At 72.0% G+C, this 456,771-nt stretch carries 404 protein-coding genes, 1 tRNA gene, 6 pseudogenes and 1 riboswitch (2 of these 412 cut by a window edge); of the genes and pseudogenes, 215 read left to right on the top strand and 196 right to left on the bottom strand.

The features are described from left to right. Window positions 1-173: the start of a hypothetical protein gene (locus HDA32_RS17950; RefSeq protein ID WP_179644282.1), read on the bottom strand. Its footprint begins 343 nt before the window's first position; the window shows 173 of its 516 coding nt (coding positions 1-173); the start codon lies at window positions 171-173; its stop codon lies beyond the left edge, outside the window. Between the two features lie 90 nt (window positions 174-263). Here HDA32_RS17950 and uvrB point away from each other — a divergent pair, with 90 nt between their 5' ends. From uvrB to HDA32_RS31490, 20 genes and pseudogenes are all read left to right on the top strand, one after another. Next, on the top strand, window positions 264-2,372 hold the full coding sequence (gene uvrB / locus HDA32_RS17945) for an excinuclease ABC subunit UvrB (protein ID WP_179644281.1): 2,109 nt from the start codon (window positions 264-266) through the stop codon (window positions 2,370-2,372). Then, window positions 2,366-2,572 (top strand): annotated as a pseudogene (locus HDA32_RS17940) (VOC family protein); the annotation flags it as partial. The gene uvrB and the pseudogene HDA32_RS17940, both read left to right, overlap by 7 nt. 95 nt (window positions 2,573-2,667) lie before the next feature. Continuing rightward, a complete protein-coding gene (locus tag HDA32_RS17935; RefSeq protein ID WP_179644280.1) occupies window positions 2,668-3,102 on the top strand; it encodes a DUF3060 domain-containing protein in 435 nt (144 codons plus the stop codon). 308 nt (window positions 3,103-3,410) lie between these two features. Beyond that, window positions 3,411-4,406, top strand: a complete 996-nt coding sequence (locus tag HDA32_RS17930; RefSeq protein WP_179644279.1) for a GNAT family N-acetyltransferase — start codon at window positions 3,411-3,413, stop codon at window positions 4,404-4,406. A 145-nt stretch (window positions 4,407-4,551) separates the two neighbouring features. After that, window positions 4,552-6,393 (top strand): gamma-glutamyltransferase, encoded by a 1,842-nt coding sequence (ggt, locus tag HDA32_RS17925; protein WP_179644278.1) that lies wholly within the window; start codon window positions 4,552-4,554, stop codon window positions 6,391-6,393. Between the two features lie 44 nt (window positions 6,394-6,437). Further along, on the top strand, window positions 6,438-7,343 hold the full coding sequence (locus HDA32_RS17920) for a hydroxymethylglutaryl-CoA lyase (protein WP_179644277.1): 906 nt from the start codon (window positions 6,438-6,440) through the stop codon (window positions 7,341-7,343). A 504-nt stretch (window positions 7,344-7,847) separates the two neighbouring features. After that, on the top strand, window positions 7,848-9,503 hold the full coding sequence (gene pyrG, locus HDA32_RS17915; protein WP_179644276.1) for a CTP synthase: 1,656 nt from the start codon (window positions 7,848-7,850) through the stop codon (window positions 9,501-9,503). Further along, a complete protein-coding gene (locus tag HDA32_RS17910) occupies window positions 9,500-10,132 on the top strand; it encodes an NUDIX domain-containing protein (protein ID WP_179644275.1) in 633 nt (210 codons plus the stop codon). Before pyrG ends, HDA32_RS17910 begins: the two co-directional genes overlap by 4 nt. Window positions 10,133-10,287: 155 nt before the next feature. Then, on the top strand, window positions 10,288-11,292 hold the full coding sequence (locus HDA32_RS17905; protein WP_179646774.1) for a site-specific tyrosine recombinase XerD: 1,005 nt from the start codon (window positions 10,288-10,290) through the stop codon (window positions 11,290-11,292). A 205-nt stretch (window positions 11,293-11,497) separates the two neighbouring features. Continuing rightward, window positions 11,498-12,466 (top strand): ParA family protein, encoded by a 969-nt coding sequence (locus HDA32_RS17900; protein ID WP_179644274.1) that lies wholly within the window; start codon window positions 11,498-11,500, stop codon window positions 12,464-12,466. Further along, window positions 12,439-12,855, top strand: coding sequence for a hypothetical protein (locus HDA32_RS17895; protein WP_179644273.1), 417 nt, complete (start codon window positions 12,439-12,441; stop codon window positions 12,853-12,855). The genes HDA32_RS17900 and HDA32_RS17895 overlap by 28 nt, the downstream gene beginning before the upstream one ends. A gap of 91 nt (window positions 12,856-12,946) precedes the next feature. Beyond that, window positions 12,947-13,786: a segregation and condensation protein A gene (locus HDA32_RS17890; protein WP_179644272.1), complete on the top strand. Its 840-nt coding sequence runs from the start codon at window positions 12,947-12,949 to the stop codon at window positions 13,784-13,786. A gap of 40 nt (window positions 13,787-13,826) precedes the next feature. After that, complete coding sequence (gene scpB / locus HDA32_RS17885; protein WP_376766967.1) at window positions 13,827-14,423, top strand: SMC-Scp complex subunit ScpB; 597 nt, start codon at window positions 13,827-13,829, stop codon at window positions 14,421-14,423. A 691-nt stretch (window positions 14,424-15,114) separates the two neighbouring features. Further along, window positions 15,115-15,972, top strand: coding sequence for a pseudouridine synthase (locus HDA32_RS32105; protein WP_344731742.1), 858 nt, complete (start codon window positions 15,115-15,117; stop codon window positions 15,970-15,972). Between the two features lie 51 nt (window positions 15,973-16,023). Beyond that, a complete protein-coding gene (gene aroH / locus HDA32_RS17875; RefSeq protein ID WP_179644269.1) occupies window positions 16,024-16,386 on the top strand; it encodes a chorismate mutase in 363 nt (120 codons plus the stop codon). A 457-nt stretch (window positions 16,387-16,843) separates the two neighbouring features. Further along, complete coding sequence (locus HDA32_RS17870) at window positions 16,844-17,920, top strand: prephenate dehydrogenase (RefSeq protein ID WP_179644268.1); 1,077 nt, start codon at window positions 16,844-16,846, stop codon at window positions 17,918-17,920. 247 nt (window positions 17,921-18,167) lie between these two features. After that, window positions 18,168-18,908: a (d)CMP kinase gene (cmk, locus tag HDA32_RS17865; protein WP_179644267.1), complete on the top strand. Its 741-nt coding sequence runs from the start codon at window positions 18,168-18,170 to the stop codon at window positions 18,906-18,908. A gap of 120 nt (window positions 18,909-19,028) precedes the next feature. Continuing rightward, window positions 19,029-20,453, top strand: coding sequence for a ribosome biogenesis GTPase Der (gene der, locus HDA32_RS17860; RefSeq protein WP_179644266.1), 1,425 nt, complete (start codon window positions 19,029-19,031; stop codon window positions 20,451-20,453). Window positions 20,454-20,623: 170 nt separating this feature from the next. Further along, window positions 20,624-20,932, top strand: a complete 309-nt coding sequence (locus HDA32_RS17855) for a hypothetical protein (protein ID WP_179644265.1) — start codon at window positions 20,624-20,626, stop codon at window positions 20,930-20,932. A gap of 344 nt (window positions 20,933-21,276) precedes the next feature. Continuing rightward, the gene (locus HDA32_RS31490) at window positions 21,277-21,399 is read left to right on the top strand and encodes a hypothetical protein (RefSeq protein ID WP_281370399.1); all 123 of its coding nucleotides are present in this window, start codon (window positions 21,277-21,279) and stop codon (window positions 21,397-21,399) included. A 59-nt stretch (window positions 21,400-21,458) separates the two neighbouring features. Here HDA32_RS31490 and HDA32_RS17850 read toward each other — a convergent pair whose 3' ends face one another. Next, on the bottom strand, window positions 21,459-21,623 hold the full coding sequence (locus HDA32_RS17850) for a hypothetical protein (protein WP_179644264.1): 165 nt from the start codon (window positions 21,621-21,623) through the stop codon (window positions 21,459-21,461). A 378-nt stretch (window positions 21,624-22,001) separates the two neighbouring features. Here HDA32_RS17850 and HDA32_RS17845 point away from each other — a divergent pair. Further along, a tRNA-Pro gene (locus HDA32_RS17845) sits at window positions 22,002-22,075 on the top strand. 614 nt (window positions 22,076-22,689) lie between these two features. Here HDA32_RS17845 and HDA32_RS17840 read toward each other — a convergent pair. From HDA32_RS17840 to HDA32_RS17760, 17 genes are all read right to left on the bottom strand, one after another. After that, window positions 22,690-23,532 carry a hydroxypyruvate isomerase family protein gene (locus HDA32_RS17840; protein WP_179644263.1) on the bottom strand — a complete coding sequence of 281 codons (843 nt, stop codon included), beginning with the start codon at window positions 23,530-23,532 and terminating at the stop codon, window positions 22,690-22,692. Window positions 23,533-23,597: 65 nt separating this feature from the next. Further along, a complete protein-coding gene (locus HDA32_RS17835) occupies window positions 23,598-24,101 on the bottom strand; it encodes a tripartite tricarboxylate transporter TctB family protein (RefSeq protein WP_179644262.1) in 504 nt (167 codons plus the stop codon). Continuing rightward, on the bottom strand, window positions 24,098-25,177 hold the full coding sequence (locus HDA32_RS17830; protein WP_179644261.1) for a Bug family tripartite tricarboxylate transporter substrate binding protein: 1,080 nt from the start codon (window positions 25,175-25,177) through the stop codon (window positions 24,098-24,100). The genes HDA32_RS17835 and HDA32_RS17830 overlap by 4 nt, the downstream gene beginning before the upstream one ends. Window positions 25,178-25,235: 58 nt before the next feature. Next, window positions 25,236-26,006: an HpcH/HpaI aldolase family protein gene (locus tag HDA32_RS17825; protein ID WP_179644260.1), complete on the bottom strand. Its 771-nt coding sequence runs from the start codon at window positions 26,004-26,006 to the stop codon at window positions 25,236-25,238. Between the two features lie 34 nt (window positions 26,007-26,040). Next, on the bottom strand, window positions 26,041-27,009 hold the full coding sequence (locus HDA32_RS17820) for a hydroxyacid dehydrogenase (RefSeq protein ID WP_179644259.1): 969 nt from the start codon (window positions 27,007-27,009) through the stop codon (window positions 26,041-26,043). Next, complete coding sequence (locus tag HDA32_RS17815; RefSeq protein ID WP_179644258.1) at window positions 27,006-28,103, bottom strand: Ldh family oxidoreductase; 1,098 nt, start codon at window positions 28,101-28,103, stop codon at window positions 27,006-27,008. Before HDA32_RS17815 ends, HDA32_RS17820 begins: the two co-directional genes overlap by 4 nt. Before the next feature lie 45 nt (window positions 28,104-28,148). Continuing rightward, the gene (locus tag HDA32_RS17810; protein ID WP_179644257.1) at window positions 28,149-29,786 is read right to left on the bottom strand and encodes a tripartite tricarboxylate transporter permease; all 1,638 of its coding nucleotides are present in this window, start codon (window positions 29,784-29,786) and stop codon (window positions 28,149-28,151) included. A 279-nt stretch (window positions 29,787-30,065) separates the two neighbouring features. Further along, window positions 30,066-31,793: an L-arabinonate dehydratase gene (gene araD / locus HDA32_RS17805; protein WP_179644256.1), complete on the bottom strand. Its 1,728-nt coding sequence runs from the start codon at window positions 31,791-31,793 to the stop codon at window positions 30,066-30,068. Window positions 31,794-31,921: 128 nt separating this feature from the next. Continuing rightward, complete coding sequence (locus HDA32_RS17800) at window positions 31,922-33,580, bottom strand: thiamine pyrophosphate-dependent enzyme (RefSeq protein ID WP_312863231.1); 1,659 nt, start codon at window positions 33,578-33,580, stop codon at window positions 31,922-31,924. Continuing rightward, window positions 33,577-34,500 carry a 2-hydroxy-3-oxopropionate reductase gene (locus tag HDA32_RS17795; RefSeq protein ID WP_312863230.1) on the bottom strand — a complete coding sequence of 308 codons (924 nt, stop codon included), beginning with the start codon at window positions 34,498-34,500 and terminating at the stop codon, window positions 33,577-33,579. The genes HDA32_RS17800 and HDA32_RS17795 overlap by 4 nt, the downstream gene beginning before the upstream one ends. Before the next feature lie 19 nt (window positions 34,501-34,519). Next, window positions 34,520-35,254, bottom strand: a complete 735-nt coding sequence (locus HDA32_RS17790; RefSeq protein ID WP_179644255.1) for a ribonuclease activity regulator RraA — start codon at window positions 35,252-35,254, stop codon at window positions 34,520-34,522. Window positions 35,255-35,261: 7 nt separating this feature from the next. Further along, window positions 35,262-35,975 carry a GntR family transcriptional regulator gene (locus HDA32_RS17785; protein WP_179644254.1) on the bottom strand — a complete coding sequence of 238 codons (714 nt, stop codon included), beginning with the start codon at window positions 35,973-35,975 and terminating at the stop codon, window positions 35,262-35,264. A gap of 727 nt (window positions 35,976-36,702) precedes the next feature. Continuing rightward, window positions 36,703-37,317 carry an NAD(P)-dependent oxidoreductase gene (locus tag HDA32_RS17780; protein WP_281370507.1) on the bottom strand — a complete coding sequence of 205 codons (615 nt, stop codon included), beginning with the start codon at window positions 37,315-37,317 and terminating at the stop codon, window positions 36,703-36,705. Between the two features lie 18 nt (window positions 37,318-37,335). Continuing rightward, entirely contained in the window at window positions 37,336-37,965 is a 630-nt protein-coding gene (locus HDA32_RS17775) for a bifunctional 4-hydroxy-2-oxoglutarate aldolase/2-dehydro-3-deoxy-phosphogluconate aldolase (RefSeq protein ID WP_246334405.1), read from the bottom strand. A gap of 298 nt (window positions 37,966-38,263) precedes the next feature. Further along, window positions 38,264-39,703: an Nramp family divalent metal transporter gene (locus HDA32_RS17770; protein WP_179644252.1), complete on the bottom strand. Its 1,440-nt coding sequence runs from the start codon at window positions 39,701-39,703 to the stop codon at window positions 38,264-38,266. Between the two features lie 84 nt (window positions 39,704-39,787). Then, a complete protein-coding gene (locus HDA32_RS17765; protein WP_179644251.1) occupies window positions 39,788-40,756 on the bottom strand; it encodes a sugar kinase in 969 nt (322 codons plus the stop codon). A 261-nt stretch (window positions 40,757-41,017) separates the two neighbouring features. After that, on the bottom strand, window positions 41,018-41,815 hold the full coding sequence (locus HDA32_RS17760) for an IclR family transcriptional regulator (RefSeq protein WP_179644250.1): 798 nt from the start codon (window positions 41,813-41,815) through the stop codon (window positions 41,018-41,020). A gap of 228 nt (window positions 41,816-42,043) precedes the next feature. On the opposite strand from HDA32_RS17760, the gene HDA32_RS17755 reads away from it, so the two are divergent. Beyond that, window positions 42,044-43,117 (top strand): Ldh family oxidoreductase, encoded by a 1,074-nt coding sequence (locus HDA32_RS17755; RefSeq protein ID WP_179644249.1) that lies wholly within the window; start codon window positions 42,044-42,046, stop codon window positions 43,115-43,117. 718 nt (window positions 43,118-43,835) lie between these two features. Next, window positions 43,836-44,099, top strand: a complete 264-nt coding sequence (locus HDA32_RS17750) for a hypothetical protein (protein ID WP_179644248.1) — start codon at window positions 43,836-43,838, stop codon at window positions 44,097-44,099. On the opposite strand, the gene HDA32_RS17745 is transcribed toward HDA32_RS17750, so the two are convergent. Next, window positions 44,077-45,606 (bottom strand): amino acid adenylation domain-containing protein, encoded by a 1,530-nt coding sequence (locus HDA32_RS17745; protein ID WP_179644247.1) that lies wholly within the window; start codon window positions 45,604-45,606, stop codon window positions 44,077-44,079. The genes HDA32_RS17750 and HDA32_RS17745 overlap by 23 nt on opposite strands. 360 nt (window positions 45,607-45,966) lie before the next feature. Between HDA32_RS17745 and HDA32_RS17740 the strand changes: the two genes are divergently transcribed. The 3 genes from HDA32_RS17740 to HDA32_RS17730 all read left to right on the top strand — a co-directional run bounded on the left by HDA32_RS17740 (window position 45,967) and on the right by HDA32_RS17730 (window position 49,664). Next, window positions 45,967-47,121 (top strand): winged helix DNA-binding domain-containing protein, encoded by a 1,155-nt coding sequence (locus tag HDA32_RS17740; protein WP_179644246.1) that lies wholly within the window; start codon window positions 45,967-45,969, stop codon window positions 47,119-47,121. 510 nt (window positions 47,122-47,631) lie between these two features. Further along, the gene (locus HDA32_RS17735; RefSeq protein ID WP_179644245.1) at window positions 47,632-48,777 is read left to right on the top strand and encodes an alpha/beta hydrolase; all 1,146 of its coding nucleotides are present in this window, start codon (window positions 47,632-47,634) and stop codon (window positions 48,775-48,777) included. Window positions 48,778-48,893: 116 nt separating this feature from the next. Then, window positions 48,894-49,664, top strand: a complete 771-nt coding sequence (locus tag HDA32_RS17730) for an alpha/beta hydrolase (protein ID WP_218882512.1) — start codon at window positions 48,894-48,896, stop codon at window positions 49,662-49,664. A gap of 183 nt (window positions 49,665-49,847) precedes the next feature. On the opposite strand, the gene HDA32_RS17725 is transcribed toward HDA32_RS17730, so the two are convergent. Both HDA32_RS17725 and HDA32_RS30850 read right to left on the bottom strand, forming a co-directional pair. Then, window positions 49,848-51,377, bottom strand: coding sequence for a glycerol-3-phosphate dehydrogenase/oxidase (locus HDA32_RS17725; protein ID WP_312863229.1), 1,530 nt, complete (start codon window positions 51,375-51,377; stop codon window positions 49,848-49,850). Next, window positions 51,374-52,012, bottom strand: coding sequence for a TetR/AcrR family transcriptional regulator (locus tag HDA32_RS30850; protein ID WP_246334404.1), 639 nt, complete (start codon window positions 52,010-52,012; stop codon window positions 51,374-51,376). The genes HDA32_RS17725 and HDA32_RS30850 overlap by 4 nt, the downstream gene beginning before the upstream one ends. 40 nt (window positions 52,013-52,052) lie before the next feature. Here HDA32_RS30850 and HDA32_RS17720 point away from each other — a divergent pair, with 40 nt between their 5' ends. After that, entirely contained in the window at window positions 52,053-53,657 is a 1,605-nt protein-coding gene (locus HDA32_RS17720) for an FAD-binding oxidoreductase (RefSeq protein ID WP_312863228.1), read from the top strand. A gap of 3 nt (window positions 53,658-53,660) precedes the next feature. Next, a complete protein-coding gene (locus HDA32_RS17715) occupies window positions 53,661-54,530 on the top strand; it encodes a diacylglycerol/lipid kinase family protein (RefSeq protein WP_179644241.1) in 870 nt (289 codons plus the stop codon). A gap of 204 nt (window positions 54,531-54,734) precedes the next feature. On the opposite strand, the gene HDA32_RS17710 is transcribed toward HDA32_RS17715, so the two are convergent. Beyond that, the gene (locus HDA32_RS17710; protein ID WP_179644240.1) at window positions 54,735-55,370 is read right to left on the bottom strand and encodes a TetR/AcrR family transcriptional regulator; all 636 of its coding nucleotides are present in this window, start codon (window positions 55,368-55,370) and stop codon (window positions 54,735-54,737) included. A 95-nt stretch (window positions 55,371-55,465) separates the two neighbouring features. On the opposite strand from HDA32_RS17710, the gene HDA32_RS17705 reads away from it, so the two are divergent. Then, window positions 55,466-56,308 (top strand): SDR family oxidoreductase, encoded by an 843-nt coding sequence (locus HDA32_RS17705; RefSeq protein ID WP_312863227.1) that lies wholly within the window; start codon window positions 55,466-55,468, stop codon window positions 56,306-56,308. Continuing rightward, window positions 56,305-57,420 carry an MBL fold metallo-hydrolase gene (locus HDA32_RS17700; protein ID WP_179644239.1) on the top strand — a complete coding sequence of 372 codons (1,116 nt, stop codon included), beginning with the start codon at window positions 56,305-56,307 and terminating at the stop codon, window positions 57,418-57,420. The genes HDA32_RS17705 and HDA32_RS17700 overlap by 4 nt, the downstream gene beginning before the upstream one ends. Before the next feature lie 90 nt (window positions 57,421-57,510). Here the strand turns inward: HDA32_RS17700 and HDA32_RS17695 are convergent, their stop codons facing one another. The 3 genes from HDA32_RS17695 to HDA32_RS17685 form a co-directional block, all read right to left on the bottom strand. After that, on the bottom strand, window positions 57,511-57,681 hold the full coding sequence (locus HDA32_RS17695; RefSeq protein ID WP_179644238.1) for a hypothetical protein: 171 nt from the start codon (window positions 57,679-57,681) through the stop codon (window positions 57,511-57,513). A 416-nt stretch (window positions 57,682-58,097) separates the two neighbouring features. Further along, the gene (locus tag HDA32_RS17690; RefSeq protein WP_179646770.1) at window positions 58,098-58,820 is read right to left on the bottom strand and encodes a cation efflux transmembrane domain-containing protein; all 723 of its coding nucleotides are present in this window, start codon (window positions 58,818-58,820) and stop codon (window positions 58,098-58,100) included. Beyond that, window positions 58,820-59,155, bottom strand: coding sequence for an ArsR/SmtB family transcription factor (locus HDA32_RS17685; protein ID WP_179644237.1), 336 nt, complete (start codon window positions 59,153-59,155; stop codon window positions 58,820-58,822). Before HDA32_RS17685 ends, HDA32_RS17690 begins: the two co-directional genes overlap by 1 nt. Window positions 59,156-59,388: 233 nt before the next feature. Here HDA32_RS17685 and HDA32_RS31485 point away from each other — a divergent pair. From HDA32_RS31485 to HDA32_RS17675, 3 genes and pseudogenes are all read left to right on the top strand, one after another. Further along, window positions 59,389-59,490: pseudogene (locus HDA32_RS31485) on the top strand (MerR family DNA-binding transcriptional regulator); the annotation flags it as partial. A gap of 26 nt (window positions 59,491-59,516) precedes the next feature. Beyond that, window positions 59,517-60,161, top strand: a complete 645-nt coding sequence (locus HDA32_RS17680; protein WP_281370398.1) for an ArsR/SmtB family transcription factor — start codon at window positions 59,517-59,519, stop codon at window positions 60,159-60,161. A 51-nt stretch (window positions 60,162-60,212) separates the two neighbouring features. Further along, the gene (locus HDA32_RS17675) at window positions 60,213-60,731 is read left to right on the top strand and encodes an MFS transporter (protein ID WP_179644235.1); all 519 of its coding nucleotides are present in this window, start codon (window positions 60,213-60,215) and stop codon (window positions 60,729-60,731) included. Between the two features lie 186 nt (window positions 60,732-60,917). Here the strand turns inward: HDA32_RS17675 and HDA32_RS17670 are convergent, their stop codons facing one another. Further along, window positions 60,918-62,087 carry a glycosyltransferase family 4 protein gene (locus HDA32_RS17670; protein WP_179644234.1) on the bottom strand — a complete coding sequence of 390 codons (1,170 nt, stop codon included), beginning with the start codon at window positions 62,085-62,087 and terminating at the stop codon, window positions 60,918-60,920. A 117-nt stretch (window positions 62,088-62,204) separates the two neighbouring features. Here HDA32_RS17670 and HDA32_RS17665 point away from each other — a divergent pair, with 117 nt between their 5' ends. Together HDA32_RS17665 and HDA32_RS17660 are read left to right on the top strand one after the other, a co-directional pair. Then, complete coding sequence (locus HDA32_RS17665; protein WP_179644233.1) at window positions 62,205-62,342, top strand: DUF2784 family protein; 138 nt, start codon at window positions 62,205-62,207, stop codon at window positions 62,340-62,342. Between the two features lie 254 nt (window positions 62,343-62,596). Then, complete coding sequence (locus HDA32_RS17660) at window positions 62,597-63,829, top strand: cytochrome P450 family protein (protein WP_179644232.1); 1,233 nt, start codon at window positions 62,597-62,599, stop codon at window positions 63,827-63,829. A 437-nt stretch (window positions 63,830-64,266) separates the two neighbouring features. On the opposite strand, the gene HDA32_RS17655 is transcribed toward HDA32_RS17660, so the two are convergent. The 10 genes from HDA32_RS17655 to HDA32_RS17610 form a co-directional block, all read right to left on the bottom strand. Further along, entirely contained in the window at window positions 64,267-64,623 is a 357-nt protein-coding gene (locus tag HDA32_RS17655; RefSeq protein WP_179644231.1) for a hypothetical protein, read from the bottom strand. Between the two features lie 138 nt (window positions 64,624-64,761). Beyond that, window positions 64,762-66,201: an NADH-quinone oxidoreductase subunit N gene (locus tag HDA32_RS17650; protein WP_179646769.1), complete on the bottom strand. Its 1,440-nt coding sequence runs from the start codon at window positions 66,199-66,201 to the stop codon at window positions 64,762-64,764. Between the two features lie 5 nt (window positions 66,202-66,206). Next, complete coding sequence (locus HDA32_RS17645) at window positions 66,207-67,715, bottom strand: complex I subunit 4 family protein (RefSeq protein WP_312863226.1); 1,509 nt, start codon at window positions 67,713-67,715, stop codon at window positions 66,207-66,209. Further along, on the bottom strand, window positions 67,712-69,589 hold the full coding sequence (locus HDA32_RS30840; protein WP_179644230.1) for a proton-conducting transporter transmembrane domain-containing protein: 1,878 nt from the start codon (window positions 69,587-69,589) through the stop codon (window positions 67,712-67,714). Before HDA32_RS30840 ends, HDA32_RS17645 begins: the two co-directional genes overlap by 4 nt. A 6-nt stretch (window positions 69,590-69,595) precedes the next feature. Then, window positions 69,596-69,901 carry an NADH-quinone oxidoreductase subunit NuoK gene (gene nuoK / locus HDA32_RS17635; RefSeq protein ID WP_179644229.1) on the bottom strand — a complete coding sequence of 102 codons (306 nt, stop codon included), beginning with the start codon at window positions 69,899-69,901 and terminating at the stop codon, window positions 69,596-69,598. Beyond that, entirely contained in the window at window positions 69,898-70,461 is a 564-nt protein-coding gene (locus HDA32_RS17630) for an NADH-quinone oxidoreductase subunit J (RefSeq protein WP_179644228.1), read from the bottom strand. Before HDA32_RS17630 ends, nuoK begins: the two co-directional genes overlap by 4 nt. Before the next feature lie 12 nt (window positions 70,462-70,473). Continuing rightward, window positions 70,474-71,412 carry a complex I subunit 1 family protein gene (locus tag HDA32_RS17625; protein ID WP_179644227.1) on the bottom strand — a complete coding sequence of 313 codons (939 nt, stop codon included), beginning with the start codon at window positions 71,410-71,412 and terminating at the stop codon, window positions 70,474-70,476. Next, window positions 71,405-72,742 (bottom strand): hypothetical protein, encoded by a 1,338-nt coding sequence (locus HDA32_RS17620; protein WP_179644226.1) that lies wholly within the window; start codon window positions 72,740-72,742, stop codon window positions 71,405-71,407. Before HDA32_RS17620 ends, HDA32_RS17625 begins: the two co-directional genes overlap by 8 nt. Further along, on the bottom strand, window positions 72,733-73,083 hold the full coding sequence (locus tag HDA32_RS17615) for an NADH-quinone oxidoreductase subunit A (protein WP_179644225.1): 351 nt from the start codon (window positions 73,081-73,083) through the stop codon (window positions 72,733-72,735). The genes HDA32_RS17620 and HDA32_RS17615 overlap by 10 nt, the downstream gene beginning before the upstream one ends. Before the next feature lie 382 nt (window positions 73,084-73,465). Continuing rightward, window positions 73,466-74,923, bottom strand: a complete 1,458-nt coding sequence (locus HDA32_RS17610) for an endo-1,4-beta-xylanase (RefSeq protein ID WP_179644224.1) — start codon at window positions 74,921-74,923, stop codon at window positions 73,466-73,468. Window positions 74,924-75,411: 488 nt separating this feature from the next. On the opposite strand from HDA32_RS17610, the gene HDA32_RS17605 reads away from it, so the two are divergent. The 3 genes from HDA32_RS17605 (at window position 75,412) to HDA32_RS17595 (ending at window position 78,864) form a co-directional block, all read left to right on the top strand. Further along, entirely contained in the window at window positions 75,412-75,951 is a 540-nt protein-coding gene (locus HDA32_RS17605) for a MarR family winged helix-turn-helix transcriptional regulator (protein WP_179644223.1), read from the top strand. 161 nt (window positions 75,952-76,112) lie between these two features. Next, window positions 76,113-77,075, top strand: coding sequence for an MBL fold metallo-hydrolase (locus HDA32_RS17600; RefSeq protein ID WP_179644222.1), 963 nt, complete (start codon window positions 76,113-76,115; stop codon window positions 77,073-77,075). A 25-nt stretch (window positions 77,076-77,100) separates the two neighbouring features. Continuing rightward, window positions 77,101-78,864: an FAD-dependent monooxygenase gene (locus HDA32_RS17595; protein WP_179644221.1), complete on the top strand. Its 1,764-nt coding sequence runs from the start codon at window positions 77,101-77,103 to the stop codon at window positions 78,862-78,864. Window positions 78,865-79,072: 208 nt separating this feature from the next. On the opposite strand, the gene HDA32_RS17590 is transcribed toward HDA32_RS17595, so the two are convergent. Next, window positions 79,073-79,828: a FadR/GntR family transcriptional regulator gene (locus HDA32_RS17590; RefSeq protein ID WP_179644220.1), complete on the bottom strand. Its 756-nt coding sequence runs from the start codon at window positions 79,826-79,828 to the stop codon at window positions 79,073-79,075. A 199-nt stretch (window positions 79,829-80,027) separates the two neighbouring features. On the opposite strand from HDA32_RS17590, the gene HDA32_RS17585 reads away from it, so the two are divergent. Continuing rightward, window positions 80,028-80,978: a carbon-nitrogen hydrolase family protein gene (locus HDA32_RS17585; protein WP_179644219.1), complete on the top strand. Its 951-nt coding sequence runs from the start codon at window positions 80,028-80,030 to the stop codon at window positions 80,976-80,978. Then, window positions 80,975-82,318 carry an APC family permease gene (locus tag HDA32_RS17580; protein ID WP_179644218.1) on the top strand — a complete coding sequence of 448 codons (1,344 nt, stop codon included), beginning with the start codon at window positions 80,975-80,977 and terminating at the stop codon, window positions 82,316-82,318. The genes HDA32_RS17585 and HDA32_RS17580 overlap by 4 nt, the downstream gene beginning before the upstream one ends. A gap of 45 nt (window positions 82,319-82,363) precedes the next feature. Here the strand turns inward: HDA32_RS17580 and HDA32_RS17575 are convergent, their stop codons facing one another. Further along, window positions 82,364-83,104, bottom strand: coding sequence for an IclR family transcriptional regulator (locus HDA32_RS17575; RefSeq protein WP_179644217.1), 741 nt, complete (start codon window positions 83,102-83,104; stop codon window positions 82,364-82,366). 81 nt (window positions 83,105-83,185) lie between these two features. Between HDA32_RS17575 and HDA32_RS17570 the strand changes: the two genes are divergently transcribed. The 4 genes from HDA32_RS17570 (at window position 83,186) to HDA32_RS17555 (ending at window position 87,091) form a co-directional block, all read left to right on the top strand. Next, the gene (locus HDA32_RS17570) at window positions 83,186-84,307 is read left to right on the top strand and encodes a cupin domain-containing protein (RefSeq protein WP_179644216.1); all 1,122 of its coding nucleotides are present in this window, start codon (window positions 83,186-83,188) and stop codon (window positions 84,305-84,307) included. After that, the gene (locus HDA32_RS17565) at window positions 84,304-85,134 is read left to right on the top strand and encodes a fumarylacetoacetate hydrolase family protein (RefSeq protein ID WP_179644215.1); all 831 of its coding nucleotides are present in this window, start codon (window positions 84,304-84,306) and stop codon (window positions 85,132-85,134) included. The genes HDA32_RS17570 and HDA32_RS17565 overlap by 4 nt, the downstream gene beginning before the upstream one ends. Beyond that, window positions 85,131-85,718 (top strand): maleylpyruvate isomerase N-terminal domain-containing protein, encoded by a 588-nt coding sequence (locus HDA32_RS17560; RefSeq protein ID WP_218882510.1) that lies wholly within the window; start codon window positions 85,131-85,133, stop codon window positions 85,716-85,718. The genes HDA32_RS17565 and HDA32_RS17560 overlap by 4 nt, the downstream gene beginning before the upstream one ends. Window positions 85,719-85,903: 185 nt before the next feature. Then, complete coding sequence (locus HDA32_RS17555; protein ID WP_179644214.1) at window positions 85,904-87,091, top strand: FAD-dependent oxidoreductase; 1,188 nt, start codon at window positions 85,904-85,906, stop codon at window positions 87,089-87,091. A 43-nt stretch (window positions 87,092-87,134) separates the two neighbouring features. Here HDA32_RS17555 and HDA32_RS17550 read toward each other — a convergent pair whose 3' ends face one another. Both HDA32_RS17550 and HDA32_RS17545 read right to left on the bottom strand, forming a co-directional pair. Next, entirely contained in the window at window positions 87,135-87,584 is a 450-nt protein-coding gene (locus HDA32_RS17550; protein ID WP_179644213.1) for a universal stress protein, read from the bottom strand. Continuing rightward, complete coding sequence (locus HDA32_RS17545; RefSeq protein ID WP_179644212.1) at window positions 87,584-89,251, bottom strand: BCCT family transporter; 1,668 nt, start codon at window positions 89,249-89,251, stop codon at window positions 87,584-87,586. The genes HDA32_RS17550 and HDA32_RS17545 overlap by 1 nt, the downstream gene beginning before the upstream one ends. Before the next feature lie 425 nt (window positions 89,252-89,676). On the opposite strand from HDA32_RS17545, the gene HDA32_RS17540 reads away from it, so the two are divergent. Continuing rightward, a complete protein-coding gene (locus tag HDA32_RS17540; protein ID WP_179644211.1) occupies window positions 89,677-91,986 on the top strand; it encodes an ATP-binding cassette domain-containing protein in 2,310 nt (769 codons plus the stop codon). A gap of 50 nt (window positions 91,987-92,036) precedes the next feature. On the opposite strand, the gene HDA32_RS17535 is transcribed toward HDA32_RS17540, so the two are convergent. The 4 genes from HDA32_RS17535 to HDA32_RS17520 form a co-directional block, all read right to left on the bottom strand. Continuing rightward, window positions 92,037-93,260, bottom strand: a complete 1,224-nt coding sequence (locus HDA32_RS17535; protein WP_179644210.1) for an AGE family epimerase/isomerase — start codon at window positions 93,258-93,260, stop codon at window positions 92,037-92,039. Between the two features lie 182 nt (window positions 93,261-93,442). Then, window positions 93,443-94,468 (bottom strand): LacI family DNA-binding transcriptional regulator, encoded by a 1,026-nt coding sequence (locus HDA32_RS17530; RefSeq protein WP_179644209.1) that lies wholly within the window; start codon window positions 94,466-94,468, stop codon window positions 93,443-93,445. A 155-nt stretch (window positions 94,469-94,623) separates the two neighbouring features. Next, complete coding sequence (locus tag HDA32_RS17525) at window positions 94,624-95,502, bottom strand: LacI family DNA-binding transcriptional regulator (protein ID WP_179644208.1); 879 nt, start codon at window positions 95,500-95,502, stop codon at window positions 94,624-94,626. After that, entirely contained in the window at window positions 95,503-97,980 is a 2,478-nt protein-coding gene (locus HDA32_RS17520; protein WP_179644207.1) for a glycoside hydrolase family 2 protein, read from the bottom strand. A gap of 207 nt (window positions 97,981-98,187) precedes the next feature. Between HDA32_RS17520 and HDA32_RS17515 the strand changes: the two genes are divergently transcribed. After that, complete coding sequence (locus tag HDA32_RS17515) at window positions 98,188-100,335, top strand: alpha-galactosidase (RefSeq protein WP_179646766.1); 2,148 nt, start codon at window positions 98,188-98,190, stop codon at window positions 100,333-100,335. 91 nt (window positions 100,336-100,426) lie between these two features. On the opposite strand, the gene HDA32_RS17510 is transcribed toward HDA32_RS17515, so the two are convergent. Genes HDA32_RS17510 through HDA32_RS17495 form a run of 4 tightly spaced genes read right to left on the bottom strand, consistent with a single transcriptional unit; the run spans window position 100,427 to window position 103,951 of the window. After that, the gene (locus HDA32_RS17510) at window positions 100,427-101,326 is read right to left on the bottom strand and encodes an ABC transporter ATP-binding protein (RefSeq protein ID WP_179644206.1); all 900 of its coding nucleotides are present in this window, start codon (window positions 101,324-101,326) and stop codon (window positions 100,427-100,429) included. Further along, window positions 101,313-102,245, bottom strand: coding sequence for an ABC transporter ATP-binding protein (locus HDA32_RS17505; protein WP_179644205.1), 933 nt, complete (start codon window positions 102,243-102,245; stop codon window positions 101,313-101,315). The genes HDA32_RS17510 and HDA32_RS17505 overlap by 14 nt, the downstream gene beginning before the upstream one ends. Further along, complete coding sequence (locus HDA32_RS17500; RefSeq protein WP_179644204.1) at window positions 102,242-103,222, bottom strand: ABC transporter permease; 981 nt, start codon at window positions 103,220-103,222, stop codon at window positions 102,242-102,244. The genes HDA32_RS17505 and HDA32_RS17500 overlap by 4 nt, the downstream gene beginning before the upstream one ends. A 21-nt stretch (window positions 103,223-103,243) precedes the next feature. Then, window positions 103,244-103,951: an ABC transporter permease gene (locus tag HDA32_RS17495; RefSeq protein ID WP_312863225.1), complete on the bottom strand. Its 708-nt coding sequence runs from the start codon at window positions 103,949-103,951 to the stop codon at window positions 103,244-103,246. Window positions 103,952-104,016: 65 nt separating this feature from the next. On the opposite strand from HDA32_RS17495, the gene HDA32_RS30835 reads away from it, so the two are divergent. Beyond that, a complete protein-coding gene (locus HDA32_RS30835) occupies window positions 104,017-104,205 on the top strand; it encodes a hypothetical protein (RefSeq protein ID WP_246334401.1) in 189 nt (62 codons plus the stop codon). 88 nt (window positions 104,206-104,293) lie between these two features. Here the strand turns inward: HDA32_RS30835 and HDA32_RS17490 are convergent, their stop codons facing one another. Further along, window positions 104,294-105,985 (bottom strand): ABC transporter substrate-binding protein, encoded by a 1,692-nt coding sequence (locus HDA32_RS17490; RefSeq protein WP_179644203.1) that lies wholly within the window; start codon window positions 105,983-105,985, stop codon window positions 104,294-104,296. A gap of 455 nt (window positions 105,986-106,440) precedes the next feature. Between HDA32_RS17490 and HDA32_RS17485 the strand changes: the two genes are divergently transcribed. Next, window positions 106,441-107,667, top strand: coding sequence for an ROK family protein (locus HDA32_RS17485; RefSeq protein WP_312863224.1), 1,227 nt, complete (start codon window positions 106,441-106,443; stop codon window positions 107,665-107,667). A gap of 139 nt (window positions 107,668-107,806) precedes the next feature. Next, entirely contained in the window at window positions 107,807-108,724 is a 918-nt protein-coding gene (locus tag HDA32_RS17480) for an SDR family oxidoreductase (protein WP_179644201.1), read from the top strand. Window positions 108,725-108,759: 35 nt separating this feature from the next. Here HDA32_RS17480 and HDA32_RS17475 read toward each other — a convergent pair whose 3' ends face one another. After that, window positions 108,760-109,212, bottom strand: coding sequence for a DoxX family protein (locus HDA32_RS17475; RefSeq protein ID WP_179644200.1), 453 nt, complete (start codon window positions 109,210-109,212; stop codon window positions 108,760-108,762). A 187-nt stretch (window positions 109,213-109,399) separates the two neighbouring features. Between HDA32_RS17475 and HDA32_RS17470 the strand changes: the two genes are divergently transcribed. Beyond that, window positions 109,400-109,837 (top strand): STAS domain-containing protein, encoded by a 438-nt coding sequence (locus tag HDA32_RS17470; protein ID WP_218882509.1) that lies wholly within the window; start codon window positions 109,400-109,402, stop codon window positions 109,835-109,837. Here the strand turns inward: HDA32_RS17470 and HDA32_RS17465 are convergent. The 3 genes from HDA32_RS17465 to HDA32_RS17455 form a co-directional block, all read right to left on the bottom strand. Next, window positions 109,727-110,761, bottom strand: a complete 1,035-nt coding sequence (locus HDA32_RS17465; protein ID WP_179644199.1) for a sigma-70 family RNA polymerase sigma factor — start codon at window positions 110,759-110,761, stop codon at window positions 109,727-109,729. The genes HDA32_RS17470 and HDA32_RS17465 overlap by 111 nt on opposite strands. Before the next feature lie 141 nt (window positions 110,762-110,902). Next, window positions 110,903-112,204 carry a TrkH family potassium uptake protein gene (locus tag HDA32_RS17460; protein ID WP_376767020.1) on the bottom strand — a complete coding sequence of 434 codons (1,302 nt, stop codon included), beginning with the start codon at window positions 112,202-112,204 and terminating at the stop codon, window positions 110,903-110,905. A 344-nt stretch (window positions 112,205-112,548) separates the two neighbouring features. Next, window positions 112,549-113,787, bottom strand: a complete 1,239-nt coding sequence (locus HDA32_RS17455) for a phospholipase D-like domain-containing protein (RefSeq protein ID WP_179644198.1) — start codon at window positions 113,785-113,787, stop codon at window positions 112,549-112,551. Window positions 113,788-113,892: 105 nt separating this feature from the next. Between HDA32_RS17455 and HDA32_RS17450 the strand changes: the two genes are divergently transcribed. Both HDA32_RS17450 and HDA32_RS17445 read left to right on the top strand, forming a co-directional pair. Further along, window positions 113,893-114,357, top strand: coding sequence for a sigma-70 family RNA polymerase sigma factor (locus HDA32_RS17450; protein ID WP_246335054.1), 465 nt, complete (start codon window positions 113,893-113,895; stop codon window positions 114,355-114,357). Between the two features lie 177 nt (window positions 114,358-114,534). Then, complete coding sequence (locus HDA32_RS17445; RefSeq protein ID WP_179644196.1) at window positions 114,535-114,978, top strand: STAS domain-containing protein; 444 nt, start codon at window positions 114,535-114,537, stop codon at window positions 114,976-114,978. Window positions 114,979-115,088: 110 nt separating this feature from the next. Here HDA32_RS17445 and HDA32_RS17440 read toward each other — a convergent pair whose 3' ends face one another. Then, window positions 115,089-116,660, bottom strand: coding sequence for a carbamoyltransferase C-terminal domain-containing protein (locus HDA32_RS17440; protein ID WP_179644195.1), 1,572 nt, complete (start codon window positions 116,658-116,660; stop codon window positions 115,089-115,091). A gap of 79 nt (window positions 116,661-116,739) precedes the next feature. Beyond that, window positions 116,740-117,306, bottom strand: a complete 567-nt coding sequence (locus tag HDA32_RS17435; RefSeq protein WP_179644194.1) for a hemerythrin domain-containing protein — start codon at window positions 117,304-117,306, stop codon at window positions 116,740-116,742. 241 nt (window positions 117,307-117,547) lie between these two features. Between HDA32_RS17435 and HDA32_RS17430 the strand changes: the two genes are divergently transcribed. Further along, window positions 117,548-118,375: an aldo/keto reductase gene (locus HDA32_RS17430; protein WP_179644193.1), complete on the top strand. Its 828-nt coding sequence runs from the start codon at window positions 117,548-117,550 to the stop codon at window positions 118,373-118,375. A gap of 70 nt (window positions 118,376-118,445) precedes the next feature. Here HDA32_RS17430 and HDA32_RS17425 read toward each other — a convergent pair whose 3' ends face one another. Together HDA32_RS17425 and HDA32_RS17420 are read right to left on the bottom strand one after the other, a co-directional pair. Next, window positions 118,446-118,604 carry a hypothetical protein gene (locus HDA32_RS17425; RefSeq protein ID WP_179644192.1) on the bottom strand — a complete coding sequence of 53 codons (159 nt, stop codon included), beginning with the start codon at window positions 118,602-118,604 and terminating at the stop codon, window positions 118,446-118,448. A 49-nt stretch (window positions 118,605-118,653) separates the two neighbouring features. Then, entirely contained in the window at window positions 118,654-118,815 is a 162-nt protein-coding gene (locus HDA32_RS17420) for a hypothetical protein (protein ID WP_179644191.1), read from the bottom strand. A gap of 131 nt (window positions 118,816-118,946) precedes the next feature. Here HDA32_RS17420 and HDA32_RS17415 point away from each other — a divergent pair, with 131 nt between their 5' ends. After that, window positions 118,947-119,738 (top strand): alpha/beta hydrolase family protein, encoded by a 792-nt coding sequence (locus HDA32_RS17415; protein ID WP_179644190.1) that lies wholly within the window; start codon window positions 118,947-118,949, stop codon window positions 119,736-119,738. A gap of 27 nt (window positions 119,739-119,765) precedes the next feature. Here HDA32_RS17415 and HDA32_RS17410 read toward each other — a convergent pair whose 3' ends face one another. After that, window positions 119,766-120,644 carry a sulfotransferase gene (locus tag HDA32_RS17410; protein WP_179644189.1) on the bottom strand — a complete coding sequence of 293 codons (879 nt, stop codon included), beginning with the start codon at window positions 120,642-120,644 and terminating at the stop codon, window positions 119,766-119,768. A gap of 146 nt (window positions 120,645-120,790) precedes the next feature. Between HDA32_RS17410 and HDA32_RS17405 the strand changes: the two genes are divergently transcribed. Next, window positions 120,791-121,573, top strand: a complete 783-nt coding sequence (locus HDA32_RS17405) for an SIR2 family NAD-dependent protein deacylase (protein WP_179644188.1) — start codon at window positions 120,791-120,793, stop codon at window positions 121,571-121,573. An 88-nt stretch (window positions 121,574-121,661) separates the two neighbouring features. On the opposite strand, the gene HDA32_RS17400 is transcribed toward HDA32_RS17405, so the two are convergent. Both HDA32_RS17400 and HDA32_RS17395 read right to left on the bottom strand, forming a co-directional pair. Next, window positions 121,662-124,673: an NACHT N-terminal helical domain 7-containing protein gene (locus HDA32_RS17400; RefSeq protein ID WP_246334400.1), complete on the bottom strand. Its 3,012-nt coding sequence runs from the start codon at window positions 124,671-124,673 to the stop codon at window positions 121,662-121,664. 119 nt (window positions 124,674-124,792) lie between these two features. Then, entirely contained in the window at window positions 124,793-128,029 is a 3,237-nt protein-coding gene (locus HDA32_RS17395) for an NACHT domain-containing protein (protein ID WP_246334399.1), read from the bottom strand. Window positions 128,030-128,167: 138 nt separating this feature from the next. Here HDA32_RS17395 and HDA32_RS17390 point away from each other — a divergent pair, with 138 nt between their 5' ends. Next, window positions 128,168-128,566 (top strand): VOC family protein, encoded by a 399-nt coding sequence (locus tag HDA32_RS17390; RefSeq protein ID WP_179644185.1) that lies wholly within the window; start codon window positions 128,168-128,170, stop codon window positions 128,564-128,566. Here the strand turns inward: HDA32_RS17390 and HDA32_RS17385 are convergent. Continuing rightward, window positions 128,563-128,991 (bottom strand): ATP-binding protein, encoded by a 429-nt coding sequence (locus tag HDA32_RS17385; RefSeq protein WP_179644184.1) that lies wholly within the window; start codon window positions 128,989-128,991, stop codon window positions 128,563-128,565. The genes HDA32_RS17390 and HDA32_RS17385 overlap by 4 nt on opposite strands. 252 nt (window positions 128,992-129,243) lie before the next feature. Here HDA32_RS17385 and HDA32_RS17380 point away from each other — a divergent pair, with 252 nt between their 5' ends. Further along, a complete protein-coding gene (locus HDA32_RS17380; RefSeq protein ID WP_179644183.1) occupies window positions 129,244-130,047 on the top strand; it encodes a helix-turn-helix domain-containing protein in 804 nt (267 codons plus the stop codon). After that, entirely contained in the window at window positions 130,047-130,232 is a 186-nt protein-coding gene (locus HDA32_RS17375; protein ID WP_179644182.1) for a DUF397 domain-containing protein, read from the top strand. The genes HDA32_RS17380 and HDA32_RS17375 overlap by 1 nt, the downstream gene beginning before the upstream one ends. 45 nt (window positions 130,233-130,277) lie before the next feature. Here the strand turns inward: HDA32_RS17375 and HDA32_RS17370 are convergent, their stop codons facing one another. The 3 genes from HDA32_RS17370 to HDA32_RS17360 are packed head-to-tail and all read right to left on the bottom strand — an operon-like array spanning window position 130,278 to window position 133,097. Then, window positions 130,278-131,774 (bottom strand): tripartite tricarboxylate transporter permease, encoded by a 1,497-nt coding sequence (locus tag HDA32_RS17370; RefSeq protein ID WP_179644181.1) that lies wholly within the window; start codon window positions 131,772-131,774, stop codon window positions 130,278-130,280. After that, window positions 131,771-132,232, bottom strand: coding sequence for a tripartite tricarboxylate transporter TctB family protein (locus HDA32_RS17365; RefSeq protein ID WP_179644180.1), 462 nt, complete (start codon window positions 132,230-132,232; stop codon window positions 131,771-131,773). The genes HDA32_RS17370 and HDA32_RS17365 overlap by 4 nt, the downstream gene beginning before the upstream one ends. Next, window positions 132,225-133,097, bottom strand: coding sequence for a tripartite tricarboxylate transporter substrate binding protein (locus HDA32_RS17360; RefSeq protein ID WP_179644179.1), 873 nt, complete (start codon window positions 133,095-133,097; stop codon window positions 132,225-132,227). The genes HDA32_RS17365 and HDA32_RS17360 overlap by 8 nt, the downstream gene beginning before the upstream one ends. A 220-nt stretch (window positions 133,098-133,317) precedes the next feature. On the opposite strand from HDA32_RS17360, the gene HDA32_RS17355 reads away from it, so the two are divergent. Together HDA32_RS17355 and HDA32_RS17350 are read left to right on the top strand one after the other, a co-directional pair. Further along, on the top strand, window positions 133,318-134,142 hold the full coding sequence (locus HDA32_RS17355; protein WP_312863222.1) for an IclR family transcriptional regulator: 825 nt from the start codon (window positions 133,318-133,320) through the stop codon (window positions 134,140-134,142). 167 nt (window positions 134,143-134,309) lie between these two features. Beyond that, entirely contained in the window at window positions 134,310-134,945 is a 636-nt protein-coding gene (locus HDA32_RS17350) for an MFS transporter (RefSeq protein WP_179641199.1), read from the top strand. A gap of 139 nt (window positions 134,946-135,084) precedes the next feature. Here HDA32_RS17350 and HDA32_RS17345 read toward each other — a convergent pair whose 3' ends face one another. Both HDA32_RS17345 and HDA32_RS17340 read right to left on the bottom strand, forming a co-directional pair. Further along, on the bottom strand, window positions 135,085-135,762 hold the full coding sequence (locus HDA32_RS17345; RefSeq protein ID WP_179644177.1) for a uracil-DNA glycosylase: 678 nt from the start codon (window positions 135,760-135,762) through the stop codon (window positions 135,085-135,087). Between the two features lie 305 nt (window positions 135,763-136,067). After that, entirely contained in the window at window positions 136,068-137,720 is a 1,653-nt protein-coding gene (locus tag HDA32_RS17340) for a serine/threonine-protein kinase (protein ID WP_312863221.1), read from the bottom strand. A gap of 274 nt (window positions 137,721-137,994) precedes the next feature. Between HDA32_RS17340 and HDA32_RS17335 the strand changes: the two genes are divergently transcribed. Next, complete coding sequence (locus HDA32_RS17335; protein ID WP_179644176.1) at window positions 137,995-140,271, top strand: protein kinase domain-containing protein; 2,277 nt, start codon at window positions 137,995-137,997, stop codon at window positions 140,269-140,271. A gap of 37 nt (window positions 140,272-140,308) precedes the next feature. Here HDA32_RS17335 and HDA32_RS17330 read toward each other — a convergent pair whose 3' ends face one another. The 4 genes from HDA32_RS17330 to yczE all read right to left on the bottom strand — a co-directional run bounded on the left by HDA32_RS17330 (window position 140,309) and on the right by yczE (window position 145,733). Next, the gene (locus HDA32_RS17330; RefSeq protein ID WP_376766966.1) at window positions 140,309-141,079 is read right to left on the bottom strand and encodes an MgtC/SapB family protein; all 771 of its coding nucleotides are present in this window, start codon (window positions 141,077-141,079) and stop codon (window positions 140,309-140,311) included. Window positions 141,080-141,165: 86 nt separating this feature from the next. Beyond that, window positions 141,166-142,614: an MFS transporter gene (locus HDA32_RS17325; protein WP_179644175.1), complete on the bottom strand. Its 1,449-nt coding sequence runs from the start codon at window positions 142,612-142,614 to the stop codon at window positions 141,166-141,168. A gap of 125 nt (window positions 142,615-142,739) precedes the next feature. Continuing rightward, the gene (locus HDA32_RS17320; RefSeq protein WP_246335049.1) at window positions 142,740-144,551 is read right to left on the bottom strand and encodes a glycoside hydrolase family 15 protein; all 1,812 of its coding nucleotides are present in this window, start codon (window positions 144,549-144,551) and stop codon (window positions 142,740-142,742) included. A 483-nt stretch (window positions 144,552-145,034) separates the two neighbouring features. Continuing rightward, entirely contained in the window at window positions 145,035-145,733 is a 699-nt protein-coding gene (yczE, locus tag HDA32_RS17315) for a membrane protein YczE (RefSeq protein WP_246334398.1), read from the bottom strand. Window positions 145,734-145,793: 60 nt separating this feature from the next. On the opposite strand from yczE, the gene yczR reads away from it, so the two are divergent. Beyond that, the gene (gene yczR, locus HDA32_RS17310; RefSeq protein WP_179644174.1) at window positions 145,794-147,224 is read left to right on the top strand and encodes a MocR-like transcription factor YczR; all 1,431 of its coding nucleotides are present in this window, start codon (window positions 145,794-145,796) and stop codon (window positions 147,222-147,224) included. 73 nt (window positions 147,225-147,297) lie between these two features. Here yczR and HDA32_RS17305 read toward each other — a convergent pair whose 3' ends face one another. Beyond that, window positions 147,298-147,540 carry a hypothetical protein gene (locus HDA32_RS17305; RefSeq protein WP_179644173.1) on the bottom strand — a complete coding sequence of 81 codons (243 nt, stop codon included), beginning with the start codon at window positions 147,538-147,540 and terminating at the stop codon, window positions 147,298-147,300. Window positions 147,541-147,605: 65 nt separating this feature from the next. Between HDA32_RS17305 and HDA32_RS17300 the strand changes: the two genes are divergently transcribed. Beyond that, window positions 147,606-149,480 (top strand): AMP-dependent synthetase/ligase, encoded by a 1,875-nt coding sequence (locus HDA32_RS17300; protein WP_179644172.1) that lies wholly within the window; start codon window positions 147,606-147,608, stop codon window positions 149,478-149,480. A 263-nt stretch (window positions 149,481-149,743) separates the two neighbouring features. Here the strand turns inward: HDA32_RS17300 and HDA32_RS17295 are convergent, their stop codons facing one another. Beyond that, on the bottom strand, window positions 149,744-150,580 hold the full coding sequence (locus HDA32_RS17295) for an alpha/beta hydrolase (RefSeq protein ID WP_179644171.1): 837 nt from the start codon (window positions 150,578-150,580) through the stop codon (window positions 149,744-149,746). A gap of 207 nt (window positions 150,581-150,787) precedes the next feature. On the opposite strand from HDA32_RS17295, the gene moaA reads away from it, so the two are divergent. The 4 genes from moaA (at window position 150,788) to HDA32_RS17275 (ending at window position 154,792) form a co-directional block, all read left to right on the top strand. Then, window positions 150,788-151,777, top strand: a complete 990-nt coding sequence (gene moaA / locus HDA32_RS17290) for a GTP 3',8-cyclase MoaA (protein WP_312863220.1) — start codon at window positions 150,788-150,790, stop codon at window positions 151,775-151,777. 137 nt (window positions 151,778-151,914) lie between these two features. Then, window positions 151,915-153,102: an RtcB family protein gene (locus HDA32_RS17285; RefSeq protein WP_179644170.1), complete on the top strand. Its 1,188-nt coding sequence runs from the start codon at window positions 151,915-151,917 to the stop codon at window positions 153,100-153,102. A 271-nt stretch (window positions 153,103-153,373) separates the two neighbouring features. Beyond that, window positions 153,374-154,051 carry a hypothetical protein gene (locus tag HDA32_RS17280; protein ID WP_218882506.1) on the top strand — a complete coding sequence of 226 codons (678 nt, stop codon included), beginning with the start codon at window positions 153,374-153,376 and terminating at the stop codon, window positions 154,049-154,051. 78 nt (window positions 154,052-154,129) lie between these two features. Further along, a complete protein-coding gene (locus HDA32_RS17275) occupies window positions 154,130-154,792 on the top strand; it encodes a hypothetical protein (RefSeq protein ID WP_179644169.1) in 663 nt (220 codons plus the stop codon). Window positions 154,793-154,818: 26 nt separating this feature from the next. Here HDA32_RS17275 and HDA32_RS17270 read toward each other — a convergent pair whose 3' ends face one another. Then, window positions 154,819-155,331: a GNAT family N-acetyltransferase gene (locus tag HDA32_RS17270; protein ID WP_179644168.1), complete on the bottom strand. Its 513-nt coding sequence runs from the start codon at window positions 155,329-155,331 to the stop codon at window positions 154,819-154,821. Window positions 155,332-155,454: 123 nt separating this feature from the next. Between HDA32_RS17270 and HDA32_RS17265 the strand changes: the two genes are divergently transcribed. Continuing rightward, on the top strand, window positions 155,455-155,844 hold the full coding sequence (locus HDA32_RS17265) for an SAV_915 family protein (protein WP_179644167.1): 390 nt from the start codon (window positions 155,455-155,457) through the stop codon (window positions 155,842-155,844). Window positions 155,845-155,904: 60 nt separating this feature from the next. After that, window positions 155,905-156,498 (top strand): molybdenum cofactor guanylyltransferase, encoded by a 594-nt coding sequence (gene mobA, locus HDA32_RS17260; RefSeq protein WP_179644166.1) that lies wholly within the window; start codon window positions 155,905-155,907, stop codon window positions 156,496-156,498. Between the two features lie 68 nt (window positions 156,499-156,566). On the opposite strand, the gene HDA32_RS17255 is transcribed toward mobA, so the two are convergent. Continuing rightward, window positions 156,567-156,773: a hypothetical protein gene (locus HDA32_RS17255; protein WP_179644165.1), complete on the bottom strand. Its 207-nt coding sequence runs from the start codon at window positions 156,771-156,773 to the stop codon at window positions 156,567-156,569. 539 nt (window positions 156,774-157,312) lie between these two features. Here HDA32_RS17255 and HDA32_RS17250 point away from each other — a divergent pair. Further along, complete coding sequence (locus HDA32_RS17250; protein WP_179644164.1) at window positions 157,313-157,522, top strand: dodecin; 210 nt, start codon at window positions 157,313-157,315, stop codon at window positions 157,520-157,522. 208 nt (window positions 157,523-157,730) lie between these two features. Here the strand turns inward: HDA32_RS17250 and HDA32_RS17245 are convergent, their stop codons facing one another. From HDA32_RS17245 to HDA32_RS17235, 3 genes are all read right to left on the bottom strand, one after another. Continuing rightward, window positions 157,731-159,149, bottom strand: coding sequence for a metallopeptidase TldD-related protein (locus HDA32_RS17245; RefSeq protein ID WP_312863219.1), 1,419 nt, complete (start codon window positions 159,147-159,149; stop codon window positions 157,731-157,733). Between the two features lie 73 nt (window positions 159,150-159,222). Next, window positions 159,223-160,710, bottom strand: a complete 1,488-nt coding sequence (locus HDA32_RS17240) for a TldD/PmbA family protein (protein WP_179644163.1) — start codon at window positions 160,708-160,710, stop codon at window positions 159,223-159,225. Window positions 160,711-160,915: 205 nt separating this feature from the next. Continuing rightward, a complete protein-coding gene (locus HDA32_RS17235) occupies window positions 160,916-161,695 on the bottom strand; it encodes a VldE C-terminal domain-containing protein (protein WP_246334397.1) in 780 nt (259 codons plus the stop codon). Between the two features lie 288 nt (window positions 161,696-161,983). Between HDA32_RS17235 and HDA32_RS17230 the strand changes: the two genes are divergently transcribed. Continuing rightward, window positions 161,984-163,021, top strand: a complete 1,038-nt coding sequence (locus tag HDA32_RS17230; RefSeq protein WP_179644162.1) for a chitinase — start codon at window positions 161,984-161,986, stop codon at window positions 163,019-163,021. 77 nt (window positions 163,022-163,098) lie between these two features. Here the strand turns inward: HDA32_RS17230 and HDA32_RS17225 are convergent, their stop codons facing one another. Then, window positions 163,099-163,821, bottom strand: coding sequence for a cell wall anchor protein (locus tag HDA32_RS17225; RefSeq protein ID WP_179644161.1), 723 nt, complete (start codon window positions 163,819-163,821; stop codon window positions 163,099-163,101). Window positions 163,822-164,236: 415 nt separating this feature from the next. Between HDA32_RS17225 and HDA32_RS17220 the strand changes: the two genes are divergently transcribed. Further along, window positions 164,237-164,821 (top strand): flavin reductase family protein, encoded by a 585-nt coding sequence (locus tag HDA32_RS17220; RefSeq protein ID WP_179644160.1) that lies wholly within the window; start codon window positions 164,237-164,239, stop codon window positions 164,819-164,821. A 148-nt stretch (window positions 164,822-164,969) separates the two neighbouring features. Here HDA32_RS17220 and gdhA read toward each other — a convergent pair whose 3' ends face one another. Continuing rightward, entirely contained in the window at window positions 164,970-166,322 is a 1,353-nt protein-coding gene (gene gdhA / locus HDA32_RS17215; protein ID WP_179644159.1) for an NADP-specific glutamate dehydrogenase, read from the bottom strand. Between the two features lie 359 nt (window positions 166,323-166,681). Next, complete coding sequence (locus HDA32_RS17210; RefSeq protein WP_179644158.1) at window positions 166,682-168,232, bottom strand: LCP family protein; 1,551 nt, start codon at window positions 168,230-168,232, stop codon at window positions 166,682-166,684. A 358-nt stretch (window positions 168,233-168,590) separates the two neighbouring features. Here HDA32_RS17210 and HDA32_RS17205 point away from each other — a divergent pair, with 358 nt between their 5' ends. The 3 genes from HDA32_RS17205 (at window position 168,591) to HDA32_RS17195 (ending at window position 171,566) form a co-directional block, all read left to right on the top strand. Then, window positions 168,591-169,592, top strand: a complete 1,002-nt coding sequence (locus tag HDA32_RS17205) for an Lrp/AsnC family transcriptional regulator (protein ID WP_179644157.1) — start codon at window positions 168,591-168,593, stop codon at window positions 169,590-169,592. 10 nt (window positions 169,593-169,602) lie between these two features. Next, entirely contained in the window at window positions 169,603-170,508 is a 906-nt protein-coding gene (gene folP / locus HDA32_RS17200; RefSeq protein ID WP_376766965.1) for a dihydropteroate synthase, read from the top strand. Window positions 170,509-170,918: 410 nt separating this feature from the next. Beyond that, on the top strand, window positions 170,919-171,566 hold the full coding sequence (locus HDA32_RS17195) for an RraA family protein (RefSeq protein WP_179646755.1): 648 nt from the start codon (window positions 170,919-170,921) through the stop codon (window positions 171,564-171,566). A 7-nt stretch (window positions 171,567-171,573) separates the two neighbouring features. On the opposite strand, the pseudogene HDA32_RS17190 reads toward HDA32_RS17195, so the two are convergent. From HDA32_RS17190 to HDA32_RS17180, 3 genes and pseudogenes are all read right to left on the bottom strand, one after another. Then, window positions 171,574-172,095: pseudogene (locus HDA32_RS17190) on the bottom strand (AAA family ATPase); the annotation flags it as partial. A 38-nt stretch (window positions 172,096-172,133) separates the two neighbouring features. Further along, a complete protein-coding gene (locus tag HDA32_RS17185; RefSeq protein ID WP_218883131.1) occupies window positions 172,134-172,907 on the bottom strand; it encodes an ABC transporter permease in 774 nt (257 codons plus the stop codon). Between the two features lie 118 nt (window positions 172,908-173,025). Next, on the bottom strand, window positions 173,026-173,826 hold the full coding sequence (locus HDA32_RS17180; RefSeq protein WP_179644156.1) for an ABC transporter permease: 801 nt from the start codon (window positions 173,824-173,826) through the stop codon (window positions 173,026-173,028). Window positions 173,827-174,176: 350 nt separating this feature from the next. Here HDA32_RS17180 and HDA32_RS17175 point away from each other — a divergent pair, with 350 nt between their 5' ends. Next, a complete protein-coding gene (locus HDA32_RS17175) occupies window positions 174,177-174,854 on the top strand; it encodes a TetR/AcrR family transcriptional regulator (RefSeq protein ID WP_179644155.1) in 678 nt (225 codons plus the stop codon). An 846-nt stretch (window positions 174,855-175,700) separates the two neighbouring features. On the opposite strand, the gene HDA32_RS17170 is transcribed toward HDA32_RS17175, so the two are convergent. Next, complete coding sequence (locus tag HDA32_RS17170) at window positions 175,701-176,378, bottom strand: FadR/GntR family transcriptional regulator (RefSeq protein WP_179644154.1); 678 nt, start codon at window positions 176,376-176,378, stop codon at window positions 175,701-175,703. 400 nt (window positions 176,379-176,778) lie between these two features. Here HDA32_RS17170 and HDA32_RS17165 point away from each other — a divergent pair, with 400 nt between their 5' ends. Continuing rightward, the gene (locus HDA32_RS17165) at window positions 176,779-178,059 is read left to right on the top strand and encodes a CynX/NimT family MFS transporter (RefSeq protein WP_179646753.1); all 1,281 of its coding nucleotides are present in this window, start codon (window positions 176,779-176,781) and stop codon (window positions 178,057-178,059) included. A 16-nt stretch (window positions 178,060-178,075) separates the two neighbouring features. Here HDA32_RS17165 and HDA32_RS17160 read toward each other — a convergent pair whose 3' ends face one another. From HDA32_RS17160 to aceA, 3 genes are all read right to left on the bottom strand, one after another. After that, a complete protein-coding gene (locus HDA32_RS17160) occupies window positions 178,076-178,969 on the bottom strand; it encodes a CPBP family intramembrane glutamic endopeptidase (protein WP_179644153.1) in 894 nt (297 codons plus the stop codon). A gap of 89 nt (window positions 178,970-179,058) precedes the next feature. Continuing rightward, window positions 179,059-179,331, bottom strand: a complete 273-nt coding sequence (locus HDA32_RS17155; RefSeq protein WP_179644152.1) for a hypothetical protein — start codon at window positions 179,329-179,331, stop codon at window positions 179,059-179,061. Window positions 179,332-179,589: 258 nt separating this feature from the next. Beyond that, complete coding sequence (gene aceA / locus HDA32_RS17150; RefSeq protein ID WP_179644151.1) at window positions 179,590-180,888, bottom strand: isocitrate lyase; 1,299 nt, start codon at window positions 180,886-180,888, stop codon at window positions 179,590-179,592. A gap of 239 nt (window positions 180,889-181,127) precedes the next feature. On the opposite strand from aceA, the gene HDA32_RS17145 reads away from it, so the two are divergent. Together HDA32_RS17145 and HDA32_RS31850 are read left to right on the top strand one after the other, a co-directional pair. Further along, a complete protein-coding gene (locus tag HDA32_RS17145; RefSeq protein WP_179644150.1) occupies window positions 181,128-182,564 on the top strand; it encodes a helix-turn-helix transcriptional regulator in 1,437 nt (478 codons plus the stop codon). Window positions 182,565-182,620: 56 nt separating this feature from the next. Further along, window positions 182,621-183,481 (top strand): helix-turn-helix domain-containing protein, encoded by an 861-nt coding sequence (locus HDA32_RS31850; protein WP_179644149.1) that lies wholly within the window; start codon window positions 182,621-182,623, stop codon window positions 183,479-183,481. Here HDA32_RS31850 and HDA32_RS17135 read toward each other — a convergent pair. After that, a complete protein-coding gene (locus tag HDA32_RS17135; protein ID WP_179644148.1) occupies window positions 183,478-184,611 on the bottom strand; it encodes a Fic family protein in 1,134 nt (377 codons plus the stop codon). The two genes, HDA32_RS31850 and HDA32_RS17135, sit on opposite strands and share 4 nt — an antisense overlap. 140 nt (window positions 184,612-184,751) lie before the next feature. Between HDA32_RS17135 and HDA32_RS17130 the strand changes: the two genes are divergently transcribed. Then, window positions 184,752-185,159: a VOC family protein gene (locus HDA32_RS17130; protein ID WP_179644147.1), complete on the top strand. Its 408-nt coding sequence runs from the start codon at window positions 184,752-184,754 to the stop codon at window positions 185,157-185,159. Window positions 185,160-185,447: 288 nt separating this feature from the next. After that, a complete protein-coding gene (locus HDA32_RS17125; RefSeq protein ID WP_179644146.1) occupies window positions 185,448-186,698 on the top strand; it encodes an acyl-CoA dehydrogenase family protein in 1,251 nt (416 codons plus the stop codon). 160 nt (window positions 186,699-186,858) lie between these two features. Here the strand turns inward: HDA32_RS17125 and HDA32_RS17120 are convergent, their stop codons facing one another. Together HDA32_RS17120 and HDA32_RS17115 are read right to left on the bottom strand one after the other, a co-directional pair. Further along, window positions 186,859-187,419, bottom strand: coding sequence for a TetR/AcrR family transcriptional regulator (locus HDA32_RS17120; protein WP_179644145.1), 561 nt, complete (start codon window positions 187,417-187,419; stop codon window positions 186,859-186,861). After that, on the bottom strand, window positions 187,416-187,739 hold the full coding sequence (locus tag HDA32_RS17115; RefSeq protein WP_179644144.1) for a DMT family transporter: 324 nt from the start codon (window positions 187,737-187,739) through the stop codon (window positions 187,416-187,418). The genes HDA32_RS17120 and HDA32_RS17115 overlap by 4 nt, the downstream gene beginning before the upstream one ends. 315 nt (window positions 187,740-188,054) lie before the next feature. Here HDA32_RS17115 and HDA32_RS17110 point away from each other — a divergent pair, with 315 nt between their 5' ends. The 5 genes from HDA32_RS17110 to HDA32_RS31480 all read left to right on the top strand — a co-directional run bounded on the left by HDA32_RS17110 (window position 188,055) and on the right by HDA32_RS31480 (window position 192,491). After that, on the top strand, window positions 188,055-188,798 hold the full coding sequence (locus tag HDA32_RS17110) for a hypothetical protein (protein ID WP_179644143.1): 744 nt from the start codon (window positions 188,055-188,057) through the stop codon (window positions 188,796-188,798). Window positions 188,799-189,117: 319 nt separating this feature from the next. Continuing rightward, entirely contained in the window at window positions 189,118-190,257 is a 1,140-nt protein-coding gene (locus tag HDA32_RS17105) for an acyltransferase (RefSeq protein WP_246334396.1), read from the top strand. 31 nt (window positions 190,258-190,288) lie between these two features. Further along, window positions 190,289-190,942, top strand: coding sequence for a TetR/AcrR family transcriptional regulator (locus HDA32_RS17100; RefSeq protein WP_179646751.1), 654 nt, complete (start codon window positions 190,289-190,291; stop codon window positions 190,940-190,942). A gap of 157 nt (window positions 190,943-191,099) precedes the next feature. Further along, a complete protein-coding gene (locus HDA32_RS30275; protein WP_218882505.1) occupies window positions 191,100-192,158 on the top strand; it encodes a DUF2207 domain-containing protein in 1,059 nt (352 codons plus the stop codon). 198 nt (window positions 192,159-192,356) lie between these two features. Further along, the gene (locus HDA32_RS31480) at window positions 192,357-192,491 is read left to right on the top strand and encodes a hypothetical protein (RefSeq protein ID WP_281370395.1); all 135 of its coding nucleotides are present in this window, start codon (window positions 192,357-192,359) and stop codon (window positions 192,489-192,491) included. An 81-nt stretch (window positions 192,492-192,572) separates the two neighbouring features. Here HDA32_RS31480 and HDA32_RS17090 read toward each other — a convergent pair whose 3' ends face one another. Beyond that, window positions 192,573-194,933 carry a HelD family protein gene (locus tag HDA32_RS17090; RefSeq protein ID WP_179644142.1) on the bottom strand — a complete coding sequence of 787 codons (2,361 nt, stop codon included), beginning with the start codon at window positions 194,931-194,933 and terminating at the stop codon, window positions 192,573-192,575. Between the two features lie 421 nt (window positions 194,934-195,354). Between HDA32_RS17090 and HDA32_RS17085 the strand changes: the two genes are divergently transcribed. From HDA32_RS17085 to thyX, 4 genes are all read left to right on the top strand, one after another. After that, window positions 195,355-197,568 carry an anthranilate synthase component I gene (locus HDA32_RS17085; RefSeq protein WP_179644141.1) on the top strand — a complete coding sequence of 738 codons (2,214 nt, stop codon included), beginning with the start codon at window positions 195,355-195,357 and terminating at the stop codon, window positions 197,566-197,568. A gap of 119 nt (window positions 197,569-197,687) precedes the next feature. Next, window positions 197,688-198,494 (top strand): NAD-dependent epimerase/dehydratase family protein, encoded by an 807-nt coding sequence (locus tag HDA32_RS17080; RefSeq protein ID WP_179644140.1) that lies wholly within the window; start codon window positions 197,688-197,690, stop codon window positions 198,492-198,494. Window positions 198,495-198,718: 224 nt separating this feature from the next. After that, window positions 198,719-198,859 (top strand): GPGG-motif small membrane protein, encoded by a 141-nt coding sequence (locus tag HDA32_RS17075; protein ID WP_179644139.1) that lies wholly within the window; start codon window positions 198,719-198,721, stop codon window positions 198,857-198,859. 198 nt (window positions 198,860-199,057) lie between these two features. Further along, a complete protein-coding gene (gene thyX / locus HDA32_RS17070) occupies window positions 199,058-199,855 on the top strand; it encodes an FAD-dependent thymidylate synthase (RefSeq protein WP_179644138.1) in 798 nt (265 codons plus the stop codon). Between the two features lie 88 nt (window positions 199,856-199,943). Here thyX and HDA32_RS17065 read toward each other — a convergent pair whose 3' ends face one another. The 3 genes from HDA32_RS17065 to HDA32_RS17055 form a co-directional block, all read right to left on the bottom strand. Continuing rightward, the gene (locus tag HDA32_RS17065) at window positions 199,944-200,465 is read right to left on the bottom strand and encodes a DUF3995 domain-containing protein (RefSeq protein WP_179644137.1); all 522 of its coding nucleotides are present in this window, start codon (window positions 200,463-200,465) and stop codon (window positions 199,944-199,946) included. A gap of 269 nt (window positions 200,466-200,734) precedes the next feature. Further along, complete coding sequence (gene xynA, locus HDA32_RS17060; protein ID WP_179644136.1) at window positions 200,735-201,736, bottom strand: endo-1,4-beta-xylanase XynA; 1,002 nt, start codon at window positions 201,734-201,736, stop codon at window positions 200,735-200,737. A gap of 850 nt (window positions 201,737-202,586) precedes the next feature. Next, window positions 202,587-203,693, bottom strand: a complete 1,107-nt coding sequence (locus HDA32_RS17055) for a methyltransferase domain-containing protein (RefSeq protein ID WP_312863217.1) — start codon at window positions 203,691-203,693, stop codon at window positions 202,587-202,589. Between the two features lie 444 nt (window positions 203,694-204,137). On the opposite strand from HDA32_RS17055, the gene HDA32_RS17050 reads away from it, so the two are divergent. The 4 genes from HDA32_RS17050 to HDA32_RS17035 all read left to right on the top strand — a co-directional run bounded on the left by HDA32_RS17050 (window position 204,138) and on the right by HDA32_RS17035 (window position 210,558). Further along, window positions 204,138-204,605, top strand: coding sequence for a DUF4429 domain-containing protein (locus HDA32_RS17050; RefSeq protein WP_179644135.1), 468 nt, complete (start codon window positions 204,138-204,140; stop codon window positions 204,603-204,605). Window positions 204,606-204,661: 56 nt separating this feature from the next. After that, window positions 204,662-206,764 carry an AIPR family protein gene (locus HDA32_RS17045; RefSeq protein ID WP_179644134.1) on the top strand — a complete coding sequence of 701 codons (2,103 nt, stop codon included), beginning with the start codon at window positions 204,662-204,664 and terminating at the stop codon, window positions 206,762-206,764. A 103-nt stretch (window positions 206,765-206,867) separates the two neighbouring features. Next, window positions 206,868-209,342: a type I restriction-modification system subunit M gene (locus tag HDA32_RS17040; protein WP_179644133.1), complete on the top strand. Its 2,475-nt coding sequence runs from the start codon at window positions 206,868-206,870 to the stop codon at window positions 209,340-209,342. Continuing rightward, window positions 209,329-210,558, top strand: coding sequence for a restriction endonuclease subunit S (locus HDA32_RS17035; protein WP_179644132.1), 1,230 nt, complete (start codon window positions 209,329-209,331; stop codon window positions 210,556-210,558). The genes HDA32_RS17040 and HDA32_RS17035 overlap by 14 nt, the downstream gene beginning before the upstream one ends. 68 nt (window positions 210,559-210,626) lie before the next feature. Here the strand turns inward: HDA32_RS17035 and HDA32_RS17030 are convergent, their stop codons facing one another. From HDA32_RS17030 to HDA32_RS17020, 3 genes are read right to left on the bottom strand one after another with little or no spacing between them, the layout of a single operon-like run. Further along, window positions 210,627-210,914, bottom strand: a complete 288-nt coding sequence (locus HDA32_RS17030; protein ID WP_246334391.1) for a hypothetical protein — start codon at window positions 210,912-210,914, stop codon at window positions 210,627-210,629. Further along, the gene (locus HDA32_RS17025) at window positions 210,914-211,168 is read right to left on the bottom strand and encodes a hypothetical protein (RefSeq protein ID WP_312863216.1); all 255 of its coding nucleotides are present in this window, start codon (window positions 211,166-211,168) and stop codon (window positions 210,914-210,916) included. Before HDA32_RS17025 ends, HDA32_RS17030 begins: the two co-directional genes overlap by 1 nt. After that, a complete protein-coding gene (locus HDA32_RS17020; protein ID WP_179644131.1) occupies window positions 211,165-211,656 on the bottom strand; it encodes an ATP-binding protein in 492 nt (163 codons plus the stop codon). Before HDA32_RS17020 ends, HDA32_RS17025 begins: the two co-directional genes overlap by 4 nt. Before the next feature lie 237 nt (window positions 211,657-211,893). On the opposite strand from HDA32_RS17020, the gene HDA32_RS17015 reads away from it, so the two are divergent. Then, complete coding sequence (locus HDA32_RS17015; RefSeq protein ID WP_312863215.1) at window positions 211,894-212,700, top strand: helix-turn-helix domain-containing protein; 807 nt, start codon at window positions 211,894-211,896, stop codon at window positions 212,698-212,700. 3 nt (window positions 212,701-212,703) lie between these two features. Continuing rightward, window positions 212,704-212,892, top strand: coding sequence for a DUF397 domain-containing protein (locus HDA32_RS17010; protein ID WP_179644129.1), 189 nt, complete (start codon window positions 212,704-212,706; stop codon window positions 212,890-212,892). Window positions 212,893-212,968: 76 nt separating this feature from the next. Here HDA32_RS17010 and HDA32_RS17005 read toward each other — a convergent pair whose 3' ends face one another. Continuing rightward, window positions 212,969-213,439: an NUDIX domain-containing protein gene (locus HDA32_RS17005; protein WP_179644128.1), complete on the bottom strand. Its 471-nt coding sequence runs from the start codon at window positions 213,437-213,439 to the stop codon at window positions 212,969-212,971. 21 nt (window positions 213,440-213,460) lie between these two features. Continuing rightward, window positions 213,461-214,657 (bottom strand): helix-turn-helix domain-containing protein, encoded by a 1,197-nt coding sequence (locus tag HDA32_RS17000; RefSeq protein ID WP_218882504.1) that lies wholly within the window; start codon window positions 214,655-214,657, stop codon window positions 213,461-213,463. A 128-nt stretch (window positions 214,658-214,785) separates the two neighbouring features. On the opposite strand from HDA32_RS17000, the gene HDA32_RS16995 reads away from it, so the two are divergent. Both HDA32_RS16995 and HDA32_RS16990 read left to right on the top strand, forming a co-directional pair. Continuing rightward, the gene (locus HDA32_RS16995; RefSeq protein WP_246334389.1) at window positions 214,786-216,036 is read left to right on the top strand and encodes a methionine adenosyltransferase; all 1,251 of its coding nucleotides are present in this window, start codon (window positions 214,786-214,788) and stop codon (window positions 216,034-216,036) included. A 1-nt stretch (window position 216,037) separates the two neighbouring features. Then, window positions 216,038-216,964 carry an alkaline phosphatase family protein gene (locus HDA32_RS16990; protein ID WP_179644126.1) on the top strand — a complete coding sequence of 309 codons (927 nt, stop codon included), beginning with the start codon at window positions 216,038-216,040 and terminating at the stop codon, window positions 216,962-216,964. 1,255 nt (window positions 216,965-218,219) lie between these two features. On the opposite strand, the gene gltX is transcribed toward HDA32_RS16990, so the two are convergent. Then, window positions 218,220-219,635 carry a glutamate--tRNA ligase gene (gene gltX, locus HDA32_RS16985; RefSeq protein WP_179644125.1) on the bottom strand — a complete coding sequence of 472 codons (1,416 nt, stop codon included), beginning with the start codon at window positions 219,633-219,635 and terminating at the stop codon, window positions 218,220-218,222. Between the two features lie 325 nt (window positions 219,636-219,960). On the opposite strand from gltX, the gene HDA32_RS16980 reads away from it, so the two are divergent. Then, on the top strand, window positions 219,961-223,302 hold the full coding sequence (locus HDA32_RS16980) for a type I restriction endonuclease subunit R (RefSeq protein ID WP_218882503.1): 3,342 nt from the start codon (window positions 219,961-219,963) through the stop codon (window positions 223,300-223,302). Between the two features lie 15 nt (window positions 223,303-223,317). On the opposite strand, the gene HDA32_RS16975 is transcribed toward HDA32_RS16980, so the two are convergent. Both HDA32_RS16975 and HDA32_RS16970 read right to left on the bottom strand, forming a co-directional pair. Next, on the bottom strand, window positions 223,318-224,043 hold the full coding sequence (locus HDA32_RS16975) for a M48 family metallopeptidase (protein ID WP_179644123.1): 726 nt from the start codon (window positions 224,041-224,043) through the stop codon (window positions 223,318-223,320). A gap of 112 nt (window positions 224,044-224,155) precedes the next feature. Continuing rightward, entirely contained in the window at window positions 224,156-224,995 is an 840-nt protein-coding gene (locus HDA32_RS16970; RefSeq protein ID WP_179644122.1) for a hypothetical protein, read from the bottom strand. Window positions 224,996-225,158: 163 nt separating this feature from the next. Between HDA32_RS16970 and HDA32_RS16965 the strand changes: the two genes are divergently transcribed. From HDA32_RS16965 to HDA32_RS16950, 4 genes are all read left to right on the top strand, one after another. Next, on the top strand, window positions 225,159-226,895 hold the full coding sequence (locus tag HDA32_RS16965) for a carbon starvation CstA family protein (protein WP_179644121.1): 1,737 nt from the start codon (window positions 225,159-225,161) through the stop codon (window positions 226,893-226,895). Then, window positions 226,892-227,167: a cory-CC-star protein gene (locus HDA32_RS16960; protein WP_179644120.1), complete on the top strand. Its 276-nt coding sequence runs from the start codon at window positions 226,892-226,894 to the stop codon at window positions 227,165-227,167. The genes HDA32_RS16965 and HDA32_RS16960 overlap by 4 nt, the downstream gene beginning before the upstream one ends. Continuing rightward, complete coding sequence (locus tag HDA32_RS16955; protein WP_246334387.1) at window positions 227,164-228,081, top strand: ArsA family ATPase; 918 nt, start codon at window positions 227,164-227,166, stop codon at window positions 228,079-228,081. Before HDA32_RS16960 ends, HDA32_RS16955 begins: the two co-directional genes overlap by 4 nt. A gap of 534 nt (window positions 228,082-228,615) precedes the next feature. Next, window positions 228,616-228,783, top strand: coding sequence for a hypothetical protein (locus tag HDA32_RS16950; RefSeq protein WP_179644118.1), 168 nt, complete (start codon window positions 228,616-228,618; stop codon window positions 228,781-228,783). A gap of 48 nt (window positions 228,784-228,831) precedes the next feature. On the opposite strand, the gene HDA32_RS16945 is transcribed toward HDA32_RS16950, so the two are convergent. Then, window positions 228,832-230,127, bottom strand: coding sequence for a globin domain-containing protein (locus tag HDA32_RS16945; protein WP_179644117.1), 1,296 nt, complete (start codon window positions 230,125-230,127; stop codon window positions 228,832-228,834). 1,852 nt (window positions 230,128-231,979) lie between these two features. Here HDA32_RS16945 and clsA point away from each other — a divergent pair. From clsA to HDA32_RS16900, 9 genes are all read left to right on the top strand, one after another. Continuing rightward, on the top strand, window positions 231,980-232,675 hold the full coding sequence (gene clsA / locus HDA32_RS16940) for a cardiolipin synthase ClsA (protein WP_246335039.1): 696 nt from the start codon (window positions 231,980-231,982) through the stop codon (window positions 232,673-232,675). Between the two features lie 55 nt (window positions 232,676-232,730). Then, on the top strand, window positions 232,731-235,229 hold the full coding sequence (locus tag HDA32_RS16935; protein ID WP_179644115.1) for a mannose-1-phosphate guanyltransferase: 2,499 nt from the start codon (window positions 232,731-232,733) through the stop codon (window positions 235,227-235,229). A gap of 474 nt (window positions 235,230-235,703) precedes the next feature. Then, complete coding sequence (locus HDA32_RS16930) at window positions 235,704-236,249, top strand: FHA domain-containing protein (protein WP_179644114.1); 546 nt, start codon at window positions 235,704-235,706, stop codon at window positions 236,247-236,249. Between the two features lie 286 nt (window positions 236,250-236,535). Further along, window positions 236,536-237,006 carry a bifunctional nuclease family protein gene (locus HDA32_RS16925; protein WP_179644113.1) on the top strand — a complete coding sequence of 157 codons (471 nt, stop codon included), beginning with the start codon at window positions 236,536-236,538 and terminating at the stop codon, window positions 237,004-237,006. A gap of 250 nt (window positions 237,007-237,256) precedes the next feature. Continuing rightward, window positions 237,257-237,868, top strand: a complete 612-nt coding sequence (locus HDA32_RS16920; protein WP_179644112.1) for a MerR family transcriptional regulator — start codon at window positions 237,257-237,259, stop codon at window positions 237,866-237,868. A gap of 160 nt (window positions 237,869-238,028) precedes the next feature. Further along, window positions 238,029-238,116: riboswitch (glycine riboswitch) on the top strand. 110 nt (window positions 238,117-238,226) lie between these two features. Next, window positions 238,227-241,118, top strand: coding sequence for an aminomethyl-transferring glycine dehydrogenase (gene gcvP / locus HDA32_RS16915; protein ID WP_179644111.1), 2,892 nt, complete (start codon window positions 238,227-238,229; stop codon window positions 241,116-241,118). Between the two features lie 153 nt (window positions 241,119-241,271). Next, a complete protein-coding gene (locus tag HDA32_RS16910; protein WP_179644110.1) occupies window positions 241,272-241,871 on the top strand; it encodes a Uma2 family endonuclease in 600 nt (199 codons plus the stop codon). A 332-nt stretch (window positions 241,872-242,203) separates the two neighbouring features. Further along, the gene (locus HDA32_RS16905; RefSeq protein ID WP_179644109.1) at window positions 242,204-243,394 is read left to right on the top strand and encodes a tetratricopeptide repeat protein; all 1,191 of its coding nucleotides are present in this window, start codon (window positions 242,204-242,206) and stop codon (window positions 243,392-243,394) included. Window positions 243,395-244,021: 627 nt separating this feature from the next. Beyond that, window positions 244,022-244,633, top strand: coding sequence for an alpha/beta hydrolase family protein (locus HDA32_RS16900; RefSeq protein ID WP_179644108.1), 612 nt, complete (start codon window positions 244,022-244,024; stop codon window positions 244,631-244,633). A gap of 50 nt (window positions 244,634-244,683) precedes the next feature. Here the strand turns inward: HDA32_RS16900 and HDA32_RS16895 are convergent, their stop codons facing one another. From HDA32_RS16895 to HDA32_RS16885, 3 genes are all read right to left on the bottom strand, one after another. Beyond that, window positions 244,684-244,881 carry a DUF5999 family protein gene (locus tag HDA32_RS16895; RefSeq protein WP_179644107.1) on the bottom strand — a complete coding sequence of 66 codons (198 nt, stop codon included), beginning with the start codon at window positions 244,879-244,881 and terminating at the stop codon, window positions 244,684-244,686. A 236-nt stretch (window positions 244,882-245,117) separates the two neighbouring features. Further along, window positions 245,118-245,825 (bottom strand): endonuclease V, encoded by a 708-nt coding sequence (locus tag HDA32_RS16890; protein ID WP_179644106.1) that lies wholly within the window; start codon window positions 245,823-245,825, stop codon window positions 245,118-245,120. Window positions 245,826-245,898: 73 nt separating this feature from the next. Next, on the bottom strand, window positions 245,899-246,468 hold the full coding sequence (locus HDA32_RS16885) for a hypothetical protein (protein WP_179644105.1): 570 nt from the start codon (window positions 246,466-246,468) through the stop codon (window positions 245,899-245,901). Window positions 246,469-246,602: 134 nt separating this feature from the next. On the opposite strand from HDA32_RS16885, the gene HDA32_RS16880 reads away from it, so the two are divergent. Next, on the top strand, window positions 246,603-247,889 hold the full coding sequence (locus HDA32_RS16880; protein ID WP_312863214.1) for a sensor histidine kinase: 1,287 nt from the start codon (window positions 246,603-246,605) through the stop codon (window positions 247,887-247,889). After that, the gene (locus HDA32_RS16875) at window positions 247,886-248,542 is read left to right on the top strand and encodes a response regulator (protein ID WP_179644104.1); all 657 of its coding nucleotides are present in this window, start codon (window positions 247,886-247,888) and stop codon (window positions 248,540-248,542) included. The genes HDA32_RS16880 and HDA32_RS16875 overlap by 4 nt, the downstream gene beginning before the upstream one ends. 38 nt (window positions 248,543-248,580) lie before the next feature. On the opposite strand, the gene HDA32_RS16870 is transcribed toward HDA32_RS16875, so the two are convergent. Next, complete coding sequence (locus tag HDA32_RS16870) at window positions 248,581-249,255, bottom strand: TetR/AcrR family transcriptional regulator (RefSeq protein WP_179644103.1); 675 nt, start codon at window positions 249,253-249,255, stop codon at window positions 248,581-248,583. A gap of 145 nt (window positions 249,256-249,400) precedes the next feature. Between HDA32_RS16870 and HDA32_RS16865 the strand changes: the two genes are divergently transcribed. Together HDA32_RS16865 and HDA32_RS16860 are read left to right on the top strand one after the other, a co-directional pair. After that, entirely contained in the window at window positions 249,401-249,796 is a 396-nt protein-coding gene (locus tag HDA32_RS16865; RefSeq protein ID WP_179644102.1) for a hypothetical protein, read from the top strand. A gap of 127 nt (window positions 249,797-249,923) precedes the next feature. After that, window positions 249,924-250,286 carry a GntR family transcriptional regulator gene (locus tag HDA32_RS16860; protein WP_179644101.1) on the top strand — a complete coding sequence of 121 codons (363 nt, stop codon included), beginning with the start codon at window positions 249,924-249,926 and terminating at the stop codon, window positions 250,284-250,286. Window positions 250,287-250,314: 28 nt separating this feature from the next. Here HDA32_RS16860 and HDA32_RS16855 read toward each other — a convergent pair whose 3' ends face one another. From HDA32_RS16855 to HDA32_RS16840, 4 genes are all read right to left on the bottom strand, one after another. Next, complete coding sequence (locus HDA32_RS16855; RefSeq protein WP_179644100.1) at window positions 250,315-250,677, bottom strand: hypothetical protein; 363 nt, start codon at window positions 250,675-250,677, stop codon at window positions 250,315-250,317. Between the two features lie 51 nt (window positions 250,678-250,728). Further along, entirely contained in the window at window positions 250,729-251,145 is a 417-nt protein-coding gene (locus tag HDA32_RS16850; RefSeq protein WP_179644099.1) for a hypothetical protein, read from the bottom strand. Between the two features lie 154 nt (window positions 251,146-251,299). Beyond that, the gene (locus HDA32_RS16845; RefSeq protein WP_179644098.1) at window positions 251,300-252,616 is read right to left on the bottom strand and encodes an RNA polymerase sigma factor; all 1,317 of its coding nucleotides are present in this window, start codon (window positions 252,614-252,616) and stop codon (window positions 251,300-251,302) included. Between the two features lie 424 nt (window positions 252,617-253,040). Next, window positions 253,041-254,240 (bottom strand): AMP-binding protein, encoded by a 1,200-nt coding sequence (locus tag HDA32_RS16840; RefSeq protein ID WP_179644097.1) that lies wholly within the window; start codon window positions 254,238-254,240, stop codon window positions 253,041-253,043. 263 nt (window positions 254,241-254,503) lie between these two features. On the opposite strand from HDA32_RS16840, the gene menB reads away from it, so the two are divergent. The 7 genes from menB (at window position 254,504) to HDA32_RS16805 (ending at window position 260,747) form a co-directional block, all read left to right on the top strand. Then, window positions 254,504-255,343 (top strand): 1,4-dihydroxy-2-naphthoyl-CoA synthase, encoded by an 840-nt coding sequence (gene menB / locus HDA32_RS16835; RefSeq protein ID WP_179644096.1) that lies wholly within the window; start codon window positions 254,504-254,506, stop codon window positions 255,341-255,343. Between the two features lie 92 nt (window positions 255,344-255,435). Next, a complete protein-coding gene (locus HDA32_RS16830) occupies window positions 255,436-256,434 on the top strand; it encodes an o-succinylbenzoate synthase (RefSeq protein ID WP_312863212.1) in 999 nt (332 codons plus the stop codon). Window positions 256,435-256,668: 234 nt separating this feature from the next. Beyond that, complete coding sequence (menD, locus tag HDA32_RS16825) at window positions 256,669-258,333, top strand: 2-succinyl-5-enolpyruvyl-6-hydroxy-3-cyclohexene-1-carboxylic-acid synthase (protein WP_179644095.1); 1,665 nt, start codon at window positions 256,669-256,671, stop codon at window positions 258,331-258,333. A 309-nt stretch (window positions 258,334-258,642) separates the two neighbouring features. Then, entirely contained in the window at window positions 258,643-258,795 is a 153-nt protein-coding gene (locus HDA32_RS16820; protein WP_179644094.1) for a hypothetical protein, read from the top strand. Window positions 258,796-258,892: 97 nt separating this feature from the next. Next, entirely contained in the window at window positions 258,893-259,699 is an 807-nt protein-coding gene (locus tag HDA32_RS16815; RefSeq protein WP_246334385.1) for a cupin domain-containing protein, read from the top strand. A gap of 101 nt (window positions 259,700-259,800) precedes the next feature. Continuing rightward, window positions 259,801-260,136 carry a PadR family transcriptional regulator gene (locus tag HDA32_RS16810; RefSeq protein WP_179644093.1) on the top strand — a complete coding sequence of 112 codons (336 nt, stop codon included), beginning with the start codon at window positions 259,801-259,803 and terminating at the stop codon, window positions 260,134-260,136. Window positions 260,137-260,138: 2 nt separating this feature from the next. Next, window positions 260,139-260,747: a hypothetical protein gene (locus HDA32_RS16805; RefSeq protein WP_179644092.1), complete on the top strand. Its 609-nt coding sequence runs from the start codon at window positions 260,139-260,141 to the stop codon at window positions 260,745-260,747. A gap of 45 nt (window positions 260,748-260,792) precedes the next feature. On the opposite strand, the gene HDA32_RS16800 is transcribed toward HDA32_RS16805, so the two are convergent. Both HDA32_RS16800 and HDA32_RS16795 read right to left on the bottom strand, forming a co-directional pair. Continuing rightward, window positions 260,793-262,058: an isochorismate synthase gene (locus HDA32_RS16800; protein ID WP_179644091.1), complete on the bottom strand. Its 1,266-nt coding sequence runs from the start codon at window positions 262,056-262,058 to the stop codon at window positions 260,793-260,795. Between the two features lie 44 nt (window positions 262,059-262,102). Further along, on the bottom strand, window positions 262,103-263,155 hold the full coding sequence (locus tag HDA32_RS16795) for an Rv2578c family radical SAM protein (protein ID WP_179644090.1): 1,053 nt from the start codon (window positions 263,153-263,155) through the stop codon (window positions 262,103-262,105). Window positions 263,156-263,452: 297 nt separating this feature from the next. Here HDA32_RS16795 and HDA32_RS16790 point away from each other — a divergent pair, with 297 nt between their 5' ends. Further along, complete coding sequence (locus tag HDA32_RS16790; protein WP_179644089.1) at window positions 263,453-263,842, top strand: integrase core domain-containing protein; 390 nt, start codon at window positions 263,453-263,455, stop codon at window positions 263,840-263,842. A gap of 15 nt (window positions 263,843-263,857) precedes the next feature. Further along, window positions 263,858-264,244, top strand: a pseudogene (locus tag HDA32_RS16785) (VOC family protein). A gap of 281 nt (window positions 264,245-264,525) precedes the next feature. Here HDA32_RS16785 and HDA32_RS16780 read toward each other — a convergent pair. Both HDA32_RS16780 and HDA32_RS16775 read right to left on the bottom strand, forming a co-directional pair. Continuing rightward, the gene (locus HDA32_RS16780; protein ID WP_179644088.1) at window positions 264,526-265,179 is read right to left on the bottom strand and encodes an SRPBCC family protein; all 654 of its coding nucleotides are present in this window, start codon (window positions 265,177-265,179) and stop codon (window positions 264,526-264,528) included. Then, window positions 265,176-265,544 carry an ArsR/SmtB family transcription factor gene (locus HDA32_RS16775; RefSeq protein WP_179644087.1) on the bottom strand — a complete coding sequence of 123 codons (369 nt, stop codon included), beginning with the start codon at window positions 265,542-265,544 and terminating at the stop codon, window positions 265,176-265,178. Before HDA32_RS16775 ends, HDA32_RS16780 begins: the two co-directional genes overlap by 4 nt. Before the next feature lie 198 nt (window positions 265,545-265,742). Here HDA32_RS16775 and HDA32_RS16770 point away from each other — a divergent pair, with 198 nt between their 5' ends. Beyond that, the gene (locus HDA32_RS16770) at window positions 265,743-267,368 is read left to right on the top strand and encodes a glycoside hydrolase family 10-like protein (protein ID WP_179644086.1); all 1,626 of its coding nucleotides are present in this window, start codon (window positions 265,743-265,745) and stop codon (window positions 267,366-267,368) included. Between the two features lie 154 nt (window positions 267,369-267,522). Continuing rightward, window positions 267,523-267,837, top strand: a complete 315-nt coding sequence (locus HDA32_RS16765) for a DUF3040 domain-containing protein (protein WP_179644085.1) — start codon at window positions 267,523-267,525, stop codon at window positions 267,835-267,837. A 306-nt stretch (window positions 267,838-268,143) separates the two neighbouring features. Here the strand turns inward: HDA32_RS16765 and HDA32_RS16760 are convergent, their stop codons facing one another. The 4 genes from HDA32_RS16760 to HDA32_RS16745 all read right to left on the bottom strand — a co-directional run bounded on the left by HDA32_RS16760 (window position 268,144) and on the right by HDA32_RS16745 (window position 273,602). Continuing rightward, on the bottom strand, window positions 268,144-269,937 hold the full coding sequence (locus HDA32_RS16760; RefSeq protein WP_312863211.1) for a penicillin-binding transpeptidase domain-containing protein: 1,794 nt from the start codon (window positions 269,935-269,937) through the stop codon (window positions 268,144-268,146). A gap of 539 nt (window positions 269,938-270,476) precedes the next feature. Further along, a complete protein-coding gene (locus HDA32_RS16755; protein WP_179646743.1) occupies window positions 270,477-271,829 on the bottom strand; it encodes an FAD-dependent oxidoreductase in 1,353 nt (450 codons plus the stop codon). A 282-nt stretch (window positions 271,830-272,111) separates the two neighbouring features. Then, window positions 272,112-272,684 carry a hypothetical protein gene (locus HDA32_RS16750; protein ID WP_179644083.1) on the bottom strand — a complete coding sequence of 191 codons (573 nt, stop codon included), beginning with the start codon at window positions 272,682-272,684 and terminating at the stop codon, window positions 272,112-272,114. A gap of 237 nt (window positions 272,685-272,921) precedes the next feature. Continuing rightward, on the bottom strand, window positions 272,922-273,602 hold the full coding sequence (locus HDA32_RS16745; protein WP_179644082.1) for a lysophospholipid acyltransferase family protein: 681 nt from the start codon (window positions 273,600-273,602) through the stop codon (window positions 272,922-272,924). 224 nt (window positions 273,603-273,826) lie between these two features. On the opposite strand from HDA32_RS16745, the gene HDA32_RS16740 reads away from it, so the two are divergent. Beyond that, window positions 273,827-274,495 carry a cyclase family protein gene (locus HDA32_RS16740; RefSeq protein ID WP_179644081.1) on the top strand — a complete coding sequence of 223 codons (669 nt, stop codon included), beginning with the start codon at window positions 273,827-273,829 and terminating at the stop codon, window positions 274,493-274,495. 30 nt (window positions 274,496-274,525) lie between these two features. On the opposite strand, the gene HDA32_RS16735 is transcribed toward HDA32_RS16740, so the two are convergent. The 5 genes from HDA32_RS16735 to HDA32_RS16715 form a co-directional block, all read right to left on the bottom strand. Beyond that, window positions 274,526-276,559: an FUSC family protein gene (locus tag HDA32_RS16735; RefSeq protein WP_179646742.1), complete on the bottom strand. Its 2,034-nt coding sequence runs from the start codon at window positions 276,557-276,559 to the stop codon at window positions 274,526-274,528. Between the two features lie 330 nt (window positions 276,560-276,889). After that, window positions 276,890-278,065, bottom strand: coding sequence for a coiled-coil domain-containing protein (locus tag HDA32_RS16730; RefSeq protein ID WP_179644080.1), 1,176 nt, complete (start codon window positions 278,063-278,065; stop codon window positions 276,890-276,892). 100 nt (window positions 278,066-278,165) lie between these two features. Further along, window positions 278,166-278,837 carry a pyridoxamine 5'-phosphate oxidase family protein gene (locus HDA32_RS16725; RefSeq protein WP_218882500.1) on the bottom strand — a complete coding sequence of 224 codons (672 nt, stop codon included), beginning with the start codon at window positions 278,835-278,837 and terminating at the stop codon, window positions 278,166-278,168. Between the two features lie 228 nt (window positions 278,838-279,065). After that, a complete protein-coding gene (locus HDA32_RS16720) occupies window positions 279,066-280,055 on the bottom strand; it encodes an iron-siderophore ABC transporter substrate-binding protein (RefSeq protein ID WP_179644078.1) in 990 nt (329 codons plus the stop codon). Between the two features lie 206 nt (window positions 280,056-280,261). After that, entirely contained in the window at window positions 280,262-280,801 is a 540-nt protein-coding gene (locus HDA32_RS16715) for a GNAT family N-acetyltransferase (protein WP_376766964.1), read from the bottom strand. A gap of 158 nt (window positions 280,802-280,959) precedes the next feature. Between HDA32_RS16715 and HDA32_RS16710 the strand changes: the two genes are divergently transcribed. Next, window positions 280,960-281,871: a ketopantoate reductase family protein gene (locus tag HDA32_RS16710; protein WP_312863210.1), complete on the top strand. Its 912-nt coding sequence runs from the start codon at window positions 280,960-280,962 to the stop codon at window positions 281,869-281,871. 145 nt (window positions 281,872-282,016) lie between these two features. Further along, the gene (locus tag HDA32_RS16705; RefSeq protein WP_179644076.1) at window positions 282,017-282,958 is read left to right on the top strand and encodes a LysR family transcriptional regulator; all 942 of its coding nucleotides are present in this window, start codon (window positions 282,017-282,019) and stop codon (window positions 282,956-282,958) included. 213 nt (window positions 282,959-283,171) lie between these two features. On the opposite strand, the gene HDA32_RS16700 is transcribed toward HDA32_RS16705, so the two are convergent. Beyond that, the gene (locus tag HDA32_RS16700) at window positions 283,172-284,119 is read right to left on the bottom strand and encodes a LysR substrate-binding domain-containing protein (protein WP_179644075.1); all 948 of its coding nucleotides are present in this window, start codon (window positions 284,117-284,119) and stop codon (window positions 283,172-283,174) included. A gap of 146 nt (window positions 284,120-284,265) precedes the next feature. On the opposite strand from HDA32_RS16700, the gene HDA32_RS16695 reads away from it, so the two are divergent. Further along, window positions 284,266-285,192: an EamA family transporter gene (locus HDA32_RS16695; protein ID WP_179646740.1), complete on the top strand. Its 927-nt coding sequence runs from the start codon at window positions 284,266-284,268 to the stop codon at window positions 285,190-285,192. Between the two features lie 63 nt (window positions 285,193-285,255). Here the strand turns inward: HDA32_RS16695 and HDA32_RS16690 are convergent, their stop codons facing one another. Continuing rightward, window positions 285,256-285,483, bottom strand: a complete 228-nt coding sequence (locus HDA32_RS16690; protein WP_179644074.1) for a helix-turn-helix domain-containing protein — start codon at window positions 285,481-285,483, stop codon at window positions 285,256-285,258. 103 nt (window positions 285,484-285,586) lie between these two features. Between HDA32_RS16690 and HDA32_RS16685 the strand changes: the two genes are divergently transcribed. Next, the gene (locus HDA32_RS16685) at window positions 285,587-287,389 is read left to right on the top strand and encodes a hypothetical protein (RefSeq protein ID WP_179644073.1); all 1,803 of its coding nucleotides are present in this window, start codon (window positions 285,587-285,589) and stop codon (window positions 287,387-287,389) included. Here the strand turns inward: HDA32_RS16685 and HDA32_RS30825 are convergent. The 4 genes from HDA32_RS30825 to HDA32_RS16665 all read right to left on the bottom strand — a co-directional run bounded on the left by HDA32_RS30825 (window position 287,361) and on the right by HDA32_RS16665 (window position 290,381). Then, window positions 287,361-288,035: an alpha-ketoglutarate-dependent dioxygenase AlkB family protein gene (locus HDA32_RS30825; RefSeq protein ID WP_179644072.1), complete on the bottom strand. Its 675-nt coding sequence runs from the start codon at window positions 288,033-288,035 to the stop codon at window positions 287,361-287,363. The two genes, HDA32_RS16685 and HDA32_RS30825, sit on opposite strands and share 29 nt — an antisense overlap. 317 nt (window positions 288,036-288,352) lie before the next feature. Next, window positions 288,353-288,778, bottom strand: coding sequence for an OsmC family peroxiredoxin (locus HDA32_RS16675; protein ID WP_179644071.1), 426 nt, complete (start codon window positions 288,776-288,778; stop codon window positions 288,353-288,355). Window positions 288,779-289,135: 357 nt separating this feature from the next. Then, entirely contained in the window at window positions 289,136-289,795 is a 660-nt protein-coding gene (locus HDA32_RS16670) for a dienelactone hydrolase family protein (protein ID WP_179644070.1), read from the bottom strand. A gap of 61 nt (window positions 289,796-289,856) precedes the next feature. Continuing rightward, window positions 289,857-290,381, bottom strand: a complete 525-nt coding sequence (locus tag HDA32_RS16665) for a DUF1360 domain-containing protein (protein WP_179644069.1) — start codon at window positions 290,379-290,381, stop codon at window positions 289,857-289,859. Between the two features lie 363 nt (window positions 290,382-290,744). Between HDA32_RS16665 and HDA32_RS16660 the strand changes: the two genes are divergently transcribed. After that, the gene (locus tag HDA32_RS16660; protein ID WP_179644068.1) at window positions 290,745-291,569 is read left to right on the top strand and encodes a nucleotidyltransferase family protein; all 825 of its coding nucleotides are present in this window, start codon (window positions 290,745-290,747) and stop codon (window positions 291,567-291,569) included. Further along, window positions 291,566-292,300 carry a metallophosphoesterase family protein gene (locus HDA32_RS16655; protein WP_179644067.1) on the top strand — a complete coding sequence of 245 codons (735 nt, stop codon included), beginning with the start codon at window positions 291,566-291,568 and terminating at the stop codon, window positions 292,298-292,300. Before HDA32_RS16660 ends, HDA32_RS16655 begins: the two co-directional genes overlap by 4 nt. A 43-nt stretch (window positions 292,301-292,343) precedes the next feature. On the opposite strand, the gene HDA32_RS16650 is transcribed toward HDA32_RS16655, so the two are convergent. Beyond that, a complete protein-coding gene (locus HDA32_RS16650; protein WP_179644066.1) occupies window positions 292,344-292,718 on the bottom strand; it encodes a DUF3140 domain-containing protein in 375 nt (124 codons plus the stop codon). Between the two features lie 192 nt (window positions 292,719-292,910). On the opposite strand from HDA32_RS16650, the gene HDA32_RS16645 reads away from it, so the two are divergent. Further along, the gene (locus HDA32_RS16645) at window positions 292,911-293,420 is read left to right on the top strand and encodes a hypothetical protein (RefSeq protein WP_179644065.1); all 510 of its coding nucleotides are present in this window, start codon (window positions 292,911-292,913) and stop codon (window positions 293,418-293,420) included. Window positions 293,421-293,474: 54 nt separating this feature from the next. Here the strand turns inward: HDA32_RS16645 and HDA32_RS16640 are convergent, their stop codons facing one another. After that, window positions 293,475-294,164 (bottom strand): GAF and ANTAR domain-containing protein, encoded by a 690-nt coding sequence (locus HDA32_RS16640; protein ID WP_179644064.1) that lies wholly within the window; start codon window positions 294,162-294,164, stop codon window positions 293,475-293,477. A 180-nt stretch (window positions 294,165-294,344) separates the two neighbouring features. On the opposite strand from HDA32_RS16640, the gene HDA32_RS16635 reads away from it, so the two are divergent. The 4 genes from HDA32_RS16635 (at window position 294,345) to HDA32_RS16620 (ending at window position 297,195) form a co-directional block, all read left to right on the top strand. Further along, window positions 294,345-295,352 (top strand): SDR family oxidoreductase, encoded by a 1,008-nt coding sequence (locus tag HDA32_RS16635; RefSeq protein WP_179644063.1) that lies wholly within the window; start codon window positions 294,345-294,347, stop codon window positions 295,350-295,352. A 244-nt stretch (window positions 295,353-295,596) separates the two neighbouring features. Then, window positions 295,597-296,004 (top strand): four-helix bundle copper-binding protein, encoded by a 408-nt coding sequence (locus HDA32_RS16630; protein ID WP_179644062.1) that lies wholly within the window; start codon window positions 295,597-295,599, stop codon window positions 296,002-296,004. A 52-nt stretch (window positions 296,005-296,056) separates the two neighbouring features. Further along, window positions 296,057-296,470 (top strand): ChaB family protein, encoded by a 414-nt coding sequence (locus tag HDA32_RS16625; protein ID WP_179644061.1) that lies wholly within the window; start codon window positions 296,057-296,059, stop codon window positions 296,468-296,470. Between the two features lie 326 nt (window positions 296,471-296,796). After that, the gene (locus tag HDA32_RS16620) at window positions 296,797-297,195 is read left to right on the top strand and encodes a DUF2267 domain-containing protein (RefSeq protein ID WP_179644060.1); all 399 of its coding nucleotides are present in this window, start codon (window positions 296,797-296,799) and stop codon (window positions 297,193-297,195) included. A 225-nt stretch (window positions 297,196-297,420) separates the two neighbouring features. Here HDA32_RS16620 and HDA32_RS16615 read toward each other — a convergent pair whose 3' ends face one another. From HDA32_RS16615 to HDA32_RS16600, 4 genes are all read right to left on the bottom strand, one after another. Next, window positions 297,421-298,518 (bottom strand): glycosyltransferase family 9 protein, encoded by a 1,098-nt coding sequence (locus HDA32_RS16615; protein WP_179644059.1) that lies wholly within the window; start codon window positions 298,516-298,518, stop codon window positions 297,421-297,423. A 137-nt stretch (window positions 298,519-298,655) separates the two neighbouring features. Next, window positions 298,656-298,901 (bottom strand): DUF6458 family protein, encoded by a 246-nt coding sequence (locus tag HDA32_RS16610; RefSeq protein ID WP_179644058.1) that lies wholly within the window; start codon window positions 298,899-298,901, stop codon window positions 298,656-298,658. A gap of 48 nt (window positions 298,902-298,949) precedes the next feature. Further along, a complete protein-coding gene (locus HDA32_RS16605; protein WP_179644057.1) occupies window positions 298,950-299,159 on the bottom strand; it encodes a DUF2795 domain-containing protein in 210 nt (69 codons plus the stop codon). Between the two features lie 73 nt (window positions 299,160-299,232). Next, window positions 299,233-299,646, bottom strand: coding sequence for a CBS domain-containing protein (locus HDA32_RS16600; protein ID WP_179644056.1), 414 nt, complete (start codon window positions 299,644-299,646; stop codon window positions 299,233-299,235). A 231-nt stretch (window positions 299,647-299,877) separates the two neighbouring features. Here HDA32_RS16600 and HDA32_RS16595 point away from each other — a divergent pair, with 231 nt between their 5' ends. The 3 genes from HDA32_RS16595 (at window position 299,878) to ctaD (ending at window position 303,145) form a co-directional block, all read left to right on the top strand. Next, a complete protein-coding gene (locus HDA32_RS16595) occupies window positions 299,878-301,014 on the top strand; it encodes an FUSC family protein (protein ID WP_179644055.1) in 1,137 nt (378 codons plus the stop codon). Window positions 301,015-301,079: 65 nt separating this feature from the next. Further along, window positions 301,080-301,478 (top strand): DUF3040 domain-containing protein, encoded by a 399-nt coding sequence (locus HDA32_RS16590; RefSeq protein WP_179644054.1) that lies wholly within the window; start codon window positions 301,080-301,082, stop codon window positions 301,476-301,478. Next, window positions 301,475-303,145 (top strand): aa3-type cytochrome oxidase subunit I, encoded by a 1,671-nt coding sequence (gene ctaD, locus HDA32_RS16585; RefSeq protein WP_179644053.1) that lies wholly within the window; start codon window positions 301,475-301,477, stop codon window positions 303,143-303,145. The genes HDA32_RS16590 and ctaD overlap by 4 nt, the downstream gene beginning before the upstream one ends. A 48-nt stretch (window positions 303,146-303,193) precedes the next feature. Here ctaD and HDA32_RS16580 read toward each other — a convergent pair whose 3' ends face one another. The 6 genes from HDA32_RS16580 to HDA32_RS16555 all read right to left on the bottom strand — a co-directional run bounded on the left by HDA32_RS16580 (window position 303,194) and on the right by HDA32_RS16555 (window position 309,984). Next, complete coding sequence (locus HDA32_RS16580) at window positions 303,194-304,096, bottom strand: polysaccharide pyruvyl transferase family protein (RefSeq protein WP_179644052.1); 903 nt, start codon at window positions 304,094-304,096, stop codon at window positions 303,194-303,196. Window positions 304,097-304,193: 97 nt separating this feature from the next. Beyond that, window positions 304,194-305,282, bottom strand: coding sequence for an ABC transporter substrate-binding protein (locus tag HDA32_RS16575; RefSeq protein WP_179644051.1), 1,089 nt, complete (start codon window positions 305,280-305,282; stop codon window positions 304,194-304,196). Window positions 305,283-305,410: 128 nt separating this feature from the next. Beyond that, complete coding sequence (locus tag HDA32_RS16570; RefSeq protein WP_246334383.1) at window positions 305,411-306,274, bottom strand: siderophore-interacting protein; 864 nt, start codon at window positions 306,272-306,274, stop codon at window positions 305,411-305,413. A 220-nt stretch (window positions 306,275-306,494) separates the two neighbouring features. Next, window positions 306,495-307,649, bottom strand: a complete 1,155-nt coding sequence (locus HDA32_RS16565) for an acyl-CoA dehydrogenase family protein (protein ID WP_179644050.1) — start codon at window positions 307,647-307,649, stop codon at window positions 306,495-306,497. A gap of 143 nt (window positions 307,650-307,792) precedes the next feature. Beyond that, on the bottom strand, window positions 307,793-309,067 hold the full coding sequence (locus HDA32_RS16560) for an MmgE/PrpD family protein (protein WP_246334381.1): 1,275 nt from the start codon (window positions 309,065-309,067) through the stop codon (window positions 307,793-307,795). After that, the gene (locus HDA32_RS16555) at window positions 309,064-309,984 is read right to left on the bottom strand and encodes an HTD2 family dehydratase (protein ID WP_179644049.1); all 921 of its coding nucleotides are present in this window, start codon (window positions 309,982-309,984) and stop codon (window positions 309,064-309,066) included. The genes HDA32_RS16560 and HDA32_RS16555 overlap by 4 nt, the downstream gene beginning before the upstream one ends. A 404-nt stretch (window positions 309,985-310,388) precedes the next feature. Here HDA32_RS16555 and HDA32_RS16550 point away from each other — a divergent pair, with 404 nt between their 5' ends. Next, entirely contained in the window at window positions 310,389-311,138 is a 750-nt protein-coding gene (locus HDA32_RS16550; protein WP_179644048.1) for a GntR family transcriptional regulator, read from the top strand. Between the two features lie 178 nt (window positions 311,139-311,316). On the opposite strand, the gene HDA32_RS16545 is transcribed toward HDA32_RS16550, so the two are convergent. Genes HDA32_RS16545 through HDA32_RS16530 form a run of 4 tightly spaced genes read right to left on the bottom strand, consistent with a single transcriptional unit; the run spans window position 311,317 to window position 316,703 of the window. Continuing rightward, window positions 311,317-312,186, bottom strand: coding sequence for an HpcH/HpaI aldolase/citrate lyase family protein (locus HDA32_RS16545; RefSeq protein WP_179644047.1), 870 nt, complete (start codon window positions 312,184-312,186; stop codon window positions 311,317-311,319). A 60-nt stretch (window positions 312,187-312,246) separates the two neighbouring features. Beyond that, the gene (locus tag HDA32_RS16540) at window positions 312,247-313,827 is read right to left on the bottom strand and encodes an SLC13 family permease (protein ID WP_179644046.1); all 1,581 of its coding nucleotides are present in this window, start codon (window positions 313,825-313,827) and stop codon (window positions 312,247-312,249) included. 30 nt (window positions 313,828-313,857) lie between these two features. After that, window positions 313,858-315,513 carry a FumA C-terminus/TtdB family hydratase beta subunit gene (locus HDA32_RS16535; protein WP_179644045.1) on the bottom strand — a complete coding sequence of 552 codons (1,656 nt, stop codon included), beginning with the start codon at window positions 315,511-315,513 and terminating at the stop codon, window positions 313,858-313,860. Beyond that, window positions 315,510-316,703: a CaiB/BaiF CoA transferase family protein gene (locus HDA32_RS16530; protein ID WP_179644044.1), complete on the bottom strand. Its 1,194-nt coding sequence runs from the start codon at window positions 316,701-316,703 to the stop codon at window positions 315,510-315,512. The genes HDA32_RS16535 and HDA32_RS16530 overlap by 4 nt, the downstream gene beginning before the upstream one ends. A 126-nt stretch (window positions 316,704-316,829) precedes the next feature. Here HDA32_RS16530 and HDA32_RS16525 point away from each other — a divergent pair, with 126 nt between their 5' ends. After that, window positions 316,830-317,495 carry a GntR family transcriptional regulator gene (locus HDA32_RS16525; protein WP_179644043.1) on the top strand — a complete coding sequence of 222 codons (666 nt, stop codon included), beginning with the start codon at window positions 316,830-316,832 and terminating at the stop codon, window positions 317,493-317,495. Between the two features lie 90 nt (window positions 317,496-317,585). On the opposite strand, the gene HDA32_RS16520 is transcribed toward HDA32_RS16525, so the two are convergent. Beyond that, entirely contained in the window at window positions 317,586-318,821 is a 1,236-nt protein-coding gene (locus HDA32_RS16520; protein ID WP_179644042.1) for an ROK family transcriptional regulator, read from the bottom strand. A 113-nt stretch (window positions 318,822-318,934) separates the two neighbouring features. Between HDA32_RS16520 and HDA32_RS16515 the strand changes: the two genes are divergently transcribed. From HDA32_RS16515 to HDA32_RS16475, 9 genes are all read left to right on the top strand, one after another. Continuing rightward, window positions 318,935-320,077 (top strand): Gfo/Idh/MocA family protein, encoded by a 1,143-nt coding sequence (locus HDA32_RS16515; RefSeq protein WP_376767019.1) that lies wholly within the window; start codon window positions 318,935-318,937, stop codon window positions 320,075-320,077. A 32-nt stretch (window positions 320,078-320,109) separates the two neighbouring features. Further along, a complete protein-coding gene (locus HDA32_RS16510) occupies window positions 320,110-321,588 on the top strand; it encodes a sugar ABC transporter ATP-binding protein (protein WP_179646737.1) in 1,479 nt (492 codons plus the stop codon). After that, on the top strand, window positions 321,585-322,667 hold the full coding sequence (locus HDA32_RS16505; RefSeq protein WP_179644040.1) for an ABC transporter permease: 1,083 nt from the start codon (window positions 321,585-321,587) through the stop codon (window positions 322,665-322,667). The genes HDA32_RS16510 and HDA32_RS16505 overlap by 4 nt, the downstream gene beginning before the upstream one ends. Then, entirely contained in the window at window positions 322,664-323,734 is a 1,071-nt protein-coding gene (locus HDA32_RS16500) for an ABC transporter permease (protein WP_179644039.1), read from the top strand. Before HDA32_RS16505 ends, HDA32_RS16500 begins: the two co-directional genes overlap by 4 nt. A gap of 13 nt (window positions 323,735-323,747) precedes the next feature. After that, window positions 323,748-324,950, top strand: coding sequence for a substrate-binding domain-containing protein (locus HDA32_RS16495; protein ID WP_179644038.1), 1,203 nt, complete (start codon window positions 323,748-323,750; stop codon window positions 324,948-324,950). Continuing rightward, on the top strand, window positions 324,950-325,816 hold the full coding sequence (locus HDA32_RS16490) for a sugar phosphate isomerase/epimerase family protein (RefSeq protein ID WP_179644037.1): 867 nt from the start codon (window positions 324,950-324,952) through the stop codon (window positions 325,814-325,816). Before HDA32_RS16495 ends, HDA32_RS16490 begins: the two co-directional genes overlap by 1 nt. Window positions 325,817-325,953: 137 nt before the next feature. Beyond that, on the top strand, window positions 325,954-330,741 hold the full coding sequence (locus tag HDA32_RS16485) for a ThuA domain-containing protein (RefSeq protein ID WP_179644036.1): 4,788 nt from the start codon (window positions 325,954-325,956) through the stop codon (window positions 330,739-330,741). Window positions 330,742-330,835: 94 nt separating this feature from the next. Next, the gene (locus HDA32_RS16480) at window positions 330,836-331,555 is read left to right on the top strand and encodes a hypothetical protein (protein ID WP_246334379.1); all 720 of its coding nucleotides are present in this window, start codon (window positions 330,836-330,838) and stop codon (window positions 331,553-331,555) included. A gap of 186 nt (window positions 331,556-331,741) precedes the next feature. Next, window positions 331,742-332,746, top strand: a complete 1,005-nt coding sequence (locus HDA32_RS16475; RefSeq protein ID WP_179644035.1) for a sugar phosphate isomerase/epimerase family protein — start codon at window positions 331,742-331,744, stop codon at window positions 332,744-332,746. A gap of 76 nt (window positions 332,747-332,822) precedes the next feature. Here HDA32_RS16475 and HDA32_RS16470 read toward each other — a convergent pair whose 3' ends face one another. Both HDA32_RS16470 and HDA32_RS16465 read right to left on the bottom strand, forming a co-directional pair. Further along, window positions 332,823-333,104, bottom strand: coding sequence for a DUF2277 domain-containing protein (locus HDA32_RS16470; protein ID WP_179644034.1), 282 nt, complete (start codon window positions 333,102-333,104; stop codon window positions 332,823-332,825). 141 nt (window positions 333,105-333,245) lie between these two features. Then, window positions 333,246-334,031: an SDR family NAD(P)-dependent oxidoreductase gene (locus tag HDA32_RS16465; RefSeq protein ID WP_179644033.1), complete on the bottom strand. Its 786-nt coding sequence runs from the start codon at window positions 334,029-334,031 to the stop codon at window positions 333,246-333,248. Between the two features lie 75 nt (window positions 334,032-334,106). On the opposite strand from HDA32_RS16465, the gene HDA32_RS16460 reads away from it, so the two are divergent. Continuing rightward, window positions 334,107-334,967, top strand: coding sequence for an SDR family oxidoreductase (locus tag HDA32_RS16460; protein WP_179644032.1), 861 nt, complete (start codon window positions 334,107-334,109; stop codon window positions 334,965-334,967). A 25-nt stretch (window positions 334,968-334,992) separates the two neighbouring features. Here the strand turns inward: HDA32_RS16460 and HDA32_RS16455 are convergent, their stop codons facing one another. Beyond that, window positions 334,993-335,622 (bottom strand): TetR/AcrR family transcriptional regulator, encoded by a 630-nt coding sequence (locus tag HDA32_RS16455; RefSeq protein WP_179644031.1) that lies wholly within the window; start codon window positions 335,620-335,622, stop codon window positions 334,993-334,995. Window positions 335,623-335,735: 113 nt separating this feature from the next. Between HDA32_RS16455 and HDA32_RS16450 the strand changes: the two genes are divergently transcribed. Continuing rightward, window positions 335,736-337,874 (top strand): acyl-CoA dehydrogenase family protein, encoded by a 2,139-nt coding sequence (locus tag HDA32_RS16450; protein WP_179644030.1) that lies wholly within the window; start codon window positions 335,736-335,738, stop codon window positions 337,872-337,874. A 387-nt stretch (window positions 337,875-338,261) separates the two neighbouring features. Here HDA32_RS16450 and HDA32_RS16445 read toward each other — a convergent pair whose 3' ends face one another. Together HDA32_RS16445 and HDA32_RS16440 are read right to left on the bottom strand one after the other, a co-directional pair. Continuing rightward, entirely contained in the window at window positions 338,262-338,750 is a 489-nt protein-coding gene (locus HDA32_RS16445; protein WP_179644029.1) for a nuclear transport factor 2 family protein, read from the bottom strand. A gap of 5 nt (window positions 338,751-338,755) precedes the next feature. Further along, window positions 338,756-340,015: an NAD(P)/FAD-dependent oxidoreductase gene (locus HDA32_RS16440; protein ID WP_179644028.1), complete on the bottom strand. Its 1,260-nt coding sequence runs from the start codon at window positions 340,013-340,015 to the stop codon at window positions 338,756-338,758. Between the two features lie 116 nt (window positions 340,016-340,131). On the opposite strand from HDA32_RS16440, the gene HDA32_RS16435 reads away from it, so the two are divergent. From HDA32_RS16435 to HDA32_RS16365, 15 genes are all read left to right on the top strand, one after another. Next, complete coding sequence (locus tag HDA32_RS16435) at window positions 340,132-341,577, top strand: aldehyde dehydrogenase (RefSeq protein ID WP_179644027.1); 1,446 nt, start codon at window positions 340,132-340,134, stop codon at window positions 341,575-341,577. A 143-nt stretch (window positions 341,578-341,720) separates the two neighbouring features. Beyond that, entirely contained in the window at window positions 341,721-342,584 is an 864-nt protein-coding gene (locus HDA32_RS16430) for an SDR family oxidoreductase (RefSeq protein WP_179644026.1), read from the top strand. Then, window positions 342,578-344,722, top strand: a complete 2,145-nt coding sequence (locus tag HDA32_RS16425) for an acetate--CoA ligase family protein (protein ID WP_179644025.1) — start codon at window positions 342,578-342,580, stop codon at window positions 344,720-344,722. The genes HDA32_RS16430 and HDA32_RS16425 overlap by 7 nt, the downstream gene beginning before the upstream one ends. Further along, window positions 344,716-345,504 (top strand): SDR family NAD(P)-dependent oxidoreductase, encoded by a 789-nt coding sequence (locus HDA32_RS16420; protein WP_179644024.1) that lies wholly within the window; start codon window positions 344,716-344,718, stop codon window positions 345,502-345,504. The genes HDA32_RS16425 and HDA32_RS16420 overlap by 7 nt, the downstream gene beginning before the upstream one ends. A 355-nt stretch (window positions 345,505-345,859) precedes the next feature. After that, window positions 345,860-347,149: a TRAP transporter substrate-binding protein DctP gene (gene dctP / locus HDA32_RS16415; protein ID WP_179644023.1), complete on the top strand. Its 1,290-nt coding sequence runs from the start codon at window positions 345,860-345,862 to the stop codon at window positions 347,147-347,149. A gap of 77 nt (window positions 347,150-347,226) precedes the next feature. Next, complete coding sequence (locus HDA32_RS16410) at window positions 347,227-347,796, top strand: TRAP transporter small permease (RefSeq protein ID WP_179644022.1); 570 nt, start codon at window positions 347,227-347,229, stop codon at window positions 347,794-347,796. Beyond that, complete coding sequence (locus HDA32_RS16405; RefSeq protein WP_179644021.1) at window positions 347,793-349,319, top strand: TRAP transporter large permease; 1,527 nt, start codon at window positions 347,793-347,795, stop codon at window positions 349,317-349,319. Before HDA32_RS16410 ends, HDA32_RS16405 begins: the two co-directional genes overlap by 4 nt. A gap of 11 nt (window positions 349,320-349,330) precedes the next feature. Beyond that, the gene (locus tag HDA32_RS16400; RefSeq protein WP_179644020.1) at window positions 349,331-350,530 is read left to right on the top strand and encodes a cytochrome P450; all 1,200 of its coding nucleotides are present in this window, start codon (window positions 349,331-349,333) and stop codon (window positions 350,528-350,530) included. A 3-nt stretch (window positions 350,531-350,533) separates the two neighbouring features. Beyond that, window positions 350,534-350,746 (top strand): ferredoxin, encoded by a 213-nt coding sequence (locus HDA32_RS16395; RefSeq protein ID WP_179644019.1) that lies wholly within the window; start codon window positions 350,534-350,536, stop codon window positions 350,744-350,746. Next, entirely contained in the window at window positions 350,743-351,972 is a 1,230-nt protein-coding gene (locus HDA32_RS16390) for a CoA transferase (protein ID WP_179644018.1), read from the top strand. The genes HDA32_RS16395 and HDA32_RS16390 overlap by 4 nt, the downstream gene beginning before the upstream one ends. Further along, entirely contained in the window at window positions 351,969-353,189 is a 1,221-nt protein-coding gene (locus tag HDA32_RS16385) for a CaiB/BaiF CoA transferase family protein (RefSeq protein WP_179644017.1), read from the top strand. The genes HDA32_RS16390 and HDA32_RS16385 overlap by 4 nt, the downstream gene beginning before the upstream one ends. Beyond that, complete coding sequence (locus HDA32_RS16380) at window positions 353,186-353,773, top strand: FAS1-like dehydratase domain-containing protein (RefSeq protein WP_179644016.1); 588 nt, start codon at window positions 353,186-353,188, stop codon at window positions 353,771-353,773. The genes HDA32_RS16385 and HDA32_RS16380 overlap by 4 nt, the downstream gene beginning before the upstream one ends. Then, the gene (locus tag HDA32_RS16375) at window positions 353,770-354,237 is read left to right on the top strand and encodes a hotdog family protein (protein ID WP_246334378.1); all 468 of its coding nucleotides are present in this window, start codon (window positions 353,770-353,772) and stop codon (window positions 354,235-354,237) included. Before HDA32_RS16380 ends, HDA32_RS16375 begins: the two co-directional genes overlap by 4 nt. After that, entirely contained in the window at window positions 354,234-355,406 is a 1,173-nt protein-coding gene (locus HDA32_RS16370; RefSeq protein ID WP_312863209.1) for a thiolase family protein, read from the top strand. The genes HDA32_RS16375 and HDA32_RS16370 overlap by 4 nt, the downstream gene beginning before the upstream one ends. Continuing rightward, window positions 355,403-355,828: a Zn-ribbon domain-containing OB-fold protein gene (locus tag HDA32_RS16365; protein ID WP_246334376.1), complete on the top strand. Its 426-nt coding sequence runs from the start codon at window positions 355,403-355,405 to the stop codon at window positions 355,826-355,828. The genes HDA32_RS16370 and HDA32_RS16365 overlap by 4 nt, the downstream gene beginning before the upstream one ends. A gap of 204 nt (window positions 355,829-356,032) precedes the next feature. On the opposite strand, the gene HDA32_RS16360 is transcribed toward HDA32_RS16365, so the two are convergent. After that, complete coding sequence (locus HDA32_RS16360; protein WP_179644015.1) at window positions 356,033-357,112, bottom strand: Zn-dependent alcohol dehydrogenase; 1,080 nt, start codon at window positions 357,110-357,112, stop codon at window positions 356,033-356,035. Window positions 357,113-357,251: 139 nt separating this feature from the next. Between HDA32_RS16360 and HDA32_RS31845 the strand changes: the two genes are divergently transcribed. Continuing rightward, a complete protein-coding gene (locus tag HDA32_RS31845) occupies window positions 357,252-359,246 on the top strand; it encodes an oxidoreductase (protein WP_312863208.1) in 1,995 nt (664 codons plus the stop codon). Window positions 359,247-359,403: 157 nt separating this feature from the next. Further along, entirely contained in the window at window positions 359,404-361,380 is a 1,977-nt protein-coding gene (locus HDA32_RS16350) for an oxidoreductase (protein ID WP_179644014.1), read from the top strand. On the opposite strand, the gene HDA32_RS16345 is transcribed toward HDA32_RS16350, so the two are convergent. From HDA32_RS16345 to HDA32_RS32225, 4 genes are all read right to left on the bottom strand, one after another. Further along, a complete protein-coding gene (locus HDA32_RS16345; protein WP_179644013.1) occupies window positions 361,377-363,005 on the bottom strand; it encodes a flavin-containing monooxygenase in 1,629 nt (542 codons plus the stop codon). The genes HDA32_RS16350 and HDA32_RS16345 overlap by 4 nt on opposite strands. A gap of 115 nt (window positions 363,006-363,120) precedes the next feature. After that, a complete protein-coding gene (locus HDA32_RS16340) occupies window positions 363,121-363,873 on the bottom strand; it encodes an ABC transporter permease (RefSeq protein ID WP_179644012.1) in 753 nt (250 codons plus the stop codon). 35 nt (window positions 363,874-363,908) lie between these two features. After that, window positions 363,909-364,877, bottom strand: coding sequence for an ABC transporter ATP-binding protein (locus tag HDA32_RS16335; RefSeq protein ID WP_179644011.1), 969 nt, complete (start codon window positions 364,875-364,877; stop codon window positions 363,909-363,911). 511 nt (window positions 364,878-365,388) lie between these two features. Beyond that, window positions 365,389-366,807, bottom strand: a complete 1,419-nt coding sequence (locus HDA32_RS32225; RefSeq protein WP_246335026.1) for a radical SAM protein — start codon at window positions 366,805-366,807, stop codon at window positions 365,389-365,391. A gap of 1,224 nt (window positions 366,808-368,031) precedes the next feature. Between HDA32_RS32225 and HDA32_RS16320 the strand changes: the two genes are divergently transcribed. Then, on the top strand, window positions 368,032-369,009 hold the full coding sequence (locus HDA32_RS16320) for a hypothetical protein (RefSeq protein ID WP_246334374.1): 978 nt from the start codon (window positions 368,032-368,034) through the stop codon (window positions 369,007-369,009). A gap of 9 nt (window positions 369,010-369,018) precedes the next feature. Continuing rightward, window positions 369,019-369,573, top strand: coding sequence for a GNAT family N-acetyltransferase (locus tag HDA32_RS16315; RefSeq protein WP_179644009.1), 555 nt, complete (start codon window positions 369,019-369,021; stop codon window positions 369,571-369,573). Window positions 369,574-369,675: 102 nt separating this feature from the next. Here HDA32_RS16315 and HDA32_RS30815 read toward each other — a convergent pair whose 3' ends face one another. Continuing rightward, window positions 369,676-370,191, bottom strand: coding sequence for a sensor domain-containing protein (locus tag HDA32_RS30815; RefSeq protein ID WP_312863207.1), 516 nt, complete (start codon window positions 370,189-370,191; stop codon window positions 369,676-369,678). Between HDA32_RS30815 and HDA32_RS30810 the strand changes: the two genes are divergently transcribed. Together HDA32_RS30810 and HDA32_RS16305 are read left to right on the top strand one after the other, a co-directional pair. After that, window positions 370,129-370,452 carry an SAM-dependent methyltransferase gene (locus HDA32_RS30810; RefSeq protein WP_312863206.1) on the top strand — a complete coding sequence of 108 codons (324 nt, stop codon included), beginning with the start codon at window positions 370,129-370,131 and terminating at the stop codon, window positions 370,450-370,452. The genes HDA32_RS30815 and HDA32_RS30810 overlap by 63 nt on opposite strands. A 109-nt stretch (window positions 370,453-370,561) precedes the next feature. Next, window positions 370,562-370,738, top strand: a complete 177-nt coding sequence (locus tag HDA32_RS16305; RefSeq protein ID WP_179644007.1) for a hypothetical protein — start codon at window positions 370,562-370,564, stop codon at window positions 370,736-370,738. A gap of 144 nt (window positions 370,739-370,882) precedes the next feature. Here HDA32_RS16305 and HDA32_RS16300 read toward each other — a convergent pair whose 3' ends face one another. Continuing rightward, on the bottom strand, window positions 370,883-372,154 hold the full coding sequence (locus HDA32_RS16300) for a C39 family peptidase (RefSeq protein WP_179644006.1): 1,272 nt from the start codon (window positions 372,152-372,154) through the stop codon (window positions 370,883-370,885). A gap of 292 nt (window positions 372,155-372,446) precedes the next feature. On the opposite strand from HDA32_RS16300, the gene HDA32_RS16295 reads away from it, so the two are divergent. Both HDA32_RS16295 and HDA32_RS16290 read left to right on the top strand, forming a co-directional pair. After that, window positions 372,447-372,830 carry an MFS transporter gene (locus tag HDA32_RS16295; protein WP_179644005.1) on the top strand — a complete coding sequence of 128 codons (384 nt, stop codon included), beginning with the start codon at window positions 372,447-372,449 and terminating at the stop codon, window positions 372,828-372,830. Between the two features lie 73 nt (window positions 372,831-372,903). Further along, window positions 372,904-373,533 (top strand): TetR/AcrR family transcriptional regulator, encoded by a 630-nt coding sequence (locus tag HDA32_RS16290; protein WP_179644004.1) that lies wholly within the window; start codon window positions 372,904-372,906, stop codon window positions 373,531-373,533. A gap of 33 nt (window positions 373,534-373,566) precedes the next feature. On the opposite strand, the gene dgoD is transcribed toward HDA32_RS16290, so the two are convergent. Next, window positions 373,567-374,712 carry a galactonate dehydratase gene (gene dgoD / locus HDA32_RS16285; protein ID WP_179644003.1) on the bottom strand — a complete coding sequence of 382 codons (1,146 nt, stop codon included), beginning with the start codon at window positions 374,710-374,712 and terminating at the stop codon, window positions 373,567-373,569. 22 nt (window positions 374,713-374,734) lie between these two features. Further along, window positions 374,735-375,511 carry a FadR/GntR family transcriptional regulator gene (locus tag HDA32_RS16280; protein ID WP_179644002.1) on the bottom strand — a complete coding sequence of 259 codons (777 nt, stop codon included), beginning with the start codon at window positions 375,509-375,511 and terminating at the stop codon, window positions 374,735-374,737. Between the two features lie 303 nt (window positions 375,512-375,814). On the opposite strand from HDA32_RS16280, the gene HDA32_RS16275 reads away from it, so the two are divergent. The 3 genes from HDA32_RS16275 to HDA32_RS16265 all read left to right on the top strand — a co-directional run bounded on the left by HDA32_RS16275 (window position 375,815) and on the right by HDA32_RS16265 (window position 378,591). Next, window positions 375,815-376,672 (top strand): SMP-30/gluconolactonase/LRE family protein, encoded by an 858-nt coding sequence (locus tag HDA32_RS16275; protein WP_179644001.1) that lies wholly within the window; start codon window positions 375,815-375,817, stop codon window positions 376,670-376,672. Window positions 376,673-376,872: 200 nt separating this feature from the next. After that, window positions 376,873-377,877 carry a sugar kinase gene (locus HDA32_RS16270; protein ID WP_179644000.1) on the top strand — a complete coding sequence of 335 codons (1,005 nt, stop codon included), beginning with the start codon at window positions 376,873-376,875 and terminating at the stop codon, window positions 377,875-377,877. A gap of 114 nt (window positions 377,878-377,991) precedes the next feature. Then, window positions 377,992-378,591 carry a bifunctional 4-hydroxy-2-oxoglutarate aldolase/2-dehydro-3-deoxy-phosphogluconate aldolase gene (locus HDA32_RS16265; protein WP_179643999.1) on the top strand — a complete coding sequence of 200 codons (600 nt, stop codon included), beginning with the start codon at window positions 377,992-377,994 and terminating at the stop codon, window positions 378,589-378,591. A 150-nt stretch (window positions 378,592-378,741) separates the two neighbouring features. Here HDA32_RS16265 and HDA32_RS16260 read toward each other — a convergent pair whose 3' ends face one another. After that, window positions 378,742-379,494 carry a ZIP family metal transporter gene (locus HDA32_RS16260; protein WP_179643998.1) on the bottom strand — a complete coding sequence of 251 codons (753 nt, stop codon included), beginning with the start codon at window positions 379,492-379,494 and terminating at the stop codon, window positions 378,742-378,744. A gap of 316 nt (window positions 379,495-379,810) precedes the next feature. Between HDA32_RS16260 and HDA32_RS16255 the strand changes: the two genes are divergently transcribed. Further along, complete coding sequence (locus HDA32_RS16255) at window positions 379,811-381,313, top strand: amidohydrolase (protein WP_179643997.1); 1,503 nt, start codon at window positions 379,811-379,813, stop codon at window positions 381,311-381,313. A 96-nt stretch (window positions 381,314-381,409) separates the two neighbouring features. Next, entirely contained in the window at window positions 381,410-382,762 is a 1,353-nt protein-coding gene (locus HDA32_RS16250) for a M14 family zinc carboxypeptidase (protein WP_179643996.1), read from the top strand. Between the two features lie 306 nt (window positions 382,763-383,068). Here HDA32_RS16250 and HDA32_RS16245 read toward each other — a convergent pair whose 3' ends face one another. Both HDA32_RS16245 and HDA32_RS16240 read right to left on the bottom strand, forming a co-directional pair. Next, window positions 383,069-383,620: a hypothetical protein gene (locus tag HDA32_RS16245; RefSeq protein ID WP_179643995.1), complete on the bottom strand. Its 552-nt coding sequence runs from the start codon at window positions 383,618-383,620 to the stop codon at window positions 383,069-383,071. Beyond that, entirely contained in the window at window positions 383,608-384,000 is a 393-nt protein-coding gene (locus HDA32_RS16240; protein ID WP_218882496.1) for a hypothetical protein, read from the bottom strand. Before HDA32_RS16240 ends, HDA32_RS16245 begins: the two co-directional genes overlap by 13 nt. 439 nt (window positions 384,001-384,439) lie before the next feature. Here HDA32_RS16240 and HDA32_RS16235 point away from each other — a divergent pair, with 439 nt between their 5' ends. Next, complete coding sequence (locus HDA32_RS16235) at window positions 384,440-384,952, top strand: hypothetical protein (protein ID WP_179643994.1); 513 nt, start codon at window positions 384,440-384,442, stop codon at window positions 384,950-384,952. A 79-nt stretch (window positions 384,953-385,031) separates the two neighbouring features. Here the strand turns inward: HDA32_RS16235 and HDA32_RS16230 are convergent, their stop codons facing one another. The 9 genes from HDA32_RS16230 to HDA32_RS16195 form a co-directional block, all read right to left on the bottom strand. Further along, window positions 385,032-385,337 (bottom strand): hypothetical protein, encoded by a 306-nt coding sequence (locus HDA32_RS16230; protein ID WP_179643993.1) that lies wholly within the window; start codon window positions 385,335-385,337, stop codon window positions 385,032-385,034. 96 nt (window positions 385,338-385,433) lie between these two features. Continuing rightward, the gene (locus HDA32_RS16225; protein ID WP_179643992.1) at window positions 385,434-386,834 is read right to left on the bottom strand and encodes an FAD-dependent oxidoreductase; all 1,401 of its coding nucleotides are present in this window, start codon (window positions 386,832-386,834) and stop codon (window positions 385,434-385,436) included. 412 nt (window positions 386,835-387,246) lie between these two features. Then, a complete protein-coding gene (locus HDA32_RS16220) occupies window positions 387,247-388,125 on the bottom strand; it encodes a polysaccharide deacetylase family protein (protein WP_179643991.1) in 879 nt (292 codons plus the stop codon). After that, window positions 388,122-388,775, bottom strand: coding sequence for an asparaginase domain-containing protein (locus HDA32_RS31465; protein WP_312863205.1), 654 nt, complete (start codon window positions 388,773-388,775; stop codon window positions 388,122-388,124). The genes HDA32_RS16220 and HDA32_RS31465 overlap by 4 nt, the downstream gene beginning before the upstream one ends. After that, window positions 388,697-389,164: an asparaginase domain-containing protein gene (locus HDA32_RS30260; protein WP_218882495.1), complete on the bottom strand. Its 468-nt coding sequence runs from the start codon at window positions 389,162-389,164 to the stop codon at window positions 388,697-388,699. Before HDA32_RS30260 ends, HDA32_RS31465 begins: the two co-directional genes overlap by 79 nt. Before the next feature lie 12 nt (window positions 389,165-389,176). After that, a complete protein-coding gene (locus HDA32_RS16210; RefSeq protein ID WP_179643990.1) occupies window positions 389,177-390,760 on the bottom strand; it encodes a glycoside hydrolase family 10-like protein in 1,584 nt (527 codons plus the stop codon). Between the two features lie 390 nt (window positions 390,761-391,150). Further along, window positions 391,151-391,495, bottom strand: coding sequence for an AtuA-related protein (locus HDA32_RS16205; RefSeq protein WP_179643989.1), 345 nt, complete (start codon window positions 391,493-391,495; stop codon window positions 391,151-391,153). Further along, window positions 391,492-392,844 carry an acyclic terpene utilization AtuA family protein gene (locus HDA32_RS16200; RefSeq protein ID WP_179643988.1) on the bottom strand — a complete coding sequence of 451 codons (1,353 nt, stop codon included), beginning with the start codon at window positions 392,842-392,844 and terminating at the stop codon, window positions 391,492-391,494. Before HDA32_RS16200 ends, HDA32_RS16205 begins: the two co-directional genes overlap by 4 nt. Before the next feature lie 43 nt (window positions 392,845-392,887). Further along, window positions 392,888-394,249: a CitMHS family transporter gene (locus HDA32_RS16195; RefSeq protein WP_179643987.1), complete on the bottom strand. Its 1,362-nt coding sequence runs from the start codon at window positions 394,247-394,249 to the stop codon at window positions 392,888-392,890. Between the two features lie 132 nt (window positions 394,250-394,381). On the opposite strand from HDA32_RS16195, the gene HDA32_RS16190 reads away from it, so the two are divergent. From HDA32_RS16190 to HDA32_RS16170, 5 genes and pseudogenes are all read left to right on the top strand, one after another. After that, complete coding sequence (locus HDA32_RS16190; protein ID WP_179643986.1) at window positions 394,382-395,305, top strand: LysR family transcriptional regulator; 924 nt, start codon at window positions 394,382-394,384, stop codon at window positions 395,303-395,305. 529 nt (window positions 395,306-395,834) lie between these two features. Then, window positions 395,835-397,304, top strand: a complete 1,470-nt coding sequence (locus tag HDA32_RS16185; protein ID WP_312863204.1) for an MFS transporter — start codon at window positions 395,835-395,837, stop codon at window positions 397,302-397,304. A gap of 167 nt (window positions 397,305-397,471) precedes the next feature. Next, window positions 397,472-398,845, top strand: coding sequence for an outer membrane protein assembly factor BamB family protein (locus tag HDA32_RS16180; RefSeq protein ID WP_179643984.1), 1,374 nt, complete (start codon window positions 397,472-397,474; stop codon window positions 398,843-398,845). A 62-nt stretch (window positions 398,846-398,907) separates the two neighbouring features. Beyond that, window positions 398,908-399,156 (top strand): annotated as a pseudogene (locus HDA32_RS32220) (IS982 family transposase); the annotation flags it as partial. A gap of 428 nt (window positions 399,157-399,584) precedes the next feature. Further along, window positions 399,585-400,031, top strand: coding sequence for a VOC family protein (locus HDA32_RS16170; protein WP_179643982.1), 447 nt, complete (start codon window positions 399,585-399,587; stop codon window positions 400,029-400,031). 41 nt (window positions 400,032-400,072) lie between these two features. Here HDA32_RS16170 and HDA32_RS16165 read toward each other — a convergent pair whose 3' ends face one another. The 3 genes from HDA32_RS16165 to HDA32_RS16155 all read right to left on the bottom strand — a co-directional run bounded on the left by HDA32_RS16165 (window position 400,073) and on the right by HDA32_RS16155 (window position 405,750). Next, entirely contained in the window at window positions 400,073-401,185 is a 1,113-nt protein-coding gene (locus tag HDA32_RS16165) for an enolase C-terminal domain-like protein (RefSeq protein ID WP_179643981.1), read from the bottom strand. Continuing rightward, a complete protein-coding gene (locus HDA32_RS16160; RefSeq protein WP_179643980.1) occupies window positions 401,182-404,274 on the bottom strand; it encodes an FAD-binding and (Fe-S)-binding domain-containing protein in 3,093 nt (1,030 codons plus the stop codon). Before HDA32_RS16160 ends, HDA32_RS16165 begins: the two co-directional genes overlap by 4 nt. Before the next feature lie 216 nt (window positions 404,275-404,490). Next, on the bottom strand, window positions 404,491-405,750 hold the full coding sequence (locus tag HDA32_RS16155) for a cation:proton antiporter (RefSeq protein ID WP_179643979.1): 1,260 nt from the start codon (window positions 405,748-405,750) through the stop codon (window positions 404,491-404,493). A gap of 302 nt (window positions 405,751-406,052) precedes the next feature. Between HDA32_RS16155 and HDA32_RS16150 the strand changes: the two genes are divergently transcribed. Continuing rightward, window positions 406,053-407,846 carry a thiamine pyrophosphate-requiring protein gene (locus tag HDA32_RS16150; RefSeq protein ID WP_179643978.1) on the top strand — a complete coding sequence of 598 codons (1,794 nt, stop codon included), beginning with the start codon at window positions 406,053-406,055 and terminating at the stop codon, window positions 407,844-407,846. A 365-nt stretch (window positions 407,847-408,211) separates the two neighbouring features. Here HDA32_RS16150 and HDA32_RS16145 read toward each other — a convergent pair whose 3' ends face one another. Continuing rightward, window positions 408,212-409,645: a xylulokinase gene (locus HDA32_RS16145; protein ID WP_179643977.1), complete on the bottom strand. Its 1,434-nt coding sequence runs from the start codon at window positions 409,643-409,645 to the stop codon at window positions 408,212-408,214. A gap of 943 nt (window positions 409,646-410,588) precedes the next feature. On the opposite strand from HDA32_RS16145, the gene HDA32_RS16140 reads away from it, so the two are divergent. The 7 genes from HDA32_RS16140 to HDA32_RS16115 all read left to right on the top strand — a co-directional run bounded on the left by HDA32_RS16140 (window position 410,589) and on the right by HDA32_RS16115 (window position 419,150). Further along, window positions 410,589-411,563 (top strand): sensor histidine kinase, encoded by a 975-nt coding sequence (locus HDA32_RS16140; protein WP_179643976.1) that lies wholly within the window; start codon window positions 410,589-410,591, stop codon window positions 411,561-411,563. A 239-nt stretch (window positions 411,564-411,802) separates the two neighbouring features. Then, complete coding sequence (locus HDA32_RS16135) at window positions 411,803-412,228, top strand: roadblock/LC7 domain-containing protein (protein ID WP_179643975.1); 426 nt, start codon at window positions 411,803-411,805, stop codon at window positions 412,226-412,228. Between the two features lie 132 nt (window positions 412,229-412,360). After that, window positions 412,361-412,639: a DUF742 domain-containing protein gene (locus tag HDA32_RS16130; RefSeq protein WP_246334372.1), complete on the top strand. Its 279-nt coding sequence runs from the start codon at window positions 412,361-412,363 to the stop codon at window positions 412,637-412,639. Then, window positions 412,614-413,210 carry a GTP-binding protein gene (locus tag HDA32_RS16125; RefSeq protein ID WP_179643973.1) on the top strand — a complete coding sequence of 199 codons (597 nt, stop codon included), beginning with the start codon at window positions 412,614-412,616 and terminating at the stop codon, window positions 413,208-413,210. Before HDA32_RS16130 ends, HDA32_RS16125 begins: the two co-directional genes overlap by 26 nt. 69 nt (window positions 413,211-413,279) lie before the next feature. After that, window positions 413,280-414,536 carry a styrene monooxygenase/indole monooxygenase family protein gene (locus HDA32_RS16120; protein WP_179643972.1) on the top strand — a complete coding sequence of 419 codons (1,257 nt, stop codon included), beginning with the start codon at window positions 413,280-413,282 and terminating at the stop codon, window positions 414,534-414,536. Window positions 414,537-415,044: 508 nt separating this feature from the next. Further along, complete coding sequence (locus HDA32_RS30255; RefSeq protein ID WP_218882494.1) at window positions 415,045-417,186, top strand: type I polyketide synthase; 2,142 nt, start codon at window positions 415,045-415,047, stop codon at window positions 417,184-417,186. Further along, a complete protein-coding gene (locus tag HDA32_RS16115) occupies window positions 417,120-419,150 on the top strand; it encodes an SDR family NAD(P)-dependent oxidoreductase (protein WP_312863203.1) in 2,031 nt (676 codons plus the stop codon). The genes HDA32_RS30255 and HDA32_RS16115 overlap by 67 nt, the downstream gene beginning before the upstream one ends. A 29-nt stretch (window positions 419,151-419,179) precedes the next feature. Here HDA32_RS16115 and HDA32_RS16110 read toward each other — a convergent pair whose 3' ends face one another. The 3 genes from HDA32_RS16110 to HDA32_RS16100 form a co-directional block, all read right to left on the bottom strand. Beyond that, complete coding sequence (locus tag HDA32_RS16110; RefSeq protein WP_179643970.1) at window positions 419,180-420,910, bottom strand: class I adenylate-forming enzyme family protein; 1,731 nt, start codon at window positions 420,908-420,910, stop codon at window positions 419,180-419,182. Window positions 420,911-421,078: 168 nt separating this feature from the next. Further along, window positions 421,079-422,176: a Zn-dependent alcohol dehydrogenase gene (locus tag HDA32_RS16105; RefSeq protein ID WP_179643969.1), complete on the bottom strand. Its 1,098-nt coding sequence runs from the start codon at window positions 422,174-422,176 to the stop codon at window positions 421,079-421,081. A 202-nt stretch (window positions 422,177-422,378) separates the two neighbouring features. Continuing rightward, a complete protein-coding gene (locus HDA32_RS16100) occupies window positions 422,379-423,560 on the bottom strand; it encodes an esterase-like activity of phytase family protein (RefSeq protein WP_218882492.1) in 1,182 nt (393 codons plus the stop codon). A 653-nt stretch (window positions 423,561-424,213) separates the two neighbouring features. Here HDA32_RS16100 and HDA32_RS16095 point away from each other — a divergent pair. Then, window positions 424,214-424,660, top strand: a complete 447-nt coding sequence (locus tag HDA32_RS16095) for a DoxX family protein (protein WP_179643968.1) — start codon at window positions 424,214-424,216, stop codon at window positions 424,658-424,660. 36 nt (window positions 424,661-424,696) lie between these two features. Here HDA32_RS16095 and HDA32_RS16090 read toward each other — a convergent pair whose 3' ends face one another. From HDA32_RS16090 to HDA32_RS16075, 4 genes are read right to left on the bottom strand one after another with little or no spacing between them, the layout of a single operon-like run. Next, complete coding sequence (locus HDA32_RS16090) at window positions 424,697-425,704, bottom strand: ABC transporter permease (RefSeq protein ID WP_179643967.1); 1,008 nt, start codon at window positions 425,702-425,704, stop codon at window positions 424,697-424,699. Next, window positions 425,701-427,239: a sugar ABC transporter ATP-binding protein gene (locus HDA32_RS16085; RefSeq protein WP_218882491.1), complete on the bottom strand. Its 1,539-nt coding sequence runs from the start codon at window positions 427,237-427,239 to the stop codon at window positions 425,701-425,703. The genes HDA32_RS16090 and HDA32_RS16085 overlap by 4 nt, the downstream gene beginning before the upstream one ends. Beyond that, window positions 427,236-428,204, bottom strand: a complete 969-nt coding sequence (locus HDA32_RS16080) for an ABC transporter substrate-binding protein (RefSeq protein ID WP_179643966.1) — start codon at window positions 428,202-428,204, stop codon at window positions 427,236-427,238. Before HDA32_RS16080 ends, HDA32_RS16085 begins: the two co-directional genes overlap by 4 nt. Window positions 428,205-428,255: 51 nt before the next feature. Continuing rightward, a complete protein-coding gene (locus HDA32_RS16075) occupies window positions 428,256-429,302 on the bottom strand; it encodes a class I mannose-6-phosphate isomerase (protein WP_179643965.1) in 1,047 nt (348 codons plus the stop codon). A 284-nt stretch (window positions 429,303-429,586) separates the two neighbouring features. On the opposite strand from HDA32_RS16075, the gene HDA32_RS16070 reads away from it, so the two are divergent. Together HDA32_RS16070 and HDA32_RS16065 are read left to right on the top strand one after the other, a co-directional pair. Beyond that, window positions 429,587-430,618, top strand: coding sequence for a LacI family DNA-binding transcriptional regulator (locus tag HDA32_RS16070; protein WP_218882490.1), 1,032 nt, complete (start codon window positions 429,587-429,589; stop codon window positions 430,616-430,618). A gap of 164 nt (window positions 430,619-430,782) precedes the next feature. Further along, window positions 430,783-431,634 (top strand): urea carboxylase-associated family protein, encoded by an 852-nt coding sequence (locus tag HDA32_RS16065; protein ID WP_179643964.1) that lies wholly within the window; start codon window positions 430,783-430,785, stop codon window positions 431,632-431,634. Between the two features lie 13 nt (window positions 431,635-431,647). Here HDA32_RS16065 and HDA32_RS16060 read toward each other — a convergent pair whose 3' ends face one another. From HDA32_RS16060 to HDA32_RS16045, 3 genes are all read right to left on the bottom strand, one after another. After that, window positions 431,648-432,469 (bottom strand): class I SAM-dependent methyltransferase, encoded by an 822-nt coding sequence (locus HDA32_RS16060; protein ID WP_179643963.1) that lies wholly within the window; start codon window positions 432,467-432,469, stop codon window positions 431,648-431,650. Next, a complete protein-coding gene (locus tag HDA32_RS16055) occupies window positions 432,466-434,292 on the bottom strand; it encodes a radical SAM protein (protein WP_312863202.1) in 1,827 nt (608 codons plus the stop codon). The genes HDA32_RS16060 and HDA32_RS16055 overlap by 4 nt, the downstream gene beginning before the upstream one ends. Window positions 434,293-434,494: 202 nt before the next feature. Continuing rightward, window positions 434,495-435,103, bottom strand: coding sequence for a vitamin K epoxide reductase family protein (locus tag HDA32_RS16045; protein ID WP_179643962.1), 609 nt, complete (start codon window positions 435,101-435,103; stop codon window positions 434,495-434,497). 242 nt (window positions 435,104-435,345) lie between these two features. On the opposite strand from HDA32_RS16045, the gene HDA32_RS16040 reads away from it, so the two are divergent. Together HDA32_RS16040 and HDA32_RS16035 are read left to right on the top strand one after the other, a co-directional pair. Continuing rightward, complete coding sequence (locus HDA32_RS16040) at window positions 435,346-436,059, top strand: Crp/Fnr family transcriptional regulator (protein WP_179643961.1); 714 nt, start codon at window positions 435,346-435,348, stop codon at window positions 436,057-436,059. 72 nt (window positions 436,060-436,131) lie between these two features. Beyond that, window positions 436,132-436,908, top strand: coding sequence for a class I SAM-dependent methyltransferase (locus tag HDA32_RS16035; protein ID WP_179643960.1), 777 nt, complete (start codon window positions 436,132-436,134; stop codon window positions 436,906-436,908). A 64-nt stretch (window positions 436,909-436,972) separates the two neighbouring features. On the opposite strand, the gene HDA32_RS16030 is transcribed toward HDA32_RS16035, so the two are convergent. Beyond that, complete coding sequence (locus HDA32_RS16030) at window positions 436,973-437,407, bottom strand: hypothetical protein (protein WP_179643959.1); 435 nt, start codon at window positions 437,405-437,407, stop codon at window positions 436,973-436,975. Between the two features lie 348 nt (window positions 437,408-437,755). Here HDA32_RS16030 and HDA32_RS16025 point away from each other — a divergent pair, with 348 nt between their 5' ends. Together HDA32_RS16025 and HDA32_RS16020 are read left to right on the top strand one after the other, a co-directional pair. Beyond that, window positions 437,756-438,100: a DUF427 domain-containing protein gene (locus HDA32_RS16025; protein WP_179643958.1), complete on the top strand. Its 345-nt coding sequence runs from the start codon at window positions 437,756-437,758 to the stop codon at window positions 438,098-438,100. Further along, complete coding sequence (locus HDA32_RS16020; RefSeq protein ID WP_218882489.1) at window positions 438,097-438,492, top strand: hypothetical protein; 396 nt, start codon at window positions 438,097-438,099, stop codon at window positions 438,490-438,492. Before HDA32_RS16025 ends, HDA32_RS16020 begins: the two co-directional genes overlap by 4 nt. Before the next feature lie 44 nt (window positions 438,493-438,536). Here HDA32_RS16020 and HDA32_RS16015 read toward each other — a convergent pair whose 3' ends face one another. Further along, on the bottom strand, window positions 438,537-438,755 hold the full coding sequence (locus HDA32_RS16015; protein WP_179643957.1) for a hypothetical protein: 219 nt from the start codon (window positions 438,753-438,755) through the stop codon (window positions 438,537-438,539). A gap of 11 nt (window positions 438,756-438,766) precedes the next feature. Continuing rightward, on the bottom strand, window positions 438,767-440,980 hold the full coding sequence (locus HDA32_RS16010) for an MMPL family transporter (protein ID WP_179643956.1): 2,214 nt from the start codon (window positions 440,978-440,980) through the stop codon (window positions 438,767-438,769). 113 nt (window positions 440,981-441,093) lie between these two features. On the opposite strand from HDA32_RS16010, the gene HDA32_RS16005 reads away from it, so the two are divergent. Further along, the gene (locus HDA32_RS16005) at window positions 441,094-441,732 is read left to right on the top strand and encodes a TetR/AcrR family transcriptional regulator (RefSeq protein WP_179643955.1); all 639 of its coding nucleotides are present in this window, start codon (window positions 441,094-441,096) and stop codon (window positions 441,730-441,732) included. 249 nt (window positions 441,733-441,981) lie between these two features. Here HDA32_RS16005 and HDA32_RS32095 read toward each other — a convergent pair whose 3' ends face one another. The 3 genes from HDA32_RS32095 to HDA32_RS15990 all read right to left on the bottom strand — a co-directional run bounded on the left by HDA32_RS32095 (window position 441,982) and on the right by HDA32_RS15990 (window position 444,687). Further along, entirely contained in the window at window positions 441,982-442,104 is a 123-nt protein-coding gene (locus tag HDA32_RS32095) for an FAD-dependent oxidoreductase (protein ID WP_376766963.1), read from the bottom strand. Beyond that, entirely contained in the window at window positions 442,101-442,703 is a 603-nt protein-coding gene (locus tag HDA32_RS15995; protein WP_179643954.1) for a TetR/AcrR family transcriptional regulator, read from the bottom strand. Before HDA32_RS15995 ends, HDA32_RS32095 begins: the two co-directional genes overlap by 4 nt. 406 nt (window positions 442,704-443,109) lie before the next feature. Then, window positions 443,110-444,687 carry a DUF2207 domain-containing protein gene (locus HDA32_RS15990; RefSeq protein WP_179643953.1) on the bottom strand — a complete coding sequence of 526 codons (1,578 nt, stop codon included), beginning with the start codon at window positions 444,685-444,687 and terminating at the stop codon, window positions 443,110-443,112. Window positions 444,688-444,918: 231 nt separating this feature from the next. Here HDA32_RS15990 and HDA32_RS15985 point away from each other — a divergent pair, with 231 nt between their 5' ends. The 10 genes from HDA32_RS15985 (at window position 444,919) to HDA32_RS15940 (ending at window position 455,953) form a co-directional block, all read left to right on the top strand. Next, on the top strand, window positions 444,919-446,388 hold the full coding sequence (locus tag HDA32_RS15985; RefSeq protein WP_179643952.1) for an amidase: 1,470 nt from the start codon (window positions 444,919-444,921) through the stop codon (window positions 446,386-446,388). 176 nt (window positions 446,389-446,564) lie between these two features. After that, window positions 446,565-448,244: a peptide ABC transporter substrate-binding protein gene (locus tag HDA32_RS15980; RefSeq protein WP_179643951.1), complete on the top strand. Its 1,680-nt coding sequence runs from the start codon at window positions 446,565-446,567 to the stop codon at window positions 448,242-448,244. Next, window positions 448,241-449,209: an ABC transporter permease gene (locus tag HDA32_RS15975; protein ID WP_179643950.1), complete on the top strand. Its 969-nt coding sequence runs from the start codon at window positions 448,241-448,243 to the stop codon at window positions 449,207-449,209. Before HDA32_RS15980 ends, HDA32_RS15975 begins: the two co-directional genes overlap by 4 nt. Continuing rightward, on the top strand, window positions 449,202-450,119 hold the full coding sequence (locus HDA32_RS15970; protein ID WP_179643949.1) for an ABC transporter permease: 918 nt from the start codon (window positions 449,202-449,204) through the stop codon (window positions 450,117-450,119). Before HDA32_RS15975 ends, HDA32_RS15970 begins: the two co-directional genes overlap by 8 nt. Then, window positions 450,116-451,150: an ABC transporter ATP-binding protein gene (locus tag HDA32_RS30785; protein WP_179643948.1), complete on the top strand. Its 1,035-nt coding sequence runs from the start codon at window positions 450,116-450,118 to the stop codon at window positions 451,148-451,150. Before HDA32_RS15970 ends, HDA32_RS30785 begins: the two co-directional genes overlap by 4 nt. After that, window positions 451,147-452,160, top strand: coding sequence for an ABC transporter ATP-binding protein (locus tag HDA32_RS15960; protein ID WP_179641198.1), 1,014 nt, complete (start codon window positions 451,147-451,149; stop codon window positions 452,158-452,160). The genes HDA32_RS30785 and HDA32_RS15960 overlap by 4 nt, the downstream gene beginning before the upstream one ends. Window positions 452,161-452,212: 52 nt before the next feature. Continuing rightward, window positions 452,213-453,325, top strand: coding sequence for a C45 family autoproteolytic acyltransferase/hydrolase (locus tag HDA32_RS15955; RefSeq protein WP_179643947.1), 1,113 nt, complete (start codon window positions 452,213-452,215; stop codon window positions 453,323-453,325). Then, a complete protein-coding gene (locus HDA32_RS15950; RefSeq protein WP_218882487.1) occupies window positions 453,315-454,289 on the top strand; it encodes an alpha/beta hydrolase family protein in 975 nt (324 codons plus the stop codon). The genes HDA32_RS15955 and HDA32_RS15950 overlap by 11 nt, the downstream gene beginning before the upstream one ends. Beyond that, entirely contained in the window at window positions 454,276-455,190 is a 915-nt protein-coding gene (locus tag HDA32_RS15945; protein WP_179643946.1) for a MurR/RpiR family transcriptional regulator, read from the top strand. Before HDA32_RS15950 ends, HDA32_RS15945 begins: the two co-directional genes overlap by 14 nt. Window positions 455,191-455,272: 82 nt before the next feature. After that, complete coding sequence (locus tag HDA32_RS15940) at window positions 455,273-455,953, top strand: FMN-binding negative transcriptional regulator (RefSeq protein WP_179643945.1); 681 nt, start codon at window positions 455,273-455,275, stop codon at window positions 455,951-455,953. A 158-nt stretch (window positions 455,954-456,111) separates the two neighbouring features. Here HDA32_RS15940 and HDA32_RS30780 read toward each other — a convergent pair. Continuing rightward, window positions 456,112-456,285, bottom strand: a pseudogene (locus HDA32_RS30780) (DDE-type integrase/transposase/recombinase); the annotation flags it as partial. 75 nt (window positions 456,286-456,360) lie between these two features. Then, on the bottom strand, window positions 456,361-456,771 hold the 3' end of the coding sequence (locus HDA32_RS15935) for an acyl-CoA dehydrogenase family protein (protein WP_179643944.1). It continues 744 nt past the right edge of the window; only the last 411 of its 1,155 coding nucleotides appear in the window; the start codon falls outside the window, past its right edge; it ends in the stop codon at window positions 456,361-456,363.

Below are 456,771 nucleotides of genomic sequence, written 5' to 3'. Positions count from 1 at the left end.
GCCAGGACGAGTTCGAGGATGGTCTCCTCGATGAGGTGGATGGTCAGCGGCTCGGCGTACAGGGCCGACCAGGCCATGGCGACGCCGCCGGCGGCCAGTGCGGCGCCGGCGCCCCAGAGGGCCGGCGCGGAGCGGGCGAGTCTCCACATGTCGCTGTTGTCGCGTTTGAGCACCGGCACATTTTAGGGACTCCCGGCGGGGCCCGGGTGTCACAGGGGCCGCCTAGAGTGGAAACGCCAGGTATCCGCTAGGCAGGGGGACTCATGCGGCCGGTGACCGACATCCAGCGCAAGGTGACGCCGTTCGAGGTGGTCTCGGAGATGACCCCGGCCGGCGACCAGCCGACGGCCATCGCGGAGCTGGCCCGCCGCGTCGACGCCGGCGACGAGGACGCCGTTCTGCTGGGCGCCACCGGCACCGGCAAGACCGCGACGGTGGCGTGGCTGGTGGAGCAGGTGCAGCGGCCCACCCTGGTCATGCAGCCGAACAAGACGCTGGCCGCGCAGTTCGCCAACGAGCTGCGGGAGATGCTGCCCGGCAACGCGGTCGAGTACTTCGTCTCCTACTACGACTACTACCAGCCCGAGGCCTACGTGCCGCAGACCGACACCTTCATCGAGAAGGACTCCTCGATCAACGACGAGGTGGAGCGGCTGCGCCATTCGGCGACCAACTCGCTGCTCACCCGGCGCGACACGATCGTGGTCGCCTCGGTCTCCTGCATCTACGGCCTGGGCACCCCGCAGGAGTACGTCGACCGGATGGCCGCCGTCAGGGTCGGCATGGAGGTCGAGCGCGACGAGCTGCTGCGCAAGCTCGTCGAGATGCAGTACACCCGCAACGACACGGCCTTCACCCGGGGCACCTTCCGGGTCCGCGGCGACACCGTCGAGATCATCCCGGTCTACGAGGAGCTCGCGGTGCGCATCGAGATGTTCGGCGACGAGATCGAACGGCTCATGACGCTGCACCCGCTCACCGGTGAGGTGCTCGACGAGAGCGACGAGTACTACATCTTCCCGGCCTCGCACTACGTGGCCGGCCCCGAGCGGATGGAGCGTGCCATCCGCGACATCGAGGCCGAGCTCGGCGGGCGCCTGGCCGAACTGGAGCAGCAGAACAAGCTGCTGGAGGCGCAGCGGCTGCGGATGCGCACCACCTACGACCTGGAGATGATGCGCCAGGTCGGCAGCTGCTCCGGCATCGAGAACTACTCACGGCACTTCGACGGCCGCGAGCCCGGCAGCGCCCCCAACACGCTGCTGGACTACTTCCCCGACGACTTCCTGCTGGTCGTCGACGAGTCGCACGTGACGGTGCCGCAGATCGGCGGCATGTACGAGGGCGACGCCTCACGCAAGCGCACGCTGGTCGACCACGGGTTCCGGCTGCCCTCGGCGCTGGACAACCGGCCGCTGAAGTGGGAGGAGTTCCTGGGGCGGATCGGCCAGACGGTCTACCTCTCGGCCACCCCGGGCCCCTACGAGCTGGGCCGCACCGGCGGCGACGTCGTCGAGCAGGTCATCCGGCCCACCGGCCTGGTCGACCCGGAGGTGCTGGTCAAGCCCACCCAGGGCCAGATCGACGACCTCGTCCACGAGATCAGGGTGCGCGCCGAGCGCGCCGAGCGCGTGCTGGTCACCACGCTGACCAAGAAGATGGCCGAGGACCTCACCGACTACCTGACCGAGCTCGGCATCCAGGTGCGCTATCTGCACAGCGAGGTCGACACGCTGCGCCGGGTGGAGCTGCTGCGCGAGCTGCGGGTGGGGGAGTTCGACGTCCTCGTCGGCATCAACCTGCTGCGGGAGGGCCTCGACCTGCCCGAGGTGTCGCTGGTGGCCATCCTGGACGCCGACAAGGAGGGCTTCCTGCGTTCGGAGACCTCGCTGATCCAGACGATCGGCCGCGCCGCGCGCAACGTCGCCGGCCAGGTGCACATGTACGCCGACCAGGTCACCGACTCCATGCGCAAGGCCATCGACGAGACCAACCGGCGCCGCGCCAAGCAGTTGGCCTACAACACCGAGCACGGCGTCGACCCGCAGCCGCTGCGCAAGAAGATCGCCGACATCCTCGACTCGCTGGCCCGCGAGGACGCCGACACCCAGACGCTGATCGGCGGGAGCGCGCGCCAGCAGAGCCGAGGCCGGGCGCCGGTGCCGGGGCTGTCCTCCGCGGCCACAGGTGAGCGCTCCGCCGACATCGCGAACATGCCGCGCGCCGAGCTCGCCGACCTGATCGAGCAGCTCACCGGGCAGATGCACCAGGCAGCGACCGACCTGCAGTTCGAGCTGGCCGCCCGGCTGCGCGACGAGGTCAAGGAGCTCAAGCGCGAACTGCGCGGCATGGACGCGGCCGGGGTCTCCTGAGCGGCCCGGCCCCGGTTCCGGTGCACCTCGACGTCCACGTGGCGGCCGGCGCGGCGCCGCAGGAGCGCCGGGCGGTCGTCGCGGCGAGCGTGCAGCGGGCGGTCGCCATGGGCGCCACCCGGGTCCGTGAGGTCGACGAGCCCACCGGGGACTGCGTCGTCGTGCTCGATCCCGAGGGCGACGAGTTCTGCCTGCGGTGACGGCGGTGCGGCCGGGAACCACGGCCGGTCCCCGCCCGTCTGAAGTGACGAGACACCGGACCGCCCGGCCGGTGCAGACCCGAAGGGAACGTCGAATGCGCGGCCGGATTGCAGCGGTGACCGGTGGAGTGGCCCTCCTGGCCCTGTTCGGTGCCGGATGCGGCGTGTCGGTCTCCGAGGACGGTGACGTCTCGGTCTCCAACGGCGGCGAGGAGGTCTCGGGTTCGGAGAACGGCGTCGTGGTGTCCGACGGCCGGACTCTGACGGTCGCCGCGGACGGTGAGACCGCGACCGAGGACTGCGCGGGCCTCGACGTCAACGTGCTGGCCAGCGACACCACGTTGACCTTCAACGGCGAGTGCGGCGAGGTGAGCATCGCCGGCAGCAACACCGAGGTGCACGTCGGTTCGGCCGCGTCGATCAGCGTCACCGGTGCGGACAACGTCGTCTACTACGCCTCGGGCGAGCCCTCGATCAGCAACCTGGGTGTGAACAACACCACCGAGCAGGGCGGCAGCGCCACCCCCTAGCGCCGAGTCCGAATACGGCCACCGCTGTGAACAGCGGAAATGGAATAAGGCGGGCCCCTGTGCGCCATCGGGGCGCGGTCGTCGGTTACCGTGGAACGATTCGGCGCCGGTTCTGGTGAAATTGCATGGCGACAATTTCAAAACAAAATCGGAAACTTTGGTCGTTATCTCTACGTTCCGGCGCCGTAGGCGCTACGGTCTATTTTCGTAGCCATGACGCGACAGTATGTCACCGTTAGAACTCCAGCGGCGGCGCGCTGGGGCCCGCGTCCAGTGTGAAGAGCGCACGTGCGGCCAGGGAGGGATAAATGAGCGGTTATGTCGCCCGGGTGCGGCATGACGATCCGCCCGGCGATAGCGCCGAATTCGACCTGCTGGTGGGATCGGTCGCGAGGCGGTGGGCGGAGATCGATCCATTGCTGCCCGAGCCCTCGCATCCACGGCTCAGCACCTATCCGCTGCTGACGGTCAGCGACGAGTCCGCGCGCCCCGTCGCCACCGGGACCATGCGTTATGCCTGGTACCAGCCCGGCGAGGTCGGGCGTACCTGGGGTGTTCCCGACCAGCACTGGCTCACCCCGATCGTCGGCGGCCCCGACCCTGAGGGCGCTCTGGACTCGCTGCTCACCAGTTGGCGGGACCAGATGGACGACCTGCCCAGCGGCACCGGGTCGGAGTCGGCCGCGCTGCTGACCTGGCCGGCCCGCGACGTCTGCGGCGTGCGGCCGCTGCAGCGCCACGGCCTGCAGCCGTTCACGGTGCTGGCGGCCCGGCAGCGCCGCAGGGGGGTGCCGCCCTCGCTGCCGCCCCGCGACGTCACGATCCGGCTGGCCGACATGCAGGACCTCGCGGCGGTCGTCGGCCTGGTGATGGAGGAGCACCGCTACGAGGAGCACTTCGGCGGGGTGTTCATCCAGCCCGAGACCGCCGAGCAGACCCGCAGGGTGGTCGCCCGGGCCCTGAGTCGCCCGCCGTCGTGGATCTGGATGGCCGAGCGGCGCGGCCGTCCGGTCGGCCTGGTCTGGGTGTCCCCGCCCGAACGCGCCCGCTGGGTGGCGCCCCTGGTCAACGCCGGTCCCGCCGCCTACATCGGCTACGGCGTGGTCACGGAGCAGGAGCGCGGCGCCGGTATCGGCACCGCGCTGGTCAGCCAGGCCCACCACGCGATGGACAGCTACGGCATCGCGGTGACGCTGCTCAACTACGCGATGATGAACCCGGTGTCCGGGCCGTTCTGGAACCGGATGGGCTACCGACCGCTCTGGACGACCTGGGAGGCCCGCCCGGTGCTCGCGCTGCGCTGACCCCCCCCGCTGTCCGGACCGCCGGGCGGCGGGGCCGCGCCGATTCCGGTCTCCCTCTGGTGATCACCCGCCCCGACGGGTTACCGTCGGCGCATGCTCAACGCCGTTGCGTGGCGGCGGTGTGTCCGTGCGGAGGGAAGGTCGGATGAAGCGCACAACGTGCCGGGTCGGCGCCGCGGCGGGACTGCTCGCCCTGATCGCGGCGGCCGCAGTGCCGGCCCGGGCCGGGGAGGCACCGGAAGGGCCCGACCGCGACTCCGTCGCCGTCGGCCGCGGGGGAGCGGTCGCCACCGTGGACCCCGACGCCACTGAGGCCGGGATGCGGGTCCTGCGCTCCGGCGGCAACGCCGTGGACGCCGCCGTCGCCGCCGCGGCCGCGCTGGGGGTCACCGAGCCCTACTCCTCGGGTTTCGGGGGCGGCGGCTACTTCGTCTACTACAGCGCCGCCGAGGGACGCGTGCACACCCTCGACGGCCGCGAGACCGCACCGGCCGCCATGCGGGAGGACTCCTTCCTGGAGGACGGCGAGCCCATCCCGTTCGAGGAGGCCGTCACCTCGGGGCTGTCGGTCGGGGCCCCGGGCACGCCCGCCACCTGGGAGCGCGCCGTCGAGCAGTGGGGCAGCAGGCCGCTGCAGTACGTCATGCGCCCGGCCATCCGGCTGGCCGAGCGCGGCTTCACGGTGGACGCGACGTTCAACGAGCAGACCGCCGCCAACGCCGAGCGCTTCGCCGACTTCCCGGCCACCGCCGAGCTGTTCCTGCCGGGCGGCGCGCCGCCGGAGGTCGGCACGGTGCTGCGCAACCCCGACCTCGCCGACACCTACCGCGACTTCGCCCGGCACGGCGCGAGCGTGCTGGAAGGCGAGATCGGGGCCGACGTCGTCGAGACCGCGACCGCGCCGCCGGTCGCCCCCGGCGCCGACCGGCAGGTGCGGCCCGGCCTGCTGAGCGCCGGCGACCTCGCGGACTACGAGGTCGTCGAGCGCGACCCGACGCACGTGGACTACCGGGGCCTGGACGTCTACGGCATGGCGCCCTCCTCCTCCGGCGGCTCCACCGTCGGGGAGGCGCTCAACATCATCGACACCCGCGACCCCGCCGAGCTCGCGCCCGAGGAGATCCAGCACCTGACGCTGGAGGCGAGCAAACTCGCCTACGCTGACCGCAACGCCTACATCGGCGACCCCGCCCACGTCGACGTGCCCCTGGAGACCCTGCTCTCCGAGGACTACGCCCGGCAGCGGGCCTGCCTGGTCGAGCCCGACTCGGTCCTGGCCGCGCCCGTGGCCCCCGGCGACCCCGGGGCCGGGAACGGGGACGGGGACGCCTGCGCGCCCTCCTCCGCACCGGCCGGGCCGGAGCCCGAGGGGCCCTCGACCACCCACCTCGTCACCGCCGACCGGTGGGGCAACGTCGTCTCCTACACGTTGACGATCGAGCAGACCGGGGGCAGCGGCATCACCGTGCCCGGCCGCGGCTTCCTGCTCAACAACGAGCTCACCGACTTCGACTTCCGGGTCTCCGAGACCGGCGCAGGGGCCGCCAACCTCCCGGCCCCGGGCAAGCGGCCGCGCTCCAGCATGGCGCCGACCATCGTGCTGCGCGACGGCGAGCCGTGGCTGGCGCTGGGCAGCCCGGGCGGCGCGACGATCATCACCACCGTGCTGCACGTCCTCGTCGACCGCGTCGACCGCGGTATGACGCTGCCCGAGGCGGTGGCGGCGCCCCGGCTCTCCCAGCGCAACGCCGAGCAGACCCAGGCCGAACCGGGGTTCTTCGATACACCGGAGGAGAAGGCGCTGAGCGAACTGGGGCACGTCTTCGCCGAGACGCCGGAGATCGGCGCGGTGTCGGCGCTGGAGTTCCTCGACCGCGGCCGGATCCAGGCGGTGGCCGAACCGCGGCGGCGCGGCGGCGGGCACGCCGCCGTGCTCAGGGAGCGCGGGTGGGAGCCGCCCGGCCCCGGGTCCGGCGCGGCTCGTTAGGCTCGTGAGCGTCGCCGTTGACGAGTTCGAAGGGTGGTCCGGGCATGGATACCGCGCAGGTGGAGATCGTCGAGGTCGGGCCGCGCGACGGCCTGCAGAACGAGACCGCGGTCCTGTCGGTCGCCGAGAAGGTCGAGCTGATCGACCGAGCCGTGGCCGCGGGGGTCCGGCGCATCGAGGCGGTCAGCTTCGTCAACCCCAGGCGGGTGCCGCAGATGGCCGGGGCCGAGGAGGTCATGGCCTCGGTGCGCCGCGACGCCGGAGTGTCCTACATCGGGCTGGTGCTCAACCGCCGGGGACTGGACCGGGCGCTGGCCGCCGAGGTCGACGAGGTCAACGTGGCGATCCCGGCCACCGACGTGTTCTGCCGCCGCAACCAGGGCTGCACCGCCGAGGAGATGCTGGCGGCCTACGACGACATCGCCAAGGCGGCCCACGCGGCGGGAATGCCGGTCAGCGCGACGATCTCCACCGCGTTCGGCTGCCCGTTCGAGGGCGAGACCCCGCCGCAGCGGGTGGCCGACATCGCCCGGCGCGCCGCCGACTCCGGCGCGGTCGAGATCGCGATCGCCGACACCATCGGCGTCGGCGTCCCCGGGCAGGTCGCCGACCTGGTGGAGCGGGTGCGCGCCGTCGCGGGCGGGGCCGGGCTGCGCTGCCACTTCCACAACACCCGCAACACCGGCTACGCCAACGCCCTCACCGCCCACGAGCACGGCGTCACGGTGCTGGACTCCAGCATCGGGGGCTTCGGCGGCTGCCCGTTCGCCCCGGCGGCCACCGGCAACATCGCGACCGAGGACCTGCTCTACATGCTGCACCGCAGCGGCGTACGGACCGGCGTCGACATGCGCGGCATCGCCGCCGCCGGGACGTGGCTGGGGTCGCGGCTGGACAAGGAGCCCCCGGCGCTGCTGGGCCGGGCCGGGGGCTTCCCCGCGCCCGAGTGACCCGCCGGGGCGTCTCAGATCGTTGACGGGGAGGCGGGATTGTTCTCAGTCCCCGCCGCGGCTCTGCGGGCCTGGTGGGGATGCTGTCGGCGCGCGGCGTCCGGCGACGCGAAAGGCCGCGGGATCGCCGCTGCTCAAGGCCCCGGCCGTCTGCGGCGGGCGACCGGCACGAACCCGTGCGGCCGCCCTTTCGTACCGCCGGCGACGGCGCCGGCGGTGAGCAGCTCGCGCTGGGCGTGTTCGTGCCGCTCGGCCGACCAGCCGTTCCACGTGCGCGCCTGCCGGAGGCACTCGTTCCCGTGCTCGGCCGGCCAGTCGCGCAGCCGGGCCGGCCCGGCCGTGTCGCCGGAGCCGGATACCGGTGCAGATGGACGACGCTGTTATCCTGGTGGCCCGTGGAGTCCGAGGTCGTCGGCGGGACCAACCGCCGCCACCGCTCGGGCGCCGCACGGTCGCCCGTCGTTTTCGGGCGATCCGTAGCCATTCGACCACGGGAGCATCACTTTGGCATCCGCCGCGAGTACCAAACACCTTTTCGTCACCGGCGGCGTCGCCTCCAGTCTCGGCAAGGGTCTCACCGCTTCCAGCCTCGGGCGGCTGTTGAAGTCGCGCGGCCTGCGGGTCACCATGCAGAAGCTCGACCCCTACCTCAACGTCGACCCCGGAACGATGAACCCCTTCCAGCACGGCGAGGTGTTCGTCACCGACGACGGGGCCGAGACCGACCTCGACATCGGCCACTACGAGCGGTTCCTCGACACCGAGCTGTCCGCCTCGGCCAACGTCACCACCGGCCAGATCTACTCCAGCGTGATCGCCAAGGAGCGCCAGGGCGCCTACCTGGGTGACACCGTGCAGGTCATCCCGCACATCACCAACGAGATCAAGTCCCGCATCTACGCGATGGACGCCGCCGACGTCGACCTCGTCATCACCGAGATCGGCGGCACGGTCGGCGACATCGAGTCGCAGCCGTTCCTGGAGGCCGTGCGCCAGATCCGGCACGAGATCGGCCGGGACAACTGCTTCTTCCTGCACGTGTCGCTGCTGCCCTACCTCGGCCCCTCCGGTGAGCTCAAGACCAAGCCCACCCAGCACTCGGTCGCGGCGCTGCGCAGCATCGGCATCCAGCCCGACGCGATCGTGTGCCGCTCGGACCGGCCGATCACGCAGAGCCTGAAGAACAAGATCAGTCTCATGTGCGACGTGGACGAGGGCGGCGTGGTCTCCACGCCCGACGCCCCCTCGATCTACGACATCCCCAAGGTGCTGCACCGCGAGGGCCTGGACGCCTACGTCGTGCGACGCCTGGGCCTGGCCTTCCGCGACGTCGACTGGACCGAGTGGGACGACGTGCTGCGCCGCGTCCACCAGCCCGACCACGAGGTCACCGTCGCGCTGGTGGGCAAGTACATCGACCTGCCCGACGCCTACCTCTCGGTCACCGAGGCGCTGCGCGCCGGCGGGTTCGCCAACAACACCCGGGTCAACATCCGCTGGGTGGCCAGCGACAACTGCGCCAGCGAGGAGGGCGCCGCCAGCGAGCTCGACGGCGTCGACGGCGTGCTGATCCCCGGCGGGTTCGGCGTGCGCGGCATCGAGGGCAAGCTCGGCGCGGTCCGCTTCGCCCGCGAGAACAGGATCCCGCTGCTGGGCATCTGCCTGGGCCTGCAGTGCATGGTCATCGAGTACGCCCGCGACATCGTGGGCCTGGACGGCGCCAACAGCTCCGAGTTCGACGACAAGGCCAAGCACCCGGTCATCGCGACCATGGCCGACCAGACCGACGTCATCGCCGGCGAGCGCGACATGGGCGGCACGATGCGGCTGGGCCTGTACCCGGCCAGGCTCGCCGAGGGCTCCGTCGTGCGCGAGGTCTACGGCGACGAGGAGATCTCCGAGCGGCACCGGCACCGCTACGAGGTGAACAACACCTACCGCGTCCGCCTGGAGGAGGCCGGCATGGTCTTCTCGGGGCTGTCGCCCGACGGCCACCTGGTCGAGTACGCCGAGCTGCCCCGCGAGGCGCACCCGTTCTTCGTGGGCACCCAGGCCCACCCGGAGCTGCGCTCGCGCCCGACCCGCCCGCACCCGCTGTTCTCCGGCCTGATCACCGCGGCCCTGGAGCACGGCGCCGGCAGCGTCGGCGAGCGCCGATGACCGGTGAGCAGCGGGCGATGACCCGGGTGGCCGACTACCCGGAGTCCTGGCCGGTCGAGAAGAGCGTTGACCGCTACAGCGGCGCCAAGGCCGGCATGCGCACCGACTGGGTGCGCATGCCCGACGGCGACGGCGGCGACGAGGTCGTCCAGCGCGACAGGCTGGTCCACCCCGGCGCCGTCGTCGCCCTCGCGCTGGACGCCGAGGAGCGGGTGCTGCTGCTGCGCCAGTACCGCCACGCGGTCGGCCACCAGCTGTGGGAGCTGCCGGCCGGCATGCGCGACGTCGAGGGCGAACCGCCGGTGCGCACCGCCCAGCGGGAGCTGCTGGAGGAGGCCGGGTACCGCGCCGCCCTCTGGCACGAGCTCGCCGACTTCTTCCCCTCGGCCGGCTTCTCCACCGAGCGGATCCAGGTGTATCTGGCCCGGGACCTCACCGAGGTCCCGGCGGAGGAGATCGACTTCGAGCGGGTGCACGAGGAGGCCGACATGCCGGCCGAATGGGTGCCCCTGGATGAGGCCGCCGCGGCCGTGCTGTGCGGGCGGCTGCACAACGGCGCCACCGTCGTCGGCATCCTGGCCGCTCAGGCCGCGGCCCGCGACGGCTTCCGCACCCTGCGCCCGGCCTGACCTCCCCCGCCGCCGGCCGCCGGCCGCCGACGCCCACCGGGCCCGGGGACGCGCTCCCCGGGCCGCGGGTGCGCGCATTGCCCGGGAATCGCCGTGTCCCGGGCGCCGAGTCGTCCCACTCTGTGGCATGATCTCCCCCGGATACCGGGGAGTTGATCGCGACGACGGCCGAGCAGCAGGATCTCCGCGGCGTGCAGCCGGCGCCCGCGCTGGTCTCCGCTGTGCGCGGTTACCTCGACCACCTCACCGTCGAGCGCGGGCTGGCCGCCAACACCCTGTCCTCCTACCGCCGCGACCTTCGCCGCTACCTGGCGTTCCTGGCCGGCCGCGGCCGCACCGAACTGGCCCAGGTCGACGCGGCCGATGTCACCGCGTTCCTGCGCGGCCTGCGCGAGGGCGACGCCGAGCATCCGCCGCTGGGCGTCAACTCCGCCGGCCGCGCGGTCGTCGCGGTGCGCGGCCTGCACCGCTTTGCGCTGCGCGAGGGGCTCACGGCGACCGATCCCGCGCACGAGGTCCGTCCGCCCTCCCCGCGGCGCAGGCTGCCCAAGGCGATCTCCCTGCACCAGGTGGAGGCGCTGCTCGCCGCCGTGGAGTCGGCCGACGGCCCGCGTGCGCTACGCGACCGGGCCCTGCTGGAGCTGCTGTACGGCACCGGGGCCCGGATATCGGAGGCGGTCGGCCTGGACGTCGACGACATCGACCGGCTGCGCGCCGAGAGCGGAGGAGAGGAGAGCGGGGAGGTCGGCGTCGTGCGCTTCAGGGGCAAGGGCGGCAAGGAGCGGCTGGTGCCGATCGGCAGGTTCGCCCGCCGGGCCGTCGACGCCTACCTCGTCCGCGCCCGCCCCGCATTGGCCGCCTCCGGCCGCGGCACCTCCGCGCTGTTCCTCAACGCGCGCGGCGGCAGGCTGACCCGCCAGGGCGCCTGGGCGGTGCTGCGGGCGGCGGCCGAGCGGGCGGGACTGAGCGACGTCTCACCGCACACGCTCCGGCACTCCTTCGCCACCCACCTGCTCGACGGCGGCGCCGACGTGCGGGTCGTGCAGGAGCTCCTCGGGCACGCCTCGGTCACCACGACGCAGGTCTACACCCTGGTCACGGTCGACCGGCTGCGCGAGGTCTACGCGGCCAGTCACCCCCGCGCGATCGCCACCACCTAGGATCACGAAGGGACAGACGGGGCAAATCCCCTGATGCCGGGGGTCCCCGGCCCCTTAGAGTGTCGCGTTGATTCGTTGATGCCGAAGTTCTAGAGTCGCCGCACGACGGTTAAGCGCTGTCGACATATTGAGTTTTTCCGACGGCCAGTCAACCGGTGCGTCTGAACCGGCCGGTCATGGCTGGTCCGTAGGGAGGTCAAGGGTTGTGAGCTGGTCGGGAAACGACGAGGCGGACGCGGTCGAGACCGCTGCCGCCGACGAGGACATGGTGGCCGATCCGGCGAGCAGCCCATGGGGGGAAACACGCAGTACGGGGGCGGCACTGACCAGCATCAACAGACCGAAACCGGAATTTCCGGAACCGGTGTCACTGGACGGACACGGCCCGGCGCGGGTCGTGGCACTGTGCAACCAGAAGGGCGGGGTCGGCAAGACCACTACGACGATCAATCTCGGGGCGGCGATCGCCGAGTACGGCCGCAGGGTGCTGCTGGTCGACTTCGATCCGCAGGGGGCGCTCTCGGTCGGCCTGGGCCGGCTCGACCCGCGCGAACTCGACCTCACGGTCTACAACCTGCTGATGCAGCGCGACGTCACCGTCGATGACGTGCTGCTCAAGACGGGCATCGAGGGCCTGGACCTGATCCCGAGCAACATCGACCTGTCGGCGGCCGAGGTGCAGCTGGTGGGGGAGGTGGCCCGCGAGCAGATGCTGGGCCGCGCGCTGGCGCCGGTGATGCACGACTACGACGTCGTGCTCATCGACTGCCAGCCCTCGCTCGGCCTGCTCACGGTCAACGCGCTCACCGCGGCGCACGGCGTCATCGTGCCCCTGGAGTGCGAGTTCTTCGCGCTGCGCGGCGTGGCGCTGCTCATGGACACCATCCAGAAGGTCCAGGAGCGCCTCAACGAGGACCTGGTCATCGACGGCTTCCTCGGCACCATGTACGACCCGCGCACGCTGCACGCGCGCGAGGTGCTGGCCACCATCATCGACGGCTTCGGCGACAAGGTCTACAGCACGGTCATCAACCGGACCATCCGCTTCCCCGACGCCACCGTCGCGGGCGAGCCCATAACCCGGTTCGACTCCTCGTCGGCCGGTGCCAACGCCTATCGGGAACTGGCCAAGGAGGTGCTGGCTAGGTGGCCTCTCAGCGGTCACGGCGCGTGACCCTGCCGGGTGCGGCGGAGCTGTTCTTCCGCTCCACGACCGCATCCCCGAGTACTCCGCCCGAGCCCGCGCCACCCGCCACGCCGCCCAGACCGGCGACCGCGCCCGAGGCCGACGTCCCGCAGGAACGGGGACACCGGCCGCGGCAGCAGCGGCAGCGGCGCGCGCCGCTGCCCAGCGGACGGCAGCGCCACGACGAGAAGATCACGGTCTACATATCGGCCGCCGAACTTCTCGCGCTGGAGCAGACCCGGTTGACGCTGCGCGCCAACCACGGTCTGACCAGCGACCGGGGACGGATCGTGCGCGAGGCGGTCGCGGTGCTGCTCGCCGACTTCGAGGAGCACGGCGACTCCAGCATGCTGGTGCAGCGGCTCAGTGACAATTGACGGGGAAAGCGAAGGTGAGGACCTGGTGGGCGCCGCATCGGTGCCACTCTTGAGGACATGACCGCATTCGATCTCTGCACGCACAACAGGCATGACCGCTGAGGACGCGACCGGCGGGAGTGGCTTCCAGGTCCACCTGGACAACTTCGAGGGCCCCTTCGACCTGCTGCTGGGGCTGATCTCCAAGCACAAGCTGGACATCACCGAGGTGGCGCTGTCGAAGGTCACCGACGAGTTCATCGCCTACATCAAGGCGCACGGGGACTCATGGGACCTCGACCAGGCGAGCCACTTCCTGCTGGTCGCGGCCACGCTGCTCGACCTCAAGGCGGCGCGGCTGCTGCCGCGCGGCGACGTCGAGGACGAGGCGGACCTCGCCCTGCTGGAGGCCCGCGACCTGCTGTTCGCGCGGCTGCTGCAGTACCGCGCCTACAAGGAGGTCTCGGCGGTCCTGGCCGAGCGGCTGCTCACCCAGGGCCGCCGGTTCCCGCGCGCCGTCACGCTGGAGCCGCGCTTCGCCGAGGCGCGGCCCGACGTGTTCATCCGGCTGGGGCCGCAGGAGTTCGCCGCCCTCGCCGTGCGCGTGCTCACGCCCAAGGAGCCGCCGAGCGTCCCCGTCACCCACATCCACCAGAGCAGGACGTCGGTGCGCGAGCAGGGGGCGCTGGTGGTGGAGGCGCTGCGCGCGCGGGGGAGCATGACCTTCGCCGAGCTGACCACCGACTGCACCGGTACCTTCGAGGTCGTCGCGCGCTTCCTGGCGCTGCTGGAGCTGTACCGGGCCGCCAACGTCGGCTTCGACCAGCCCGAGCCGCTGGGGGAGCTGCTGATCACCTGGACCGGCGGCGCGGAGGGTGAGGTCTCGGTCTCCGACGACTACGGGCGGGACGGACCGGTCGGCGGGGGCGGGGACGACGACGGCGAGGACTGAGCACGACCGAGCACGGCGGACGACGAAGACGGGAGGCGACGTGAGCGTGGACGGTGCGGCGGCCGAGGGCTCCGGCGGTGTGTCGGCGGAGCTGCGGCGCGATCTGGAGGCGGTGCTGATGGTGGTCGACCAGCCGGTCCAGGAGTACGACCTCGCGCGCGCGTTCCGGCTGCCGGTGGAGACGATCACCGCGACGCTGGCGGGGCTGTCGCGGGAGTACACCGAGCAGGGCCGCGGTTTCGACCTCCGGCAGGTCGCCGAGGGGTGGCGCTTCTACACCCGGCCCGAGTGCGCGGGCATCGTCGAGCACTTCCTGCGCGAAGGCCAGGAGGTGCGGCTCACCCAGGCCGCGCTGGAGACCGTCGCGGTCGTGGCCTACCGCCAGCCGGTGTCGCGGGGCCGGGTCTCGGCCGTCCGCGGTGTGAACTGTGACGGTGTTATGCGTACCCTCGTATTGAGGGGACTGATCGAAGAGGCCGGCCACGATCCCGAATCGGGCGCGCTGCTCTACCGGACCACCGGGTACTTCCTGGAGCGCCTCGGTCTGCGCAGCCTCGACGAGCTCCCCGACATCGCACCATTCTTGCCCGACGACATCGAAGGTCTCGACGACACCGGTGAATACACCACCACGTAAGAACAACGGTCCCCGCGGCGAGCGGGGCTCCTACGGCCGGCGCGGTGAGCGCGGCCAGTCCACCCCGCGCGGTGAGCGCGGCGATTCCACCACCTCCGGCGGCGCGCGGCGGCGCGGCGACCACGACGGCCGTCCGCAGCGGCGCGACGGCCAGGAGCGGCGCGGCCCCGCGCGCCAGGGCGACCGCGACGCCCGGCACCAGGGTCGCGATCGCGACGATCGCGGTTCCTATGGTCGGTCGCGTGATGAGCGTTCCGGTGGCCGTTACGGCGATCGGGATTCCCGTGGTTTCCGCGGTCGTGACGACCGCGGTTCCCAGGGGCGGGATCGTGATGAGCGCGGTGGTCGTGACCGCCGTGATGATCGCGGTTCCTATGGTCGGTCGCGTGATGAGCGTTCCGGTGGCCGTTACGGCGATCGGGATTCCCGTGGTTTCCGCGGCCGTGACGACCGCGGTTCCCAGGGGCGGGATCGTGATGAGCGCGGTGGTCGTGACCGCCGTGATGATCGCGGTTCCTATGGTCGGTCGCGTGATGAGCGTTCCGGTGGCCGTTACGGCGATCGGGATTCCCGTGGTTTCCGCGGCCGCGACGACCGCGGTTCCCAGGGGCGCGGCGGGGACGGGGCGCGCGGCGGCGGCCCCCGCTCCTCCGGACGCGGCCCCTCGGCCGGGGAGAAGCGCGGTGGCCGGTTGCCGCGCGGTGGCCGGGCCGAGCGCGAGCTGTCCAGCGCCGCCCAGGCCCGCCTGCGCGCCCTGCGCGATGAGTACGATCCCGGCGACGACGACCGCTCCGACGAGCAGCGCGACACCTACGTCGATGTCCCCGGCGGCATCCGGCTGCAGAAGGCGCTCGCCCAGGCCGGCGTGGCCAGTCGGCGCGCCAGCGAGGAGCTGATCGCGACCGGGCGGGTCTCCGTCGACGGCCAGGTCGTGCGGCGCTTCGGCGCCCGGGTCGATCCGGAGAAGTCGGAGATCCGCGTGGACGACATGCGGGTGGCCACGGCGCCCGACCTGCTCTACTACGCGCTGAACAAGCCGCGCGGCGTGGTCAGCACCATGTCGGACCCCGAGGGGCGACCCACCCTCGCCGACTACGCCGGCCAGACCGAGGAGCGGCTGTTCCACGTGGGGCGGCTCGACACCGAGACCGAGGGCCTGATCCTGCTCACCAACGACGGCGAGCTCGCCAACCGGCTCACCCACCCCCGCTACAAGGTGATCAAGACCTACATCGCGAAGGTCCCCGGCCCGGTGCCGCGCGAGGTCGTCCGGCGGCTGCGCTCCGGCGTGGAGCTGGAGGACGGCCTCGTCGAGGTCGACTCCTTCCGCGTCATCGACGACGTCGAACCCAAGGCGCTGGTGGAGATCCGGCTGCACGAGGGGCGCAAGCACATCGTGCGGCGGCTCCTGGACGCGGTGGACCACCCCGTTTCGGACCTGGCGCGCACCCAGGTGGGGCCGATCGGTCTGAACACCCTCAAACCGGGAACGATGCGGGCGCTGACGGCGCAGGAGATCAGCGAGCTCTACACTGCCGCAGGGATGTAGGCCCCGGCCGGGCACGGTCGGGAGACGACGAGTGACAGCGGAGGACGACAAGTGGCGGTACGAGCGGTCCGCGGTGCGGTTCAGGTGGACTCCGATGAGCGCGAGCTCGTCCTGGCGGCGACCGCGGAGCTGGTGTCGGAGGTCATGCGGCGCAACGAGCTGACCACTGACGACGTGATCAGCGTCCTGTTCACCGCCACCCCCGATCTCACCTCGGAGTTCCCGGCGCTGGCCGCGCGCAAGCTCGGGTTCACCGACGTCCCGCTGATGTGCGCCACCGAGATCGCGGTCCCGCGCGCGCTGCCGCGCGTGGTCCGGCTGATGGCGCACGTGGAGACGGACCGGCCGCGCTCGGAGCTGCACCACGTCTACCTGGGCGGCGCCCAGGCCCTGCGCCTGGACATCGCCCAGTAGAGCAGGCAGGCAGGCCCGCCCGGTCGGAGGCGGCCGCGCCGATGGTGCGCGGTCGCCCCTGGCCCACAGGGCCTTCGCCCTCGGCCTCAGGGAGCTTGTCAGCCCGGCCACGGGGGCTCGCGGATAAACGGACGGCCCGCCGTGTGGCCGTAGGCCCGTGTGCGGATCGCCCGGCTCCGCGCGAAGCACACTGGGTGCCCTGTGGTCCAGGCCGAAACCGTGGTTTCGGCCTGTGCCCGGGACGTGGGCCTGCTTCGCGCACGGGTGCGCGGTTCACTCGTCGGGCCTTCGGCCGCGCGCGAGAGAACCGCACCCGCACCGACCTCCTCCTTGAGTGGGCCTACCAACCCCCTCGGGAGCAGGCCTCAGAACCCCCGGGGCCGTCGCGACGGGACCCGCCGCCTCGTGCTCTACCCTGGGGGACCACGGGAGCAGCGGGAACGGGGGACGAGCGAGCATGATCGAGCGTGCGGTGGTGGTGGGTGCCGGGCTCATCGGCACCTCCATCGCTCTGGCGTTGCGCCGGCACGGCACCGAGGTGGGACTCGCCGACCGCGACCCCGCCGCGCTGCGGCTGGCCTGTGATCTCGGCGCCGGCACGGCCCTGGACCCGGGGCGGGCGCGCCGCCCCGCCGACGTCGCGGTCATCGCCGCGCCCCCGGCCGCCATCCCCGCCGTGCTGCGCGACGCCCAGGACCGCGGCCTGGCGCACGTCTACACCGATGTCGCCAGCGTGAAGGCCGACGTGGTCGAGGAGGCGGGCGCACTCGGCTGCGACCTCGCGACCTACGTCCCCGGCCACCCCATGGGAGGCAGCGAGAAGCAGGGGCCCAGCGCCGCGCGCGCCGACCTGTTCCTCGGCCGCTCCTGGGCGCTGTGCCCGACGGGCAAGGCCGACCGCGTCGCGGTCGCGGTCGTGACCGAACTGGCCCGTCTGTGCGGGGCCAATCCGCTGACCATCGACGCGCGGGCGCACGACCGCGCCGTGGCGCTGGTCTCGCACGCCCCGCACGTGGCGTCGTCGGCGGTGGCCGCCCGGCTGCTCGACGGCGACGACACCGCGCTCGCGCTGACGGGGCAGGGAGTGCGCGACGTCACCCGCATCGCCGGGGGAGACCCCGGCATGTGGCTGGAGATCCTGCGGCACAACGCGGTCCCGGTCGCCGAGGTCCTGGACGCGGTCGCCGCCGACCTGGCCGCCGCTGCGGCGGCGCTGCGGGACGAGGGGGGCGCCGCCGGACGGGTGGTCGACCTGCTCTCCCGCGGCCGGCGCGGCCACGACAGCATCCCGGGCAAGCACGGTGCCGAGCGCACGCCGGCTTATGCGGTGCTGCCGGTGGTCATCCCCGACGAGCCCAACGCCCTCGGCCGGCTGTTCGCCGCCGCGGGCGAGGCCGGCATCAACATCGAGGACATCCGGATCGACCATTCGCCCGGCCTGCCGGTGGGCGTCGCCCAGCTCTCGGTCGTCCCCGAGGCCGCCGACGAGCTCGCCCGGGCCCTGGCCGAGCAGGGATGGTCGGTGCACCCCTAGATCGGTGGTGGGAGAGGGGCGGCGTTGTCTCCAGGCCCTGCTGTGGTCCTGCCGGCCTGGTGAGGCTGTCGTCGGCGCGCAGCGTCCGGCGACGCGGGAGGTCTCGGGTCGTCGCTTTCGCGGGCGTCGGCCCGTTGGGGGACGGGTGCCCGGAGCCCCGGCGGCGCGCAGGCCGGTGGTCCGGGCCCTTCGGCGCCGCACAGCGGGGTACGACCACCGTCGGCGACCGGTAGTCTGGGGCGTTGAGATGGGATGGAATCACCCCCGGGGAAAGGTAGTCGCAGTGAACGCGCATGGTCACGGCGAGGGCATCGTCATCGCCATCGACGGTCCCTCGGGGTCGGGCAAATCCAGCACGGCCAAGGGCGTGGCGCGGGCGCGCGAACTGCGGTACCTCGACACCGGGGCGATGTATCGGGCCATGACCTGGTGGATGATCCAGCACCAGGTCGATGTCGCCGACGCGGCCGCCGTCGCGGCCAGGTCGGCGGAACCGGTCATCACCATGGGCACCGACCCCGAAGCCCCCACCGTCCGGGTGGACGGCACGGACGTGGCCCGCGCCATCCGGACCGACGAGGTCACCGGCCGGGTGAGCACCGTCAGCGCCGTCCCCGAGGTGCGGGAGCGGCTCGTAGCGCTGCAGCGCGACATCATCGCCGAGGCGCGCCGCGACGCGGCCGGCATCGTGGTGGAGGGACGCGACATCACCACCGTCGTCGCGCCCGAAGCCCCCGTGAGGCTGTACCTCACGGCGAGCGCGCAGGCCCGCGCCGTCCGCCGGAGCAAGGAGAACAGAACGAGCGACGTCGCGGCGACCGAGGCGGCCCTCGCCCTGCGCGACCGGCTCGACTCCAGCCGTGCGCTCTCGCCGCTGACGCAGGCCGAGGACTCCCTGGAGCTGGACTCCAGCGGGCTCTCCCTGGACGAGGTCGTCGCCCTCGTCGTCAAGCTGGCCGACGAGGCCGCAGAGCGCACCGCGCGCTGACACCTCAGCGCGCTCCGCGTGCCCGAGCGGCACGCGGTTCCACCGTGCCGGAAGGCACGTTCAACCAGTCCCCGCGGCACGCATCCTGGGCGCGTGGGGACATCGCACCGGGAGCTTCACATGACTGACAGCATCGATTTCCCGACAACGGACGCGCCCCGTGCGGACGAGGCCGAAGAGGCCGCGGTGAAACCCGTGGTGGCCGTTGTCGGACGACCCAACGTGGGCAAGTCCTCCCTGGTCAACAGGATCATCGGCCGCCGCGAGGCGGTCGTGGAGGACGTGCCGGGGGTGACCCGCGACCGGGTGGCCTACGACGCCTCCTGGCAGGGCAGGGAGTTCACGCTCGTCGACACCGGCGGCTGGGAGACCAGCGTGAGCGGTCTGGCGGCCATGGTGGCCGGGCAGGCCGAGTACGCGGCGCAGACCGCCGACGCGATCCTGTTCGTCGTCGACGCCACCGTCGGCATCACCGACACCGACGAGGCCGTCACGCGCGTGCTGCGCTCGACCGACCGGCCCGTGGTGCTGGCGGCGAACAAGGTCGACGGCGCCGGCGCCGAAGCCGACGCGCTCGAACTGTGGAATCTGGGCGTGGGCGAGCCCCACCCCGTCAGCGCGCTGCACGGCCGGGGCTCGGGCGACCTGCTGGACGCGCTGCTGGACGCGCTGCCCGAGAAGCCGCCCGAGGAGTCGCTGGAGGAGGAGGCCGGACCGCGCCGGGTCGCGCTGATCGGGCGGCCCAACGTCGGCAAGTCCAGTCTGCTCAACCGCATGGCCGGTGAGGACCGGGTCGTCGTCGACGCGGTGGCCGGGACGACGCGCGACGCCGTCGACGAGCTCATCGAGCTGGGCGGGCAGACCTGGAAGTTCATCGACACCGCCGGCATCCGCCGCCGGTTCCGCGCGCTGCAGGGCGCCGACTACTACGCCACCATGCGCACCGGGGCCGCGCTGGAGCGGGCCGAGGTGGCGGTCGTGCTGCTCGACGTCAGCGAGTCGCTGGCCGAGCAGGACCTGCGCATCATCGAGCAGGTCGTGGAGTCGGGGCGGGCGCTGGTGCTGGCCTTCAACAAGTGGGACCTGCTGGACGAGGAGCGCCGGTACTACCTGGAGAAGGAGATCGACCGCCAGCTCTTCCGGGTCCGCTGGGCGCCGCGCGTGAACATCTCCGCCAGGACCGGTCGGCACGTCGAGAAGCTCGTCCCGGCCATCGAGATCGGGCTGGCCTCCTGGGACACCCGCATCTCCACGGGGCGGCTGAACAGTTGGCTCAAGGAGCTGGTGGCCGCGACCCCGCCGCCGGTGCGCGGCGGCAAGCAGCCCAAGATCCTGTTCGCCACGCAGGCCGACGCGCGCCCGCCGCACTTCATCCTGTTCACGACGGGCTTCCTGGAGGACAACTACCGTCGCTTCATCGAGCGCCGACTGCGCGAGGACTTCGGCTTCGAGGGCAGCCCGATCAAGCTCAGCATGCGGATCCGGGAGAAGAAGGGCCGCGGCAGGGCGTCCAAGGGCAGCGTGCGCCCGGACTGGAACCGCTGACCCCGCCGGGCGCCCATATGAGCCGCGCCGTCCCGCGCCGCGCCGCGGGACGGCGCGGCCCAGCTGATCTTGTTCGTGGGTTCTGAAGGCGTTTGTCGATCAGCCCTGAGAGCACCCTGGAACACCGCATCGGTGTATCGATGAATTTTGGCGGCGCAGCGAGTCTTGCGGTGGGACCATCGAAGTGGTGGTCGCCACGAGGGGACGCCGCGCTGCGCGCCGAGCTCGACGCCTCGCGGCCGGTGCGCGAGCTGCTGCGCGAGGTCGCCGACGAGCCGGTGCCGACCGTGCGCTCTACGAGCGCCTGGCCCAAGACGAGCCCGGCCTGTAGGCGCGGCGCCGCCTCCCCCAGCGAGCAGACGCTGATCGCCCAGGCGATCAGTCGGGGACGAGGTCCCAGTACCCCGCCGCGACCGGGCCGCAGGTTCCATGGAGCCGGCCACGTGCGCGACCGTCGCCGACGGGTCAGTGCAGGATGAGGGTGTGGCCGGATCGACGTCTCCGACTCGAGAGTTCTGTATCGCCTCGCGTATCGGAACCGGCGGTTTCTGATCCCCGGTAACGCCGCTTACCAGCGGCCGGATCCTGCCGCGTCCTCCTGAGCGGGGGCGCCACGCTGCATAGTGGGCGCCCCAGGCCGCATCGGAAGAGCCGTTCAAGGCTGGGCTCCGGCCGGCTCTTCGCGTGTCGGGATGCTGCTGTCCACCGGTGGCACCGGCAACGTGCTGCGCGGCCTCTCCGAGAGCGGCCTGGTCGAGCGCGGAATCGCCCCGGACGATCGGCGCGGCTCACCGCGGAGGGCCGCGAGCTGGCCGAGACGGCGGTGCTCCTGTCGGCCCGCGCGACCGCCGACCTGCTGCGCGAGGTCCTGATCACCCTCGGCGGCGTCAGCGCGCCACCGCCCGTGGTGACCCGCGGCCAGGGTCGGCAGATCACCACGGGATGACTCAGCCCGACGGTGGTGCCGCGTCGACGGCTCCGTGCCGCCGGAACCCAGGGACAGGCTCACCGAGGTGTAGCCGTGCCTGTCGGCCGCGATGGCGGCTGCGCCGCGGATGAGGGCCACAGCACGCCGTCGATCGGGTGCGCGCCCAGTCGGCGCACGTCGTCGGCCTGGCGCTGCGTGTGCCCGTAGCCGCTGTGGAAGACGACCGCGACGTTGGTCTTCATCGGGTCTCCATGACCATGGAACTTGAAAGAAAACTTTCATGGTGCTTCCCGGTCCGTGTCGCGGAGGCAAGCCGCGTGCGCGGAAGGATGCGAGGTGCGGGAGGAAGGCCGGGACGCCCGAGGCCGACGCGATCGCCGAGTGGCCACGCGGCGCTGCGTGGCCTGGTCACAGGATCGCCGTTACCTTGCGCGAAGAGGCTCCGGCCTGGCCGGGGGTTGGCCGTCGTCGGCGCCCGTGTCGGGAAAGCCCTCGGCGACCGAGGGCGGCCGGAGGAGGACGGGCGGAACCGGACCGAAGCCGCGAAAAGCCGTCTCGAACGGCTCCGAGAATGCGATAGAGTTGTCCACGTCGCGAGGGCGAACCGCCCTACGAGGCACCGGGACGTAGCGCAGTTTGGCAGCGCACTTGACTGGGGGTCAAGGGGTCGTGGGTTCAAATCCCGCCGTCCCGACAGAGAAATAGCAAGTCAGAGCAGGGGCATCCGGGACGGGTGTCCCTGCTCTGCGTTTGAGGTGGAGACGGGAAAGCGTGTTCTGTCTCCACCTTCTTCGCGTCCTGCTCGCCGTTTCTGAGCTTAGCGGGCCGGAGAGGACCGGCTTCCCTTCCCGGTCGGCCGAGGGGTGCGCCCGGCCGGGGAGCGGTGTTCTCACGGGTCATGTCCTGCCCGTAGGGGGACGCTCACGGCTCGACTCCTGTCGCCGGATGTTTTCAGGCGGGGGCTTCTTCATCCTGGAAGTAGCCGACTCCTTGACGCCGGTCCGAGTCCGCGTATTGGTCTACTCGTGAGCGCCGCGCCATAGAGACGGGGGAGACCTCGTGCTGGGATGTTCCGCCGGTGGCCGCTCTGGCCGAGGAGGCGCTGATGGGGTCTTGTCCTCCTTGTGCGTTCGCCATTGCTGTCCTTCCTGTGACCGGTCCTCCCGGTCTCGGAGTGCTACGTCGGCTCCGCTTCGCCCGGCTCATTCGGCCGGTCGAAGAAGCAAACGCGGCCGGACAGTCCGGACGTGCGCGATGAGAGCGGCACGCGGGCCATGGACCCGGCACGTGGCTTCGCTCCAGGCGGTGTCACACGGTCAGGAACTCGCTGATGCGTCGTCCGGCGAGGTCGCCCCTACCTTCGGGGTGGAGCCAGTCGAACCTGTGCGGGGCGGCATCGCCGGCCTTGTACTCCAGGCCGACGGTGCCCTGGTAGCCGACGTCGTGCAGGGCGTCGAGGACCCGCGCGAAGGCGATCTCACCCGTCCCCGGGGCCCCTCGCCCGGGCGAGTCGGCGATCTGGACATGGGTGAGGTGGTCGGAGTGCCGTCGCAGGTTGTCGATGAGGTTCCCCTCCATCCGCTGCATGTGGTAAACGTCGTAGAGCAGTCCCAGCCGGTCGCCGCCCGCTTCCCGTACCCTCTCGATGACCTCCACCGCGTGTGCGGTGCGCACCAGCGGGTAGTGCGGACTCTCGAAGGAGTTCAGCGGTTCCAGTACGACCGTTGCCACGCCTCTTGCGGCCTCGGCCGCGAACTGGAGGTTCTCCAGGGCGCATGCGTCCTGGAGCCGTGGGCTCACGCCTTTCTGCCGGTTTCCGTAAAGAGCGTTGAGGACTTGGCAGCCCGTGCGTCCGGCCATGTCCACCGCCGCGGGGACGTTCGCTCGGAACCGGCCGCTGCGGTCCGGTTGCGAGACGAAGCCGCGGTATCCGTCGGCCAGGGGGCCGGCGTCGAAGTTCAGGCCGGTGAGCCTGACTCCCGCGTCGGCGATGGCGGCGAGGAACACCTCGACCTCCTTATCGCCCGGCTCGGGGATGTCGAACGGCCACCAGCACTCCACCGCGTCGAAGCCCGCCTTCTTCGCCGCCTCGGGGCGTTCCAGCAGTGGAAGTTCGGTGAACAGCATGGACAGGTTGACGGCGAACCTCATGAATCCTCCACTGTGGTTCCCCTGGGCGCGGGCGCTACCGGTCCGGGCTTCGCTCCTTGATCCGGTCAGGGCAGGGGCATGGTGAACGCGTACGGGATGACCACCGCGGTCAGCAGCACGCCGACCGCGGTCGCCAGAGCGATGGTGAGCCAGCCGCCCGAGCGGACGTACCAGAACATGGCGAGCAGGAATCCCCCGGTCACCACGGCGAACTGCACGACTCCGATCAGCAGGGCGTAGCCGGTGATGAGCGCGAAGAGGACGACGACCCGGCGGGACTCCTCGCTGCACCACATCTCCGCGATGCGGGGAGCAATCCCTTTCAGCGCTCCGCGCATCAGGGCGCGTGCGACGACGACCGCACTCAGCACGGCTACGAGGACGCACACCAGGAAGGGAGTGAACCCCGGGCTGGTGAGCAGCCCGAGCTCGCCGCGGCGGGGCATGTCGAGCGACTCCCCGGCCGCCCAGGCGCACACCACGATGAGGGCGGTGCCGAGGGCGAGGTCGCCCGCGGCCCGGGACGGAGCGCACTCATCGGTCCCGTCCGCGGGCGTCCGGGCACTCATCGCAGCCCTTCGGGCCATTCGGCCGCATTGGCGGCGCGGCCGTGCGGCGGCCATTCGAACTCCGAGATCGTCGGGATGTCGAACTCGGCCGGATCGTGCTCGGTCATGCCCAGGCCGTGCAGCGCCCAGGAGCGGCTCGCCTCCACCCGCGCCATGACCTCGTCGGACTCATGGCCGACCGTGTAGTCGACGATGCCACCCAAGTCGCCTTCGTACAGCTCGCGGAACCCATCCTGCTCGGTGGCGTACCGGACGGATTCCGCCAGGCGCTCGACGATCTCCGGAGGGGTGTCCCGGGACACGTAGACCCCGAACCACGGATTGATCGCGGTCTGGTCGGCGAGGGCCGGGTAGGTGTCGACGATCGGCGGGATCTCCACACCGGCGACCTCGACCGGTTCCTCGTACAGGTTGGCCAGCGGACGCACGTCGCCGGATTCGACAAGGTTCAGGATGTCGCCGAGGGTGACGGAGACGAAGTCGATCTCGCCGGAGACGAGGAAGCGTCCCGCCTCGCTGCCTCCGTTGTATGGGACGTGCTCGGCCTCCGTGCCGGTCTCCTGCTTGAGCAGTTCGCCGAGGATATGCCCGTTGCTGCCGGGGCCCGGCGTGCCGTAGCGCATCGACGGGTCGTCCTCCATGCCCTCAACGAGGTCCTCGATGGACCCGTACTCGCTGTCGGCCCGGACGAAGATCGTGGTGGGCGACGGCCCTGCGAGCAGGGCGTAGAAGTCCTCCCACGAGGCGTCGGACTGCTCCATCACCCGCCACATCCCGGCGGTACTGGCCCCGCCGAAGATCGAGTAGCCGTCGGCGGGCTGGTGGGAGACCTGGGAGGCGCCCACGCCTCCCGTGGCGCCCTCGACGTTCACGATCTGCACGGAGACGCCCAGGTCCTCCTCCATCCCCGTGGCCAGCCCGCGCGTGGTCAGATCAGAGCTGCCGCCTGCGGACCAGCCCACGGTCAGCTCGATCGGACGTGCGGGGAAGGCGTCGGCGGCACTTCCTCCGTTCGCGCAGGACGCCAACGGCAGCAGGGCGATCACGACGCCCGTGGCCGCGGCAGTGTGTCGCATCGGTCGTGTCCTCAGCGGGTTACTTGCATCGTTCGGCATTTGCACTCCCAGCCGATCCTCATGTGCGAATGGACTCGCGCATGATGCGAACGTTGTCGGTCGCCTGGTCGACGAGCATGTTGATGTCGCTGCTCACCGAGCACATGTTGATTCCGTCGTCCATCAGCTCGATCGCCATCCGGGGATCGAACACGTGGATGGCCGCCACACGTCCGTGCTTGTGGGCCGCGGCGATCACCCTGCGGAAGGCCTCGCGCAGGTCCGGATGGCCGACCTCTCCGGGCAGGCCCATGTCCACGGACAGGTCGAACGGTCCGATGAAGAAACCGCCGAGCCCTTCGACCTCGGCGAGCCGCTCGACGTTCTCGAGCCCGCGCCGGGTCTCGATCTGCACCAGGACCAGGGTCTCCTTGTCGGCGCCCTCCATGTACTCCATCGCCGGGTACTTCGCGTAGGCGCTGTGCGGTCGGCGCAGCGCCACGCCGCGGCGCCCCCGGTGCGGGTACATCGCGTGCGAGACGACCTCCTCGACTTCGGCCACTTCTTCGACCTGGGGGACGACGAGCACGGAAGCGCCCGCATCGAGGGGTTTGAGGACGGTCTCCCGCCGGATCTCGGGGATGCGCACGGCCGGCGTCACGTTCCAGCCCCGTCCGGCGGTGATGAGACCGGCCATGTCGGAGTAGTCGAGCGTGCCGTGCTCCATGTCGATGAGGAAGAAGTCGAGGCCCGCGGTCGCCAGCATCACCGCCGTATTGGGGTTGCTGATCTCGGAGATCATGGTCCCGAGTACCTTCTCGCCCCGCTTGAGCCGTTGGTGGAACGACATGTGCATCTCCTCGTTTCGGTTGTCGGCGGCCGGGTCAGGCCGTGTGGACCGGTTGGGCCGCGCCTTCGGGCAGACCGCCTTCGAGCACGGTGATGATGCCTTCGGCCGCATGCACGGACATGCGCCGCAGCGAGTCGCCGGTGTGCGCCGCGCAGTGGGGTGTCAGGACCGCGTTCCGCGTGTCGAGCAGTGGGCTTCCGTGCGGCGGCTCGTCGGCGAAGACGTCGATGCCCGCCCCGCCGAGGCGCCCGCTCACAAGGCGTTCCGCCAATGCCGCTTCGTCGATCACGCCGCCCCTGGCCGCGTTGACGACGATCGCACCGGGAGCGAGCATGTCGAGTTCTCCGCCTCCGATGAGTCCACGGGTCTGCGCGGTCAGCGGAACGTGCACGGTGAGGGCGTCCGCGCGATCGAGCAGGCTCCGCAGCTCCGGCTGCGCCAGGACGTCCGGAGGCAATCGTGCGTCCGGGGGCAGGAACGGATCGTGGGCGCGGACCCGCATCCCGACGGCCCCCGCGATCGCGGCGACCCGGCGGCCGATTCGACCGAGCCCTAAGACACCGAGCGTCCTCCCGGCGAGTTCGATCCCCACGAGTTGATCGCGGAGGTGGAAATCGTCCCCGCGCACCGCGGCGTCGCATTCGCGGAACCGCCGCGCCGCCGCGATGAGCAGACCGATCGTGTGCTCGGCGACCGAGACCGCGTTCGCCTCAGGGGTGATGAGGACCTGGATCCCGCGGCGTCCGGCGGCGGCGACGTCAATGGCGTCGGTGCCCACGCCGTGCCGGGCGATGACCTTGAGCCGGGGCGCCCCGTTGATCATCGCGGCGCTCACGGTCCCGGTGCGGACGAGCACGCCTTCCACGTGGTCCTTGACCCGGTCGAAGGTGGTCGCCTCGGGGCCGAAACCGAGAGCGAGAGGGCCGTGCCCGCGCAGCAGCTCCAGAGCGTCGGGGTGCACGGGGTCGTCGACGTAGACGAGGGCGGTCGTGTCGGCGCTCACCGGCCGGCCCCCGCCTTCCGCGCGGCGGCGGCCGGTTCGAGCGGTGGCGGAAGCGGCACCCCGGACGCCTCCGCCAGCGGTTCGAGCGCCGCGAAGATGTCCGCGGGATAGGCGATGCCGCGCTCATCGCGCTCACGTGCCGTCTCCGCCTCGCGCTCTCCCGGCAGCAGGATCCGTTCGGCGCCGCTGGCGAGCGGAGTGTCGCGCACCGACGCCGCCAGGGCCTCGACCCGGGCGTCGAAGCCGACCCGGTCGCTGAACGCGCCGATGTCGAGCGCGATGCAGGTATGACTGGCGTCCACGGGGGCGTTCTGGTCGAGCCGCTTCACCTCCGCCCCCGGTGCGCCACCGCCGAGGACTCCGGTCAGCAGGTCGACCATCAGGGCCAGGCCGTATCCCTTGTGGTCGCCCACCGGCCGGAGCAGCCCGCCGTTGAACAGCACGTCGGCGGGGTCGGAGGTGGGCAGGCCGTCGGCGTCGAAGCCCCACTGCTCGGGAATGGCCTGGCCCCGATCCGCGGCGAGCTTGATGCTCCAGGCCGCCACCGCACTCATGGCGATGTCCAGGACGATGGGGAATTCGCCGAAAGGCACGGCGATCGCCACGGGGTTGTTGCCGACCCGCCGCTCCCTGCCGCCGGTCGGGGCCATGAGCGGCGCCGCGTTGGTCATCGCGATGCCGATCGCCCCGCTGCGCGCCGCCATCGCCGCATAGCTCCCGGCGGCTCCGAAATGCCCGCTGTGCCGCACCACGGCGGTTCCGACCCCGGCCTCTTTGCCGGCGTCCAACGCCGATGCCATGGCGAAGTCCGCGGCCGCGTGCCCGAATCCGTTTCCGCCGTCGATGACGAGCGCGGCCCCGCGGCGGGAGGCCACCCGGGGCCGGGCGCGCGGATCGAGGGTGTCGCGCCTGATCCGCTCGACGTAGGCGGGGAGCCTCACCAGGCCGTGGGTCTCGGTTCCTCTGCGATCGGCCCACATCATGTGCCGGGCGACGGTTCGGGCGGTGTCCTCGGGCATGCCGGCGCGGGTGAGAACGGCGACGGTGAACTCGGTCATCGCGTGCACGGATCTGGGGGACACTCGCTCGAGCACGGTCTGGACCTCCTTTTCGGTCGGACGGGACGGGGCGGACGGCGGTCAGGAGCGCGGGCCCGCTTCTGGAGGATCGTCGTTGCGGGCGGCGCCGGAGCGCGCGGATTCCTCGGCGGCCTCGGTGCCCCCGGCGTCGTCGTCCCCAGGGCCGGTCCCGAGGGGACCGGCGGCGTCGTGCGCGGCCGAGCGCCGGCGCCGGCGCCGCCACAGGCTCTGCGCGAGCATCACGATCAGAAAGGCGATGAGCAGGAGGCCGATGGGCCTGCTGAGCATGGCGCCGAAGTCGCCTTCGTAGGTGAGGATCGCCCTGCGCAGGGACTGATCGGCGAGCGGACCGATGAGGACCCCGAGCACGAGGGGCGCCAGCGGGAAACCGCGGCTGCGCAGCACGTAGCCGATGAGCCCGAAGACCAGCACCACCTGAATGTCGAAGACGGTGAATCCGACCCCCCAGGCGCCGATGAAACCGAGGGTGACCGCCACGGGAAGAATGATGCCCCGCGGGATGGACAGCAGCCGGATGAAGTAGGTGGAGGCCAGGTAGGCCAGGACGCGCATGATGACAGCGGAGATCAGGAAGAGCGCGATCGTCGTCGCGATGAATCCCGGCTCCTCCACGATGAGGTTGGGGCCCGGGCGCACTCCGTACATGAAGAGCGCGGCGAGCAGGATCGCGGTGGGACCGCTGCCGGGGATGCCCAGCGTCAGCGTGGGGATGAGCGCGCCTCCGGAGGTCGATTGGTTCGACGTCTCGGCGGCGATGAGGCCTTCGTGCGAGCCCTTCCCGAAATCCTGGGGCCGCTTGGACCTCCTCCGCGCGATGTCGTAGGCGATCCACGGGGACGCGGACTCACCGGCGCCCGGAACGATCCCCATGAAGACGCCGATCAGCGCGGACCTGATGATGTTGACGATGCTCGCCGGCCTGCGCAGAATGTCCCAGCGGGTGATCGCGCGGCCGGGTTTGCCAACGAGCCGGTAGGGCTGCTTCGAACGTAGAACGAACAGGATCTCGGCGACCCCGAAAACCCCGATCAGCACCGGAACGAAATCGATGCCGCGCATCATTTCCGGAGTGAATCCGAACCGCGGAGTCCCGAAAATCGGGTCGGTTCCCACCATGCTGATGGCGATACCGATGAATGCCGCGATCCATCCCTTGAGAGGGCTTCCTCCGGCCAGCCCACCGGCGAGCAGGACTCCCACGATGGCGACGAGGAACAGTTCCCAATCACCCAGCATCAGCGCGAGCACCGCGACGAACGGCAGCAGTAGAAAGCCGACTATCTCACCGATCCACTCGCCGAAGAAGCTGACCCAGGTGGCCGTTCCCACGGCTTCACGCGCCTTGCCGCGCTTCGCCAGCGGGAAACCGTCCAGCGTGGTGACCGCCGCCGCCGGTGTTCCCGGGATGTTCAGCATGATCGCGGTGATGCTGCCGGAGTAGATCGCCCCGGTGTAGACCCCGATGAGCAGTCCGAGCCCGGCCTCGACCGGGAGCTTCAGCATGAAGCCGAGCAACAGCGACATCGCCATCACCGCGGTGAGTCCCGGCATCAGGCCGACGGCGATGCCGATCAGCCCGCCGGCGACCAGGGCGATGATCACCACGGGATCGGTCAGGATGTCCATGATCGCGTTTGGAAGCAGGGCCCATTCCTGGACGACCAGTCCCCAGTCCACGGCTTCACCTCTCGATCAGGCCGACGGTGGTGCAACCGGCGTCAAAGGCGGACGCCGACTATGGGCCACATCACGAAGATTTGTGATCCATATCTCTCCATATCTCATATACCATGCACCGTACATTGAAATTGATCTCTGTCAATGGTCTCCGCATAGAAAATCCTGGAAGCCGGAATCGCCATTCTTGTGGAAAGGCACAGATCGGATGGGCCGATGCCGATCGCCGGCATCAGCCTTTTTCCGTCCGGTCGACTAAATCAGTGGGAAATCATCTGCTCAGTGAATCTCCGGTTCGTCGGTGACCCCGGGACGAGCGAGGAAATCGAAGTCGCAGCCTTTGTTGGCTTGGCTGACGTGTTCGCGGAAAAGAGCTCCGTACCCTCGTTCCGGACGCGGTGGGGCCGGTGTCCACCGCCGCCGGCGGCGCTCCAGTTCCGCCCCGTCCACCAGCAGGTCCAGCCGCCGCCCCGGCACGTCCAGACGTATCGGGTCGCCGTCGCGGACCAGCGCCAGTGGGCCGCCGATGGACGACTCCGGCGCCACGTGCAGGACGCAGGTGCCGTAGCTGGTCCCGCTCATCCGGGCATCGGAGATCCGCACCATGTCGCGCACCCCGCGCCGGAGCAGCCGCTTGGGGATGGGCAGCATGCCCCATTCGGGCATGCCCGGGCCGCCCTGCGGGCCGGCGCTCCGCAGGACGAGCACCGAGTCCTCGTTGACAGCGGTGTCCGGACTGTCGATGCGGGCGACCAGGTCGTTGTAGTCGGCGAAGACCACGGCGGGCCCGGTGTGCCGGAGCAGCTTCGGGTCGGCCGCGCTGTGCTTGATGACGCAGCCGTCGGGGGCGAGGTTGCCGCGCAGCACCGCGATTCCGCCTTCTGCGGCCAGGGGAGCCTCCCGGGGTCTGATGACGTCGTCGTCGTGCACACCGGCGCCGGACAGCGCGTCGCCCAGCGTGCCGCCCGCCACCGTGGGACGCGAAAGGTCGAGCAGGTCGGGCAGTCGGCTCAGCAGCCCCGTGAGTCCGCCCGCGTAGGCGAAGTCCTCCATGAGGTGGCGACCCGAGGGCCGGACATCGGCCAGGATCGGGACCCGGCGGCTGAGGGCGTCGAAATCGTCGAGCGACAGCTCGATCCCGAAGCGGCCCGCCATTGCGATCAGGTGGATGACGGCGTTCGTCGATCCGCCCAAGGCGAGTACCGCGACGACGGCGTTGCGGAAGGACGAGGCCGTCACGATCGTGGACGGCCGCGCGTCCCGCTTGACCAGTTCCACCACCGTGCGCCCGCTCTCCGCGGCCATCCGGGAATGGGCGGAGTCCACCGCGGGGATGGACGCGGAGCCGGGCAGCGCGAGGCCGAGGGTTTCGGCCACCGACGTCATGGTCGACGCGGTGCCCATCGTCATGCAGTGTCCGGCGGAACGGGCGATGCCGCCCTCGATCTCGCGCCACTCGCAGTCGCCGATCACCCCGGCCTGGCGGTCGGCCCAGTAACGCCACTGGTCCGTCCCGCTGCCGAGTACGCTGCCGCGCCAGCGTCCGCGCAGCATCGGACCGGCCGGTACGAAGACCGACGGCAGATCGACGCTGGCGGCGCCCATGATCAGTGCGGGCGTCGTCTTGTCGCAGCCGCCCATCAGCACCGCGCCGTCGACCGGGTAGGAGCGCAGCAGCTCCTCGGCCTCCATGGCGAGCAGGTTCCGGTAGAGCATCGTCGTGGGTTTCTGGAACGGCTCCGAGAGCGAGAGCGCGGGCATCTCCACGGGGAAGCCACCCGCCTGCAGGACACCCCGCTTGACCTCTTCGGCCCGGGTCCGGAAGTGCCCGTGGCACGGGTTGATGTCGCTCCAGGTGTTCAGGATCGCGATGACCGGCCGGTCCTTGAAGTCGGCCTCGCTGTAACCGAGCTGTTTGGCGCGGGATCGGTGGCTGAAGCTGCGCAGGTCGTCAGGGCCGAACCAGCGGTGGCTGCGCAGCCGTCGGGGATCGAACTCCGGTGACATCTGTGCCTCCGTCAGACGTCGGGGGTGTGCGTGGCATGGCGAGCGGACGCTCCTTCCCGGGACCGCGCGGGTGGGCTGCGCGCTGCGGGTGCGTCCGGAGCAGGGGTGGAGACGGCGGGAAGGACAGGTCAGCTCGCGCGGAGTTCAACGGAGAGCCGTTTGCCCGGCGCGATCAGGTCGGGATCGGTGAGGATGTCGAGGACGGTGACGGTCGGGGGGCCGGTCGTGATCTCGGTGAGTGCGGATTCGAGCTGCTCCTCGGTGCGGATGGTCACTCCGGTCGCACCGAGGCCGCGGGCGACCGCGGCGATGTCGACGGGGCCGATGTCCACAGCGGCCAGTTGCCCGTAGGCGCGGGCCTGGTGCATCGCGATCGTTCCGTACAACCCGTTGCGGAACACCGCGACCGTGAGGGAGAGCCCCAGGCGCACAGCGGTCTCGACCTCCGGGCCGGTCATCAGGAATCCGCCGTCGCCGACCGTGGCCAGCACGTGGCGGTGCGGTTCGGCGAGCGCCGCGGCCACTCCGGCGGGCACCGCGTAGCCCATGGCTCCGTTGATCGGCCCCAGTTGCGTGTGGGGGCGGGTGAAGTTCCAGTGGCGCTGCACGAAGGCGGCGAAGTTCCCGGCGTCGTTGGTGACGACCGTATCGGCGGGCAGCGACCGCTGGATCGCCGTGACGATCCGCGCCGGGTCCAGTCCGGCGGAGGGGTCGACCGCCTCGGGTGCCCGGGTGCCGTCGAGGTGGCGCTGGTGTGCCGCCTCCCAATCACGAGCCGGGGGACGCCCGGGAGCGCGGTCGGCCAGCGCGGCGAGCGCCCCCGTGACGTCGGCGGTCAGGCGTTGCACGGGCGGTGTCCCCGTGCCCAGGGGCTGGGGCGCGATGTCGATCTGCACCACATCGGTGCCCGGGGCCGGGAGGGTGTAGCCCTGACTGGTGATCTCGTCCAGCCGGCTCCCGGCCAGGACGACCAGGTCGGCCGCGCGCAGCGCGTCGAGGGTCGGCCCGCCGCCCAGGCCCAGGTGCCCGAGGTAGAGCGGGTGGTCGTTGGGGAAGAGGTCCTGGCGGCGGAAGCCCGTGTAGACGCCGCAGCCGAATCCTTCGGCGACGGCGCGCAGCGCCTTGGAATCGCCGCGTGCCCCGCTCCCCGCGATCAGCACCGGGGCCCTGGCCGCCAGCAGCCGCTCGGCCAGCACGCTGAGGTCGGCCTGGGCCACCGCGGGCCGCCCCGCGGACCCGGAGGCCTGATGGATCGGGGGAGTGGGAAGGTCGGTCCGCTCGGTCAGCAGGTCAGAGGGGAGCGCGATCACGACGGGGCCGGGACGTCCGGAGACGGCGATCTCGTAGGCTCGGCCGATCAGGTCGCAGATCCGGTCGGCCCGGTGCGCCGTGACCGCCCACTTGGCGACGGGGGTGAAGAAGGCGGTCAGGTCGACCTCCTGGAACGCCCCTTTGTGCAGGTGATCGGAATCGACCTGGCCGAGGAGGACGATCAGCGGGGTGGAGTCCTGGTAGGCGGTGTGCACGCCGATGGCGAGGTTGGCGGCGCCGACTCCGCGGGTGGCCATGGCGACCGCGGGGCGGCCGGTGAGCTTGGCGTCCGCCTCGGCCATGAACGCCGCACCCGATTCGTGCCGGGTCGAGACCAGGGTCAGGCGCGGGTCGGCTTCGACCGCGGTGAGCAGGGGCATGAAGCTCTCCCCCGGAACGGTGTAGAAGCGCCGCACTCCGGCCTCCGCCAGCAGGTCGACGGCTGCCGCGCCGATCTCGCGGCCCGACGCGGTCACGGCGTCCTCCGCCCGCCGCCCGCACCGGCCAGGCGTTCCACGACCAGGGCCAGCGCGGCATGGTCGGCATCGCCGTCACCGGACGCGATCAGCGCGTTGAAGAACTGCCGCACCAGCGCGGTCGTCGGGAGCGGAACCCCGGCTTCGGACGCCGCCTCCAGCGCGATGCCGAGGTCCTTGTCGTGCAGTCGGGTCTTGAAGCCGGGCTCGAAGGCGCCGTCGAGCATGCGCCGGCCGTGCACCTCGAGGATCTTGCTGCCCGCCAGCCCGCCGAGCAGGGCCTCGCGCACCCGGTCGGGAGCGACGCCGCTGTGCCGCGCCAGGGCCAGCGCCTCGGCCACCGCCTGAATGGTCCCGGCGACGATGACCTGATTGCACGCCTTGGCGACCTGCCCCGAGCCGTTCCCTCCGATCAGGGTCACCCTCGTTCCCAGCGCCGCGAAGATCGGCCTCGCGCGTTCGAACACGGACTCCTCCCCGCCGACCATGATGCTCAGTGCGGCGTCGACCGCTCCCTGCTGCCCGCCGCTGACCGGAGCGTCGAGCATCCGCACCCCCTGCTCGGCCAGGGTGTCGGCCAGCTCGCGGGTCACACCCGCCGAGATCGTGCTCATGTCGATGAGCAGCCCGCCCTCGCGCAGGGTCGAGGCGATGCCGTCCTCACTCAGAACCACCGTCCGGACATCCGGCGCGTCGGGCAGCATCACGATGACGACGTCGGCTTCGGCGGCGGCCGCGGCCGGACTGCCCGCGGGCTTGGCGCCCGCGGTGGCGAGTCGGTCGACCGCTTCCCTGCTGCGGTTGTGCACGGTCACGTCGAAACCCGCCGACACCAGGTTCCGAGCCATCGGCTCCCCCATGAGCCCGAGGCCGACGAACCCGATCTTCGTTTCTCCCGGGCGGTACTCCACTGCGGTCACGCCGCACTCCTTCCGCTCGCTACTTCGCCGTGGGGCCGAGATTCGCCAGGTGTTCCGCGTACTCGGTGCGAGTGCGCGAATCGGGAGGATAGGTGCCGCGCAGAGGACGCCCCTCCTCGATCTTGGCGAGGATGAACGCCTCTTGGCGCTCCTGCTCCGCTGCGGGACCGGCGATCTCCTCGGCCAGGTGCCGGGGGACGCAGACCACCCCTTCGGCGTCGGCGCACATCACGTCACCGGGGTAGACGGGGACTCCGGCGCATCCGATGGGCGTCTGCAGATCGACCGCATGATGCTGGACCAGGTTGGTGGCCGCCGACACCCCGGCGGTGAACGCGGGAAGAGGACGGCGGGCGATGTCGGGGGAGTCGCGCAGTGAGCCGTCGGTGATGAGACCCGCCACGCCGCGCATCATCAGCCGGGTCACCAGGATCTCCCCCGCCGAGGCCGCCCGACCCTGTCCGCGGCAGTCCATGACCAGGACCTGCCCCTCCGGCACGGACTCGACGGCCAGCCGCTGCGGATGATCGTAGTCCTGGAAGACCTCGACCCGGTCGACGTCCTCGCGGGCCGGGATGTAGCGCAGGGTGAACGCCTCGGCGACGAATCGGCTCGCATCGGGATTGAGCGGGCGGAGACCGTACAGGAAAGTGTTGCGCAGCCCCCGCCGGAACAGCTGAGTGGCGATGGTGGCCGTACTGGCTTGGCGTAGCAGGTCGAAAGTGCTCGTCGGAAGCTTTGCAGGGCCGTCCATCGTCAGGTCATCCCTTCAGGTCGAAATTCTCCATCATCTGGTCGGCGAACCGGTTCATGTGCTCCCTGGCCTCGTGCTCGGCCTCCCGGGGATCGCGGCGCGCGACGGCGGACATGATGCGGTGGTGCTCCTCGTGCTCGCCCTCCCAGGTCTTCTTCTGGGCCCAGCCCGCGATCGCGATGAGCGCGACGAGGTCCTGCAGTCCGTCGAGATAGCGGCACAGCAGCGGGTTGCCGCACGAGAGGTAGAGCCGCCGGTGGAACCTCCGGTTGAGTAGCTGCAGTTCTGTCCGGTCGCCCTGCCTGCCCCGCTCGGCGGCCTCCTCGAGCAGCCGTCCGGCCTCTTCGATATCGGCGTCGGTCATGTTCCGGGCCGACATCGCGATGGCCGCCGGTTCGAGCAGGTCCCGGGTCTCGTAGACGGAACGGACGAGCTCGGGGGTGACGGTCTGCACCGTCATCCCCCGATACTGGCTCTGGTCGATCAATCCCGACCCCACCAGGCCGATCAGCGCCTCGCGCACGGGAGTCTTGGACACTCCGAACAGCTCCGAGAGTTCGCGTTCCACGAGCGGCTGGCCGGGCACGAGCTTCCCGGAGAGGATCGCTTTGCGGATGGCGTCCGCGACCACCTGGGAGCGTGATCCCTGGAAGGCCGGCGCCGGCAGGAGCCTCTGGAGCCCGGTGCCGCCCCCGCCCGATCCGTCAAAGCCTATTGTCATGGCACTCGTCCCTCTCACTGGCGTCGGCGACGCCAGTATGGCGTGGCGGAAACCGCCTCAAGACGGACATGTCGGCGCCGTCTTGCGGTGCATCCCCACACCCTCGGAACGGTGACCTGAATCATATACGGCATGTAGTGCATGGTATATGAGACACCGCAATGAAAAAAGAGGCGGTCACGGCCAATGAGCAGAATGCCGAGCGCCGGATGTGCAGGTGCCTACCCGCCGTCTGAAGAGCCCATCGGGAGCGGACGTCGAAGAACTCCGCCACCACGTCCCAGAACCCGCGCAGGGCCGACACCGGCCATCACCGCGGCACCCAGCAATCCGGCAGGCCGAGATCGTGCTCGGTGCGGAGCCACTTCGCGGAACGCGGCCATCCGGTCGGCCACCGCGGTCGCCCACATGCGAACGGGCCCGGCGAGCCTTGCTCGCCGGGCCCGTTCACGTGTGCCGGGTGCGATGCGGCGGTCGCCTCTCGGCGCGTGGCGCAACGCGGCTCCGAGACCGTCCGGCCCTCCCGCGCCGGGCGCGGGTGCCGGTCCGCGGTATTCCGCGAAGGCGATGGGTGAGGCCCGGGGGACACTTGCTACCGCATCGACCCGCACCCCGCACAACCACATGGCGCGGGCGGATATTCCGCGGTGCCGCTCCGCCGGGTGCGGAGCCTGGACACGGCTTCCGCGCATCGACCGGTTTCCATGTGCTTCGGTGTCGCTGTGCGTCACACCCCTTCGGCCTGCGGGTTGACGACCGTCGCTCCGGGGCGGCCGATCAGGTGGGAGGCGCATCGATGGGCGAGCGAGGTGCGCAGCCGCCCGGCCGCTTCCGTGGAGTACCAGGCGACGTGGGGGGTGTGCAGGATCCGCGGGTGGTCGATGACGGGGGCGCCGTGCCGCGGTGGCTCGGTTTCGAGCACGTCAAGGGCTGCTGCGGAGGGCCGCCTCTTGTCCAGCGCGTCGAGTAGCGCGGCTGTGTCCACGAGCCCTCCACGGGCGACGTTGACGAGCAGCGAACCGGGCGGCATGAGGGCGAGCCGGTCTCGGCCGATGATGTGGCGGGTGTCCGGGGTGAGCGGGCAGTGCAGCGAGAGCACGTCGGAACGGGCGATCAGGTCATCGAGATCGGTGTGGGTGGTTCCTGCGGGCAGCAGGTCGACGGCATAGGGATCGTGGGCGAGGGTGCGGCCGAAGAGCCCACCGATCTGGCGCAGGAGTTCTCGGCCGATGCGTCCGAGACCGACGAGTCCCAGGGTGCACTCGGACAGGGGGCGGATCGGTTCCAGCGCGGTCCACTCGTTCCAGCGGCCACTCGACACAAGGGCGGCCGCTTCCGGCAGGGGCGGTAGCCGCGTCGCTCACCGGGTTCGGACCAGATCGGCCAGGAGGTCGAGTTGGTCGGGATCGGCGAGTGCGGAGCCGACGGCGACGACCTTGCAGCCGGCGTCGAGGAAGGCCCCGGCGTTCTGCGCGTCCACGCCCCCGGTGGCCACGAAGCGCGCACCGGGGAAGGGGGCCAGCTGGGCCGTGATCCATGCGGGCGTCAGGCAGGCCGCGGGGAAGGCCTTGAGCCATGGGTTGCCCGACTTCAGGGCTCGCGTGATCTCCGAGGAAGTGGCCACGCCCGGCAGGTGGGGCAGTCCGGCGGCGACCGACGCCTGTGCGACGTCCTCGTCGAGCCCTGGAGCCACGGTGAATGCGGCGCCGGCCTCGGAGACGTCGCGCACCTGGTCGACGGACGCGACCGTGCCGGCGCCGACGGGCCGTCCGCGTTCGCGGCCGGCGGCGACGGCGGCGCGCAGCGAGGGAAGGGCGTCGGGGGTCTGGACGGGTACCTCGACGACGTCGATTCCGACGTCCCAGGCTCGCTCGCAGAGCCGCACCGTGCGATCGGTGTCCATGCCGCGAAGGATGGCCATCACGGAGGTCCGCGCGAACATCTGATCGAAGAAGGCGGACGGTCCGGTGGTCTGCCGGATGTGTGCCATGCGGGTCTCCTCGTTTTCCGGGTGGTCGAGACGGCCGGTGCCGTACGTGGCGGCCGAGGCGCTCAACGGGGTGTGCGGGGGCGTGCTGACGGGTCCCGATGCCCCGGGGCAGGGAGCGATCGGGTCGCCCTCCCGTGCTGCGGGCCGGGTCCGGCTGCCGGTGGTCTTCCCGGCTCTTCGGCCGCGTTCCGCCGTTCGGTGGGACGCGCTCCCATCGGGAGGACCCCGGACCGGGCGGGCTGCGGGCTCCGCGGAGTCCGTCCGGTGCGGGGCGCCTGCGGGTCCGGTTCCGGTCGGCTCAGCCGATGAGGTTGCCGATCTGCTGCTGGAAGGTGAGCGCGGCGAGGACGCCGAAGAGAAGGAGCGACCAGATCAGAGCGCCCAGCCGCACGCCCGTGATGCGGATCGGCTTCGGCAGCATCCTGCGGTTGGTCGCGATGAGCAGGCCGGAGTAGATGAACATCATCGTCCCGCCGGTGCAGGCCGAGATGATGGCCAGCGTGAGCGGCTGCGTCAGGCCCGCGAGGATGACGATGAGACCGATGACGACGAGCCCCCACACGAGGCCCGCGTAGACCCTGCTCTCCGAAGCCTTCGGGAAGTAGCTGGTTTTGAGCACGTCGGCCGCCAGCCTACTGGTGTAGTCGACGATGCCCAATGCGGCGGTGAACATCGACACGGCGCCGACCACCCAGAAGAAGTAGCCGAACCAGGCGCCGACCATGTCCATGAGCCGCTCGCCCTCGATCCGCAGGAACGAGATGTCGTTGCTGAGCCCCGGTTCGCCGAAGACGGTCGCGTACGCCAGGAGCGACATGAACGTGATCGACAGGAACGAGATCACCACGAAGGTCAGGAGCTGTTCCTTGTTGGCGAAGCGCCACCAGCCCCGCCAGTGGGCCAGGTTCTGCTCGGTCGGTCGGAAGATGAACCCCGCCTGCCCTCGGGCCTCGGTTTCCCTGGTCAGCGGCGAGACGATCTTGGGGATGTAGCGCCCCATGCCAAAACCCTTGTCCCGGATCCAGTTGCTCTGGACGAGGTTCTGCCCGCCACCGGCTCCGGCGAAGGCGAGGGCCCCCAGCAGGACGGCGAAGCCGAGTTCGGCGGGGAACCCCGGCTCGGTGACGATCGTGGGTGCGTCTCTCCAGGCGGAGGCGCCCAGCGCGAAGACCGCGGCGACCGCGATGAGGAGCAGGAGCGCGGCGACCTTGAGCATCTGGGCGCGTTCGAGTGCGTTGTAGACGATGGGCGCCAGCGTCAGGATGAGGCCCACCAGGACGAGGATCACGGCGGATATGACGGCCACGTCCCCGCCGAAGAGGTAGGTCACCAGCGTCGCCGAGCTCGTCGCCCAGGCGGGCCAGATGTTGGCGAAGTAGGCGAGGATCGCGAACACCAGGCCCCAGTGCTTCCACAGCCGGCTGAAGCCGGTGATCGCGGTCTCTCCGGTGGCGAGCGTGTAGCGCTCGATCTCCATGTTCAGGAAGTACTGGGTGAGCAGCCCGAGCAGCGCCGCCCAGACGAAGGTCAAGCCGGCCTGCGAGGCGATGTAGGGGAAGAGGATGAACTCTCCGCTGGCCATCCCGACGCCCGCGGCGACGATTCCCGGCCCGATGTAGCGCCACTGCTTCGACGGCGGTGCGGGCAGGTCGCGTACCTGCGGCCGGGGGATGTGCTTCGCGGGAAACGCCAGGGAGGGGTCGAGGACGCCCGCGTCCTTGCCGGGACTTCTGGTCATGGGATTTCCTTTCCTGCTCTGGCTCGTGCTCCGCGCCTTTTTCCGGACGTGTCCATGTCCGGCGCGCTCGCCGACCGCAGCGCTTCAGCGTTGGACGTCCTGGTCGGCGGCCAGCAGGGACAGCTCCTGCCGCCGGGGCAGCGCCTCCCAGTCGCCCGGAACGGTCACGGCGAAGGCGCCGGTGACGGCGGCGGTCGACAGGCGCTCGTGAACGCCGCCGCCGGTGAGTTTCGAGGCCAGGTAGCCGGCGACGAAGGCGTCTCCCGCGCCGACGCTGTCGACGGTGTGGACCGGCACGGCCGGGACCTCGATCGTCTCCCCGCAGATCCGGGCGGTCGCTCCGTGCCGGCCCCGTTTGATGACGACCTCGCCGGGGCCCAGAGCGCTGAGCTCACGGGCGAGGTCCTGCGGCTGCACGCTGCCGGGGTCGTCGACGCCCAGGGCGATGCGGGCCTCGTCGTCACCGGCGAAGAGCATGTCGGCGTCGGCGGCGAGTTCCCGGAACACGGGAGCCGCCGTGGCCGCGTCCCACAGTTTCGAACGGAAGTTGAAGTCGAGGCACACCGGGACGCCGGCCGAGCGGGCTCGGCGCACGGCCTGCCGGACGGCGGCCGCCGGTTTTTCGCCGAGGGCCGGCGTGATGCCCGAGATGTGCAGCGTCTCCGCCTGCTCGATCACGCCGTCGGGCAGGTCATCCGGTGACAGGTGGGATCCGGCGCTGCCGTGCCGGTAGTAGGAGACGCCGGCGACCGTCCCGGTCCGCCGCTCTCGCAGCATCAGGGCCGTGGGGGCGTCGTCCCGGCGCACCAGGCACCGCACGCCTTCGGCGAGGAGGTTCCGCTCGATCAGGTCTCCGACCGGGTCGCGGCCGAGCCGGCCGATCCAGCATGCGGGGACGCCCAGGCGCGCGAGGCCGATGGCCACGTTGGATTCCGCGCCTCCCATGCTCAGGCGCATGCTGCGGGCGAGGAAGAGCGGACCGACGTCATCGGGGACAAGGAGGCCGAGCGTCTCCCCGAGCGTGACCACTCCTCCGCTGGACGGCGTGTTCATCGCGACGCCCCCTCCGCGGCGCCCGCGGCCACTCCGGTCGCGTTCCGGACGGCCACGGCGCCGGAGCGGGAACCGCCGCCGAGGTGCGGTACCGCGGCTGCGATGGTCCTCCCGAGCGGGCACCGCGCGTAGACGCGGCGGGGGCGGGATCGGGAAGAGGCGGTGTCAATGGGCACGGGGGTTTCCTTTCCTCGGTGGCGCTGTGCCTTTCGACCTGCTGAGGTGTTGACGGTGACGGCGGGTGGCCGGTGACCCGGGCGGTCAGGCACCGAGCCTGGCCGACACCTCCTGGGCCGCGGCGATGACCTGTTCACCGATTTCGTGGAAGCGATCGGGCGTCAGGCTGTAGTCGGGACCTGCGACGCTGATGGCTGCGACGGGACGTTCCTGCGCGTCGACGACGGCCGCGGCGACGCCGCGGATGTGGGGCTCGTTGTAGACGTCGTCGACGGCGTATCCGCGTTCGCGCGCCAGTCTGAGGACCGAGCGCAGGGCTTCGGGCGTGGACGGTGTGTTGGGGGTGTGGACGGCGAGCCCCGCCTCCAGGACCGACTCGACCACCCCCTCATCTGCCCGGGAGAGGTAGGCGAGTCCGCCGGCGGTGCTGTACATCGGCTGCCGGCTGCCGATCCGCGAGGCCATCTGGACGGGGCGCGGAGCCTCGTACTTGTCGACGTAGACCATCCAGATGCCATCGGGCACGAAGAGGTGCACGGTTTCGGCGGTCTCCGCGACGAGCCGGCGCAGCATGTCGGCCGCCGTGAAACGCAGGTCGAGACCTGCGAGGTAGGCGCTGCCCAGGCGCGCGGCGCCGGGACCGAGCCGGTAGCGCCCGGTGTCGGCGTCGACGTGGAGGTACCCGCGGTCCAGCAGGGGCGCGGCGAGTCGGATCACCGTGCTCTTGGCCAGGCCGGATCGGGCGGCGAGTTCGGTGAGGGAGCATCCCCCCGCACCGTGGTCCTCGGCTACGACCTCGATGAGGTCGAGGGCACGTCGCAGCGAGCTCGACGAGTTGCGTGGGGAGGCGCCGCGCGGTCCCGCCGCGGGTCTGTTGACCATGATCCGATTCACCTCTCGGCCGTTCCGGGCTGGAAAACCTGCCTTGCACATGGCGCGACGTGCAGAGAAACCCTTGTATTTTGCAATGCAGAATATCGTTTTGCATTTCGGCTATGATGCATCATGCACGACGGGACGCCCGCTCGACAAGTACTCGCCATCGGTGACGCGCAGGGCGGGCGAGTCGAGAAGGCAGAACCACGACCAGCACCAAGGAGTTCCGCACCGATGAACCAGCAGTCCGAGCTCTCGACCGTCGCCGCTTCCGCGCTCCTTCGGGCGAGCAGCGAGATCTTTTGCGCCATTGGCGTCCCCGAGGCCGACAGTCGACTCATCGCGGTCTCGCTCGTCGAGGCCGATCGTCGGGGAACCCACTCCCACGGCGTCATGCGACTGCCGCTCTACATACGAGCCGTGCAGACCGGCGGGATCGTGCCGGACGCCCCCATGCGCTGGACGCGTGGGCACGGCGCGACAGCCGTGCTCGACGCGGCCGACGGCTTCGGGCAAGTGGCGATGGCGCACGCCGTCGACAAGGCCCGCGACCTCGTCCGCGAGCACGCGACGGCGCTCGTCGCCGTCCGGGGCAGCTCGCACTACGGCGCCGGAGCGTACTGGGCGTCGCAGCTGGCCCGCGAGGGCCTCATGGCGCTCCTCGCCTCGACCACCGGCGCATCGGTGACCCCCTTCGGCGGAGCAGAGAAGCTGCTCGGAACGAACCCCCTGACCATCGCCTTCCCGACCGGCGGCGACGACCCCGTGGTCCTCGACATGGCCACCAGCGCCGGCGCCTACGGGCGCATCGTGGAGGCCGGGAAAGAGGGGCACGAGATCCCGGAGGGGTGGGCCGTGGACGCCGACGGCGTGCCGACCACGGACCCGACCGCCGCATTGGCCGGAGCTCTCCTGCCCTTCGGTGGACACAAGGGCTCCGGGCTGGCCACCCTGCTCGAACTGCTCGCGGGACCGCTCGCCGGCGGCAGGATGGCCGCCGAGACCACCGACATGTGGGCGGACCCATCGGTCCCGATGGGCACCGGCCACCTTCTCTGGGTGGTCGACCCCGCCGGAGTGCACGGCAACGCCGCGGCCGTCTCCCGCGCCGCGGCCTTCCAGCAGCGCCTCCGAGATGTGACGCCGGCACGAGCGGTCCGGGAAGTGCTCAGCCCGGGCGACGTCGAGCACCGCAACGCCGCCCGCAACGCCGACCGCGTCCCGCTGCCCGCCTCGGTCCTCAACGACCTCGCCGCGATGGCCGAGCAGATGGGAACCCACGACCCGAGGTCTGCGGACGAGAGCTGACCGCAGGAGGCAGGAGGCCCAGGCGGGGGCGTACCGCCGGATGCGCCTGCGCGGAAGGGAGCGGTCTCAGCGAGGGCATGGTCGGTGGGGATCCGGACGGGAGCGTGGTCATTGTGGAGCTCACCGGAATGCCCTGTGCCGTGCGTCCCTCAGTCCAGTCGAGCGGATCTTCGCCCTTCCGCCGCTGCTGTGGCCGCACATCGAAGGCCCGCTGCAGTTGGAGGTGGCCGCGGCGATCGCCACCGCTTTCACCGGGCCGAATGAACAGGTCGTCTCTTGATGAGGGAGTGTTCTGGGAACGGTGTGTCCGTCATCGGCCGAGCGTCGCCCACTGTGGTGTGCTCCACATGTGCTCGGCGGTTCCGGACCGTCCCGACAATCGGTGGTATTCGACGGCAGTCGAATCGGTCGGGGGCGGACCAAACGGCGCGAAACGGCACGCACCGGCAGTGGACGGCATGCGGGGGAGCGGTCCCATAATCCCTGGGGCCTGCGTCTCCGCAAGGGCTCCGGCGAGTGTGGGACACGGCCGTTCGGAAGGCCGCGACGCCGGAGGGGAGTGGACTCCGTGGTGACGGCCACGCCCACTTTTCGGGAGACGGTGACGCCGCTCAGGTCAACACCATGAATCTACGTTGTAAAGGCGCAGGTTTTGATGTAGTCGGTTCTTTCTTCCGCGTGACCAAGTGCCGGGTCAGGCCCTGAGGCGACGTAGTCGGTGCCTGAGGTGTTGCTGCTCGGCGAGATTGACGGTGGTGGCGATGGCTCGTCGGTAGGCGTCGGCCGCGTCGTTGGGTCGGTTGGCCTGCTCCAGGAGGTGGGCGCGTACGGCGTCGAGACGGGGAAGGCCGAGGTGGTCGGCTTCCAGTGCATCGATCCTGGCGAGGGCGACGTCGTTTCCTCAACCATGGCCTGGGCGACGATGCGGTTCAGGGTGATGGTGGGGTTCTGGTGGCCGGTCACGAGTTCGAGGAGCCGGTAGAGCACGAGGATCTCGTCCCAGTCCGTTGACGCGGTGCTGGGGGCTCCGGCGTGCAGTGCTGCGATGCAGGCCTGGAGTAGGTAGGGGCCGGGTCTGGCACCCGGGGTGGCCTGTTCCACGAGGCTGGTTCCCCGTCCGCCGCGGTTTCGCCCCCGACCCAGTAGGCGGCCAGAGCGGTCTCCCCGGCAGGGGCGTCGACCGCCAGTACGACCGCCTCGCGCACGTCGGGATGCTGGGCCAGCACCGCCTCCACCTCGCCGGGTTCGACGCGGTGACCGCGGATTTTCACCTGAGAGTCCGAGCGGCCGATGAATTCGAGTTCGCCGTCACCACGCAACCGGACGATGTCACCGGTGCGGTACAGCCGTGCTCCCGGCCGACCGCTGTACGGGTCGGGGAGGAACTTCTCGGCGGTCAACCCAGGGCGGCGGTGATAGCCGAGACTGACCGTGTCGCCACCGATGTACAGTTCGCCGCGCCCGCCCGGCGGCACCGCGCCGAGCCGGCCGTCCAAGACGTAGAGCAGCGACGAGGGCGTCCGGCGTCCCAACGTGATGTCGTCGGCGTCCCGGACCTCGCCGAACGTCACGTAGACGGTGGTCTCGGTCGGTCCGTAGCCGTTGTAGAGCCGCTCGGTCCGACCGAGCAGCTCACCGGCGAGCGAGCCGGTCAACCGCTCGCCCCCACCGATGGCCCGCACTCTGCGTCGCCCGTCGTCCCCGAGACCTCCGCTCACCAGAGTCCGCCACAATGACGGGGTGGCGAGGACCGTGGTGACACCGTGCGCGTCGATCAGATCCAGGAGTCCGGCGGTGTCCCGGGCGTCAGGTGCCAGAACCACGGTCGCCCCTCGTGCGAGCGGGACGAACACGTCGGTGATGGACATGTCGAAAGCGAAGGAGGCAACCGCGAGGACCACGTCATGCGCGTCGAGTCCCGGCCTGTGGTCGCCGATGGCGTCGGCGAGCGCAGCGAGTGCGCCGTGCTGGGCGAGCACCCCCTTGGGCTTCCCGGTCGATCCGGAGGTGTAGATGACATAGGCGACGTCGTTGCTTTCAGCGCGGCGGCACGTTCCCCCGCCCTCGGATGCGTCCGTCAGCGCGTTCAGCGTAAGGGAGCGCGGATGGTCGGCTATGTGATCGGGGACGGCTCCGTCGAACAGGATGAGGGCCGCGTCGGCGTCATCGACGATAAGGGAGAGACGCTGTTCGGGGTGGTTCGGGTCGAGCGGCAGGTAGACGCGCCCGGCGAGCATGCACCCCAGAGCGGCGGCGACCGTGCGTGGTGTGCGAGGACCGCACACGCCTATCCAGTCGGCCGCGCCGCTGACTTCGGCGATGGCCCGGGCGAACTGGTGCGATTCACCGACGAGCCGCCGGAAACTCCACGTCTCCCCTCCCCCGACGACCGCCGTTCGTTCCGGTGAGTGCTCCGCGGCGGCCATGATGGCGTCGGTCAAAAGCGGCCGCCGCGGTGCGTCGGTGCCGTCCTCGGTCGCTGCGGTCATGATGAACTCCGTCCTCAGTGGCGAGATCCGCGCGGCGGCTCGTCCGGGGCCGAAAGAGCGGCCGCGGCAGACTGCGTGTAGCCGCGCGGCGGCCGCCGACCATGCCACGAGTCTCGGCCCCGCGCGTGTGAGGAGCAACAATTCTGTTCGGTCTCTGTGTTGCAGGGCGACCGGATGGAGGCGGTGAGTTTCTATCCTTTTCCCTGCTCATTCGGCTTTTCGTTGCATAGTCGCGGCAGACGGGCGGTACCGAATTGTCCTCAATGCTGTGCTGTGCGACCTTGCAAATCCCTGTTGTTCTGGGGCGGGGAGGTGGATATAGACTAAAAGAAAAACCTGTGAATCGAAGTGGAATCACGGATGCTTAATTCCGACCGCGAGAACATAGTTGCTTACCGCCTTTCCGGGCATCACTTGAGTGAGCAGGTGGGAAGCGAGGACTGGCTGAAAGCCGCCGAATGCGCACCGCAGAACACCCCGCCGGGCGGAGCGTTGCTGGGGCTGCGCGTACGCGTCGCCGAGTTGCGGTTCAGCGACGTTCGGGCCGCGCGGGACGAGACCCGCGAACTGGTCGAGGTCTGGAGCCTGCGGCAGTCCCCCTGCATGATGCGGGTCGACGAGATGCCTGTTTTCACCACGGGTGTCTGTCCTGATGACGAGGAATCATGGCGGGCGGTGATGCAGGGCTTCCTGCCCATCATGGATGGAATGGGACGCTCCGCGACGGAGATCGTCGACTTGGTCGACGAGGCCCTGATGGACGCTCTGGACGGAGGCGTCAAGCTGAGCAAGCGGGGCATGGGCGAGGAGCTGGGCAAGCGCCTGCCCAAGGAGTTCGCCGGCTGGTGTGAGCCCACCACCTTCAGTAACTTCACCGCGATCCTGGTGCGGGCGCTGTCGCTGCGCGGCGGGTTCGTCATTACGCCTCGCTCGGGCAATGAGGCGCATTTCATGCGCACCGACCATTGGCTCGGTGCGGAGCCGCCGTCCATGGACAGGAGTGAGGCGCGCGCCTCCGTGGTCGAGCGGTACCTGCGTATGTACGGCCCCTCCACGCCGGACGATTTCGCGGCATGGGCAGGCATATCGGAGGCGGCGGCCGGACGCATTTGGAGCGAGGTCGAGAGCGACCTGGTCGAGGTGGACGCCGGCAAGCGGCCGGCGTACGTGCTCAAGCCACACGTGAAGACACTCGAATCGCCGCCCCGCCCCGCGCCCTACCGCCTGGTCCCCGCTTACGACCCCTACCTCCAGCAGCGGGAGCGCGCCATCGTGGCTCCCGATGGCGCGCTGCGCAAGCAGATCTGGAAACACACCGGTAACCCCGGCGTGGTGCTGCGCGATGGTGAGGTCGTGGCGCTGTGGCGGCACCGGAAGAAAGGCCGGAAGCTCGCGGTCAACGTCGCCCCGGTGTCCCGGCTCACCGCCGAGGACCGCGCGGCCATCGAGGAGGAGGCCGCCCCACTGGCGGAGTTCAGGGAGCTCACCGAGACCACGGTGTCCTTCGACTTCTGACCCCGACTCCATCGGGTGCCGGCCGGTCGGCGATCCAGAAAGAGACCGCACAGATTACTGGGACGTCCCCCGCCGACCATCCATGATGAACCGCAATGGCGGTGGTGCGGTGATGTGAGGGGGCCGAGGATGGATTGCCGGATACGCACAGCCTCAGGGGCGGTGCGTGGTCGCCTTGTATGCGCCGTCGGAGCCGCCGCGGCGGTCGTCCTCCTGGCCTCCCTGGGAACGCCCGCGGCGGCTGAGACCACTGCTGAGACCGCTGCTGAGACCGCTGCGGCCCTCCCCACTCTCGACTGGGAGGAATGCGGAGACGGGGTCGAGTGTTCGGTCGCCCGGCTCCCGCTGGACCACTCCAAGCCGGAGGAGGAGACGATCGGTGTCGCCCTGGCCCGTGTTCCCGCTGCTCGGCAGGGCGCAAAGATCGGCACGCTGTTCGTCGACCCGGGCGTTCAGGCCGGGGGAGGGGCCGCCTTCGTGCGGGCACTGGGCCCGGCTGGATTGGAACCCTTGAGTGAGCGTTTCGACATCGTCGGGATCGACGCCCGGGGGACCGGCGGCGGTGGCCCGCTCACGACGTGCATGACTTACGAGGAGATCCGCTCGATCGAGCCGCCGTTGGCCGCCTATCCGACGACCGCGCAACGTTCCGATCGGATGGAAGAGGCGCAGAAGCTGACGGCAGCCTGCGACGAGCGCAGTGAGGAGCTGCTTCCCCACCTCGGCTCCCAGGACTCCGCACTCGACCTCGAACTGCTGCGGGCGGCGGTCGGCGACGAGAAGCTCAACTATCTCGGCCTCTCGTACGGCTCCCTGGTCGGCCAGTACTACGCTGCGACGTTCCCCGAACGGGTCCGCGCGATGGTGCTGGATTCCCCCGTCCCGGCGCACCGCGATGCGCGCGTCCCACTACGTTCCGATCGGGAGCAGATGGCGGCGACCGAGAAGGCGCTGGACGAATTCTTCGACTGGTGCGTGGCAACCCCCGAAATGTGCGGTTTCGGTGACGGTGATCCTGAAGGCGCCTTCGACGGGCTGGTGGAGCGCCTTGAACGCAACCGTGAGGCTGCTCCTGGCGACCACACGCTGTTCACTGGAGGCGATCTGCTGGTGCAGACGGCGGGCACCCTCATAGCGCCGGCGTCCTGGGAGCAGTTCGCCGCGAGGCTCCAGCGCCTGGAGGAGGTGGAGCGGCCGACCAAGCAGTTGCCGAGCGGATGGGATCACACGACGGCGGCGGTCCTGGGCAACCGTTGCCTCGACCGTGCCGTCCCCTCGCTCCCGCGTGTACACGACGCCCATTTCAGGGCGGCTGCTGCTGTGTCACCGCATTTCGGCAGGGTTTACGGGTACGGCCAGCTCAAATGCGCCGTCTGGCCCGCCGAGCCCGCGCATCCCCACACCGACGGCTACAGGTACCGGGGAGGACAGCCGATGCTCGTCATCGGCCGGACCACGGACCCGCTCGTCCCGTTCTCCTGGACGCGTGAGGTCGCCGTCACCAATCGCGCGTCGCTGCTCACGGTGGAGGGCCCTGGACACATCGCGTTCCGGAGCGGTTCGGAATGCGTGGACAGTGCGGTAGCCGACTACGTCATCCACTTGAGGGAGCCCGAGCGCGGTGCCACCTGCTCCACTCCCCCTCCGAGCGCGTGAACGGAGAACGTCCGGCGGGGCCCGCCACCGAGTCGGCCGTCTTCCGCGGCTGGAACCAATCCGAACTCGACCGCGAATGCTCTCCTAGTTCGTGTGTCGAGGACATCGGAGACTACATGGCCGCCTACCGTGAACACAGCGGTGCCGCCCGCCGCCGCATGGTGTGGCGCCGCTTCCGGTACGCTTCCTCCCCGCGTTCCACGGTCGACTTCTTCCCGGCCGGCGCCGGTTCGCCGCTGCTCGTCTACGTCCACGGGGGATACTGGCAGGAGCTGAGTGCGCCCGACTCCTGCTTCCCCGCTCCAGGATTGGTCGGCCAGGGGGTGTCCTTCGCGGCTCTAGGGTACGAACTGGCCCCTGGACGGACACTGTCTGGAATCGTCGACATGGTCGGCGAAGGACTGCGCTGGCTGTGGAGCAACGCCGGCGCCCTGGAAGTGGACCCGCAGCGCATCATCGCGGCGGGAAGCTCAGCCGGAGCGCACCTTGTGGCCATGAACCTCCTGCGCGGAAGGGCGGACGCGATCATCGCGACGGCCGTTCTCCTCAGCGGCGTCTACGATCTCGAGCCCGTCAGGTTGAGCTACGTCAATGAGGCGCTTGGGCTTACCAGGGCGGCGGCCGTACGTAACAGTCCACTGTTGCGACTTGCCGATCCGCTGCCTCCCCTGGTCCTGGCGATCGGGGAGAACGAGACGAGTGAGTTCACCCGGCAGCATCGCGAGTTCTCCCGTGCGACCAGACCGCTGTGCACGCGTCACATGGAGTTCACTGTTCCCGGCCGTAACCACTTCGATCTCGTCTTCGACCTGTCCGATCCGGATTCAGCACTGGGAGGAGCCGTCGCGGCGGCCGCCGCGAACAGGAGGCGGACGCCCGCGCCTTGACCCTCGAAGATCCGGGCGGCGGGGTCCCTCAAACCGCGTTGCTGGAGTTTCATGGTGGCCGTGGCCGCCTGTGCCGGCTCGCGGGGGCAGTCCGGCGTCGGTCGGCGCCGTCTCGAAACCGCCGGTCCATTCGTCGCCGGCCGGTGCGACGGTTCAGGACGGGTCCGGTGGCTGATCCGCCGGTCACGCTTCCATTCCCTTCGCCAGCATCGCGGCGGCGGTGTGTTCGGCGGTGGCCCGTGCGACGGGGTCGAGGCCGATCCGGGTGCGGCGGTCCAGTAGGTCACCCGTGTCCAGCGCGCCCTCGTGCCGGACCGCGAACAGCAGTTCCGCGGGGGTCAGTTCGGTGGCTTCCGAGATCGGGCGGTGCAGTTCGGACCCGCCGACGGCGAGCACCTGTGGGGCCTCGGTGCCGTAACGGCGCAGCAGCCGCGTCGGCGCCTGCACCGTGTCGAGTCCGGCGAGGCTCGCCGCGCCGACCAGCGGTAGCCGCCTGGTCCGGCATGGTCCGGCGGTTATTCCGGTGTTGTGCAGTGCGGTGTCGAGTGCGTCCTGGGCCATTCGCCGGTAGGTGGTGAGCTTGCCGCCGACGATGGTCAGCAGTCCGTCCGGTGCGGTGATCACCTGATGTCTGCGGGAGATGTCGGCCGTGGTGCCGGTCCCGCTGTCGAACAGCGGGCGCAGTCCGGAGAAGGTCCCCAGGACGTCCTCACGGCGGATGCGGGTGGCCAGGGCGAGGTTGATGGTGTCGAGCAGGAAGGTGATTTCGGACTCGGCGGGCCGGGGCTCGTCCGGAATCGGCCCTGGCGCGTCCTCGTCGGTGAGTCCGATGTAGACACGGCCGTCCGGCGCGGGAAGCGCGAAGACGTAGCGGCCTACCTGCCCGGGCAGCGGAACCATCAGTCCTGCCGACAGTCCGCCCAGAACCTGCTGGGACAGCACGAGATGCGTGCCGCGGGAGGGCCGCAGGCCGAGGCCGGGGGCGATCTCGCCGGCCCACACTCCGGCCGCGTTGATCACGATCCGGGCACCGAGGTCGAGGGTGCGCCCCGTCAGTGTGTCGGTGAGCACCGCCCCGCCGCCGGTGACCTCCGACGCGGTGACCCTGGTGAGGATCTTGGCGCCGTGGCCCGCGGCGGTGCGGGCCAGCGCGACGACCAGCCGGGCGTCGTCGTCGAGCTGCCCGTCCCAACCCAGCACCCCGCCACGCAGGCCCGTGACCCGGACCGTCGGCGCGTACCGGGCGACTTCTGCCGGAGTGACCCGCCGCGACCGTGGCAAGGTGCTCGCCGATGTTCCGGAAGCGGCGCGCAGCGCGTCACCCGCCAGCATGCCCGCCCTGGTGACCAGCGCGTTCGCGGTGCTGACCCGGGAATGCAGCGGGACGATCTGCGGGAAGGCGCGCACCAGGTGCGGCGCGGTGCGGCTGATCAGGATGTCCCGCTCGACCGCGCTCTCGTGGGCGATCCCGATCTGCCCCGAGGCCAGGTAGCGCAGCCCGCCGTGGACCAGCTTGGAACTCCACCTGCTGGTGCCGAACGCGAGGTCGTGCTTCTCGGCGAGTACCACCGACAGTCCGCGGGCGGCGGCGTCGAGCGCGACGCCGGTGCCGGTGACACCACCGCCGATCACCAGCACGTCGACCGGGGCCGAGGCGCTGCCGAGCTGGTCGAGTTCGTGGATGCGCCGGGCGGCGTTCAGCGACGTGTTCACGGTGCCAGATACCTCTCGAGAAGCACGGAGAGTTCGCTGTCCAGTGCGGGGAATGCGTGATCCGCGACGAATACGGGGCCGCTGAGGGTGAACGACCACGCGGTGAGGAGCACCGCCCGCGCGAGCATGCCGGGTTCGCCGGAGCGGATGGAGCCATCGGCCTGACCGAGCCGGATGGCGTCCTCGATCAGTTCGAGCTGCGCGTCCGAGGTCGCCCCCGTGCGGTGGAACAGGTACGGGATCAGGAATTCCGGGTCGACGTCGACGACCTTGCGGAGCAGCGGATGGATCCGCAGCTCCCCGACGAGGCGGGTTACCGCGGACACGAGCGACTCCCGGCCGGTGGCCGCCGGGGCCGACACCTGCGCGGCGAATGTCGTGAACTCGCGGGTGACCAGTGCGGCCACGACGGCGCGGACGTTCGGCCAGCGTCGGTAGAGGGTGGCGCGGGAAATGTCGGCGCGGCGGGCGATATCGGCCATGCTCATGCGTCGCATGCCGACGGCCAGCAGGAGGTCGCGGGCGGCGTCGAGGATGCGTTGCTCGGGGATCGCGTTGGCGGCCCGGGGTGTTTCCGCCGCTTGAGGTTCCTCGTGCAGCTCGGATTCCGACACGTTGCGTCGCTGCGACATCATGTGTCATAGTGTATCAGAGTTAACGGATGGAGGAGTCGACGTGACCGAGTACGATCTCCCTGTCGTCGAGCGCCACCCCTACCTGTGGGGCAATGTCGACACGCCCGGCCACCTGCCCGATGCCGCGGGCGATGCGATGAGCGCGCTCGGTGCTGTGCCACCCGGTCCCGCTGTCGATCCCGCGAACGCCCGGCTCCCGCAGACCTCGCTGCCCGCTGAGGTCACCGCGGCACTCACCGCGGCCCTCGGCGCCGAGCACGTCGACTCCGGGCGCAGCGCCCGCGTTCGGCGCACCCGTGGCTTCTCCACCCCGGATCTGCTCAAGCTCCGCAGCGGCGACGCCACCGATGCGCCCGACGCCGTGCTGTTCCCGGGCTCGCATGACGATGTCGTACGGGTGCTGGAGATCTGCACCGAGCACCGGGTCGCCGTCGTGCCGTTCTCCGGCGGCACCTCGGTCGTCGGCGGCCTCGCGCCCGTCAGGGCCGGGTTCGCCGGGGTCGTCGCACTCGATCTGCGCCGCCTCGACCGGCTCGTGGGCGTCGACGAGATCTCGCGCACCGCCGTGCTGGAGACCGGTCTGCGCGGTGTCGCCGCGGAACGGCTCCTCGCCGAGCGGGGTTACACGCTCGGCCACTTCCCGCAGTCCTACGAGATGGCCACCGTCGGCGGGTACGCGGCCGCCCGCTCCGCCGGGCAGTCCTCCGCCGGATACGGCCGCTTCGACGAGATGGTCGTCGGCCTCACCGTCGCCACCCCACGCGGCACACTCACCCTCGGCACCGCGCCCAAGTCGGCCGCAGGGCCGGACCTGCGCCAGCTCGTACTCGGCTCGGAGGGCGCGTTCGGGGTGATCACCTCCGTCACGGTCCGGGTCCGTCCCAGACCGGCGGCCAGGGTCTTCGAAGGCTGGAAGTTCGGCTCCTTCGCCGAAGGCGCCGCTGCTCTACGTGCGCTGGTGCAGGACGGAGTGCGGCCGACCGTGCTGCGACTGTCGGACGAGGCGGAGACCGCCGTCAACCTCGCCGACCCCGACGCCGCGGCCGGCGGATCCGGTTCCGGCGGGTGCCTGGTCATCGCCGGCTACGAGGGCGATGCCGAGGAGGTCGAGGCCACTCGGGCAGCCGCTGCCGAGCGGCTGCTGGCACACGGTGGTCAGAACCAGGGCGCCGAGCCGGGCGAGAAGTGGCGCGAGGGCCGCTTCCGCGGGCCGTACCTGCGCGATCCCCTTTTCGACGCGGGTGCGCTCGTTGAAACCTTGGAGACCGCGACGTTCTGGTCGAACATCGAGTCACTCAAGACCGCGGTCAGTGAGGCCGTCCAGGGCGCGCTGAACGCGCAGGACTGCGCCAACCTGGTCATGTGCCACATCAGCCACGTCTATGAGACCGGCGCCTCGCTGTACTTCACCGTCGTCACCAGGCAACTCGACGATCCGGTCGCGCAGTGGGCCAAGGCCAAAGAAGCCGCCAACGCGGCGATCCGCGCACATGGTGCCACGATCTCGCACCACCACGGCGTCGGCACCGACCACCGTGAAACCCTCGCGCTCGAACTCGGGCCGATCGGCATCGACATGATCAAGGCCGTCAAGTCCAGTGTGGATCCGGCCGGTGTCCTCAACCCCGGCATCCTGATCGGGTAGAGCATGCCCACCTATACGGCTCTGATCAATCCCGTGTCCGGCGGCGGCCGGGCGCTCAGGACCTGGCGGCCGATCGCGGAACTGCTCGCCTCGCAAGGGATCCGGATCGCCGAGCAGACGACACGCAGCCAGCAGCACGCGACCGAGGCCGCGGCCGAGAGCGCGCGGCGGGGCGAGACGGTCATCGCCGTCGGCGGCGATGGGCTTGCCCGCGACGTCGCCGCCGGTGTGCACGGCACGGGCGCGAGTATGGCGATCGTGCCCGCCGGGCGAGGCAACGACTTCGCGCGCAAACTCGAGCTGCCCGGCGACGTCGAGAGCCTCGCCGCGATGCTCGCCCGGAGGGGCACCCGCAGCATCGACGTCATCGAGGCAGCCGGTCGGATCGTGCTCGGCAACGTCTACGTCGGACTCGACTCCGTGGCCACCGAGGCGATCAACAACAACCGGTGGCTGCCCGGGCTCGTGGTCTACCGGCTCGCACCCATCGGGGTGATCCTGAAATGGAGAGCACCGGAGTTCACGCTCACCGCCGATACATGGACGGCGAAAGCCCGGCAGCACCAAGTCGTCGCCGCCAACTCAGGCCGGTACGGCTACGGACTCAACATCGTGCCCCCCGCCCGCCTGGACAGCGGCGTACTCGACGTCCTCACTGTCTCCGACGCGCCCCGGTACAAGGTCGTGCAATTTATCGGGAAGGCCAGGACCGGCGCGCACGTCGAATCCGATAAGGTCGAGGTCCGCAGCACTAAGCAGATCACCATCGATGCCGACCGCCCCGTCCCTGTGCACGCCGACGGCGACTACCTGTGCGAACTCCCCGTCACCGTCTCCATCAGACCCGCAGCACTCGACATCATCGTTCCCTAGTCCACTGCGGGAATGCCGGGGGCAGCGACCGGAGGCGCCGCGGACACGGTCGGACCGCCCTTCGGAGGCATGCCCCCGGACCCGGCCCGACAGCCCGTCCGACTCGGCCCGGTGACAGCCTCCTCAGCATGGCGCACCCCACCGCGAGTGCTTCCTGCCGCCATGCCGCCTTTTCACATCGGTATCGCGATGATGCCCTCCGGCCTACCCGGTAGGCGGGGCGAGCTGGTCTCTGGCTCCGGCGAACAGCGTCGTGCAGGCCTGCACGAGCTCGGCCGGCTGCTGGGTTCTTCCGCTGAGCAGCCAGTCGATCAGCAGGTGGTTGACCCCGCCGACGAGCGCGACCGCGGTCAGCCGCCGCAACGAGGCGGGCCCCCTCTCGCCCAGCCACACGTCGGTCACCAGTTCCGAGAACTCGGTCAGCACGGTGTGGCGCCGGCTCTCCAGTTCTGGTGAGACTCCGACGACCTCGATGAGCACGATCTGGGCACGCCGCTCATCAGCGGTGAGGAAGTCGACGAAGGCGGCCAGCGCGCGGGCGGCAACGGCCTCGGACCGCTCCGCCTTGGCGATCGCCTCCAGTGTCGCCGCGCGCATGCCACCCACGAGTTCGTCGTACACGGCGGCCAGTGCGGCCTCGCGGTCGCGGAAGGATTCGTAGAAGTATCGCTCGGTCAGCCCCGCCCTGGCGCAGACCTGTTTCACCGATGTCGCGCGGTATCCGTTGGTGCCGAACAGGTCCTTGGCGGCATCAAGCAGGGCGGCGCGCCGCTGCCGCGCACGCTCAGCCGGGCCGAGGCCCGCGTAGCGGCGCCCGTTGCCTACGTTCGCCTGTCCCATCTTGGCCCTTTCCTTGCAGAGCGGACTCCTATATCCTATCTATCTGACATGACGTCATGTCAGATGGGTTTCGGGTCGAGGCGACGAGGTGAGCCGTGCAGAAAGCGCCAACCGGGATGGTCGTCGCGGTAACCGGCGGTGCTCAGGGCATCGGGCGCGAGATCGCCCGGCAACTGGCGAGAGCGGGCGCCCACGTCGCCATCGGAGACCGTGACCTCGATGCGGCGAAAGCCACCGCGCAGCAGCTGCCCGGCGATGTCGCCGCGTTCCACCTCGACGTCACCGACACCGCATCGTTCACCGCGTTCATCCGGGCGGTCGATGAGCGATGGGGCATGATCGACGTGCTGGTCAACAATGCGGGCGTGATGTGGGTCGGCCCGTTCGAGGCCGAGCCGGACACTGCCGCGCAGCGCCAGGTGGACGTCAACCTGCTCGGGGTCATCCGCGGCGTGAAACTCGCGGCACCGGCCATGCGTGAACGCGGTCGCGGCCAGATCATCACCATTGCCTCCGGCGCGTCGAAACTCGCGCCCGCGGGTGAAGCCACCTATGCGGCCACAAAACACGCCGTGTACGGCTATCTCAACGCCGTCCGCACCGAACTCCACGGCAGCGGAGTCCAGCTTTCACTGATCCTGCCCGGGGTCGTCGACACCGAGCTTGCCGCCGGCACCGTCACGGGTCCGGTACGCAGGCTCGTCCCCGCAGACGTGGCACACGCCGTGCTGGCGGTCATCAAGCGGCCGCGTTTCGAGATCAGCCTGCCTGCCCGCATGGGTCTCGTCGCTCGCCTCGCAGCACTACTGCCCGACCGCGCCCGCTTCCGTCTGCTGCGCGCCGTCGTGCCGAACCAGGTCGCGGCGGTCACCGACAAGGCCGTCCGGCAGGCCTACGAAAACCGTGCCGTCACCGAGATCGATAGGAGCTCGCAATGACCTCGTCCCCTGCTTCGGAGGCAAGCTCGCAGACTGTCCGGCCAATTCCCGAGTTCGACGGCGTCCACGACATCTGGCCGCGCGGCAAACGGCTGGAGGCGGTGCGGTCGGCGACCGAGGCATACCGCAGACGCTTCATCGCGCAAGGCACGATCAAGGCGGTCAAGAGCTTCGACATCGCTGCCGCGCCCTACCCCGCCCGGTACGCCTTCCAGGGGTACAACCTGTCGGTCAACCCCATGATTTCAATCATCAACCGGATGTTCGTGCTCCAGTTCGAGGGATTCGACGGTGAGCTCAAGACGCTGGTGTGGGAACCGACGGTGGCCGCCGGTTCCGCTGAGGCGCCGTTCTACTCGAAGCTCCAGCGGCTCGCGGGCCGGTTCCTCAGCGACAAGGTGTTCGTCAAGTACTACAACGACCCGGACACGGTGCTGCCCAGGCTGGGGCTGCGCAACGACGATGTCGATTACGTGAGCTTCGACCACCTGCACGTACAGGACGTGCGGATGATCATGGGAAGTGATCAGGTCATCCCCGGCGAGAAGGCTCCGCGCGAGCCGCTGTTCCCCCGCGGGAGGCTTCTCGTGCACCGCAAGGAACTCGGCACCTTCGAGTCGCCGCACCCGATGCAATGGGCCTGGTATGTCGAGGGCGGTATGGACGGAGTGCCCGCCGAACGACTCGAGGTCTTCGACGGCGACGTCGAACTGGGCGTCGGCGTGAGTCTGCTGTGGACGCCCGGGCATACCGACGGCAACCACTCCCTGGTGGTGAACACACCCGACGGCGTGTGGGTGTCCTCGGAGAACGGCATGGCCGCCGACAGCTGGCAACCCGAACGGTCCAGGATTCCCGGTGTGAAGCAGCAGGCGCGCTTCTTCAACCGGGAAGTGGTGCTCAACGCCAACACGCTCGAGGACTCGCTGGACCAGTACGACTCGATGGTCAAGGAGAAGACGATGGCCTCGCGCTCAGCCAGGGACGGCCGTTGGCTGCAGATCATTCCCTCGTCGGAATGCGCGGCGTGGAAGCGGCAGTGGCCGGTGGTGCCGACCTTCACCCACGGCGGTCTCGACTACGGCACGATCACCACTCCGCTACGCCACTGACGGTCACCCTGCCAAGCCGCTCGCAACGGCGGCGGCACTGCCCGGCCGTCACCGCGACGGGGTCTGCTTGAGCACATCCTCGCTCAGCGCCTACACGCACGCGACGAGATCTGCGCCTGCCATCGGCGCTGACGCGGGAATCGTCGTCACCCGTGCCTTCATCGCCGACATCGGCCCCGGCGAGGGATAGGGGGAACTGAACTCGGCGATCTTCGCCGCCAGTGCGGTATTCCTGACCTCGCTACCGCTGTGGATCTTCAATCTTCCTGGTTCTGCGCTCGCTGGATCCATTCTGGCTCTCATGGCCGCGATCCTCACTCGGAGGATATCTCGTAAGTATGGTGGAAACCTGGGGGCACAACTGGTTGGTGCGTCGCTCGGCATCCTCTCCGGAGTTCTGTTGCCGATCCCCTTAAACCTGACTCGGTAGCGCGGGAGAAGCAGTACAGGTACGAGAGCTCGCCGACGAGGCGTCGGTTCAGGCGACCGCACTCATCGTCAATCTGGAGGGCACCTCGGCTGGGACTCCCTGAACCGCGCCTGTTCTGTGGCCCGTGACACCCGGGGGCGCGGGCCACCGTGCGGGGCGTGCTCGGTGCAGTCGGGTGGCGGCCACCAGGCCGCACAGTCCCGCGCCCACCACCACGACGTCGCGCACCCGGATCGGATCGGCGGCCTCAGCCGCCCTCGCAGCAGGAGCAGCCGGGCCCGCATCCGCACCCGTCGCCCTCGTCCGTAGGCTCGGCGGCCATGGCGATACCGGCCGGGGCGCAGCAGGCGTCCCCGCGCCAGGCCTCGCGGCCTTCCTTGACGGCCATCGCGGCGATGAGCAGGGCCACGATCGGATCGGCCCACGCCCACCCCAGCAGAGCATTGGCCAGCAGGCCCACCAGCAGGGCGGCGGAAAGGTAGCTGCACAGCAGGGTCTGCTTGGAGTCGGCCACGGCCGAGGACGACCCGAGTTCGCGGCCGGCGCGGCGCTGCGCCAATGACAGGAACGGCATGACGACCACCGACACCGCGGCCAGCACGATCCCGGGCACCGAGGTCTCGGCCTCGCCCGCGCCGATCAGGGACCGCACCGCCTCGAAGGCGACGTAGGCGGCCAGGACGAAGAAGGACACGGCGATGACGCGCAGCGCCCGGCGTTCGCGCGCCCGGCGCGCCGCGGCCTCGCGGGCGGAGAACTGCCAGGCCACCGCCGCCGCCGAGGACACCTCGATGACCGAGTCCAGCCCGAAGCCGATCAGTGCGGCCGAGGAGGCGATCGTGCCCGCGGTGATCGCCACCACGGCCTCGATGATGTTGTAGGTGATGGTGGCGGCCACGAACAGGCGGACGCGCCGCGTCAGCACCGCCCGCCGCCCCTCGCTCGGGCGCGAGGTGATCCGGAAGGCCATCAGCAGCAGCCCTTCTCCTCGGTCTCCGCACACGACTTGTCGGTCTCCACCGCCAGAACGGCGGAGCGCAGGTCGTCCAGGGCGTGGCCCAATCGCGCGTCGGCCAGCTCGTAGCGCACTCGCCGGCCCACCGGCACGGCCACCACCAGGCCGCAGTCGCGCAGGCACGCCAGGTGGTTGGACAACCGGGTCCGGCTGATACCCAGCGCCTCGGCCAGATCGGCCGGGTGGGCGGGCGCCCCGCGCAGCGTCAGCAGGATGCGGCAGCGGATCGGGTCGGCCAGCGCCCGCCCGAACCGGGCGAGCGCGTCGATATCGGTGGCGATCGTCAGCATGCCACCAATAATACAAGGATTCATGGATTCAGGAAGACGTGGATCCATGGGAATCGAGTCGGCGGACACGCCCCTGACCGCTTCGCCTCACCACCGCCCGCCCACACCTGCGCCAAGAACCCGGGGTCCGGCAACCTCGGAGCGCCCCGCAACACGGCATCGATAGCACCTCGCTTCAATGACTCGGCTTGACCTTCGAGCCGACTCGAAGGCCTCCCGTCGGGATCGTGACCATGTTGCGCGTCTCCGAACTGGCCGAACGCTCCGGCGTGGCGGCCTCGACCCTGCGCTACTACGAGGGGCGGGGACTGCTGCCCGCCGAGCGCTCACCGTCGGGCTACCGGAGGCGGGGCGCACCGAGTTGTGGGGGGAGTTCGCCCGGGTCGGCAAGGCGCTGGGCAGCGGGACCCGGCTGCAGATGCTCGACCTGCTCGCCCAGGGCGAGCGCTCGGTGGATTCGCTGGCCGAAACGATGGGCCTGGGCGTCTCCACCGCCTCGGCGCACCTGCAGACCCTCAAACGCGCCCGGTTGATGCGCACCCGCCGCGAGAAGAACCACGTCTTCTACGCCTTGGCCGGTGACGACGTCGCCGCTCTGCTGTCGCTGGTGCAAAAGGTCGCCGGCACCCACCTGGCCGAGGTCGAGCGGGCCTGGCGCCACTTCGCCGGCCCCGGGCAGGGCGAGGTGGAGCAGGTCGACCGCGCCGAACTAATGGCCCGCGCCGAAGAGGGCGGCGCGCTGGTGCTGGACGTGCGACCGGAAGCGGAGTTCGCCGCGGGCCACATTCCCGGCGCGCTGTCGATCCCGGTGGAAGAGCTGGCCCGGCGCCTTGAGGAGCTGCCCGCCGACATCGACATCGTGGCCTACTGCCGCGGCGATTACTGCGTGATGGCCGTCGACGCGGTCCGCGTCCTGCGCGCCAGCGGCCGCCGCGCCTACCGGCTGAACGAAGGACTGCTGGAGTGGCGCGCCTCCGGACATCCCGTCCACACCGCGCACGCATAACCCCCGGCGCATCCGCGCGACTCCTGCTATCCCACGAAAGCGAACCCGGCCATGGCCCCCGCTTCTTCGGACACCCTCGGCACGGACACCTCCCTCGCCGTGCTGCAGCGCCGCCCCTTGACCACCGTGGCCGTCTCCCAGATCCTGGACGGCGCCGGCCTGGCGGCCGGAGTGACCGTCGGCGCGCTGCTGGCCCAGGACATGCTCGGCACCAGTAGCCTGTCCGGGCTGCCCGCCGCCCTGTTCACACTTGGATCGGCCGCCGCCGCGTTCCTGGTGGGGCGGATCTCCCAACGCCTGGGGCGGCGCACCGGACTCGTCCTCGGCTACGCCGCCGGGGCTGCGGGCGGCGCCGGGGTGGTCGCCGCCGCCGTAGGACCGCAGACCCGGGCGCGCACCCAGGGCGCGGTGGACGTGTGCGTGGCCCTGGCCGGGGTGAGCGGCGGAATCCTCAGCGGCATGGTGGTCGCCGCCAGGGGCTTCGCCGCGCTGTCCATCGGCGGCGGCCTCCTTGCGCTGGCGATTCTCCCCTTCGTCGCCTGGAGCGCCCGCCGCCGTGCTGCAGCGTGAAGCGACAGGCACCCTGACCGCGACACCATCGCACTGGCACCACCCAGGGCGACGAGGACGACCTGGCATGGACGATGAGCGGTGTGCGGCGGTTGTCGTCCACCGCATATCCGATGGCCTCTCTCGTGCAGCCGTCGATCACGGCCGCAGGGTAAGGCCATTGGGCGCGGTGGCGTTCTGGCTGTTTCACCGTCTGCGTTGGGCCTTGGCCGTGAGGCGGTCGGCGATGAAGTCCTCCCACCGGTCCAGGATCTCGGTGATGCCGTAACGGCGTGCGGAGGCCAGCGCGGCGGCGCCCATCGCGCGGCGCTCGTCGCCGTCGGCCATGAGGCGGCGCATGCCTTCAGCCAGAGCGCCCACGTCCTGGGGCGGCACCAGGAGGCCGTCGCGCTCGTGCGTGATGATCTCGCGGGGGCCGTGCGGACAGTCGAAGCTCACGACCGGCACGCCCACCGAGAACGCCTCGATGATGGTCATCCCGAACCCTTCGGCGCGGGAGCTCACCACGACCATGGACGCCTTGGCCAGCTCCCCGGTGAGATCCTTGGTGCGTCCCATGATGGTGACCTGGTTGCTCAGACCCATCGCGGCGATCCTGGTCTTGAGGTCGTTCTCCACGCCCCCGCCCCCGTAGATGCGCAGGCGCCACTGCGGGTGGGCCTTCGCGGCCGCGGCGAACGCCTCCAGCAGTTTGGGGTACTGCTTGATGGGCGAGAGGCGGCCGGCCGCGGCGATGATGGGGTTGTCCAGGTCGGACCGCGGATGGTCGCCCGGCGGGAGGGCGTTGGGCATGGTGGTGATCCACCCCGGTTCGGTCGGCAGGAGCCGCTCGTAGGCCGCGCGGTCGGCGGCGGTGAGCACGGTCATACCGTCCAGTCGCGGATACAGGCGCGCGATGGCGTCGGCGATGTCGTGCTTGTGGTTGCCCAGGTGCACGTGCTCCTGACCGATGCTCAGCAGCCGTTCGGGAGCGTAACGGGCGAGCAGCAGGTTCAACCCGGGGCGGGTGGCGACCACCACGTCGGCGTCGCCGCGGCGCAGACAACCGCGCAGCGCATGCTCGGTCCGCAGGTTGAACACGTCCAACTTCTCGGGCTTGGGGACAACGGGGCTGCGGCGGCTCTCCCTGTAGCGGTCGAGCAGGCCTGCCTTGGGCCGCTCGGCCCATGCCCGGGTCGGGGCGAGCGCGTGCATCCGCACGCCGGGCGGTAGCGCGAAGAACGGGGTGCGGCGGTGCTGCACGAGGCTGATGATCTCCACATCATGGCGGGTGGCCAACCCGCCCGCCAGGTTGAACACGGTGCGGATGGTGCCGCCCATGCCGTAGCCGTTGCCAATGAGAAAGACGATCTTCACCGGATGCACCCTTGCCCTGTGCCGGCCTCAGCGGAACTGCTGTGTCCTTGGGCACGGCCTGCTGCCCGGCGATGGCTCCGATGAAACGGTCGTGGCTGCGGTACCGTCGCGCATCACATGCCGCACGGGTTCATCGACTACTACATCACCGGAGTGCTTTACCCCGAGAAGTACCTGTTCGCGTCCCGCGTCGTCGCCGCGTGCATCGTGGCGGTGTCCTGGGCGGGCATCGCCATTCGGGTCAAGCGCCGCTGACACCTCGGTGGGAACCGAACCGGTGGCGCCACCAGGCCTTATCCGTGCTGTTCTTAAGCTGACTCCGGTCCTGGAGGAAGGCGCCCGGCGGCCGCCCTACACTGGTTCCGGGTCCGTGGCCCTCCGAGACCGCCTTCAGGGGCGCGTCTGTGGATCGGCGCGGGGCCGGGACGGTGGATACGGGATTGGGCGAGTCGCGGAGTCCGTTGCCGCTCGGTGCGGAATCGACGGGCCGTGGATTGGTGGTGGGCACCATGGCGGGCGCGGACGGACCGGTCGAGTTGGGCGAGGAGTTCACGCGTGATCCCTACGCCGTGTATGCGCGGCTGCGCGAGCGGGGCCCGGTCGTGCGGGCGCTCCTGCCCGGTGGCGCGCCAGCCTGGTTGATCACCCGCTACGAGCACGCGCGTGCGGCACTGACCGATGGACGGCTGGCGAAGGACCCGAGAGCGGCCCGGCGCGCGGTGCAGGACCGGCACGCGGAGACGGAACCTCCCCTGCGCGGTGAGGTGGCGCAGATGCTGAACGCGCACATGCTCAACAGCGATCCGCCCGATCACACCCGGCTGCGCAAGCTCGTCTCCCGCGCGTTCACGGCACGGCGCGTGGAAGGACTGCGGACCCGGGTGCGCGAGATCGCCGACCGACTCATCGGTGACTTCCCCGCCACCGGCCGCACCGATGTCATCGACGCCTTGGCCTTCCCACTGCCGGTGATGGTCATCTGCGAGCTGCTGGGGGTTCCGGTCGAGGACCGGGACGACTTTCGGACGTGGTCCAACGCGCTGGTGTCCACGAGCACCCCCGAGCAATCGGCCGGGGCCGCCGAGGAGATGAACGCCTACCTGCGCCGTCTGCTGTCGGCCAAACGCGCCGAAGCGGGCGCCGATCTGCTGAGCGCCTTGATCGAGGTCCAGGACGAGGAGGGCCGCCTCAGCGAGTCCGAACTGGTCTCCATGGCGTTCCTGCTCCTGGTGGCCGGCCACGAGACCACCGTCAACCTCATCGGAAACGGCCTGCTCGCGCTGCTGGCCCGTCCCGAGCAGATGGCGAAGCTGCGCGCCGACCCGGGGCTGATCCCCGCTGCCGTTGAGGAGTTCCTGCGCTTCGACGGACCGGTCAACACCGCCACCGCGCGGTTCACCACCGAGCCCGTCACCATCGCCGGCGTCACGATCCCCGCCCATCAGCTCGTACTCGTCGCTCTGGGCTCCGCCGACCACGACCCCGCCCGCTACGACGGAGCCGATCACCTCGACATCACCCGCGACGCCGGCGGCCACCTCGCCTTCGGCCACGGCATCCACTACTGCCTCGGAGCGCCACTGGCCAGGCTCGAAGGGCAGGTCGCCTTCGAGTCCCTGCTCTCCCGGTTGGAAAACATCGCCCTCGACGTCGCGGTCACCGACCTCACCTGGCGCCCCGGCCACCTCATACGCGGCCTGAACGCCCTGCCCGTCCGTTACACGGCCCGCTCCGCCGCCTGACGCCGCACTCGGAGCCTGCTCCCCGTCCCGACCACTCGCCGCCCTGGGATCTGTAGACAACGACCCGCGCGACGGCCGGGTGGAGGTCCTGCGCGGCCTGCGGGTGGCCCGGCGCTGCCGGAGCTGAAGGGGGTGGGCCCCGACGTGGCGGCCCGTCTGTCTCCCCCTGGGGAGGGGCCGGTTTCACTCGCGCGCGGGAAGTGGCGACGGCATCGCAGGGCAAGACTCGTCACCGTGGTCGGAACGGAACCGGCGACAGCCGGAGGCGCTCACGGTCACCCACTCAGTTGCCGATGCATGTCCACGGCGGCGCGACGGTGGCTGACGTCGAAGCGCCCCGGCACCTGTAATGAGGAAGTCCACCTCTTGTGCGGCCTTAGCGTATTCGCGGGGCCATTTCCTTGCCTATGCACTTAGGGGAGCCAGCACACCATCGCTCACCTGGGATGTTGCGGTTTTCCCTGTGGTCGGCAGGGTAAAGACAATCCGTGTATTCGCAATTCGCTCCCGAATTCGGTGGCGAGCTTCTCCCCGGTGTCGACATCACCACGGCGGACGCCCAGATCGCCCAGCGCCGCGGCCACGGCGTCGGCGCGGGCGTCGAATTCCGCGAAGGTCAACCGGATCAGCCGGTTCTGGCTCTGGCGCCAGGTCAGCAGTGCGGTGCCGTCCGGATCCTCGGCGGCGGCCTCGCGGAGATCGTCGGAGTAGGTGGTGTCGCGCCACCAGCCTTGCTCGCGGTACCGGCGCATGGTCTCGGGTGAGGGGACGGCGGACTCCCAGAAGCTGCGCACACGGACCCCGCTTGCTGTAGTAGGACGGTCTCTCAGGGTGAGGGTAGATGGTCGGAGGGCCGGCCGTGCGGCGTACCGCGGGCTTCCGGCTGCCGCGCCGGCCGGGTACGTCCTTCCCCGTATCGAGAAGGGCCGGGGTCAGGGGAGGAGGGCGCCGGACTGCAGGAGGCCGAGGACGGGGGAGGAGGCCACGCCCAGGCCCAGTGACGCCGCGGCCGCCGTGACGGCGATGCCGGCGCTCCAGCGGGCGACGTCCCCCGACGGCTCCGCGGCGCCGTCCGCTCCTTCGCGGGCGGGGGCGGCCCGGAAGACGGGCAGGATCCAGCGCAGGTAGTAGAAGAGGCTGGCCACGGTGTTGACCGCGGCGACCACGACCAGCCAGCCGAGCCCGGCGTCCAGCGCCGCGGTGAACACCGTCAGCTTTCCGATGAACACCGCGGTCGGCGGCGTGCCGACCAGGCCCAGCAGGCAGACGATCAGGCTGAGCGCCATCCGGGGGCGGCGGCGCAGCAGCCCGATGTAGTCGGCGATCGCGCGCGCCCGCGGCAGCGCGCACACCACGGCGAAGGCGCCGAGGTTGGTCACGGTGTAGGCGGCCAGGTAGAACAGCAGGCTCGGCAGCGCCGACTCGGCGGCGCGGGCCGCGGCCACCGCCATGAGCAGGTAGCCGATCTGGCTGATGGTGGAGTAGGCGAGCAGGCGGCGGACGTCGTCCTGGAAGAACGCGGCCAGGTTGCCCAGCGTCATGCTGGCCGCGGCCAGCACGGCGGCGAACAGCGGCCAGTCCACGGCCGCACCGGCCAGCGCCTGGCCACCGAACCGGTAGACGGCCACGAGCGCGCCGATCTTGGGCACCGTGGTGATGAAGGCCGCCACGGGGGAGGGCGCGCCCTGGGTGGCGTCGGGGATCCAGAAGTGCGCGGGCACCGCGCCGGACTTGAACAGCAGCCCTGCGAGCAGGGCGACCGTCCCCACCGCCACGGCGCTCGAAGGCGCGGCGGGCAGCGTTTCGGCGAGCGTCGCGTAGTCGGTCGCCCCGCCCGCGCCGAACACGACCGTGACACCGGACAGCAGCAGCACGCCGGACAGCGCGCCCATGAGGTAGTACTTCAGCGCGGCCTCGGTGCCGCGGGCGTCCTTGCCGAAGCCGACCAGGGCGTAGATCGGGATGCTGGCCAGCAGGTAGCCGGCCGTCAGCACCAGCAGGTCGCTCGCCCCGGCCATGACGACGGTGCCGAGCGCGCCGAGCAGCAGCAGGACGTGGAACTCGCTCTCGCGCCGGTGCCCCGCCACGTGGTCGGCGGCGATCAGCGCCGTGACCAGGGTTCCGGCCGCGACCACCAGCCGGGCCAGGTGCGTGCCGAGGTCGAGCGCGTAGCCGCCGGTCGCGGTGACCTCTGCGGGCCGGGCCATGGCCGCGGCCGCGGCGGCCACCGCGGCCGCCGTGGCCGCGACCGCGATCCAGCGCGTGACCCACTGGCGCCGGCGCGGCGTCCAACTGCCCGTGAGCAGGGCGGCGACCGCGCCGACCGCGAGCGCGATCTCGGGTAGCAGCGCGCCGGGCTCCACGCCGCTCATGCCGTTCACGGCGCCACCAGCGTGACCACGGTGCGGGCGGCGGGCTCGATGACGTCCAGCAGGAACCTCGGCAGGACGCCGATGACGACGGCGAGCACGACCAGCGGGGCGATCGAGAACGCCTCGGGAGCCGACAGGTCCGCGAACCGGTCGGAGGCCGGCCCGGTGCGCCGGCCCAGGAGGACGCGTTGCAGCGCGCGCAGGTACAGCGCGGCGGTGATGAGGATGCCGAGGAAGGCCAGCGCTGTGGGGACCGGCGCCGAGGCCAGGCTTCCGGTGAAGATCTGGAACTCGGCGATGAAGCCGGCGAGCCCGGGGAGCCCGAGCGAGCCGAACGCCGCGGTGGCGGTGAGCAGCGCGAACTTCGGCATGGTGCCTGCCAGGCCGCCGTAGGAGGCCATGTCGTAGGTGCCGCCGCGCGCGTACAGCACCCCGGCGATGAGGAACAGCGAACCGGTGAGCAGCCCGTGGGCGACCATCTGGGTGACCGCGCCGGTCACGGCCAGCGTCCCGGCCTGGACATCGGCGCCCGCGGCCATCCCGGCGGCGCCGAGGCCCAGGATGATGTAGCCCATGTGGTTGACCGAGGTGTAGGCGACCATCCGCTTGAAGTCGGTCTGGGCCAGCGCCACCAGCGCGCCGTAGAGTACCGAGACCACCCCGACGACCACGAACACCATGGCGTGGCTGCGCCAGGCCTCGGGCAGGATCGGCATGGCGATGCGGACGAACCCGTAGGTGCCCATCTTCAGCAGCACCCCGGCCAGGATCGCCGAGCCGACCGCCGGCGCGTCGGTGTGGGCCGGCGGCAGCCAGGTGTGGAAGGGCACCGTGGGGGTCTTGACGGCCAGCCCCACGCTGATCGCCAGCAGCACCAGCGCGCCCGCGAGCGCGCGCCCGTCCAGCGGGGTCTGCCGCGCCAGCTCCACCATGTCGAAGGTGCGCGGGTCGGCGGCGAGGTAGAGGCCGATGAAGCCCAGCAGCAGCGCGAGCGAACCGACGAAGGTGTAGAGGAAGAACTGCAGCGCCGAGCGGACGGCGTCGCCGTGCCCCCAGCCGGCGATGACGAAGTACATGCCGACGATGGACAGGTCGAAGAAGACGAAGAACAGGATCAGGTCCAGGGCGGTGAACAGGCCCAGCGACACCGTCTGCAGGAACAGGAACAGCACGACGTAGGCCCGGACCCTGCGCCGTTCCCGCAGCGAGTGGATCGCGCCCGCGAGGAACAGCAGCGCCGTCATCGCCACCAGCGGCAGCGACAGCCCGTCCACCCCGACGTGGTAGCCCGATCCGACGCTGGGGATCCAGCGCAGGTGCGTCTCATAGGCGATCCCGCCGGTCACGCCGGTGCCGTTCTCGTAGCCGATCCACATCGCGACCACGAGGGCGAAGTCGACCGCGGCCACCGCGACCCACGTCCAGGCGGCGGCGCGGTCGGGCAGGCGGGGCAGCGCCAGCAGCAGCGCCGCCGCGGCCAGGGGCAGGAACACCACGACGGAGAGCACGGTCACCTCATCAGGATGAAGACGGCGGCGAGAACGGCCAGGGCGACGACGGCCTGGGCGTAGTACTGGTGCAGCAGCCCGGTCTGCGGGCGCCGGGCCCACCCGCCCAGGGCGCGCGCGCCGGCGGCCACCGCCCGCACCGCGCCCTCCACACCGGCCTCGGTGCGCGCATCGGTCAACAGGGCCAGCCGCACGCCGCCCGCCGCGCCCGAGCGGACCGCACCGGCGACGACCCGGTCGTCGAACGCGGCGAGGCCGCGCGCCAGCGCCATGGTGGGAGCGGCGACGCCGCCGAGCGCGACCCGCTCCAGCCACAGCCAGCCGCCCACCCACCGGGCCGCGGAGCCGGACGCGCTCGGGCGCTCGGCGGCGGGGCGCCGAAGCGCCCACCCGACGGCCGCGACCACCGCGACGCTCACCGCGGCCGACAGCGCCGTCTCCCAGGCGGCCGGGCCGTGCTCGGCTGAGGCGCCGAGCACCCGGCGCCACCACGAGGCCACCGGCGGCAGCGCGAGCGCAGCGAGCCCCACCGCCCCGGCGGCGAGGACCGGCAGGGGCAGCCGGTGCAGCGGCGACAGCCCGGCGGGGCCCGGCCCGGCCCCTTCGGCGGCCGGTCCCGCAGCGGGGCGTGCCCAGACCGTGAACAGCGCCTTCGCCGCGTAGGCGGCGCTGACGGCCGCGGCCGCCAGTCCCACGGCGTAGAGCACGGGCGACCGGGCCAGGGCGGCGGCCAGAATCTCGTCCTTGGCCACCCAGATCGACAGCGGCGGCAGTCCGCCCAGGGTCAGCGCGCCGACCGAGAACGCCGCGCCGACCAGCGGGTACCGGCGGGCCGCTCCCCGCAGATCCGCGAGGTGCTCGGTGCCCAGCGCCGCCAGCCACGCCCCGGCGGCGAGGAACAGCAGGCTCTTGACGGTGGCGTGCGCGGTGAACTGCAGCGTTCCGCCCGCGATCGCGCCGGCTCCCGCGGCGAGCACGATGAAGCCGATCTGGGAGCAGGTCGAGGCGGCCAGCAGTTGCTTGAGGTCGGACTGGGCGAGGGCGACCACGCCCAGCACGAGCGCGGTGAGTACTCCGATCCAGGCCACGGCCGGGCCCGCCCAGGCGACCGCCTCCAGCGAGGGCCGCACCCGCAGCAGCAGGTAGCCGCCTGCCGCGACCATCGTGGCCGAGTGCAGCATCGCCGAGACCGGGCTCGGCCCCGCCATGGCATGCGACAGCCAGAAGCTGAACGGGAGCTGCGCGGACTTGCCCAGTGCCGCGACGACCAGACCGGCGACGGCGATGCCGCGCCACGCGCCGCTGAGGTCGGGCAGCGCGGCGATGTCCAGGGCCGCGGCGCCGCCCGCGAGGGCCGCGCCGGCCGCGAGGTAGAGGCCGAGATCGGCGGCGCGCGTGGTCACGAACGCCAGCGTCGCCGACCGCACCCGCGCCCGATCGCTCCACCAGTAGGCGATGAGGGCATAGGACGTCGCCCCCATCACCTCCCAGCCGGCGAGCAGCGCGAGCAGGTCGGTGGCGGTGACCGTGACCAGCATCGCCGCGGCGAAGACCAGCAGCAGCCCGTGGAAGCGCGCCCGCGCCTGGCCGGCGCCGATGTCGCCGGCCGCGAACAGCGCCACGGCGAGCAGGATCCCAGGAACCACCACGACCATGACCGCCGAGAGCCCGTCGACCGCGAGGCCCGCGGGCACCCCGGGCAGCATCGGAGTCGAGACGCTCGGGCGCATGACCGCTGCGGCGGCACCGAGCCCCACAGCGGCGGCGGCCGCGCCCACGGCCAGCGGCGCGGCGATCCGGTCGGCCCGGCGGCCCGCCGCCAGCAGGGCGAGGCCGGTGGCCGCGGGCAGCCCCACCAGGAGCCAGAGCAGCAGCGCCATGGGCCCTCAGTCCTTCAGGTCCGCGGCCGAGTCGACCATGTCGACGTCGCGGGCCCGGAAGATCGCGGTCGTCACGGCGAAGCCCATGGCCATCTCCACCGCCATGGCGGCCACCGCGACCAGGACCAGGACCTGGCCGTCGGGGCGGTCGGCCGAGGTGTAGAACCAGAAGGCGGCCGCGGCGACGATCACCGCGTTGATCATCAGCTCCAGCCCCATCATGATCATCACGATCGACTGCTGGCTCAGCGCCCCGTACAGGCCGACGGCCAGCAGCGCCGCGGCCAGCAGCAGGAACAGCTCAAGACTCATCGGCCCACACCGCCCCGGATCGGGTCGTCGGGCTCGCGGCGGCGCAGGTCGTCGCCGTAGCGGTCGTAGCGGCCGCGGTCGGTGGCCAGGACGGTCGCGGCCACCATCGTCGCGAACAGCACCATGCCGATGACCATCATGACGAGCATCTTCGAGCCCATGATCGCCTCGGCCAGATCTCTCGTCGGGTCGCCGGGCGCCGGCGGGCCCGGCGTCGGCCACGGGAGGAGCAGGATGCCCGCCGCCAGGGCGACGAAGACGCCGATCGAGATCGCCAGGGCGCCCCGGTTGTTGTGCACCATGGTCATCGGCATCAGCCCGGCCGGGTTCATCATGTACATGACCATGAAGACGACCATGATCATCATTTCCATGACCATCATGAGGACGACCAGGATCCCCAGGTAGGACAGCTCCAGCAGCAGGAGGGTGACCGCCGCGAACACGAAGGAGGCGAGCAGCGCGAGCGTCGCCCTCGCCATGGAGTCGACCCGGAACACCGCGACGCCGGCGGCCACCGACGCCACCGCGCAGATCGCGAACACGACCGTCTGCACCATCTCCGGCCTCCTCTACCAACCGACCAGTACGAAAATCGCGACCACGAGCGCCTGCAGCAGCGTCAACGGCACCAGGACCACCCACCCGACCTCGGTGAAGCGGTCCATGCGCACGGTCGGCAGCCGGTGGCCCAGCCACACCAGCAGCGCCAGCACCGCGGCCGTCTTGACCACCGACCACGCCCATTCGGGCAGCAGCGGGCCCGCGCCGCCGCCGAGGAACAGCGGGACGGCCATGGCCGCGGCCGCGGCGAGCATCAGATATCGGCCGACGCAGAACACCAGGCGATCCACGCCCGAAAGCTCCGCCGCGGCCCCGCCGGACAGGTCGCGCCCCACGGCCTGGTCGAACGGCCCCCAGTAGGCCATGGCCAGCGACGACACCAGGTACACGCCGAAGGCCACGGGCATCAGCACGGCGAACCACAGCCCGCCCTGCGCGGCGGCGATGTCGCTCACCCGCAGCGATCCGGCCCCCAGCGCGGCGGTGATCAGCGCGAACATGTGCGGGAGTTCGTAGGCCAGCCCCTGGGCGAGGAACCGGTAGGCGCCCACCAGCCCCCACACCGAGTTGGCGCCCCATCCGACCGTCCACACCGCGGCCCAGATCAGGACCTCCATGGCGTTGAACCAGACGACGCCGACCGACAGGTCGCCGGCCGCGCGGCCCGCGACCGGAACCACCAGGACGGCCAGCACCGCGGCGACCGGCACGACGGCGCCGCCGACGCGCCACAGCAGGGGGTCGGCGCCGGGAACGGTCCGGCGCTGCTGCACCAGGAGCCGCGCCGACTCGCGGGCCGGCGCGGCCAGTGCGCCCAGAGCGGGTGTGCCCGCGGCCCGAGCGGTCAGGACCGCCGACCACGCGGCCGCCCAGTAGCCCAGGAGCAGCAGCGCGACGGGGAGCAGCACGACCCCCCACAGCGGCATGGACTGCGCGGACTCACCCATGACCGGCCTCCGCCCGGTGCGCGTCGAGGGCCTCCAGGTCGGGGTCCAGCGACGCCACGATGAGGCGCACCGCAGCCAGTTCCCGTCCGACCAGCAGCGACGGCAGCAGGTCCAGGACGGCGCGCGCCTGAGCCCCCCGCCCCTCGCCCGGATCGCTCGGAGCGGGGAAGCGCGGATCCGCCGCGCGGGACGCAGAGGCCGCGTCGACCGCGTCGAGCCACCGGTTCCACCGGGCCGTCGCATCGCCCCGCACCGCAGCCGGTCCCGCCTGCGCGATCGGGCCGAGTCCGTCGGTGGACCAGCGCAGCGTCCGAGATCGGCGCACCGTCCGCGCCCAGCGCGCGCACGCCCCGCGCCAGGTGTCCTGCGGACGCGCATCCAGCAGGTCGTCACGCAGCCGGCGGGCCGTGGTGGAGGCGTCCGGCCAGCCGGCGACCGCCAGCAGCCGCTGCAGGCTGTCCAGGGCGGCGGCCGCATCGGTGCGGAGCCGGTCCGGCCGGTCCTCCTCGTCCGGCACCGGCTCGCTCCAGAACCGCGGCGCGTCCGCGGGGACGGCGCCGACGACGGCGGCTTCGGCGTCCTGGACCACGTCGCCCTGGACGGTCAGTGACACGCGCAGCCCGGCCGGCCAGTCCGGCAGGGCCGGGCCGAGGGCGAGATGAAGCCGGTCGAGTGCGAGGCCGTCGCGGTCCGCACCGCGGTCGGCCATGGGCAGGCCGCCGGGCATCTCCATGCCGCCGCCGTGCCCGCCGTGTCCGCCGTGCCCGGTGTGCTCCTCGTGCTGACCGCCGTGTCCGGTGTCTCCGCCGTTCCGGTCGTGGTCGGCACGGGGGTCGCTCTGCTCGGCGTCGTTTTCGTGGCCGGAGTGCCCGTCGGCATCGGGCGCCTCATCGGGGGAATCGGGTGCCCCATCGGGGGAGTCGCCGTGGCCGCCGTGCTCACCGTGGTCACCGGAGCCCGCCGATGCCGCCGGTTCGCGCGTGTGCGCGGGGCGGAGCCTGGCCGCCGCGTCGCGGCGCTGGGCGGCGGCGTCGAGGAGCGCGCCGCGCGCCTGGTCGAGTGCCCGGGCGACGTCCTCCCGCGCGACCGCCCGGACCCGGGCGCGCGGCCCCGGCATCTGGTCCCACAGGCGGTCGACGGCCTCGGTCAGCTCCGGGTCGCGCGGCCCGCACACCAGGAGCACGTCGGCCTCGGCCGGGCTGAGCGCCTGCCTCCACGCGCGCCTGCGCAGCTCGCGTTCCGCGGCCAGCCGGGTCCGGGTGCCGCCGACGGCGGTGACGACGAACGGGCGGGGCCTCGCCCGGCGGAGCAGCCATCCCGTCAGGTCCACCGAAACGCCCCCTCGCGCCAGGCGTAGACCACCGCGGCGACCAGTACGGCGAGGAACAGGAACATCTCGACGACGGCCTTCGCCCCCATTTCGCCGACGACGAGCACCCACGGGTACATGAAGACCATCTCCATGTCGAAGGCGAGGAACAGCATGGTCACCGCGTACCACCGCACGTGGTAGCGCGACACCGCGTGCTCGGTGACCGGCGTTCCCGACAGGAACGCCTCGCACGTGACCGGCGCGTAGGACAGGCGGACGGCGGCCGAGGCGCCGTACGCGCCGGCGACCGCGAGCACGGCGACCGCGAGCAGGACGAGCGCCGGTCCGAACGCCTCCACCGCCGTCTCCTCGGTTGCCGTTGCGGGATTCCCGGTAACGCCTGTGTCTCGGTACGCGCCGCCCGGCCGGGTCCGGCGGCATGATGAGCGGCTTTCCGAGCAGAGGCGCCGTAAACCGGAATCGGCGAGAACTCGACGACAACAACGGCAACGGAGTCGGCATCGCAGGCTCCGGCGACCGGGCCGACCGCGCTCCGCGGAACCGGCCCGCACGTCAGAGCCGGGAGCGCAGCCCCGTCGCCGTTGCGCGGCACTGAGCCCCGGCCGCGAACGGCCGGGGCTCGACTGCGACGTCGAAGGCCGACGCCGGACCGGTCGGACCGGGAATGCCGATCGGCCGGTCCGGCGGCGGTGAGCAGGGGGAAGGGTCAGGGAACGGCGATCACGAGACGGCGCAGGACTGCCCGTTGAGGGTGAACGCGGTCGGCGCGGTGTTGCCGCCGTTGTGGGAGGCGTTGAAGCCGACGCTGACCGAGCCGCCCGACTGGACCGCCGCGTTCCAGCTCGCGTTGGAGACGGTCACCGTGGAACCGGACTGCGACCATTCGCCCGACCAGCCGCTGGTCACCTGCTGGCCGGAGGGGAAGGTCCACTGCAGCTCCCAGCCGTCGAGCGCCGAGGAGCCGTTGTGCGTGAAGGAGACCTGGCCGGTGAACCCGCTGTTCCACTCGTTCTGGACCGAGTAGTCGACCTCGCAGGGACCGCCGGGTCCGTCGTCGCCGTCGTCGCCGCCGCCACCGTCATCACCGTCGCCGCCCAGCGCCTCCTGGACGGCGTAGTAGGCCGGTTTGGGCTGGTAGGAGTCGTTGAACAGGAGTGGCGCGCCATATCCGTCGAACACGTCCGGCACCCAGGAGTACTGGTCGACGATCCCCCAGACGGTGACGCCGATGCAGCGGTCGACCGCCATGCAGGCGTCCATGACCGTGCGGTAGCCCTGCGCCTGCTGCTCCAGTTCGCTCTGGCTCGCCGGCATCTGGATGCGGATGTCGAGCTCGGTGATCGCCACGTCCAGGCCCAGGTCGGCGAAGCGCTGGATGTTGCGCTGCATGTCACTGGGGATCTGGCCGTTGATGAGGTGGGCCTGCATGCCGATGCCGTCGAGCGGGACGCCCTGGTTCAGCAGGGAGCGGGCCAGGTCGTAGTAGGCGTCGCTCTTGGCGTTGATGCCATCGATGTTGTAGTCGTTCAGGTAGAGCTCGGCGTTGGGGTCGGCCTCCGCGGCCATGCGCAGGGCGTCGGCGACGTAGCTCTCGCCGAGGGTGTCGTAGAAGACCGACTGCCGCCAGGAGCCGTCCTCGTTGAACATCTCGTTGACCACGTCCCAGTAGGCGACCTGGCCGGCGTAGCGCCCGGCCACCGCGTCGATGTGGTCCTCCATGACGCCGCGCAGCTCGCCGGCGCCGAAGCCTCCGTTGGAGACCCATGACGGGAGCTGGCTGTGCCAGACCAGCGTGTGCCCGCGCACCGCCTGGTCGTTGGCCCGGGCGAACGCCATGAAGTCGTCGGCGCCGCTCCAGTCGAACTGGCCGCGCGAGGGCTGGACGGCGTCCCACTTCATGGAGTTCTCGGCCGTCGCGGCGTTGAACTCGGCGGCCGCGAGGTCGGCGAACCGGCTGTCGTTGGCCAGGTGGTCGACGCCGAGCGCCGCTCCGATCTCGAAGCCCCGCGCATCGGCCAGGTCGCGGAGCTCGCCGTCGGCCTGAGCGGGGGAGGGGATCGCGATGCCCGCGGCCGTGCACACCGCCGTCAGGGCCGCTCCGATCCACCACCGGAACCGGGCCGGACGCCCGTCAGGACGGCGCCCGGTACTGCGCCCCCTGCGTCTTTCCTCTCTCATTGCCTGCACCTCCGGATGCGATGTGTGCCTGCCTGATCGTGAAAGTGGGAGCGCTCCCGCTCATGAGCGTGATGAACGTAACACCGAACGTGTCGGCGCGGGAAGCGGAAATCACGGGCCGATCGGAGGCTTTCGCGGGCCGGGTCCCGCACCAGGTGTTTCATTCGACTCGGAATGGAAATTCGAAACTATCGGAGCGGAAAAGCCCGAATAAGCATGTCCAAAAACTAATGTAAATCCGGACCGTTATCCGTGAACTCGCGTAGTGGCGCTGTCCGGATTGTCTCTCCGTCCATGCGTACGCATATGAATTCCGAAACTTTCGGATGCGCGCTCGAAAGGGAATCCGAGGAGCGGGGCGAGCGCGGTTCGCCGGCCGGACCCGGACGGCGCCCTGCCCGGACCGCCCCCTGCGCCGTGCCGCCCGATGCCGGAGCCGCCGTCCCCGGGCCGCGTGACCTGGCTGGTCCTGGCTAGTCTTGCTGCGCGTGACCCATGATTCCGCGGTACCCGATGAACTGACGTTCTGGTCGTTCGTCGATTACGCAGTCGACAAGGCCGTCCGCGAGATGCCCTCGGTCGACGCCGAGGCGATGCGCCTCGTCCTGACGCTGCACCGGGCGACGAGCATGCTCGTCTACGACCTGGAGTCGTCGGTCCACCGCCCCAGCGGCTGGACCTGGCCCGGATTCCGGGTCCTGTTCGTGCTGTGGCTCGCCGGGCCGATGGAGGCCAAGGTCGCGGCCGAACTGTCCGGCATGAGCCGGGCCGCGGTCTCGGCGCTCCTCAACACGCTGGAGAAGGACGGGCTGGTCTCCCGGCGCCGGGCCGAGCACGATCGCCGCGCGGTCAACGTCAGCCTCACCCCCGACGGGCGCGACGCCATCGCGCGCGGCTTCGGCGCCCACAACGCGCGGGAGAGCGCCTGGGCGTCCGCGCTCTCGGCCGCGGAGCGCAGGACCCTGGTCGATCTGCTCGGCAAGCTCATGGAGGGGTCGGCGGCCGCGGAGGCCAAGCGCCGGACGTGACGCGTCAGGGCGGGGCGGGGCCGGACGGCGTGTGACCCACGGCACGCCCCGGAGTGGCCCGGCCCTCTTGGCCGGGTGGTCCGGGACACGTTATCGTCCAACTGATCAAAGGTTTTACTAACTCGCCGGGTCCGTCCCGGTACCTGATGGAGGTGCACGTCATGACGGCGAAGCCGTTCGCATCATCGGCCGACCTCGGCGAGAAGGAACAGACGCTGGAGGTCCTGGCCGACGGGGTCTACGCGCTGACGGCGGAGGGCGACCCCAACATCGGGGCCGTCGAGGGCGAGGACTTCCTCGTGTGCTTCGAGGCGCTGGCCACCCCGGCGGCCGCCCGAGAATGGCTGGCCAGGCTGCGCGAGCACACCGACAAGCCGATCCGCTACCTGGTGCTCTCGCACTACCACGCCGTTCGAGTGCTGGGGGCCAGCGCCTTCGACGCCGAGATCGTCATCGCCCACGAGAAGACCCGCGAACTGGTCGCCGAGCGCGGCCTGCAGGACTGGGAGAGCGAGTTCGGCCGCATGCCGCGCCTGGCCAAGGACGCCGCGTCGGTGCCCGGCCTGACCTGGCCGACCCAGACCTTCGCCGACCGCACGACGATCGACCTCGGGGGCGACCGCGGCGAGCTCGTGCTGCAGTACCTGGGCCGGGGCCACACCGAGGGCGACATCGTCGCCTGGCTGCCCCGGCAGAAGATCCTGTTCGCCGGAGACCTGGTGGAGGCCGAGGCCGCCCTCTACACCGGCGACGCCTTCCACCGCGACTGGGCCGGGGCCACCCTCGACGGCGTCGCGGCCCTGGGCGCGGAGGTCCTGGTCGGCGGCCGGGGCGCGGTGAGCCGGGGCAAGGAGGAGGTCGACGCCGCCATCGAGCAGACCCGCCACTTCCTCCAGGTCATGATCCGCGAGGTGGGCGCCGTGCGGCAGCGCGGCGGCACGCTGAAGGAGGCGTTCGAGGCCACCCGCGCCGCGCTGGTCGACCGCTACGGCCACTGGCCGATCTTCGAGCACTGCCTGCCCTTCGACGTCTCCCGCCTCTGGGACGAGCTCTCGGGCGTCGAGCGTCCGATCATCTGGACCGCCGAGCGCGACCGCGAGGTCTGGGACCGGCTGCAGGCCTGAGCGAGCAGGGCGAAAGGGAGGCGGCATGCCCAACGCACACCCCCCGCGGACGCGCGAGCCGGTCCTGGTCCTGGGGGCCGGCCCGGTCGGGCAGACCGCGGCCCTGCTGCTGGCGCGCTGGGGCGTGCCGGTGGTCGTGCTCGACGGGCGGCCGGCGCGCGACGCCGTCGGCTCCAAGGCGATCTGCCAGCAGCGCGACGTGCTGGACATCTGGGCGTCGCTGGGGGCCGAGGCCGTCGCCGACGAGGGGCTGACCTGGGACACCGCCCGGACCTTCTACCGCGACCGCGAGCTGTTCGCGGTCCGGCTGCACGACCGCGGCGCCTCGCCGCTGCCGCCGTTCGTGAACATCTCCCAGACCCGCACCGAGCAGATCCTGGACGCGTGCATCGGCGCCGCCGACGGGATCGACGTCCGCTGGGACCACGAGATCACCGGGATCGAGCAGGACGCCACCGGGGTCGCGGTGCACTGCCGCACCCCCGGCGGTCCGGTGCGGCTGCGCGGGTCCTACGCGGTGTCCTGCCTCGGCGCCCGCGGCAGGGTCGTGCGCGAGGCGCTGGGGATCGGCTTCGACGGACGCAGCTTCGCCGATCGGTTCCTCATCTGCGACATCCGGGCCGACCTGCCCGGCTGGGAGCGGGAGCGCCGGTTCTACTTCGACCCCGAGTGGAACCCGGGGCGCCAGGTCCTGATCCACCCCTGCCCGGACTCGGTCTACCGGATCGACTGGCAGGTGCCGCCGGACTTCGACCTGGCGCGGGAGGAGTCCGCCGGGGGACTGGACCGGCGCGTCCGCCAGATCATCGGGGAGCGCCCCTACGAGGTCGTGTGGCGCTCGGTGTACCGCTTCCACACCCGCGTGGCCGACCGGATGCGGGTCGGCCGGGTGCTGCTGGCCGGCGACTGCGCGCACCTCGTCGCCCCCTTCGGGGCCCGCGGCCTCAACTCCGGCGTGCACGACGCCGAGAACGCGGCGTGGAAGCTGGCCTTCGTCGCCAACGGGTGGGCGGGCGAGGAGCTGCTGGAGAGCTACTCGACCGAGCGGCTGGCCGCCGCACGGGAGAACGCCGAGGTCACCGGCGCCACCATGCGCTTCCTCGTCCCGCAGGACGACGGCGAATGGGAGCACCGCAGGACCGTCCTGGAGCGCGCGGCCACCGACGCCGCGGCCAAGGAGCAGGTCGACTCCGGACGGCTCTCCGAGCCGTTCTGGTACGCCGACTCACCGCTCACCACCCGCTGCCCGCACCGCCCGTTCCAAGGCCGTCCCCCGCGCGGCGAGGCACCGGTGCCCTGCCCCGGCGTGCTGGTCCCCGACGTCCCGATCAGCGTCGCCGGTCGGCCGGACGTCACCCGGCTGCGCCCGCTGGCGCGCGAGGGGATCACCCTGCTCGCGACCGGTCCCGGCGGCGTCGACGGAGTCCGCGCCGCGGCGGCCGAGGCGACCGCGGCACCGGTCACCGCGCTGTCCCTGACCGGAATCGACCGCACCGGAGCCCTCGCCGCCGCGCTGGACGCGCGACCGGGGGAGGTCTGGCTGCTGCGCCCCGACGCCCACATCGCCGCCGTCCTCTCCGACGACGACCCGGCGGCGATCGCCGCGGCCGTGCGCGGCGCCCTGGGCCGCGGCGGCCGGGGCACGGCCGCGCGGATCCCCGACCAGGGGAGTGCCGGTCTTGACCTTGTGGGACCTGAAAACGTTGCAATAACCCCGACAAGGTCGACGTGGGTTCCAACCTCGGCCTCGGGGCGGAGTGGGCGCGCGGGTGGGTCCCTTTCACCTTGACCCCAGGGGGTTGGTAAGGCCCGCCGCAGGAGGGACGGCGTGCGGGTGGGCCCCCTCCGCCTCGACTCCGGGGGGTTGTGAAGGCCAGCCCCAGGAGGGAGGGCGTGCGAGAGGATCGCCCGGTCACCGCGGACCCCTCCTTCGGCTGAGGCTTCAAAACCCCCAGTGGCCAAGGTCAAAACCCAAGGTCAAGACCGGCGCGAAGAGCTCAGTGGCCGGGGGGCTCCGGATCCAAGCCGACGAACATCGTGCGGTGCAGGGTGTCGGCGTGGCGGTGCGCGACCCGGACCGCGCGGTCGGCGTCGGCGGCCTCGATGGCGCCGAGCAGCTCCCGGTGCTCGGCGTTGGAGGCGCGCAGCACGTCCATCCGGTAGGGCAGGAAGTAGCGGTGCAGCCGGGTGAGCACCGCTCCCAGCTCCTCGCGGGCGTGCGGCACCCCCGACGCCGCGGCGACCTCGCGGTGGAAGTCCGCGTCGAGCTCGTGGAAGTCGGCCCAGGTCCGGGCCTCGTCCATGGCGTCGACGAGCTCGCGCAGGCGGGCCGTCCGCACGGGGCCGCCCGCGCGGGCGGCCAGGTGGGCGGCGCCGCACTCCAGGAGCAGCCGCTGGTCGATGAGCCGGTGCACGGTCTCGGCGTCGGCGGTGTAGGCCGAGATCTCGCGCACCGCGCCCTTCTCCGGGCGGGGCGCGACGAAGGTGCCGCCGCTGCGGCCGCGCCGGCGCTCCAGCACCCCGTCCTCGCACAGCGACACCAGGGCGCGCCGGACCGTGATCAGGGAGACGTCGAGCGCTGAGGCCACGGAGTCGTTGCCGGGCAGGCGCTCCCCGGGTTCGAGGAGTCCGAGGTCGACGGCCAGGGCGATGCGGGCCCGGACCGTGTCCTGCGCGCTCAGGCGGCGGATTCCGGTCAGCGGTGCCGCCTGCAGCGGCGCGTCTTCCCGTTGCGCGGGGGCGGCGGTGTCCATGGAGGAGACGCTACCGGCACCGCGACATTGTTTATTTGCTCATTATGCGCTAATTTTTTGGCCGTTCCCCGCAGCACCCTTGTGAGCTGCGCTGACAGTGCCAACAGTGCCGTGCGGCCGCGCCTCGGCGCCGATCGGTGCGCGGTGCCGCCGCCCGCCGACCGGACGCCGGCGCACGCCGCCGATCCTCGGGAGGAAGATGTCCGCCTGGCTCCCCGTCACCGTGGTCCAGGACCCGCCGATCCCGGCGGCCGGCGATCCGGACCTGTTCGCCGCGCAGGCGCGCGACGCCATGCGGCGCTTCCCGCGTACCCGGCTGCTCGTCTACCCCGAACTGCACCTCTACGCCGACCCCGACCCCGACCCCGACCCCGGCTCCGGTGCCGCGGCGGCGGGGCGCCCCGCCGCTCCCGAGCGGCTGGCCGGACTCGCCGAGCCCCTCGACGGGCCGCTGGCCACCGCGCTCGCGGCGACGGCGGCCGAACTCGGCGTCTGGCTGCTGCCCGGAACGCTCTGCGAACCCGACGGCCGCGGCGGCGTGTACAACACCTCGGTGCTGTTCTCCCCGGAGGGCCGGATCGCCGGGGCCTACCGCAAGTGCTTCCCGTGGCGCCCCTACGAGACGTTCACCCCGGGTTCCGGCTTCACCGTGGTCGACGTGCCCGAATGGGGCCGGATCGGCCTGTCGATCTGCTACGACACGTGGTTCCCCGAGGTCGCCCGGCAGCTCGCCGCCATGGGTGCCGACCTCATCGTCACCCCCGCCCAGACCACGACCGCCGACCGCGAGCAGGAGCTCGTGATGACGCGCGCGGCGGCGATCGCCAACCAGGTGTTCGTCGTCAACGCCAACGCCGCCGGTCCGATCGGGGCCGGCCGCAGCCTCGTGGCCGACCCCGAAGGGCGCGTCCGGACACAGGCGCAGGACGGCCCGGCCGTCCTCACCGACGTCCTCGACGCCGACGAGGTGGCGCGGGTCCGCGAGCACGGCACGGCGGGCCTCAACCGCATCTGGCACCAGTTCACCGACGAGGACGCGCCGCTGGACCTGCCCTTCTACCGGGGCCGCATCGACCCCGCCGACTGGAGCGCCGTCGCCCGGCGCCCCCTCGGCTCCCGCCCCCGTCCCGACAGGGAGCCCCACGCATGACCGACGTCCGCCCCACGCAGACCGGGCTCGACCGCAGCCTCGGCCTCGGCCAGGTCGCCCTGATCGGCCTCGCCTACATGACCCCGCTGATCGTCCTGGGCACCTTCGGGGTCCTGGCGCACACCACCGGCGGCGCCGTGCCGACCGCCTACCTGGTGACGCTGGTGGCGATGCTGTTCACCGCCTACAGCTACGGCCGCATGGCCTCCGCCCACCCGGTCGCCGGGTCCGCCTACACCTACGTCGGGCGCTCCATGGACCTGCGCCTGGGCTTCCTGACCGGATGGGCGATCCTGCTCGACTACGTGTTCCTCCCGCTGGTCATCTGGCTCATCGGGGCGTCGTACCTGTCCGCGCGGTTCCCCGAGGTGCCCATGGCGGTGTGGATCGTGGCGTTCATCGCCGTCACGACCGCGCTGAACGTCCTCGGCATCAAGGTGGCGGCGCGCGCCAACCTCGTGCTGATGGCCTTCCAGCTCCTGGTGCTGGGCGTCTTCGTCGCGCTGTCCCTGGCCGACGCCCTTCGCGGGCCGGTGGACCCGATGGGGCCGTTCACCGGTGACGGCACCACGCAGGCCATGGTGGCGGCCGGCGCCGCGCTCGCCGCCTACTCCTTCGTCGGCTTCGACGCGGTCACCACGCTGACCGAGGAGGCGCGCGACCCCCGCAGGACCATCCCCAGGGCCGTCCTGATCACCGCGCTCGCCTGCGGCCTGCTGTTCGTCGTCGCCTCGTACGCGACCCAGCTCGCGCACCCGGGCGGCGCCTTCGACGACGTCGACTCCGCCGCCTTCGAGATCGCGGCCGACATCGGCGGGCGGCTGTTCTCCTCGGTGTTCCTGGCGGGGCTGATCGTCGCCCAGTTCGCGTCCGGACTCGCGGCGCAGGCGACCGCCTCCCGGCTGCTGTTCGCGATGGGCCGGGACGGGACGCTGCCGCGCCGGCTGTTCGGCGCGGTGCAGGCGCGGCTGCGCACGCCGGTGTTCAACCTGGTCCTGGTGGGGGTGATCGGTCTCGGCGCGATCGCCCTCGACCTGACCACGTCGACGTCGTTCATCAACTTCGGCGCGTTCTCGGCGTTCACCATGGTGAACCTGAGCGTCATCGCCCACTGGCTGCGGCACCGCCCCGGCGGCGGCGCGGGCGGGGTCCTCGCATGGGTGGTGGTCCCGCTGGTGGGAGCGGTCATCGACGTCTACCTGCTGGTCAACCTGGACGGGCACGCGCTCCTGCTGGGCTGCTGCTGGCTGGCCGCGGGCGTCGTCCTGCTCGCGATCCTCACCAGGGGCTTCCGCGGTCCGGTTCCGCGGATGAGCATGGACGAGGAGGCGGCGCCGTAGGGCCCGCCTCGGCCGCCCGCAGGGACGGACCCCGCCGCGGGCCGGTCAGCCCGCGGCGAGGTCGGCCTCGATGGCGGCCACCGTCGCCGACACCGCCCCGATCCAGGTCGCGAGCGCGTCGCGGTCGAACCTGGCGCTGGGCAGCGCCAGGGAGACGGCGGCGGCCGGTGTCCCCGAAGGGCCGTCCACGCGCATCCCCAGGGCGGTCAGCCCGGTCTCGGTCGACTGGTCGTTGATGGCGAAGCCCCGCTTGCGGACCAGGCCGAGCTCGCGCCGCAGCCGGGGCAGGTCGACCTGGTCGCAGCCGCGGTACAGGGCGGTCAGCTCCTCGGCGGGGAGGGCGGCCAGGATCGCCTTCCCCCCCGAGGTCAGGTGCGTCGGCAGGGACCGCCCGGCCCGGTCGCCCACCCGCAGCACCTGCTCGCACTCGGCGGTCGCGATGAAGCGGACCTCGGGGCCGGCCATGACCATCAGGTTGGCGGACTCCTGCACCCGCTCGACCAGCCGCCGCAGGTGGGGCAGGGCGATTCGGCGCAGCAGGGCGATCGGCGCCTCGGAGACCGGCGTGGGCCTGAGCACGCGGCCCGCCCGGTAGCGCCGGTCCGGCTGCTGCTCGGCGAAGTCCCGGTACACCAGCATCGCGAGCAGGCGGTGGGCCGTGGACGCCGACACGTCCAGGCGGTCGGCGGCGTCGGTCACCCGCAGCGGCCCCTCCTGCTGCAGGAGCGACGCGAGGTGCAGCGCGTGGTCGACCGACTCGATCGCGTACGGCGGTTTGTTCTTCATAACAGAAAAACCTATCCCAGTGGACGGGAGAAGGGGCAGAGTCGTCCTTCGAGATCCGGTTCGATCCGAAGGAGTGCAGGCATGGCCGTGCCCGACAGCCCCGTGCGCGTCACCGCGACGGACGCCCCCGACCAGCCGACGCGGACGGCCGCGCTCGAGGACCTGTACCGGGGGTTCGAGAAGGAGCTGCTGGTGCCGCTGTGGACCGAGATCGGCGACCTGATGCCGGCGCACCCCAAATCGGACGCGCTGCCGCACATCTGGCGCTGGAACAACCTGCTGCCGATGGCCGAGCAGGCCGGCGAGCTGGTCCCGGTCGGCCGCGGCGGCGAGCGCCGGGCCATCGCGCTGGCCAACCCGGGGCTGGGCGGCCGGCCGTTCGCGACGCCGACGCTGTGGGCGGCGATCCAGTACCTGAACCCCCGCGAGGACGCCCCGGTCCACCGGCACACCCAGAACGCCTTCAGGTTCGTGGTCGAGGGCGAAGGGGTGTGGACCGTCGTCAACGGCGACCCGGTGGCGATGCGCCGCGGCGACTTCCTCCCGCAGGCGGGGTGGAACTGGCACGGCCACCACAACGGCAGTGACCGGCCGATGGCCTGGATCGACGGGCTCGACATCCCGTTCCAGCACTACGGCGACTCGACCTTCTTCGAGTTCGGTCCGGAGGAGGTGGAGACCAGGGCCGCCCCCGAGCGTTCCCGCTCCGAGCGGCTCTGGGCGCACCCGGGGCTGCGCCCGCTCACCCGGCTGCGGCCGACGCCGGCGACCCCGCTGCTCGCCTACCGCTGGGAGTACACCGACCGCGCGCTCTCCGAGCAGCTCGCCCTGGAGGCCGAGGGATACTCCGCCACCGTCGAACCCGGGCACGCGGCCGTGCGCTACACCAATCCCACGACCGGCGGCGACGTCATGCCGACGATCCGCACCGAGTTCCACCGGCTGGCCCCCGACACCGAGACGGCGACCCGCCGCGAGGTCGGCTCCTCGGTCTTCCAGGTGTTCGACGGCGCAGGCCGGGTGACCGTCGGCGAGGCCGCCTGGAACGTCGAGCGCGGCGACCTGTTCGCCGTGCCGTCCTGGCTGCCGCTGACCGTCGCCACCGAGCACGGCCTGGACCTGTTCCGGTTCAGCGACACCCCCGTTTTCGAGCGGCTCCATCAGGACCGCGTCCAGATCGACCCGAAGGGAACCGACCAGTGAAGCTCGCCACCATCCGCACCTCCGGGGGGACCCGCGCCGTCCGCGTCGACGACGACGGCCTCACCGACCTCGGATTCGCCGACGTCGGCGCGCTCCTGGCGGCGGAGGACTGGAGGTCGCTGGCGGCCTCGGCGACCGGCCCGGCGCATCCGGTGGACCAGGCCGGCCACGCGCCCGTCGTGCCCCGCCCCGGCAAGGTGCTGTGCGTCGGGCTCAACTACCGCAACCACATCCTTGAGATGGGCCGCGACCTGCCCGAGCACCCGACCCTGTTCGCCAAGTTCGCCGAGGCGCTGATCGGCGCGAACGACGACATCGACCTCGCCCCCGAGTCCGATGCCGTCGACTGGGAGGCCGAGCTGGCCGTCGTGGTCGGGGGCACGGTGCGGCGCGCCGACGAGCGGCAGGCCGCCGACGCGATCGCCGGCTTCACCGTCATGAACGACGTGACCATGCGCGACTGGCAGTTCCGGACCAAGGAGTGGCTGCAGGGCAAGACGTTCGAGGCCACCACGCCGCTCGGCCCGGTCGTGGTCACCCCCGACGAGCTGCCCGGCGGCGTCCGGCCGGCCCTGGAGCTGAGCGCCTCGGTGAATGGCGAGGAGGTGCAGAAGGCCGGCACCTCCGACCTGGTCTTCGACCCGGTCGCCCTGGTGCGCTACGCCTCCACGGTCATGACGCTGCGCCCGGGGGACGTGATCGCCACCGGCACCCCCGGCGGCGTCGGGCACGCCCGCAGACCGGCCCGCTACCTGACCGACGGCGCCACCCTGGTCACCGAGATCGAGGGCATCGGCCGCCTTGAGAACGTGGCGCGCAGGTCATGAGCGTCCGGGACTGGATGGACCGGGGCACCGGGCTGTTCCTGGCGGCCGTGGACGGGATGGGCGACGACGCGCTCGACGGGCCGACGCCGCTGCCCGGCTGGACCCGGCGCCACCTGGTGGCCCACGTGCACTACAACGCCGAGGCGCTGCGCCGGCTCGTCCACTGGGCGGCCACCGGGCAGGAGCGCCGGATGTACGAGAGCGCCGACCAGCGCGCCGCGGAGATCGAGTCCGGGGCCCGGCTGCACCCCTCCGAGCTGCGCGCCCTGGTGCACGGGTCGGCCCGGGCCCTGGCCGCCGACCTGGACGCCCTGCCGGAGCGGGCGTGGTCGCACCGGGTCGTCACCGCGCAGGGGCGGACCGTCCCGGCCGCGGAGATCCCGTGGATGCGGACCCGCGAGGTGACGGTGCACGCCGTGGACCTCGACGCCGGCGTCGGATTCGGCGACCTGCCCGAGGAGGTCAACGCCGCGCTCGCGGCCGAAGCGGCCGGGAAGCACGCGGCCGGGGGAGCGGCCGCCGTGCTCGCCGCGTGGCTGACGGGCAGGAGCACCGAGGCGCCGGATCTCGGCCCGTGGCTCTGATCGATGTTCGATGATCGGGTGTGCACAGGGAGTCGGCTGCCGCAGTGCGCGCAAGCCGCCGGCGGCACAGCGGATCCGCGCCTTGGAAGTTCCGCCTCGCCCCGCGGACTCGGCGGTCGGAGCTCGATGAGGGGCGGGTGCGCAAGGGCCGAGTGCGCACGGCAACGCAACGGAAGGCGAAGGACATGAGCGAAGTCGACAGGGGCGGTGACGTCATCGTCGTCGGTGGCGGCATCGGCGGGCTGGCGAACGCCTACGCCCTCGCCGGCGCGGGCCGGAAGGTGACGGTGCTCGAACGGGCGCCGGAGTTCGCCGAGGTCGGCGCGGGCCTGCAGATGGCGCCGAACGCCACCCGCGTCCTCCGCGAGTGGGGCATGCTCGACGCCGTGCTCGACAAGGGCGTCCGGCCCCGGCGACTGGTGTTCAAGGACGCCGTCGACGGCGGGGAGCTGACCCACCTCGACCTGGGCGAGGAGTTCGAGGCCCGCTACGGCGCGCCCTACGTCGTCATCCACCGCAGCGACCTGCTCGACATCCTGGCCGAGGGCTGCCGCGGCGCGGGGGTCGAACTGCTGGCGGACACGCGCGTCGACGACGTCGAGACCGGGCCGGAGGCGGCCGTCGCTCTCGTCGGCGGCCGCAGGATCGGCGCCGACGTGGTCCTCGCCGCCGACGGCCTGCACTCGTCCCTGCGGGCGAAACTGAGCGGTGACGCGCCCGTCTGCTCCGGCTACGTCGCCTACCGCGGCGCGCTCCCCGTCGCCGAGCTCGGCGACGAGCTGGACGGGCAGGCCCTGGAGCAGGTCGTCGTCTACCTCGGACCGGGGCACCATCTGGTGCAGTACCCGTTGCGCGGCGGCGAGATGTTCAACACCGTCGCCGTCTTCGAGTCGCCGGCCTACCATCGGGGCGAGCAGGACTGGGGCGGCCCCGAAGAGCTGGACGAGGTCTTCTCCGGCGCCTGCGCGCAGGTGCGCCGCGGGCTGCGGTCGCTGTGGCGCACCCGCAGGTGGCCGATGTACGACCGCGAACCGATCCCCACCTGGATCGACGGCCGCCTCGCGCTCACGGGGGACGCGGCCCACCCGATGCTGCAGTACCTCGCGCAGGGCGCCTGCCAGGCGATCGAGGACGCGCACTGCCTGTCGGCGCAGGTCGACAAGACCGCGGCCGCGGACGGCCCGAGATGGCCCGCGGCGCTCGCGGCCTACCAGGAGGCGCGGACCGAACGCACGGCCCGCGTGCAGAGGACGGCGCGGGTGTGGGGCGACATCTGGCACGTCGACGGGCTCGCCCGGCTGCTGCGCAACGAGCTGTTCTCCGACCGCGACCCGGCCGACTTCAAGCACGTCGACTGGCTCTACGGCGTGTGAGCGCCGGGGCGCGGTCCCGAGGTGCGGGCCGCGGCGCGGGAGACTAGGCGTCGCGGCCCCGGGAGATCAGGACGGAGCACTGCGCGTTGCGCACCACCTGCTCGCTCACCACGGTCGGGCGCAGGTCGCGGAACGCGCCGGTGCGCCGCGCCCCGAGGCAGAGCAGGTCGTAGTCGCCGGAGCGCTCCACGAGCGCGCGGGCGGGGTTGGAGGCCCCGGTGACGATCCTGCGGACCTCGATGCCGCCGAAGTCGACGTCGAGGCCGTCCAGCCACGCCTCCAGGGCCTCGGTCGCCCGCTGCTCGGCGACCTTGGGGTCGACCTGATCGCGGCCCTTCTGCGGGTAGCTGGGGAAGGCCGCGAGCGGCTCCGACGCCCGGTACACGTAGATGACGTCGATGGCCGCCTCCCCGTGCGCGCGGGCCTCCTCGAGCGCGGTCCGAACGGCCCTCGCGGCGCCGTTGGCGGCGTCGATGGCAACGGCGATGCGCATCATCTGCTCCCCTCGTCCGACGCGGTGCCGGTGTCGACGCCGCGGCGGTTCCCGCCGGACTCCTCCTCGGTGGATTCGTCCTCGTTCCGTTCGCCGCCTGACCCCACCAGCGGTTCCCTGGCGATCCGGCGCATTCCCCTCCCTCTGCTCTCACCGCGTAACGCCTTCCAGAGCCCGACCATCACCAGGAGCAGGACCACGGTGAACGGCAGCCCGGTGGTCAGCGCCCCGGCCTGCAGCGCCGTCAGCCCGCCCGCGAGGAGCAGGACCGCGGCGATCGCCCCTTCCAGCAGCGCCCAGAACACCCGGTTGGACGTGTGCGGTTGCGGATCGCCGCCCGTGCTGATGATGCCGATCACGTAGGAACCGGAGTCGGAGCTCGTCACGAAGAAGACCACGATGAGCAGCCCCGCGACGATCGAGGTCAGGGTCGAGAACGGGAACTGCTCCAGCAGCGCGAACATCGCGAAGGAGTAGGAGGAGTCGGCGAAGGTCGGAGTGAGGAGGTCGGCCGTGTCCCTCAGTTCGATGTGGAGGGCGGTGTTGCCCAGGACGGTGAACCACAGGAACGACAGGAGCGCGGGAACGAGCAGCACGCCCGCCACGAACTCCCGGATCGTGCGTCCGCGCGAGATCCGCGCGATGAACATCCCCACGAACGGCGACCACGAGATCCACCACGCCCAGTAGAAGAGCGTCCAGCTGCTCAGCCACGCGTCGACTTCGGGGTCGTAGGTGTAGGTGCCGGTCCAGAACATCGTGGGCACCGCCTGGCCGATGTAGGCCCCGATGTTCTCCAGGTAGGCCGACATCAGCAGCACGGTGGGGCCCACGACGGCGATGAACAGGAGCAGCAGTGCGGCCAGCACGAGGTTGGTCTGGCTGAGGATCCGGATGCCCTTGTCGAGCCCCGTCATGACGGAGATCGTGGCCATGAGGGTGATCACGACGACCAGCACCACCTGGATCACCGTGCTCTGGGAGACGCCGAAGACGTAGCTGAGGGCGGCGTTGACCTGCAGGACGCCCAGGCCCAGCGAAGTGGCCACGCCGAACAGCGTGCCGAGGACCGCGAGGATGTCGACGGTGTGGCCGACGGGCCCGTGGATCCGTTCGCCGATGACGGGGTACAGCGCCGAGCGGACGGTCAGCGGCAGGCCGTGCCGGAAGCCGAAGTAGGCGAGCGCCAGGCCCAGGACGGCGTAGACGGCCCACGGGCCCAGCCCCCAGTGGTGGAAGACGAGCACCATCGCGTCCTGCGCGGACTGCGCCGTCTCGGATTCGGTGCGCGGCGCCTCGGCGTAGTGCACCAGCGGCTCCGCGACGCCGTAGAACACCAGCCCGATCCCCATGCCGGCACTGAACAGCATGGCGAACCAGGACAGGTAGCCGTAGTCGGGGCGGCTGTCGGGCGGACCGAGCCGCACCTTGGCGTGGGGGCCGACGACGAGGTAGAGGCAGAAGACGATGAAGGCCGCGACCGCGCCGATCATCAGCCAGCCGAAGTTGTCGGTGATGCCGGCGAGCAGGACGTCTTCGAGCACATAGCTCGCGGTGTCGGTGAACACGACGCCGAACACGATGAAGGCGATGAGCAGGCCCGCCGAGGTGAAGAAGACCACCGGCTGCACATCGAGGCGCAGCTTCCGGGCGAGCGCGTGCAGCATCGACGTCCCCTTTCGCGGTGTCCTCACCGGTGCCCGGCGCGGCGCGGGCGACCGCGCCGGTGGGGCCGCCCGCACGCGCACCGTTCCTCATCCCGGCTCCCGGCCGGTGCCCACCTCCGGCTGCCCGCATCCCGGCGCACCAAACCCCCGCGGCGCGGCCGCGGGAGAGCCCCGCCCGGCCGCAGGGCGGCGCCGCCCGATGCCGTCCCCGCGGCGGCGACCGGTCCCGCCCCGGCCGCGCCCGCTCGGTGCGCGCCGGGCACAGCGTTTACGGGCGATTTGAGACTTTCCGGGTACTGGACGGTGCAGTACCGGCGATTTCTTCGAGAAACCCTTCATCAGCACTTCAATGGAACAATTGAAGCGAACGGATATCCACCGGATCAGGGTGGATCCCCCGGCCCACCACCTCCCGAAGGGGTTCGATGGAGCACCTGTCAGTCCGGCCGGAGGCCGCCGGGCAGCGGACCGCCGCGGACGGCCACGACGTGATCGAGGTCCGCGGCGCCAGGGAGAACAACCTGGCCGACGTCTCGCTCGACATCCCCAAGCGCCGGCTCACCGTCTTCACCGGGGTCTCCGGCTCCGGGAAGTCCTCCCTCGTCTTCGGCACCATCGCCGCGGAGTCCCAGCGCCTGATCAACGAGACCTACACGGCCTTCATCCAGTCGTTCATGCCGAGCCTGGGCCGGCCCGACGTCGACGCCCTGCGCAACCTGAGCGCGGCGATCGTCGTCGACCAGGAGCGGATGGGCGCCAACTCCCGCTCCACGGTCGGCACGGCGACCGACGCCCAGACGATGCTGCGGATCGTCTTCAGCCGGCTCGGCACCCCCCGTGTCGGCGGCGCGACGGCCTTCAGCTTCAACAGCGCCGAGGGCATGTGCCCGGAGTGCGAGGGGCTGGGCCGGGTGTCGCGGATCGACGTCGCCCAACTCGTCGACGTCGACCGCTCGCTCAACGAGGGGGCGATCACCGTCCCCGGCTTCACCGTGGGCGGGTGGTACTGGCAGACCCTGGCCCATTCCGGGTTCGTCGACCCCGACGTCAAGCTGAAGGAGTACAGCCCCGCCCAGTGGGAGGACTTCCTGCACAAACCCGCCACCAAGGTCAAGGTGGGCGCCAACACCATCACCTACGAAGGGCTCATGGTGAAGGTGCAGCGGATCCACCTGGCCAAGGACCGGGAGTCGATGCAGCCGCACATCCGGACGTTCGTGGACCGGGCCGTGGCCTTCACCGAATGCCGCGCGTGCGGCGGCAGCAGGCTCAACCCCGCCGCGCTGTCCTCGACGATCGACGGCCGCACCATCGCCGAGTGCGCGCGGATGCAGATCAGCGACCTGGCCGAGTTCGTCCGCAAGATCGAGGACCCGTCGGTGGGGCCGCTGATCGGCACCCTGCGCGACACCCTGGACTCACTGGTCGAGATCGGCCTGGGCTATCTGAGCCTGGACCGGGAGTCGGCCACCCTGTCCGGCGGCGAGGCCCAGCGGGTGAAGATGGTGCGCCACCTCGGCTCCAGCCTGTCCGACGTCACCTACGTCTTCGACGAGCCCACGGTCGGGCTGCACCCGCACGACATCCAGCGGATGAACGACCTGCTGCTCCGGCTGCGCGACAAGGGCAACACGGTCCTCGTCGTCGAGCACAAGCCCGAGGTGATCGAGGTCGCCGACCACGTGGTCGACCTGGGGCCGGGGGCCGGCCCGTCCGGCGGGCGGGTGTGCTTCACCGGCGACGTGGCCGGGCTCCGCGGCTCCGGCACCCTGACAGGGCGCCACCTGGGCCACCGGGCCCGCCTGCGCCCACAGGTCCGGCGGCCCAGCGGGCACCTGTCGATCACGGGCGCGACCCTGCACAACCTCAAGGACGTGAGCGTCGACATCCCGCTCGGCGTGCTGACCGTGGTCACCGGCGTCGCCGGATCGGGCAAGAGTTCGCTGATCCACGGCTCGCTCCCCGGCAGGGACGGCGTGGTGGTGGTCGACCAGTCGGCGATCCGCGGGTCCCGCCGCAGCAACCCGGCCACCTACACCGGGCTGCTCGACCCGGTCCGGACCGCGTTCGCCAGGGCCAACGGGGTCAAGGCGTCCCTGTTCAGCGCGAACTCCGAGGGAGCCTGCCCGAACTGCAAGGGCATCGGCCTGGTCTACACCGACCTCGCCATGATGGCCGGGGTGGCCTCCGTCTGCGAGCAGTGCGAGGGGAGGCGCTTCACCCCCGAGGTGCTCACCCACGAGCTGCGCGGCAAGAACATCAGCGAGGTCCTGGCGATGTCGGTGGCCGAGGCCCACGATTTCTTCACCTCCGGCCAGGCCCGGGCCGTCCTCGACCGGCTCGTCGACGTGGGCCTGGGCTACCTCGGTCTGGGCCAGCCGCTCACCACCCTGTCGGGGGGCGAGCGGCAGCGGCTCAAGCTGGCCATCCGCATGGCGGAGAAGGCCACGACCTACGTGCTGGACGAGCCCACCACCGGCCTGCACCTCGCCGATGTGGACCAGCTCCTGGCGCTGCTGGACCGGCTCGTCGACGACGGCGACACGGTCGTCGTCATCGAGCACCACCAGGCCGTGATGGCCCACGCCGACTGGATCGTCGACCTCGGCCCGGGCGCCGGCCACGACGGCGGCCGGGTGGTGTTCACCGGCACGCCGGCCGACCTCGTCGCCCACGGGGACTCGCTCACCGCCCGGCACCTACGCACCTACGTCAGCGGGGACGGCGCCTGCTGAGGTCTGCGGAAGTCGCGTTGGACCGTCGGTGACCGCTCATACCGCGCCGGTCACGCCGCCCCGTCCGGCTGCGCCGTGCGGACGGCGAATCCGGGGATCGCCAGGTCGCAGGCGAACGCCAGCGCGGTGTAGGCGTGGTAGACGTCCGGGCGCCCGCGCCACACGGTGCGTGCGGGCCGGTTCCGGGCGTCGAGCTCGTGCCGCCAGTTGTCCGCGCCATCGATGAAGCAGGCGCGCAGGTGGGTCCACCAGTCCCGGGCGAGCCCGGCGTAGGAGTCGTGTCCGGTGCGCCGGAACAGCGCTTCGGCCGCTGCGATCGCCTCGGTCGCCACCCAGTGCATGTGCGCGCCCACGACCGGGCGGTCCTGCCAGTCGAGCGTGTAGCAGAAGCCGTCGGCGCCGTCGCGCGCCCACGCGCCGCGCACCGCGGTGGCGAAGAGCGCCTCGGCTTCGGGCAGCAGCCATGCCGGCGGGGCGGGCAGCGCGGCTTCGAGGTGCAGCAGCAGCCGCGCCCACTCCAGGGAGTGCCCGGGCGTCCAGCCGTAGGGGCGGAAGGGGTCGTCGGGCCGGTCCCGGTTGTAGTCGGGCTCGGCGGTCCAGTCGGCGGTGTAGTGCTCGGCGAGCCGGTGCCCGTTGGGCGCGGCCTGCTCGCGGACGAAGAAGTCGGCGATGCGCAGCGCGCGTTCGGCCCAGACGGGATCGCCGGTGGCGGCGGTGGTCGCCAGGAACGCCTCGACCATGTGCATGTTGCTGTTGGCGCCGCCGTAGGGCTCGGCCCGCGTCCAGCCGCGGTCGAAGCCCTCGACGGCGCGCCCGGCGGCCTCGTCCCAGAACCGCTCGGTGACCGCCGCGCAGGCCCTCCCGAGCAGGCGGTCGGCCCCGGTCACACCGCTGCCGCAGGAGGTGGCCGCGGCCAGCAGGACGAAGGCGTGCTGATAGCCGGCCTTGCCGGTGTCGGCCGGAGCGCCCTCGAAGTCCACCCGGGAGAACCAGCCTCCGTGCTCGCCGTCGTGCAGGGAGTCCAGCAGGGCGCGCACCCCGTGCTCGGCCAGCTCGCCGGCCGCGCCGCCCCGCTCGCGCGCGTGCAGGGCGCTCACGTGCGTGGTACGGGCGGTGATCCAGGTGTGGACGCCCTCCTCCTCGCGCGGCCGCCCGCTGTCGTCCAGCCAGGCGAACCCGTGCGGGTGCCGGGCGCGCTCGGCCCAGGCGACGAGTCCGTCGCGCTGCGCGCTCGCCCACGCCGGCGGCGCGGGGTCATGGGCGGACCGGACCATGAGATCTCCATTCGTCAGGGGCGCGTGCGGCGGTGCGGGGCCGTCGCACGCCGATGACGGTCATGCCCACATCACGGTCGCGTCCGGGACAGAACACCACTGAACCGGTTAAGTGTCAAGGGTCCGTGCCGGGCCCGGTCCGGGGGTGCAGACCCGGTCTCGGAACCCCCTTGGGCCCGAGGTCAGGATCGGCGGGCCGGCGGCGGTCCCGTGCTGGCGCGCGGGACCATCACGGCGGGCGGCGTCGCCGCATCATGCGGGACGGCACCGGCCAGAGCGTCCCGCAGGACCCGCACGGCCTGCTCCCCGTGCGCCTCGACGTCCCGGCTCACGGCGGTGAGCGGCGGCCGCATCATGCGGCACAGCGGGGAGTCGTCCCAGGCGACGATGGAGAGGTCACCGGGGACGGCGAAACCCATCTCCCGCGCGACCCCGAGGGCCGACACCGCCATCAGGTCGTTGTCGAACATGAGCGCCGTCGGGGGCCGGCGCCTGGAGAGCAGCCGGCGGGTGGAGCGGGCCCCGGCCTCGTCGGAGTAGTCGGAATGGACGATGCCGCAGTCGTCCAGCCCGAACTCGGCCGCCGACTCCTCGAAGGCCCGCGACCGCGTGCGCGTGTGCAGGAGGTGGGCGGGGCCCGCGACCCTGGCGATGCGCCGGTGCCCCAAGGCCGCCAGGTACTCCAGCACCTCGCGGACCACCGAGGCGTCGTCGGACCAGACGCACGGCTGGGCCGCGCCGGGCAGCGGGCCGCCGATGAGGACCGCCGGCAGGCCGAGCCCGTGCAGCGCGGCGGGCCGCGGATCGTCCGTTCGCAGGTCGACCACCAGCACCCCGTCGACGCGCCGCCGCGCGTGCCAGGACGCGTAGGTGCTCATCTCCTGCCGCTGCTCCTGCGTCACCTGCAGCAGCAGCGACGTCGAGGTCTCGGCCAGTGCGGTCTGGATGCCCGAGATCAGCGCCATGAAGAAGGGCTCCAGGCCCAGCGTTCGGGCCGGCCGGTCGATGACCAGCCCGATCGCGTCGGTCCGCCCGTCGGAGAGCGTGCGTGCCGCCGTGCTCGGCGCCCAGCCCAGATCTTCGGCGATGGACAGGATGCGCCGCCGCGTCGCCTCCGATACGCCGGGTCTGCCGTTGAGCGCGTAGGAGACCGACCCCTTGGAGACCCCTGCCGCCTTGGCGATGTCGACGATGGTGGGACGACGCACGGCGCTTTCCTCTGTGATTCGGCGGTGAACCGGTTGGGCGACCTTACTCCACGCCGGTGCCGGCCTCTGCGCCCGCCCCCGGGAGGGCGGGAGGCGCCGGTCCGCCGGATCGGGAGGGGCGGGCGGTTCGCCGCCCGAACGCGGCGCGGGAGCGTTCAGGCCGTCGTGCGCACGCCGCAGCGGGCCGTGCTCTCCCTGGGCACGAGCCGGGCGGCCGGGGACCACCTCTCGGTCACCGGCACGCCGTCGATCCGCTCCAGGACGGACTCGGCGACCGAGACGCCGTACTGGTACACGTCGACGCTCATGGTGGTGAGGGGCGGCGACGCCAGCCGGCACAGCGTCGAGTCGTCCCAGGCCACCATGCTCAGCCGCTCCGGCACGGCGACTCCGAGCTCCTTGGCGGCCTCCAGGCCGGCGACCGCCATCACGTCGTTGTCGTACAGGACCGCGGTCGGCGGGTCCTCCCTGCGCAGCAGCTCGGCGGTCAGCCTCGTCCCCGCCTCGCGGGAGTAGTCGCCCTCGACGATCAGCGGCGGCTCCACGCCCGCCGCGCGGCACCCGTCGAGCAGCGCCGCGGTCCGCGCGTGCGTGTGCAGCAGCGCGGCGGGCCCGCTCACCCGCGCGATGCGCCGGTGCCCCAGACCCAGCAGGTGCGCGAGCGCGTCGCGCACGGGGGCGGCGTCGTCGGTGCGCACGGCGGGCGTGGCGGGACTGCCCTCCCACGTCCCGACGAGCACGGCCGGCAGGCCCAACTCGTGCAGGACCGCCGGGCGCCGGTCGTCGACGGTGAGGTTGACCACCGCGACCGCGTCCACCAGCCGCCGCTCGGCCCACCGCCGGTAGGTGGCGACCTCCGCCTCCTGCGTCGCGACGATGTGCAGGAGGACGGACATGTCGCGTTCCGCGAGGCGCTCCTCGATCCCGCCGATGAACTCCATGAAGAACGGTTCGACGCCGAGCAGCCGGGCCGGCCGGGCGAGCACCAGTCCGACCGCTCCCGAGCCGGTGAGGTCGCGTTCCGACGCTCCCATTCAGGACCGCGCCGTCTGAGGGGACAGGGCGTTGGCGCAGCGCAGCACCAGCGGGCCCGTCAGCTCGGCCGGGTCCAGGCGCGCGCCGGTCCGCACCGTGAACGAGCGGGTCTCTCCGGCCTGCATCGACACGAGCATGTCGTCCACCTCCGCATCGGGGGCGACCCGGTCGGCCAGGACCGCGACGTCGCGCGCGAAGGAGCGGGCGCGCACGTCGACCCGGTAGCCGCCCGGCACGGCCACGGCCTCGGCCGTCAGCGGGTGCGGGTCGTAGTCCAGGGCGAGGTCCTCCAGGAAGAGGTGGGCGACACGGGCGTCGTCGGATGTCGCCACGAGTACCTCCTTGCTCGGATCTGCGGGCGTGAGCAGCGAATCGGCCAGCGCGAACCGGGCCGCGGACCGGGGGGCCACGGTGAGTTCGATCTTAGCGGTGTCGAGCACGGCGCCCCCGAACGTCCGGCGCTCGATCCGCACGGGACCGGTCCAGGGCCTGTCGTCGTCGTTCACCGCGACGAGCGCGAGGCGGCCGTCCCCGGGCTGGAGGGTGAGCAGGCGGGGCGCGTAGGCGTGCCGCAGCCCGTACCACAGCGGCTTGCGCCGCTCGTCGCCGTCGACCGCGGCCCAGGAGGTGACCGGCCAGCAGTCGTTGAGCTGCCAGACGATCGCCCCGGCCGTGCGCGGCCACCAGGAGCGGAAGTGCTCGATTCCGAAGGCGACCGCGCGGGCCTGGTTGAGCTGCGTCGCCCAGTGCCAGTCCTCGAAGGTCTCGGGCGCGGGCAGGTGCGGGGCGAGCCCGCGGTCGAGCTTGCCGCTGCCGTCCTCGGCCTTCTGGTGCAGCAGGAATCCGGGCGAGGTGGGCGTCATCGGGTCGTCGTGCACCCAGGTCGTCAGGGTCGCCCAGGTCGGGGGGCCCTGGAAGCCGAACTCCGAGCAGAAGCGCGGGACGTGGTCGCGGTAGGCCGTGTAGTCCACCTCGTTCCACACCCGCCACTCGTGCCGGCTGCCGTGGTCCTGGTCGTTGGGGTGCATCCGGTCCAGCGGAAACCCGGGGCTGTAGGGGCTGCCCTCGGCGTAGAAGCGGGTCGGGTCGAGTTCGGCCACGATCCGCGGCAGCAGCTCGGTGTAGTACCCGAGCCCCCAGGTGCGCCCGGCGAGCCGCTCCCGCCAGCCCCAGTCCATGAAGCCCCACAGGTTCTCGTTGCCGCCGTTCCACAGCGCGAGGGAGGCGTGTGAGGCCAGCCGCGCGACGTTCTCCCTGGCCTCGGCCTCGATCTCGCTGCGCAGCGGCTCCTCCTCGGGGTAGGAGGCGCACGCCAGGGGGAAGTCCTGCCACACGAGCACGCCGCGCTCGTCGCAGACGTCGTAGAAGTCCTCGGTCTCATAGATCCCGCCGCCCCACACCCGCAGCATGTTCATGTGGGCTCCGACGGCCTGGTCCACGCGCCGGGCCAGGCGCCTGCGGGTGATGCGGGTGAGGAAGTGGTCGTCGGGGATCCAGTTGGCGCCCTTGACGAAGATCGGGGTCCCGTTGACCACGACGGTGAAGGGGGTGCCGATCTCGTCGGGTTCGGTGTCCACGGTGATCGTGCGGAACCCGATGCGCCGGGACGCCGAGTCCAGCACCGCGCCGGAGGCGTCCGCGCGGACGAGCGCGACGTCGAGGTCGTACAGCGGCTGGTCCCCGTAGCCCGCGGGCCACCACAGGCGCACGTCGGGGACGTCGAGGACGACCACGGCCCCGGTCGCGCCGGCCGCGACGGCGGCGCGCGCCTCCCGCCCGCCCACCGAGGCGCGCAGCGCCAGCCCGGCGTCGGCGTCGGCGCGCTCGATCTCGACGTGCACCTCCACCCGTCCGGCGCCGCCCTCCTCGGCCGTCACGAGCGGGCGCGCCTGGGCGATGCGGGCGGTGCGCCAGCGCTCCAGGCGCACCGGCTTCCAGATCCCGGCCGTCTGCAGGTCCGGCCCCCAGTCCCAGCCGAAGCCGCACGCCATCTTGCGGACCATGTTGAACGGGTGCGGGTAGGCGTGCGCGCGTTCGCCCAGGGCGCGCTCGACCTCTTCGGCGTGCTCCAGCGCCGAGCGGAAGGAGACGGTGAGTTCGTTGGGACCGTTCCTGAGCACCTCCCGCACGTCGAAGCGGTATCCGCGGTGCATGTTGGCCGTGCTGCCGAGCACCCGGCCGTTCAGTTCGACGGTGGCCACCGTGTCCAGGCCGTCGAAGGCGAGGTCGACGCGTTCCCCCGGCTCCGGGGCCTCGGCGTCGAAGGTGAGCGTGTAGCGCCAGTCGGTGCGATGCGCCCAGACGAGCTCCTCCTCGGCGCGGTCGAGGTAGGGGTCGGGGATCAGGCCGGCCGCCAGCAGGTCGAGGTGCGCACTGCCCGGCACCCGGGCCGGCACGCTGCGGCCCGCCACGTGTTCGGGGACCGGTCCGGCGGTTGTCGACAGGAGCCAGCCGTCGTGCAGGGTCTGACGCATCATCTTCGGTCACTCCAGGTTCGGTCCGCGCCGTGCGGCGGCGGATCAACGGGAAGGGGGCGAGGGGGCGGCCGGTGGAGTTCTGTTGCGCGAACCAGGTATCGTTCTGGATTCTTACGTCATCAAATAAAGTAAGTCAATTCGCCGGTCGCGCCAACGACAAGGACGTGGATCACTGTGGCACCACACCTCGCTGCTCTGGACTTCGGGATGGCGCACCTGCGCGCGGCCGGGGTGAGCCTCGTACTGGACCTCTCCGGCGGCTTCCTGCCCCGGGTGCTGCACTGGGGCGCCGACCTCGGCGCGCTGAGCCGGCCCGCGCTGGAGGACCTCCGGCTCGCCCGGCGGCCGCAGCCCATCGGCTTCTCGGTGGACGGTCCCGTCCCGGTGGCCGTGCTGCCCGAGCAGTCGGCCGGCTGGCTCGGCACGCCCGGCCTCGTCGGCAACCGCGGCGGCGCGGACTTCTCCACGGCCTTCCGGGTCCGCGAGGCGACCCTGGTGGCCGACGACGACCGGCCCGACACGGGCGGCCGGGTCGTCGTGCGGGCCGACGACGACACCGCCCGGCTCGGCCTGGAGCTGACGGTCGAGCTCTGCCCGGCCGGACTGGTGCGCCAGCGCGCGACGGTGGTCAACCGCGGCGCCTCCCGCTTCGCCCTCGACGCGCTCGACCTCACGCTGCCCGTGCCGACCGCCGCCGTCGAGCTGCTCGACTTCACCGGCCACCACCTGCGCGAGCGCAGCCCGCAGCGCACCCCCTTCACCCAGGGCCTGCGCGTGCGGGAGAACCGCACCGGCCGCACCGGCTACGACGCCGCCTACCTGCTCGTCGCCGGAACCGCCGGCTTCGCCAACCGCGCCGGCGAGGCGTGGGGCGTGCACACCGGCTGGTCGGGCAACCACCGCACCTTCGCCGAACGGACCTTCCACGCGGTGTCGCTGCTGGGGTCGGGCGAGCTGCTGCTGTCCGGGGAGGTGCTGCTGGAGCCGGACGCCTCCTACACCTCGCCCTGGCAGTACGGCTCCTACGGCGACGGCCTGGACGACCTGTCGGCCCGCTTCCACCGCCACCTGCGCGCCCGTCCGCGCCATCCCTCCACGCCCCGGCCGGTTGTCGTCAACACCTGGGAGGCCGTCTACTTCGACCACGACCTCGCCCGGCTGCGCGAGCTGGCCGACGCCGCGGCCGCGGTGGGCGCGGAGCGGTTCGTGCTCGACGACGGCTGGTTCGGCTCCCGCCGCGACGACCGCAGGGGACTGGGCGACTGGTACGTCTCCGACGAGGTCTGGCCCGACGGGCTGGGACCGCTGACCGACCACGTGACGGGCCTGGGGATGCAGTTCGGCATCTGGGTGGAGCCCGAGATGGTCAACGAGGACTCCGACCTGGCCCGGGCCCACCCCGACTGGATCATGGCCGCGGAGGGGCGGCTGCCCGGGCGGGCGCGCTCCCAGCAGGTGCTCGACCTCGCCCGCCCCGAGGTCTTCGCCCACATCCTGGAGCGCCTCGACGAACTCCTCTCCACCTACCCGATCTCCTACCTCAAGTGGGACCACAACCGCGACCTCGTCGAGGCCGGCCACCGGACGACCGGTCGGGCCGGCGTCCACGACCAGACCCTGGCGGCCTACCGGCTGCTCGACGAGCTGCGCCGGCGCCACCCCGGCGTGGAGATCGAGTCCTGCTCCTCGGGCGGCGGACGGGTCGACCTGGCGATCCTGGAGCGGACCGACCGCGTGTGGGTCTCGGACTGCATCGACGCCCTGGAGCGCCAGCAGATCCAGCGCTGGACCAACGCTCTGATCCCGCTGGAGCTCATGGGCACCCACGTCGGCTCCGGCGTCGCCCACACCACCGACCGCAGGCACGTCATCGACTTCCGGGCCGGCACCGCGCTCTTCGGCCACTTCGGCATCGAGTGGGACATCACCCGCGCCGACCCCGACGACGCGGCCCGGCTGGGGGAGTGGGTCGCCCTCTACAAGGAGCTGCGCCCCCTGCTGCACTCGGGCACCGCGGTGCACGCCGACCATCCGGACCCGGCCTACCGGGTACACGGCGTCGTCGCCCGGGACGCCTCCGAGGCGGTCTACGCCATCGTCGCCACCGCGACCTCGGAGCTGTACCCTCCGGGCCCCGTCAGCCTGCCGGGCCTGGACCCCGACGCCACCTACCGCGTCCGCCCGCAGGCCCCCGGCGACGTCCCCGACGGCAACGCGAGCCGGTGGGGGGTGGACCTGCCGTGGTGGACCCCGCAGGGGGTGCACCTGTCCGGGCGGGTGCTCGCCGACGTCGGCCTGCAGGCCCCGGTGCTCTTCCCCGAGCGGCTCGTGCTGCTGCGGGCGACGCGGGTGTAGCCGGCGCCGCCCCCGGGAGGGTGTGGACGCGCGGGCGCGGATCCGGACGGGGTCCGGGCCCGCACACGGCGCAGGCTCTGCCCGTGGGTCGTCAGGCGGCGGATTCCACGGTGCCGTCGGGGCGCAGCCACGCCTTGGCGCCGTGGTCGTAGGTGCGGTCGCCGTAGTCGCGGCCGGAGTCGGTGCCGGCCTCCCTCAGGCTCGGACGGCCGCGGGCCTCCGGGTCGGGCGCCGCCGACGCCAGGAGCCGCGTGTAGGGGTGCTGCGGGGTGAGGATGACGTCGTCGGCCGGCCCGCGTTCGACCACGCGGCCGCGGTGCATCACGAGGATGTCGTCGGAGAAGTGCCGCGCGGTCGCGAGGTCGTGCGTGATGTAGAGGACCGCGAGGTCGTCCTCGCGCTGCAGGCGGGCGAGCAGGTTGAGCACCCCGAGCCGGATCGAGACGTCGAGCATGGAGACCGGCTCGTCGGCGACGACCACCTTGGCGCCCGGCGCCAGCGCGCGGGCGATGGCGACGCGCTGGCGCTGGCCGCCGGAGAGCTCGTGCGGGCGGCGCCCGGCGACGTCGGCCGCCGGCCGCAGGTTGACGCGTTCGAGCAGGTGCTCGACCTGCAACCGGGTGTCCGTGCGCCCCATCGCGCGCTGGTGCAGCAGCAGCGGGCGGACGAGGTGGTGCTCGATCGTGTGGAACGGGTTGAGCGAGGCGAACGGGTCCTGGAACACCATCTGCACGTGGTCGCGGTAGGACCGCCTGCCGACCGGCTCGCCCTCGTCGGTGACGGCGGTGATCCGTCCGGACGTGGGCCGCTCCAGCCGCGCGATCATCCTGGCGACCGTGGACTTCCCCGATCCGGACTCCCCGACCAGGGCGACCGTGCGCCCCGGGGTGAGGGTGAAGCCCACCCGGTCCACCGCCCGCAGGGTCGAGCGGCGCAGGCCGGAGCGCAGGGGGAAGTCCTTGACGAGGTCGCGGACCTCAAGCGTGGTCATCGTGGCCTCCCGCGGCCGGGTCGGTGGGGTCGGTCCGCGAGCCGGAGTCGCGGACGAACGCGCCCCGCTCACCGGTCAGGCTCGGGAAGGAGCCCAGCAGTCGGCGGGTGTAGGCGTGGGCGGGCCGCTCGTAGACGACGTCGGCCGGCGCGTACTCCACGACCTCGCCCTGCAGCATGATGGCGATCCGGTCGCTCAGCTCCAGCAGCAGCGGCAGGTCGTGCGTGATGAAGACGACCGCGTAGCCCAGCTCGTCGCGCAACCGCAGGACCTCCTGCAGGATGCCGCGCTGGACCACGACGTCCAGGGCGGTCGTGGGCTCGTCCATGATGACGACCTGCGGCTCCAGCAGCAGCGCCATGGCGATCATGACGCGCTGGCGCATGCCTCCGGAGAACTCGTGCGGGAAGGAGTTCATCCGCGCGGGGTCGACGCCGACCAGGTCGAGGACGTCGGCGCAGCGCCGCCGCCGCTCGCGCCGCCCCATGCCGGGCTCGTGCGTGGTCAGCACGTCCTCCAGTTGGGCGCGGATCGAGATCACCGGGTTGAGGGCGTTCATCGCGCCCTGGAAGACCATGGACAGCTTCGCCCAGCGGAACCGGCGCAGCTCCTCCCGCTGCAGGGCGAGCAGGTCGATGTCGGTGCCGCCGCGGTCGTGGAAGGTGACCGATCCCGAGGTCACCTCCGCCGGCGGCCGGTGCAGCCGGTTGACGGCGTAGGCCAGGGTGGTCTTGCCGCAGCCGGACTCGCCGGCCAGGCCCAGGATCTCGCCCCGGCGCAGGGTCAGCGAGACGTCCTTGACGGCGTGCACCGGGGTCTCGACCTGGTACACCACGTTCAGGTGGTCGACGGTCAGGACGGCGTCGCCCTCGGTCGGGCCGGTACCGCGGCGCGGTCCGGTCATGGTGCCGGTCGTCATGCGGCGGCGCTCCTCTGCCGGCTGCGCGCGGCCCGCCTCTTGGGGACGCCGCGCAGCTTCGGGTTGATGATCTCGTCGATGCTGAAGTTGATCAGGGACAGTCCGCAGCCGAACAGCGCGATCATCAGGCCGGGCGGCACGAACCACCACCACGCCGACTGCTGGAGCGCGAAGCCGTTCTGCGCGTAGAACAGCATCGTGCCGAGCGTGGCGGAGTTGGAGGCGCCCAGCCCCAGGAAGGACAGGCCGGCTTCGGTGAGGATCGCCGCGATGACGGCGTACACGAACTGCGAGGCCAGAACGGGCAGCAGGTTGGGCAGGATCTCCACGCACACGATCCGCCAGGGCTTCTCCCCGGCCACGCGCGCCGCCGCGACGTAGTCCCGGTTGCGCAGCGACAGCGTCTGCGCGCGCAGCACGCGGGCCGACGCCGCCCAGCCGGTGACGGCCAGCACGACCGCGATGGTCCACCAGCCCCGCTGGTCGGCCGGGACGATCGCGGAGATCACGATCACCAGCGGCAGGTCGGGGATGACCAGCATGACGTTGGACGCGAGCGAGAACGCCTCGTCCACCGCGCCGCCGATGTATCCGCCGATGATCCCGAAGAACGCGGACAGCAGGGTGGCCAGGGCCCCGACGAGCAGGCCGATCTGCAGCGATCCGCGGGTGGCGTGGGCCAGTTGGGCGAAGACGTCCTGGCCGGTCTGGGTGGTGCCGAGGAGGAAGCCGTCGCCGGGGGGCGTGAGGCCCCTGTTGTCGACCGCGTTCGGGTCGCCGACGAAGAACGGGGCGACGATCCCGAACAGGGCGATCGCGACGACGAGGCCCAGGCCGGTGCCGAGCAGCGGGGTCCAGCGCGGCAGCAGTGAGCGGAGGCCGCTGCGGGACCGGGCCGCCGGAGCCGCGGCGGCCCCTGCGGCCGGATCCCGGGCGGGGTCTTCGGAGGTCTCGGTGAGCGGGCTGAGGCCGGTCATGGTGTCGGCTCCTTTCCGTGGTCAGTCGCCCGCTCGGGTGCGGGGGTCGATGACGCCGTACAGCAGGTCGACGATCAGGTTCGCGCCCAGCACGGCCACCGTGATCACCAGGAAGATCCCCTGCATGAGGGCGAAGTCGTTGTACTGCACCGCCTGCAGCATCCGGGTGCCGATGCCGGGGTAGGAGAACACCTGCTCGGTCACGATGGAGCCGGAGACGACGAACCCCAGCGAGACCGCGAACCCGGCGAAGGACGGCAGCACCGCGTTGCGGGCCGCGTAGCGGGTCATGATGCGGACGCTGCGCAGCCCCTTGGCCTCGGCCGTGGTGACGTAGTCGTCGGAGGAGGTCGAGACCATCATGTTGCGCATGCCCAGCAGCCACACGCCGACCGAGGAGATCACGATCGTCAGCGCGGGGAGGGTCCCGTGGTAGACGGCGGACTGGATGAACTCCCGGTTCCAGCCGGGCATGAGGGCGACGTCGTAGCCGCCGAGCAGCGGGAACCAGTTCAGCGTGGAGGCGAGCAGCGCGGCCAGGAGCAGCGCCAGCCAGAAGTAGGGCACCGCCGCGAGCACGGTCGTGCCCGGCACCAGCGAGTCGAGCCAGGTGCCGCGCTTCCAGCCGACCAGAGCCCCCAGGCCCACCCCGAGGACGAACGAGATGACGGTGGAGATGCCCACCAGCATGATCGTCCACGGCAGGGCCTGCGCGATGACCTCCGACACCGGCGTGGGGAAGACGCTGACCGAGACCCCCAGGTCCCCCCCGGGCCAGGTTGCCCAGGTAGGAGATGTACTGGCTCCACAGCGGCTCGTCGCCGTCGGTGCCCAGCATCAGCTCGAAGGCCCGCCGGGTGGCCGGGTCGACGCTGCCGCCGCGCTGCGCCAGCCGCGCCATCAGCACGTCCACCGGGTTGCCCGGCAGCATGCGGGGGATGAAGAAGTTCAGGGTCAGCGCCACCCACAGGGCGACGACGTAGAACCCGATCTTGCGGACGTAGTACCTCATCGGTCGCTGCCAATCGCGTCGGTCGCCTCATGTGCCTGCTCGCCTCCTCGCCGCGTGCGCTATTCGCCGCCGTCGGGGGTCAGGTTCAAAAAGATCTGCGACTGGTCGGGGCGGCCCCAGACCGCCGGGTAGGCGTAGGTGTCCTCCTCGGTGGGCCAGCCGGAGAACTTCTCCACGTTGAACTCGCTGGTGGTGCCGCCGGTGAGGACCGGGATGTAGGGCATGTCCTCGGCGATCGCGGCCTGGATGGTGTCGAAGTGCTCCTGCCGGGCTTCGGCGTCGCCCCGGTCGATGCCGCGCAGGGCCTCGATCGCCTCGTCCACCTCGGGGTCGGAGTAGCGGGCGTAGTTGGGATTGGCCGTCTCGCCCACCGGAGCGGTGGTGTCGGAGGAGAAGAAGTAGGAGTACACGTAGAACGGGTCGGGCGCCGGGCCCTGGTTGAGCGAGTCCATCAGCAGCTCGAACTGGCCCTGGGCGCGGGAGTCGCCCCACTCGTTGTAGGAGACCTGCTGCGGGGTCAGCTCGATGCCGATCTCGGAGAGCTGCTGGGACATCGTGTTGAGCGCGGTGATGTAGTCGCTCCAGCCGGTGGGGACCGTGACCGTGAGGGAGAGCCGCTCGCCGTCCTTGGCGTAGACGCCGTCATCGCCCACGGTCCAGCCGGCGTCCTCCAGCAGGCGGGCGGCCTCGTCGGTGTCGGGCTCCATCGGCGCGATCTGGGCCTCCAGCTCGGAGGAGACGACCTCCATGTCGCGCTCGGGCAGCGCGAATCCGGGTGAGATCTCGCTCGCGGTCTCCTCGAAGGCCAGCGTGTTGAGCTGGGTGCGGTCCATCGCGTGGTAGATCGCCCGGCGCACCTCGGGATCGGTCTGCGGGCCCTCGCAACCCATGTCGGTGCTGGAGCAGGTGAACAGCGCCATCTGGTTCATCGGCACCGTGATGGCGGAGTAGCCGGGGTAGTTCTCCTCGACGTTCTGGATGTCGGGCACCGGGCCGGTCATCCAGTCGATCCGGCCGGCGCCCAGCGCGTCGACGCCGGACTGGTTGCCCGACAGCGCGAGGTAGCGGAGGTTGCGCACCGCGGGCTCGCCGCCGTAGTAGTCGGGGTTGGCGGCCAGGGTGAACGCCTGGGGCTGGAAGTCCTCCAGCATGTAGGGGCCGGTGCCGACCGGTTCGTTGATCCGGTCGGTGGTGGGGTCCTCGACGCCGGACCAGATGTGCTCGGGCACGATCCAGGTCTTGCCGAGGAGCTGCGGGGCGTCCATGTAGGCGGGCTCGTCGAAGGTCACCCGCACGTGGGTGTCGTCGACCGCTTCGGCCTCACCCTCGTAGCCGCCCTGGTTGATGGCCGGGTTCGCGGCGACCATGTCGAAGGTGAACGCCACGTCCTCGGCGGTGAACGGCTCGCCGTCGGTGAACGTGACGTCGTCGCGCACGGTGACCGTCAGTTCGGTGCCGTCCTCGTTCCAGGAGAACTCCTCGCCGAGCCGGGGGACCGGCTCCTCGTCGCGGACGAGGTTGTAGAAGAACAGCGGCTCGAAGATCGTGCCGGGGCCCTCGTTGGCGGTCGGCGAGTAGGGGTTGAAGTTGCGCTGGTAGTCGCCTGACTGCCCGGTGTAGGCGACCAGGGTCCCGGCCTCGGAGCCGCCTCCGTTCCCGCCGCCCGATCCGCTGCATCCGGCGGCCATGGCGACGGCGGCCGTCCCCACTGCGATCGCGCGCCCGCGTCGACGCATCCTCTGCAGGAACATGCTCGTTCCCTTCCGTGGTCGGTCTCGGCATTTCCGATGCGCCGCTCCGGCCGTGCCCCCGGGGGCTGGACCAAGTCGCTCGGTTTCAGGCATTGTTAAGCAGCCAAATAAAGAAAGTCAAGGCCGCATGTGACCTTGCTCTCCGCCGAGCGGGACTGGTAGGCGAGGAGGGGCTCGGGCCGCCCGGGGCGCCGATCGGGGAGGGGGCGGGCCGTGCGGATCCGGGCCGGGGGCGGGGCCGGCGGAGCGCATCGACACGAGAAGGGGACCGGGCGGGGCCTGGGCCGACCGGGCGCGTCCGGACCCCTATCCTTAAATAAGGCGAACTAATAAAGTCGCGCAGCGTGCGGTCCGAGGAAGCGCATCGGCATCGCCGGCGCCATGCAAGGACGCGAGCGGAGGTTCCAGTGGGCGGGCCGGCACGGGCCATACCTCATGCGAGCAGCAGGTCGGCGGTGCTCGACGTGATCAGGGCTGCGGGAACGATCAGCCGGGTCGGGCTCATCGACGCGACCGGATTCACCGGCGCGACGATCTCCACCGTCGTCCGCAAGCTCATCGACGACGGACTCGTGCTCGAGACCGGGCGCGCGGAGTCCACCGGCGGCAAGCCCCGCGTGCTGCTTCAGCTCAACCCGTCGTCCCGGTACGCGGTCGGCATCCACCTGGACCACTCCGGCATCGCCTACGTGCTCACCGACCTCGGCGGCTCCGTCGTGGCCCGGATGACCCGCGCGGGCGCCGGAGCGGAGGACCCCCCGGTCATCGTCGACCGGATGGCCCGCGAGGTGCACGCGCTCATCGACGGGGTCGGCGTCGAGCGGGACCGGGTGCTCGGCGCGGGGCTGGTGTCCCCCGGGCCGCTGACCCCGACCAGCGGCATGCGCCTGGCTCCGCCGCCGATGCGGCACTGGGAGGACTTCCCGCTCGACCAGGCGCTGGAGCGGGCCATCGGGCTGCCGGTCGTCCTGGGCAACGACGCCACCGCCGCGGCCCTCGGCGAGTACTGGTCCGGCGTCATCAACGGCTCCTCGACCTTCGCGGCCGTCTACATGTGCACCGGCATCGGCGCCGGCATGCTGGTCAACGGGATCCCCTACCACGGCGCCAGCGGCAACGCCGGCGAGATCGGGCACATCTGCCTCGACGTGGAGGGCCCCGAGTGCTGGTGCGGTGCGCGCGGGTGCACCGAGGTCCTCGCCGGGCCGGCCGCGGTCGTCGCCGCGGCCCGCGCCGACGCCGGGCTCGCCCGCGCGGTCGGCCTGGCCGGCGGCCGCACGCGCTCGCGGCCGTCCGTGGCGGCGGAGTTCGCGGCGGTCGCGCGTGCCGCCCGCCGCGGTGAACCGGCGGCGCGCGCCATCATGGAGCGGTCGGCGCGCTACCTCGCGGTCGCCGTGCGCACGCTGGCCAACGTCATGGACCTCGACCTGCTCGTGCTCACCGGTCCGAGCCTGGCGGTCGCGGGCTCGACCTACCTGCCGGTGATCCAGGACGAGCTCGACCGCGCGTTCTTCTCGCGGGCCACGCACTCGGTCGACGTCCGGCTCTCCAAGTCGGCGGCCACCGCGCCCGCCATCGGCGCGGCGAGCATGGTGCTGCAGACCGAACTCGTCCCACTGCAGCCGGGAATGCGCCTGCCGGACAACCTCGCCGAGTCCGAGCGGATTCACACCCGCGCCTGAGCGGCTTCGAGCCGGAGCCCAGGCCGCGCATTTCGCGGAACCCCGGCGCGGACGCGGGCGGGATACCTGACGCGGGGTGGCAGTCTCCCGGCCTGGAAAGGCGGGGAGGACATCGGTGGAACGAGGAGGAGCGCGCGGGATGAGCAAAGCGCTGGACGGCAGGGTCGCGCTGGTCGCGGGCGGTACCCGGGGTGGGGGACGGGCCATCGCGGTGGAGCTGGGCCGGGCCGGGGCGACGGTCTACGTCACCGGCCGGACCACGCGCGGGCACCGCTCGGAGATGGGGCGGCCCGAGACCATCGAGGAGACCGCCGAGCTGGTGGCCGAGGCCGGCGGCACCGCGATCGCGGTCCGGGTCGACCATCTGGTGCCCGACGAGGTGCGGGCGCTGATCGAGCGGATCGACGCCGAACAGGGGCGGCTCGACGTGCTGGTCAACGACGTCTGGGGCGGCGACGTGTACCTCGAGTTCGGCCGCCGGCTGTGGGAGCACCCCCTGGACGAGGGGCTGCGCATGCTGCGGTTGGGCATCGACACCCACGCCATCACCAGCCACTTCGCGCTGCCGCTGGTGATCCGCGACCCCGGCGGACTGGTGGTCGAGATGACCGACGGCACAGCCGAGTTCAACGCGGCCTACCGCGCCGACGCAGGGTTCTTCTACGACCTGGTCAAGGTGTCGGTGCAGCGCATGGCGCTGGCCCAGGCCGAGGAGCTGAAGCCGTTCGGCGGGACCGCGGTGGCGGTGACGCCGGGCTGGCTGCGCTCGGAGGCGATGCTCGACCTCTTCGGGGTCACCGAGGACAACTGGCGCGACGCCACGGCGGCCCAGCCGCACTTCTGCATCTCCGAATCACCGGCCTACGTCGGCCGGGCGGTCGCCGCGCTGGCCGCCGACCCCCGGGTGGCGCGCTGGTCCGGCCAAACGCTGTCCAGCGGCCACCTCGCCGGGGTCTACGACTTCACCGACACCGACGGCACCCGGCCCGACTTCTGGCGCTACGCCCCCGAGGTCCAGTACGCGGGCCGCCCCGCCGACGACACCGGGTACCGCTGACCGCCGCGGGCGGTCGCCTCCCCGCCCGCGTGCCCTCACGCGCTGCGGGCGCGGTGTCCCGGCGCCCGGAGAACCGCCGAGACCCGCTCGGCGAGCTGCGCGGTGCGCCCGCGGCGGCCCCAGGCGATGACGGCCATGACCACCATGATGATGATCGGCGTGGCGGCGTTCTGGCCGTCGAACATGACGACCTGGGTGATGAACGCGCCGATCATCAGGCCGATGAAGGCCAGCGCGGAAAGCCCGGAGAGGATCGGGATCAGCAGCGCGACGGCACCGGCCAGTTCCAGGACGCCGATCAGGTACATGAACCAGGCGCCGGTCCCCATCGCCTCGAAGCCCTCCACGGCCGAGGGGTGGGCGATGAGCTTGGGGAGCGCGCTGGCCAGAGCGAAGAAGAGCGCGGTCGGAATCTGCAGCGCCCAGAGCGCGATGTTCGCCCGGCGTCCCGGTGCCGCCGTCCCGCCGGTGCTCGATGCATCGGTCATCGTGGTCTCCTTGCGGTGGATTCGAATGGGTCTTCGAATGGTGGACCCCGCGGCCGCGCGGAACTCATCGGCCCGGCGGCGCCTTTACCTGTTCTTTGCCGGAAGTGCCGGGTGCGGTCCCGCACGCGATGAGTTTCGCCGCGCCGACCGGTCCTTCTTGGTGAACACCAGGAACAGGAGGTCGACGTTGGCTGCTCCCGAGGATTCGCCGACCGCGCGGGCCGGCGCCCCCGGCCGGCCTCCGGGGCCGACCGAGATCGTCGTGGTCCTCGGCGGCCCGATCACCCGCGCCGACGCCCCGCGCCTGTGCGAACGCCTGAGGGCGCTGCTGCGCGGGACCGGGGCCGACGAGGTCGTCTGCGATGTGAGCGGGGTCGCCGATCCGGGCGTCGCCGCGGTCGAGGCCCTGGTCCGGATGCAGCTCACCGCCCGCCGGCTCGGGCACCGCATCAGGCTCCGCCGGGCGTGCGGCGAACTGCGGGAGCTGCTGGCCCTGACGGGCCTGAGCCGCGTCCTACCGCTGGAGGAGCGGACCCGCGGCTTCGAGCCGGTCGGGCAGGCCGAACATCGGGAACAGGCGCTCGGTGTCGAGGAAGGAGTTGAGCCCGACGATCTGCCCCGCTGACACCTCGATGACCTGGAGCGCCCACGGCTCGAAGCCGCCGCCCGCGCCACCGGGCCGGTACTGCCCGAACGCCGGTGAACCGTTCGCGACGACCGGGAGCAGCCGCGACCCGCGGCAGCCGCTGCCGTGCCCGAGCAGCCACGCGCGAATGTCGGCGTGGCCGCGCAGCCACAGCTCGTAGGGCGGCATCGACAGCGTCGCCTCCTCGTGCAGCAGCGAGGTGAGCGAGTCGAGGTCGTAGTGTTCGAAGGCCCTGACGTAGCGGGCCAGCAGCGCGCTCTGGGCCTCGTCCAGCGGCCGGACCGGGTCGGTGGCGGCGACGTTGCCCGCGGCGAGCGCGGCCCGCGCCCGCTGCAGCGCGCTGTTGACCGAGGCGACCGTGGTGTCGAGCAGGTCGGCGACCTCGCTCGCCTTCCAGGCCAGCACCTCCCGCAGGATCAGCACCGCCCGCTGCCGGGGCGCCAGGTGCTGCAGCGCGGCGACGAACGCCAGGCGGACCGTCTCCCGCGCGGCGGCCCGCTCGGCAGGGTCGCCGTTCTCGGGAACGACGCTGCGGTCGGGGACCGGCTCGATCCACGTGGTCTCCGGCATCGGGGCCCCCACGTCGGTGGTCGCCGCCACCGGCGAGGCCAGGTCCATGGGGCGCGCCCTGCGCTCCCGCCCTTTCAGGATGTCGAGGCACACGTTGGTCGCGATGCGGTACAGCCACGACCGCAGCGATGCCCGGCCCTCGAAGCGGTCGATGCCCCGCCACGCCCGCACCATCGTCTCCTGCACGGCGTCCTCGGCCTCGAACGCCGACCCCAGCATCCGGTAGCAGTACCCGGTCAGCTCCACCCGGTGCCGCTCCAACCGGGACTCCACGTCCCCGGACGCGCCCGGCCGCGCGCCCTCGGCCGCGTCCGTCGCGGTGAGATCACCCATGATTCTCCCATCAAGCGCCGACGACCACCGTGTCGAACTCCGGACCGGGAATCCGATGGGCGAGCACGCGCCCGGTTCGCCGTTTTCGTTCACGGTACAGCCGGGGTGAGACAGCCACCCGGGTGAACCTCTCAGCCCTGGTCAGCCGACTGTCGGGCGCTCCTCGGGGTACTCGATGCGCCGCGCCCGGCGGCGCAGCGCCAGCGCGGTGGCGAGGGTGATGGGCCCGATCCGGCCGATGAACATCAGCAGGCACAGGATCAGCTGCCCGGCCACGGGGATGTCCGCGGTGATGCCGGTGGACAGCCCCACCGTGGCGAAGGCCGAGATCACCTCGAACAGGATCTGGTCGAGGGTGAAAGGGGTGATGGTCATCAGGACGAGGGTGGACACGAACACCAGTCCCACGGCCAGCAGGGCGACCACGAGCGCCTGCTGCTCCACCCCGGCGGACAGGCGGCGGTCCCCGACGTGCACCGTCGGCTCCCCCCTGACGTTGGCGTAGATCACGAACGCCAGCAGCGCGAACGTGGTGACCTTGATGCCGCCGGCCGTGCCCGCGCTGCCCCCGCCGACGAACATCAGCATGTCGGTGACGAACAGCGTCTGGGTCTGGAACCCGCCGACGTCGAGGCTGTTGAAACCGGCGGTGCGCGGCATCGCGCTGTGGAAGAAGCCCGACAGCAGCCTGTCGCCGGTGTCCATGGGGCCCAGGGTCCGGGGATTGGTCCACTCCAGCGCGGTGACCAGGACGGTCCCCACGACGAGTAGCACAGCGGTGACCGACAGGGTGATCCGGGCGTGCAGCGACCAGCGCCGGCGGGGGCCGGGTTCGCGCCGCCGCCGGATCTCGATCCAGACGGGGAAGCCCAACCCGCCCGCGATCACCGCCAGGGCGATGGGCAGGATGATCCAGGGGTCGGTGGCGAAACCCATCAGGCTGTCGGAGTACAGCGCGAACCCGGCGTTGTTGAACGCCGAGACCGCGTGGAACACCCCGTGGTAGAGCGCCCTGCCGGGAGCGTAGCCGTAACCGACGAGGAAGCGCGCGGTGAGCGCCGCCGCGGTGACCGTCTCGAACAGCAGGCTGAACCAGATGATCCCGAAGATCACCCTGCGGACCTCGCTCAGCGTGACGGCCTTGGACTCCACTCCCACAGAGAGCTGGAGTTTGAGCCTGATGCGATGCCTGACGGCGATGATCAGCACCGAGGCCAGGGTCATGACCCCCACCCCGCCGATCTGGATCAGCCCGAGGATCACCCACTGTCCGGCCGTCGACCAGTGCGCGGCGGTGTCCACGACGATCAGCCCGGTCACGCACACGGCCGACACCGCGGTGAACAGCGCGGTGACGACCCCGGTCTCCTCACCGCCCGCCGAGGCGTCGGGCAGCATCAGCGTGAGCGTGCCCAACGTGACCACGGCCGTGAACGCGGCCACGGTCACCTGCGGCGGTTTCCACCACCGGCCCACCTCCCGCAGCCGGGGCACCCCGATCCGGTGCGGCCCTCCCCGGTACCGGGGTCGCCGTGTCCGACCGCCGGCGGTTCTGCGCCAAGCCACCATGCCCCCGTCCGTCGCGGTGCCGGTTCCTTCGGAACCGGTCACCGGTGAGAAGATGCGCCCGATCAGGCCGCAACCAGGACAAACTAGAGCAGCCGCCCTGCTCCTACAACGAGTCGGGCGTTAAGAAACCGTCATGATCGGGGCCGCGCCCCCGCCCGATTGAAGACATGTGGTCGGACAGCGGCGCCGGGCGGCGTGCGGACGAGGCGAAGGGCTCGTCAGAGCAGGGGGCGCAAGGGGGCGAGGATCAGTTCGCTCAGTTTGGCGACGAACGGGCGGGCGTGCCACTCCTCCTCGGTCAGCAGCCGCGCGTTGCCGCTGTCGTTGGCGAACACCTCCTCCAGGTGGGCCGCGACCTCGTCGTCGAAGATCTCCACGTTGATCTCGTAGTTGCCGGTGAGGCTCACCCGGTCGACGTTGGCGGTGCCGATCGTGCTCCAGTGGCCGTCGATGGTGGCGGTCTTGGCGTGCATCATGGCGTCCTGGAACAGGCACAGCTTCACGCCGCCGCGCAGCAGCGCCGAGTAGAAGCCGCGGGACAGCCAGTCCGCCACGACGTGGTTGGAGGTCTCGGGGAGCAGGATGCGCACGTCCACCCCGCGCCGGGCCGCGGCGATCAGCGAGCCGAGGATCTCGCGGTCGGGGATGAAGTAGGCCTGGGTGATGTAGATGTGCTCACTGGCCCGGTCGATCGCCTCCAAATACATCGCGCGGATGGGGTAGATGAGCTGTTCGGGGACGTTGCGGTGCGCGCGGATGCTGGAGTCCCAGTGCGGGGCGCCGAGGTCGTCGAACTCCGGCTGGTGGCTCCCGCGGTTCCTGTTCCAGAAGTCGAGGAAGGCGTTCTCCAGCTCCCACACCGACGGCCCCTCCAGGCGCATGTGGGTGTCGCGCCATTCGGTGGCGTACAGGGAGCCCACGTTGTAGCCGCCGACGAAGCCGACCTCGCCGTCCACCGCGAGGATCTTGCGGTGGTCGCGGCCGGACTTGCGGACGTTGAGCAGCAGGACCCCCGGCCGGAACGCCGGGTAGCGGATGGCGTGGACCGACGGAGGGAAGCGCAGGAACGACCGCGGCACGACGAGGTTGGCGAAGCCGTCGTAGATCACGAAGACCTCGACGCCCCGCTCCGCGGCCTCGATCAGGGCGCGCTTGAACTCCTGGCCCACCGCGTCGCCCTTGAGGATGAAGGACTCGAACACGATCCGGTGCCGCGCGCCCCGGATCGCGGCGAGCATGTCGGCGAAGAGGTCCTCGCCGTAGGTGTAGATCGTCACGGTCGTCTCGCCCACCGCGACCGCCTTCGGCTCCGTCCTGGGGAAGCGCCCCCGGCGGGGGCGGCCCCGCTTGCGCCAGATGTCGATGCCGATGAGCCCGATGATCACCGCGATCTGGGTCGCGAACAGGCCGAGCAGCGCGCGCTTGACCATGGTCGTGATGACGGCTCGTCGCTTCATCCGGTCGTCTCCAATCCAGCAGGTCCCCGAGCTCGAACTCCGTGGACTCGACCCGCCCCGGCCGGTACCGGGTGGCCATTGACCGTACCGCTTCGCGGCCCCTCGATGGCGGAGCGCCGTCCTCCCCGCCGCGGGGCGGCCGGGGGTCCGGGCGGTGTTTGCGTTCTCTCGGACCGGGCATGCGTTGGACAGGTCCTAAAGCGCGGCCTGCAGAGCCTGGACGGCCGTGTCCGCCGAGCATGCCGCGCGCACGGCACGGCCGGCCGGACAGCGATCGAGGAAGCACCGCTTTTCCCGCGCGGGGAGTCGTCGACTCGGGAAAAGGAGGAGCCCTGCCATGCCCGTCTCGAACGCGCACATCGTTGGGAATACGTCGTGGACCGCGAAGCACTGAAGATCGCGTTGGCCGAACTGCCCGCCGGGGAGCGGCGCGTCGTCGTACTGCGCTTCTTCGGGGGCAAGAGCCCGGCCGAGATCGCCGAGCTGCTCGGGACGTCCCAGGCGCACGTCCGCGGCCTGCTCTCCCGAACGCTCGAACGGCTGCACGACAGCCTCATGGCCACGGCCTGAACCGCGCTCATCACGAACGGGACCCGTGTGGTGTTTGAGGTCCCGTGATCGCGGGCAGCCGTCCCACCAGGTCCAGAAGCGTGGCCTGAGGTGGGGGAGTCCGGCGGGGAGCATGCGGTTCCGCATCGCCGAGGCGATCCCGCCATAGGATCATTGATTCGCTTTTGGCGGGTGAAAATGAAGCAGCAGACGCAGATCATCGCCAAAGTCGCCCACATCGGGCGTGGTGTCATCGTCACCTTTCCGCAGAGCATCGAGGAGCGGCACGGCCGCTGCCTGCGCGAGCAGTTGCTGTGGCTGTTGAACGAGCGCATCGACGAGCTGGCCGTCGACTTCAGCCGCACGATCTTCTGCGATCCCTCGGTGGTCGACGTGGTGGAGCGCGTGTACGCGCGCAGCCGGGCCATGGGGATCCGGCTCTCCTTCGTCGCCGCCGCCGACTCCCCGGCCGCGCGGGTGCTGCATGAATCCGGACTGACCCGGGTGCTGCACACCTACGCGACCCGTGAGCAGGCCGAGCACGAACTCGCCGGCGCCTCCCGCGCCCGCAGCGCCGAGGAGCGCACGCCGGGCAACGTGCCCGCACCGCGGGACCACTGGACGGTGCCCCTGGCCTCCTGACCGGGCCGCGGCCGCCGCCGGATCGAAGGGCCGGCGGCGGCCCCGCACGGCCGCGCGGCACCGGGGCGCCGCCGCCGTCTCCGGGGCGCCGGGGTCCTGCGGTGGCGGCGTCACCGGGGATCCGGGCCGCTGCGGCGCCGGAACCAGACGCCGTCCACGACCATGTCGTCGATCCCGTGGGACTCGCAGAACCCGGTCAGGTCGGACATGCGGTTGATGAACCCCTTGGCCTTGAAGTTCAGCGACGTGTTGCACAGGACCCCGACGCCCCGCTGCGCGGCGAAGGCCGACAGCAGCTCGTGCAGCGGCCCGTTGTCCGCCCGGGCCACGGTCTGCACCCGCGCCGACCCGTCCGCGTGCGTGACCGCCCCCATGTCCGTGCGGCGCAGCATGCGGAAGTAGAGCATGTGGGGATCGGGGAAGTCCTCGCGGAAGACCTCGCCGACGTCCTCGATCCGGCAGCACGGCGCGATGGGGCGGTAGTCCTCGCGCTTCTTGATCGCGTTGAGCCGGTCCCTGGTGGCCGCGTGGAAGGGCTCGGCGAGGATCGACCGCCCGCCCAGCGCCCTGGGCCCGATCTCCCACCGGCCCTGCACCCAGGCGGCGACGTGGCCGTCGGAGATCGCCCGGGCCAGCCCGCGGTGGTCCAGGGGACGCCTGACCCACGTCCTCGGGTCGGGTTCGCTGTCCCAGACGAACTCCAGCCCGCTGTGGACGTCCCAGTCGATGTGGGGGTCGCCCGTGCTCGCGCACAGAGCGTCGATCGCCGTTCCCAGCGCCGACCCCGAGTCGTTGGTGCACGGCGGCACGAAGACCGAGGAGAAGTGCTCCGACCTCCGCCACAGCGCGTTCCAGTCGCAGTTGAGCCCGCAGCCGCCCGAGATGCGCAGGGGGAGCCCCTGCGGCAGGTGCTCCTCGGCCGCGTCGGCGAAGACCTCGAACATCCTGCGGCTCAGCAGCGCGGCGGCCGTTGTGGCGGCGTCGGAGGTCACACCGGCGTTGTAGAACGGTGCGCCGCGGAACTCCTCCTTGGGCGCGGGGTAGATGGTGTCGACCTTGAGGATGTGCTCCACCGCCTGCGCGGTCTCGGGGTCGGCGCCGTCGGCGTCGCCGTAGGCCGCCAGCGCCATGAGCTTGCCGCTGACGTCGAGGTCGGGCACGGCCCCGCAGTCGGGGAAGGCCGGATCGGCGACGGCGAACAGGAAGGCGTAGCGCGCCCCGGGCTGGGTCAGCACCGGGACCTCGCGCGTGACGCGGAAGGCCTCGTCCAGGAGGTAGAAGCCTCCGGTGACGCCCTCCCAGACGAGCACGGCCTGCTGCGGGTGGTCCTCCCTCGGCGCCATCCCGACGGCCGCCATGATGTGGGAGCGCACATGGGAGGAGGAGAAGTGGGTGACCTCCGCGCCGAAGAACGCGCCCGGCCGCAGCAGGGGCGCCTGCACCCCGTGGTACCCGGCCCCGATGGACCGCTGCCCCGATCCTCCCGTCGCCCGCCACCCGCCCAGGGCGACGACGTCGGGGACGCGGCCGACCCGCTCCGCCGCCTCCAGGAAGGTCGTGGGCGTCAGATCGCAGTGGCGCGGAAACGAGTCCTTCTCCGACTCCAGCGACAGGAGCAGCCTCCCGTCCTCGATCACGGCCAGCGAACCGTCGTGGCCGGGCTTGAGGCCCATCACCAACATCCCTGCGACTCTCCTCGTCGTCGTGGCCGCGTCCTGCGGGCGCGGCCGAACCATCGGCTCCGTCGGATGGAAAGCGCCGTCAGGTGTGGCGTCCGGTGAGGGCGTCGCGCATGCGGTCGATCATGCCGGCGCCGGGGTCGAGGATGCGGTTGGCCGGCGGGGTGTCGGGGGCGCTGGGGTGCGGGCGGGTGGGGGCGTTCTTCTTGGCCTGGAGCACCTTCTGGCCCAGCTCGGCCAGCTCCTGCTGGGAGCAGGCCTCGCGCAGTCGGGGCAGCAGGTCGTTCTCCTCGTCGGAGACGTGGTGGCGGATGTCGCGGATCAGGGTGGCCAGCAGCTCTTCGAAGCGGGCGTCGCCGGGGTCCAGGCCTTCGAGGTCCTTCATCACGCGCTCGGCCTCGGCGTGCTCCTGGACCTCGTGGTCGGCGATGCGGTCGCCGTCGGCCAGGGCCTTGCGGGCGGCGGGGTACATGTACTGCTCTTCGGCCACGGAGTGGCGCACCAGTTCGGTGATGACGTGGTCGGTGAGCTCCTTGCGGCGCTCGGGCGCCAGGTCGCCCTGCTCCAGTTCGGTGAAGACGCGTTCGACGTCGCGGTGGTCGGAGACGATCACGCCGATCAGGTCGGGGCTCTGCTCGGTCTGGGACACGGGTCCTCCTTCGGATGCGGCCGGTGCGCCACAGGGGCGCCTGCGTTGACGGACTCAACTGCCCAACAACCACCGGAACGAACATCGAAATCCGCGCCGATCCCGGCACGGATTCCCCGATCCAGGGCGATCCCGGCCCGCTCGGGACCCGCTCGGCCGGCGGCGCGGAATGCCGTGCGGGGCAGCGGGGTTGTACGGAAGCGGTAATGATCTTGACCGACTCAACGACGTGGAGTTCTTCATGACTACGGTTCCCGAGGTCACCCTCAACAACGGCGTGCGGATTCCGCAGCTGGGGTTCGGGGTGTGGCAGGTGGACGACGCCGACGTGGTCGAGCCGGTGCGGACCGCGATCGAAACGGGATACCGCAGCATCGACACCGCGGCGGTCTACGGCAACGAGCGGGGCGTCGGTGAGGCCGTCCGCCAGTCCGGGGTGGCCCGCGACGAGCTGTTCGTGACGTCCAAGCTGTGGAACGACGACCATGGCTACGACAGCACGCTTCGCGCCTTCGACGCGACCATGGAGCGGCTCGGGCTGGACCACCTGGACCTGTACCTCATCCACTGGCCGCTGCCCGCGCACGACACCTACGTCGACACCTGGAAGGCGTTCGAGCGGCTCTACGCCGAAGGCCGCGTCCGCGCCATCGGCGTGTCCAACTTCCAGCCCGCGCACCTGAAGCGGGTCATGGCCGAGGGCGGCATCGCCCCGACGGTCAACCAGATCGAGCTGCACCCCAGCCTGGTCCAGGCCGAGCTGCGCGCCTTCCACGCCGAGCACGGCATCGCCACCGAGGCGTGGAGCCCGCTGGGCCAGGGCAACCTGCTCGGCGACCCGGCCATCGGCGCGATCGCCGAGGCCTACGGCAAGACGCCGGCCCAGGTGATCCTGCGCTGGCACCTGCAGTTGGGCAACGTCGTCATCCCGAAGTCGGTCACGCCCGAGCGCATCCGGTCCAACTTCGACGTCTTCGACTTCGAGCTGGCGAGCGGCGACGTGGACGCCATCACCGCCCTCAACGCCGACAAGCGCTTCGGCCCCGACCCCGACCAGCTCGGGGGCTAGGGATCCACGAACGCGAAAGGCCCGCCGACCGCATCGGTCGGCGGGCCTTCGATGTCGCTGCCGCGCGCTCCTAGGCGAGCTCCCTGCGCCTGAGCGCACGGGTCAGCGTGGCATCCGTGCCCGTGCGGACGAGCCGGACGACGTAGACGACGCCGCCGGCGAAGATGCTCACGGGGATCGACATGATCGCGACGAGCATGATCAGCTCTGGAATTCCGAGTGCTCCCATGCCCTCAGGATAAGGACGGCTCGGAGCCCGGCGGCACCGGAGCCCGCTTTCAGGGTCCGGCCGGCGGCCGGGGGCCCTGGTCGGGCGGTGGCGGCGACCCGCGCCGGCGCGTGCCCGTGGTGATGGTCACGGCGATGATGACCGCGGGTACGCCGACCACGACCAGCCCGATGACCACGAGGATGAGGATCTCCCGAAAACCGATGCCCACGGCGATCAGCGTAGCGATTCCCGCGCGGCGGCGGGTCCGGTGCGACCGCGGGTCCGGCCTCTCGGCCGAAGACAGCGGGACCTCCCGGGAGAAGGCGGGTAGCGGCGCGGCCGTCCGGGCACAACCGCGACATGGCACTTTCACCGCGGACCATCAGTTACGGGCGCCATCCCAGCGAGGTGGTGCACCTGTGGCAGCCCACGGTCTTCGGGACCGATCCGCTGCCGGTGGCGGTGCTGCTGCACGGGGGGTGGTGGCGCGACCGCCACGACGCACGCCTGATGGACCCGCTCGCCGCCGACCTCGCCTCGACCGGGTGGCTGGTGTGCAACGCGGAGTACCGGCGCACCGGCGACGACGGGGGCGGCTGGCCGCGCAGCCGCGACGACGTCCTGCGCGCCATCAGGTCGATGCGGACGCTCCTGGACTCCGGAGAGGTCCCGGTCGACTTCGGCGCCGTGGTCGCCATCGGGCACTCGGCCGGCGGCCACCTCGCCCTGCTGGCTGCGCTCGAACTGCCGCTCGCCGCCGTGGTCGCCCTCGCGCCGGTCACCGACCTGCGGCGCTGCGCCGAAGCGGGCCTCGGCGAGGACGCGGTGCCCGACTTCCTCGGCGCGCGGCCGTCCCGGCGGCTCTACCACGACAGCTCGCCGCTGCACCGGCTGCCCATCGGCCGCCCCCAACTGGTCGTGCACGGCGACGCCGACCACCGCGTCCCGGTCGAGCACAGCCGCGACTACGTCGGCGCCGCGCGCGCCGCCGGGGACCCGGTCGACTACCACGAGGTCGCCGGGGCCGACCACTTCGCCGTGATCGACCCCTCCCATCGGGCCTGGCGCGGCGTCCGCGACTGGCTCGCCGCGGGGCACCACCCGGACCGCACGTTCGTGGCGGGGCGCAGCGGGATCGAGGAGGAGCACTGAACCTCCGACGGCCGCGCAAGGGCCAGCTCAGGCGTAGCCCAGCCGGGACAGCTCGGTCTGCGCCGCGGCGTGCACGTCGGCGCACTGCTCGGAGCCGAGGCGCGAGCGCCACGAGCCGGCGCCGTCGGAGTCGGGCCGCACGAGCTCCACGGCCGAGATCCGCGCGCCGGTGAAGGACGACAGCCGCTCGGCGGCCTCGACCTCCCCGCCGGACAGTTCCTCGTAGCGCAGCGTCATCAGCCGCTCGGCGCCCAGCACGCCGCGCAGCCGCGCCGAAAGCCGGACGGCGCTGCGCCAGCGCAGCGCGCACTTGGCGGCGACGGACAGGCGCGGGTAGTCGTCGCGCTCCTGCTCCGACTCGATTCCGAAGAACGGATTGGGGAACTCGTGCTCCAGGTTGGCCATCCCCGGCCGGAACCAGATCAGCGAGTGCTCGTCGTCGAGCATGTCGGCGACCACGTCGCGGCCGTCCCGGATGATCTGCACGAACGCCGCGTCGCCGAAGGCCGTCGTCAGCGCCGCCGCGCTGTAGAGCAGGTCGGGGCTGGCGTCGCCGAACCGGGTCGTCTCACCGGCGTGCCGGCACGGTTCGGCCGCGTCGCGCGCCGCCACGGGACCGCCGGGGCAGCGCGCGCAGGTGTGCGGGGTCAACTGCCACGCCTCGGCGAAGGCGTCGCGCAGCAGCGCCGCGGTGCCCGACTCGCGGCCTTCGGCGATGGAGGGCCGCCGCGCGAAGGCGTACACCGCCGGCAGCACGCTCGGCCGCCCGGCCGTCACGAGGAATCCGGGGGCGCGGCCCAGCGCCCGGGCGACCAGGTCCACACCCGAGTGCGGAGCGCCCAGGACGAAAACGGGGCGTCGGACCTTCGTCCCGTTGACCACGAGGATGTACGGCGGCTGTTTCATGAGTAGGTCGATTTTGGCACTGTTCGTCGGGATTCGCAGCGCCGGGACGGCGCCGCTCGGAGCGGGAGGGCAACGGGAGGCGGGGGCCGCCGGTGCCTGAGACAATGAGCGGGCACCTCGTGCCAGGAGAGATTAAGGGTAAACGGATGGCTCCCACCGCAAGGCTCGCCGATGTCGCCGACTGGTTGGCCGACACCGACCGCGTGACGGTCCTCACCGGCGCGGGAATCTCCACCGGGTCGGGGATCCCCGACTTCCGCGGCCCGCAGGGCGTGTGGACGAAGGACCCGGGGGCCGCGGCGCTGTTCGACATCGACACCTACCTCTCCGACGTCAACGTGCGGCGCCAGGTCTGGCAGATGCGGCGCGCCGGCCCGGCGCTGACCGCCGAGCCCAACGAGGCCCACCGCGCGCTCACCGGACTCGACCGCGCCGGGCGGCTGCGCGCGATCATCACCCAGAACATCGACGGCCTGCACCAGAGGGCCGGCACCGACCCCGCGCACGTCATCGAGGTGCACGGCACCGTCCACTGGGTGGTGTGCCTGTCGTGCGGGCTGCGCACGCCGACGCCGGAGGTGCTGGAGCGCCTGGAGGAGGAGTCCGACCCGCGCTGCCAGCAGTGCGGCGGGATCCAGAAGAGCGACACGATCTCCTTCGGGCAGCGCCTCGACGCCGACGTCCTGCAGGCCGCCATCGACGCGGCCCAGGACTGCGCGGCGTTCCTGGCCATCGGCACCTCGCTGTCGGTGAATCCGGTGGCCGGGCTGTGCGACCTGGCCCTGGACCGCGGTGCCACGCTGATCGTCGTCAACGCCGAGCCCACCCCCTACGACGACGAGGCCGACGCGGTGCTGCGCGACCCGATCGGCGAGGTCGTCCCGGCCCTGGCCGAACGCGTCCTCGGCGGCGTCTCCGGCCCTTCCTGACCGCCCTTTCAACGTCGATCTTGACCTTTTCGGCCCTGAAAACGCCTCGATAACCCCCACAAGGTCAAGATCGCCGCGAAGGGGCAGGTCACCAGCGGCCGGCGAGGACGTCGCGGATCGCCTCCACGTGCTCGTTGTGCTCCTCGGCCAGCCGCCGCACCGACGCCCGCGCGCTCCTGGCCACGCCGAGCGGGCGCACGTGCCGGGTCACCAGCGGGACCAGCCGGGCGCCCAGGCGGTGGATGTGCCCGCGCAGTTGGCGCAGCACGAAGACCTGGAAGCGCAGCCGGTCGTCGGATCCCAGGTCCTCCGCCAGCGAGAACGCCCGCTCATAGGCGGCGACCAGGGCCTGGTCGTCGGCGTCGGCCGCGCCGAAGGCCAGCGTGAGCAGGACGTTGGCGTCAGAGGGCGCGCCGCCGCGGCGGGCGGTGACGTCGCCGCCGAACACCCGCACCAGCGGCTCGACCGCGTGCAGCAGCCGCTGCGCCCCGCGGTCGGCGAGCAGCGCGCTCTCCCGCGCGGTGAAGCCGAGGTCGGTCTGGGTCCCGGGCGGTCCCGGCCGCGCCCCGCCGGGGTCGGCCGGCCCGCACGGATGCACCACCAGGCCGTCCCCGGTGCGGTGCACCTCCAGGGCGTGCACCAGGCTCGCCCACTGCTCCGGCGGCAGTTGCGACTTCCACAGGTGGGCGAGGGAGCGCCAGAGGGATTCGGCGCCGGGGCCGAACAGCTCGCCCAGCGGCACCGCGCCGCCGTGCACGGCCACCAGCGCCAGCATCAGGTTAGCGCTGTAGGCGGCGTCGCGGGCGGCGTGCGGCAGCGGGACCGGGGAGTAACCGGCGTAGTGGTGCTCCGACCTGGCCCGGCCGGTGCCGCGCAGCAGCTCCGCCAGCACCAGCCGGAGTTCGTCGCGCACTCCCGGGGCCAGCAGCCGGAGCCGCTCGGTCAGGAAGCGCGGGATCTCACCGGAGGCCGACAGCGGCGTGAACGACAGCAGGGCGTGCAGGAAGGCGTCGTCGGGCGGGGAGGGCCGGATGGCGCGCAGGTCCCTGCCCCGCGCCTCGGCCAGCCCCGCCAGCTCCTCGGCGATCAGCCGGGCGACGAGGTACTCGCCCAGCGCCGGGTGGGAGAACGCCAGGCGGGCGGGGCGGTCCTGCGTCCCGGCCTCCGTGGCCCCTCTGGTCTCCCCGCCTCCTCCGGCCTCCCCTGCGGGAACGACGCAGCCCAGCCGCGTGGCCTCGGGCGGCGGGGCGTAGTGCGCGGGCCAGGGGACGAGCAGGGCGCGGTCGGCGGCCACGACGTCGCGCTCCACCCGCCAGCCGCCCCGGTTGAACATGGAGAACGCCATGACCGAAGCGGTCAGCAGGCCCTGCTCGATCCGGCCGGTGCGCACGGCGGGGTCGGCGTCGGCCCCATCCGGCCTGCCGGTCACGGCGGGGTCGGCGCGGTCGGCGGCGTCGGCCAGCATGCGCAGCCAGCGCTCGTACAACGCGGTCTCGCGCAGCGGCGCCGACAGCCGGCGCAGCGCGTTGCCCGCGCCGTCGTAGAGCGCCAGCAGCAACAGCAGCAGGGGCCGCCGGGCCAGCGCCATGTGCGGGCCGAGGGCCGCGGCGTCCAGCGGCCGCACCCCACTGTGGCTGAAGTGGCTCGCGTTGACCCGGTTCCAGGTCTCCACCCACGCGGCGACCTGATCGTCGGTGAAGTCCTCCAGGTGCAGCGCCACGCTGCCCTTGGGGAAGCGCACCCGGGCGGCGGTGGCGTCGCGGCAGGTGACCACGGCGGCGACGGGACTGCCCTGAGCGGCCCGCTCGCGCTGGAACTCCACGAGCCCGGCCAGCAGCTCCGAACGCGACACGGCGGCGCGGGTCGTCAGCTCCTCCAGGCCGTCCAGGACGAGCAGCGGCACGGCGTCGCGCCCCGCCGTCGCCTCCCCTTCCGCGCAGGTGAGCGCGCGGGTGAGCCGGTCGCCGATCTCGGCGGCGCCCTCATCCTCGGCCAGTTCGCGCGCAGCCACGTGCACCGCGGCGAAGTCGGTCTCGGGCAGCCGGGCGGCGAGCACCCGGGCCAGCGCGGACTTCCCGGATCCCGAGGGGCCGAACACCACCAGCGGCAGGGTCAGCGCGCGCGGGGAGGTCAGGTGGCCGAGGAGGAACTCGGGGAGGTCGTCGCGGACCTCGGTCGCACCGCACCACCAGTCGGGATCGTGCGGCAGGACCGTTGGCCCCATTTCGGCCGTCCGGAAACGGGGGTTGATGTAGGCGATGCCGAGCGGCGGCAGGTGCGTCGCCGTCGCCGTCCGCCCGAGCGGGGCGATCGGCGTCACCAGGTGCTCGCGGTGCGCGCGGGCGAGCGCGGCCTGGGCGGTGTCGGGGACCGTGCCGGTGCTGATGGCCTGCAGCTGGTGCCGCAGCCGGGTCAGGCCGCTGGCCGCCTCGGGCAGCACCGCGTGCCGGGGCCGGTCGGCGTGCAGGTTCGCCCACGCGCCGAACTCGGGAAAGCTCGCGGCGAGCTTGTCGCGCAGCTCCTCGTAGCGGCGCAGGCAGCGCTCGGCCAGCGCCGAGCCGAGCCGGTCGGCGATCGCGCTGCGGTGCGCCTCGCCGAGCTCGCCCCACACGGGCATGCCCCGCAGCACCGCGGGAAGCTGCTTGCAGCGCCGCACGTAGAAGCGCCGCACCCGCGTGCGCGCGTCGGCGGCCGGACGCTGCGGTCGGGGCAGCGGGGGAGCGGAGTCGACCAGCAGCGCCACGAACTCGCCCAGGTGCTTGGGGGAGGAGGCGTCGGTGGTGGCCGCGTCCAGGTTCGCCGAGCGCCCGTCGAGCTCGAACGGCAGCTCGGTGTCGTCGAGCGACTCGAAGAGCGCCGTCACCACGATCATGGTGTGCGCCGTCGCGACGCGCCGGGTGCGCGCCAGCCGGTTCAGCCGGTGCGCCTCCCGGTCGAGCCGGTTCAGCGCCCGGTGCGCGAACCGGACGAGGTCGGTGCGCGCCTGGAGGAGGTCGATCATCCCGGCGCCGCCGGAGAGGCGGCCGATGAGCTCGATCACCCGCTCCTCGTCGGCGCCGAGGAAGCGGATCGCGTCGCAGTAGCGGACAGGCTCGCGCATGGCACCACCGAGAAGGTCACCGGGGACACGGGAACGAACGCCGGGGACCATCCTGGTGCCTGGGGGCCGGTTTCGTCAGGGTTTGGTGATGGTTCTTCTGGTGCGGGAGGGGGTGCCGGTCATCCCGCACTGCCGCCCATGTTGTCCGTCTGGCGGTATTCGCGCACGTCAAGGCGGTAGCGGTGATGGCGGTCCTCTGATCCGGTCGGCTCCAGATCGTCGTTTTGGACCACGATTTCGCCGATCCGGTCGAGTGTTTCGGGTGCCTCGATATGGGGGCGCAGCGCAGCCAGAACAGGACCGACGATCCGGGAGGACAGCCGGGGACCGGCGATGACCGACGTCACCGCGCCGAGGTAGCGGCCGACCAGGGAACGAAGCGCTTCGGCCTGCGCGGGGTGCGCGGAGAGGTAGCCGAACTCCTCGGCGGCCTGGCGCAGCACGGTGAGTTCGAGCCGGCCGAGCTTGCGGCTGTTCGAGAGGAGCCGCGCGTAGCGCCGGATCCGGCCGTCGGGGTCCTCCCCGGGCGGGGCGAGCCGCAGCTCCAGGATGTCGTGCACCTCGGTCCAGGCCGTGTCCGTCTCGGGGTCCAGCAGCCACGTGCTCACGTCGGCGCCGACGTTGGCCAGGTAGGGGCCGAGCATGAGCACCGACCTGCTCACCGAGCCGTGCGCGCGCACGGCCATGGACCGCAGCACCCGGGACGTGACCCCCTCATAGGGCACGGTGATGCCGTAGGGGTCGGTGATCGAGAGGTCGGCGGCGGCGTCGGCGTGCAGTTCGAAGCCCACGCACTCGCCGATGTTGACCGGGTCCCCGCTCTCCTTGCAGAGCACGGTGCGCGGGTTCTCGTCCGACCAGTAGCCGAGGTGGCGGACGCGGACGGCGTCCAGGGTGCCGTGCCAGTCGTCGCCGGGCATCGACCGCCACAGCCCGGCCAGCCCGCGCCACTCCTGCCAGGGCACGGCCGCATCGGGGTAGAGCTCGGCGAGGTCGACGTCCTCCTGGGCCACCAGCGCCAGCAGGACGGCCAGGTTGGCGGTGTAGGTGCCCAGGCGCTGCGGGATCGTCGCGCGGCAGGGCTCGTAGTCGATCGCCGAGCGGTTCGGGTTGGGGTGCAGCGCGTCGCGGAACAGCTCGACCAGCAGCGTGCGGTAATCGGCACGGTCCTCGGGGCGGCCGGTGAGGTCGCGGGCGAGCAGGTCCTCGGTGAACTCCACGACGGCGGCCCGCCCGGCCAGCGCGGCGAAGCAGGTCAGGGCGTGCAGCCGCCCGTCGTCCGGCGCGCCCGAGTGGCGGCGGCGCCGCTGCGCGTGCAGGCGGTCGGCCACCAGGTCGTCCAGCGTCGCCACGACCGTGCGCGCCACCAGGTACTCGCCGAAGGTGGCGTGCAGGAACTCGTAGACGCTGCGCCGCTGGGAGTCCTGGCGGGCCTGCGACTCGTGCACGAAGAAGAACCGGCCCAGCACCTGGTCGGCGTCGCTGACCGCGCCGTGCATACCGGCGTCGGCCGGGCGCACCGCCGAGTCGGGGAAGAGCGCGGCGAGGTCGCGGCCGAGCTCGTCGGCCTCGACGCTCTGGCGGTGCCGGGCGAACATCGCCATGGCGACGACCTCCAGCCGGCGCAGCTCGTCCTCGACGGCCTGGTCCATGCCGGTGTCGGTGAGGTGCGGCTTGTGCTTGCGCACCTCGCGGCGGGCGAAGGCGGTGAGCAGCTCCTCGTAGAGGTCGGCGCGGCCGAGGTCGGCGTCGGCCTGCTGCAGCGCGTTGCCGTCGGCGTCGTAGATCAGCAGCATGAGCAGCAGCAGCGGCTGCTCGGCGAGCTCGCGGTGGCGCAGGACGGTTTCGAGCGGGAGCGGCTTCAGGCCCTGTGCGGCCAGGATCGAGGCGTTGGCGGTACTCCAGACGTCGAGCATCCGGGCGATCTGCGCCTCGTCGAACGGCTCCAGCCGGATGACGGTGGTGCTGATCGGGAAGCGGGCGCGCTCGGCGACGACGGTGCGGCTGGTCACGATGACGGCCACCGGGTGGCCGAGCACCGCCTGGTCCTGCTGGAACTGCTGCACCTGCTCCAGGTAGTCCGACCGGTTGACGCCGGTGGCCTGCAGCAACTCGTCGAAGCCGTCGAGGATGACCACGGGCAGCGCGCCGTCGGCCGACTCCACCAGGTCCCGCCACGCCACGTCGGTGTGCAGCGTCGCCGAGATCCCCTCCTCGATCTGCCTGCGGATCGACGCGTCGGCCTGCACCGAGCGCAACTCGATCCGGACCGGCAGGAAGTCCCCGGAGGGCAGCCGGGCGGCCAGCATCTCGGTGAGCTTGGACTTCCCCGCGCCGGGATGCCCGAGCACGACGAGAGGGGACTCGGTGGCCCGCGACTGCGTGAGGAAGGAGACGAGCGGCCCCTGCAGGTCGTCGTGCAGCGGCCATATCTCCCACCAGCTGTCGGTGGCCGGCTGGTCCTCGCTCATGGTCGTGGCGATCCGACCGCGCGGGTTCAGGTACGCCTCCTCCAGCGTGGGCAGCGCGAACCCCTCGGGCGCGTCGGCGCTGGACAGGACGGGCCGGTCCAGCGTGCGCCGGTACAGCGCGGCGAGTTCGGCCCGGCGCCGCTCCAGCTTCGCGCCGGGGGACACGTGGACGAGGAGTTCGTTCAGGCCGCGCAGTCCCGTGGCGAGCTGATCGACGCCCTCACGGGTGGCCCGGTGTTCGGCGAGGTTCACCCACACCCCGAACTCCGGAACGTCCGCGGCCAGTTGCCGGTAGGACTCCTCGTAGCGGCGGCGTGCCACCGTCGCGACGTTTCCCAGCATCTCGGAGAGGTGGGTCCGCCGGGTCTCGTCGAGCCGGCGCAGCGTCCCCGGTGCGTTGTGCGTCCGGGACAGGGAACCCAGGGAGCGGACGAACCTCGGAAGGAACTTGTAGGGGCCGCCCCAATGGTCGCCGTGGTCGGGGACCAGGGGCACACTCGGCGATGCGACCACTCCGTACTGGCTGTCGACGAGGGAGACGAGCCACGAGCGGGTCTCCTCGTCGTCGAGCCCGAGTTCCGCCCAGTCCACCGGCGACCCGGGGTCCTCGATGACCTCGTCCAGCGCCTCGATGAACGACGTCACCAGCAGGATCCGGTGCGCGGCCTCGATCCGCTGGGTCCGGTCCCAGCGGCTGACCCCGGTGATCCGCTCCCTGATGCCGCCGAGCAGCTCGCGGCCCTTGGCCACGAGTTCGCTGCGCAGCCCGAACAGGTCGGGGACGCCGAGCGCGCCGAGCCCTCCGTCCACGAGCTTCTCCGCGAAGTCCAGGACCGCGGAGTCGTCCTTGCCGAGGATCTTGAGGGCATCGGCATAGTTGGGCATCTTCGCCATGGGGGGTGAAAGCCTCTCACGCGCGTGGACCGGGCGGGCGCCATCATTGTGGACGTACTGTGACGGTTACCCCAACCCCGGGCGGGGCAGAGGTGATCCGCCGAGTCGGTTCCTCCCTGGAGGCCAAGGATGCCCTCGCCGATCCGCACCATCACCATCGACTGCGCCGACCCTTATGCGCTGGCCGAATTCTGGTCCGAGGTCATCGACGCGCCGATCGACTCCGAGAGCAGGCCGGGTGCGGACGAGGCTTACATCCCCGCTCCCAAGGGACAGCCCGGAATGCTGTTTCTGCGGGTTCCGGAAAGCAAGACGGTGAAGAACAGGGTGCACTTCGACCTCGGCCCGAACGGGGCGGGGCGCGACGAGGAGATGGACCGGCTGCTCGGGATCGGCGCCACGTTCCTGGCCGACTTCCGCACTCCGGACGGCAGGGGGTTCGTGGTGCTCGCCGACCCCGAGGGCAACGAGTTCTGCATCGAGCGCGGCGACGAGGAACTCGCCGCGGCGGGGGACGTCCGCGACTAGCGGCGGCCGCGTTCGCGGGTGGAGGCCCAGAGCACCTCGAAGAACAGGCCGGTGCCCGACTCGGGCGGCAGCGTTCCCCAGGCGTTGGAGAAGGCCTCGACCAGTACCAGGCCGCGCCCGGTGGTGGACTCGGGGCCGGGGGTGCGCGGGGTCGGAACGGTGTCGCCGCCGGCGTCGTGGACCTCTACGCGCACCGCGCCGTGCCGGTAGAAGGCATGGGCCTCGAACGTGCCGCCCTCGCCGCTGCGGGTGTGCAGGACAGCGTTGGTGGCCAGTTCGCTCAGCAGCAGGGCCGAGGTGGCGACCAGTTCATCGGGCACGCCCACGTAGCTCAGCGCCTTGTCCAGCCAGTCCCGGGCGGCCTTGACGCTGTCGGGCTCTCCGGCGAACTCCCGGTGCCAACTGTGGCCGAATGCGGTCGTCATCACCACGCACCCGCCTTCGCCAGGTAGTAGGGGCGTACTCGGGCGGCGCGCCTTGGAGGTGTGGATAGCATCGTCTCGTTCCACCTGCCTTGTTCAGGTCGGGACCACGCCCCGGGAGTGTCAGCAGCACTCGCCGGGGTCCTTCGTTTTCACGATGGCAGCCGTTTCTCCGACCTGCCATGGAAGCTACAGTTGTCAACTCTTTCCGAGAACCCGTAGACACGTGTAGCAGCGTGGTATAGGAAATCGACCATGAGCGACAGGGTGAATGAGGTCTGGCGGCCATGGGGTGCCGAATTGCGCCGGGCGCGCAACCTGGCTGGGCTTTCGCAGAACCAATTGGGCCGCAAGATGCTCGTCTCGACTCCCACCGTGAGCGCTTTTGAGAGAGGGACAAGGACCCCGAAACGGGACCATGCGGAAGCGGCTGATTCCGCTCTTTCTACAGGTGGAACCCTCGCCCAACTCTGGACGAGGCTGAACGACACACGCGACATTCCGGACTCGTGGCGTGACTTCGCGCTGCTCGAACGGCAGGCGATGGAGGTGCGCGAGTATCAGATGATGGTGGTGCCGGGCCTGCTCCAGACGGCGAAGTACGCCCGCACGCTCATTCGCGCCGAACGCTCCTGGGACACCGATGAGCGGGTGGATCAACTCGTCAAGTCGAGAACCGCGCGCCTGGCCGAACTGCCGCGTACACCGCTGCACTTCATCGTGGACGAGGGCGCGGTGCGCCGCGTGCTGGACTCACGTGAGATCATGCGGGAGCAGTTGGAGCGCCTGCTGACCCTGACGGAGGACTGGCGGATACGGATCGCCGTGGTGCCATCGGACACCACCAGCCACCCGGGATTGTCCGGCTCGTTTCGGATCATGAATCTGCACGACGGCCGGATCGTCGGCCATGCCCAGCATTGGGGCGGCCAAGCGGTGATCAGCAATCTCAAGCAGGTGAACCAGCTCGCCACGACCTTTGGGAACATCCAGGCGGAAGCCCTCCCTCTCCGGGCGTCGGCGGCTCTGCTCGCAGAGATACGAAAGGGACTCTCGTGATGAACGAATCTTGGCGCAAGTCCAGTTACAGCGGGGGAAACGACCCCAACTGCGTCGAGTGCCGTTCCCTGGACGGCTATCGTGTGGACATGCGTGACACCCGGAACCGCCGTCTCGGGCATCTCGCATTTCCGGTGGGGGAGTGGGCGGCCCTGCTCGCCGATGTGCGGGCCGACCGCCTCTGACAGCAGGGCCACCGGAACCGCCCGGTTCCGGTGGCCCTACTGCGGTCAGGCGTGCGAGCGGAAGTCGACCGTGGTCGCCTTTCCCCGCTTGGCGGTGACCCTGGTGAGCACGATCGCGGCGACGATCAGGGCAGCGAACGTGATCGGCAGGGGTTGGGCCAGCCATGTCAGGCTTCCCTCGGAAAGGACCATGGTCAGCCGGAGGTTGGACTCCGCCATTGGGCCGAGGATCAGGCCGATCACCAGGGGAGCCAGCGGGTAGCCGCCCCGCATGAGGACGAATCCCAGAGCGCCGGCCCCCAGGGCGATGCCGACGTCGACAATGTTCGTCCGCAGCGCGAACGCCCCGGCCATCGACAGCAGGATCACCAGGGGCCAGAGCAGCGCCGTCGGAACGGAGGCCAGCCGGCTCCACAGCCGGATCGCGACCAGGCCGATGGGCAGGAGAGCCAGGTTCACCAGGATCAACCCGATGAAGGCGCCATAGACCAAGTCGGGTGCGGACTGGAAGAGCTCCGGGCCGGGGCGGAGGCCGTGGACGGTGAGCGCACCGATCAGGATGGCGGTGACGCTGTCGCCCGGAACCCCCAGGACCATGGTCGGGGCCATGGCGCCCGCTGTCGAGGCGTTGTTGGCCGACTCGGCGGCGGCGACGCCGGCGGGGTTGCCCTTGCCGAATCCCGTTGAGCGCGACCAGCGCTTCGTCTCGTTGTAGGCCACATAGGAGGCGATGTCTCCGCCCGTACCGGGCAGCAGGCCGATGAAGAAGCCCCCGAGCGAGGAGCCGGAGACGGCGGGACCCAGGCGCCGCAGCCACCGCTGCCCGAGGGTGAAGCGGCCGATAGCCGGGGTGTCCCCGCTGATGCGGTCGCGGTTGCCGGCGATCTGGATCAGCGCCTCAGCGATCCCGAACAGGCCGATCAGCACCGCGATGAACGGGATCCCCGAGGCGAGCGCGGTGACCTCCATCGTGAACCGGGGAACGCCCTGGATCGGGTCCAGGCCCACCAGGCCGATGGCGACGCCGAGCGCGCCGCTGATCAGTCCCTTTGACACAGCGCCCTGGCTGAGCGAGGCGATGAGGGACAGCGCCAGGACCGCCACCATGAACATCTCGGCGGGGCCGAAGGCGAGCGCGACCTCTGCGAGCTGCGGCGCGAGCGTGGCCAGTAGCACCGTGCCGACCAGGCCGCCCACGACCGAGGTGACCAGGGAGATGGTCAGCGCCTGACCGCCCCGCCCTTGCCTGGTCAGTGGATAGCCGTCCAGTACCGTAGCCGCCGCTGATGGCGTTCCCGGCGCGTTCAGCAGGATCGCCGGGATCGAGCCGGAATACAGCGCGGCCCCGTAGATACCGAGTAGCAGCATCAGGCCGGGCAGCGGATCCATCGTGAAGGTGAGGGGCAGCAGCAGTGCCACGGCCATCGTCGCCGACAGCCCCGGCAGCGCGCCGACCACCAGTCCGACCATGACCCCGCACAGAATCATCAGCATCGACTGCAATGTCATGACCGCGTCGAGACCGGTCAGCCAGTCACTCATCCCAGCAATCCCTCCAGCAGGCCATTGGGCAGCCGCACCGCGAAGACGAAGGCGAACAGCGCGTAGCTCGCCAGCGAGAAGACAACGGCGAAGAGCGCGAGCCGCACCGGTCGGCGCTCTCCGGCGATCAGCGCCCCGGCGGCCAGCAGCACCGCGGCCGCCGGGACGAACCCGATGACCGGCATCAGCACCACCACGGCGATCCCCGTGGCCAGCATGGCGATCACCGGCAGCGGCCTACTCGCCGGACTCGGTTCGGGGTCGGACCGCCACGCCTGGAGGAGCCGAACCGTGCCGAGGACCACCAGCGCGCTCGCGATCAGCAGGGGGAAACCTCCGGGCCCGATGTCGCCGTCCTGACGGCCCGCGGGCAGCGTCCAGGCCACCCCGGCCGTCACCAGCCCCAAGGCGAGCACCGCGCCCGCGATCGCCAGGTCGAAACGCCGCGGACTACTCACCGGTCACCTGCGGGATGATCTGACCGAAGCTTCGGTACTGCTCGTCCATGTAGGTCGCGAACTCCTCCGCACCGCGGTATTCGCGACCGAATCCGGCGGTATCCATGAACTCGACGAACTCGGGGGACTCGACGGCCTCGGTGAAGCACCGCTCCAGTCGGTCCACGGTCTCCTTGGGGGTGTCCTTGGGCACGGCGAGGCCGCGCCAGGTCCCCGAGACCCAGTCGATGCCCTCCTCGGTGAGGGTCGGGGTGTTCGGCAGGATGTCCAACCGCTCCTCACTCATGACTGCAAGGGGGCGCAATTCGCCCGCCTTGACCTGTTCGCGAACCTCTGCTCCCGAGGCGCTCGTCGCGCTCACCACACCGCCGCGAAGCGCGGTGATCGCCTCGGCGGCGCCGTTGAAGGGGGCCCGCGTCAACTCGATATCGGCCTTCTGAGCCATCCCGGCCGCCGAGATCTCCCAGATCGATCCGGCTCCGGAGGTGCCCACCGAGACCATCTCGCCGGACTCGGCGGTCTCGACCACATCGGCGATCGACTCGAACGAGCTGTCGCTGTCCACGGTGAAGGCGGCCGGATCGAAGTTGTACTGCAGCAGCGCGGTCATGTCATCGGGAGACACATCGGTCATGCCCAGGTGGTCCAGCATGGCCAGCTCGGCGGTGACCACGCCGACGGTGGCGCCGGTCGGCGGGGCGTTCGCAATCGCCTGGAAACCGATGGCGCCGGTCGCTCCTTCCTGGTTGGTGACGACGGTGTCGAGCTGACAGGTCTCCTCTGCGATGTCGGCGAGTCGGCGGGCGGTCTGGTCGGTACCGCCGCCGGCCGCGAAGGGAACGACGAACTCGATGGGTCCCTCCAACCGCCCGGTGCTGTCAGCGGCCCCATTCACCCCGCAGGCGGCCAGAAGCAACGCCAATGGGGGGAGTAGGGCAACCCGGCTCATGCGCATGGCTGCCTCCGATGTCCACTGAAGTCGGGTAAGATTAAAATGGCGTTTCAAAAACTGTCAATGCGCTGGAGCCCCGGCCAGTGGCGGGAACGCCTTGCACCAGTCCGGTGGAGCCCGCGGTCATCCACCCGTGCGGGCCGGCGCGAGGGGTAGGCACATCGATGTCTGTGAGGGCGGAGTGATCCCGGAGAGCGAGAGCGGACCCAAGGCGCTGGTCAAAGGTCTTCACGTGCTGAACACACTGGCCGAGCACCCCGCCGGCCTCACACTGGCTACGCTGACCGAGAACCTGGGCATGCCCAAACCCACCGTCCATCGGCTGGTGAGCGCCCTGTCCGATGCCGAGCTCACGCGTTTGGACGCTGAGAGCGGCCGGTACCGCATCGCTCGCGGTGCGCTGACACTGGCCAGCGCGTTTCTGGAAGGGATCGATGTCCGCGAGGCGTGCCTGCCCGCCTTGCGGGACCTCTCGGAGTCCTGTGGAGAGACCTGCCATCTCGGTATCCGCGAGGATCTGCGCATCATCTACATCGAGAAGCGCGAAGCGAAGTGGCCGGTCCGGATGTACTCCCGGATCGGCAATTCCAATCCGCTCCACTGCACCGGAATCGGCAAAGCGGTCCTTGCGTGGTCCGCCGATTCCCTGGTCGCGGAGGTTGTGCGGGCAGGGTTGCATCCGCGGACTCCGGCCACGATCATCGACCCCGCCGCGCTGCGGGCGGAGCTCGCCGCGATCCGCGAACGGGGTTGGGCGGTCGACGACGTCGAGAACGAGGTGAGCATCCGATGTGTCGCCGCCCCCGTGTTCGATTGGGAGGGCAATCCGGTCGCGGCGTTCAGCGTCGCCGGCCCCGAGTTCCGCATGACCGACGACGCACTCGCGCGGTTCGGCCCCCTGGTGCGCCACGCCGGCCTGGCGGCCTCACAGAAGCTCGGCTGGCGCCCGCAGCGGTAGCAGCGGCACTCGCGCCCGCGGCGGGCCGGCTGGGCGGCCGGTACGGCTACGGGCGCGTCTGGGCGTTCGCCCTGGCCGCCTTCGCCGCCGCGTCCGCGCTGTGCGCCCTCGCCCCCGGGGTGCAGACGCTCATCGGTGCGCGGTTCCTGTAAGGACTGGCCGCCGGTGTGCTGGTCCCGGCCGGGCAGGCCGTGATCGGGGCGATCGCCGGCCCCGGTCAGCTCGGCAGGATCATGGGCGCTCTCGGCGTGGTCGTCAGCCTCGGGCCCGCCGTGGGGCCGGCGGTGGGCGGCCTCCTGCTGCTGCCCCTGTACCTCCAGCTCGCGGCGGACCGCGACGGCGCGCAGACCGGGCTGCTGCTCCTGACCATGGGGCTGGGCAGCGCCGGGGCCCTCTACGTCGGCGGGGCGCTGACCGACCGCCACGGCGCCGGGCCGGTCGTCCTCGTCGGGGCAGGGCTGCTGGTCGCCACCACCGTCCCCTTCCTCTTCCTCTCCGGCACGCCGGCCACTCCGGTCCTGGTGGCACTCCTCGTCGCGCGGGGCGTGGGGACGGCCTGGGCGCAGACGCCCGCCATGACCGCGGCCTACGCCTCGGTCACCGCCGAGAGGATCGGCGACGCCACGACCCTGGTCAACATCGTCCAGCGCGTCGGCGGCGCCATCGGGGCCGCGGGGCTGGCCGCCGTGCTCGCCCAGACCGGCGGCACCGGCCCCGGCGCCTACACCTGGGCCTTCGCCGCCCTGACCGCCGTCTCCGCGCTCATCCCGGTCTCCGCCACCGGCATGCTCCGCCGATCGTGACCTGGGACGCGGGAACCGGCCCCGGCCGCGTCGCCCTACCCGCCCCCGATGGAGTCCGCGCGGCGGTTGCAACGGTCTCTTGGAACCACCGCGCGGTCCAGGCCCCACAAGGCCGAGATCGGCGGGGAGAAGGGACGCGTCAGGGCAGCTTCCAGTCGATGGGATCGGCGCCCTGCTCCCGCAGCAGGTCGTTGGTCCGGCTGAACGGCCGGGAGCCGAAGAAGCCGTTGTGCGCCGACATCGGGCTCGGGTGGGTCGACTCCACGCACGGCACGCCCGGCATCAGCGGGCGCAGGGTGCGGGCGTCGCGGCCCCACAGGATCGCCACCATCGGCTTGTCGCGCTCGGCCAGCGCCCGGATCGCCTGGTCGGTGATCTCCTCCCAGCCCTTGCCCCGGTGCGAGCCCGGCTTGCGCGGCATGACGGTCAAGCACCTGTTGAGCAGCAGCACGCCGCGCTCGGTCCACGGGGTGAGGTCGCCGTTGGAGGGCATGGGCAGGCCGAGGTCGTCGGTGTACTCCTTGTAGATGTTGCGCAGGCTGCCCGGCAGCTTGACGTCGGGGGCCACCGAGAAGCTCAACCCCACCGCGTGCCCCGGCGTGGGATAGGGGTCCTGCCCCACCAGCAGCACCCGCACGTCCTTGAAGGGCTGCTGGAACGCGCGCAGCACGTTCTCCCCGGCCGGCAGGTAGGTGCGGCCCGCGGCGACCTCGCCGCGCAGGAACTCGCCCATCTCGCCGATCTTGTCGGCCACCGGCTCCAGGGCCTTGGCCCAGCCGGTCTCCACGATTTCGTTCAACGGTCGTCCTGATGACATGGCTCAGAACACTATCGGCGGACGGTGACCGCTATGGTCCGTTCACGGCGTGCCGGAGTGTGGAGTTCAGGGAAGCCCCTTGTCGTCAATCCTGCGACGCTTCTGTGCCAGGTGATGCGGACACACAGGGGGTCGGCTGCCGCGATCGCGTAGTGATGGCGGCACGAGCGGGCCCGCATCTGCTTTCGAGCCCGGCCGTTTCCGCCAGGGGTGCGGGAGAGCGTGGAAGGCGGGGTCTGTGCGTGCCGCCGGCGCTGCGCGCACTGCGACAGCCGGCCCCCTGGACGACTCCTACCTCTACTCGGTCAGCGGGCGCGGTCCTGCCATTCGGACAGGCGGGCGCGGATCTTGGCGCTCTGGGCGTGGGCGGCGCCGTGGATCCGGACGTGGTCGGCCAGCAGCTCGTGGTACTGCCGGGCGGCTCCCGCGGGGTCGCCCGCGTAACCGGTGTAGGCCGCGCGGTAGTGCCGGGCGGTCAGGGCGGTGGAGTCGTCGGGGCCCAGCACCCGCTCCAGGTCGGGCACCAGCTCCTCCAGCATCGCCACCGCGCGCCGGTGGTCGCCGGACTCGCCGATGTCGAAGGCCAGGTGCAGCCGGGTGAGCAGCACCCGGCCGGCATCGGGGCCGTGCGCCGCCACCAGGTCGGGCAGCAGCTCCCGGTGGACCCGCGCGGCCTCGGCGTGCCGCCCGGCCCGCCCGGCGTTGGTGGCGAGGTAGTAGCGGGCGGTCAGCGTCTCAGGGTGCTGCCGCCCGTAGACCCGTTCCAGGTCGGGCACCAGCTCGCCGAAGAGCTCCGCCGCGTGCGCCGGGTAGCCGCCCTTCCCGGACAGGTAGGCGTGCCGGCGCCGCGCCTTCAGGGTCTCGGGGTGCTCGGGGCCGTAGACCTCGGCCAGTTCGTGCAGCAGTGAACGCAGCTCCTGGGCCGCCGTCGCGAGGTAGCCCTCCTCGGCGCGGGCCTCGATGTCGTCGAGGCGCCGGATCAGCTCCCGCCGCCGACCGGGGGCGAGCGATGCGGGCACCGGTTCGGTCAGCCGGCGCGTCGGGGCCGGCCGGGCGGGCACGGTCGTCGCGTCGGGCGGTGACGCCCCGCCCGACGCGGCCCCGGCCGCCGACAGCAGCCGGTCGCGCACCGTCCCGGCGCTCCCGGGCCGCTGCTCGGGCGACTTGGCCAGCAGCTCCAGGACGAGGGCGCGCAGTCCGGCCGGGATCCCGTCGCGCAGCTCCTCCGGCGGCCGGGGCCGCTCCATCAGGTGCATGCGCAGCACAGCGAGCGGTTCGGACGCCTGGAACGGCGGCCGCCCGGTCAGCATCTGGTACAGGATCGTGCCCAGGGAGTACAGGTCGCCGGCGACGTCGGCCGGTCGGCATTGGACCTGCTCGGGCGACATGTACAGCGGGGTGCCGATGAGGTCGCCGGTCCGGGTCAGCCGCCTGCTCTGCACCACGGCCTCGTGGAAGCCGGCGATCCCGAAGTCCAGCACCTTCACCGTGCCCTCGGTGCCCGGGGCGCCGGCTGCGGATCCGTCCCCGGCCAGCATGAGGTTGCCCGGTTTGACGTCGCGGTGCACGATCCCCGCCGCGTGCGCGGCGGCCAGCCCGGCGCAGATCTGGGCGCCCCAGTCGGCGATGAGCCCGATGGGCAGCGCGCCGCGCTCGCGCAGCACCGCGTTCAGCGTCCGCCCGGCCACCAGTTCCATGACCGCGTAGACGGAGTCGTCGTGGTTGCCGTAGTCGTGCAGGATGACGATGTTGGGATGGCCGGCCAGCCGGGCGGTGACGCGGGCCTCGCGGTGGAAGCGGGCGACCGTGTCGTCGGTGTCGACGAGGTCGGGGCGGACCAGTTTGACCGCGATCGGCCGGTCGAGCCGCTCGTCGGTTCCTTTCCAGACCTCGCCCATGCCGCCGGTGCCCAATTTCTCCACCAGCCGGTAGCGGCCGTCCAATACGCGTTCTGCCACGTCGCCCCTTCACCGAGAATTCCCGCGGCAGCGTATCGGTTCACGAGGGCGGTTCTTCGCGCCGCATTACCACGGACACCGCCCGGTCCGCGGGTCGCGGTCCCGCGGGGCCTCGCGCGGCCGCAGCGGAGTTCCGGTTCGCGGTTCGGGACGTCTATCGTATTTCCCTGCGCCTTTGCGCCGCCCCGTTCATCGGCCCCGCGGGTTTCGCCGTCGACGCCGGCGCCGCTTTCGCCATTGCCCGAACGACCCCCGACGCGGATTGGGTTTCTCCGTGAGTTCTGCGCTGTATGTAGGTCCCGATTCCCAGCCGGACAAATACCGCCTGGTCAGATCGGTGGGTCGGGGCGGCGAAGCCACGCTCTACCTCGCCGAGGTGACGCTGGCCGGCCAGACCGAGCCGGTGGTCGTGAAGGTGCTCAACTCCGATGTGGCGGCCGACTCCGAGCAGTTCGACGAGCTCAGCGGCAGGTGGAACGAGCAGGCCGAACTGCTCAGGTTCATCAACCGGCTCGGCGTCGTCGGCGTGCGCGAGCACTTCGAGGGCGTTCCGGAGCACCGCGCGGGGGAGTCGGGTGAGTACACCGACCGCGCCCTGTACCTGGTCATGAACTACGTCGAGGGCCTGGACCTGCGCGACTGGCGGGCCGAGCACGCGGTCGAGGGCCCCAAGGGCCAGCGCGAGGTGCTGCGCCACCTGGAGCAGATCGCGGAGGTGCTGGACTGGCTGCACTCGGGCCGGGCGACCCCGTCCAGGCGCGCGGTCGTGCACGGCGACCTCTCCCCGGGCAACATCATGGTCAGCGAGGACGGCCAGGCCACCCTCGTGGACTTCGGGCTGAGCAAGATCGCCGCGCGGCACATGACCGCCAAGCCGTGGTTCACGCCCGGGTACGCGGCCCCGGAGATCTTCAACGGCGAGTACTCCGCGGCCACCGACCGCTACGCCTTCGGCGCGATCGTCTACTTCGCGCTGTCGGGCGCCGAGCCGCCGCCGGCCCCCGAGCAGTTGCGGGAGAGGTTCGCGGAATTGCCGGTTCTGGCCACGGCGGGTCCGCAGCAGCGCGAGCGGATCACGGCGATGTTCTCCGCAGAGCCCTCCGAGCGGCCCGCGGCGCTGGACTGGATCAAGACGCTGCGCTCGGTCAGCACGTCGATTCCGTGGAGCGGCCCGGTGTCCAATCCGCAGGGCGGCGCGGCCGCCGGTGCGGCGGGCGCCGCAGCGGGCGGTGCCGCGGGTGGTGCGGCGGCCGCCGCGGTGTCGGCGCCGTGGACGGGACCGGCCGAGCCCACCGGAGGACCGCAGGGCGGACAGCCGCCCGGACCGCCGGATTCGCCCGGCCGACCAGCGGACCCGCCCGGCGGCGCGGGAGCCGAGCGGCCCGCCGCGGCCGCCCCTCAGGGGCCGCCGGTCAGCGGACCGCCGCCGCAGAGCGGGCCCTCTCCGCAGGGCGCGCCCGCCGGGGGAGGGGCTCCCGCGGACGGGCCGGGCCCGCGCCCACCCGCCGGTGGACCGCGGCAGGCTCCGGGGCCGGGCCCTGCCGACTCCGGTCCGCAGCGGTCCGCCGCGCCCGCCGGTCAGGGGGGTCCGCCCCAGGGACCGCCGGTCAGCGGACCGCCGCCGCAGAGCGGGCCCTCTCCGCAGGGCGCGCCCGCCGGTGGCCTCCAGCCCGGAGGTCCCGGGCCGCAGCGTCCGGTCGGCGGCATGCGCGGCACCCCGCCCCCGCCGCCGCCCCCGCAGAGCGGCCCGTCCGCGCAGACCCCGCCGCCGTCGTTCGGGGCGCCGGGCGGCCCCGGCCCCCAGAGCGGCCCCCAGCAGGCCTGGACCGCGCCGATGGCCGCGGTGAGCGGCCCGCAGCAGCCCCCGAAGAAGAGGTCGAGGAAGCCGAAGCTGATCGGCCTGGCGATCCTGGTCGTGCTGTGCCTGGCCGCGGGCGCGGGCGGCACCTACTGGGTGCTGGGACGGGGCACTCAGGTCGTGCCCGGCCCGCAGGCGGCCGCGGGCGCGTCCAGCCCGAGCGACGAGCCCGGCTCCTCGCCCATGACCGCCCAAGAGCCCGATCCCGGTCCGTCGGGCACGGCCGGCGCGTCGCCCTCGACGGGCTCCTCCGCCGGCGCGGACGCCGAGGCCTCCACGGGCGGCGGCGAGGAGTACCTCGCCACCCACGACCCCGTCGACTCCGACGACGGCTTCGAGAACGCCAACGCCACGATCAACACCGAGTCCTACTCGCGGGCGCTGACCGGGAGCACGAGCTGCGGCAATTATCCCGACTGGTCGGAGTACAACCTGAACCGCTCCTGGTCGACCTTCACCTCGACGGTCGGGATCAGCGACGACTCCCCGTCGGACAGCACGGTCGTGTTCACGGTGATCGCCGACGGCGAGAAGGTCGCCACGCAGACCGCCAAGCTCGGCGAGGAGCTGCAGATCGAGGCCGACGTCGAGGGCGCGCTGCGACTGCGTCTGGAGATCGAGCCGGGGGCCGACTGCGACTACGGTGCCGGCGATGCGACGGCGGTCTGGGCCGACCCCGTGCTGCGGGAGTGACCCCGGGGACGCGCGGACGTCCGGCGCCCGCGCGTCCTCACTCCTCCTCGTCGTCGGCCTCGCCCACGTGTACCCGCAGCACCCCGTCGGTCTCCGACAGCGCCACGGCCAGGTCGTTGACGTCCCCGCGGCCGCGCACCCGCAGCACCAGGTCGATGGCCGGCCGGTCGACCCGGTCGTCGACGCGGTCGTCGGCGCGGCGCTCGGTCCTGACCTCGTGGACGGCGAAGCCCTGGCGGGTGGCCAGCGCCAGGACCGAACGCAGCACGCCCCGGCCGTCCTCGTAACTCATCCGCAGCAGCGAGGAGACCGGGGCGCTGCGCGAGAGCCACCTGATCAGCGGGGGATAGCCGTAGGTCACGACGAAGTGCGCCGCGGTGACGAACGCGCCCACCACCCACAGGCCGGCCCCGCACGCGGTGCCCACCGCGGCCGACAGCCACACCGCCGCCGCGGTGGTCAGCCCCTTCACCGAGTCGCGGCGGACGAAGATCAGCCCGGCGCCGATGAAGCCGATGCCGGACACGATCTGGGCGGCCACCCGGGACGGGTCGAGCAGGACGGTCTCGCCGTTGACCACGTCGCCGAACCCGTACTTGCTCACCACCATGAACAGTGCAGCCCCCAGTCCGACCAGGGTGTGGGTGCGCAGGCCCGCGCTCTTCTGCCGCAGCTCCCGCTCCAGGCCGATCAGCGAGCACAGCAGCAGCGCGCTCAGCAGCGCCACCACCTGGGGCCAGCCCTGCCCGGAGAGGTCCAGCAGGTTCGTCCGCACCTCCGGCGGCGCCAGTGCCTCCACCGCTCTCACGCTCCTCCACGGTTCGAGGTCCGCGCGGGCCCGGCCCGCCCCGTCCGTTTCCGCTTCCGCGCGGCTCCGCCCGGCCGCCGCCGGACTCACATCGACGTGACGGTCTTCTTCTTGCTCAGCGGATCGGCGATGTCCTCCAGCGAGCGCCGGGCCGCCTCGACGCCGATGCGCAGTTCGACCAGCCCGGCGGCGACCATCAGTCCGGCGCCCAGGTAGTAGCCGAACGCCACCTGTCCGATCTCGCCGCTGCCCACCAGCACGCCGAACAGCCCGGGGCCGAGGATGCCGCCCAGCGCCGTGCCCACCGAGTAGAACAGCGCGATGGCCTGCGGCCGGGTCTCCATCGGGAAGATCTCGCTCACGGTCAGGTAGGCGGAGCTGGCGCCGGCGGAGGCGACGAAGAAGACCGCGCACCAGCAGGCGGTCAGCGTGACGGCGCTGAGCGCCTCGTTCTGGAACAGCACGCCCGTGCCGACCAGCAGCAGCCCCGAGCCGATGTAGGTCCCCGAGATCATGGGCTTGCGGCCCAGGATGTCGAAGAGGGGGCCGAGCAGGACCGGTCCGAGGAAGTTGCCCAGCGCCAGCGGCACGATGAACAGCGGCGCGATCGCCGAGGAGACGTCGAAGAAGGTCGTGAGCACCAGCGCCTGGGTGAAGAAGATCGAGTTGTACAGGAACGCCTGGCCGGCGAAGAGCGACAGGCCCAGAACGGTGCGCCGCGGGTAGATCCGCACCATGGTGGCGGCGAGCTCGCGGAACGTGGTGGAGCTGCGCTGCTCCAGGGTCAGGGTGCGCTCGGGGTCGGGCTCGGGCAGCCGGTCGCGGTGGGTCTCGGCCTCGACCTCGTCCTCGATGCCGTGCACCACCCGCTCGGCCTCGTCGTCGCGGCCGTGGATCACCAGCCAGCGCGGGCTCTCGGGCACGATGCGCCGCACCACCAGGATGATCAGGCCCAGCACGCCGCCGATCGCGAACAGCATCCGCCAGCCGATGTCCTCCGGCAGCACCTCGGGGTTGAGCATGGGGTAGGCCATCGCGGCGCCGGCCGCGGCGCCCAGCCAGTAGGACCCGTTGACGATGAGCGCGATCCGGCCGCGCAGCCGGGCCGGGATCATCTCGTCGATCGCGGAGTTGATCGCCGCGTACTCGCCGCCGATGCCGAACCCGGTGAAGAACCGGCAGGCGTAGAACCACAGGGCGTTGCCGGAGAACGCGGTCAGGACCGTGGCCGCCAGGTACACACCCAGGGTGACCAGGAAGATCTTGCGCCGACCGTACTGCTCGGTGAGGTGGCCGAAGAACAGCGCCCCGAGGCAGGCGCCGACCACGTAGACCGACGCGGCCAGGCCCACCTGGGCCTCGGTGATGCCGAGTCCGCTGCTCTCCTCGGTGATACGCGATCCGATCGCGCCGACGATCGTGACCTCGAGGCCGTCCAGGATCCACACGCTGCCCAGTCCGAGGAGGATGAGCCAGTGCCAGCGGGCCCAGGGGAGGCGGTCGAGCCGGGCGGGGATGTCGGTCGTGACGCTCATGCCCGATCCCCTGACCTACAGGCGTCGGGCGTAACGGCGGCGGGGCACTCTCTTCCCCACGGGTCAGACGAGTCTTACCGCGGACATCGCCGGCACCGCCGCCGGCGCGCCCGCCCGGCCGCCGGTCAGTCGGTCTCGGCGCGCCGGTGCCCGTTCTGGTGGGAGAGGTTCAGCGCGGTCGTGACCAGGGGGACGTGGCTGAACGCCTGGGGGAAGTTGCCCACCTGGCGGCCGATCCGGGGGTCGTACTCCTCGGCGAGCAGCCCGACGTCGTTGCGCAGCGCCAGCAGCCGGTCGAACAGCTCGCGGGCCTCCTTCTCCCTGCCGATCGACAGCAGCGCGTTGGCCATCCAGAAGCTGCACGCCAGGAACGCGCCCTCGTCGCCGGGGAGCTTGTCGGCCACCTCGTCGCGGTCGGTCCGGTAGCGCAGCACGAACCCGTCCACCATCAGGTCCTCGCGGATCGCCTCGATGGTGCCGATGACCCGCGGGTCATCGTAGGGCAGGAACCCCACCTCGGGGATGAGCAGCAGCGACGCGTCGAGTTCGGTGGCGCCGTAGTACTGCGTGAAGGTGTTGCGCCGGGAGTCGTAGCCGTACTCGCAGACCTCGGCGTGGATGGTGTCGCGCAGCGCACGCCAGCGCTCCACCGGGCCCTCCTTGCCGAACTCCTCGATCATGCGGACCGCGCGGTCGGCGGCGACCCAGGCCATGACCTTGGAGTGCACGAAGTGCTCGCGCGGGCCGCGGACCTCCCACAGGCCCTCGTCGGGCTCGTCCCAGCACCACTCCAGGTAGTTGACCAGGGAGCGCTGCAGCCCCCAGACGTGCTCCTCGCCCTGCAGGCCCGAGCGCCGCGCCAGGTGCAGGACGTCCATGACCTCGCCGTAGACGTCCAACTGGTACTGGCCGACGGCGGCGTTGCCGATGCGCACCGGGCGGGAGTCCTCGTAGCCGGGGAGCCAGTCGGCCTCCCACTCGGCCAGCCGCCGCTCGCCGCGCACGCCGTACATGATCTGGATGTGCTGCGGCTCGCCGGCCACCGCGCGCACCAGCCACTCGCGCCAGGCCCGCGCCTCGTCGGTGTAGCCGCTGCGCATCAGCGCCTCGAGCGTGATGGTGGCGTCGCGCAGCCAGCAGTAGCGGTAGTCCCAGTTGCGGATGCCGCCGATGTCCTCGGGCAGGGAGGTGGTCGGCGCGGCGACGATGCCGCCCGTGGGGCGGTAGGTGAGGGCCTTGAGCGTGATCAGGGAGCGCACCACGGCGTCGCGGTACTCGCCCTCGTAGGTGCACTGCTCCACCCACTCCCGCCAGAACCGCTCGGTGCGGGAGAGGGCCTTCTCGGCGTCGAGGTGGTCGGACTCCTCGGCGTGGGAGGGGTGCCAGGTCATCACGAACGGCACGCGCTGGCCCTCGCTCACGGTGAACGTGGCGTCGTGCATGAAGTTGTGGCCCTCCAGGGGCACCGGCGAGCTGACCCACACCGAGTCGGGCCCCGCGACGGCCACGAGCTCGGTGCCGTTGCGGTGCATCCAGGGCACCACGTTGCCGTAGTCGAAGCGCAGCCGCAGCGCGGTGTTCATCCGCACGGTGCCGCGCACGCCCTCGACGATGCGGACGATGTGCGGGACGCCGCCGCGCGGGGGCATGAAGTCGATGACCCGGACGGTGCCCTCGTGGGTCTCCCACTCGGTCTCCAGGATCAGCGTCTCGGGCCGGTAGCGCCGACGGGTGGCGCGCGGCTCGCCGCTGGCCGGCCGGATCCACCAGTTGCCGTTCTGCTCGTCGCCCAGGACGGCCGTGAAGCAGGCGGGGGAGTCGAAGTGGGGCAGGCACAGCCAGTCGATGGAGCCGTCCCGCCCGACCAGAGCAGCGGTCTGCATGTCGCCGATCAGCGCGTAGTCCTCAATCCTGCCAGACACGCGGCTCACCCCCAATAACCGAGTCATGAATTCAAGATCACGTAGTCGCGGACGTACCGTATCCAACTCTCGGCAGCGCGCAGGACACCCTGGATCTCCATGGGGGGCCCATTTCCAGTACCGGCGAGGTTAGTCGTGCCGATCATCGCCGTCGCGGCCGGCCGCGCGCATCGAGATCCCCTTCGCACGGCGTTCCGCCCACGGTACCGGCCGCTCCGAGCGGTCAGGAGCGATGCGGTCGAATTGTGAAGCAACGGACATCGCGCCGTGTGGCCACTTGTTTCGGCCCTGATCAGGACGGTCCGTAACGCGCTTCGCGGAACCGGTCCCCCGCCGGGCGGGCGGGGGGACCGGTTCCGCGATGGGGGCGGGGCCCGGCGATGTCCGACGACCGGGTCCGCACAGGGGGGGCGGCTGTCGCAGGCGCGCAAGCCGCCGGCGGCACAGAGGGACCGAGCCCTAAAAGCCCCGCCCGCGAATCCATCGGTCGGACATCAGTCAGGCGCTCCTCTCGCCGTCCCTCTCCTCCTCGATCGCGAGCATCGGCAGGAAGACCTGCGCCAGCGGGCCGATGGCCAGTGCGAAGAGCAGGGTGCCCACGCCGACGGTGCCGCCGAGCAGGAAGCCGACGATCACGACGGCGACCTCGATGCCGGTGCGCGCCGACCGGACCGAGATCCCGCGCTCGGCCAGGCCGGTCATCAGCCCGTCGCGCGGGCCGGGGCCCAGCCGCGCGCCGATGTAGCAGCCCGTCGCCACGCCGGTGACCACGATGCCCAGGACCAGCAGCGCCCAGCGCGCGAGCAGGTCCTCCGGCGTCGGCAGCCACCACAGTGAGATGTCGACCGAGACCCCCACCACCACGACGTTGCTCAGCGTGCCGATGCCGGGGCGCTGGCGCAGCGGAATCCACAGCAGCATCAGCAGCGCGCCGACGATCACGCTCCACGTGCCGATCGACAGGCCCGTCTGCCGGGACAGCCCCTGGTGCAGCACGTCCCACGGGGCCGCCCCGAGAGCGGAGGCGACCTGCAGCGCAGCGCCCAGTCCGAAGAGGTGCAGGCCCAGGTAGAGCCGCCAGAGGCGGCGGAAGCGGGGGCGCGGCAGGGCCGGCGTGATGAAGACGCGGCGGGCCTGCCGGGTGAGAGAGGACAATTGGCGCGAAATCGCTGTTGAGAGGGTGTCAAACTGGGCCATGTAGGTGATATTGGTACTTCCAGGTCCGATTTGATAGGGCCAATACCGGAAAGTGGCACCATGGCGGTCGGAGAAAGACGGATCAACGGGCACCTATTGGCCAGGCTGATCGGCGCCAAGGCGCGGGAACGGCCCTACTACCTCGCCGTGGGGCGGGCGATCAGCGGGCTGGTCCTCGACGGCCGCATCCCCACCCACACCCGCCTGCCCGCCGAGCGCGACCTGGCCGCCGCGCTGCGGCTCAGCCGCAACACCGTCACCGCCGCCTACACCTGGCTGCGCGAGAACGGCTACCTGGACAGCCGCCAGGGCGCAGGGAGCTGGACCGCGCTGCCCGACACCGGGGCCGGCGCCGGGGCGCCGTTCGTGCCCGTCACCGAGCACATCGACCTGGGCGTGGCGGCCCTGCCGGCCATCGAGGGCGTCGAGGCGGCCGCCCGGCTGGCGGTCGACCAGCTCGCCGCGCACGTCGGCGGGCAGGGCTACGCCCTGTTCGGGCTCCCGGAGCTGCGCCACGCGATCGCCCGCCGCTACGTCGAGCGCGGCCTGCCCACCACGCCCGAGCAGATCTTCGTCACCAACGGCGCCCAGCACGCGGTCGCGCTGCTGATGGAGCTGCTGATCGAACCCGGTGACGGCGTCCTGGTGGAGTCGCCCACCTACCCGCACCCGCTGGCCACGGCCCGCCATCTGGGGGCGCGCCTGCGGACCGTCGGGGTGCCGCGCGGCGGCTGGGAGATGGACAACGTCGTCGACGCGTTCCGGCAGTGGCGTCCGAACCTGGCCTACCTCGTCCCCGACTTCCACAACCCCACCGGCGCGCTGATGGACGACCGCGAGCGCGCCACCGTCGTCGCCGAGGCCGCGAAGGCCGGCACCTCGATCATCGTCGACGAGACCGTGGCCGAGCTCGCGATCGACTCCGGCGACCAGCCGGCGCCCATGGCGGCCCACGACCGGGACGGCCGCGTGTTCAGCGTCGGCTCAGCGACCAAGCTGCTGTGGGGCGGCCTGCGCGTCGGCTGGATCCGGGCCACCCCGCCCATGGTCTCGCGGCTCATGGCACTGCGGCAGCGGTTCGACCTGTCCACCCCGATCCTGGAGCAGCTCGTCGTCACCCACCTGCTCGCAGACCTCATGCGCATCCGCACCGAGCGCAGCAGGCAGCTGCGCCGCAACCGCGACGCGCTGGCCGCCGCGCTGCGCGACCGGCTGCCCGAGTGGCGCTTCGACACGCCCAGCGGCGGCCTGGTGCTGTGGGCGCAGATGCCCCGGCCCGTGGCCACCGCGCTCGGCGAGGCCGCGAGCCGGCACGGTGTGCACCTCGCGCCCGGCCCCGTCTTCGGCGCCGAGGGCACGCTGGAGCACTACGTGCGCCTGGTCCACACCCAGCCGCCGGAGGCGCTGGCCGACGCTGTGCGCCGGCTCGCCGACGCCTACGCCGACACCGTCGCCAAACCCGCCCCGGCCCCGCGCGAGCTCTACGTCTGACCGCGCTCGGCCGGCGCCACCGCTCCGCTGCGCACCGATCTCGGCGCTGCGGGCGATGAGACCGCCCGCGCCTTCAGGCCGCGCCTTCCGGGCGCCGGGCGCCGCAGCTCGGCGACGGATCGCTGCCGGGGCCGGCCACCTCGCCGCTCAGCATCGGCGTCCACGTGACCATCGTGCTTCCGCTGCTGTGGCCGCTGGCCCGGATGGCGCTGCGGCGTCGCGGCGGGCGCGGGACCGGGGACGGAGCGGCGGAGAAATTATCGCCGATCATCTGAGGAACGGACGAATCATCGACCTTCACCTTGAAACCGCTCACCCGAACATGGTGCGATTTCCGAATCCGTGGTGATTCATGCCACACCTGACGAGTGGAGCGCGGTTATGGGGCATTCCGAGGTACTGAGAGCGCGCACGGAGGTGGAAGCGGAGATCCGCGGCCGGACGCTGGTGGACTGGTTCCGCGACGCGGCGCGCCAGGACGCCGACGCGCCGGCGCTCTCGGACCGGATCAGCGACACCTCCGGCGACCACTGGAAGACGCTGACCTGGGGGGAGTACCGCCAGACCGCCCTGGAGCTGGCGGCGGCCTACATCGAGGCCGGGGTGCGCCACGGCGACGTCGTGGCGCTGATGCTGCCCAACCGCTCCGAGCACCTGCTCGCCGACCTCGGCGCGGTGCACGCCGCGGCGGTGCCGCTGACCGTCTACGCCACGTTCGCCCCCGAGCAGATCGCCTACGTCGCCGCGGACTGCCGGGCCAAGGTCGCGGTGATCGACGGGGCCGACCAGCTCGCCCGCTGGCAGCCGGTCCTCGACCAGTTGCCCGAGCTGCACACCGTCGTGGTGCGCGACGCCGCGGTGCTGCCCCCGCCGCCTCAGGGCGGCGGCCCGCGGTTCGTCTCCTGGGACGACTTCTGCGAGTCCGGGCGCCGCCGCCACGCCGCCGACCCCTCCGAGGTCGAGGAGCGGATGGCCGGGCTGCGGCCCGGGGACGCCGCCACCATGCTCTACACCTCCGGCACCACCGGCAGCCCCAAGGGCGTCGCCGAAACCCACCACCAGGTGCTCTACCAGGTCACCGTCGCCATGCGGGCCACACGCCTGCCGCACCGCGGGATCACGCTGTCCTACCTGCCGCTGGCCCACATCGCCGAACGGGTCCTCAGCGTCTACATGCCGATCAGGGTCTCCGCCCACATCCACTTCTGCCCCGACCCCGTGCAGGTCGGCGCCTACCTGGGCCTGGTGCGGCCCAACGGGCTGTTCGGCGTCCCCAGGGTCTGGGAGAAGCTGCAGGCCGGCCTGACCGCCGCGCTGGGCGCGGCCCCGCAGGAGCAGCGCGACGCGATCGAGGCCGCGGCCGAGGTCTCCAGGGCCCACATCGCCGCCGGGCAGTACGGGCGGCAGCGCGACCCCGAGCTGGCCGAGCGCTTCGCCCGGGTCGACGAGCAGGTGCTCAAGCCCATCCGCGCCCTGATCGGACTGGACCGCGCGGAGTTCTTCGCCAGCGCCGCGGCACCCATGCCCGAAGAGGTGCTGCGCTTCTTCTCCGGGCTGGGGATCACCGTCCGCGACATCTACGGCATGACCGAGAACTGCGGCGCGGTGACGGTCAACCGAGAGGACGGCTACAAGTTCGGCAGCGTGGGCCTGCCCCTGGACGGCATCGAGGTCCGCATCGCCGAGGACGGCGAGATCATGGTGCGCGGCCCGATCAACGTCACCGGCTACCTCAACCGGCCCGAGGAGAGCGCGGCGCTGATCGACGAGGACCAGTGGCTGCACACCGGCGACATCGGCCGGATGGACGACGACGGGTTCCTCTACGTGGTGGACCGCAAGAAGGAGCTGATCATCACCGCAGGCGGGGAGAACATCGCCCCGGCCGGCATCGAGAGCCTGCTCAAGGAGCACCCGCTGATCGGCCAGGCGCTGGCCTACGGCGACCGCCGCCCCTACCCGGTGGCGCTGCTGACGCTGGACGCCGAGGTGGCGCCCGGCTGGGCGGGCTCGGCCGGGCTCGGCGTCTCCGACCTGGCCGAGCTCGCCCAGCACCCGGCCGTGCTGGCCGAGGTGGAGAGGGCCGTGACCGAGGCCAACCGCCGACTGGCCCGGGTGCAGCAGGTCAAGCGGTGGCGGCTGCTGCCGGTGGAGTGGACGGCCGAGAGCGAGGAGCTCACCCCCACGCTCAAGCTCAAGCGCAGGGTGATCCAGACCAAGTACGCCGACGCCATCGACGAGCTGTACGGGAGCTGAAGGCCCTTATCGGCGGAGGGCCCGAAAGCTCAGCCGAAGACCACAAGTCGCGGTGACTGGACGATCCTCTCGTGTGGCCGAAGGCCCCTCGTAGGGATCGCACCGGCGCCGCGCAACCCACGCCGCCACCATGGGCTCCGGACCGTAACCGCGGTGTCGGTGTGCACCCGAGGTGCGGGTCTACTTCGCGTGCGGGTGGGCGATTTTTCGTCTACGGGCCCGGCGGCCACGCGAGAGAATCGCCCACCCGCACGCCACCTTTTTCACCCGCGCCCGGCGCAGCGGCGGGCGAACCGGGTGACCTCCTCCAGCACCTCGTCCCGGTTGACCTCGTTGAAGACCTCGTGGCGCGCCCCGGGGAAGATCCGGGCGGTGAAGTCGGGACCGGCCAGCGACTCGATGCCGACCTTGGTGCCCGAGACCGGCACCAGCCGGTCGTCGGAGCCGTGCACCCACAGCAGCGGCAGCCCGTCCACCGTCCCGTCGGCGGCGGCGCGCTCCATCTCGCGCACGATCGCCAGGACCGTGGGGCGCTTGAACGGGCCGTGCCAGACCAGCTCGTCGGCGGTGTAGGCGGCCCCCACCGAGGGGTCGCGCGAGAGCGTCGCCGGATCGATCGGGGCGTCGGGGATCTCCTCCAGGCCGGCCAGCTCCTCGATCGCGCTCCAGCGCCCCAGCACCGGCCCGGACAGCACCAGCCCCGCCAGGTCGCCCCGGTACCGCTGGGCGTAGCGGGCCGCGATCAGGCCGCCCATGGAGTGGCCGATGACGACCAGGGGGATGGACCGGTAGGCGCTGCGCGCCTGGGTGACCACGCGGTGCACGTCCTCGACGACGTCGGCGAAGTCCTCGATGAGCACCCGCTCGCCCGAAGAGCGCCCGTGCCCCCGGTGGTCCGGCCCGTAGACCGCGGCGCCCTCGGCGCACAGCAGCCGGGCGACGCCGTCGTAGCGGCCGATGTGCTCGCCGTAGCCGTGCACCAGCACCGCCAGCCAGGTGGGATCGGCCGAACCGTCCACCCACGCCCTGGCGTGCAGCCGCCCCGACCCCTGGGGTCCGCCCGGCAGCTCCCATTCCCGCGTGCTCACGTCACCGGTCATGTGCGTCCTCTCCCGCAGTTCTTCGCCGGTCCCGACCTTACGGGCTCCTTCCGCGCGGTTCGAGGCCGGGCGGCGCGCCCTCCCGTCGCGCGAAATCCGGCCGCGGTCTTGGGAAACCGTCGCCGGCTTCTTCTAGGCTGGGGGGCACGCGGCGGAGGGCGCGCCGCTTTTCGCACCCGCCGCACCAGAGAGCTGGAGGTGAAGCCCGTGCTGGCCGATTCCTACGGGAGAGTGGCCACGGACCTGAGGGTCTCCCTCACCGATCGCTGCAACCTGCGCTGTACCTACTGCATGCCGGCCGAAGGACTGGACTGGCTGCCAAAGCCCGAACTGCTCACCGACGACGAACTCCTGCGCCTGATCCGCATCGGCGTCACCCTGCTGGGGATCGAGGAGATCCGGTTCACCGGCGGCGAGCCGCTGCTGCGCAAGGGCCTGCCCGGCATCGTCGCGGCCACCACCGCTTTGCGCCCGCGTCCCCAGACCGCGCTGACCACCAACGGCATCGGCCTGGCCCGGATGGCGCCGGCGCTGGCCGAGGCCGGGCTGGACCGGGTCAACGTCTCCCTCGACACGCTGCGTCCCGACGTCTTCGAGAAGCTGGCCCGCCGCCGCCGGCTGGACGACGTCCTGGAGGGCATGGCCGGCGCCGCGGCGGCCGGGCTCACCCCGGTCAAGGTCAACGCGGTGCTGATGCGCGGCGTCAACGACGTCGAGGCGCCCGAGCTCCTCCGCTACTGCCTCGACCACGGCTACGAGCTGCGTTTCATCGAGCAGATGCCGCTGGACGCCCAGCACGGCTGGCGGCGCGAGAACATGATCACCGCCGACGAGATCCTGGACCGGCTCGGCGCGGCCTTCACCCTGGAGCCCGCCGACGCCGCCGAGCGCGGCAGCGCGCCCGCCGAGATCTTCCACGTCGACGGCGGCCCCGCCAAGGTCGGCGTCATCGGCTCGGTGACCCGGCCGTTCTGCGGCGCCTGCGACCGGGTCCGGCTCACCGCCGACGGCCAGATCCGCAACTGCCTGTTCGCCCGAGAGGAGTCCGACCTGCGCGCGCTCCTGCGCTCCGACGCCTCCGATGCCGAGATCGCCGACCGCTGGCGCGCCGCCGTGGCCGCCAAACTGCCCGGCCACGGCATCAACGACCCCAGCTTCCTGCAGCCGGCGCGCCCCATGTCCGCGATCGGAGGCTGACCGCGTTCCCGTGCGCGCCCCGGGTGCGCGCACGGGAAAACCGGTTGCCCCGCCGGGCCGGTTCTGGCGTCATTGTGGGGGCGCGGACGGCGAAGGCGTTCCGCGCGGGCCCGGCGTCTGAGAAGGGGAGGTGGCCCATGCCCTACACCGAGAGTTCCGGAGTGCGCGTCCCGATCCGGATGTGGGCCGACCCGCAGACGGTCGAGCCGGCCGCGATGGACCAGCTCCGCAACGTCACCATGCTGCCGTGGGTGCACGGCCTGGCCGTGATGCCCGACGTGCACTACGGCAAGGGCGCCACCGTCGGCTCGGTGATCGCCATGCGCGGCGCCGTGTCGCCCTCGGCCGTGGGCGTCGACATCGGCTGCGGCATGACCGCGGTTCGGACCTCCCTGACGGCCGAGGACCTGCCCGACGACCTGGGCGCGCTGCGCTCGGCGCTGGAGAAGGCCGTCCCCGTCGGGTTCCAGATGCACCGGGACCCCGTCGACCCCCGGCGGGTGCACGGGCTCAAGACGGCCGACTGGGACCGGTTCTGGGCGGAGTTCGGTTCCCTCGCCCCGGCCGTGCAGGACCGCCGCGACCGCGCGGCCAAGCAGGTGGGCACCCTCGGGGGCGGCAACCACTTCCTGGAGGTCTGCCTCGACGACGGGGGCGCCGTCTGGGCGGTGCTGCACTCGGGGTCGCGCAACATCGGCAAGGAGCTCGCCGAGTACCACATCGAGCAGGCCCGCGGGCTGCCGCACAACCGGGACCTGCCCGACCGGGACCTCGCGGTGTTCGTGTCGGGGACGCCCCAGATGGCGGCCTACCGCCGCGACCTGTTCTGGGCCCAGGACTACGCCCGGCGCAACCGCGACGTGATGATGGGCCTGACCTGCGACGTGCTGCGCAGGGAGTTCCCGCGCGTGACGTTCGACCAGTGGATCTCCTGCCACCACAACTACGTGGCCGAGGAGAGCTACGACGGCGTCGACGTGCTGGTCACCCGCAAGGGCGCCATCCGGGCCGGCCGCGGCGACCTCGGCATCATCCCGGGGTCCATGGCCACCGGCACCTACATCGTGCGCGGACTGGGCAACCCCGATTCGTTCAACTCCGCCTCGCACGGGGCCGGACGGCGGATGAGCCGCAACAAGGCGAAGAAGACCTTCACCGAGGCCGACCTGATCGAGCAGACCAAGGGCGTGGAGTGCCGCAAGGACAGGGGCGTGCTCGATGAGATCCCGGCCGCCTACAAGGACCTCTCCGAGGTGATCGACGCCCAGACCGACCTGGTCGAGGTCGTGGCCCACCTGCGCCAGGTGATCTGCGTCAAGGGCTGACCGGTCCGGCCGGCGGGCCCCCGGAGCATCCGGCTCCGGGGGCCCGCCGTGTGCGGCCGAGGGGGTTGCGGACGGGCGCTCACCCGCATCGTGTCCCCGTACGGGAATGCCGAATCGAGACGCCTTATCGCGCTTCTTGCCCGGCGGAGCTGGCATTTTACCGCAATGCGCGGCATCGCGAGTTTCGCGCATTTTCTCCGGGGCAGCCAACATCATGAAGCCTCGAACGTCGGGCCCCGGCGGTCCGGCCCTGAACCCGCAGGAGGCACGAATGGACACGGGCCTGATCATCGGCATCGTGGTGGCCGCCATTGTCCTGGTACTCATCGTCGCCGCCGTGGCCGTGATTGTGCCCGGGCGGCGCAGGCGGCGCCTGAGGGAGAAATTCGGCCCGGAATACGATCGGGCGGTCGAGCGCCACCACGATCCCAAGGCCGCCGAGCGCGAACTGGCGGGCCGGGAGAAGCGCCACTCCAGATTGAAGCTCCGCCCCCTGTCCCCCGAGGCCCGGGACGGCTACGCCCAGGGCTGGGTCCGGATCCAGGAGCGGTTCGTCGACGCCCCCGTCGAAGCGGTCGCCGAAGCCGACAGCCTGGTGACACGGCTGATGGCCGACCGGGGCTACCCCACGGAGGGGTTCGAGCAGCAGGCCGCCGACCTCTCGGTGGAGCACGCGCGCACGATCGACCACTACCGCGCCGCGCGCGACATCAGCGAGCGCAGCGAGCGCGGCGAGTCCACGACCGAGGAGCTGCGCACCGCGATGGTCCACTACCGCACGCTCTTCTCCGACCTGCTGGACCGCGACCTCAGCGGCAACGGCGGCGGGCAGGGCAGGCACGCCGCCGACCCGAACACGCCCGAGGGCAGCGACGGATACGCCGAGACCGGGCCGCCGTCCGACGCGGCACCGGGCGACCCGGGCCGGGACGAGCCGCACCCGCGCTGACGGGTCCGCCGGCCGGCGCGGACCGCGCGCAGCGGCGGACCACGCGGACCACACGGTCCGGAAAGGAGACGCATTCCCGTGAACCGAGACGGTGAGACCCCTCCGGGCGCCGTTCCCGAACCCGGTGGGACGAGGAGCCACGCGGACGACTCCGAGGCCTTGGCGAGCAAGCGCGAAGCGCGCTGGAACTTCCGCCGCTCCGAACGCAGACGGGCCGACCAGGCCCGCAGCGAGGCGAAGGCCTCCGAGCCCGGCCCCGACGCGGCGGCGCAGCGCCCGGAGCGGCGCGAGGCGCCGACCTCCGTGTCCGAGGCCGCCCGCACGCCGGCCCCGCGGTCGGCGTCGGAGACCGGGGAGCCGCCGGTGCGGCCGCCGGCCGCGCAAGAGGAGGCCGAGCCCGCCGCCGACGCGCCCGGGAGCGCATCGGCCGCCGGTGCGCCGCAGCAGCACAACGGTGACGACATCGGGGCCAGGCTCTTCTCGCCCGACGAGGTCGACACCTTCCGCCATCAGTGGCGCGATCTGCAGGGCGACTTCGTCGACGACCCGCGCAAGGCCGTGCACGACGCCGACGTCCTCGTCGGGCGCATCCTCGACACGTTGACCGCCAACTTCGCCGAGCACAAACGCAGGCTGGAGGGCCAGTGGGGGCGCGAGGGGGAGGCCCAGACCGAAGACCTGAGGCTGGCCCTGCGCAGTTACCGCACCTTCCTCAACCAGCTCCTGAGCACCAAGGGGTGACGCCTTCCCGAGGAGGCCCGGTCCGGTTACCGGACCGGGCCCCCGCTCGGCCGCAACGGGGCGAGGAGCAGTCCGTAGGCCATCAGGGTGAGCCCCGGGTGCACCGTCCAGTCGCGCTCGGGCAGCCTCCCGAACCCCTCGGACTCGTACAGCCGCTGGGCGGCGACCATGGCGGGCTGGGTCGACAGCACGAGGTGGCGCATCCCGGCCGCCGCCGCGCGGTCGCGCACGGCGTGCAGCAGGAGTCGGCCGACACCGCGCCCCTGGGACTCCGGGGCGACGGCGAGGGCGCGGACCTCGCCTTCGGCGCAGGACCGCGTGACCTCGCTGTCGTCCCGGTGAGGCCGGAGGGTGACGGTGCCGAGGACGTCGTCGCCGTCGGCCGCCACCAGGACCTCGCCGCGGTCCCCTCGCCCCAGTCCGCGCAGCGTCTCGACATATGGGGAGTCGGGTTCCAGCAGCTCCTGTGCCAGATAGGTCCGGACCCGCAGATCTCCCACCCGCGCCATCTCCTCGGCGCGCGCATTCCGTACCAGCATGCCGCCATCAAACCGCATCACCGCGACCGCGGGCCGACCGGGTGGCGCCCGCACCCCCGCCCAAGCCGCCCTCGCCCCCACAGCAGGAAAGGACACGTCCACACCATGGAGGACGCCCATACCATGCGGACCGACGCAGCCCCCACCTCCCGTCCCCCGTCCCGCAGCCGCACCCATCGCCACTCCCAGTCCCGTTCCCGCTCCCGCGGTGCGGGCGCGCGCCCGGCGCTCTACGTTCCGGTCCACGCCAGCGGCGGCGTCGAGGCGCTGCGCCTGGCGCGGCTGGACAGCGGCGAGCGGGTGGCCCTGGCCTTCACCGAACTCACCCGCCTGCGCGCCGCGATGGGACCGGATCAGCCGTGGACGCGGCTGGCCGAACCCGCGCTGCGGTCGATGCTCAGGCCGCTGGGGGTGTCGGGCATCCGCATCGACGCCTGGGCGGTGGCCGACCGCTCGCCGCGGCGGCGCCCACCGCACCGCGGCCCCCGCAGAACAACGGCGCCGACCCGTTAGGCGCGTCCCTGGGCGCATATCGTCGAGCTCGGTGAGCCGGCCCCGATGACGAGGAGACCCATGCCCGTGCTGGAAGCCTTCGACGCGGTCATCCTGGCCGGAGGAGCGGGTCGGCGGCTGGGCGGGGCTGACAAGCCCGCACTCGAGGTCGCAGGCGCCACACTGCTGGAACGGGTGGCCGCCGCCGCGTCGGGCGCCGACTCGACCGTGGTCGTCGGGCCGCGGCGCCCCAGCCCGGCCGCCCGCTACGTGAGCGAGGACCCGCCGCGTTCCGGCCCGGTCCCGGCCCTGCGGGCCGGCCTGGCCGAGGTGGACGCGCCCTGGTTCGCGCTGCTGGCGGGGGACCTGCCGTTCCTGGAGCCCGCGCACGTCACCCTTCTGCGCTCCTCGGCGATGGGCCACTGCGGGGCGCTCCTGGTCGACGCCGAGGGGCGTCCCCAGTGGCTCATCGGGGTGTGGCACACCGCCACCGTGCGTGCCGCGCTGACCGACTACGCCGGCCACTCCGTGCGCGGCCTGCTCGGCCCGCTGGATCCCAACCGGATCGTCCCGGGGGAGGCCGGCGACATGACCGCGTTCGACTGCGACACCCCCGAGGCGCTGGCCGAGGCCCGCGCCGCCCTGGAGGCTCTGCACGAGCGGCGCGACGGCTGAGTCCGCGCACCGGACCGCGCGGTCCGGTGCGCGGCCGCCGGGGCCGGCCCCGGCGGCGGTCCGGGCGCTCAGCCCGCGAAGTCGGTGAAGGCCACCGTCTCGCGCAGGAAGCCGCGGGCGTCGAGAAAGGCCGCGAGGTACTCGCGGTGCTCATCGCAGGCGAGCCAGGTCTTGCGGCGGTCGGGCGCGTGGATCTTGGGGTTGTTCCACACCAGCACCCATTGGGCGGGCGCCCGGCAGCCCCTCCGTGAGCAGTGCGCGTCCTCGGACGTCATTTCGCCGGTCGCAAGGTCATTCCGCATTGTTTACCCCCGAGGTCGGGAAACCGTGGTCTTCGGCAAGGAATGGTCAAGGCCGATTCCCGCGCAATAAAAAGCGACGCCGGGTGGCTACGGGGGCAAACCACCCGACGTCGCGGGCGGTGTTTCGACGGGGGCTCGAAACACCGGCCGTGCGCTTCGACGGGGGACCGAAGCGCTGATTCCCAATCTACACCGCCGATCCCCCTTGTACGTCAAGACTCTGTTACGACGTGATCTCGGGAGAGTCCCGCGCTTTTCCGGGCCAATGGTCCCGAACCGCCATCATTCGCCGCGTTCGCCGCGGGGGTTCCCGGAATCGCCGGTCGGGAAACGGCCACCTTCGGACGGGGAACGGCCAAGCGGGGGTCAAGCGGCGGCCAAGCGGCCGCCAAGCGCCGCGGAGGGCTCCGGGCCGTTCCTGGCCGCGCGGGGATTGGTCCGCCGCCGCGCGGGAAGCGTGCCACCAGGCGCCGGGTACACGGCCGCAGCGAAGGGCGTAGAGGAGCAGCAGCATGACCAACCACACCTACCGCGTCACCGAGATCGTCGGCACCTCGCCGGAGGGCGTCGAGCAGGCGATCCGCAACGGGGTCAGCCGGGCCTCGTCGACCCTGCGCGAACTCGACTGGTTCGAGGTCACCGAGGTGCGCGGCCACATCGAGAACGGCGAGATCGGGCATTTCCAGGTGGGGCTGAAGGTGGGGTTCCGGCTGGAGGAGTAGGGCGCGCGTCCGGGGCCCCGGCGACCCGAGGCCCCGCGGGGTGGGCGCCGCCGACGGCGGCGCCCACCCCGCGTCCGGTCTCATCGGGTTGTGGCCGCTGCGCTCCCGGGGCGAGGGGGACGTTCAGGGCCGGACCCGCTGTGCCGCCGGCGGCTTGCGCACACCGCGACAGCCGACCCCCTGTGCGGACCCGGTCGCCGAACATCCGTCAGGACGCCTTGCTCACCGTGGACATGTTGAAGTCCGGGATCCGCATGGTCGGCATGGCCGTGCGGGAGAAGTCCTCGTTGAACTCGCGGGACAGGGCCGGGACGGCGGCCCCCACCTCGGTGACCCGGCCCAGCAGGCTCACCGGGGACTCGTTGAACCGGAAGTTGTTCACCGCGCCCGTGACCTCGCCGTCCTCCACCAGGTACACCCCGTCGCGGGTCAGGCCGGTCAGCAGCATCGTCTGCGGGTCCACCGAGCGGATGTACCACAGGCAGGTCAGCAGCAGGCCGCGTTCGGTCCCCGCCACCATCTCCTCCTGCGTCGCGGTCCGGCCGGGCTGCTCCAGGACGAGGTTGTCGGTGTGGGCGGTCAGCGGGAGCCCGGTCAGCTCCGCCGATCGGCGGGTCTGGCACAGCGCGGACAGCGTGCCGCCGTCGATCCAGGCCGAGCGCCCCAGCGGCAGCCCGTTGTCGAACGCCGTGATCCGGCGCCCCGGCGCACCGGTGAGCACGAACGGGGCGCACTCCAGGCCGGGCTCGGCCGGATCGCTGCGCAGCGTCAGCGGCAGCGGTGACAGCCGCTCGCCGACCCGGGTACCGCCGTCCGGTGCGGAGAGCGCCGTGCGCCCCTCGTGGGCGTCCCTGGCTCCGGCCTCCCGGTAGAGGGCGATCATCAGGTCGGCGGCCGCCTCGGGCGGCAGCAGCGTCTCGTAGCGGCCCGCCGGCAGCTCCACCCGCCGCCGCGCCCACTGCATCCGGCGGGCCAGTTCGGCCTCCAGCGCCTCGGCGTCGACGTCGGTGAAGTCCCGGGTGGCCCGGCCCACCCAGGCCGAGTGGCCGGTTCCGGCCGACTTCGCGTTGAGCTCCACCGTCCCCGTCGGCTGGTCGTGCCGCAGCCGCACTCCGGTGGAGGAGCCGAAGAAGGTGGAGGTCATCGTGTGCTCGGCATAGCCGTAGAGCCGGGTCGCGGACTCGGCGCACCGGCCGAACGCCCGCCCCAGCCCCGGCGCGAACCGCTCGAACACCCCGATCCCGGTGTCGGCCGACGGCGCGTCCCAGTCGGCCGCCGGAGGGTGCGCCGCCTCCGGGCCGAGCAGCGGCCGGGCCTCCTCGGCCGGCGCGGCGGCGCGGCCGGCCGCCTCCGCCGCGCGCACGAGGTCCTCCAGCTCGTCGTCGCGCAGGCCGGTGCGGCTGACGACGCCCGCAGACATGCCCGCGCCGGCGGCCGGACCGGCGCCGCCGGTCAGGGCGATCACCGTGACGCCGCGGTTCCGGCTGACCCCGTTGGTGGTCAGCGTGTTCCCGGCCCACCTGAGATTGGCCGTGCCGGTCTCGGTCACCAGCACCATGCAGGCGTCGGCGCGCGACAGTTCCAGCACGCGCTCGACCGTGGCCTGGGGGGACAGGGGCTCGTTCACAGTGCACCTCGTGTTCGCGCCGTGCTCCGGGATTCGGTACGGAAGAAAAGGTCGTTTCGGTCCTGTGCTCTGGTCACGTACCGGCCTCCTGGACGGTGTTGAGGACGCGCACGCCCTCGAACACCGCGCTGGGGCAGCCGTGGCTGACGGCGGCCACCTGACCGGGCTGGCCCTTGCCGCATATGAACGTGCCGCCCAGCACGTGGGTCTGCGGGCCGCCCAGGACCGCCATCGAGTTCCAGAAGTCGGTCGTGGTGGCCTGGTAGGCGACGTCGCGCACCTGCCCGGCGATCCGGCCGCCCTCGATCCGGTAGAACCGCTGCCCGGTGAACTGGAAGTTGTACCGCTGCATGTCGATCGACCAGCTGCGGTCGCCCACGATGTAGATGCCGCGCTCCACCCCGCCGATCAGCTCCTCGGTCGAAGGGCCCCCGGGGGCGGGCGCAAGGGAGACGTTGGCCATGCGCTGGATGGGCATGGTCGCCGGCGAGTCGGCGAACGCGCAGCCGTTGGAGCGGCCGTGGCCCTGCAGCGCCGAGATGCGCCGGTCGCGCTGGTAGCCGGTCAGCACGCCGTCGCGGACCAGGTCGAAGGAGGACGCGGCCACGCCTTCGTCGTCGTAGCCGATGCTGGCCAGGCCGTGCTCGACGGTGCGGTCGCCGGTGACGTTCATGATCGGTGAGCCGTAACGCAGCGACCCGAGCCCGTCCACGGTGGCGAAGGAGGTGCCGGCGTAGGCGGCCTCGTAGCCGAGGGCCCGGTCGAGCTCGGTCGCGTGGCCGATGGACTCATGGATGGTCAGCCAGAGGTTGGAGGGGTCGATCACCAGGTCGTAGCGGCCGGGATCGACGCTGGGCGCGGCCAGCTTCTGCGCCAGCAGCTCCGGCAGCTCATCCAGTTCGGCCGCCACCGTCGGCAGGTACTCGTAGCCCCGGCCGGCCGGCGGCGAGATCGTCTCCATGGAATCCAGCCGGCCGTCGCGGGTGGAGACCACCTCCACTTCCGGCGCCAGGCGGACGCGCTGCTGGGTGGTGACCGTCCCGGCGGTGTCGGCGTAGAACTTCTGCTCCTTGGCCTGGAGCAGCCTGGCGTCGACGTGGGAGACGCGGGCGTCGGCCAGGAGGCGCCGGCTCCAGTCGGCCAGCAGGTCGGTCTTGTCCCGGGTCGCAACCTCGAAGGGGTCGATCTCGTAGGAGGAGACCCAGGTGACGTCGGTGTGGGCGGGCTCGGGCGCCAGCTCGATCCGCTCGGTGTTGATCGCCGAGGCGACCTTGGCGACCTCCACGGCCCGCGCGGCGGTCGCGGCGGCCGAGTCGGGGGTGAGCAGGGTGCTCGAAGCGAAGCCCCAGGTGCCGTTGTGGATCACCCGCACGGCGAATCCGAGGGTGTCGGAGTCGGCGGCCGTCTCCACCGCGCCGTCGGCCAGGATCAGCCCCTGGCCGCGGATGCGTTCGAGTCGGAAGTCGGCGTGGTCGGCGCCGAGGTCGCGGGCGCGCTGCAACGCCGCGTCGGCGAGCGGGCGCAGAGGCAGGGCGAGGAATTCGTGGTCGATGTCACGCACGCCTGAAAACGTAGCGCCCGCCGCGCTCCCGATGCCACAAGGGAGGGGACGTGGTCACCGGTTCCGCGCCGATCGTGAGCTTCGGCCTTGGCCCAAGGGGGTTTCGAGGCCCGCCCCAGGCCGGAGCAGGCGCGCCACCTTGGGCGCGCACCGGCACCGTGGTTTCGGCCTGGAGCCCAAGACGGCGCCGCGGCACCCTCCCGGATCAGGTGCCGGACTGCACGTCGACGTGGACGTGGTCCAGGTGGCGCAGGATCTCGTTGCCGGGGTCGGGGGAGTCGTAGTCGCGCCAGCCGGCGATGGAGAAGCGGACGCTCCAGATCCGGTCGTCGAAGATGACCACGGCGATGTCCAGCTCCTCGGCGTGGGCCACCAGCCAGTGGGCGAGCAGCCAGCCCGCGCGGCGGTTGTCCTCGTCGACCGGACGGTAGAAGACGTCGACGGCCCGGCCGTCGTAGTGCGCGGAGTCGGCGCCGTGGCCGCTGTCGACGCCGCCCGGCTGGAACCCGCCGAGGCTCTGCTCGCCGAACACCTCGGCCATCGCCTCGCGCAGCCGCTCGGCGCGCGGGGTCAGGCCCGATTCGGTCATCTCCTGTGCGGCCAGGCCGTCGGCGGCCTCGGCCGTGCACGTCAGGCTCGGACCGGCGTCGCCGGGCGGTCCCTCGCGCAGCCGCTCCAGCGCGGCGGCGTCGACCGAGCCGGTGTCGGGCGGCTGCTCGCCGCGCGCCTCCAGGGCCACGGCGGTGGTGGCCAGTTGCGCCTCCTCGACCGTCAGCCCCACGGTGCCGTCGGCCGTCTGCACCGAGCACGGCGGTCCCCAGGGCAGCGCGGTGGAGTCCAGTCCGGACCGGTCCGCCAGCCATGGCACGCCCACCAGCGCGGCGCCCACGACGACGGCGGCCAGCACCGCCGCGGCGGCGACGCCCTTGACGAAGCCTCCGACCCGACCCCGACCCCGACCCCGACTCCGTGACCGCGCGTGCATACCGCGACTTTAGCGACAGCGCCGCACCGCTCGCGCCGCCCCTGCACCCGTCCGGCTTCGGCGGTCATTTCATGACATGGGGTGACGAGTCGATCGTTACACCTCATCGTGGCGAATCGGTGACTCTGTGTTGACTCAGGGGATTCGGGCGGTCTAGCGTCGCGTCCGCGATATCGCGAAACAAACCTTCCTATTTCGGTCGGTGCGCACCGACCCGTTCGGTCCCACCGCTTCCACTCGATTTCCGTTCTGCTTCTCCCTCCCGAAACAGACCGTGGAGACCCGCTCATGAGAACCAGACTGCTCAGCGCACTGGCGGCCGTGGCCGTCCTGCCGGTCGGCCTGTGGGCCGCCGGCACGATGGACGCGCCGGCCGCCGAGATCACCCCCGCGGCCGGCGTGTCCGCGGAGGTCGCCGAGACCGTCGTCGCCAACGACTCCACCGCCGATCCCGAGGCGATGGGCGCGGCACCCTACCTCTACTACGGCTGGGGCGATCCCCCCGATGCCGTCCGGCTCATGCAGGAGACCGGCGTGCGCTGGTTCACCCTCGCCTTCATCCTGTCCGACGGCGGGTGCGCGCCGGCCTGGGACGGGACCCGCCCGCTGGACGGGGCCGACGCCGACCGCATCGCCGAGATCAGGGCCGCCGGCGGCGACGTCATCCCCTCCGTCGGCGGCTGGAGCGGCGCCAAACTCGGTGAGAACTGCGCCGACGCCCAGTCCCTCGCCGCCGCCTACCAGCAGGTCGTCGACGCCTACGACCTGAAGGCGATCGACATCGACATCGAGGCGAGCGAGATCGAGAACGAGCAGACCCAGGACCGCGTGCTCGCCGCGGTCAAGATCATCAAGGCCGACAACCCCGGCCTCGACGTGATCATGACCCTGGGCACCACCACCGAAGGACCCAACCACTGGGGCGAGCGGCTGATCTCGCGCGCGGCCGAGACCGGCGCCGGCGTCGACACCTGGACGATCATGCCCTTCAATTTCGGCGGCGGCGACATGGCCGCGGCGACCCGCAGCGCCTCGGAGGGCCTCAACGCCCACATCGCCTCGGCCTACGGGATCTCCGGAGCCCAGGCCTACGCCATGCAGGGCATCAGCTCCATGAACGGCACCACCGACACCGGTGAGACCGTCACACCGGCCGCCTACAGCGAAATGCGCGACTTCGCGCGAGACTCCGGCATGGACCGGTTCACGTTCTGGGCGGTCAACCGCGACCGGCCCTGCCCCGGCGGCGGCGCGAGTGCCTCCTGCGGCGGCATCGACCAGCAGGAATGGGAGTTCACCCGCATCACCGCCGGCTTCCCCGGCTGATCGCGCGCGAAGCCGCGGATTCGGCGAGCCGCGACTCCTCGCGGCGCGGGGCCCGGTCGAGCACCGGGCCCCGCGCCTCACGCCGTGAGCAGGACGAACACGCCGCCCCCGATCAGGGCGACCGCCCAGACGCGGTCCATGGTGACCCAGCGCGCCCGCAGCGCGTGCACGCCGAGGAAGTCGTGCACGACCAGCGCCACGACCCCGGCGGCGACGAACATCGCGACCGTGTGCACGGCCGTGGCCGCCAGGCCCAGGAGAGTCGCGTCGAAGAGGTCCCAGCGGAGCGCATCCGCGTGCCCGGGGCCCGATCCCGCGCCGTCTCCGGCCGAGGGCGGCGGCGCCCCGTGGGCGTGGCCGCCGTGACCGGCCCGCCCCGCGCCGGCGCCGGGGCCCTCGGCCAGTTGCCCCGCGAGCACCGGGAGCAGCATCAGGCCGGCCCCGTGCAGCGAGGACATCAGGAACGACCAGGCGGACAACTGCCACAGCGACAGCCGCACGCCGTCCCGGTGGGAGTGCCGGCGGGCCACGAGCAGGCACAGGCCCGCCGCCACCACGACGGCCCCGCCGGCGACCGAGAACCACCGCGAGGCCGCCGCCGAACCGGTCGCGGTGATGAGCACCGCGACCACCGCGATGGAGGCCGCGTGCCCGCCGGCGATGGCCGGCAGCGACCGCAGCACCGCGGCGCGGCTGCGCTCCTGCAGCCCGCGAGAGACGGCCACCAGCCAGCCCATCCCGGGATTGACCCCGTGGAAGATCCCCAACCCGATCAGAACCCACATCTGGCCCGCGGTCATGGAGCTCCGTTCGGCGTTCGCGGACGCGTCACCGGGATCGTCACACGCTGTTACAGGCCGATCAACCCTCTGGCGCGACCCGGCCGGATTCGGTCGCGGCCGCGCGGTCCCCACCCGTCTTCGCCCGTCCCCGCGGCCCCTCCCGCCCCTCCCGCCCCGGCCGGACCGCGCCGGTGTGAACTGGATCGTGGCGCGGTGCGGCACGCTGTTCCTACGATGCGGATCGGATGCGAATCGCACTCGGTCGCAGTGGCCCTCGCAACGGCCGCGCGGAGCCCGGCCGCGACCCGGCCCGGGTCCCCGCAACGGCGCCGGGACGGCGGCGGGAATACCCCGCTCCCGGCAACGGCTGTTGTGAGGGTTGGCAGCGGCACAGGCACGGCAAAGCGGAGGCGCGCAAGTGTGGTCATCGCCGATGACGGGATCGCCGGCAGGCAGGACCGGCGGAGCCGACGAGGCCCCCGGGCGGGAGCCCGCGGCGGACTCCGCCGCGCGGACCGCCTCCCGGCTGCCCCGTGACGGCGCCGTCCCGGCCGACCTGTTCCGCAGGGCCCTCGGTTCGCACGCCGCCGGCGTGGTGGTCGTCACCGCCCACCCGGCCGCCGGCCCGGTGGGCATGACGGCGACGTCCTTCACCAGCGTCAGCCTCGACCCGCCCCTGGTCTCCTTCTACGTCAACGCCGGATCCGGGTCGTGGCCGGGCATCCGCGACGCCGGCGCCTTCGCCGTCAACATCCTGGACGAGCGCCAGCACGACACCGCAGCCCGCTTCGCGGCCAAGGGGACCGACCGGTTCGCCCCGCCGACGCGCTGGAGCCACGGCCCCGAGGGCCTCCCGCTGCTTCACGGCGCCGTCGGCCACGTGCTGTGCCTGCGCCACGACCTGCTCGCCGTGGGCGACCACTGGCTCGTGGTCGGACGGGTGGCCGACGCCTCCGTCAGCGAGGACGGCCGGCCGCTGCTCTACCACCGCAGCCGCTACGGCCGCTTCGACGCCTGACCGATGTCCGGCGATCGGGTTCGCGCAAAGGGGCGGCCGCCGCAGTGCACGCAGCGCCGGCGGCACGGCGGATCCGGGCCCTGAAAGTCCCGCCTCGCCCTGCGGGCGCAGCGGTCACGACCCGATGAGGCGGGCGCGCCCCTTTCCCTCAGATGACGCCCTGGGCCAGCATCGCCTGGGCCACCAGGTCGAAGCCGGCGATGTTGGCGCCCACCACGTAGTTGCCCGGCCGGTCGTAGCGCTCCGCCATCTCGTAGCAGGAGTCGTGGATGTGGCGCATGATCTCGCTCAGCCGCTCCTCGGTGTAGCCGAAGGACCACGAGTCGCGCGACGCGTTCTGCTGCATCTCCAGCGCGCTGGTGGCCACGCCGCCGGCGTTGGCGGCCTTGCCGGGGCCGAACGCCACGCCCGCCTCCTGGAGGATGCGCACGCCCTCGGGGGTCGTGGGCATGTTCGCGCCCTCGGAGACGGCCTTGACCCCGTTGCGGATCAGCGTCTTGGCGTCGGCCCCGGTCAGCTCGTTCTGGGTCGCCGAGGGCAGCGCGACGTCGCACGGGACGTCCCAGACGCTGCCGCCGCCGATGTAGTGCGCGCCGCCGCCCCTGCGCTCGGCGTAGTCGGAGATCCTGGCGCGCTCGACCTCCTTGATCTGCTTGAGCAGGTCGAGGTCGATGCCGGCCTCGTCCACGACGTAGCCGCCGGAGTCCGAGCAGGCGATGACGGTCGCGCCGAGCTGCCGGGCCTTCTCGATCGAGTAGATCGCGACGTTGCCGGAGCCGGAGACGACGACGCGCTGACCGTCCAGGTCCTCGCCGCGGGTGCGCAGCATCTCGGCGGTGAACAGCACGCTGCCGTAGCCGGTGGCCTCGGTGCGCACCTGGGCGCCGCCCCAGTTCAGGCCCTTGCCGGTCAGGACGCCGGACTCGTAGCGGTTGGTGATGCGCTTGTACTGGCCGAACAGGTAGCCGATCTCCCGGCCGCCCACGCCGATGTCCCCGGCCGGGACGTCGGTGTACTCGCCCAGGTGCCGGTAGAGCTCGGTCATGAAGGACTGGCAGAAGCGCATGACCTCGCCGTCGGAGCACCCCTTGGGGTCGAAGTCGCTGCCGCCCTTGCCGCCGCCGATCGGCATGCCGGTGAGCGCGTTCTTGAAGATCTGCTCGAACCCGAGGAACTTGACGATGCCGAGGTTGACCGAGGGGTGGAACCGCAGACCGCCCTTGTAGGGGCCGAGCGCGCTGTTGAACTCCACCCGGAAACCGCGGTTGACGTGCACCTCGCCGGAGTCGTCTGTCCACGGGACACGGAAGATGATCTGGCGTTCGGGCTCGCAGATCCGCTCGATGAGCTTGGCGTCCACGAGCTCGGGCCGCTTGGCCAGCACGGGACCCAGGCTCTCCAGCACCTCGCGCACCGCCTGGTGGAACTCCTGCTCGCCGGGGTTGCGCCGCAGGATCTCGGCGTAGAGCGGTTCGACCTTCTCGTCCAGGACTGGTGACATGCGTGTGCCTCCGCATTCGGTGGGGCGCCCTTTCGGAGCCACACTGCCCGCGGGCACGCCGAAAGAACGCCGGATGGCTGTTTCGGGGAATGCACGGCGACGCTGCCGGTTCACTGCGGTCCCTTGGCGATCATAGAAGACGGCCGAAGGGTGCGCGGCAGGGCACTCCGGTCAATCGCCGCTCCGGTCGCCATTGACGCGATTCGCGGACGGTTCCGGGGCAAGAGGGCGAAAACGGCGGAAACCCGGCTAACCTCCCTCGAAGCCGCTCTCGACCCGGCGGTTCCGCGCCCGTCCCGCGACGTCGTCGGTCTCGTCTGCGACCGGCTCGGAGGCGCCCCGGCCGTCGGCCGGAGCTCCTACGGGCAGAGCCGGTCGAGTGAGGTCGCCTCGTCGCCGACCTGACGGCCCGGCGTGGTCGGCGAGGGGTCGGGCAGGCCGGTGTACTCCTGCCACTCGGTGTCGCCGGCGGAGGGCGAAGGGGAGCCCGGGGCGCTCGCCGACGGGCTCGGCCCGGCCAGGTCGGCCATGTCCTCGTCCTCGGGGTTCCCGCCGCTGCCGTCCTTGCCGGTGCTCTCGCCACTCGAGGACCGGCTCTCCTCCTGCTCCCGAATGGCGGCGTCGACCAGTCCGCGGATCTTCTCCCAGTCCGGATAGGCGGTGTCGACCTGCGGCGGCGACAACTGGAGGGTCTTCATGCCGCCCTCGGCGGCCAGGTCGGCCAGGTCGACGAAGTGCGGCACCTTCGGCTGCGGGATGTCGGTGCGCAGGGTGCGCTTGGTCGCGCCGGCCAGGTCCTGGAAACCGGTGAGGACCAGGGTGGGGTCCACCTGCTCGGCCATGTACTTGACCAGGCAGCCCTGCCGGCCCATCCGGGTGTAGTCGTCGCTGTTGACGCGGCTGCGGCCGTACCACAGCGCCTCGTTGCCGTCGAGGTGCTGCCGGCCGGTCTCCAGGACATCGTCCTCCTGGCCGTAGGGGATGGGGTCCTCGATGTAGACGTCGATGCCGCCGATGGCGTCGACGAGGTCCTCGAACCCCTGCATGTCGACCAGCGCGTAGTAGTCGATGTCGATGCCGATGGCGTGGCCGATGGTCTGCTTGAGGGTGTCGGCCGCCGGGTCCTGCACGGTCGGGTCGATCGCGAGCTCCTCGGGGTCCTCGGCGACCGTCTGGTAGACCTCGTTGAGCAGATCGCTGAAGCCCTGGGGCTCGGGGTAGAGCTCGGCCAGCGCGCTGTCCTCGGGGAAGGGCGCGTTCTCCAGGTTGCGCGGCAGCCCGATCAGCACCACGTCGCCGTGTTCGACGTCGATGCTGGCCACCATCATGGAGTCGGTGCGCATGCCGTAGCGGTTGTCCCCGGAGTCTCCGCCGATCAGCAGTACGTCCACCCGGTCGCGGCCGGCCCAGGGATCGGTGTCGTCGTGCGGCTCGGCGGGGTCGGCGGCGCCGCTGAACACCGAGGAGAACATGTCGTGGGCGGTGTAGGAGGTGCGCATCACCGCCGCCGCGGGGGCGGCGACGACCAGGCACAGCACGGTGACCACCGCGCCGGCGGCGAACCTGCGCAGCACGCCCGCGTTCGGGGGCCGGGTGATCACGTAGGAGTGGATGATCACCGTCATCCACAGCACCGCGACGGCGAAGGCGAGGGCCGCGGCGGTCAGCAGCCAGCGGCCCTGGACGGCGATCCGCGCGCCCCGGATGACGTCGCCGTTGAGCAGGACCGCGCCGACGACCGCAGCGGCGATGAGGGCGACGTAGCAGAAGAGGATCAGTCCTCCGGCCCAGCGGCGTCCGGTACGCAGGTGGGCGATGCCCGGAACAAGGGTGGATCCGGCCGTCCACAACAGGGCCCGCCCCGTTCCGTTCGGGCGCTCGCGCCGCTGCTCGTCCCGCTGCTCGGGCATGGGGGGATCCCTTCTGCTGTCGGTCCCAAAGTGGCGCCCGGCATCGGGGATGCTGGTCGTGTGCGATGGGCCGTCATCTTTTTCCTACCGCACAGGCGCGCTGTTAATGCGCATACAGTGTGGCGCTTTGTCGGAGTTGTTCGCACACCGGCCTCCGACGGCGACCCGACCGCCGGACGTCCGTTATGTCCGATGGAGGTGCTCGATGCCCGGTTCTCCGGGCATAGCGGACCAAAGTCAGGCTTGTTTCTTTCGTGATCAGTAGTTAAGCGTCGCTACAACTGCCATGATCTGGCCGCAGGAGGGGGCGGCGCCCGGGGGGAGCTGGGCGCCGTCATGCGAATGAAAGGCACTCATCGTGCTCGATGCGGTCGATGCCGCGCTCGTCAGGGCGCTGCAGGGGGATGGAAGAGCTACGTACCAGGCGCTGGCCGACGGAGTCGGGCTGTCGCGCACGGCGGTTCGCGCCCGGGTCAGGCACCTGATCGCGGCCGGGGCGATCCGAATCGTCGGTGTGCTGCACGCGGGCGTCATGGGGATGGAGGTATTCGGACACATTTCATTTCGTGTTTCCGGTCCGGTTCGCCCGGTCATGGCCGAACTCGCCCACCGGGAGGCGGTCACGTTCGCCGCGCTGACCGCCGGACGCTTCCCCGCGGTGGCGCACGTGCGGGTCTGCGACGACGCGGCGCTGGCCGCGGAACTCACCGAGCTGCGCGGGCTCCCCGGTGTGACCGGGGCCGAGGTGTTCCGCGGCGACACGATCGTCAAGGACGCCTACTCGAGCGTGCGCGCGCTGCGCGAGGTCGGCATCGACCCGCTCGACTGGCGGCTCATCCGCCGGCTGCAGGTCGACGGGCGCGCGTCCTACGCCGAGCTCGCGCGCTGCGTGGGCCTGTCCCAGGCCGCGGCGCGCTCGCGGGTGGTCCGGCTGATCGACGCGGGCGTCGTCCACGTCACCGCCCTGATCGAGCCGTCGGCGGTGGGCGCCAACGAGCACCTCGGGTTCGGGCTGCGTTGCCGGGGCGACGCCGAGGCGATCGCCGGGCGACTGGGTAACCTGTCCGGGGTGTCCTTCGTGACCACCGGTTTCGGGCGCTACGACATCGTCGGCAGCGCCTCGGCCGCCGACCGGCCGACGCTGGTGGAGGCGCTGGAGGCCATCCGCTCCTGCCCCGAGGTGACCTACGCGGAGACGTGGGAGCACCTGTCGGTGGCCAAGGAGCGGCACCGGGCCGACGGCGGCTCCCGCACCGCCGAGGGGAGGCCGCGGGAGCAGGCGCCCCTCTCCCGGAGGCGGGCGGCCGCGGGCGGGAGGGCCGGGGGAGAGGTCGCAGAGGAGCGGGAATCCGCGCAGTGAGGGAGGACGCATGGGCGCCGCGGCGAGGGAGCGGTCGATCGGAGGGCCGGAGCCGATGACGCCCTCGGGCGTGCTGCGCCTGCGCGGCCGCACCTTCGGCCCCGGCTCCCACGCCGTGATGGCGGTGATCAATCGGACCCCCGACTCCTTCTACGACCGGGGCGCAACCTTCGCCTTCGACGCCGCCGTGCGGGCCGCCGACACCGCTGTGGCGCGGGGCGCCGACATCATCGACGTCGGCGGCGTCAAGGCCGGCTACGGCGAGGACGTCCCGGTCGAGGAGGAGATCCGGCGCACCGTTCCGTTCGTGACGGAGCTGCGCCGGCGCCATCCCGGCGTCGTCATCTCGGTCGACACCTGGCGGGCCGCCGTGGGGCGCGCGTGTGCCGCGGCAGGCGCGGACCTGGTCAACGACACCTGGGCCGGGGCCGATCCCGACCTCGCCAGGGTGGCCGCCGAGTTCGACGTCGGCCTGGTGTGCAGCCACAGCGGAGGCCTCGCCCCGCGCACCGACCCGCACCGCGTCGCCTACGCCGACGTGGTGGCCGACGTCAGGGACACGGTGGTGGCCCTGGCCGAGCGGGCGGTCTCCTTCGGAGTCGGCCCGGACCGGATCCTGATCGACCCCACGCACGACTTCGGCAAGAACACCTATCATTCGCTGCTGCTCACCCGGCGCCTGCACGAACTGGTCGGCACCGGATGGCCGGTGCTGGTCGCGGTCTCCAACAAGGACTTCATCGGCGAGACCCTCGACGCCGCGGTCACCGACCGCCTGGCCGGGACGCTGGCCGTGCTCGCGGTGTCGGCGTGGCAGGGGGCGCGGGTGTTCCGGGTGCACGACACCGCAGCGGCCCGCCGAGCGCTGGACGCGGTGGCGGCCATGGAGCGCCAGGGCCGCGGCGCCGACCGTTGAGGACGGCCCGGCGCCGCGCCCGGACCGCCCGCGGCGCCGGGCCGGGCCGCGGGGAACGGAGGGGCGGGGCGTGCCCGCTGGGGCGGGACCACCGGGGTGTGGCTCCGCTGCGTGGCCGGCCGGTCCTGCGGAGTCACGCTTCGGTGGTGGGCCGCTCCCTGTAACCGCCGGTAGCATTTTTTTCGGTTTTCCCTTCGGCATGTCTTGCGTCACCCTTAAGTTACCCATGAGTATGAGGGGAGTCGGGCCGCGAGGGGGACCTGTCCTCCTCGGCTCGCGAACGGCGCGGTGCCGCCGCGGACCCCTGTCCCCCGGCGGTCTTTCCGTCCCGCGCCGCGCGAGCGCCGCGGTCCGCTCAGGCGCGGTTGCAATGGGAGGCTGACGTGGCGCTTGCGGATACCTTGACGGCGATGGGCACGGCGGCGCTCACGCGATGCGGAGCGCGCCCGCTCGGTGCGCACCTGTTCCCGGTCTGGCCGGGCGCGGCCTTCGCCGCCACGGCGCTGCCCGTGCGGTGCGCTCCGGGCGACAACCTCGCGCTGCACGTGGCAGTGGCGCAGGCGGCCCCCGGCAGCGCGCTGGTGGTCGACGTCGCCGGCGAGCCGGAGTACGGCTACGTCGACGAGATCCTCGCCGTCGCAGCGCGGATGCGCGACGTGGCCGGCATCGTCATCGACGGCTGCGTGCGCGACGTGGGCGCGATCGCCCGCTGCGGGCTCCCCCTCGTCAGCGCCGGGGTCTCGGTGCGCGAACCCAGCCACGACGCCGGGGGAGCGGTCGGCCAGGAGGTGCTCATGGGCACCGACTCCCTGCCCACCCCGGTGCGCCGCGGCGACTGGGTGGTCGCCGACGACGACGGCGTGGTCTGCCTGCCCCGCGGCCGGGTCGCCGCGATCGTCGCCGACGCGGTGGACTCGGTCTCCCGCGACCAGGAGGTGCTGGACGCCCTGTGCTCGGGCCGCAGCACCCTGGACGTGCTCAACCTCGACCCCTCCCGGGTCACCGGCTGGCACGGCCGAGCCGTCCCGGCCGAGAGCTCCGCGGAGCGGGCGGGGTAGGCGGGGTCTACGGCGCGGTCCCGGCGGCGCCGGCCTCCTCCAGGCCCTCCTCCCCGCGGTACAGCCGGGCCACCACGTCCTCGATGTCGGGCTCGCGCAGGGTGAGGTCGGCGATCTCGCGGACCTGCGCCACCTCGGCGATCACGGCCGCGGGGTTGGCGCTCAACTCCAGCCACTGGCGCGGCCCCTCGATCCGGGTCACGCGGGCGCCGGGCACCTCGATCGGAGCGGCCGGGCCGGCGCCGCGGTCGGTGTCGAGGTCCACGATGAGCGTGCGCGGCGAGGGCGCGGTGTCGCGCAGCGCCGCGAGGTCGCCGTCGAAGGCGAGCCGCCCGCGGTCGATGACCATCACCCGTCGGCACAGCCGCTCCACGTCGCCGAGGTCGTGCGTGGTGAGCAGGATCGTCGTGGCGCGCTCGGCGTTGAGCCGCAGCAGGAACTCCCGGATCGCGGCCTTGCTGACCACGTCCAGCCCGATCGTCGGCTCGTCCAGCACCAGCAGCTCCGGGCCGTGCGCGGCGGTGAAGTCGCGGCCCAGGCCGCGCGCCTCGATGATGGCGGCCATGGTCAGCTCCCGGTGGATCGGTAGTGGCGCAGCCCGGTGCGCCAGACGAGGGCGGCCAGCAGGCACAGCACGACGGCGACGCCGGGGGAGGCGAAGCGCAGCCACTCGGCCATGCCGAGCGGGTCGGGCCAGTCGAGCAGGTACAGCGCGGGCTGCCAACTGACGAAGGCCAGCGGGACCAGGAAGGTCACCGCGCGCACCACGTCGCGGCCGTAGACGGCCAGGGGGTACTCGGTCAGCGCCTGCCCGCCGTAGGTCACCGAGTTGGCGACCTCGCGGGCCTCGGCGACGAAGAACTGCACGCACGCGCCGATGATCCACAGCGCGGCGCAGACGGCGACCCCGGAGCAGATCAGCACCGGCAGCAGCAGCGCGCGCTCCGGCGTCCACTCGATGTCCAGCTCCACCAGCGCCCAGGCCAGCGTGGCCGCGCTCGGCGCGACCTTGCCCAGGCGCCGCGGCGAGAACCCGTCGGTGGCGAGCTGGACCAGCGGCGAGACCGGGCGCACCAGCATCGTGTCGAAGGCGCCGCTGCGCACGTGCTCGCCCAGCCGCTCCACCGACCCCATGAGCAGGTCGGCCAGGCAGAACGCCACGCCCGACAGCCCGTAGATCAGCAGCGCCTCGTGCAGCCCGAACCCGGCGAGGCGCCCTGCGTGGCCGAACACGAAGAACAGCGCGGCCAGTTCCAGCCCGGAGGCCGCGGCCTGGGCCAGGGTCAGCAGCGCCAGCGACAGCGGGTACTGCGCCACGGCGCGACACCAGGCCCAGGCCAGCCGGGGGTAGGCCGAGAGGGAGGCCGGCCGGCGCTCCCGCCCGCGGCCCCCGGCGCCCGCGCCGCCGGTTCGCTCCTCACCGGTCGGCGCGATGCCCGCCGCTCCGCGCCCCGTTGCCTCAGCCACCCTGGACCACCACCCGCCGCGTGGCGCGCGCGGTCAGCAGCGCACCCAGGCCGAGCAGGGCCGCCGTCCACGCGGCCTGGTGGGCCAGGCCGCCCAGAGCGCCGCCGCCGGGCAGGGTGTCCTTGCCGAGGAAGATCTCAACGGGCACCTGAACCAGGGCCGCCCACGGCAGCAGCCGCAGCACCGAGGCCAGCCCGTCGGGGAAGAGCACCAGCGGCAGGAGCATGCCGGAGCAGGCGGGGCCCAGCAGCCAGGCCACCGCGTTCACGCCGCGGGTGTCCATCAGCCAGAACCCCAGCAGCGCGTACAGGTAGCGCAGCGCGAAGCCGATGAGCACCGCCAGCGCGAACGCGGCCGCCGCCGCGGCCCAGCGCACCGGGTCGCGCGGCAGTACCAGGCTGAAGACGGCCAGCCCGGCGATGAAGGTGGGGACGCCGCGAAAGACCAGGTTGAACGCTGCCCGCCCGAGGTCGTGGGCGAGCCACCACAGCATCAGGTGCACCGGGCGCAGCAGGTCGACGGCGACCTCGCCGCTGCGGACGCGCTCGCCCAGGTCCAGCGGCGGCCCGAACACCGCGACCGGCCCGATGAGCGCCTGGGCCAGAAAGACCTGGGTGACGGCGTCGGCGGCGCCGTAGCCGTTGATCCGGGGCTGGGCGGCGAAGACCGCCAGCAGCACCATCGCGTTGATCAGGCCGAACACGACATTGACGAACACGCCGGCCGCGGTCGCGGCGCGATAGGTGGAGTAACGGCGCAGCCCGCAGGCGAACACCGCGAGATGGACCCGCACGTGCCTGACTCCTGGATCGAATGAGACGGGAAGGAGGGCACGTCCCTGCGGGCGGGCAGGTCCAGGGCGCCGCGAAGCAAAGACCCTAGCACGGGACGCGGCGGCCGGTGACGTCGATCACGGTCTCCCCGGCTCCCGCGCCCCGCTCCCGCCGATCCGGGACCGCTGAGGAGGGCCCGGCGACCAGGGCGACCGGCCGAGTGAATGGCCGGACGGGCGGCCGGGGAGTGGCCGGAGCAGGCCGCGTGCGCGGGAATTCCGGCCACCGGCGGACGCGGCCCCCGGTGGGGCGGCAGACTTTGTGCGCAGGGAAGATCACCGACGCCGCACCGTTGTGCTCAGGAGGACGCATGGGCCAGACCGCGGACCGTCCCGCACCGCCGGAGCCGCCGGAACGGGAGCGCGATCGGGGCGCGCAGCGGCGGCACGGGCTGTCGGCGCGCGGCGCCGCGACCCGCAGACGGCTGATGGCGGCCGCGCGCGCGGAGATCCTGGCCGGTGACGGCGTCCTGGAGGTGGCCAACGTGGCCGACCGCACGGAGGTCTCGGTCGGACTGCTCTACCGCTACTTCGGCAGCAAGGACGGCCTGGTCAGCGCCGTCGTCAACGAGTTCTACGACAGCTACGACGAGACCGTGTTCACCACCCGCATCGACGCCGGGGTCGGCTGGCTGGTCACCGAGCACCTCCGGCTCCGCCGCGAGATCGACTTCCTGTGCGACGACGCGCTGGGCAGGGTCATCATCGGGCGCCGACTGCGCGAGCCGGCCGCGGCCCAGGCCGACGCCGAACGCCTGGCGCGCCAGGTCGACATCGCCGCCCGCGGCATCGCGAGGGGGCAGCGCGGGGGAGAGCTGGACACCGCGATCCGGCCGCGCTTCGCCGCGGCCGCGATCCTCGGGGCCTTCCGGGAACTCATGGCCCAGGCGCTGAGCGGCCCCGCCGAACCGCCGCGCGAGGAACTGCTCGACGTCATGTGGCGCACCGGGACCAGCCTGCTGCTGCCCGCCGAGGACGCGCTCCCGTAGCGGTCCGCCGAAGACGAGGTCCCGGCCGCGGCGGGCGCCGTGCCCGAGGTCCTTCGGCCGTCGGGGGGCTTTGACCTCGGTCGGAGGAGGAGTCCGCGGTGACCGGGCGATCCTCTCGCGCACCGGAAAACCCCAGCCGATCCTGACCTTGAGGTTCAACCTCGACCACCGAGGGCTTGAAGCTCAGCCCAAGGAGGGATCCGCGGTGACCGGGCGATCCTCTCGCGTGGCCGAAGGCCCCTACAGGGATCGCCCCGGCGCCGCGCCGCCCACGCCGCCACCGTGGGCGCCAGGGCGCGACCGTGGTTTCGGTGCGCGGTGAGGGCGCGGGCCGCCGTGCCCGCTCGCCTCGGCCACCGAGGGCGTGAGACACCGGCCACAGGGTTTGAACCCCGGCCCGAGGACACAACCGCACACCGCCGCCGTGGGCGCCGGGCCGAAACCGCGGTGCCGTCCCGCGTTCACGGCGTCGGCGTGCGCCTCGCGCGCGTGAGGCGATTTCCGTCTAGGGACCTTCGGCCACGCGAGAGAATCGCCCACCCGCACGCCCTCCCTCCTGGGGCGGGCCTTCACGACCCCCTGGGGTCAAGGCTTCTTCCATCTCTCTTGGGGCGGGCCTTTAAGACCTCCTGGGGTCGAGGTCTCTTCCACTTCTCTTGGGGCGGGCCTCACCCTGGGACAGGAGCCATCCCTGAACCGGGACCGCGAAACCTCGACGGTCGAGTGCCGGAGAGCCGCTGAGTCGGCCTCTGCGGCTTGCGCAGGAGCGGACCGGATAGCGGGAGCGGCCGCGCCGCCGCCGCCGTCTCCTCGGGTCGCTGAGGGCGGTGCCGCGTCGGCCCCGGTTCAGTCCTGGGTCAGCGTCAGCAGTTCGTCGAGGTAGCAGGCGGCCTCGCGCATCGCGCGCTCGGGGTCGCCGGCCCGGATGGCCTCGGCCAGTCCGCGGTGGTCGATGCCCTCGTCCTGGGCGGGCTCCTCGTGGGCGGTGTGCGCGATGCTGTCGTAGACCACCTGCGCGATGTCGTCGTAGAGCTCGATGAGCAGCGAATTGTGCGTGGCGTTGACGACCGCGCGGTGGAAGGTGAAGTCGGACTCGACGAAGGCCGCCATGTCACGCTCGCGCCAGGCGGCGTCGCGCAGCCCCATCGCGGTGTCGATGTCGGCCATGTCGGTGTCGGTGTGGCGCAGGGCGGCCAGGCGCGCGGCCTCCATCTCCAGTGCGCGCCGGACCTCGAGGTTCTCGCGCAGCCGGGACCGCTCCAGCCTGCGGCGCAGTGCTCCGCCGAGCTCGCTGGAGGCGCGCACGAACGTGCCGGCCCCCTGGCGGATCTCCAGCAGTCCGGCGTGGGCGAGCGCGCGGACCGCCTCGCGGACGGTGTTGCGCCCGACCTCCAGTTGCTCGGAGAGCTCGGACTCGGTGGGGATGCGGTCGCCGACCGACCACTCGCCAGAATCGATCTGGGTTCTCAACTGGCTGATGACCTGGTCGACGAGTCCCGTTCGACGCGTCGAAGCGAGGGGCACGGGCTTACCTCCTGCGGATGCTGGCCGTTCCGGTGAGCCATAGGGTACGGAGTCGGTTTGTGAAGTCGGTTAAAGCGGGAGCTTAGACCAGTCTTGCCCAAGGCATGGTCCTCTCATGGCCAAGACATGGTTCTCCGGCGCCGATACGGCGGTCCGCCGCGGGAGCGCCCCGGCGCCGCGGCCCGCGCCGACCCCCGGTTCTGCGTTATCCTCGGAATCTACATCGGGTCATCCTATGAATGTCTGCGCAGCAGACTCCTCATGGATGCGCGTGCAGCGGGTTCTTCGGTGATGGCCCGTACAGCGGGTTTCTCAACGGATGCCTGTACAGCGAGTTTTCAACGGATGCCTGTACAGCGATTTTTTCAACGGATGTGTGGTGGAAGTGACGGCCGTGCCCATGGCGGGTGGGGAGAGGACTGGGAGGTCCGGGGACGTGCGTGGACCCTCTCGGGGCGGGCGTCCCCGCCGTGTGACGTGGCTGCTGGTGGCCGGTGTCGGGCTCGCGGCCGTCAACCTGCGCACCGCGATCACCAGCGTCGGTCCGGTGCTCGACGAGATCACCGGGGACCTCGGCATGTCCGGCGCGATGGCGGGGCTGCTGACCACGCTGCCCGTGCTCTGCTTCGCCGCGTTCGGAGCCCTCACCCCGGCCCTCATCCGCCGGTTCGGCGAGCACCACGTCCTGCTGGCCGCGCTGCTCGCGCTCACCGCCGGCCTGGGCAGCCGCGTCCTGGTCCAGGACCAGTGGCTCTTCCTCGCCCTGAGCGCGCTGGCGCTGTCCGGAGGAGCCATGGGCAACGTGCTGCTGCCGACCCTGGTCAAGCAGCACTTCCCGCACCGCGTCGGCGCGATGACCACCCTCTACACCACCGGACTGGCGCTGGGGACCACCATGGCGGCGGCCGGCACCGTTCCCATCACCCAGGCCACGGGCGGGAACTGGCACGTCGCCCTCGGCTGCTACGCGGTCTTCGGGCTGATCGCCGCCGTCCCGTGGATCGCGGTGCTGCGGCACGAGCCGCCCCGTGCCGCCGCGGGGCAGTCCCTGGGCATCGGCCGGGTGCTGCGCACCGCCATGGGCTGGCAGAGCGTCGTCTTCTTCGGCACCCAGTCCACGATCGCCTACATCATGTTCGGCTGGTTCGCGCAGCTGCTGCGCGACAGCGGGATGGACGCCACGACCGCGGGCGTCGCGCTGTCCTACCTGACCGCACTGTCCATCCCGACCTCGCTCGTGCTGCCGGGGCTCATGGCCAGGGTGCGCGACCACCGCGGCTTCATCGTGTTCTTCTTCGTCTGCTACGTCGCCGGATTCGGCGGCCTGTGGGTCGCTCCGCTGCAGGGCGTGTGGCTGTGGGCGACCCTGATCGGCATCGGGATGGGGACCTTCCCGCTGGCCCTCACCTTCTTCGCGGTGCGCACCCGCACCGCGTCGGCGACCGCGGCGATGTCGGCGGTCAGCCAGAGTCTCGGCTACCTGATGGCCGGAACCGGCCCTTTCCTGTTCGGCCTGCTGCACGAGCTCACCGGCGACTGGCGCGCACCGCTGGCCATGCTCCTCGCCACGGCGCTGCTCAACCTGGGCGTCGGCATGCTCCTGGGCCGCCCGCGCCACCTGGAGGACGCGCCGGCCATGCGGGAGGCCGCCCCGGCGGCCGGCTCCACGGGGGCCGGGTGAGTCCGGTCCCGCCCGCTCATCCGCCCGGCAGCCAGCTCACCTCACCGATCAGGTAGACCGCCCCGGCGAACGCCACGATGTCGATGACGGAGTGCGCGATCACCAGCGGCATCACCCGGCCGTATCGGCGGTAGAACCAGCAGAACACCAGACCCATCACGAGGTTGCCGAAGAACATCCCCACCCCCTGGTACAGGTGGTAGAAGGCGCGCAGCACCGAGCTCGCCACGGCGGCCCGCACCGGCGACCAGCCGAGCTGGTCCAGGCGCAGCATCAGGTAGCCCACCACGATGACCTCCTCCAGCACGCCGTTCTTGACGGCCTGCAGGATCAGGACGGGCAACTGCCACCAGTGCTCCTCCAGGGTGCTGGGCCGCACCGTCACGGTCATGCCCAGCTGCCAGGAGACCACGTAGACCGCGAGCCCGCCGCACCCGATGAGGGCGGCCAGGCCGGGGCCCGTGAGGAGGTCGTGGCCGGGGCGGCGCAGGTCGAACCCGATGGTGCGGGCCGACTGGTGGCTGCGGCGCAGCAGATACAGCACCAGCGCCACGGGCGCGAAGGCGAAGACCAGCGAGTACACCTGGCGGGACAGGTCCAGCCAGGGCCACTCCGCGGCGGCCTGCGGGTCCACCAGGCTCGCGCTCTGCTGGGCCAGCCCTCCCGGCGCGGTGACCGCTCCGAGGAACGAGATCGCCGCGGAGACGGCGGCGGCGCCCAGCGACAGCGCGAGCACGCACAGGATCTCCGCCTTGATGAGGCCGGGCGTCAGCGGCGCGGCGGAGGCGGAGCCCGGGTCCCGCCGCTGCGGCGCGGGTCGCGCGGACGGCGTCTCGGACGAGGGGGCCTGGAGGGCGGCCTCGGGGCCGGGCTGCGATTCGGCCTGCGATTCGGGCTTGGGATCGGCCATGGAAGCGATCATCGCACCGCTGCGCGGACGCGTGCGGCGCGGGTGGGCCCCGCGCCGCACCCGTCCGCGCCGGCGGGGGAGGCCGCGGATCAGTCGTCGTCCTCCTCGCCCTCCTCGTCGTCCTGGTCCCCGCCGTCCTGCTCTCCCTGCTGGTCGTCCTGGTCCCCGCCGTCCTGCTCTCCCTGCTCCTCTCCGTCCATTCCGCCGTAACCGCCGCCGCCGTCCTCCTGCTCGACCTCGTCCTGGTCGCCGTCGTCCTCGGTGTCGTTGCAGGCGGCCAGGGGGCCGAAGGCGAGCGCGGCGATCAGGCCGGCGGCGGCCAGGCGGCGCGGCAGCGCGGGAAGGTCGTCGATGATGCGCATGGGTCGCTCCCTCGTCGAGTCGCTCGGGCGGTGGCGGCCGTGCGGCGGCGCCACCGGCTTTTCCCGGTCGCCTCCCGACTACCCGCGGCCGCTCCCGGTTATCCCGGTCGTCTGCGCCGCCGCGGTCCGCCCACGACGAACCGCCGGCCTCGCGGGTGACACGAATCCGCGAGGCCGGCGGCGGGAGGACGGCGGCCCGCCGCGCCCCAGCCACGAAAGCAGGGCGGGCCGCCATCAGGAACGAAGAGGTCCAGGACGTCAGTGAGCCGCTGAGAACTGGTCCTCTTCGGTGGAGCCGGTGAGGGCCGTGGTGGAGGCGTCCGGCGTGATCGCGGTGCTGACCTGGTCGAAGTAGCCGGTGCCGACCTCGCGCTGGTGCCGGGTGGCGGTGTAGCCGGCGGCCTCGTTGGCGAACTCCGCCTCCTGCAGTTCGACGTAGGCGCTCATGCCGCTCTCCGCGTAGCCCTTGGCCAGGTCGAACATGGAGTGGTTCAGCGAGTGGAAGCCGGCCAGGGTGATGAACTGGAACTTGTAGCCCATGTGGCCGAGCTCGCGCTGGAACTTGGCGATGGTGGAGTCGTCCAGGTGCCGCTTCCAGTTGAACGACGGCGAGCAGTTGTAGGCGAGCATCTGGTCGGGGTACTCGGCCTTGATCCGCTCGGCGAACTGGCGCGCGACCTCCAGGTCCGGCGTCGAGGTCTCCATCCACAGCAGGTCGGAGTAGGGCGCGTAGGCCAGGCCGCGGGCGACGCAGGACTCCAGGCCGTTGCGGACCCGGTAGAAGCCCTCGCCGGTGCGCTCACCGGTGATGAACGGCTGGTCGCGCTCGTCGACGTCGCTGGTGATGAGCGTGGCGGCCTGCGCGTCGGTGCGCGCGACGACCAGGCTCGGGACGCCGGCGACGTCGGCGGCCAGGCGCGCGGCGCTCAGCGTCTTGATGTGCTGGCCGGTCGGGATGAGGACCTTGCCGCCCAGGTGGCCGCACTTCTTCTCGGAGGCGAGCTGGTCCTCCCAGTGCACGCCCGCCGCTCCGGCCGCGATCATGCCCTTCATCAGCTCGAAGGCGTTGAGGACGCCGCCGAAGCCGGCCTCGGCGTCGGCGACGATCGGCGCGAGCCAGTGCGGCGCGTCCTCGTCGCCCTCGGACCAGGTGATCTGGTCGGCGCGCAGCAGGGCGTTGTTGATGCGGCGCACGACCTGCGGGACCGAGTTGGCCGGGTAGAGGCTCTGGTCGGGGTAGGTCTGGCCGGCCATGTTGGCATCGGCGGCGACCTGCCAGCCGGAGAGGTAGATGGCCTTCAGGCCCGCGCGGACCTGCTGGACGGCCTGGTTGCCGGTGAGGGCGCCCAGCGAGTTGACGTAGTCCTCGGTGTGCAGCAGGTCCCACAGGCGCTCGGCGCCGCGGCGGGCCAGCGTGTGCTCCTCGGTGACCGATCCGCGCAGCCGGACCACGTCCTCGGCGGAGTACGTGCGCTCGATGTCGGCCCAGCGCTTGTCGGTCTCCCACTCTCGTTGGAGCGCGGCGCTGGCTTCCTGCTGACGACCGGTGATGCTCATGGTCTCTTCCCGCCTTCGAGTTCGTCCCCTGGAAAGTTCGCCGGCTGGAGATCCCCCGTACGGGACCGCCGTAGCCCCGGTCAGCCGGTGCTGAGGCGATCCCGGCGGTTTGTTCCCCGCCGGTAACTATGATTCTTCGCAAAGATCCAGGGTTTTTCGAGCCGATTCCTGATGAAGATCTTCGATTCTTTCTCTAAGATGAACGCATGGCGTACTTTGGGACCGAAGAAATACCGACTTTGCCCAGTGACCTGGATCTCGTCACGTTTGGTCAGCGGCTCCGCCACCTCCGTCGTGCGCGCGGGATGACACTGTCCGATCTGGGCGAACGCGTCGGCCGTGCCCCGTCCCAGCTATCGCTGCTGGAGAACGGCAAGCGCGAGCCGAAGCTGTCCCTGCTCACCTCGCTGGCCAAGGCGCTCGGCGTCTCGGTGGAGGAGCTGCTCTCCCGCCAGCCGCCCAGCCGCCGCGCCCAGTTGGAGATCGCGGTGGAGGAGGCCCAGCGCGACCCCGTGTACCACACGCTGAACCTGCCGCACCTCAAGGTCGGCAAGCGCGTCCCCAACGACGTGCTGGAGCACATCGTCGGCCTCTACGACGAGCTCAAGCGGCGCAGCGCCAAGCCCACCGCCACCCCTGAGGAGGCCCGCCGGGCCAACGCCGACCTGCGTCGGCAGATGCGCGAGCGCGGCAACTACTTCGAGACCATCGAGAAGGCCGCCCAGGAGACCCTGGACGCCGTCGGCTACCGCGGGGGAGCGCTCTCCCAGGGGCTGATCCTGTCGATGGTCACCCACCACGGGTTCACGCTGCGCTACGTCCAGGACCTGCCGCGCTCGGTCCGCTCGGTGACCGACACCCGCAACCGGCGGCTCTACCTCAAACGCGAGTCGCTGGGCATGCACACCCCCCGCACGATCCTGCTGCAGACCCTCGGCCACTTCGTGCTCGGCCACGCCCAGCCGCTCGACTTCGCCGACTTCCTGCGCCAGCGCGTCGAGGCCAACTACTTCGCCGCGGCCGTGCTCATCCCCGAGTCCAGCGCGGCGCCCTACCTGCAGGAGGCCAAGCAGGCCCGCGACCTGTCGGTGGAGGACCTGCGCGACGTCTACGCCGTCTCCTACGAGATGGCCGCGCACCGCTTCACCAACCTGGCCAGCCGCCACCTCGACCTGGTCTGCCACTTCATCCGCAACGACGAGACCGGGATCATCTACAAGGCCTACGAGAACGACGGGCTGATCTTCCCCACCGACGACACCGGGGCGATCGAGGGCCAGCGGATGTGCCGCTACTGGTCCGGGCGCCAGGTGTTCGCCTCGCCCGACCGCTACTCGATCTACTACCAGTACACGGACAAGCCCAACGGCACCCACTGGTGCGTGGCCCACGTCGACCCCAGCCGGGAGCGCAACTTCGCGATCACGCTCGGGGTGCCCTACAAGGAGTCGCGCTGGTTCCGCGGGCGCGAGACCACCCACCGCACCAAGTCCGAGTGCCCCACCGGCGAATGCTGCGTTCGCCCGCCCGCCGAACTCGCCGCGCGCTGGGAGGGCAACGTGTGGCCGTCGGCTCGCGCCCACTCCCACGTGCTCGCGGCGCTGCCGCCCGGCACGTTCCCCGGTGTGGACGAGACCGACGTCTACGCCTTCCTGGAGCGGCACGGGGCGGAGTAGTCCCCTTCCTTCGTACGGGTGTTCACATCGGCGGCCGGCGCGGCCATACTGGTCGGGTGAGCGGCACCGCGGGAACCGGGCACGCCGGTCCGGACGCCGACCGGGCCCGGCGGGAGATGGTCGAGCGGCGCCCGCACCCGGCGCTGGCCGGCCTGGTGCGGGGCTACTGCGGCTACCGCTACGACCTCGGCGAACCCGTCTGGACCCGCGAGGGGCCCCACGGCGGGGTCACCGTCATCCTCGGATTCGGGCCGCCGATCGGGGTGGGCTGGGTGGCGCGCCCCGAGCGGCCGGTGGACACCGTCACCTCCTTCGTCGCCGGCGTGCACGACGAGGCGGCGTTCACCGTCGACGCCGGGCGCCAGTACGGCATGCAGATCGACCTGAGTCCGCTCGGCGCCTTCACGCTGCTGGCCGTTCCCTCCAGGGAGCTCGCCGGCCGGGTCGTGCCGCTGGAGGACGTGCTCGGCGCCCGCGCGGCCGCCCTGGTCGCCCGGCTCGGCGAGGCGCCCGGCTGGCCGGAGCGCTTCGCCGAGCTCGACGCCGAACTGCTCCGGTGGCTGGAGCGCGCGCCCTCCCCGCACCCCGTGGTCGTCCAGGCGTGGTCGCTGCTGCGGCGCACCGACGGCCGGGCCACGGTCACCGAGCTGTGCGCCGCGACCGGCCACTCGCGCCGCCACCTGACCTCGCTGTTCCGCCGGGAGGTGGGCCTGCCGCCCAAGACGATGGCGCGGGTGCTGCGCTTCCACCGCGCCCAGGGCCTCCTGCTCGCCCCCGACCCGCCGCCCCTCGCGGCCATCGCGGCCGAGTGCGGCTACTACGACCAGGCCCACCTCAACCGCGACTTCACCGCGCTCGCCGGCTGCACCCCCACCCGACTGCGCGCCGAGCGCCGGGACTCCCCCGCGTCGCCCTAACCGCGCCGGTAGGGATCGCGCAACGGCTCCCGCCTGCGCTCGAAATCGGCCCGGATCTCCATCATCAGCGGCCCCGGAGCGTAGAAGCGCCCCTTGGTCTCGCCGTAGGGCGCCAGCCACCCCCGCTTCGCCAGTTCCCTGAGGTCGCGGGTCGCCTGACCGGGGCTGAGGACCTCGTCGGACTGGTAGGTCGCCCGGCGCAGCCGGCGGCTGACGAAGACCTGGTAAAGCGCGCTGACGCACCGGGAGTGCAGTCCTTCGGCCTCGATCCGCTCGTCGAGTCGGCACCACACATCGGCGGCCTCGCGCAGCCGCTGCCGGACGGCCTGGGCCTGCATGTGGTGGGCGCGCAGGCAGAAGCGCACCCAGGAGTGGGTGTCGCGGTGCGGTGACCACTCGCGGCCGCCGACATCACCGAGGACGCGGTAGTAGTCCACCGTGTTCTCGGATACGCCGAGCCACTCCTCGATCGAGGAGAACTGGGGGGACAGGACGCCGTCGCGGGCGAGCACGAGCGTCTGGAGGGCCCGGGACCCCCGAGCGTTGCCGTCGCGCCACGGGTGGATCTTGACGAGGTTCAGGTGCGCCATGGCCGCCCGGACGTACACGTGCGCATCCAGGTCCCCCTCGTTGAGCCAGGTGACGAGTTCGTCCATGAGCGCGGGCACTCGTTCGGCGTCCGGTCCCTCGTAGACGGTCTCACCGGTGGCGCCGTTGCGGATGAAGACGCAGCCGGGGCGCGGCGTGCCCGGGGCCTTGCCCGTGTGGTGACCGATCATCATGAAGTTGAGCGCGTGCAGCAGGGTCGCTTCGTACCGGAAGTGCCGGGTGCATCCCAGGACCTGGATGTAGCTCAGAGCCTGCCGGTAGCCGACCAGCTCGCGGGAGACCTGGGCCGAGGCCTCCAAAGGGACTTCGCCGGCCACGACGGACTCCACGTCCTCCAGGGTCGCGTGGTACCCCTCGATCGAATTCGAGCCCTGCACGGCGCGTGCTTCCAGGTTGCGCCGGAGTTGCCCGTCCCATCGATGCGGCTCGGCGAGCTGGTGACGCAGGTCCCGCCGGATCTCTCCGCTCTCGGCGAGTACCTGCTGATCTGCGCTGTCAAGGGCAGGAGTGGCGTAGAGCATGGCCCGCTTCCGTACTGGAATTATTATCTCGCCATATGCCTGAATGATTGAATCATTTCGGGTCCCGTTTTTCCAAGCCGGAGGGCGGCGCGCGGCGTAGCTTCAGACTCGATCGGTTGTGCGATTCGAGGGAGTCCATCATGGAAAACTCCGCAAATCCGGGTGTCTTCCCGGTGCTCTACTACCGCGACGCGCGGGCGGCCATCGGCTTTTTGACCGAGGCGTTCGGGTTCACGGTCGACTTCTGCCACCCGGAGGAGGGGGAGCGCGTCGACCACGCCGAGCTGAGCCTGGGCGGCGGCGCGATCATGCTGGGGTCGGCCAAGGCGGCGGCCGAGTGGCCGATGGCGATCGACCCCGCGCCGCAGATGCTGTTCGCGGTCGTCGACGACCCCGACGCCCACCACGACCGGGCCAGGGCCGCGGGGGCCGAGATCGTCATGCCGCCCACGGACCAGGAGTACGGCTCTCGGGAGTACGCGGCGCGCGACCCCGAGGGCAACGTGTGGGGGTTCGGGACCTACTGGCGCGACGCCGCCGGCGGCTGAGTCCGGCGCGGCGGGGACTGCGGGGCCGGGGCGGATGCGCCCCGGCCCTCGTTGTGCGGGCGGACGGCTCAGTGTTACCGTTGGTAACACTCCTGGTGGCGCCCGAGCCACCGGACCCGCGTGGCCGGCGCCGCCCACCCGCCCGGCCGCCGCCCGCGCCAAGTGAACACCTCCGAGCCGGCCGGGCCCGTCCGCGCACGGGCCCGGTCCTCCTCGGACCCGCCCCGATCCCCGCCCGCGGCCGCACAGCGCTCAGGGCGCCACCACACCGAAGGACGCGTGCCACACATGACCGACAGCGCAGGACAGCCCGCCCCCGAGGCCCCGACTCCGTTCAACCTCGAACCCGACGAGGACATCCGGGAGATCCGCGACTGGGTGCACGAGTTCGCCCGCGACGTCATCCGCCCGGCCGCGGCCGAGTGGGACGAGCGCGAGGAGACCCCGTGGCCGGTCCTGCAGGAGGCCGCCAAGATCGGGCTGTACTCCCTCGACTTCTACGCCAACCAGTGGCTGGAGCCCAGCGGTATCGGGATCCCGGTGGCCTACGAGGAGCTGTACTGGGGCGACCCCGGCATCGGCCTGGCGCTGACCGGTACGACGCTGGCCGCGGTCGCGGTGGCCGCCAACGGCACCCAGGACCAGCTCTTCGAGTGGGCGCCGCAGATGTTCGGCAGCGCCGACGACGTCAAGCTCGGCGCCTTCTGCTCCTCAGAGCCGGGGGCCGGCAGCGACGTCGGCGCGATCCGCACCCGCGCCGTCTACGACCAGGCCGCCGACGAGTGGGTGCTCAACGGCACCAAGACCTGGGCCACCAACGGGGGCATCGCCGACGTGCACGTGGTCGTCGCCTCGGTCGACCCCGAGCTGGGCTCGCGCGGCCAGGCCAGCTTCGTCGTCCCGCCGGGCACCCCCGGGCTGTCGCAGGGCCAGAAGTTCAGCAAGCACGGCATCCGCGCCTCCCACACCGCCGAGGTCGTGCTCGACGACGTCCGGGTGCCGGGCGGGTGCCTGCTCGGCGGCAAGGACAGGCTCGACGAGCGGCTCGCCCGGGTCCGCGAGGGCGGGCGCTCGGGGGGCCAGGCGGCCATGAAGACGTTCGAGGCGTCGCGGCCCGCCGTGGGCGCGATGGCCGTCGGCTGTGCGCGGGCGGCCTTCGAGTACGCCCGCGACTACGCCAGGGACCGGGAGCAGTTCGGCCGGCCCATCGGCGACAACCAGGCGGTCGCGTTCACCCTGGCCGACATGGCCACCCGCATCGACGCCGCCCGGCTGATGGTATGGCGCGCGGCGTGGATGGGCCGCAACAACAAGGAGTTCGGCCAGGCCGAGGGGTCGATGAGCAAGCTCTTCGCCAGCGAGACGGCCACCTGGGTCACCCAGGAGGCCATCCGGGTGCTCGGCGGCAACGGCTACACCCGGGAGTACCCGGTGGAGCGCTGGCACCGCGACGCCGCCATCTTCACCATCTTCGAGGGCGCCAGCGAGATCCAGCGCCTCATCATCGGCCGCAGCGTCACCGGCCTGCCTGTGCGCTGAGGTCCGCCGCCCCTCCGCCGATCCGGGCCGTGGAGTAGGGCGGGCCGCCGGCGTCGAAACCGCCGATCCGGCGCCTGCTCTACTCCGCAACGGACCCGCTTTTCCCGGCAAGGCGGGAGAGCTCCGGGAGAGTTCGGTGCCGAGGCTCGGCCGCGGACCGTCAGTCCAGTCCCAGCGCGCTGCGCAGCACCGCGCGCACCTCGGCGGCGGTGACCTTCTCGTCGTCAAGGAGGACCCGCGCGCAGACGCCGTCGGCGGCGGCCACCATGGCCTGGATCCTGACCTGGTCGTGGGTGTGGCGCCGGGCCACTCCGGCGACGGTTTCGCGCCAGTGCCGGGCGACGGGACGCAGAGCGGGGCGGCGGGCCGCGAGCAGGGTGAGCTCGCGTTCGGCCAGGGCGCGCCCGCGCCCGCTGCCCCCGGCATCGGCGGTCAGCGCGGCGAGCCCGTCGATGGCGTCGCATCCGCTGTCGACCAGGGCCTCGAGCTGATCGGCGTAGTCGCGGACCGCTTCGGTGAGAGCGGCTACGAGCAGGTCGTCCAAGGTCGCGAAGTGGTAGTTGGTGGCACTGGGGGAGACCGCGGCCTCGCGCGCCACGGTGCGATGCGTGACCCCCGCGACGCCATCGCGTTCGACGACGCGCAGGGCGGCCGCGATGATCTCCGCGCGCTTGCGCTCACCGCGCGCACGGCGTCCGTCGGTGTCGTGCCATTGGCTCAATGTGCGGCTCCCAGTTCCAGGGCCAGGACGCCGCTGATGACCAGGGCCAGCCCGACCGCCTGCACCCAGGTTAGGCCGTCACCAAGGAAGACCGCCCCGATCAGCGCCACCAGGCTGACGCCCATGGCGGCCCAGATTCCGTAGGCCACCCCGATGCTCATGCCGTTCTTCAGCACCAGGGACAGCAGGTAGTAGGCGCCGACGACGCCGGTGACGGCGATGGCTGAAGGGACGAGCCTGGTGAACCCTTCGGAGAAGCGAGTGGCGGTGGTGCCGATGACCTCGGAGAGGATCGCGCCGAGGAGCAGTAGCAGGGTCATGGGTTCCTCCAAGAGGGAGTGGGGCCATTCGGCGACATTTATCTGTACGATCGTGCAGGTAAATATCTGCACGATCGTACAGATAAATGTGGTTCGGGGCGACCCCGCACGCCGTCCTGGACGTCGGCCCCGCTCCTCGACCACCGGGGCCTCCTGGGAGCCGTCGGCGGAGAGGCCTCGTCCTCCGGTCCCGCCACTCCCGAGGCGCCGCGGCGTCGTTCTCCGGCACGGCGGGCGTCCTGGCGCCACCCGCCGTGCCGGGAAGAACCGGGGCGGGGACAGCGGGGAGCGGGGGCACTGCCTACTCTGGCTTCCATGATCGACACGACGGACGACGAGGTCCGCGCCGAACTGACCGCCGCCTCCCGCTTCAACGGCCCGCCGGGCTCGGCCAACGGCGGCTACGTCAGCGGCCTGCTCGCCCGGCGGCTCGGCGGAGCGGCCGCGGAGGTGACGCTGCGCAGACCGCCGCCGCTGGACACCCCGATGGCCGTGCGCCGCGGCGACGCCGACGGCCTGCTGCTGCTCGACGGCGACGCGCTGATCGCCGAGGCCGTCCCCGCGCCGGAACCGGCGGAGCGGGTCGGCCCGGTGCCGTTCGACGTCGCCGAGGAGGCCCGGCAGCGCTTCCGCGGACTGACGGGCCACCCGTTCCCGACCTGCTTCACGTGCGGGACCGATCGGGAGCCGGGTGACGGGCTGCGGCTGCACGCCGGTCCGATCGTCGCCGGCGAATCGGAGTGCGACACGGTCGCCTGCGTCTGGACGCCGCACCCCTCACTCGCCTCCGAGGGCGCGGCGACGGTCCCCGACGAAATGGTCTGGGCGGCGCTGGACTGCCCCGGGGGCTGGTCCAGCGACGTCAGCGGCCGGCCCATGGTGCTGGGACGGATGACGGCCGCGGTCGGCGAGCCGCCGACGATCGGCAGGCCGCACGTCGTCGTGGGGCGGCTGCTGGCGGTCGAGGGGCGCAAGGCGTTCACCGCCAGCGCGCTCTACGGCGCCGACGGCACCGTGATGGCCGCGGCCAACGCGGTCTGGATCATGATCGGCCGCTGATCCGCGGCCGGTCCGGTGCCGTCGGCGCCGCCGCTGCTCTCCTCGCACCCGTGCGCCCCTCGGACGCGGGCCCGCCGGATCCGGCGGGCCCGCGCGCCGTTCGGGCCCTCCCGAGGCTCTTGCCGCAGTTATTTTCCGGATTCCAACCGTGCGCCGTCGCCCCCGGTTCCGCGTCGACCGGGGTAAAACACCAGCTCAAACCGCAATCTGAGGAAGCTGGGAATGATTGCTCGGTTCCTGGGGAAAAATTGAGCGTACGGTAACGAGATGGTATCAATTGAGAGCGTTCGGCCGCCGTCGATTGGACCGAGGGACCCGCATGGCTGTGACCACCCCCGCCTCTTCTTCGTCCGCCCCCCAGGCTCCCGCGAAGGACAAGCGACGCGGCGCGTCGCCCGCCGCCCCGGCCAAGACCGCATGGCTGGACATGACCCGCGTCGCCGCGATGCTCGCGGTGATCCTCGTGCACGCCTTCGCGCCCGTGGTCACGACCAAGTACACCGACTTCGGCACGGTCACCTGGTGGACGGCCAACGCCGCCGACTCCACGATCCGCTGGTGCGTCCCGGTCTTCATCATGATCAGCGGCGCGCTCCTGCTCAAACCCCGCCCTGAAGGGCTGCGGGTCTTCTACCGGCGGCGGTTCTCCCGGATCGGCGTCCCGCTGGCCGTGTGGACGATCGCCTACCTCACCTGGGACCGGCTGTACTGGAGCGGCATCAGCTTCGCCGACGCGGTCCGCGAGGTGCTGTCGGGCAATCCGGCGCTGCACCTGTACTTCCTGTTCGTGCTGGCCGGCCTGTACGTGCTCACGCCGTTCCTGCGGATCATCACCCTGCACGCCACCACCCGGACGCTGTGGTGGTTCGCGATCATGATGTCGTCCCTCGGCGTGGTCGACCAGGCGGTCTCCGCCTTCGACGGCATCGGCGAGCCCAACGCCGTCACCCGCTTCCTGCCCTTCGTCGGCTACTACGTCATGGGCTACCTGCTGCGCGACACCGCCCTGACCCGCCGCCAGATCTGGGGCACCGCCGGGGTGTTCGTCGCCTCGATCCTGGCCACGGCCCTGGGCGCGGGCGCCATCGCACGCGCCACCGGCGGATGGGGCGGCGAGGCCGACTACGTCTACGACTACCTCTCGCCCACCGTGATGGTGATGTCGATCGCGGCGTTCCTGCTGTTCCGCGCGGTCGGCACCCACCTGCCGGTGTTCACGGCCGAGGACCGCGACACCGAGCCCGCCCGCCGGAGGCTCAAGACGCTCTCCGACCTCAGTTTCGGCGTGTTCCTCGTCCACGTGATCGTGCTCTACCAGTTGCGCGACCTCACCGGCGTCCCCGACCACGCCCTCGGCATGGTCGCAACGGCCCTGGGTCACACGGTCGCCGTGCTGCTCATCAGCATCGCCGTGACCGCGGTGTTCAAGCGGATCCCGGGGCTACGCGCTACCGTGTGACGCTGTGGTCCCCGATCCCGCACACCGGCCTCTGCGCCGACCGCGACCCGCCGACGGCACGGCGTCCGCCGAGCCGCCCGTCCCCGCGCGCACGCGGGGGCGGGCCGTTCGCGGCCGTGACCCGCAGCGCCGCCGCACCATCCTGGACGCGGCCGACCGGGTGATCCAGCGCGACGGACCCGACGCCTCGATGTCGGCCATCGCCGTCGAAGCCGGGATCAGCAAGCCGATCCTGTACCGCCACTTCGGCGACAAGAGCGGCCTGTACCGGGCGCTGGCCGAACGTCACGTCGACCCGCTGATGGAGCGGGTCCGCGTCGAGTTCCACGGGCGGACGAACCTGCGGGTGCGCGCCCGCGCCACCGTCGGCGCCTACCTCGGGATGATCCGCAAGAACCTGAACCTGTACCGGTTCCTGATGCACCGCGCCACCGCCGAGGACCCGAGGACCCGCGGCGACCTCGGCATGATGGTGCGCCGCCTCGGCGAGGAACTGGCCGAGATGCTGGTGGCCGAAGGGCAGGTCCCCGATCCCGTCCGCGCCCAGATCGTGGCGCACGCGGTGGTCGGCATGGTCCAGGCGGCGGGGGAGTGGTGGCTGGACCATCCCGAGGTGCCCGACGACGTCGTGATCGGCGACCTGACCGGGGCCGTCGTCGGGGCGATCGCGGGCCGGGCCGGCTGACGGGGCGCGCCGACCGGTCCGGGCGGCGGGGCCTGCGCGGGTCCGGCCCGAGGTCGGCTGCGGCCCGGTTCACCGCTCGCGCCGAATGGCCTGATCCGGCCAGGGCGCGGAGCGACCGGAGCGCGCCGCGCACCGTCCAAGGTCCATGGTGGCGACGGTGGCGGTGAACGAGGGAAGAAGGAAGACGGGGACGAGGACGGGGCGGGCGCCGCGCCCCTGGGCCGTGGCGGGCCTGCTGCTCGCGGCACCGCTGTCGGCCCTGCCGTCGGCTGCGCCGGCCGCAGCCGAGGGCGAGCGCGCGGTCACCTCCTACGACGTCGACGTGGCCGTGGGCGAGGACGGCGTGGTCAGCGTGCGTGAGACGCTCACCTACCGGTTCGGGCAGGGGCCGGCCGACGGAATGTTCCGGAGCATCCCCGCGGGCGGCCGCATCGGCGACGGGGGCGAGCGGGACTTCGGCCTCACCGGCGTCGAGGTCGAGAGCGCCGACGGCGTCGAGGCGGTCGACATCGAGGACAACGGTGCCGAGACCGTGGTGCGCATCGGACAGGAGCAGCAGGACCCCCGGCTGACGGGGGAGAAGACGTTCGTCATCGGCTACGACTACGAGACCCTGCTCGTCGAGGGCGCCGAGGGCCGGCCGCGGCTGTTCCTGGACGTGGTCGGCCCCGAATGGGAGATTCCCATCGAGTCCGCGCACGCTGAGGTCGAGGTCCCCGGCGGGATCGACCTCGTCGACTGCTACGCGGGCGAGCCGTCCTCGCGGCAGGAGTGCACGAGCGCGGAGAGCGCGGGATCCGCGGCGGCCTTCTCGAACGGGCCCGTCGAACCGGGCGAGGCGTTCAGCGTCGACGTGACCCTCTCCGAGGGCAGCGCCGCGGTGCCGACGCCGCGGGACCGGGACGCCTCCGGGGGCGGGGCCGAGGACGGCGAGGACCGCGGCGTGGGCTTCGGCTTCCTGCTGAGCACGGTGTTCCCCCTGTCCTCCATGTTCTGCTTCCCGATGGTCGTGGTGATCATCGTCTTCATGATCATCAAGGCGGGTTCGGGCGGCAGGGGCGGCGGCCGCTCCGGCTGGTCCGGTGGCGGCGGCGGAGGCTTCGGCGGCGGTGGCTTCAGCGGTGGCGCCGGCGGTGGCGGTGGAAGCGGTGGCGCCGGCGGTGGCGGTGGAAGCGGCGGCGCCGGTGGCGGCGGTGGCGGTGGTGGCGGCGGCTGATCCCCGCCGCGCCGACCGGCGTGCCGGACGGACTCCGGCGGCACCGGGGCCGCAGCGGTGACGGCGATTCCCGGCCGCGTCGGCGCTCCGGTGAGAGCGCCGACGCGGCCGGAGGATTTCTTCCGGCTCCCCGGTTTCCCGCAACTCATGATGGATACTCACTGTGATGTATCCGTAACCTTGAGTAGGGAGCTTGTCATGGTCCGTCACTTCTTCACCGCGCTGTTCGTCGGGCTGGTCACGGCCATCACCCTGACCCTCGGCACCGGCACCGCCTACGCCAACGACCTCCTCGGCGGTGTCCTCGGCGGCATTCCCATCATCGGGGGCTGACGCACCCCGAAACGGCGATGTCCCGGTCCCCGAGGCATCCTCGGGGACCGGGAGCGCACGGCTCCCCGGTGTCCGGCGGATTCACCGAGGTTCACGAGGCCGCACCCGACCCGCGCCGTCCACGGCGACTCGACGAGGCGCCGCCAGCCGGCCCAGCACATCCGGGAGGCCGTCCTCGTACACGACCGTCAGCCGCCTCGTCGCCCTGGTGACCGCGACATAGAGGTCGTGGCCGCCCTTGGGCGACTGGGCGATGATCCCCGCGGGGTCGACCACGATCACCGCGTCGAACTCCAGCCCCTTGGCCTGGGTCACCGTCAGCACCACAGCGGGGGAGTCCAGGGCCTGCGGGGTCGTGGCCGCCGCCGCGGGCAGTAGCGCGGCGATCCCGCTGTGGCGGGCGTCGGGCGTCAGCACCGCCAGGCGGCCGTCGCCGATCGCCGACAGCTCCGACTCCACCAGGGGCGCCAAGCCCTCCGGCAGCTCCGCATCCGTCATCCGCACGGCGGTCGGCGGCGCCTCGCCGCCGCGCACCGACTCCGGCGGCTCCTGCTCCGGGGCCACCGCCCTCAGGACGTCGGCGGCCACCTCCATGATCTCGGCCGGCGTCCGGTAGTTCACCAGCAGCCGCTCCTCTCGCCAGCGGCCCTCCACGTAGGTGTCCAGCATCTCGCCCCATGACCGGGCCCCGGCGGGGCTGCCGGTCTGGGCCACGTCGCCCACCACCGTCAAGGAGCGGGTGGGCACCCTGCGCATCACCATGCGCCAGGCCATGGCCGACAGCTCCTGCGCCTCGTCCACGATGACGTGGCCGTAGGCCCACTGCCGGTCGGCCTCGGCCCGGTCGGCGGTCGTCAGCTCCGGCCCCGGGGCGTGGTGGCGTTCGGCGAGCGCGGGCGCCTCCATCATCTGGTCCTCGAACAGGCCGGTGAACTCCAGCACGCCCTGGGCGTAGCGCTCCTCCGCCCGCCGCCGGCGCTCGGCGGCGCGCTGCTCGGCCCCGGCCCTGCCGTCGTCCTCGCCGAGCAGTTCGGCGGCCTCGTCGAGGAGGGGGACGTCGGCGGTGGTCCACGGGTGCCCGGCCGGACGCGGCAGCGCCTTCCACTCCTCCTCGGTGAATCCGGCCCGCGCCGCGGCCCCGGCCACGGCTCCGGCGTCGGCGAAGAGCTCCGACAGCAGCCGCTGCGGCGCGAGGTCGGGCCACAGGCCGTCCACCGCGGCCTTGACGGACTCCTCCGCCCACAGGCTCGCCCGCATGTACTCCAGGTCCTCGGCGTCGGCCGGCCGGTCCATCTGCCGGGCCTGGTCGCGGGCGAGCTCCAGGAGCAGTTCGTTGACGAACAGCTTGCGCGCGACGTTGTGCGGCAGCAGGCCCAGCCCGCGCGCGCGGTCCCGCAGGTGCGCGCAGGTGGCATGGTCCACCCGCAGCACCATGTCGTCGGCCTCGACCTCCAGGTCGCCCGCCGGCGCGCGCTGCCGGTCCCGCACGGCCGCGGCGACCAGATCGGCCATGCGCAGGTCGCCCTTGACCACCGCGGCCGCGGGCGTCTCCGGCGCGGTGGCCCGCACGCCCGGGTAGAGCCCGCCGACGGTGGACAGCACCACGTCGGTCTCGCCCAATGAGGGCAGCACCTGTCCGATGTAGCGCAGGAATGTCGCGTTGGGTCCGACCACCAGCACGCCCCGGCGCTCCAGCGTCCTGCGGTGCGTGTACAGCAGGTAGGCGGCCCGGTGCAGCGCGGCGACCGTCTTGCCCGTGCCGGGGCCGCCCTGCACCACCAGGACGCCCTGCAGGCCGGAGCGGATGACCCGGTCCTGCTCGGTCTGGATGGTGGCGACGACGTCGCTCATCCTGCCGGTCCGGCCGCGCCGCAGCGTCGCCAGCAGCGCGGCCTCGCCCACCAGCGTGCGCCGGTCGGTGTCGCTGAGCCCGTCGAGGTCGAACACCTCGTCGTCGATGCCGACGACCGTGCGGCCCCGGGTGTGCAGGTGGCGGCGGCGCAGCAGCGTGCCGGGGGAGCCGGGGGTCGCGGCGTAGAAGAGTCGCGCGGCGGGCGCGCGCCAGTCGATCAGCACCGGTTCGTGGTCCTCGTCGCGCAGGCCGACGCGCCCGATGTAGAAGGTGTCGCCGGGAGAGCCGTCGGCGCCGCGGTGGTCGATCCGGCCGAAGCACAGCCCACGCTCGACCCCGGACAGCCGGGTGAACCGGTGGGCCTGCTCGCCGGCCGCCACCTCGCGCTCGATCCGCGCCTGCAGCGTTCCGCCGCCACCGCGTCCGTACGCCTCGTCCATCGCCGCCCGGGCCCGGTCGCGCAGGGTGTCCAGCCGGGCGTAGAGCCCGGAGACGTGGTCCTGTTCCTCGCGCAGCGCGGCTGTGCGGGCGTCTGCGGGGTCGTGGGCGCGGGTACTGCCGCCGGTGCTTCCGGATTGACGACACTCCATGTATCTGCTAAACTCCTAAATAGGGAATAATGTGGCATGTTTTCTCGAGTGATGTAGCGTACCAGCCTGGCGCGGCACCGTCGCATTCCACCCGCCGAAGGCCGTCTCCTCGGCCGACCTCACCGCCACCGCTGTCGGCGGTTCCTTTCAGTTCTTTCAGCTTCGTTCAGTTTCGTTCGGTTCGTTCCGGTTCCGCGCCGATCCGCGTCGCGGTCATTCGCACAGCGGCGCGTAGGCGCTACACTCGCAACCATGCGAACCGCTCAGACACCCCACCAGTGGTGGCGCCGCTTTCCGGCGGCGCGCTAAGGTTCGCATTCCCCAAGACCCTGACCAGCGACCGCCCGTTCCGGCGGTCGCTTCTTCGATTTCCGCCACGGTTCGGGCGCGGCGCACGACACAGCCCGAAAAGGACCGGCCCGTGGACGACAGCTCCCACTCCTACCGAACCGCCGGCGGCGTCACCGTCCGCCGCAGCACCGCGCCCTGCGACCCCGACGTCCTCACCGAACTGGTCCAGGCGGTGGAGCACCGCCGCGGCGGCGTCCTGTCCTCCGGCATGGAGTACCCCGGCCGCTACAGCCGTTGGCACCTGGGCTACCTCGACCCGTGCCTGGAGGTGGCCGCCCGGGGCCGCACCGTCGTCGCCACCGCGCTGAACGACCGCGGCCGCGTGCTGCTCCCGGTCGTCGTCCGCGCGCTGACGGAGCATGGCGTCGTCGTCCCCGGAAGCCCCGGTCTCCCCGGCGACTCCGTGTGGGTCACCGTCCCCGAGCCCGCCGAGGGGGAGTTCTTCACCGAGGAGCAGCGCAGCCGCAGGCCCAGCGTGTTCTCGGTGCTGCGCGCCGTCGTCGCGCTGTTCTTCGCCGAGGACGACCCGCACCTCGGCCTCTACGGCGCGTTCGGCTACGACCTCGCCTTCCAGTTCGAGCCGATCGAGCAGGTCCTCGACCGCGCCCCCGACGACCGCGATCTCGTCCTGCACCTGCCAGACGAGATCATCGTGCGCGACCGCAAGCGAGAGACGTGCGTGCGCCACTCCTACGACTTCACGGTCCCGGCCGACCTCGCCGGCACCCCGCGGGAGGCCCGCACCGACGACCTGCCCCGCGTCACCGACCCCACCCCCGCCGTCGTCGCGGCGCAGGTCCCGCCCCAGCCCGAACCCGGCGCCTACGCCGAGATCGTCGCCAGGGCCAAGGAGAGGTTCGTCCGCGGCGACCTGTTCGAGGTCGTGCCCGGACACCGCACCTACGGCGCGTGCACCTCCCCGGCCCGCTTCTACGAGCACCTGCGTGAGCGCAACCCCGCGCCCTATGAGTTCTTCTTCAACCTGGGCGAGGGGGAGTACCTGGTCGGGGCCTCGCCGGAGATGTTCGTGCGCGTCACCGGCGCGCCCGGCCGCGGCCAGCGGGTGGAGACCTGCCCGATCTCCGGCACGATCCGGCGCGGCGAGGACGCCCTGGGCGACGCCGACAACATCCGCGAGCTGCTCTCCTCCGCCAAGGAGGAGTCGGAGCTGACGATGTGCACCGACGTCGACCGCAACGACAAGTCCCGGGTGTGCGAGCCCGGCAGCGTCCGGGTCATCGGCCGCCGCCAGATCGAGATGTACAGCAGGCTGATCCACACCGTCGACCACATCGAGGGAACCCTGCGCCCCGAGTTCGACGCCCTCGACGCCTTCCTCACGCACATGTGGGCGGTCACCGTCACCGGTGCGCCCAAGACCTGGGCGATGCGCTTCATCGAGGCCAACGAGACCACGCCGCGCCGCTGGTACGGCGGCGCCGTGGGCGTCATCGGCTTCGACGGGTCGATGAACACCGGCCTGACCCTGCGCACCGCCCAGATCCGCGACGGCGTCGCAACCGTCCGGGTCGGCGCCACGCTGCTCTACGACTCCGACCCCGAGGCCGAGGAGCGCGAGACCTTCCTCAAGGCCCGCGCGCTGCTGGAGACCCTCGCCCTGGACGAGGCCCCCGCGCAGGGCGCGGAGCAGGCGGAGCGGCCGCAGCCGGAGGCCGAGCCCCCGGGGGCCGGGATGAAGGTGCTGCTCGTCGACTACGAGGACTCCTTCGTCAACACCCTCGCCGACTACGTGCGGCGGCACGGCGCGCAGGTGACCACGCTGCGGCACGGGTTCGACCCGGCGCTGCTGGACGAGCTCGCCCCCGACCTGGTGGTGCTCTCGCCCGGCCCGGGGCTGCCCTCGGACTTCGACACCGACGCGCTGCTGGACGCGCTGGACGCGCGCCGGCTGCCCGCGCTGGGGGTGTGCCTGGGGCTGCAGGCCATGGTGGAGCACGCGGGCGGTGAACTGCGCACCCTGGCCGAGCCGGTGCACGGCAAGCCGGGCCGGGTCCGGGTCGACGGCGGTGAGCTGCTGGCCGGGATCGGTGCGGACGGCGCGTTCACCGCGGCCCGCTACCACTCCACCTACACCACGCCGGACCGGGTGAAGAACTTCCGGGTGACCGCCGTGACCGAGGCCGGGGACGGGGCCGAGCCCGTCGTCATGGCGATCGAGGACGCCGCGGCCAGGCGCTGGGCGGTGCAGTTCCACCCCGAGTCGATCCTCACCGCCGCGGTGGGGGAGCGGATCGTGGAGCGGGCGCTGCGGCTGGCGCGCTGAGAGAGCCGAGGAGGGACGGGCGGCCGGATCCGGCCGCCCGAACCCGGACCCCGATCGGATTGGTGTGTCGCCCCGCGCCATGCGTGAACGGGGGGCCGCGCGATCGTAGGCTCGGGCGCATGGATGTGAACCTTGGCAGGATCGTGATCACCGGAGTGGCCGGGCGCATGGGAGCCACCGTGCGCGAAGGGCTGCGCGAGAACGTCGGCGAGCTGGTGCTGTTCGACCGCGAACCCGTGACCGCGGACAGCGACAACGAGACCGTCCACGAAGGCGACATCAACGACCTCGACGCGCTGCAGAAGGCGTTCCAGGGGGCCGACGCCGTCGTGCACCTGGCCGGCCGCCCCGACGAGGCGCCGTTCGACGAACTCCTCGACGCCAACGTCAAGGGGACGTTCACCGTGCTGGAGGCCGCCCGCCGGACCGGGGTGCGCCGGGTCGTGCTGGCCGGCAGCAACCGGGTGACCGGGGGATACCCGATCCACCACCACGTCTTCCCCGACGAGCCGCCCCGCCCCGACGGCCTGTACGGGGTCAGCAAGGTCGCGGTCGAGGCGCTCGGCCAGATGTACGCCGACAAGTTCGGGCTGGAGGTCGTGGCGCTGCGGATCGGATCGTTCGAGACCGAGCCGACCGAGACCCGGCACCTGGCGACCTGGCTCAGCCCCCGCGACTGCGTCGGCTTCGTGCGCGCAGCGCTCACCACGGACAACGTCACCTTCGCCGCCGTCTACGCCGTCTCAGCGAACGCGCGCAGGTTCTGGGACCTGACGGCGGGCGAGAACGAGCTGGGCTACCGCCCGGTCGACGACGCCGCGGGCTTCGCCCCGGGCTTCCCCGACGACGACCCGTTCTGGCACGGCGGCCCGCAGGGCGGCGCGTTCGCCTCGCCCGAGTCCACCCTGCCGCACCTGCCGGAGTGAACCGGGGGCGATACGGGCGCGAACCGGGTGAGGAACTCTCCGGACGGCATGTTCGACCTTTTGCATCCGGGGTAGCGGAAGGGGTTGGGTAAAGGCCGGGACGAATTAGGGTAATGATTTCGCCGCGATCTTCATTAACCTTTTTTTACCTTCGCGACCAGCGGAGTCGTCGCTTATCCGGCACTCGGGCGTTTTTGCCGGATGAGCAGGGGCATGCGAAGGACATGAGTATTTTACTGCTGATCCTGGGAATCGTCCTCATCGTCGCCGGTGTTTTCGCGCTGCTGCGCCGCCAGATCCTCTGGGGCGTGGTCCTCATCGTCGTCGGGCTGATCATCAGCCCCGGCGGCTTCCTGATCGGTTAGTGGCCGGACTCACGCAGTGGGATTCGCCCGCTCCGAGACCGCCGGGACCACAACCCCTCACATCCATGTCGATGCTAGGTTCGGACACGCGGCCGGGGCCGCGTGTCCGAACCGATGCGCGCCGACCGGCCACGATGTCGGACCGAGGAGGCCCGGGAGCGGTTCTCCCGGCTCCGGTGTGGGGGAGAAGAGGACACGGTGAAGAGCGTCGAGCCTGAAGTCCACCTGATCGCGCGTCCGCAGCTGGACTACGACGAGATCGCCAGCTATCTCGCCGACGTCGGCGGGCAGAGCTGGCTGGAGCGGCTGGACCGCGGCGAGCTCGACTCCGAGCTCAACGACCCGCAGAACCTCGCGGAGTTCGCCGGCCGGCTGTGCTACCGCTCCTGGGAACCGGGGCTCAACCCCAACGTGACCCGGGTGCGCACCGACCAGGACGCCTACCTCTCCAACATCCTCGCCAGCCTGCACGGCTCGGTCCTGGAGCACGTCAGCTTCAGCTTCGTCCTGCACAACGTCAGCAGAGTACTGACTCACGAACTCATCCGGCACCGCCCCGGCGTGGCGGTCTCGCAGGAGTCGCTGCGCTTCGTGCGCCTGACCGACCTGCCGTTCTGGTTCCCCGAGTGGGCCAGGGACGACCCCGAGCTGATGAAGCGCGCCACCGAGATGCTGGACCGGATGGAGGAGTTCCAGGGCTGGATGGCCGAGCACTTCGGCCTGGACGAAGAGGGCGTGAAGTTCGCGGAGAAGAAGCACCGCACCTCCTTCATGCGCCGCTTCGCCCCCGAGGGCGTGGCCACCGGCCTGGTCTGGACGGCCAACGTCCGCACTCTGCGCCACACCCTGGAGGCCCGCACCGCGCCCGGCGCGGAGGAGGAGATCCGCCTGCTGTTCGGCAGGATCGGCGAGACCCTCCTGGAGGAGGCGCCCGCACTGTTCGGCGACTACGAGGTCACCGACGGCGCCTGGGTGCCCAAGTACCGCAAGGTGTGAGACGCGTGCCGCCGGGCCCGCGGCGACGCGCCGCGGGCCCGGCCGTTGGCCGTCATCGGGCGCCGCCGCGCAACGGCACTGCGACATATCAGTGGGGCATGACCCCGAGCGCGGTGAGCAGCGCCGGAACGGCGACGAGGACCACGCCCAGCAGCACCGGCGCTCCCAGGACGCCGAGGAGGACGGGCGCTGTGGGGGTGGCGGAGCGCCTGGAGTGGGATACGGCGAGGACGCCGTATCCGACGGCACCGGCGAGGAAGAAGAGCACGTAGCCCACTGCGGCCGCGTCGATCCGATCGGCCGATCCCAGGAGGCCCGTGACCATGCCGACCGCCTGGACGACGCTGCCCAGCGTGTAGAGGCCCAGCAGGGCGAAGGCCCCCCACACCAGCACGGCCAGCAGGTTCGCGGGGACGGGGATCGGGCGCCTGGTGACGGACAGCAGCGCCACCCCGGCTCCCGCGACCTTGAGGACGACGACGAGCCAGGTCATCACCGAGAGCGCCGGACCGTATTCGGCCAGGGGGCCGTCCGAGAAGCGTCCTGATGCCTCGTATACGAGGTTGACGGCTGCGAATCCGATACACCACAGGGCGATCGCCCACGCCACCGCCGTGACGCCTACGGAAGCCGGGGCGGGGCGTTCACAGCGCCCGCGGGAGGAAAGGGTGCTGTTGTTCATGAGGCGATCCTGTCCGCCGTCCGGGCGGCGGGGACTCCCCCGGAGGAAGGGCTCTCCTCCCTCTCCGGAGGGGGAGGGAGTGAGTGTGCCGACGGCCTCGGGGATCACCCAGGCCCGCGAGCGGCCGGGCCGGCAGCGGTGCGGCGCGGCGGCCATGGCCGCCGCGCCGCAGGTGTGGTGCTTCGGGGGTTCGGAGGTCAGCTCGCGCTGCAGGAGACCGTCGGCCAGGTCCAGTTGCCGTTGTGCCGGATCGTCGCGCCCCAGTTGTCGCCGTTGCCGTTGGGCGTGGCGGTCAGTACCTGGGAGCTGGGGTAGCTGGCGCTGATGTTCCAGGTGGCGATGATCTCGGCGGGTTCCGGGACGTTCATCGTCACGGTCCAGTCGTCGGAGCCGGACACCGAGACGTTGAGGTTGTACCGGTCGTCCCACCTCTCACCCTCGGACAGGGTCGCGGTGCAGCCGCCGCCACCGCCTCCACCGCCGCCTCCACCGCCACCACCGGAGGAGGAGCCCACCGTTATATTGGAATTCCCACTGCTCTGGTATCCCTCTGTTGCGAGGATCATGTAATCATGGCTGCCCAGATTCATTCCATAACGGGCCCATGCGTCAAAGTGGTTGCCAGAGGTTATCGTTCCGCCCGTTCTCTTCGACTGCCGGACGCTCCAGTACTGATCAAAAGTCGCAGTGCCTTCGATGGAGGGGGCGTTGTATCGCGTCGTCTTGTAGATGTCGTACGTACCACCATCGCTGGTGACCGTGCCCTTGTACGTTCCCGTGGGCCTATAAGTGCCCCAGTTGTCGACGACGTAATATTCCACGAGTGGGTCTCTCGTCCACCCATAGAGAGTCAGATAAGAATTGCCGGACGGATTGAAGCTTCCCGAGTAGTTCACGGCCCTGCGTCCGCCGGTGCTCCAGCCCTTACCGGCAACGAAATTCCCGGTGTTGCTCCATGAGGTGCTGTAATTGCCGCCAGATCCCAGTTCCATGGAGACCGACCCGGGAGTGTCGGTCCAGAATGAATAGAAGTAGCCGTTATCGGTGCCGGTCTGGTTGGAGGTTATGTCCGCGTTGGCGATGCCGGGCAGCGTCGTTGTGGCCGTGACCAGCGCTACTACGGCGGCGCAGGCACGGCCGATGAGCAGCCTGGTGCGGCCGCGTCTGCGGCTCTCCGGGTGGGCGGGGGCGTCGTTCATGTGCGTGCTTCCTCCTCGTGAAGGCCGGTGGGGGCCGGGCAGCGTGATACGACCCGGCGGGGCTGTCGGTGGCCAGGGTGACGGCCGTCGCGCGTCGGCGTCGTACAGCGCGGCGGGGGCCGGTTGTCGTGCGGTCGACGACCGGAGGATCAGGTTGCGGTGGGTGACCCGGATTGACAGTGGGTGAGGCCTGTCGATGCCGATAGTGTTGGTCCGGCTCCGTCGGGTTGTCAACAGTTTCCGGAAAATTGCGAAAACTCTGTCTTGGGCAGAGATTTCTCGGAAAGGCATTGCGCCTGGTCACTGGCATACCTGGCCGACCGAGTACGGGATTGGTCGATGGAAGCCCGAGTCCGAAGATCAAGGTTCGGGCCGACGTTATCGAAAATTTTCGGATAACTTCCGGATCATGCTGCGCGAGGTGCGACGGGGAAGAGCATGATCGTGGCCGGCCCGTCGTGGCGGATGCCGGCGGGCTCTCCACGTTTCTTGACGCGGTGGGAGTCGCGGCGGGCAGCGCGGCGATGACCGCGCGGGCGGAGCCGATGAACAGCGGCGACATCCCGCCGCTCTCGGCGGCGATCGACAGCCGCGAGGAGTGGCCGAGCCACGGACTCTCCACCGACCCCGCCGATCGGACCACCGCAGAAGAAGCCGTCTCAGAGCCATATGCGCTGTTCGGCGTGGCCGTCCACGCCGGGCACCGTGCCCGATATGGGCGGCTACGGCTGCTTTCCGCTGCCTCCGCACAGCGTGCAGGGCACCATCACCATCCGTCCGTCATCGGACTGCTGGACCCGCCCGGTGCCCCTGCATCCGTTGCAGTTGACCTCTTTGCGATGGTCGCCCATCAGCTCACTCCGATCAGGTTGTCCGACCGATCCAGCCATACGTGCTGTCCCCGTGCGTCGACGAGGAGCCCGAAGCGCTCGCGGCCGGGCTCTCCCAGTCCCACCCAGGTCAGGTAGGTGTCCTCCAGCTCTGTCCACAAGGAGCGCGGCCCGTACTCGGTGACCTCGGCGCCGGAGCCGCTGCCGTCGCGTACGGCCAGCGCATAGGAGCCGCTGCCCGGGTCCCACACGCTCACCCGGTCGTCGCCGACCCCCAGGCCGGTGACGTCCACCCCGGGCAGCAGCCCTACTGCGGCGACCTCCAGGCCGCGGTCGGCGCTGGTCATTCTCAGCGGGTCGACGCGGGCCCGCGACTCTCGCGGATGCCCGCTCACGTCGGGCAGGGCGGGGCGCTGGGAGCGCAGCATCATGAACGACGTGTCGCCTCGGAACCGGCCCACCGCACGGCCGTCCCCGGTCACGGTCAAGGTGACCTTGTGGCCCCACACCTGTGTCGGCGCCCACGGCAGCGCGATCACGCCGCCGGGGCGGGTCTGCCGCACCCACGCGAAGGGGATGTCGGCTACCGCACAGGTGACGTGCACCCGGTCGTAGGGGGCACCCTCCGCCCAGCCGTCCGCGCCGTCGCCGACGACGACGCGGGCCTCGTATCCGGAACGCTTGAGGTTCATGGCCGCCTGCCGGGCGACCTGGTCGTCGACCTCGATCGTGGTGACGGCGCCGGGACCGAGGCGGGCCGCGAGGAGGGCGGCCGTCCATCCGGTGCCGGTGCCGACCTCCAGGACGCGGTCGCCCGGGTAGGGGTCGAGCAGGTTCAGGAACTCGACGACGAGTGAGGGGGCGGTGCTCGAACTCGTGGGCAGCCCCGGAGGAGCCTCCGGGCCCAGCATCGTGGCGCCGTCGTCCACCTGGGTCAGCATCGTGGTGTCGCTGTAGACCGCCGCCCGCCACTTCTCCGGGTCGGCGGTCCGGTCGACCCAGTGGCTCGGGCCGCCGCTCATGGGACCTGCGCGGGTCACATCGGGAATGAAATGCTCGCGCTTCGCGGCGCGGACCTCGGACGCCCAGTGGTCGGCCAGGACGGCCAGGTCATCGGCATCAGGCACGGTGCAACGGTAACCCGGTGATCGCCGTGCGTCAGGGAAGCGGCCGACTCCGGCCGCGGCAACGCCGCCCGAAGTAGCCCCATGGCCCTTGCCGGTCTCTCGGCCCGCACCGGCCTCGACGTCCTCGACCACCTGGAGCGCGAGACCGCCGCCCCGCCTCCCCGGACGTGGGCGCGCAGGGATCAGGCCCCGCGCGCACGCGGGGCGGAGCCACTACGGCCTGGACCGGTCGGTGCGGCCGATCAGCGGCGGGCAGAACACCCGGCATTTCAGCGGGAGTCCGTCACCGGAGGTGAGGAAGCAGGTTCGCGGTTCTCCGCTTTCTGATCTCCCGGCGGAGGTACGGGCCGCCTTTACCTTGGTAGGATCGTCTCCCGTTGAGCGCTTGGGGATTTGGGGATCATGCGTGCCCCTGCTCCACACTTCCCCCGTGATTGGAGATGCGTGATATACGCCAAGGGCTACCTGGGCAATGCCGTGAGCTTCGACGGCGAGTGGGTGACCCTCCGCAGGAAGGGCCCCAGCGCGCTGTTCAGCGGTGGCAGAGAGAGCCGGATGCACGTCAGCACGATCTCCCACATCCGGTTCAAGGGCTCGGATCTCCAGAAGAACGGATTCATCGAATTCGTGGTCACCGAAAGGAAAGACCGCAAGGCGCGGCGTGATCAGCGCAAGAAACGGGTGGTCGAGCACACGCAGTCGGTCTACTTCCTGAAGAGACACCAGCCCGACTTCGAGGAGCTTCACGCGGCGGTCAATCAGGCGATCGCCAGGGCCGGCGTCCCCCAGGCGGCCGCACCGAGCGTTCCTGAGCAGATCCGGCAACTGCACACGCTGCTCCAGCAGGGCGCGCTCACCCAGGAGCAGTACGACCAGGCCGTCGCCAAGCTGACGACCGGCCCAGCCCGGTAGGGCTGAGAACGCGGAAATATCGGCGCGGATGAAACCGCGTCGATAGGCTTTCGGGCATGGCAGCCCCCATCGCCGTGCGACACGTCCAGAACGCCCTGCAGCGCCACTTCGCCGATGTCGTCGACTTCAGTGATCTCCCCGGTCGCTCCCTCGAAGATGAGGATCCTCCGCCTGAGTGCCTGACCCGCGCGCTCGCCGCACTCGCGGTGAAACACCTCTCCGGCTGCGACCTCGCCGAAGCCGGCGCGTCGGTCATCGACGGAGCCGGTGACGGGGGAATCGACGCCGTCCACGTCGACAGCACCAGGTCGAGGATGTGGCTGGTGCAGTCGAAATGGCGGTCGAAAGGCAACGGCACCCTCGATCTCGGTGCGACGCTGAAGTTCTGCGAGGGAGTCGGCAAGATCCTTTCGACCGAGGTCGATGGCTTCAACGAGCGTTTCCAGAAACTCTGGCCCGATGTTCTGGAGGCGATCGAGAACCCCGCCGTCAAGATCACCCTGGTTGTCGCGGTGCTGGGCAACGAGCCGGTGAACGAGGAACTCCGCGCTCGTCTGGACTACCTGGTGGAGCTGCACGGCAGCGAGATCGTCGACGTCCGGTACCTGCACCTCAACGACTTCCAGAAGATCGTCAAAGCAGGCGTCGAACACGTCAAGATCGACCTGGACGTCATGGTGGACCGTTGCAGCGAGCACAACGGGCCCTTCAGAGCGTTCTTCGGCACGGTGCCGGCCGGCCAGATCAGGAGATGGTACGACGAGCACGGCGACCGGCTGTTCGATCAGAACATCCGCAGGTCGCTCGGTGTCACTCGGGTCAATCAGGAGCTCATCACCACATTGCAGGAATCCCCTAAGCATTTCTGGTACTTCAACAACGGCATCACCGTCCTCGCGGAGTCCGTGCATCGAAGTGTGAAGTACAGCGGTGTCGCGGGAGGGAGTGCCGAGCTCACGATCAGGGGCGCGAGCATCGTCAACGGCGCGCAGACGGTGGCCGCCGTGCACCGGGCCGTCCGGGATCGGCCCGAGGTCGGTGACCAAGGCCAGATCAGCGTGCGGTTCATCTCGCTGGAAGGATGCCCCGAGGACTTCGGAAAGAGCGTCACCACCGCCACCAACACCCAGAACCAGGTGGAGCAGCGCGACTTCGTCGCCCTCGATCCGGTTCAGGCCGGACTGCGCGATGAGATCGCCATGTCTCTGGGCAAGACCTACGCACTGAAGCGGGGCGAGCAGATCATCCCCTCCCAGGAGGCCGGCTGCACCGTGGTGGAGGCCGCTCTCGCACTGCTGTGCGCCCACTCGCGCCCCGACTGGGTCGCCCGGGTGAAGGAGAACGAGAACACGTTGTGGGGGCCCGGTGAGGATCCCCTGTACAAGAAGCTGTTCGGGGCGTCTCCCTCCGCGGCGAAGGTGTGGAACAGCGTCCTGCTGCTCCGGGTGGTCCAGGAAAGACTGGTGGCTGCGGCGGAGAGGAGGGAGGGGCGCGGCGCGGCGATCGCGGAGCAGGGGAAGCTGCTGATCGCGCACCTGGTCTTCCAGCACACCGACACCAGCGAGATCGGCGACCTGGACGCCGACTGGGAGACCGAGCTGGAGAACGCGGCGGACCTGGTGGAGCTCGTGCTCGATCTGACGATCCACTACGTGGACGCCGAATTCGGGTCGGCCAGTTACCCTCTCACCACGTTCAAGAGCGCCGAGCGCTGTGCCAGGCTCACCGAGCTGGTGCTGCACCACCTCCAGGTGGGCGAGAGCTCCCCGACGGTGCCCGCTCCCTACCTCCGACCGAAGAAGTCGCGGCGGCCTCGGACGGTCACCACCCTGGTCAACGCCGGAACCATTCCCGACGGCACGCTCCTGGAGTTCCGTCCGCAGACCGGTCCCCAGCGCAAGGGCATGCGCGCCTGGCTGGCCGAGGATCAGGATCGCCGCTGGGCCACCTGGAACAACGACAGTTCCCAACCGCTGCTGTGGAGCGCGGACGGACAGCGCTACTCGCCGAGCAATCTCGCCCTGCACATGCTGCGGCAGGCGATGGGGGACCGCGCGGGTAAGGCGGTGCAGGGGCCGAAGCACTGGTTCGTTCCCGGCGAGGGGTCGCTGGTCGAGCTCGCCGAGCGGGCGCTCAGGGAGAACGCCGACGGGGCGTGACGCGGTGCGGTTTCCGGTGTCCGGATGAAACCGTCGGACCCGTCCCTCTAGGCTGAGTCGCGCGCCTTGAGGCATCGGCGCGCACACGTCAAGAGGGGACCCGGTGGCGACGAAGACCAAGCTCACCCTGCCGCAGTTGGAGCGGCACCTGTTCGCGGCGGCGGACATCCTGCGCGGGCGCATGGACGCCTCGGACTACAAGGAGTACATCTTCGGGATGCTGTTCCTGAAGCGTGCCTCCGACGAGTTCGAGACGCACCAGGCCGCGGTCGTCGCCGAGCTCGTCGAGGCCGGGCAGAGCGAGGAGGAGGCCGAGGCCGCCTCCGAGGACGACATCTACTACGACGGTGTGTTCTTCGTCCCGGAAGAAGCCCGCTGGGAGCGGTTGCGCGACCGGGTGCACGCCAACGTCGGCAGCGAGCTGAACAAGGCGTTGGAAGCGCTGGAGGGCGCCAACCCTGAGCTGGAGGGCGTGGTCCAGCACATCGACTTCAACGCCACCATCGGCAAAACCCGGCTGTCGGACCGGTCGCTGCGCGACCTGATCAAGCACTTCAACCGCTACAGCCTGCGCGACGACGACTTCGAGTTCCCCGACCTGCTCGGCGCGGCTTACGAGTACCTGATCGGCCGGTTCGCCGACTCCGCGGGCAAGCGCGGCGGCGAGTTCTACACCCCGCGCTCGGTGGTGCGGATGATGACACAGCTGATCGACCCGCAGGAGAAGAGGAGCCTTTACGACCCCTGCGCCGGCTCCGGCGGGATGCTCATCATGGTCAAGCAGCACATGGAGGAGCGCGGCCGCTACTGGCGCGACCTCAGGCTCGCCGGCCAGGAGCTCAACGGCGGCTCGTGGTCGATCTCCAAGATGAACCTACTGCTGCACGGCATCCCCGACGCCGATCTGCACAACGATGACACGCTGCTCTACCCGCGGCACGAGAAGCACGGCAGGCTGGAGCGCTTCGACTACGTGCTGTCCAATCCGCCGTTCTCGCAGGTGTTCAACGGCGCGGACGCGCAGTTCACCACCGAGCGCTACCGGTGGGGGCAGGTCAAGGACGGTTCCAAGAAGGCCGACCTGATGTTCCTGCAGCACATGGTGGCGGTGCTCAAGGACGGCGGCGTGGGCGCCACCGTCATGCCGCACGGGGTGCTGTTCCGCGGCGGCGAGGAGCGCCAGATCCGCACCGAGCTGCTGCGCGACGACTGCGTCGAGGCCGTCATCGGCCTGGCGCCCAACCTGTTCTACGGCACCGGCATCCCCGCCTGCGTCATCGTGTTCCGCGCCCCGCGCAGCAAGCCGGCCGAGCGCAGGAACAAGGTGCTGTTCGTCAACGCCGACCGCGAGTACCGGACGGGCAAGGCGCAGAACCACCTGCTGCCCGAGCACACCGAGAAGATCCTCTACGCTTACGCCAACTTCGCCGAGATCGACGGCTACTCGCGGGTGGTGGACCGCGAGGAGCTGCGGGGCAACGACTTCAACTTCAACATCCGCCGCTACGTCGACAATGCCCCGCCGCCCGAGCCGCACGACGTCTACGCCCACCTGCACGGCGGCGTGCCCGAGGCCGAGATCGAGGCGAAGAGGGAGGCGTTCGCCCGCATCGGGTTTACCGCTGACCGGACCCTCATCAGGCGCGAGCCCGGTGCTGACGGCGAGCACGGCCCCTACCGTGACTTCGCCGAAGGGCTGACCCGCGCCGACCTCGCCGCCCAGGTCGCCGACGACCCGGGCGTCCACGCCAAGCGCGACGAGCTGTTCAAGGCCATGGCCAAATGGTGGGCCGACAACGCCCGGCTGATCGTGGCGCTGCCCGAGACGGGGAGGCTGATGGCGGCGCGCAGGGAGCTGATCGAAAGCTTCGTCGACGCGCTGGAGCCGGTGGGCTCACTCGACCGGTTCGAGACCACGGGCGTGATCGTGCGCTGGTGGGACGCCATCCAGTACGACCTGCGCACCCTGGCTGCCAATGGCTTCGGCGGGGTGATCGACGGCTGGATGACCACCATCGCCGACGGTCTGGACGCCGGAACCCTGCACGACCCGGCCGAGCACCCGCTGGTGCCCGCCCTGATCCCCGAGCACCTGGACAGGCTCGCCGAGGCTGAGCAGAAAGTCGCCGAACTGGACGCCAGGACGAAGGCGGCCACGCCGGAGGCCGGTGAGGGGGATGATGACGGCGACGGCGGCGGCAGGGCCGAGGAGCAGGAGGAGGACGCGGACCCCCCGGACCGGCTGAGTGAAGCCGAGCTCAAGAAGCTGAAGAAGGAGCTCACCTCCGCCAAGAGGCAGGTGAGGGCTTTGCGGGGAGACCTGGTGGGCGCGCTGGAGATGGCGCGCCTGGCCTTGGACGCCGATGCCGAGCGCCGTGAGGTGATGGGGTTCGCCGAGAACGCCCTGATGGCCGAGCTGGACGCCTACAGCGCCAAGCAGCGCCGGGAAGTGGTGGCCGCCCTGGAGAACTGGTGGGTCAAGTACGCCGTTTCGCTCACCCGTATCGAAGACGAGCGGAAGAGCGCTGAGCGGAAGCTTTCCGGATTCCTGAAGGAGCTCGGCTATGTCGGCCAGTGATGCCGGTTTCTCTGGCAGTGCGTCGATCGAATTGCGTCATGCAGGGCGATGGCTCTCAGGAGGAACGCCAGACACCGGAGAAGACCGGTACTGGGGCGGAAACATCCCGTGGATCAGCGCGGCAAGCCTGAAGAGCTTCGAGATAAACGACTCCGAGCGACGTGTAACCGAACTCGGGGTCCGCTCGGGGAGCCGACTGGTCCCTGAGGGGACGGTGATGTTCGTCGTCCGGGGCATGTCGCTGAAGAACGAGTTCCGGGTCGGTATAACAGGGCGTCCGGTCGCCTTCGGTCAGGACTGCAAGGCGATCATCCCCGGAGAGGGGATCGACGGCCGCTACCTCGCATACTTCCTGCTGTCGCGCAGTGACTTCTTCCTGCGATCCGCAGACGAGTCCGGCCACGGAACGAAGAGGCTGGAGACGCGAGCGGTGGCTGATGTCAAGCTGCCCCTCCTTCCGTTACCGGAACAGCGGAAGATCGTCGAGGTGCTGGATGCGGTGGATGAGTCCATCGATGCTGCTGAGAGAACTGCCGTTAAGATGGATATCCTGAGAGTGGGGGCGGTATCGAGCCTGATCGACTCTCCCTGCTTCTTGGAAGATCTCGGTTCATATATTATTTCAGGCCCGCAGAATGGACTCTACAAGCATCAGTCTGCGTATGGGGGTTCAGGGATTCCAATTCTCCGTATTGACGGTTTCGGTGGTGGAGTCATTTCAGAACCAGGGTCGCTGCGGCGTCTTTCTGTGACGCCCGAAGAGGGGGCTCTCTATGGGTTGAAGGAGAGCGACCTTGTGATTAATCGCGTGAATGCGATTGATTATGTCGGGAAGTCGGCTATTGTCCGCGGATTGCGCGAGCTGACTGTGTTTGAATCGAATATCATGCGTGTCAAGGTGCAAGAGGAAAAGCTTCTTCCCGCATTCGCGGCCCATATGCTTAGTGGGAGTAAGTGCCTACGCTATTTCCGTAGCCAAGCGAGAAGCGCTATCGCTCAAGCAAGTATCAATCAGCGAGATGTGCGCTCCTGTCCGATTGCGGTTCCTTCGCTCGACGAACAGCACCGCATCGTCTCCGTCATCGAAACCCACGATGCCCGCATCGCCGCCGAGCGTGCCCAACTCGGCAAGCTTCGCAAGCTCAAGGCCGGGTTGATGGATGACCTGCTAACTGGGCGAGTGCGGGTGGATCAGTTGGAGAACCTTCCCGTCTGATGCTCCACAGGAACGCCCGCATGGGTGTGGCCCGGGAGCGCAGCTCCCGGGCCACACCCATGCGACGGTCAGGCTCCGCGTGGGCGCGGGCGGGGCGGGAGGTGCAGGGGAGGTCGGCGCGGGGCCGGGACGGTGTTTGGACGCGGAAGAGGGCGGAACCGGCTGATCGCCTCGGCGAGTTCGGTTTCGCTGTCGCCGCACAGCAGGACCATGGAACCGGTGTGGGCGGCCCAGTACTGGCCGGTGGCCTCGCCGTGCCAGATGGTCCAGCCGTGCTGCCGGTAGGTGCGGCGCAGTCGGTGCAGGACCCGGGGAATCGTCGGCTGTTCGGGTTCGGCCGCCATGGTGGTGGTCATCACGACCGCTCGCCTCCTCGGTTCGGCAGCCGGGGAGTGGTGGGCTGGACGGCGAGCCTGGCGCGCAGTGCCTCGGCCTCGGGGGCGATGATCAGCTCGGCCGCGCCGCTGACGGCCGGGGCCGTGCGGGTGGCGGTGAAGCGGGGCCGTCCGTGCTCGTCGTGGAGTTCGCAGATGAGGTAGTCGGGGAAGTCGGCCCGCAGCCGCCGCACGTCGTCGCTGGGTGAGAGGTGGTAGCCCGGCACGGCGTTCACCGGAAGCTTTCGGCCGTCGGCGCGGGCTCGGTGCGGATGGCTTGCGCGTTCCAGCGCAGCTCGAAGAACATGCCCGGCCCGCGCCCGGACTCGAAGCGACCCCACCGGTGGGCGAGGGTGTCGACCAGCAGCAGGCCGCGCCCGTTCTCGGCATCGGGGTCCGGCGTGGCGGCCTCGACGGGGAAGGGGGTGCGGCCCGCGTCGCGGACCTCCACGCGCAGTCGTCCGTGGAAGAAGAACGCCCGGACGTAGAACGCCCCGCCCTCGCCGCCGCTGGCGGTGTGGACCAGGGCGTTGGTGGCGAGCTCGGAGAGCAGCAGCACGGCGGTGTCGGCCGTCTCCTCGGGGACACCGGCGATGTCCATCCGGACGCTGAGCCAGTCCCGCGCGGCCTTGATGCTGTGCGGCCGGCCGGAGAACCGGAAGGAGCACCGCCGCAAGGAGACGTGGCGCGGGGGCTCGGGCATGCGAACGATACCGTTGGACATGAGTCCTCCCTGTCTGTGGCAGGTCGAGGGCTAAGGCCCTGGTCAGTGTTGGCGCACTGGCCAGGGCCGCTTTTGTGCCCGCTATAGGGCGCTCGGAGAAGTGACGGAGCGAACACGATCCCCGCGAGTAGGTCCATAGTCCATCACGCAGAGTCCATGTGCAAGGTCCATTTCAAAAAAGCGCAATGGACTGTGAAGAGGTATCTCGGTAGGGTCCTGGACATGAGGAGTCCTACGGTGGGGCGCTGGCAGCTCGCCCACGAACTGGCCAGGTTGCGAGGCGACAAGCCCCGAGACCATGTCGCCAAGAGCGTCGATGTGGCGCCAAGCAGCATCACGCGATGGGAGGATCCGAGCGGAGCCATCCCTCGTCGCCGAGACCTCCAAGCGCTGCTGGACTTCTATGGTGCGACCGAAGAAGAAGCCCAGAGGTTCATGGCCCTGCGTGAGCAGGCGCGCGAATCAGGATGGTGGCAGCGCTACGGGATCAAAGGCGGCTACGGCACCTACATCGGGCTGGAGAGCGATGCCTGCAAGATCCAGCGCTATGACGCCGTCCACATCCCAGGCCTTTTCCAGACGGAGGCGTACCAGAGGGCACTGATGGTCGGCAGTATGCCCGGCGCGGACAAGAAAGAGATCGAGAGTCGTATCCAAGTCCGCATGGAGCGGCAACGGGTCTGGGCGGAGAACCGCCCACAGACATGGGTGATCATCGACGAGGCCGCGATCCATCGTGCTGTGGGTGGTCCTGAAGTGATGCGGGCGCAACTGGAGCACGTTGTCTCCCTCATGGACGAGCCGCACGTCACGATCCAGTTGCTGCCGTATGAGGTAGGCGCACATGCCGCGATGGAGACCGGTCCCTTCACCGTGCTCGATGTCGGCGCTCTCAGCGTCGTCCACGTTGAACAGCACAAAAGCGTACTGTTTCGGGATGACCCACGCGAGGTGGAAGAACACGTGCAAGTGCTCGATAAGCTACGCAAGGAAGCCCACGGAGACGCGAAAACCGTGGAAGGTCTGCGTAGCGTACAGAGGTGAGAGTTGAGCGAAGAGTGGTACAAGAGCAGCTATTCCAAGGCAAGCGGCGAATGCGTTGAGGCTGCTCAGCTCGTTTCCGGAGTGTGCGGGATCCGTGACTCCAAAGCTCCGGCGCAGGCGCCGCTCCTCTTCTCAGTCTCCGAGTGGCACGCCTTCATCTCCTCCGTCAAGGCCGGCCACCTGGCCGGGTAGCCCTCCGCCCCGCGGTCAGTCCGGGGCACAAGGGCACCCTCATGGCCGTTCTCGTCGCGGCTGCTTCTGACAACGGCTATTCGGCCGGTTCGCCGTTCTCCAGGTACGCGGTTGTGCCCTTGGCTCGAGCTTGGGCAGCGTGGGTGATCCTGCGGGCCAGGCGGGGGATGGTCTGTTCGTGGACGGCGGTGACGTCATGGAATTCGTAACCGGTCAGTTCGGCCGGATCGAGGACGATGGCGTCCAGATGCTTCTGCTCCAGCCGTCCGCCATCGAAGACGAACAGCTGCTTGTCCCCTTCGGAAGGGGTGGGCGCCCAGTCGACGGCGAGCAGGCGCCTGATGGGCGGTTCGATCCCCAGCTCCTCCAGGACCTCCCGGGCCGCCGCCTGGCGGGGGGTCTCTCCACGCTCGATGTAGCCGCCGGGGATGTCGCGATAGTCCTTGTAGGAGGGAACCACCATCATCACATGGTCCTGCTCGTCGAAGAACAGCACACCGGCGGCCACACGGGGACGGGAGAAGGACTCCACAGGGTCAGCGCTCATACGACGACCCTAGTAGCACCGTCAGATGATCCTCATCCTCAGGGCGAGCGCCGCCAGAGTAGGGTTCCGTTTTCCCGACTTGGTTTCCAACATCGCTGTGACGATCTGACGGCTCATCACGTGCCGTCGGATCTGCTCGGAAGACAACTTCTCCGCTCCGAGGATCTGGCCGAGCGCCGAATCGATCCGGTTGCGTTTAACGTAAGCCGAGGCCAACTCCAAGGCATGGCGCACCTGTCGTTCGGTGGGGAGAACCGATGTGTCGATCCTTCGGCCAAGATCGATCGCGGTGTCGACATCGCCGAGTGCGTTGGCCACCGCTGCACGGTGAACAGCGACGTTCGTCTGGCCGAAAGCCGTCCACAGATCGTTGCGGTCTCTTCCCAACCGAAGAGCCGCCTTCTCGGACTCTTCCAGATAGTCACGGGCTGAGCCTCGGTCGCCTTCCCTTGCTGCGGCGATGGCGCCCGGCAGCAGCAGCGTTCCGTATACGGAGATCATCCGGGGAGATGACCAATCCATTTCTTTCCGCAGGTAACCGGCGGCCTGGCCGGCCATCTCCGTGGACGTCGGCCCCTGCCCGTAGGAGTGCAACGAGTGCACGCCTGACCTGAGCAGTGAGCCTATGACGGCCATGTCCCCGGATCTCTGCGCGGCTTGAAGCCCGCGCTCGGCGGCGATCCATGCCAGGTCGACTTCTCCAAGCTTCGTGAGGACCATCGCCGCCGCCTGCGCGGTCAAAGCCAGGAACCTTTCCGCAACAAGCAGCTTCTGCCCTTCATACTCGCGAGCCGCGATATGAGTACGTGAGAGAAGATCCGGCAGCGAACGGAGCATCCGCTTGTAGCTGGAGCGCTGGTAGGCATCCATCACAGACTCGACATCATGCCGGATTTGGAGAAGATCTGGTGGTTCACCTCCCTGTCGGACCACCGGGGCCAGCGGGACAAGGCTGCGGTAGTCGGTCAGAGCCGAACGGAGCCGGCTCACCCCCACGTCCTGCTCCGGCGGCGGGCCGCCGGATTTCGCCTCGCCGATCAGATCGAGGACCGAAACGCCGAGGGCGTCGGCAAGGGACCGGATGACCGACAGGCGGTCCAAAGCGGCACGGTCGTTCTCGACCTTTCCGAGCCAGTCTGCGGTCCGACCCACCAAACCTGCCAGTACCTCCTGGGACAGGCCGCGCCGGATTCGATACCAGGCAACGCGCCGTCCCACACTCGAATCTGGAGGAACCATGCCGACCTCAGCCTCCCACAGCCGACCCCGGATTATCTTTCCGGGTTCTCCCGGTCCGCTCACCTTAACTTCGTGGCATATCCCGCCGCAGACCAAGGAGGCGACGAATGTATATGGCCATCAGCGGTGGATTGGGGTCCGTAGATACCAAAAAGGGATTTGATGTGGTGGAGCGTAAGGGAATCGGACATCCGGATTCTCTTGCCGACCTCATCGCGGAAGAGTTCTCCCGACGCTACTCGCTCCTTGGCCTGAAGCGGTTCGGGGCTGTTCCCAACCACTGGGTCGACAAGGTCGCCCTGGTCGGGGCTGAATCCGTCGTCGGTTTCGGTCGCTATTCGATCGAGAAATCGGTCAGCGCTTACCTGTTCGGTAAGGTGACACGCTCCGTCGGTGACGAGCGGATACCGATCGATGATCTGTTCCGTGAGGTTGCCGAAGATGTGCTTCGCACCGCGACCCGTAGTCCACACATCCTTGACCACCTGCGGATACGTGTGGAGAACACTGCGGGAATCGGTGCCGACCATCCGTTCTCCTTCTACCGTCCGGACAGTGCTGCGGACTGTTCGGAGAAGGAGCATGGCAGGCAAGCGAACGACACCGCATTCTGCAGTGCCTACGCTCCGGTTGATCCGCTGGACGCTCTGGCCATCGATCTGGAGAACCACATCACCGATCTCGCTTTCACTGAGGTGTTCCCGATGGTGGGAACGGATGTGAAGGTCATGATCGTCCGCGCGGGAATGGTCCTCGACCTGACGGTCTGTATCCCCGTCCACCCCGATCTGACCGACTCGCACCGAACCTACAAGGATGTGATGATCAGGGCTCGAGAGCATCTCGAAGTCTTCGTCGAGAACCACCCCGTCATCCAGCGACACCCGTGGCAGACGCGAGTCTCCCTCAACACCAAGGACCACGGTCAGGGCGCCTACCTAGCGCCGTTCGGCACATCCCTTGGCAAGGGCGACTGCGGACTCGTCGGACGGGGCAACAAGGCCAACGGTGTCATCTCCGCCAACCGCGGAGCCGGAGTCGAGGCACTCGCAGGAAAGAACCCCGTCCATCACACCGGCAAGCTCTACACGCTTGCCGCCATCCGGATCGCCAACCAGATCTTCGCCGACCTCGGCCTCCCCAACGAGACGGTCCTGGTCTCCCGCAACGGAGACCCCCTCTCAAAGCCCTCCTTCGTCGGCGTGCGCCTCGCCCGTCAAGCTGGCGACCAGGATCGGAGAGGCATCACCGACATCGTCGGGTCCTGTCTGGCCGAACTCGGACGCCTCTCCAAACGGCTTCTCATGACGGATCCGATCGAACGGTTCCGGAATCCGGCCCTAATTCTGGAGGGATGACATGGCCGGTATCGACCTCGCCGACCGTGATGTCGTCCTGGTAACCCTGGACTCCTGCCGATACGACGTCGCCAAAAGGGCTCGACTTCCCACCCTGTCCGCACTCGGTCCCCTGATCCGGGCTGAGGCGCCGGGAACCTACACGCTCCCATCCCACGCCGCCATCTTCAACGGATTCCTTCCCCGGCCGGTCTTCGGATCTCTCACCATCGCGGGCCGACCGGTGGGGGCGATCTGGAGGTCCGCCGCGGCCCGCCCGTCTGGTGGCCCGGTCGGAGTGGTGTTCACCGGCTCCACTCTGATGGAGGACTACGCGGCTCGGGGACACCGCGTCATCGGGGCCGGCGGTGTCACCTTCTTCGACCCCTCCGGTACCGGGAACAGCCTGCCGAGGCTGTTCCCGGAATTCCACTACTTCGGTCGGCCTTCCTCGGCACCGGCCGACAGCACGACACGAATCGTCGACCGCGCCGGCTCGCTGGCGCTCGCCCATGTGGAGGCTCTGGCCGAAAAGTGCTTGAGCGCCGACCGGTTCTTCCTCTTCGTCAACTGTCCCAGCACACACATCCCCTACACGACGCCGAACAGTCCGCTCACCGACCACAACGCGGACCTACTCGACCGCCTGTACCAATTGCACGACGGCAAACGTGCTCGGTCCGCTCAGGTGTCCCCGCTGTCTCGAAAGGACGTTCACGTCCTTCTGGGGATGCAGCGCCGAGCTCTGGAGTGGGCCGATGGGCAACTCGGCCGCCTCTTCACCCGGTTGGCGGAGCGTCGACCGCTCGTCGTGGTCTGCGCCGACCACGGCGATGAGTTCGGTGAAGGCGGTAGGTACGGGCACGGCCATCCCCATCCGGTCGTCTCCACGGTCCCGCTCTGGTGCGGACTGCTGTCCCCTGACCTCTGTCGAGGAGTCTTGGCATGACCGTCAGAATCTGGTTGGACCATCCTGCGATCATCGCCCTGCGCCTGACCGGGATCCGAACCCGGTTGGGGATCTCCCCCAACAACGCCTCGTTTCGCGTCGGGGTGCTCCGCACGCACCTGCTCGCCGCATTGTTCGCCCACGCTGCCGCTGACCATCTGGGCGTTCACGCTCTCATCCGTGTGAGGTGGGACGATACTGACCCGGCTCGGAGCAGGAACGAGTACCGTGCCGGACTCCTCGAAGAGATCCGGGGAGTGGCACGGATTCCGGTCGTCGATGATGGTCCGGCCTTTCGGCAGAGTCAGCGTGGCCACCAATACCGGCAGGCTCTGCAGAGCCTTTCGGAGCAAGGGGTCGTGGCCCACCGTGGCGGTGTTCCCTGCCTCGATGTTGCGGCGGTCGACCGCCTCATCGCGAGCCACGGACAGGACCCCGAATCCCTCACCTACTCCATCATGGTGAATACCACGGCCGCTCTCACTCCCACTCAGAAGTGGGTTCCTCTGGTCCGCAGCGATGGGCGAGCGCTTTGGCACCTCGCCAGTGTCGTTGATGACATCGAGCAGCGGAACACCCTGGTGGTCCGTGGAACGGACAAGGCGAACGCCACCGCCGTCCATGTACGCCTGCACTGGGCCCTGACCGGCGGAGGGCCTCCCCCCGCCCACGTGTTCGTCCCCCGACTGCTGGAGGAGGACCTCGACGCCTTCCGGATCACCGCTCTACTCGATCGAAAGATCCGACCGTCCGCCCTGCGCTGGTTCCTCACCGAGCAGTATCTGAGACCGGACCAGGTGCCTCCCGAGACGTTCACGGACCTGGTCTTACGGTTCCGTCCGGTTCTGCCGACGAACAAGGACAGCCGGTTTGACCTACGGCGACTCTCAGCGCTGGATCGCAAGATCTCCGCGGTCGTGACCTCCGAGACCGCCGTGAGGGAGTTGCGTGACAGCGGGGCACCGGCACCGCAACGCGTCGTTGACTGGGTCGCCGCCTGTTACCAGCGGCCACTCGCAGCGCAGATCCGGCTCTGCCAAGCACTCACCCGGACCGAGATCGAGCATGGATCTCCACCCGACCACGTGGAAGAGGCGCTGCGCTGGCTTGACGGCTGGAAAAGCGGCGCTGTCGGCGTTCCACCGCTACCTGGGGTCCGTTGGGTGCTCACCGGGCGGATGGACGGTCCGGACGCAGGCGGGCTGCTGGCGATCCTGCCCAGGACGCTCATCCTGAACAGGATCGCCGCAGCGCGTCAGGCGGTCAGCTTGGCCAGAGCGGCGCGCAGGCGCTCCAGCGTGCGCTCCCGTCCCAGCAGCTCCAACGACTCGAACAGCGGGAGCCCGACCGTGCGACCGGTGACCGCGACCCGAACCGGCGCCTGAGCCTTGCCCAGCTTGAGCCCCTGAGCGGCACCGGCCTCCTCCAAGGCACCCTTCAGGGGCTCGGCCTCCCAGGCCGGCACCGGATCGGAGAAGCGCTCCAGGGCTGCGGTGAGCATCGGCTCGGCAACCTCCGGCTTCATCGCCTTGCTCCAGCTCTTGTCGTCGAAGACCGGCTCATCGAGGAACAGGAAGTCGACGTTGGGCACGATCTCGCTGAGCACCGCGATGCGGCTCTGGGCCAGCGGGGCGATCGCGGCGAACACGGCCTCGTCGTAGTCGGCCGCAGACCAGGGCACACTCTCGGCCCGCAGGTAGGGAGTGCACCGCTTCATGAACTCCTCGGTGCTGAGCGCGCGGATGTACTCGCCATTGAAGGCCCGCAGCTTCTTCTCGTCGAAGAACGCCGGAGAGGAGTTGACGTCGGCCAGGTCGAAGAGCGGCACCATCTCCTCGAACGGCATGATCTCCCGGTCGTTTCCCGGGGACCAGCCCAGCAGCATCAGGTAGTTCACCATGGTCTCGGGCAGGAACCCCTCGGCCTGGTAGGACTCCATGGCGACCTTGTCGCGGCGCTTGGACAGCTTCTGCCGCTTCTCGTTCACCAGCACCGGAGCATGCGCCCACACCGGCGGGGTGTGCCCCAGCGCCTCCCACAGCAGCTGCTGCTTGGGGGTATTGGACAGGTGCTCCTCACCCCGGATGGCGTGGGTGATGCCCATCTCCACGTCGTCGACCACGTTGGCCAGCACGAACAGCGGGGAGCCGTCGGCGCGGGCGACCACGAAGTCCTCGAGCGCGTCGTGGGGGAACTCCACCCGCCCGCGGATCCGGTCCTCCACCACGGTCGGGCCGCCCTCGGGCACCCGGAACCGCAGTGCCCGGCTCGGGCCTGCCTCCAGACTGCGGTCGCGGCAGAACCCGTCGTAGCCCAGATTCGGGTTCTCCCTGCGCTGCTGCACCTGCTCGCGGGCGCAGTCGCAGTAGTAGGCGAGCCCCTCCTTCACCAGGCGCTGCGCGGCCTCGGTGTGCTTGTCCAGGTAATCCGTCTGCGAGTACGGACCCTCGTACTCGCCCGAATCCACACCGAGCCAGGCCATCGCCTGCAGGATGCCCTCGGTCCACTCGGGTCGGGAACGGACCGCGTCGGTGTCCTCGATCCGCAGCACCATGGTGCCGCCGGATTGTCGCGCGACCACCCAGTTCAGCAGCAGCGACCGGGCGTTTCCCACGTGGAACATGCCGGTCGGCGACGGAGCGAACCTGGTGCGAATCGAGGTATCAGACACGAGGGAAACCCTAGCGCCAACACCGACCTGAAGCCCTGCGGATCGTGGCGCGGGCGCGGCACGCGTTCGCGTCCAGGCCCGAGGTGTGAGAAGGCGCCGCGCCGAAGTTCGGCATCGTCCGTTTCCGGCCGCCTCGCAACGGCTTCCGATATGTGAACCAGCTCATTCTGGACACCGCCGGATGGCAGACTGGGATGTCCCGATCACGCCCCTGCAGTGAATGCCGGATCCAACGGCATCGGCGACGATGAGGTGTCCTTTGGCCGTCCCCGAGAGCGCTCCCCGCTCCTCTTCCGCTGCTCCTTCCGGTCCGGAATGGGAGCTGGTGGAGAAACCGCTGATCGACCAGCTCGTGGCCATGGGGTGGATCTTCCTTCCTGGAACGCGGACGAGTCCGGCCGACACCGGCCGCACCTCCTTCCGCGAGACGGTCCTGGAGGACCGGCTGAAGGCGGCCCTGCGCAGGATCAACCTCGACGACGCGGGGCGGGAGTGGCTCGACGAGAGCCGGCTGAACCAGGCCGTCGGCGCCCTCACCCGGCCGCAGGCGCGCACGCTGATCGAGACCAACGAGGAGCTGATCGCGAAGATCCTCGTCGGTGCGGAGGTCGAGGGCGTCGAAGGGTGGAACCACGGCCGCACCCGGACGGTGCGCTTCATCGACTTCGAGCAGCCGGACAACAACGACTTCCTCGCCGTCAACCAGTTCGCCGTCGACGGCCCCGGCGCGGTGGGCGCCGACCGGATCGTGCCCGACCTCGTGCTGTTCGTGAACGGCATCCCGCTCGTGGTCGTCGAGGCCAAGAGTCCGCACGTCGCCGACCCCGTCGCCGCGGCCATCGACCAGCTGCGCCGCTACGCCAACCAGCGCGGCGAGGTCCGGGCCGCCGAGGGCAACGAGCGGCTCTTCCACACCAACCAGTTCGTCGTCGCCGCCTCGGGACGCAGCGCACGCGTCGCGGGCTTCACCGCCGAGTCCGAACACTACGCCGAGTGGAAGACCACTGAACCGTATCCGGATGCGCGGATCGCCGCGGAGGCCGGCGTCTCCGGCACCGAGGAGCTGAACGGGCGGCACCGCCTGGTCGCCGGAATGCTGCGCCCCGCGGTCCTGCTCGACATCGTCGCCCATTTCACGCTGTTCATGGAGAGCGGGCCGCGGAAGATCAAGGTGGTTGCCCGCTACCAGCAGTACCGGGCCGTGCGCCGCTCGATCGACCGGATGCTGGGTGAGCCCACCCGCGCCCAGGACGGCGAGTTCGACCGGCGCGGCGGGATCGTCTGGCACACCCAGGGCTCGGGCAAGAGCCTCACGATGGTCTTCCTGGTGCGCGCGATGCGTTCGCGGCCCCGGCTGACCGGATTCAAGATCGTCGTCATCACCGACCGGACCCAGCTGCAGGAGCAGCTCTCGGCGACCATGGCGCTCACCGGCGAGAGCAGCGAGGTTATCACCAGGATCGCCGAAGTCGAGGAGCGGCTGTCCGTACCCGGCAAGGGCCTGTACTTCGCGATGATCCAGAAATACCAGGGCGACGCCGAGAACAACGGTGCAGACGCCGACAGCGCTGACGAGGAAGAAGCGGACACCGCAGGCGGGGCGGCGGAATCCTCCGGAGAAGACGCCGGACCTCGCGCTGCGACCGTGCGCCGCCCGCGCCGCGCGGAGATCGTGCCCACCATGGACCTCATCGACGACTCCGAGGACATCCTCATCCTCGTCGACGAGGCGCACCGCTCCCAGGGCTCCAAGCTGCACGCCAACCTCATGGCCGCGCTGCCCAACGCCGTACGCATCGGCTTCAGCGGGACCCCTATCATCATGGGTGACAAGGAGCGCTTCACCAGCAAGATCTTCGGGGCGTTCATCGACTCCTACACCATCAAGGAGTCCGAGGCCGACGGCGCGACCGTCCCGATCCTCTACGAGGGCCGCACCACCAAGGCCCACGTGCGCGACGGCAACGACCTCGACGAGGTCTTCGAGGACCTGTTCGACGCCACGCCCGCCCAACTCGACGAGATCAAGCGGAAGTACGCCACCAAGAACAACGTCCTCGAAGCCGAGCACATGATCGAGGCCAAGGCCGACAGCATGCTGCGGCACTACGTGGACGTGGTCCTGCCCAACGGGTTCAAGGCCCAGGTCGTCGCCGTCTCCAGGGCCGCCGCCGTGCGCTACCAGAAGGCGCTGGTCCGGGCCCGCGACGCCCTGGTCGCCGAGCTCGACGCGCTTCCCGCCGAACTGCGCACCCCCGAGGCGGCCGAGCGCGCCGACGAGCACGGCCCCGCCACCGCGCGGCTCGTCCGGGCCTATCTCCACCGGGACCTCATTAGCCGGCTCGGTTCCGCCGCGGTCATCTCCGGGGCGCACAACGACAACAAGGACTGGACGGTCTGGACCGACAAGACCCGTCAAGCCGCCCACATCGAGGAGTTCAAGAAGCTGCTGCCGCTCGCGGCCGATGCCGACCCGGCGGAAACGAGCCCGTTGGCGTTCCTCGTCGTCAAGTCCATGCTGCTGACCGGATTCGACGCCCCCAACGAGCAGGTCCTCTACCTGGACCGCCACATCAAGGAGGCCGAACTTCTCCAGGCCGTCGCCCGTGTCAACCGCACGGCCAAGGCCAAACGCGCCGGCTACGTCATCGACTACTTCGGGGTGGCCGAGCACCTCAAGGTCGCGCTGGCCGCCTACGCCGCCGAGGACGTGGAGGGCGCGCTCAGCAGCGTCAAGGACGAGATTCCGCTGCTGCGCGAGCGCCACGAGCGCATGCGTCGGGTGTTCACCATTCGGGGCCTGGACCGCTTCGCCTCCGAGGCCGACCGCGAGGAGTGCGTGCAGGTCCTGGAGGACGACCGGATCCGGATGGAGTTCCTCAACGCGTTCAGGGAGTTCACCCGCAGTCTGGAGACCGTGCTTCCTCGTCCGGAGGCGCGGGAGTTCGTCGGCGACGCCAAGGCCTTCGGCGCGATCGCTGAAGTGGCACGCAGACGCTATCGGGAGGACGACGGCTTCGACGCCTCGCTGTACGGCGGCAAGGTCCGCAGGCTCATCGACGACTACGTCCGCGTGCACGACATCCGCACCCGAATCCCGCCGACGGCGATCACGGCGGCGGAGTTCGACACCAAGGTCGCAGACCTGCCCTCCGACCGCGCCAAGGCCTCGGAGATGCAGCACGCGCTGCGGTACCACATCAACGAGAACATCGGGACCGACCCCGAGCACTACGCCAGGTTCTCCGAACGCCTGGACCGGATCCTGGACAGCCTCGGCGAGAACTGGCCCGCCGTTCTGCAGGCGCTGCAGGAACTCAAGACCGACATCCTGGCGGGGCGGCAGGGCGACGACAGCGGCCTGGACCCCGACACCGAGGCCCCGTTCTACGACCTGCTGGTCGCGGAGCTCGACGAGGACGGCGACTCCCCGCTCGCCGAGGAGCTGAAGCGGCTCCTGGGCGAGATCACCGTGGAGGTGAGCCGCACGATGCACGCGGAGATCGGACTGGCCGGATACAGCCCGCACCGGGCGCGCCAACTGCGCAAGCAGGTAACGCGCGCACTCGCCGGATACCGGCTGAACGGAATCACGGTGATCGATCTGCCACGCGCCAAGAGCCTGGCGCCCCGCCTGGTCGACCTCGCCGAGAAGAGGTTCGGCTGAAAGCGGCGGGCCGGCTCAGCCGAGCCACAACCGGGCGCCGAGAACGGCGAGCCGGTCCCTGCGCCGTTCGTAGTCGGGCATGACCTCGCGCACCCGTGTCCAGAAGGCGGGGGAGTGGTCGCCGACGGCCATGTGCGCGAGCTCGTGCACGAGGACGTAGTCGATGATGGTCGCGGGCAGTTGCATGAGCGCCCAGTGCAGGTTCAGCCGGGCGCTCCTGCCCAGGGATCCCCAGCGGTGGCCCAGACCGCGGATGTGCAACTCCGCGGGGTGCAGCGCCATCTGCTCCCGCCACGGGCGCAACCGCTTCGGCAGCCACAGGCGCGCGCGTTCGGTGTACCAGGCGATCAGCGCGGAGGCCGGGTCCGAACCTCCGGCGACCGACGGGTGCATCCTGATCCGCCCACCGGTGAACCGGACACCCGGTACCTCGTCGGTGATCTTGAGTCGGTACCGGCGCCCCAGGTAGTCGAACCCCTCACCGGAGACGAACGAACGGGCGGGCTGCCTGGACGCCAGCATGTCCTTCTTGGCGAGCTTGTCCAGCACCCAGGGGCGCTTGCGCCGGACCCAGCTCTCCAGCCGTTCCCACTCCACGTCCTCGGGGACGTGCAGCAGGAGCGATCCGTCACGGTCCACGGTGATCCCGGCGGTCGTTCGCCTGGCGGACGCGCGGACATTGAACATCAGGTCGTGCAGCCGGACCTGTTCGGGGAGTTGAGAGGTGCGGACGGCGGACATGCAGACCAGGTTAGAACGGGTCTCCCGGCGAGGTTCCCCCGACCCGCGCAGGAGCGTTTCCTTCGCCGATTCCGTTTCCGCGATCACACTTGAGGCCGGCGCGACCGCGGGATCAGCGGGGGTGGGACGTGCCCATCTGGGCCTCGGCTCTGGCCAGGCCGGTGCGGCAGGCGCGCTGGACCTCGCGGTGGTTGCGCAGCCGGGCCAGGACGCCGAAGGGCTCAAGGGCCGGGCCGGGCCCGCCCGCGGCCCCGGTCACCGTCAGCGCCTCCTCCCGCAGCTCCCCGGAGCGGTGCCAGCGCTCCCAGCGCTCGAAGTCGGGGCTGTGCCGGTGCCCGAACGCGTAGGCCTGCTCGCCGCGGCCGGACAACGACCCGCCGTCGCGCGCCCACAGCTCCACCCGCGCCCCCGCCTCCTGCGGCCAGGTCTGGGCGGTGACCACGTGCACGTGCGGGCCCCGCGCGGACCGGCGCACCAGGACCGCGTCATCGGGACGCGTGCGCGCGGGCAGCGCCGCCTCCTCCTCGGCCCCGGTGAGGGTCACCAGGATCCGCGGGACCCACCACCAGTTCTCCCGCTGCGCCATGAGGCCGTCGGCGCGCAGCCGGGTGGGCGGGTGCTTGACGATCTCCTGGTCCAGCATGTGCTCGACGAAGCGCGCGCCGTCGAGGTCGTAGCGGATGTCGACCGGTCCGGTCGCCACCAGCCCCGGCCGTTGCGCCGCGCCCGCCTCCGCCGCGCCCGCCTCCGCGGGGGCGGTCACCGCGAAGGCGGCCCGCCCATCGGTCATCGTCTGCACCGCGTCGAGCAGCGACATCGGCAGCGCCGCGCACGGCCGATCCCGCCAGACCAGGGGCACGACGGGAATCCCGACCGGGCCGTCGGGCGCGAGCCAGCACAGTTCGGCGATCGTCGATCGCCGCCAAACCGTGACCATTTCGTGCAAGGTCATCCCTTTAGAGTGGCGGAGGACACAGATCGGTTTCTGGTGACTTTAACCGATCACTACGCCGCGTGTGATCGCGGGCCAGGGGTTCGGTAGGGTGCGAGCCCGGCCGGGACACGCGGTGCGACCGGCGGGAAACGCAAGGAACACGGGAACTGAGGGAAGCGACATGCCGGCAGTCGTGGTGATGGTGGTCGTCCTGGCGATATTCGCGCTGGGATACCGGTTCTACTCGCCCTATCTGGCCAAGCGCGTCTTCGCGCTGGACCCGGCCTACGTCACCCCGGCCCACGCCTACAAGGACGGCATCGACTTCGTCCCCACCAACAAGCACATCGTCTTCAGCCACCACTTCATCTCGGTCGCCGGCGCGGCGCCCATCGTCGGCCCCGCCGTGGCGGTGTTCTGGGGCTGGGGGCCCGCGCTGCTGTGGGTGGTGCTGGGGACCGTCTTCGCCGCGGGCGTGCACGACTTCGGCGCGATCGTGGTGTCGGTGCGGCACAAGGCCAAGAGCATCGGGACGCTGGCCGGCGAGGTCATCAGCGCCCGGTCGCGCGCGCTGTTCCTGCTGATCATCTTCTTCCTGCTCACCCTGGTCAACGCGGTCTTCGCGGTGGTCATCTCCAACCTGTTCGTGGCCAACCCCGGCGCGGTCCTGCCGATCCTGGTCACCATCCCCCTGGCGATCGGCGTCGGCCAGTACGTCTACCGCAGGCGCACCGCCGCCCTGGTGCCCTCGATCATCTCGCTGGTGATCGTCTACGCCTTCATCCCGCTGGGCCTGCAGTTCCCGATCACCGTCGACCCGATCGCCTCGGCCATCGGCGTCACCCCGCACACCGTGTGGATCGTGCTGATCTTCGCCTACGCCTTCATCGCCTCGCGGCTGCCGGTGTGGATGCTGCTGCAGCCGCGCGACTACATCAACCAGCAGCAGATGCTGCTGGCGCTGGCGGTGATCCTGCTCGGCGTGATCGTGGGCCTCAACACCATCGTCGCCCCGATCGTCAACGACGTCCCCGCCGACTCCCCGCCGTGGTTCCCGCTGCTGTTCATCACGATCGCCTGCGGCGCCATCTCCGGCTTCCACAGTCTGGTCTCCTCCGGCACCACCTCCAAGCAGCTGGACAAGGAGACCGACGCCCGCTACGTCGGCTACCTGGGCGCCGTGGGCGAGGGCAGCCTGGCGCTGTGCTCGATCCTGGCCTGCACCGCCGGCGTCGTCGCCACGGCCGGCGACTGGCAGGGGCTCTACTCCGACTTCGCCACCGCCTCCGGGGGCGCCACCGGCAACTTCGTCAACGGCGTCGCCGGATTCGCCGCCAACCTCGGCGTGCCCACGAGCATCGGCGCGGTCTTCGCCGCGGTCGTGGTGATCAGCTTCGCCGCGACCACCATGGACACCGGGGTCCGGCTGCAGCGCTACATCGTGCAGGAGATCGCCGAGATCGTCCGGTTCAAGCCGCTGGCCCGCAACCTCACCGCGGCCACGGTCGCCGCCGTCATCGTGCCGCTGGCGCTGGCGATGATCCCCGGTGACTTCGCCTTCGGCACGCTCTGGCAGCTGTTCGGCACCACCAACCAGCTCACCGCCGGCCTGGCGCTCGCCGTCATCGCGGTCTGGGTCACCAAGCACAGCCGCAACCCGGTCGCCGTCCTCATCCCGCTGGTGTTCCTGCTGGTCATGACCACCTGGGCGCTGATCATCAACCTGATCGACTTCGTCACCGCCGACGAGCCGCTGCAGGTGTTCCTGCTCGCGCCGCTGGACCTGGTCATCTTCGTGCTGGCGATGTGGCTGATCGTCGAGGCCGCGCTCGCCCTGCGCAAGGCCTGGGCCCAGCGGGGCGCCGCGGCCGCGGGCGGGCCCGCCGCCGAGGAGCGGGCGGAGGCGGAGGAGCAGTGACCTCCCGCTGGGAGCGGGTGCGCGCCGCCTGGCGCCGCGTGGAGGAGTTCCACGAGGCCTGGTTCGAGACCCGCTGGCGGCACGCGCTGCGCCGCGAGGCGCGCACCCAGCAGGACACGCTGCGCGCGCTGCTGCTGCTGGAGACGCTGGGGGTGGACGACCCTGTCGCCTATGAGACCCTGGACCTGATCCCCTACATGGTCGCCGACCTGCACGAATGGCACCTGCGTATGGGGCGGCGGGAGTTCGGGGAGCCTGGAGTGTGCTGTTGAGCGCTGCGGTCGGTACCGCGCCCATCGTGTTCTTCGGCGGCAAGGGCGGCGTCGGCAAGACCACCGTGGCCGCGGCCGAGGCGCTCGCGTTCGCCGACGCCGGGCTGCGGACCCTGGTGATCTCCACCGACCCCGCCCACTCCCTCGGCGACGCCTTCGAGACCGGGCTGGGCGACCGCCCCCGCGAGATCTCGGCCGACCTGTGGGCGGCCGAGCCCGACGCCGACGCCGCCGTGCGCCGCCGGGTCGAGCAGGTCACCGACGACGCCTACGCGGCGCTGCCCCGCGAGATCATGCCGGCGGTGCGCCGGCACCTGGCGCACGCCGCCGCGAGCCCCGGCATGACCGAGTCGGCACTGGCCGACCAGCTCATCGACGCGATGGAACGGGTGCCGGGGGAGTGGGACCGGCTCGTGGTCGACAGCGCGCCGACGGGGCATCTGCTGCGGATGCTGAACCTGCCGGCGCTGCTCACCCCGTGGGTGCGCGGCCTGGCCCGGCAACGGGAGCGTGTCGCCGACGCCGACCGGTTCGCCACCGGGATCGTCGGCGGCGCCGACGAGGGCGACGACCCTCTGCTCGAACGGCTGCACGCCCGGCGCCGCAGGCTGGAGGGCGCGGCCCGGCGGCTGCGCGAGGACGCGGTGGTCCGGCTGGTGCTGATCCCGCGCCGCATGGTGCTGGCCGAGACCGAGCGGGCCGCCGACCAGCTGGCGCAGGGCGGGTTCCGGCTCGGTCCGGCCGTGATCAACCAGGTCCCGGCCGAACCCGACGTCGAGGTCCTGGCGGCCGCCCACCGCAGGTTCGCCGCCACCGGGGCGGTGGAGCTGCCGCTGTCCGGCGCCGAACCCACCGGGTTCGCGCCGCTGCGCGCCCTGGCCGCGGCCCTGGCCGAACCCGCCGGCCCGCGCTGACGGACGGCCTTCCGGGCGTCCCCTCGGGGCCTCAGGAGCCCGCGCGGCGGCGCTTCCACGGACTCGGCGGCGGGCGCACCGCCCCGCGCGGCCGCCGTCACCGTCAGCGCGCTGCCGTTCCGACCGAGCAGCACGGCGGCGGTGTCCGGGCGCGCCTCCAGCATCGCCAGGGCGGCCTGCTTCTCCGCGGCGTCGATGTCGCCGGCGGCGTCCCCGTCGTGCGGCGCCACACCGGAGACGATGCCGATCCGCGCGTTGTCCAGGCCCGCGCAGGCCGCCTCGATCGCTTCGACGTCCAGGCCGGGGGAAGACCTCGCGCACCGCGGGGTCGACGAACACGCCGCCGTCGGCGCCGTCCTCCAGCGCCGCGCTGAGGTCGCCGTCGACCAGATCGGGGACCGAGGTCAGGAACGACCCGTTCCAGTGGATGATGTAGGCGGCGTCCAGGCCCTCCATGGTGGTCCCGTCGCCGACGACCGTCCACGGCATCGCGGTGTCCTCGTCCGCTTCGGCGAGGCCGGTCGAGGTGCGGCTGTGCACGATGTAGACGCCGGGTTCGCCGACCGCGGCGGCGAAGCGCAGCGCCGCTTCGCCGTCCGAGCCCTGGCCGTCCACCTCTCCGTGACCAGGGCCGCGCGGATCGGCACCGATGCCCGCGCGCACCGGACGGTGCACCGCCGGAGCCGGGGCCGGGGATGGTGATCGGTCTCCGGCCGCTGCGCTCCGGCCGCCGGTTTTCGGCAGGTCGGTCTACAGGGCCGAGTGGTCCAGGTTCTCCCGCGGGCCGCTCGGCGCCCCCTCGCTCCCGGAGGTCCGGCCGGTCCCGTCGCGCCGCTCCCCGCTCTCTCCCTCCTCGGCGTCCGCGTGCTCCCCGGCGCCCGTGCCGGTCTCCGGCAGGTCGTGGTAGATCCGGGAGCGCCGCACGCCGGCCGCGCGCAACCGGGGAAGCACGGCGCGCACCATTGCGGGGGGACCGCAGACGTAGGCGTCGTGCTCGTCCAGCGGTCCGAGGCCGGCGATCGCCTCGTGCGGACGGCCGATCACGGCGTCGCCGACCGGCTTCTCCGCGGAGGCGCGCCGGCGCGGCCGCTCGGCAGCGGGCGGGCCGGGGTCCGAACCCAGCACCGGGATCACCCGCAGCCACGGGTAGGTCGCCTGGATCTCCAGCAGGTCGGCGATCTCGGTCAGCTCCCGACGCTCGCCCGCGGCGTAGAGCAGCAGCACCGAGCGGCGGTGCGGCAGGCCGACCACCTGCTCGATGATCGCCTTGATCGGGGCGATCCCGCTGCCGCCGGCGACGCAGACCAGGGCGCGGTCGGAGGCGGCGTCGAGCACCATCGAGCCGCGCGGGGGCCCGAGGAGCACGTGGTCGCCCAGGCGGGTGTGGGTGACCAGGGCGTTGCTCACCCACCCGCCGGGAACCGCGCGCACGACCAGCCGCAGCAGGTTGTCGCCGCGGGGGGCGTTGGCGATGGAGTAGGGGCGCCACACCCGGGGCCAGCGCGCGGCCTGCAGCGAGAGGTACTGGCCGGGCAGGTAGGAGTAGGGCTGGTTGGGGCGCAGCGTCAGCCGCGCCATGTCGTGGCGCGGCCGCACCAGGTCGATGACTTCGGCGTGCCACCACGGCGGCGCCCACGCCGAGTGCTCCTCGGCGGCCTCGATCATCATCTGCGCGGCGAGCCCGTAGGCCTCGGACCAGGCCTGTGCGGCCTCGGCCGTCCAGGCGGGGCCGGCGAAGCGGCGCACGGTGGCCATCAACGCCGCTCCCACGGCGTCGTAATGGCCGGCCTCGACGCCGAACTTGCGGTGGTCGCGGCCGAGATGGCCGAGGTAGGTGTCGAGCGTGTCGGGGCTGTCCAGACTGCGCACGATCTCGGTCAGCGCCGAGAACAGCCGGTCGCGCTGCACGTCCATCGCGGGCGGGAACATTGTCCGCAGGCGCGGGTTCTCCGCGAAAAGCCGGCCGTAGAAATACGATGCGGCCTTTTCTCTCTGGTCCTCGATATGGGTGAACGTGTCTCTGACGAGACGTGGGTTCAACGGCATGAAGTGGCCCGTCCCCTCCGGATCGCGCGGGTGGCGCGGCCGTACCACCCCTCTCCCCCTGGGTGGCGCCGCAGGATGGCTGCGGCCGCCGCGTTTTGCGCGCTCGTGGCACTTGTCGTCGTTCGCTGAAGTGTGGCACCCATTTCCACCGCTAACAACCGATTCCCGATAATCGCATACGGTTCTGGGAAATGGCTTTGAGTGAAAGCTCTCGGTAATTCTCGGAACTTCCTGCGCGAAGCCGGTGAAGTGTGATATTGGACGCCCGAGGGCGGCGAGGGGGCCGGGGTGGGCTTCGGGGTGGGGTGTCCACGTGGGTTGTCCACAGGTTGGTGGGTGGGGGTTGGTTCTGGGTCTTGACAGGGTGAGGGTGGGTTTTACGCGGTTCTGCTGAGTTGGGTGGTCTGCCCCCGGATGGGGCGGGGCTTCGCCCGGTGAATGGTGATGGCACGGCGAAGCTTCGGCTTGGTTGCCGGATGGCCAGCAGGGTTGGAGCCGAGGTGCAGACGGGCAGCGAGGGCCGGGAGTGGGCTCGGGGTGCTTGTCGGGCGGCGGGATGGTCTGCGGTCGGGGTTCAGACCGGCGGCGACGGCGGGAGGCGGCCGAGCTTGCTTGTTCGGTGGCGGGGTGGTTTGGGGTCGGGGTGCAGACCGGCGGCGACGGCCGGGAGTGAGTTGGGTCTGCTGGTCGGGCAGTGGGATGGGCTGGGGCTGAGGCTCAGACGGGCGGCGAGGACGGGAATGGACCGGGCCTGCTGGTCGGGTGGCGGGGTGGTTTGGGGTCGGGGTGCAGGCGGGCGGCGAGGGCCGGGTGGGGGTTCGGGGTGGTGTGTCGGGTGTTGGGTCTGTCGGGGGTGGCGGCTCTTCCCGCTTGTCTCGGCGGTCCGGCAGGGGCGGGGGCGTGCGAGGGCGGCGCTCAGTAGCGCCTTGTGCGGGGTGATGCGCGCGTAGACGCACCCCGTGGGGTGGATATGCACGCTTTTGTCTGTTTCCCGGGGAGGGAGGCAAGGCCGCGATCCGCTTCGCGTAAGGAGACTTCCGGGATGCGGGACAAAATCACCGGACCGGTCGAGTGCGCGCGGCGCAATGCCGGTTTTGCCGCTTTTGGGTGGTCGGATCGGGCAACGACACCGCTCTGGTGACGCTTGGCGGCGCTCACGGCAGCAGTCTCGTTGCGCGCGGGCCGGTCCCGGCGGGCCCGCCCGCCACGCCCGGGTCTCTGACCAGGCGCGCAGCCCCGGCGGCACCCCTCCGCCTCCCCCGATTGGTCTAGACCAAACTCCTGGAGCGGCACCCGTGACCCCCCGCCCGAACCGGCCCCAGACCCGCCGGCCACCCGACACACCACCCCGAACCCCGCTCCGGCCCTCGCCGCCCGCCTGAAACCCCGACCCCAAACCACCCCGCCACTTCGGCAACCAGGCCCAGCCGACTCCCGGCCCTCGCTGCCAGTCTGAATCTCAGCCCCAAACCACCCAGTCGCTCAACAAGCAGCCCGAACCGACTACTGCCCTCGCCGCCCGCCTGCACCCCGACCCCAAACCACCCCGTCACCGAACAAGCAGGCCCACTCCCACTCCCTCTCCGATTCAGGCCCACCCCGCTCCCTCCCCGATTCCCGATGCATCCTTCCCTGGCAGGCAGGGCAGGGGGAGGATGGGATGGTTCGCGTATCTTGGACTTTTGTCTGTTATGTGAAGATCCGGCCTGGAGATGACACGCACCCGCCGCAGCGCGTTCCCGGGTGGCAGTGGGTAGGCTCGGCATCGGGAGAGGGAGGTGGGGTGGCGATCCATACGAATGCTGCGGACCCGGTGGAAGACCGCGTCTGGACGGTCCCGAACCTGCTCAGCATGGTGCGCCTGCTCGGGGTTCCCCTCTTCCTGTGGTTGGTGCTCGGGCCCAGGGCCGACTGGTGGGCGCTGGGCGTGCTGGCGTTCGCCGGCGTGTCGGACTGGCTGGACGGCAAGATCGCGCGGGCCTGGAACCAGACCAGCAGGCTGGGCATGTTCCTGGACCCCATGGCCGACCGGCTCTACATCTTCGCCGCCCTGCTGGGACTGGTCGTGCGCGACATCGTCCCGTGGTGGCTCATGGCGATCCTCGTGCTGCGCGACGTCCTCATCGTGGCCTCCCTGCCGATCCTGCGGCATTACGGCTACGGCCCCCTCCCGGTCAATTTCGCGGGCAAGGCGGCCACGCTGTGCCTGCTCTACTCCTTCCCGCTGCTGTTCATCGCCGGATATGAGGGCATTGTCGGCGATGTGGCGCAAATTGTGGGTTGGGCGTTCGCGATCTGGGGAACGGCTATTTACTGGTGGGCCGGATTGCTATATGCGGTTCAGGGTCTGCGACTGATCGGGCAGACCCGGCGGGCCGACCGCGCGACCGACCCGGGTATACAGCCCGCGGCGCGAGCGGCGGCCACGGCGAACGATCCACAGGTGATCGAAGGCGGTCAGGCGGCGCAGAAGCCGATCGACCGTCGAGCCGGCGACTCCGGGCCACCGTCCAGCGACAGCAGGAAGGGAGCGACGTCCCCACCATGAGAGCACGCCCAAGGGCGTTCCGCCGAACCGTGACAGGGGTCTGGGGGTGGCCCCGATGAAGGCGGTCGTGATGGCCGGGGGAGAGGGCACCCGGCTTCGCCCGATGACGGCCAACCAGCCCAAGCCACTTCTGCCGGTCGTGAACCGACCCATCATGGAACACGTGCTGCGTCTGCTCAAGCGGCACGGCTTCGACGACACGGTTGTGACCGTGCAGTTCCTCGCCACGCTGATCCGCAACTACTTCGGCGACGGCGAAGAGCTCGGCATGAACCTGCACTACGTGGCCGAGGAAGTCCCCCTCGGCACGGCGGGCAGCGTCAAGAACGCCGAGGAGCACCTCCGCGGCGAGCCGTTCATCGTCATCTCCGGAGACGCGCTCACCGACATCGACCTCACCGACATGGTGCGCTTCCACCGCGAGAACGGCGCGAAGGTGACGATCGGGCTCAAGCGGGTCGCCAACCCGCTGGAGTTCGGCATCATCATCGTCGACGAGCAGGGGCGCATCCAGCGGTTCCTGGAGAAGCCCACCTGGGGGCAGGTCTTCTCCGACACCGTCAACACCGGCATCTACATCATGGAGCCCGATGTCCTCGACCACGTCGCCGAGGGCGAGGTCGTCGACTGGTCGAAGGACGTCTTCCCCAAGCTGCTGGAGGAGGGCGCCCCGCTCTACGGCTACATCGCCGACGGCTACTGGGAGGACGTGGGCACCCACGAGAGCTACCTGCGCTCCCAGGCCGACGTGCTCTCCGGCAAGGTCGACGTGGAGATCGACGGCTTCGAGATGTCCCCGGGCATCTGGGTCGCCGAGGGCGCCGAGGTCGACGCCGACGCCGTCCTCAAGGGCCCGCTCTACATCGGCGACTACGCCAAGGTCGAGGCCGGGGCGGAGCTGCGCGAGTTCACCGTGCTCGGCAGCAACGTCGTCGTCCGCTCCGAGGCGTTCCTGCACCGGGCGGTGATCCACGACAACGTCTACGTCGGGGCCAGCACCAACCTGCGCGGCTGCGTCATCGGCAAGAACACCGACGTCATGGCGAGCACCCGGATCGAAGAGGGCACCGTCGTCGGCGAGGAATGCGTCATCGAGTCCGAGGCCTACCTGGCCAACGACATCAAGGTCTATCCCTTCAAGACGATCGAGGCCGGAGCGGTCGTCAACACCAACGTCATCTGGGAGTCGCGCGGGCAGCGCTCGCTGTTCGGTCCCCGCGGCGTCTCGGGCCTGATCAACGTGGAGATCACGCCCGAGCTCGCGGTGCGGCTGGCCAGCGCCTACGCCACCACGCTGAAGAAGGGCACGGTGGTCACCACCTCCAGGGACGTCTCCAGGGCGGCCCGCACCCTCAAGCGTGCCGTGATCAGCGCGTTGACCGCGGGCGCCATCAACGTCCAGGACCTGGAGGCCGTGCCGCTGCCGGTGGCGCGCTTCCACACCGGGCAGAGCGGGCTGGGCGGCGGCATCTCGCTGCGGACCACACCGGGCGACCCGCAGTCGGTCGACATCATCTTCCTCGACGAGAGCGGCGCCGACCTCTCGCCGGCCGCGCAGCGCAAGCTGGAGCGCGTGTTCTCCCGCCAGGAGTACCGCAGGGCCTTCCCCGGTGAGATCGCCGAGCTGTCCTTCCCCTCCCGAGGCGTGGAGAACTACGCGCACGAGCTGCTGCGCCGCATCGACACCTCCGGGGTGGCCGAGGCGGGGCTGAAGGTCGTCGTGGACTGCGCGGGCGGCACCGGATCGCTGATCCTGCCGGCGCTGCTGGGCCGGATCGGGGCCGACGTGCTCACCGTCAACAACCGGCTCGACGAGGCCTCGCCCACCGACACCCTGGCCAAGCAGATGCGCGACCTGCAGCGGCTGGGCGAGCTGGTGGCCTCCTCCAGGGCCGACTTCGGGGTGCGCTTCGACCCCGTGGCCGAACGGCTGGCCATCGTCGACGAGAACGGCGAGCTGGTCGACAACGAGCGGGCGCTGCTGGTGGTGCTGGACCTCGTGGCCGCCGAACGCCACGGCGGCCGGGTGGCGCTCCCGGTCACCACGACCAGGGTGGCCGAGCAGGTGGCCCGGTTCCACGGCGCCGAGGTGCAGTGGACGCCCACGGCCACCGACGAGCTCACCAAGGCCGCGATGGCCGACGACATCGTGTTCGCCGCCGACGGCAGGGGCGGGTTCGTCCTGCCGGAGTTCTCCCGCACCAGCGACGGCATCGCCGCGTTCGTTCGGCTGCTGGGGCTGGTGGCGCGCACCAAGCTGTCGCTCAGCCAGATCGACAAGCGGATCCCCGAGGCGCACCTGCTGCGCCGTTCGGTCCCCACCCCGTGGGCCGTCAAGGGCAGCGTCATGCGCGAGGTGGTGGAGGCCGCGGAGGGCCGCGAGATCGACACCACCGACGGCGTCCGGGTCCTTCAGCCCGGCGGCTCCTGGGCGCTGATCCTGCCCGACACCGCCGAGGCGGTCACCCACCTGTGGGCCGAAGGACCGGACAAGGACACCGCCCAACGGCTGCTGGAGGAGTGGGCCGCGGTGGTCGAGCGGGCCGAGGGCTGAGCGGGCCCCGCCTCCGGCCGCGCCCGGTCCGCGGGGTGCCTGCGCGGCGCCCCGCGGACGGCCGGCCAGCGGGGTCGGCGCGCCCGCGCCGCCACCCTCTCCCCGGTCCTGTCCGGCGGGGCGCGCCGGCGTCCGATGTCGGTCGGTGTCGGCTGATGTCGGCCGAAATCGGAGGGGAACGCGGGTGCGGGCGGGCACGGTCGGGGCACGGATATGGTTTAGAGTCGAGTGTTCCCGTCAGAACCACGACGTCCCCGCTCCTTTCGGCGGGACCACCGGTGAACGGAGGTGGCGGATGGCGCGAAGTGGGCCGATCATGGGAGATGAGAACTTGGGAGAACCCGCGTGGTGAGGCGGCGGGGCGGCGCGTGCCGCACTCCTCCCCGGCGGTGACCGGCGCATCCGGTCGCCCCGACCCGAAGAGCACCAGTCCGATCAAGCACCGCCCCGTGCGGTAGGAGGCCGAGCCGACCGATGTCGAGCGTTTACTGCACGCAGTGCGGTCACGCCGTTGCGGATGATGCCCGTTTCTGCTCCAACTGTGGTTCGCCCATCCGCAGGGCCGGACAGGAGGCCCCGCAGCCCCGCGAGCACCGCGACTCCGTCGGCGAGACCACGTCCACGATCTCCATCTCCGGCATCCAGGCCCTGGAGGCCGAGGCCGAGGCCGGCGAGGACGTCGGCACCGACCCCGGCGCCGTCGAGGCCCTGCCGCCGGGCACCGCGCTGCTGGTGGTCAAGCGGGGCCCCAACGCAGGGAGCCGCTTCCTGCTGGACAGCGACGTCACCACGGCCGGCCGGCACCCCAACAGCGACATCTTCCTGGACGACGTCACGGTGTCGCGCCGGCACGTGGAGTTCTTCCGTCGCGGGGAGTCCTTCGGCGTGCGCGACGTCGGCAGCCTCAACGGCACCTACGTCAACCGCGAGCGCATCGACGAGGCCGAGATCGGCGGCGGCGACGAGGTGCAGATCGGCAAGTTCCGCCTGGTGCTGCTGACCGGCCCGCGGCGCGGCTGAGCGGGCGCGGGGGCCGTGCGGCCGGCCCGCGCCCGGCAGAGGTTTGCACCACCTCCAAGCCGGACAGCCTTGTAACGAAGACCGCCACCGAGGCGCGACGCGGGGCGGGCCGTCCCGGTCCGCGTCGCGGGGGCACCGGCCGACACGGGTGTCCGGCGACCGCCGGACCGAGGCCCGGACCTCCTTTCCGACACGGTCGGGCATCGGCGGTGTACCGTGAAAGACGGAGCAGAGCACACCTTGGCGAGTGCCCCTCCGGCACGACAAGTCGTGGGACGGAGCCGCAGTGAAGCACATGGAGGTTGTCGGCGTCCGGGTCGAGATGCCCTCGAATCAACCGATCGTCCTGCTCAGGGAGTCGGATGGGGAGCGCTACCTGCCCATCTGGATCGGCGCGGTCGAAGCCACCGCCATCGCCCTGGCCCAGCAGGGCGTGATGCCCGCCCGACCACTCACCCATGACCTCTTCCGTGACGTGCTCGACGCCCTGGACGCGACCCTCAGCACCGTGAACATCACCGCTCTGCGCGACGGCATCTTCTACGCCGAGCTGGTGTTCTCCAACGGGGTCGAGGTCAGCGCCAGGCCGTCGGACTCCATCGCGCTCGCGCTGCGTACGGGTGCGCCCATCTACGCGCGCGACGACGTCATCGAGGAGGCCGGGGTGCCGATTCCCGACGAGCAGGAGGACGAGGTCGAGAAGTTCAGGGAGTTCCTGGACAACATCACGCCCGAGGACTTCGGACGCACCACCTGAAGATACGGGCATGGAACGGCGTCGGGGGCGCGACCCGGTGCCCGGGACCGCGGTCCCGGGCACCGGGTCGCGCCCCCGTTCATGTTTGCGCGGGCGTTCCCAGGGCAGTCGGAGGGGTTCTGCGACGCGCCGATGAGTGTCGTTGACGCTGTACATCCCACCGGCTTACCTTCTTGTCTGAAGGAACCCGCGGCGTAACTTTTATCTCCCCTTGTCGAACCGTCGCGGGTCGAGGAGCCGGAGGTTCGGCGTGGCGGTTATGAGCGGCAAGCAGCAAGCCTCCGACCACAGGCGTTCAGCGATACGGCGAGCCGGCGAGCAGGGCCTGCTGTGTGAAGAGGACGTGGTGGCGCTGCCAAAGGACGTCGGATACCGCGGTCCCGCAGCGTGCGCGGCCGCCGGAATCACCTACCGCCAGCTCGACTACTGGGCGAGGACCCGGCTGGTCGAGCCCAGCGTCGAGCCCGCGCGCGACTCGGGCGCTTCGGCCGCTCAGCGCCTGTACAGCTTCCGCGACATCCTGATCCTCAAGGTCGTCAAGCGGCTCCTCGACACCGGGATCTCCCTGCAGCAGATCCGCGCGTCGGTCCAGCACCTGCAGCGGCGCGGCGCCTCCGACCTCGCCCAGGTCACCCTCATGAGCGACGGCGTCAGCGTCTACGAGTGCACCTCGCCCGACGAGGTCGCCGACCTGCTGCAGAGCGGCCAGGGCGTGTTCGGCATCGCGCTGGGCCGGGTCTGGCGCGAACTGGAGGGATCGCTGAGCGAAGTGCCCGGCGAGCACCTCGACGCGCCGCTGCCCGACGACCCGCATCCCGCCGACGAGCTGGCGCGCCGCCGCAGGCAGCGCCGCACGGGCTGAACCGCCCTCTCGCCACCGCACCCCCCGCATCCAGTACGGTCGAAGAGTGACCTGTGCCCTCTGCGCGTCACAGTGGGTCACCGCGGAAGCGGGGCCCGCCGATCGCGGGGGCGCGCCGGTTACGGGATAATGCAGTGAGAACGCAATGAGAACCAGCCGTTGATACCACACGGGAGAGACCCTTCGCGGGGCGCCGACGGGGCAAGACTCCCCAGTAACCTCTCAGGCAAAAGGACCGTGTGGAGAGGCACTCTGGAGCACGGCGGGCGGTGACGCCCGTGGCGCGACCGCACGTTAGGTGACAGAGGGGGAGACCAAGGAGCAAGCCGCTCGCCGGCCCAGCGACCAGGAGGTCTCCATGCCCGACCAGCGCACCCACGAACCCTCTCCGGCCGTCGCGCCGGCGCGCGGTTTCGCCGACCGGCACATCGGCCCCGACCCGGCCGAACGCGCCGAGATGCTCAAGGCGGTGGGCTACGCCTCCACGGCCGAGCTCATGGCCGCGGCCGTGCCGGAGAGCATCCTGAACGGGCCGGGCGGCGCGGCCCCGCTGCGGCTGCCCGAGGCGGCCGACGAGGTCGGTGCACTGGCCGAACTGCGCGCGCTGGCCGACCGCAACCAGGTGCTGACCTCGATGATCGGGCTGGGCTACTACGACACCCTCACCCCGCCGGTCATCCTGCGCAACATCCTGGAGAACCCGGCCTGGTACACCGCCTACACCCCCTACCAGCCCGAGATCTCCCAGGGCCGCCTCGAGGCGCTGCTGAACTTCCAGACGGTGGTCGCCGACCTCACCGGGCTGCCGGTGAGCGGGGCCTCGCTGCTGGACGAGTCCACCGCGGCCGGCGAGGCGATGACGCTGGCCCGCCGCGCGACCAAGAGCGCGGGCTCCACCTTCATCGTCGACTCCGACGTCTTCCCCCAGACCCTGGCCGTGCTGCGCACCCGCGCCGAACCGCTGGGCATCGACGTCGTCGTGGCCGACCTCAGCGAAGGGCTGCCCGAGGGCGACGCGTTCGGCGTCCTCGTGCAGTACCCGGCGGCCGGCGGCGCGGTGCGCGACCCGAGCGCGATCATCGAGGCCGCGCACGAGCGCGGCGCGACGGCCGTGGTCGCCGCCGACATCCTGGCGCTGACCGTGCTGCGCAGCCCCGGCGAGCTCGGCGCCGACATCGCCGTCGGCTCCACCCAGCGCTTCGGCGTGCCGATGGGCTTCGGCGGCCCGCACGCCGGCTACATGTCGGTGCGCCAGGGCCTGCAGCGCCAGTTGCCGGGCCGGCTCGTCGGCGTTTCGGTGGACAACGCGGGCAGGCCCGCCTACCGGCTCGCCCTGCAGACCCGCGAGCAGCACATCCGGCGGGAGAAGGCCACCAGCAACATCTGCACCGCCCAGGTGCTGCTCGCGGTGATGGCCGGCATGTACGCGGTGTACCACGGACCGCGCGGCCTGCGCGCGATCGCCGAGCGGGTGCACGGCCACACCGTCCGGATCGCCGAGGGCCTGCGCGGTCTGGGCTTCGACGTGGCGCACCCCGCCTTCTTCGACACCCTGCGGGTGCGCGTGCCCGGCGGGGCCTCGGCCAAGGTCGCGGCCGCCCGCGAGCTCGGGATCAACCTGCTGCGGGTCGACGAGGACACGGTCGGCGTCTCCTGCGACGAGGCCACGACCGCCGACCAGGTCCGCAGGGTGCTGCTGGCCTTCGGCGGCTCCGGGAGCGGGGCCGCGGCGCAGGCCCCGGACGCGGCGCTGCCCGAGGCGCTGCGCCGCGACGTCGACTACCTGGCCCACCCGGTCTTCAACACCCACCGCAGCGAGACGGCCCTGCTGCGCTACATGCGCCGGCTCTCCGACAAGGACCTGGCGCTGGACCGCACGATGATCCCGCTGGGCTCGTGCACGATGAAGCTCAACGCCACGGCGGAGATGGAGTCCATCACCTGGCCGGAGTTCGCCCGGCTGCACCCGCTGGCGCCGCTGGAGCAGGCGGCCGGCACCGTCGCGCTGGTGCGGGACCTGGAGAGGTGGTTGGCCGAGGTCACCGGCTACGACGCCGTGTCGCTGCAGCCCAACGCCGGATCCCAGGGCGAGCTCGCCGGCCTGCTGGCCATCCGCGGCTACCACCGCGACCGCGGCGAGGAGGGCCGCGAGGTCTGCCTGATCCCCAGCTCCGCGCACGGCACCAACGCCGCCAGCGCCGTCATGGCCGGGATGCGGGTCGCCGTCGTGGCCTGCGACGACGGCGGCAACATCGATCTGGACGACCTGCACGCCAAGATCGACAAGCACCGCGACGCCCTCGCCGCGATCATGGTGACCTACCCCTCCACACACGGCGTCTACGAGAGCACGATCACCGAGGTGTGCCGCATGGTGCACGAGGCCGGCGGCCAGGTCTACGTCGACGGCGCGAACCTCAACGCGCTGCTGGGCTGGGCCAAGCCGGGCGAGTTCGGCGCCGACGTCAGCCACCTCAACCTGCACAAGACGTTCTGCATCCCGCACGGCGGCGGCGGCCCCGGCGTGGGCCCGGTGGCGGTCCGCTCCCACCTGGCCGGGTTCCTGCCCAACCACCCGGGCCAGCCCGACGCCGGCCCGCACACCGGGGTCGGGCCGGTCTCGGCCGCACCGTTCGGCTCCGCCGGCATCCTGCCGATCTCGTGGGCCTACATCCGGATGATGGGGGAGCAGGGCCTGCGCGACGCCACCGAGATGGCGGTGCTCAGCGCCAACTACGTGGCCAAGCGGCTGGCGCCGCACTACCCGGTGCTCTACACCGGCTCGGGCGGCCTGGTCGCCCACGAGTGCATCATCGACATCCGGGGCCTGGCCAAGCGGACCGGCGTCACCAACGAGGACGTCTCCAAGCGGCTCATCGACTACGGCTTCCACGCGCCGACGATGTCGTTCCCGGTGGCGGGCACGCTGATGGTCGAGCCGACCGAGAGCGAGGACCTGGCCGAGCTGGACCGGTTCATCGACGCGATGATCGCGATCCGCGGCGAGATCGACCGGGTCGCCGACGGCAGCTACGACGCCGAGGACAACCCGCTGAAGAACGCCCCGCACACCGCCGAGGCGCTCACCGCCGACGACTGGAAGCACGCCTACGCGCGCGCCGAGGGCGGCTACCCGCTGCCGTCCCTGCGGCTGAACAAGTACTGGGTCCCGGTGGGACGCATCGACCAGGCCTACGGCGACCGCAACCTGGTCTGCTCCTGCCCGGCCCCGGAGGCCTTCGAGGACTAGCGGCAGGTGAGGCGATAATGGTGGCGTCGGAACCCGTGGCGGCGGGTGCCGGCGCCACCGTCCGTTATCGGGTGGAACGCAGCGAGCACGGAAGAAACGTCACCGTCTTATGACAGGGTGTGATCGTCAGTGTCCGAAAAAGAGGAGTCAAAGATGACGACGTTCGCCCCTGAAAAGGCGACGGCGGCCGACGGAGGTCGGACGCCACAGTCGGTGGAACTCTTCGCCCTGCTCGATGCCATGGATCTTCCCCGGGGCGTACGGGCGGAGGTCCTGGATGGGGAAACGATCACCGTGTCCGCATGCCCTGTAGGCAAGCACCAGCGCAATGTCCGTGCGCTCGACCTCCAGCTCACCCCGCGGTTGCCGGAGGGGTATGACAACGAGACCTATCTGGAAATCCGCATGCCGCACCTGGACAGGAGCGTGGTTCCGGATCTCTTCGTCGCTCCGAAGGAGCTCCTGATCACGGACGATCATATGATCCCTCCGGATGATGTGCTGCTGGTCGCAGAGGTCGCCTCGAAGGGAAAGCCGAATCAGGACCGCGTCACCAAACTGGAGATCTACGCCGAGGCGGTCATCGAGTTCTACCTGCTGATCGATCCCTTGCAGGCCCAGGCCACGCTCTACTCCAATCCCCAGGCCAAGCAGTACAAGGAAAAGACCACGCGCGACTTCGGGGAGAAGCTGACGCTGCCCAAGCCCTTTGACTTCGACCTCGACACCGGAGAGTTCCTGCCCTACGGATGACCCGTGCCGACTCGGTGCGGAGTGTCCCGCCTGGACCGGTGCTGGTCCAGGCGGTGGCTCTCGGCGCGGTGGCGACTTCATCGGACGTCTCGATGGAGTGACTCCGGATCGCCGGACACCGACGATGACCCCCGTCGGGCATCCGGCCCCATCGCTCACTCTTTGAGATCTACGCCGTAAAGGTAGCTGCTATCTACTCTGAAGTTCCGTGTTTCCGGGCATGGACGATCGGCTTGCGTGGAACCGAGCGGCTAGTCTGAGAGCCGCCCGACCGGGTCGCGTCGCCGCGCGGGCCGGTGGAAGTCACCCCTCCGCGTTGAAAGTGGCCACGCATGACCGCGACGCACGGCGCCTCCGCCTCCGACGCCGCCTCCGACGGGCCGGACTACGCGAGCCTGTGCGACCAGGCGCGCGACCTGGCCGAGAGCGGCCACCTCAAACGAGCCGCGCAGGTGTACGAGCAGGTCCTGGCCGGCGAGGACCCCCGTTATCGGGCCCGTGCCGCGCTCGGGCTGGCCGTGGTGCGCCACGACTCCGGCGACGTCGGCGCGGCCCGCGAGGCCGACCTGATCGCGATCGGCACCGGCCACCCCGAGTTCGCCCCGCGCGCGGCCTACCACCTGGCCGTCTCCTACGAGGGCGCGGGCGCCGACCAGGAGGCCCGGGAGGCGTGGCGGCGGGTGCTGGACTTCGGCAACAACCGCTACACCCCGGCGGCGCACCACGGGCTCGCCCGGCTCGCGGAGGAGCGCGGCGACGTCGAGGGCGCGCGCGGGCACTGGGAGCGGGTGCTGGCGGCCGACGAGGCCGCGATCGTGCCGGAGGCGGCGCGCGACTACGCCGAGCGGCTGCTGGCCCGCGGTGCGGTGGACGCGGCCGCCGACGTCGTCCACCGGGGGCTGGCGGTGGGGGAGCACCCCGGGCTGCGGATGCTGCTCGGCGCGGTCCACGTGGAATGGGCGATCGGGGAGTTCGGGGCCGCGGTCGCGGACGCGGGCGACGCCGCGCGCGACGGGGTCCCCGTGGATCCCGGCACGGCCGGTGCCGCGGTGGAGCTGCTGGCCAGGCTGCTGGCCGTGCGCGGTGACGCCGACGGCGCGGGCGAGGCGTGGGAGCACGGGCTCGCCCACCCCGTCCCCGAGGTGGGCGACGAGGTCAGGGCACGGCTGCGGCGCGGTTTCCTCGCGCCCGATCCCGAGTCCGCCGAGCGGGCCGGCGCGGACGGCGATGCGGCCGCGGCGTGGTGGGACCCCTACATCGAGGCCGCCGTCGCCCAGGACAACGTGCCGTTGCTGACGGGTGAGCTGTTCCTGGCGGTCAACCAGATCTACACCCGGCTTGCGGTGCCGCTGGCGGGCAACGAGACGCACGCCGCGGTGCTGCGCGAGGCGATCGAGCAGGCGGTGCGCACGCCCGGCGAGTACGTGTGGGGGCGCGCCCTGCACGACGACTTCCGCGAGCGCCTGCGCCGGGCGGCCGGCAGCGGTGCCGACGTGCTGCCGGAGGGCTGGCCGGACGCATGAGCGGTAGTTCCCTCGCCGATCTCGACCTTGGGTTTCACCCTCGACCACAGGGGGTCTTGAAGGCCCGCTCCAGGAGAGGTGGAAGAGGCCTTGACTTCAGGGGGTCGTGAAGGCCGGCCCCAGGAGGGATGGCGTGCGGGTGGGCGATTCTCTCGCGTGGCCGAAGGCCCGTGGACGCGAAATCGCCCTCCCGCGCGCGAGGCGCACGCCGACACCATGGGCACAGGCCGACACCATGGTTTCGGCCCGGCGCCCGAGGTGGCGGCGTGCGTTCAGTCTTTGGGTCGGGGTTCAAACTCCTGTGGCCGGTGTTTCACGCGCTCGGTGGCCGAGGCGAGCGGGCGCGGTGGCCCGTTTCTTCACCGCGCGCCGAAACCATGGTCGCGTCCTGGCGCCCGCGGTGGCGGCGTGGGCGGCGCGGCGCCGGTGCGATCCCTTGATGGCCTTCGGCCGCGCGAGAGGATCGCCCGGTCACCGCGGATCCCTCCTGGGGCTGATGTCGAAGACCCCCAGTGGCCAAGGTTAAAACCCGAGTCGACCTTGTGGGCGTTATTTAAGCGGGTGGTCTTTAGCGCCCACAAGGTCAAGATCGGCGAAGCGGTCGGCCCGGCCGCTACGGTTGGGTGCATGAAGATCGACACGCCCCGCGGCCCGGCACTGGTGGACCTGGACGAGGACGCGGACGAGCCGCGCTACCTCGTGGCCATCACGCACGGCGCCGGCGGGGGCGTGGACGCCCCCGACATCGTGGCCGTGCGCGACGCCGTTGTGGCCGCGGGGGGTGCGGTCGCGCGGGTCAGCCAGCCCTACCGGGTGGCCGGGCGCAGGATGCCGGGCGCCAACACCGCGGCGCAGGACGAGGCGTGGCGGGCGGTCGTGCGCGAGCTGTGCGCGCTGGAGCGCTTCGCCGGTGCGGCGCTGGTGCTCGCCGGGCGCAGCAATGGCGCGCGGGTGGCCTGCCGCACCGCTGCGGACCTGGGGGCGAGCGCGGTCGTGGCGCTGGCGTTCCCGCTGCACCCTCCGGGTCGGTCCGGGCGTTCCCGCGTCGATGAGCTGCGCGGGACGGGCGTGCCGACACTGGTGGTCAACGGGGACCGCGACTCCTTCGGGGTGCCCGGCGCCAAGGACGCCACGACGGTGGCCGTCCGTCCGGGCGAGCGGCACGATCTCGCGAAGGACCCGCGAGCCGTGGCCGGGATCGTCACCGCATGGCTCGCGGATCACGTGGGGAATGTGTAGCGGGTGAGAGGGACGGGCGTGTCGGGCCCGTCGAGCGGACGTGCGCCGGGTCAGGCCGCGGCGCGGACGTCGGTGGGCCGGTGCGGCGCGATGATGCCGCCGTTGGGCAGCAGCTCCCCGGTGTCCTCGAACACCACGACGCCGTTGCAGAGCAGGCTCCAGCCCTGCTCGGGGTGGCAGGCGATGACGCGGGCGGCCTCTCGGTCGAGGTCGTTGAAGGACGGGCAGGCGGGTTCATGACGGCACATCGGTGTGCCTCCGGTTCGGTCGTGTGTCTGTGTGCTTCGTGTGGCCGGTGGTCCACACTCTAGTGGTGTGGACCACATTCCATCTTCATTTTGCGGCACGGGTGTGACACTCTGAACCGGCATCGCCGATCTGGCCTGGTGTGGCCCCGGCGGGAACCGCGGCCCGCCCTGCGGGATCCAACCCGGCAAGGGAGACGCTGCTCCCGCCCCTTGCGGGCCCTTGCCGTCGGCTCCCGTCAGCCCTTGGCGGCCGACGCCTCGGCGAGCCGGTCCCGGGACAGCCGGTCGGCGCGCCGGATCGGCTCGGGGATCCGGTACCGGGGCGTCAGGCGCAGTAGCAGCTCGCAGGCGCTGTCCAGGTCGACGCGGTGCCCGACGGAGACGAACACCGGTTTGACCCCGGCGCGGGTGCGCAGGGACCTGCCGACGACCTCGCCGCCGTCGAGCAGCGGCGTCCAGGACCCGCGTTCGGGGCCCGGGGCCTCGGCCCGGCCGACGAAGGCCGACTTCGCCGCCCCCAGCACCGGCCGGTCCAGCAGTACTCCCAGGTGGCAGGCCAGCCCGAAGCGGCGGGGGTGGGCCAGCCCGAAGCCGTCGCAGACGTAGGCGTCGGGCTCGGTGCCCAGCCCTTCCAGCGCCTTCAGCAGGGACGGCAGCTCCCGGAACGCGAACAGGCCCGGGACGTAGGGGAAGCGCGGTTCGGTCGCGGCCACCGCCGAGTCCACGACCTCCAGCGTCGCCGGGTCCATGACGACCGCTGCGGCGACGAGGGCGGTGTCGCCGGGCGCGTAGCTGACGTCCAGGCCGGCGACCAGCGACACCCCGCCGAGGTCCAGCGGTTCGGTCCGGACCCGGCCGGCCAGCCGCTCCTGCACCGTTGCAGCGGCCCCGGGGTCGGCCGGCCACAGCCCGCCGTCGTCGAGGCCGTCGATGATTCGGGGCACGGGGCGTCCAATCCGGGGTCGTGGTCGCGGGCTGCGCCGGATCCGGCGGGCTCCGGCGCGCAGACGCTCCAGGCTACCCGCGGACGCGCGCGGGCTCCTCCTCGGCGGTCGGCTTCGCCGCCAGCGCCTCGACCGTGCCCCACAGCGACACCACGGTGTTCCAGAACATGAAGATCGCCAGCGGCGTGTAGAAGCCGTCGAGCGCCGCGGTGCGCTCGGGGTCGCCGGTGAAGAGGGTGAGGCCCAGCAGCGCCCCGGCGCCGACCAGGCAGGCGGCCAGGCCGCGCAGCCAGGCCGCCCACTCCCGGCGCAGCCGGGCCGCGCCGCGCTTGGGCGGCCGGGGCGGGGGAGGGCCGCCGGCGAAGCGGTGGGCGAAGCGGGCGTCGGCCCACCGGATGACGCTGTGGCCGTAGGCGACGGTGAAGCCCAGGTAGAGCGCGCCGATGCCGTGGCTGGAGTCGGCGGTGCCGCCGCCGCGCAGGTGCACCGCGATCACGGTGAGCAGCACGACGTCGAGCACCGGGACCAGCAGCAGCAACACGGTGCTGGTCCGGCGCATCCGCAGCAGGTAGCGCGCTGCCAGGCCGCCCAGCACCAGCACCCAGAACATCGCCTCGCAGGCCAGGATCAGCGCCACGATCATCGGTCGGGTCCCTCCTTCTCATCGCCGGTTCCAGCGTGCCGAAGGCACCGGATCCGCTCATCGTCCGCGCAGACGAGATCGCGCTGCATCCTTGGATGTACGCGCCGGTCGCCGCGGCGTGCTGTGATGGATCCGTGTGGCGACGACCGTGGCGGGAACTCCTCGACCGGCCCGTTCTGGGTGGCCGGTCCCACCTGGGCAGCGTGCTGTGGGCAGGCGCCCACTTCGGCCTCGGTCTGCTGCTGTGGGTCCTGGACGGCTACTTCGAGCGCCCCGGCGTCGATCCGATGTGGCTGCTGGGCACGCTCGCCCTGGTCTGCGCCGCGGTGCTGTTCCGGCGCAGCGCCCCGGGAGCGGCCCTGCTGCTGGGCACGGTCGCACTGGTCCTGGACGGCGCACTGCTGGGACCGTCGGCCGGGGTGTTCATCACCTACGGCGACGTCCTTTACGCGGTCGGCGCGTGGGGGCGCAGGCGCCTGGCCCACGCCACGTTCGGCACCGTCGCCGCCCTCAACGCGGCCGTCCTCGGTGTCGGCGGCTATCTGGTGGCCACGGGGTGGATGGAGGGCGGCGGGCTGGCCCTCCTGCAGCTCCTGGGGATGTACGTACTGGTGTTCACTATGCCGATGGTCACAGGGCTGACGATCCGGGAGCACCACCTGCGCGCCGAGCTGGAGCGCCAGCGCGCCCGGCAGATCGCGCGGATGGCCGAGCTCGACCGGGGCAACGCCGTCGCCGAGGAGCGCGGGCGGATGGCCCGCGAGCTGCACGACGTGATCGCCAACCACCTCAGCGCGGTGGCGGTGCAGTCCACCGCGGCGCTGTCGATGCGGGAGTTCGACCCCGAGCGCGTCCGCCGGATCCTGTCCGTGGTGCGCGACAACAGCGTCCAGGGCCTGGCCGAGATGCGCCGGATGATCGGTGTGCTGCGCGCCGACGACAATCCCGACCTGGAGCGGGTGACGCCGCGCCTGGCCGAGGTGGACCGGCTGGTCGCCACCGCGAGGGAGGCCGGCCTGGAGGTGGTCTTCGCCGAGCGCGGCGCGCGGCGCGGGCTGCCGGCGCCGGTGGACGCGGCCGCCTACCGGATTGTGCAGGAGTCGCTGACCAACGCGCTGCGCTACGCCGTCCCCAAACGCGTCGAGATCACCGTGGAGCATCCGGGGCCCCGGGGCGGGGCCCTCGTCCTGACCGCGGAGAACGGGGCGGACAGGCAGGACGCGCCCGGCTGGGCGGCCGACCTGGGCGCCGGGGCCGGGCTGGCCGGGATGCGCGAGCGGGCCGCCCTGCTCGGCGGGGGATTCGACGCGGGGCCGGTGGCCGGCGGCCGCTGGCGGGTGCGCGCCGAGCTGCCGGTGGAACCGGGCGCGGACGAGGACGGGACGAACACCGAGACCAGGGGAGCGGGGCTGAACACGTGATCCGGATCGTCGTGGCCGAGGACCAGTGGGCGGTGCGCTCGGGGCTGGTCATGATCTTGGAGTCGGCGCCCGACATCGAGGTCGTCGCCGAGGCCGGCGACGGCGAGGAGGCCGTGGCGGCGGCGCGGCGGGCGCGGCCCGATGTGGTGCTGATGGACGTGCGCATGCCGCGCAAGGACGGTATCGCGGCCACCCGCGACCTCACGGGGACCGGCGTGGACGTGCTCATCCTGACGACGTTCGACCTCGACGAGTACGTCTTCGGGGCGCTGCGCGCCGGCGCGGCCGGCTTCCTGCTGAAGAACATCGAGGCCGATGAGCTGATCGAGGCGGTGCGCGTGGTGGCGCGGGGGGAGGGCATGATCGCGCCGGCCGTGACGCGCCGCCTCATCAAGGAGTTCGCGGCGGTGCCGGGCGGGCGTCCCGACGCCGGGCCGAGCGTGAGCCCGGCCGCGGTCGCCGAGCTCACCCCGCGGGAGCGCCAGGTCCTGGCCTGCGTGGGGGAGGGACTGTCCAACCAGCAGGTCGCGCGCCGGCTGTGCATCACCGAGACCACCACCAAGACCCACGTCAGCCGGATCCTGGCCAAGTTGGGTCTGCGCAGCCGGGTGCAGGCCGCCATCGTCGCCCAGGAGCTGGGGGAGGTCGGCTGAGCCCTGGCAGCGGGCGCCGGGGGACGCCGGGGCGCCGGTCAGGCCGGGCGCAGGCCGGCCAGCACCGCTTCGAGGCCGTCGGCGAAGCGGGCGTCGTGGTCGAGGGCCGTGCCGCGCAGCGCGGCGACGGTGGGGTGGCGGCCGTCGACCGCGGCCGGGTCGTGGCTCCCGATGCCCTCGGCGCGGACCTGGTGGATGACCGCGCCGGTCACGTAGGAGTCCAGGGTCGCCGCGGCGCGGACGACGTCGGCGCCGCTCAACCCGGCCTCGGTGAAGGCGGCGTAGTGCAGCTCCAGGGAGCGCAGCGCCGCCGTCGTGTCGGGCCTGCGGTGGATGATGAGCGACAGCGCGCCGGAGTGGCGCAGCAGGCCGGCGCGGTAGTCGTGGGCCCAGGCGCGCAGCCGCTCGTCCCAGGGGCGCTCGTCGGCCGGCGGCTGCGCATCCGGGTCCGGCTCCTCCTCGGGGTCGTCGGCGTCGGCGGAGCCGTCGGCACCGGCGGGGGAGACGTCGGTGATGTGCTCAACGATCGCGTCGAAGAGCTGCTCCTTGCCCAGGGGGAAGTGGTGGTAGATCGCCATCGCCTCGACTTCGAGGGCGTCGCCGAGGCGGCGCATGGTCAGCCCGCCCAGCCCCCGGCCGTCGATGATGTGCAGGGCTTCGGTGATGATGCGCTCGGCGCTGAGGCCCGCGTTGTTGCGACTCACACGCCCCATCCTAGACTTACCGTGTAAAGGCGCCGGGTGTGACGCACCTCCCTCCGCTCGGTGACCTCGCGCACCTCTAGAGTGGACTCCGGTGCCGCTGTCGGCACCGGCGGCGAGTCGGCGACGTGCCGGGAACTGGATTTGGAGAGCGAGCATGGGGTTGGGGAGTCGGAAGGTCGGCCCTGAGGCGCAGCGGCGCCACGCCGAGGACCAGCAGAGCGCCGAGCGCCTGCCCGAGCTGGTCGAGGCGGTCGGCGCGGCCCGACGGGAGCTGCGCGCGGCCCAGGACGCCGACGCCGGTGCCGAGGAGCTGAACCGGCTGGGCGTGCGACTGGACGCCGCGCTGACCGACGCGATGCGCGCGGCCTACGCGCGCCAGCGGGCGCTGGTGGGCCCGCGCGGCCTCGACGACCGCATCTACCGCCGCAAGCGCCTGGCCCGCCCGGAGATCAAGCAGGCCACGGCGGTGGCCGAGCAGTTGCTGACCATGCGCGAGCGCCACCGGCTGCACGGCATCGTGCGCGTCCCGCGCAGCCCGGCCGCCGTCTGAAAAGCGCGGCCGGACCGCAGGGGTGCGCGCCCGCGGATGTGCGCGCACCCGTCGACCGGTGGCAGTATCGAGGCAGGCGCCGCCTCGTGGGCCGGGTGGCCGGCGGCCGGATTGGGGGAGGTTGCAGATGCCGGATCTCGTCCGCATCGACCCAGCGTCGAAGGTGCCCCCGTACGAGCAGATCCGGGCCGCGATCGCGCACGCGGCGGCCCAGGGCGAGCTTCCCGTCGGCCACAAGCTGCCGACCGTGCGCGCGCTGGCCGAGGAGTTGTCGGTCGCGGTCAACACCGCCGCCCGCGCCTACCGCGAACTGGAGCAGGCCGGCGTGGTCGAGACGCGGGGCCGCTCCGGGACCTTCGTCGCCGCCGGCAGCGACCGCCAGCGCGCGGCCGCCCGGACCGCGGCCCGGCAGTACGCCGACGTGATCGCCGGCCTCGGGCTCGACCGGCGCGAGGCCCTCGGCATCGTCAGGGCGGCCCTGGAGCGGTAGCGGCCGCCCCGCTTCCCGCGCCCCGTGGTCAGCGCCTCGAACCGATGACCACCATGCAGTAGAAGACGAGGATGCCGATCCAGGCCAGGACCATCCCGACCCCTCCGGCGTAGCTGCCGCCGATCGCGGAGATCGGGACGGCGAACGCCAGCGACAGGATGCCCATGACGAGCCGCAGCGTGTTGCCGGACATCCCCTTGTCCGGCCGCTGCGGCGCGGGCGGGGCGCTCTGGGCCCTGGCCGCGAGGTGCTCGCGGACGCGGGCGTCGATGACGTGGTCGAGGCGTTCGGCGAGCGAGGCGGCGACGGCGTCGTCGTAGTCGGGGCCCAGCTCCCGGCTGGTCCTCAACGACGCCGCGACCTCGTCCTGGGGCACGGGCTGCTGCGACATGCCCCCAGTATGGGTCTCCACTCCCCTCCGGGCCCCTGCGGCAGCGGGATCTCAGGGATGGTTCAGGGGAATCCCTGAGCGCGTCCCGGTCCGCGCCTTTGAGCGCCGGGAGGCGACGAGGACGACCACGTTCACCGCGGCGATGCCCAGCCACAGCAGTGCGGCCCCCGCCACGCCCGCGGTCTCGGCCAGGTAGCCGGTCGCGGGGGCGCCGAACAGCAGGGAGAAGAAGGCGGTCACGCCGATCGCGGCCGTGTTCCCGGAGCGTCCGCGCCGCCCGCCGTCCTCGGCGAGCCGGGCGTCCACCTCTTCGGCGACCCGTTCGCGGATGCGGGTGTCGATGACGTGGTCGAGGCGTTCGGCGAGCGAGGCGGCGACGGCGTCGTCGTAGTCGGGACCCAGTTCGCGGCTCGTCTGCAGGGTGGCGGCGATCTCGCTGCGCGGGACCGGGTGCGCTGGTGTGGTCATGCTTTTGAGCCTGCCGCCGCGCCGACTCCGGCGCCTCCTCCTCCGGGCCGATTCCCGCCTCGGCCCGCAGGGGGAGGGCGTCTCCTCCGCCGGCGCGCGAAAGGCCCCGCGCCCGCCGGTGGGGCGGGCGCGGGGCCGAGGGCGGTGCCTGCGCCTAGCTCGCGAAGTCCAGCAGCTGCTGGGCGCGGCTGGGGTGGCGCAGCTTGGACAGGGACTGCTTCTCCAACTGGCGGATCCGCTCGCGGGTCAGGCCGAGGTGCCTGCCGATCTCGTCCAGCGTGCGGGGCCGCCCGTCCATCAGGCCGAAGCGCAGCGACATGATCGTCGCCTCGCGCGGCTCCAGGTCCTCCAGCGCCCGGCGCAGCTGGTCGGCCATGAGCTGGCGGTCGACCACCTCGGAGGCCTCGGAGGCGTCGATGTCCTCGATGAGGTCGCCGATGCGGGTCTCGCCGTCCTCGCCGATCGTGGAGTCGAGGCTGATCGGCTGGCGGGTGACGCGCAGCAGCTCCTCGATCTGGGTCGGGGTCTTGTCCAGCTCGTGCGCCAGCTCCTCGGGGGTGGGCTCGCGCCCGAGGGTCTGATGCATGTCGCGCTCCAGCCGGCTGACCTTGCTCAGCAGCTCCAGCACGTGCACCGGCAGCCGGATGGTGCGGGCGGAGTCGGCGAAGCCGCGCTGTATGGCCTGCCGGATCCACCACATCGCGTAGGTGGAGAACTTGTAGCCCTTGGCGTAGTCGAACTTCTCGACCGCGCGGATCAGGCCGAGGTTGCCCTCCTGCACGACGTCGAGCAGGGACATGCCGCGGTCGCTGTACTTCTTGGCGACCGAGACCACCAGCCGCAGGTTGGCCTCCAGCATGTGCGACTTGGCCCGGCGGCCGTCCTCGGAGACCCACTCCAGGGCCTCCCGCTCGGCGTCGGAGAGGTCCTCGGGCTGCGGCGCGCCGTCGACCAGGCCCAGCTTGTAGTCGGCGTACAGGCCGGCCTCGATGCGCTTGGCGAGGTCGACCTCCTGCTCGGCGGTCAGCAGCTGCCGGCGGCCGATCGCCTTGAGGTAGGTGTGGACGGAGTCGCCCATGGCCGGGGACTGGTCGTCCAGGTCGGCCTCGGGGATCTCCGGTTCCGGTGCCGCGGCCTTGGCCCCGCGGGGTCCGACGGTGTTGGGACCGGGCCTGCCGGTCTCGAGGGCCTCCTCCAGCGCGTCGTCGTCGGTGTCGGCGTCCACGGACTCCACGGCGCCGCCGTCGCTCTCGTTGGCGAGCCGCACTCCGGCGTCGGTGAGTTCGCGCAGGATGGAGCGGCCATCGGCCGGGCTGATGCCGGCCGAGGAGAACGCGGCACGAAGCTCCGTGAGGGACAGGTGTCCCTGGGAGCGCCCCCGCGTGATCAGCTCTTCCAGAGCCGCCGACGCAGCGTTGTCGACTGCGGTTTCCGCCACCGTGGGAGAAGTGGCCAGGGCAGTGCGCGACATGAGGGCACCTCCCTCCCTTCCAAGACGTCAGGCGCGCGGCGGCTAGGAGTTCCGCCGTCTTGGCGCGCCATTATGTCCAACGTGTCAGAGAGTCAAATGTTCCCGATCTCGATTGGATATCGGCGGTAGTGTCATACGTCACGCCTCCAATGGTGCGGGAATGGTCCCGAGGGCGGGTAAGGGCGCCCGCACACTACTCTTCCATGGAAACCGATGTCCGCCGCACGGTCCGGCGGAGCTCCGCGGACATGGGGCCCCGGCCGCTCGCCACGTGTCTTCGTCTGGTCCGCACCGCCGCCTCCTTCGCCCGGATCCGAGCGGTTGAATGGTAGACGCCCGCGGGGTCCGCTGAGTTCCCCCCGAAGGCGTAAAGACCTGTTCCGGCCGCTCGGCGTGCTGCTTCTTCTGCCCCATCCGGATCGGATCATTCCCCCCGGCCGGCCGCGGCGGGCGAGCGCAGCGCCTGGAGGTCGGGCTTTCCCGAGGCCAGCAGCGGCAGCGCCGGGCGCAGGTCGAGCTCGCGGGGGGCCGCGTAGGCCGGCAGGTGCGCGCGCACCCACGAGCGCAGCTCCGCCAGCGACGGAGGGGCGTCGCCGGCAGTGGGCACGACGACCGCGGTGACCCGCTGCCCCCACTCCGGATCGGGCCGGCCCACCACGGCCGCCTCGGCCACGGAACCGAGCCGGTTCAGCAGTGCGGCGACCTCACCGGCCACCACCTTGTGGCCCCCGGTGTTGATGACGTCGTCGACCCGGCCCCGGACGCGCAGCCGGCCCTCGCCGTCCAGGCGCCCCAGGTCGCCGGTGCGGAACCAGCGCCGGCCGCCCTCGTCGCGCAGGTGCTCGGCCGTCAGGTCGGGGCGCAGCCGGTAGCCGCTGAACAGCACCGGTCCGGCCAGCAGCACCCGGCCGTCGTCGCCGATCCCGGCGGTGACGCCGTCCAGGGCGACGCCGTCGTAGACGCAGCCGCCGCAGGTCTCGCTCATGCCGTAGGTGGTGACGACCCGGCCGCCGGCCGCTCGGGCGGCCTCCAGCAGCCCCTCGTCGGCCGCGGCCCCGCCCAGCACGATCGTGCCGAACAGCGACAGGTCGGCCCCCGCGGCCAGCAGCCGCCGAAGTTGGGTGGGCACCAGCGACACGTGCGCGCGGTGCCGGGCCGCCACCGCCATGGTGTCGGCGGCGTCGAAGCGCCGGTGGATGGGCTCGGTCCCGGCGGCCAGGGCGCGCACGATCACCTGCAGGCCGGAGATGTGGCTGGTGGGGAGCGCGCACAGCCACGCGTCGCCGGGGCCGGCGCCGATCCGCTCGATCGAGGCGCGGGCGGAGTGCAGCAGCGCCCGCGCCGACAGCTCCACGCCCTTGGGCGTGCCCGTGGACCCCGATGTGGCGATGACGAGCGCGGTGTCGTCGGCGATCCCGGCGCCGCCGGCCACGCCGGTGACGCCCTCGGGCGTGCGCACCGTGGCCGGGCGCATGGCCTCCAGCAGCGCTCGCACGCGCGGGGGCGGGGTGTCGGCGGCGATGGGCAGCAGCGCGGGGCCGCGCCCGGCCAGGGCTTCGGAGAGGAGTTCGGTGAGCAGGGCTCCGTCGAGTCCGACCACCGCCTGCAACGGTCGGTTCAGCACGTTCACCAAGGTTAGACCCGCTTCGGCGGGGTGCGGCAACAGCGGGGCGGCGGCGGGGCCGCTGCGCTGCGGGAGCGGGGGAGGAGCCGCCTTGTGCCCAACCCGCCGGTAATGTGTGAAGGCGCTGGTCGTACAGTGCTCTGTGGCGGGGCCGTTAGGGTTGTCCCCCGAAGAGCGGAGTGTTTCGCCTCGGCTGCCGGTCCCTGACGTGCGGCCGGGCGTGCGCCCCCTGCCGCAATGTGGCGTCAAGGAGAGGCAAGAGCGTGAGCAGCGTGATCGACTGGCAGCGGTCCGGAGACTACACCGACATCATCTACGAGACCGCCGAGGGCATCGCCAAGATCACGATCAATCGGCCGGAGCGCCACAACGCCTTCCGCCCGCAGACGCTCTTCGAGCTCCAGGACGCGTTCAACGCGGCCCGCGACGACTCCGAGGTGGGCGTCATCATCCTCACCGGGGCCGGGGACCAGGCGTTCTGCTCCGGGGGCGACCAGAAGATCCGCGGCGACGACGGCTACATGGGCGACGACACGGTGGCCAGGCAGGGCATCGGTCGGCTCAACGTCCTCGACCTGCAGGTGCAGATCCGCCGCCTGCCCAAGCCGGTGATCGCCATGGTGGCCGGCTACGCGATCGGCGGCGGGCATGTGCTGCACGTCTGCTGCGATCTGACCATCGCCGCCGACAACGCCCGCTTCGGCCAGACCGGCCCCAAGGTCGGCTCCTTCGACGGCGGCTACGGCTCCTGGCTGCTCGCCGAGACCGTCGGCCTGAAGAAGGCCCGCGAGATCTGGTACCTGTGCCGTCAGTACAGCGCGCAGGAGGCCCAGGACATGGGCCTGGTCAACACCGTCGTCCCCCTTGAGCGCCTGGAGGAGGAGACCGTCACCTGGGCGCGCGAGATGCTGGAGAAGTCGCCGCTGGCGCTGCGCATGCTCAAGGGCGCCATCAACGCCAAGAGCGACGGCGCCGCCGGCATGCAGCAGTTCGCCGGCGACGCCACCATGCTCTTCTACATGAGCGAGGAGGCCCAGGAGGGCCGCGACGCCTTCAAGGAGAAGCGCCGCCCCGAGTTCGACAGGTTCCCCCGGCGCCCCTAGCCCCTGCGCCGATCTTGATCTTGTCGGCCCGAGTCGGCCCAGAGCGCGTCGGTGGAGTCCGAAGGGCCGGGACCGGCGGGAGGAGGAGCGGCGTGGCACAGCCCCCACCGCGGGACGCCGCCGGGCGGGCGTTCGCGATACCGATGCGGACCCGGTTCCGCGGCGTGGCCTCCCGCGAGGGCGTCCTGGTGCGCGGAGCGGCCGGATGGGGGGAGTTCTCCCCGTTCGCCGAGTACCCGCCTTCCGAGTGCGCGCGCTGGTGGGCGGCCTGCCACGAGGCCGCCGAGCTGGGCTGGCCCGCCCCGGTGCGCGACCGCGTCCCGGTCAACGTCACCGTGCCGGCCGTCGGACCGCGGCAGGCGGCCCGGATCGTCGCCGAGGGCGGCTGCCGCACCGCCAAGGTGAAGGTGGCGGAGAAGGGGCAGAGCGAGGCCGAGGACATCGCCAGGGTCGAGGCGGTGCGCGACGCCATCGGCGCCGGCGGCAGGGTGCGCATCGACGTCAACGGCGCCTGGGACGTCGACCGGGCGGTGCGCATGATCGGCGAGCTCGACCGCTTCGACCTGGAGTACGTGGAGCAGCCGTGCGCGACGCTGGAGGAGCTCGCGCGGGTGCGCCGGCGGGTGGACGTCCCGGTGGCCGCCGACGAGTCGATCCGCCGGGCCGAGGACCCGCTGAAGGTGCGCGCGGCCGGAGCCGCCGACGTCGTGGTGCTGAAGGTCCAGCCGCTGGGCGGGGTCCGGGCCGCCCTGCGGGTGGCCGAGGCGTGCGGCCTGCCGGTCGTGGTCTCCAGCGCGGTGGAGACCTCCGTCGGGCTCGCCGCCGGCGTCGCGCTGGCCGCGGCGCTGCCGGACCTGCCCTACGCCTGCGGTCTGGCGACGATGCGGCTGCTGGAGGCCGACGTGTGCGCCGAGCCGCTGCTGCCGGTCGACGGCCACCTGCCGGTGCGCCGCCCCGAGGTCGACCCGCGCCTGCTGGCCGACGTCGAGATCGAACCGGACGCCTGGCTGGAGCGCATGGCCGCCGCCCGCCGCGAATGGCGGGCGCGCGCGGGGGAAGTGGAAGCGGGGAAGCACGATCGCACCGGCTGATCGGGCGCAGTCGGCGGCGGTCCGGCGTCCGGCCCGGACGTGAGGCTTCGCTCATCCCCGCGCCGGATGAAGTCGCCCGAAACACCCGTTGTCAAGGGATGGAGTGCCAGTGATGCAGACCGTCGCTTCGCCGGTGGCGGCTGCGCGGCGCCCGCCCCCGGCGCCTCCGATGCGGGTCGGCCCGCGCCGGTTTTGCGGGTATAACTGGTTAGTCTTGACGACAAGAGAGTGCGAATGAACCCGTCTACCGCCCTGGCGCGTGTCCTCGTCGACGAACTGGCCCGGTGCGGGCTGGCCGAGGCCGTCGTCGCGCCGGGGTCGCGCTCCACTCCGCTGGCGCTGGCCCTCGTCGCCCACCCCGACATCCGCGTGCACGTCCGCATCGACGAGCGTTCGGCGTCGTTCCTCGCGCTCGGCCTGGCCCGCGCCTCACGGCGCGCGGTGGCGCTGGTGTGCACCTCGGGCACCGCCGCGGCCAACTTCCACCCCGCGGTGCTGGAGGCCGACCAGAGCGGGGTCCCGCTGCTGGTGCTGACGGCCGACCGGCCGCCCGAACTGCGCGGGACCGGCGCCAACCAGACGATCGACCAGATCGGGCTCTACGGCTCGGCGGTGCGCTCCTTCACCGAGGTGGGGGTGCCCGACCCGGTGGCCGGCATGGTCGCCTACTGGCGCTCGCTGGCCTGCCGCGCCTGGGCGGTCGCCGGCGGCCGCCACCCCGGGCCGGTCCACCTCAACCTCGCGTTCCGCGATCCGCTGGTCCCCGACGACTCCTCGCAGCCGTGGCCGGAGCCGCTGGAGGGGCGCGGCGACGGCCGGACCTGGATCCGGACTCGGAGCCCGCTCGACGAGCCCGAACCCCTGGTGCTGCCCCCGGTGCAGCGCGGCGTCATCGTGTGCGGGGACGGCGACTACGACCCCGTCCCCTACCTGGCGCTCGCCGCTGCGACGGGGTGGCCGCTGCTCGCCGAACCCACCTCCAACAGCCGGCGCGGCGAGGCGGTCTCGACCTACCGCCAGTTGCTGGCCGTCCCGGAGTTCGCCGCGGCGCACGAGCCGGAGATCGTGGTCAGCGTCGGGCGCCCGGGGCTGTCCCGGCAACTGCTGGGCTACCTGCGCCACGCCGCCCGCCACGTGGTCGTGGGCGAGCCGCGGGCGTTCGCCGACCCGGTGCGCACCGCCACCGACATGGTGCCGGCCGTGGCGGCCGCGCCCGACGCCGACCCTGGCACGGCGTGGGCCCGCTCCTGGCAGGAGGCGGAGGCCGCCGCGCGCGCCGCGATGGACGCGCTGCTCGACGGCGAGGAGTCGCTGAGCGAGCTGCGCCTGGCCCGCGACCTGGCCGGCCACCTGCCCAACGGCTCCCTGCTGTTCGCCGGTTCCAGCATGCCGATCCGCGACCTCGACGCCGCGATGCACGCCCGCTGCGGCGCCAGGTTCATCGGCAACCGGGGGGTGAGCGGGATCGACGGCACGGTCTCGACCGCGATCGGCGCCGCACTGGCCCACCAGCGCGACGGCGGAGGCGGCGGGTTCGCCCTCATCGGCGACCTGGCGATGCTGCACGACCAGAACGGCCTGATCCTCGGCCCCGGCGAGGCCCGGCCCGACCTGGCGATCTTCGTCGTCAACAACGACGGCGGCGGGATCTTCTCCGGTCTGGAGCAGGCCGGCCACCCCGACTTCGAGCGCGTGTTCGGCACCCCCCACGGGGTCTCCATGGAGCGGGCGGCCGCCGTCGCCGACCTGCCCTACACCCGCCTGGAATGGGCCACCGACCTGCCCAAGACCCTGCTGGGGGAGGGACTGCGCGTCGTCGAGGTCCGCACCGACCGCACCCGCTCCGCCGCCCTGCGCCGCACCCTCCAGGAGGAGGTCCGCCGAGCGGTGACGGGGTGAGGCCCGAGGCCGCCGCGCGCCCGGAGGGTGTCCGGTAAGAGACACAATCATCACCCTCGGCACGCGCACCCGGATGGTTCTGGTCCGGGACCTTGGCCCCGGAACCGGAGAAATCCCTGGCCATGGACTTGAGAGGGAGGCGGGGAGCGGCGCGCGGTGCCGGATCCGCTCGTGCGGGGCCGTCGGCGTCTCCGGAGCCCCGCGCTCGGCGGTGTGAGTCGGCGCACTCTTCTGTATTCTGCACTTAATGCACGTGCATCTGCATTGGCAGATGCGCTTGCTGATGCACATGAAAGAAATGGAGGGGGCATGGCAGAGGAGCGCGAGCGCGATGAGAAGAGGAACGGGGAGAAGGAGCCCGGTGGGCGGCGGCGCGGGTTGCGGAATGCGTGGCCGTCCCGGCTGCTACCGGGGATCGTCCTCCTCGCCGTCCGGATCCTGTGGGACGTCTTCCAGCCGTGAACCGGGAGGGGCCGAGGCCGCTTTCGGCGGAGCCCGCAACGGGGAGCGACCGTCCCCGGGTTGAGAGGGATCGGCCGGGTCGGGGATGCTGGGCCGCATGACGGTCTCCACGACACACCACGTGCTGCACATGACGTCGCTGCGCCAATGGCGGGAGCGCGGCGGGGAGCTGGTCCCGGAGTCCCTGCGCACCGAGGGGTTCGCGCACGCCTCGCCCGATGCCGACACCATGCTGGCTGTGGCCAACGCCTTCTACCGCAGGGTGAGCGAGCCGCAGGTCGCGCTGGTCCTGGACACCGACCTGCTGGACGCCGAGGTGCGCTGGGAGGCCGCCGATCCCGCGCCGCCGCCCGGCGTGGCCGCGGACGTGCGGTTTCCGCACGTCTACGGGCCGATCCCGGAGAAGGCCGTCGTCGGCGTGCGGCACGCGCGCCGCGACCCCGGTGGCGTGTTCACCGCCTTCGAGGAGCGCGGTGCGACCGCGGAGGCGCTCGACCTGCTGCCGCACCCCGAAGGCGGCTGGTACCGCTCCACGTGGCGCTCGCCGGTCGAGGTCGCCCCCGAGGGCTACCCGGGCGGCCGCCCCACCGCCACCGGAATCTGCTTCCTGCTCGGCCCCGGCGAGTCCTCGCGCTGGCACCGGGTCCGCTCCGACGAGGTGTGGGTGTTCAGCCGCGGCGGCCCGCTGATCCTGTCCTTCGGCGGAACGGGGCGGCGGCCGGTTCCCGGACGCGAGGCCACCCTCGGCCCGGCCGTGGAGTCCGGGCAGCTACTGCAGGCCGTCGTGCCCGCGGGCACCTGGCAGAGCGCCCGCCCCGTCGGTGCCGAGGAGAGCGTGGCCGGCTGCTTCGTCTCGCCCGGCTTCGACTTCGCCGACTTCGAGGTGGAGCCGCAGGAGCGGTAGGGGCGGCGGGCGCCGGGGCCGCTCCTCCGGCCCTTTGGCCTTTTGCGGCCGACCTCGGTTGGCCATTGCCGATATATATCGCTTGCTGATATATACCGAGTATGGCATTGCGAGAGCAGAGTTACCTGATGCTGCTGGCCCTCACCGAGGGGCCGCGGCACGGCTACGCGATCATCACGGCGGTGCGTGACCTCTCCGACGGCCGGGTGCGCATCGGCGCGGGCACCCTGTACGGCGCGCTGGACCGGCTCTCCGGTGAGGGGCTGGTCTCGGTGTCCAGGGAGGAGATCGTCAACGGCCGCAACCGCCGCTACTACCGGTTGACCGAGGACGGGCAGCGGGTGCTGGCCGAGGAGACCGAGCGACTGGCGCGCCTGGCCGCGCTCGCCCGCAGGCTCCTGGCCCCGCGCCCGCAGCCGGGGATGGGAGCCCTCTGACCATGGACCGATACGAATGGGAGCTGCGGCGCGCGCTGCGCTGGTACCCCCCGCACTACCGGGAGCGCCACGGCGAGGAGATCATCGCCACCGCACTGGAGCTGCGCGAGCTGGACGAGCTGGAGGTGAGCCGGGCCGAGCGGTGGGGTCTGGTCAAGGCCGGGCTGCTCACCCGGCTCAGGGAGCGCCCGCCCTTCCCGCGCTGGCTGGCCTACCGGCTCCTCGGCGTCCGAGTGCCGTTCCGGTACCGGATGTGGGTCCGCGACGAGGTACTGGGGCGCTGGTTCGGCCTCCGGACGTCCGCCACGTCCCTGTCCTTCTACTTCCTGCTCCTCATACCGTTCTTCTGGCTCACCGGATCCGGTGAGAGCGTCTACACCGTCTTCTTCGAGCCGAGGGACGTGTACTCCTTCGGGGTCGACCTGGGCAGCGTTCCGCTGGCGGCCGTGATAGGTGTCTGGGGCGGGGTCACCGTCGCGCTGACGTGGGCGACGCTGGGGTTCGGGCGCCGCAGGATCCTGCGCAAGCACGGCTTCCACCCCGACGGCACTTCCCTGGAGTGGACCCGGCAGAGGTGCCCGGACGGCCGCATGCACCGGCTGCCCGACTGACCTGCACCGCTCCCGCCTTCCGCGGATGCGCGTCCGTATCGCGGTTCAGTCCGTCAGCGCCCCGCGCATCACGCGGAACTTGGAGTCGGCCTCGGCGAGTTCGGCCTCGGGGTCGGAGCCGGCGACGATGCCGCAGCCGGCGAACAGCCGGGCTCGGCGCCCCTCGATCTCGGCGCAGCGCAGCGCGATCCCCCACTCGCCGTTTCCGTGCGCGTCCACCCAGCCCACCGGGCCGGCGTAGCGGCCGCGGTCCATGCCCTCCAGCTCGCGGATGACCCGCATCGCCGTCGCCGTGGGGGTGCCGCCGACGGCGGCCGTCGGGTGCATCGCGGCGACCACGTCCAGGGTCGAGGCCCCGGGCAGCAGCGTGGCGCGCACGGGCGAGGCCAGGTGCTGCACGTTGGCCAGCCGCAGCAGTTCGGGCTCCTCCGACACCTCGATCGCCGAGCACAGCGGCGACAGCGTCTCGCGCAGCGAGTCGACGGCGTAGCCGTGCTCCTCGACGTCCTTGTCCGACCCGGTCAGCTCCGCCGCCAGCTCCCCGTCCCGCTCGCACGTCGCGCCGCGCGGCCGGGTCCCGGCCAGCACCAGGGAGGTGACCGCGTCGCCCTCGCGCCTGATCAGCAGCTCCGGCGTCGCGCCGACCATCCCGGCGACGGAGAAGGCGTAGCAGTCGGCGTAGTCGCGGGTCAGCCGGGCCAGCAGCGCCCTGGCGTCGATGTCGGAGTCGGCCTCGGCGTGCGCGTCGCGCGCCAGCACGACCTTGTCCAGGTCGCCGCCGCGGATGCGCGCCACGGCCGAGGCGACCGCGTCGCCCCACTCCGGTGTACTGAGCGTGCCCTCCGACCAGTGCAGCGGCCCCACCGGCCGGACCGGGGTCATCGCGGTCAGGATGTCGCTGGGGTGGGCCCCCGGGCGGTCGCAGACCGTGGTGAGCCAGGTCCGCCCGCCGCGCCGCCCCACGATGACGCGGGGCAGAACCAGGGTGGAGTCGGGCGAACCGGGGTCGAAGGTGAAGCCGCCGAAGACGACCGGCCCGGTGCCGGGCAGCCCCACGGCGTCGTCGATGTCGGCGCCGGACATGATCGCCGACAGCCAGTGCGCCGCCGCCCGGAACCGTTCGGCGCCCGAGCCGTCGCTCTCGGCCGGCAGCGTCAGCCGGGCGGCCTCGCCCCAGGCGACCAGTCCCTCACCGCGCCGGATCCACGCCAGGGGCGTGCGCTCCGGCAGGTGGGTGAGGAGATCGCGGCCGTCCGGCAGGGCGACGGTGCGGACGGTCAGCTGCTGCGGCGTTTCAAGGGCGACACTCACGACATTTCAGTGTAGGCGTGCCCACGGCCCGGAGTGCGCGGTGGTCACAGCAGGCTGAGCTGGGTGGCCCGCGGACGCTGCGGCGCGCGCGGGGCCTCGGGGACCGACTCGGCCGGTCCGGCCGACCGGGCCGTCGGGGCGTGCCGCCCGATGCCGTGCTCGCGGGCGAGCGCGCGCACGCGTTCGGCGATGCGGCGCTGGTAGGCCTTCGGGGCGTAGGAGCCGCCGCGGTACAGCTCGGCGTAGCGGGGGAGCAGACCGGGATGGTGCTCCCTGAGCCAGGCGAGGTACCACTCGCGTGCGCCCGGGCGCAGGTGCAGCACGATGGGCATGATGCGGGTGGCGCCGGCCTCGGCGATCGCGCGCACCGTGGCGGCCAGCTGCCTCGGTGAATCGCTGAGGTAGGGCAGGATCGGCGCCATCAGCACGCCGCAGTCGAGGCCGCGCTCGGTGAGCGCCGCGCAGATCCTCAGCCGGGCGCTCGGATTCGCCGCGCCGGGTTCGAACAGCCGGGACAGCCCGTCGTCGACGAACGGCACGGAGACGTTGAGCCCGACGTCGACGTGCTGCGCGGCGTCGGCCAGCAGGTCGAGGTCGCGCAGGATCAGCGGGCCCCGGGTGAGGATCGAGAACGGGTGCCCGGTGTCGCGCAGGGCCGAGATGATCCCGGGCATGAGCCGGTAGCGGCCTTCGGCGCGCTGGTAGCAGTCGACGTTGGTGCCCAGGGCGATGGGCTCGCCGGCGTTGCGCACCCGCCACTTGGGCGTGGCCAGTTCCCGCCGGAGCGCTTCTGGCGCGTTCACCTTCACCACGATGCGGGAGTCGAAGTCGTGCCCGGAGTCGAGATCGAGGTAGGTGTGGCTGTTGCGGGCGAAGCACCCCACGCATCCGTGGCTGCACCCCCGGTAGGGGTTGACCGTGAAGCGGAACGGCACCCGTGACGCGCCGGGGACCTCGTTGATGATCGACCGCGCCCGAACCTCGTAGAACGTCATTCCGCGGAAGCCGGGGGTGTCGAAGACGCGGGTGACGGCGCCCCGCTCGATCAGGGCCGGGGACTCCTCCGCTCCGTCCAACCGCAGGTGCTCCCAGCGCACAGCGCCTCCTCGGTCGCCCCGGCCTTCCGGGACACACGGGTCCGTGTCGACACACACTATAGAACACGTGTTCGAATTCGGGAAGGATGGAGTGAGTCAGACTTTCCGGCAGGAGGCCGAGTTGAGGGGTCGGGGAGGCTGGGTGAGCAGACCGCGGAAGCCGTCACGGCAGGTGTCGGTGGACGAGCAGACCCAGGCCGTGTTGGCCGTGTTGAAGGGCGAGTTGTCGCCGGCCGAGGCAGCACGTCGGCATGGGGCGTCCTCGACCTCGGCGGCCTCCGTGCCGACCGCGGCGTGATGGAGGCCGTCGTCGCCGGCGACTACGTGATCGGTGGAGCACCCGCTCCGATCGCCGTCGTGGCGGGCAACCGGCCATGCTTTCGCGGCGTGGCCTTCGCTGACGCGTTCGCCGGCGACGACCCGCTGTTCCGCCACGTCCGCACACGGGTGAGGAGCCCACAGGCCAACGGCGTGGTCGAGCGGTTTCTCGGCACGCTGAAGTACGAGCATCTCTACCGCGCTACCATCGGCGACGGCAGCGCCCTCGCCGTCGAAGTCAACCTGTTCCGCCACGCCTACAACACTCTGCGACCCCACCAGGCCCTCGACGAACGCACACCACGTGCGGCTTACCTCGTCGTCGAACACCGCGGTCGGCGTGTGGCCTTCGGCGGACCCGCTACTTGACCGGGAGGTCCTGACATGGCCAGTAAGTTCACCGAGCTTGCGATCGACTGTGCCGATCCCAACGGTCTCGCCCGGTTCTGATGCTCGGTCCTTGACTACGAGGTGCAAGACGAAGACGGCGGAGTTGTCACAATTGGCTCCCCTAGGGTGCCTGAAGGCGAGAACCACCTTGGCCCAGTGCCACCGACCTTGACATTCGCGCACGTGCCCGAGGGCAAGACCGTCAAGAACAGGCTCCACATCGACGTCAACCCAACCGACAGGGAGCAAGACGAAGAGGTTCGTCGCCTGCTCGACCTGGGTGCTCGACACGTCGAGGTCGGCCAAGGCGATGAGAGCTGGGTCGTACTCGCCGACCCAGAGGGGAACGAGTTCTGCGTCCTTGCGGGCCGCCGCCCCTGATCGGAGGCCGCACACCGCGTCGGGCCTACTTCCGGTCGCCTACCCACGCTCACGCGAACACGACGGGGAGCCCCTCCGAAGATGGAGGATCCCGACCCGAGCAAGACCGAACTCTGCCGACTTCTTGGCTCATGACAAAGGCGTGTGCGCGCCCGGGCGGCGGGCCGTCGGCCCGAGGGCGTCACCGGACGGCTCTTCGGCCCCTCGAACGCGGGCGCCACCACCGCCGTCCGGTCCCGTCGAGCGTGCGGCGGGACCGGACGGCCGGATGCCGGGAGGCGTCAGGAGTCGGCCGACTCGTCGGGAGCGGGGGCGGTGTAGGCGGCCGTGACGCGCTCCGCCGCGGCCCGGGCCTCGGCCTCGTCGGTGCCGGCCGCGATGCTGGCGTCGCACCACTCTCGGCTGCTGAGCGACATGAACCGCCTGCCCTCCTCCGACGCCGCCCACGCCGCGCCCTGCTCAGCGTCCACGGCCTCTCCGGAGGCCAGGTGCAGGGCCAGGCCCGTCAGTCCCATGTCCCAGCCGATGCCGACCGCGCCCGGTCCGAACTCCGCCCACCGTTCGTCGTCGACGTGGGCGACGTGTTCGAGCTCGAACCGGGTCCCGCCCTGCGGTTCGGCGGTCAGCCGGACCTCGATCCAGCTGACCTCCCCGCCGTACTCCCAGGTGGCTGCGAAGCCCTTGGGCGGGTCGCAGCGCTGGACCGTTCCGCCGGCGTTGCCTTCGAGCTGGTAGTGCCCGCCGACGCGCAGGTCGCCCGAGACGGGCATGAACCACCGGGCGATGCGCTCGGCGCTGGTGCAGGCGTCCCAGACGTCGTCGACGGTGGCGTCGTAGGTCTGGGCGACGGTCACGACACGCGCCTCGCCCGCTTCGAGCGTGCGCGTGCCGACCCGCCGCCGCACGGCGCTGATCTGGTGGGTGACGTCGATCATGGGGTCCTCCTCTGGTTCGGTTCCTCGCCGGAGTCGCGCAGGCGGCGTTCGCGCCTGCCCCGGGCCAGCTCCGTCGCCAGCGCGTCCAGGTGCGGGGTCCAGAAGCGCCGGAAGCGGTCGAGCCACGCGTCGACGTCGCGCAGCGGTTCGGAGTTCACCGAGTAGAGGCGCCGCGTCCCCTCGGGGCGCACCGTCGCGAAGCCGTTCTCACGCAACACCCTGAGGTGCTGCGACACGGCCGGCTGGGAGATCGCGAACTCCTCCTGGACGACCTCGCACACCGCGCCTGAGGTCATTTCGCCGTCTGCGAGCAGCTCGAGGATCCTGCGGCGCACCGGGTCCCCGAGCACGTCGAACGCGTGCATGGCCCGAATTTACCAGGCGCCACTTATATAAGCCAGATCTTAATGAGCGTGTGCGGTGCTCCCCGGACCGGCGCGCCCGGCCACGCGCACCGCGGCCCTGCGACCGCCCCGTCCGGGTGTTGTCGCACCGATCGCTCCCGGCGGCCCTTAGGCTGTCCTCGGACCGGAAGGTAACGAAGTGGTTTCGGGGAGAGCGGTATGGGGTGGCTGGGACGATCCGCGGGCGTGCTCGCAGCGGTGCCGCTGATGGCGGCGTGCGTCAGCGCTCCCTCCGGTGCGGTGCCCAACCCGGCCCCCAACGGCGTGGCCGGAAGCGCCCTGCCGATGCCGCCCTCGACCGGCGCCGACCGATCCCTGGAGCAGATCCCCGAGGACTGCGAGGCCGAGGCGCAGTACTCCAAGCGGCAGTTGCGCGGTGCGTGGATCGCCACGGTGCGCAACATCGACTGGCCGTCCAAGGCCGGCCTGAGCGCCGAGAAGCAGCAGCAGGAACTGGTCGCCCAGTTCGACCGGGCCGTCGAGCTCGGCCTCAACGCCGTCTTCTTCCACGTCCGGCCGACCGCCGACGCCGTCTACGCGTCGGACAAGGAGCCCTGGGCCCGCTACCTCACCGGCGAGCAGGGCGGCGATCCGGGCTACGACCCGCTGGAGTTCGCCGTCGCCGAGGCGCACCGGCGCGGCCTGGAGCTGCACGCCTGGTTCAACCCCTACCGAGTGGGGTGGAGGGATCCGGACCTGGAGAACCTCGCCGACGACCACCCCGCCAGGAAGCACCCCGACTGGCTGATCGAGTACGCCGACCAGGGCTACTTCGACCCCGGCAACCCCGACGTGCGCGCATGGGTCGGCGACGTCGTGCTCGACGTCGTGGACCGCTACGACATCGACGGCGTGCACTTCGACGACTACTTCTACCCCTACCCCGAGCAGGGGGAGGAGTTCGACGACGACGCGAGCTGGGAGGAGCACGGCGGGGAGTTCGACGACCGCGGCGACTGGCGGCGCGACAACGTCAACAGGCTGGTCGCCGACATCGACGAGCGGATCGACGAGACCAAGCCGTGGGTGCGGTTCGGGGTCTCGCCGTTCGGCATCTGGCGCAACGAGAAGTCCGACCCGTCCGGCTCCGACACCCGCGGCCTGGAGTCCTACAGCGCCCAGTACGCCGACACCCGCACCTGGATCCAGGAGGGCTGGGTCGACTACGTCACGCCCCAGCTCTACTGGCACCGCGGGTTCGAGACCGCCGACTACGAGAAGCTGGTGCCGTGGTGGGCCGACGAGGTCGCCGGCACCGACGTCGACCTCTACATCGGCCAGGCCGCCTACAGGGTGGGCGAAGCCGACTGGAAGGGCGACGACGCGCTCGCCCGCCAGCTCGACTTCAACACCGGCCACCCCGAGGTCACCGGCGACGTCTACTTCTCCATGAAGGACCTCGGCGGCCGGGCCGCCACCGCCATGGAGCGCCTGGGCCGGGACCATTACCGGCGCCCCGCACTCCCGCCGCGCGCCGAGGGCGCCCCGGCGGCGCCGGCCCCCGTCACCGGCCTGCGGGCCGAGCGCTCGGACTCGCGGATCCGGCTGCAGTGGCAGGCCGGGGACGAGGCCCGCATGTTCGCCGTCTACCGGATGGCGGGCGAGGGGGAGGACCTGTGCGCGCTCAACGACGCCGCGAACCTGGTCGGCGTGGTCGGCGCCGACGGCGAGGGCGCGCAGGGCTACGTCGACGAGGCACCCCTGGACGGCCCGGCCCGCTACTACGTGACCGCGCTCGACGCCTACCGGACCGAGAGCGCACCGGCTCCCGTCGTCACCCCGTGAACGGAGGCCGCGGAGGCGGCGCCGCCGAATCGGCGAACAAAACGTGAAACAGGATGAATTCCTCGCGCGAACACGGATAGAAATCCGGGTACAAAGGGCAGACCTGAAGGCACGCACCAGCGCTGACGGATCCCCACAGGCCGAGGAGGGTGCAATGGCTCTGAGAGAGAACGAGCGGCGGATTCTCGCCCAGATCGAGCACCGCCTCAGTCAGGACGATCCCGAACTCGCCGGGCACCTCACCTCGTTCGGCGCCGACGACCCCGGTCTGATAGGCGAGGAGCGCCGGGGCGGCGGGTGGAAGCCCTGGGCGGTGTGCGGCCTCATCGCGGCCGTGGTGGTCGGCCTGCTCGTCATGCTGTTCACGGTCACGCCCGGCCGTCCCACCGAGGCGACGCCGCAGCCGAGCAGCGCGCCGGAGGCCGTGGTGCCCGATGCCGCGCAGCCGGAGGCGGAGCCGGCCCGGTAGTCGCACCGAGGCGGCTCCGCCCGGGCCTCTCCTGGATCGGTGATCGGGAGAGGGGCTGCGTTGTCTCCAGGTCCTGCTGTGGTCCTGCCGACCTGGTGGGACTGTCGTCGGCGCGCAGCGCCCGGCGACGCGAGAGGTCTCGGGTCACCGCTTTCGCGGGCACCGGCCCGTTGGGGGCGGGGGCCCGGTGCGCACGTGCGGCGTGCCCGTTCGCGCCGCCGGCGCCGGCGCGCTGACGGCAGCCTTCCCAGGTCATGCGGTGGCGAACGGAGAGCCGCGGCCACAGCCTCCACGCCCATCACCGATCTAGAGGCCCTGCAGGAACTTCGCTCCCAGGGGCGCGGCGACGGAGCCGCCGCCACCGCCGCCCTCGACGACGACGGAGAAGGCGATGTCGTCCTCGAAGCCGACGAACCAGGCGTGCGTCTCCAACTCCTCGCCCTCCTCGGCGGTGCCGAACTCCGCCGAGCCGGTCTTGCCGTAGACCTCGCCGGAGAACCCGGCGTCCTCGGCGGTCCCGTCGGTGACGACCGCGCGCATCATGGAGCGCAGCGCCTCGGCGTTGCCGATCTGGTGCGGCTCGGGCTGGTCGGGCACCGCCGGGTCGGTGACCAGGACGGGGGAGCGCCAGGACCCGTCGGCGACCGCCGCCGGGACGGTCGCCATGTGCAGCGGCGAGGTGAGGACCCGGCCCTGGCCGATGCTGGAGGCCGCGAGCAGCGTGGTGCTGTCGGGGGTGGGGAAGGAGGGCTGGGTGGTCGGGACGCCGATCTTGAGATCGGAGTTCATCCCGAAGTTCTCGGCGGCGGTGGTGAACGTCTGGGGATCCAGCCGTTCGGCGACCTCCTGGACCAGGGCGGTGTTGCAGGAGGTCGCGAACGCCTCGGTCACGCTCTGCTCGCCGTAGGCGGCGTCGCCGGCGTTCTTGAAGGGCCAGCCGCCGACGTCGGCGGTCTTGGGGCAGTTCATGGTGTCGTCCATGCTCAGCCCGGCGTTGAGCAGTGCCTCGTAGCTGACGACCTTGAACGCCGAGCCCGGGGCGTACTGCCCTTCGATGGCCCGGTTGTAGCCGCCGGGCACGTTGGCCGCGGCGAGGATCTCGCCGGTGGAGGGACGCACGGCGACCAGCGCCGTGGGCTCGTCCTGGCCGATGATGGCCTGGGCCGCGGCGTCCTGCACAGCGGGGTCGATGCCGGTCGTGACGTCCTGGCCGTCCTCGCCCCCGAGCGTGTCGACGACGGCGGGTTCGGCCTCCTCGGAGTCGTCCTGGCCGATCGCCACCGCCTGGATCTCGGTCGCGGGCTTGCCGGCCAGGCGCTCCTCGTAGGTCTGCTGGATGCCGCCCTTGCCGGTCGGGTCGCCCACCTCGTAGGCGGGACCGAGGTCCTCCAGGTCCTCCTCGGCCACGGTGCCGATCCGGCCGGTGAGCATCTGGATCGAGCCGGAGGCGGTGTCGGTGTCGAGCCGGGAGCCGTCGGCGGCCAGGATGCGGCCGCGCTCGCCCCACTCGTTGGCCCGGGTCAGGGTCTGGCCGTCGCCGAGTTCGGGGTGGATGACGGCGGGGGAGAAGTCGACCTTCCACTCGCCGTCGACGCGGGTGAGCGGCAGTTCGCCCTCGTAGCTCCACTCCCCGGCGTTGCTCAGGGTGAGGGTGGCGCTGAAGGGTGCGGTCGCGGTGTCGCCCTCGTCGGTGACCGCGCCCGCCAGGCTGACGTCGGCGGCCTCCACGCCCAGGTTCTCGGCGACCAGGGCGTAGGCTTCGGCCACCCCGTCACCGGTGGCCAGCCCGGCCACGGCGGAGTGGTCCCCGGAGCTCCAGGCCTCGACGTAGGAGGCCGCCGCGTCCTCGGGCTCGGGCATCGACAGCACGTACCAGGAGACCCCGCCGCCGATCAGCACCAGGACCACCACGCCGACGACGGCGCCGATGAGGAGGCCCGTGCGGGAGCGGCGCGGCTTCTGCGCCGGGGGCGCCGCCTCGGCCGGGGACGCGGCGTACCGCGCAGCGTCTTCGTTCTGATACGGAGGGGTGTCGCCGTTCGGATCCGGGGGCGGAGCAGGCGGGTTCTCCCCGCCTTCGGGGGGCCATCTGTCGTCCACGCGATCGCGTCCTTCCCTGCACCCGAGACGACCGTGCCCCGCGTCCTCATGGTCCGATGAAGGCGCGGGGCACGGGCGAGAAGATGTGTGGCCGGTGTGGCGGTCGCCTCTCGGCGCGGTGCACAACGCGGCTCCGAGGCCGTGCGGTCACCCGCCGGAGCGGGAGCCGCACGCGGTATTCCGCGAAGGCTATAGGTGAGGCCCGGGGGACACTTGCTACCACACCGACCACCAGTGACTCTAACTTATCGGGGCCGGGGGATGTTCCTCCTCCCCCGGAGGAAATCCCGGTTACCTGGCTCACAGTAGCGAGGGGAACGGGGGAGCCGGGCCGGAAACAGCGCGGGCCCCGCGCCGGGGCGGGGCCCTCACCAGGTGTGACGCGGTCGGATCGCGGTGTGGCCGGATCCGGACCCACCGATGTCCGACGGTCGCGTTCGCGCAGGGGGCCGGCTGTCGCAGTGCGCGCAGGCCGCCGGCGGCACCGCAGGCCCGAGCCCTGGAAGCCCCACCCCGCGAACGCGGCGGTCAAAATCCGATCAGGCCGGCTCGTCGCGGCAGATCCGGGTCATCTCCTCGCGGTCGAGGACCTTGACGCGCTTGCGGCCCCGGGACTCGCCGAGGGACTCCTCGTGCGCCTCCAGCCGCTGCCAGCCCTCCCAGGTGGTGAAGGGCACCCGGCGCTCGTCGAGCAGGCGGGTGAACGCCTCCGGGTCGGGCTCGGGCGCGGGGGTGAACGACGCGCGGTCGGCCACCAGGTTGCCGACGGTCTCCAGGGCGTCGCCCTTGGTGTGGCCGATGAGGCCGACGGGGCCGCGCTTGATCCAGCCGGTGGCGTAGACGCCGGGGACGGGCCGGTCGTCCAGGTCGAGCACGCGGCCGCCGTCGTTGGGGATGACGCCGCGCTCCTCGTCGAAGGGCAGGTCGGCGACCGGGGAGCCGAGGTAGCCGATGGCGCGGTAGACGGCCTGCACCTCGTGGTCGACGAATTCGCCGGTGCCGCGCACGTTGCCGTCGCCGGTCAGCTCCATGCGCTCGGTGCGCAGGCCGCTGACGCGCTCGTCACCGAGGATCTCCACCGGCCGGTGCAGGAAGTGCAGGTGCAGGCGGCGCGGTTCGCCCCTGGGGTCGCGGATCGCCCAGTTCTGCAGCACCTTGACGTTGGTCTTGACCTGGTTGGACTCCTCGATCGCGGCGAGGGCGGCCTCGTCCAGCTCGAAGTCCTCTGGGTAGACGATCACCTCGACGCCGGGCTGCTTGTCGAGCTCGCGCAGCTCCATCGGGGTGAACTTGCCCTGGGCGATCCCGCGCCGCGCGAACACGTGCACGTCGGTGACCTGCTTGGTCCGCAGCCCCTGGTGCACGTTGTCGGTGATGTCGGTCGCCAGCAGGTCGTCGGCGTCCTTGGCGAGGATCCGGGCGACGTCGACCGCGACGTTGCCGGCGCCGATGACCGCGACGCTGCTGCCGTCGACCTTCCAGGTGTCGCGCACGTCGGGGTGGCTGTCGTACCAGAAGACGAAGTCGGCGGCGCCGTGGCTGCCCGGCAGGTCGGCCCCCGGGATGTCGAGGGGGCGGTCGCGGTCGGAGCCCGTGGCGAAGACGATCGCGTCGTAGTGGCGCCGCAAGTCCTCCAGCTTGAGGTCCACGCCGTAGTTGACGTTGCCGAGGAAGCGGATCCCCGGCTTGTCGAGGATCTTGTGCAGGGCCCCCTGGATCTGCTTGATCCGCGGGTGGTCGGGCGCCACGCCGTAGCGGACCAGCCCGTAGGGGGAGGGGAGCTTGTCCAGAATGTCGATGCTGAGCGGCGTTCCGCTAGCGGTCAGGGTGTCGTCCTTGGTCAACAGATCAGCGGCGTAGATACCCGCGGGTCCCGACCCCACGATGCCCACTCGCAGTGGACGCGTCATTGACATCTCCATCCTTCGCGTCTAATCGTGCGGCACGGACGCAGGAAGAGTCGTGCCGCGCGCCATGTCGTGCACGACGCGTTTAAGAAGGCTAGGCTAGCCTAATCTACAGGACGAGAGTGTCCCACTAAACCGACTATAAAGGTAGGCAACTCTCCGCCCGCGCGGACCGCCGCGCCACTTCGATCCGGGTCGTGGCCTCTCTCCGCACGTCAGCGGAGGAAAGCCGCCCTCACCCGGGTCAAACACCCGGAAGGGCCGCTCTCAGCCCGAAACGGCTGTGGGGTAACTCACGCCGCCTCCGTGCGGGGGATCCCCGTCCGCGGCGGCCATCGGCCACAGCCGGATGAGGAACTCCTCCAGCCCGCGCAGGTCCTGCTCGGCCACCCGGAACTCCTCGGAGTGCAGGTCGCGGTAGCGCTGGAGGAGCCGATCATAGCGCTCCGCCACCGCGTGCCGGTGCCGCGCCCCGACCTCGACGCGGTAGCGGCCGGTGCCGCCGGCCAGCCGGGTTCCCATGGCGCGCCCCGAGGCGTCGGTGCCCACGGTGACGTAGCCGCGCAGGAACACCGTTGCGGCAGCGGTCTCCTCCCACGGGCCCTCGTCGGCAGGAGGCGGCCCGGCGTCCGGATCGCCGTCCCACTCCTCAAGGACGACGGTGACGTCGACCTTGCCCTGCAGAGTGCTCAACTCCAGGTGGTCGTAGCCGCAGGCGAGCAGTGAGCCGCCGGACAGCTCCGGGACCTCGCCCCGGCCGGGCCTGGCGCCCAGGCCGTAGACGCGGAAGAGCCCGTTGTCCGGAAAAACCGCGAAACGCAGTCGACTGAGCCGTTTCACCGCTGTGACCTCCCCGCTCGTGGAACCGTCACCGGCGTGCGCCGCCGTGGCGGCGCGGCCGGGAGGGACCGACTGGAAGAGGGGACCGGTCGTGGGCGCGTTCGCGCGACGCCGTGCGCCGAACACGCCCTATCTACGGCAACTCTAAACCGTTGTGACCCAGCGTTGGGGTGGGAACACGGAAAGTGGGAAATGGTCGAGGGGGAGCGGGCGCGGCCCGGTGCCCGGGCCGCGCCCTCAGCGCCCCAGTTCGGCCTTGACCGAGGCCGCGAACCGGGGCACCTGCTCCTGTCCGGACAGCCGCTGGATGTCGGCCATGATGGCGTCGGTGGCCGCGCGCCTGGCCCTGGCCCGGTCGGCCTGCCCCGCCCACGCCGACAGGTCCACGGGCGGGCCGAAGCGGATCCCGATCCGGCGGAAGGAGGGGACCCTGCGGCCTCGGGGCAGGATGCGCTGAGTGCCGGAGAGCGCGGTCGGCACCACGGGCGCGCCCGAGGTCAGCGCAAGCCAGGCCAGGCCGGTCTGCCCCCGGTGGAGCCGCCCGTCGGGGGAGCGCGTGCCCTCGGGGAAGATCCCGAACACGTTGCCCTCGGCGAGCACCTTCAGGCTGTTGTCCATCGCCTCCTGGGAGCTCTGCCCCGGACGGCGGTCGACCGACAACTGCCCGATCGCGCGCAGCGCCCGGGCGAACGCCCGTTGGGCGGGGTTGCCCTCGGCGAACAGCTCCTGCTTGGCGATGAAGAGAACCTGGCGCGGCACGACCACGCCGAGGAACAGGGGGTCGATGTTGGACAGGTGGTTGCTCGCCAGGATCACCGGCCCCTGTGCGGGGATGTGGTGCAGGCCCTCCACCCGGAGCGGCCACAGCGCCCGGGTGGCCGGCGCGATGACCGTCCTGACGGCCCCGTACAGCGACACGGTGCGTCCCTCCTCTTCGTCGCGGCGGTTCTTCGTCGCACCGAACTCTAGCGCCGCCGGGGTGCGCGGCGGATCGCGCGTCCACCCTCGTGACCGGCGACGTCCGCGCTAGAGTTTGGTCTAGACCTCTGAGGGGGCGAACGTTGTCGTCGCCGTCTCCGCACGGGCCCCGCCACGCCGCCGGGGCCGGGCGCGGGGCCGGAGCGAAGAAGAGAGGGCGAGGCATGACGCATCTGGCCGACCTGAGCCACCAGATCGTGGCGGGCATGACGACCTACCCGGGGCTGCCCGCGCCGGTCGTCGAGGACCACCTGTCCTTCGACGAATCGCGGCGCGACTACGCGCCCGGCACCGAGTTCCACATCGGGCGCATCTCGATGGTGGCCAACACCGGCACCTACCTGGACACCCCGGCCCACCGCTACCGCGACGGCTCCGACCTCGCCGACCTCGAACTGGACAAGGTCGCCGGGCTGGACGGGGCGGTCATCGACGCCACCGAGCGCGCGGTCGGCCCCGAGGCGCTGAAGGGGGTCGACGTCGCCGGCAGGGCGGTGCTGATCCGCACCGGCTGGGACCGCTACTGGCGGACCGAGGCCTACGGCTCGCCCGAGCACCCCCACCTCACCGAGGCGGGCGCGAAGGCGCTGGTCGAGGCGGGCGCCGCGCTCGTCGGCATCGATTCGGTCAACATCGACGACACCTCGCCGGAGAGCGGCGGCGCGCGCCCGGCGCACTCGGCGCTGCTCGCGGCCGGGATCCCCGTGGTCGAGCACCTCTGCCTGCTCGACCAGTTGCCCGCCGCCGGCTTCCAGTTCTTCGCCGTCCCGGTGAAGGTGCGCGGCCTGGGCACCTTCCCGGTGCGGGCGTTCGCCCTCATCGCCGACCGGTAGCGCTTCGGCCTCCCCGGAAGGCGCGGCGGCTCACAGGTCGGCGTCGGACTCCTCCCGGGCGCGGCGCTGCTCGCGCTGCGCCCGGAGCTGCCGCTCCTTCTCCGCGCCGCGCTCGTCCTCGGCCACGGCGGTGCGCATCGACGAGGACAGCGCCCGCAGCTCCATGTTGATCCGCGGATAGTCCACCAGCCTCGGCAGCGCGCCGAGGTGGGGCGCGCGCTCCTCCTGCATCGCCGCGCGCAGCTCCCTGAACGCCAGGTCCACCCGCTGCAGCGTGATGTGCGCGGCCGGCGGTGGATCCTCCAGGGCCAGCGCCGACAGCGCGAGGTAGCCGGTCCGCTGGGTCGCGATCACGACCGGCCACAGCGGCTGGGTGGTCCGGGCGCGCGGCACGTCGCCGACGGCGCTGTCGTAGACGCCGCGCAGGCTGAGCAGGTCGGCCCGCAGGTCGCGGCGGAGCCGGTAGCGCCGCTCCGGGCTGATCCTGACGTCGGGGTCGAGCACCTCGGTGACCACGGTGCGCGCGTCGTCGAGCACCTCGATGATGGTCTGCGGCAGCCGCGACGCCGACGCCTTGCGCCACAGCAGCACAGCGCCGAGCATGCCCGCGGCCGAGCCGATCACGGTGTCGATGACGCGCGACTCGGCCAGCTGCTCCACCGGGTAGGGCGCGGCGGTATGGGCGAGCAGCAGCGCCATCGGCGTCATCAGGATGCTGGCGTAGAAGAAGTTGCGGCCGACGACCAGCTGGGTGAGCCCCTGAAAGACCGCCGCCGCGGCGATCACGACGGGCAGAGGCGGTTCCAGCATGAGCAGCCCGGCGCCGATGAAGACGCCCAGGGCGGTGCCCAGCGCCCGCTGCGTGGACCGGTTCACCGTCAGCACCACGTTGCCGCCCTGCAGCACCGCCGTCGCGGTGATGGAGATCCAGTAGAACCGGTCGGCTCCCAGGGCGATGCCCAGCAGGCCGGCCGCCGCCACCGTTATCCCCATGCGCAGCGTGGTCGGGCGGACCAGCGAGTCGCGGCTGAGCGCCGAGCGCAGCGAATCGGCGATGGAGGGATAGCGGGTGTCGTACAGCACGCCGCCGCGCCCGTTGATCTCGTGGTCGCGCTTGCGCGCGGTCGGGGCCGCGCGGGCCAGGTGGCTGTAGAGCCGGGACTCCAGGGAGCGCGGGCGCAGCCCCTTGCGGACCTCGTCCAGCCTCGCGGGGTCCGGGCACAGCTCCGGCTTGCCGACCGCGGCGGCCAGCCCTTCGGCGAAGTCGGCGGCGACGGCGGGCAGCGGTTCGGTCCGGGCCATCGAGACCTCGGTGGCCGCGAGGTGGATGTCGGAGACCCAGCGCAGCAGGGCCCGCAGCCGGGCCGCCGCGGGGGTGTCGCGGTAGCCGCGGGTCTGCGCGAGCAGGACGAGCCGCCACGCCTCGGCCACCGCCAGCGAGGCGTCGTGCTGGACGTGGTCCAGTTTCGGCGTTCCGATGGCCCGCAGCAGCGCGGCGAGCTGCCGGAAGGCGTCGGCGACCGCGCGGTGCTCGGGGTGCCGGCTCCGGAAGGGCGCCCCGGTCATCGACACCAGCCAGCCGATGCCGGCACCGATGGCGGCCACCCCCGCGTGGGTCGGCACCATGGCGACGCCGCCGGGGACGATCGTGGAGATGGCGCAGACCAGGACGAAGAACAGCGCGCCGGGCTTGTCCACCCGCAGCGCCTGGCAGATCCAGGTGGCGACCCCGGCGACCAGCCCGATGGCGACGGCCGCGGTCCAGGGGGTGAGCGAGGCCAGTGAGCCGAGCGCGACGCTGAGGACGAACCCCAGACCGACGAGCGCGAGCGCGACGGCGCGGTGGACGTAGGGGGTGTTCTTCTCGTACAGGACCGTCATGGACCCCAGCGCGGCCAGGGCGCCGGTCGAGGGATCCAGCAGCAGGGCGGCGCAGGTGAAGGAGAGCCCCATGGCGGCGGTCGCCTTGACCGCCGTGGTCCAGGCCCATCCGCCCGACGCCAACCCGAAGAGCGCCTTGAGGTCGACCCGCTGCCGGGGCCGCTCGGCGACTTTCGGCCGGATCCGCGCGGGCGGCCTCCATTCGGGCTCGGCCTGCTTGGGGTCGTCGTCCTGGTCGTCGGCTGCCGCCTCCTGATCACGCACAATCCCAATGGTAGGAGGGGCGCACCCCGGCCCGGTGTCCGGCGATGAACTCACAGAGGTCCGACTCTGGGGTTGTGTAGGCCCACCCCAGGGGGATGGCGTGCGGGACGAGGGCACGCGTACCTCGACCCCAGGGAGTCGTGAAGGTCCGCCCCAGGAGGGGTGGCGTGCGAGAGGATCGCCCGGTCACCGCGGATCCCTCCTGGGGCTGAGCTTCAAGCCTTCGGTGGTCGAGGTTGAACCTCAAGGTCAGGATCGGCTGGGGTTTTCCGGTGCGCGCAGGCGCTTCAACTCGGCCAGGGCGTCGTCCAGTTGGGCCTCGGCGCGTTCCGCGCGGCGGATGGCCTGGGCCCTGGCGTCGTCGACCGCCGCCAGGCGGTGGGCGGCGGCCTCCTTCGCCTCGGCGAGGGACCGCGCGGCGGTGTCGCGCTGATCGGCCAGTTCGGCGCGCGACCTCTCGCGCTCCTCCTCGGCACCGCGGCGGAGCCGGTCCAGGTCGCCCGCCAGCCGCTCGGCTTCGGCCCGCGCCTCGCCGGTCCCGGCCTCGGCGCGCTCGGTGGCGAACTCAGCGCGCTCGGCGCGGCGCAGCGCCTCCTCCTTGGCCCGGGTCTCCTCGGCCAGCCGGTCCTCCAGGCGGGCCTGCTGCGCAGCCGCCTGCTCGGCGGCCTCGGCGAGCCGCCGCTCCGCGCGCAGGCGCTCCCGCTCCACCCGCTCGGCGGCCTGCTGTTCGGCCGTGCGCGCCCGCTGCTCGGCCTCCGCCAGCCCGGCGTCGCGTTCGGCGGCGGCGGTGTCGCGCTCCTCCTCGGCCAGCCGGGCCCGCTCCAGCGCAGCGTCCCGTTCGGTCCTGGCGCCGTCGCGGGCCGAGATCGCCTCGTCGGCCATGCGTTCGGCGGAGCCGGCCGCGGCGATGGCCGATGCCGCGGCCTCCTCGGCCCGCTTCCCGGCCTGTTCGGCCTCGCGCCGCCGGTTCTCCGCCGTCAGCCGGCCCCCGTCGGCCTCCGCCACCCGGCGGGCCGCGTCCACGCGCGCGGCCTCCACCTGGGCCTCGGCGTTGGCCGGATCGGTCATCGCCGAGAACGCCTCGGTCGCGGCGGTCAGCGTCGAGGTGAGCTGCTCGGCCTGCACCGCGAACCGGGTCAGCAGCTCGTCGGCGCGCAGTCGGGCGTCGCTGACCGGGGTGGAGCCGGCGCCGGAGAGGGCGGCTCCGGCCGGCTGCTCCCGCCGCGCCGCGTCCTCCTTGCCGCCCTCGATGTCGCGCCTGCGCTCCTCGGCCTCCTGCTGCAGCCGCTGCCGTTCCCGCCAGGCGCGCCAGCGGGTGTGCTCGGGCAGGTCGCAGTACTCCGGTGGCCGGCCCGGCGACGTGCCGCGCGGGACGGGGCGGTTACAGCCGGGGAAGTTGCAGGTGTTCGCATCGGTGTCGGCCACGCCGATGAGGGTAGCGGTTCTCGCCCCCGCGGTCCGGGTCCGCGCGTGGCGCTCCGGTCGGGGAAGCGCGCCGGGCCGCGCGGGGCCGCCGGGCGGTCGGCTATCCCAGGTGCCGGAGGTAGCCGGGCAGGGCCGTGCCCTCAGGCACGGCGGGATCGGGGACCGGGGTCCCGATGACGCGGTCGAGCGGGATCAGCCCGGCCCAGTGCGCCAGGTCCATGTCCTCGGGCTCGTCGCCGACGCCCTGGGCGCGGACCTTCGCCGAGACCTCGGCCAGGTCCAGGCGCAGCACGGCGGTCTTGGCGCGCTCCTTGGCGTCGGCGGGCCGGCAGTCGGCGGCGCGGCCGGGCACCGCGTGGTCGACCAGGGCGTCGAGGGCGAGGGTGAGTTCGGCCTCGTCGGTCACCCGGGTGGCGCGGCCGTGCACGACGACCGAGCGGTAGTTGACGGAGTGGTGCACCGCCGAGCGGGCCAGGACCAGCTCGTCCAGCAGGGTGACGGTGAGGCAGACGTCGAGCCCGTCGGTGGCCGAGCGCAGGGGGCGGCTGCCGGTGGAGCCGTGGATGTAGAGGCGCTCGCCGACCCGGGCGTAGAGGGTGGGCAGGACGACGGGGAGTCCGTCGGCGACGAAGCCCATGTGGCAGACGAAGTCGGCGTCCAGGATGGCGTGCACGGTCGCGCGGTCGTAGTGGGCGCGTTCGAGGTGTCGGGTCGGGGTCGTGCGTGCGGTCGCCGGGTAGTCGGCCGCCGGGGAGGTCTGTGCGATGTCCATGCTCATCCATTCGTACTAGTACGAATTAGTTTATGTACTATGAGAATAGCAGGACGTGGAGGGCGCGGGAAAGGCGTCATCCCGTCCCCGTACACGCCAGGGCCCCGCGGAAGATCTCCGCGGGGCCCGTATGAGCAGGGACCTTCCGTGATCAGGTGGCCGGGGTCCGCCGCACGGCCCCCGCAGACCTCGGCAGGGCGTTCCGGGCGGGCATCAAGGGGCGTCGGCTCAGACGGCCGGCGGGAGGTCCCCGTTGAACGCCGCCCGGACGTCGTCGATGATGCGATGGGCGCCGGAGTGGCTCGCGGCGCCCCACTCGTCGTAGTCCACGGCGAAGATCCGCTCCTCCCGCACGGCCCGCAGTTGTGACCACAGCGGCCCGTCGAAGGTGCCGGGCGCGTCGGCGTAGCCGCTGCCGGGGAAGACGAAGACGACGTCGCCGTCGCCGCGGATCAGGTTCTCGTAGCTCTCGGCGACGTAGTCCGTCCCGCCGGTGCCCTCCTGCAGGCTCTCGGGGCGGGGGAACCCGAGGTCGGCGATGACCTGGCCGGGGAAGGAGCGCGACGTCTCGAACCGGATCTCGCTCTCGCTCTGCAGCCGGATCAGCGAGACGGTCGTGTCCTCGACATCGGTGATCTCCGCCCTGGCCTCCTGCAGCGCCGCTTCATAGTCGGTCCTCACCTGCTCGGCCTGCTCCCCGGCGTCGAGGACCTCGGCGACGCCGGTGAGGTGGTCGCGCCAGGAGCCCGACCCCGTCCACTCCAGCAGCACCGTGGGGGCGATCTCCTCCAGTCGGGGCAGCAGGTCGGCCTGCGCGCCGCTCTGGGTCCGCACACCGATGATGAGGTCGGGGGCCGCGTTGGCCAGTTCCTCGATGTCGATGTCGCCCTCCCGGGCGGAGTCGGAGATCAACCGCGGCGGCCGTCCCCGGTGGTCCTCGGGCAGGAAGGGGGCCAGCCCGCCGTCGTCGGCGCCGGGGTCGCCCAGCGTGGCGACGGGGTCGAAGCCCAACTCGGTGACCGCGGACAGGGTCGGCCGCCACAGCACGGCGATGCTCCGCGGCTGTGCGGGGACCTCCACCTCTCCGTTGGCCGCCTCGACGGTGCGGGTCGCACCCTCCGGCTCCGGTCCGCGCGGGCCGGTCCCGCAGCCGGCGGCGATCAGGACGGACACGATCGGCACGACGACCCATGGGGCCGGTCGGAGACGTCTGAGCATCGGCGATCTCCCGGTTCTCGGCACGGCCGGACGGCACGCGGGAAAGCCCCGTCGTGCTGAGGTAAGGCTAACCTGAAAACCGGTGCGTGTCCGCGGGGTTCCGGGAATCCGCCCCCACCGCGGCGGCCGGACGCCGCACCGCACCTCCGCAACGGCGCATCCCGGCCCGGGCGCGCCGCCGGACCGGGATGCGTTCTCGTGCCCGCTCAGTCGTGCGGGCCGCTGCCGATCCGGGAGACCATCGTGGTCACGAACGGCCGGAAGCCCTGCTCCTCGTAGAAGCGGATCGCATCGGCGTTGGTGGCCACCGCGGCCAACTCCAGATCGCGGATGCCCATCTCGCACACCTGCCGCCGGATCTCGTCCAGCAGTCCCGAGCCGATGCCGGTGCCCCGGGAGTCGGGGTGCACCGAGAGCGTCTGCACGACCGCCACCCGCTCGCCGCGGTCCCACGAACCCTGGTGGTCCTGGCGGATCGTCACCATCGCGTACCCGACATCGGTCCCGCCTCGCTCGGCCACCACCGCTAGGGTGTCGGGGTCGTCGAGCCACTCCAGGTAGCGCGCCCGGCGGCGGCGCCACGACTCGTCGACGTCCACGGAGGTGATGAGGTCCTCGAGGTGCGGGGCGATCGCGGTGTGCTGCCGGTGCAGCGCACGCCAGAGGTCGGCCAGCTCCTCGATCTCGTAGGGACCGAGGTAGCGGAAACGCAGCACGCCTGAAGCCCCCGTACGCGGTTTGGTCACCAACGAATTTTCCATCTTTTTCTCACCCGTTCCACCGCGTTGGCGTGACTCGATGATCTCGCGTGGTACAGACCAATTGCGAGGTTGAGCTGTGTTTGTGAGCCTATGCGGAAGGTCGGGGACCCGTTGGTAGGACACAAGGAAAAGGAGCCGTTCTCGTGCCTCTTGAGAAAAAATTGACACATTTCGCGGTGCTGGGGCCCGGGGGAGTGGGCGGGCTGCTCGCCGGCCTGCTGTCCCGCGAGGGCCACCGGGTCACCGTCGTGGCGAGCGAGTCCACCGCACAGCACATCGCCGCGCACGGGCTGCGGGTGGAGTCCGCCTCCTTCGGGGACTTCACCGCCGATGTCCCCGCCGTCCCCGAGCTCACCGAGCCGGCCGACGTGCTGATCGTGGCGACCAAGGCCACCTCCCTGGAGGCCGCGCTGCGGCGCGTCCCGGCCGGGCAGGTCCGCGACGCCGTCGTGCTGCCGCTGCTCAACGGGTTCGAGCACGTCGACCTGTTGCGCGCGCACTACCCCGAAGCCCACGTGTCGGCGGCCGGCATCCGGGTGGAGTCCACCCGCGTGGCGCCCGGCCGCATCCGCCAGACCAGTCCCTTCACCGCGCTGGAGCTGGCCCGGCCCGGCATGCCCGAGGGGCGGATCGAGGCGCTGGCCGAGCGGTTGCGCGGCACCGGCTTCACCGTCAAGGTCAGCGACGACGAGGCGCGCACGCTGTGGGAGAAATTTCACTTCCTGCTGCCGACGGCGCTGGTGTGCGCGCACGCGAGGCAGGCCGTCAGCGGGGTGCGCACCGAGCGTCGCGACGACCTCGTGGACGTGATGGCGGAGGTCGCCGCGGTCGCCGCCGAGTACGGGGTGTCGCTGGACTCCGCCCGTGTGCTGGAGACGGTCGACGCCGTTCCCCCGGGGACCAAGCCGTCCATGCTGCGCGACCGGGAGGCCGGGCGCCCCATGGAGGTCGACGCGCTCGGCGGCGCGCTGCTGCGGGCGGCGCGCCGGGTCGGCGTCGACGTGCCCGTGACCGCGCGGATCGTGGCCGACCTCGAACGGGTCACCCCCTCCTGAGCCGGCGGGGACCGCGCGACCGCGGGGTCCGCCGGTCCCCGCGCCGGGACAGCGGGAGTGACGTGCAGGGAATCACGTTCAGGAACACCGTTTCGCGGCCCTTAGTCGGGCTAACGAGTGCGCCGACTGGCCTAAATTGGCAGTCATGATCGATGTGCGGCGGTTGCAGCTGTTGCAGGCACTCGACAAGCACCACACCGTGGCGGCCACGGCCGAGGCCCTGAACGTGACCCCGTCCGCCGTCTCCCAGCAGTTGGCCGCGTTGGCCAAGGAGGCAGGGGTGGCGCTGGTCGAACGGCGGGAGCGCCGCTTCCTGCTCACCGGTGCGGCGCGGGTCCTGCTGGACCACGCCCAGGCCATCTTCGCCGAAATGGAGCGGGCGCAGGCCGACCTCGCCGAGTACGCCGACGGCACCGTCGGCGTCGCGCGCGTCGGCTCCTTCGCCACCGGGATCTCCGACCTCATCGCGCCGGCCGTCGCCGAGCTGCGCGGCACTCACCCCGGATGGCGGTTCCAGATCGTGCAGGCCGAGCCGGAGGAGAGCACGGAGATGCTGCGCACCGGTGCGCTCGACCTCGCCGTGACGATGTCGTCGGTGCACCTGCCGCCCAGCGGAACGCCCGAGTTCCGGCTGGACCCGATCATGGTCGAGCCCTTCGACGCGGTGCTGCCCTACCATCACCCGCTGGCCGCCTCCGGTGAACTCGACCTCGCCGGCGACCTCGCCGACGCCGACTGGATCATGTCGGAGCCCGGCACGGCCTGGTACGACTGCGTGGCCGCCGCCTGCAACCAGGTCGGCTTCCAGCCCCGCGTGGCGCACAGCGTCGACGAGTTCAGCGCCGTCTTCGCGCTGGTCAACGCCGGTCTGGGGATCGCGTTGATGCCGCGGCTGGCCTGGACCGGCCTGTCCACCCGAAACGTCGTGGTGCGCTCGGTGCGCAACGGCCCGCGCCGGCACGTCGTGGCGGTCGGCCGGCAGGGCGGCAACCCCGAGCCGCTGCTCACCGCGATGCGGCGGGCGGCGGGGAAGGTGCCGATGCCCTCGGCCAGCCCGCTCACGGTCCCCGACGACGGAGCCGCCTGAGCGCCCCGGGCCTCCTTCCGGCGATCTCGACCTTGTCGGGGTGATCGCAACGTTTTCAGGCCCCACAAGATCAAGATCGGCGAGAGAGCCCCCGCCCTCGCCGCCGCTTCTCTTGGCGGCGACCCCTCACACGGCCGCACAGCAGAGCGTGGCCGCCGACCGCAGACGGTCCAGGCCCGACCGAACGCGACTTCCGCAAACCTCGGTAAAGGCTCAGCCCCGCTCGTCCGAGGCGGCCAGCGGAGTCTCGTCCACGTCGTCGAGCACCGCGCGGGCCGCGTCGCGCAGGTGCTGACCGACCGCGCGGATCGGCCGCCACGACCAGCCGCCGGTCCGGCTGACCAGGTAGATCCGGCGCACCCCGCCGATGTCGCCGAGCGGGGTGTGGGTGACGCCGCGCCGCCGCGCCGCCGCCAGCTTCGGCATCACCCCCACGCCCCGGCCGGCCGCGACCACCGAGGTGACGACGTCGAGGTTGTCGATGCGGTGCCGGATCCTCGGTGCGAACCCCGCCGTCGCGCACATGCGCTGCACCAGCTCGTCCTCGTCGCTGCCGCGGGAGTTGGCGATCCATGACGCGTCGGACAGCTCCCGCAGCCGCTCAGCCGTCATGGCCCGGCCGCCCGACGAGGCCGTCGAGGGCTGGGCGAGCAGCAGCGGCTCGGCGCCGATGCGGTGCAGGGCGAGCGTGTCGGGGAATCGGCGCGGCACCAGGCTGTACTCGTAGACCAGGCCCACATCGGCGGCGCCGGTCTGCAGCAGCTCCAGCGCCTGGTCCGGTTCGTGCTCGATGAGTCGGACGTCGACGCGCGGATGCTCCTCGCGCAGTCGCCGCAGGGCCGGCAGCACGATCGGCGGCGCCACGCTGATGAACGTCACCAGGTCCACTCGGCCCGCGGGTTCGCTCTCGCCGGCCATCTCGGCCTGGGCCGCCTCCACCCGGGCCAGGATACCGACGGCGTGCTCGACCAGGCGGTGTCCCGCCGGGGTCAGCCGCACGCGCCGGCCGTCGGGGACGAGCAGCCGGACCCCGGCCTCCTTCTCCAGCACCGCGAAGTGCTTGGAGATGGCGGAGGTGCCCATGCCGGTGACCTCCGAGACCGCCGCCATCGTCCCCAGCCGGCCCAACTCGACCAGGAGCCGCAACCGCGTCAAGTCCATCCGCTAAAACTACACGATCTGTTCGCCAATGGTCCCTGGACAGCAACAAACGGAAAAGATCCAATGGTCGGGTGACCACCTTTTCCTCGGCCCTGCTTCGCCGTGCCCGGATTCGGGTGCCGGCCCCGGTCCTGCTGCTGATCGGCATGTTCGTGCTGCACGCGGGCAGCGCCTCCGCCGTCCGGCTGTTCGATTCGGTCGGCCCCGGAGGCGTCACCTGGCTGCGGCTGTGCTGGGCGGCGCTCATCCTGCTGGCCGTCAGCGGTCGCTCTCTGCTTCCGGCCGTGCGCGCATCGTCGTGGCGCGAGCTGGGGGCCGTGGTGATCCTGGGCACAGTGAGCGCCGGGATGATGGCCTTCTACTCCGAGGCGACGGCGCGCATCGACCTCGGCACCGCCACGTCGCTGGAGTTCCTCGGCCCGCTCGCCGTGGGCGTCCTGGCGCTGCGCCGACGCAGGGAGCTGGTCTGGATCGCCGCCGCGGTCTCCGGCGTGCTGTGCCTGACCCGGCCCTGGACCGGCGACGCCGATCCGGTCGGCGTGGGCCTGGGCCTCGCGGGGGCGGTCTGCGTCGCGCTCTACGTCGTGCTCGCCCAGCGGGTCGGCGGCAGCTTCGGCGCCGTGCACGGCCTGGCGCTGGCCATGACGGTGTCGGCGGTCGTCACCGCGCCCCTGGGGGCGCCCGCGGTCGTCGCCGACCCCGACCCGCGCGTCCTGCTGAGCACGTTCGGCGTCGCGCTGCTGTTCCCGCTGCTGCCGTTCCTGCTGGAGATGGTCGCGCTGCAGCGGATGAGCCGCACCGCCTACAGCACCTTCGTCAGCCTGGACCCGGCGGTCAGCCTGCTGATGGGCATGATCGTCATCGCCCAGACACCCGCCCCGGTCCAGGTGGTCGGCATGGCGCTGGTCGTCGTCGCCGGAATCGGCTCGGCCCGCTACAACGGCGCCGCGCCGGCCGCGCAGGACCCGGCCCAGCGGGATCCGGCCGCGGAGGACCCCGCCGCCCCGGAACGGGGGGCGGCGGAGCGCCCGGCCCGCGCCGCGGCGCCCGCGACCGATCCGGTCGGGGTGTGACGATGATGACATCGGCGGCGGCGAACGGGTGCGCCGACGCCGTTTCGGCACGGATCGCGCCGTTCACCGCTCCTTGCGGCGGCCGCCGTACTTCTTGTGCACGGCCTGCTTGCTGACGCCCAGGATCGTCGCGATCTCGGCCCAGGTGGCGCCCTGCAGCCGCGCACGTCGCACGTGCACCGCCTCCAGGCGCTCGACCTCCCGGCGCAGTTGCGCGGTCGCGATGAGGGCCGCGAGCGGCGACCCGCCGCGCGCCGACTCCGCCAGCGTGCTGATCCGATCGTCCTCCATACTCGAAAATCTACGCCGCCGCGGCGTTCGGGGCATCCCCCGCGCCGCCGGGCAGCGGGTCCGGACGGGAGCACTCCGGCGATCCATTAGTGTCGTCGAGGTTATGGGCGCGAAAAGTGATTCGGAACTGCTCCGGGCGTACGAGCCGGTGTTGAGCTACACCAAGGGCGAGTTGTTCTTCCCCGCCGACATCGAGCGGTACCTCCACTGCTGCAGTCTGTGGCTGGACCTGCCCGGCGGCAAGGAGCAGGAGGTCGTCGCGGCGGGGGAGCTCACCGTGGAGCGGCTGGCCCAGGCCGAGCGGGGGTGGCCCGGCCAGTACCAGCACCTGCGGTTCGTGCAGGAGGCCTCGCTGCGCGCGGAGGCGCGGCGGTTCCGGCGCACCGCGCGCCCGGTGATCCCCAAGAGCGGCCGCCTGGCCGCCGTGGGCGTCTTCGGCCGCATCGTCGACGTGCTCATGAAGCTGTCCCTGCTGATCCGCGGGGCGGTGCCCGGCGGCGTCGCCGCTGCGGCGGCCACGCGCTACCGCGACAGGCTCGACACCGGCGGCGCCACCTACTACGGGCGCGTCCTGCGCGAGGGCGGCTACATCGTCCTGCAGTACTGGTTCTTCTACGCCATGAACGACTGGCGCTCCACCTACGGCGGGGTCAACGACCACGAGGCCGACTGGGAGAAGGTCGTCGTCTACCTGGCCGAGACACCCGACGGCGGCGTCGAACCGGTCTGGGTCGGGGCGTCCTCGCACGAGTACGTCGGTGACGACCTGCGGCGCGGCTGGGAGGACCCCGAACTGCGCCGCGAGGGCGACCACCCGGTGGTCTTCGTGGGCGCGGGCTCCCACTCCCACCAGATGCTGCCCGGCGACTACCTGATCCAGGTCGACCCGGCGTTCCTGCGCGGCCCGCTGCGGCTCTGGCGCCGGATGATCACCCGGCTGCTGTCCAGCAACAGCGCCATCGTGCGGCACGGCATCGGCATCCCCTTCGTCGACTACGCCCGCGGCGACGGCGTGCGGGTGGGGCCCGGCGGGGACCGCGAGTGGACGCCCGTCCTCATCGACGACGAGACCCCGTGGGTGCGCGGGTTCCGGGGACTGTGGGGGCGCGACACCGGGGACTGGTTCGACGGCGAGCGCGCGCCCAGCGGCCCCCGCTACGAGCGCGACGGCACGATCCGCCGCTCCTGGGCCGACCCGCTCGCGTGGGTGGGGCTGCACAAGGTCGCGCCCACCACGACGGCGGCGCGCGGGGAGCTGCTGGCGCACCTCGGCGACCTGGCGGACAGGATCGACGCGGCCGACGCCGACATCGTGCGCGGCCGCGACGAGCTGCGCCGGCTCTCCTCGGCCGCGACCGTGCTCAAGCGGCGCGCCCACACCGAGGCGCGGGCGCGCGACTACGCCGACCGGATCGTCAAGGCCGAGGCCAAGCTGACCGGGCTCTACCGCGAGCGCGCGCTGCTGCTCGACGAGCGCGACGTCCACCGGTCGGCGCTGGAGCGGGGCGAGTCCCTGGTCCTGGGAGCGACGGAGCACCTGCGCGCGCCGCACCTGCCCTACGCCTCCGGTGAGCAGAGGCCGACGCGCTTCCTGCACGTGTGGGCGGCGCTGAGCACGCCGCTGCTGATCATCGGGCTCGGCGCGATCGTGCTGCTGCTGGGCGGGGCGCTCGCGCTGCCGGCGTCGATCGGCCTGGTGCTGCTGTTCGCGGTCTTCGACGCCTTCGCCCGGCGCCGGCTGGCCTCGTTCCTCACCGGGCTGGCGGTCATCGCCCTGGTGCTCGGGGTGATCACCGCGGTCATCGTGGCGTTCACGCTGAACTGGCGGATCACGATCCTGGTCCCGATGGCGCTGGTGGTCGTCTCCCTGCTCGTGGTCAACGTCCGGGACCTGCTGCGCCGGTGAGGCCCGTGGCGCGCACGGTGATGTTGAGCCGGCCGGAGGCGAGCCCGCAGGCGGGATCGCCGGTGCCGGGGCGGGTGCGCGGAACACCGTGGTAGGCCAGCCGCGACGGGCCGCCGAAGACGAACAGGTCGCCGCTGCGCAGCTCCACGTCGGTGTAGGGGCGCCCGCGCGAGTGCGGCGTGCCGAACCGGAACACGCAGGCGTCGCCCAGGCTCAGTGACACCACGGGCGCGTCGGCGAGTTCGTCGCGGTCCTGGTGCATGCCCATCGTGGCGCCGGCGGCGTAGAAGTTGACCAGGGCCACGTCGTAGGGCGGCGCGTCCTCGGGCGGGGAAGCGCCGTAGGCCGCGGCCACGTCGGCGCGGGCCAGTTCACCGAGCAGGGGCGGGAAGGGCTTGACGGGTTCACCGCCGGGCAGCGTCGCCGAATAGGCGTAGGGCCGCCAGTGCAGGCCCAGCGACACCATCTCGACGCTCATCATCCCGCCGCGGGGCATCCGGTGCCGGCGCATCCCGGCCGGCCCGCGGGCCCACTCCCGGCAGCGCCGGACGAGGTCGCGCCGACGGTCGGCGTCCAGCCAGCCCGGGACGTGCACCGCCCCCGGGGCGACGGTCACCGGCTCCGGTCCGAAGAGCGCTTCGGTCACGCCCTCCTCCCCTCCGGCCGGATCCGGGACCGAACGGGCTGCGCGGGGCGGTCGGTGCTCATGGACGCCATACGACCACGCGGACCGGCGCGCGGCAAGGCGCGTTCGCCGGTCCCGTCGGGGCCGCGGGAACGCGGACCGGCCGCCGGAGGGTCTCCCGGCGGCCGGTCCGCGTTCTTCTGATCGGATCGCGACCGCCGCGCTCGCGGGGTGGGACCTCCAGGGCTCGGCCCCGCGGCGCCGCCGGCGGCTTGCGCGCACTGCGACAGCCGACCCCCTGTGCGAACGCGATCGTCGAACATCGATGAGGTCCCGGACTACTCCAGTTCGGCGTCCAGGGTGATCGGGGTGTTGGACAGCGCCACGCTGACCGGGCAGTTGGTCTTGGCGTTCTCCGCGGCCTCGGCGAAGGCCTCGGTCGAGATGTCGGGGACCGAGGCGCGCACGGTCAGGTGGATGCCCTTGATGCCCTCACCGGCCTGGAAGGTCACCTCGGCCTGGGTGCGGATGGTCCGCGGAGGCGTTCCGCCCTGGGCGAGGCCGTTGCTCAGCGCCATGGAGAAGCAGGAGGAGTGCGCCGCGGCGATGAGCTCCTCCGGGCTGGTCAGCCCCTCGGACTTCTCCGAGCGGGCCTTCCAGGTCACCTGCTGGTCCGGCAGGCCGGAGGAGTCGAAGGACACGGTGCCGCCGCCTTCGGCGAGGGTGCCCTCCCACTGGGTGTGCGCGGTACGAACGACAGGCATTGCTGCTCCTTAACGGCTGTTCGATATCAGTGCGGCGCGTGAGCGCGCGAAGCCGATCATCCCCGATTCACGCGGGATCTACCAATGTCGGCGGCCGTGGTGCGAGCCGCGAGAAAACATCGGCGCGCACGCATGAACGGCGGGCGCGCGGGCAGTGGGCCGTCCGCACTCGAGGGCGAAGGCGGGATCGAAGCGGCCCCGCCGTCTCCACCGGGTGCCCGGCGTCCCTGCTGTTCGAGCGGACGTCGTTTCCCGCAGCGGGCCGGCGGTGTTTACGGAGCCACCGCCGGGCCCCACCGCTCCGGCCGCACGGGTCATGGGGGAGCCGTGCGGCCGGACCGGGGAGCCGCATCACCGCTACCGGTGCGCCCGGCCCTTGAGGTGGTCGGTGAACCACGCCATGGCGGCGCCCGTCATCTGCTCCAGGGTGCCCGGCTCCTCGAACAGGTGGGTGGCGCCGGGAATCAGGTGGACGTCGTGCTGGGTGTGCAGACGTTCGGCGGCCTCGTAGTTGATCCGGATGACCTCCTCGTCGAAGCTGCCCACGATGAGCAGCACCGGCGCCCGCACGTCCTCGAGGGCCTCCTCGGCCAGGTCGGGGCGGCCGCCCCGGCTCACGACCGCGCCGATCCGGTCCTGGCGGACCGCCGCCGTCCCCAGGGCCGCGGCCGCCCCGGTGCTCGCCCCGAACAGCCCGATCGGCATCCGCTCGGTCTCGGGCAGCCGGATCAGCCAGTCGACCGCCCCGGTCAGCCGGCGGGTCAGCAGCGCGATGTCGAAGCGCAGCTCCGCCGTCCGCCGGTCCACGCTCTCCTCCTCCTCGGTGAGCAGGTCGAAGAGGAGGGTGCCGAATCCGGCCGTGTGCAGGGAGTCGGCGACGGCCTGGTTGCGCGGGCTGCGACGCGAGCTTCCGCTGCCGTGCGCGAACAGCACCACCCCCGAGGCCTCGGGCGGCATCACCAGGTCCCCGTTCAACCGGGCCTGCGCGGTCTCCACGGTAACTTCCCGGACGTCCATCCGTCGCCTCCTCCACGTGGTCGGTGCCGTGGCGCCGCCGCCGGCGGCGCCACGGCGGGCGTCACTGCTGCGAGCCGCCCTCGGTGCGCTGCTGCAGCCAGGCGTAGCCCAGTTGCATCCAGTCGGCCGCCCCGACGGCGGTCATGGTCGCCGCGGCCAGCCGGGTCAGCCGCGGCGACAGGATCAGGCCGGCGACGTGCCCGGTCGCCACCCACTGGGCCACACAGAAGGGGCAGGTGAGCAGTTCGCCGATGGCGTGCCGGGCGCCGCTCCCGCGCACCTCCTCCTGGAGTTCGCTGGGTCCCGACACCCCCTTGAAACGGGTGAACGGCACGCGCAGCGGGCTGGTGACGGGGTCCTTGGCCAGCAGCCGCGACGCCTTGTGCGTGGAGACGGAGATCAGCAGCAGGTCCCAGGGCGAGACCGAGGGCGGCGTCCGCCTGCCCTGGATTCGCGACGCCGCGGCGATGACGCCCACCCCGGCGGCGTAGGCGAGCATGGTTCCCAGGTAGGCGCCGGTGGGGCGGGACTCCCCGTTCTCGTAGGCGCGCTCCTCGGCACGGGCGGCCTCTTCGATCTTCGCCATGACGGGTCCGGCTCCTTTCCCGTTGTCGTGATCCGAGCGCGGCGGCGCGTCGGCTCCGCCGGGTCCGGACTCCTTGCTGACTTCCGGGGCGGACCCGCCGCCGGGGGAGGCGGCTGATCCGCCCGCCCGCGCAGGGCCGCGCGGATCGGACGGGGCGCGCACGCGTCGTCCGCTCGTCCGCGGCCGACTCGCTCCCACTGGGGCACTCCGCTACCGATCGCCGCGGCGTTCAAACTCGAGGACCGCCATGTTTGAAGGTCAGGGCCGGAGGTAGCGGTCGTGCGTCGATCGGACTCCGGCGCGGCGGGACCCCTCGTCCCGGTCCGCGGCGGCCACGCGGCGGCACGCGACGAAGGGACGCCGATGAGCGACGGGGCGGAAGTGGAGGCGCTGCTGACCACCCTCAAGCGGGTGGCCGCGACGCTGAAGGCCGAGGAGTTGCCGTTCGCGTTGAGCGGCAGTTTCGCCGCCTATGCGCGGGGCGCGGAGGCCTCCACCCACGACGTCGACTTCGTGGTACTGCCCGAGGACGTGGAGCGGGTGGTCGAGGTGCTGACCAAGGCGGGGATGCGCCGCGCCGACACCGTGGAGGACTGGCTGGCCAAGGTCTACGACGACGACCGGCTGGTCGATCTGATCCACCGGCCGGGCGACCGGCCGGTCACCCGCGAGGTCCTCGACCGGGCGTCGTCGCTGAAGGTCCACTCCGTCCACGTCCCGGTGCTGGACGCCACCGACCTGCTCATCATGCTGCTGGAGTCCTTCACCGAGCACGAGTGCGACTTCGCCCGGCCGCTGGCGACGGCCCGATCCCTGCGGGAGCAGGCGGACTGGGAGCGGGTGTACCGCGAGAGCTCTCACTCGCCCTACGCCCACGCCTTCCTGGTGCTGCTGGAACGCCTGGAGGTGATCGAAGCGAGGAAGGAGACGGCCGTGTCAAAGGAACGACCGCAATACCTGGCCACCCACCTGAAGGAGGCGCTGGCCGAGGATCCGCGCACCGGCGAGCTGGGAGTGCAGGTGCACGTCCGCGGCGACGACGTCTACCTGACCGGGGAGGTGCCCTGCGCGCAACGGCGGCGCAAGGTCATCGAGGTGGCCCGGGAGATGGTCCCCGATTACCAGGTGCACGACGAGTTGACGGTCGCCCACATCGGCGGCCGGCCCGAGGAGGAGCGACTGCCATGATCAGGATCGCCGCCGTGGGGGACGTCCACCTCGACGAGGACATGCGCGGGCAGTACCGCGCGCAGTTGGGGAACCTCTCCGATGACGCCGACGTGCTGCTGCTCGCCGGGGACCTCACCAAGCACGGCACCGTCGCCGAGGGGCGGGTGGTCGCCGAGGAGTTCCGCGATCTGGGCGTTCCGGTGGTCGCCGTGCTCGGCAACCACGACTACCAGTCCGACGCCCAGGACAAGATGGCCGAGCTGATGCGCGCCGAGGGCATCAGCGTCCTGGAGGGCGACGGCGTCACCGTCGACTGCCCCGGCGGGCGCCTGGGCATCGCCGGGACCAAGGGGTTCGGCGGCGGGTTCGCCGGCAAGTGCGCGACCGAGTTCGGCGAACCGGAGCTCAAGGACTTCGTCCGGCACGGGCGTGAGATCGCCGAGCGCTTCGGCGAGGCCCTGCACGGCCTGGACTCCGACACCAAGGTGGGCCTCATGCACTACTCGCCGGTCAAGGAGACCCTCGTCGGCGAGCCGCCGGAGATCTTCATGCTGCTCGGCAGCTACCTGCTGGCCGAGGCCCTGGACGACGCGGGCGCGAGCCTGGGCGTCCACGGCCACGCCCACGCCGGTGTGGAGTGCGGGCTGACGCCCGGGGGCGTGCGGGTGCGCAACGTCGCGCTGCCCGTGCTCCGGCGCACCTACGGCCTCTACCACCTGGACACCGCCGCGGACTCCTCGGCGGCCTGACGCCGGGCGCCCGCTGCGGTGGCGCCCGGCGCCCGAGCGGAGGTCAGCCGCCCACGTCCGGGTCCTCGTCGGGACGGGGGGAGTCGGCCTTCAGGGGGTCGTGGCCCAGGCGCATGAGTTCGCGCCGCCATGTGTCGTCCTCGGGTCGGGGGGTGGCGAGCCGGTCGCGGACCGAGTCGACGACCTGCTGCATCGTCCGCACGTCCTCCTGGGTGAGGTCCACTCGGCGCTTGTCGACCACGTGCAGGATCCGCCGTCCGGACTCGGAGACGTCCAGGTCGGGGTCGGGACCGAAGACGTCCTGGCCGGAGGCGTCGGTCAGCAGCCACGTGCGCAGTTCGTTGCCGTTCATGTTGACGACCCGGTGGAACTCCTGCCACAGCTCCTCCGTGGCCGGGTCGAGGTGCTCCTGGTCCACGCTGGCCTCCTCGTTCACTCGTTCACTTCGCGAACGCGCCGCACTTCTCGTGCGGCGGCCCGCTACCGAATAACCGGGGCCCCAAACCGCGGGGCCGGCGGCCCGACGGCGGCGGGGAACCGGGGTTTGGACCCGTCCCGCGGTGGTAGTCGGTCGCACGTGGCGCGACCCGCGCGGTGAGGGAGGACATTCATGAGGCTCGTCAGATCGGCGCTCGAAGGCGCGGCCGCCGGCGTGCTGGCCACCGGTGCCATGAGTGCGGTGATGCTGACCGCCCAGAAGGCCGGGGTCATGGGGCGCCAGCCCCCGAAGCTCATCGCGCGCCGGTTCATGCCGGGCGGCGGACCGCGCAGGCCCCGGCCGGGGGAGGACCCGATGACCGTGGCGGCGCACCTGGGCTTCGGCGCGGGCACCGGTACGGTGTTCGGGGCCCTGAGCGGACGGCGGCGCCCGCTGCCGGTGTTCGGCGTCGGCTACGCCATGGTCGTGTGGCTGGCCAGTTACGAGGGCTGGGTCCCGGCCCTGGGCATTCAGCCGCCCATCCACCGCGAGGCGCCGCGGCGGGCCTGGGTGATGGCCATGGCCCACGTCGTCTTCGGGACGACGCTGGCCCTGGTGCTGCGGCGGATGCGCCGCAACACCGACGGGCGCGGCGACGGTGACGGCGGCGGGCCTGCGGGGGGATCCGGGGACGCGCGCTGACCCCGACGCGCCCCACTCCCGCCGATCTCGACCGCGAGCGGCTCAAAGACCTCGCTACGGCATCTCCCCGGTGTAGGTGACGTGGCGGGCCACCTCGCGCAGCTTGATGTTGCGATCCATGGAGACCTTCTTGAGCCGGTCGAAGGCCTGGGTACTGCTGATCCTGTGGCGCTCCACCAGGATGCCCACCGCCTCGCCGATCTCCTGGCGGGTCTGGACCGCCGTGCGCAGGTCGGCGCTCTCCTGGGCGCCGGCGAGGGCGAGCGCGGCGTGGGAGGCGAACACCCAGCCGATGTCCCTGGAATGAGTGTCGAAGGCGTTGGCCGTGCGCGAGTACAGGTCCAGCGCCCCGAAGCTGCCCTTGCGGGTGAACAGCTCGAAGCCCATCATGGAGCCGACGCCCAGCTCCAGCGCGCGCGAGCGGTAGCGCGGCCACCGGGTCTCCTGCGCCATGTCGGCGACCAGGAAGCTGCGCTCCTCCCGCGCGGCGTCCAGGCACGGCCCCTCGTCGAACTCGAACTGGGCCTTGTCCGACTCCCGCACCAGCTCGCTGGAGGCCGCCGGCGTCTCGAAGCCGTGCTTGCGCTCCAGTAGCAGGACGCCGGCGTCCTCGCAGCCCTCCACGGTCTGCACGGCCAGCCGGACGATCTCCTCCAGGACGTCCTGGACCGAGTCCTGCGCCAGCAGGGTCCTGGAGATCCCGGCGAACAGTGCTGTGAGCTCCTCGTGTTGAGCGTCGTTCATCGTGCCCCCCTCCCGGCCCCGTTCTCTACCCTCCGAGGGGATCTTGAACCGCGGGGAATCACCGGCCGCCGACCGCCGGTCCCGCGCCCGCGGGCATCTTTGCGCGGCGCGTGGGTAGCCGGACCCGCGAACCCGGAGCGGTGACGGTTTCGGACGACGGATGCGGGAGGAGCCTCGGACATGTCGAAGGTCGTGGTGGTGACCGGAGCCAGCGGCGGGATCGGCCGGGCGGCCGCGCGGGAGTTCGCCTCCCGGGGCGACGCGGTGGCGCTCCTGGCCCGGGGGGAGGAAGGGCTCGACGGCGCCGTCGAGGACGTGCGGGCCGCCGGGGGCGTCCCGCTCGCGGTGCCCGTGGACGTGGCCGACCACGAACAGGTGGAGCGCGCGGCCGCCCGGATCGAGGAGGAGCTCGGCCCCGTCGACGTGTGGGTCAACGTCGCCTTCACCTCCGTGTTCGCGCCCTTCATCCGGATCGGGCCCGAGGAGTTCCGGCGCGTGACCGAGGTGACCTACCTCGGCTACGTGCACGGCACCCGGGCGGCACTGAACCGGATGCTGCCCCGCGATCGCGGCACCGTCGTGCAGGTGGGGTCGGCGATGGCCTACCGGGGGCTGCCGCTGCAGTCGGCCTACTCCGGGGCCAAGCACGCCATCCAGGGCTTCCACGAGGCGCTGCGGGCCGAGCTCATGCACGACGGGTCGGGCGTGCGGGTGACGATGGTGCAACTGCCCGCGGTGAACACCCCGCAGTTCGACTGGGTGCTGTCCCGGCTGCCCAAGCGCGCGCAGCCGGTCCCGCCGATCTACCAGCCCGAGGTGGCCGCGCGGGCGGTCGCCTACGCGGCCGACCACCCGCGGCGCCGCGAGTACTGGGTGGGGACCTCGACCGTGGGCACCCTGATCGCCGACAGGCTCGCGCCCGGCCTGCTGGACCGCTACCTCGCCAGGACCGGTTACGGTTCGCAGCAGACCGGCGAGCCCAGCGACCCCGACCGCCCGGCCAATCTCTGGGCGCCGGTCGACGACCGCGAAGGAGCGGACCACGGCGCGCACGGGGCCTTCGACGAGCGTTCGCACGCGCGCAGCCCCCAGTTGTGGGCCTCGCAGCACCACGGCCTGGTCGGCGCCGCCGCGGCGGTGGCGGCCGCGGGCGCCGCGGCGGGCCTGGTCCGGCTGCTGCGCCGCTGATCGGGCTCCGACCGCTGAGTTCACGAGGTGAGGCGGAACCTCCAAGGCGTGGCCCCGCTGTGCCGCCGGCGCTACGCGCACTGCGACGGCCGACCCCCGTGCACATCCGATCGCCGGATGTCGACGAGGAGCGGGCGGGCACCGCGCGGACCCCGCGGCCAGTGGCGCGGCGTTTACCCGTGGGCTTTCTCGGTAGCTGCGAGGAGCAGAGACGCCCGAAGAGTCCATGTGAGAGAGGGAGACCATGGCGACCCAGACGGAACTCTTCCTGCGTTCCCACCCGCAGGGGGCCGGCGCCGACATCGATGCGCTCAAGACCTGCGTGGAGCGTCTGGCCGCCTGCGCCCAGGCGTGCACCGCCTGCGCCGACGCCTGCCTGGGGGAGGCCGATGTCAAGGACATGGCCGCCTGCGTGCGCCTCGACATCGACTGCGCCGACGTCTGCTCCACCACCGAGCGCGTCCTGACGCGCCGCACCGCGCGCAACCCCGAGCTGGAGCGCTCCCTGCTGGAGACGTGCGTGCTGTTCTGCCGCGCCTGCGCCAAGGAGTGCGAGGCCCACGCCGGATCCCACGAGCACTGCCGGCTGTGCGCCGACACCTGCCGGATGTGCGAGGACGCCTGCCGCCAACTGCTCGCGACCATGTCCTGACCGGCCGCCTCCGGCCGGTGCCGGCAACAGACACGAAGGAGGATGTTCGACGATGCCTGCTCGTGATGAGCTTCCCAGCACACTGCAACGGTCACCGCGCAAGGCCCAGGAGACCTGGTCCAAGGCGCACGACTCCGCCGTGGACGAGTACGGGGAGGGCGAGCGAGCCCACCGCGTCGCCTACTCGGCGCTGAAGCACACGTTCGAGAAGGTCGGGGACCACTGGGAACCCAAGGAGCACAAGGGCCCCTCCGACCGCCAGGCGGCCAACCCCAAGGCCCCCAAGGGCAAGGGCGGCGACCGCGCCACCGCGGGCGGCGTGGACGCCAACGCCAGCAAGAAGCACCTGTACGAACGGGCCAAGGAGCTCGGGGTCGAGGGCCGCTCGAAGATGAGCAAGCCCGAGCTCGTCAGCGCGCTGCAGAAGGCCAGCGGCTCCCGGACCAGGCAGGCCCGGAAGAAGTGACGGTCCGCGCCGGATCTTCGCCCGCGCGGGCAGCCGAAGGGGCCCTCGGCGCAGAGGGCCCCTTCTCCGTGCCCCGGTGAGGCCGCCCGGGACACGTGGTCGCGCCCCCTCGACTTCCGAGCCTGCTGGAGGGATGCGCGTCCGATCCGTCGGCCCGCCGACCGCGCGGGTCGGCGTCCGGCAAGACCGCTACCGAAGCGCGCCGCCCTCAAACCGGAGAGGTGAGGGAGGGAAAGGGGGACGGGACCGCTCCGCACCCCGCGGACCGGGGGGTTTGACCGTCCCGGAGGTTGGTAGCGGCCCCGGCGCCGAGGAAAGGAGGAGCCGTGCAGCACGATGAGTTCATCGGGAAGGTGCAGAACCAGGCCGATCTCGCCAACCGGGGTGAGGCCGAGCAGGCGACCCGGGTGACGCTGGAGACGCTGGCCGAGCACCTGCCGGACGGTCTCGCACGCAACCTCGCGGGACAACTGCCCACCGAGATCGGGGAGCACCTGGAGCGCGCGAGCGGCAGCGGGTCCGGGGAGGCCGGCGCCGAACGCTTCGGGCTGCGGGAGTTCGTCGACCGCGTGGGCGAGCGCGCAGGGGTCCAGCGGGCCGGCGCGGAGCAGAGCGTGCGCGCGGTGTGCGCGGTGGTCGGCGAGGCCGTGAACGAGCCGGAGCTGGAGAAGGTCAGGGGCGTCCTGCCCGATGACCTGCGGTCGCTGCTGCCGCGGCAGAGGTGAACCGCCGCCGCGGGTGTGCGGCGCGCCGGCCCGGCGACCCGCTCCGCTGAGTTCTCGTCGGCCGTGCGGGGCCGACGGGCGGCTGCCGCCGCCGTAAAACGGACACGTGGACCAGCCACCGCTCTTGCTGCCGTTTTTCTCGACGACCGCCCGACACCCGGCGGCGAACAGCGACGCACAGCGGGCATGAGGCGCCTCACCGGCCCCGCGCCACCGGCGAAGAACTCAGTGCTCCGCGCGAGATCCGGACCCGGACCGCCGCAGGAGTCGGCCCGCGTACTCGGGAGGGCGCCGCTGCGGGATCCGCGGCGGCGCCGCGCGCGGGGCCAGGACCTGTTCCGCCGCGGCCAGGACGTCGTCGGTGGTGATGCGCAGCAGCCCGGGGTCGGGCCGTTCGCCCCACGGGTCGCCGATCCGGCCGGCCCACAGGCACACGTGCCTGGTGCCGTCGATGCGCGGTCCCCACAGTGCGGGGGAGATCGGGCCGAAGAGCACGACGGACGCGGTGCCGTACCCGGTGGCCAGGTGGGCGATGCCGGTGTCACCGCAGACCACCAGCGCGGCCTCGGCGACCAGCGCGGCCAGCTCCGTCAGGCGGGTGCGCCCGGCCAGCACCGCGTGCGGCCCGAGCCCGGCCACCCGCGCGACGCGCTCGGCGACGGGGCGCTCCTCGGCCGACCCCGTCACCACCACCTCGTGGCCCCGACGGACGAGCCACCGCACGACCTCGGCGAAGCGCAGCTCCGGCCAGCGCCGGGCGGGGAAGGCCGCCCCCGGGTGCACGACCACGGCCCCGGGGCGCCGGCTGGGCGTCGGAGGGGGAGGCAGGCGCAGATCGGCGGGGTCGGCGTACACGCTGTAGTGCTCCAGGAGCCCGCACCAGACGTCCACGTCGTGCGCTCCCGAGGGCCACCGCGGACCGTCGAGGGAGGGGAGGTCGGGGTGGGCGTGGCTCCACAGCGCGCGGGGCCGCATCCCGTGCAGCGCCGCGGTGCTCTGCGGTCCGCGCCCGTGCAGGTTGACCGCCAGGTCCGGTGGCGCGGCGCCCGGCCAGGGCGGGGTCCCCAGCCGCGGCGTGGCGGCGATCTCGGCCGGCACGCCGGCCAGGTCCAGCAGTTGCGCGTGTCCGGAGGGCGCGGCCAGGTGCATCCGGTGGCCGGGGTGCGCCCGGCCGAGCGCCCGCAGCGCGGGCACCGAGGTGAGGAAGTCGCCCAGCCCCAGCGCGCGCAGCACCAGGATCGAGGGCTCTTCGGGACGGGCCGGTGCGCGTTCCTCCGGCGTCCGTGCCGGGCGCGGCCGGATGAACGACCGTGTTCCTCGCATGGTGCACGGCTACCGCAGCCGACCGGTTTCAAACCCGCTGAACAGGCGGTGTCCGCCGTGCGTGGGGCCGCGGCACCCGGACGCGGAACGAGGGAGCGCGGGAACTCCTCCCGCACGCCCTCGATCGCGATCTCACCTCACGGAGGCGGACCGGCGTCGCGCATGTGCGGCCCCCGGTCGTCCTCCTCCGGCGGGATATCGGGGGTGAGCGTCCGGCGGCGCGGCCGCCAGGACACGAATGTCAGCGCCAGCCCGAGCGCCCCGACCAGCATGAGGATCCAGCCGATGATGTCGAGGCTGAGGGCGCCCGCGTTGTCGATTCTGATGCCGAACGCCAGGACCGCTCCAAGAGCGATGAACAGCAGACCTCCGACAATACCCATATCATCTCCTCGCAGGAGCGCGATCGGCCCGAGGGGGCGAGTAGTGCTCTAACCGCCCTTGCCGCGGGAGGCCTCGGTGACCGCCTTGCTGACGTCGTCGGGCCCCTCGTAGCGCTGGTCGGGGATCCGCCCGAGGACATCGAGAATGTCCTTGTCGGCGTCGTTGCCGCGGGCGTGTTCGGTCAGGTCGTCCCTGCTCGCCGGATAGTGGATTCCGGCCAAGGCCTTCTGCACCGTGATGAATTCCGCCTGCGCCATCGTCACCACCCTCTCTTTCGTCCTCGGCGACGAATCCGGCCGCTCGCCCGGGACGGGGCGGCGCCGGCCGTCGTCACTCGTTGGTCCGCGCAGCGCTGATGTCGGCCAGAGCCGACCCCGGGTCCTGCTCGATCGCGAGGTCGCCGATGGCGACGATCCCGGTGAGCCTGTCGTTCTCCACGACGGGGAGCCGCCGCACCGAACCCTCTCGCATCACGCGGGCCGCCTCTTCCAGGTCGGCGTCCGGGCCGATCACCGTGAGCCGGGAGCTGCACACGCTCTCCACCGGCTCGGTCCCGGTGTCCTTGCCGTCGGCGACCGCGCGCACCACGATGTCGCGGTCGGTCGCCACTCCGAGGAGGGTGTCGCCCTCGGCCACGATCACGTCGCCGATGCCCTGGTCACGCATGAGCGCGGCGGCCTCCCGGACGGTCATCTGCGGCCTCACGGTCTCGACCTGGGAGTTCATCACTTCCCGGACCTTCATGTCACTCTCCTTCACGGGCTGCGCGGCCGTGGCCTCACGCCGTCTCCCTTGTCTGTGAGCGCCCGTACGACGCCGTGCACGGTCCAACTACCAACGCCTCCCGCTTTGAAACACCGGCGGTCCCCGGACGGGAGGAGAGAGGACCCCGAGGCAGTAAAAACTGTCCTCGGGGGAAGCAGAGAGAGCGCGGACACCGGATAGCGGAAACCCGGAACGATTGCGGGGGGATCGATGGGACGGAGAGGCGATCTCTTCTTTCGGCGTCTGCACCTGCTCAGGGGGTCGCCGGAGGAGCGGCGCTACCGCCGCGAGCGCGTCAGGCTGGTGATCAAGACGGTCGTGGCCGCGGTGATCGCCTGGTTGGCGGCGATGCACCTGCCCGGTGCGGCCAACCCCTACTTCGCGCCGCTGGGCGCGGTCATGAGCATCTACCCCACGGCGGCGCGCTCGGTGAACGAGGCGGCGCTCTACGTCGGGGGCTTCCTGGTCGGCGCGGCCATCGCCATCCCGGTCGGGATGCTCGTCGGCGCCAACACGCTGGGCATCGCGGTGACGCTGCTGCTGGCGCTGGCCGTGTCCAGCTGGCGCCGGCTGGGCGACCAGAGCGCGCAGGTCTCCTTCACCGCGTTGTTCGTGCTGCTGTTCGGCGGGGACCAGGCCTGGCAGTACACCGTGCCCAGGCTCGCCGACCTCGGCGTGGGCATCGCCGTCGGCCTGATCGTCAACGTCGCGGTCTACCCCCCGCTGTACCTGCGCTCCGCCGACCGCGTCCTGGCCGCCCTCGGAGTCGACACCGCGGCGGCGCTCACCGAACTCGCCCAGGTGGTGTCCGACCCGGAGCGCGGCTGGACGACGTGGTCGCACCGGGACGACCAGATGACGAGGAGCGCGCGCGGCGCCCGCTCCGCCTTCGACCAGGCCTACGAGAGCCTGCACTGGAACAGCAGGGCGCTGCTCGCCCGCCGCAGGACCCCCCTGCCTTATTCCTCCGACATCGCGGTGATCGAGCAGGTCGTCGCCCTGACCCGCGGCATCGGGCAGACCCTGCGGGAGGCGCTCTACAACGAGGAGGGCTCCACCTCGAGCGTCAACCGGGAGTTCCGGGGACTCTACGCCGGAGTGCTGCGCCGAATCGCCCCGCTGCTTCCCGAACTCGCCGCCGACGCCCCGCACGGCCGCGGCCCCGACACCGGTGCGGCATGGGACGCCCAGCACGAGATGGAGGCCGGCGTCGCCCGCCGCAGGGAGGCCTCCGACGTCGCCGACACCGAGCACCGGCTGGCCTGGCTCACCCGCCGCATCCTGCGCGAACTCGATCACCAGCGACAGGAGTACGAGAGCGGGGAGAAGTCCCGCCGACGGCGTTAAGAGTCGGCGCCGAAGGGTAGCGGCTCCCGACGCCGCAGGAGTCCGGAACGGAAGGCGCCGCCGCCATGCCGCTATCACGCTACGACCGGGAACGCCTCCGTGAGATCGAGGCACGGCTGTCCGCCGACGACCCCGAGCTCGCCCGTCATCTGACCCGCGCCGACCTCGGGGATTCGGGGCCGCCCGCGGCCGAACCGGTTCCCAAGGGCGCCGTCGTGACCATCTGCGCGGCGGTCATCGTGGCGGGCCTGCTGCTCGTGCTGGCCACGGCCCTGGGCGAGCGCACGCCGGGGGAGGTCCCGAGCGGGTCGGAACCGAGCGCCGACGCCTCGCTCACCCCGGAGCGCGGCGAGGGGGAGCGGTCCTACACCCGGTCCTGGGAGCCCCGGCCGAGCGAGTTCCAGCCGCCGGAGGTGCTGGACCGGATCGAAGAGAACGAAGCCGACAGCGAGGAGACGTCATGACCCGGACCGGACCGGAGGCCAGCGAGACCTCGGCGGCCCCGACCCGGACTCCCAAGGGCACCATCGCGGTGAACTGGCTGTCCTCCACCGACCACAAGGTGATCGGTTACCTCTACATCATCACCGCCTTCGGCTTCTTCCTCCTGGGCGGGATCCTGGCGATGCTGATCCGGGCGGAGCTGTTCTGGCCGGGCATGCAGGTGATGACCAACGAGACCTACAACCAGATGTTCACCATGCACGGCACGATCATGATGCTGCTGTTCGCGACCCCGCTGTTCGCCGGGTTCGCCAACGTCGTCATGCCGCTGCAGATCGGCGCGCCCGACGTCGCCTTCCCCCGCCTCAACGCCTTCAGCTACTGGCTGTTCCTGTTCGGCGGGCTGATCACCATCGGCGGGTTCGTCACCCCCGGCGGCGCGGCCGCCTTCGGCTGGTTCGCCTACACCCCGCTGTCGGACGACGTGCGCTCGCCCGGACTCGGCGGCGACCTGTGGGTCCTGGGGCTCATGGTGGCCGGTCTGGGCACCGTGCTGGGCTCGGTCAACTTCATCACGACGATCGTCGCCATGCGCGCCCCGGGGATGACGGCGTTCCGGATGCCGATCTTCACCTGGAACGTGCTGTTCACCTCCGTCCTGGTGCTGCTGGCCTTCCCGGTGCTGACCGCGGCGCTGGCCGGGCTGGGCGCCGACCGGATCCTGGACACCAACATCTACGACCCCGAGCACGGCGGCGCCATCCTGTGGCAGCACCTGTTCTGGTTCTTCGGCCATCCCGAGGTCTACATCATCGCGCTGCCGTTCTTCGGCATCATCACCGAGGTCATCCCGGTGTTCTCCCGCAAGCCGCTGTTCGGCTACAAGGGCATGGTGGCCGCGACCATCGCCATCACCGGGCTGTCGATGACGGTGTGGGCGCACCACATGTTCGCCACCGGCGCGGTGCTGCTGCCGTTCTTCTCGTTCCTGTCCTTCCTCATCGCGGTCCCGACCGGCATCAAGTTCTTCAACTGGGTCGGCACGATGTGGCGGGGCCAACTGACCTTCGAGACCCCGATGCTGTTCTCGATCGGGTTCCTGGTGACGTTCCTGTTCGGCGGGCTGACCGGGGTGATCCTGGCCTCGCCGCCGCTCGACTTCCACACGACCGACTCCTACTTCGTGGTGGGCCACTTCCACTACGTGGTCTTCGGCACCGTGGTCTTCGCGATGTTCGCCGGCTTCTACTTCTGGTGGCCCAAGTTCACCGGCACCCGGCTCAACGAGGCGATCGGCAAGTGGCACTTCTGGACGCTGTTCCTCGGCTTCCACGCCACCTTCGCCATCCACCACCACCTGGGCGCGATCGGCATGCCGCGGCGCTACGCCGACTACCTGCCCACCGACGGCTTCACCGGGTTCAACGTGTTCTCCAGCGTCGGTTCCTTCATCCTGGGCGCCTCGACGCTGTTCTTCCTCTGGAACGTCTGGTGGACCGCCCGCCACGCCGAACCGGTCAAGTCCGACGACCCGTGGGGCTACGGCAACTCGCTGGAGTGGGCGACCTCGTGCCCGCCGCCGCGGCACAACTTCACCTCGCTGCCGCGCATCCGGTCCGAGCGCCCGGCGTTCGACCTGCACCACCCGCACCGGCCGCAGCCGCAGAGCCCGACCGGCGCCGAGTGAGCCCGGCCGGGACGCCGGACCTTTCGCAGGGGCCGGCGCCCCGGCGCGTCACCGCACCAGGGCGCCGAGCATGTCCGCCACCAGCGGCCCGCGCGGCAGCGCCTCCGGAGGCGGGGGAGCGAGCCGGCCGAGCGCGTCGTGCACATCGGGGGACAGGCACCAGTCCCACAGCTCCCGCAGCCGGTCCTCCGGCAGGGGGTCCTCGGCCCGGTCCACGACGACGGCGGGCCACCCCCACGCCCGCGCCTGCGCGCTGACCTTGGCCCCGCCGATGACGGGGTCCACCGCGATGGCCGGGACCCCGTTGCGCAGCGCCAGCACCAGCCCGTGCAGCCGGGTGGTGAGCACCAGGTCCATCCGGCGCACCAGGGCGTCGAACTGCCCCGGGCTGGCGCAGTGCCGCCAGTCGCGGCTGTCCAGGCGGGTGTCCAGCGGCACCCGCGCGCAGTCGCGGCGGGTCAGCCAGGCCGCGAGCCGCTCGTGCACCGCGGCGTGCCCGCCGCGCGCGGCGTACTCGGGCTGCCCCGGCGCCGCCGCCACCCCCACCACGGGGACCGGCCCTTCGACCGGTGCGGCGTGGGCGAGGTCGGGCCGGGCGGCGCCGTGCGGCAGATCCCGGGCGAGCACCTCGTGGAAGCCGCGCACGGCGGGGTCCTCCGGGTCGATGACCGACACGCCGACGGCGATCCGGCGGCAGCCCGCGTAGCGCCGGTGCAGTCGGCGCACCTGCTCCCCGTGGGCCGGGCCGCAGACGAACAGCACGTGGCTGTAGCGCCCGGGGTCCGCCTCGTCCAGGGAAGGCCCCTCCGGCCGGAACATCGGACTCCACGCGATGTCGTGCTCGACCCCGGCCCCCGACAGCGCCTCCGCGACCGTCCGCGCACTGCCCACGTCGCCCGCCGTCGCCTCACCGTCCACGAAACTGAACCAGCCTGTCACCAATACGCGCATGGGGACCCCGCTACCCACGAGCACGCGAATTCCCCGGGTCCGCGCCCGGAGATCACCGGCTCGGGCGGGCGCGCAAGGTATCCGTTCCGCGAACGGCTCAGGACACCTCCTCCGGGCGGGTGTCGGGGTCTCCGTCGATGAGGACGGCCATCCTCGGGACCAGTTCGTCGAGCGCGAAGGGCAGGCTCAGGACGGAGCCGAACGACAGGGCCCCGTTGATCCGGCTCATCTCGGGCATGGCGAGGTCGCGGCCCTCGCGCGCGACGTCGAGGCTCCGGTAGACCGGCTCGTCCATCACGCTCTCGCCCTCCGCGCCGTACAGGCCCATGAGCAGCACGTCGGCCTCCAGCACGTCGAGGCGTTCGAGGCCGATGCTCTGCGGCTCCCGGTTCTCCCCGGTGAACACGGCTGCGGCGGCCTCGGGCAGGTCGAAGCCGAGCTGGGTGAGGAAGCCGGGCGCCGGCCCCTCGGCGTAGACGTAGGCCGCTCCGTCGATCGAGGCCGCGAGCAGCGCGGTCGCCCCTCCGAACTCGGGATGCTCGGAGCGCACGCCGTCGAACCGCGCCTCGATGTCGCCGACCAGCTCCTCGGCCTCGGCGCCGCGCCCCAGGGCCTGCCCGACGACCCGGGCGATCTCCTGCCAGGGCGCACCGTAGTCGGCGTGCTCCTTGGGCTGGGCGACGGTCGGGGCGATCTCGGAGAGCGTCCCGTACTCGTGCTCGGTGAGTCCCGAGTTCACTCCGAGGATCAGGTCGGCGCCGAGGGCGGCGATCTGCTCGAAGTTCAGTTCGTCGACGGGGAGGATCTCCGGCAGCGGGTCGTCGCCGAGAGCCTCGCGGGCCCACGGCCACAGGGCTCCGGGGTGCCCGCCGAACCACTCGCGCACGCCGATGGGGGAGACCCCGAGTGCGAGCACGTAGTCCTGCTCGGTCAACCCGACCGTGACGACCCGCGAAGGGCGCCCCGAGATCCGGGTGGTGCCGTACCTGTGCTCGACGGTGCGGGCGTCCTCCGTCTCCTCGCCGGCGCGTGACGGCGCGCCGCCGCAGCCCGCCGCTCCGAGCGCCAGCAGGCTCCCGGCTCCGGCGAGGAAACCCCGCCGGGTGGGCCGGTGCGCGACCGTGCGGATCGCCGCACCCGGCCGCTTCCCGGAGGGGACGCGCGTCTTCTGAGCAGTGGTGGTCATGGGTTCGTGCTCATCGTTTCCGTGGATTGCGGACAGGAGGATCTTCGGTGGCCGCGTCGGGACGGGACGGGGCGCGGCGCCGCGACCGGCGGAGGGCGGTGGGAGGACGCGGCGGGACGAAAGGCGGCTCAGTCGTCGTCGGGGGTCTCGCCGCGGTCCGCCCGCGCGAGACTCTCCCGGCCGACCTCCTCCTCGGACCGGCCCCGCCGCCAGTAGCCGGTGAACGTGATGGCCCGCTTGTCGACGCCCCGATCGGCGACCAGGTGCCGCCGGGCGTGCTTGACCAGGCCCGCCTCGCCGGAGACCCACGCGTACGGCGCGCCGTCGGGCAGGTCGGCCGCGCGCAGCGCCTCCAGGACGCGCCGGCCGTGCGGCGCGGAGCCGCGGGGCACCCACTGGATCTCGACGTCGCCCCGGCTCTCGAACCGCTGCCGCTCCGCGTCCCCGGACACCTCGACGAGCACCCGCGCCACCGAGCCGGGCGCCAGCTTCTCCACGATCGCGCCGATGGCGGGGACGGCCGTCTCGTCGCCGATGAGGAGCTGCCACGCGCAGTCGCCGGGCGCGGCGTAGAGCCCGTGCGGCCCCAGCAGCGCCACCTCGTCCCCCGGCTCGGCGGCCCGCGCCCAGCGGGACGCCGGCCCGTTGTCGCCGTGCAGCGCGAAGTCCACGTCGACCTCGCCCCGCTCCGCGCGCAGGGACCGGATCGTGTAGGTGCGCATCGGCGGGCGGACGTCGTCGGGCATCGCCAGGTACACCCGGTACCAGGAGGCCGCGTCGCCGGCGGGCGGTTCCGGCAGCCGCGGCCGCCGCTGCCCGGGCAGCGGGAAGAAGATCTTCACGTACTGGTCGGGGCCGGCGTCGGCGATCCCGCGCAGGTCCTCCCCTGCGAAGCAGATCCGCGTCATGCCCGGAGTGACGGACTCGACGCTGCGCACGGTGGCCGACAGATGCGTCATGCCCGTGGCCGCTGACCGCGCTGATGTGCTCATGCATTCCCCACCCGACGGCGACATGTTTAGGTGAGGCTAACCTACAGTGCTTGCGCGGGCAAGGGGACCCGGGCCCCGCGTGCGGCGGCCCCGGGTCCCGTCTCCCGTGCCCTCAGTCCGCGGCGCGCATCTGCGTGGTGCCGCCCATGACCTACCACGGCACGTTCCGGGTCGGCGCGTGAGAGGGGGCGCCCGGCGGCGGCGTCCGGGACGGACGGGATCAGGCCCGCTGGTGGCGGCCGACGAGTTGGCGGGCGATGACGTCGCGCTGGATCTCGTTGGTGCCCTCGCCGACGATCATCAGCGGCGCGTCGCGGAAGTAGCGCTCGACGTCGAACTCGGTCGAGTAGCCGTACCCGCCGTGGATCCGCACCGCGTTCAGCGCGATCTCCATGGCCGTCTCCGAGGCGAACAGCTTGGCCATGCCGGCCTCCATGTCGGCGCGCCCGCTGGAGTCGTAGCGTTCGGCCGCGTGGTGCGTGAGCTGGCGGGCCGCGGTGAGCTTGGTCGCCATGTCGGCGAGCATGCCGCCGATCGCCTGGTGCTTCCAGATCGGCTTGCCGAAGGTCTCGCGCTGCTGGGCGTAGTCCAGCGCGTCCTCCAGGGCCGCGCGGCCCACGCCCAGGGAGCGGGAGGCGACCTGGATGCGGCCGATCTCCAGGCCGCGCATCATCTGCGCGAACCCGCGGCCCTCGACCCCGCCCAGGAGCGCGCTCGCCGGTGCGCGGTGGCCCTCGAAGGAGAGCTCGCAGGACTCCACCCCCTTGTAGCCCAGTTTCGGCAGGTCGCGGGAGACGGTGAAGCCGGGACCGTGCTCGACCAGCAGGATGCTGATGCCGCGGTGCGCGGGGTCGGCCTGCGGGTCGGTCTTGCACAGCAGCGCCACCAGGCCGGAGCGGCGGGCGTTGGAGATCCAGGTCTTGGACCCGTCGACCACGTAGCCGTCGCCGTCCCGGCGCGCCACGGTGCGCATGCCCTGCAGGTCGGAGCCGCCGCCGGGCTCGGTCAGCGCCATGGTGGCGCGCAGCTCGCCGGTCGCCATGCGCGGCAGGTAGCGTTCCTTCTGCTCCTGCGTGCCGAAGGCCAGCAGCAGCTTCGCCACGACGGTGTGCCCGCCCATCGCGCCGGCCAGGCTCATCCACCCCCGCGACAGCTCCTCGGTCACCATCGAGTAGCAGACCGCCGACACCGCGGCGTCGCCGTAGGGCTCGGGGATCGCCAGGCCGTAGACGCCCAGCCGCTTCATCTGATCGATGAGCGCCTCGGGGTAGGTGTCGGCGTGCTCCAGCTCCCGGACCACGGGGCGCACCTCGCGGTCGACGAAGTCCGCGACGGTGGAGACGATGAGCTCTTCTTCTTCCGGCAGGCGGGCCATGGTCCGGCCTTCCTCTCATGGAACTTCGACTGCTGTGTTCGTGGGGCGGGGTGGGACTTCCAGGGCCCGGACCTGCTGTGCCGTCGGCGCTGCGCGCACTGCGGCAGCCGACTTCCTGCGCGAACGCGGTCGTCGGACACCAGTCAGGCGGGCGCGTCGGCGGGTGCCGAGCCCCGCCGCCGCGGGTCCGGCCCCGCGGCCGGGAGCCGGTCCCGGACGAAGTCGGCGGCACCGGACCAGGTGAGGGTGCTGATCTCGGCGGCGAGGTCCGGGGCGCAGTCGGCGATCTTGGCCGACAGCTCCGGGCCGTCCGGCGGCCGGGAGGGCGAACCGGGCGGGAAGCGCAGCGCGCCGCGAACCACGTCGCCGCCGCGATGGACCTCCAGCCGCACCTCGCCGGCGAGGAGCTGGTCGCCGCCCGCGTCGTGCTCGATCCGCACCAGCGAGAGCAGGCGCCGCGCGGCGGGGCGCCGGACCGCGTCGTCGGTGAAGCTCGCGAAGCCGGGCCGACCGTCCAGCAGGGCCGCGGCGACCGCGTACTCGAGGCTGAACTTGGCCTGCAGGCCGGTGCCCGGGTCGTGGTGGATGAGGGGCTGGGTGGTGCCTTCGGGGGTGCGCACCACGACCGAGGTGACCTCGTCCGGCCGCACGGCGGGCAGCTCCCGCACGGCGCTGATCGGCCGCTGCATCGCGTAGCAGCAGGGGAACATCTTGACCGCCAGGCCGCCGGGGACCGCCGGTCCCGAGGTGTCCACGCGGTCGGGGTCGCCGCCGACGAGCCGGAGCCACTGCGTCAGCGCCCGGGGGTCTGCGGTGGCCCCGGCCGCCGCCAGGTGCGCGGCGCGCACCCCGGCGTCCGCGGCGAAGCCGACCTGCAGCGCCTTGCCCGCGGTGCCGAACGCCTGCTGGACGCCGCCGGCCGCGGGCACGGCCAACGCCATGGCCCGCGCGATCCCCTCGGCGTCCAGCCCCAGCCGCACGGCTGCGCCGGCCGCCGCTGCGGGCGCACCGGCGGCGCAGGTGGCGTGCCACCCGCTGGAGTAGTGCTCCCAGCCCAGCGCGGTGCCCAGCCGCGCCATGACCCCCGCGGCCGCCAGGTAGGCGCGCGCCACCGAGCCGGGTTCCCCCGGCGTGCCGAGCACGGCCGGAACGCAGACCGTGCTGATGTGGGTGGTGGACTCCATGTGCAGGTCGTCGAAGTCCAGGACGTGGCCCAGCGCGGCCAGCCGCCCTGCGGCACCCAGGTGGGCGGTGAGCGGCCGCAGGGCGTCGCCGCGGGCGGCCGCGGTGACCGCCATGGTGTCGCGCAGCGACCTCTCGGCCAGTGCGAGATCGTCGTCGTCGGGGCGGTGGGCCACCGCCCATTCCGCGAGTCGCGCGGCGACCGTCGTCATGCCGTCCTCCGTCATCGGGGTCATGGGGCCGCGAACTCCGCGCGGGCGGTCACCGCGGGCTCCTCGCCCGCGCCGAAGGCGCTCAGGTCGGCGCCCTCCGCGGCGGGCGTTCCGGTGAGCAGCACCGGCCGGTCGACGAAGCAGGGCCTGCGCAGCCGGAACGAGTAGTGCCGGACCGTGCGGCCGAGCCTGCGCGGGAGCTCCAGCAGGCCCAGCGCGAGCAGCGGCCCGTGCACCACGAGCCCGGGGAAGCCCTCCACCCGCGTCGTGTAGGGGTGGTCGTAGTGGATGCGGTGGGCGTTGAAGGTCAGGGCGCTGAACCTGAACAGCATCGCGGGCGTGGGGAGCAGGCGCAGCCGCCAGGGGTCGGGGGCCTCTCCGGCCGCCGCGCCGGGCTCCTCGGTCCCGTCCCGCGCCGGGGTTCCGGCGGCGCGGGGGGCCGATCCGGGCAGCGGGGCCCGCCGGTAGACGATGTCCTGCTGTTCGGTCATGCGCGTGCGCCCGTCGACGGTGAACACGTGCTCCTCGGTGACGAAGAGCAGCTCGCCGCTGCGCCCGGTCTTCGCCTCGACCTTGGCGACGCGGGATTCGCGCCGCACCCGCTCGCCCGCGCGGATCGGCGCGTCGATGTCGATCCGGCCCCCCGCGAACATCCGGTGGCGCCGCGGGACGGGCGGCAGGAAACCGCCGTCGCGCAGGTGGCCGTCCGGGCCGAGCTCGGACTCGGCCGGCCGGTCCAGGAAGTGCAGCCAGTGCCACAGCGGGGGCAGGGGGTCGCCGTCGCCGCGCACGGGGCTCGACTGGTCGAAGAGGCCGGCCAGGGCCGTGGAGGGATCGGCCGCGATGGTCTCCTCCCTGCTCGTCCCGGCGGGACGCCATCGCTGCGCCCACGCGCTGAGCGGGAGGTCCTCGCTGTCAGCGGGGATCGGTCCGGATGCCAATGTCGGTCTCTCCTCGTGCTCTGCCGGATAGATTTGTACGGCCAAATCGGAGTTCAGTGTTTCCGTTCGCTTCGCCGGAGTCAACCCACCCGGGGCGGTGACCTTATTCTCCTTCATGAGATCGCAGTTCGGAGCGGGCAGGCGTGTGCTGCGGAGGCGGCGGACCGTGCAACCGGCGCGCCGCCGAGGTGCGCCGCACCGCTCATTGGCCGTACATTTGAAGGAGCGGTGTCCGCCGCTGCGCACGGCCCCGCGTCGAGGCCCGCCGCGGTGCGGGGACCGCTGTGTACGGTGGGAGGCGGCCACGGCCGGAGAGGACGCGCGGGAGGGGCTTCGGCCGGCGCTCCGCCCCGTCCGGGTCGCCGGTTCCGCAACGCACCACGACGACGGTTGACACATTCACGATGAGCGACGAGCCCCGTTCCACCGAGACCGCGTACCGGGCCCTGGCACGGGAACTGCGGACCGCCATCCTGCAGCAGCGCTACGTCAACGGGGCGCGGCTGCCGACCGAGGCCGAACTCGCGCGCGACCACGGGGTGAGTCGGCAGACGGTCCGGCGGGCGTTCCAGGACCTCGTGGCCGAGGGGATGGTGTACCGGGTGCCCGGGCGCGGCACGTTCGCGACGTCGCACGAGCCCCGGTACCTGCGCCAGTTCGGATCGGTCGAGGACCTGATGGGCCTGTCCCTGGACACCGATTTCGAGCTGCTCGCCGCCCTGCGCCCCGGAGTCGACATCGCGGCGGCGGGCAGGCTGCGGCTCGGCGACGACCGGATCATGACGGCGGCGTTCCGGCGCCTGCACGACGGCATCGCGTTCTGCGTGACCCGGGTCTTCCTCCCACCGGAGGCCGGCAGGGGCCTGCTCGGCGTGCCCGACCTCACCGTCGAGGGGTCGGTCAGCCGCGTGACCGTCATCGGCCTGCTCGACTCCACGCTGGAGCACCCCATCGCCGAGGCCGAGCAGAGCATCACCGTCGCCGGGGCGACCGCCGAGGTCGCCGCGGCGCTGTCCATCGCCGAGGGCGAGCCCGTCCTACGCATCGACCGCGTCTACCAGGACACCCGGGGCGTCCCGGTGGAGCTGGCGGTCAGCCACTTCCTCCCGCAGCACTACACCTACCGCGTCCGCCTGCGCAGGAGCATGCCTTAGATCGTCGGTGGGAGAGGGCCGGGATCGTCTCCAGGCCCTGCTCGGCCTTGGGGACCCGGTGGGGCCGTCGTCGGCGTCGGCGCGCTGACGGCGGCCTTCCCAGGTCATGCGGTGGTGAACGGAGGACTGCGGCCACGGTTTTCCAATCCCATCACTGGGAGGTCTGCGGGGCGCGGCCTCATCGGGCGCGTTCCAGCACGCTCCGGGCGCGCGCGGCCACCGGGGGGTCCACGAACGTGCCGTCCGCCAGCGCGATCGACGCGACACCGCGGGCCTCGGCGGCGCGAAACGCCCGGTCCACCTCGCGCGCCCGGCGCAGCTCGGCCTCGGTGGGCGCGAACTCGGCGTTGACGGCCTCGACCTGCGCCGGATGGAGAGCCATCTTGCCGGCGAACCCGAGGAGGCGCGCACGGGCCGCGGCCAGGAGCATCCCCTCGTGGTCGCGCACGTCGAGGAACGGGCCGTCGATCGGGGCGCCGAGCCCGGCCGCCGCGCAGGCCAGGACCAGCCGGGAGCGGGCGTGCTCCAGCGCCTCCCCGCGCGCGGTCGGCTCGACCCCGAGCTCCGCCGAGAGGTCGGCCGGCCCGACGGAGAGCGTCGCCACCCGCTCGTCGGCCGCGGCGATCTCGGGCGCGGCGAGGACGCCGCGGGCCGTCTCGATCAGCGGGAGCAGCCCGCGGGGCCGCTCGACCCCGGCCCGGCGCTCCGCGGCGCCGAGGAGGGCGGCCGCCGCGGCGACGTCGGCCGGCCCCGACACCATGGGCAGCACGATGAGGCCGAGCCGGTGCAGCACCGGCTCCAGCGCGGCGAGATCGTCCTCCAGCAGCCCGCTGGCCACGCCGTTGACCCGCACCGCCAGCAGCGGCCCGCCGTTGCGCGGCCGCCCGCCGATCGCGGCCGCGGCGCTGCCGCGCGCCCCGTCCTTGGCCGCGGGCGCGACGGCGTCCTCGAGGTCCACGACCACCGCGTGGGCCGGCCCGCTGCGGGCCTTGGCGATGCGGTCGGCGCGGTCGCCGGGAACGAACAGGAAGGACCGGAGTCCGATCATGGGCGGTGCTCCTCATCAAGGGGGCGGCGCCGCGGGCGCGGCGGCCGGTGGTGAAGCAGGTCAGAAGGCGAGTCCGAACACCCAGGCGCCGAGGGTGAGGATCGCGAGCGGGACGAGGGCGATGCCCACCAGGTTCAGCCAGATGCCGCCCCGCAGCATCTGCCCGATCGTCACGTGCCCGGAGCCGACCACGATGGCGTTGGGCGGCGTGGCGACGGGCAGCATGAACGCGAACCCGGCCGCGAAGACCGTGGGCAGGACGAGGACGAGCGGGGCCAGCCCCAGACCGCCCGCGATGCCGGCCATGACCGGGACGTAGGTGGTGATCGTCGCCGTCGTACTGGTGAGCTCGGTGAAGAAGAGCATCAGCACGGCCACGACGACGACCAGCGCCACGGCGGGGATTCCGGAGAGGCCGCCGACCTGGTCGCCGATCCAGGCGCTCAGCCCGCTGTCGGTGATCATCTTCGACATGCTCAGGCCGCCGCCGAACATCAGCAGGATGCCCCACGGGATCTCCTTCGCGTCCTCCCAGCGCATCAGCATCTCGCCGCGGCCCGGCCGGACCGGGATCAAGAAGAACGCGATCGCCGCGATCACCGCGATGCCGGCCTCGGAGACGTTGCCCAGCCACGGAGCGGCGGCGGCGACGGCGGGCAGGCCGTTCAGCAGCGGAATGAAGATCCAACTCAGGGCGGTGCAGGCGAAGAGGACGGCCACGATCCGCTCGCCGCGGCCCATCCGTCCCAGCGAGGCCAGCTGCGTCCGGATCAGGTCCTCGCCTCCGGGGATCTCGGTGATCCGCGGCGGGAAGATCACCCGCGTGAGCAGCAGCCACGCGATGACCAGGAAAACCGCGGACAGCGGCGTCCCGATGAGCATCCACTGGGCGAAGCCGATCTCGATGCCGTGGTTCTCCGCCAGATAGGCGACGACGAAGGCGTTGCCCGGCGTGGCCACGATCGTGGCCGTCGTACTGATGGTGGCGGCGTAGGCGATGCCGAGCAGCAGGCAGGTCGAGAAGTTGCGGTCGACCTCGGCCCCGTCCCTCTTCAGCAGCATGACGATGGACAGCCCCATCGGCAGCATCATCATGGTCGTCGCCGTCGAACTGACCCACATGCTGATGAAGCAGCTCGCCAGCATGAACCCCCCGATGAGGCGGGTGGGCCGGACGCCGACCCCGAGCACCGTGTTCAGCGCGATGCGGCGATGCAGCTCCCATTTCTGCATGGCCAGCGCGATGACGAACCCGCCGAGGAACAGGAAGATGGTCTCGGAGGCGTAGGGGGCGGCGACCTCGCCGATGTCGCCCGCGCCCACGAGCGGGAACAGCGCGAGCGGCAGCAGCGCCGTGACGGCGAACGGAATCGCCTCGGTCATCCACCAGACCGCCATCAGGACGGTGATGCCGGCGACCGCGCACGCCACGGTGCTCAACTCGGCGACGGTGGCGGTCATGAGCAGGAAGAGGCCGATGCCCAGGATCGGCCCGAGGAGCAGTCCGATCGCCTGCCGCCGGGGCATGCGGTCCGCCGGCGCGGCGGAGGGGGCCGCGGTGCCGCCGGGGTCGGCCGCTGCCGAGGGGGCCGGCCCCCCGTCGTCGGCGGTGCCGGACGGAGGGATCTCTTTGGAGCGCATGAGGGTCCTTCTGGTCGGGCGCCGGGCCGGTCAGGCCTGCGGGCGGGAGGAGATCTGCAGGGGAGGGGAGGCGATCGGCGCGAAGAAGTCCTCGCCCCGGTCGTTGATGACCACGAAGGCGGGGAAGTCCTCGACGCGGATCCGCCAGACCGCCTCCATGCCGAGGTCGCAGTGGTCCAGGACGGCGACCTCGCGGATGCACTCCTCGGCCAGGCGCGCGGCCGGCCCGCCGATGGTGCCCAGGTAGAAGCCGCCGTGCGCGCGGCAGGCCTCGGCGACCCCGCGGGAGCGGTTGCCCTTGGCCAGCATCACGAGGGAGCCGCCGGCGCGCTGGAACTCCGCCACGTAGCCGTCCATGCGGCCGGCCGTGGTGGGACCGAAGGAGCCCGAGGGGCGCCCCTCCGGGGTCTTGGCCGGCCCCGCGTAGTAGACCGGGTGGTCGCGCAGGTAGTCGGGGAGGGGCTCACCGCGCTCCAGCCGTTCGCGGATCCGCGCGTGGGCGATGTCGCGCGCCACGACCATGGTGCCGGTCAGCGAGACCCGCGACCCGACGGGCACGGCCGACAGGTCCCGCCTGATCCGGTCCATCGGCCGGTCCAGGTCGATCCGGACCACCTCGCCGGAGAGCCGGTCGTCGGGGACCGGCGGCAGGTGGCGCGCCGGATCGGTCTCCAGCCGCTCCAGGAAGACGCCCTCCGGGGTGATCGCGGCCTTGACCTGGCGGTCGGCCGAGCAGGAGACCGCCAGCGCGATCGGCAGCGATCCCCCGTGGCGCGGCAGCCGGACGACGCGGACGTCGTGGCAGAAGTACTTGCCGCCGAACTGCGCGCCGTAGCCGATGCGCCGCGCCAGCTCCCACACCCGGGCCTCCATGGCCCGGTCGCGGAAGCCGCGGCCGAGCGGGGACCCGGAGTCGGGCAGCGCGTCGAGGTGGCGGGCCGAGGCGAGCTTGGCGGTCTTCAGGGCGTACTCCGCGCTCGTGCCGCCGATGACCAGGGCCAGGTGGTAGGGCGGGCAGGCGGCGGTGCCCAGCGCGCGCAGCTTCTCCTCCAGGAACGCGGTCAACCGCGCCTCGGTCAGGACCGCCTTGCTCTCCTGGTAGAGGAACGACTTGTTCGCGCTGCCGCCGCCCTTGGCCATGAACAGCAGGTCGTAGCGCGCCCGGTCGCCGTGGGCGAGTTCGATGTCGATCTGCGCCGGCAGGTTCGTGCCGGTGTTGACCTCCTCCCACATGGTGAGCGGGGCCATCTGGGAGTAGCGCAGGTTCAGCCGGGCGTAGGCGGCGTGCACGCCGGCCGTGATGTGCCGGTGGTCGTCGCCGTCGGTGAGGACCCGGTTGCCCCGCTGCCCCATGACGATCGCCGTCCCGGTGTCCTGGCACATGGGCAGCACCCCGCCCGCGGCGATGTTGGCGTTGCGCAGCAGGTCCAGGGCGACGAATCGGTCGTTGGGACTGGCCTCGCCGTCGTCGACGACGGCGCGCAACTGGGCCAGGTGCGAGGGGCGCAGCAGGTGCGCCATGTCCCGCATGGCGGTCTCGGTCAGCGTCCGCAGCGCCTCGGGGTCGACGGCGAGCATCTGCCGGCCGGCGGCCGGCACCGTGGCGACCCCGTCGGTGGTGAGCCTGCGGTACTGCGTGGTGTCGGGGCCCAGCGGCAGCGGATCGGTGTAGGGGACGCCGCTCATGGCCGGCCCGCCCGTTTCGCGCCGGAGGGGCGCGCGCCGCCGTCCCCGTCCTCGGCGAGGCCGAGCTCGGCGAGGATCGCGGTGTTGTGCTCGCCCACGTCCGGGACCGGGTCCATCCGCGGTTCGGCGCCGCCGGGAAGCGCCGGCGGGAGCAGGGCCCGCAGCGGGCCGGCGGGGGAGTCCACCTCGCGCCAGCGGTCGCGGGCGGCCAGCTGCGGGTGCTCGGCGAACTCGTCGAGGGTGCGCAGCCGCGCGTTGGCGATCCCCGCCGCGTCCAGCCGCTCCAGCGCCTGCGCCGACGTCAGGTCGGCCAGCGCCGCTTCGATCGCCTCGCGCACCCGGGCCTGGTGGCGCACGCGGCCGGTGTTGGTGGAGAGGTCGGGCTCCTCGGCGAGCGCCGGCCGCCGCAGCACGCGTTCGCACAGGGACCGCCATTCGCGGTCGTTCTGCACCGCCAGGAACACCTCGCCGCCGTCGCCGGCCCGGAACGGGCCGTAGGGGGCGATGGCGGCGTGCCGGGCCCCGGTGCGCGCCGGAGCGGTGCCGCCGTAGCCGGCGTAGTAGTACGGGTAGCCCATCCACTCGCCCAGCGCGTCCAGCATCGCGACGTCGACGTGGGTCCCGGTGCCGGTGCGCTCCCGCTCGTACAGCGCGGCGAGGATCCCCGAGTAGGCGTACATCCCGGCGGAGATGTCGGCGACCGAGATCCCGGCCTTGGCCGGCTCCTCCTCGGTGCCGGTGATCGAGACGAGCCCCGCCTCGCACTGCACCAGCAGGTCGTAGGCCTTCTTGTCGCGGTAGGGGCCGGAGGCGCCGTAGCCGGAGATCTGGCAGGTGATGAGCCGGGGGTTGCGGCGGCGCAGTTCGGGTGCGCCCAGTCCGCGGCGCTCGGCCGCGCCGGGCGCGAGGTTCTGCACGAATACGTCGGCCCGGTCGACGAGCCGGGCCAGGACCGCGGCGTCCCCGGGGTCCTTGATGTCCAGGGCCAGGCTCTCCTTGCTGCGGTTGAGCCAGACGAAGTGGCTGGACATCCCCTTGACGGTGGTGTCGTAGCCGCGCGCGAAGTCCCCGGCCCCCGGGCGTTCGACCTTGATGACGCGCGCACCGAGGTCGGCGAGCTGCCGGGTGGCGAAGGGGGCCGCGACCGCCTGCTCCACCGAGACGACCGTGACACCATCCAGGGCGCCCATGGGCGCACCTCCCTAATCCGTTGGACGAGCGGTGGGTCACCGGCGCCTGTGGCGGGGGTCACCGGCGACCGCCGCGCCAGAATAATTTATAAAAAACAAAAAACCAAGATGCGCTAGCCTGATCCCATGCCGATTGAGCGCGTGGCGGCCCCCACCAAGTCCGAGATCGCCTACACCGCGCTGCGCGACGCGATCCGCACGGGAGAACTGGCGCCCGGTGAGCGCCTGCTGCTGCAGGACCTGGCCGGCCGGCTCGGCATGAGCCTCACCCCGGTCCGCGACGCGCTGCGGCTGCTGGCCGCGCACGGCCTGATCGAGCACCGGGCCAACTACGGGGCCGTGGTCAGCCAGTGCACCCCGGAGCGGGCCGAGGAGATCTACCGGCTGCGCATGCTCCTCGAACCCATGGCGACCGAACTCGCGGCGGAGCGCGCGAGCGCGGAGCAGTTGGCGGCCATGGGGCGCGCGCTCGACGTCCTCGACGAGGCGGTCGGCCAGGGGCGCGAGAACGAGGTGACCGTGCTCAACGCCCGCTTCCACCACGAGATCTACACCGCCGCCGACTCCGACTACCTGATCGAGTTCGTCGACCGGCTCTGGAACGGCGTCCCCTACCAGGCCATCAGCCTGGCGGGCCGGGTGCACGACTCCGCGGCGCAGCACCGGGCGATCATGGCCGCGCTGCGCGAGCGCGACGGCGCCGCCGCGGCCGGGCTCATGCGCGCGCACATCGCCGAGGCCGCGGAGCACACCCTGCGCCAGCTCACCGACACCGACCGGGGGAGCCGCTGAACGCGCCGGTCCTCCGCCGATCCCGGGGCCGCCGGCCCCGGACCGGCGGCCCCGGCGCCGATGAGGCCGGGGTCGGCGCGGGCGGGCCGGTCACGCGCCGGCGACGAGGGCGTCCACGCGCTCGGGGCTGAGGCCGTGTTCGACGACCATGACGGCGGCGCCGATGACGCCGGCGCGCTCGCCCACCCGTGAGGAGACGATCCGCAGGTCCTCGGTCGCCAGCGGCAGCGAGCGCTGGTAGATCACCTCGCGCACGCCTGCGAGCAGGTGGTCGCCGGCCAGCGCGAGCGAGCCGCCGATGATGATGATGGACGGGTTGAGCATGTTGACGGAGGCCGCGAGGACCTCCCCGATGTCGCGCCCGGCCTGGCGCAGCGAGTGCAGGGCGGGCACCGAACCCGAGCGGGCGAGTTCCACCACGTCAAGGGCTGTGCGGGCGTCGACGCCCCGTGCGGAGAGCTCGGCCGCGATGGCGGAGCCGCTGGCCACCGCCTCCAGGCAGCCGGTGTTGCCGCACTGGCAGGCGCGCCCCGCGCCGCGCGGCACCTGGATGTGGCCCATGTCCCCTGCGGCGCCCTTCGCGCCGCGGTAGACGCCGCCGTCGCTGATGATGCCGCAGCCGATCCCGGTCGCGACCTTCACGAACATCAGGTGGCCGGTGTCGCTCCACTGGGCGAAGTGCTCGCCCAGCGCCATGATGTTGACGTCGTTGTCCACCAGGACGGGGCCTGCGAGGCGCTCCTCGACGTGGCCGGGGACGTCGAAGCCGTCCCAGCCCGGCATGATCGGCGGGTTGACCGCCCTGCCGGTGGAGTGCTCGACCGGCCCGGGCAGGCCGATTCCCACGCCCAGCAGGTCGGCCCGGCTGCGGCCGGCCTCCTCCAGCAGCTCGCGGCCGTTGCGCACGACCCAGTCGAGGACCTCCTCCGGCCCGCGCGCGATGTCGAGGTCGGCCCGCGTCTCGGCGAGCACCTGCCCGGCCATGTCGGTGAGGCCGAGCCGGGCGTAGGTGGCGCCGAGGTCGGCGGCGAGGACCACGCGCGCCGACGGCATGAAGGCGAAGGTCGCGGGGGGACGCCCCCCGGTCGAGGCCGCCTCGCCCGCCGGGCCGATGAGCCCGCTGGCCAGCAGCGCGTCCACGCGCTGGGTGACGGTGGAGCGGGCCAGGCCGGTGACCCCCGCGAGTTCGGAGCGCGTGCGCGGCCGGCCGTCCCGCAGCAGGTGCAGCAGCATCCCCGCGCCGGGGAACGCCGCCCCCGCGGCGGAGGGCACGCGCGCGGCGGAGGACCGGGCCGTCCCCGGTGGCGTCAACGCGTCTTCTGTCACGTCACCAGTGAAGCATAGGAACTATAACTATTCCGTTAACCAGCTAATTCACATGTAGCGCACAGTTTTTGCTTGACGACCGACAGAAGTCAGCTTACGTTCCTCCCATGGGAGTGAGCCATACCACAGAATCGAACGCGCCGTCGAATCGCGGCGCCGACAGGCTCAACAACGGCTACCGCGCCGCGGTCATCGGCACCGGTTTCATGGGCCGGGTGCACGCCCGGGCCATCCGGGTCGCCGGTGGCCGGGTGGTCGGAGTCGCCGCATCCACCCCGGAGAAGGCCCGCGACGCGCTGGGGCCGCTCGGCGCCGAACGCGCCTTCACCGACACCGCCGAACTCATGGCCAGCGACGACGTCGACGTCATCCACGTGTGCACCCCCAACCACCTGCACGCTCCGCTCTCCCTCGCCGCGATCGCGGCGGGCAAGCACGTGGTGTGCGAGAAGCCGCTCTCCACCGACGCCGCCACCGCGGCACGGATGGCCGAGGCCGCGGCCGGCGCCCACCGCGTCGCGACGGTGCCGTTCGTCTACCGCTTCCACCCGATGGTCCGCGAGGCCCGCGAGCAGGTCCGGTCCGGAGCCGTCGGCCGCCTCGCCCTGGCCCACGGCAGCTACCTGCAGGACTGGCTGCTGCGCCCCGGCGACGACAACTGGCGCGTCGACGCCGACCTGGGCGGCGCCACCCGCGCCTTCGGCGACATCGGCTCGCACTGGTGCGACCTGCTGGAGTTCGTCACCGGCGACCGCATCACCCGCCTGTCGGCCCAGACCTCCACCGTCAACGGCAGCCGCGGCACCGGCGCCGGCCGCCCGGTCGACACCGAGGACCTGGCCACCCTGCAGTTCGCCACGCGCGGCGGCCTGATCGGCGCCTCGGTCATCAGCCAGGTGTCGGCCGGCCGCAAGAACCGGCTGCTGCTGGAGATCTCCGGATCGGAGATGACCCTCTCCTTCGACCAGGAGCAGCCCGAGCTGCTCTGGCAGGGCGGCCGCGAACGGAGCGGGCTGCTGGTGCGCGACCCCGAGACGCTGAGCCCCGCCGCGGGCCGGCTGGCCCGGGTGCCCGCCGGCCACGCCCAGGGCTACCAGGACTGCTTCGACGCCTTCATCGCCGACACCCGCGACGCCATCGCCGGAGCCGCCCCCGACGGGCTGCCGACGTTCACCGACGGGCTGCGGGCGGCCCACCTGGCCGAGGCCGTGCTGACCTCGGCGCGGGAGCAGGCGTGGGTGGAGGTCGGCGAGTGAGCGCCCCGCCCTCCGACCCCCCGCTGCTGCGGATGAGCGGCATCGGGAAGTCCTTCCTCGGGGTCGACGTGCTGACCGGCGTCGACCTGGAGGTGCGCGCGGGCGAGGTGCACGCGCTGGTGGGCGAGAACGGCGCCGGCAAGTCCACGCTGATGAAGATCCTCGCGGGGGTCCACTCGGCCGACGCCGGCGTGATCGAGCTGTCCGGGCGGCGCGTCGCCTTCGACCACCCCGTGCGCGCCCAGCAGGCCGGCGTGTCGACGGTGTTCCAGGAGTTCAACCTGCTGCCGGAGCGCACGGTCGCCGAGAACGTCCACCTCGGCCGGGAGCCCCGGCGCAGGGGCCGGGTCGACGCGCGCCGGATGGCCGACGACACGGCCCGGCTGCTCGGCGACCTCGGGCTGGCCGGCATCTCCCCGCACAGCAGGGTGCGCTCCCTCTCCGTCGCCGAGCAGCAGATCGTCGAGGTCGTCAAGGCGCTGTCCCACGACGCCCGCGTCATCTCCATGGACGAGCCGACGGCCGCGCTCGCCGGCCACGAGGTCGCCCTCCTCTACCGCCTGGTGCGGCGGCTGCGCGACCGGGGCGTCGCCGTCCTCTACGTCTCGCACCGGCTCAAGGAGATCTTCGACCTGTGCGACCGCATCACCGTGCTCAAGGACGGGCGGCGGGTCGACACCGTGGAGGCCGGGCGCACGACCTCCGAAGAGCTGATCCGGATGATGGTGGGCCGGCCGGTCAGCGCGTTCTTCCCCGGCAAGGCCGAGGGGACCGAGCCCGGCCCGGTCCGGCTGGAGGTGGTCCGCGGCGGCAACGACCGCGTCGACGGCATCGGGCTGCGCGTCCGCGGCGGCGAGGTCGTCGGCCTCGCCGGCCTGCAGGGCAGCGGCCGCACCGAGATCGCCCACGCGCTCTTCGGCATCGACCGGTTCACCCGCGGCGAGCTGCGGGTGGACGGCAGGCGCACGCGGATCCGCTCGCCCCACCAGGCCGTGCGGTCGGGGATCGCCCTGGTGACCGAGGACCGCAAGACCCAGGGCCTCGCGCTGCACCAGTCCGTGCTCGCCAACGGCCGGCTGGTGCTCGACGCCGTCCTGCCGACCAGGGCGCGCCGGGGCGCCCGGCGGCTGCCCGGGTTCTTCTCCTCACTGGAGCTGGTGGCGCGCGACACCGCCCAGGAGGTCAGGTTCCTCTCGGGGGGCAACCAGCAGAAGGTCGTGCTGGCCAAGTGGCTGGCCACCGAGCCGGCGGTGATCGTGCTCGACGAGCCGACCCGGGGCATCGACGTCGGCGCCAAGCGCGCGGTCTACGCGCTGATCCGCGAACTGGCCGCGTCCGGTGTCGCGATCCTGCTGATCTCGTCGGAGCTGGGCGAGGTGATCGGCCTGGCCGACCGCATCGTCGTGCTGCACGACGGCCGGATCGCCGGCGAACTGCCCGGCGGCTCCGGCGAAGAAGACGTCATGGCCCTGGCCGTCGGCCACCGCGGCGCGGAGGAGGACGCGTCATGACCTCCCGCACCACCGCACCGGTGCGCGTGCGGACCGACCGGATCGGCACGACCGGCCTGGTCTACCTCGCCCTGGTGGCGATCCTGCTGGGCGGGGCCGCGCTCGCCGCCACCGGCGGGCACAACCTGCTCGGCACCGCCAACGTGGTCGACATGCTGACCCGCTCCAGCCTGCTGGGGTTCGCCGCCATCGGCCAGACGATGGTGATCCTGTGCCGGTCGCTGGACCTGTCGGTGGGCTATGTGATGGCCCTGTGCAGCGTGGTCGCCGCCACGACCATGGCCGGCGACCCGGCGCGGATCGGCCTGGGCATCGCGGCGGCCCTCGCGGTCGCCGCACTGATCGGGCTGGTGAACGGCCTCGTCATCACCAGACTCAAGGTCAACGCGTTCATCGCGACCCTGGGCACGGGGCTGATCATCAAGGGCTACCTCGACACCCAGTACAAGGGGCCCGCGGGGGAGGTCCCCGCGATCTTCCAGGCCTTCGGCTACACCCGGATCGGCTTCGTCCCCCTCTCGGCGGCCGTGATGATCGCCGTCGCGGTGCTCGCCGTGCTGTTCCTGCGCACGACGCGGACCGGCTACCACATGTACGCCGTCGGCGGCGACGCCGACGTGGCCCGGATGTCGGGCATCCGCGTCGACCGGCCCGTCATCGCCGCCCACGTGCTGTGCTCGATGGCCGCGGGCGCGGCCGGACTGCTCATCGCGGCCAGGTTCGGCACCGGCAGCACCCTCGTCTACGCGTCCGGCTACGAGCTGGAGTCGATCGCCGCGGTGGTGCTCGGCGGCACCTACCTGCTCGGCGGGCGCGGCGGCGTGGCCGGCACCGTCGCCGGGGTGCTGATCCTCGCCGTGCTCGACAGCCTGTTCAACGTCCTCGCCGTCGACCCGTTCTTCAAGGACGTGCTGCGCGGCGTCATCGTCATCGCCGCGGTCGCGATCTACGCGCGGCGGCAGGTCGACCGCGGAGCCGGCCGGCCCCGGTTCTCCGGGGGCGGTGCGGACGCGGGGGCAGGGGGCGTCGGCGCCGCGCCGCCACCCGTGCCCGCGGGACGGGAAGGAGGCCGGACATGACGCGCTCGGCCGTTCGGACGGCACCCGGATCGCTCGTCAGGGAGGCGGCGGGCCGGCTCGCCGGGGGCGGCAGCGGAACCGTGTTCGCGCTGCTGGTCCTGATCTTCGCCGTCGTGTTCGCGCTCAACCCGTCCTTCGCCGAGCCGCCGTCGCTGCTGGCCTTCGTGAAGAAGGCCGCGCCCCTGGTCATCCTCGCCGTCGGGCAGTACCTGGTGATCGTCTCCGGCGAACTCGACCTTTCGGTGGGCTCGCTGGTCGGCGCCCAGGTGGTGATCGCCGCGGCGCTCATCGACGGCGAGCCGGACCGGACCGTCCCGGTGGTCCTGCTCATGATCGCCTTCGGGGCCGTGGTCGGGCTGGTCAACGGGCTGGTGACCACGGTGCTCAGGGTGCCCTCGATCATCACCACCCTCGGCACGATGCTGGTCCTCTACGGAGCGATCCGGCTGTGGACCGGCGGGGCGCCCACCGGCGCGCTCTCGGAGGCCTTCCGGCAACCGGGCCGCGGCGGGATCGAGGACCTCCCCGTCATCGGCCAGTTGCCGTGGGCGCTGCTCATCCTGCTCGCCGTCGGCGCAGCCGCGATCGTCCTGATGCGGCTGCCCTACGGCCGGATGCTCGTCGCCACCGGCGACAACGACACCGCCGCCCGGTTCTCCGGCGTGCGGGTGTGGCGGGTGCGCACCGTCGCGTTCGTGCTGTCCAGCCTGCTCGCCACGGTGGCGGGCATTCTCATCGGCGGCTACGCCGGCGTCACCGCGCAGGTGGGCGACGGGCTGGAGTTCATGGCGATCACCGCGGTCGTCCTGGGCGGCGTGGTCCTCGGCGGCGGCCGGGGCACGGTCGTCGCCGCGATGGCCGGTGCGCTCACCGTGGAGGCGCTGTTCACGCTGTTCAACCAGTTGAGTCTGCCGTCGACCATCCAGCCGACGGTGCAGGGCCTGATCATCATCGCCGCGGTCGGCTACGCCGCCCGCGAGAGGACACGCAGATCCCCCCGGTCGGCGGAGCCGCAGTCCCCGCAGCCGGATACGCCGATGGAGCCGTCCCGGGACGGCTCCCGCTAGGAGGTCCGACACGATGCGCATCCCCCGAGCGCTCCTCGTCAGCGGCGCCGCGATGAGCCTGCTGCTGACCGCGTGCACCACCGATGTCCCCGACGACGACGACGCGGCGGCCGCCGGCCCCGCCCCGGACCAGGAGTGGTTCGACCCCGAAGAGTTCGAACGCCAGCTCGCCCAACGGGAGATCACCCCGGAGGGCCCCGAGGACCAGCCGTGGCTGCAGGCCATCGAACCGGAGATGGTCGACACCGGTGAGTACCGGCTGGAGGGTGAGGAGGCCGAGGCGCCCACGGTGTGCTTCTCCAACGCCTCCGTCTCCAACCCGTGGCGGGTCACCGGCTGGATCACCATGCAGCAGCAGGTGGAGGTGTTGCAGGACAGCGGGGAGATCGGCGAGTTCCGGGTCTCCGACGCCGCCGACGACGACAACCAGCAGATCTCCGACATCCAGGCGTTCGTGGACGCCGGCGACTGCGCGGCGATCATCATCTCCCCGTCCACGACGGCCACGCTGACGCCGGCGGTCGAGGCCGCATGCGAGAGCGGGGCGCCGGTCATCGTCTTCGACCGCGGCGTCGACACCGACTGCGCGGTCACCTTCATCCACCCCATCGGCGGCTACGCCTTCGGCGCCGACGCCGCGGAGTTCCTCGTCGAGGAGCTGGAGCCCGGATCGACGGTCCTGGCGCTGCGCATCCTCCCCGGCGTGGACGTGCTGGAGCACCGGTGGGCGGCGGCCCAGCAGGTCTTCGGCGAGAGCGACCTGGAGATCCTCGGCCACGAGTTCACCGAGGGCGACGGCGCCCAGATCAAGGACCTGGTCACCCAGTACCTGCAGCGCGGCGACGTCGACGGCATCTGGATGGACGCCGGGGACGGAGCGGTCGCGGCCCTGGAGGCCTTCGAGGACTCGGGCAGGCCCTACCCGGTGATCTCCGGCGAGGACGAGCTCAGCTTCATGCGCAAGTGGCAGGAGGAGGACATCACCGCCATCGCCCCGGTCTACTCCAACTTCCAGTGGCGCACCCCCGTCCTGGCCGCCACCCGGATCCTCAACGGCGAAGAGGTCCCCGAGGAGTGGGTGCTGCCCCAGGAGCCGGTCACCGCCGCCGACCTCGACGACTACCTGGAGCGCAACGCCGACATGCCGAGCCTGCACTACGCGAAGTTCGGCGGCGAGGACCTGCCCGGATTCCCCGAAGCCTGGCAGGACCGCTGATGCGGCGCGCGCTGGGCGTCAACACCTGGGTGTGGACCTCCCCCCTGTCCGACGCGGCACTGGAGCGGCTGGCCCCCCGGATCCGCGACTGGGGGTTCGACACCATCGAACTCCCGGTGGAGAACATCGGGGACTGGACGCCCGGCCGCGCGGCGAAACTCCTCGACTCCCTGGCCCTGAGTGCGACGGTGACCCTGGTGATGGGCCCGGGGCGCGAGCTGGTGGCGACCGACCGGGCGACGGTCGCCGCCACCCGCGACTACCTGTACCGGGTGGTCGACGCGGCCGCCGCCGTCGGCGCGCCGGTCATCGCCGGCCCGGCCTACTCCTCGGTCGGCCGGACCTGGCGGATGACGGACGCGCAGCGAGCCGGGCACTACGCCGAGCTGGCCGACGGCCTCGGCCCGGTGGTCGAGCACGCGGCGGCCGCGGGGGTGCGGGTCGCCGTCGAGCCGCTGAACCGCTACGAGACGAGCCTGCTCAACACCGTCGACCAGGCGCTGACCGCGCTGTCCGGGCTCCCCGGCGAAGGATGCGGCCTCGCGCTGGACGTCTACCACATGAACATCGAGGAGACCGATGTCGCCGCCGCGATCCGGCGGGCGTCCGGCCGGATCGCGCACGTGCAGGTCTGCGCGAACGACCGGGGCTCGCCCGGCGCCGACCATCTGGACTGGCCGGCGATCCTGGCGGCCCTCGACGACAGCGGGTACGCGGGCCCGCTGGTGATCGAGTCCTTCACCGCCGACAACGCCACCATCGCGACGGCCGCATCCATCTGGCGGCCGCTGGCCCCCGACCAGGACGCGCTCGCCGTGGACGGCCTGGCGTTCCTGCGGCGGCTGCAGGACGGGGAGGGCAGGTGAGGCCGCTGACCTGACCCGAAACGGGATCCCCCCTGGTAGACCCGGCGACACGGTCGCCGGACCGCCTGCCCGTCGGCGCCGGCACGCCGCACGGATGACCCTTTCCCGACGTTCTCGCGACCGGTGAGGTTTCTTCCATGAGCGTATGCTTCCGGCGCCTGCGGACATTCGGCGCCGTGCTCGCCTCCTGCCTACTCCTTCTCGTGCTGGCGCCCACAGTGGCCCACGCCGACAGCGGCTCCGACGACCCCGAGTTCCGCGCCCTCCTGTTCACCAAGACCGCGGGCTATCGGCACGACTCCATCCCCTCCGGCATCGCGCTCTTCGAGCGGCTCGCCGAGGAGAACGACTTCGAGGTCGAGCACACCGAGGACTCCGCGGTCTTCAACGACGCCGACCTGGCCACCTTCGACGTGATCATCATGTTCCAGGCCTCCGGCATGGTCTGGGAGACCGACGAGCAGCGACAGGCCGTCCAGGACTACGTGGCCGGCGGCGGCGGGATCGCGGCGATCCACAACGCCACCGACATGGGCATCGAGAACGATTTCCCCTGGTGGGACGACCTGGTCAACGCCGGTGCCCACATGCCCACCCACTCACCCGGCGTGCTCCCGGGCACGGCGAAGGTGGCCGACCGCGTCCACCCCTCGACCCAGGGCCTTCCCGCCGTCTGGGAGCGCGAGGAGGAGTGGTACAACTTCGACGTCAACATGCGCGGAGACGTGCACGTCCTGGTCACCGCGGACGAGACGACCTACGACCCCGGACCCGACGCGATGGGCCACGACCACCCGATCTCCTGGTGCCGGGAGGTCGACGGGGCCCCGATCTGGGCCACCGCGATGGGGCACCCCAGCGACGCCTACAGCGAACCCGAGTTCATCGACCACCTGCTCGGCGGCGTGCGCAGCGCGGCCGGGGTCGAGGCCGCCGACTGCGGCGGCACGGTCTGGGACAACTATGAGAAGGTGACGCTGGACGGCGACACCTACGACCCGCTGCAGCTGGCCGTCGCCGATGACGGCAGGGTCTTCTACATCCAGCGCCAGGGCCAGGTCCAGGCGTTCGACCCTGAGACCAACCGGACGTCGACGATCGGCGAGCTCGACGTCTACACCGGCGGCGAGGACGGGCTGGTCGGCCTCGCACTGGACCCCGACTTCACCGAGAACGGCTGGGTCTACCTGTACTACGCACCGGCCAGCGAGGACGACACCGATCCGGCCAACATGGTCAACCGGGTGTCGAGGTTCACCGTCGCCGACGACGGCGCGCTGCTCGACCTCGATTCGGAGTCGGTGCTGCTGGAGGTGCCGGCGCTGCGCGAAGAGGAACCCGGACACACCGGCGGCGCGCTGGAGTTCGGTCCGGACGGCGACCTGTTCATCGGGGTGGGCGACGACACCAATCCCTTCGCCTCCGACGGGTACACGCCGATCGACGAGCGGGAGGACCGCGAGCCCTGGGACGCCCAGCGCACCGCCGCCAACTCCGCGGACCTGCGGGGCAAGCTGCTGCGGATCACCCCGCAGGACGACGGCTCCTACACCGTGCCCGAGGACAACCTGTTCAACGGCGGCGCGTGGGACGACCTGTTCCCCGGGCAGACCTACGACCCGGAGCTGGCGCTCCCGGAGATCTATGCCATGGGGTTCCGCAACCCGTTCCGCTTCACGGTCGACCCCGAGACCGGCGACGTGCTGATGGCCGACTACGGGCCGGACGCCAACACCGCGAACCCCGACCGCGGCCCGGAGGGGCTGGTCGAGTGGATGGTGATCGAGGAACCGGGCAACTTCGGCTGGCCGTACTGCCACGGACCGAACATCGCCTACACCGACTACGACTTCGCGACAGGGGAATCCGGTGAGGAGTTCGACTGCGCCGCACCGGTCAACGACTCGCCCAACAACACCGGGCTGACCGAGCTGCCCCCCTCGGTGGCCCCCGACTTCCACTACGGCTACGGCCCGTCCGAGGAGTGGCCGGAGCTGGGGACCGGGTCGGCCTCGCCCATGGCCGGACCGGTGTACCACTACGACCCCGACCTGAACTCCGACCGCAAGTTCCCCGCCTACCTCGACGGCAAGAACCTCTTCTACGAGTGGGGTCGGCACTACATCAAGGAGGTCGGCCTCGACGACAACGGCGACGTCCTGGACATCACTCCGTTCCTCCCCGACGTCCGGTTCGAGTACCCCATGGACATGGAGTTCGGTCCGGACGGCGCGCTCTACCTGCTGGAGTGGGGCGCCGGGTTCGGCACCGGCGGCGAATCCGGCCTGTACCGGATCGACTACACCGCGGGGGTGGGCTATCCCAAGGCCGCCGCGTCCGCCGATCCGACCAGCGGCGGGGTGCCGCTGGAGGTGCGGTTCTCCTCGGAGGGCACCGGCCACCCGAACCCGGAGGAGACGCTCGACCTGCACTGGGACTTCGGCGACGGCGCGACGTCGACCGAGGCCGACCCGGTGCACACCTACACCGAGGCCGGCGACTACGTCGCGCAGCTGACGGCGACCGACTCCGCGGGCCGCGTCGCGACCGCCAATGTCGAGGTCTCCGTCGGCAACACCGAGCCGGAACTGGAGATCGCGGCGCCCCCGGAGGGCGGGTTCTTCGAGTTCGGTGACGAGGTGGCCGTCGAAGTCACGGTGACCGACGCCGAGGACGGTTCGACCGAGGACGGCACGATCGACTGCGACGACGTGACGATCACCGCGGCGCTCGGCCACGACGAGCACGGCCACCCCATGGAGCAGTACCAGGGCTGCGAGGCCACCGTGCCGACCCTCTCCGACGACGGCCACGGCGCCGAGGCCGACCTGTTCTACGTCCTGTCGGCCGAGTACACCGACAGCGGCGGCGAAGACGGGGCGGTCGACCCGCTGACCGGCAGGGACGACGTCGTGCTGCAGCCCAAGCGCAAGCAGGCCCAGCATCACGACATCGCCGAGGGCGTGACCACGGCGGAGACCACCGACATCGAAGGAGGGCACCTCCATCTGACCGACATCCAGGACGGGGACCACGTCTCCTACTCGCCGGCCAACCTGAGCGGGATCGAGGAGATGGTCTTCCGCGTCGCCTCCGCCGACGGCGGGGGGCGGATCGAGGTGCGGGCCGACGCACCCGACGGTGAACTGCTGGGCGCCGCCGACGTCGGTGCGACCGGCGGTCGGCAGGTCTGGGAGGACGTCGCGGCCGAGATCACCGATCCCGGCCGCACCGTCGATCTGTACCTGGTGTTCACCGGGTCCGGCGACGACCTGTTCAACTTCAACTTCGTCGAGTTCGTCGGGCAGGGCGTGGCGCTCGACAGCAGGCCCCGCATCACTCTGACCAGCCCGGAGAACGGAGCCGAGTTCGACAGCGGCGCCGGGGTCACGCTCAGCGCCGACGCGACCGACGTCCGGCACGACATCGAGAAGGTGGAGTTCTTCGCCGGATCGACGCCGATCGGCACGGTCACCGAGGCCCCCTACGAACTGGATTGGGACGCGCCCGACGGCCGGCACCAGGTGAGGGCGCGCGCCACGAGTGAGAGCGGGTTCACCCGGGACTCGCGGTGGGCGGGCATCCTCGTCGGCAGCGAGGAGGTGCGCGAGCCGTGGACCACCTACACCAACACCGAGGCGGAGTTCCTGCAGCACGGCGACGACGCGTGGGTCATCGACTCCGGCGGCGCCAACATGTGGCAGGGGACCGACGAGTACGGTTCGATCTTCCAACCCGATGCGGTGGGCGAGGAGTTCACCGCGACGGTGCGGATCGACTCCCAGGAGGCGGCCGCGGCCCGGGCCAAGGCCGGGATCATCGTCCGCGACGACATCACCCTGCCCGGGCGGTCGCCCGGCTACGTCGCCATGACGATGACCGCCTCCGACGGGCCGGAGATGCTGTGGGACTCCGACGGAGACGGCAGCATCGACACCTCGGCGTTCGGGGACGCGGGCGGTGACAAGCCGGTCTGGCTGCGGCTGGAGCGTTCCGGTGACGTGTTCACGGGTTCCTACTCGACCGACGGCGAGGAGTTCGTCGTGGTCGAAGAGGTGACCGTGGCGTCGGCGGCCGCGCGGCAGGACATCGGCATGGTCGTGACCGCGCACTCGGCCGATTCGACCAGCCGGGTGGAGTTCGCCGACTTCGTGCTGGACGGCGGCACCGATCCCGGGGACCCGCCGTCCGTGGCGGCGCAGACCGACCCGGGGGAGCCGGACGGCGCCAACGGCTGGTACACATCGCCGGTCACGGTGACCCTCACCGCCGACGACCCCGATGCCGACATCGAGTACCGGCTGGGCGGCGGCGACTGGACCGGCTACACCGAGCCGGTCACCGTCGACGAGGACGGCGAGCACACCCTGGAGTACCGCGCCGGCAACGACGCCGGCACCTCGGAGCCGAAGGCGCTGGAGTTGGCCGTCGACGCCTCGGCGCCGGAGGTCGCGATCAGCGGCGTCGAGGACGGCGGCACCCATGGGCTGCTCGACGCGATCGAGGCCGAGGCGTCGGCCGAGGACCCGGTCTCGGGGGTGGCGTCGGTGACGCTGGCCCTGGACGGGGAGGAGATCGACTCCCCGGCGGTGCTCCAGCGCCTCGAACCCGGCGAGCACCTGCTCACGGCGCAGGCCTCCGACGAGGCCGGCAACACCGCCGGCGCCGAGGCGGCCTTCGAGATCACCGTGACCCACGACGAGGCCGCCGAGCTGGTGGCCGACTACCAGGACGAGGAGGTCCTGACCGACAAGCAGGCCAAGAAGATGACGCAGCACCTCGCCGTGGCCGAGAGGCACGCCGACAAGGACAGGTCCGAACAGGCGGGCAAGGCCCTGGACCGGTTCGACGCGGAGGTCGAGGGCGTCGCCGACGACGACGCCCGGACCCTGCTGCTGGCCGTGTCCGGCGCGCTGCGCGGGTAGCGGCCGCGCAACGGCCCCACCGAGACGGGGAGCGGTCCTCACGAGCGGCCGCTCCCCGCCCCAGGAGCCCCGCCCCAGGAGATGAGGAGTGGACATGGCAGCACGCACCCGGTCCGGCGGGCACCGGTCCCCGCCTGAGGCCGAGCCGGCACCGGCGCGCCCAAAACCGTGGCCCGTCGTGTCCGCGCTGGTCGCCGCGCTGGTCGTCGTCGCGGGGATCGCGGCGATCGTGGTCCTGCGGGAGCCCCCACCGGGCCCGGATCCGCAGCGGGTCGCCGAGCTGGAGGCGTCGGAGGACGCGCGCCACGTCGAACAGGTCGGTGAGCTCGTCGATCAGACCCGCGCGGCCCGCGAAGCGCTGCTCCCGGTCCTCGAAGGGCTCGACGCCGCCCTGCCCGCCGACGGCTCGGCCCCCGCCGGCGAGCCCGGGGACGACGAGGTCGCCGGATGGCGGTCGACGGCGGACGACGTGGCCGCCGACTTCCAGACGGCGCCCTCCGGCGACACCGGGCACAACGTCGCCCGGGGCGGGCTGCGCTCGGCAGTGGAGCTGCTCGCCTCCTCGGTCTCGGTCTACGAGAGCGCCAGGGAGGCCGAGGGCGACCGGCGCGAGCGGCTGGAGGAGACCGCGGGGGAGCTGCGCACCCAGTCCGTCCGGGCCTGGTCGGTGGCCGCGACCCAGCTCGATGTGGTGAGCATCGACGCGGGCCACGGCCACGTGCACATCTTCCTGCCCGCATCCCCGGGCAGCGAGGCGCTGATCCCCGATTCGGCGCCCGAGGGGTCCGGCGCCCGCGGGGAGGCCGACGGGTGACCGGCCGCACAGGGGCCCGGCCCGCCGGCGCCCCGGCGGTGGGCCCGGCCGCGGCGGACGCCCGCCGCGGCCCCATGCCCGGTCTCGCCGGTGTGCCGGCGCCGGCGAGACCGGTCCGACCCCGTTCCCCGCTCCCCCCGACCACCGGCTCCGTACACCGTTCGCGTTCCTGGAGGTAGCACGACCATGGCCCGCCCGATCACCCTGTTCACCGGCCAATGGGCCGACCTGCCGTTCGAGGAGGTCTGCCGACTGGCGTCCTCGTGGGGCTACGACGGACTGGAGATCGCCTGCTGGGGCGATCACTTCGACGTCCGGCGGGCCGTCGGCGACGACGGCTACGTCCGGGCCAAACTGGACACCCTCGCCGAGCACGGCCTCAAGGTGTGGGCGATCTCCAACCACCTCACCGGCCAGGCCGTCTGCGACGACCCCATCGACCATCGGCACCGCGACATGCTGCCCGCCCACATCTGGGGCGACGGCGACCCCGAGGGGGTGCGCGGCCGGGCGGCCGAGGAGATGAAGCTGACGGCGCGGGCCGCGGCCCGGCTCGGCGTCTCGACGGTGGTGGGCTTCACCGGATCGGCCGTCTGGAAGTACGTCGCCATGTTCCCGCCGGTCTCGGAGGCGGTGATCGAGGCGGGCTACACCGACTTCGCCGACCGGTGGAACCCGATCCTGGACGTCTTCGACGAGGTCGGCGTGCGATTCGCGCACGAGGTGCACCCCTCGGAGATCGCCTACGACTACTGGAGCACCGTCCACGCGCTGGAGGCGGTGGGGCACCGCGAGGCGTTCGGGCTGAACTGGGACCCCAGCCACATGGTGTGGCAGGACGTGGACCCCGCAGGGTTCCTGTTCGACTTCCGCGACCGGATCTACCACGTGGACTGCAAGGACACCCGCCGCCGCACCGGCAACGGCCGCAACGGCCGGCTCGGGTCGCACCTCCCGTGGGGCGACCCCCGCCGGGGGTGGGACTTCGTCTCGACCGGCCACGGCGACGTGCCCTGGGAGGACTGCTTCCGCACGTTGAACCGGATCGGCTACGAGGGGCCGATCTCGGTCGAATGGGAGGACGCGGGCATGGACCGCCTGGTGGGCGCCGCCGAGGCCGTGCAGTTCGTCCGCGCCCACGCCTTCGATCCCCCGGAGACGTCCTTCGACTCCGCCTTCGGCTCGGAGTGAGCGGAGCGCCTTCCCTCACCGCCGCGGTCCTGACGAGTCTTGAGCGCCCTACCGCCGCGGCGTCCCGGCCGCCGCCTCACTCCCCGGCGGGCGCCGCGAACCTCCGTTGCGCCCGCGCCCTGGCGCGGGCGGCCTCTTCTTCGCGGGACCGCGGCGGGGCCGCGGTCACCAGCGAGTCGAGCAGCTCCGACGTCGCGGCCGCGACGGCGTCGACCGCCCGGTCGAACGCCGCCTGGTTGGCGGCCGAGGGCCTGGTCGACCCGCTGATCTTGCGGACGTACTGCAACGCCGCGTCGCGGACCTCGGTGTCGGTGGCCGGCGGCGCGAAGTTGTGCAGGCGGCGGATGTTGCGGCACATGGCCTCAACCTATCCGCCGGGTCGGACACGCGCGCTCGATGGCGGGGACGGCGGCGTCCCGGACCGCAGGCGGCGCGTGGCCGGTGAGCCCCGGGGGAGACGGGCGGCAGGAGCCGGGCGGGCGCACACGGTGCCCGCCCGCTACATCGCGGCGCGGCCGCCGTCCACCGTGTAGACGCCGCCGGTGATCCAGTTCGCCTCGTCGCCGGCCAGGAAGAGCGCCAGCGCCGCGACGTCCTCCACCTCGCCGAGCCTTCGCAGGGGGAACCGCAGCGCCGCGGCGGCGTTGGCCTCGGCGTCGCTGCGCGCGTCCGCTCCGCGCTCCTGCCGGGACCTGGCCACCAGCGGCGTGAAGATCGTTCCGGGGCAGATCGCGTTGACCCGGATGTTGGCGGGGCCGTACTCCACCGCCATCTGCTTGGTCATCGCGATGACGCCGCCCTTGGCCGCGGTGTAGGGGAAGATGCCGGCGATGCCGACCAGGCCGCCCATGCTCGCCTGATTGATGATGACGCCCCGGCCCCGTTCGACCATGTGCGGCAGCGCGTACTTCGACGTCAGCCACACGCCTTTGAGGTTCACGCCGATGATCCGGTCCCAGTCCTCCTCGGTGGTGTCGGCGGCGCTGCCCGCTCCGGAGACGCCGGCGTTGGCGAAGACGACGTCGATCCGGCCGAACCGCGCGAGCGCGCCGGCCGTCATCCGCTCGGCGTCCTCGGCGCGGGACACGTCGGCGGACAGCGCCGTCGCCGGGTGGCCGAGGCCCTCGATCTCCTCGGCCACCCGGTCGGCCGCCGCCCGGTCGAGGTCGACGCAGGCGACCGCGGCCCCCTCCTCGGCGAACCGGAGGGCGCTGGCCCGGCCAAGCCCTGATCCGGCGCCGGTCACCAGCGCCACCTTGCCCGCCAACCGCCCCGGCGTCCGCATGCGCTGTCCCTTCCGATGGGGGGAGTCGATGTCCGAGTAGTCCCGGATAACACGGCGATATCCATGATAATGAACATGAGAGTATGGGGTGCGGTTCAGTACGTCAACGAGGAGGGCGGGCCGGAAGTGGAATCGGATTTCGTCACCAGGACGGCCCTGGTGACCGGGGGCGCCAGCGGCATCGGCGCGGCCATGGCGCGCCAGTTCGTCGCAGCGGGCGGAAGGTGCGTGATCGGCGACGTCCAGGACGAGCGCGGCCGGGCCCTCGCGCGCGAACTCGGACCCGGCTGCCGCTACGAGCACCTCGACGTCACCGACGAGGACGACATGCGGGCCGCGATCGACCGCACCGTCGACGCGTTCGGCGCGCTGGACTGCTTCTTCGGCAACGCGGGGATCGTGGGCGCCCTGGGACCGATCGAGCGGACGCCCGCCCCGGCCTGGGACCGCACCGTTTCGGTCCTGCTCCGCAGCGCGTTCCTGGGCGTCAAGCACGCGGTGCCCGTCATGCGGTCGCAGGGGAGCGGGGCGATCGTGTGCACCGCCAGCGTGGCGAGCCTGCGCGGCGGGCTCGGGCCGCACGCCTACACCGCGGCCAAGCACGGCGTCTGGGGATTGGTCCGGTCGGTCGCCGCCGAGATCGGGGCCTACGGGCTGCGCATCAACTGCGTGGCTCCCGGCGGAACGGTCAGCGCCCTGTCGGCGTCGCTGGTCTCGGGCGACGGCGACGACCTCGACGCCGCGTACCGGCGCCTGGCCGCGGCCTCGTCGAGCGGCCGGCCGACCACGGCCGACGACGTCGCCTCGGCGGCCCTGTTCCTGGCCGGTCCCGGCGCCGCGCGGATCAACGGCGCCTGCCTCGCGGTCGACGGGGGCGACGACCTCGTGGCCCACAAGGCGCGCGGGTACTTCGAGGCCGACGGGTCCGAGCGCTGAGGAGGGCGGCCGCTCGGCCGCGCGGCTATTCGCCGGGCACCTCCCGGGGCATCTGCCGCAGGGAGGCGAGCAGGAAGGCGACCAGCTCCCCGGCGTAGCGGCGCCGGTCCTGCTCGACCCGTGCGCGCAGGTGCGGCGGCGTGGCGATCGCGTGGTTGATCACCGCGCCGCTCAGGGCGTCGAGCAGCAGCGTCACCGGGGTGCGCGGATCCAGCTCACCCCTTGCGACGGCGCGCTTCACGATCGCCCTGGCCGCGCGGACCTGGGACTCGCGCACCTTCTGCCAGCGCTGCGCGATGCCGGGGGTCGCGTGCGATTCGACCGCCATGCGCCGCGCGGCCAGGCCGTCGGCGCCGGTGAACAGGTCCAGCAGGAGATCGGCCAGCTCCAGCAGGTCCGCGTGCACGTCGCCGTTGTCGATCTCGGCGATCGGGGCGAAGCGGCTCGCCACGGCCTCGGTCAGCAGGTCCTCCTTGCTGTTCCAGCGCAGGTAGACCGAGGCCTTGCCGACCCCGGCCTCGCGGGCGACGGCCTCGATGCCGAACCCGGCCCAGCCGACCCGCCCGAACACCTGCATGGCGGCCGCGGTGATCCGCCGGTCGACGCCGGGGTCCCGCGGACGCCCGCTGCGGTCCTTCCGGGGCGTTGCGTTCATGGGGCCAAGATTTCCACATCGGCCGGGCCGCCGACGACGACGGGGTTGACTTCCTGAACGGGAAGCGTTCACCATTGCCGTTAATGCACGGCGAGCGTTCAGCAAGGAGTCACGTGTCGACTGGATTCAGCGCCGAGGCCGAGGACTTCGGCCGGTCCGTTGCCGGCGTCCTCGACGACCAATGGGGGGACGCGACGGCCGCGCCAAGCGGCGACCTCGCGAAACTGTGGCGGACAGCGGCCGAGCAGGGGTGGTTCGAACTCGCGGAGGAGGGGGCCCTGGACTTCCTGGTCACCGCCGTCAGGGAACTCGGCCGCAGAGCCTGCCCGCTCCCCCTCGCCGACGCCTACGCCGCCGGGCTGCTGCTCGACGCGGACCGGCGCGCCGCGGTCGCCTCCGGCGAGCTGCGGCCGGTGCTGGCGCTCGCCGACGATCTCGCGGCGCGGGAGTTCGACCACCTCGACGCGGCCCCGGAGGCGACGCACGTCCTGGTGGTCCACCCGGACGGCGGGCCGGTGCGCCTGGCGCCGATCACCGGCGTCGAGCCGGCCCCCGGGCTGGCGGTCCCGCCGTGGTCGCGCGTCAGCACCGCCGGGGCCGCGCCGATCGGCGACGCCGACCCCGCGACCGTCGAGGAGGCCCTGACGGTCGCGTCGCTGGGGCTGGCGGTGCGGGCGCTGGCCGCGGCCGAGCGCGCCCACGAGATGGCCGTCGAGCACGCCAAGGTGCGGCGGCAGTTCGGCAGGGCCATCGGCGGCTTCGGGGCGGTGCAGCAGCGCGTCGCCGCCTGCCACATCGAGGTCGGCGCGGGCGGCGCGCTCGTCCGCGAGGCGGTCGGCCACGCCCTGGCCGCGAGCCCCGACCGGGTCCTCGCGGGCGAACTCGCCGCGCACCACGTCCGCGAGACCGCGACCTCGATCATGTTCGGTGCCCAGCACACCCTGGGCGCGGTCGGCTTCTTCGAGGAGCACGAGGCGGCCTGGCTGTTCCGCCGGGTGCACGCCGACGTCGCCCGGCTGCGCGCCGGCGCGCGCCGCGGAGGCGGGATCGCCGAGGCGCTGGTGGAACAGGGGCGGTCGCTGCCGGGGTTCAACGTCGGCCCCGCTGCCGAGGCGCTGCGCGCCGAGGTCCGCGCCCTGCTCGCCGAGCACAGCGAGACCGATGAGCACGGAGTGCGGCGCCACGACGCGGATCGGCTGCGCGCGGCGATGGCCGAGCGCGGGCTGTTCGGCATCGGCTGGCCGGAGGAGGCCGGCGGCCGCGGGGCCGGCGTCGCCGAGCAGGCCGTCCTCAACGAGGAGATGAAGTACGCGCGCGGGCCGGTCGACCGTGCGATGAGCGCCGTGATGCTGCTCGGGCACTCGATCCTGCTGCACGGGACCCCGGAGCAGAAGGCGGAGTTCCTGCCCCTGATCAGGCGCGGCGAGCTGGACTTCTGCCTCGGCTACAGCGAGCCGGAGTCGGGCTCGGACCTCGCCTCCCTGCGCACGAGAGCGGTGCGCGACGGCGACGACTGGATCGTCAACGGCCAGAAGTCCTGGACCACGAGGGCCCACACGGCCAGCCACGTCTGGCTGGCCGTGCGCACGGATCCCGACGCCGCACCGCGCCACGCCGGCATCACGATCTTCCTGGTGCCGATCGACACCCCGGGCATCGGGATCCAGCGGCACACCGCGCTGTCCGGCGAGGTCTCCTGCACCGTCTTCTACGACGACGTGCGGGTGCCCGACACCATGCGCGTCGGCGAGGTCAACGGCGGATGGCGGGTGATCACCGACGCGCTGGCCGCCGAGCGCGTCGTCATGGGCGGGATCGCGGCCACGCTGCTGCGCCAGCTCGACGACCTGCTGGCGCACCTGCGCGCGGACCCGGCGCGCACGCTCGGCCCGCACGGTTCGTGGAAGCGGGAGCGGCTGGCCTCGCTGGCGGCCCGGCTCCAGGCCGCGCGCGCCCTCGTCCTCGCGGCGACGCGGGCCATGGCCGACGGCGGCGCGTCCCGGCTGGCCGCTCCGATGGCCGGGGTGCTCGGCGGCGAACTGGCCGAGGACTTCGGCCAGGGCGTGCTGGAACTGCTGGGCCCGCAGGCGGCCCTCGGCGCTGATGCGGCCCGGGCGCCGAGCGGCGGGGTGTTCGAGCAGGCGCTGCGCACCGCCCCGATGTTCGTCATCGGCGGGGGCACCAACGACGTCCAGCGCGCCATCATCGCCCGCGGCCTCGGCCTCGCCCGCGAGGAGCGCGCGGCGGGCTGAGTACAAGGCTTCCGTTTCGCGGATGTTTTAACGTGCATAGAGCGACTCGGGATTCGGCCCCACTCACCGAAGGCTCGAACCCCAGCCCAAGGAGGGGTCCGCGGTGACCGGGCGATCCTCTCGTGTGGCCGTAGGCCCCCAAAGGGATCGCCCCGGCGCCGCGCCGCCCACGCCGCCTGCGTGGGCGCCGGGCCGAAACCGCGGTGTCGGTCTGTGCCCACGGCGTCGGCGTGCGCTTCGCGCGCGGGAGGGCGGTTTCCGTCTATGGGCCTTCGGCCACGCGAGAGAGTCGTCCACCCGCACGCCGTCCCTCCTGGGGTTGGGCTTGAGGACCCTCTGGGGTCAATGCTGAAACTCAAGGTCGAGAAGCGTCGGCGGGTCAGGCGCTCAGAGCGGCCAGCCGGTGTGCAGGTCGGTGCCGACGTGCAGGGTGATGGTCTTGTCCTCCAGCAGGGCGCCGCCGCCTTCGACGCGCAGGCGGTCGAGGTAGGTGCCCCAGCCGATGATCGAGCGGTCCTCGCCGCGGCCGGTGAAGAGGAAGTAGGACGCGATCTCGACCAGGCCCGGCTCCAGCCAGGTGGTCCTGGGGCTGACGACGAAGTGCCGCTTGTCCGATGGGTCGGCGGCCAGCCGGTCGCGGTAGAACCCGGCGATCGCCTCGCGCCCGACGAAGTCGCCCAGCCTGGTGTGGAGTGCGCCGTCCTCGGTGAACAGGGCCGCCACGGCTTCGGGGGTCGGCGCGTCGAGGGTCTCGGCGTAGCGGTGGAGGTGGTTGCGCGCCGCCTCCGCCTCCTCCAGCCGCCGGACCCGCAGCAGCAGCGCCTCGAGTCCGGGCTCGGCGCCCGCCCCGGCGTTCGCCGCACTCGTCCCGGTCATGTCGTTCACGCCTTTCCGGTCTCGGTGGATCGTGTCCCCGCCAGCGGTCTCGCGCGCTCCCACGGCGCCAGGGCGACCAGTTCGGCCAGCGGAGTCCGCGCGCCGACCCCCGTGCGGCAGCGCGCCAGCGCGGCCGGCATCCCGATGGCGACCGCGCCGGTGACGAGCCCGTCGCCGGAGTACAGCGCGAGGAACCGTCCGGCCTCCAGCGCCCCGTCGACCACGGTGAGCGCGTCGTCGGGGTCCGGCGTCCCGAGGCACTGGATCCTGGCGCCGTACTGGTCGCTCCAGAAGTAGGGCACCTCGCTCAGCGGCCGCCGATCGGCCGGGTCGGCGAGCAGGTTCGCGGCCACCAGCGAGGCGGTGTCGCCCGCGCCGCTCCAGTGCTCGAACCGGACCGTGCCGTTGCCGTGCGGGTGCGGCATGCGGGCGACGTCGCCGACGGCGAAGACCTCCTCGATCGAGGTCCGGCCGGTCCGGTCGCACAGGACGCCGTCGTCCAGCGCGATCCCCGACCCTTCGAGCCACTCGGTGTCGGGGACCGAGCCGACCGCCACGACGACCGCGTCGGTGTCGATCGCGCCGCCGTCGGTGAGGACCACCCGCTCGACGCGCTCCTCTCCCTCCGCCGAGGTGACCCCGGCCGCGCAGTGCAGCCTCACCCCGGCGTCGCGGTGCAGGGAGGCGACGGACTCGCCGACGGCAGCGCCGAGAACGCGGGCCAGCGGCTGCCCCAGGCTCTCGACGAGCGCGACGTCGAGCCCGAGGGCGCGGGCGCTCGCGGCGACCTCGCAGCCCAGGACACCGGCGCCGACGACCGTCAGGTGGGCGGCCGACCGCGTCGCCGCCCGCAGGGCGAGGCAGTCCTCCCAGGTGCGCAGCGTGTGCACGCCGCCGAGGGAACCGAAGGCGCCGATCGTGCGCGCCCGCACCCCGGTGGCGATCACCAGCCGGTCGAACGCGATGCTCTCGCCCGTGTCCAGCGCGACCCGGCGGTTCTCGGCGTCCAGCGAGACGGCGCGGGCCGACGTGCGGACGTCGATGCCGAGTTCGGCGTAGCGCTCCGCGGGGCGCAGCAGCGCGGCCTCGGCGGGTTCGGCCTCCTGGGTCAGCAGGGTCTTGGACAGCGGCGGGCGGTCGTAGGGAAGGCGGCTCTCCGCGCCGACGAGCGTGACGGGGCCCTCGTGTCCGAGTCGGCGCAGCTTCTCGGCGGTCCGCAGACCGCTGAGGCCGCCGCCCACGATGACGATGGTGTCGGCGCTCATTGTTCTCCCGTCTCCTTGACCCGTGCCCGCAACGTGACTAACGTTATTTTCATTATCATCAAATAGGCGTCCGTTGTGAAGGCCGCAGGCCGGTGGAGGTCCACAGCATCGTGTCGATGACCGAACGTCCAGAGCTGTTCATCGGAGGACGCCGGATTCCCGCGAAGGGGACGCGGCGCGCCGAGGTGCGCAATCCGGCCACGGGGAACTACGTCGGGAGCGCGGCCCTCGCCTCGGCCGCCGACATCGACGACGCCGTCGCCGCGGCCCGCGCGAGCTTCGACGCCGGGGTCTGGGCCGGCGCACCGCCCGAGCGGCGCGCGGCCGTCCTGCGTGCGGCGGCCGATGCGCTGGACAAGCGCGCGCCCGAGCTGGCGAGGCTGATCACCTCCGAGCTCGGCTGCCCGATCTGGTTCAGCGAGCGCGCCCACGTGCCCAACCCGATCCGGCACCTGCGCTACTACGCCGACATCGCCGAGGACTTCGACTACGACGAGCACCGCACCGACGGCGTGAACACCAGCGTGGTCACCAGGGAGCCGGTCGGCGTCGTCGCCGCCGTCACCCCGTGGAACGGCCCGCTGAGCACACCGGCGCTGAAGGTCGCACCGGCCCTGGCCGCGGGGTGCTCGGTCGTCCTCAAGCCCCCGCCGGAGACCCCGCTCTCCGCCCACGCCCTCGCCGACGCCCTGTCGGAGGCGGGGCTTCCCGAAGGCGTCCTGAGCGTCGTGCCCGGCGACCGCGCCGAGGGCGAGCACCTCGTCGGCCACCCCGAGATCGACAAGGTCGCCTTCACCGGCAGCTCGGCCGCAGGCAAGCGGATCATGGCGGCCTGCGCCGACCGGATCGCCCGGGTGACGCTCGAACTCGGCGGCAAGTCCGCCGCGGTCATCCTGGACGACGCCGACGTCGACGCGGTGGTCCCCGCCCTGCTGCCGATGGCGCTCATGGTCAACGGCCAGGCCTGCATCGCCCAGACCCGGCTGCTGGTGCCCAGGTCGCGGGAGGCCGAGATCGTCGACGCGCTCGCCCAGGCCCTCGGCGCCCAGCGCGTCGGCGACCCGATGGATCCGGCCACGATGATCGGCCCCATGGTCAGCCGGCGCCAGCGCGACCGGGTCGAGGGCTACGTCCGCACGGGCCGGGACGAGGGCGCGCGGGTGGTCGTCGGCGGGGAGCGGCCGCACCTGCCGCCGGAGCTGGCCGGCGGCTGGTTCGTGGCGCCGACACTGCTCGCCGGTGTCGACAACGCGATGCGCGTCGCCCGCGAGGAGATCTTCGGGCCGGTGCTCGCGGTCATCGCCTACGGCGACGACGACGAGGCCGTCTCGATCGCCAACGACTCCGTCTACGGGCTCTCCGGCTCGGTCTGGAGCGGCGACGGCGACCGCGCCATGGCCGTCGCCCGCAGGATGCGCACCGGAATGGTGAGCATCAACGGCAGGCCCCAGTCCTTCGGCACCCCCTTCGGCGGCTTCAAGCAGTCGGGGATCGGCCGCGAGATGGGCCCGGAGGGCTTCACGACCTACCTGGAGACCAAGTCCATCGCGGTCGGGTCATAGGGCGTGTCCGGTGGGTCGATGTCCTATTGTGCGGCGCCTCACAGAGGCGCTTCGCGCGGTCGCGAAGCGCACGCGGGCGTGCCGCCCGCCACGGACGTACCCGCGAACACACCCTGATCCGCAAACCGGAAGGAGGAGAGCAGATGGCCGGACGGTTGGCCGGGCGCGTCGCCGTGGTCACCGGCGGTGCCGCGGGCATCGGCGAGGGAACGGTGCGGCGCTTTCACGCCGAGGGCGCGAAGGTCGTGCTCGCCGACCTGCAGGACGCGGCCGGACAGGCGCTCGCGGATGAGCTGGGCCCCGACGCGCTGTTCGTGCGCACCGACGTGACCAGGGAGGAGGATGTCGCCGCCCTCGTCGACACGGCCGTGGACCGCTTCGGCCGACTCGACGTGATGTTCAACAACGCCGGGATCATGGGGGCCGTCGGCCCGATCGACGCGACCCGCCTCGCCGACGTCGACGTCACCATCGCGGTCAACCTGCGCGGCGTCGTCTGCGGCATGAAGCACGCGGCCCGGGTCATGAAGCCCCGGCGCAGCGGCGCCATCATCTCCACGTCCAGCCCGGCCGCCCTCCTCGGCGGCGTGGGACCGCACGTCTACAGCGCGGTCAAGGCCGGGATCATCGGCCTGTCCAACTCCGTGGCCGCGGAGCTGCGGCCGCACGGGATCCGGGTGAACACGATCGTGCCCGGGGCCGTGGTCTCGGCGATGACCGCCGGTGTCGTGGCCGGCGGGGCCGACGACCTCGCCGGAGCCGAGGCGGCGCTGGGCAGGACCGCCCTCATGGACCGCCCCCTCAGGCCCGCCGACGTCGCCGCCGGCGCGCTCTACCTGGCCGGCGACGACGCCGCGTTCGTCACCGGCGTCGTGCTGCCGGTCGACGCCGGGATGACCGGCGCCGGCGGTCCGTCCCCCTACACCTCCGGACGGTTCGAGGAGCCCACCGCTCTGCTCGAGGCCGGCCGGCGCGCCGAGACGGAGGGCCGGGGCCGATCATGGTGACATCCGCCGGACTGAAGGCGCTGCTCGAGCCGCGCTCGTTCGCGATCATCGGCGCCAGCGACAAGTCGACGTTCTCCGGGCTGCTGCACCGCAACCTGGTCGAGGCCGGACACGGACCGGCGACCTTCCTGATCAACCGGCGCGCCCGGGAGGTCCACGGCCGCGCCGCGTTCCCCAGGTGCACCGAGGTCGGGCGGCCGATCGACCTCGCCTTCGTGATGGTGCCCGCGGCCGCGGCGCCCGAAGCCCTCCGCGACGCCGCCGCGGCCGGGGCGCGGGGCGCACTCGTCCTGAGCTCCGGATTCGCCGAGACGGGGGAGGAGGGCGAGCGCCGCCAGCGGGAGCTGGTCGACCTCGCCACCGAGCTCGGCGTCACCCTCCTCGGGCCCAACGTCCTCGGGTTCGTCAACGTCGCGGCGGGCGTGCCCGCGATGGTGCTCGCCGATCCGCCGGCCGCGCCGGGCAACGTCGCCCTCATCTCGCAGAGCGGCGCCAGTTGCGGTGCGATGAAGGACTTCGCCGCCCTCGCCGGCGTCGGCCTCTCGCACGTGATCACGGTCGGCAACGAGGCCATGGTCACCGTCGGGCACCTGATCGACCACCTGGTCGACGACGACCGGACCGACGCCGTCGCGGTGTTCATGGAGGGGATCAGGGAGCCGGAGGTCTTCGCCGCCGCCGCCCGGCGCGCGGCGGCCGCGGGCAAGGCGATCGTCGTCCTCAAGGCCGGGAGGAGCGAACTGGCCGCGGAGTCGGCGGCGTCGCACACGGGGGCGCTGGTCGGCGACGACCGGGTCGTCGACGCGGTCTTCGCCCGGCACGGCGTGATCCGGGTCGACACGATCGAGGCGATGCTCGTCACCGCGGGCGTGGCCGCCCACACCGGCCCGCTCGCGCGGCCGGGCATCGGCGTGGTCTCGATCTCCGGCGGCGCCTGCGACATCATCGCCGACCTCGCCCAGGAGGCCGGCGCCGCGCTCCCCGAGCTCTCCGATGCGACGGTCAAGCGGGTCGAGGCCGTCATGCCCGCCTACGGCCACGTGCGCAACCCGCTCGACATCACCGGGGCGGCGATCATCGACCCCGCCATCTGGGAGCAGGCGGTCGCCGCGGTCGGCGACGACCCCGGCGTCGGAGTGGTGGTCGCCGTGAACAGCCTCCCGTGGCGGGAGGACGGGCGGCCCTTCTACGGGCAGAAGTACGTCGACGCCATCGGCGCCGGAATGGCGCGCTCCGATGCCCCGGCGATCTACCTCACCCAGGTCACGCAGCCGGTCGGCGCCCAGACGCGCGAGGTGCTCGACGCGGGCGGCGTCGCCTGCGTCGTCCCGGGGCTGAACCTGGGCGTCGACGCGCTCGCGCGGGTCGCGCTGTGGTCGCGGCGCCGCGCGCTCGCCGCTGCGGAGCCGCGGCGCCCTTCGCCGCGCAGGCGCGCGGTCGATCCCGTCGCCTGCTCCGAGGTCGACGCGCGCGACCTGCTGGAGGACGCGGGCGTCCCGGTGGTCCCGGCCCGGCACGTGCACTCCGCGGAGCAGGCCGAACGCGCCGCGCGGGAGTTCGGCCGCCCCGTGGCCCTGAAGGTCGTCTCGGCCGAGATCGCGCACAAGAGCGACCTGGGCTGCGTCCGACTCGGGGTCGACCCCGCGGACGCCGGTGCCGCCTACGACGAGGTCGTCGCGGCGGGCCGGCGCCCGGAGGCCGGCGGCGCCCGCCTCGACGGCGCCCTGGTCTCGCCGATGCGCGACGGGGGCCTGGAGCTGCTCGTCGGGGTGACCCGGGACCCGGACTGGGGGCCGATGCTCGCCGTCGCCCTGGGCGGCGTCCTGGTCGAGGTCCTCGACGACGTCGCGCTCACGCCCCTGCCGGTCTCGCCCGCGCGCGCCCGCTCGATGCTGGAGAGCCTGCGCGGCGCAGCGCTGCTGCGGGGCGTGCGCGGTCGGCCCGCCGCCGACGTCGACCGGCTGGCCGAGGTGGTCGGCGCCATCGGCACGCTCGCCGAAGAGCTCCACCCCCATCTCGACTCCCTCGAGGTCAACCCGCTCCGCGTCGACGGATCGCGCATCGAGGCCCTCGACGCGCTCGTCACGTGGCGCGGCGCCGACCCCCGAACCCCCGGAGAGGAAGCATCCCGATGTTGACCGACAAACGAGTCCTGGTCACCGGCGCCGGAAACGGCATGGGCCGCGAGATCGCCCTTGAGGCGGCCAGGCAGGGCGCCGCCCACGTCAGCGTCGCCGACATCGACCGGACCGCGGCGGCCGACACCGCCGCGGCCGTCGAGGAGGCCGGCGCGTCGGCCCGGGCGGTCCACGTCGACCTCTCCGACTCCGACCAGGTGCGCCTGATGGTCGAGCAGGCCGTGGAGGGCGGGGGAGGCCTGGACACCCTCGTCAACAACGCCGGCGTCCTGGACGAGGCGTTCTGCGCGGGCGCGACGCTGGAGAACCTGCCGGAGAGCGCCTGGGACCGGGTCTACGCCATCAACGTCAAGGCGGTCTGGCTGGCCACGAAGCACGCCGCGCCGCACCTGCGCGCGTCGCGGCGCGGCCCGTCGGTGGTGAACGCGTCGTCGGTCTCGGGGATGACCGGCTACGGGCTGCCGGCCTACTCCTCCAGCAAGGGCGCGGTCATCCAGCTCACCCGGTCCAGCGCCATCGCGCTCTCTCCCGAGGTGCGCTGCAACGCCTACTGCCCCGGGTCGATCGAGACGCCGATGAGCCGGGGGCACCTCGCCTCGGCCGAGGACCCCGATGCGCGGCTGCGCGCCATGACCGGGGCGCACCTGATCCCCCGGTTCGGCCGGGTCGAGGAGGTCGCGAAGGTCGTCTGCTTCCTCGCCTCCGACGACGCCTCGTTCGTCACCGGGGGGATCTTCCCCGTCGACGGCGGCACGACCGCCTGGCGCGGGCTGCGTGACTAGATCGCCCTCTTGGGTGGTTTTCCCGCCCGTCTTGGCGTTACATGGCCTAAAGCGGCGTTTCCTCCCAATAGCGCCAAGACCGGCGGAAAAGGAACGTGCTGCGTGAGATCCGCGCCGCCGCCTTCCGCTCAAGGCCGCCGGTCACTCGACCGGCCGGCCGTGGGCCGCAGCGGCCCCGGCCTCCTGACCCGCGGTGATCGATCCGCTGCGGTGCCGCCGGGCGACCGAAATCCATGCGCATGGACTCTTGACCTCCGGCTAATTCAGGCTAATGATATTCATCATGACTAGTGACGCGCGTCACCGGTCGGCGAACCGGAGCAGAGCCCGACAACCTGGATGACGGAGTTAACCGATGGTCACACTGCGGGGAGAACGGGGAGCGAGAGCCTCCTGCGTCGCTATTGGGATGGCGGGCGTCCTGGCGCTCACCGGCTGCGCCGAGGGGCGGGCCGCGGGCAGCGGCGGCTCCGGCGAAGGGGTCGACTACGGAGCCACCAAGGAGGAGTACCAGGCCGCCTTCGCCGAAGTGGCCCCGATCGAGCTCCACACCCAGAGTCCCGCACCGAAGGGCTCGATCACGGGCAGAAACGTCGAGGAGTACTTCAACGCCGTGACCGAGTGGTCCGACGGCAAGATCACCTTCGAGGTCTCCTACTCCAACGCGATCGCGCCGCCGGAGGAGGCCGACGACGCGCTCCTCGACGGGCGGCTCGACATCGCCCAGGTCCTGCCGATCTACGAACCCTCGGAGTACCCGGCCAACGCCGCGCTCGTGGAGTCGAGCTTCGTGTCGGACCAGAGCGTGGTCGTCGGCGCCCTGCAGTCCAACGCCTGGCCCCTTGAGGTCGCCTTCGACACCCCCGAGATCCCCCGGGAGTTCGAAGACGCCGGCATGAAGCTGATGATGCCGTCGTACAACTCGGGCTCCAACGCGCTCTTCTGCAGCGATGAGCGCCGCGGACTCGACGCGCTCAAGGGGATGCAGGCCGCCGCGGGAGGCCACGCGCAGAGCAGGCAGGTGGAGGGGCTGGGCGGCGCCGCGGTGTCCGTGGCATACCCCGAGCTCTTCGAGAGCCTCCAGCGCGGGGTCGTCGACTGCAGCGTCTCCAGCCTCACGGTGGGCGTGCTCGGCGGGTTCATCGAGGCGGCCCCGCACGTCGTCGTCGACCCCGAGGCCGGCTTCGCGCTGGCGCCCGGCGCCATGGCGATGAGTCAGTCGGCGTGGGACTCGCTGCCCCTGGTGGCCCAGCAGCTGCTGTGGGACCGCATGGACGTCTTCATGGAGGTCAACCTCTCGGGCAAGATCTGGCCGAACATCGTCGAGGCGTCGACCCAGGTGTCCGAGGCGGGAGGGGCGATCGAGACGTTCGAGGAGGACGCCCGCGCCTCGATCAACGAGACCAACGCCGAGCTGCTCGACGGACTCCGCGGCAACGAGGCCTTCGACGATCCCGACGCGTTCGCCGACCGCGTGCAGGGCTCCTCCGACGCGTGGCTGGAGACCATCGAGGGCGAGCTCGGCTACACCAACGAGACCGACTACAACGGGTTCGCCGACTGGTATTCGGCGGACAAGGTCGACCTGGACCCCTACATCGCGGAGGTGTTCGAGGAGATCCTCCTCGAACACCGCCCGTCCTGAGATCCCGCGCCGGCCGCGGCGGGGCGCGTTCCCCGCCGCGGCCGCCCCGCCCTCCCTTTCAGTCCTGCGGAGATGACATGAGCGCAACACCGGCTCCGGTGCCCCGGCGCCGCCATGGGCTTGAACTGTGCATCGAGGTGCCCGCTGTCACCGTGACCTTCGTGATGATGCTGCACATCACGGCGAACGCCCTGCTGCGCACGTTCGCCCAGAGCCCGATCCCCAACACGCTCGAGATCGTGCAGTACTGGTACCTGCCGATCGTCGCCTTCCTCGGCTTCATCGCCGCCCAGCACCGCGGCCAGCACATCGCCGCCGACCTGGTCTATGCGATGCTCCCGCGGCCGGTCCGGCGCGCCGTCCTGGTGGGCGGCTGCGCGCTGTGCTCGGTGCTCTCGGCCGGGTTCGCCTGGTTCGGGTGGGGAGAGGCCGTGCACGCCATGGAGATCGGCATGACGGCCGGGGTCAGCGAGGTCGTCTCCTGGCCGGCCTACTTCCTGGTCCCCTTCGCCTTCGGCAGCCTGACCGTGCAGTTCGCGCTGGCCGCCGCCCGCGCGATCCGCCACCCCGAGGCCGACCGCGGCGCCGGTGGCGCCGGCGCGGTGTCCGCCGACCAGGAGGCCTCCTCCGAGCTGGAGAAGAAATGACGAGCACGACCGATTCCAACACCGTCGACCCGGCGGTGCGGCAGGCCGGTCCCGAGGGGCCCGCCGACGAGCAGGCTCTCGGGAACGAGGGCGGCGGGCGGCCGTGGGCGGTGACCGCGATCACGGCGGTCGTCCTCCTGGGCTCGACGATCTGCCTGTTCCTGCCGCTGATCCCCGAGGCGCTCGGGATCCTCGCCTGCGTGATGATGCTGTCCCTGCTCTTCCTGCGGGTGCCCGTCGCCGTGGCGATGATCGTGCCGTCCCTGCTGGGGATGTACGCGCTGCGCGGACTGCCGCTGGTCGAGAGCACCCTGGCCTCGCTGGCCTACGATCACGTGGCGAGCTGGACGCTGAGCGTGGTCCCGATGTTCATCCTGATGGGGCTGCTGCTGTGGCGGGCCGGGCTGACGGAGAGCATCTACGCGGCGGGTCGGCACTGGCTGGGCTGGCTCCCCGGCGGCCTGGCCGTCGGGACCAACGTCGCGGGCGCCGGCCTGGCGGCCGCGAGCGGCTCCTCCACCGGGACCGCCTACGCGCTGGCCCGGATCGGCGTCCCCGAGATGCTGAAGGCAGGTTACGACCGCCGCATGGCCATCGGCGCGGTCGTGGTCGCCGGGCTGCCCGGGCAACTGATCCCGCCCAGCATCCTCCTGGTCATCTACGCCGGCATCGCCGAGGTCCCCATCGGCCCCCAACTGCTCGCCGGCGTCGGCCCCGGCCTGCTGGTGGCCGCCATGTTCACGGTGATGATCGTGGTGCTCGCGCGGATCAGGCCGGAACTGGCCGGCCGCGCGAACGGGTCGGCGGCCGCCGGGGCGGCCTCGTCGTGGGGCGACCGCGGCCGCAGCCTGCTGAGGGTCTGGCCGGTGCCGCTGCTGATCGCCATCATCGTGGTCGGCATGTTCTCCGGCGTGTTCACCGCCACGGAGGCGGGCGCGGCCGCGGCCCTGTTCGCGGTCCTGATCTCCTTCGTGTGGAAGCGCGGCGACCGGCCGATCGGAGCGGTCGCGCAGGCCGCGGTCGGGACCGTCAGCAGCGTCGGCGCGATCTTTCTGATGCTGGTGGCGGCGGGGGCGCTTTCGAGCATGCTGACCCTCACCGGGATCAGCACCGGCTTCGCCGACCTGATCGAGGGCCTCGGCCTGGGGCGCATCGAGTTCCTGCTGGCCATGATGGTGGTCTACCTCGTCCTCGGGATGTTCATGGAACCGATGGCCATCATGGTCCTGACCGTCCCGATCCTGATGCCCACGCTCACCGCGCTCGACATCTCCCTGCTCTGGTTCGGCGTGTTCGCCGTCTTCCTGGGCGAGCTGGCCGTGGTCACCCCGCCGGTGGGCATCCTGGCCTTCATCATCCACGGCATCACCAAGGACCCCGAGGTCAACAGGGGCCAGGAGATCAGCCTCAGGGACGTCTTCGTCGCCGTCGGCTGGTTCCTGCCGATGGCCGTCCTCGTCGCCGTCGTCCTGATCCTCTTCCCCGAGATCGCGACCTTCATCCCCGACATCGCCGCCGACTAGGGACCGCAGACATGACCGAAACGAAGCAGGGCTGCCCGTTCAGCCACACCGACTACGGCGCCGACACCGAGATCCACGGCCACTACGCACTGCTGGACGCCGAGCGTGAAGCGAGCCGCTTCCGGTTCAACGACACCACCGAGCGCGGCTTCTGGATGCTGCAGCGCTACGACGACGTGGTCGAGGGCTTCCAGCGGCACGACGTGTGGACCACCCGCGCCAGGAGCGCCATCAACCCCGATTCGGGCATGGCGCTGCTGCCCCAGGACCTCAACGGCGAGGCCCACCTCAAGATGCGCCGGGTGATCAACCCGTTCTTCGCCCCCGCCGCGGTCAAGCGCATGGAGGCCATGGCGCACGAGCGCTGCATCGAGCTGATCGAGGAGCTCAGGCCCAAGGGCGGGTGCGACTTCGTGGCCGAGTTCGCGATCAGGTACCCCACCGACCTCTTCCTCGCCCTCCTCGGCCTTCCGGTGAGCGACGGCGACTTCTTCCTGCCCTGGTCCGAAACGCTCTTCGCGGGCTTCTTCGGCGGCGACCCCGATGCGGCCGCCGCGGCCAAACGCAAGATCACCGACTACTTCGACGCGGCCGTGAACGAGCGCCGCGCCAACCCGCGCGACCCGAAGCAGGACATGGTCTCGCGGCTGATCGAGGCGCGCATCGACGGTGAGCCGATCTCGCAGGAGGACATCCTCACGGTCTGCATGACCCTGATGCTCGCCGGTCTGGACACCACGCGCAGCGCCTTGGGCTACATCTTCACCCACCTCGCCCGCGACGATGCGGACCGCAGGACGATCATCGACCGCCCCGACCTGGGCCCGGCCGCGGCGGAGGAGTTCCTGCGGATGTATCCCCTGGTGTTCCAGGCCGGGCGCGAGGTGCGGGCGGCGGGCGAGTTCCACGGCATCGACATGGCCGAGGGCGACGTCGTGTGGCTGGGCATCGGCTCGGCCAACCGCGACCCGCGCAAGTTCCCCGAGCCCGACAGGTTCGTCATCGGCCGCAAGGGCGGCAACCAGCACCTCGCCTTCGGCGCCGGCCCGCACCGCTGCCTGGGCATGCACCTGGCCCGCCTCGAACTCGCGGTCGTGCTCAAGGAGTGGCACGAGCGCATCCCGCACTACCGGATCAAGGAGGGGACGCGGCTCGTGGAACGGGGCGGGCAACTGACCCTGGCGACGCTTCCCCTCGAATGGGAGGTCTAGAACGTGTTCATCTCCGTCGACGCCGCCGCGTGCATGGGGCACGGCCGCTGCTACTCGGTCGCCGCCGACCTGCTCTCCGACGACGAGCAGGGCTTCGTGGCCCAGTCCGGCCAGACCCTGCGGATCCCCGGTGACCTGCTCGACCAGGCCCGCGAGGCCGCGGACGCGTGCCCGGAGGGGGCGATCTCGATCGTGGAGGAGCACCCCGACCGATGATCGGGCACATCAGGGTCCTCGACCTGACCGACGAGCGCGGCCTCCTGTGCGGCCGGCTGCTCGCCGACCTGGGGGCCGACGTCGTCCAGGTCGAGCCCGCGGCGGGGTCGAGCGCGCGGTCGGTGCCGCCGGTCGCCGCCACCGGATCGTCGATGTTCTGGGAGACGTTCGCGGCCAACAAGCGCGGCGTCGGCCTCGACCTCGACAGCGAGCAGGGGTGCGCGACCGTGCGCGCGCTGGCCCGCCGGGCCGACGTCGTCGTCACCTCGATGCCCGCCGACTGGCTGCGCGAGCGCGGGCTGGACCCGGAGGCACTGCGCGCGGACGACCCGGGTCTGATCTACACCGTGATCAGCGCGTTCGGGTGGACCGGCCCCAAGGCCGGCTACGCCGACAGCGACCTCGTGGTCTGGGCCGCGGGCGGCCCGCTGGACCCGCACCGCGACGGCGACCGGCCGCCCCTGCGCATCAGCGTCCCGCAGGCCTTCCTGCACGCGAGCGCCGACGCCGCGGCCGGCGCCATGCTCGCCGTGCTGGCCAGGGGCTCGACCGGCCGCGGACAGGTCGTCGACGTCTCGGCGCAGGCGAGCCTGGGGGTGGCGACCCTGGCCAGGGTGCTGGCGCACGCGGTGGGCGACGCCAGGCCCGAGTGGCACCGCCGGCCCGTCGCGGGCGGCGACAAGAGCGGCAGCGGCGCGGCCACCCCCAACCGGCTCAAGAAATGGCGGTGCAGGGACGGCATGGTGGAGCTGCACCTGTCGATGGGACCGGCGTCGGGCGACTTCACCAACCGGCTCTTCACCTGGCTGCACTCGGAGGGGGCGGTCAGCGGGCGCATCGCCGCGTGGGACTGGAAGGCCGTGCCCGAACTCATCGCCGAGGGCGAGCTGACCGGCGGCGACCTCGACGAGGCGCGCGCCGCCGTCGGCTCCTTCCTGGCCACGCGGACCAAGAGCCAGGTGCTGGAGGCCGCGATGGAGCACCGGCTGCTGTGCATGGCGATCTTCGACGTCGCCGACGTCTGCGCGAGCCGGCACCTGGAGGAGCGCGGCTACTGGGCGCACGTGCACATCGACGGGGTGCCGGTCCGGATCCCGGGCGCGATCGCGCAGGTCGGCGGCGACGGCCGACCCGGGGTGCGCCGCGGGGCGCCCCGCATCGGCGAGCACACCGAGGAGGTCGTCGGCGACTGGCTCGCCGGGGCCGGGGCGGAGGCGGCGTCATGACCGCGGCCCTGGCGGAGCTGAAGGTCCTGGACCTGTCCTGGGTCGTCGCCGGCCCGCTGGTCGGGCGCGCGCTCGCCGACTTCGGCGCACGGGTCGTCCGGGTGGAGTCGAGCCGCCGCATCGAGACGGCGCGCCTGATGCAGCCCTTCCACGGCGGCGCCCCCGGCGAGGAGAACTCCGCGCTGTACGGCAACTGCAACGCCGGGAAGCTGGGCGTGACGGTCGACCTGAAGACCGAGGAGGGCCGCGCGGTCGTGCGGGACCTCGCGGCGTGGGCCGACGTGGTCATCGAGTCGTTCTCGCCCGGCCAGATGGCCAAATGGGGGCTGGACTACGCCTCGCTGTCGCGGGAGGACCCATCCCTGATCATGCTCAGCACGTCGATCGCCGGGCAGTCGGGGCCGTGGTCGGCGCTGGCCGGCTACGGCAACGTCGGCGCCTCCCTGAGCGGGTTCCAGAACCTCGTCGGCTGGGAGGACGACCTGCCCACGGGGCCGTTCGGCCCCTACACCGACTACGTCGGACCGCGGCTCGCGCTGGTCGCGCTGCTCGCCGCGGTCGAGAACCGCCGCCGCACCGGGGCGGGGCGCCACATCGACGTCGCCCAGATCGAGGCCGGGACCTTCTTCCTCTCGCCCCAGGTCGCCCACTACGGGATCGACGGCGCCGTCGCCCGGCGCCGGGGCAACCGCGACGAGGTCTGCGCACCGCACGGCGTGTACCCGTGCCTGCGCGAGGACGGCGCCGACCGCTTCGTCGCGATCGCGGTGCGCGACGACGCCGAGTGGCCGAGGCTGGCCGAGGCCATGGGCCGCGCCGACCTGGCCGCCCGCGCCGACCTGCGGACCGCCGGGCAGCGGCGCGAGCACGCCGACCTCCTCGACGAGCAGCTCGCGCGCTGGACCGCCGGCCTGCGGGCCGAAGAGGTCGAGCGGCGCCTGCAGGCGGTCGGGGTCCCGGCGCACCGGTCGGCCTCCAGTGCGGACTTCGTGTCGGACCCGCAACTCGCGGAGCGGGGCCACATCGTGCGGCTGCCGCACCGGCTGCACGGCGAGGCGGTGGTGGAGGGGCCGCGCTACCTGCTCTCGGACACGCCGGGGCGCCCCGCCGGGCCGGCGCCGACGCTGGGCCGGGACAACGCGCTCGTCCTGCGCGAGGTCCTGGGCTACACCGACGACCGGATCGCACGACTGACCGAGGACGGAGTACTTCTTTGACCGCTGAAGCGACAGCGACCGGGCAGGACTGGAAGGCCGAGTGGCAGCCGGTCGTCGACGCGGTCGGCCGGGACTTCGCACCGGGCGCGGCGACGATGGGGGCCGACCCGGTCGAGCGCGGGGCCATCCGCCGCTACCTCGAACCGCTGGAGTTCGACTGCGCCCTGCACACCGATGAACGAGCGACGCGGGCCGCCGGCTTCGACGACGTGACGATGCCCGCCACGGGCGTCGTCGCCTGGACCATCCCCGCCATGCGGCGGCCGGGGGAGGTGCTGTTCGACACCGACGACCGCGACGCCCAGCCGGTGAAGAGCCCGATCAACAACCAGGACATGCCGCTCGGCCCCAGGACCAGCGGCTTCTTCGGCACCGACGTCGCCATCGACTTCGTCCGCCCGGTGGTGGCCGGCGAGCGCATCGGCCGGCGCTCCAACCGCCTCCTGTCGTGCGAGCCCAAGGAGACCTCGGTCGGGCGCGGCGCGTTCATGAAGTGGGAGAGCGACGTGGTGACCGAGGCCGGGGAGGTCGTCGCGCGCATCCGGATCGGGACCTACGCCTACGTGCCCAAGGACGAGGATTGAACGAGACGATGACCGATGTGACGACGCGGCGGCTCTTCGACGACGTGGCGGTCGGCGACGAACTGCCCGCCGTGGCCTACCCGCTGACGGTCTACCGGCTGGTGATGGCCGCGGGGGCCAACCGCGACTTCAACTCCATCCACCACAACACCGAGTACGCGCGCAGCACGGGCGCCGAGGAGATGTACGCCAACACCTCCTTCCTGCTGGGCGCCTGGGAGCGGTGCGTGCGCGACTGGACCGGCCCCGACGGCGTGATCCGGAGCCTGCGCGGCTTCCGGATGCGGGCGTTCAACCACGTCGGCGACACGATGTGGGTGCGCGCCGAGGTCGGGGAGACCAGGATCGAGGACGGTGCGGGAGTGGTCGAGATCGCGATCAGATGCGAGAACTCGGCCGGCGTGAGCGTCGGCCCCGGCGTCGTCGAGGTCGCGCTGCCCCGCCGAGAGGAGGGGAGCGCGTGAGCACCGGCACAACGGCGGCGATCGCCGGGCTGGGCATGACCGAGCTCGGCAGGGTCTACGGGCCGACACCGGCGGAGTTCGCGATCGACGCGGTCTCGCGGGCGGCCGCCGACGCGGGGATCGCCCTCGGCGACATCGACGGCCTCCTGGTCAACCCCGGCGTCAACAACGACATCGACCTGCGCCTGCAGTCCGCGCTGCAACTGCGCGACCTGCGGCTGCTCTCGACCGTCCAGGGGTTCGGCTCCTCGGCCGTCCAGATGGTGCAGTACGCCTCGATGGCGATCGCCTCGGGAACGGCCGACGTGGTCGCGTGCGTGTACGCCGACGCGCCCCTGAAGCAGGGGAGCGGGGCCGGAGCGGCCTACTCCGGGAGCGGCGGGACGCTGCGCGGCGTCGAGTCGCTGCCGGCGGCCTCCGGCCTGAAGTCCGCGCCGGCGCGCTACGCCGTCGCGGCCCGGCGGCACATGGAGACCTACGGCACGACCAGCGAGCAGCTCGGCGCCGTCGCGGTCGCCGCGCGCCAGTGGGCCGCGATGAACCCGCTCGCCCAGAAACGCGAACCGATCACGCTCGCCGACCACCAGGAGTCGCGGCTCATCGCCGACCCGCTGCGCCTGCTCGACTGCTGCCTGGTGAGCAACGGGGCCATCGCGGTCATCGTCACCGGTGCCGACCGGGCCGCCGACCTGGTCCGACCGCCCGTGCACGTCTGGGGCTGGGGGCAGGCCCACCCCGGGTACCGCAACGGCCGCGGCAGCGACTTCGGACTGGTCAGCGGCGCGGCCCGGTCGGGTCCCGCCGCGCTGAAGATGGCCGGGGTCACGGTCGGCGACATCGGCGTCCGCCAGATCTACGACTGCTTCACCTACACCACCCTGATCACCCTGGAGGACTACGGGTTCTGCGCCAAGGGCGAGGGCGGTGAGTTCGTCGCCAGCGGGGCTCTCGCCCCCGGCGGCAGTCACCCGACCAACACGGGCGGCGGCGAGCTGTCGTCGTACTACATGTGGGGGATGACCCCGCTGTCGGAGGCGGTCATCCAGGCGCGCGGCCAGGGCGGCGCGCGCCAGGTGCCCGACCACGACCTGATCATGGTGAGCGGTAACGGCGGGGTGCTGGACTTCCACGCCACGCTCATCGTCAGCCCGCACGCCAAGGCCGCATGAGCATGGGAGCCGAGATGCCGTTGACCCCCGTCGTGCGCGACGACCACTCCGCGCCGTTCTTCGACGCCGCCGCGCAGGGGAGGCTGCTGCTGCGCTACTCGCCCGGCAGCGGCGCGTGGTCGGAGCCCGCGGCCCTGGTGTGCTCGGCGACCGGGGCCGCCGACCTCCAGTGGCGCCAGGCCAAGGGCGAGGGCGAGCTGGTCAGCTGGACCGTCGTTCCCGGTCGCGCGAAGGACGGCGAACCGGCGGCCGACGCGGTCGTCGGAGTCGTCGAGATGGCCGAAGGGCCGTGGCTGACGCTGCGGCTCGTCGACGCCGACGGCTCGGAGCTGCGCGCGGGGCTGCCCGTGCGGGTGGACTTCGTGCGGCCCGAGGGCGGGGAGGCCGTGCCGGTCGGGCTGCTCGCCGCCCGACGGGACTGAGGAGGCCGCGAAGTGCGTCAACGAGGCGGAGGAGGCGGCGTGCCGCTGCGCCGGGACAAGAGCGGGCCGGGCCCGCTGCGGGCGGCGGCCCTGCTGTCGGCCGTCGCCCGGTAGCGCCCCCTTTTCGGAGGTCCCGACGCCGTGCGCCCCGGACCGCGCGCGACAGCGTGCACGGCGCCGGGATCGGCGGAGAACGAGGCGACGCTAGAACGTCAGGACGGCTCGCGCGCCGAGCGGGTTGTCGAGTCCGGCCAGGGCGGTGTTGACGTCGGAGAGCGGGAGCCGGTCGCTGAGCAGCGCGTCGAGTTCCAGCCGGCCGTCCAGGTACAGCCGGCTGTACAGCGGGATGTCGAGGCGGAATCGGGTCGAGCCCATCTTCGTCCCCTGCAGGCGCTTCTCCAGGAGCAGGTCGGTGGCCGGGATGCGGACCTCGACATCGGGCCGGGCGACGCCGACGACGGTCGCGGTCCCCATGGTGTCGAGCATCTGGAACGCCTGCTCGATGGTCGCGGCGACGCCGACCACCTCGATGGCGTGGTCGACGCCGCCGCCGGTGAGCTCCCGCACGGCCTCGACGGGGTCGGCGGCACCGGCGTCGACGGTGTCGGTGGCGCCGAACCGCCGGGCGAGGTCGAGTTTGCCGGCGATCCGGTCGACCGCGACGATCCGCGACGCGCCGGCGATGCGGGCGCCCTGGACGACGTTGAGGCCGACCCCGCCGCAGCCGATGACCGCGACGGTCTCGCCGGCCTGGACCTTCGCGGCGCGGCGCACGGCGCCGAGCCCGGTGATCACCGCGCAGCCGAGCAGGGCCGCGCGGTCCAGCGGCATCTCGTCGGGGAGCCTGACCACGGTGCGCTCGTGCACGAGCAACTGCTCGGCGAACCCGCCGAGGCCGACGAAGGCCTCGACGGCCCGGTCCCCGGAGGAGAGCCGGGGCCGCAGGCCCGGCGGGCGCGAGCGCTTCTTCTCCTCGCAGTGCTGGAGTTCTCCGCGCATGCACCAGCGGCAGACGCCGCAGAAGGCGGAGGCGCACGTGGCGACGCGGTCGCCGGGCCGGACGTAGGCGACGTCGTCGCCCACCCGCTCGACGACGCCCGCGGCCTCGTGGCCGAGGACGAGCGGGAGCGCCAGGGGCTGGGCTCCGAGCTGCATGGTCCGGTCGGAGTGGCACACGCCGGAGGCGGCGACCCGGATCAGGACCTCATCGGGCGCGGGGTCCGCGACGTCGACGTCCTCGATCTCCAGGTCGCTGTCGAACTCGCGCAGGACGGCTGCCTTCATGGCGACTCCTCTGGGCTTGGTTCAGGGACGGAATTAGCTTATATTGTTGATTATGGAAATCATAGATTAGCCTCCGGTTGGCGCACCGCGCGCCCAGGCCACGGCGGTCGACGGAGCAGGGACCACCCGGGAGACGCACGTGACGACCACATCGAACACCTCAGCCCCGGCCGACCGGGGCGGCGCCGCATTTCCGCACGTCTTCTCGCCGATCCGGATCGGGACGATGCGGCTGCGCAACCGGATCATGATGCCGCCGCACGGCTCCGCGATCGGCGACCTGTGGGGGGCGGAGGACGACGCGGCGCGGGCCATCGCCTACTGGGAGTCCCGGGCCAGGGACGGGGCGTCCTGGATCGACGGGGTCCGGGGCCGGATCCGCAACCCGCTCATCCCCGGTTTCGAGCCGCACGGCTACGGCGCGGAGACCGAAGGCAACTACCGCTCGCCGCTCTTCGTGGAGCGGGTCCGGCGGTTCGTCTCGGCCATGCACGCCGCGGGGGCGACCGTGACGTCGCAGTTGACCGTGATCGGCGGTGTCCCGCACGCCCCGTCGCAGCGGCTCGGCTCACCGCTGTACAACTTCCGCCCGCACGTCCTGAGCAGGCGGGACATCGCCGACTACGTCGAGGAGTACCGGTTCTCCGCGCGGCGGGCGCGGCTGGCCGGACTCGACGGCATCGAACTGCACCTCAACCACGACGACCTGCTCGAATGGTTCCTCTCGCCGCACACCAACCACCGCGCGGACGAGTACGGCGGCTCCCTGGGCAACCGCGCCCGGTTCGCGCTGGAGGTGCTGGAGGCGGTGCGCGGGGAGATCGGCGCCGGCATGACGCTGGGCGTCCGGTTCACCATGCGCGAAGAGGCGCCGGGCGGCTACGACGCGGCCGACGGCGTCGTGATCGCCCGGTACCTCGAATCCACCGGGCTCATCGACTTCCTGCACCTGGTCATCGGTTCGTCCTGGGGCGACCCCAGCTACATCCAGCCGCAGTTCTACGAACCGGCCCAATGGTCCGACATGGCCGCCGAGGTCCGGCGGGCGCTGACGCTGCCGATCGTCTACACCGGCCGCGTCAACAGCGTCCAGGTCGCCGAGGACGTGCTGGCCGCCGGCCACGCCGACGTGGTCGGGATGGCGCGCGCCTACATCGCGGAGCAGAACCTGCTGACCAAGGCCCGCGAGGGTCGGCTCGACGAGATCCGGCCCTGCGTGGGCGGCAACGACTGCATCAGCCGCGCCTACGTGGAGCGGCTGCCGTTCGGCTGCGCGGTCAACCCGCACGCCGCGAAGGAGGTCGAGGGGCCGTGGGGCCGGGCAGCCGAGCCCGGGCGCCTGCTCGTGGTCGGCGGCGGGCCCGCGGGCATGGAGCTCGCCGCCCTCGCCGCGGAGGGCGGGCACTCGGTGCGGCTGTGGGAGGCCGGCGACGGGCTCGGCGGGCAGTTGCGGATCGCGGCGAAGGCCCCGGGCTACGACCAGTACGCCCGCTACCTGGACTGGCAGGTCCGCAGGCTGGAGCGCCTGGGCGTCGAGACGCGGCTCGGGTTCCGGGCGGACGCCGACGCGGTGGTGGCGGACGGCGCCGATGTGGTCGCCGTGGCCACGGGTGCCACCCCGCACCTGCCGCCGATCGAGGGGGCCGACGGGGACGGCGCCGTGGAGATCCGCGACGTGCTGCGCGGCGCCGCTGTCGGGCACCGGGTGGTCGTGGTGGCGCAGGACGACCACCTGCCGCCGCTGAGCGTCGCCGACCTCCTCAGCGAACGCGGGCACGACGTCACCGTCGTCTACGCGACCGCGCAGCCGGCCGAGCTCCTCGGCCGCTACATCCTGGGCGGCATCCTCGCGCGGCTGCACCGGCGCGGCGTCGCGTTCCGCCTCATGGAGGAGGTCACCGCGGTCCGGGACGGCGGCGTGGAGGTGCGCAACGTCTATTCGGGGCGGACCGAGGAGCTGACCGGGTTCGACTCCGTCGTGCTCGCGTGCGGCGGCGACTCCGACGCCGCCCTGTACGAGCGGCTGCGCGACCGGATCGCGCGGGTCCACGTCCTGGGCGACGCGTTCGCCCCCCGCCGGCTGGTCTTCGCCACCCGCCAGGCCCACGCCCTGGCGCGGACGCTGCAGGAGTGACCGGTGCCCGATCGCCGCTCCGCCGAGGCCCCGCCGATCCGGCGCCGCTCCGCGCGGTCCGGGTCCTTCCAAGAAAACATTTATAAGGAATTTGTGCCGGGTTCGGAACCGGTCCCGGCGCGAGACCGGTCGATCGTCTGCTGGAAGGCGGCCTGAATTGCAAGCACGCAGCGAGACGCGGTTCGAGCACCTGTTCACGCCGGTGCGCATCGGCCGCATGGAACTGCCGAACCGGATCATGGCCACGCCCCACGCGTCGCTGATCGGCGACCTCTGGGGCCCCGACGAGGACGGGGCCGACCGCAACATCGCCTACTGGGCCGAGCGGGCGCGGGCGGGCCTGGCCTGGATGGGCGGCATCAGCGCCGCGCTGGAGAACAACCTGGTGCCCGGGTTCGAGCCCACGGGCGTCGGCGCCAGGGTCAACGGGGTCTTCCGGCTCCCGTTCTTCCACGACCGGATGAGCAGGCTCTCCGAGGCGATGCACGCAGAGGGGGCCCGCGCCACGGCGCAGATCATCATGCAGGGCGGAATGCCGCACGGTCCGTCGCCGGCCGTCACCGCCTACGTCGCCAACCAGGTGTCGCACGGGCTCGACCGCGGCGAGATCGCGTGGTTCGTCGAGGAGTACGCCCGGTCGGCCGGGCTCGCCCGGCGGGCCGGACTGGACGGGGTCGAGTTGCACGCCAACCACGACGACCTGATCGAGTGGTTCATGTCCCCGGTCTCCAACCGCCGCGAGGACGAGTACGGCGGCGACCTGACGGGTCGGCTGCGCTTCGTCACCGAGATCATCGGCGCGATCCGCGCCGAGGTCGGCCGCGACTTCACGCTCGGCGTGCGGATGAACCTCTACCAGGCGCTCGCGGGCGGCTACGACGCGGCCGGAGCGGTGGAGATCGCCAAGGCCCTTGAGGCCACGGGCGGGATCGACTACCTGTCGGTCGTCGTGGGAGACAACTGGGGAGCGCCCAGCTACATCCAGCCGCACCACTACCCGCAGGCGCACTGGGCCGACCTGGCCGGCCGGCTCAGGCGGGCGGTCGGCCTGCCCGTGGTCTACACCGGCCGGATCACCACCGCCCAGGCGGGGGAGGAGGTTCTGGCCGGGGGATGCGCGGACGTGGTCGGGATGGCGCGCGCGTTCATCGCCGACGCCGAGGTCGTCGCCAAGGCGCGTTCGGGCCGGACCCGCGAGGTCCGCCCGTGCATCGGGTGCAACGAGTGCATCCATCGGCGCCTCGTCGACGGGCTGGGGTTCGCCTGTTCGGTGAACCCGCACGCCGGCCGCGAGGTCGACGGACCCCTTCCCCGGACCGAACGGCCGAAGAAGGTGCTGGTGGTCGGCGGCGGACCGGCGGGCATGGAGCTGTCGGGGCTGCTCGCCGAACGCGGGCACGCGGTCACGCTGTGGGAGCGCGGGCCCGCGCTGGGCGGTCAGATGCTGGTCGCAGGGCTGGCGCGGGAGAACGCGGCCTACCGCGACTTCGTCGCCTGGCAGGAGGGCCGGCTGCAGCGGGCGGGCGTGGCGGTCGAGCTCGGCCGGGAGGCGACGCAGCGGGGCGTGGCGGAGTTCGGGGCCGACGTGGTCGCGGTGGCCACCGGCTCCGTCCCGCGCGCGCCGGAGATCCCCGGGGCGCGGCTGCCCTTCGTCGTCGAGGCACGGGACGTGCTGACCGGTGCGGCGCGGGTGGGCCGGCGCGCCGTGGTCGTCGCGATGGAGGACCACATGCAGCCGCTGACGGTCGCCGGGTTCCTCGCCGACCGGGGGCACCGGGTCCACCTGATCCACCCGACCCCGGGGCCGGCTCCGCTGGTGGGCAAGTACACCATCGGCTCGGCGCTGGGCGCCCTCTCAACGGCCGGGGCGGAGTTCACGCCGATGAGCAGGGTGGTGGGGATCGAGCCGGGCCGGGTGCGCACCCGCAACGTCTACTCCGACGTCGAGGGCGAGGTCACCGGGTTCGACAGCGTGGTCATCGCGGCGGGCGGCGTCGCCGACGACGGACTGCACCGCGAGTTGAAGAGCACCGGCGCCGGGGGCGCCGATGTGCACGTGCTCGGCGACGCCTACGCGCCCAGGCGCATCACGTTCGCCACCCGGCAGGCCCACGCCCTCGCGGCCCTCGTCTAGGTGGTGCGGAACCCCCGGTAGTCGTCGGCGGCCACCTCGGTGCAGATCCTGCGGTAGCGGCCGACACCGCCGACGTAGGGCATGAAGACGCGGGGCTTGCCGGGCACGTTGGCGCCGAGGTACCAGGAGTCGGCGACGGGGTAGAGGGTCGCGTCGGCGACCTCGTTGACGTGCCGCACCCAGGCGTCCTCCGCTTCGAGGACCGCCTCGGAGCGCACCAGCCCGTTCTTGAACATGTGCTCGATGTAGTCGGTGACCCACTCGACGTGCTGCTCGATGGAGACGAGCATGTTGCTGATCACCGAAGGGCTCCCCGGCCCGGCGATGAAGAAGAGGTTGGGGAATCCGGCCGTGGACAGGCCCAGGTAGGTGCGCGGTCCCGCGGCCCACTTCTCCTTCAGGGCGACCCCGCCGACCCCGCGGAAGTCGATCTTGAGCAGTGCGCCGGTCATCGCGTCGAATCCGGTCGCCAGCACCAGGGCGTCGAGCTCGTACTCCTGCTCGGAGGTCCGCACGCCGCCGGGGGTGATCCGCTCGATGGGCGTGGCCAGCGTGTCGACCAGCCGGACGTTGCCGCGGTTGAAGGTGGTGAAGTAGTCGATCTCCAGGACGAGCCGCTTCGTCCCGAACGGGTAGCCCTTGGGGGACAGCGCCTCGGCGACCTCGGGATCGTCGACGACCTCGCGGATCTTGGAGCGCACGAACTCCGCGGCCTTCTCGTTGGCCGCGCGGTCGGTGGTGAGGTCGCGGAAGGAGGCCTGGATGTCGGGTCCGCCCGTGCGCCAGTGGCCCTCGAACGTCTCCCGCAGCACCTCCGGGTCCACCTCCAGGGCCGATTCCCGTCCCAGGAACCGGTGCGTGCCCCCGGGATGGTCGCGCGCCTGCTCGCGGTACTCGGCGAAGCGCGACTTGAGGTCGGCGACGTGGTCGGGGTCGAGCGGCCGGTTGCGCGCCGGCATCGCGAAGTGCGGCGTGCGCTGGAAGACCGTCAGCTCCTCGGCCTGCTCGGCGATGTGCGGGATGGACTGCATCCCCGACGACCCGGTTCCGATGACGCCGACGCGCCGGCCCGTGAAGTCGACGCCCTCGTGCGGCCAGTTCCCGGTGTGGTGGAACTCGCCGGCGAAGTCGTCCAGGCCCGGGATCTCCGGCAGCTTCGCCACCGAGAGCTGGCCGGTCGCCATGATGACGTGGCGCGCCGTGACCGCGTCGCCCCGGTCGGTCTCGACCGTCCAGGTGTCGGCCTCCTCGTCGAAGGCCGCCGCGGTCACCCGGGTGCCGAAGGTGATGCCGTCGCGGAGGCCGAACCTGTCGACGACGTGGTTGATGTAGCGCAGGATCTCCGGCTGGGCCGGGTAGCGCTCGGTCCAGTCCCACTCCTGGATCAGCTCGTCGGAGAACGAGTAGCAGTAGTCGACGCTTTCGATGTCGCAGCGCGCGCCGGGGTAGCGGTTCCAGTACCAGACGCCCCCCACGTCGTCGGCGGCCTCGACGAGGTGTACCGCGCGCTCGGCCTCCCTGAGCCGGTGCAGCGCGTACAGGCCGGAGAAACCGGCGCCCACGACCAGCACGTCCACTTCTCGGGGCGGCCGCCGCCGCGGATCGATCGAGCGTTGCCCCGCCATGGCGTCTCCTCCGGTTCCGATCCTCCATAATCAATGCGCATGAATAGTATCATTACCAGTGGAGGCGATCCAGGTGCCGGAGGGGCCGGGCCCGGCGTCCGGCCCCTCCGGGCGCTCAGATGCCGCGCCGCATGGCCCGGTTGCCCAACGCGAGGCCCACCGCGGCGATGGCGCAGGCCGCGAGCGCGCCGTGCAGCACCGAGGCGTCGAAGAGCCGGCCGGCGAACAGCGCCCGCTGCGCGTCGGCGATGTGGGAGACCGGGTTCAGCCCGGCGAGGACCTGCAGCCAGGCCGGGCCGAAGTCCACCGGCAGCAGCAGACCCGACAGCAGCAGCAGCGGGAACATCAGCATCTGGGTGACGACGTAGAACAGGGTGCCGCCCGGCTGCGACTTGATCGCCAGCACGAAGGAGAGGGAGCCAAGCCCGACGCCGAACACGATCAGCAGCGCCAGTCCGGCCAGGACGCCCGCCGGGTGCAGCCGGAAGCCCAGCGGAAGCGCGACGGCGATGATCAGCACCGCCTGGACCAGCAGGATCACGGACTCCTTCAGGGTCCGGCCGACCAGCATCGCCGTGCGGTTCAGGGGAGTGACCAGCATCCGCTCCGTCGAGCCGCCGATCAGCTCGACCAGCAGGTTGTACCCGGCCGACATCGGCCCGAACAGGCACATCATGACCAGGATTCCGGGCACGAACCACTGCCAGGACGTTGCGCCGCCCAAGCCCGGAGTCCCGTCCAGCAGCGAACCGAACAGGAACAGGAACAGCAGGGGTTGCGCCATGTCGAAGACGAGGCCCAGGGGCTCGCGCAGCATCGGGGTGAATTCGCGGGAGAACACCGTCGCGGTGTCACGGACGAACTTCACGGGGTCTTTCGCCTCCTTTCGAGGGGCGGGGACGGTCACGCGTCGCTGTGGGAGTCGTCGTCGCCCAGGCTGCGGCCGGTGAGCGCGAGGAACACGTCGTCCAACGTGGGGCGGGCGGTCTCGGCGGTGGCGACCTTCACGCCGATCGCCTCCAGCGAGCGCAGGTACTCCGGCAGCGCCGCGCCCGCGCGGGCCACCCGCAGCCGCACCGTCGTCCCCTCGGTGCCGACCCCGCCCGGTGCAGCGATCCGGGCGGCGACCTCGGCCGCCCGCGCCGCGTCCGGCTCCTCGCCGACGGTGACCGTGACGCGGTCGCCCGCCAGGTCGCTCTTCAGCCGCTCGGCCGTCCCGTCGGCGATGATCCGGCCGTTGTCGATGATCACCACCCGCTCGGCCATGCTGTCGGCCTCCTCCAGGTAGTGGGTGGTCAGGAAGAGGGTCGTGCCGTACTCCGCGCGCAGCCGCAGGATGTGCTCCCAGATCTCGGCGCGGCTGTGCGGGTCGAGGCCGGTGGAGGGCTCGTCCAGGAACAGCAGGTCGGGCCGGTGCACGAGCCCCAGGGCGATGTCGAGGCGGCGGCGCTGGCCGCCCGACAGGGTGCCGGGCTTGCGGTCGGCCAGCGGCTCCAGGCCCAGCAGGCCGAGGACCTCGTCGGCCCTGCGGTGCGCCCGGGCGCGGGTGAGGCCGTAGCAGCGCCCCTGGGTCACCAGCTCGTCGCGGACCCGGTAGTTCTCGCCGGCGCTGTTCTTCTGCCCCACGTAGCCGATGCGGGCGCGCACCCCGGCCGGGTCGGTGACGATGTCGCAGCCGGCCACGGTCGCCGTCCCCGATGTCGGCGGCAGCAGGGAGGTCAGCATGCGCAGGCTGGTGGACTTGCCGGCCCCGTTCGGGCCGAGGAAGGCGACCAGTTGGCCGGCCTCCACATCGAGGTCCAGGCCGCGCACGGCCTCGACACCGGCCCGTTTGACCTTGAACCGCCGGGTCAGTCCTCGGGCATGGATCATCGTCCCCTCCTCGGGGGTCGGTGCGGATGTTTCCGGGCATGGCGAAGAAACCCCAGGTCGGGGGCTTATTCGAAGATGATTCATCTTTGCCCGCGCAATCCGGATTTGGCAAACGCGAACATAGCGTTCACGTTTGCTCCGACCTGCGCAAACACGACCGCCCGAAGTGGACGGGCACCACGCCGGCACACCTTTTTCGCGCCGAATTCCTCCGCTGAAATGGGCTTCTCTCGATCCGGAAAAGAAATTCCGAGATATCCTGGATGTCCGGCGCCTTGCGGCCGCATCGACTCGTCCGCTGCTTCTCGCCCGAGGACCGGCCGCCCTTGCCGACGAGTTGCAGCGACTCATCGCCTACCGTGCCCGAACGCAGAACACGGGGCCTTGCTCAGTTCAGCGAAGGCCCCGTCTCTTGCGGCGCCGAGGTCAGCCACCGGCTCAGTGCGTGCCGCACTTCAGGGTTCATCGATCGGAGCGGCCCCGATCGAGCTCGGTGCAGACCGGTGGTGCGTCAACCATCGATGTCTGTGACCTTCAGCTCCAGTTCACTGGCGAGGGCCTGGAACAGGTCCGCAAGCTGCGCTTCCGTCACCTGTACACCCTTCAGTGATGACAGGCCGGAGATCCCCGAGAGGTTGCTGGCCCGCAGGTCGGCGTCCTGCATCCTCGTGGAGTCGAACTCGGCGCCGCTCAGTGTGCAGTCGTCGAACACGGCCCTGCTGAGGTCGCTGTTGGAGAAGGCGGCCTCCTTGAACGAGCAGCCGATGAAGGCGACATCGCCGGCCACCTTCAGCCGGTCCAGAACCGCGAAGTCGAACTGGCAGTTCTCGAACAGCACATCCGAGAGAGAAGCGCCTGCAAGGGCGAGTCCCATGAACCGTGCGTTGCTGAACCGGCATCGGGTTACGGTGATGTCCTTCCACCGATGCGACGACAGGTCCACGCCCCGGAACTCGGTGTTGCTGACCTTCTCGCGCTCCAGAGGACTGCCGAACGGCCAGGCCGTTACGGCATCCTCGTCTTCACTGGGAGGAGGACCTTGACTCCTCGGATCTCCTTCGTTTCCACTCTGCCTGCCTCTACTTGTTCCAGTTGTCCCAGGTGGGCCGGTTGTCGAATCCTCCGCCACCGCGGTTGTCCCACGTGTCGCGGTTGTCGAACTGACTGAACGGTGCCGCCTTCGATCCTGCACGCTCCCGGCCTTCACCTCGGCGAGGTAGCCGAGGAGCTTTCCGGCCTCGCGCACCCGCAGATCACTGCCGTTGGCCAAGCGGGCGAACATCGTTCGCCAGAAGTGCCGCACCGTTCCCGCGTCGATGCTCTGACGGCTATCGTTGGCGCCCTCGTATTCCTCGATGTTGAAGCCGACGCTGCCGGCTCCGAGGTCCTCGAAGAAGTCGAAGAGCGCATCGGGCTCGTTGACCGTCTCAGGGAAGACGACGCAGATCACTGAGAAGTCGATCCCATGCTTTTTCAGTGCCTGCACTCCGCGCATGATGCGGGGGAACACCGGCTTCCCGGCCCAGTCGACGCGGTTGGCGCTGGCGGAGTCGGGGCCGTCCAGACTCACTCCCACACGAAACTCGTATCTGGTGAAGAAGTCGCACCATCCATCGTCGATCAAGGTGGCGTTGGTCTGGATGAAGTGCCGGATGCGTCCCTCGGTGCGAAGGAGCTCGAAGACCTCAACCAGCTCTTCGAAGTGGTCGCGACGGATCGCCAGCGGTTCACCTCCGTGCCAGACGACGTCGACCATGCTGCTCGACTCTTGAGCCTGAACGCTCGACGCCAGAGCTGCCGCGACCGGCAGCGGCATATCGCGCCGAGTTCTTCGGCTTGATGGACAGATGTAGCAGTACGCACAGTTCAGATTGCAGAGAGGCGTGGGCTGCAGAATCAGTGTTTGGAATGTGGAACTGAGCCGTCGCATGTCTCCCTCTTCGAAGTGGGGAATGGTCATGGCTTGGGGGAGCAGGCTTGAGCACGACGACACGTAACCTTGGGAGGGACAAGAAGATCTGCATCGTCGTGCTGTCAAGATCACGTGGCGTGCGGACTAGGGCCAGAGGGCCGCCGCATGGAGTCGGGGGGAGACTGAACGCGCGAAGCGCTACCGTGATCTCCTTGGGGCGAAGCGAACCGGAGTTCCGCTTCGCGCACAGCCTTGTCGATCTTCTGAGGGCTTGGTGCGGAGAACTCGAAGTGTGCGCGATGGCGAGTCGGGCGAGCCGTCGCGGCAACTCGGGGCGCTGGCCGTTCGGCATCTCATTCCTTTTCTCGCGGATCGTGCATTGATCTGTCGCCGGTCGCTGCAACGCGGCTCTCGCGCCCACCTGAACCATCACTTCTCGTCTTCGATTGAGACGGTCGGGATTAATCGCCCTGTCGTTCTCCGACCGGCTCTTCGTTCACGCCTCGTCAGAGCTGTTGGCCCTGGCTTAGATCGAACATGCTGAACGGCGCCCAGTCACCGGGTTTGAGGACATGCTTTCTATGCAGCAACTGACCCCTATGAGCTGCGGATTTGCAGCAGAGGCGACACTTCTATGTCACCGTCTGGCGGAGTAACGCGGTTTCGGCCATTGCGAAGCTCTTCGCCTCGGGCAACCTTGGGTCTAGACCCCCGCGAGGAGATCTGGACATGGGCTGGACGAAGAGGCAGATCACTCAACTACGCGATCGGATGCGAAAGCAGGGGCGAAGCGATGACGAGATCGCAGACGAGATTCGCCACCGGTGCGGTAGCTCGCCCTTAGCGGCGTATCGGCAGCTTCACGGCTGGAGCCAAGAAGAGGTAGCGGAGCGCTACCGGCGCGAGTCTCCTGGCCTTGCCCTGGACCAAGCGGCTCTCAGCCGTTTGGAGATGTGGCCAGGACAAGGCAGCCGAGCGCCTCAAGCAGTCCAGATCTCCACCCTGGCGGCTCTGTACAACACGACTCCACTACGGCTGCTGTGCCCTGAAGGGCTCGACAGGCTTGACGAACATGAACGGAGTGTCCTGCTCCGCATTGGTACAGCGGAGAACCCCTCGATAGCCCTCGCACAGCAGTCAGCGTCGGCACAGGAGATGCCGGCCGGCCGAGCTCCCTTCAACTTCGTAACTCCGGAAAGGCAAGTAGAGATGGCCGCACAGCGCGCACTACGGTTCGGCTCCATGGCAGAGGGCAGCAACCTCGGGCCGGAGACCCTTCAGCAGCTCTACAGCGAAGTTGAACGGATCTCCAGCACTTACCCGAGGAGCCCCATTCACCACGTGCTCGGTGATCTCGTCGAAACGCAGGACGTGGCCTTCCGTCTCCTGGAGGGGCGCCAGCGCCCGAACCAGACGAAGGACCTCTACCTCTTGAGCGGGCTGCTCTCGCTCATGCTCGCCAAGGCGAGCCATGACCTTGGCGATCCCCATTCCGCGATGAAGCAGGCACGAACCGCCTACATCTGCGCCGACAACGCAGAACATGACGGCCTCCGCATTCGCGTGCGAGCGCAGCAGTCACTCATGGCGTACTGGGCAGGATGGACCTCGGAAGCTGCGAGGTACGCCGATCTCGGGCATGACCTGGCGACCCGCCACACCGGGAGTGCGGCCGTCTGGCTCATGTCCCAAAGCGCCCGTTCCTGGGCGTCGCTCGGTGACGGGGAGCGAGCCACAGAAGACCTCGCACGTGCAACCGCCCTTCAGGACGACAGAGAGAGTGACGACTTGGACGGCCTGGGCGGACTCATGCGCTTCGCCCGCTGCCGCCAGCTCTACTACGGAGCCGAGACGCGGATCTGGATTCCGGGTCAGGAGGAGCAGGCCGAGCAAGCGGCGCTCACCGCGATCGAGGCATACGAGGAGGCGGCGAACACCGGCTCCGACGACTGGGCCTACGGGGACGACGCAGGAGCAAGGGCGGACCTGGCTTTCGTACGCGCAACACGCGGAGAACTGGAGGGGGCGGCAGAAGCTCTTGCCCCGGTTCTGGAACTGCCGGTCGGCCAGCGGGTCGCCGGAGTCATCGCGAGTACGATGCGTGTCCACAGCGCGCTCCGGGACCGGCAGTACGCGGGGAGCAGAGTCGCAAACCGGCTTCGGCAGGAGATCGAAGGCTATGGTCAGGCTCCTGCGGCTGCGCTGACATCGGGACGCTAGCCTCAGTGCGTGTTTCCCATCGAGCTAAACGGCAGCAGGCTTCGACTGCGAGAGATGCGTCTCTCTGACGCTGAACGGCTGGTCCAGGTCTACGGGGATGAGACGGCGACGCGCCACCTGTCATTCACTCCCCGCACGGCGGATCAGTGCGTGGCAGTCATCCAGGTAGCGATCAAAGATGCACAGGCCGAGAACCGAACGGTCTACATGCTGGCAGTCGTGACACCGGATGACGAGCTCGTTGGGGCCGCACGCCTCGCTATCGACGAACGGCCCCACAGCGCCCAGATCGGTTTCGCGCTCAAACCGGGACTGTGGGGTCAAAGGCTGGGAGGCGAAACGGTCCGGCTCCTCCTCGATCTCGGGTTTGGTGCCCTGGACCTCAAGCGCATCTGGGGGGCACGTGCTCCCGACAATGAGAGATCGCGCCGGGTCATGCTCAGTGCGGGGATGGTCGAAGAAGGACGCATCCGGCGCCACCTGCGGGCGCACGGCGCTTGGCGCGATTCCATCGTTCACTCGGTCCTGGACGATGAATGGAAGACAGCAACCATTCACACCTAATCTGCACTCACGTAAATGGTCCCTGGTGACGTGGGATAACGACGTGGTGGGTCCTCTGGCGACGGAAGTGAGCGCTGATCCGGCACGTTCACGCCCCTCCGTTCAGGAAATCTCACGCCCCCGCGGGGTCCAGGGGATCGGATGGGGGACGAAGCCGGTGGAGTTCGGTCCGGGGGCGGCGCCTCGGGCGCCGACCGGGGCCGGCAGGGCCTGGCCGAGTCCGGCGTTGATCAGGGCGACGGTGCGGACGACGAACGGCGGCGTGATCGTGAACCCCACGGCGATCGCCAGGTGGAAGGCCGTGGCGATCCCCAGGCCGTCGCCGAGGCCGAGCAGTTCGGGCAGGCCGTCGGTGCCACCGGCGCCGGTCACAATCCACCCGTAGAGCGGGTAGGTCAGTCCGAGCAGCGCGACCGCCCACCAGGAGACCACGGCGGCGAAGGAGGTCACCGAGATCGGGAAGCTCACCACGCCGTGCAGCAGGTCCAGCCAACTCTGGCCGCAGGCGAGCGGGTCGAGCATCCGGCGCAGCGGTCGGGCCCCGGTCGGAGCCCGGTGGTAGCGGGGCCCGACGACCTCGTCGCCGAGCTGGTGGAGGCGCTGCCGTCGGGCAGCCACCTGTTCGTCACCGACTTCGTCGACACCGGCGACCCCGTCCAGGCGGCCATGGAACGGGCCGGCCTGGAGACCCTCGGCAACGGCTGGATCCGGTCCCCGGAGGAGATCCGCGCGCACTTCACCGGTCTGCCGCTCCTCCCGCTCGGCCTGGACTTCCTGGCGCGGTGGTTTCCCGAGGACCCCGAAGCCCCCGTTCCCGCGGTCGAGGACCTGGCGCCGCACCAGCGGGTCCTCATGGCGGGCATCGCGCGCAAACCGTAGCGGCGCGGGGTGCGCGGCGCGGGCCGCGCACCGGCGCCCCCGCCACCGCAGCCTTCGACGGGAGCGGAAGCGAAGCGTTGAGCGAGGTGGGCGCGGGTAGACCGACCCCATGACCAGTGCACCGTTCGAACCAGAGCCCGATCTCGGCCGAGACGAGATCGCCGCCGCCGATCCGGGGCCGGGAGCGCCTCCGCAGGCGCCGGGGTTCGGCGTCGAGGCCGAGGACCCCGACCAGGCGGAGCAGCCGCAGGACCCCGAGGACGAGGATCCCGATCAGCGGGAGTGACGGAGGACCCGAACGGGGGAGGGCGACACCGGCCGGCGGCCCGTCACCGCCTCACCGGGACGGGCCGCGGTAGCGGTCGGCCGGTTCGGCCCCGCTGCGCGCGCGGATGCGCGGGCCTCGGTCCGCGCCAGTCCGGCCGCGGCGCTACCGTCCGGCCGTCAGGTGGTCGGGCGGGGTGATGATGTAGGCGATGCCGCCGGAGCCGCCGTTGGTGGTGCGCAGCCAGACGTCCTCGAACTGGGCGCGCGGGTAGACCCTGCGGACGGCGTCGTTGTCCGAGGACGCGGGGTCGTTGGCGATCACGTCGCCGTCCTCGGTGAACCCGACCACGACCATGATGTGCCCATCGGTTCCGTATCCGGCCCCGTCCAGCTCGTCGGCGCGGAACGACTGGGAGGTGACCACCGGGACGTCCCGCAGGATGAGGCGTTCGACGTCGGCGAGCGAGCGCAGCCGGGTGACGTGGGCGTCGAGCCCGTAGGTCGCCGCGTAGGCCACGTTGAACGACCAGTTCCCCGCCCCCGCATAGGCGTGGTCGTAGGTCCGGCGCGCGGCGTGGTCCACGGTCGGATCGGCGTGGCCGGGGGCCACCCAGGCCAGGTCCTCCTCGCTCGGGCTCCGGCCCCAGTACTCCACGACCATCTCCGTCGACGTCGGGCTGCACCAGGCCTCACCGCCGCCGCCGTACTGCGGGTAGTGCCCGGCGTGGACGTTCTGGGAGTAGCGGGGCACGGACAGCTCGACGCCCCACGCGCCCGCGGACTCGGAGGTCGGCACGTCGGAGCGCTCCGGGACGTCCGAGGCCATCGCGCCGATCATGGACAGCGACGGCGAGGCCGAGGTCCCCTTGACGCGGTAGAGCGTGGCCCGCAACTGGTACTCGACCAGGGTGGTCCCCGGCGCGGTCGCCAGGACGTCGACGTTGACCTCGCCGTGCTCGTCGGACTGCCCCTCCACGCTGGTGCGCCGGATGTCGGTGTCGCCGGAGGCCCACCGGCCCATCACGTACCAGCGGGTCCGCGCGCCGTCGTCGGTCGTGCCCCGCACCTCCACCTGCAGCCAGGTGCCCGGCGGCGTCAGCGCGTTCCACGAGGTGACGATCTCGGTCGCGCCGAAGCCGGTGGCGTGTTCGGGCGAGGTCCAGCGCGCGTAGTCGTAGTCGGCGGTGGTGCCGAGCGCCTTCTCGGTGTGCTCGGCGCTGCCGGCCGGCCGGCCGATGACGAGCCCGTCCCCGGTCGCCCGCACGCCTTCGGCGGTGCCCGAGGCGAAGTCGGATTCCGAGGCCCACCGGTGGAACTCGACCGGAGCCTCTGTCGCCTCCGGTGCCGCGCCGGGTTGCGCGGCCGCGGGCGCGCCCGCGAGTGCCGTCGCGGCGGCGAGCAGCGCCGCGGGAAGCAAACGAGTGAGTATTCGCATGCCGTCCTCCTGGGGATGCGCGCCGATCGGCGCCGTGCTCCTCCGGCCGAGGCGCACCGCGTGCGCCGTCACGTTCCGCCATAGCCTGCCAACCCAGTGTGACTCAATCGGCCCGGCCGCGCGATTCGCCACGGCGGGCGCGCAGGAGGTCCGTTCCGCGGTCGCCCCCGTCGCGCTTCCCGTATGGAGAACGTTGTGTTTTCTAACAAGGAGGCTTGCGGTTCCCCTTAGAGAACAGTTCGTTTTCCATATGGGGCCGTTCCCCCGTGCGTCTCCTTGGAGGGCATTGAACATGGCGCGTCGATCCGAAACCGCTCGGCTGCGGGGAGGCACGGGGGAGCGCGGGGACGGAGTCGCGCGCGCACTGCCCGGCCTGATGCTGGCGATGCTGCTCGGCGCGCTCGATCAGACGGTCATGGCCCCGGCCCTCCCCGCCGTCGCCGGGGAACTGGGCGGACTGGACCGGATGCCGGCCGTCGCGACCTCCTACCTCGTGGCCGCCACCGTGGCCATGCCCCTGTACGGCAAGCTGGGCGACCGGTTCGGCCGCAAGCCGGTGCTGCAGGCCGCGATCGCGGTGTTCCTGCTCGGCGCGGCGCCGTGCGCGGTCGCGGACTCGCCGGCCGCGCTGATCGCCTTCCGGGTGGTGCAGGGCGCGGACGGCGGGGCCGCATAGGGGCGGGGCCGTGGAACGGGGCTCCGTAGAATCGACTGGCCGTCGCCGCTCACCGGGAGGAGACACGTCCGCAGTGCCCAACGACGACGCAGCAGGGACCGGTGCGGACCACCGCAGCCGGCCCCGGCGCCGCGGCAGCGCCCTCAACGCCGCCATCTTCCAGGCGACGCTGGCCGAACTCGCCGACGTCGGCTACGCCGGACTGACCATGGAGAGCGTCGCCGAACGCGCCCGGGCGAGCAAGGCGTCGCTGTACCGCCGCTGGCCGGGCCGGGGCGAGCTGGTGATGGACGCGGTGTACCACGTGCTGCCCGACCCCACCGACCTGCCCGACACCGGGAGCCTGCGCGGCGACGCCCTGGCGGTGCTCCGGCAGGGGGCGCAGCAGCTCGCCGGGCCGGTGGGCGAGGCGATGCGCGGCCTGCTCGGCGACGTGCTGCGCGACCCCGTCCGCGCCGCGGAGATCCGCGAGCGCGCGCGGGGCAACAGCGTCAAGACGATGACCGAGATCGTGCGCAGGGCCGTCGAGCGGGGGGAGTGCGACGCCGCGGCGGTATCCCCCCGCAGGCTGGAGGCCGGATGGGCGCTGCTGCGCTACCACTTCCTGTTCAGCGGCGCCCCGATCCCCGAATCCGTCATCGTCGAGATCGTCGACGACGTCATCCTCCCGCTCTTCACCGCCCCGCGCGAAACGGCCCGGTAGCGCTGCGCCTCCTTCGCGAAAAGGCCCGGTCCGTCACCATTCGGCGAAGGAGCCGTCGGGGTGGCGCCAGATCGGGCCGCGCCAGTCGGGGGCGGAGCCGTCGGCGGCGCGCACCGCCTTCTCGTCGACCTCCAGGCCCAGGCCGGGCGCCGTCGGCCGGAGCAGGTGGCCGTCGTGGAAGGCGAACACCTCGGGGTCGCGCACGTAGTCGAGCACTTCGGCGCCCCGGTTGTAGTGGATGCCGATGCTCTGCTCCTGGATGAGGAAGTTCGGCGTGCAGAACGCGATCTGCAGGCTGGAGGCCAGGGAGACCGGGCCGAGGGGGCAGTGGGGCGCGACGAGCACGTCGAAGGTCTCGGCGAGGGCGGCGATGCGGCGCACCTCGGAGATCCCGCCGGCGTGGGAGAGGTCGGGCTGGATCACCGCGATGCCGGCCTGGAGGGCCGGGAGCGCGTCGGTTCGGGAGAACAGCCGTTCGCCGGTGGCGATGGGGACCGGGGCGGTGCGCACCACGTCGGCCAGCAGGTGGGTGTACTCCGGTAGCACCGGCTCCTCGGCGAAGAGGGGACCGAGCGGGGCGAGGTGCGGCAGAACGAGTCGGGCGTTGGCCGAGGAGAAGCGCCCGTGGAAGTCCACGGCGAAGTCGCCGTCAGGGCCCAGCGCCTCGCGCGCCGCAGCGGCCCGTTCCACGATCGTGTCGATGTCGCGGCGGGTGGCGATCCGGTTCATCCGTCCGGCGGCGTTCATCTTCACCGCGGTGAACCCCGCTTCGACCTGCGCGGCGACGGCCTCGCCGATGTGGGCGGGCTCGTCACCGCCGACCCAGGTGTAGGCGCGGACGCGGTCGCGCACCGGGCCGCCGAGGAGCACGTGCACGGGCACGCCGAGGGCCTTGCCCGCGATGTCCCACAGCGCCTGGTCCAGCCCGGCGACGGCGCTGGAGAGCACCGGGCCGCCGCGGTAGAAGGACCCCTTGGTCATGACCTGCCAGTGGTCCTCGATGCGCATCGGGTCCTTGCCGATGAGGAGTTCGGCGAGCTCGTGCACCGCGGTGCGCACGGTCGCGGCGCGCCCTTCGACGACCGGCTCCCCCCAGCCGACCACGCCGTCGTCGGTCTCGATCCGGCACAGCAGCCAGCGCGGCGGGACGGCGAAGGTCTCGATCCGGCTGATCCTCATCGTTCGGCTCCTCTTCCGGTCCTCATCGTGCGGGCTCCTCCCCGCCGGCCCCCGGGGACGGCGGGGAGGCGGCGTGCGGCGCCGGGGCGCCCGCGTGGTCCTCGTAGTCGGCGGAGACGCGGGTCTGGTCGGCGAAGGACTTCGCGAGCAGGGCCAGCATCGCCCGCTCGGCGGCGGCCGGGTCCTTCGCCGCGACGGCGTCCAGCACCGCCCGGTGGCTGGGGACGGGATCGTCGTGGTCCGCCGAGTGCACGATGAGGTCGCGCTCGAGCAGCCCCGGTTCCAGGAGGACGTCCATGCGTGCGAACATCTCGTTGCCGGTCGCAGCGAGCAGTGCGCGATGGAACTCCAGGTCGGCCGCTGCGGCGGCCCGTGCGTCGCCGTCCGCGGCCCCCATCCGCTCCAGCGCCCGACGCAGCCGATCCAGGTCCGGCTCGCCCCTGCGCAGCGCCGCGTAGCGGACGGCGGCCGGCTCGATGGCGGCGCGCACCTCGTTCAGGTCGCGGATGAGCCGGGAGCCGTCACCGGCGGCGGACTGCCAGCGCATGACATCGGAGTCCAGCAGGTTCCAGGCGGAGCGGGGGCGCACGAACGTCCCGCGCTTCTGCCGCGCGTCCACCAGCCCCTTGGCGGTGAGCACCTTGATCGTCTCGCGCAGCACGCTCAGGCTGATGTCGAGCTCCTCGCCGAGCGCGCGCAGGTCCAGGGTCCCGCCCTCGGGCAGTCCGCCCGCGACGATGCGGCCGCCGAGCAGCTCGACGATCTGGCCGTGGGTGCCGCGACCCTTGTAGGAAGCCACCCGTCTCACTCCTTGTCCGTCGGCAGCGGGCCACCTGGAGTCGACCATCCTGCTCCACACGGGCGGCCGGGCCGCGGCCCGGGTGGGCGGGTCGGGATCGGGCGGCGGGACGTCCTTCGTCCGCGCCGGTTCCGCCGTCCCAAAGTACGTCATTAATTATGAATTAATATCATCCTTCGAGCGGTCATGGGATGTGCCCGCCGTCACGGACCGCCCCGGACCGTGCGCGCCGGGTCCGCCGGCCGGCCTCGGGGGCCGGGCCGGAGGCGGAAAAGAGGAGAAAGCGGAGAGGGAGTCGCGGAAATGGCAGTGGAACAGGTCACGCCGCCGGTCGCCGATCACGGAGAGGGACCGGTCTGGTGTGCGGACGAAGGCCGGCTGCGCTGGGTGGACATGCTCGCCGGCGACGTCCTCGCCCTGGATCCGGGGAGCGGGGAGATCGAGCGGACGCACGTCGCCGAGGTCGCCGCCGCACTGCGCCCGCGCATCGGGGGCGGGTTCGTGGTCGCCGTCGAGCGGGGGTTCGCGCTCTGGGAGCCCGGAGAGCCGCGCCCGCGCCTCCTTCCCGAGGTGTGGGCGGACCCTTCCGTGCGCATGAACGAGGGCGGCTGCGACCCCCGCGGCAGGTTCTACTGCGGTTCCATGGCCTACGACGCGGCTCCCGGCCGCGGGGCGCTGCACCGCCTGGATCCGGACGGGACCGTCACCACGGTCCTGGAGGGCGTCACCATCTCCAACGGGCTCGCCTGGACCCCGGACGGGCGGCGGGCCTACTACGTCGACACCCCGACGCGGCGCGTCGACGTCTTCGGCGTCGATCCCGGGACGGGGGACCTCGTGGGGCGCGAGCCCGTGGTGGAGGTCCCGGCCGGATCGGGTTCCCCCGACGGCCTGTGCCTCGACGCCGAGGGCGGCATATGGGTCGCGCTGTGGGACGGCGCCGCGGTCCACCGCTACACCGCCGAAGGCGTGCTGGACGAGGTCGTCGAACTGCCGGTGCCCCGCCCCACGGCGTGCGCGTTCGGCGGCCCCGGACTGCGGGACCTCTACGTCACCACCTCCGGCCTCGACCTCGACCCCGCGCGCCACCCCGAGGCCGGAGCGGTGTTCCGACTGCGCCCGGGCGTCCGGGGGACGCCGGTGCTGCCCTTCGGCGGGTGAGCGGGCCCGTCCCCGGCCGGACTCACCGAGGCCACTTCGGGGATCCGATGGTGTGAGCGCCTCACTCCGCCGAAGGACGCGCCGAAGCCGACGGACACCGCACGCCCGTTGCCGCCACCTGGAACCACCGTGGTTTCAGCGTCGATAAGGTCGGGATCGGCGAGGTTTCCGGCCCCGCCCCCGTGACCGCAGAGGGAGCCATGTCCACCATCCCCACGCGCGAGCGGCGCTCCGGCGTCCTCGACGCGGTCTGCGTCGGCGAGACCATGGCGATGCTCACGCCGGTCTCGGCGGCCCCGCTGGCCGAGCGCCCCGATCTCGCGCTGGAGGTCGGCGGCGCGGAGTCCAACGTCGCCTGCGGCCTGGCCCGCCTGGGGCACCGGGTCGCCTGGTACAGCCGGGTCGGCGACGACCCCTTCGGGCGGATGATCACCGGGGCGCTCGCCGGGAACGGGGTCGAGGTCGGCGGCGTCGAGGTCGACCGGGACCGCCCGACCGGGATCTACGTCAAGGACCCCGGACCGGTCGGCACCACCGTGTACTACTACCGGAAGGGATCGGCCGCCTCGGCGATGGGGCCGGAGCACGCGGGCCCGGCCATGCCCGGTCCCAGCCGCCTGGTCCACCTGTCCGGCATCACTCCGGCGCTCTCGCCGAGCTGCTCCGCGCTCGTGGACCGGCTCCTGGCCGACCGCGGCCCCGGCGGGCCGCTGCTCAGCTTCGACGTCAACCACCGGCCCGCGCTGTGGTCGCCGGGCGACGCGGCCGACCGGCTGCTCGGCCTCGCCCGAGCGGCCGACGTGGTGTTCGTGGGCAGGGACGAGGCCGAGGCGCTGTGGGCGACGGCGAGCGCCGACGACGTCCGCACGCTGCTGCCCGACGTCGGGTGCCTCGTGGTCAAGGACGCCGAACACGGCGCGACCTGCTTCGAAGAGGCGCGGCGCGTCCACGTGCCGGCCCCGGTCGTCACGGTGGTCGAACCCGTGGGCGCCGGCGACGCGTTCGCCGCGGGCTACCTGTCCGGCCTGCTCACCGGCCGCACGGTCCGCGACCGCCTGCGCCTGGGCCACCTGTGCGCCGCCGTCACCCTGCGCTGCGTCGGCGACCTCGCCCCCCTGCCGCCCGCGACCGCCGTCGAGCGGCTGATCGCCCTCGACGATGACGTCTGGGTGAAGGAGGCGACGGCCGCCGCGGCCGCGATGTGACGGGCGCCGACCGAAAGCCGGCCGGAACCGACCGAAGAGGTGCGGCCGGGGACCCTGACCGCGGACGACACGCAGGACGCACGTAGAACTGGAGTGGGAGCAGTGTTTTCCGGCATGCCTGGTTTCGATGAGACGTTCGCCGACCGGCCCGTCATGGCGATCCTGCGCGGAATGCCGCGGGAGGAGACCGTCGCCCTGGCCACACGCGCGTGGGACCTCGGCATCACGGCGGTGGAGGTGCCGGTGCAGACACCGGACGCGATGCCGTCCCTGCGCGCCGCGGTCGAGGCCGGGGCCGAGCGCGGCCGCCTGGTGGGCGCCGGCACGGTGATCACGACCGAGCAGGTCACCGCCGTGGCGCAGGCGGGTGCGGCCTTCACCGTCGCCCCCGGTCTGGACCCGGCCGTGGCGGCGGCGTCGCTGGCCCGCGGTCTGCCGCACCTGCCCGGCGTGGCGACGCCCACGGAGATCCAGCAGGCCCTGCGCCACGGGCTGGAGTGGGTGAAGGCGTTCCCGGCCTCGGCCCTGGGGACCGCGTGGTTCGCCGCGATGCGCGGCCCGTTCCCCGGTCTCAAGATCGTGGCGACCGGGGGCATGGACGCCCGCAACGCCGCCGAGTACCTCGACGCAGGCGCCAGGGTGGTCGCGGTCGGATCGGCGCTGACCGACCCCGTCCAGGTCGACCTGCTCGCCGAACTGGCGCAGCGGCGCTGACCCGGGTCCGTGCCGGTCGAGTGGGGCGGGTGGCCGGGCGGCCAGGGCCTGCTGTGCGGCCTTGTCCCGGGTATCGGGCGGTCCTGACCGGAAGAGCAGCGGCGAGGGCGGCGGATCCGGACGGTGCTCAAGGTGTCGGTGACGGCGGCCTCACCCGCCGATGCGCTCGATGCTGAAGGCGGTGAGGAACCCGAGCGTGGCGATCAGCCCGGTGACCACGTGCGCGCGTTCGAAGGCCTCGGGGATCATGGTGTCGGCGACCATGGCCAGGATCGCCCCGGCGGCGACGGCGGTGATGACCGCGATCGCGGTCGGCGGCGCGCCCTCAAGGAGGAGGCCGCCCATGAGCGCCGACAGGCCGCTGGCGAGCGCGATGCCGCCCCAGACCCCGAAGACGTATCCGGCGCCGCGCCCGGCCCGCTTCATGCCCGCGGCGCTGGACAGGCCCTCGGGGACGTTGGAGATGAAGATCGCCGCGAGGACCGCCGTCCCGACGCCGCCGTTGAGCAGCGACAGGCCGAGCACCACCGATTCGGGGACCCCGTCGAGCAGCGCCCCGATGGCGATGGCGGCGCCGCTGCCCTGGACCTGGTCCTCGGAGGGCTGCTGGTCGCCGGAGCGCTTGCGGTGCCGAGCCCCGCGCCTGGCCAGCGCCGCGTTGGCCGCCACGTAGGCGCAGGCCCCGCCGAGGAAGCCGATCGCCGTCGGCGCCAGCCCCCCGCTGCGCTCCGCCTCGTCGAGGAGGTCGAAGGCCAGCGCCGAGATGAGCACCCCCGCGCCGAAGGCCATGATCCAGGCGACGATCAGGTCCGGTACGCGCACCAGCCAGGTGACCCCCGCCCCGAGCACGAGCGCGCCGCCGCCGAGCAGGCCCCACAGGCCCGCCTCCAGCCACACCGGCACCGTCGCCACCTCCCGGACCGCCCTCTGCCCGCCGACCGGCCTCGGCATGCTCCGCCCGCCGCCCGCCCCCGCCGGTCGCCTCGCCGGCGAACTCCACGTCGCCGCGCTCGGCGAGTGTCCGCAGGGCCGCGGCCCGCTCCAGCGGGAGGCGGGGTCGGGGACCGCGGAGTCCGTGCTCCACCATAGCCTTGCGGTCAGCGACCGCTTCGTCCGCGCGCCCGGCCGCCGAGTGAGGAGGAGACGTGCTGGAGACCACCGCCCGCCGTGCGCCGCGCGACCGCCCCGCAGGGCCGCTGCGCCGGTCCGGAGGACGCTCATGAGCGGCCCGGACCGCGCCGCCGCACCGGAGACGCTGCTGCGCGACGTGCGCCTGGGAGTGGGCGGGCCCGCCCGCGACGTGCGCCTGGCCGAGGGGCGGGTGGTCGCCGTCGAACCCGTCGGCGGGCGTGCCGACGGCGCCCGGGCAATCGAGTGCCGCGGCGGGACCCTGCTGCCCGGACTGGTCGACGCGCACGCCCACATGCGGCAGTGGGCGCAGTCGCGCCGCCGCGTCCCGCTGGAGCGGGCCGACTCGGCCGTCGGGGCGGCGGAGCTGATGGCGGCGGCCCTCAACGGGCGCGCCGAGCGCGGCGACCCGGACGAACTGGTCGTCGGCGCCGGGTTCCGCGACGCCCTGTGGAGCGACCGGCCGCACAAGGACCTGCTCGAACGCGTACTGCCCGGCCGCCCACTGGTGCTCATCAGCAACGACCTGCACACCTGCTGGCTGAGTCCCGCCGCGCTCGCGCTGCTCGGCCGCGACCACCCCAGCGGGGTGTTCGTCGAGGCCGAGTGCATGGAGATCACCGCGGCCCTGCCCGCGGCACCGGTCGCGGTCCAGGACGCCTGGGTGCTGGAGGCCGCCGACGCCGCGGCCGCGCGCGGGGTCACCGGCGTCGTCGACTTCGAGTACGGCGACACCGTGGCCGAGTGGTCGCGGCGACTGGAGCTGCGCGAACCGGTGCTCAGGGTGCGGTGCGTCATCGCCCGGTTCATGCTGGAGGAGGCGATCGAGCGGGGCCACCGCACGGGCGCCGCCATCGACGGGACCGGAGGGCTGCTGAGCGTGGGGCCCTACAAGCTCTTCGTCGACGGATCGCTCAACACCCGCACCGCCTTCTGCCACGACCCCTACCCGGGAGTCCACCGGCACGACCACGGCCTGCTCGAACTGCCGGGGGAGGAGCTCACCGCGCTCATGCGGCGCGCGGCGCGCCACGGCGTCCTGCCCGCCGTCCACGCGATCGGCGACCGCGCCAACACCGTCGCGCTGGACGCCTTCGCCGCGGTCGGGTGCGCGGGGCGCATCGAGCACGCCCAGCTACTGAGGCCCGCCGACGTCGCGCGCTTCGCCGAGCTGGGGGTGGTGGCGGGCGTGCAGCCGGCGCACGCCCCCGATGACCGCGACGTCGCCGAGCGGTACTGGCCCGGACGTACCGGACGCGCCTACGCCTACGCCGATCTGCTGGCAGCGGGGGCGCGGCTGGAGATCGGCTCCGACGCCCCGGTCTCGCCGCTGGACCCCTGGGACGGCATCGCCTCGGCGGTGTCGCGCACCGACGACGACCGGCCCCCGTGGCACGCCGAGCAGGCGATCCCGCTGCGGGCGGCCCTGGCCGCCGCTGCGGGAGGCAGGACGGGGGTGGGCGTGGGCGACCGCGCCGACCTGGTGGTCACCGGTCGAGACCCGGCCGAGGTGTCGCCCGGGGAGCTGCGCGCCATGCCGGTCACCGCCACCCTGCTGGCGGGCCGGCCCACCTTCCTCGCCGAGCCGGACTGAGTGCGCCGGCCCCGCAGTGACCCGACCCGCAGTGACCCGGCCGCGACGGCCGACCCCCGCGACCAACGCGGCAGCGACGAACCGGAGGAGACGCGCGTGTCCCACCAGCCGACGGCCGACCTGATCGGTGAACTCCCGCGGTTCACCGCCTTCCTCGGCGTGGACGACCTCGCCGCGCGGGCGCGCGCCATCGCAGCCGACCGCCCCGACATCGCCGGCGTCCGCGGGATCGGCGAGTCGCGGCTGGGAGACCCCCTCTGGTCGATGACCATCGAGGGCGGCCCGCGCCACGCCCTGGTCTTCGGCGGCGTGCACCCCAACGAGCCGGTGGGCGGGCTGACCGCCCTCCACCTCGCCAGGACCCTTCTCGACGACGACGCGCTGCGCGAGGACCTCGGCTACACCTGGCACATCATCCCCTGCATCGACCCCGACGGCACGCGGCTGAACGAGGGGTGGTTCGCCGGCCCCGTGAGCCGCGGCCACTACGGCCGGCACTTCTACCGCCCGGCGGGCGACGAGCAGGTGGAGTGGAGCTTCCCCTTCTCCTACAAGAGGGCCGAGTTCACCCGCGTCATGCCGGAGACGCGGGCCCTCATGCGGGTCATCGACGACGTGCGGCCGGCCTTCATGGCCTCCCTGCACAACGGCGAGTACGGCGGCGTCTTCTACTACGTCAGCCACACCACCCCCGAACTCACCGAGCAGCTCACCCGGATCCCCGCCGAGCTCGGGCTGCCGCTGGAGACCGGGGAGGGCGAGGCGCCGTTCATCGAGCGGCTCGCCCCGGCGGTCTTCCGCGCGTTCCGCGCCGAGCAGGCCTACGACTTCGCCGAGAGCCACGGACTCGACCCGCTGGACCAGCTCGCCGGTGCCTCCAGCGCCGCCTACGCCGAACCCCACGGGACGTTCTACCTCGCCTCGGAGGTGCCCTACTGGGCCGATGCCGACGCCGACGACCACACGCCCATCGACCGCGACTACGCCGATCTGCTGCGGGAGCGCGGCGCCGAGATCGGCGAGGTGGCGCGGCTGCTCACCGAGGCCCTCGACGACGTCGCCGACGACGTCAGCGTCGAGTCGCCCTTCCTGCGCGCCTCCCGCGCCTTCGCCCCCTACCTGAGCGCGGAGGCAGCCCAGCTCGCCTCTCGCGCCGACGCCCCGGAGAACCGGCGCCCGGCCCTGGTGTGCGAGCGGATGAGCGGCCTGGCCTCGGTCGAGGCGGCCCGGCTGCGCTACGCGGGCATGCTGCTGCGGGCGCTGGAGGGCGAGATCGCCGTCGGCAACCCCACCCCGGCCGTCCGCAGGCAGCACGCGCGGCTGCGCGAACGCCACCTGGCCTGGTCGGCGCGGGCCGATGCGGCGCCCAGCCGGCCCATCCCCATCAACGACCTGGTCGGGGTGCAGTACGCGGCGATCATCGCCTGCGCCCGGCACGTCGCAGGCTGAGAACGGACGGCGGGCGGCCCCGTGTGGATGCCCGGGCGGCAGCGGCTCGACGGTGTTCCATCGCTCATCGGCCGGATCCCCGCCCCGGGCCGCGCGGCGCAGGCTCCAGCCGCCCTCCACGGTGCAGCAGGCCGGAGCCCCAGGCGGCCGCGGGGCGCCAAGGGGCGTTGGCGTGGGTGGTGTGGGCCGTGGAGGGCCTCCTCGCCTTCTTCAGGTGTTGATCCGGACGGTCCACACCTGCGTCGGAGGCCCTCTCCTGCTGTCAAGTCCCGGCCGGAGCGTCCCTGGCCTCTGTGGTCGGTACAGCTAGTCCTCCACGTCGCCGACCGACGTGGGGCCGAGCGGTTGGGCGTCCTGGCGGGGGAGCGGCTTGTCGTACAGCAGGACGTTGATCCCCATTCCGGCCGTGTACTCGATATAGGCGCCGGTGGTCGCGTCCTGGCCGTAGTAGGAGTCACACTGCTGGCCCGAGTAGTACGCCCCGTCCATTCCCGGAGCGGGAACCGAGACTCCGCCCTGCGTAGGATCGAGGATCTCGTAGTTCGGAGTGAGCATCGCGCAATAGCTGACGGGCAGCCCCTTGAGCACGTAGTAGCCGATCATCTCCCCGTCCGCGTTCTGGAGGTAGACGTAGGAGAGCTTGTTCGGCTCGCTCCAGGTCTCGATCCAGAAGTTGATGGTCTCGCGGGTGGGGGAGTAGTCCATGGACTCGGCCGGCTGGCCGGCCACCAACTGGTCGTAGCCGGACTGCTGCCGATCGGACTCCTCTTCCCGCGACGAGGCTTCGCACGCTGCGAGCCCCAGTACGGCGATCACCAGCGCCGCGGCGGTGAAGACCTGCTTGGTCAGGCGACGCATGTCGTCTCCTCTGTGTCGGGGTCGAGTCGTTCGGGCAGGTCGGCATCCTGGAACGCCTGGCGGTGCTCCTGTCCGGCCTTGGAGTTGTACTCGTTGATGGATTCGATCCGGTTGGCCCGGATCGCGGTGAGGCTGGCGTTGATCTGGGTGACCCGGCTCTGCGGCGGGTCGGTATCCAGCTCCTGCTCCAGTGAGTCGATCTGCGCTTCGGCGTTCTGCACCGCCTCGCACAGACCGAAGAAGTCCTCGTAGGTGGCGATCCGGAAATCCCCGCTCGCCTCGGTGCGCTCAATCGCCTCGGTCTCGCCGCGGAAACTCGCGGTGATGCGCTGGACTCCGCCGAAGGCGAACGCCGCGGCGACCAACAGGGCGACGATCACGATTGCGGACACCCCGTACCGGAATGCTCGGCTTTCTTCTCTGTATTCTTTCGGCATGCGTCCCTCGCTCTGTGCTGTTTTCTCAGTGAGTGGCACGGGGAAGATGCGGGAGCGGGTGCTTTGATTTACCTGAATACGGGCGTGGAACCCTCTGGTGGGCGGTGAGGTGCCACCGCTGCACCGAACTGCCGTGAAGGGCTCCCGTGGTTACCCGCCTTGCCCTCCTTGATGTTCCTCGAGAAATGTCCGCCTATGTCGCCTGGCTGCTGTATTGGGAGCGCCGCCGCAGCCGCACGGGTCGGCGTGCGCTGTCGTACCGTGGCCAGGCGATGCCGGCGCTGCGCTGCTTTCGCGGCGTCCCGCATCGATGCTTCGGCCCGTCACGCACCTGATACCGGCCACGCGCCGCGTCGTGCCGGGGGACCCGGATCAAGGGGGGGTGGCCCTGGACGGCGAGATCTTCGCCGGCCGCCGCTGCGATGACAAGACCGAGCGCGGCACCGATGTGTTCTGCTCCGGCCACACCGCCACCGCGGCGCCGATGTCTGATTCCTCTCCGATATCCGTGGAGAGCCGCTGTGGGGATCCGATGACAAGCCGGGATCGGTCTTGTGACCTCGATGCCGTTCGAATCCACGCGTTGCCCGCCTTACGCTATGCCGCCGCCCACCGGGGACTGGGCGTGGCGGCCGATGGCGGCTACGGCAAGGCCGGGGCCGACATCCACACCCCGATCCGCGCCTCCTCCGCGGTCTGCTGCGGCCGCATGCACATCGACAACCGAACCCGCAATAACCTGCTTTCCCTGCTGCGCTGCCCGGGCGAACGCGCCGCCTCGGTGTCGACCAGCCGCTGGACAACCCTGCGCATGGTCGCCTTCGGCCCTTCCGGGATCGGCCCGATGGTCCGAGCCGCCCTCACCCTGCGCCTATACGAGCACCCCGCTCACTGAGGAAATGCCACTGCCCGACGAATCGTATCTACCTGGATTCGGAGAGTGAAGATCCCGAAAAGGGGTTGACCGCCTCCGGTCAGGAAAGCCGGTTCTGCGGGCTCCGCGTCTGCCGGCCGATGAGCGCCGCCGCCGCGGCATTCGAGCGAATACCCGCGCTCTGAGCTGCCGCGAGCAGGCCGTGCCCATTCTGCGCCACTACCGCGAGCCACCTCGGCTGAGAATCCGGCCGGGGATAACAAGCATCAGCCGCTCCGCCTGCCACCGCTACATCGACGTGCTGGCCGCCCAGTGCCCTGACGTGCGGGAAACGCGGGAAGCCGTCCGGGAATGCGGTGATCACCTCATCCTGGACGGCGAATTCTTCGGAACCGACCGCTGCCATTCGACCCGGCAGAACCTCATGGAACGGCTCGGCGCCGTCGGCCTCCCGCCGCAGGGCAGTGCCCCCGGAGCACGCTGACCGCCCTCGGGCGGCCCGCTACGCGGGGACGCCGTCCCGGCACTGATCGGCGGCCAGCACGGCCAGGCCGAGGGCCGGCAGCAGGCCGTTGCCCGCGAGGTAGCCGCCCGCTCCGTGGCCGGAGATGCCGATGGCCGCACCGCCGGAGGCGTACAGCCCGGCGACGGGGGAGCCGTCCTCGCGCAGCACCCGGGCGCCGCCGTCGACGGCGAGGCCGCCCTGGGTGTGGAAGAGCGCGGGTTCGACGCGCACCGCCCGGTAGGGCGGGCGCAGCGGCGCTTCCCAGCCGCCGCGCCCGAAGGCGTCGGCGGTCGCCCCCTCGGCGTGCCGGGCGGCCTCGGCGAGGGTGTCGGCGAGCCGGTCGGCGGGCAGCCCGCAGCGCGCGGCGAGCCCGTCGGCGTCGTCGGCCCCGACCACCGCGCCCTGCTCGACGGTGTCGCGGAAGTCCCCGAACGCCAGGCACAGCTCGTGCACTCGCTCGTCGAAGACGATCCAACCGGTGGCGCCGGGCTGGGCCGCCAGCATCGCCGCGTACTCCGAGTAGCCCACCGTCTCGTCGCCGAACCGCCGTCCCTCGGCGTTGACCAGCACGCCGCCGTGCATGATCGTCGCCCATCCGACCAGGGTCCCGGCGCCGCGCGCCAGGGCGGCGTGGCCCTGGTAGGCGTCGAGGTAGCCGGTGGCGGCCCCGAGGGCCCGGCCGATGCGCAGGGCGTCGCCGCGGGAGTGCTCGCCGCCGTGGTAGACGGCGCCGGCGATCTCGGGCATCAGCCGGCGCACCGCGTCGGCGTCGGCGCCGTAGCCGTTGGTGGCCAGCAGCAGCGCCCGGGTCGGGATCTCCTCGCGGGTCCCGTCGGGGTACTGCGCGACGGCCGCGCGCACCCGGCCGTCGCCGGTGCGGGCCTCCACCAGCCGGGCCGGCGTCAGGAAGTCGACGCGCGGGTGTCGGCGGGTGCGGGCCACCAGGTGGTCCAGCAGTTCGGCGCCGGTCCGGGAGGGGACGGTGTGGCAGCGCGTCACCGAGTGGCCCGGGTAGGAGATGTCGGTGGCCAGCTCCATCGGCAGGCCGAGGCCGTCGGCGAGCCAGGTGACGAGTTCGGCGCTGAAGCCGGTGAGGGCGGTGGCCAGCGTGAGGTCGGCCTCGCCGTGCGTCTTGGCCAGCACGTCGGAGAGGAAGGACTCGGCGGAGTCGTCGACACCGGCGGCCCGCTGCCAGCGGGTCCCAGCCCCGGGGATCATCGCGGTGGACATGGAGGTGTTGTTGCCGCGGCGGAACGCCTCGTCGGCCTCGACCACGACGACGTCCAGCCCGGCTTCGGCGGCGCGCAGCGCGCCGGCGAGCCCGCCGCCGGCGCCGGCCACGACCAGGTCGACGGCGCCCTCCTCCGGCGCTTCGGCGCCTCCCTGCTCCCGGGTCACGGGCGGACCCCCTCGGGCCGGTCCGGGGCCGACGCCCGCGCGGCGGCGGCCGCCGCTCCGATGAGCCTTCGCATGCCTCACCCTTCGGCGATCGATGGATCAGTGTTTCGCTTGCAGGAACACAGTCCTTTCTCTTGACGATGGCAGCAGTCGCCCTGGAACGTCAAGACATCCCAGTAGAGTTCCTGAGGAAAGCGCTGAGGTGGCCGGAGCGGCCGATCGGCGCCGCGGAGCGGAACGAGGGGCTGCCGGAGTCCTGTTCCCTGTCGTGTTCCTTTGGGCGGAACATAAGGATCTGATTTGCCCGTGCGCGGCCGCGGCCGCGCACGGGTGGCCGGCGAGCCGCCGATTCAAGGGCCCGCCCTGCTCCGCAAGAGGCCCGGGTCGAGATCGGCGGGACGGGCCCGCCGCCTCAACGACGGGGGCTGCGGCGGGCGAAGTCGGTCGCGATCTCGTCGAAGGTGGCCCACCGGACGCCGTCGTGGGAGCCGATGTGCTCGATCAGCCGCTCGTGCATGAGCAGCACCTGCGGGCGACCGGACACGTCCGGGTGCACGGTCATCGTGAACACGGCGTAGTCGTGCTCCCGGTACACCCAGTCGAACTGGTCACGCCACATCTGCTCGATGTCGCGGGGGTTGACGAAGCCGTGGCTGTTCGGACTGGTCTTGACGAACATCATCGGCGGCAGGTCGTCGAGGTACCAGTTCGCCGGGATCTCGATCAGGTCGGTCTCCTCGCCGCGCACCAGCGGCTTCATCCACTCGCGCGCCGGCCGGTCGTAGTCGATCTTGGTCCAGGAGTCGCCGACCCGCACGTAATAGGGCTCGAAGTCCCGGTGCATCAAGGAGTGGTCGTAGCGGATCCCCCGGTCCAGCAGCAGCTCGTTGGTGATCCTGCTGAACTCCCACCACGGCGCGACGTAGCCGGTCGGCGCCCGCCCGCTGCGGCGCGCGATGAGGTCGACGCAGTGGTCGAGCACCTCGATCTCCTGCTCGCGGCTCATCGCGATCGGGTTCTCGTGGGAGTAGCCGTGCACGCCGATCTCGTGACCGGCGGCCACGCAGGCGTCGAACTCCTCGGGGAAGGTCTCCACCGAGTGCCCCGGCCAGAAGAACGTCTGGGTCATGTCGTTGCGCCGGAACAGCTCCAGCATCCGCGGGACCCCGACCTCGCCCGCGAACATCCCCCGGGAGATGTCGTCGGGGGAGTCCTGGCCGCCGTAGGAGCCCAGCCACCCCCCGACGGCGTCGACGTCCACCCCGTAGGCGACGAGGATCTCCTTGCTCATGGTCCCTCCTGACCGGTCGAAGGTGCGCCGACCCGATCGGTGCCGGGCGCGTCGGCGGGGCGCGGCGCCGCGGCCAGCCAGTCGCCGACCGCGGACTCCGGGGCCGAGGGCCGGGCGGCGATGGCCGCGGCGAGCAGCATGCGCCCCTGCCACGGGCTCAGGTCCGCGCCGAAGAGCGCTCCGGCCCGCTCCAGATCCGCTCCGCCGCCCCCGGTGTACAGCGGAAGGACCGGCCCCGCCGGCACCCTGGAGCAGACCAGCACCGCCACCCCGCCGGCCACCGCGTCGCGCACCGCATCGGTGACCGCGGGGGTGGCGTTGCCCGCGCCGAACGCCGCCAGCACCAGCCCGCGGGCACCGGCCTCCAGCGCCGCGCGCAGCAGGGCGGCGTCCGCACCGACGTAGAGCGGCAGCACGTCGACCCTGGGCAGGACGAGGCCGTCGGGCGTCAGCGGCAGCGCGGGCGGCCGCGACCGCGGCACCAGCGGGATCACGGCGCCCTCCGCGACCCGCAGCACCGGGCCCCGGCCGGGCGCGTCGAAGGCGTGCGCGGCGAGGCTGTCCACCTTGGTCACGCCGCGTGCGGCGTAGACGTGGCCGTCGAAGCAGAGCAGGACGCCGCGGTCCCGGGCGCAGGGGGCGGCCGCCACCGCGATCGCGTCCCCAGGTTCGCGGGGCCGTCCGGCGCCGGATCGTCGAACGCGCGCTGGGCCCCGGTGAACACCACCGGCCGCGGATCGTCGTGCACCAGCCCGGCCAGGAAGGAGACCTCCTCCATGGTGTCGGTGCCGTGCGTGACCACGACCGCGTCGGCGCCTTCGGCCAGCGCCGCGCGGATCCGGCCGAGCAGGGCGGTCAGCTCCTCGGACCGCCAGGCGAAGCTGCCCACCGTCGCCGCGTCGGTCACGCGCACGTCGACCCCGCGCGGCACCCCGGTCCGGGCGAGCAGCTCGGCCCCCGGCACCGCCGCGCGGCGGCCGCCGCTCCCGCTGCGGCTGGCGATGGTGCCGCCGGTCGCCACGAGGTGGACCGTGCTCATCGTCGCCTCCGTTCAGCGCAGGTGGCGCGGCGGACTCGGGCGGCTCTCGTGGTGCAGCCGGTCCAGCGCGGTGACGTAGTAGGTGTGCGGATCGGAGGCGTCGGCGCCGGTGTCGGTGAACGAGGTCACCGTGCCGTCGACGCGCACCGTTCCCACCATGGTGCGCGGGTCGCCCAGCCCGCACAACTGCCGCCGCGGGTCGGGCGCGCCGTCGAACCGGTACACCGCGTAGTAGGTCGGCTCGTCGCCCGGCCGCGCGCGGATCCGCAGCTCCGTGCCGCCGTCGGTGCGCGCGGCGCCGGTGATCACCGGCGCCGGCGGCGCGCTGCCGCCGAGGTCGTCCTTGACCGGGACCAGGGCCGGGTGGGCGTAGTGGTCCTCGGTCACGATCCGCATCGCCCCGGCCGCGTTGGTCCGCAGCGGGGTCGCGCTGAAGTAGACGTCGCCGTCGACCTCGGGGTGGTCGCGGTTGAAGGTGAGGTGCCTGCTCAGCTCCCGCGGGTCCGACCACGCGCCCGGGTTGCCCACCTTGTAGGCGGCCTGCCCGATGTAGAGGTGCACGCCGGTACCCTCGACCACGTCGGCCCACCACGGGACGAGTTCGGCGTAGTCGGCGACCTTCAGGCCGATCTCCCAGTAGACCTGCGGGTTGATGTAGTCCAGCCACCCCTCGCGCACCCACTTGCGGGAGTCGGCGTAGATGTCGTCGTAGGACTCCAGGCCACCGGTGTCGGAGCCGCGCGGGTCGCTGTCGGCGTTGCGCCAGATCCCGAACGGGCTGATCCCGAACTTCACGTGCGGCTTGACGGCCTCGATCCGCTCGCCCATCTCCTTGACCAGGAGGTTGACGTTGTTGCGGCGCCAGTCGCCGATGTCGTCGAAGCCGCCCCCGTGGGCGGCGTAGGTGTCGCGGTCCGGTATCGCCTCGCCGCTCACCGGATAGGGGTAGAAGTAGTCGTCGAAGTGCACGCCGTCCATGTCGTAGTTCTCGACCGCGTGCATCATCGCGTCCTGCACGAAGGAGCGGGCCTCCGGGATGCCCGGGTCGTAGTAGAGGCGCCCGCCGTATTCGAAGGTCCAGTCGGGGTTGCGCCGGGCCGGGTGGTCGCGGACCAGCCGGCCGGGGTCGCCGTGCATCGCCACCCGGTAGGGGTTGAACCAGCCGTGGAACTCCAGGTTGCGCTTATGGGCCTCGGCGATCGCGAACTCCAGCGGGTCGTAGCCGGGATCGGCGCCCTGCCTGCCGGTGAGCCATTCCGACCACGGCTCGTAGGGAGAGGGCCAGAACGCGTCGGCGGTCGGGCGGATCTGCACGAAGACCGCGTTCAGGCCGTGGGCGACGGCCTCGTCGTAGAGCCTGGTCAGCTCGGCCTTCTGGGTCTGGACGTCGAGGCCCTTGGCGCTGGGCCAGTCGATGTTCACCACGCCGGCGATCCACACCGCGCGCATCTGCCGCTTGTCGGGCATCCCGCGGTCGGGGGCGCACCGCTCGGGGGCGGACTCGGGCGCCTCGGCCGATGCCGCCCGCGCCGGCGGCGCGGTGACCAGCGATCCGGCGAGCAGCGCGGCCAGCGCGCCCGAGAGCGCGCGCAGCATCCGGCGGGGTCCGGTCGTCCTGGGGGTCGGGTGGGGGGTGTGGCCCGGAGCCGGCGGGGCTCCGGGTTCTCGGCGGTGTCTGGTCAACGCAGGTCCCTTCCGAGGTGTGCGGGCTCTTGGAAGGCGGTGGGGCCATGTGAGCCACGTCTCACTTAGAAGGAAACTTTCAGAAATCAACCCGAAATTGCAAGGGCCCTTCGCGTGTCGGCCGTACCTGGGACTCCCTTTGCCGATCCCGGCCTTCCGGGTGAAGAACCGCCGGAAACGAAGAAACCCGTCCGGCTCCGCGCGCACACCGGCCGCGACCGGCGGCCGCGCGGCCCCGCTCTCCGGACGGCGGGCAGCGGGGCCGCCGCGATCGGGCGGCCCCGCGGCGGTGCCGGACCGGCGTCAGCGGGAACCGGCGGTTCCGTCGGCCGGGCCGGCGGTCTCGATGGTCAGCTCCAGCAGCGCCGACCCCAGGCTCTTGCCGTGGGTGTCCAGGTGCAGCGAGGTGGTGACCGTGTCGTCGCCGGCGCGCGGGCAGACGAAGATCAGCGCGTGCACGTTGTCGAGGCGGTGCCGGACCACCTCGCCGGAGACGCGGTCGGACAGGTGCTCGGCGACGCGCCGCGGGGTCACGGCCGCGCACAGCGCCGGATACCACGCGGGGTCGTAGGGGATGAGGGCGATGGTGTTGAGGTTGCCCTTGTCGCCGGCGCGGGCGTGGGCGATGTCGTACAGCCGGACCTTCATGCGCCCTGCTCCTCCCTGTCGTCCGTGTCGTCCATGACCACGACCTCGGTGTGCACCTGCTCCCGGGCGACGGTGCTGGAGAGCACCCCGATGACCTCGGTGGCGGCCGCCCGCACCCCGCCGCCGCCGGCCGGGCCGGAGGTGTAGAGCGCGCTGACCTCCTCGCCGACGATCTCGGCCGTGGCGAGGTCGCCGGCCAGCCCGGCCACCCGCAGCCGGCATTCGTAGGGCTCGCCGCCTTCGGCGAGCGCGTCGCCGTGCAGGGAGTTCAGGCCGGCTATGTCCACGCGCAGCCGGGGGAGCGCGCCGGAGAGGCGTTCGCGGACCACGTCGGCGGCGAGCCGGGCGCGTTCCAGCGCACCCCGACCCGCGTAGGAGATCTCGCCCTCCCCGCGGAAGCCGGCCCGGTAGCCGACACTGACCTTGAGCCGCTCGGGGCGGGCGCGGCCGCGCGCCCCGCCCACGCCGACCCGGTCGCCGCCCAGATCGGTGACGCCGACGCCGGTCATGTCCAGCGCCACGTCGGGGGTGAGGTAGGCGTGCGGGTCGGTCACCTCGTAGGTCAACTGCTCGACCACGGTCATGCGGTCGACCCGGCCCCCGGTGCCGGGCAGTTTGGTGATGACGGCGGTGCCGTCGGCGCCGACCTCGGCCAGCGGGTAGCCCAGGCGGGCCAGGCCGGGCACCGGCTTGGGCCCGGGATCGGCGAAGTAGCCGCCGGTCACCTGGCCCGCGCACTCCAGCAGGTGCCCGATGAGCGTCCCGGCCGCCATGCGGTCCCGGTCCGCGGGGTCCCAGCCCAGCTCGTGCATGAGGGGCGCGAGGAACAGGGAGGGATCGGCCGCCCGCCCCGTGATGACGACCCCGGCACCGGTCTCCAGGGCCGGCAGGATCGCGTCGACGCCGATGTAGGCGTTGGCCGACACGATCTCGCCGTGCTCCCGCAGCGGCCGGCCGTCCTCCCACGCGGGCGCGGACAGGTCGAGGCGGTCGAGGACGTCGTCACCGACCACGGCGGCCACGGACGTGCGGACCCCCGAGTCCGCGCCGAGGCCGCGCACCATGCGGGCCGCGGCCAGCGGGTTGGCCGCGCCGGCGTTGGTGACGAGCCGGGTGCCGGTGCGGGCCAGCGGCTCCAGCAGCGGCCGCACCCGTTTGGCCAGCATCGGGTCGAAGCCGCCGCCGGGATCGGCCAGCCGCCGCAGGGCGGCCAGGGAAACGGTGCGTTCGCCCAGGCACTCCAGTGCGATGGCGTTCAGCCGCCCGCGCTCGACCAGGTCGACCGCCGGCTCTATCCGGTCGGCCGCGAACCCCGCTCCGCAGCCGATCCGGGCCCCCGTCGTGTTCAATGCTCATTCCTCCAAGATGATCGATGCGGTGCTGCGGGCGGGCTCAGCCGGCCCACAGCGGTATGGCCCCGGTCAGTGCGGCGGCGGCCAGCACCACCAGGCTCACCAGCCAGGCCCACGGCAGCAGGAACCGGATGTGCGATCCGATCGACACCCCGGACAAGCCGGTGAGCAGGTAGAACGAACCGGTGAGCGGGCTGATCGGGAAGCCGACCGTCTCCTCGCCCACCACCGAGGCCTGGGCGAGGCTCAGCGACGAGACGCCGAACGCGTCCCCGACCGCGGTCAGCACCGGCAGAACGGCGAAGTAGTAGGCGTCCGGGCCGAACAGCAGGCTCAGCGGAACCGCCAGGACGCCGACGAGCAGGGGCAGCCCGGGGCCGAGCGCGTCGGGCATGGCGGCGGTCATGGCCCGGGCCATGCCGTCGATCATGCCGCTCTCCTCCATGATGCCGAGGAACACGCCGGCGGCGAGCAGGGTGCTGGCCATGAGGATCGCGCCCTGGGCGTGGGCGTTGACGCGGTCGGTCTGGTTCTTCAGACCGGGATAGTTGACCACCAGCGCGACCACCAGCGCCAGCATGAACACCAGCTCCGGCGGCAGCAGCCCGGAGATCAGCACGGCGACGGCGGCCAGCGTCAGCGCGACGTTCACCCAGAACAGTCCGGGCCGGCGCAGCCCCTCGTCGGGGGCGCCGCCGGCATCGGACGAGGCCGCACCGGGGGAGGCGATCGCGTCGGCGCGCCCGACGCCGCCCCCTCCCGCGGTGGCGGCGACGGGCCTGGCGCCGGCGATCCGCGCCTTCTCGCGCCGGCCCAGGAGGTAGGCGATCGCGACGCAGGCGACGGCGCCGACCGCCTGGGCCGGTATCAGCGGCACCCAGATCTCGTTGGCGTCGATGCCCGTCGCGGTCGCGGCGCGGGCGGTCGGGCCGCCCCACGGCACCAGGTTCATGATGCCCGCACCCAGACCGGTCAGGGCCGCCAGCACCAGCCGGCGCATCCCGAGGGCGTCGTAGAGGGGGATCATGGCCGGGATGGTGATGAGGAAGGTGGTGGCGCCGGCGCCGTCCAGGTGGGCGGCCATGGCCAGTACCACCGTGGCGATCGCGATCGTCACCGGGTTGCTCCCAGCGAACCCCAGCACGCGCCGGATGATCGGGTCGAACAGGCCGGCGTCGCGCATGACGCCGAAGTAGAGGATGGCGAAGACGAACATCGCCGCCGTCCCGGCCACACCACTCAGGCCCGCGCCGACGAACTCGCCGACCTCGGCCGGGGAGAAGCCTGCGGCGAACGCGGCCAGCACGGGGACGCCGATGAGCGCGACCACCGCGCTGACCCGGTTGGACAGCAGCAGGCCCAGCACGGCGACGATCGTCGCGAATCCCATGACGGTCAGCATCGGCATCCTCCTCCGTAGGACGGGCCGGCCCTGGGGTGTGAGCCGGATCACGGGGCCGTTGGCCGTCCATGCTGCCGCCGTTGTTTATTGCTTGTCCAACATCGATATCGCAATAAACTATGCTCTGATCGCATGAATCTGTCGCTGCGCCAACTGGAGGCCTACGCCGCCGTCGCCCGGGCGGAGAGCTTCACGGCGGCAGCGCGCGAGCTGCGGGTGGCGCAGTCCTCGCTCAGCCGGACCGTGCTGGAACTGGAGCGGATCCTCGGCGTCCGGCTGTTCGACCGCACCACCCGCAGCATCCGGCGCACGCCCGAGGGCGAGGAACTGCTGCTGGTCGCCGAGCGGGTGCTCACGGCGCACCGCGCCGAGATGACCCGGCTGGAGCGCTACCTCGCCGGTGAGCGGGGCGGCGTGACCGTAGCGACGCTGCCCTCGATCGCCGCCGTGCTGCTGCCGCCGGTCATCGCCGAGTTCCGCGCCCGCCAACCCGGCATCGGCGTGCGCATCCTGGACGGGATGTCCGACCTCGCGCTGCGGCGGGTCGAGTCGGGCGCGGCCGACCTCGCCATCACGATCGCGCACCGCCTCCCCGGCGGCCTGCGGTCGTGGCCGCTGGTCGAGGACCGGTTCTTCGCCGTGCTGCCCGCCCGGCACGCCCGCGCCGGCGACCCGGCCCTCCGCTGGTCGGACTTTGACGGGCTGCAGTTCATCGCCATCGGCGCCGACTCCAGCGTCCGCACCCTCACCGACCGCGCGTTCGCTGCGGCCGACGTGCGCCCCGCCGGGGTCATCGAGGCGGGCAACGTCTCCACCGTCGGCGGCCTGCTGGCCGCCGGGTTGGGCGTCTCGGCGCTGCCCGCGCTGGTCCGGGTGCTGATGAGCTTCGCCGACCACGCCCACCTCCCGCTCACCGACCCGGTCGTCGACCGGCGGCTCAGCGTGGTGCTGCCGGCGCACCGCAGCCCGACCCCCGCCGCCGCCCGCTTCCTCGACCTGCTGCGCGGGCTCAAGGCCGACGACCGCCCCCTGCCCGACGACGTCCGGTGGGTCTGACCGAGGTCTGCAGAAGCCGTGTCGGGCGGGCGGTGGTTTTCTCGCCGATCTTGATCTTGAGTTTTACCCTCGGCCACCGGGGGTCTTGTGGCCCCGGCCGAAGGAGGGATCCGCGGTGACCGGGCGATCCTCTCGCGTGGCCGAAGGCCCCCACAGGGATCGCACCGGCGCCGCGCCGCCCACGCCGCCACCGCGGGCGCCAGGACGCAACCGGGGTTTCGGCGCGCGCCCAAGGCGGCGGGCCACCGCGCCCAGGCATCCCGGCCACCGAGGGCGTGAGACACCGGCCACAGGGTTTGAGCCCCAATCCAAAGACTGAACGCACGCCGCCGCCTTGAGCGCCGGACCGAAACCGCGGTGCCGTCCCGCGTTCACGGCGTCACCGTACGCATGCCGCCACGCTACCGGCCGTGACCGATCGGCGTCCGTTCCGCTTCCGGAGATCGGCAGCCGGATGTGCGTCGGCTTTCATCCATTGAGAGGATGTAAGCATTGTTTACTTCCGGCGCGACGAAAGAGCAGGAGCGGCGTGTCGCCATCTTCCGACAGTCCCACCACCACCTCCGGCGGTTCCACCACCTCTTCCTCGGCCCGCGTCATCGCCCCGCTGGTCTTCGGCGGGCTGACCTATGCCGTGGCCCAGACCACCATCGTCCCGGTCGTGCCGCAGATCCAGGCGGCCACCGGTGCCGACGCAGGCGATGTGACCTGGGTGATCACCGGATTCTTCGTCTCCTCGGCCGCGCTGACCGTGGTGGCGGGCAGGCTGGGGGACCTCTTCGGCAAGAAGCCGGTGCTCCTCGCGGTGCTCGCGCTGTTCGGGGTCGGCTCGGTGGTCGCGGCGGTCGGCGGCTCGCTGGGCGCGGTCGTCGCCGGGCGGGTGATCATGGGCACGGCCGGCGGGGTCTTCCCGTTGTCCTTCGCCATCCTCGGCCAGCACCTCCCGCGCGACCGGGCCGCGTTCGGGATGGGGCTGATCAGCTCCATGTTCGGGCTCGGCGGCGCGCTGGGCCTGCCGGTGGGCGGGCTGGTGGCCGACCACCTGGGCTACCAGGGCCTCTTCTGGGGCACGGCGGGCATGACGGTCGTCTCGCTGGTCGGCATCGCGGTCTTCGTGCCCGGCACCCTGGGCAGCGGCTCGGGCCGGGTCGACTGGGGCGGCGCGCTGCTGCTGGCCGCCTCCCTGGGCGGGATGCTCACCGCGATCAGCAAGGGCGCGGACTGGGGCTGGGCCTCGGCTCCGGTCCTGGGGCTGTTCGGTGCGGGTGTCCTGGCCCTGGTGGTCCTGGTGCTGGTCGAGCAGCGGATCCGCGATCCGCTGATCGACCTGGCGCTGATGCGCCGGCGCAACGTCTGGGTGGCCAACCTGACGGCCTGCCTGGTGACCGTGGGTCAGGCGACGTCGTTCCTGCTCATCCCGCAGGTCGTGCAGATGCCGGCCGAGGGCGGCGTCGGCCTGGGCGTCGGCGTCTCCCAGGCAGGGCTGTTCATGCTGCCCGCCGCGATCGCCACCATGCTCGCCGGCCCGCTGACCGGCCGCGCCGTCGCCCGGTTCGGGATGCGGCCCCCGCTCGTGGTGGGCGCGGTCGCGACGGCCGCGGGCCTGGTGGTGCTGGCCGCCGGCGGTGCGCAGCCGGTCGCGATCCTGGTGGGCGCCGCGGTCATGGGCATCGGCGGCGGCACCGCGTTCGCCGTGCTGCCGATGCTCATCTCCGAGGCCGTTCCGGTGCGGGACCTGGGCGCGGCCAACGGCGTCAACACCATCGTCCGCCACATCTCCATGGCGGTCGCGGCGCAGGTGGCGGCGGCCGTGCTGGTCCTGGGGACGCCGGCGGGGGAGCTCTACCCGGTGCGGGGGGCGTTCGTGGCCGACTTCGGCGTGAGCGCGCTGCTCGGGGTCCTCGCCCTGCTCCTGGTGCCGCTGGTGCGGGCCCGTCCGGACCGCGCCGCCGAGGAGTCGGCCCCGCACCCGGCGGAAGCGGAGAAGACCCGCTGCTAGCGGCAGGGTGCGACTCCGCCGTGCCGGACGGTGTGCGGGCGGGACCGCCGCGCCACTGAGTACTCCCGCCTCCCCCGATTGGGTATCCAGTCGGATGCCGCCCGCCTCCTCGTCTGCTGGAGTCTGCTGGAATCGACTTCGCAGCACGCGACGACCGAGGGAGAGCCATGGGCGAGGAGACGGGGACCGACAGAAGAGGAGGCGCGGTCACGTGCGGGATCATCGGCTGCCTGGTCGTGCCGTTGGCCGTCGTCGGCGTGGTCGCCGCGGTGGGGGTGCGCAGCGGCGAGTACGTGTCCTCTCCGGAGGTCGACGGACGCGTGGTGTGGCGCAGTGAGGCCCCGGAGGACGGCACGGAGCCATCGGACCTCGTCGGATCGTGGGTGATGGACGGGCTGATCGTGCGCGTCGATGTGAACGGCCTGTTCGGCTATGCCGCCGATGACGGCGCGGTGCGGTGGTCGATGCCGACGGAGGACGGTCTGTGCGCCATGAGCGAGGAGACCTCCGAAGGGGTCGGCGTGGTGATGGTCCGCAGCGATGCGTCGTACAGCGCATCCGAAGGGCCCGCACACGGGACCGACCGGCCGTGCGACACGGCCGTGGGCGTCGACCTGCGCAACGGCGAGCGGCTGTGGACTCGAAGGCACCTGCTCGGCGAAGGCGTCACGGAGAAGGAGCCCATGGAGTCGCATCCGGCCGTCGCGGGATCGAGCGTGGTCGTGGCCGTCGTGGGTGAGCTCGTGGCACTGGACCTGCACTCAGGCCGCACCAGGTGGGAACGCGGCGGATTCGAGGTCGAGGGCACCGGTGCCCGGCGGTGCCCGGTCGGCGACGTGCGTGCCCGAGACGGGGAGACCGTCGTCGCCGTGGCCGACTGCGGAATCGGGACCGGCCCCCTCGGCGTTCGGCTGATCGATGCCGAGGAGGGCCGCGAAACCGGGGCGTTCCGCGTCGAGCGCCCCGAGACGCGCCAGGAGGCCGGCCAGTACTCGACCGTGCTGGCCACCGACCCGATCGTCCTCGGAGTGATGACGGACCTGAGCGATGTGGAGATCGCCGGCTTCGACGACGACGGGACCCGCCGCTTCGTCGTCGACGGTGCGAACCTGCGTCCTGACAGTGTCCGGGGCACGACGTTCTCCGACAACCGCCCCGATACGCTGGTCGAGAACGGGCTGCTGTGGGTGGTCGAGAACAGCGGAGACTGCACCAGCACCGTGTTCGGCTACGACCTGCGCTCGGGCGAGAAGGAACGCGAGGTGGAAGGGTCGCCCGCGGGCCAGGTGCGGGTGGTCGCGGTCGAGGACGACCGGCTGATCCTGATGGCCCGGGGCAAGGAGGCCATCTGCTTCTCCACGCGCGCCCCGCAGCTCTACACGGCCCCCGTCTCCGGTGGCGAACTCGAACCGCTCAGCCCTCCCCTTGAGGAGCCCGACATCGGTCCGGCCGTCGAGGACGCGGCCCTGATCTGGCGCGACCACCGCATCCACGTGCTTCCCTCGAACGCCTACGGCCCCGGGGCCGTAGCCATCGGCTAGATGAGTGAGTCCGATGTTTGAGGAGGTGGCGGACATGGCGAAGGGTGCCCGATGGTCAAGTCGTGACACGAAACCCGGACACCCTTCTGACCGCACTCTATGTGTTCTGCGACGACCACGTCATCGAGCCCCGCAGGATCGGCCGCCCGCCCAAGCTGAGCGACGCCGAGCTGGTGTGCCTGGCCATGGCCCAGGTCCTGCTCGGCTTTCCCTCCGCCCGGCACTGGATCCGCTACGCCCACCGCCATCTGCGCGGGCTGTTTCCCGGCCTGCCCCAGCAGTCCGGGTACAACAAGCGGCTCAACGCCGCCGGCCGCGAGCTCCTGGCGCGGGCCCGGCCCACCCGCAACGCGACCCTGCGCGCGGCGCTGGACGAGGCCGCCGGGAATCCGGAACTGGCCCCCCTGGTGGCCGCCCTGGAGACCCTGCCCCCCGCACCGGTCGGCCCCTGAGGTCGTTGACGGGAGTGGAGAGCCGGGGTCGCGGTTCTTTCGTGCACCACCGCATGACCTGGGAAGGCTGCCGTCGGCGCGCCGGCGGACGCTTCGCGCCCGACGACAGCCCCACCAGGTCACCACGGGCCCGGCCAAGGCCTGGAGGCGGTCCCCGCCTTCCCCCGCCAACGATCTGAGGCGCCTTCCCGAGCTCCCGGCCGGGCGTGCGGGCGGCGGTGCGGACGTACGCGGCGGCGTCCGTTTCGTTCAAGGCGTCGGGCGCCCTCCGATGCCAGACTCCCGATATGGACCCTCGGATTCACTTCATCACGTTCGCGACGCCGGACCTCGACGCCTCGCGCGCCTTCTACCGCGACGGACTGGGCTGGGAGCCGCTGGCCGATGTCGCCGGAGAGATCATCTTCTTCCAGACGGCCCCCGGGCTGGTCCTCGGGCTCTTCGACGCCCGGAAGTTCCGCGAGGACCTCGCCGGCGCCGTCTCCGACACCGGCATCGCGGGCGTGACGCTGTCCCACAACGTGGACGGCCCCGAGGCGGTCGACGCGGTGCTGGAGGCCGCGGTGCGGGCAGGGGCCGAGCTGGTCAAACCGCCGCAGCGCGCCGCGTTCGGCGGCTACCACGGCCACTTCGCCGACCCCAACGGGGTCATCTGGGAGATCTGCCACAACCCCTGGTGGAGCGTTGACGGCACCGGGCGCGTGCTCCTCGGCGACGAGGCCGCCGCGGACTGACGTGCGGCGGCCGGAAGGGATCGGACGGGGCGGCCGGCTCCTCAGCCGGTGCGGTAGGGGGCGGCGTCGGCGGCCTTGAGGGCGAGTCCGTGGCCCGGGCGGTCGGGGTCGGGCCGCAGGCGGCCGTCGGACGGGGGAGCCGCGCCGTCGAAGAACAGGGTCTCGATGCGCACGTGGTCGTGGAACCACTCCAGGTGGCGCAGGCCGGGAACGGCCATGGCGACGTGCCGGTGCAGGAACGGGGCGCAGTGTCCCGACACCTCCAGGCCGTGGGCCGCCGCCACGGTGGCGGCGCGCTGGAACTCCAGGATCCCGCCGCAGCGGGTGACGTCGATCTGCAGGCAGTCCACCGAGCCGGCCGCGCACATCCGCTGGAAGTAGGGCAGGTCGAAGCCGTACTCGCCGGCGGCCACGTCGATCGCCAGGGCCTCGCGGACCAGCCGCAGCCCTGCGAGGTCGTCGGAGGAGACGGGTTCCTCGAACCAGCGGACGCCCAGCTCGCTCATCGGGCCCCCGACGCGGACCGCCTGCTTGGCGGTGTAGCCGCCGTTGGCGTCGGCGTAGAGCTCGGCCCCTGGCCCGATGACCTCGCGGGCCAGCCGCAGCCGCGCGAGGTCGCGGTCCTCGCGCCGCCCCCACGACTCCCCGATCTTGATCTTGACCCGCTTGAACCCCTCGTCGTGCACCCAGCGGGCGAGCTGGGCGCGAAGGTCGGCGTCGTCGTAGGTGGTCAGGCCGCCGCTGCCGTACAGCGGAGCGGCGTCGCGCACGGCGCCGAGCAGCCGGTGCAGCGGCAGGCCGAGCAGACGCGCCTTCAGGTCCCACAGCGCGGTCTCGACGGCGGAGACGGCATAGCCGGCCGCGCCGGGCCGCCCGGCGTTGCGCACGGCGCGCACCATGGCCTCCAGCGCGGCCGGCACGTCCAGCGCAGGGCGGCCCTCGACGTGCGGGACGAGCAGATCGCGCACGATCGAGGCGCAGGCGGGCGGGCCGTAGGTCCAGCCCAGCCCCTCCAGTCCGCCGCCCGTCGCGCGGACCAGCACCATCGTGGTGGAGTCCCAGGTCAGTGTGCCGTCTCCCGAGGGGCGGTCGGTGGGCACGGTGTAGACGGCCGTCTCCAGCCCGGCGACCGCCGGGTCCGCGGGGGCGCTCACGAGTGCGCCCGGCCGGTGTGCGTCCCGCTGCGCCGGGGGCGGCCGGCCTCCATCGCCTCCTCGCGCAGCTCCTGCAGGTCGTAGCGGGGCGCCCGGCGCGGCGGCGCGAACCGGGTCGCCGCCCGCTCGGGGGCGCGCCGCGGCGCCGCCCCCCGCAGCGCCAGGTCGAGGGCCTCGGCGAGGTGCACCGCCTCGCGGCCGACGCCGGCGTGCTCGATCTGGGTGCGGCAGCTGAACCCGTCGGCCAGCACGAACGCCTCGGGATCCGCCCCGCGCACGGCCGGCAGCAGCCCGTCCTCGGCGCAGGCCATCGACACCGCGTAGTGGCCGTCCTCGAAGCCGAAGTTGCCGGCCAGGCCGCAGCAGCCGGCGTCGAGCACGTCCACCTGCGCCCCCGTGCGCTCCAGCAGTGCGGCGTCCTCGTCGAAGCCCAGGACGGCGTGCTGGTGGCAGTGCGGCTGGGCGACGGCGGCGCGCTCCAGTCGCGGCGGCTCCCAGTCGGGCGCGCGCCGGTTGAGGAACTCGGCCAGGGTGAACGTCTGGTTCCGCAGCCGGTCGACGTCCCGGTCGTGCGGGAACAATTCGGGGGCGTCGGCGCGGAAGACCGACGTGCACGACGGCTCCAGCCCCACGATCGGGGTCCCGGATCGGATGTCGTCGCGCAACGCGGTGACGGTGCGCTGCAGCACCCTGCGCGCCGTGCCGAGCTGGCCGGTGGAGATCCAGGTCAGCCCGCAGCACAGGGTCCGCCGCGGCACCCGGACCCGGAACCCCGCCGACTCCAGGATGCGCACGGCCGCGGCGCCGACCGCCGGATGGAAGTTGTCGGTGAAGGTGTCGGGCCACAGGACGACCTCGCCCCGCTCGCCGTCGCCCCGCGGGCCGCGCCTGCGGAAGGCGTCGCTGAAGCGCACCGGGGAGAACGCCGGTATCGGCCGCTCCCGCGCCACGCCGCCGATCCGCTTGCCGGCGCGGGCCAGGGACGGTCGGCCGCTCAGCGCGTTGACCGCGCCCGGGGCCAGGGACGCGGCCCTGGCCCACACCGGGAGCCAGCCCATCGCGTAGTGCGCGGCGGGCCGCAGCCGGCCGGCGTAGTGATGGGCCAGGAACTCCGCCTTGTAGGTGGCCATGTCGACGTTGACGGGGCAGTCGGTCTTGCATCCCTTGCAGGCCAGGCACAGGTCCAGGGCGTCGTTGACCTCGCGGGAGCGCCAGCCGTCGCCGATCGCGTCGCCCCGCAGCATCTCGAACAGCAGCCGGGCCCGGCCGCGGGTGGAGTGCTCCTCCTCGCGGGTGACGCGGTAGCTGGGGCACATCACCCCGCCGCTCTCCTGGCGGCACTTGCCCACGCTCACGCAGCGCAGCGCGGCCCTGGCCACGCTGCCGTCGTCGTGGGGGTAGCCGAAGTAGGTGTCGGGGGTCGCGGGCCGGTAGTCGGTGCCCAGCCGCAGGTTCTCGTCGAGCCGGTTCGGTCCGTCGCCGTCGGGGGCGATGAGCTTGCCGGGGTTCATCCGGTCCTTGGGGTCGAAGATCCGCTTGAACTCGGCGAAGGCCGGCATGAGCTCCTCGCCGAACATCTTCGGCCACAGCTCGGCGCGCGACTGCCCGTCGCCGTGCTCGCCGGAGAACGAGCCGCCGTAGGACACCACCAGGTCGGCGGCGCGCTCGACGAAGGCGCGGTAGTTCGCGATCCCCTCCGTCGTGATCAGGTCGAAGGGGATGCGCGTGTGCAGGCAGCCGTGCCCGAAGTGCCCGTACAGCGAGGACCTCTCGGCGTAGTCGAACTCCTCCATCAGCGCGTGCAGGTCCCGCAGGTAGTCGCCGAACCTCTCCGGCGGGACGGCGGAGTCCTCCCAGCCCTCCCAGGTGTCGGCCTCAGCGGGGACGCGGGCCGTCGCGCCCAGCCCCGCCTCGCGCACCTGCCACAACTGCTCCTGTTCGGCCGGATCGTCGTAGAACCGCGTGGTCGGCGCGTGCTCGGAGCCGGAGACGGCGTCCATGAACCCGCGCGCCTGCTCGCACGCCTCGTCCCGGTCGTCGCCGCCGAACTGCACCATCAGCCACCCCGAGCCCTCGGGCAGCCACTTCAGCGCCTCGGGGTTGAGGTGCTTGCGCCGCTCGTAGCCGATCAGCTTGTCGTCCATCCCCTCCAGCGCGAACGGCCGGTGCTCGGCGACCTCGGGGACGGCGTCGGCCGCGGTGAAGATGTCGGGGTAGCCGCACAGCACCAGCGCCTTGGCCGCGGGTTCGGAGACCAGCCGCAGCTCCGCGCGCAGCACCGTCACCAGGGTGCCCTCGGAGCCGACGAGCGCTCCGGCCAGGTCGAAGCCGTTCTCCGGCAGCAGCGAGTCGAGGTTGTAGCCCGACACCCTGCGCGGGATGTCGGGGAACCGGCGCCGCACGGCCATGGCGTGGCGGTCGCGCAGCTCGCGCAGGCCGCGGTAGATCTCGGCGCGGCGCCCGCCGGCCGCGATGATGCGCTCGCACTCCTCCTCCGAGGTCGCCCCGACCCACATCCGGCACCCGTCGTAGGTGAGAACCTCCAGCCGCACCACGTTGTCCACGGTCTTGCCGTAGGCCTGCGCGGTGGAGCCGCAGGAGTTGTTGCCGATCATGCCGCCGATGGCGCACTGGCCGTGCGTGGAGGGCTTGGGGCCGAAGATCAGCCCGGCCTCCTCGCTTAGGCGCGCGTTGAGCACGTCGAGCACGATGCCCGGCTCCACGACGGCGGTGCGCGCGTCGGCGTCGACCTCCAGCACGCGGTTGCAGTACTTGGTCCAGTCGATCACGACCGCGACGTTGCAGCACTGCCCGGCCAGGCTGGTGCCCCCGCCCCGCGACAGCACGGGTGCGTCGTGCTCGCGGCACACCGCGACCGCCTCGGCGCCGGCTTCGACGGTGCGCGGCACGACCACCCCGATCGGCACCTGGCGGTAGTTGGAGCCCGTGGTGGCGTAGGCGGCCCGCGAGCCCGTGTCGAAGCGGATCTCGCCGTCCACCCGCGCGGTGAGGTCCCGGATCAGCGCGTCGACGTCGACGAGCGGTGGGGCGTCCCGGTGGGAGGTCGGTGCGGGCAGGTCCACGGTCATGTCGGTTCTTCCGTCCCCTCGGAGCACTGCTGCGGCATCGGCGGCGCGGCCGCGGTGTCGGCCCGGCGGTCTGCGCGGGCGGCGGCATGCAGGCGGTGCGCGCACCACGCACCGGCCGCTAACCCGTTCCGGCAGAGGGCAAACGTGGACCTGTCCGGGCCTCCGTCGCGGTGCGGCGCCGGTGGCCGGGACCCGGAACCGGCCACCGGCGCCGCGTCAGCGCTGCTCCCCGTCCCGGCCGAACGCGTCGGGCCGGGAGGGGTCGGCCGCGGACGAGCCGCCGCCTGCTCCGGCCGCCGAGCCGCCGGAACCGCCGGAACCGGCGGCCGATTCGAACCTGCGCACGATGAGGATGTCGGTGGAGGAGTGGGCGAGGATGGAGATGGCGATGGCCAGCGCGACGAGGTGGAACACCTCGTTGCTGGCCGCCAGGCCGGAGTGCAGCACCAGCAGGCCGTAGACCACCGAGGCGAACCCCTTGGGCCCGAACCAGGCGACCGCCAGCCGTTCGTCCCGTCCCAGATCGCTGCCCACCAGGGCCGTGAGCAGGGCGACCGGCCGGGCCAGGACGAGCACGAGCACGGCGAAGACCCAGCCGCTGAGCGGGATGTCGGCGAGGAAGGCCGGCGACATCACCGCGCCGAAGACCAGCAGCGCCGCAAGCTTCAGCAGCTCCGCGACCAGCTCGCCGAAGTGGTCGAAGGCGGCCTTGGTCTCCTCGCTGGCGGTGGCGATCGTGACCCCGGCGGTGAACGCGCCGAGGAACATGTTGGCGTGGGTCAGGGAGCACAGCCCCAGCACCGCCAGCCCGATGGCGAACGCGCCCAGCGGTCCGTAGCGCGCCGTGGCGCTCAAGAGCGGCAGGCGCTGCACCACGATCGCCAGGTAGGAGAGGCCGACCCCGACGGCGATGCCCAGGGCCAGTTCGCCGGCCAGAGCCGCCGGGTGCGGCGACTCGTTCGCGGCCAGCGCGAGCAGCACCAGGACCACGGGTAGCGCCAGCCCGTCGTTGAGGCCGGACTCCACGTTGAGCAGGTGCCGGACCCGCTGCGGCACCTTCTCGCGCGACACCAGGGCCGCGGCGAACACCGGGTCGGTGGGCGAGAGCACGGCCGCGATCAGGAACGCCTCCAGCCAGTTCAGTCCCACGAGGTAGTGGGCCAGCAGCGCGATCAGCGCGAAGGTGATCGGCATCCCGATGCCCAGCGCCCGGCCCGGCAGTCGCCACTGAGTCCGCAACTGCTTGAAGTTCAACCGCATCCCGTCGGTGAACAGCACGGCGAACAGGGCGAACTCGGCCAGTTGCCGCACCGTCTCGGTGCCCTGGGACAGCGGGATGAACCCCAGGACCCCGTCCCCGAGCACGAACCCGGCGACCAGGAAGAGCACCGCCGTGGACAGCACGGTCCGGTGGGCGATCTCCGAGACCAGCACCGCGGCGAACAGCACCACGGCGAAAGCGAGCACCACAGCCATCGGGGCCCTTCGTTCCTCGGTCGGCGCAGACCGCGTGCGGTCCCGTTCGAAGCCTGGGCCCGGTCGGGCGCTGCCGGAGCCGGACCGGCCGGACGTCCTCGGCCGCCTACCCCGACACCGGCGCGGCAATCACCGCACGCGGATCGCCGCAATCGCCGCAACGGGCGAATGTGTTCGGGTGCGCTGGGTAGCGGCGCCCGGCGAACGCGCCCGCCGCTCCCGAGGAGCGCGCCGGCGCCGAACGTGAGGAGAACCCGCGCGAAGCGCCGCTGCGGCGCACGGGTCCGAGGAAAGGAATGGTCATGGCGGAACTGGTCTCCGACTACGTGCTCAAACGCCTGCGGGAGTGGAAGGTCGAACACGTCTTCTCTTACGCGGGCGACGGGATCAACGGCCTGCTCGCCGCTTGGGATCGCGCCGACAACAAGCCGCGGTTCATCCAGTCGCGGCACGAGGAGCTGGCGGCGTTCGAGGCGACCGGGTACGCGAAGTTCTCCGGCCGGGTCGGAGTCTGCGCGGCGACATCGGGGCCGGGGGCCATCCACCTGCTCAACGGGCTCTACGACGCCAAACTCGACCACGTCCCGGTGGTCGCGATCATCGGCCAGACCGCGCGCAGCGCCATGGGCGGCTCCTACCAGCAGGAGATCGACCTGATCTCCCTCTACAAGGACGTGGCGGGCGACTACGTGCAGATGGTCACCGTCCCCGAGCAGCTGCCCAACGTGCTGGACCGCGCGTTCCGCACGTCGATCGCGCGGCGCACCGTCACCGCGGTCATCATCCCCGCCGACGTCCAGGACCTGGAGTACTCCCCGCCCAAGCACGAGTTCAAGATGGTGCCCTCCAGCCTCGGGGCTGCGCAGCCGCAGATCACGCCCTCCGCCGAAGGGCTGGCCCAGGCCGCGGAGATCCTCAACGCCGGCGAGCGCGTCGCCGTCCTGGCCGGCCAGGGCGCCCGCAACGCGGCGAACGAACTGACCGAGGTCGCCGACGTGCTCGGCGCCGGGGTGGCCAAGGCGCTGCTGGGCAAGGACGTGCTGCCCGACGACCTGCCCTTCGTGACCGGCTCCATCGGCCTGCTGGGCACCCGGCCCTCTTATGAGCTGATGCGCGACTGCGACACGCTGCTCGTCGTCGGCTCCAACTTCCCCTACAGCCAGTTCCTGCCCGAGTTCGGGCAGGCCCGCGCCATCCAGATCGACATCGACCCGACCATGCTGGGCATGCGCTACCCGTTCGAGTGCAACCTGGCCGGCGACGCCGCCGAGACGCTGCGGACGCTGCTGCCGCTACTGGAGCGCAAGGCCGACCGCTCGTGGCGGGAGACGATCGAGGGCAACGTCAGCCGCTGGTGGGAGGTACTGGACCGGCGGGCGTACGTCGACGCCGACCCGATCAACCCCGAGCGGGTCTTCCACGAGCTGTCGCCGCTGCTGCCCGACAACGTGATGGTCACCTCCGACTCCGGGTCGGGGACCAACTGGTACGCGCGGTACCTGAAGTTCCGGCCGGGCATGCGCGGTTCGCTCTCGGGGACGCTGGCCACGATGTGCCCCGGCCCGCCCTACGCCACGGGCGCGAAGTTCGCCCACCCGGACCGGCCGGCGATCGTCGTGGTGGGTGACGGAACGATGCAGATGAACGGCATCAACGAGCTGATCACCATCGCCCAGTACTACAAGGAGTGGTCCGACCCCCGGGTCGTCTTCACCGTCCTCAACAACGGCGACCTGAACCAGGTGACCTGGGAGCTGCGCGCGATGGGCGGGGCCCCGCAGTTCCTGCCGTCGCAGAGGGTGCCGGACTTCCCCTACGCCGGGTTCGCCGAGAGCATCGGGCTGATGGGGATCAAGGTCGAGGATCCGGGGCAGATCGAGGGCGCCTGGCAGCGGGCGCTGGCGGCGGACCGGCCCTGCGTGGTCGAGTTCGTCACCGACCCGGCCGTCCCGCCCATCCCGCCGCACGCGACGCTGGAGCAGATGGAGAGCACGGCGGCGGCGCTGATCAAGGGCGACCCCGACGCGTGGTCGGTGGTCAAGGAAGGCGTCAAGACCAAGGCCCAGGAGTTCATCCCGGGGGGACGCTCGCGCTGACCGGTGGCTTTTAGGGTGCGCGTCTTCACTTGGGTTTTAACCTCGGCCATCGGGGGCCGTGAACCTCGGCCCAAGGATGGAGCTTCGCGGTGACTGGGCGATCCCCTCGTGCGGCAGAGGGCCCTTCATAGGGATCGCACCGGCGCCGCGCCGCCCACGCCGCCGCCTTGGGCACCAGACCGAAACCATGGTTTCGGTACGCACCCAAAGCAAGAGGTCTGCTTCGCGCGCGGGTGGTCAATTCCTTTTCCGGGCCTTCGGCCACACGAGAGAATGGCCCGCCCGCACGCCTGCTTCGGCTTGGGGCGGGCCTTACAACCCCCTGAGGTCGAGGTCGAAACTCAAGGTCGAGACCGCCGGGGGCTTCAGCGGGAGGAGGCGGGCAGCAGGGCCAGGTAGCGTTCGAAGACCTCGCCGTAGGCCGCGGCGTGCTCGCCCGGCGGCACGGCCGGTTCCTCGGCCGGTGCGATCCGCGGGTCCGGCAGGCCCGCGGCGCGGGCGGCCAGGACGGCGGCGCCCAGCGCCGACGCGCTGCGCAGCCCGGTCGGTACCAGGCGCACTCCCAGCACGTCGGCGAGCAGTTGGCGAAACGCGGGGTCGCGCGTTCCGCCGCCGAGGAGCCGCACGCTCTCGGGCAGTCCTCCCGGCAGCGCCGTCGCCGCGTGCCGAAGCGACAGCGCCACCCCCTCCGCGGCCGCCCGCAGGAGCGCGGTACGGCCGCTGGCCAGCCGCAGCCCCGACAGCGTCCCGGTGGCCGAGGCGTCCAGCACGGGGGTGCGCTCACCGGTCAGGTGCGGCACGAACGTGACGCCGCCGGCCCCCGGCTCCCCGTTCCGGCAGCTCCCGTACAGCTCCGCCCAGTCGGCCCCGAGCAGGCCGCGGACCCAGTTCAGCGCGAGCCCGGCGTTCTGCACCGCCGCCATCCGGTACCAGCCCGCGTCCTCGGCGGTGCGGTAGACGTGCACGCCCGGCACCGGCGTCGGCTCCTCGGCCGGCGTGACGATCTGCGCGCCGCTGCCCACCGTCACCTGCGCCTGGCCGGGCCTCAGCCCGGTCGCCAGCAGCGCCGCCGGAGTGTCGCCCGCGCCGCCGGCGACGGGGACGCCGGCCGCGAGGCCCAGCGCGGCCGCGGCCGGTCCGGTGAGCGTGCCCGCGGCGGCCCCGGAGCGCACCACCGGCGGCAGCAGCGCCCCGGACGCGCCCGCGGCCGCGAGGGCGGCGCCCGACCAGGTTCCGGCCGGCATGTCCCACAGCAGGGTGGCCGAGGCGTCGGAGGGTTCGGTCGAGGCGCGGCCGGTGAGCCGCAGCCGCAGCCAGTCCTTGGGTAGCAGCGCCCATCGCGCGCGCCGTGCCGCGGCGGGCTCGTGCTCGGTGATCCAGCGCAGCAGCGGCCCGGTCATGCCGGGCGCCGGCGGATTGGCCAGCCGGTCGCGCTCGCCGCGGGCCAGTTCCGACCAGCGCGCCACCGGCCCGGCCGCGCGCTGGTCGGCCCACAGCAGCGCCGGGCGCACCGGGGTGCCGTCGGCTTCGGCCAGGACCAGCCCGTGCATCTGCCCGTCGAGCCCGACCCCCGCGACCTCGACCCCTCCCGCGGTGCCGGCCTCGGCCCGCGCCAGCGCGTCGCCGACGGCGCGCACGGCCGCCGACCACCACCGCCCGGGATCGGTCTCGGCCCACCCCGGCCGGGGCGAGTCCACCGGGTGGTCGGCCTCGGCCTCGCCGAGCACGGTGCCGTCGCGGGCGAGCACGAGCGCCTTGACCCCGCTCGTGCCCAGATCGATGCCGAGGAGCGCCTCCATCGGCCCGGCCCTCACTGCCCGGCCGCGGACGTGCCGGACGGACCGTCGGTGGTCGCCTTCATCGCGGGTCCCCCCTCGCCTTCACTCCACGTGTCCGCTACGAACGTACCCACTGCGGGGTCCGGGCGGCGCGCGGTCCGGTGCTCCCGCGGGCGGCGAGCAGGACCTCCGCGGCTCCGCCGCCGGTGTCCGCGCCGAAACGCCCGCGCAGCACCGGACGAACGGGGCGTTGCGCGCAAAGCGGTCGGGGTTCTCGTATCGGTGCGTTCGGGTGCGACGGCGGGGCGTTCTCTTCGATTCCCCCTTATTCTCCGCCGGTTTCGCCGATATGCCGAATCTCCTGTCGAGGCGGAATCCCTTTGCTAGGCTGACGCCCGAATCGGCGATTCCCATTCGGCTCCACTGAAATACGAACACGCGAATAACCCGAGATGGCGGGAGGAATTCTCTCTCCGGGGCGCATGCGCACACGATTCTTTTCGCGTTTTCCGAAGAATCCGGGGTGCCGTGCGCCTTCGCGGGATAGATTCGGCGTTTCCGGCCCCGTCGGCGTCCGAAGCGGTATGCGGACTCCGGGCGGTCCGGGACCGCGTCCGTTGCCGCACCGGTGCGCCTCTCGGATTCACCACTGTTGTTCCCCACCTCAATGAGGAGACGTGTTGTGGCACATGCGCCGTCACCGATCGGTCGCGATGGCTACCCCCAGAGGCAGATGACACCGGCGGAGCGCGCCCGGCCCGCCGAGCCCGGCCGGTTCCGGCGGGCCATGTCCCGCCTCGGACTCGCCAGGCGGCCGGCGGCGCGGCCCGGGCCCCCGCCGTCGGCGGTGCCCGTGGCACCCGCACCCATGGCACCCGCGCCCGTGCCCATGGCGCCGGTACCGGCGCCGGCGCCGCGGACCGCCGCGTCGGCCGAAGCGGCCCCCGCCGCGCAGCCGCGGCTGATGACCGATGCGCTGGCCAGCCTGGCGATGCGCGACCTCACGCTGGTCGACTCGCTGCTGGCCGTCGTCGAGCAGTTGGAGGACACCGCCGAGGACCCCGAGCTGCTGTCCAGACTGTTCAAGATCGACAACCTCGCCACCCGCATGCGCCGCAACGGCGAGAACCTCCTGGTGCTCGCCGGCCAGGAGGGCGGCGACCCCAACACCGACCCCGTCCCCCTCCTCGACGTGGCGCGCGCCGCGACCTCGGAGATCAGGGACTACAACCGGGTGCATATCGGGCGCCTGCCGGAGGGGTCCCTCACCGGGGCCGCGGCCGACGACGTCAGCCACCTGCTCGCCGAGCTGCTCGACAACGCCACCGCGCACTCCCCGGACCACGCCCAGGTCGTCATCAGCGGGCAGCCCACGGCCGACGGCGGACTGCTGTTCATCGTCGAGGACGAGGGGATCGGCATCCCCCGGGAGCAGATCGCCGACCTCAACGCGCGGCTGAGCGGCGACTCCGTACTGGACGAGCGGGTCATCCGGCACATGGGGCTCTACGTCGCCAGCCGCATCGCCCAACGGCACGGGCTCCTGGTCCGGCTGGAGGCCCGCGCGTTCCGCGGCATGAGCGCCTACGCCGTCGTCCCGGCCGCACTGCTGCGCGACTCCGGCCCGCTGCCCGAGGCCGACTCGGCGCTCACCCGTCCCATGCCCCCGATAACGCGGTCCGCGCCCGCCCCCGCGCCCGTTCCGCCGAGTCGGCCCGAACCCCGCGACGGCGGCACGCCGCAGTCGGCCGTCACCGCGGCCGGACTGCCGCGCCGCAGCGCCCACCGCTCCGCCCCGGCACCGCTGACGCCGCCCCCGGAGCGCGGCGAGTACGCGCCCCGCCCCGCCGACGAGCCGGTCGACAGGGCCGCCCGGATCCGCGCGGACCTCGACGGCTTCCTCCAGGGCGAGCGGGCCGCGACGACGGAGAACGAATGACCCGGATGTCCGCGGCGCGGCCCCGCGCGCTCCCGCCGCGGCCCCCGGCACCGGACCAGCTCGCTGATGTCCGACGATCGCGTTCGCGCAGGGGGCCGGCCGCCGCGGTGCGCGCGGCGCCGGCGGCACGGCAGGCCCGGGCCCCGGAGATCCCGCCCCCACCCCGCGAACGCGGCAGTCAGAGCCCGATCAGCACCCTCCCCCCTTCAGACGTCCAGCACAAGAAGCCGGAAACCCCCATGAACAACCAGTTGAGTGAGGACGCGAAGAACTTCACCTGGCTCATCTCCAACTTCGTTGGCGACGTGCACGGGGTCGAACACGCGATCGTGGTCTCCTCCGACGGACTACTCCTGGCCTCCTCCGACGGCTTCCCCGCGGAGCACGCCGAACAGCTCGCGGCGATCGCCAGCGGACTGCACAGCCTCGCCGTGGGCGGCGCCAAGCTGTTCGCCAAGGCGGAGTGCGAGCAGCTCATCGTCCGCATGAGACACGGCCACCTGTTCGTGATGTCGATCAGCGACGGCTCGTGCCTCGCGGTGCTCACCTCCGTCGACGCGGACATGAAGGTCGTCGCCTACCAGATGACGCGGCTCGTGGAGAACGCGGCCCACGCGCTCACGCCGCAACTCCGCTCCCAGCTCCGCGAAGTGCTCGGGAACTGACCCGGTGGCCCAACGGCCCTTGACCCGACCGACGAAGAGGTTGCCATACCAATGAGCTACCGCAGGCGAAGGAGCATACGGATCCGCCCCTACACCTTCACGGGGGGGCGGACCAGATCGCGGCATCCGCTCATGCTGCAGACGCTCGTCTCCACCATGGATCCGAGCGGCGGCCCGCCGCAGAACCTGATGCCCGAATCGCAGGACATCTGCCTGCTGTGCCGGGAGTCCGGTTCCGTCGCCGAGATATCGGCGAAGCTGCGAATCCCCGTGGGCGTCGTCCAGGTGCTGCTGAGCGACCTCGCGGACCAGGGCCTCGTCTACATCCATCCGACCATCACCGGCAACAGCCCGGCGGACAACCGGGTTCTCGAGAGGGCGCTCCGTGGTCTCGAACGACTTTTCCAGTGACACCAGGTCGAAGACCTCGACCAAGATCGTCATCGCGGGCGGTTTCGGCGCGGGGAAGACGACCCTGGTCGGTTCCGTCTCCGAGATCCCCCCGGTGACCACCGAGGCGGTCATGACCGAGGCGAGCGTCGACCACGACGACACGACCGGGACCCCGGACAAGACGACCACCACGGTCGCCATGGACTTCGGCCGCATAACCGTCGACGAGCGGCTCATCATGTACCTCTTCGGCACGCCGGGGCAGTCGCGGTTCTGGTTCATGTGGGACGACCTGGTCCGCGGCGCCGTCGGCGCCGTCGTGGTGGTGGACTGCCGCAGGCTCATCGACAGCTTCGACGCGGTCGACTACTTCGAGACGAACCGCCGCGTCCCCTACGTCGTGGCGCTGAACAGGTTCGACGACCAGCTCCACTACACCGCGGACGAGGTCCGCGAGGCGCTGGAGATCGGCCGGGGAGTCCCCGTCGTCGACTTCGACGCCCGGCGGCGCCCCTCCACGGGCGCGGTGCTCAAGACGCTGCTGCGCTACGCCCTGGACAGCGACAGGGACGCCCAGCCCGTCGGTTGACGGGCGATCCGGCCCCGGCGGCCGGGACCGTGACCATTTCCTTCGACCGTCCTCGGAGAGTAAAACAGGATGCGCAAGATCCTCATCGTCGGTGCAGGGCAGTCGGGCCTCCATCTGGCCCACAGCCTGCTGAGCCACGGATACGACGTCACCTTGATCACCGGGCAGACCTCCACCGAAATCCGCACCGGACGGCCCTCGATCGCCCAGCTCACGTTCCCGACCGTGCTGGAGTACGAGCGCGAGCAGCACCTCGACTTCTGGAGCGCCGCGGCACCGCAGATCGAGAAGTTCAAGATTCACCTCTATCCTTCGGGGGAGCCTCCCCTGGTCCTGCAGGGCAGGACCGGCGGCGAAGGGCGCTACACCCAGTCGGTCGACCGCCGGGTCAAGATCGCCGACTGGCTGGAGTACTTCGAGGACCGCGGCGGCAAGGTCGTCATCCACGGCGTCACGGTCACCGACCTCGACTACTTCTCCCGGATGTTCGACCTCATCGTCGTCGCGGTGGGACACGGGGAGCTGGGGGCCCTGTTCGACTCCGACACGAGCCGCTTCAGCGGCGCGCGCGGGCGGGTGATCGCACAGGCCAACGTCTACGACGTCGCCGCCGACCCCGTGGAGGACGAGGACATCGGCTGGGCGGCCTCCGCGGCCGACGGCGGCAACATCATCTTCCCCCCGGTCCTCACCCCGCAGGGGCCCTGCCACTCCCTGGTCATGGTCGAGAAGCGGGGCGGTCCGATGGACGCCTGGCCGGAGAAGCTCAAACCGGAGGACCAGCTGCACCGGATGAAGGAGCTGCTCCGGGCCTACGCGCCGGACTACTACGAGCGCTGCAAGGACGCGCTGCTGGTCGACGGCCGCAGCACGCTGAGGGAGCGGCTCATCCCGCAGGTGCGCAATCCGGTGGGGGTGCTGCCCTCGGGCGGACTCGTCCTGGGCATCGCCGATGTCGTCATCACGATGGACCCCTTCAGCGGGCAGGGCTGGAACAACTCCACCCGATGCGCGATGAGCTACCTGGGCGGCATCCTCGAGCGCGGCGACCGGCCCTTCGACCGGGAGTTCCTGGAGGGCATGTTCGAGAGGTTCTGGGAGTACGGGCACCCGGTGCAGCTCTGGGCGGAGGCGCTCTCCACGATGTGGGACACCGGGCTCCCCGACCACTTCCAGGAGGTGCTCGCCGGCGCCTTGGAGTACGCGGAGGTCGGCGACCGCTGGATCCAGGGGTGGGACTACCCGCCGGACTACGCGAACTGGCTCTTCGACCCCGCCCTGGCGCGGGAGTACCTGGCCAAGGTCAGAGCCTCGCACGGTTCGTGAAGGCCGGCACAGAAGTCCGATAATCGATCCGTGGCCTGGGTGTTCTCCGGAGAACACCCAGGCCACGGATGTTTTCCGGGGTGATTGCCGGTTTTCTTCCGACCTGTAAACACGGAAGGCGTGTCCGAAAAGAAATTGATCATTGTCAGGTGCTGAAGCGGGAGATTACGCTCTTCGTGGCCTTGGTTCCGCTAAGTGGTGTCTGTGATGTTCTGCGGCATTTGCCGTCCGTGATGATCCTCGTCCCCGAATTGTGATCAGAGGGTGTTCCCTGCCTCTTTCCCCGGTCCCGCCGTGCCGCGAGAACGGCCGTTCGCCGGTGCCTTCCTCCGGAGCGGAGCGTACTCGGAGGCCTCTGGAGTGAGTGGTGGAAGGGCGCGAAATCGGACCGTACCGGGGCCGATTCCGGTCCACTCGGACGGCCGGGCACCGCGAGAGCGAATTCAGGCCGTTTGTGAAGAGGCGCGTTTTCCGGTCCCGTCGGAGGCGCGAGGAGGGGGAGAACACGATGCTGAGCGAGTCCGGCCCCACCGGCCCCGGCGCCGCGCCCGCATCGGGCGAGGCGATCGCGGTCATCGGCATGGCGTGCCGCCTTCCGGGGGCGGCGGACCCCGACGCGTTCTGGCGGCTGCTGCGCAGCGGAACCGAAGCCGTCACGGAGGTGCCCGCGGGGCGCTGGGAGGCCGATGGCCGGTGGAGCCCCGAGGGCGGCCGGACCGGTCGGCCCGCGAGGAGGGGCGGGTTCCTCGACCACGTCGACCGCTTCGACGCGGAGTTCTTCGGCGTCTCTCCGCGGGAGGCGGTGGCGATGGACCCGCAGCAGCGGCTGGTGCTGGAACTGAGCTGGGAGTCCCTGGAGGACGCACGCATCGACGCCGGACGGCTGCACGGCAGCCGGACGGGGGTGTTCATCGGCGCGATCGCCGACGACTACGCGGCCATGCTGCGCGGACACGGCCAGGAGGCCGTCACCCCGCACAGCATGACCGGTCTGCACCGCGGCATGATCGCCAACCGGGTCTCCTACGTCCTGGGCCTGCGGGGGCCGAGCCTGACCGTCGACACCGGCCAGTCCTCGTCACTGGTGAGCGTGCACATGGCGTGCGAGAGCCTGCTCCGGGAGGAGTCGGAGCTGGCCGTCGCCGGCGGCGTGAACCTCAACATCGCGGCCGAGGCGACGGCGACCGCGGAGAGCTTCGGGGCGCTGTCGCCGGACGGGCGCTGCTACACCTTCGACGCGCGCGCCAACGGCTACGTGCGCGGCGAGGGCGGAGGGGCGGTGGTGCTCAAGCCGCTGTCGCGGGCGCTGGCCGACGGCGACCGGATCCACTCGGTCATCCTGGGCGGCGCGGTGAACAACGACGGCGCCACCGACGGCCTGACCCTGCCCGGACGGCCCGGTCAGGAGGAGGTGCTGCGACTGGCCTGCCGGCGCGCCGGAGTCGATCCGCGCGACGTGGACTACGTCGAGCTGCACGGCACCGGGACCCGGGCGGGCGACCCGGTGGAGGCCGCGGCGCTGGGAGCGGTGCTGGGCGACGGGCGGTCGGCCGGCTCCCCGCTGCTCGTGGGCTCGGCCAAGACCAACGTGGGCCACCTGGAGGGCGCGGCGGGGATCACGGGACTGCTCAAGGCGGTGCTGAGCATCGCGCACCGGGAGCTCCCCCCGAGCCTGAACCACGAGACGCCCAACCCCGAGATCCCGCTGGACGGGCTGAACCTGCGGGTCCAGTGCGCTCTCGCGGCGTGGCCGGAGCGCGGGCGGCCGCCACTGGCCGGGGTGTCCGCCTTCGGCATGGGCGGGACCAACTGCCACCTGGTGCTGTCGGAGCCGCCGCCCCCCGGCCGCGGCGACCGGCCCTCGCCGGAGGACGACCGCGGCGCGGCCGACTCCGGCGCCCCGGCACCGCTCACGCTGCCGTGGGTCGTCTCCGGTAGGAGCGAGGCCGCGCTGCGTGAGCAGGCCGGGCGGTTGCGCGCCCTCGTGGCGGCCGATCCCGGCCTGCGGCCGGTGGACGTGGGTTTTTCGCTGGCCACCACCCGTTCTCACTTCGAGCACCGCGCGGTTGTGCTGGCTGAGGATCGGGCCGGTTTCGCCGACGGCCTGGACGCGATCGCGTCCGGTGTCCCGGCGCCCGGTGCGGTCCTGGGGGAGGTCGGAGTCGGCGGCGCGGATCCCGGCAAGGTCGTGTTCGTGTTTCCGGGGCAGGGGTCGCAGTGGGTGGGGATGGGGGTGGAGTTGCTGGGGTCGTCGCCGGTGTTCGCGGAGTGGATGGCGGCGTGTGCGGATGTGTTGGCGCCGTATGTGGACTGGTCTTTGGTGGATGTGCTGCGGGGGGAGCGCGGTGCGCCGTCGTTGGATCGGGTGGATGTGGTGCAGCCGGTGTTGTGGGCGGTGATGGTGTCGTTGGCCGGGGTGTGGCGGTCGTGGGGGGTGGAGCCTGCCGCTGTGGTGGGGTATTCGCAGGGGGAGGTCGCCGCGGCGTGTGTGGCGGGGGCGCTGTCGCTGGAGGACGGGGCGAAGGTGACCGCGCTGTTCGAGCGGGGGGGGCCGCGCGGCCGCTGCCGGTCACCACCTGGGACGTGCGGCGCGCTTCTGAGGCTTTCCGTCATCTTCAGCGGGCTCGGCATGTGGGCAAGGTGGTGCTGAGGGTGCCGCGGCGTGTGGATCCTTGTGGGACGGTGCTGGTCACGGGTGGTACGGGGGTGTTGGGTGGGTTGGTGGCTCGGCATCTGGTCGCGGTGCACGGGGTGCGCCGTCTGCTGTTGGTGGGCCGGGGTGGGGTCGGTGGTGCGGCGGGGCTGGTGGCGGAGTTGGAGGGGGCCGGAGCCGAGGTCGAGGTGCGGGCCTGTGATGTGGCTGACCGCGACGCGCTGGCCGCGGTGCTGAAGGCGATCCCCGACGACCGCCCGCTGACTGCGGTGGTGCATGCCGCGGGTGTGTTGGACGATGGTGTGGTCACGTCGCTGACTCCTGAGCGGGTCGATGCCGTGTTGCGTCCCAAGGTTGATGCGGCCTGGTATCTGCATGAGCTCACCGAGCAGATGGACCTGGCGGCGTTCGTGCTGTTCTCCTCGGCAGCGGGCACGCTGGGCAATCCGGGGCAGGGCAACTACGCCGCGGCCAACGCGTTCCTGGACGGGTTGGCCCACTATCGGCGGGCGCGTGGGCTGCCCGGGGTCTCGCTGGCGTGGGGGTTGTGGGAGCGGCGCAGTGGCATGACCGGCCACCTCGACCGAACCGACCTGACCCGCATGCGCCGCATGGGGATGGCCGCCGCGCTCACCGCCGACGAGGGGCTGGAGCTCTTCGACGCCGCGGTGGACGGCGAGGAGCCCCACGTGCTGCCGCTGCCCCTGGACCTTCCCGCACTGCGCGCCCGCACGGCCGACGCCGTCCCGCCGCTGTTCAGGGAACTCGTCCGGCCGCCCCGCAGGGCCGCGGCCGGCCCCGACGCCGGCTCGGCGGGAGACGGGCCGCTCCGGAGCCGCACCGAGCCGCCCGGCGCCCGGCGCGGACCCGCCCTGCTCGACCTGGTGCGCGCGCAGGCGGCCGACGTGCTGGGCCATTCCACGCCCGACGCCGTCGAGGCCGACCGTGGATTCCTGGAGCTCGGGTTCGACTCGCTCACCGCCGTCGAACTCCGCAACCGCCTCAACGCCGCCACCGGACTCCGGCTCCCCGCCGCCCTGGTCTTCACCCACTCGACCCCCGCGGCGCTCGCCCGCCACATCGGGACACTGCTGCCGACCCCGCACGCCGACGGCCCGGACGAGCGGCCGGAGCCGGCGCGCCCGTCGGAGGACGGGATCGTCTCGCTGTTCCGCCGGGCCTGCCGCATGGGCAGGACCGAGGAGGGCATCCGGCTGGCGGAGACGGCGGCCCGGCTGCGCCCCGGGTTCGGCACGGCCGAGGAGTACGGCGAGCCGGCCGACCCGGTCCGGCTCTCACACGGGTCCGACGCGCCGGAACTCATCTGCTTCCCCTCGCTGACGATGATCTCCGGCGTCCAGGAGTTCACCAGGTTCGCCACGGGCCTGCGCGGCCTGCGCGACGTCTCGGTCCTGCCGGAACCGGGGTTCGCCGAGGGGGAGCCGCTGCCCGCCACCGTGGACGCCGTCGTGGACATGCAGGCCGAAGTCGTCCTGCGGAGCCGCGCCGGCGGCCGGTTCGCCCTGGTCGGGCGCTCCTCCGGCGGCTGGATCGCCCATGCCGTGACCGCCCGTCTCGAAGACCTGGGCGCCGCCCCGAGCGCGCTGGTGCTGCTGGACACCCCGCTCCCGGGGGACGCCGCGGTCCTTCCGCTCCTCCAGGCCGGGATCACCGACAGGGAGCGGGAGTTCGGGATCGTCGACGCCGCGGCGGTGACCGCGATGGGCGGCTACCTCCGCCTGTTCGCCGACTGGGCTCCGCGACCGATCACCACCCCGACCGTGCTGGTCCGCCCCGCGCGATCCGTCATCGGCGAGCCGGAGGCCGGCGGCGGCCGGCCCGCGTGGGAGCGGCCGCACGTCCGGCTGGACGTCCCCGGGGACCACTTCACCATGATGGAGGAGCACGCCGATGCGACCGCCCGGACCCTGCACGCGTGGCTCTCGGGAACCGTCCGCTGACGACCGATGCGCGGGGACTCCGCAGGAGGTCAGGGAGCGGGGACCCGGAACGTCTCCCGCAACTGCTTCTTCAGCAGCTTGCCGGCCGCGTTGCGGGGGAGGTCGGAGTCGCTCATGCGGATGTGCGCGGGGATCTTGAACGCGGCCAGCCGCCCGGCCAGGAACGCGCGCAGCTCCGCCTCCTCCAGCGAGCCGTCCGGCAGCAGCCGCACCACCGCGCCGACCTCCTCGCCCAGCACCTCGTGCGCCACGCCGACCACGGCCACGTCGGCGACCGCCGGGTGCTCGTGGATCGCCGCCTCGACCTCGGCGCAGTAGACGTTCTCCCCGCCGCGGATGATCATGTCCTTGGCGCGGTCGACGATGTAGACGAACCCCTCCTCGTCGAGACGCCCCAGGTCGCCGGTGTGCAGCCAGCCGTCGGTGATGGCCTCGGCCGAGGCGTCGGGCCGGTTCCAGTACCCGTGCACGATGCCCGGGCCGCGGATCCACACCTCGCCCACCTCGCCGGGCGGCAGCTCGGTTCCCACGGGGTCGACGATCTTGATGTCGACCACGGCCACCGGGACGCCGACGCTGTCGGGTCGCAGCAGGTAGTCGGGGCCCCCGTTGGTGGTCGCCAGCGCCGAGCACTCGGTGAGCCCGTAGCCCGACCCCAGCAGCAGCGACTCGTGCAGCCGCTCCTGGGCCCGCGCCACCAGCGCCGGTGCGGCCGGAGCGCCGCCGCTGCCCAGCGTGGTGAGGCTGGAGACGTCGTGCTCGGCCAGCCTGGGGGAGGCCAGCATCTCCGACAGCATCGAGGGCACGCCCGTGATGCCGGTGACCTGCTCGCGCTCGACCAGCTCCAGCGCCTTCTCGGCGTTCCACCTGTACATCAGCACCAGGGTGCCGCCCCCGGCGAACGTGGGCAGCATGACGGTCTGGGCTCCGGTGGCGTGGAACAGCGGCACCACGCACAGGATCACCGAGGGCGGTAGCTGGTCGGCCAGGGCCAGGACGTCGTCGAACTCGAAGCCGACGCGCATGAAGGTGCGGGCCCGGACGTAGGAGGCCGAGACGATGTTGGAGACCAGGTTGCGGTGCGACCCCAGCGCGCCCTTGGGCAGGCCGGTGGTGCCGGAGGTGTAGAAGATCGTCGCGGGGTCGTCGGGGTGCAGTTCGACATCGGGCAGTGCCGCGTCCTCGGAGACCTCGCCCAGCACCTCGCACCACGTCCGTACCCCGGCCGGCGGTTCGGTGTCGCAGCGCGCCGCGATCGTCGCGACGTCGAGGCCGGGCAGCACGTCGGCCAGGGCCTCCAGCCGCTCGCCGTCGGCGATGAGCACCTTGGCCCCGCTGTCGCTCAGCCCGAATTCCAGCTCGCTCGCGACCCACCAGGCGTTCAACGGGACCACGATCGCGCCGATGCTCGCCGCGGCGAAGAACGAGACCACCCACTCGGGGTAGTTGCGCATGGCGATCGCCACTCGGTCGCCCTTGACCACGCCGTAGTCGTCGGCCAGCCGCCGGGCCAGCGTCGCGGCCCGCCGGAAGTACTCGGCGTGCGAGATCCGCTCGTCGCCGTAGACGAGCGCCGGGCGGTCGCCGTGCTGGAGGCTGCCCTCCAGCACGGCCCGCATGTGCGGTGGCGCCTGCTTCCAGACGCGGGTCGGCGTGCCCGCGACCGGGACGCGCTCCATTTCGAAGGGACTGCCGGCGGTGAGGAGCTGGGCGGTGACCGCGGCCATCGAACGCAGGGGGCGCGGGGTGGGGTCTGTCATGGCTGCTCCGAATCGGTCGGGGCCCGGACGGCGCCGGGCGGGTCGGGCGTCGCTGGAGTGCTCCTTCAAGGCGGAAGACGGCGGGAGGGGAGGCCGAAGGAGACCGGGTGCTCCCGGCTCGCGCCGAGGGGGTCGGGGCGCCGGGACGCGGCCGAGCCGCCCCGGGCCCTAGGAACGGTCGAACCGGATGAGCGAGCGGGCGCCCCTGCCCTCCAGCATCCGCTGGAACGCGTCGGGCACCTCGCCCAGGGTGATCTCATCGGTCACCATCGTGCCCAGGTCGATCGCTCCGTCCCGGACGTGGCCGGCCAGAACGGGGACGTCGCGTTCGGGGTCGCAGGAGCCGTACACGCATCCGCGCAGGGTGCGCGCGAAGTGGAAGATCTCCAGCGCGCTGAGGTGCAGCAGGTCGTCCTTTGCCCCGGCGCCCACGACGGTGGTCGTCCCGCCGCGCCGGGTCACGCTCCAGGCCGAGCGGATGGCCGCGCTGGAACCGACGACCTCGAAGGCGTGGTCGGCGCCCCGGCCCTCGGTGAGCGCCCGGACCTCCGTGCCCAGGTCGTCGGTGACCGGCACGAAGTGGGTCGCCCCCAGCTCCAGGGCCAGGTCCTTCTTGGCCTCGGAGACGTCCACGGCGATGATCGGGCCGGCTCCGGCCAGCCGCGCCCCCTGCAGGACGGCCAGGCCGACGCCGCCCAGGCCGACGACGGCGACGGACTCGCCGGGGCGCACGCGCGCGGAGTTGGCCACGGCGCCCACGCCGGTGAGCACCGCGCACCCCAGCAGCGCGGCCGTGTGCAGCGGGATGCCGTCGGGCAGCGGCACCACGGCGTTCTCGGGGACCACCGTCTCCTCGGCGAACGTGCCGACGCCCAGCCCCGGGTGGACCGGGGTGCCGTCGGACAGCGTGGCGTAGGAGCGCCGGCCGCCGTCGAGGGCGTGCTCGCACAGGTAGGGCTCGTCATGGCGGCAGAACCAGCACGCGCGGCAGGCCGGGGCCCAGTTCAGGATGACCCGCTGCCCCGGGGCCACGCCGCTCACCTCCGGGCCCACCTCGACCACGGTGCCCGCCCCCTCGTGCCCGAGCACGGCCGGGGCCGGCTGGGGGAGCGTGCCGTTGGCCAGGGAGAGGTCGGAGTGGCACACCCCCGCTGCCGCGAGCCTGACCCTGACCTCGCCGGGCCCGGGGGCGGGCAAGAGCAGTTCGCCGATGTGGGGCGGTGTTCCCGCCTTCGGCAGAACGACAGCCTGGACGGTCGTGGTCATCGTCTCTCCCAGCGCACGGTGGATCGGAGTTGACGCGACCCTATAAGACCGACCGGTCGGTAGACCAGCGTCCCCTAACGGTGTTCGGTTCTGTTCGGCCGGAGCCGGCGCAGTGACCACCGTGGTACGGGAGTCGCCGGCGGGGACGGCGCGGCCGCTTCGCGGCCTCCGGCGGATGCCGGAGGCCGCGCCCTGCGGCGGACTATGCGATGGCGAGCGCGATGACCTGGGTCCTCTCCTCGTCGGAGAAGTTGTCGTCGACGACCATGACCAGGGTGCGGTCGCCGTTGGGCCGCTCCGGGCCCCAGGTCATGCCTTCGACGTTGAAGACCGGGTCGACGCCCAGGTCCCCGAGGTCGGCGATCAGGGTCTTGCGCACCGGCTCGACCTCGGGGGACCCGGCCAGCGCCGCCACGTCGCGGATGTCGTCGGCCCCTGCGGTGTCGACGGCGAACAGCCGGATGCTGTAGCCGTTGCCGTCGGAGTAGCCGCGCTCCAGCACCAGGTAGTGCCCGTCCTCGCCGGTGGACAGGATCGCGGGGACCCCGTTGTCCATGTAGTCCTGCGCCGTGGGCTCGGCGAACACGGGGTCGAGCGGGTAGGCGTACTGCGCGGTCACGGCACCGGACCGGGCGTGCTCGGTGATCCTGGTGAGCGCGCCGTGCTGCGGAGTGGGCTCGGGCCCGTCCTGAATCAGCGGGCCTTCGAGCGCGGTGGTGACGCGCGCGCCGCCGTCGATGAAGGTGAACGCCTCCAGGGTGAGGTTGCCCCGGGGACCGCTGCGGCCCTCCGGATCGAACCGGAAACTCTCGGGCAGCGGGAACGTGCGGACGGTGCGGCCGTCGCCGGACACGCGCAGGGCCGGGTTGAGCAGCGTCTCGCCCTTGAAGGTGCCTTCGGTGCTCCACCACACCCGCCCGCTGACGGGGTCGACGCGCAGCTCTTCGGGGTCGACGGCCCCGTTGCGGTCGCAGACCGCCTGGGGCGCGGTGCAGGGGTTGTCGACGGACTCCTTGTAGGGCGGGTAGGCGCTGCCGTCGGCCCTGGTGAGCTCGGTGACCGAGGTCAGGTCGACGGCGTCGACGCCGTCGGCGGAGATCTCGATGTCGGCGGTGTAGTAGCGGGCCGGTCCGATGGTCGAGCGGTCGTCACTGATCATCAGGTACTCGCCGGTGCGCGGATGCCGGTCGATGCCGGAGAGGCCGCCGACGGTGGTCCCGTCGACGGTGAGGTCGCGGGGCAGGTCGTGCACCCCGATCAGCCGGACTCCGGGCGCTTCGGCGTGGGCGGTGCCGGTCGCGGCGCCTCCGGCGATCAGGGCCGCGGAGACCAGCATCGCAGAGCCCAGTGCGATGCTTCGATTACTCAGGGTTGTCATCGACATGTGGGGATCTTGGCACACCCGACGTCGTTGCGCGGAGCCGACACGGGTGACCGGGGCGACGCGGTGCCGTATTCGGACGACCGAAACGGCCGCCGCCGTGGAGCGGCCCCGTTCGGCTCCCCGGCCCCGAAACACGGCCGATGCGGCCGTTCCTGTCTACCGCGTGTTGACATTTTATGCGTCAAGCGCCACTCTACTGTGAAAAGCCGCGCTGAGGTATTCCAGTGAATTGATCACATTCGATCGGTCCATCAGCCACCTCGTGAGAATGCGATACGTCCGGCTGCGGGGATCGCGGGCGGCCGTCCGCCGATCCATATCCGGGTCCGCCCGCAGTGGGGAAGAACATCGCCGGATTGGCGGCGAACACGGTCCCACCGTGTTCGAAACAGTGCCTGAGCAGGCAAGTAAGTAGCTGTCAGAGTCGATGGCGTCTGGAATCACCATTCCCTGACCGCACGATCGGACCGTTTCTCAGCGAGTCCGTCCCTTTTCCCTGCCCGCACCTGGGATTTTCCCGGGGAACGGGCGGATCGGAAGCGATCCGCCATTGATTCGGCGTGCCCTGAGGGGGAGACACCGCCGATGACCCGGTGTGGCCCGTACCCGCCCCGGCGTTCCCGCCGACCATCACTTCTGCAAGGTGTCCCCCCATGAACATGAACCAATTCCGCGAATCGGTGCTCTCACTGTTTCGCGCCGTGACGGCATTGATGTTCCTGCTGCACGGAATGGCCTCCCTGTTCGGCGTGTTCGGCGGCAGCCGCGGCACCGGGCAGGCCTTGGAGTTCGGCCTCTGGCCCGGCTGGTGGGCCGCGCTGATCCAACTGGTCTGCGGCGTGCTCGTCCTCGTCGGGTTGCTCAGCCGTCCCTGCGCGACGCTCGCGTCCGGCTCGATGGCCTACGCCTACTTCATGTCCCACCAGCCCGAAGCGCTGCTGCCACTGAACAACGGCGGTGAGCTGGCGGCGATGTACTGCTGGGCGTTCCTGCTCATCGCCGTGCTGGGGCCGGGGAGCTGGTCCCTGGACTCGGCCGTCCGTCGCCTCCGCGACGATGACGCCCCCGCTCCGGCCCACGCCTCACCCCGCCCCGGGTGAGCACCGCCGTCCGACCGGCCGTCCCCGCCGTGGCGCTCAGCGCTTCCAGTTCTTCAAGCCGTCGATCGCCACGGCGAGGACGATCACGCCGCCTTTGATGATCAGCTGGTAGAAGAACGGCACGTTCATCAGCAGCAGGCCGTTGCTGAGCACGCCCATGATCATCGCGCCGATCAGGGTCCGCTGCACCGTGCCGACCCCGCCCAGGAGGCTGGTGCCGCCCAGGACCACCGCGGCGATCGCGTCGAGCTCGTAGGTCTCGCCGGCGGTGGGCTGACCCGACATCACCCGCGCCGAGAACAGCACGCCGGCCAGGCCGGCGCAGGCGCCCGCGATGACGTAGACCTTCACCAGGGTCCACTTGACCCTGATCCCGGCCAGGCGCGCCGCCTCGGGGTTGCCGCCGATGGCGTAGACCTCGGTGCCGAACCGGGTGAAGCGCAGCAGGAACCACAGCGCCAGGAAGACCCCGAGCATGATCACCACGGGCACCGGGACCGCCACGATGAACCCGTTGCCCATGAGGTGGAATCCCAGGTCGTCGGCGATGAGCGGGCGGCCGTCGGTCAGCAGGTAGGCGGTTCCGCGCAGGTAGGTCAGCCCGCCCAGCGTGACGATGAAGGCCGGCAGGGCCAGGTAGGCCACCAGGGCCCCGTTGACCAGGCCGAACAGCGCCCCGACGAGGATGCCGACCAGCACGCACACCGGGGCGGGCATGCCCGCGGTCCACAGCAGCACCGAGACGACGCCGCTGACCGCGAGGTTGGAGCCCACCGACAGGTCGATGCCGCGGGTGAGGATGACCAGGGTCATCCCCGCGGCCAGGATGGCGTTGATCGACGTCGCCCTGGCGATGTTGAAGGCGTTGCCGAGGGTGAAGAAGTTCGGCGCGATGACGGCCATGAGGGCGACCAGCAGCACCAGCACGCCGAGGATGCCGTAGCGGTCCCACAGCACCGCGGTCCTGGGCCGCCCCGGCCGGGCTCCCGCGGGGCCGCCGGCGGAGGGGTTCTGCGCCGGTGTGGAGCGACTCGTCCCGATCATCGGGGTTCTCCGTCCTTGGATGGGGGTCGGTCGGTGCGCGCCACACCGGTGGCGTGCAGCATCACGGTCTCTTCGGTGGCCTCCTCGCGCGCCAGGCCGGCGACGATGCCCCCGTTGCGCATGACGAGGACCCGGTCGCTGATGCCGATCACCTCGGGCAGGTCGGAGGAGACGACGAGCACGGCCACCCCGTCGGCGGCGAGGTCGTCGATGATCCGGTAGATCTCCTGCTTGGCGCCGACGTCCACGCCGCGGGTGGGTTCGTCGAGCAGCAGCACGCGCGGTGCGATCTCCAGCCACCGCGCCAGCACGACCTTCTGCTGGTTGCCGCCCGACAGCTCGCCGACGCGCTGGTCCGCCGATGAGCAGCGCACCCGCAGCGCCGACACGTGGCGTTCGATGCTGCGGTCGATGCGGCCGCGCCGCAGCACCCCGAAGTCGCTGAGCCGTCCGAGGCCGGTGACGGCGACGTTGTCGCGGATCGCCATCTGCGGGAACAGCGCCTGCTCCTTGCGGCTCTCCGGTACCAGGCCGATGCGGTGGCGCACCGCGTCGCGCGGGCTGCGCAGGGTCACCGGCCGCCCGTCGAGCAGGATCTCGCCGCCGCGGGGGCGCTCGGCGCCGAACAGCATCCGGGCGGTCTCGGTTCGCCCGGCCCCGATGAGCCCCGCCATCCCCACGACCTCGCCGGCCCGCAGTTCCAGGTCGAGCGGGCCGACACCGGCGCCGTCGGTGAGCCCGCGCGCCTGCAGGACCACGTCGCCCGGGGGTTGCCGCCGGCGTGAATAGAGGTCGCTGAGCTTGCGGCCGACCATGCGGGAGACGATGTCCTCGGGCGTGAGGTCGGCCTGCGGGGAGGTGTCGACCCAGCGGCCGTCGCGGAAGACGGTCACCCGGTCGGCCAGGCGGGAGACCTCCTCCATGCGGTGGCTGATGTAGACCAGGCCCATGCCGCCGGCGCGCATCTCCGCCACGAGTTCGAACAACCGCTGGGACTCGGCCTCCGAGAGCGCGGCCGTGGGCTCGTCCAGCACCAGGATGCGGGCGTCCTGCGCTATGGCCCGGGCGATCTCCACCACCTGCTGCAGGCCCACGCTGAGCGAGGCGACGGGGGTGTCGGGGTCGAGGTCGGCCCCGACGCGGCGGAGTCTGTCGCGGGCCTCGCGCCGGATGCGCGGGCGGTCCAGGAGGCCCCAGCGGGTGCGGGGCTCCCGGCCCAGTGCCAGGTTCTGGGCCACGGTCAGGTTCGGCGCCAGGTTGAGCTCCTGGTGGATCACCGCGATCCCCAGGTCGGCCGCCTGCTGCGGGCCGTCGACGGTCACGGTCCGCCCGTTGATCTCGATGCTGCCGGAGTCGGGGCCGTGCACTCCGGCGAGCATCTTGATCAGGGTGGACTTCCCCGCGCCGTTCTCGCCCATGAGGGCGTGCACCTCGCCGGGGTGGAGGTCGAACCGGGCGTCGGACAGCGCCTGGACCCCGGGGAAGCCCTTGCTGATCCCGGTCATCCGCAGCAGCGGCGGGGCCGCGCCGCTCACCGCCACCCCTCGTAGTCGGCGAGGTCGCCGGGGGTGACCAGGGTGGTCTCGACGAGGATGGTGTCCTCCTCCAGCTCCTCACCGGCGCGCAGGTCCGCGGCCATCTCCAGTCCGCGCACGCCCAGCAGCTCGGGATCCTGCGCCGCGGTCGCGATGAGCATCGAGTCCTCCTCGGCCATCTCCTCCTCGGCCTCGGGCGCGCCGTCGACGCCGACGATCTTCAGGTCGTCCAGGCCGGCCTGCTCGGCGGCCAGCGCCGCGCCCAGTGCCGTGGGGTCGTTGACGGCGAAGATTCCGTCGACGTCGGGACTGGCCGTGAGCATGTCGGTGGCGATGTCCAGCGCCTCGCTGCGGTTGTTGTCGCCGTTCTGGTGGCCGACCACCTCGATGTCGGGATAGTCCTCCAGGACGTTCTCGCAGCCCTCCACCCGGTCCTGGATGGAGGAGATCGGGGTGCCGTCGACGATGAGGATGTCGCCCTCGCCGCCCATCTCCTCGAACAGGTGCGTGCAGACCTGCTCGCCGGCCTGGACGTTGTCGGAGGTGATGGTGGCCTGGGCGCCTTCAGCGGTGACGTCCACGGCGACCACGGTGATGCCGGCGTCCACGGCCCGCTGCACGGCTGGGGCGATCCCCTCGGAGTCGACCGGGTTGATCAGCAGGACGTCGATCTGCTGCTGGACGAATGAGTCGATGTGGGCGTTCTGGGCGCCGAGGTCCTGGCGGCCGTCCTCGGTGATGACGGTGGCGCCCATCTCCTCGGCGGCCTCCTCGACGCCCTCCTGCATGGAGGTGAAGAACGGGTTGCTGAGGTCCTGGACCATCAGCCCCACGGTCTGCACCTCGCCGCCGTCGTCGGCGGCGTCCTGCCCGACGCCCATGGGCTCCTCGCTGCAGCCGGCGAGGGCCAGAACACCGATGGACAGCATCGTGATCGCCTTGGTGGGCCTGCGGTGGTTCGGCATGCCTGGATTCCTCTCGAACGAGTGGTCGCCGCTTTTCGCTGGGAGCGCGGTTCACGGAGTGGGGGATCCGGTCCCGTGGTCGGGGCCGGGCGGTCGGAAGAGCAGGGCGCGCAGGTCCCCGTTGAGGGTGTGGGGCCCGGCGGCGTGCGGCAGCACCAGGGCGTCGCCGCGCCGTAGGGCGACGTCCGCACCGGTGCGCGGGCGCAGCGTCCCCCGGCCGTCGAGGACGAGGAGGGCGGCGAACCCCTGCGGGACGGGGAGGCCCCGGGCGGGCCGCAGCAGTTCGGCGCGGAAGTAGGGGGCCGCGGCCGCGGGGAGGAGGGCGCGGGGCCGGTCCGCTGCGGGCGCGTCCAGGGCGCTGCGGCGTACCAGTTCCTCGGCCTCGGAGCGGGGCAGCGCGTCGCGGCGGACGGCCTCCAGGGCGACGTCGAACCCCAGGCCCAGGTGCCCCTCGACCGGACCGTCCACGGCGAAGCCCTGCCAGTCCAGCAGGATGGAGAAGTCGGTGGGCTCCTGCACCTCGGCCACGAAGGCTCCGGCGCCCAGGGCGTGCGGCAGGCCGGCGGGGACGAGGACCGCGTCGCCGGGGTGCAGGGTGAACTCGTGCATCCGGGCGAGCAGGCCGTCGGTGTCCTGGCGCGCCACCAGGTCGGCGAGCTCGCCGCGGCCGACGGGGCGGGAGAAGCCCACGTGGGCGGTCGTCCCCGGTTCCGCGTCGAGCACCATCCACGCCTCGGTCTTGCCGTGGCGGCACGACAGGTGCCGCTGCGCGAAGCCCCGGTCGGGGTGGAGGTGCACCGGCAGGCGCTCGCCGGCGTCGATCAGCTTGACCAGGAGCGCGGTCTCGTCGCCCAGCCGTTCGCGGTGCTCCGGGCCCAGCCACGCCTGCGGGTCGGCCGCCACGGCGTCGCGCAGCAGCGTCCCGCCGGGCAGGCGGCTCAGTCCGTCGGTGGACGCGCCGAAGCGGGTGGTCACCGACCCGAGCCACTCCTCGGGTGAGCGTTCACATCGCGGCGGACCGCCCCGCAGCTCCGCGATCGCGGCCCCACCGCGGTAGAAGTGCTCCAGCACACTGACCGGCAGATGGACTGGGCGCATGCCCGAACCTCCACGTTGCGAGACGACCACTGGGCCGCTAATGGGCGACCGTAAGACAACGTTGCCTCGCCAGAGTGATCCACATCACGGCGGAAAGTCAATACCCAACTGCGCAAATGAGCGGATGTTCCGGACGCGCCCGCGCGCGAGACCCGCCCGGTGCGCGGATTCCGGGATAAGCTGAGACAACGTTATTTCGCGGGAACCGGAGGGCTCGGCGGCGGGGCGCCGGCCGGCCGGAGGCAACGTGCCGGCGCACCACTCCAGGGACAGGGAGCCATCCCATGAACGACCGAGACCCCGCACCCAGGCGCACGCGCCGACCCACCATGGTCGACGTCGCACGCTCGGCGGGCGTGAGCATCAAGACCGTGTCCCGCGTCGCCAACGGGGTCTCCACGGTGGACCCGGAGCTGGCCGAGCGGGTCGGGGCGGCAATGCGGGAGCTGGGGTTCCGGCGCAACAGCGTGGCCGCGAGCCTGCGCAGCGGCCGCAGCACCGCCACGATCGGGCTCGTCATCCTGGACCTGGCCAACCCGTTCTACTCCACCATCGCCGCAGCCGCCGCCCGGGTCGCCCAGCGCTTCGACACCCAGCTCTTCACCGCCAGCTCGGGCTGGGACGCCCGGCGGGAGTCCGAGATCGTGGCGGACCTGTGCCAGCGGCGGGTCGACGGCCTGATCATCGTCCCCACCGGCGAAGACCAGTCCTACCTGCGCGCCGAGATCGACCAGGGAACCCCCGCGGTGTTCGTCGACCGGCCGCCGACCGGCCTCGGCGGCGACTCCGTGCTCATCGACAACCGGGGAGGCGCGCGCACGGCCGTGCGGCGGCTGCTGGCCGAAGGGCACAGCCGCATCGGCATCGTCACCGACTCGCTGAACGCCTGGACGATGCGCGAACGCCGCATCGGCGCCCACGAGGAGCTGGAAGCCGCGGGCCTGGCCGATCGGGCGCTGTTCGTCGAGGCCCCCTTCGACGCCCCCGATGTGGCCGGCGAGGCCGTCGCGCGCATGCTCGACGCGGCCTCGCCGCCCACGGCGGTCCTCTGCGGCAACAACCGGATCCTCTCGGGCGCCGTGGGCGAGGTGGTCCGGCGCGGCGCGCGGGTGCGCCTGACGGGGTTCGACGACTTCGAGTTCGCCCACCTGCTGCCCTACCCGGTCACGGTGGTCGGCTACGACACCCCGTCGCTGGGCCGGTTCGCCGCCGAGCTGCTCTTCCGCCGCATCCGCGAGCCGGAGACCCCCTTCAGCAGCACGACCATCGCGACCTACCTCGCCGACCGCGGGATCGCCGCGGCCGACCCGCCCTGACCCCGTCGGCACCGCGGACGACCGCGCCCCGCAGCAGGCCCGAGCCGCCTGCCGTTCCCACGCAACTCCCGCAAGCCCCGGTAGGCGGGTGGCACGCGGAGCACGACCGGAGTACAACAGGGAGCGGTTGCCAGGACCCGCCCCGGAACAGGAGCTGATCGATCATGGGAACACCGGCCGCGGCCTACCGGGCCGCCCCCGGCGGCGCGCTCGACGTCGACCGCGACTTCTACCGGCGCCTGGGCGCGGCGACCGGCGAACGCGAACTCGTGCAGAGCTTCACCGTCCCCATCCGCTCCGGCCGCGCCTGGGAGGTCCCGGCCGGCCACCTGTGCCGCATCCGCACCCCCGAGGGCCCGCAGGTGGGCGACCTGAACATGTGGAACCGGCACGACCCCCGCGAGCGCATGTGGGCCTCGCGCACCCGCCAGCTCCAGGCCGCGCACGTCAGCACGTTCGACCGGCTGTGGTCCACGCTGCCGTTCCTGCGGCCCATGGCCACCATCACCGCCGACTCGCTGGCCGACTACGGGGTCGACGACCGGGGCGGCCGGGTGCACGACCTGCTCGGCACCCGCTGCGACCCCTACGTCAACCGGATGCTCACCGGCGAGGACTTCGACTTCCACTGCCACTCCAACCTCACCCGCGCGGTCCTGCCCTACGGGCTGACCGAGTTCGACGTGCACGACGTGCTCAACGTCTTCCAGTGCACCGGCCTCAACGACGAGGACCGCTACTTCATGAAGGCCAGCCCGGCCCGTCCCGGCGACCACATCGAGTTCTTCGCCGAGATCGACCTGCTGATGGCGCTGTCCACCTGCCCGGGCGGCGACCTGTCGGTCGACCTGTGGGGCCCCGACGCCCGCGACCCCCTGGAGGTGTGCCGCCCCCTGGCCGTCGAGGTCCACCGGCCCGCGCCGGAGCTGCTGGAGGGGTGGGCCCCGCCGGCCCGCGCCGCCTACGCCGGCCTGCACGGCATCCACCGCCCCGAATGGGCCGACCGGTCCTCCTGAGTCCTGCGGCGGCTCACCCCGCGGGCTTCTCCGCGACCAGCAGCGCGTAGCCGATCGCCCCCTCCTCCACCGCGCGGCGGGCGGCCTCCAGGTACGGGCCGACCGCGTCGGGGACGACCCCGGCCGCCGACAGCCGGTCCGGGGCGGTCATGGCGAGCACCCGCATCCGGGCGTCGATCTGGTCGATCATCCGGGCGACCGCGGCGTCGTGCCGCTCCTCGCGGATCGGCCGCAGGCCCGCGCCCTCCAGCAGCCGGCCGTAGTCGGCGGCCGGCCGGGCGTCGGCGATGCAGGCCACCCATCCGGCGATCCCCGCCAGCTCATCGGGGAGGCCGCCGGGGGAGACGGTGACATCGGTGATGCCGACGCGGCCGCCGGGGCGCAGTACGCGGGCGAACTCCGCCGCCGCGGCGGCCTTGTCGGGGAAGGTGCAGAAGGCGCACTCGCAGACCAGCGCGTCGCAGGCGGCGTCGGGGAGCGGCAGGCGCTCGGCGTCACCGAGGTGGAAGCGGACCCGGTCCGACAGGCCCGCTTCGGCGGTCCTCGCCCGGGCCGCCCGCAGCGTCTCCTCGCCGAGGTCCACGCCGTGGACCAGCACGCCGTGTTCGATCGCCAGGAGCCGCGCCGTGGCCCCCGGCCCCGAGGCGACGTCGAGCACCGTCCGGTCCCCGGCCAGCGCCAGGGCGTCGGCGAGCCGACGGGTGAGCGCGAGGCCGCCCGGGTGGTAGGAGTCCCCGAGCAGCAGTGCGACGGCGTCGCCGCCGTAGGCGGCCGTGCAGCAGGATTTGACCTCGTCGGGGTCGGCGGGGACGGGGGAGAGGGGACCGGTGCTCACGGCTCCACCGCCTTCCCGCCCACGTTGGTGGAATCCGGTGCGATGCCGGTGCCGCCGGAGGCGCCCGCTCCGTCCCCGTCGAGGGCGTTCCGGGCGATGCGCGACCCGTACGGCGACTCGACGGTCACATCGGCCAACTCGCGGGCGTTGGGGACGACGTCGGCGACCTCCACGCCCGACATCTGCGCGCGCACCTGCTCGCGGTAGCCCACCGAGTTGTAGGCGCAGAAGGGGATGATCCTGCCGTCCGGGGTGATCTCCTCGACGCAGCACTTCATGAGCTGCTTGACGTTGAGCGTGTAGGGATCCAGGAAGTCCTGGACGACGATCATGAACGCCCGGTCCCCGAGGTCCTTGGCCGCCTCGGGCAGATCGATCCCGCACGCCTCGCACTCGGCCGCCGCGGTGGCGGTCTCCAGGCTCGCCATGGTGGCGGGGGCGCCCATGAAAGCCGACGCGCTCCACAGCTTCTCCAGGGCGGAGCGCAGCCCCGGGTCGGGCAGGACGCGGTTGCTGACGTAGTCGAGGTGGTCGTCGATGTCGATCAGCCGCGGGATCGGCACCACGTCGGTCCGCTCGGGCTTGCGGTCCACCAGGAGGTAGGTGATGGAGCGGCAGGTCGGGAAGCAGCAGGGCACGGGGAAGAAGTCGCCGGGCCGGAACCAGTCGGGGCACTGCTCGTTGACCAGTTCGATCACGTCGGAGTTGGTCAGCCGGGTGAGCGGGTCGAACTCCACGTGCCGCCCGGAGTGGGTGACCGGCTGGAAGGACACCGACCGCACCGCCGGATGGTCGATGCCGAAGCGGATGATGTCGCCGACCTCGTGGTCGTTGAGGCCGCGCTCGACGGCGGCGACCAGGGTGACCGTGAGCCCGGCCTCGGCGCAGTTGTCCAGCGCCCGCCGCTTGTGCTCGCGCAGGTCCCTGCCGCGGATGGCGCGGTGGGTGGCCTCGTCGAAGCCGTCGAACTGCAGGTAGACGTTGACCGAGGTGCCGTTGCGGCCGTTGCGCTCGCCGAGCGCGGCGACGAAGCGCTCGTCGGTGGCCAGCCGGATGCCGTTGGTGTTGAGGTTGACGACCTTGATCGGGCGCTGCTGGGCGAGGTCGATGAAGTCCAGGATGTTCTTGTGGATGGTCGGCTCCCCGCCGGAGAACATCACCACCTCGGGTTCGCCCTCGGCCGCCACGAAGGTGTCGAGCATCAGCTCGCACTGCTGGTGGGTGATCGAATAGCCCGCCCGTCGCCCACCACCACCCTCAACCGAGGCGCTGCGCGCCGCCGCCTCTTCTGCCCGTCGCCCACCACCACCCTCAACCGAGGCGCTGCGCGCCGCCGCCTCTTCTGCCCGTCGCCCACCACCACCCTCAACCGAGGCGCTGCGCGCCGCCGCCTCTTCTGCCCGTCGCCCACCACCACCCTCAACCGAGGCGCTGCGCGCCGCGGTGCCTCCCTGATGCCCCGAATCGGCGAAGCAGATCGGGCAGTCCAGGTTGCAGCCGGTGTTGACCTCGATGATGCCCAGGCAGGCGTGCTGCTTGTGCTCCGGGCACAGCCCGCAGTCCGACGGGCAGCCGTCCCTGACCTCGGTCTGGAACGCCAGCGGGAGCGTGCCCGGCTTGTTGAACCGCGACAGCTCCGTGTAGGCCTGCGCGTCGCCGTAGACCAGCGCCTCGAACCAGCCGTGCTCCCTGCACCGCTTGCGCAGGTAAACCTTGTTGTCCCTGATGTTGACCTGCGCGTCCACCACGACCTTGCACATCGGGCAGACGCTCTTGGTGTACTCGACGAACACCTCGTCGCGATCGCGTTCTCCCTGGACCACGTGCACCGCCTCTCCGCCTCTCGGCCTCACCGTCTTCGACGTCCCTCGGCAACCGTCCTCGCAGCCCCGTCTCCGGCGCGCGGTGCCCCGTCCCCGTTCTCCTGCGGGCACGGCCGCGCCAAGGGGCGCCCGTCCGCACGGATGCGCCGAGTCCACCGCACCGGCGACCGGGGGGCGGACGGGATTGTCCGCCCGGTGACATTCATTCCCCGCCGGAACGTGCCGTGCGCGCACCGCGTCCGCGGAGCGCGCCGAGAGCGGCCCGCGCCTCCGCCAGGGCGATGGGCAGCGCCGCGATGTTGGCGACCGCGGCGAGGGTGCACCAGGAGCACAACCGCCGATGCCTGGTGGCCTGTTCGGCGAAGAGGTAGGCGGCCCCCGCGGCGTCGGCCGCGACCTTGCCGGTGAACAGCAGCGTCAACCACGGCCGCTCGGCCCGTCGGCGCTCACCGCTCATACCGGCCAGCACGAGTGTGATCCCCGCGCTGGTGAGCCCCAGAGCCGCGTCCGGCGTGTCCAGAACCGCGTAGGCCTCACCGCTGGCGTCCACGCGGTCGGCGTCGAACAACGGAAGCGGCGGCTCGGGCACCGCGGGCGCCAGCCCGAACTGGTAGGCGCCGACCACCCCGTAGGCCAGCGCCGAAACCAGGGTCAGCCCGGCGATCCGGCGGCGGCGCACGACGGAGCGGCTCGCTCCCAGCCGCAGTTCGTCGCTGAGCCGCTCGGCGCGCGGGGGCGCGTCCCGGCCCACCCCGCCGAAACGTGGACGGACCTGATGCGCCCGGATGCCTCTGCTCTTGTGTCGTCCCATGGCGTGTGCGCCTACCCAGCGCGCCCCGCCCATCACGAGCGCGCCGACATGCATCGGGCATCCGATGCGGTCGGTCCGGGCGGACCGGGCGCTTCGTCCCCCCGGAGGGCGGGCCGTCGAGTAGGTTCTGGGCACGAGCGGGTTCCCCGCGGGGACGCGGGGACTGCGCGCCGAGGCAGGCCCGAGGGCGCCGCAGGGACGATGGGCGCGGCGGCGGGACGAAGCAGGGGAAGGGGAGGCGGATGTCGGCGGTGGAACGGGCCCTGCACCTCTTGGGCCGCGGGGACGGCGATTTCCGGTTGCAGGAGGCGGCTTGGGTGGCCCGCTGCGTCGGGCGGGGGGAGTCCGCTCCGCTCGCCCCCGAGGACGTCTCGGCCCTCGCCGCGACCCTGCACCGCCGGACCGTCCCGCGCGGCGCGGTGGCCTACGGCGACGGGCGCACCCGGCCGAGCGTGTGGATCGTGCGCTCGGGACGGCTGGAACTGCTCGCGGGATCCGGGGCCAGGCGCGTGGTCGTGCAGATCCTGCACGACGGAGACGTCGACGGCGACATCCAGCTGCTGCTCGACATGCCCCTGCCCTACACCGCCCGGGCCCTGGACGACGTGGAACTGCTGCACCTCGAACGCGAGGACTTCGAGCGGCTGCTGGCCACCCGCCCCCCGATCGCCCGGCGCTGGCTGTCCAGCGTGGCCCAGCGGTTGAACACCAGCCACATGCGGATCATCGGCCTGCTCGGCCGCTCCCTCGTCCAGCAGGCCGCGCAGCTCCTGCTGGACGAGGAGAGCGAGCAGGGCGTCGCCCTCCCGCAGCGGACGCTGGCCGCGATGCTCGGCGTCCGGCGCCCCTCGTTGAACAAGGTGCTCAAGGAGCTGGAGAAGGACGGGCTGATCGCGCTGCGCTACTCCGCGATCGACATCGTCGACCGCGCGGCGCTGGCGCGGCGGGCCGGATAGCCTCAGCCCCGCCGTCCGCGGCACCGCCCGCGGTCGCGCCGGGACGCGGCGATAACGACGAAGGGAGCCGGGGTGCCGAGCGAGAACGAATGGCGGCGTTTCCTGGCGGAGTTCCACGGTTCGCGAACCGCCGTGACCGAACGCCTGCTCCGCCGCGCCGACGCGTCCCCCTACACGTGGCTCGCGGAGCCGCTCCGTCGTACTCCCGGCGTGGTCCTCGATCTGGCCTGCGGGTCGGCCCCCACCCGCGGCGAATTCGGCGCGCGGGGCGAGCCGTCCGCGCCCCGCTGGGCGGGGGTGGACTCCTCCGCGGCGGAGCTCGCGTGCGCCGCCGCCGGCGGGCGGCGGCCCCTCGTCCTCGGCGACGCGGCCGCGCTGCCCTTCGCCGACGCGACGGTGGCTGCGGTGTGCGCCGCGATGTGCCTGCAGGTCGTGACCCCGCTCGATGCCGTGCTGGACGAGGTGAAACGGGTTCTGCGGCCCGGTGCGGTGATCGCGTCGCTGACACCGGCCGGCCTGGGATGGTCCCCCTCCGGGATGCTCGACTGGGCGCGCGTGCTGGGCTCCGTGGGCACCCTCCGGCTGCCGTGGCCCAACCCGGAGGCCTGCGACGGTGCGGCGGGGGTACTGCGGTCGCACGGCTTCACGGTCCTCTCGGACGAGCGGCGCGTCTTCCGGCTGGGTATGGAGACCTCCGCGGACGCATCGCTGCTGTTGGAGAGCCTCTACCTGCCGGGCGTCGACGACGAGCGCCTCCGATCGGCCCGGCGCTCCCTCGCCGCCTCCTGGGTGCGTCCGGGGCGTCGCCTCCCGCTCCCGCTCAGGCGCGTCGTCGCCCGCGCCGCATGAGGACCGGGTGCGGCGAGCGCCCGCGACACGGGCCCATGAGCTCCGAGCTCATGGGCCCGCGTGTTCAGACCTCGCGCCGGCTCAGGCCGTACAGCGCGCCGGCGGCGACCAGCCCGTAGACGGCGTGGCCCACGAGGCTCATCATCGCGGCCTGGTTCAGCTGGAACATCGGCATGCCGAGCATGGCGGGCATCAGCACGAGACCGCCCAGCACCCACCACGCCAGGCCGTAGACGAGACCCGCTCCCAGCACCGGCCAGAGCCGGTCGGCGAAGGATCCGGCGAGGAGCCCGAACACCAGCCCGATTCCGGCCGAGATGACCAGGTGGACCAGCCCGCCCACCACGGCGCCGCCACCGCCCACGAGCATGGCGATCGTCGTCAGCATGCCCATCATCGCCATGAGGATTCCGAATACGATTCCACCGGCGATGCCGGCCACCACGCCCCTCCAGGCGTGGGTCACCGCGTGGGACCGGGCATGAGCGATCGTGGACATGACATCCACCTCCACATCGGCGTCGCGTCCGCGCCCTGCGGACGTGACCTGCGGCCGGCCTCGCTGCGGGCGCCTCCGCTGCGGGCACCCGCGGTCGCCCGATGGCGGCCCGCTCCTTCGCCCCGCCACCGGAGAGGGAGCCGACTCGACCGTGTCCGCATACTCCTTGGTACGCCGCTCCAGCGCCGCGCGGGCGGACTCCTGTCGCATCGCTGACACTCTTTCTCCGCGTGCGGCCGGGATACGGCGTACTCGGGTAGGGGGAAGAGGGCACGTCCGCGACCCCGTGGGCGTGCCCACCGCCGGCCGGCGGCCGTCCGAAAACGAGAGGGAGAAGAGGCGTCACCGATGATCCGCGCCGTGTGGAACGACACCGTACTGGCCGAGGCCGAGCACACCGCCACGGTCGAGGGGAACCACTACTTCCCGCCCGACTCCCTCAACCGGGGGTGTTTCACCGACTCCCCGACGCGCACGCTGTGCCCGTGGAAGGGCGTCGCCCGCTACTACAGCCTCACGGTGGACGGGCAGACCCACCCCGACGCCGCCTGGTACTACCCCAGGCCGACCTTCCTCGCCCGGAGGATCAAGGGCCACGTCGCGTTCTGGCCCGGAGTCAGGATCGAAGAGACCGAGCGGGCGGAGGCGCCGGAGCCCGGCCGCCGCAAGTCCCTGCGGGAGGGAGGAGCGTGAACCTCATCCGCCCCGATCGGGAGTTCATCACCGCCGGGAGCACGGAAGGCTCCCCCGGACGGCTGCCCGTCCTGCGGATCGGGGTCGCGGGCGGCGCGGTGGGGATGCTGTGCTGCGTCGGCCCCACCGCGCTCGCGCTGCTCGGCGTCGTCGGCGCGGGAACCGCGTTCGCGTGGGCGACCGACCTCTACGACGGCTACGCGTGGTGGTTCCGTCTCGCCGGACTGGGCACGACCGCGGCTCTGGTGTGGTGGTCGCTGCGCCGCCGCGGGCAGTGCTCGGTGGCGGGTGCGCGCAAGATCCGTTGGCGGCTCGCCGCCGTCCTGGCGGTCGCCGTCACGACCTACGCCGCGCTGTACGCCCTCACCACGTGGCTGGGAACCTTCGCCTGAACCGCGCGGCCCACGCGAAGGCCCGCCCGAGGGCGGCCGCGCGGTCACCGGCCGTGCCCCCACGACCCCGAACGCGGTGCGGACCTCGGCGGGTACGCCGCGGTGATCCTGCTGGTCGCCGCGATCGCGGCCGCCGTCATCGGTGCGGGCCTGCCCGGCCGGACGTCGGCGAAGACGCGGTGACCGCGCTCGGCGAGCAGGCGGACGGTTGCGCCGCCGATGCCGCCGGCCGCTCCGGTGGTCAGCACGCTGTATCGCGGCATGCGCGTTCCCCTCATCGGTGGGCGAGCGCGGTGTCGGGACGTGCGGGTGCGGGATCGGCGGTGTCCTCGCGCAGCCCGATCCGCCGGTGCAGCCGGCGCAGCGGCGCGGGGGCCCACCAGTTGAGCGGGCCGGCGAGGCGCATCGCCGCGGGCAGGAGCACGCCGCGGATGATCGTGGCGTCGACGAGGACGGCCAGCGCCATCCCGATCCCGAGCTGCTGCAGGAAGGTGACCTCGCTGGTCGCGTAGACGGCGAACGAGACGGCGAGGATGAGCGCGGCCGCGCTCACGAGCGGCGCGGACCGGGCGATCCCCCGCGGGACCGAGCCGACGACGTCGCCGGTGCGGTCGTAGTCGGCCTTGATCCGGGCGAGCAGGAACACCTCGTAGTCCATGGACAGCCCGTAGGCGATGCAGAACATGAGCAGCGGGATGCTCGGCTCGATCACCCCGGTGGGGGTGAACCCGAGCGGTCCGGCGAGCGCGCCGTCCTGGAAGCCCCACACGAGCACGCCGAACATCACCGTCAGCGAGAGCAGGTTGAGCACCGACGCCTTCAGCGGGGCGATGACCGAGCCGGTCATCAGGAACAGCACGACGAACGTGACCACGACGATGAGCGCGCCGACCAGCGGAATCCGCTCGACCACGCCGTCGCGGTAGTCGGCGAGTTCGGCCGGGTAGCCGCCGACGAGCGCGTCACCGGGGGCGGGCAGCGCCCGGACCTCGGCGACGAGTCCGGTCGGGTCGCCGGCGAGCCGCTCACCGGTGGGCAGCACGGCGAGCCACGTCCCCGCGCCCTCGTCGGCGGGGGTGTAGCGAGCGGGGCCGTCCGGGCCGGACTCGCCGACCCGCGCGCCGTCGGCGAACGCGCCGGCCGCCGTGTCGACCCGCGCCACGCCGTCGAGCGTGGACAGCCGTTCGGCGTAGTCGGCCAGGGCCGGGTCCGTGGCCGCAAGCTCCGGGGCGACCACCCGGATCGCGTCGGCGTCCTCGGTGGCGAACCCGGTGCGGACCGTGTCGTACATGCCGCGGACGGGCTGGCTCGCCGGCAGCACCCGGTCGTCCGGGGCGCCGAACTCCGCTCCGAGGGCCGGGGCCCCGAGCAGTACCAGGACCAGCACGGCGGCGCCGCCGCCCGCCACCGGGCGGCGCATCACCAACCGGGCGGTCCGCAGCCACACCCCGCCGTCCGACGCGGCCGGGCGCCGACGGGCGGCGCGGTGACCGAGCAGCCGCAGTGCGGCGGGCAGGACCACCACCGCTCCGGCGACGGCGGTCAGCACCACCGCGATGCCGGCGTAGGCGAACGACGACAGGAACGGGAAGGGGAACACCAGCAGCACCGCCAGCGACGCGGCGACGGTGACCCCGCTGAAGACCACGGTGCGGCCCGCGACGCCGACGGCGCGCCGCACCGCGGTCTCGACCGTCCGCCCCGCGGCCAGCTCCTCGCGGTAGCGGTAGGTGACGAACAGGCCGTAGTCGACGCCGAGGCCGATACCCATGACCAGCGCGATGTTCGACGCGAACGTGGAGATCTCGGTGAACAGCGCGACCACGCGCAGGATGCCCAGCGTGCCGACGACGGAGAACACCCCGATCGCGAGCGTGGCGAGCGCGGGCGCGATCCGGCGGTAGACCGCCCACAGCAGCAGCGCCACCAGCGGCAGGATGATCAGCTCGGCCTGCAGGAAGTCGGTCCGGGCCTGCTCGGCGACCACGCGGAAGACCTCGTCGCCGCCGCCGAGTTGGACGGCGATCGGCCCGCCGTCCGCGGGCGCCACCACGTCGGCCTCGATGCCGGGCAGCACCGTGCCGCGCACGTGGTCGGCGTCCCCGGGCACCCAGGCCAGCACCAGGGCGTGCCGGGCGTCCTCGCTGGCCAGCGTGCGCGGCGCGTCCGCGCTCCAGTACGACCAGACGTCCCGCACGCCGGGATGGCCCGACAACCGGTCGGCGAGCCCGCGCCCGGCCGCGGCGACATCGGCGTCGTCGACGGTGCCGTCGACCGCGGTGACCAGCACGGCCACGTTCGGGCTGCCGGTGTCGAACCGCTCGGCCAGCACGGAGCGGGCCGCGAGCGACTCCGAGCCGGGGGCCTCGTAGCGGTTGAGGGACAGCGCGTCGACGGCGCCCGCCGCCAGTACGCCGAGACCGGCGAACACCAGACCGGCGATGAGGAGTACCCGGCCTGGGAAGCGGGTGGCGAGACGCCCGATCATGGGCCGCCCTTCTGTTAGCGTACGACGAACACGAGCGATTGGTCGCGTTCTTGGTGCGGCCGAGATTACGAGCACTTGCTCGTATTGTCTAGCGGCGGATGAAGGATGTGAGCATGGCCACCGGGGAGAGGGCACAGCGGGCGCCGAAGCGGCAGGCGCGCGGCGAGCGCCGGATCGGGCAGATCCTCGGAGCCGCGACCGAGGTGTTCGCCGAGGCCGGCTACGAGGCGGCGACGACCAACGCGATCGCGGCCCGTGCCGGGATCTCCCCCGGCTCGCTCTACCAGTTCTTCGGCAACAAGGACGACATCGTCCGCGCGCTGGCGGAGCGCTACGCCGGTGAGCTCGCGGGGGCGCACGCCGCAGCCTTCGAGGGGGACGACCTCGCCGCACTGCCGACCGAGTCGCTCGTGCGCCGGGTGCTCGGCCCGCTGATCCGCTTCAACCGGGAGCACCGGGGATTCAAGGTGCTCTTCGCGCGCACCGACCTGCCGCCGGCGCTCACCGAGGCCACCGCGCCGCTGCACGAGGCGATGCTGCAGCGCGTCACCGCCCTCTTCGCCGTGCGCGCGCCCGAGCGGGCCCCCGAGGACCTGCGGCACGCAGCCGTCGTCGCGATCCAACTGGTCAAGGCCCTCATGCCGCTCATCGTCGGCGGCGGGCCCGCCGAAGGGGCCCGGTTCGAACGCGAGCTGCACACCCTGCTCGTCGACTACCTGACCCGGGTCCTCGGAGCATCGCCGGCCGACTGACGCGGGCGTTCGGTCGCGTGCCGCGCGTGCTGCGAGCGGTGCCCGCGTGCAGCCGCTCCAGGTCGGGGCGCATGATGTTCACGATGGCCCCCTGCGCGGCCTTCTCGAAGAGGGCGTAGTCGATGCCGGCCCTCTTGCGCCCCCGCTCGTCCACGTAGCGGAACTCCGCGGCCCGGTGGCCGAGCTCCCTCAGCCGCGGCAGCAGGCCCATCGCGCTCAGGGCCTCGAAGCCGGGGCCGAAGAAGTCGATCATGTACCCCTGGGTCCGCGGACCGGGGCCTTGGCCACGACGCACACCTCCCAGCCGTGGTGGCGGAGCCGGCGGGCCAGGGCCAGACCGGCGATGCCCGCGCCGCAGACGACCGCTCTCATCGGTTCTCTCCCTTCTCTCCCTCTCCTTCTCCTCGGGCGGTGACGATGTCGCGTACGAGCGGGGCGATCCGCGCGGCCGAGAGCCCGGGATCCAGCCCCTTGTGGAGCACGAAGCCGTCGAGGACGGCCATGAGCAGGGTCGCCGCGTCCTCGGGCGCGTGGTGCCCGGCCCGGGCCAGGCGTTCGGCGAGGTCGCCGTGGAAGTCCGCGATCAGCTCGCTCATCCGGGCGCGCAGTTCCTCGTCGCGGGTGGCGACCAGGTAGGCCTCGCTGAAGAGCAGGGACTCGGGGTCGCGCCCGGTGTAGTGGTCCAGGAAGGACAGCATCGCGTCGACGCCGTCGGCCGGGGTGGCCGCCCCGGCGAGCACCGCGGCGGTGTCGTCCAGGGTGCGGCGCATCGCGTCCAGCGCGGCCCGGCGCAGCAGGGCCGGGAGCGACTCGAAGTGGTAGTGCACCAGGCCGGGGCGCACCCCGGCCCGCTGGGCCAGGATCCGGGTGCTCACGGCGTTCCAGCCGAGCTCGCCGATCAGCGCTCGGGCCGCGGCCAGCAGCTTCTCCCGCACCTCGCGGCCGCGTTCAGCGGGGGTCGGCGGTGTCATCCACTCCTCCTTGGTCGACTGCACTGGGCGACTGACCAATCATAACGCGAGCCCGCCCGACCCGGCGGCAGGGGCGGCGCGCTTTCGGCGATCTCGGCCTTGAGTTTCAACCTCGGCCACCGGGGGGTGTGAAGCTCAGCCGAAGCAGGGATCCGCGGTGGCCGGGCGATCCCTCCTGGGGCGGGCCTTCACGACCCCCTGGAGTCGAGGTGGAGGGGACCCACCCGCGCGCCTACTCCGCCCCGGGGCCGAGGTCAAAACTCACGTCGACCTTGTGGGACATGAAAACGTTGCGATAACCCCGGCAACCTCAAGATCGGCGCGGGAGCCACCGCACAGCAGACCGTTGCCGCCCGTCCGCCGAAGATCCAGGCTCCACCTGACTTCCGCAGACCTCGGTACGGCCTCAAGACGGGTGGGAAGGGGAGCGGGGCGGCTCGAAGGCCTTGCGGGCGGCGCGGGTGAAGTCGTCAATGTCGTGGGGCTGGATGCCGCGGAGACCGAAGGCCGCGCGCAGCGCCGGATCGTAGAAGCCGGTGTCGGGATCGGAGCCGATGCCCTTGATGCGCTCGTGTACCCGGCGCCGCACCAGCTCGCCCTCCGGGGTGAGCGGGGAGCGCTTGGTCACCGCCCCGGCGAGGGTGCCGGTCAGCGCGGCGGCCGCGAACGCGTACGCCGCGCCGTCCAGGAGCGGCCACGGCTGGGGGCCGAGCATGGACAGCAGGCAGGCGCCGCTGCCGATCCAGCCGACGGCCCCGACGGCGACGATCCAGGGCCGCATCGGCGAGGTCGCGGAGTGGAGCAGTCCGTATTTCACGGCCTCCTCGCGCGCCGCGTCGGCCACCGTCCTCGAGAGCATCCGCGGCGTCCCCAGGGAGCCGAGGAAGCATCCGGGCTCGGCCTCGCCGTCTCCGTCCCCTCCTCCCGCAGACTCGGTGACGTGCTCCACCAGCAGGCGCTCGAAGCCCGCCATCCGGGTGGACGCCTCCTCGGAGTGGTCGGGGCCCGGCTCGATCCACCAGTCCGGCCCACGGCGCTCGATCCGCAGCAACCCGCGCATGTGCAGGTCCACCAGGGTGGCCACGGTGATGCGGCGGGCCTGACCGGTGCTTTGCGCCCCCCGGGTGGCCACGGCGGCGGCGACCGCCGGCGGGAGGGCGTGCACCGCCACGGACCCGCTGCCGCCACCGCCCCGAGGCCGAGTGGCCAGCGGCAGGAGGGGCAGCGGCAGCAGGAGCACCACCGCGATGGCCGACCCCCACAGGGTGGGGGTGTACGGGCTCGCCGTTCCGAGCCCGGCCTCGTCGATCGGGCCCTCGGACAGGCCGAGCACGACCGGCGTGCCCGGCCATCCGTCGATGTCGTGCCACACGACCCTGGCGGCGCGGTCGGCCGAAGAGGCCCGGCAGTGGTCCTCGTGACCGCCGCAGCGCACGTCGGTGACGGGAGTCGGGGTGCGCACCGTGATCTCGGCGCGCTCCACGGGAGCGTCCCACTCGTCGCCGATGAAGTTCCAGTCGAGCTCGACTCCCTGCCCGGTGTCGGCGTGGTCGAGCGCCCCGGTGACCACGTAGGAGATGACGTAGTCGTGGACGCCGGTCACCTCCGTGCCGGGATCGCCGATGCGCAGCGTGAGGTCGTGCCCGTCGTCCTCGGTCTCGACGGCGGCGGGCGCGTCGGGACTCTGCACCTCGATGTCGCTGTAGGAGAACGACTCGCGCTCGAAGGTGCCGCCGCCGCGCTCGCGCGGCAGCAGCCGCACCGGTCCGTGCCGGTCGGGGGCCTGGGTGAAGTCGTAGGTGATCCGCTCGGTGACGCGCATGGAGCCGTCGCGCCGGACCTCGGCGTCGGCCGCGTAGGAGGTGACGCGCTCCTCGGAGGCGGAGGCGGCGGCGGGAGCGAGCGCGGTCGCGGCGAGGACCGCGGCGGGCAGCAGCGCGCGCAGGCGCCGGAGAATCGGTAGGGGAGCGATGTGCGGCGGCATGTGGGACCAGTGCTCGTGCTCGGCGGCGGAGGGTGCGGGCGCACCGCCCGCGGTCGGACTCTAGCGCGCCACCCGGGACCGCGTGCGGATGGCCGCCGGCGTAGCAGCGCCGTTCCGGGGCCGTTGCAGCGTGTGAATCTTCGATTGCGCTATTGACACCGCGGCCGGCCATGGTGTGTTGTACACACAACAATCTTCACTTTGTAATGAACACGACGTTCGGAGTGAGGCATGGACACAGCCGCGCAGGGCCTTACCGCGCAGGAGATCTGCTACCTCCCTGTGAGCGACCTGCTGGCGCACTACCGGTCCGGCGCCCTTGCGCCCAGTGACGTGCTCGAAGCACAGATCGCCCGGACCGAGGAACTCAACGGAGCGGTCGGCGCGGTCGCCGACCGGCATTACGGCCAGGCGCGCGCGGCCGCGGCCGAATCCGACGCGCGCTACGCCGCGGGCACGCAGCGCCCGCTGGAGGGGATCACGGTCGCCCTCAAGGAGGAGCACCCCGTCGCCGGTGAGCCGCTGCGACTCGGCTCCACGGTGCTGGTGCCCGAGATCCCCTCCGCGGGGCACCCGATCGTCGACCGCATCCAGGCGGCCGGCGCGGTCGTCCACCTGCGCACCACGACCCCCGAACTGTGCTGCGCGGGATACACCCGGTCGGATCTGTGGGGAGTGACCCGCTCCCCCTGGAACACGGCCTACTCCAGCGGCGGTTCCTCCGGCGGGTCGGGTGCGGCCCTCGCGGCGGGCATGACGACGCTGGCCACCGGATCCGACATCGCCGGCTCCATCCGGATTCCGGCCGCGTTCAACGGCGTCGTCGGATACAAGGCCCCCTACGGCCGGGTCCCGGCGCCGGCGCCGATGAACCTCGACACCTACTGCCACGACGGGGCCATGGCCCGAACGGTGCAGGACTGCGTCCTACTGCACGATGCCATCGCGGGCCAGTGGAGCCACGACATGGTGAGCGTGCCCGGAGCGGCGATCGGCGGGATCGGCGACGGCGACCTCGCCGGGCTCACCGTGGGCGTTGCGCGCACCCTGGGCGAGCACCCCGTCGCCGCCGATGTCGCCCGCGGCCTCGAACAGGCCGCCGAAGCGCTGCGGGTGCGCGGCGCCGAAACCGTCGACCTCGGGTTCGACTGGTCGACCGGCGAACTCACCCGGGCGGCCTTCGCCCACTACGGGACCGTCATGGCGCCGATGGTCAGGCAGCTGTTCGGGGACCGGTTCGCCGAAGCGCAGTCCTACACGCGCGACTTCGTCGCCGTCGCCGAGCGCTGCCTGGCCGAGGTCGGCACCTATGCGGCCGTTCTGGCCGAGACCCGGGTCCAGGAGGACTTCGCCGAAGCGTTCACCCGCGTGGACGCCCTGATCTGCCCCTCGTCCATGATCCCCGCCCTCGAGGCGGACAACGACTACACGGATCTCAGCGTCGACGTGGACGGCACCGCCGTCGACCTCGTGCACCACCTGCAGATCCCGCTGACCATCCCGTTCAACATGGCGAGCCGTCTCCCCGTCTTCGCCGTTCAGAGCGGGATCGCCGCGACCGGCGTACCGACCTCGGTGCAGGTCGCCGCGCCGGCCTACGCCGAGCGGCTCGCCGCCCGCGTCGCCCACGCCGTCGAGACCGCCCGCCCCTGGTACCGCGACGACGCCTGGACACCCCAGTCGATCCGGCCCCCGAGGTAGGCCGACCGGAGCGACGCCCCGGCGCCGACAACGCATCACCTGGTGCGACCGCTCCCCACCCCGCCGACCGATAGCGAATCGGCGCCCTCCGGCCGTCCCGACGGCCGATTCCCCCGTGCCGCACCACCAGGAGGTTCGCCATGTCAGCACGGCAGCGACCATCACGACTCTTCCCATTGCCCGCACGCGCGGTGTCCGCGGCCGTCGGCGCGCTCGTCCTCACCGCGGCCGGCTGCGCGCCGGGAGGAGCGGGCTCCCCCGGTTCCACGGCCGTCATCGCCCTCATCCAGGAACCGGGCGTCCTCAGCCCGATGTTCAGCAACCAGAGCGGATCCGACATCTCCGATGCGTTCGTGGTGGAACCGCTGTTCCTGATCAAGGCCGACGGCACCCACGAGCCGCTCCTCGCCGAGACGGTCCCCACCGCCGACAACGGCGGGGTCAGCCAGGACGGACTCACCGTGACCTACACCCTGCGCGAAGGGATCACCTGGTCCGACGGCGAAGCGCTGACGGCCGACGACCTGGCGTTCACCGCAGAGGTCGCGCAGGATCCCGACGCGGCCGCGTTCCCCGACCCGGAGTACGCGTCCATCGACTCCACCGAGGTGGTGGACGAACTGACGCTGGAGGTGACGATGAAGGAGCCGCAGCCCGGCTACCTCAACCTCTTCCAGCAGGTCCTCCCCGAGCACATGTTCGAGTCCAGCGCGGTCCGGACCGACGACCCCCAGGCGCGGCTGCCCCTGGGCACCGGGCCGTTCGCGTACGAGGACTGGCAGTCGGGCAACCAGATCACGCTGACGGCCAACGACGACTACTGGCGCGATCCCGAACAGCCCGCACTGGACGGGGTCACCCTCAAGATCACCCCGGACAAGCAGGCCGCGCTCAGCGGCTTCACCAGCGGTCAGTACGACAGTGTCTTCTTCTTCACCGCGGGCGACCTGGCCGAGCTGAGCGAAGCCGAGGAGGCGGGCGCGCCCGTCACGGTCGCCACACAGCCGGAGACGACCGGAATCGTGGAATGGCTGTGGCTGAACCACTCCGACGGCGGCGACCTCGACGAACCGCACCCGGTCCTCGGTGACCCCGCCGTTCGCGAGGCCATCGACCTGGGACTGGACCGCCGGTCGATCATCGACGACGTGCTGGGCGGGTTCGGCACCCTCAGCGGGTCCTTCCTCTACGCCGGTTTCGGCTCGGCCCACCGGGAGCCCTCTCCCCACGACCCCGACGAGGCGCGTGCCGTGCTCGACGACGCGGGGTGGGAGGTCGGCGACGGCGGCATCCGCGAAAAGGACGGAGTGCCCGCCCGGCTGACGTTCCAGACGATCTCCGGCGACCAGACGCGCGCCCTCTACCAGCAGACCATCCAGCAGGACATGAAGGACATCGGGATCGAGCTGGTCATCGAGAACGTTCCGTCCAACTCGCTGTTCGACAGCCGGGACAAGGGCGGTCTGCTCGCCACCGGCGACTTCGACATCGCGATGAGCCGCGACGGGCACTTCCCCGACCCCGCCATCTGGATGGAGGTCTTCACCACCGGCTACATCCCCACCGAAGAGAACCCCGTCGGCTTCTCCTACTCCCATTGGTCCGACGACGAGTTCGACGCGCTGGAGCGCGAAGCCGCCACGACCATGGACCCGGAGGCGCGCAAGGAGGCCCTGCGCGAAGCCGACCGCATCTTCACGGAGGACCGCGTCGCCATCCCGGTCTACGCCTCCGCCGTCGGCTACGCGTGGAACACCGGCCTGGACGGTGTCGAGATCGATTACTGGGACGGCATGTGGACCACGGCCAGCAGCGCCGGCTGGACGCTCGGGTCCGCGGAGGGGGCCGGCGGATGACCTCCTATCTGGTGCGGCGCTGCCTGCAGGCGGTCCCCCTGCTGCTGGGCATCAGCGTCATCGTCTTCGCGCTGCTCCAGATGACGCCGGGCGGCCCCATGGCGGCCGGGGAAGGCGCCGGCAGCCAGGCCAGCGCCGCCCAGATCGAGCGGCTCCGCGGCCGCTACGGACTGGACGACCCCATCTGGATCCAGTACCTGCGCTGGCTCGGCGGGATGCTGACCGGCGACTGGGGCGCATCGTTCAACACCGGGCGCCCCGTGCTGGAGGCCATCGGCGAGCGCATCCCGACCACTCTCCTGCTGACCGGGGTGTCGTTCACCGTGTCGGTCCTGCTCGCCCTGGCCGTCGGGACCGTCGCGGCGGTGCGTCGGCATTCGGCCTTCGACCACCTCTCCACCGGGCTGTCCTTCGCCGGGCTCGCGATGCCGAGCTTCTGGTTCGGGCTGATGCTGCTCTATGTCTTCTCGTTCCAGCTGGGCTGGCTGCCATCGGCGGGACTGACCGATCTGCGGGCGCAGTACGAGGGCGTCGCGGCGATCGTCGACCGGGCCCGGCACCTGATCCTGCCGGTGGCCGTGCTGTCGCTGGTGTCGCTGGCGAGCCTGATCCGCTACGTCCGGTCGTCGATGCTGGAGGTCCTGGGACAGGACTACATCAGGACGGCCCGCGGCAGCGGACTGCCCGAGCGCACCGTGGTTCTGGGCCACGCGCTGAAGAACGCCTCCATCCCGGTCGTCACCGTCGCCGTGCTGTCGATACCGGAGCTGTTCCTGGGCGCCGTCATCACCGAGACGATCTTCGGCCTGCCCGGCATGGGCCGCCTGTTCGTCGAGTCCGCCCAGCTGCGCGACTACCCGGTGCTGCTGGGGATCCTGATCATCGCCGCGCTCCTGGTGGTCCTCGCCAATCTGTTCGCCGACATCGTCTACAGCCGACTCGACCCGAGGATCAGCTATGAGTGACGCCGCGCCCCCGACCGGGCGTCCGGCCGCACCGCCAACGGCGGCCGAACCCGAGCCCGCCGCGCGCGCCGGCGGCGGCGCGTGGCGCCGCTTCCTCCGGCACCGCCCGGCCGCCGTCAGCCTGGCCGTCCTCGGCGCCGTCATCCTGGCGGTCGTGATCGGACCGGCGGTGATCGGTTACGGCCCCGAGGAGGTCTCGATGGCCGGCAAGGACCAGCCGCCGTCCCCGGCGCACCCGATGGGCACCGACGACCTCGGCCGCGACCTGCTGGTGCGGATCCTCGTGGGCGGCCGGCTGACCTTGAGCGTCGCGTTCGCCGCCGTCGGCTGCTCGCTCGTCGTCGGGGTGCTCGTCGGAGCGGTGGCCGGCTACTTCGGCGGACCCGTCGACAACGTGCTGATGCGCGTTGTGGACGTCTTCTACTCGCTGCCGGCCCTGTTCGTGGTGATCCTGCTGGTGACCCTGGTCGGTCCGGGGTTCGGGCCGATCATCGCCGCTGTGGCGATGTTCAGCTGGATGAACACCGCCCGGCTGGTCCGCGCCAGCTACCTGTCCCTGAAGGAGAAGGAGTTCGTGGAGGCTGCGCGCGGCATCGGCGCCGGCCACCTCCGCATCGCCGTGCGGCACATCCTGCCGGGTGCGCTCGGCCCGATCATCGTGACCGCGACGCTCGGCGTCGCCACCGCGATCCTGACCGAGTCGGCCCTGTCCTTCCTCGGGCTGGGCTTTCAGCCGCCGGAGGCCACGTGGGGCGGCCTGCTGTACGAGGCCCAGCGTCCGGTGATCGCACTCGGGCACTGGTGGCGGGGCTTCTTCCCCGGGGCGATGCTCTTCATCGTCGTCCTGGCCGTGAACTACGTCGGCGACGGCCTCAGCGACGCCTTCGAGCCGCGCAGGAGGAAGAAATGAGCGCATCCCCTCTCCTGGAGATCGAGGACCTCGCTGTCGCCTTCGACACGGAGGACGGCACTTTGCGTGCGGTGGACGGCGTCTCGCTGACCGTGCGCGAGGGCGAGGCGGCGGCCGTGGTCGGGGAGAGCGGTTCGGGCAAGTCCGTGACCGCGCTGGCCGTCATGGGCCTCCTCGCCGCGCCGCCCGCCCGCGTCGAGCGCGGCCGGATCCGCTACAGGGGCACCGAACTGCTGGACCTCGACCCGAAACGGCGCCGTGCGTTGGGGGGTCGTGAACTGTCGATGATCTACCAGGATTCGATGGCGTCGCTCAATCCGTCGATGACGGTCGGCCGCCAGATCGCCCAGGTCGTGCGCAACCATCGGGGCGGCTCCCGGACCGCCGCCCTGTCCCGGGCGGCCGAGCTGCTGGAGCTGGTCGGTATCCCCGATCCCCGCGCGCGCCTCGGCAGCTACCCGCACCAGCTCTCCGGCGGCCAGCGCCAGCGTGTCCTGATCGGGCTCGCCCTGGCCTGCGAGCCCCGGCTGCTCATCGCCGATGAGCCCACGACGGCACTGGACGTCACCGTCCAGGCGCAGATCATCGAACTGGTGGCGCGGCTGCGTGCCGAGCTGGGCATGGCCGTCATGTGGATCACCCACGACCTCGGCGTCGTCGCCGGCCTGGTGGACAGTGTGGCGGTGATGTATGCCGGGCGGATCGTCGAGCGCGCGCCCGTGCGCGCGTTGTTCGCGCAGCCCCGGCATCCCTACACCGCCGGGCTGCTGCGGTCGCTGCCCGGGCTGGACGGGCCCCGGCGGCGGCTCGTCCCGATCCCCGGAGGACTGCCCGACCTCACACGGCCGATCGAGCACTGCGCGTTCGCGCCGCGCTGTGAGCACGCCGTCCCGGAATGCCTGCACTCGGTCCCCGAGCTCCTCCCGGTCAGGGAGGCGCACGAGGCCGCGTGCCTGCGCACCGACGAGGTCGCCGCCGGGGCCGGCCGCACCCCACCGGCACCGGCCGCGGCGGAAGGAGACGGACAGTGAGCGAGCGGCAGGCACTCGTGGAAGCCGAGAACCTGGCCAAGCACTTCCCGATCAGGCGCGGCGTGCTGCGCCGTACGGTCGGCACGGTCCGGGCCGTGGACGGCGTGAGCTTCACCGTGCGCCGCGGCGAGACGCTGGGGCTGGTGGGAGAGAGCGGCTCGGGGAAGTCCACGATCGGCCGCGTTCTGCTGCGGCTGACCGAGCCCACATCGGGCAGCGTCCGCTTCCGCGGCCGCGACATCACGGCGCTGGACCAGCGGCCGCTGCGCGAACTCCGGCCCCGGCTGCAGATGGTCTTCCAGGACTCCTACTCCTCGCTGACCCCGCGGCTGCCGGTCGGCGCGGCCGTGCGCGAGCCCCTCGACCTCAACGGTGTCGGCACCGCGGCCGGGCGCAGGACCCGGGTCGAGGAGCTGTTCGATCTCGTGCACCTGGACCGGAGGCTGATGGACCGGCTCCCGCATGAACTCTCCGGTGGCCAGCGGCAGCGTGTGGGCATCGCCCGCGCATTGGCCTGCGATCCGGAGTTCATCGTGGCCGACGAGGCCATCGCGGCGCTGGATGTCTCCATCCAGGCCCAGATCGTCAACCTGCTACTCGACCTCCAGCAGGAACTGGCGCTCACCTACCTGTTCATCACCCATGACCTGGCCATGGCCCGGCACGTCTGCGACCGGATCGCCGTGCTCTACCTCGGCAGGGTCGTCGAGGTCGGCGACGCCGAGCGCGTGACCGCGCACCCGCGCCATCCCTACACCCGGGCGCTGCTGTCGGCCGTGCCGGTGGCCGACCCGGTGCGCGAGGCCACGCGTCGGCGCGTCATCCTGCGCGGCGAGATTCCCAGTCCCGCCGACCCGCCGCCCGGGTGCCGGTTCAGCACTCGCTGCCCGTACGCCACCCGGATCTGCCGCGAGTCCGAGCCCGAGCTCCTGCACGGTGAACACGGCGGCGAGGTCGCCTGCCACCACGCCGGACGCCTCGATTCGCCGCCGACCCCCGCGGACGCCTGACCACCGCGCCCGAGTAGACGATGCACCCGACGAGAACGACCCAGGAGGTCCTGTGCCGCAGATCCTTGAACTCCACCGTTTCCGCGGTTCCCACCGCTCGATAGGGCGCCAGCACGGCACGGCGTGCGCCGACCTCGTGGCCGAGCACCTGGACCTGGCATTGGCCCGGCTCGCGAGCGCCGGCGTCGATCGCGCGACCGCCACCGCGGTCGCCGCGGAGTACCGGCCGTTCGTCCAGGAGTACGCCGGGCATCTGGACGAGGAGATCGCCGGGATCGCCGAGGGGGCCGGGATCACCCTGGCCGAGGCCTACCTGCTGCAGCTGCGCGCCGAGGTCTACGCCGACGTGCTGGGTTCGCCGGCCACCGCCAACGAGTGCACGACCTTCGCGGCCCTGCCGGAGGCCACGGCCACCGGGACCGGCCTGGCCGGGCAGAACGCCGACCTGCCGGACCTCTACGCCGGGCTGATGATCGTCGTCCACATCGAACCCGACGACGGACCGGAGATCCTCATGGCCACCCCCGCGGGCCAGGTCTCCTACATCGGGATCAGCAGCACGGGTATGGCGGTGTTCGCGAACTTCCTGAACTGCGAAGGCTGGCGGCGCGGATTCCCCCGCTACCTGCTGAGCCGCTTCGCCATGCACCACGCCGGCGTCGCCCAGGCGTGCTCGGCGCTGCGCGACCTGCCGCGGGCGTCCTCGCGCAACCTGGTCCTGCTGGACGCGGCCGGGACGGCGGTCGACTTCGAGAACACGCCGCGGCGAAGCGCGCTGCTGCCCCCGGAGGACGCCCTGCTGGCGCACTCCAACCACTATCTCGCGCCCGACCTGCTGGACGAGGAGCGTTCCAACGCCCGGTACCTGCGCAACTCCCGCATCCGCCACGCGCGGATGCGGCACCTGCTCAAGGAGAACCACGGGCGGCTGGACCCGCCGACCATGGCTGCGATCCTGCGCGACCGCGACGACGGGGCCGACGGGCTCTCGGTGCACGCCGAGGACCACCGCGAACGCGGCGACGAGGACCATTACATGACGGTGGCATCGGTGATCGCCGAACCGGCGCGGGGCCGGATCTGGGTGAGTGCGGGACCGCCGTCGCGGTCGCGCTACGTGGAGTACTCGTTCGCAGGCGGACGGGGCATCGGCCATGCGTTCTGAACACGGACGGAAGGACGCGGCGACGCCCCCCAGGCGCGGGCACGGCAAGCGGCTCTCCTTCTACCAGTTCGGGCCGACCACGATGTTCGCGTCGCGAGCCGACCAGCGCTTCTCCTACTGCCTGTACGTGCCGGAGGACTACGACGAGGACGGGACCGATGTCTACCCGCTGGTGGTGCTGGTGCACGGCACCGGCCGCGACGCGCAGAGCTACCGCGACGCGTTCGCCGGATTCGCCCGGACGCATCGCTGCATCGTCTTCGCGCCACTGTTCCCCGCCGGGATCGGCACACCCGGCGAACTGCACAACTACAAGTACCTGCGCTACGGCGACATCCGGTTCGACCTGCTGCTGCTGGCCATGCTGGAGGAGGTGGCCGAGTCCTACCGGGTCGGCACCGCCCGGTTCCTGCTCACCGGTTTCTCCGGCGGCGGCCACTTCACCCACCGGTTCCTCTACACCCATCCCGACCGGCTTCTCGGCGCCTCCGTCGGCGCCCCCGGCGTCGTCACCCTGCCGGACGAGGCGCGCCCATGGCCGGCCGGGATCGGCGGACTGCGGGAGGCACTGGGCGTCACCCCGGATCTGGAGGCGATCCGCGCCGTGCCCGTGCAGCTGGTCATCGGGGCACGCGACACTGAGACGTGGGAGATCGGCATGGGGCCCGAGGAGCCGGCCTGGATCAAGGACGTGAACGACCACGGTGTCGACCGCCAAGCCAGGATGCGCGCGCTCAAGGCCGGCCTCGTCGGCCACGGCGTCGCGGTCCGGCACGACATCGTGCCCGGCGTCGCGCACGAGTGCCGCGAAACGCTCGGCCCGGTCCGCGCGTTCTTCGCCGAACGGCTCGCCGCAGTGCGCGCGGCGGAGCCGGACGGGTGGACGATGGACGCACGGACGAGCCCGCCCGAGTCCAGCGAGCGGGCCAAGGCTCTCGGGAGGAGTCGGCGTGACGGAACCTGAGCAGAACGAACCCGGCAGCGCACCGGTCGCGGCCGAGGGGGTGCTCACGCTGGAGCAGCGGATCGAGCTGCACGGCGGCGCCCTCTCCCGCACCGAGCGCCGGGTGGCCGACTACATCGTCGCCAACGCCGAACGCGTCGTCTTCCTGAGCGCCCTGCAACTGGCGAAGCTCACGCGGACCAGCGACGCCACGGTGATCCGCACCGCCAAGGCTCTGGGTTTCACCGGGTGGCCCGAACTCAAGCACGACGTCGGCGCCACCCTGATGACCAGTACGCACCCTGCCCACCGCCTGGCCACGCGGATCACCGTCGCCCGCGAGACCGACTCCACCTCTTTGCTGGAGATCGTCTTCGACGAGGCGGCGGAGCGTATCCGCGAGACTCAGCGATCGCTGTCGGCGGAGTCGTTCGACGACGCGGTCGAGTTGATCGGCACGGCGCGCACGGTGGTCACGTTCGGGCTGGGGCTCTCCCGAGGCGTCGCCGAGTACTGCGCGGTGCGGTTGAGGCGGCTCGGGATCAGCGCTCGCACGGCTCCCCACATGGGTTTCGCGCTCGCCGACGACCTGCTGCTCCTGGACAGGGGCGACGTCGTGGTCCTGTTCGCCCCGGGGCGCCTGCTGCGGGAGGTGGAGATCGTCATCGAGCACGCAGAGGCCGTGGGTGCCTCGGTCATCCTGGTCACCGACACGCTGCCCCCGGAGATCGGCACAGGGGTGCGGGCGGTGCTGCGCGCCCCCTTGTCGGCGGGCGGCCTGACCGGCGAGACCCTGACGGCGAGCGTGGTCACCGACGCCCTCCTGCTCTCTTTGGCGCGTCGCGGCGAGGAGCGCGCGACCAGGACGTCGAAGATCCTCACCCAGCTGCGCAAGAAGTTGATCGGCAAGGGGAGGCGGTGACCCCCGCGGTGGGGCGCCGACTTGATCGCCGGCGGACGAGGAGCATCACGCGCCCGTCCGGCACACTCGTTCAGGAGGACCGATGTACCAGCCGCGCGAATTCGCGGGAACGGATGAGGACACCGCTTACGCGCACATCAGAAGCAACCCGTTCGGGATCATCGTCAGCGCGTCCGGCGAGCTCGCGGCCACGCATCTGCCGTTCCTGCTGGACGACGAAGACCGCCCCGCCGGCCTGGTGAGCCACTTCGCCCGCCGCAACCCCCAATGGGAGCGGCTTGCCGACGGCGACGACGTGCTGTGCGTCTTCCCCGGCCCCAGCTCCTACATCAGCCCGAACGTCTACACGGCCGAGCCCGACGTGCCGACCTGGAACTATACGGCCGTGCACGTCCACGGTCGGTTCCATCTCCTGGCCGATCCGCCGGAGGTGCGCGAACTGCTGGCGCGGACGGTGCGCACCTTCGAGCGCGGCTCCTCGGCGCCGTGGCAGCTCTCCTCGATGGATCCGGCCGACCTCGAAGGGCTGGCCCGCGGCGTCGTCGGATTCGGAGTCCGAACGACGCGGATCGTCGGCGGGTACAAACTCAGTCAGGACAAACTCGACGAGGACGTCGAGCAGGTACGGCGGGGACTGGCGTCGTCCGACCGCCATGAGGACCGTGCGGTGGCCGAGGCCATGCGCACGCACCAAGTCCGCGGACGCCGATCGCCGCCCAGCACCGATCCCGCGAGTTGGCTGCCGCGGGACGGTCCCGCCTGACTGAGCTTCGACCACTGCGTTCGCGGGGCAGGGTGGGATCTCCAGGGCCCGGACCTGCTGTGCCGCCGGCGCTACGCGCACTGCGACAGCCGACCCCCTGTACGAGCCCGAGTCTCGGACCGACAGGCCGGTGTTGCGAGGACCCCCTTGAACCTGAGCAGGGCACCGTGATCGGAGTGGAACACCGCTCCGGCCGGGGACCCACGCTCCTGCCGAGCCGCCTCGACAGCGTCGACCACCAAGGACGTGGGCATGTGGTCGGCGATCGACCGGCCCGCCGGCCGGCGCGAGTACTCCTCGGTCACGGTGGCCAGGTACAGGAACCGGCCCTCTTCTCCGAGCAGCGCACGGGCCGCGGTCTCCCCACTGTCGGGGAGCGCCGCGGCCCGCGGGTTTACTCGGTCCGGCTACTTCAGCATCTGGCGGGCCATCACCATGCGCTGGATCTGGTTGGTGCCCTCGTAGATCTGGGTGATCTTGGCGTCGCGCATCATCCGCTCGACCGGGTAGTCGCGGGTGTAGCCGTTGCCGCCGAGGAGCTGGACCGCGTCGGTGGTGATCTCCATGGCGACGTCGGAGGCGTAGCACTTGGCCGCGGCGCCGAAGAAGGAGAGGTCGTCGTCGCCGCGCTCGGACTTCGCGGCGGCGACGTAGACCATCTGCCGCGCGGCCTCCAGCTTCATGCCCATGTCGGCGAGCATGAACTGCAGGCCCTGGAACTCGGCGATGGCCTTGCCGAACTGCCTGCGCTCCTTGACGTAGCCCAGGGCGTAGTCGAGGGCGCCCTGGGCGATGCCCACCGCCTGGGCGCCGATGGT

Origin of the sequence: Spinactinospora alkalitolerans, from assembly GCF_013408795.1 — a bacterium.
In the GTDB taxonomy this organism is placed as follows: domain Bacteria; phylum Actinomycetota; class Actinomycetes; order Streptosporangiales; family Streptosporangiaceae; genus Spinactinospora; species Spinactinospora alkalitolerans.
The sequence above is the reverse complement of the archived record's forward strand: the minus strand, read 5'-3'. Positions and strand labels throughout refer to the sequence as shown.

Excerpts from the sequence above, each read along its gene's own strand:
- uvrB (WP_179644281.1), top strand. The coding sequence starts at position 264 with ATGCGGCCGGTGACCGACATCCAGCGCAAGGTGACGCCGTTCGAGGTG.
- HDA32_RS17935 (WP_179644280.1), top strand. The coding sequence starts at position 2,668 with ATGCGCGGCCGGATTGCAGCGGTGACCGGTGGAGTGGCCCTCCTGGCC.
- HDA32_RS17930 (WP_179644279.1), top strand. The coding sequence starts at position 3,411 with ATGAGCGGTTATGTCGCCCGGGTGCGGCATGACGATCCGCCCGGCGAT.
- ggt (WP_179644278.1), top strand. The coding sequence starts at position 4,552 with ATGAAGCGCACAACGTGCCGGGTCGGCGCCGCGGCGGGACTGCTCGCC.
- HDA32_RS17920 (WP_179644277.1), top strand. The coding sequence starts at position 6,438 with ATGGATACCGCGCAGGTGGAGATCGTCGAGGTCGGGCCGCGCGACGGC.
- HDA32_RS17910 (WP_179644275.1), top strand. The coding sequence starts at position 9,500 with ATGACCGGTGAGCAGCGGGCGATGACCCGGGTGGCCGACTACCCGGAG.
- HDA32_RS17890 (WP_179644272.1), top strand. The coding sequence starts at position 12,947 with ATGACCGCTGAGGACGCGACCGGCGGGAGTGGCTTCCAGGTCCACCTG.
- HDA32_RS17870 (WP_179644268.1), top strand. The coding sequence starts at position 16,844 with ATGATCGAGCGTGCGGTGGTGGTGGGTGCCGGGCTCATCGGCACCTCC.
- cmk (WP_179644267.1), top strand. The coding sequence starts at position 18,168 with ATGGGATGGAATCACCCCCGGGGAAAGGTAGTCGCAGTGAACGCGCAT.
- der (WP_179644266.1), top strand. The coding sequence starts at position 19,029 with ATGACTGACAGCATCGATTTCCCGACAACGGACGCGCCCCGTGCGGAC.
- HDA32_RS17850 (WP_179644264.1), bottom strand. The coding sequence starts at position 21,623 with ATGAAGACCAACGTCGCGGTCGTCTTCCACAGCGGCTACGGGCACACG.
- HDA32_RS17840 (WP_179644263.1), bottom strand. The coding sequence starts at position 23,532 with ATGAGGTTCGCCGTCAACCTGTCCATGCTGTTCACCGAACTTCCACTG.
- HDA32_RS17835 (WP_179644262.1), bottom strand. The coding sequence starts at position 24,101 with ATGAGTGCCCGGACGCCCGCGGACGGGACCGATGAGTGCGCTCCGTCC.
- HDA32_RS17830 (WP_179644261.1), bottom strand. The coding sequence starts at position 25,177 with ATGCGACACACTGCCGCGGCCACGGGCGTCGTGATCGCCCTGCTGCCG.
- HDA32_RS17825 (WP_179644260.1), bottom strand. The coding sequence starts at position 26,006 with ATGTCGTTCCACCAACGGCTCAAGCGGGGCGAGAAGGTACTCGGGACC.
- araD (WP_179644256.1), bottom strand. The coding sequence starts at position 31,793 with ATGTCACCGGAGTTCGATCCCCGACGGCTGCGCAGCCACCGCTGGTTC.
- HDA32_RS17790 (WP_179644255.1), bottom strand. The coding sequence starts at position 35,254 with ATGGACGGCCCTGCAAAGCTTCCGACGAGCACTTTCGACCTGCTACGC.
- HDA32_RS17785 (WP_179644254.1), bottom strand. The coding sequence starts at position 35,975 with ATGACAATAGGCTTTGACGGATCGGGCGGGGGCGGCACCGGGCTCCAG.
- HDA32_RS17775 (WP_246334405.1), bottom strand. The coding sequence starts at position 37,965 with ATGGCACACATCCGGCAGACCACCGGACCGTCCGCCTTCTTCGATCAG.
- HDA32_RS17770 (WP_179644252.1), bottom strand. The coding sequence starts at position 39,703 with ATGACCAGAAGTCCCGGCAAGGACGCGGGCGTCCTCGACCCCTCCCTG.
- HDA32_RS17765 (WP_179644251.1), bottom strand. The coding sequence starts at position 40,756 with ATGAACACGCCGTCCAGCGGAGGAGTGGTCACGCTCGGGGAGACGCTC.
- HDA32_RS17760 (WP_179644250.1), bottom strand. The coding sequence starts at position 41,815 with ATGGTCAACAGACCCGCGGCGGGACCGCGCGGCGCCTCCCCACGCAAC.
- HDA32_RS17755 (WP_179644249.1), top strand. The coding sequence starts at position 42,044 with ATGAACCAGCAGTCCGAGCTCTCGACCGTCGCCGCTTCCGCGCTCCTT.
- HDA32_RS17745 (WP_179644247.1), bottom strand. The coding sequence starts at position 45,606 with ATGACCGCAGCGACCGAGGACGGCACCGACGCACCGCGGCGGCCGCTT.
- HDA32_RS17740 (WP_179644246.1), top strand. The coding sequence starts at position 45,967 with ATGCTTAATTCCGACCGCGAGAACATAGTTGCTTACCGCCTTTCCGGG.
- HDA32_RS17730 (WP_218882512.1), top strand. The coding sequence starts at position 48,894 with ATGGCCGCCTACCGTGAACACAGCGGTGCCGCCCGCCGCCGCATGGTG.
- HDA32_RS30850 (WP_246334404.1), bottom strand. The coding sequence starts at position 52,012 with ATGATGTCGCAGCGACGCAACGTGTCGGAATCCGAGCTGCACGAGGAA.
- HDA32_RS17715 (WP_179644241.1), top strand. The coding sequence starts at position 53,661 with ATGCCCACCTATACGGCTCTGATCAATCCCGTGTCCGGCGGCGGCCGG.
- HDA32_RS17710 (WP_179644240.1), bottom strand. The coding sequence starts at position 55,370 with ATGGGACAGGCGAACGTAGGCAACGGGCGCCGCTACGCGGGCCTCGGC.
- HDA32_RS17700 (WP_179644239.1), top strand. The coding sequence starts at position 56,305 with ATGACCTCGTCCCCTGCTTCGGAGGCAAGCTCGCAGACTGTCCGGCCA.
- HDA32_RS17690 (WP_179646770.1), bottom strand. The coding sequence starts at position 58,820 with ATGGCCTTCCGGATCACCTCGCGCCCGAGCGAGGGGCGGCGGGCGGTG.
- HDA32_RS17685 (WP_179644237.1), bottom strand. The coding sequence starts at position 59,155 with ATGCTGACGATCGCCACCGATATCGACGCGCTCGCCCGGTTCGGGCGG.
- HDA32_RS17675 (WP_179644235.1), top strand. The coding sequence starts at position 60,213 with ATGGCCCCCGCTTCTTCGGACACCCTCGGCACGGACACCTCCCTCGCC.
- HDA32_RS17665 (WP_179644233.1), top strand. The coding sequence starts at position 62,205 with ATGCCGCACGGGTTCATCGACTACTACATCACCGGAGTGCTTTACCCC.
- HDA32_RS17660 (WP_179644232.1), top strand. The coding sequence starts at position 62,597 with ATGGCGGGCGCGGACGGACCGGTCGAGTTGGGCGAGGAGTTCACGCGT.
- HDA32_RS17650 (WP_179646769.1), bottom strand. The coding sequence starts at position 66,201 with ATGAGCGGCGTGGAGCCCGGCGCGCTGCTACCCGAGATCGCGCTCGCG.
- HDA32_RS30840 (WP_179644230.1), bottom strand. The coding sequence starts at position 69,589 with ATGGCGCTGCTGCTCTGGCTCCTGGTGGGGCTGCCCGCGGCCACCGGC.
- nuoK (WP_179644229.1), bottom strand. The coding sequence starts at position 69,901 with ATGAGTCTTGAGCTGTTCCTGCTGCTGGCCGCGGCGCTGCTGGCCGTC.
- HDA32_RS17630 (WP_179644228.1), bottom strand. The coding sequence starts at position 70,461 with ATGGTGCAGACGGTCGTGTTCGCGATCTGCGCGGTGGCGTCGGTGGCC.
- HDA32_RS17625 (WP_179644227.1), bottom strand. The coding sequence starts at position 71,412 with ATGGGTGAGTCCGCGCAGTCCATGCCGCTGTGGGGGGTCGTGCTGCTC.
- HDA32_RS17610 (WP_179644224.1), bottom strand. The coding sequence starts at position 74,923 with ATGAGAGAGGAAAGACGCAGGGGGCGCAGTACCGGGCGCCGTCCTGAC.
- HDA32_RS17600 (WP_179644222.1), top strand. The coding sequence starts at position 76,113 with ATGACGGCGAAGCCGTTCGCATCATCGGCCGACCTCGGCGAGAAGGAA.
- HDA32_RS17595 (WP_179644221.1), top strand. The coding sequence starts at position 77,101 with ATGCCCAACGCACACCCCCCGCGGACGCGCGAGCCGGTCCTGGTCCTG.
- HDA32_RS17590 (WP_179644220.1), bottom strand. The coding sequence starts at position 79,828 with ATGGACACCGCCGCCCCCGCGCAACGGGAAGACGCGCCGCTGCAGGCG.
- HDA32_RS17585 (WP_179644219.1), top strand. The coding sequence starts at position 80,028 with ATGTCCGCCTGGCTCCCCGTCACCGTGGTCCAGGACCCGCCGATCCCG.
- HDA32_RS17580 (WP_179644218.1), top strand. The coding sequence starts at position 80,975 with ATGACCGACGTCCGCCCCACGCAGACCGGGCTCGACCGCAGCCTCGGC.
- HDA32_RS17575 (WP_179644217.1), bottom strand. The coding sequence starts at position 83,104 with ATGAAGAACAAACCGCCGTACGCGATCGAGTCGGTCGACCACGCGCTG.
- HDA32_RS17570 (WP_179644216.1), top strand. The coding sequence starts at position 83,186 with ATGGCCGTGCCCGACAGCCCCGTGCGCGTCACCGCGACGGACGCCCCC.
- HDA32_RS17560 (WP_218882510.1), top strand. The coding sequence starts at position 85,131 with ATGAGCGTCCGGGACTGGATGGACCGGGGCACCGGGCTGTTCCTGGCG.
- HDA32_RS17555 (WP_179644214.1), top strand. The coding sequence starts at position 85,904 with ATGAGCGAAGTCGACAGGGGCGGTGACGTCATCGTCGTCGGTGGCGGC.
- HDA32_RS17550 (WP_179644213.1), bottom strand. The coding sequence starts at position 87,584 with ATGCGCATCGCCGTTGCCATCGACGCCGCCAACGGCGCCGCGAGGGCC.
- HDA32_RS17545 (WP_179644212.1), bottom strand. The coding sequence starts at position 89,251 with ATGCTGCACGCGCTCGCCCGGAAGCTGCGCCTCGATGTGCAGCCGGTG.
- HDA32_RS17540 (WP_179644211.1), top strand. The coding sequence starts at position 89,677 with ATGGAGCACCTGTCAGTCCGGCCGGAGGCCGCCGGGCAGCGGACCGCC.
- HDA32_RS17535 (WP_179644210.1), bottom strand. The coding sequence starts at position 93,260 with ATGGTCCGGTCCGCCCATGACCCCGCGCCGCCGGCGTGGGCGAGCGCG.
- HDA32_RS17525 (WP_179644208.1), bottom strand. The coding sequence starts at position 95,502 with ATGGGAGCGTCGGAACGCGACCTCACCGGCTCGGGAGCGGTCGGACTG.
- HDA32_RS17520 (WP_179644207.1), bottom strand. The coding sequence starts at position 97,980 with ATGATGCGTCAGACCCTGCACGACGGCTGGCTCCTGTCGACAACCGCC.
- HDA32_RS17515 (WP_179646766.1), top strand. The coding sequence starts at position 98,188 with ATGGCGCACCTGCGCGCGGCCGGGGTGAGCCTCGTACTGGACCTCTCC.
- HDA32_RS17510 (WP_179644206.1), bottom strand. The coding sequence starts at position 101,326 with ATGACCACGCTTGAGGTCCGCGACCTCGTCAAGGACTTCCCCCTGCGC.
- HDA32_RS17505 (WP_179644205.1), bottom strand. The coding sequence starts at position 102,245 with ATGACGACCGGCACCATGACCGGACCGCGCCGCGGTACCGGCCCGACC.
- HDA32_RS17500 (WP_179644204.1), bottom strand. The coding sequence starts at position 103,222 with ATGACCGGCCTCAGCCCGCTCACCGAGACCTCCGAAGACCCCGCCCGG.
- HDA32_RS30835 (WP_246334401.1), top strand. The coding sequence starts at position 104,017 with ATGTACTGGCTCCACAGCGGCTCGTCGCCGTCGGTGCCCAGCATCAGC.
- HDA32_RS17490 (WP_179644203.1), bottom strand. The coding sequence starts at position 105,985 with ATGTTCCTGCAGAGGATGCGTCGACGCGGGCGCGCGATCGCAGTGGGG.
- HDA32_RS17480 (WP_179644201.1), top strand. The coding sequence starts at position 107,807 with ATGAGCAAAGCGCTGGACGGCAGGGTCGCGCTGGTCGCGGGCGGTACC.
- HDA32_RS17475 (WP_179644200.1), bottom strand. The coding sequence starts at position 109,212 with ATGACCGATGCATCGAGCACCGGCGGGACGGCGGCACCGGGACGCCGG.
- HDA32_RS17465 (WP_179644199.1), bottom strand. The coding sequence starts at position 110,761 with ATGGGTGATCTCACCGCGACGGACGCGGCCGAGGGCGCGCGGCCGGGC.
- HDA32_RS17455 (WP_179644198.1), bottom strand. The coding sequence starts at position 113,787 with ATGAAGCGACGAGCCGTCATCACGACCATGGTCAAGCGCGCGCTGCTC.
- HDA32_RS17450 (WP_246335054.1), top strand. The coding sequence starts at position 113,893 with ATGGCGGAGCGCCGTCCTCCCCGCCGCGGGGCGGCCGGGGGTCCGGGC.
- HDA32_RS17445 (WP_179644196.1), top strand. The coding sequence starts at position 114,535 with ATGAAGCAGCAGACGCAGATCATCGCCAAAGTCGCCCACATCGGGCGT.
- HDA32_RS17440 (WP_179644195.1), bottom strand. The coding sequence starts at position 116,660 with ATGTTGGTGATGGGCCTCAAGCCCGGCCACGACGGTTCGCTGGCCGTG.
- HDA32_RS17430 (WP_179644193.1), top strand. The coding sequence starts at position 117,548 with ATGACTACGGTTCCCGAGGTCACCCTCAACAACGGCGTGCGGATTCCG.
- HDA32_RS17425 (WP_179644192.1), bottom strand. The coding sequence starts at position 118,604 with ATGGGAGCACTCGGAATTCCAGAGCTGATCATGCTCGTCGCGATCATG.
- HDA32_RS17415 (WP_179644190.1), top strand. The coding sequence starts at position 118,947 with ATGGCACTTTCACCGCGGACCATCAGTTACGGGCGCCATCCCAGCGAG.
- HDA32_RS17410 (WP_179644189.1), bottom strand. The coding sequence starts at position 120,644 with ATGAAACAGCCGCCGTACATCCTCGTGGTCAACGGGACGAAGGTCCGA.
- HDA32_RS17405 (WP_179644188.1), top strand. The coding sequence starts at position 120,791 with ATGGCTCCCACCGCAAGGCTCGCCGATGTCGCCGACTGGTTGGCCGAC.
- HDA32_RS17400 (WP_246334400.1), bottom strand. The coding sequence starts at position 124,673 with ATGCGCGAGCCTGTCCGCTACTGCGACGCGATCCGCTTCCTCGGCGCC.
- HDA32_RS17395 (WP_246334399.1), bottom strand. The coding sequence starts at position 128,029 with ATGCCCAACTATGCCGATGCCCTCAAGATCCTCGGCAAGGACGACTCC.
- HDA32_RS17390 (WP_179644185.1), top strand. The coding sequence starts at position 128,168 with ATGCCCTCGCCGATCCGCACCATCACCATCGACTGCGCCGACCCTTAT.
- HDA32_RS17385 (WP_179644184.1), bottom strand. The coding sequence starts at position 128,991 with ATGACGACCGCATTCGGCCACAGTTGGCACCGGGAGTTCGCCGGAGAG.
- HDA32_RS17380 (WP_179644183.1), top strand. The coding sequence starts at position 129,244 with ATGAGCGACAGGGTGAATGAGGTCTGGCGGCCATGGGGTGCCGAATTG.
- HDA32_RS17375 (WP_179644182.1), top strand. The coding sequence starts at position 130,047 with ATGAACGAATCTTGGCGCAAGTCCAGTTACAGCGGGGGAAACGACCCC.
- HDA32_RS17370 (WP_179644181.1), bottom strand. The coding sequence starts at position 131,774 with ATGAGTGACTGGCTGACCGGTCTCGACGCGGTCATGACATTGCAGTCG.
- HDA32_RS17345 (WP_179644177.1), bottom strand. The coding sequence starts at position 135,762 with ATGTCATCAGGACGACCGTTGAACGAAATCGTGGAGACCGGCTGGGCC.
- HDA32_RS17325 (WP_179644175.1), bottom strand. The coding sequence starts at position 142,614 with ATGAGCGTCACGACCGACATCCCCGCCCGGCTCGACCGCCTCCCCTGG.
- yczE (WP_246334398.1), bottom strand. The coding sequence starts at position 145,733 with ATGGCCCAGTTTGACACCCTCTCAACAGCGATTTCGCGCCAATTGTCC.
- yczR (WP_179644174.1), top strand. The coding sequence starts at position 145,794 with ATGGCGGTCGGAGAAAGACGGATCAACGGGCACCTATTGGCCAGGCTG.
- HDA32_RS17300 (WP_179644172.1), top strand. The coding sequence starts at position 147,606 with ATGGGGCATTCCGAGGTACTGAGAGCGCGCACGGAGGTGGAAGCGGAG.
- HDA32_RS17295 (WP_179644171.1), bottom strand. The coding sequence starts at position 150,580 with ATGACCGGTGACGTGAGCACGCGGGAATGGGAGCTGCCGGGCGGACCC.
- HDA32_RS17285 (WP_179644170.1), top strand. The coding sequence starts at position 151,915 with ATGCCCTACACCGAGAGTTCCGGAGTGCGCGTCCCGATCCGGATGTGG.
- HDA32_RS17280 (WP_218882506.1), top strand. The coding sequence starts at position 153,374 with ATGGACACGGGCCTGATCATCGGCATCGTGGTGGCCGCCATTGTCCTG.
- HDA32_RS17270 (WP_179644168.1), bottom strand. The coding sequence starts at position 155,331 with ATGCTGGTACGGAATGCGCGCGCCGAGGAGATGGCGCGGGTGGGAGAT.
- HDA32_RS17265 (WP_179644167.1), top strand. The coding sequence starts at position 155,455 with ATGCGGACCGACGCAGCCCCCACCTCCCGTCCCCCGTCCCGCAGCCGC.
- mobA (WP_179644166.1), top strand. The coding sequence starts at position 155,905 with ATGCCCGTGCTGGAAGCCTTCGACGCGGTCATCCTGGCCGGAGGAGCG.
- HDA32_RS17255 (WP_179644165.1), bottom strand. The coding sequence starts at position 156,773 with ATGACGTCCGAGGACGCGCACTGCTCACGGAGGGGCTGCCGGGCGCCC.
- HDA32_RS17250 (WP_179644164.1), top strand. The coding sequence starts at position 157,313 with ATGACCAACCACACCTACCGCGTCACCGAGATCGTCGGCACCTCGCCG.
- HDA32_RS17235 (WP_246334397.1), bottom strand. The coding sequence starts at position 161,695 with ATGCACGCGCGGTCACGGAGTCGGGGTCGGGGTCGGGGTCGGGTCGGA.
- HDA32_RS17230 (WP_179644162.1), top strand. The coding sequence starts at position 161,984 with ATGAGAACCAGACTGCTCAGCGCACTGGCGGCCGTGGCCGTCCTGCCG.
- HDA32_RS17225 (WP_179644161.1), bottom strand. The coding sequence starts at position 163,821 with ATGACCGCGGGCCAGATGTGGGTTCTGATCGGGTTGGGGATCTTCCAC.
- HDA32_RS17220 (WP_179644160.1), top strand. The coding sequence starts at position 164,237 with ATGACGGGATCGCCGGCAGGCAGGACCGGCGGAGCCGACGAGGCCCCC.
- gdhA (WP_179644159.1), bottom strand. The coding sequence starts at position 166,322 with ATGTCACCAGTCCTGGACGAGAAGGTCGAACCGCTCTACGCCGAGATC.
- HDA32_RS17210 (WP_179644158.1), bottom strand. The coding sequence starts at position 168,232 with ATGCCCGAGCAGCGGGACGAGCAGCGGCGCGAGCGCCCGAACGGAACG.
- folP (WP_376766965.1), top strand. The coding sequence starts at position 169,603 with ATGGGCGCCGCGGCGAGGGAGCGGTCGATCGGAGGGCCGGAGCCGATG.
- HDA32_RS17195 (WP_179646755.1), top strand. The coding sequence starts at position 170,919 with ATGGGCACGGCGGCGCTCACGCGATGCGGAGCGCGCCCGCTCGGTGCG.
- HDA32_RS17175 (WP_179644155.1), top strand. The coding sequence starts at position 174,177 with ATGGGCCAGACCGCGGACCGTCCCGCACCGCCGGAGCCGCCGGAACGG.
- HDA32_RS17165 (WP_179646753.1), top strand. The coding sequence starts at position 176,779 with ATGGCGGGTGGGGAGAGGACTGGGAGGTCCGGGGACGTGCGTGGACCC.
- HDA32_RS17160 (WP_179644153.1), bottom strand. The coding sequence starts at position 178,969 with ATGGCCGATCCCAAGCCCGAATCGCAGGCCGAATCGCAGCCCGGCCCC.
- HDA32_RS17155 (WP_179644152.1), bottom strand. The coding sequence starts at position 179,331 with ATGCGCATCATCGACGACCTTCCCGCGCTGCCGCGCCGCCTGGCCGCC.
- aceA (WP_179644151.1), bottom strand. The coding sequence starts at position 180,888 with ATGAGCATCACCGGTCGTCAGCAGGAAGCCAGCGCCGCGCTCCAACGA.
- HDA32_RS17135 (WP_179644148.1), bottom strand. The coding sequence starts at position 184,611 with ATGCTCTACGCCACTCCTGCCCTTGACAGCGCAGATCAGCAGGTACTC.
- HDA32_RS17130 (WP_179644147.1), top strand. The coding sequence starts at position 184,752 with ATGGAAAACTCCGCAAATCCGGGTGTCTTCCCGGTGCTCTACTACCGC.
- HDA32_RS17125 (WP_179644146.1), top strand. The coding sequence starts at position 185,448 with ATGACCGACAGCGCAGGACAGCCCGCCCCCGAGGCCCCGACTCCGTTC.
- HDA32_RS17115 (WP_179644144.1), bottom strand. The coding sequence starts at position 187,739 with ATGACCCTGCTACTGCTCCTCGGCGCGATCCTCTCCGAGGTCATCGGC.
- HDA32_RS17110 (WP_179644143.1), top strand. The coding sequence starts at position 188,055 with ATGATCGACACGACGGACGACGAGGTCCGCGCCGAACTGACCGCCGCC.
- HDA32_RS17105 (WP_246334396.1), top strand. The coding sequence starts at position 189,118 with ATGGCTGTGACCACCCCCGCCTCTTCTTCGTCCGCCCCCCAGGCTCCC.
- HDA32_RS31480 (WP_281370395.1), top strand. The coding sequence starts at position 192,357 with ATGGTCCGTCACTTCTTCACCGCGCTGTTCGTCGGGCTGGTCACGGCC.
- HDA32_RS17090 (WP_179644142.1), bottom strand. The coding sequence starts at position 194,933 with ATGGAGTGTCGTCAATCCGGAAGCACCGGCGGCAGTACCCGCGCCCAC.
- HDA32_RS17080 (WP_179644140.1), top strand. The coding sequence starts at position 197,688 with ATGGATGTGAACCTTGGCAGGATCGTGATCACCGGAGTGGCCGGGCGC.
- HDA32_RS17075 (WP_179644139.1), top strand. The coding sequence starts at position 198,719 with ATGAGTATTTTACTGCTGATCCTGGGAATCGTCCTCATCGTCGCCGGT.
- xynA (WP_179644136.1), bottom strand. The coding sequence starts at position 201,736 with ATGAACGACGCCCCCGCCCACCCGGAGAGCCGCAGACGCGGCCGCACC.
- HDA32_RS17045 (WP_179644134.1), top strand. The coding sequence starts at position 204,662 with ATGGCAGCCCCCATCGCCGTGCGACACGTCCAGAACGCCCTGCAGCGC.
- HDA32_RS17035 (WP_179644132.1), top strand. The coding sequence starts at position 209,329 with ATGTCGGCCAGTGATGCCGGTTTCTCTGGCAGTGCGTCGATCGAATTG.
- HDA32_RS17030 (WP_246334391.1), bottom strand. The coding sequence starts at position 210,914 with ATGACCACCACCATGGCGGCCGAACCCGAACAGCCGACGATTCCCCGG.
- HDA32_RS17020 (WP_179644131.1), bottom strand. The coding sequence starts at position 211,656 with ATGTCCAACGGTATCGTTCGCATGCCCGAGCCCCCGCGCCACGTCTCC.
- HDA32_RS17005 (WP_179644128.1), bottom strand. The coding sequence starts at position 213,439 with ATGAGCGCTGACCCTGTGGAGTCCTTCTCCCGTCCCCGTGTGGCCGCC.
- HDA32_RS16995 (WP_246334389.1), top strand. The coding sequence starts at position 214,786 with ATGTATATGGCCATCAGCGGTGGATTGGGGTCCGTAGATACCAAAAAG.
- HDA32_RS16990 (WP_179644126.1), top strand. The coding sequence starts at position 216,038 with ATGGCCGGTATCGACCTCGCCGACCGTGATGTCGTCCTGGTAACCCTG.
- HDA32_RS16975 (WP_179644123.1), bottom strand. The coding sequence starts at position 224,043 with ATGTCCGCCGTCCGCACCTCTCAACTCCCCGAACAGGTCCGGCTGCAC.
- HDA32_RS16970 (WP_179644122.1), bottom strand. The coding sequence starts at position 224,995 with ATGACCTTGCACGAAATGGTCACGGTTTGGCGGCGATCGACGATCGCC.
- HDA32_RS16965 (WP_179644121.1), top strand. The coding sequence starts at position 225,159 with ATGCCGGCAGTCGTGGTGATGGTGGTCGTCCTGGCGATATTCGCGCTG.
- HDA32_RS16945 (WP_179644117.1), bottom strand. The coding sequence starts at position 230,127 with ATGCCGTTGAACCCACGTCTCGTCAGAGACACGTTCACCCATATCGAG.
- clsA (WP_246335039.1), top strand. The coding sequence starts at position 231,980 with ATGGTGCGCCTGCTCGGGGTTCCCCTCTTCCTGTGGTTGGTGCTCGGG.
- HDA32_RS16935 (WP_179644115.1), top strand. The coding sequence starts at position 232,731 with ATGAAGGCGGTCGTGATGGCCGGGGGAGAGGGCACCCGGCTTCGCCCG.
- HDA32_RS16930 (WP_179644114.1), top strand. The coding sequence starts at position 235,704 with ATGTCGAGCGTTTACTGCACGCAGTGCGGTCACGCCGTTGCGGATGAT.
- gcvP (WP_179644111.1), top strand. The coding sequence starts at position 238,227 with ATGCCCGACCAGCGCACCCACGAACCCTCTCCGGCCGTCGCGCCGGCG.
- HDA32_RS16910 (WP_179644110.1), top strand. The coding sequence starts at position 241,272 with ATGACGACGTTCGCCCCTGAAAAGGCGACGGCGGCCGACGGAGGTCGG.
- HDA32_RS16905 (WP_179644109.1), top strand. The coding sequence starts at position 242,204 with ATGACCGCGACGCACGGCGCCTCCGCCTCCGACGCCGCCTCCGACGGG.
- HDA32_RS16900 (WP_179644108.1), top strand. The coding sequence starts at position 244,022 with ATGAAGATCGACACGCCCCGCGGCCCGGCACTGGTGGACCTGGACGAG.
- HDA32_RS16895 (WP_179644107.1), bottom strand. The coding sequence starts at position 244,881 with ATGTGCCGTCATGAACCCGCCTGCCCGTCCTTCAACGACCTCGACCGA.
- HDA32_RS16885 (WP_179644105.1), bottom strand. The coding sequence starts at position 246,468 with ATGATCGTGGCGCTGATCCTGGCCTGCGAGGCGATGTTCTGGGTGCTG.
- HDA32_RS16870 (WP_179644103.1), bottom strand. The coding sequence starts at position 249,255 with ATGGGGCGTGTGAGTCGCAACAACGCGGGCCTCAGCGCCGAGCGCATC.
- HDA32_RS16865 (WP_179644102.1), top strand. The coding sequence starts at position 249,401 with ATGGGGTTGGGGAGTCGGAAGGTCGGCCCTGAGGCGCAGCGGCGCCAC.
- HDA32_RS16860 (WP_179644101.1), top strand. The coding sequence starts at position 249,924 with ATGCCGGATCTCGTCCGCATCGACCCAGCGTCGAAGGTGCCCCCGTAC.
- HDA32_RS16855 (WP_179644100.1), bottom strand. The coding sequence starts at position 250,677 with ATGTCGCAGCAGCCCGTGCCCCAGGACGAGGTCGCGGCGTCGTTGAGG.
- HDA32_RS16850 (WP_179644099.1), bottom strand. The coding sequence starts at position 251,145 with ATGACCACACCAGCGCACCCGGTCCCGCGCAGCGAGATCGCCGCCACC.
- HDA32_RS16845 (WP_179644098.1), bottom strand. The coding sequence starts at position 252,616 with ATGTCGCGCACTGCCCTGGCCACTTCTCCCACGGTGGCGGAAACCGCA.
- menD (WP_179644095.1), top strand. The coding sequence starts at position 256,669 with ATGAACCCGTCTACCGCCCTGGCGCGTGTCCTCGTCGACGAACTGGCC.
- HDA32_RS16820 (WP_179644094.1), top strand. The coding sequence starts at position 258,643 with ATGGCAGAGGAGCGCGAGCGCGATGAGAAGAGGAACGGGGAGAAGGAG.
- HDA32_RS16815 (WP_246334385.1), top strand. The coding sequence starts at position 258,893 with ATGACGGTCTCCACGACACACCACGTGCTGCACATGACGTCGCTGCGC.
- HDA32_RS16810 (WP_179644093.1), top strand. The coding sequence starts at position 259,801 with ATGGCATTGCGAGAGCAGAGTTACCTGATGCTGCTGGCCCTCACCGAG.
- HDA32_RS16805 (WP_179644092.1), top strand. The coding sequence starts at position 260,139 with ATGGACCGATACGAATGGGAGCTGCGGCGCGCGCTGCGCTGGTACCCC.
- HDA32_RS16790 (WP_179644089.1), top strand. The coding sequence starts at position 263,453 with ATGGAGGCCGTCGTCGCCGGCGACTACGTGATCGGTGGAGCACCCGCT.
- HDA32_RS16780 (WP_179644088.1), bottom strand. The coding sequence starts at position 265,179 with ATGATCGACGTCACCCACCAGATCAGCGCCGTGCGGCGGCGGGTCGGC.
- HDA32_RS16775 (WP_179644087.1), bottom strand. The coding sequence starts at position 265,544 with ATGCACGCGTTCGACGTGCTCGGGGACCCGGTGCGCCGCAGGATCCTC.
- HDA32_RS16770 (WP_179644086.1), top strand. The coding sequence starts at position 265,743 with ATGGGGTGGCTGGGACGATCCGCGGGCGTGCTCGCAGCGGTGCCGCTG.
- HDA32_RS16765 (WP_179644085.1), top strand. The coding sequence starts at position 267,523 with ATGGCTCTGAGAGAGAACGAGCGGCGGATTCTCGCCCAGATCGAGCAC.
- HDA32_RS16740 (WP_179644081.1), top strand. The coding sequence starts at position 273,827 with ATGACGCATCTGGCCGACCTGAGCCACCAGATCGTGGCGGGCATGACG.
- HDA32_RS16725 (WP_218882500.1), bottom strand. The coding sequence starts at position 278,837 with ATGGACATCGCACAGACCTCCCCGGCGGCCGACTACCCGGCGACCGCA.
- HDA32_RS16720 (WP_179644078.1), bottom strand. The coding sequence starts at position 280,055 with ATGCTCAGACGTCTCCGACCGGCCCCATGGGTCGTCGTGCCGATCGTG.
- HDA32_RS16705 (WP_179644076.1), top strand. The coding sequence starts at position 282,017 with ATGATCGATGTGCGGCGGTTGCAGCTGTTGCAGGCACTCGACAAGCAC.
- HDA32_RS16700 (WP_179644075.1), bottom strand. The coding sequence starts at position 284,119 with ATGGACTTGACGCGGTTGCGGCTCCTGGTCGAGTTGGGCCGGCTGGGG.
- HDA32_RS16695 (WP_179646740.1), top strand. The coding sequence starts at position 284,266 with ATGTTCGTGCTGCACGCGGGCAGCGCCTCCGCCGTCCGGCTGTTCGAT.
- HDA32_RS16690 (WP_179644074.1), bottom strand. The coding sequence starts at position 285,483 with ATGGAGGACGATCGGATCAGCACGCTGGCGGAGTCGGCGCGCGGCGGG.
- HDA32_RS16685 (WP_179644073.1), top strand. The coding sequence starts at position 285,587 with ATGGGCGCGAAAAGTGATTCGGAACTGCTCCGGGCGTACGAGCCGGTG.
- HDA32_RS16675 (WP_179644071.1), bottom strand. The coding sequence starts at position 288,778 with ATGCCTGTCGTTCGTACCGCGCACACCCAGTGGGAGGGCACCCTCGCC.
- HDA32_RS16670 (WP_179644070.1), bottom strand. The coding sequence starts at position 289,795 with ATGGACGTCCGGGAAGTTACCGTGGAGACCGCGCAGGCCCGGTTGAAC.
- HDA32_RS16665 (WP_179644069.1), bottom strand. The coding sequence starts at position 290,381 with ATGGCGAAGATCGAAGAGGCCGCCCGTGCCGAGGAGCGCGCCTACGAG.
- HDA32_RS16660 (WP_179644068.1), top strand. The coding sequence starts at position 290,745 with ATGAGCGACGGGGCGGAAGTGGAGGCGCTGCTGACCACCCTCAAGCGG.
- HDA32_RS16655 (WP_179644067.1), top strand. The coding sequence starts at position 291,566 with ATGATCAGGATCGCCGCCGTGGGGGACGTCCACCTCGACGAGGACATG.
- HDA32_RS16645 (WP_179644065.1), top strand. The coding sequence starts at position 292,911 with ATGAGGCTCGTCAGATCGGCGCTCGAAGGCGCGGCCGCCGGCGTGCTG.
- HDA32_RS16640 (WP_179644064.1), bottom strand. The coding sequence starts at position 294,164 with ATGAACGACGCTCAACACGAGGAGCTCACAGCACTGTTCGCCGGGATC.
- HDA32_RS16635 (WP_179644063.1), top strand. The coding sequence starts at position 294,345 with ATGTCGAAGGTCGTGGTGGTGACCGGAGCCAGCGGCGGGATCGGCCGG.
- HDA32_RS16630 (WP_179644062.1), top strand. The coding sequence starts at position 295,597 with ATGGCGACCCAGACGGAACTCTTCCTGCGTTCCCACCCGCAGGGGGCC.
- HDA32_RS16625 (WP_179644061.1), top strand. The coding sequence starts at position 296,057 with ATGCCTGCTCGTGATGAGCTTCCCAGCACACTGCAACGGTCACCGCGC.
- HDA32_RS16615 (WP_179644059.1), bottom strand. The coding sequence starts at position 298,518 with ATGCGAGGAACACGGTCGTTCATCCGGCCGCGCCCGGCACGGACGCCG.
- HDA32_RS16610 (WP_179644058.1), bottom strand. The coding sequence starts at position 298,901 with ATGGGTATTGTCGGAGGTCTGCTGTTCATCGCTCTTGGAGCGGTCCTG.
- HDA32_RS16605 (WP_179644057.1), bottom strand. The coding sequence starts at position 299,159 with ATGGCGCAGGCGGAATTCATCACGGTGCAGAAGGCCTTGGCCGGAATC.
- HDA32_RS16600 (WP_179644056.1), bottom strand. The coding sequence starts at position 299,646 with ATGAAGGTCCGGGAAGTGATGAACTCCCAGGTCGAGACCGTGAGGCCG.
- HDA32_RS16595 (WP_179644055.1), top strand. The coding sequence starts at position 299,878 with ATGGGACGGAGAGGCGATCTCTTCTTTCGGCGTCTGCACCTGCTCAGG.
- HDA32_RS16590 (WP_179644054.1), top strand. The coding sequence starts at position 301,080 with ATGCCGCTATCACGCTACGACCGGGAACGCCTCCGTGAGATCGAGGCA.
- ctaD (WP_179644053.1), top strand. The coding sequence starts at position 301,475 with ATGACCCGGACCGGACCGGAGGCCAGCGAGACCTCGGCGGCCCCGACC.
- HDA32_RS16580 (WP_179644052.1), bottom strand. The coding sequence starts at position 304,096 with ATGCGCGTATTGGTGACAGGCTGGTTCAGTTTCGTGGACGGTGAGGCG.
- HDA32_RS16575 (WP_179644051.1), bottom strand. The coding sequence starts at position 305,282 with ATGACCACCACTGCTCAGAAGACGCGCGTCCCCTCCGGGAAGCGGCCG.
- HDA32_RS16570 (WP_246334383.1), bottom strand. The coding sequence starts at position 306,274 with ATGAGCACATCAGCGCGGTCAGCGGCCACGGGCATGACGCATCTGTCG.
- HDA32_RS16565 (WP_179644050.1), bottom strand. The coding sequence starts at position 307,649 with ATGGCCCGCCTGCCGGAAGAAGAAGAGCTCATCGTCTCCACCGTCGCG.
- HDA32_RS16560 (WP_246334381.1), bottom strand. The coding sequence starts at position 309,067 with ATGACCCCGATGACGGAGGACGGCATGACGACGGTCGCCGCGCGACTC.
- HDA32_RS16550 (WP_179644048.1), top strand. The coding sequence starts at position 310,389 with ATGAGCGACGAGCCCCGTTCCACCGAGACCGCGTACCGGGCCCTGGCA.
- HDA32_RS16545 (WP_179644047.1), bottom strand. The coding sequence starts at position 312,186 with ATGATCGGACTCCGGTCCTTCCTGTTCGTTCCCGGCGACCGCGCCGAC.
- HDA32_RS16540 (WP_179644046.1), bottom strand. The coding sequence starts at position 313,827 with ATGCGCTCCAAAGAGATCCCTCCGTCCGGCACCGCCGACGACGGGGGG.
- HDA32_RS16535 (WP_179644045.1), bottom strand. The coding sequence starts at position 315,513 with ATGAGCGGCGTCCCCTACACCGATCCGCTGCCGCTGGGCCCCGACACC.
- HDA32_RS16530 (WP_179644044.1), bottom strand. The coding sequence starts at position 316,703 with ATGGGCGCCCTGGATGGTGTCACGGTCGTCTCGGTGGAGCAGGCGGTC.
- HDA32_RS16525 (WP_179644043.1), top strand. The coding sequence starts at position 316,830 with ATGCCGATTGAGCGCGTGGCGGCCCCCACCAAGTCCGAGATCGCCTAC.
- HDA32_RS16510 (WP_179646737.1), top strand. The coding sequence starts at position 320,110 with ATGAGCGGCATCGGGAAGTCCTTCCTCGGGGTCGACGTGCTGACCGGC.
- HDA32_RS16505 (WP_179644040.1), top strand. The coding sequence starts at position 321,585 with ATGACCTCCCGCACCACCGCACCGGTGCGCGTGCGGACCGACCGGATC.
- HDA32_RS16500 (WP_179644039.1), top strand. The coding sequence starts at position 322,664 with ATGACGCGCTCGGCCGTTCGGACGGCACCCGGATCGCTCGTCAGGGAG.
- HDA32_RS16495 (WP_179644038.1), top strand. The coding sequence starts at position 323,748 with ATGCGCATCCCCCGAGCGCTCCTCGTCAGCGGCGCCGCGATGAGCCTG.
- HDA32_RS16490 (WP_179644037.1), top strand. The coding sequence starts at position 324,950 with ATGCGGCGCGCGCTGGGCGTCAACACCTGGGTGTGGACCTCCCCCCTG.
- HDA32_RS16485 (WP_179644036.1), top strand. The coding sequence starts at position 325,954 with ATGAGCGTATGCTTCCGGCGCCTGCGGACATTCGGCGCCGTGCTCGCC.
- HDA32_RS16480 (WP_246334379.1), top strand. The coding sequence starts at position 330,836 with ATGGCAGCACGCACCCGGTCCGGCGGGCACCGGTCCCCGCCTGAGGCC.
- HDA32_RS16475 (WP_179644035.1), top strand. The coding sequence starts at position 331,742 with ATGGCCCGCCCGATCACCCTGTTCACCGGCCAATGGGCCGACCTGCCG.
- HDA32_RS16470 (WP_179644034.1), bottom strand. The coding sequence starts at position 333,104 with ATGTGCCGCAACATCCGCCGCCTGCACAACTTCGCGCCGCCGGCCACC.
- HDA32_RS16465 (WP_179644033.1), bottom strand. The coding sequence starts at position 334,031 with ATGCGGACGCCGGGGCGGTTGGCGGGCAAGGTGGCGCTGGTGACCGGC.
- HDA32_RS16460 (WP_179644032.1), top strand. The coding sequence starts at position 334,107 with ATGAGAGTATGGGGTGCGGTTCAGTACGTCAACGAGGAGGGCGGGCCG.
- HDA32_RS16455 (WP_179644031.1), bottom strand. The coding sequence starts at position 335,622 with ATGAACGCAACGCCCCGGAAGGACCGCAGCGGGCGTCCGCGGGACCCC.
- HDA32_RS16445 (WP_179644029.1), bottom strand. The coding sequence starts at position 338,750 with ATGACCGGGACGAGTGCGGCGAACGCCGGGGCGGGCGCCGAGCCCGGA.
- HDA32_RS16440 (WP_179644028.1), bottom strand. The coding sequence starts at position 340,015 with ATGAGCGCCGACACCATCGTCATCGTGGGCGGCGGCCTCAGCGGTCTG.
- HDA32_RS16435 (WP_179644027.1), top strand. The coding sequence starts at position 340,132 with ATGACCGAACGTCCAGAGCTGTTCATCGGAGGACGCCGGATTCCCGCG.
- HDA32_RS16430 (WP_179644026.1), top strand. The coding sequence starts at position 341,721 with ATGGCCGGACGGTTGGCCGGGCGCGTCGCCGTGGTCACCGGCGGTGCC.
- HDA32_RS16425 (WP_179644025.1), top strand. The coding sequence starts at position 342,578 with ATGGTGACATCCGCCGGACTGAAGGCGCTGCTCGAGCCGCGCTCGTTC.
- HDA32_RS16420 (WP_179644024.1), top strand. The coding sequence starts at position 344,716 with ATGTTGACCGACAAACGAGTCCTGGTCACCGGCGCCGGAAACGGCATG.
- dctP (WP_179644023.1), top strand. The coding sequence starts at position 345,860 with ATGGTCACACTGCGGGGAGAACGGGGAGCGAGAGCCTCCTGCGTCGCT.
- HDA32_RS16410 (WP_179644022.1), top strand. The coding sequence starts at position 347,227 with ATGAGCGCAACACCGGCTCCGGTGCCCCGGCGCCGCCATGGGCTTGAA.
- HDA32_RS16405 (WP_179644021.1), top strand. The coding sequence starts at position 347,793 with ATGACGAGCACGACCGATTCCAACACCGTCGACCCGGCGGTGCGGCAG.
- HDA32_RS16400 (WP_179644020.1), top strand. The coding sequence starts at position 349,331 with ATGACCGAAACGAAGCAGGGCTGCCCGTTCAGCCACACCGACTACGGC.
- HDA32_RS16390 (WP_179644018.1), top strand. The coding sequence starts at position 350,743 with ATGATCGGGCACATCAGGGTCCTCGACCTGACCGACGAGCGCGGCCTC.
- HDA32_RS16385 (WP_179644017.1), top strand. The coding sequence starts at position 351,969 with ATGACCGCGGCCCTGGCGGAGCTGAAGGTCCTGGACCTGTCCTGGGTC.
- HDA32_RS16365 (WP_246334376.1), top strand. The coding sequence starts at position 355,403 with ATGAGCATGGGAGCCGAGATGCCGTTGACCCCCGTCGTGCGCGACGAC.
- HDA32_RS16360 (WP_179644015.1), bottom strand. The coding sequence starts at position 357,112 with ATGAAGGCAGCCGTCCTGCGCGAGTTCGACAGCGACCTGGAGATCGAG.
- HDA32_RS16345 (WP_179644013.1), bottom strand. The coding sequence starts at position 363,005 with ATGGCGGGGCAACGCTCGATCGATCCGCGGCGGCGGCCGCCCCGAGAA.
- HDA32_RS16335 (WP_179644011.1), bottom strand. The coding sequence starts at position 364,877 with ATGATCCATGCCCGAGGACTGACCCGGCGGTTCAAGGTCAAACGGGCC.
- HDA32_RS32225 (WP_246335026.1), bottom strand. The coding sequence starts at position 366,807 with ATGCGACGGCTCAGTTCCACATTCCAAACACTGATTCTGCAGCCCACG.
- HDA32_RS16320 (WP_246334374.1), top strand. The coding sequence starts at position 368,032 with ATGGCAGAGGGCAGCAACCTCGGGCCGGAGACCCTTCAGCAGCTCTAC.
- HDA32_RS16305 (WP_179644007.1), top strand. The coding sequence starts at position 370,562 with ATGACCAGTGCACCGTTCGAACCAGAGCCCGATCTCGGCCGAGACGAG.
- HDA32_RS16300 (WP_179644006.1), bottom strand. The coding sequence starts at position 372,154 with ATGCGAATACTCACTCGTTTGCTTCCCGCGGCGCTGCTCGCCGCCGCG.
- HDA32_RS16295 (WP_179644005.1), top strand. The coding sequence starts at position 372,447 with ATGGCGCGTCGATCCGAAACCGCTCGGCTGCGGGGAGGCACGGGGGAG.
- dgoD (WP_179644003.1), bottom strand. The coding sequence starts at position 374,712 with ATGAGGATCAGCCGGATCGAGACCTTCGCCGTCCCGCCGCGCTGGCTG.
- HDA32_RS16275 (WP_179644001.1), top strand. The coding sequence starts at position 375,815 with ATGGCAGTGGAACAGGTCACGCCGCCGGTCGCCGATCACGGAGAGGGA.
- HDA32_RS16270 (WP_179644000.1), top strand. The coding sequence starts at position 376,873 with ATGTCCACCATCCCCACGCGCGAGCGGCGCTCCGGCGTCCTCGACGCG.
- HDA32_RS16265 (WP_179643999.1), top strand. The coding sequence starts at position 377,992 with ATGCCTGGTTTCGATGAGACGTTCGCCGACCGGCCCGTCATGGCGATC.
- HDA32_RS16255 (WP_179643997.1), top strand. The coding sequence starts at position 379,811 with ATGAGCGGCCCGGACCGCGCCGCCGCACCGGAGACGCTGCTGCGCGAC.
- HDA32_RS16245 (WP_179643995.1), bottom strand. The coding sequence starts at position 383,620 with ATGCGTCGCCTGACCAAGCAGGTCTTCACCGCCGCGGCGCTGGTGATC.
- HDA32_RS16230 (WP_179643993.1), bottom strand. The coding sequence starts at position 385,337 with ATGGCAGCGGTCGGTTCCGAAGAATTCGCCGTCCAGGATGAGGTGATC.
- HDA32_RS16220 (WP_179643991.1), bottom strand. The coding sequence starts at position 388,125 with ATGAGCAAGGAGATCCTCGTCGCCTACGGGGTGGACGTCGACGCCGTC.
- HDA32_RS30260 (WP_218882495.1), bottom strand. The coding sequence starts at position 389,164 with ATGAGCACGGTCCACCTCGTGGCGACCGGCGGCACCATCGCCAGCCGC.
- HDA32_RS16210 (WP_179643990.1), bottom strand. The coding sequence starts at position 390,760 with ATGCTGCGCGCGCTCTCGGGCGCGCTGGCCGCGCTGCTCGCCGGATCG.
- HDA32_RS16205 (WP_179643989.1), bottom strand. The coding sequence starts at position 391,495 with ATGAAGGTCCGGCTGTACGACATCGCCCACGCCCGCGCCGGCGACAAG.
- HDA32_RS16195 (WP_179643987.1), bottom strand. The coding sequence starts at position 394,249 with ATGCTGACCGTCATGGGATTCGCGACGATCGTCGCCGTGCTGGGCCTG.
- HDA32_RS16190 (WP_179643986.1), top strand. The coding sequence starts at position 394,382 with ATGAATCTGTCGCTGCGCCAACTGGAGGCCTACGCCGCCGTCGCCCGG.
- HDA32_RS16180 (WP_179643984.1), top strand. The coding sequence starts at position 397,472 with ATGGGCGAGGAGACGGGGACCGACAGAAGAGGAGGCGCGGTCACGTGC.
- HDA32_RS16170 (WP_179643982.1), top strand. The coding sequence starts at position 399,585 with ATGGACCCTCGGATTCACTTCATCACGTTCGCGACGCCGGACCTCGAC.
- HDA32_RS16160 (WP_179643980.1), bottom strand. The coding sequence starts at position 404,274 with ATGACCGTGGACCTGCCCGCACCGACCTCCCACCGGGACGCCCCACCG.
- HDA32_RS16155 (WP_179643979.1), bottom strand. The coding sequence starts at position 405,750 with ATGGCTGTGGTGCTCGCTTTCGCCGTGGTGCTGTTCGCCGCGGTGCTG.
- HDA32_RS16150 (WP_179643978.1), top strand. The coding sequence starts at position 406,053 with ATGGCGGAACTGGTCTCCGACTACGTGCTCAAACGCCTGCGGGAGTGG.
- HDA32_RS16145 (WP_179643977.1), bottom strand. The coding sequence starts at position 409,645 with ATGGAGGCGCTCCTCGGCATCGATCTGGGCACGAGCGGGGTCAAGGCG.
- HDA32_RS16140 (WP_179643976.1), top strand. The coding sequence starts at position 410,589 with ATGACCGATGCGCTGGCCAGCCTGGCGATGCGCGACCTCACGCTGGTC.
- HDA32_RS16135 (WP_179643975.1), top strand. The coding sequence starts at position 411,803 with ATGAACAACCAGTTGAGTGAGGACGCGAAGAACTTCACCTGGCTCATC.
- HDA32_RS16130 (WP_246334372.1), top strand. The coding sequence starts at position 412,361 with ATGCTGCAGACGCTCGTCTCCACCATGGATCCGAGCGGCGGCCCGCCG.
- HDA32_RS16120 (WP_179643972.1), top strand. The coding sequence starts at position 413,280 with ATGCGCAAGATCCTCATCGTCGGTGCAGGGCAGTCGGGCCTCCATCTG.
- HDA32_RS30255 (WP_218882494.1), top strand. The coding sequence starts at position 415,045 with ATGCTGAGCGAGTCCGGCCCCACCGGCCCCGGCGCCGCGCCCGCATCG.
- HDA32_RS16110 (WP_179643970.1), bottom strand. The coding sequence starts at position 420,910 with ATGACAGACCCCACCCCGCGCCCCCTGCGTTCGATGGCCGCGGTCACC.
- HDA32_RS16105 (WP_179643969.1), bottom strand. The coding sequence starts at position 422,176 with ATGACCACGACCGTCCAGGCTGTCGTTCTGCCGAAGGCGGGAACACCG.
- HDA32_RS16100 (WP_218882492.1), bottom strand. The coding sequence starts at position 423,560 with ATGTCGATGACAACCCTGAGTAATCGAAGCATCGCACTGGGCTCTGCG.
- HDA32_RS16095 (WP_179643968.1), top strand. The coding sequence starts at position 424,214 with ATGAACATGAACCAATTCCGCGAATCGGTGCTCTCACTGTTTCGCGCC.
- HDA32_RS16090 (WP_179643967.1), bottom strand. The coding sequence starts at position 425,704 with ATGATCGGGACGAGTCGCTCCACACCGGCGCAGAACCCCTCCGCCGGC.
- HDA32_RS16080 (WP_179643966.1), bottom strand. The coding sequence starts at position 428,204 with ATGCCGAACCACCGCAGGCCCACCAAGGCGATCACGATGCTGTCCATC.
- HDA32_RS16075 (WP_179643965.1), bottom strand. The coding sequence starts at position 429,302 with ATGCGCCCAGTCCATCTGCCGGTCAGTGTGCTGGAGCACTTCTACCGC.
- HDA32_RS16070 (WP_218882490.1), top strand. The coding sequence starts at position 429,587 with ATGAACGACCGAGACCCCGCACCCAGGCGCACGCGCCGACCCACCATG.
- HDA32_RS16065 (WP_179643964.1), top strand. The coding sequence starts at position 430,783 with ATGGGAACACCGGCCGCGGCCTACCGGGCCGCCCCCGGCGGCGCGCTC.
- HDA32_RS16045 (WP_179643962.1), bottom strand. The coding sequence starts at position 435,103 with ATGGGACGACACAAGAGCAGAGGCATCCGGGCGCATCAGGTCCGTCCA.
- HDA32_RS16040 (WP_179643961.1), top strand. The coding sequence starts at position 435,346 with ATGTCGGCGGTGGAACGGGCCCTGCACCTCTTGGGCCGCGGGGACGGC.
- HDA32_RS16030 (WP_179643959.1), bottom strand. The coding sequence starts at position 437,407 with ATGTCCACGATCGCTCATGCCCGGTCCCACGCGGTGACCCACGCCTGG.
- HDA32_RS16025 (WP_179643958.1), top strand. The coding sequence starts at position 437,756 with ATGATCCGCGCCGTGTGGAACGACACCGTACTGGCCGAGGCCGAGCAC.
- HDA32_RS16015 (WP_179643957.1), bottom strand. The coding sequence starts at position 438,755 with ATGCCGCGATACAGCGTGCTGACCACCGGAGCGGCCGGCGGCATCGGC.
- HDA32_RS16010 (WP_179643956.1), bottom strand. The coding sequence starts at position 440,980 with ATGATCGGGCGTCTCGCCACCCGCTTCCCAGGCCGGGTACTCCTCATC.
- HDA32_RS16005 (WP_179643955.1), top strand. The coding sequence starts at position 441,094 with ATGGCCACCGGGGAGAGGGCACAGCGGGCGCCGAAGCGGCAGGCGCGC.
- HDA32_RS32095 (WP_376766963.1), bottom strand. The coding sequence starts at position 442,104 with ATGAGAGCGGTCGTCTGCGGCGCGGGCATCGCCGGTCTGGCCCTGGCC.
- HDA32_RS15995 (WP_179643954.1), bottom strand. The coding sequence starts at position 442,703 with ATGACACCGCCGACCCCCGCTGAACGCGGCCGCGAGGTGCGGGAGAAG.
- HDA32_RS15990 (WP_179643953.1), bottom strand. The coding sequence starts at position 444,687 with ATGCCGCCGCACATCGCTCCCCTACCGATTCTCCGGCGCCTGCGCGCG.
- HDA32_RS15985 (WP_179643952.1), top strand. The coding sequence starts at position 444,919 with ATGGACACAGCCGCGCAGGGCCTTACCGCGCAGGAGATCTGCTACCTC.
- HDA32_RS15975 (WP_179643950.1), top strand. The coding sequence starts at position 448,241 with ATGACCTCCTATCTGGTGCGGCGCTGCCTGCAGGCGGTCCCCCTGCTG.
- HDA32_RS15970 (WP_179643949.1), top strand. The coding sequence starts at position 449,202 with ATGAGTGACGCCGCGCCCCCGACCGGGCGTCCGGCCGCACCGCCAACG.
- HDA32_RS30785 (WP_179643948.1), top strand. The coding sequence starts at position 450,116 with ATGAGCGCATCCCCTCTCCTGGAGATCGAGGACCTCGCTGTCGCCTTC.
- HDA32_RS15950 (WP_218882487.1), top strand. The coding sequence starts at position 453,315 with ATGCGTTCTGAACACGGACGGAAGGACGCGGCGACGCCCCCCAGGCGC.
- HDA32_RS15940 (WP_179643945.1), top strand. The coding sequence starts at position 455,273 with ATGTACCAGCCGCGCGAATTCGCGGGAACGGATGAGGACACCGCTTAC.